340 protein-coding genes, 7 tRNA genes, 1 other RNA gene and 4 pseudogenes are annotated in these 348,469 nt (G+C 69.4%); 192 read left to right on the top strand and 160 right to left on the bottom strand.

Translation table 11 applies throughout. The features are described from left to right. The 3 genes from H7I87_RS18335 to H7I87_RS18325 all read left to right on the top strand — a co-directional run. The coding region (locus H7I87_RS18335) for an integrase core domain-containing protein (RefSeq protein ID WP_155729921.1) at positions 1-403 on the top strand (403 nt) is incomplete at its 5' end. Positions 404-566: 163 nt separating this feature from the next. Beyond that, a complete protein-coding gene (locus tag H7I87_RS18330; RefSeq protein WP_031344705.1) occupies positions 567-1,619 on the top strand; it encodes an IS110 family RNA-guided transposase in 1,053 nt (350 codons plus the stop codon). Positions 1,620-1,933: 314 nt separating this feature from the next. Then, positions 1,934-2,611 (top strand): Crp/Fnr family transcriptional regulator, encoded by a 678-nt coding sequence (locus H7I87_RS18325; RefSeq protein ID WP_023862071.1) that lies wholly within the window; start codon positions 1,934-1,936, stop codon positions 2,609-2,611. Here H7I87_RS18325 and H7I87_RS18320 read toward each other — a convergent pair. The 3 genes and pseudogenes from H7I87_RS18320 to H7I87_RS18310 form a co-directional block, all read right to left on the bottom strand. Beyond that, positions 2,608-3,017: pseudogene (locus tag H7I87_RS18320) on the bottom strand (VOC family protein). The gene H7I87_RS18325 and the pseudogene H7I87_RS18320 sit on opposite strands and share 4 nt — an antisense overlap. A gap of 20 nt (positions 3,018-3,037) precedes the next feature. Continuing rightward, positions 3,038-3,970, bottom strand: coding sequence for an alpha/beta fold hydrolase (locus H7I87_RS18315; RefSeq protein ID WP_023864314.1), 933 nt, complete (start codon positions 3,968-3,970; stop codon positions 3,038-3,040). Between the two features lie 91 nt (positions 3,971-4,061). Continuing rightward, on the bottom strand, positions 4,062-4,640 hold the full coding sequence (locus H7I87_RS18310; protein WP_504928421.1) for a LysR substrate-binding domain-containing protein: 579 nt from the start codon (positions 4,638-4,640) through the stop codon (positions 4,062-4,064). Between H7I87_RS18310 and H7I87_RS18305 the strand changes: the two genes are divergently transcribed. Continuing rightward, the gene (locus tag H7I87_RS18305; RefSeq protein WP_504928422.1) at positions 4,597-4,884 is read left to right on the top strand and encodes an SgcJ/EcaC family oxidoreductase; all 288 of its coding nucleotides are present in this window, start codon (positions 4,597-4,599) and stop codon (positions 4,882-4,884) included. The genes H7I87_RS18310 and H7I87_RS18305 overlap by 44 nt on opposite strands. Before the next feature lie 8 nt (positions 4,885-4,892). Next, positions 4,893-5,459, top strand: coding sequence for an arsinothricin resistance N-acetyltransferase ArsN1 family B (locus H7I87_RS18300; RefSeq protein ID WP_009974289.1), 567 nt, complete (start codon positions 4,893-4,895; stop codon positions 5,457-5,459). Between the two features lie 12 nt (positions 5,460-5,471). Here the strand turns inward: H7I87_RS18300 and H7I87_RS18295 are convergent, their stop codons facing one another. Next, positions 5,472-6,161 (bottom strand): Rv1363c family protein, encoded by a 690-nt coding sequence (locus tag H7I87_RS18295; RefSeq protein ID WP_011723335.1) that lies wholly within the window; start codon positions 6,159-6,161, stop codon positions 5,472-5,474. Further along, complete coding sequence (locus H7I87_RS18290) at positions 6,152-6,775, bottom strand: hypothetical protein (RefSeq protein ID WP_019731907.1); 624 nt, start codon at positions 6,773-6,775, stop codon at positions 6,152-6,154. Before H7I87_RS18290 ends, H7I87_RS18295 begins: the two co-directional genes overlap by 10 nt. 312 nt (positions 6,776-7,087) lie before the next feature. Between H7I87_RS18290 and H7I87_RS18285 the strand changes: the two genes are divergently transcribed. The 13 genes from H7I87_RS18285 to H7I87_RS18225 all read left to right on the top strand — a co-directional run bounded on the left by H7I87_RS18285 (position 7,088) and on the right by H7I87_RS18225 (position 19,683). After that, complete coding sequence (locus H7I87_RS18285) at positions 7,088-7,957, top strand: MlaE family ABC transporter permease (protein WP_019731908.1); 870 nt, start codon at positions 7,088-7,090, stop codon at positions 7,955-7,957. A 1-nt stretch (position 7,958) separates the two neighbouring features. Then, complete coding sequence (locus tag H7I87_RS18280; protein ID WP_009974294.1) at positions 7,959-8,816, top strand: ABC transporter permease; 858 nt, start codon at positions 7,959-7,961, stop codon at positions 8,814-8,816. Beyond that, a complete protein-coding gene (locus H7I87_RS18275; protein ID WP_023862065.1) occupies positions 8,817-10,364 on the top strand; it encodes an MlaD family protein in 1,548 nt (515 codons plus the stop codon). After that, positions 10,361-11,440: an MCE family protein gene (locus tag H7I87_RS18270; protein WP_019733187.1), complete on the top strand. Its 1,080-nt coding sequence runs from the start codon at positions 10,361-10,363 to the stop codon at positions 11,438-11,440. Before H7I87_RS18275 ends, H7I87_RS18270 begins: the two co-directional genes overlap by 4 nt. Next, on the top strand, positions 11,433-12,479 hold the full coding sequence (locus H7I87_RS18265; RefSeq protein ID WP_023862064.1) for an MCE family protein: 1,047 nt from the start codon (positions 11,433-11,435) through the stop codon (positions 12,477-12,479). The genes H7I87_RS18270 and H7I87_RS18265 overlap by 8 nt, the downstream gene beginning before the upstream one ends. Next, a complete protein-coding gene (locus H7I87_RS18260) occupies positions 12,476-13,591 on the top strand; it encodes an MCE family protein (RefSeq protein ID WP_003876028.1) in 1,116 nt (371 codons plus the stop codon). Before H7I87_RS18265 ends, H7I87_RS18260 begins: the two co-directional genes overlap by 4 nt. A gap of 2 nt (positions 13,592-13,593) precedes the next feature. After that, entirely contained in the window at positions 13,594-14,826 is a 1,233-nt protein-coding gene (locus tag H7I87_RS18255) for an MlaD family protein (protein WP_011723340.1), read from the top strand. After that, on the top strand, positions 14,823-16,073 hold the full coding sequence (locus tag H7I87_RS18250; RefSeq protein ID WP_011723341.1) for an MlaD family protein: 1,251 nt from the start codon (positions 14,823-14,825) through the stop codon (positions 16,071-16,073). Before H7I87_RS18255 ends, H7I87_RS18250 begins: the two co-directional genes overlap by 4 nt. Positions 16,074-16,104: 31 nt before the next feature. Next, the gene (locus H7I87_RS18245) at positions 16,105-16,701 is read left to right on the top strand and encodes an Rv1363c family protein (RefSeq protein ID WP_011723342.1); all 597 of its coding nucleotides are present in this window, start codon (positions 16,105-16,107) and stop codon (positions 16,699-16,701) included. A gap of 13 nt (positions 16,702-16,714) precedes the next feature. Further along, positions 16,715-17,500, top strand: a complete 786-nt coding sequence (locus H7I87_RS18240) for a mannan-binding family protein (RefSeq protein WP_011723343.1) — start codon at positions 16,715-16,717, stop codon at positions 17,498-17,500. Between the two features lie 162 nt (positions 17,501-17,662). Beyond that, complete coding sequence (locus tag H7I87_RS18235) at positions 17,663-18,895, top strand: TetR/AcrR family transcriptional regulator (protein WP_011723344.1); 1,233 nt, start codon at positions 17,663-17,665, stop codon at positions 18,893-18,895. Positions 18,896-19,102: 207 nt separating this feature from the next. Further along, positions 19,103-19,327 carry a hypothetical protein gene (locus H7I87_RS18230; RefSeq protein WP_003876034.1) on the top strand — a complete coding sequence of 75 codons (225 nt, stop codon included), beginning with the start codon at positions 19,103-19,105 and terminating at the stop codon, positions 19,325-19,327. Positions 19,328-19,338: 11 nt separating this feature from the next. Continuing rightward, complete coding sequence (locus H7I87_RS18225; protein ID WP_011723345.1) at positions 19,339-19,683, top strand: hypothetical protein; 345 nt, start codon at positions 19,339-19,341, stop codon at positions 19,681-19,683. Between the two features lie 55 nt (positions 19,684-19,738). Here H7I87_RS18225 and H7I87_RS18220 read toward each other — a convergent pair whose 3' ends face one another. The 3 genes from H7I87_RS18220 to H7I87_RS18210 all read right to left on the bottom strand — a co-directional run bounded on the left by H7I87_RS18220 (position 19,739) and on the right by H7I87_RS18210 (position 21,199). Further along, complete coding sequence (locus tag H7I87_RS18220) at positions 19,739-19,906, bottom strand: hypothetical protein (protein WP_011723346.1); 168 nt, start codon at positions 19,904-19,906, stop codon at positions 19,739-19,741. A 112-nt stretch (positions 19,907-20,018) separates the two neighbouring features. After that, positions 20,019-20,807 carry a hypothetical protein gene (locus H7I87_RS18215; RefSeq protein WP_011723347.1) on the bottom strand — a complete coding sequence of 263 codons (789 nt, stop codon included), beginning with the start codon at positions 20,805-20,807 and terminating at the stop codon, positions 20,019-20,021. Next, the gene (locus H7I87_RS18210; RefSeq protein ID WP_003876889.1) at positions 20,804-21,199 is read right to left on the bottom strand and encodes a hypothetical protein; all 396 of its coding nucleotides are present in this window, start codon (positions 21,197-21,199) and stop codon (positions 20,804-20,806) included. Before H7I87_RS18210 ends, H7I87_RS18215 begins: the two co-directional genes overlap by 4 nt. 98 nt (positions 21,200-21,297) lie before the next feature. On the opposite strand from H7I87_RS18210, the gene H7I87_RS18205 reads away from it, so the two are divergent. The 3 genes from H7I87_RS18205 to H7I87_RS18195 are packed head-to-tail and all read left to right on the top strand — an operon-like array spanning position 21,298 to position 23,852. After that, positions 21,298-21,858, top strand: a complete 561-nt coding sequence (locus H7I87_RS18205) for a hypothetical protein (protein ID WP_011723348.1) — start codon at positions 21,298-21,300, stop codon at positions 21,856-21,858. Between the two features lie 12 nt (positions 21,859-21,870). Next, positions 21,871-22,176: a PE family protein gene (locus H7I87_RS18200; protein WP_003876040.1), complete on the top strand. Its 306-nt coding sequence runs from the start codon at positions 21,871-21,873 to the stop codon at positions 22,174-22,176. A 2-nt stretch (positions 22,177-22,178) separates the two neighbouring features. Then, on the top strand, positions 22,179-23,852 hold the full coding sequence (locus H7I87_RS18195; protein WP_011723349.1) for a PPE family protein: 1,674 nt from the start codon (positions 22,179-22,181) through the stop codon (positions 23,850-23,852). Positions 23,853-23,873: 21 nt separating this feature from the next. Here H7I87_RS18195 and H7I87_RS18190 read toward each other — a convergent pair whose 3' ends face one another. Continuing rightward, positions 23,874-24,563 (bottom strand): class I SAM-dependent methyltransferase, encoded by a 690-nt coding sequence (locus H7I87_RS18190; protein WP_031348204.1) that lies wholly within the window; start codon positions 24,561-24,563, stop codon positions 23,874-23,876. A gap of 147 nt (positions 24,564-24,710) precedes the next feature. On the opposite strand from H7I87_RS18190, the gene H7I87_RS18185 reads away from it, so the two are divergent. Then, positions 24,711-25,133, top strand: a complete 423-nt coding sequence (locus tag H7I87_RS18185) for a nitroreductase family deazaflavin-dependent oxidoreductase (RefSeq protein ID WP_003876043.1) — start codon at positions 24,711-24,713, stop codon at positions 25,131-25,133. 223 nt (positions 25,134-25,356) lie between these two features. After that, on the top strand, positions 25,357-26,898 hold the full coding sequence (locus H7I87_RS18180) for a SulP family inorganic anion transporter (protein WP_044543362.1): 1,542 nt from the start codon (positions 25,357-25,359) through the stop codon (positions 26,896-26,898). Positions 26,899-26,931: 33 nt separating this feature from the next. On the opposite strand, the gene H7I87_RS18175 is transcribed toward H7I87_RS18180, so the two are convergent. Continuing rightward, the gene (locus H7I87_RS18175; RefSeq protein ID WP_023862060.1) at positions 26,932-27,789 is read right to left on the bottom strand and encodes an LLM class F420-dependent oxidoreductase; all 858 of its coding nucleotides are present in this window, start codon (positions 27,787-27,789) and stop codon (positions 26,932-26,934) included. 64 nt (positions 27,790-27,853) lie between these two features. Here H7I87_RS18175 and H7I87_RS18170 point away from each other — a divergent pair, with 64 nt between their 5' ends. Beyond that, positions 27,854-28,837, top strand: a complete 984-nt coding sequence (locus H7I87_RS18170) for a 2-hydroxyacid dehydrogenase (protein WP_031348202.1) — start codon at positions 27,854-27,856, stop codon at positions 28,835-28,837. Positions 28,838-28,934: 97 nt separating this feature from the next. Then, positions 28,935-29,360, top strand: a complete 426-nt coding sequence (locus H7I87_RS18165) for an ATP-binding protein (RefSeq protein WP_003876895.1) — start codon at positions 28,935-28,937, stop codon at positions 29,358-29,360. Positions 29,361-29,496: 136 nt separating this feature from the next. Here the strand turns inward: H7I87_RS18165 and H7I87_RS18160 are convergent, their stop codons facing one another. The 4 genes from H7I87_RS18160 to H7I87_RS18145 form a co-directional block, all read right to left on the bottom strand. After that, a complete protein-coding gene (locus H7I87_RS18160) occupies positions 29,497-30,852 on the bottom strand; it encodes a WS/DGAT/MGAT family O-acyltransferase (protein ID WP_011723354.1) in 1,356 nt (451 codons plus the stop codon). Positions 30,853-30,972: 120 nt separating this feature from the next. Continuing rightward, positions 30,973-31,608, bottom strand: a complete 636-nt coding sequence (gene phoU, locus H7I87_RS18155) for a phosphate signaling complex protein PhoU (RefSeq protein ID WP_023862057.1) — start codon at positions 31,606-31,608, stop codon at positions 30,973-30,975. Positions 31,609-31,665: 57 nt separating this feature from the next. After that, positions 31,666-32,997, bottom strand: coding sequence for an MFS transporter (locus H7I87_RS18150; protein WP_003876342.1), 1,332 nt, complete (start codon positions 32,995-32,997; stop codon positions 31,666-31,668). Between the two features lie 297 nt (positions 32,998-33,294). Next, the gene (locus H7I87_RS18145) at positions 33,295-33,870 is read right to left on the bottom strand and encodes a hemerythrin domain-containing protein (protein WP_024636689.1); all 576 of its coding nucleotides are present in this window, start codon (positions 33,868-33,870) and stop codon (positions 33,295-33,297) included. Positions 33,871-34,083: 213 nt separating this feature from the next. Here H7I87_RS18145 and H7I87_RS18140 point away from each other — a divergent pair, with 213 nt between their 5' ends. Together H7I87_RS18140 and H7I87_RS18135 are read left to right on the top strand one after the other, a co-directional pair. Next, complete coding sequence (locus tag H7I87_RS18140) at positions 34,084-34,968, top strand: cyclopropane mycolic acid synthase family methyltransferase (RefSeq protein WP_033726452.1); 885 nt, start codon at positions 34,084-34,086, stop codon at positions 34,966-34,968. Between the two features lie 202 nt (positions 34,969-35,170). After that, the gene (locus H7I87_RS18135) at positions 35,171-35,524 is read left to right on the top strand and encodes a VOC family protein (RefSeq protein ID WP_003876345.1); all 354 of its coding nucleotides are present in this window, start codon (positions 35,171-35,173) and stop codon (positions 35,522-35,524) included. Between the two features lie 32 nt (positions 35,525-35,556). On the opposite strand, the gene H7I87_RS18130 is transcribed toward H7I87_RS18135, so the two are convergent. From H7I87_RS18130 to H7I87_RS18120, 3 genes are read right to left on the bottom strand one after another with little or no spacing between them, the layout of a single operon-like run. Beyond that, complete coding sequence (locus H7I87_RS18130; RefSeq protein WP_003876897.1) at positions 35,557-35,823, bottom strand: YdeI/OmpD-associated family protein; 267 nt, start codon at positions 35,821-35,823, stop codon at positions 35,557-35,559. Further along, on the bottom strand, positions 35,820-36,713 hold the full coding sequence (locus H7I87_RS18125; RefSeq protein ID WP_033726453.1) for an SCO6745 family protein: 894 nt from the start codon (positions 36,711-36,713) through the stop codon (positions 35,820-35,822). The genes H7I87_RS18130 and H7I87_RS18125 overlap by 4 nt, the downstream gene beginning before the upstream one ends. A gap of 8 nt (positions 36,714-36,721) precedes the next feature. After that, complete coding sequence (locus H7I87_RS18120; RefSeq protein WP_011723359.1) at positions 36,722-37,336, bottom strand: PadR family transcriptional regulator; 615 nt, start codon at positions 37,334-37,336, stop codon at positions 36,722-36,724. A 121-nt stretch (positions 37,337-37,457) separates the two neighbouring features. On the opposite strand from H7I87_RS18120, the gene H7I87_RS18115 reads away from it, so the two are divergent. Beyond that, positions 37,458-37,880 carry a nuclear transport factor 2 family protein gene (locus tag H7I87_RS18115; RefSeq protein ID WP_003876900.1) on the top strand — a complete coding sequence of 141 codons (423 nt, stop codon included), beginning with the start codon at positions 37,458-37,460 and terminating at the stop codon, positions 37,878-37,880. An 11-nt stretch (positions 37,881-37,891) separates the two neighbouring features. Next, the gene (locus tag H7I87_RS18110; RefSeq protein ID WP_009974337.1) at positions 37,892-38,929 is read left to right on the top strand and encodes an LLM class F420-dependent oxidoreductase; all 1,038 of its coding nucleotides are present in this window, start codon (positions 37,892-37,894) and stop codon (positions 38,927-38,929) included. A gap of 33 nt (positions 38,930-38,962) precedes the next feature. Here the strand turns inward: H7I87_RS18110 and H7I87_RS18105 are convergent, their stop codons facing one another. After that, positions 38,963-40,180, bottom strand: a complete 1,218-nt coding sequence (locus H7I87_RS18105) for an MFS transporter (RefSeq protein WP_011723362.1) — start codon at positions 40,178-40,180, stop codon at positions 38,963-38,965. A gap of 166 nt (positions 40,181-40,346) precedes the next feature. On the opposite strand from H7I87_RS18105, the gene H7I87_RS18100 reads away from it, so the two are divergent. The 4 genes from H7I87_RS18100 to H7I87_RS18085 all read left to right on the top strand — a co-directional run bounded on the left by H7I87_RS18100 (position 40,347) and on the right by H7I87_RS18085 (position 43,227). Further along, on the top strand, positions 40,347-40,628 hold the full coding sequence (locus H7I87_RS18100) for a hypothetical protein (protein ID WP_003876352.1): 282 nt from the start codon (positions 40,347-40,349) through the stop codon (positions 40,626-40,628). Positions 40,629-40,730: 102 nt separating this feature from the next. After that, positions 40,731-41,501: an ABC transporter ATP-binding protein gene (locus tag H7I87_RS18095; RefSeq protein ID WP_009974339.1), complete on the top strand. Its 771-nt coding sequence runs from the start codon at positions 40,731-40,733 to the stop codon at positions 41,499-41,501. Continuing rightward, positions 41,498-42,463, top strand: coding sequence for an aliphatic sulfonate ABC transporter substrate-binding protein (locus H7I87_RS18090; protein ID WP_033726454.1), 966 nt, complete (start codon positions 41,498-41,500; stop codon positions 42,461-42,463). Before H7I87_RS18095 ends, H7I87_RS18090 begins: the two co-directional genes overlap by 4 nt. A 62-nt stretch (positions 42,464-42,525) precedes the next feature. Then, positions 42,526-43,227 (top strand): ABC transporter permease, encoded by a 702-nt coding sequence (locus H7I87_RS18085; protein WP_033726455.1) that lies wholly within the window; start codon positions 42,526-42,528, stop codon positions 43,225-43,227. On the opposite strand, the gene H7I87_RS18080 is transcribed toward H7I87_RS18085, so the two are convergent. Genes H7I87_RS18080 through H7I87_RS18065 form a run of 4 tightly spaced genes read right to left on the bottom strand, consistent with a single transcriptional unit; the run spans position 43,224 to position 47,306 of the window. Continuing rightward, complete coding sequence (locus H7I87_RS18080) at positions 43,224-44,177, bottom strand: NAD(P)/FAD-dependent oxidoreductase (RefSeq protein ID WP_033726456.1); 954 nt, start codon at positions 44,175-44,177, stop codon at positions 43,224-43,226. The two genes, H7I87_RS18085 and H7I87_RS18080, sit on opposite strands and share 4 nt — an antisense overlap. Continuing rightward, positions 44,177-45,394 (bottom strand): GNAT family N-acetyltransferase, encoded by a 1,218-nt coding sequence (locus H7I87_RS18075; protein ID WP_033726458.1) that lies wholly within the window; start codon positions 45,392-45,394, stop codon positions 44,177-44,179. The genes H7I87_RS18080 and H7I87_RS18075 overlap by 1 nt, the downstream gene beginning before the upstream one ends. Positions 45,395-45,450: 56 nt before the next feature. After that, complete coding sequence (locus tag H7I87_RS18070) at positions 45,451-46,662, bottom strand: acyl-CoA dehydrogenase family protein (RefSeq protein ID WP_003876359.1); 1,212 nt, start codon at positions 46,660-46,662, stop codon at positions 45,451-45,453. After that, positions 46,659-47,306 carry a TetR/AcrR family transcriptional regulator gene (locus H7I87_RS18065; RefSeq protein WP_009974345.1) on the bottom strand — a complete coding sequence of 216 codons (648 nt, stop codon included), beginning with the start codon at positions 47,304-47,306 and terminating at the stop codon, positions 46,659-46,661. Before H7I87_RS18065 ends, H7I87_RS18070 begins: the two co-directional genes overlap by 4 nt. Positions 47,307-47,452: 146 nt before the next feature. Here H7I87_RS18065 and H7I87_RS18060 point away from each other — a divergent pair, with 146 nt between their 5' ends. The 14 genes from H7I87_RS18060 (at position 47,453) to eccA2 (ending at position 61,924) form a co-directional block, all read left to right on the top strand. After that, on the top strand, positions 47,453-48,781 hold the full coding sequence (locus H7I87_RS18060) for a sensor histidine kinase (RefSeq protein WP_033726459.1): 1,329 nt from the start codon (positions 47,453-47,455) through the stop codon (positions 48,779-48,781). 107 nt (positions 48,782-48,888) lie between these two features. Then, positions 48,889-49,671: an enoyl-CoA hydratase/isomerase family protein gene (locus tag H7I87_RS18055; RefSeq protein ID WP_003876362.1), complete on the top strand. Its 783-nt coding sequence runs from the start codon at positions 48,889-48,891 to the stop codon at positions 49,669-49,671. Then, entirely contained in the window at positions 49,671-50,249 is a 579-nt protein-coding gene (locus H7I87_RS18050) for a TetR/AcrR family transcriptional regulator (protein WP_023862055.1), read from the top strand. The genes H7I87_RS18055 and H7I87_RS18050 overlap by 1 nt, the downstream gene beginning before the upstream one ends. Positions 50,250-50,265: 16 nt before the next feature. Further along, positions 50,266-50,664 (top strand): VOC family protein, encoded by a 399-nt coding sequence (locus H7I87_RS18045; protein ID WP_009974739.1) that lies wholly within the window; start codon positions 50,266-50,268, stop codon positions 50,662-50,664. A 273-nt stretch (positions 50,665-50,937) separates the two neighbouring features. After that, entirely contained in the window at positions 50,938-51,249 is a 312-nt protein-coding gene (locus H7I87_RS18040) for a PE domain-containing protein (RefSeq protein ID WP_003876365.1), read from the top strand. 24 nt (positions 51,250-51,273) lie between these two features. After that, on the top strand, positions 51,274-52,464 hold the full coding sequence (locus tag H7I87_RS18035; protein ID WP_003876908.1) for a PPE family protein: 1,191 nt from the start codon (positions 51,274-51,276) through the stop codon (positions 52,462-52,464). A gap of 100 nt (positions 52,465-52,564) precedes the next feature. Beyond that, a complete protein-coding gene (locus H7I87_RS18030; protein ID WP_011723369.1) occupies positions 52,565-52,879 on the top strand; it encodes a WXG100 family type VII secretion target in 315 nt (104 codons plus the stop codon). A 46-nt stretch (positions 52,880-52,925) separates the two neighbouring features. Further along, entirely contained in the window at positions 52,926-53,213 is a 288-nt protein-coding gene (locus H7I87_RS18025) for a WXG100 family type VII secretion target (protein ID WP_003876587.1), read from the top strand. Positions 53,214-53,317: 104 nt separating this feature from the next. Continuing rightward, on the top strand, positions 53,318-54,148 hold the full coding sequence (locus tag H7I87_RS18020) for an ESX secretion-associated protein EspG (protein WP_003876588.1): 831 nt from the start codon (positions 53,318-53,320) through the stop codon (positions 54,146-54,148). Positions 54,149-54,275: 127 nt separating this feature from the next. Then, the gene (locus tag H7I87_RS18015) at positions 54,276-55,301 is read left to right on the top strand and encodes a MinD/ParA family ATP-binding protein (RefSeq protein WP_003876911.1); all 1,026 of its coding nucleotides are present in this window, start codon (positions 54,276-54,278) and stop codon (positions 55,299-55,301) included. Further along, complete coding sequence (gene eccD, locus H7I87_RS18010; RefSeq protein WP_019733469.1) at positions 55,298-56,827, top strand: type VII secretion integral membrane protein EccD; 1,530 nt, start codon at positions 55,298-55,300, stop codon at positions 56,825-56,827. Before H7I87_RS18015 ends, eccD begins: the two co-directional genes overlap by 4 nt. After that, the gene (gene mycP2 / locus H7I87_RS18005) at positions 56,812-58,473 is read left to right on the top strand and encodes a type VII secretion system ESX-2 serine protease mycosin MycP2 (RefSeq protein ID WP_033725025.1); all 1,662 of its coding nucleotides are present in this window, start codon (positions 56,812-56,814) and stop codon (positions 58,471-58,473) included. Before eccD ends, mycP2 begins: the two co-directional genes overlap by 16 nt. Continuing rightward, on the top strand, positions 58,470-60,056 hold the full coding sequence (gene eccE, locus H7I87_RS18000; protein WP_003876914.1) for a type VII secretion protein EccE: 1,587 nt from the start codon (positions 58,470-58,472) through the stop codon (positions 60,054-60,056). The genes mycP2 and eccE overlap by 4 nt, the downstream gene beginning before the upstream one ends. A 29-nt stretch (positions 60,057-60,085) precedes the next feature. Further along, on the top strand, positions 60,086-61,924 hold the full coding sequence (eccA2, locus tag H7I87_RS17995; protein ID WP_044089838.1) for a type VII secretion system ESX-2 AAA family ATPase EccA2: 1,839 nt from the start codon (positions 60,086-60,088) through the stop codon (positions 61,922-61,924). A gap of 13 nt (positions 61,925-61,937) precedes the next feature. On the opposite strand, the gene H7I87_RS17990 is transcribed toward eccA2, so the two are convergent. Together H7I87_RS17990 and H7I87_RS17985 are read right to left on the bottom strand one after the other, a co-directional pair. Further along, positions 61,938-62,378, bottom strand: coding sequence for a nitroreductase family deazaflavin-dependent oxidoreductase (locus H7I87_RS17990; protein ID WP_011723374.1), 441 nt, complete (start codon positions 62,376-62,378; stop codon positions 61,938-61,940). A 1-nt stretch (position 62,379) separates the two neighbouring features. Next, on the bottom strand, positions 62,380-63,240 hold the full coding sequence (locus H7I87_RS17985; RefSeq protein ID WP_019733406.1) for an NmrA family NAD(P)-binding protein: 861 nt from the start codon (positions 63,238-63,240) through the stop codon (positions 62,380-62,382). Positions 63,241-63,352: 112 nt separating this feature from the next. Here H7I87_RS17985 and sigI point away from each other — a divergent pair, with 112 nt between their 5' ends. Beyond that, positions 63,353-64,210 carry an RNA polymerase sigma factor SigI gene (gene sigI, locus H7I87_RS17980; protein WP_019733407.1) on the top strand — a complete coding sequence of 286 codons (858 nt, stop codon included), beginning with the start codon at positions 63,353-63,355 and terminating at the stop codon, positions 64,208-64,210. On the opposite strand, the gene H7I87_RS17975 is transcribed toward sigI, so the two are convergent. Then, positions 64,207-65,358, bottom strand: a complete 1,152-nt coding sequence (locus tag H7I87_RS17975) for a MinD/ParA family ATP-binding protein (RefSeq protein WP_011723377.1) — start codon at positions 65,356-65,358, stop codon at positions 64,207-64,209. The genes sigI and H7I87_RS17975 overlap by 4 nt on opposite strands. 619 nt (positions 65,359-65,977) lie before the next feature. Between H7I87_RS17975 and gltB the strand changes: the two genes are divergently transcribed. Both gltB and H7I87_RS17965 read left to right on the top strand, forming a co-directional pair. Then, positions 65,978-70,561 carry a glutamate synthase large subunit gene (gene gltB, locus H7I87_RS17970; RefSeq protein WP_009974399.1) on the top strand — a complete coding sequence of 1,528 codons (4,584 nt, stop codon included), beginning with the start codon at positions 65,978-65,980 and terminating at the stop codon, positions 70,559-70,561. Next, positions 70,554-72,029: a glutamate synthase subunit beta gene (locus H7I87_RS17965; RefSeq protein ID WP_003872116.1), complete on the top strand. Its 1,476-nt coding sequence runs from the start codon at positions 70,554-70,556 to the stop codon at positions 72,027-72,029. Before gltB ends, H7I87_RS17965 begins: the two co-directional genes overlap by 8 nt. 361 nt (positions 72,030-72,390) lie before the next feature. Here H7I87_RS17965 and H7I87_RS17960 read toward each other — a convergent pair whose 3' ends face one another. Beyond that, a complete protein-coding gene (locus tag H7I87_RS17960; RefSeq protein ID WP_011723380.1) occupies positions 72,391-73,242 on the bottom strand; it encodes an LLM class F420-dependent oxidoreductase in 852 nt (283 codons plus the stop codon). 51 nt (positions 73,243-73,293) lie between these two features. Here H7I87_RS17960 and H7I87_RS17955 point away from each other — a divergent pair, with 51 nt between their 5' ends. Together H7I87_RS17955 and H7I87_RS17950 are read left to right on the top strand one after the other, a co-directional pair. Further along, the gene (locus H7I87_RS17955; RefSeq protein WP_011723381.1) at positions 73,294-73,734 is read left to right on the top strand and encodes a hypothetical protein; all 441 of its coding nucleotides are present in this window, start codon (positions 73,294-73,296) and stop codon (positions 73,732-73,734) included. A gap of 78 nt (positions 73,735-73,812) precedes the next feature. Then, on the top strand, positions 73,813-74,817 hold the full coding sequence (locus H7I87_RS17950; RefSeq protein WP_011723382.1) for a PHP domain-containing protein: 1,005 nt from the start codon (positions 73,813-73,815) through the stop codon (positions 74,815-74,817). Positions 74,818-74,823: 6 nt separating this feature from the next. On the opposite strand, the gene dinB is transcribed toward H7I87_RS17950, so the two are convergent. Together dinB and H7I87_RS17940 are read right to left on the bottom strand one after the other, a co-directional pair. Further along, positions 74,824-76,026 carry a DNA polymerase IV gene (dinB, locus tag H7I87_RS17945; protein ID WP_011723383.1) on the bottom strand — a complete coding sequence of 401 codons (1,203 nt, stop codon included), beginning with the start codon at positions 76,024-76,026 and terminating at the stop codon, positions 74,824-74,826. 29 nt (positions 76,027-76,055) lie between these two features. Beyond that, positions 76,056-76,697 (bottom strand): TetR/AcrR family transcriptional regulator, encoded by a 642-nt coding sequence (locus H7I87_RS17940; protein ID WP_011723384.1) that lies wholly within the window; start codon positions 76,695-76,697, stop codon positions 76,056-76,058. 77 nt (positions 76,698-76,774) lie between these two features. On the opposite strand from H7I87_RS17940, the gene H7I87_RS17935 reads away from it, so the two are divergent. Further along, on the top strand, positions 76,775-78,244 hold the full coding sequence (locus tag H7I87_RS17935) for a flavin-containing monooxygenase (RefSeq protein WP_009974409.1): 1,470 nt from the start codon (positions 76,775-76,777) through the stop codon (positions 78,242-78,244). On the opposite strand, the gene rraA is transcribed toward H7I87_RS17935, so the two are convergent. The 9 genes from rraA to H7I87_RS17890 all read right to left on the bottom strand — a co-directional run bounded on the left by rraA (position 78,241) and on the right by H7I87_RS17890 (position 83,638). Next, positions 78,241-78,726, bottom strand: a complete 486-nt coding sequence (rraA, locus tag H7I87_RS17930; RefSeq protein WP_011723386.1) for a ribonuclease E activity regulator RraA — start codon at positions 78,724-78,726, stop codon at positions 78,241-78,243. The genes H7I87_RS17935 and rraA overlap by 4 nt on opposite strands. Before the next feature lie 8 nt (positions 78,727-78,734). Continuing rightward, a complete protein-coding gene (locus tag H7I87_RS17925; protein WP_003872288.1) occupies positions 78,735-79,145 on the bottom strand; it encodes an Rv3852 family protein in 411 nt (136 codons plus the stop codon). A 96-nt stretch (positions 79,146-79,241) separates the two neighbouring features. Next, entirely contained in the window at positions 79,242-79,748 is a 507-nt protein-coding gene (locus tag H7I87_RS17920) for a copper resistance CopC family protein (protein WP_011723387.1), read from the bottom strand. After that, the gene (locus H7I87_RS17915; protein WP_011723388.1) at positions 79,745-80,377 is read right to left on the bottom strand and encodes a YcnI family copper-binding membrane protein; all 633 of its coding nucleotides are present in this window, start codon (positions 80,375-80,377) and stop codon (positions 79,745-79,747) included. The genes H7I87_RS17920 and H7I87_RS17915 overlap by 4 nt, the downstream gene beginning before the upstream one ends. Before the next feature lie 5 nt (positions 80,378-80,382). Beyond that, positions 80,383-81,039 carry a DUF6474 family protein gene (locus tag H7I87_RS17910; protein WP_011723389.1) on the bottom strand — a complete coding sequence of 219 codons (657 nt, stop codon included), beginning with the start codon at positions 81,037-81,039 and terminating at the stop codon, positions 80,383-80,385. 146 nt (positions 81,040-81,185) lie between these two features. After that, complete coding sequence (locus tag H7I87_RS17905; protein WP_003872292.1) at positions 81,186-81,584, bottom strand: helix-turn-helix transcriptional regulator; 399 nt, start codon at positions 81,582-81,584, stop codon at positions 81,186-81,188. A gap of 423 nt (positions 81,585-82,007) precedes the next feature. Then, the gene (locus H7I87_RS17900; RefSeq protein ID WP_003872293.1) at positions 82,008-82,541 is read right to left on the bottom strand and encodes a hypothetical protein; all 534 of its coding nucleotides are present in this window, start codon (positions 82,539-82,541) and stop codon (positions 82,008-82,010) included. 157 nt (positions 82,542-82,698) lie between these two features. Then, on the bottom strand, positions 82,699-83,322 hold the full coding sequence (locus tag H7I87_RS17895) for a superoxide dismutase (RefSeq protein WP_003872294.1): 624 nt from the start codon (positions 83,320-83,322) through the stop codon (positions 82,699-82,701). A 160-nt stretch (positions 83,323-83,482) separates the two neighbouring features. Next, the gene (locus H7I87_RS17890; protein WP_003872295.1) at positions 83,483-83,638 is read right to left on the bottom strand and encodes a hypothetical protein; all 156 of its coding nucleotides are present in this window, start codon (positions 83,636-83,638) and stop codon (positions 83,483-83,485) included. Positions 83,639-84,062: 424 nt separating this feature from the next. Between H7I87_RS17890 and H7I87_RS17885 the strand changes: the two genes are divergently transcribed. Both H7I87_RS17885 and H7I87_RS17880 read left to right on the top strand, forming a co-directional pair. Beyond that, a complete protein-coding gene (locus tag H7I87_RS17885) occupies positions 84,063-85,070 on the top strand; it encodes a DUF4328 domain-containing protein (RefSeq protein ID WP_180896998.1) in 1,008 nt (335 codons plus the stop codon). A gap of 4 nt (positions 85,071-85,074) precedes the next feature. Next, positions 85,075-85,893 (top strand): glycerophosphodiester phosphodiesterase, encoded by an 819-nt coding sequence (locus H7I87_RS17880; protein WP_009974423.1) that lies wholly within the window; start codon positions 85,075-85,077, stop codon positions 85,891-85,893. On the opposite strand, the gene H7I87_RS17875 is transcribed toward H7I87_RS17880, so the two are convergent. Further along, a complete protein-coding gene (locus H7I87_RS17875) occupies positions 85,890-86,843 on the bottom strand; it encodes an LCP family protein (RefSeq protein WP_063966947.1) in 954 nt (317 codons plus the stop codon). The genes H7I87_RS17880 and H7I87_RS17875 overlap by 4 nt on opposite strands. Positions 86,844-87,130: 287 nt before the next feature. Continuing rightward, positions 87,131-87,925, bottom strand: a complete 795-nt coding sequence (locus H7I87_RS17870) for a DUF2470 domain-containing protein (protein WP_033719217.1) — start codon at positions 87,923-87,925, stop codon at positions 87,131-87,133. 90 nt (positions 87,926-88,015) lie between these two features. On the opposite strand from H7I87_RS17870, the gene pheA reads away from it, so the two are divergent. Next, complete coding sequence (gene pheA / locus H7I87_RS17865; RefSeq protein ID WP_003872300.1) at positions 88,016-88,963, top strand: prephenate dehydratase; 948 nt, start codon at positions 88,016-88,018, stop codon at positions 88,961-88,963. Beyond that, a complete protein-coding gene (locus H7I87_RS17860; RefSeq protein WP_003872301.1) occupies positions 88,960-89,655 on the top strand; it encodes a histidine phosphatase family protein in 696 nt (231 codons plus the stop codon). Before pheA ends, H7I87_RS17860 begins: the two co-directional genes overlap by 4 nt. Before the next feature lie 9 nt (positions 89,656-89,664). On the opposite strand, the gene H7I87_RS17855 is transcribed toward H7I87_RS17860, so the two are convergent. Genes H7I87_RS17855 through H7I87_RS17845 form a run of 3 tightly spaced genes read right to left on the bottom strand, consistent with a single transcriptional unit; the run spans position 89,665 to position 91,628 of the window. Next, positions 89,665-89,856, bottom strand: a complete 192-nt coding sequence (locus tag H7I87_RS17855; RefSeq protein ID WP_003872302.1) for a hypothetical protein — start codon at positions 89,854-89,856, stop codon at positions 89,665-89,667. Between the two features lie 54 nt (positions 89,857-89,910). After that, entirely contained in the window at positions 89,911-90,261 is a 351-nt protein-coding gene (locus H7I87_RS17850) for a metallopeptidase family protein (protein ID WP_033719216.1), read from the bottom strand. Positions 90,262-90,266: 5 nt separating this feature from the next. Next, positions 90,267-91,628, bottom strand: coding sequence for a septum formation family protein (locus H7I87_RS17845; protein WP_033719215.1), 1,362 nt, complete (start codon positions 91,626-91,628; stop codon positions 90,267-90,269). Between the two features lie 109 nt (positions 91,629-91,737). Here H7I87_RS17845 and serS point away from each other — a divergent pair, with 109 nt between their 5' ends. Beyond that, positions 91,738-93,015, top strand: coding sequence for a serine--tRNA ligase (serS, locus tag H7I87_RS17840; RefSeq protein ID WP_033719214.1), 1,278 nt, complete (start codon positions 91,738-91,740; stop codon positions 93,013-93,015). Here serS and H7I87_RS17835 read toward each other — a convergent pair. After that, positions 92,972-93,761: pseudogene (locus H7I87_RS17835) on the bottom strand (AraC family transcriptional regulator); the annotation flags it as partial. The gene serS and the pseudogene H7I87_RS17835 overlap by 44 nt on opposite strands. A 78-nt stretch (positions 93,762-93,839) precedes the next feature. Between H7I87_RS17835 and H7I87_RS17830 the strand changes: the two are divergent. Then, a complete protein-coding gene (locus H7I87_RS17830) occupies positions 93,840-94,412 on the top strand; it encodes a class I SAM-dependent methyltransferase (protein WP_033719331.1) in 573 nt (190 codons plus the stop codon). On the opposite strand, the gene H7I87_RS17825 is transcribed toward H7I87_RS17830, so the two are convergent. Beyond that, a complete protein-coding gene (locus H7I87_RS17825) occupies positions 94,409-94,894 on the bottom strand; it encodes a DUF2834 domain-containing protein (RefSeq protein WP_003872309.1) in 486 nt (161 codons plus the stop codon). The genes H7I87_RS17830 and H7I87_RS17825 overlap by 4 nt on opposite strands. Positions 94,895-94,963: 69 nt before the next feature. On the opposite strand from H7I87_RS17825, the gene H7I87_RS17820 reads away from it, so the two are divergent. Together H7I87_RS17820 and H7I87_RS17815 are read left to right on the top strand one after the other, a co-directional pair. Further along, on the top strand, positions 94,964-95,602 hold the full coding sequence (locus H7I87_RS17820; RefSeq protein WP_033719212.1) for a TetR/AcrR family transcriptional regulator: 639 nt from the start codon (positions 94,964-94,966) through the stop codon (positions 95,600-95,602). 48 nt (positions 95,603-95,650) lie between these two features. Then, complete coding sequence (locus H7I87_RS17815; protein ID WP_033719211.1) at positions 95,651-97,225, top strand: phytoene desaturase family protein; 1,575 nt, start codon at positions 95,651-95,653, stop codon at positions 97,223-97,225. 1 nt (position 97,226) lies between these two features. Here H7I87_RS17815 and H7I87_RS17810 read toward each other — a convergent pair whose 3' ends face one another. Both H7I87_RS17810 and H7I87_RS17805 read right to left on the bottom strand, forming a co-directional pair. Further along, complete coding sequence (locus tag H7I87_RS17810) at positions 97,227-97,562, bottom strand: hypothetical protein (protein ID WP_033719210.1); 336 nt, start codon at positions 97,560-97,562, stop codon at positions 97,227-97,229. Then, entirely contained in the window at positions 97,559-99,097 is a 1,539-nt protein-coding gene (locus H7I87_RS17805; protein ID WP_019733413.1) for an MBL fold metallo-hydrolase, read from the bottom strand. Before H7I87_RS17805 ends, H7I87_RS17810 begins: the two co-directional genes overlap by 4 nt. Positions 99,098-99,327: 230 nt before the next feature. Here H7I87_RS17805 and H7I87_RS17800 point away from each other — a divergent pair, with 230 nt between their 5' ends. From H7I87_RS17800 to H7I87_RS17785, 4 genes are read left to right on the top strand one after another with little or no spacing between them, the layout of a single operon-like run. Continuing rightward, positions 99,328-100,095, top strand: coding sequence for a lysophospholipid acyltransferase family protein (locus H7I87_RS17800; protein WP_003872315.1), 768 nt, complete (start codon positions 99,328-99,330; stop codon positions 100,093-100,095). 6 nt (positions 100,096-100,101) lie between these two features. Then, a complete protein-coding gene (locus tag H7I87_RS17795; RefSeq protein WP_033726471.1) occupies positions 100,102-100,881 on the top strand; it encodes a lysophospholipid acyltransferase family protein in 780 nt (259 codons plus the stop codon). Between the two features lie 13 nt (positions 100,882-100,894). Beyond that, positions 100,895-101,680, top strand: a complete 786-nt coding sequence (locus H7I87_RS17790) for a lysophospholipid acyltransferase family protein (RefSeq protein WP_009974442.1) — start codon at positions 100,895-100,897, stop codon at positions 101,678-101,680. A 28-nt stretch (positions 101,681-101,708) separates the two neighbouring features. Beyond that, positions 101,709-102,524: a Cof-type HAD-IIB family hydrolase gene (locus H7I87_RS17785; protein WP_033725445.1), complete on the top strand. Its 816-nt coding sequence runs from the start codon at positions 101,709-101,711 to the stop codon at positions 102,522-102,524. Positions 102,525-102,626: 102 nt separating this feature from the next. Here the strand turns inward: H7I87_RS17785 and H7I87_RS17780 are convergent, their stop codons facing one another. Together H7I87_RS17780 and H7I87_RS17775 are read right to left on the bottom strand one after the other, a co-directional pair. Continuing rightward, the gene (locus tag H7I87_RS17780; RefSeq protein WP_033726472.1) at positions 102,627-104,264 is read right to left on the bottom strand and encodes an LGFP repeat-containing protein; all 1,638 of its coding nucleotides are present in this window, start codon (positions 104,262-104,264) and stop codon (positions 102,627-102,629) included. Positions 104,265-104,398: 134 nt separating this feature from the next. Further along, the gene (locus H7I87_RS17775; protein WP_011723403.1) at positions 104,399-105,445 is read right to left on the bottom strand and encodes an Erp protein; all 1,047 of its coding nucleotides are present in this window, start codon (positions 105,443-105,445) and stop codon (positions 104,399-104,401) included. Positions 105,446-105,699: 254 nt separating this feature from the next. Between H7I87_RS17775 and glf the strand changes: the two genes are divergently transcribed. The 11 genes from glf (at position 105,700) to H7I87_RS17720 (ending at position 125,034) form a co-directional block, all read left to right on the top strand. After that, positions 105,700-106,908, top strand: coding sequence for a UDP-galactopyranose mutase (gene glf / locus H7I87_RS17770; protein ID WP_003876945.1), 1,209 nt, complete (start codon positions 105,700-105,702; stop codon positions 106,906-106,908). 50 nt (positions 106,909-106,958) lie between these two features. Then, positions 106,959-108,845: a glycosyltransferase gene (locus H7I87_RS17765; RefSeq protein ID WP_009974449.1), complete on the top strand. Its 1,887-nt coding sequence runs from the start codon at positions 106,959-106,961 to the stop codon at positions 108,843-108,845. Beyond that, positions 108,838-109,377 (top strand): phosphatase PAP2 family protein, encoded by a 540-nt coding sequence (locus tag H7I87_RS17760; protein WP_003872570.1) that lies wholly within the window; start codon positions 108,838-108,840, stop codon positions 109,375-109,377. The genes H7I87_RS17765 and H7I87_RS17760 overlap by 8 nt, the downstream gene beginning before the upstream one ends. Next, entirely contained in the window at positions 109,374-110,291 is a 918-nt protein-coding gene (locus H7I87_RS17755; RefSeq protein ID WP_011723406.1) for a decaprenyl-phosphate phosphoribosyltransferase, read from the top strand. Before H7I87_RS17760 ends, H7I87_RS17755 begins: the two co-directional genes overlap by 4 nt. Further along, the gene (gene aftB / locus H7I87_RS17750) at positions 110,278-112,260 is read left to right on the top strand and encodes a terminal beta-(1->2)-arabinofuranosyltransferase (protein ID WP_011723407.1); all 1,983 of its coding nucleotides are present in this window, start codon (positions 110,278-110,280) and stop codon (positions 112,258-112,260) included. The genes H7I87_RS17755 and aftB overlap by 14 nt, the downstream gene beginning before the upstream one ends. A 350-nt stretch (positions 112,261-112,610) precedes the next feature. Beyond that, complete coding sequence (ag85A, locus tag H7I87_RS17745; RefSeq protein ID WP_011723409.1) at positions 112,611-113,654, top strand: diacylglycerol acyltransferase/mycolyltransferase Ag85A; 1,044 nt, start codon at positions 112,611-112,613, stop codon at positions 113,652-113,654. Positions 113,655-113,815: 161 nt separating this feature from the next. Then, positions 113,816-114,718, top strand: coding sequence for an esterase family protein (locus tag H7I87_RS17740; protein WP_031344666.1), 903 nt, complete (start codon positions 113,816-113,818; stop codon positions 114,716-114,718). A 164-nt stretch (positions 114,719-114,882) separates the two neighbouring features. Continuing rightward, on the top strand, positions 114,883-115,893 hold the full coding sequence (culp6, locus tag H7I87_RS17735; RefSeq protein ID WP_003872575.1) for a carboxylesterase Culp6: 1,011 nt from the start codon (positions 114,883-114,885) through the stop codon (positions 115,891-115,893). Between the two features lie 281 nt (positions 115,894-116,174). Beyond that, positions 116,175-118,073, top strand: a complete 1,899-nt coding sequence (fadD32, locus tag H7I87_RS17730; protein WP_009974458.1) for a long-chain-fatty-acid--AMP ligase FadD32 — start codon at positions 116,175-116,177, stop codon at positions 118,071-118,073. 11 nt (positions 118,074-118,084) lie between these two features. After that, positions 118,085-123,460 carry a polyketide synthase Pks13 gene (gene pks13, locus H7I87_RS17725; RefSeq protein ID WP_033726475.1) on the top strand — a complete coding sequence of 1,792 codons (5,376 nt, stop codon included), beginning with the start codon at positions 118,085-118,087 and terminating at the stop codon, positions 123,458-123,460. An 8-nt stretch (positions 123,461-123,468) separates the two neighbouring features. Then, positions 123,469-125,034 (top strand): acyl-CoA carboxylase subunit beta, encoded by a 1,566-nt coding sequence (locus H7I87_RS17720; protein ID WP_031344660.1) that lies wholly within the window; start codon positions 123,469-123,471, stop codon positions 125,032-125,034. On the opposite strand, the gene H7I87_RS17715 is transcribed toward H7I87_RS17720, so the two are convergent. The 6 genes from H7I87_RS17715 to H7I87_RS17690 all read right to left on the bottom strand — a co-directional run bounded on the left by H7I87_RS17715 (position 125,031) and on the right by H7I87_RS17690 (position 135,714). Continuing rightward, positions 125,031-125,924, bottom strand: coding sequence for a class I SAM-dependent methyltransferase (locus H7I87_RS17715; RefSeq protein WP_033726476.1), 894 nt, complete (start codon positions 125,922-125,924; stop codon positions 125,031-125,033). The genes H7I87_RS17720 and H7I87_RS17715 overlap by 4 nt on opposite strands. Beyond that, positions 125,925-126,746, bottom strand: a complete 822-nt coding sequence (locus H7I87_RS17710) for a helix-turn-helix domain-containing protein (RefSeq protein WP_033720159.1) — start codon at positions 126,744-126,746, stop codon at positions 125,925-125,927. A gap of 7 nt (positions 126,747-126,753) precedes the next feature. Then, the gene (locus H7I87_RS17705) at positions 126,754-128,523 is read right to left on the bottom strand and encodes an acyl-CoA dehydrogenase family protein (protein WP_033726477.1); all 1,770 of its coding nucleotides are present in this window, start codon (positions 128,521-128,523) and stop codon (positions 126,754-126,756) included. A gap of 10 nt (positions 128,524-128,533) precedes the next feature. Further along, positions 128,534-129,049 (bottom strand): hypothetical protein, encoded by a 516-nt coding sequence (locus H7I87_RS17700; RefSeq protein WP_019732576.1) that lies wholly within the window; start codon positions 129,047-129,049, stop codon positions 128,534-128,536. Positions 129,050-129,193: 144 nt separating this feature from the next. Further along, the gene (embB, locus tag H7I87_RS17695) at positions 129,194-132,391 is read right to left on the bottom strand and encodes an arabinosyltransferase EmbB (protein ID WP_033726478.1); all 3,198 of its coding nucleotides are present in this window, start codon (positions 132,389-132,391) and stop codon (positions 129,194-129,196) included. Then, on the bottom strand, positions 132,388-135,714 hold the full coding sequence (locus tag H7I87_RS17690; RefSeq protein ID WP_023862040.1) for an arabinosyltransferase domain-containing protein: 3,327 nt from the start codon (positions 135,712-135,714) through the stop codon (positions 132,388-132,390). Before H7I87_RS17690 ends, embB begins: the two co-directional genes overlap by 4 nt. Positions 135,715-135,891: 177 nt before the next feature. On the opposite strand from H7I87_RS17690, the gene H7I87_RS17685 reads away from it, so the two are divergent. Continuing rightward, on the top strand, positions 135,892-137,046 hold the full coding sequence (locus H7I87_RS17685; protein ID WP_033720162.1) for a BTAD domain-containing putative transcriptional regulator: 1,155 nt from the start codon (positions 135,892-135,894) through the stop codon (positions 137,044-137,046). Positions 137,047-137,049: 3 nt separating this feature from the next. Here H7I87_RS17685 and H7I87_RS17680 read toward each other — a convergent pair whose 3' ends face one another. Further along, positions 137,050-137,673: a maleylpyruvate isomerase family mycothiol-dependent enzyme gene (locus H7I87_RS17680; protein WP_033726479.1), complete on the bottom strand. Its 624-nt coding sequence runs from the start codon at positions 137,671-137,673 to the stop codon at positions 137,050-137,052. Positions 137,674-137,855: 182 nt separating this feature from the next. On the opposite strand from H7I87_RS17680, the gene H7I87_RS17675 reads away from it, so the two are divergent. Then, positions 137,856-138,068, top strand: a complete 213-nt coding sequence (locus tag H7I87_RS17675) for a hypothetical protein (protein ID WP_003872589.1) — start codon at positions 137,856-137,858, stop codon at positions 138,066-138,068. 58 nt (positions 138,069-138,126) lie between these two features. On the opposite strand, the gene H7I87_RS17670 is transcribed toward H7I87_RS17675, so the two are convergent. From H7I87_RS17670 to H7I87_RS17615, 12 genes are all read right to left on the bottom strand, one after another. Then, positions 138,127-141,402 carry an arabinosyltransferase domain-containing protein gene (locus tag H7I87_RS17670; RefSeq protein WP_033719203.1) on the bottom strand — a complete coding sequence of 1,092 codons (3,276 nt, stop codon included), beginning with the start codon at positions 141,400-141,402 and terminating at the stop codon, positions 138,127-138,129. A 6-nt stretch (positions 141,403-141,408) separates the two neighbouring features. Next, entirely contained in the window at positions 141,409-143,469 is a 2,061-nt protein-coding gene (locus H7I87_RS17665; RefSeq protein WP_033726480.1) for a galactan 5-O-arabinofuranosyltransferase, read from the bottom strand. Positions 143,470-143,471: 2 nt separating this feature from the next. Next, positions 143,472-144,236, bottom strand: coding sequence for a decaprenylphospho-beta-D-erythro-pentofuranosid-2-ulose 2-reductase (dprE2, locus tag H7I87_RS17660; RefSeq protein ID WP_003876962.1), 765 nt, complete (start codon positions 144,234-144,236; stop codon positions 143,472-143,474). Beyond that, a complete protein-coding gene (dprE1, locus tag H7I87_RS17655; RefSeq protein ID WP_023882206.1) occupies positions 144,237-145,637 on the bottom strand; it encodes a decaprenylphosphoryl-beta-D-ribose oxidase in 1,401 nt (466 codons plus the stop codon). A 32-nt stretch (positions 145,638-145,669) separates the two neighbouring features. Next, complete coding sequence (locus tag H7I87_RS17650) at positions 145,670-146,035, bottom strand: GtrA family protein (protein WP_024636663.1); 366 nt, start codon at positions 146,033-146,035, stop codon at positions 145,670-145,672. A 49-nt stretch (positions 146,036-146,084) separates the two neighbouring features. After that, the gene (locus tag H7I87_RS17645; RefSeq protein WP_019731984.1) at positions 146,085-146,561 is read right to left on the bottom strand and encodes a GreA/GreB family elongation factor; all 477 of its coding nucleotides are present in this window, start codon (positions 146,559-146,561) and stop codon (positions 146,085-146,087) included. A 444-nt stretch (positions 146,562-147,005) separates the two neighbouring features. Then, positions 147,006-147,893 (bottom strand): TauD/TfdA dioxygenase family protein, encoded by an 888-nt coding sequence (locus tag H7I87_RS17640; protein ID WP_023866766.1) that lies wholly within the window; start codon positions 147,891-147,893, stop codon positions 147,006-147,008. Positions 147,894-147,917: 24 nt separating this feature from the next. After that, positions 147,918-148,748: a galactan export ABC transporter permease subunit Wzm/RfbD gene (wzm, locus tag H7I87_RS17635; RefSeq protein WP_003872597.1), complete on the bottom strand. Its 831-nt coding sequence runs from the start codon at positions 148,746-148,748 to the stop codon at positions 147,918-147,920. Next, positions 148,745-149,659 carry a galactofuranosyltransferase GlfT1 gene (glfT1, locus tag H7I87_RS17630; protein WP_023882205.1) on the bottom strand — a complete coding sequence of 305 codons (915 nt, stop codon included), beginning with the start codon at positions 149,657-149,659 and terminating at the stop codon, positions 148,745-148,747. The genes wzm and glfT1 overlap by 4 nt, the downstream gene beginning before the upstream one ends. Beyond that, entirely contained in the window at positions 149,656-150,462 is an 807-nt protein-coding gene (gene wzt / locus H7I87_RS17625) for a galactan export ABC transporter ATP-binding subunit Wzt/RfbE (protein WP_023866764.1), read from the bottom strand. Before wzt ends, glfT1 begins: the two co-directional genes overlap by 4 nt. A gap of 15 nt (positions 150,463-150,477) precedes the next feature. After that, positions 150,478-150,930 (bottom strand): bacterial proteasome activator family protein, encoded by a 453-nt coding sequence (locus H7I87_RS17620; protein ID WP_224110940.1) that lies wholly within the window; start codon positions 150,928-150,930, stop codon positions 150,478-150,480. 78 nt (positions 150,931-151,008) lie between these two features. Further along, positions 151,009-152,982, bottom strand: coding sequence for a DUF6541 family protein (locus H7I87_RS17615; protein ID WP_033726481.1), 1,974 nt, complete (start codon positions 152,980-152,982; stop codon positions 151,009-151,011). A gap of 118 nt (positions 152,983-153,100) precedes the next feature. Here H7I87_RS17615 and H7I87_RS17610 point away from each other — a divergent pair, with 118 nt between their 5' ends. Further along, on the top strand, positions 153,101-154,297 hold the full coding sequence (locus H7I87_RS17610; protein WP_003872602.1) for a cysteine desulfurase-like protein: 1,197 nt from the start codon (positions 153,101-153,103) through the stop codon (positions 154,295-154,297). Positions 154,298-154,301: 4 nt separating this feature from the next. Here H7I87_RS17610 and H7I87_RS17605 read toward each other — a convergent pair whose 3' ends face one another. Further along, the gene (locus H7I87_RS17605; protein WP_033726496.1) at positions 154,302-155,273 is read right to left on the bottom strand and encodes an NAD(P)H-quinone oxidoreductase; all 972 of its coding nucleotides are present in this window, start codon (positions 155,271-155,273) and stop codon (positions 154,302-154,304) included. Between the two features lie 37 nt (positions 155,274-155,310). Between H7I87_RS17605 and H7I87_RS17600 the strand changes: the two genes are divergently transcribed. After that, positions 155,311-155,397, top strand: a tRNA-Ser gene (locus H7I87_RS17600). Between the two features lie 8 nt (positions 155,398-155,405). Here the strand turns inward: H7I87_RS17600 and H7I87_RS17595 are convergent. From H7I87_RS17595 to H7I87_RS17580, 4 genes are read right to left on the bottom strand one after another with little or no spacing between them, the layout of a single operon-like run. Next, the gene (locus H7I87_RS17595) at positions 155,406-156,524 is read right to left on the bottom strand and encodes an Rv2629 family ribosome hibernation factor (protein WP_023862030.1); all 1,119 of its coding nucleotides are present in this window, start codon (positions 156,522-156,524) and stop codon (positions 155,406-155,408) included. A gap of 40 nt (positions 156,525-156,564) precedes the next feature. Further along, on the bottom strand, positions 156,565-156,756 hold the full coding sequence (locus tag H7I87_RS17590; RefSeq protein WP_003872605.1) for a hypothetical protein: 192 nt from the start codon (positions 156,754-156,756) through the stop codon (positions 156,565-156,567). 28 nt (positions 156,757-156,784) lie between these two features. Further along, on the bottom strand, positions 156,785-158,029 hold the full coding sequence (gene lipE / locus H7I87_RS17585) for a lipase LipE (protein WP_019734584.1): 1,245 nt from the start codon (positions 158,027-158,029) through the stop codon (positions 156,785-156,787). A 19-nt stretch (positions 158,030-158,048) separates the two neighbouring features. Further along, the gene (locus H7I87_RS17580) at positions 158,049-158,873 is read right to left on the bottom strand and encodes a crotonase/enoyl-CoA hydratase family protein (protein ID WP_023862029.1); all 825 of its coding nucleotides are present in this window, start codon (positions 158,871-158,873) and stop codon (positions 158,049-158,051) included. 14 nt (positions 158,874-158,887) lie between these two features. On the opposite strand from H7I87_RS17580, the gene H7I87_RS17575 reads away from it, so the two are divergent. Next, positions 158,888-159,484 carry a TIGR03086 family metal-binding protein gene (locus tag H7I87_RS17575; protein WP_023862028.1) on the top strand — a complete coding sequence of 199 codons (597 nt, stop codon included), beginning with the start codon at positions 158,888-158,890 and terminating at the stop codon, positions 159,482-159,484. Between the two features lie 80 nt (positions 159,485-159,564). Here the strand turns inward: H7I87_RS17575 and H7I87_RS17570 are convergent, their stop codons facing one another. Continuing rightward, entirely contained in the window at positions 159,565-160,026 is a 462-nt protein-coding gene (locus H7I87_RS17570; RefSeq protein WP_003872609.1) for a DUF4334 domain-containing protein, read from the bottom strand. A gap of 10 nt (positions 160,027-160,036) precedes the next feature. After that, positions 160,037-161,104: a histidinol-phosphate transaminase gene (gene hisC / locus H7I87_RS17565; protein WP_009974504.1), complete on the bottom strand. Its 1,068-nt coding sequence runs from the start codon at positions 161,102-161,104 to the stop codon at positions 160,037-160,039. A gap of 83 nt (positions 161,105-161,187) precedes the next feature. Here hisC and H7I87_RS17560 point away from each other — a divergent pair. Together H7I87_RS17560 and H7I87_RS17555 are read left to right on the top strand one after the other, a co-directional pair. Next, positions 161,188-161,276 (top strand) — tRNA-Ser (locus tag H7I87_RS17560). A gap of 35 nt (positions 161,277-161,311) precedes the next feature. Further along, positions 161,312-161,384 (top strand) — tRNA-Arg (locus H7I87_RS17555). 24 nt (positions 161,385-161,408) lie between these two features. On the opposite strand, the gene H7I87_RS17550 is transcribed toward H7I87_RS17555, so the two are convergent. Beyond that, entirely contained in the window at positions 161,409-161,927 is a 519-nt protein-coding gene (locus H7I87_RS17550) for a hypothetical protein (protein ID WP_009974505.1), read from the bottom strand. A gap of 19 nt (positions 161,928-161,946) precedes the next feature. Beyond that, positions 161,947-163,011 (bottom strand): phosphotransferase family protein, encoded by a 1,065-nt coding sequence (locus H7I87_RS17545; RefSeq protein ID WP_009974507.1) that lies wholly within the window; start codon positions 163,009-163,011, stop codon positions 161,947-161,949. Between the two features lie 90 nt (positions 163,012-163,101). On the opposite strand from H7I87_RS17545, the gene H7I87_RS17540 reads away from it, so the two are divergent. The 5 genes from H7I87_RS17540 (at position 163,102) to H7I87_RS17520 (ending at position 167,024) form a co-directional block, all read left to right on the top strand. Continuing rightward, positions 163,102-164,046 carry a class I SAM-dependent methyltransferase gene (locus H7I87_RS17540; RefSeq protein WP_011723470.1) on the top strand — a complete coding sequence of 315 codons (945 nt, stop codon included), beginning with the start codon at positions 163,102-163,104 and terminating at the stop codon, positions 164,044-164,046. Positions 164,047-164,201: 155 nt separating this feature from the next. After that, complete coding sequence (locus H7I87_RS17535) at positions 164,202-164,441, top strand: hypothetical protein (protein ID WP_003876975.1); 240 nt, start codon at positions 164,202-164,204, stop codon at positions 164,439-164,441. A 21-nt stretch (positions 164,442-164,462) separates the two neighbouring features. Continuing rightward, on the top strand, positions 164,463-164,618 hold the full coding sequence (locus H7I87_RS17530; protein WP_003873402.1) for a DUF6131 family protein: 156 nt from the start codon (positions 164,463-164,465) through the stop codon (positions 164,616-164,618). A gap of 110 nt (positions 164,619-164,728) precedes the next feature. Beyond that, positions 164,729-165,433 (top strand): two-component system response regulator TcrX, encoded by a 705-nt coding sequence (gene tcrX / locus H7I87_RS17525; RefSeq protein ID WP_003876976.1) that lies wholly within the window; start codon positions 164,729-164,731, stop codon positions 165,431-165,433. Between the two features lie 100 nt (positions 165,434-165,533). After that, complete coding sequence (locus H7I87_RS17520; RefSeq protein WP_033720176.1) at positions 165,534-167,024, top strand: sensor histidine kinase; 1,491 nt, start codon at positions 165,534-165,536, stop codon at positions 167,022-167,024. A gap of 1 nt (position 167,025) precedes the next feature. Here the strand turns inward: H7I87_RS17520 and H7I87_RS17515 are convergent, their stop codons facing one another. After that, positions 167,026-167,511: a lipoprotein LpqH gene (locus H7I87_RS17515; RefSeq protein ID WP_003873405.1), complete on the bottom strand. Its 486-nt coding sequence runs from the start codon at positions 167,509-167,511 to the stop codon at positions 167,026-167,028. 141 nt (positions 167,512-167,652) lie between these two features. On the opposite strand from H7I87_RS17515, the gene H7I87_RS17510 reads away from it, so the two are divergent. Then, positions 167,653-169,527, top strand: coding sequence for an alkyl/aryl-sulfatase (locus H7I87_RS17510; protein WP_033726497.1), 1,875 nt, complete (start codon positions 167,653-167,655; stop codon positions 169,525-169,527). 9 nt (positions 169,528-169,536) lie between these two features. Here the strand turns inward: H7I87_RS17510 and H7I87_RS17505 are convergent, their stop codons facing one another. The 6 genes from H7I87_RS17505 to H7I87_RS17480 are packed head-to-tail and all read right to left on the bottom strand — an operon-like array spanning position 169,537 to position 174,977. Then, positions 169,537-170,505 carry an NADPH:quinone oxidoreductase family protein gene (locus H7I87_RS17505; protein ID WP_011723473.1) on the bottom strand — a complete coding sequence of 323 codons (969 nt, stop codon included), beginning with the start codon at positions 170,503-170,505 and terminating at the stop codon, positions 169,537-169,539. Continuing rightward, positions 170,505-171,128, bottom strand: coding sequence for a TetR/AcrR family transcriptional regulator (locus H7I87_RS17500; RefSeq protein ID WP_010948797.1), 624 nt, complete (start codon positions 171,126-171,128; stop codon positions 170,505-170,507). The genes H7I87_RS17505 and H7I87_RS17500 overlap by 1 nt, the downstream gene beginning before the upstream one ends. Next, a complete protein-coding gene (locus tag H7I87_RS17495; protein WP_009974518.1) occupies positions 171,109-172,392 on the bottom strand; it encodes an acyl-CoA dehydrogenase family protein in 1,284 nt (427 codons plus the stop codon). Before H7I87_RS17495 ends, H7I87_RS17500 begins: the two co-directional genes overlap by 20 nt. Positions 172,393-172,413: 21 nt before the next feature. Continuing rightward, complete coding sequence (locus H7I87_RS17490) at positions 172,414-173,178, bottom strand: SDR family NAD(P)-dependent oxidoreductase (RefSeq protein WP_009974520.1); 765 nt, start codon at positions 173,176-173,178, stop codon at positions 172,414-172,416. 1 nt (position 173,179) lies between these two features. Beyond that, positions 173,180-174,238 carry a phosphotransferase family protein gene (locus H7I87_RS17485; RefSeq protein ID WP_009974521.1) on the bottom strand — a complete coding sequence of 353 codons (1,059 nt, stop codon included), beginning with the start codon at positions 174,236-174,238 and terminating at the stop codon, positions 173,180-173,182. A gap of 55 nt (positions 174,239-174,293) precedes the next feature. Continuing rightward, a complete protein-coding gene (locus H7I87_RS17480) occupies positions 174,294-174,977 on the bottom strand; it encodes a methyltransferase domain-containing protein (RefSeq protein WP_011723477.1) in 684 nt (227 codons plus the stop codon). 76 nt (positions 174,978-175,053) lie between these two features. Here H7I87_RS17480 and H7I87_RS17475 point away from each other — a divergent pair, with 76 nt between their 5' ends. After that, positions 175,054-175,662, top strand: coding sequence for a histidine phosphatase family protein (locus tag H7I87_RS17475; protein ID WP_011723478.1), 609 nt, complete (start codon positions 175,054-175,056; stop codon positions 175,660-175,662). 34 nt (positions 175,663-175,696) lie between these two features. Continuing rightward, the gene (locus H7I87_RS17470; RefSeq protein WP_011723479.1) at positions 175,697-176,749 is read left to right on the top strand and encodes a phosphotransferase family protein; all 1,053 of its coding nucleotides are present in this window, start codon (positions 175,697-175,699) and stop codon (positions 176,747-176,749) included. Here H7I87_RS17470 and H7I87_RS17465 read toward each other — a convergent pair. Then, a complete protein-coding gene (locus H7I87_RS17465) occupies positions 176,746-177,096 on the bottom strand; it encodes a LapA family protein (RefSeq protein WP_003873747.1) in 351 nt (116 codons plus the stop codon). The genes H7I87_RS17470 and H7I87_RS17465 overlap by 4 nt on opposite strands. Positions 177,097-177,194: 98 nt before the next feature. Here H7I87_RS17465 and H7I87_RS17460 point away from each other — a divergent pair, with 98 nt between their 5' ends. The 5 genes from H7I87_RS17460 to H7I87_RS17440 are packed head-to-tail and all read left to right on the top strand — an operon-like array spanning position 177,195 to position 181,237. Further along, positions 177,195-178,142, top strand: a complete 948-nt coding sequence (locus H7I87_RS17460) for an ABC transporter substrate-binding protein (RefSeq protein ID WP_024636661.1) — start codon at positions 177,195-177,197, stop codon at positions 178,140-178,142. A gap of 1 nt (position 178,143) precedes the next feature. Next, positions 178,144-179,238, top strand: coding sequence for an ABC transporter ATP-binding protein (locus H7I87_RS17455; RefSeq protein WP_009974532.1), 1,095 nt, complete (start codon positions 178,144-178,146; stop codon positions 179,236-179,238). Further along, positions 179,238-179,924 carry an ABC transporter permease gene (locus H7I87_RS17450; RefSeq protein WP_011723481.1) on the top strand — a complete coding sequence of 229 codons (687 nt, stop codon included), beginning with the start codon at positions 179,238-179,240 and terminating at the stop codon, positions 179,922-179,924. The genes H7I87_RS17455 and H7I87_RS17450 overlap by 1 nt, the downstream gene beginning before the upstream one ends. Further along, positions 179,921-180,637 carry an ABC transporter permease gene (locus H7I87_RS17445; protein ID WP_003874135.1) on the top strand — a complete coding sequence of 239 codons (717 nt, stop codon included), beginning with the start codon at positions 179,921-179,923 and terminating at the stop codon, positions 180,635-180,637. Before H7I87_RS17450 ends, H7I87_RS17445 begins: the two co-directional genes overlap by 4 nt. Further along, the gene (locus H7I87_RS17440) at positions 180,638-181,237 is read left to right on the top strand and encodes a putative glycolipid-binding domain-containing protein (protein ID WP_003876987.1); all 600 of its coding nucleotides are present in this window, start codon (positions 180,638-180,640) and stop codon (positions 181,235-181,237) included. On the opposite strand, the gene H7I87_RS17435 is transcribed toward H7I87_RS17440, so the two are convergent. Next, entirely contained in the window at positions 181,200-182,144 is a 945-nt protein-coding gene (locus H7I87_RS17435; RefSeq protein WP_011723483.1) for a prephenate dehydrogenase, read from the bottom strand. The genes H7I87_RS17440 and H7I87_RS17435 overlap by 38 nt on opposite strands. 142 nt (positions 182,145-182,286) lie before the next feature. On the opposite strand from H7I87_RS17435, the gene H7I87_RS17430 reads away from it, so the two are divergent. From H7I87_RS17430 to H7I87_RS17405, 6 genes are all read left to right on the top strand, one after another. Continuing rightward, positions 182,287-182,808, top strand: coding sequence for a tRNA adenosine deaminase-associated protein (locus H7I87_RS17430; protein ID WP_003874138.1), 522 nt, complete (start codon positions 182,287-182,289; stop codon positions 182,806-182,808). Beyond that, the gene (locus H7I87_RS17425) at positions 182,805-183,263 is read left to right on the top strand and encodes a nucleoside deaminase (RefSeq protein ID WP_003874139.1); all 459 of its coding nucleotides are present in this window, start codon (positions 182,805-182,807) and stop codon (positions 183,261-183,263) included. The genes H7I87_RS17430 and H7I87_RS17425 overlap by 4 nt, the downstream gene beginning before the upstream one ends. 29 nt (positions 183,264-183,292) lie before the next feature. Next, positions 183,293-183,382, top strand: a tRNA-Ser gene (locus H7I87_RS17420). Between the two features lie 165 nt (positions 183,383-183,547). Further along, positions 183,548-184,552 carry a glycoside hydrolase family 6 protein gene (locus H7I87_RS17415; RefSeq protein ID WP_023868924.1) on the top strand — a complete coding sequence of 335 codons (1,005 nt, stop codon included), beginning with the start codon at positions 183,548-183,550 and terminating at the stop codon, positions 184,550-184,552. Between the two features lie 92 nt (positions 184,553-184,644). Continuing rightward, on the top strand, positions 184,645-185,118 hold the full coding sequence (locus H7I87_RS17410; RefSeq protein WP_023868925.1) for a CAP domain-containing protein: 474 nt from the start codon (positions 184,645-184,647) through the stop codon (positions 185,116-185,118). 259 nt (positions 185,119-185,377) lie between these two features. Next, positions 185,378-186,604 carry a hypothetical protein gene (locus tag H7I87_RS17405; protein ID WP_023868926.1) on the top strand — a complete coding sequence of 409 codons (1,227 nt, stop codon included), beginning with the start codon at positions 185,378-185,380 and terminating at the stop codon, positions 186,602-186,604. A gap of 27 nt (positions 186,605-186,631) precedes the next feature. On the opposite strand, the gene H7I87_RS29005 is transcribed toward H7I87_RS17405, so the two are convergent. The 5 genes from H7I87_RS29005 to H7I87_RS17390 all read right to left on the bottom strand — a co-directional run bounded on the left by H7I87_RS29005 (position 186,632) and on the right by H7I87_RS17390 (position 191,782). Further along, the gene (locus tag H7I87_RS29005; protein WP_306454145.1) at positions 186,632-187,051 is read right to left on the bottom strand and encodes a hypothetical protein; all 420 of its coding nucleotides are present in this window, start codon (positions 187,049-187,051) and stop codon (positions 186,632-186,634) included. Positions 187,052-187,891: 840 nt separating this feature from the next. Beyond that, a complete protein-coding gene (locus H7I87_RS28995; RefSeq protein WP_075362363.1) occupies positions 187,892-188,377 on the bottom strand; it encodes a hypothetical protein in 486 nt (161 codons plus the stop codon). A 70-nt stretch (positions 188,378-188,447) separates the two neighbouring features. After that, the gene (locus H7I87_RS17400; protein ID WP_023861978.1) at positions 188,448-190,085 is read right to left on the bottom strand and encodes a putative alpha/beta hydrolase; all 1,638 of its coding nucleotides are present in this window, start codon (positions 190,083-190,085) and stop codon (positions 188,448-188,450) included. Between the two features lie 186 nt (positions 190,086-190,271). Beyond that, positions 190,272-190,460: a hypothetical protein gene (locus tag H7I87_RS17395; protein ID WP_009974545.1), complete on the bottom strand. Its 189-nt coding sequence runs from the start codon at positions 190,458-190,460 to the stop codon at positions 190,272-190,274. 188 nt (positions 190,461-190,648) lie between these two features. Next, positions 190,649-191,782: a glycoside hydrolase 5 family protein gene (locus tag H7I87_RS17390; RefSeq protein ID WP_003874145.1), complete on the bottom strand. Its 1,134-nt coding sequence runs from the start codon at positions 191,780-191,782 to the stop codon at positions 190,649-190,651. 327 nt (positions 191,783-192,109) lie between these two features. Between H7I87_RS17390 and H7I87_RS17385 the strand changes: the two genes are divergently transcribed. The 5 genes from H7I87_RS17385 to H7I87_RS17365 are packed head-to-tail and all read left to right on the top strand — an operon-like array spanning position 192,110 to position 196,486. Continuing rightward, the gene (locus H7I87_RS17385) at positions 192,110-192,496 is read left to right on the top strand and encodes a DUF2237 family protein (protein ID WP_023861977.1); all 387 of its coding nucleotides are present in this window, start codon (positions 192,110-192,112) and stop codon (positions 192,494-192,496) included. Between the two features lie 7 nt (positions 192,497-192,503). Further along, a complete protein-coding gene (locus H7I87_RS17380) occupies positions 192,504-193,769 on the top strand; it encodes a sulfotransferase family protein (protein WP_023861976.1) in 1,266 nt (421 codons plus the stop codon). An 11-nt stretch (positions 193,770-193,780) separates the two neighbouring features. Continuing rightward, positions 193,781-195,019: an MBL fold metallo-hydrolase gene (locus H7I87_RS17375; RefSeq protein WP_023861975.1), complete on the top strand. Its 1,239-nt coding sequence runs from the start codon at positions 193,781-193,783 to the stop codon at positions 195,017-195,019. Beyond that, positions 195,016-195,498: a VOC family protein gene (locus H7I87_RS17370; RefSeq protein WP_011723491.1), complete on the top strand. Its 483-nt coding sequence runs from the start codon at positions 195,016-195,018 to the stop codon at positions 195,496-195,498. The genes H7I87_RS17375 and H7I87_RS17370 overlap by 4 nt, the downstream gene beginning before the upstream one ends. A gap of 13 nt (positions 195,499-195,511) precedes the next feature. Then, on the top strand, positions 195,512-196,486 hold the full coding sequence (locus tag H7I87_RS17365; RefSeq protein ID WP_011723492.1) for an LLM class flavin-dependent oxidoreductase: 975 nt from the start codon (positions 195,512-195,514) through the stop codon (positions 196,484-196,486). A gap of 11 nt (positions 196,487-196,497) precedes the next feature. On the opposite strand, the gene H7I87_RS17360 is transcribed toward H7I87_RS17365, so the two are convergent. Beyond that, positions 196,498-197,154 (bottom strand): GntR family transcriptional regulator, encoded by a 657-nt coding sequence (locus H7I87_RS17360; RefSeq protein WP_003874151.1) that lies wholly within the window; start codon positions 197,152-197,154, stop codon positions 196,498-196,500. Positions 197,155-197,215: 61 nt separating this feature from the next. Here H7I87_RS17360 and H7I87_RS17355 point away from each other — a divergent pair, with 61 nt between their 5' ends. Genes H7I87_RS17355 through H7I87_RS17345 form a run of 3 tightly spaced genes read left to right on the top strand, consistent with a single transcriptional unit; the run spans position 197,216 to position 200,692 of the window. Beyond that, positions 197,216-198,571, top strand: a complete 1,356-nt coding sequence (locus H7I87_RS17355) for an LLM class flavin-dependent oxidoreductase (protein ID WP_023861974.1) — start codon at positions 197,216-197,218, stop codon at positions 198,569-198,571. Beyond that, complete coding sequence (locus tag H7I87_RS17350; RefSeq protein ID WP_023861973.1) at positions 198,564-199,748, top strand: CaiB/BaiF CoA transferase family protein; 1,185 nt, start codon at positions 198,564-198,566, stop codon at positions 199,746-199,748. Before H7I87_RS17355 ends, H7I87_RS17350 begins: the two co-directional genes overlap by 8 nt. A 17-nt stretch (positions 199,749-199,765) precedes the next feature. Next, positions 199,766-200,692: an HpcH/HpaI aldolase/citrate lyase family protein gene (locus tag H7I87_RS17345; protein WP_023861972.1), complete on the top strand. Its 927-nt coding sequence runs from the start codon at positions 199,766-199,768 to the stop codon at positions 200,690-200,692. Here the strand turns inward: H7I87_RS17345 and H7I87_RS17340 are convergent. From H7I87_RS17340 to prpD, 4 genes are read right to left on the bottom strand one after another with little or no spacing between them, the layout of a single operon-like run. Then, a complete protein-coding gene (locus H7I87_RS17340) occupies positions 200,689-204,072 on the bottom strand; it encodes a pyruvate carboxylase (RefSeq protein WP_023861971.1) in 3,384 nt (1,127 codons plus the stop codon). The two genes, H7I87_RS17345 and H7I87_RS17340, sit on opposite strands and share 4 nt — an antisense overlap. A 5-nt stretch (positions 204,073-204,077) precedes the next feature. Continuing rightward, positions 204,078-205,205, bottom strand: a complete 1,128-nt coding sequence (locus H7I87_RS17335; RefSeq protein WP_011723497.1) for a bifunctional 2-methylcitrate synthase/citrate synthase — start codon at positions 205,203-205,205, stop codon at positions 204,078-204,080. 11 nt (positions 205,206-205,216) lie between these two features. After that, positions 205,217-206,119, bottom strand: a complete 903-nt coding sequence (gene prpB, locus H7I87_RS17330; protein ID WP_011723498.1) for a methylisocitrate lyase — start codon at positions 206,117-206,119, stop codon at positions 205,217-205,219. Then, complete coding sequence (gene prpD, locus H7I87_RS17325; protein ID WP_011723499.1) at positions 206,119-207,624, bottom strand: 2-methylcitrate dehydratase PrpD; 1,506 nt, start codon at positions 207,622-207,624, stop codon at positions 206,119-206,121. Before prpD ends, prpB begins: the two co-directional genes overlap by 1 nt. 110 nt (positions 207,625-207,734) lie before the next feature. On the opposite strand from prpD, the gene H7I87_RS17320 reads away from it, so the two are divergent. After that, a complete protein-coding gene (locus tag H7I87_RS17320; RefSeq protein WP_085989536.1) occupies positions 207,735-209,168 on the top strand; it encodes a short-chain fatty acyl-CoA regulator family protein in 1,434 nt (477 codons plus the stop codon). On the opposite strand, the gene H7I87_RS17315 is transcribed toward H7I87_RS17320, so the two are convergent. Further along, a complete protein-coding gene (locus tag H7I87_RS17315) occupies positions 209,158-210,042 on the bottom strand; it encodes a ribokinase (RefSeq protein ID WP_033722264.1) in 885 nt (294 codons plus the stop codon). The genes H7I87_RS17320 and H7I87_RS17315 overlap by 11 nt on opposite strands. A 103-nt stretch (positions 210,043-210,145) precedes the next feature. On the opposite strand from H7I87_RS17315, the gene H7I87_RS17310 reads away from it, so the two are divergent. After that, positions 210,146-211,135 (top strand): D-2-hydroxyacid dehydrogenase family protein, encoded by a 990-nt coding sequence (locus H7I87_RS17310; RefSeq protein ID WP_011723502.1) that lies wholly within the window; start codon positions 210,146-210,148, stop codon positions 211,133-211,135. A 6-nt stretch (positions 211,136-211,141) separates the two neighbouring features. Here H7I87_RS17310 and H7I87_RS17305 read toward each other — a convergent pair whose 3' ends face one another. From H7I87_RS17305 to H7I87_RS17290, 4 genes are read right to left on the bottom strand one after another with little or no spacing between them, the layout of a single operon-like run. Then, the gene (locus tag H7I87_RS17305; protein WP_003874408.1) at positions 211,142-211,738 is read right to left on the bottom strand and encodes a TetR/AcrR family transcriptional regulator; all 597 of its coding nucleotides are present in this window, start codon (positions 211,736-211,738) and stop codon (positions 211,142-211,144) included. Further along, on the bottom strand, positions 211,735-212,508 hold the full coding sequence (locus tag H7I87_RS17300; protein ID WP_009974571.1) for an SDR family NAD(P)-dependent oxidoreductase: 774 nt from the start codon (positions 212,506-212,508) through the stop codon (positions 211,735-211,737). The genes H7I87_RS17305 and H7I87_RS17300 overlap by 4 nt, the downstream gene beginning before the upstream one ends. After that, positions 212,505-212,714 (bottom strand): VOC family protein, encoded by a 210-nt coding sequence (locus H7I87_RS17295; RefSeq protein WP_011723503.1) that lies wholly within the window; start codon positions 212,712-212,714, stop codon positions 212,505-212,507. Before H7I87_RS17295 ends, H7I87_RS17300 begins: the two co-directional genes overlap by 4 nt. Next, the gene (locus tag H7I87_RS17290) at positions 212,711-213,790 is read right to left on the bottom strand and encodes an NAD(P)H-dependent amine dehydrogenase family protein (RefSeq protein ID WP_033719195.1); all 1,080 of its coding nucleotides are present in this window, start codon (positions 213,788-213,790) and stop codon (positions 212,711-212,713) included. Before H7I87_RS17290 ends, H7I87_RS17295 begins: the two co-directional genes overlap by 4 nt. 117 nt (positions 213,791-213,907) lie before the next feature. On the opposite strand from H7I87_RS17290, the gene H7I87_RS17285 reads away from it, so the two are divergent. The 5 genes from H7I87_RS17285 to H7I87_RS17265 are packed head-to-tail and all read left to right on the top strand — an operon-like array spanning position 213,908 to position 218,830. Next, the gene (locus H7I87_RS17285) at positions 213,908-214,765 is read left to right on the top strand and encodes an SDR family oxidoreductase (RefSeq protein WP_019733022.1); all 858 of its coding nucleotides are present in this window, start codon (positions 213,908-213,910) and stop codon (positions 214,763-214,765) included. Between the two features lie 38 nt (positions 214,766-214,803). Further along, the gene (locus H7I87_RS17280) at positions 214,804-216,159 is read left to right on the top strand and encodes a WS/DGAT/MGAT family O-acyltransferase (protein ID WP_009974576.1); all 1,356 of its coding nucleotides are present in this window, start codon (positions 214,804-214,806) and stop codon (positions 216,157-216,159) included. A gap of 6 nt (positions 216,160-216,165) precedes the next feature. Beyond that, complete coding sequence (locus H7I87_RS17275; protein ID WP_033719194.1) at positions 216,166-216,651, top strand: NUDIX hydrolase; 486 nt, start codon at positions 216,166-216,168, stop codon at positions 216,649-216,651. 1 nt (position 216,652) lies between these two features. Further along, entirely contained in the window at positions 216,653-217,558 is a 906-nt protein-coding gene (locus H7I87_RS17270; protein ID WP_003874416.1) for a haloalkane dehalogenase, read from the top strand. A gap of 36 nt (positions 217,559-217,594) precedes the next feature. Next, positions 217,595-218,830: a cytochrome P450 gene (locus H7I87_RS17265; RefSeq protein WP_033719193.1), complete on the top strand. Its 1,236-nt coding sequence runs from the start codon at positions 217,595-217,597 to the stop codon at positions 218,828-218,830. A 152-nt stretch (positions 218,831-218,982) separates the two neighbouring features. Here H7I87_RS17265 and H7I87_RS17260 read toward each other — a convergent pair whose 3' ends face one another. Then, positions 218,983-219,351 (bottom strand): hypothetical protein, encoded by a 369-nt coding sequence (locus H7I87_RS17260; RefSeq protein WP_033719192.1) that lies wholly within the window; start codon positions 219,349-219,351, stop codon positions 218,983-218,985. An 86-nt stretch (positions 219,352-219,437) separates the two neighbouring features. Here H7I87_RS17260 and H7I87_RS17255 point away from each other — a divergent pair, with 86 nt between their 5' ends. Beyond that, on the top strand, positions 219,438-219,785 hold the full coding sequence (locus H7I87_RS17255; protein ID WP_009974582.1) for a hypothetical protein: 348 nt from the start codon (positions 219,438-219,440) through the stop codon (positions 219,783-219,785). Here H7I87_RS17255 and H7I87_RS17250 read toward each other — a convergent pair. Next, positions 219,752-220,861 carry an ATP-dependent DNA ligase gene (locus H7I87_RS17250; RefSeq protein ID WP_023861963.1) on the bottom strand — a complete coding sequence of 370 codons (1,110 nt, stop codon included), beginning with the start codon at positions 220,859-220,861 and terminating at the stop codon, positions 219,752-219,754. The genes H7I87_RS17255 and H7I87_RS17250 overlap by 34 nt on opposite strands. 26 nt (positions 220,862-220,887) lie before the next feature. Here H7I87_RS17250 and ligD point away from each other — a divergent pair, with 26 nt between their 5' ends. The 11 genes from ligD to H7I87_RS17195 all read left to right on the top strand — a co-directional run bounded on the left by ligD (position 220,888) and on the right by H7I87_RS17195 (position 229,388). Further along, the gene (gene ligD / locus H7I87_RS17245; protein WP_019732020.1) at positions 220,888-221,925 is read left to right on the top strand and encodes a non-homologous end-joining DNA ligase; all 1,038 of its coding nucleotides are present in this window, start codon (positions 220,888-220,890) and stop codon (positions 221,923-221,925) included. Between the two features lie 49 nt (positions 221,926-221,974). Continuing rightward, on the top strand, positions 221,975-222,877 hold the full coding sequence (locus tag H7I87_RS17240) for a tyrosine-type recombinase/integrase (protein ID WP_019732021.1): 903 nt from the start codon (positions 221,975-221,977) through the stop codon (positions 222,875-222,877). 1,475 nt (positions 222,878-224,352) lie between these two features. Next, positions 224,353-225,735, top strand: a complete 1,383-nt coding sequence (locus tag H7I87_RS17235; RefSeq protein ID WP_085989642.1) for an AAA family ATPase — start codon at positions 224,353-224,355, stop codon at positions 225,733-225,735. After that, the gene (locus tag H7I87_RS17230) at positions 225,732-226,007 is read left to right on the top strand and encodes a hypothetical protein (protein ID WP_019732023.1); all 276 of its coding nucleotides are present in this window, start codon (positions 225,732-225,734) and stop codon (positions 226,005-226,007) included. Before H7I87_RS17235 ends, H7I87_RS17230 begins: the two co-directional genes overlap by 4 nt. After that, positions 226,004-226,594 carry a hypothetical protein gene (locus H7I87_RS17225; RefSeq protein WP_224125681.1) on the top strand — a complete coding sequence of 197 codons (591 nt, stop codon included), beginning with the start codon at positions 226,004-226,006 and terminating at the stop codon, positions 226,592-226,594. Before H7I87_RS17230 ends, H7I87_RS17225 begins: the two co-directional genes overlap by 4 nt. A 400-nt stretch (positions 226,595-226,994) precedes the next feature. Then, positions 226,995-227,189, top strand: a complete 195-nt coding sequence (locus H7I87_RS17220) for a hypothetical protein (protein WP_019732025.1) — start codon at positions 226,995-226,997, stop codon at positions 227,187-227,189. After that, positions 227,176-227,622: a helix-turn-helix domain-containing protein gene (locus H7I87_RS17215; protein WP_019732026.1), complete on the top strand. Its 447-nt coding sequence runs from the start codon at positions 227,176-227,178 to the stop codon at positions 227,620-227,622. Before H7I87_RS17220 ends, H7I87_RS17215 begins: the two co-directional genes overlap by 14 nt. Position 227,623: 1 nt before the next feature. Continuing rightward, positions 227,624-228,352, top strand: coding sequence for a hypothetical protein (locus H7I87_RS17210; protein WP_019732027.1), 729 nt, complete (start codon positions 227,624-227,626; stop codon positions 228,350-228,352). Between the two features lie 14 nt (positions 228,353-228,366). Beyond that, a complete protein-coding gene (locus tag H7I87_RS17205; RefSeq protein ID WP_019732028.1) occupies positions 228,367-228,795 on the top strand; it encodes a hypothetical protein in 429 nt (142 codons plus the stop codon). Positions 228,796-228,926: 131 nt separating this feature from the next. After that, on the top strand, positions 228,927-229,199 hold the full coding sequence (locus H7I87_RS17200) for a hypothetical protein (protein ID WP_083071359.1): 273 nt from the start codon (positions 228,927-228,929) through the stop codon (positions 229,197-229,199). 6 nt (positions 229,200-229,205) lie between these two features. Next, the gene (locus H7I87_RS17195) at positions 229,206-229,388 is read left to right on the top strand and encodes a hypothetical protein (protein WP_019732029.1); all 183 of its coding nucleotides are present in this window, start codon (positions 229,206-229,208) and stop codon (positions 229,386-229,388) included. A 139-nt stretch (positions 229,389-229,527) separates the two neighbouring features. On the opposite strand, the gene H7I87_RS17190 is transcribed toward H7I87_RS17195, so the two are convergent. From H7I87_RS17190 to H7I87_RS17180, 3 genes are all read right to left on the bottom strand, one after another. After that, positions 229,528-229,869: a CopG family ribbon-helix-helix protein gene (locus H7I87_RS17190; RefSeq protein WP_019732030.1), complete on the bottom strand. Its 342-nt coding sequence runs from the start codon at positions 229,867-229,869 to the stop codon at positions 229,528-229,530. A 647-nt stretch (positions 229,870-230,516) separates the two neighbouring features. Next, positions 230,517-231,026, bottom strand: coding sequence for a hypothetical protein (locus H7I87_RS17185; RefSeq protein ID WP_019732033.1), 510 nt, complete (start codon positions 231,024-231,026; stop codon positions 230,517-230,519). Further along, complete coding sequence (locus H7I87_RS17180) at positions 231,023-231,271, bottom strand: hypothetical protein (protein ID WP_019732034.1); 249 nt, start codon at positions 231,269-231,271, stop codon at positions 231,023-231,025. Before H7I87_RS17180 ends, H7I87_RS17185 begins: the two co-directional genes overlap by 4 nt. Before the next feature lie 165 nt (positions 231,272-231,436). Between H7I87_RS17180 and H7I87_RS17175 the strand changes: the two genes are divergently transcribed. Both H7I87_RS17175 and H7I87_RS29210 read left to right on the top strand, forming a co-directional pair. Next, entirely contained in the window at positions 231,437-236,302 is a 4,866-nt protein-coding gene (locus H7I87_RS17175) for a phage tail tape measure protein (protein WP_023861955.1), read from the top strand. Between the two features lie 133 nt (positions 236,303-236,435). After that, complete coding sequence (locus H7I87_RS29210; RefSeq protein WP_155252472.1) at positions 236,436-236,621, top strand: hypothetical protein; 186 nt, start codon at positions 236,436-236,438, stop codon at positions 236,619-236,621. 23 nt (positions 236,622-236,644) lie between these two features. Here H7I87_RS29210 and H7I87_RS17165 read toward each other — a convergent pair whose 3' ends face one another. The 5 genes from H7I87_RS17165 to H7I87_RS17145 form a co-directional block, all read right to left on the bottom strand. Beyond that, positions 236,645-237,391, bottom strand: coding sequence for a hypothetical protein (locus H7I87_RS17165; RefSeq protein WP_023861954.1), 747 nt, complete (start codon positions 237,389-237,391; stop codon positions 236,645-236,647). Positions 237,392-237,487: 96 nt separating this feature from the next. After that, a complete protein-coding gene (locus H7I87_RS17160; protein ID WP_023861953.1) occupies positions 237,488-238,594 on the bottom strand; it encodes a tyrosine-type recombinase/integrase in 1,107 nt (368 codons plus the stop codon). Next, entirely contained in the window at positions 238,591-238,947 is a 357-nt protein-coding gene (locus tag H7I87_RS17155) for a hypothetical protein (protein WP_023870865.1), read from the bottom strand. The genes H7I87_RS17160 and H7I87_RS17155 overlap by 4 nt, the downstream gene beginning before the upstream one ends. Continuing rightward, on the bottom strand, positions 238,944-239,837 hold the full coding sequence (locus H7I87_RS17150; RefSeq protein WP_019733736.1) for a tyrosine-type recombinase/integrase: 894 nt from the start codon (positions 239,835-239,837) through the stop codon (positions 238,944-238,946). Before H7I87_RS17150 ends, H7I87_RS17155 begins: the two co-directional genes overlap by 4 nt. Further along, positions 239,834-240,181: a hypothetical protein gene (locus H7I87_RS17145; protein WP_134796621.1), complete on the bottom strand. Its 348-nt coding sequence runs from the start codon at positions 240,179-240,181 to the stop codon at positions 239,834-239,836. The genes H7I87_RS17150 and H7I87_RS17145 overlap by 4 nt, the downstream gene beginning before the upstream one ends. A 180-nt stretch (positions 240,182-240,361) precedes the next feature. Here H7I87_RS17145 and H7I87_RS17140 point away from each other — a divergent pair, with 180 nt between their 5' ends. Then, positions 240,362-240,562 (top strand): hypothetical protein, encoded by a 201-nt coding sequence (locus H7I87_RS17140; RefSeq protein ID WP_139800084.1) that lies wholly within the window; start codon positions 240,362-240,364, stop codon positions 240,560-240,562. A gap of 204 nt (positions 240,563-240,766) precedes the next feature. After that, the gene (locus H7I87_RS17135; protein WP_083071360.1) at positions 240,767-242,779 is read left to right on the top strand and encodes a glycoside hydrolase family 172 protein; all 2,013 of its coding nucleotides are present in this window, start codon (positions 240,767-240,769) and stop codon (positions 242,777-242,779) included. Here the strand turns inward: H7I87_RS17135 and H7I87_RS17130 are convergent. Then, positions 242,720-243,775, bottom strand: coding sequence for a rhomboid-like protein (locus H7I87_RS17130; RefSeq protein WP_033719187.1), 1,056 nt, complete (start codon positions 243,773-243,775; stop codon positions 242,720-242,722). The genes H7I87_RS17135 and H7I87_RS17130 overlap by 60 nt on opposite strands. A 6-nt stretch (positions 243,776-243,781) precedes the next feature. Between H7I87_RS17130 and H7I87_RS17125 the strand changes: the two genes are divergently transcribed. Then, positions 243,782-244,984 (top strand): cytochrome P450, encoded by a 1,203-nt coding sequence (locus H7I87_RS17125; protein ID WP_009974588.1) that lies wholly within the window; start codon positions 243,782-243,784, stop codon positions 244,982-244,984. Between the two features lie 4 nt (positions 244,985-244,988). On the opposite strand, the gene H7I87_RS17120 is transcribed toward H7I87_RS17125, so the two are convergent. The 3 genes from H7I87_RS17120 to H7I87_RS17110 are packed head-to-tail and all read right to left on the bottom strand — an operon-like array spanning position 244,989 to position 247,262. After that, positions 244,989-245,564, bottom strand: coding sequence for a TetR/AcrR family transcriptional regulator (locus H7I87_RS17120; RefSeq protein WP_019733828.1), 576 nt, complete (start codon positions 245,562-245,564; stop codon positions 244,989-244,991). After that, complete coding sequence (locus tag H7I87_RS17115) at positions 245,561-246,544, bottom strand: NAD-dependent epimerase/dehydratase family protein (RefSeq protein ID WP_003873385.1); 984 nt, start codon at positions 246,542-246,544, stop codon at positions 245,561-245,563. Before H7I87_RS17115 ends, H7I87_RS17120 begins: the two co-directional genes overlap by 4 nt. A gap of 22 nt (positions 246,545-246,566) precedes the next feature. Continuing rightward, a complete protein-coding gene (locus H7I87_RS17110) occupies positions 246,567-247,262 on the bottom strand; it encodes a cutinase family protein (RefSeq protein ID WP_011723513.1) in 696 nt (231 codons plus the stop codon). 60 nt (positions 247,263-247,322) lie between these two features. On the opposite strand from H7I87_RS17110, the gene H7I87_RS17105 reads away from it, so the two are divergent. Beyond that, positions 247,323-247,475: a hypothetical protein gene (locus H7I87_RS17105; protein ID WP_009974592.1), complete on the top strand. Its 153-nt coding sequence runs from the start codon at positions 247,323-247,325 to the stop codon at positions 247,473-247,475. Between the two features lie 15 nt (positions 247,476-247,490). Here H7I87_RS17105 and H7I87_RS17100 read toward each other — a convergent pair whose 3' ends face one another. From H7I87_RS17100 to H7I87_RS17090, 3 genes are read right to left on the bottom strand one after another with little or no spacing between them, the layout of a single operon-like run. Continuing rightward, positions 247,491-248,558 (bottom strand): NAD(P)H-dependent amine dehydrogenase family protein, encoded by a 1,068-nt coding sequence (locus H7I87_RS17100; protein WP_023869922.1) that lies wholly within the window; start codon positions 248,556-248,558, stop codon positions 247,491-247,493. Between the two features lie 38 nt (positions 248,559-248,596). Continuing rightward, positions 248,597-249,733: a hypothetical protein gene (locus H7I87_RS17095; protein WP_083071361.1), complete on the bottom strand. Its 1,137-nt coding sequence runs from the start codon at positions 249,731-249,733 to the stop codon at positions 248,597-248,599. Further along, positions 249,730-251,058 carry a hypothetical protein gene (locus tag H7I87_RS17090; RefSeq protein WP_083071362.1) on the bottom strand — a complete coding sequence of 443 codons (1,329 nt, stop codon included), beginning with the start codon at positions 251,056-251,058 and terminating at the stop codon, positions 249,730-249,732. The genes H7I87_RS17095 and H7I87_RS17090 overlap by 4 nt, the downstream gene beginning before the upstream one ends. Positions 251,059-251,102: 44 nt before the next feature. Here H7I87_RS17090 and H7I87_RS17085 point away from each other — a divergent pair, with 44 nt between their 5' ends. Then, entirely contained in the window at positions 251,103-251,441 is a 339-nt protein-coding gene (locus H7I87_RS17085; protein ID WP_019733980.1) for a hypothetical protein, read from the top strand. Between the two features lie 2 nt (positions 251,442-251,443). Here the strand turns inward: H7I87_RS17085 and H7I87_RS17080 are convergent, their stop codons facing one another. The 3 genes from H7I87_RS17080 to H7I87_RS17070 all read right to left on the bottom strand — a co-directional run bounded on the left by H7I87_RS17080 (position 251,444) and on the right by H7I87_RS17070 (position 255,067). Further along, entirely contained in the window at positions 251,444-252,832 is a 1,389-nt protein-coding gene (locus H7I87_RS17080) for a CHAT domain-containing protein (protein ID WP_081256534.1), read from the bottom strand. Beyond that, a complete protein-coding gene (locus H7I87_RS17075) occupies positions 252,823-254,511 on the bottom strand; it encodes an ATP-binding protein (RefSeq protein WP_033719185.1) in 1,689 nt (562 codons plus the stop codon). The genes H7I87_RS17080 and H7I87_RS17075 overlap by 10 nt, the downstream gene beginning before the upstream one ends. A 97-nt stretch (positions 254,512-254,608) precedes the next feature. Next, positions 254,609-255,067: a lipoprotein LpqH gene (locus H7I87_RS17070; protein ID WP_003877012.1), complete on the bottom strand. Its 459-nt coding sequence runs from the start codon at positions 255,065-255,067 to the stop codon at positions 254,609-254,611. 176 nt (positions 255,068-255,243) lie between these two features. On the opposite strand from H7I87_RS17070, the gene H7I87_RS17065 reads away from it, so the two are divergent. Then, positions 255,244-255,621 carry a hypothetical protein gene (locus H7I87_RS17065; protein WP_003873375.1) on the top strand — a complete coding sequence of 126 codons (378 nt, stop codon included), beginning with the start codon at positions 255,244-255,246 and terminating at the stop codon, positions 255,619-255,621. Here H7I87_RS17065 and lucA read toward each other — a convergent pair. Both lucA and H7I87_RS17055 read right to left on the bottom strand, forming a co-directional pair. Further along, positions 255,618-256,442, bottom strand: a complete 825-nt coding sequence (gene lucA / locus H7I87_RS17060) for a lipid uptake coordinator LucA (RefSeq protein WP_033719184.1) — start codon at positions 256,440-256,442, stop codon at positions 255,618-255,620. The genes H7I87_RS17065 and lucA overlap by 4 nt on opposite strands. Before the next feature lie 64 nt (positions 256,443-256,506). After that, positions 256,507-256,595: transfer RNA gene (locus H7I87_RS17055), tRNA-Ser, on the bottom strand. 65 nt (positions 256,596-256,660) lie between these two features. Here H7I87_RS17055 and ffs point away from each other — a divergent pair. From ffs to H7I87_RS17035, 3 genes are all read left to right on the top strand, one after another. Further along, positions 256,661-256,755: signal recognition particle sRNA small type (ffs, locus tag H7I87_RS17050), an RNA gene on the top strand. Positions 256,756-256,909: 154 nt separating this feature from the next. Beyond that, positions 256,910-258,193 carry an aspartate aminotransferase type Ic gene (locus tag H7I87_RS17040; RefSeq protein ID WP_024636886.1) on the top strand — a complete coding sequence of 428 codons (1,284 nt, stop codon included), beginning with the start codon at positions 256,910-256,912 and terminating at the stop codon, positions 258,191-258,193. Between the two features lie 205 nt (positions 258,194-258,398). Beyond that, the gene (locus H7I87_RS17035; RefSeq protein ID WP_033711738.1) at positions 258,399-260,237 is read left to right on the top strand and encodes a DNA polymerase III subunits gamma/tau; all 1,839 of its coding nucleotides are present in this window, start codon (positions 258,399-258,401) and stop codon (positions 260,235-260,237) included. A 9-nt stretch (positions 260,238-260,246) separates the two neighbouring features. Here H7I87_RS17035 and H7I87_RS17030 read toward each other — a convergent pair whose 3' ends face one another. Both H7I87_RS17030 and H7I87_RS17025 read right to left on the bottom strand, forming a co-directional pair. Continuing rightward, positions 260,247-261,557, bottom strand: coding sequence for a class I SAM-dependent methyltransferase (locus H7I87_RS17030; RefSeq protein ID WP_003873371.1), 1,311 nt, complete (start codon positions 261,555-261,557; stop codon positions 260,247-260,249). Next, complete coding sequence (locus H7I87_RS17025; protein ID WP_179143966.1) at positions 261,554-262,945, bottom strand: FAD-binding oxidoreductase; 1,392 nt, start codon at positions 262,943-262,945, stop codon at positions 261,554-261,556. The genes H7I87_RS17030 and H7I87_RS17025 overlap by 4 nt, the downstream gene beginning before the upstream one ends. Positions 262,946-263,026: 81 nt before the next feature. Between H7I87_RS17025 and H7I87_RS17020 the strand changes: the two genes are divergently transcribed. Next, a complete protein-coding gene (locus H7I87_RS17020; protein ID WP_009974602.1) occupies positions 263,027-263,464 on the top strand; it encodes an SRPBCC family protein in 438 nt (145 codons plus the stop codon). On the opposite strand, the gene H7I87_RS17015 is transcribed toward H7I87_RS17020, so the two are convergent. Continuing rightward, the gene (locus H7I87_RS17015; RefSeq protein WP_010948820.1) at positions 263,461-264,234 is read right to left on the bottom strand and encodes an Rv3717 family N-acetylmuramoyl-L-alanine amidase; all 774 of its coding nucleotides are present in this window, start codon (positions 264,232-264,234) and stop codon (positions 263,461-263,463) included. The genes H7I87_RS17020 and H7I87_RS17015 overlap by 4 nt on opposite strands. 98 nt (positions 264,235-264,332) lie before the next feature. Here H7I87_RS17015 and H7I87_RS17010 point away from each other — a divergent pair, with 98 nt between their 5' ends. Together H7I87_RS17010 and recR are read left to right on the top strand one after the other, a co-directional pair. After that, the gene (locus tag H7I87_RS17010; RefSeq protein WP_010948819.1) at positions 264,333-264,683 is read left to right on the top strand and encodes a YbaB/EbfC family nucleoid-associated protein; all 351 of its coding nucleotides are present in this window, start codon (positions 264,333-264,335) and stop codon (positions 264,681-264,683) included. Between the two features lie 25 nt (positions 264,684-264,708). Further along, on the top strand, positions 264,709-265,320 hold the full coding sequence (gene recR, locus H7I87_RS17005) for a recombination mediator RecR (protein ID WP_003873365.1): 612 nt from the start codon (positions 264,709-264,711) through the stop codon (positions 265,318-265,320). A gap of 14 nt (positions 265,321-265,334) precedes the next feature. On the opposite strand, the gene H7I87_RS17000 is transcribed toward recR, so the two are convergent. Together H7I87_RS17000 and H7I87_RS16995 are read right to left on the bottom strand one after the other, a co-directional pair. Then, entirely contained in the window at positions 265,335-266,042 is a 708-nt protein-coding gene (locus H7I87_RS17000) for a type 1 glutamine amidotransferase (RefSeq protein ID WP_009974605.1), read from the bottom strand. Beyond that, on the bottom strand, positions 266,035-267,285 hold the full coding sequence (locus H7I87_RS16995; protein ID WP_024636889.1) for a Mur ligase family protein: 1,251 nt from the start codon (positions 267,283-267,285) through the stop codon (positions 266,035-266,037). The genes H7I87_RS17000 and H7I87_RS16995 overlap by 8 nt, the downstream gene beginning before the upstream one ends. A 248-nt stretch (positions 267,286-267,533) precedes the next feature. Here H7I87_RS16995 and H7I87_RS16990 point away from each other — a divergent pair, with 248 nt between their 5' ends. Continuing rightward, positions 267,534-268,523 (top strand): DEDDh family exonuclease, encoded by a 990-nt coding sequence (locus H7I87_RS16990; protein ID WP_003877008.1) that lies wholly within the window; start codon positions 267,534-267,536, stop codon positions 268,521-268,523. Here H7I87_RS16990 and leuA read toward each other — a convergent pair whose 3' ends face one another. Then, the gene (leuA, locus tag H7I87_RS16985) at positions 268,524-270,368 is read right to left on the bottom strand and encodes a 2-isopropylmalate synthase (protein ID WP_276016163.1); all 1,845 of its coding nucleotides are present in this window, start codon (positions 270,366-270,368) and stop codon (positions 268,524-268,526) included. It abuts the gene before it with no gap. Positions 270,369-270,615: 247 nt separating this feature from the next. Here leuA and H7I87_RS16980 point away from each other — a divergent pair, with 247 nt between their 5' ends. The 11 genes from H7I87_RS16980 (at position 270,616) to egtE (ending at position 281,693) form a co-directional block, all read left to right on the top strand. Next, the gene (locus H7I87_RS16980) at positions 270,616-271,881 is read left to right on the top strand and encodes an aspartate kinase (protein ID WP_003877007.1); all 1,266 of its coding nucleotides are present in this window, start codon (positions 270,616-270,618) and stop codon (positions 271,879-271,881) included. Beyond that, positions 271,882-272,916: an aspartate-semialdehyde dehydrogenase gene (locus H7I87_RS16975; protein WP_003877006.1), complete on the top strand. Its 1,035-nt coding sequence runs from the start codon at positions 271,882-271,884 to the stop codon at positions 272,914-272,916. It abuts the gene before it with no gap. 7 nt (positions 272,917-272,923) lie between these two features. Further along, on the top strand, positions 272,924-274,072 hold the full coding sequence (locus H7I87_RS16970) for a DUF4185 domain-containing protein (RefSeq protein WP_003873357.1): 1,149 nt from the start codon (positions 272,924-272,926) through the stop codon (positions 274,070-274,072). 176 nt (positions 274,073-274,248) lie between these two features. Continuing rightward, positions 274,249-274,683, top strand: coding sequence for a hypothetical protein (locus tag H7I87_RS16965; RefSeq protein ID WP_009974611.1), 435 nt, complete (start codon positions 274,249-274,251; stop codon positions 274,681-274,683). A 142-nt stretch (positions 274,684-274,825) separates the two neighbouring features. Continuing rightward, positions 274,826-275,344: a hypothetical protein gene (locus H7I87_RS16960; RefSeq protein WP_031348163.1), complete on the top strand. Its 519-nt coding sequence runs from the start codon at positions 274,826-274,828 to the stop codon at positions 275,342-275,344. A 67-nt stretch (positions 275,345-275,411) separates the two neighbouring features. After that, the gene (locus H7I87_RS16955) at positions 275,412-276,074 is read left to right on the top strand and encodes a sensor domain-containing protein (RefSeq protein WP_011723531.1); all 663 of its coding nucleotides are present in this window, start codon (positions 275,412-275,414) and stop codon (positions 276,072-276,074) included. Between the two features lie 205 nt (positions 276,075-276,279). After that, positions 276,280-277,590 carry an ergothioneine biosynthesis glutamate--cysteine ligase EgtA gene (gene egtA, locus H7I87_RS16950; RefSeq protein WP_023862009.1) on the top strand — a complete coding sequence of 437 codons (1,311 nt, stop codon included), beginning with the start codon at positions 276,280-276,282 and terminating at the stop codon, positions 277,588-277,590. Next, entirely contained in the window at positions 277,587-278,888 is a 1,302-nt protein-coding gene (gene egtB, locus H7I87_RS16945; RefSeq protein WP_023862008.1) for an ergothioneine biosynthesis protein EgtB, read from the top strand. Before egtA ends, egtB begins: the two co-directional genes overlap by 4 nt. Then, entirely contained in the window at positions 278,888-279,586 is a 699-nt protein-coding gene (gene egtC / locus H7I87_RS16940; RefSeq protein ID WP_011723534.1) for an ergothioneine biosynthesis protein EgtC, read from the top strand. Before egtB ends, egtC begins: the two co-directional genes overlap by 1 nt. After that, positions 279,586-280,551: an L-histidine N(alpha)-methyltransferase gene (gene egtD / locus H7I87_RS16935; RefSeq protein WP_031348162.1), complete on the top strand. Its 966-nt coding sequence runs from the start codon at positions 279,586-279,588 to the stop codon at positions 280,549-280,551. Before egtC ends, egtD begins: the two co-directional genes overlap by 1 nt. Further along, positions 280,548-281,693, top strand: coding sequence for an ergothioneine biosynthesis PLP-dependent enzyme EgtE (egtE, locus tag H7I87_RS16930; protein ID WP_023862006.1), 1,146 nt, complete (start codon positions 280,548-280,550; stop codon positions 281,691-281,693). Before egtD ends, egtE begins: the two co-directional genes overlap by 4 nt. Before the next feature lie 3 nt (positions 281,694-281,696). Here the strand turns inward: egtE and H7I87_RS16925 are convergent, their stop codons facing one another. Both H7I87_RS16925 and H7I87_RS16920 read right to left on the bottom strand, forming a co-directional pair. Then, positions 281,697-282,377: a class I SAM-dependent methyltransferase gene (locus H7I87_RS16925; RefSeq protein WP_019683595.1), complete on the bottom strand. Its 681-nt coding sequence runs from the start codon at positions 282,375-282,377 to the stop codon at positions 281,697-281,699. 10 nt (positions 282,378-282,387) lie between these two features. Continuing rightward, positions 282,388-283,860 (bottom strand): glutamate-cysteine ligase family protein, encoded by a 1,473-nt coding sequence (locus H7I87_RS16920; protein WP_023862005.1) that lies wholly within the window; start codon positions 283,858-283,860, stop codon positions 282,388-282,390. A 166-nt stretch (positions 283,861-284,026) separates the two neighbouring features. Here H7I87_RS16920 and glpK point away from each other — a divergent pair, with 166 nt between their 5' ends. After that, a complete protein-coding gene (gene glpK, locus H7I87_RS16915) occupies positions 284,027-285,493 on the top strand; it encodes a glycerol kinase GlpK (protein WP_230584065.1) in 1,467 nt (488 codons plus the stop codon). A 32-nt stretch (positions 285,494-285,525) separates the two neighbouring features. Here glpK and H7I87_RS16910 read toward each other — a convergent pair whose 3' ends face one another. Further along, positions 285,526-286,242, bottom strand: a complete 717-nt coding sequence (locus H7I87_RS16910; RefSeq protein ID WP_003873345.1) for a PadR family transcriptional regulator — start codon at positions 286,240-286,242, stop codon at positions 285,526-285,528. A gap of 205 nt (positions 286,243-286,447) precedes the next feature. On the opposite strand from H7I87_RS16910, the gene H7I87_RS16905 reads away from it, so the two are divergent. Then, positions 286,448-286,837 carry a hypothetical protein gene (locus H7I87_RS16905; RefSeq protein WP_033726514.1) on the top strand — a complete coding sequence of 130 codons (390 nt, stop codon included), beginning with the start codon at positions 286,448-286,450 and terminating at the stop codon, positions 286,835-286,837. On the opposite strand, the gene H7I87_RS16900 is transcribed toward H7I87_RS16905, so the two are convergent. Then, positions 286,834-287,646 carry an RDD family protein gene (locus H7I87_RS16900; RefSeq protein WP_306460693.1) on the bottom strand — a complete coding sequence of 271 codons (813 nt, stop codon included), beginning with the start codon at positions 287,644-287,646 and terminating at the stop codon, positions 286,834-286,836. The two genes, H7I87_RS16905 and H7I87_RS16900, sit on opposite strands and share 4 nt — an antisense overlap. A gap of 140 nt (positions 287,647-287,786) precedes the next feature. On the opposite strand from H7I87_RS16900, the gene H7I87_RS16895 reads away from it, so the two are divergent. Beyond that, the gene (locus H7I87_RS16895) at positions 287,787-288,779 is read left to right on the top strand and encodes a stage II sporulation protein M (RefSeq protein WP_003873342.1); all 993 of its coding nucleotides are present in this window, start codon (positions 287,787-287,789) and stop codon (positions 288,777-288,779) included. A 12-nt stretch (positions 288,780-288,791) separates the two neighbouring features. On the opposite strand, the gene H7I87_RS16890 is transcribed toward H7I87_RS16895, so the two are convergent. From H7I87_RS16890 to H7I87_RS16870, 5 genes are read right to left on the bottom strand one after another with little or no spacing between them, the layout of a single operon-like run. After that, a complete protein-coding gene (locus H7I87_RS16890) occupies positions 288,792-290,114 on the bottom strand; it encodes a DUF58 domain-containing protein (protein WP_011723542.1) in 1,323 nt (440 codons plus the stop codon). Then, entirely contained in the window at positions 290,111-291,094 is a 984-nt protein-coding gene (locus tag H7I87_RS16885; protein WP_011723543.1) for an AAA family ATPase, read from the bottom strand. Before H7I87_RS16885 ends, H7I87_RS16890 begins: the two co-directional genes overlap by 4 nt. Continuing rightward, entirely contained in the window at positions 291,091-292,224 is a 1,134-nt protein-coding gene (locus H7I87_RS16880) for a DUF4350 domain-containing protein (RefSeq protein ID WP_023862002.1), read from the bottom strand. The genes H7I87_RS16885 and H7I87_RS16880 overlap by 4 nt, the downstream gene beginning before the upstream one ends. Then, positions 292,224-292,877 (bottom strand): DUF4129 domain-containing protein, encoded by a 654-nt coding sequence (locus tag H7I87_RS16875; protein WP_023862001.1) that lies wholly within the window; start codon positions 292,875-292,877, stop codon positions 292,224-292,226. Before H7I87_RS16875 ends, H7I87_RS16880 begins: the two co-directional genes overlap by 1 nt. Positions 292,878-292,901: 24 nt before the next feature. Continuing rightward, positions 292,902-294,161 carry a DUF7847 domain-containing protein gene (locus H7I87_RS16870; RefSeq protein ID WP_023862000.1) on the bottom strand — a complete coding sequence of 420 codons (1,260 nt, stop codon included), beginning with the start codon at positions 294,159-294,161 and terminating at the stop codon, positions 292,902-292,904. On the opposite strand from H7I87_RS16870, the gene H7I87_RS16865 reads away from it, so the two are divergent. Continuing rightward, the gene (locus H7I87_RS16865) at positions 294,160-294,624 is read left to right on the top strand and encodes a GatB/YqeY domain-containing protein (protein WP_003873336.1); all 465 of its coding nucleotides are present in this window, start codon (positions 294,160-294,162) and stop codon (positions 294,622-294,624) included. The two genes, H7I87_RS16870 and H7I87_RS16865, sit on opposite strands and share 2 nt — an antisense overlap. Before the next feature lie 9 nt (positions 294,625-294,633). Here H7I87_RS16865 and H7I87_RS16860 read toward each other — a convergent pair whose 3' ends face one another. The 3 genes from H7I87_RS16860 to H7I87_RS16850 all read right to left on the bottom strand — a co-directional run bounded on the left by H7I87_RS16860 (position 294,634) and on the right by H7I87_RS16850 (position 297,748). Next, complete coding sequence (locus H7I87_RS16860) at positions 294,634-296,346, bottom strand: selenocysteine-specific translation elongation factor (RefSeq protein ID WP_062909425.1); 1,713 nt, start codon at positions 296,344-296,346, stop codon at positions 294,634-294,636. Beyond that, positions 296,334-297,635, bottom strand: a complete 1,302-nt coding sequence (selA, locus tag H7I87_RS16855; protein ID WP_033726517.1) for an L-seryl-tRNA(Sec) selenium transferase — start codon at positions 297,633-297,635, stop codon at positions 296,334-296,336. The genes H7I87_RS16860 and selA overlap by 13 nt, the downstream gene beginning before the upstream one ends. An 18-nt stretch (positions 297,636-297,653) precedes the next feature. Further along, positions 297,654-297,748 (bottom strand) — tRNA-Sec (locus H7I87_RS16850). A 27-nt stretch (positions 297,749-297,775) separates the two neighbouring features. Here H7I87_RS16850 and selD point away from each other — a divergent pair. From selD to H7I87_RS16810, 8 genes are all read left to right on the top strand, one after another. Then, complete coding sequence (selD, locus tag H7I87_RS16845; RefSeq protein WP_009974668.1) at positions 297,776-298,768, top strand: selenide, water dikinase SelD; 993 nt, start codon at positions 297,776-297,778, stop codon at positions 298,766-298,768. 68 nt (positions 298,769-298,836) lie between these two features. Continuing rightward, on the top strand, positions 298,837-302,151 hold the full coding sequence (gene fdh, locus H7I87_RS16840; RefSeq protein ID WP_196758347.1) for a formate dehydrogenase: 3,315 nt from the start codon (positions 298,837-298,839) through the stop codon (positions 302,149-302,151). Next, positions 302,133-303,125, top strand: a complete 993-nt coding sequence (locus H7I87_RS16835; protein ID WP_023861996.1) for a 4Fe-4S dicluster domain-containing protein — start codon at positions 302,133-302,135, stop codon at positions 303,123-303,125. The genes fdh and H7I87_RS16835 overlap by 19 nt, the downstream gene beginning before the upstream one ends. After that, entirely contained in the window at positions 303,122-304,207 is a 1,086-nt protein-coding gene (nrfD, locus tag H7I87_RS16830) for an NrfD/PsrC family molybdoenzyme membrane anchor subunit (RefSeq protein ID WP_031348154.1), read from the top strand. Before H7I87_RS16835 ends, nrfD begins: the two co-directional genes overlap by 4 nt. Positions 304,208-304,255: 48 nt before the next feature. Next, complete coding sequence (locus H7I87_RS16825; protein ID WP_003877040.1) at positions 304,256-305,242, top strand: LLM class F420-dependent oxidoreductase; 987 nt, start codon at positions 304,256-304,258, stop codon at positions 305,240-305,242. A gap of 25 nt (positions 305,243-305,267) precedes the next feature. Next, positions 305,268-305,822 carry a type 1 glutamine amidotransferase domain-containing protein gene (locus H7I87_RS16820; RefSeq protein ID WP_019733206.1) on the top strand — a complete coding sequence of 185 codons (555 nt, stop codon included), beginning with the start codon at positions 305,268-305,270 and terminating at the stop codon, positions 305,820-305,822. A 110-nt stretch (positions 305,823-305,932) separates the two neighbouring features. Next, the gene (locus H7I87_RS16815) at positions 305,933-306,622 is read left to right on the top strand and encodes a HemK2/MTQ2 family protein methyltransferase (RefSeq protein ID WP_033719159.1); all 690 of its coding nucleotides are present in this window, start codon (positions 305,933-305,935) and stop codon (positions 306,620-306,622) included. Next, positions 306,619-306,864: a CDGSH iron-sulfur domain-containing protein gene (locus tag H7I87_RS16810; RefSeq protein ID WP_076220910.1), complete on the top strand. Its 246-nt coding sequence runs from the start codon at positions 306,619-306,621 to the stop codon at positions 306,862-306,864. The genes H7I87_RS16815 and H7I87_RS16810 overlap by 4 nt, the downstream gene beginning before the upstream one ends. On the opposite strand, the gene H7I87_RS16805 is transcribed toward H7I87_RS16810, so the two are convergent. From H7I87_RS16805 to H7I87_RS16780, 6 genes are read right to left on the bottom strand one after another with little or no spacing between them, the layout of a single operon-like run. Further along, on the bottom strand, positions 306,800-307,831 hold the full coding sequence (locus H7I87_RS16805; RefSeq protein ID WP_019733209.1) for an iron-containing redox enzyme family protein: 1,032 nt from the start codon (positions 307,829-307,831) through the stop codon (positions 306,800-306,802). The two genes, H7I87_RS16810 and H7I87_RS16805, sit on opposite strands and share 65 nt — an antisense overlap. Before the next feature lie 42 nt (positions 307,832-307,873). Beyond that, a complete protein-coding gene (locus tag H7I87_RS16800) occupies positions 307,874-310,084 on the bottom strand; it encodes a SpoIIE family protein phosphatase (protein WP_023861994.1) in 2,211 nt (736 codons plus the stop codon). After that, positions 310,081-310,653: a SpoIIE family protein phosphatase gene (locus tag H7I87_RS16795; protein ID WP_009974681.1), complete on the bottom strand. Its 573-nt coding sequence runs from the start codon at positions 310,651-310,653 to the stop codon at positions 310,081-310,083. Before H7I87_RS16795 ends, H7I87_RS16800 begins: the two co-directional genes overlap by 4 nt. Before the next feature lie 46 nt (positions 310,654-310,699). Beyond that, positions 310,700-311,110: an anti-sigma regulatory factor gene (locus tag H7I87_RS16790; protein ID WP_003877046.1), complete on the bottom strand. Its 411-nt coding sequence runs from the start codon at positions 311,108-311,110 to the stop codon at positions 310,700-310,702. Then, positions 311,100-311,489 (bottom strand): STAS domain-containing protein, encoded by a 390-nt coding sequence (locus tag H7I87_RS16785; protein WP_003873320.1) that lies wholly within the window; start codon positions 311,487-311,489, stop codon positions 311,100-311,102. Before H7I87_RS16785 ends, H7I87_RS16790 begins: the two co-directional genes overlap by 11 nt. Before the next feature lie 22 nt (positions 311,490-311,511). Further along, positions 311,512-312,414 carry an STAS domain-containing protein gene (locus H7I87_RS16780; protein WP_003873319.1) on the bottom strand — a complete coding sequence of 301 codons (903 nt, stop codon included), beginning with the start codon at positions 312,412-312,414 and terminating at the stop codon, positions 311,512-311,514. Between the two features lie 197 nt (positions 312,415-312,611). On the opposite strand from H7I87_RS16780, the gene H7I87_RS16775 reads away from it, so the two are divergent. Then, positions 312,612-312,953 (top strand): STAS domain-containing protein, encoded by a 342-nt coding sequence (locus tag H7I87_RS16775; protein WP_003877048.1) that lies wholly within the window; start codon positions 312,612-312,614, stop codon positions 312,951-312,953. 33 nt (positions 312,954-312,986) lie between these two features. Further along, positions 312,987-313,508 (top strand): DUF6328 family protein, encoded by a 522-nt coding sequence (locus tag H7I87_RS16770; protein WP_003877049.1) that lies wholly within the window; start codon positions 312,987-312,989, stop codon positions 313,506-313,508. 10 nt (positions 313,509-313,518) lie between these two features. Here H7I87_RS16770 and H7I87_RS16765 read toward each other — a convergent pair whose 3' ends face one another. Further along, positions 313,519-314,229, bottom strand: a complete 711-nt coding sequence (locus H7I87_RS16765; protein ID WP_023861993.1) for an HAD family hydrolase — start codon at positions 314,227-314,229, stop codon at positions 313,519-313,521. 144 nt (positions 314,230-314,373) lie between these two features. Here H7I87_RS16765 and H7I87_RS16760 point away from each other — a divergent pair, with 144 nt between their 5' ends. From H7I87_RS16760 to H7I87_RS16750, 3 genes are all read left to right on the top strand, one after another. Beyond that, positions 314,374-314,691 (top strand): hypothetical protein, encoded by a 318-nt coding sequence (locus H7I87_RS16760; protein WP_023861992.1) that lies wholly within the window; start codon positions 314,374-314,376, stop codon positions 314,689-314,691. A gap of 122 nt (positions 314,692-314,813) precedes the next feature. Next, positions 314,814-315,116: a DUF4193 domain-containing protein gene (locus H7I87_RS16755; protein WP_003873314.1), complete on the top strand. Its 303-nt coding sequence runs from the start codon at positions 314,814-314,816 to the stop codon at positions 315,114-315,116. 102 nt (positions 315,117-315,218) lie between these two features. Then, a complete protein-coding gene (locus H7I87_RS16750; protein ID WP_023861991.1) occupies positions 315,219-315,812 on the top strand; it encodes a restriction endonuclease in 594 nt (197 codons plus the stop codon). Positions 315,813-315,861: 49 nt separating this feature from the next. On the opposite strand, the gene H7I87_RS16745 is transcribed toward H7I87_RS16750, so the two are convergent. Continuing rightward, positions 315,862-316,551, bottom strand: coding sequence for a GAF and ANTAR domain-containing protein (locus H7I87_RS16745; protein WP_009974685.1), 690 nt, complete (start codon positions 316,549-316,551; stop codon positions 315,862-315,864). 235 nt (positions 316,552-316,786) lie between these two features. Between H7I87_RS16745 and H7I87_RS16740 the strand changes: the two genes are divergently transcribed. Further along, positions 316,787-317,365 (top strand): TIGR03086 family metal-binding protein, encoded by a 579-nt coding sequence (locus H7I87_RS16740; RefSeq protein WP_224111801.1) that lies wholly within the window; start codon positions 316,787-316,789, stop codon positions 317,363-317,365. Between the two features lie 17 nt (positions 317,366-317,382). Here H7I87_RS16740 and H7I87_RS16735 read toward each other — a convergent pair. The 4 genes from H7I87_RS16735 to ponA2 all read right to left on the bottom strand — a co-directional run bounded on the left by H7I87_RS16735 (position 317,383) and on the right by ponA2 (position 322,118). Beyond that, positions 317,383-317,456 (bottom strand) — tRNA-Pro (locus H7I87_RS16735). Between the two features lie 61 nt (positions 317,457-317,517). Beyond that, positions 317,518-318,621 (bottom strand): L-cysteine desulfhydrase Cds1, encoded by a 1,104-nt coding sequence (cds1, locus tag H7I87_RS16730; protein ID WP_023861989.1) that lies wholly within the window; start codon positions 318,619-318,621, stop codon positions 317,518-317,520. Further along, a complete protein-coding gene (locus tag H7I87_RS16725; RefSeq protein WP_011723561.1) occupies positions 318,618-319,631 on the bottom strand; it encodes a metallophosphoesterase in 1,014 nt (337 codons plus the stop codon). The genes cds1 and H7I87_RS16725 overlap by 4 nt, the downstream gene beginning before the upstream one ends. 57 nt (positions 319,632-319,688) lie before the next feature. Beyond that, positions 319,689-322,118: a transglycosylase/D,D-transpeptidase PonA2 gene (gene ponA2 / locus H7I87_RS16720; RefSeq protein WP_010948847.1), complete on the bottom strand. Its 2,430-nt coding sequence runs from the start codon at positions 322,116-322,118 to the stop codon at positions 319,689-319,691. 363 nt (positions 322,119-322,481) lie between these two features. Between ponA2 and H7I87_RS16715 the strand changes: the two genes are divergently transcribed. Then, positions 322,482-322,832, top strand: a complete 351-nt coding sequence (locus H7I87_RS16715) for a WhiB family transcriptional regulator (protein ID WP_009974690.1) — start codon at positions 322,482-322,484, stop codon at positions 322,830-322,832. Positions 322,833-322,894: 62 nt separating this feature from the next. On the opposite strand, the gene bagB is transcribed toward H7I87_RS16715, so the two are convergent. Further along, positions 322,895-324,037 (bottom strand): ATPase BagB, encoded by a 1,143-nt coding sequence (bagB, locus tag H7I87_RS16710; protein WP_009974691.1) that lies wholly within the window; start codon positions 324,035-324,037, stop codon positions 322,895-322,897. Then, positions 324,034-325,056 carry an ATPase BagA gene (gene bagA / locus H7I87_RS16705; protein ID WP_003873303.1) on the bottom strand — a complete coding sequence of 341 codons (1,023 nt, stop codon included), beginning with the start codon at positions 325,054-325,056 and terminating at the stop codon, positions 324,034-324,036. Before bagA ends, bagB begins: the two co-directional genes overlap by 4 nt. A 67-nt stretch (positions 325,057-325,123) precedes the next feature. Here bagA and sp36 point away from each other — a divergent pair, with 67 nt between their 5' ends. Genes sp36 through H7I87_RS16690 form a run of 3 tightly spaced genes read left to right on the top strand, consistent with a single transcriptional unit; the run spans position 325,124 to position 326,562 of the window. Then, complete coding sequence (gene sp36, locus H7I87_RS16700) at positions 325,124-325,285, top strand: Sp36 family protein (protein WP_003873302.1); 162 nt, start codon at positions 325,124-325,126, stop codon at positions 325,283-325,285. Continuing rightward, complete coding sequence (locus H7I87_RS16695; RefSeq protein ID WP_003873301.1) at positions 325,286-325,762, top strand: RidA family protein; 477 nt, start codon at positions 325,286-325,288, stop codon at positions 325,760-325,762. Next, entirely contained in the window at positions 325,759-326,562 is an 804-nt protein-coding gene (locus H7I87_RS16690) for an MBL fold metallo-hydrolase (RefSeq protein WP_019732951.1), read from the top strand. The genes H7I87_RS16695 and H7I87_RS16690 overlap by 4 nt, the downstream gene beginning before the upstream one ends. A gap of 297 nt (positions 326,563-326,859) precedes the next feature. Here H7I87_RS16690 and crp read toward each other — a convergent pair whose 3' ends face one another. Both crp and H7I87_RS16680 read right to left on the bottom strand, forming a co-directional pair. After that, positions 326,860-327,534, bottom strand: a complete 675-nt coding sequence (gene crp / locus H7I87_RS16685) for a cAMP-activated global transcriptional regulator CRP (RefSeq protein ID WP_003877056.1) — start codon at positions 327,532-327,534, stop codon at positions 326,860-326,862. Positions 327,535-327,638: 104 nt separating this feature from the next. Beyond that, on the bottom strand, positions 327,639-328,034 hold the full coding sequence (locus H7I87_RS16680; protein WP_003873298.1) for a hypothetical protein: 396 nt from the start codon (positions 328,032-328,034) through the stop codon (positions 327,639-327,641). Positions 328,035-328,207: 173 nt separating this feature from the next. Here H7I87_RS16680 and nth point away from each other — a divergent pair, with 173 nt between their 5' ends. The 4 genes from nth to marP are packed head-to-tail and all read left to right on the top strand — an operon-like array spanning position 328,208 to position 331,634. Then, on the top strand, positions 328,208-328,888 hold the full coding sequence (gene nth / locus H7I87_RS16675) for an endonuclease III (protein ID WP_031344599.1): 681 nt from the start codon (positions 328,208-328,210) through the stop codon (positions 328,886-328,888). 24 nt (positions 328,889-328,912) lie between these two features. Continuing rightward, positions 328,913-329,581, top strand: a complete 669-nt coding sequence (locus tag H7I87_RS16670) for a redoxin domain-containing protein (RefSeq protein WP_023861987.1) — start codon at positions 328,913-328,915, stop codon at positions 329,579-329,581. A 29-nt stretch (positions 329,582-329,610) separates the two neighbouring features. Beyond that, positions 329,611-330,429 (top strand): NUDIX hydrolase, encoded by an 819-nt coding sequence (locus H7I87_RS16665; RefSeq protein WP_009974698.1) that lies wholly within the window; start codon positions 329,611-329,613, stop codon positions 330,427-330,429. 11 nt (positions 330,430-330,440) lie between these two features. Continuing rightward, the gene (gene marP, locus H7I87_RS16660) at positions 330,441-331,634 is read left to right on the top strand and encodes an acid resistance serine protease MarP (RefSeq protein WP_003877060.1); all 1,194 of its coding nucleotides are present in this window, start codon (positions 330,441-330,443) and stop codon (positions 331,632-331,634) included. On the opposite strand, the gene H7I87_RS16655 is transcribed toward marP, so the two are convergent. Both H7I87_RS16655 and H7I87_RS16650 read right to left on the bottom strand, forming a co-directional pair. Then, positions 331,627-332,592, bottom strand: a complete 966-nt coding sequence (locus H7I87_RS16655) for an alpha/beta fold hydrolase (protein ID WP_011723569.1) — start codon at positions 332,590-332,592, stop codon at positions 331,627-331,629. The two genes, marP and H7I87_RS16655, sit on opposite strands and share 8 nt — an antisense overlap. Beyond that, positions 332,593-333,132 carry a phage holin family protein gene (locus H7I87_RS16650; RefSeq protein ID WP_009974700.1) on the bottom strand — a complete coding sequence of 180 codons (540 nt, stop codon included), beginning with the start codon at positions 333,130-333,132 and terminating at the stop codon, positions 332,593-332,595. It lies immediately after the preceding gene. A 193-nt stretch (positions 333,133-333,325) separates the two neighbouring features. On the opposite strand from H7I87_RS16650, the gene H7I87_RS16645 reads away from it, so the two are divergent. Continuing rightward, positions 333,326-334,024 (top strand): S1 family peptidase, encoded by a 699-nt coding sequence (locus H7I87_RS16645; RefSeq protein ID WP_003873291.1) that lies wholly within the window; start codon positions 333,326-333,328, stop codon positions 334,022-334,024. 91 nt (positions 334,025-334,115) lie between these two features. Here H7I87_RS16645 and acs read toward each other — a convergent pair whose 3' ends face one another. Then, on the bottom strand, positions 334,116-336,068 hold the full coding sequence (gene acs / locus H7I87_RS16640) for an acetate--CoA ligase (RefSeq protein ID WP_063966970.1): 1,953 nt from the start codon (positions 336,066-336,068) through the stop codon (positions 334,116-334,118). Between the two features lie 114 nt (positions 336,069-336,182). Here acs and H7I87_RS16635 point away from each other — a divergent pair, with 114 nt between their 5' ends. The 6 genes from H7I87_RS16635 (at position 336,183) to H7I87_RS16610 (ending at position 342,623) form a co-directional block, all read left to right on the top strand. Continuing rightward, positions 336,183-336,725, top strand: a complete 543-nt coding sequence (locus H7I87_RS16635; RefSeq protein ID WP_023861984.1) for a DUF4232 domain-containing protein — start codon at positions 336,183-336,185, stop codon at positions 336,723-336,725. Between the two features lie 94 nt (positions 336,726-336,819). Then, the gene (locus H7I87_RS16630) at positions 336,820-338,436 is read left to right on the top strand and encodes a peptide ABC transporter substrate-binding protein (protein WP_009974703.1); all 1,617 of its coding nucleotides are present in this window, start codon (positions 336,820-336,822) and stop codon (positions 338,434-338,436) included. A 1-nt stretch (position 338,437) separates the two neighbouring features. Beyond that, positions 338,438-339,364 carry an ABC transporter permease gene (locus tag H7I87_RS16625; RefSeq protein ID WP_009974704.1) on the top strand — a complete coding sequence of 309 codons (927 nt, stop codon included), beginning with the start codon at positions 338,438-338,440 and terminating at the stop codon, positions 339,362-339,364. Further along, positions 339,357-340,232: an ABC transporter permease gene (locus H7I87_RS16620; protein ID WP_009974705.1), complete on the top strand. Its 876-nt coding sequence runs from the start codon at positions 339,357-339,359 to the stop codon at positions 340,230-340,232. Before H7I87_RS16625 ends, H7I87_RS16620 begins: the two co-directional genes overlap by 8 nt. Beyond that, complete coding sequence (locus H7I87_RS16615; protein WP_031348150.1) at positions 340,229-341,875, top strand: dipeptide ABC transporter ATP-binding protein; 1,647 nt, start codon at positions 340,229-340,231, stop codon at positions 341,873-341,875. The genes H7I87_RS16620 and H7I87_RS16615 overlap by 4 nt, the downstream gene beginning before the upstream one ends. Next, positions 341,865-342,623, top strand: a complete 759-nt coding sequence (locus H7I87_RS16610; protein WP_003877070.1) for a Fic family protein — start codon at positions 341,865-341,867, stop codon at positions 342,621-342,623. The genes H7I87_RS16615 and H7I87_RS16610 overlap by 11 nt, the downstream gene beginning before the upstream one ends. 465 nt (positions 342,624-343,088) lie before the next feature. On the opposite strand, the gene H7I87_RS16605 is transcribed toward H7I87_RS16610, so the two are convergent. Continuing rightward, the gene (locus H7I87_RS16605; RefSeq protein WP_003877071.1) at positions 343,089-343,946 is read right to left on the bottom strand and encodes an HAD-IB family hydrolase; all 858 of its coding nucleotides are present in this window, start codon (positions 343,944-343,946) and stop codon (positions 343,089-343,091) included. A 512-nt stretch (positions 343,947-344,458) separates the two neighbouring features. On the opposite strand from H7I87_RS16605, the gene ssd reads away from it, so the two are divergent. The 4 genes and pseudogenes from ssd to H7I87_RS16585 all read left to right on the top strand — a co-directional run. Next, complete coding sequence (gene ssd, locus H7I87_RS16600) at positions 344,459-345,511, top strand: septum site-determining protein Ssd (RefSeq protein ID WP_011723573.1); 1,053 nt, start codon at positions 344,459-344,461, stop codon at positions 345,509-345,511. Continuing rightward, positions 345,508-346,596, top strand: coding sequence for a TadA family conjugal transfer-associated ATPase (locus tag H7I87_RS16595; protein WP_011723574.1), 1,089 nt, complete (start codon positions 345,508-345,510; stop codon positions 346,594-346,596). Before ssd ends, H7I87_RS16595 begins: the two co-directional genes overlap by 4 nt. A gap of 530 nt (positions 346,597-347,126) precedes the next feature. After that, positions 347,127-347,429 (top strand): annotated as a pseudogene (locus tag H7I87_RS16590) (transposase); the annotation flags it as partial. A 23-nt stretch (positions 347,430-347,452) separates the two neighbouring features. After that, positions 347,453-348,469: pseudogene (locus tag H7I87_RS16585) on the top strand (IS256-like element IS1245 family transposase); the annotation flags it as partial.

Genomic DNA, 348,469 nt, shown 5'->3' with positions numbered 1-348,469 from the left:
CTGGGCCATCGATGAGCACCTGCGTACTGACCTGGTTGAGTCGGCGCTGTCGATGGCAGTCGCGCTGCGTGGCGAGCTGGCCGAGCAAGTCATCTTCCATGCCGACCGTGGCTGCCAGTACACCTCGGCACAGCTGGCGCGGTTCGCTCACCGGCACAATATGGCCCGCTCGGTCGGGCGCACCGGGGTGTGTTGGGACAATGCTGCAGCCGAATCATTTTGGGCCACACTAAAAGTCGAGTTCTACGACCGCCACCTATGGCCCAGTCGAGCTACGGCCAAGATCGCCGTCGGAGACTGGATCGAACGGGTCTACAACCGACGCCGCCGTCACTCGGCCCTCGGTATGATCAGCCCCGTCGACTACGAGAATAGATTCACTCAGACGGCACAAGCCGCCTAACCCTGTGTCCACCAAACGGGGTCAAGCCCANGGTCTACAACCGACGCCGCCGTCACTCGGCCCTCGGTATGATCAGCCCCGTCGACTACGAGAATAGATTCACTCAGACGGCACAAGCCGCCTAACCCTGTGTCCACCAAACGGGGTCAAGCCCACAACCACCATGGTTGTTGTTGGAGCCGATGTACACAAGCGCACGCATACCTTCGTTGCGGTCGATGAGGTGGGGCGCAAGCTCGGTGAGAAGGTCGTCGCGGCGACCACCGCGGGGCATGCCGAGGCGGTGATGTGGGCCCGGGAACGCTTTGGAACCGAGGTGGTGTGGGCGATCGAGGATTGCCGGCATTTGTCGGCCCGGTTGGAGCGTGACTTGATGGGCTTTGGCCAGGCGGTGGTGCGGGTGGCGCCGAAGTTGATGGCCCAAACTCGGGCGAGTGCACGCACGAGGGGTAAGTCTGACCCGATCGATGCGTTGGCGGTGGCGCGGGGATTTTTGCGGGAGCCTGATCTGCCGGTCGCTTCTCATGACGAGGTTTCGCGGGAATTGAAGTTGTTGGTGGATCGTCGCGAAGTCCTTGTGGCGCAACGCACTGCGACGATCAACCGGCTGTTGTGGCGGGTGCATGAACTCGATCCCGACCACGCACCTAAGGCTGGTTCGCTGGATCTGGCCAAGCATCGCCGCATCCTGGGTGAGTGGCTGGTCACGGTGCCCGGCCTGGTCGCCGAGCTCGCCCGTGACGAGCTGGCCGACATCACCCGGCTCACCGAGACCATCAACGCGTTGGCCAAACGGATTGGCGAGCGTGTCCGCGTTGTGGCCACGGTGCTGCTGTCTCTTCCTGGCTGCGCGGAGTTGACCGCGGCCAAACTCGTCGGGGAGGCCGCCGGAGTGACCCGTTTCAAAAGCGAGGCCGCTTTCGCCCGCCATGCCGGGGTGGCGCCGATTCCGGTGTGGTCGGGAAACACCGCTGGACGAGTCCGGATGACGCGCTCGGGCAACCGCCAACTCAACGCCGCTTTGCACCGCATCGCGGTTACCCAGATCCGTCTTGACGGCCTCGGGCAGACCTACTACCGGCACCGCATCGCCGTCAGTGGTTCCAAGACTGAAGCCCTGCGCTGCCTCAAACGCCGCCTGGCCCGTGTCGTCTTCAACCACCTACACACCGACCACCAAAACCGAATCCAGCCTTGCCAACCGGCAGCGGCTTGACATAGGAGAAACCCATGGCAGTGGAGCACGGTCGTGCACGGTGCCCGCGATGCATGGCATGGGCGCAGTACCGGTTTCTGTAACGCGAAGACAGTAAGCTCGAATATCAGGTTAGTTGCGATGAATGCGGCAACCATTACTCCGAGGTGACCGCCACGACGCCGGCCGCGTAGTCCTGTCCGCGCCGCCGTCGCACCTGCCGCATTACGGATGTTGCTACTCGTGTAAAGTCGAGGACTGCGAGCCAAGACGCCCCCTTCGGGGCAGCGCCTAGTGCGCGCAAACGCCGTGCGAAACGCGTTGAAAGGGGCGGCGTGGACGACATTGTGGCCCAGGCCACCATCTTCCAGGGAATCGACCCGGAGGCGGTCGCCGCGTTGTCGCGGCACCTGCAACACGTGTCCTTCTCGCGCCGGCGCACCGTCTTCGTCGAAGGCGAGCCGGGCGACGACCTCTACGTCATCGTGTCGGGCGCGGTGAAGATTCGCCATCAGACGGCGAACGGCCGCGAAACCGTCTTCGCGGTGTTAGGCCCTGGCGACGTGTTCGGTGAGCTCGCGCTCTTCGACCCGGGTCCCCGAACCTCGACGGTGATCACCCTGACCGAGGTCGAAGCCCTCCGGATGGACCGCAATGCCCTGCGGACGTGGATCATCGAACGGCCCGAAATCGCCGAGCAACTGCTGCGGGTGCTCGCGCGCCGGCTTCGGCACACGAACAACACCTTGTGCGACTTGATCTTCACCGACGTTCCTGCCCGGGTTGCGAAGCAAATCCTGGACCTGGCAATGCGATTCGGCACCGACAGCGGCGGCCCGGTGGGCGTCGAGCATCACCTCACCCAGAAGGAGCTCGCCCAACTGGTCGGCTCCTCGCGCGAAACGGTCAACAAGGCGCTTGCGGACTTCGCCCAGCGGGGGTGGATCCGCCAGCAGGGCAAGGCCCTGATCATCGACCAGCCCGCAAAACTGGCTCGGCGCGCTCGAGCCTAAACTGCCGGCGCCGGCAACGGCACCGGTCTCGGCATGAGCACGATCGTCCACCCGTCCGGGTCCAAGAAAGCGTCCGCTCCGTTGCGCCGCCACCACGGGTTGTCGAGCACGACTTCCTCGGCTCCGGCCTCTCGGCAGCGGGCGGCCACGGATTGCTGTTGGGCCGCCGACTCGAAGTAGGACACCAGCAGGTTTTCCTGGGTGGGCGCGGTGCCGTCGATCCCGTCGCGGTGGGCCACGAATTCGAGGTGGTATTGATCGCCGGGCAGGCCGAACATGACCACCGACCATTCGTCGTCGCCCGCAGAGTTTCGACGATCCGGTCGAGATGGGCGGTGGGTCGGGCGAACCGCACTTGCACCGCGGGAAGCTGCGCCGGCCAGGCGCCGGTGCTCGGCTCAACCATGTGGACTCCCTTCCCGCCCCTCAGGTGATCGACCAGAATTCCAGCAGCGTGCGCAGGGTCGCGACCAACGGCAGTGGTTGGTCCAGCATAGGGTGGTGCCCCGCTTGGGCCAACTCCACGAAGGGTCCTCGCAACTGGAGCAGGGAGCGGATCCGTTCTGCCATGGCAGGCGGCACCAAGCCCGCCTCACAGCGCAAATAGCCTACGCGGCAACGCATTGCGGTCAGCATGCTCTCCAGCGACTCTTCGTCGGCGGGCGTCGGCTGCAGGAACTCACCGCCGAAAATGGCCGGATCGAACTTCCACACCCATCCCGCGCTGGTCTTTCGAATCGACTCGGCCGCGATGTGCTCCCGAACGTAAGGCAGGATGAGCTCTTGCGAGGGAACGGCCGTGAAGCGGGCCAGGATCTCGTCCCGAGTCCGGTATTCGGTGTGCTTGCGCCGGCGCAGCCGCCCCGCCTCGGGCGCCCGCTCCCACAGCGGTGAGTCGATCACCAGCATGCTGTTGATCTTCGAGCTGTAATGCATTGCGGCCGTGGACACCACCCAGCCGCCCATGCTGTGGCCGACGATGGTCGGTCGCCCCGCGGGTCCGGAGGCGGCCGCTGCCGCCATCACTTCGCCGGCCCAGATGCGCAGGTCGTAGCTGTCGCGTGGGTCGCTGTCGCCGTGCCCGGACAGATCCGGCGCAATCACCCGGTGGGTGCGCGAAAAGAAGGGCGCGATGTGGTCCCACCACCCGGAGTGCGCTCCGCCGCCGTGCACGAGCACCACCGGAGGTTGATCTGCGGCTCCCCATACCCGCATCCGGATGCGGCAACCGTCGACTTCGACGTCACAGCGTTCGGGCTTTTGATCGAGCGCGGCGGTGAACCACGATGGCGTAGCCGGCATCTGGCGCGAACGGGAAAACAGTTCTTGACCCTCCCTGTTCGCCATGCAGGACAGCACGCCCCACGTACCACTTTAGCTGCAGCGGAACGTTTTCGGAAGAACGGCCCATCCTGCGGGCGCCCAGGGTTTTTGGGAGCGAAGGGCGGATTCAGGTTGCGGTGGCCAGCAAGTCGCGCACCGCGGTGTCGACGGTGCTCAGCAGCGCCGGATCGATGCCGGTGCGCCCGCGGACCAGGATGGACGCGTTGTTGGCCGGCGGCAGCCCCTCGGCCGGGCCGAGGCCGTCCGGGAACTTCCCGATCATGGGCAGCAGCGCCACCCCCAGCCCGGAGCGCACCGCTGCGTAGAGGCCGGACAGATCCCCGCACTCGGCGGCGATCTCGTAGTCGATACGGTGGCTGTCCAAGATCGCGAAGGCGGGCTCACGCAGCGTGCAAGGCTCGGAGAAGATCACCAGCGGCAGCGGGTCTTTCGGCGCGATGGTCAGCGTGCGCGCCGAAACCCATTGCAGGCGAACCAGTCCCGACGCGTTGGCCCGGTCCAGGCCGGCGCCGTCGAGCATGATCGCCACGTCGACCAATCCGCGGTCGATGGAGTCGGCCAGCGACACGTTGCGGTCGAGCCGGAAACGCACCCGGAGGTCGGGAAGGCGATCACGCAGTGCGCCCGACAGGCCGGCCAGCATGACGTCGGCGCCGTGCTCGGTGGCGCCGACGGTCAGGACCACCCAGGTCAGGTTTCTCACTCCCGACGCAGCGCTGATCCATGCCCATGCCGCGGTGGTGAAGACGCCGCGACAGCGCAATCGACGCAATGCACGGGTGAATACCAGTGTCGCCGTGCGGACCGACAATGGATGGCTGCTGGCGGCTTCGCAGAACACCACTCACCGGCGCGTCGCCGAAATGCTCTTGGCCAAGTTGTTTTTCCTGGGATCCGGCACCGATGGATTACCGTTGCTAAGGCAATGACACTACGAATGGCGACGTCGGACGACGCAGCGGCCGTCGCCGCGGTCTACCTGCCTTATGTGCGCGACACGGCCATTTCCTTCGAGACGCAGCAGCCGAGTGTGGAAGAAATGCGGTCGAGGCTGACCACCACCCTCGCGACATTGCCCTGGCTTGTCATCACGGACGGCCCACGCGTCAAGGGATATGCCTACGCCAGCCCGCACCGGGCACGTGAGGCGTATCGCTGGTCCGTGGACGTATCGCTGTACCTGGACGCATCGATACACCGCCAAGGACAAGGACGCCGGCTGTATACCGCGTTGCTGAATCTGCTTGGCGCACAGGGCTACATCAACGCCTATGCGGCCATCACCCTCCCCAACGCCGCCAGCGTCGGCTTGCATGAGGCGTTGGCCTTCAGACGCGTTGGCGTCTTCCCTCGGGTCGGATTCAAACAGCAACGGTGGTGGGACGTCGGTTGGTGGCATCGCCGATTGGCCGACCCGCCGGCAGTACCGGAGGAGCCGCGGCCGTGGACGCGACTACCCGCGCCGACGATCAATTCCGCGCTGGCGGTTCACCCCGCGCAATGACCGGGTCGGGCGTCACGGCAGCTCCACCTTGCTGGCCAGCCACCGGCCGTCCACCTTCTCCATGGTCATTTTGACCCGGCTGCGATCCAGTTGAGGCGCCGGCGCGGCGCCGTTGCTCACCGACTGATCGACGAACAACACAACCTCCACCTTGTCCTCGGTGGCGGAGCGCACCGCGGCGTCGACCACATTCCCGTGCGCCGCCGCCTTGTTGTCGATCAGCGTCTGGCGCAGCTGGGCACTTGATTTGGTGTACATGTCTTTGAACTCACCGGTGGACCCGTCGAGAACCTCGGCGAAGTTCTTGTCGATCGCGTTGGTGTCCACGCTTGTCAGCGCGAGGATGTATTTCTTCGCCGCATCGAGGGCTTGCGCCGCGGCCACGTCCTTCTGATGCTGCTCGAACAGCAGCCAGCCCTCGTATCCGGCGGTGGCGAGCACCGCCGCCAGGATGCCGGCGGCGATCGCACGAACGAGCTTGATGCGCCGTCTTTTTCGCGGCCGCGGCGGTTCACCCTCACCCTCGGCGGCTTTGTCGGTCTGTTCGCTCTGGTTAGGCGAGGCCTCGGCCACGTCGGGTTCGTCGGCCGGCGCGACCTCGTCGTCGGCGATGCCTTCCGCCGCGACGCGGAAGCGGCGCACCAACCAGGTTCCCCGGTTGCCGACGGTCTGCAGTGGTTTGCGGTCGTTCATCAGTTGCATGCGCCGGAGTCACGAAGCGCGTTCGCCCAGCCGGTGGCCGAGACGATGTTCGCGTGGGTAACGCCCGACGGATCCTTTCTCTTGATGCTGTCGCTGATCCGCGACAGCTGAAAAGCCAAGTGGGTCATGGATTCACCGCCGTATACCGGCGAATACGGCCCGAAGTTGTCGGGTTGGTTGGTGATGATCAACGGTTTGACCCGCGGGGTCAGAAAGGCCGTCGACCGGTCGATGTTGCCGACGACGGCGTCCGCATTCCGCTGCACCGCAGCGGCCGCATAGTCGTCGTGCTGGTCACCGAGATAGGTATTGAAGTCGTTGATCTGGCCCATCAGCGGGTCGAATTGGCTCTTGAACCACTGGCAGGAGTCCGACATGCCGGAGATCATCTCGGGCGTCACCCGAGAGGTGAAGGTGTTGTAGGGCCAGATGTCGAAGTTCGGCGACCAATCGCTCGGCGACGGCGTGAACAGCGGCAGCGGCGGGGGAGGCTGCCCCGGATCGGCGTGGGCGTGACCCGACAGCACGACAGCGGCGGCGAGCGCGGCGCCCGCCAGGCCGCTGCCTGCCCGTCGCAACCTCGTCAGAAACATCCCGCCTTCCCCCAGGAACACGATATCGTCCGGCCACCGAATATCGAAGCATCTACATTTGCGACAAATCATCATTAACATCGGCCGCGTGGAAGGCGATCTTCCCCCGAAGCGATCGCCACGTCAAGGCACCGCACCAGGTCTGTAACGGAGATGACCGTGGGTCATCACCAATTCAGCGCACGCGTCTCCGCAGCGCAGCCGCTGAGACCGACAACGAAGATCTTCCGCCGAAGCTGAGTAGCCGTTAACATATCCGCCCGTGGGGGCACAGCGAACGCTCAGTGACGAACACCGGCAGCCGCGAGTGGCTGCCCCGGGGCGCATCCGGCGATGACCGCCCAGGACGAGCGCGCGCTCGACGAGGACCGAGCACCCGACAGCGTGGCCACCATCCAGGAGTGGTCGGCCGGATATGTCGTGCGCCACCCGCTTGCCTCACTCAATACCCTTGGCGAGCAATACATTCTCGTGGTACGCACCGTCGAGTACTGCGTGGTCGATCTGTTCACCGGGCGCTTCCAATGGGCGGAATTCGTGCGCCAGGGCGCATTCATGGCGGCCACGGCGGTGTTGCCCACCGTGCTGGTGGCGCTGCCGATCGGCGTGACGCTGTCCATCCAGTTCGCCCTGCTGGCCAACCAGGTCGGTGCGACGTCGCTCGCCGGCGCAGCCAGTGGGCTCGCCGTGATCCGCCAGGCCGCCTCGCTGGTGGCCGCGGTGCTGATGGCGTCGGCCGTCGGCTCCGCCATCACCGCCGACCTAGGCTCGCGGACCATGCGTGAAGAGACCGACGCGATGGAGGTGATGGGCGTCTCGGTGATCCGCCGACTGGTGGTGCCGCGCTTCGCCGCGGCGATCATGGTCGGTGTCGCCCTGACCGGAATCACCTGCTTCGTCGGCTTTTTGGCCAGCTATCTGTTCAACGTGTATTTCCAGCGCGGCGCGCCGGGCAGTTTCGTGGCGACCTTCTCGTCCTTCGCCACCACCGAGGACATGATCGTCGCGCTGCTCAAGGCCGTGATCTACGGCGCGATCGTCGCGGTGATCGCCTGCCAGAAAGGCCTTTTCACCAAGGGCGGACCAGCGGGCGTGGCCAACTCGGTGAACGCGGCCGTGGTGGAGTCGATCCTGGTGCTGATGATCGTCAACGTCGGCATCAGCGAGTTGTACAACACGCTGTTCCCCAGGACCGGGTTGTGACATGACGGCCTCGACCTACATCCCCGGCCTGGCGCGACCGTTCGTCGGTGCCTATCGGGTCGCCGCCGCGCCCACCATGCGGCTGGGACACATGCTGGTCTTCTTCGTCCGGGCGGTGCTCGCGGTGCCCACCGTGCTGCGGCAATACCGGACCGAATTCCTGCGGTTGCTGTCCAACATCGCGTGGGGCAACGGCTCGATCGTGGTCGGCGGCGGTACCGCGGGCGTCGCGGTGGTGCTCGGCTTCACCGCCGGCGCGCTGGTGGCCGTCGAGGGATACAACTTCCTGAACTTGCTCGGGTTGGGCCCCGCGACCGGCATCATCTCGTCACTGGTCAACACCCGCGAACTGGCGCCGATCATGGCCTCGCTGGCCTTCGCGATGCAGGCCGGCTGCCGGTTCACCGCGCAACTCGGCGCCATGCGCATCGCCGAAGAGATCGACGCGCTGGAATCATTGGCCATCCGCCCCATCCCCTTCCTGGTCACGACGCGGCTGATGGCATCGGTGATCGCCGTCATTCCGCTCTACATCGCCTGCCTGGCGGTCACCTACCTGACCTGCCAGGTGGTGGCCAACATCATCAGCGGCGGATCCATCGGCCCGTACCTGCACTACTTCACGATGATGCTGAGCGCCAAGGACATCGCCTACTCGGTGCTCAAATGCGTGGTATTCGTCTGGCTCTCCTCCACCGTGCAGTGCTACTACGGGTTCTACGCCGCCGGCGGCCCCGAGGGTGTGGGAGTAGCCGCCGGGCATGCGATGCGGGCCAGCATCACCGTCGTGATCATGGTCAACATGTTGCTCACCATGGCGTTGTGGAGCATCGACGCGGGCGCGAGATTCGGTGGCTGAATGGCGAATTCGTTAGACTTCGACGGCCGCGGCCCCACCGACCACCAGCTGCTGGCCCTGGGGGCGACGGTGCTGCTGATCGCCGGGCTGATCACCGGCGGCCTGCTGCTGAAGTCCACCGGGCGGCTCAACGACTACATCCGCGTGGTCGCCGAGCTGACCAACGTGGGTGACGGGCTGCCGGCCCGGTCCGACGTCAAGTATCACGGGCTGCTCGTCGGCGCGGTCGACAACGTCATTCCCGCGGCCTACGGCAAGCCCAACTACGTGCACATCAACCTGAAACCCGAATACGCCCAGGATATTCCGAGCGCGGTGACGGCGCGGGTGGTTCCCAGCAACGTGTTCGCGGTGTCGTCGGTGCAACTCGTCGACGGCGCGCCGGGCCCCAGCATCCGCAACGGTGCGCGCATCCCCGAAGACCTGCAGCTGTCGACGGTGATCTTCCAGACCACCATCAGCAAGCTGCGTGACATCCTGGCCGCCACCGGGCGGGGCCGCGAAGACCACAGCGTCGGCATCCTGGCCGCCGTCGCCGCGGCCACGAACAACCGGCGCGGCCCGCTGCTCACCGCCGGTGCACAGTTGACCCGGGTGCTCGACGAGCTCAACGCCATCGTCGCCACCGACCCCGGGCCGTCCACGGTCTCGGCGCTGCTGGACGCTACCCGCGGGTTGCAGTCCACCGCGCCGGACCTGGTCGACGTCCTGCACGACGCGGTCAGACCGATGCAGACCCTGGTCGAGAAGCGCGAGCAGTTCCGGTCGCTGGTCACCGGCTCCTACCACACCTTCAGCGTCAACCGGCAGGCCTTCGACAACCACACCGACCAGCTGATCGAGATGACGCAGAATCTCACCCCGGTCCTCGGCGTCTTCGCGATGAACAGCGACAAATTCGTGCCCATCTTCACCAGGCTGAATCGTCTGTCCGACAAGTTCTTTCAAGAGGTATGGGATCCCGAGCTCGACACCGGGAACATGCGCGTCAATCTGGCGTTGACACCCACCTACACCTACACCCGGGCCGACTGCCCGCGATATGGCCAGCTGCAGGGGCCCAGTTGTTTCACCGCGCCGACGATCGCGGTGCGGCCGGACCTGCCCGAGGTGCTGCTACCGCAGAACTACCACCCACCCACGGATCTGGCGCCGCCGCCGGGCACCCAGATCGGACCCGACGGCAACCTGGTGGCGACCGGCCCTCCGCTGTACAACCCGAATCCCAGCCTGGCCGACCCCAACCCGCCCTTGCCGTGGTGGCCGTGGCAGATCGGTCCCGCGCCCCGGGTGCCGGGCACCGCCGACCCCGACGACGCGCCGCCGCCGGCGCCCCCGCCGAGCCCGGCCCCGCCGGGTCCGGTCGCACCAGCGGCGTACGGCGGCAACGTCGGTCCCGTTGGTAGCCAACGCGAACGCGACCAGCTGGGTCTGATCACCGGCCAGGGCCGGCCGGCGTCCGTGGCGACGCAGCTGCTCCTGGGGCCGGTGGCGCGCGGCAGCGCGGTCTCCCTGCAGCTACGGCCGGCGACGGGTGGACCGACATGAGGGTGCGCGGACCGCTGATCGGCCTATCGCTGTTCATGGCGATTGCCATCGCCGTGACCTGGATGGTGTATGCCACCCTGCGGCGCGATGTGGCCGGCCCCACCACGCCGTACGCGGCGATGTTCACCGACGTGTACGGGCTACGGGTGGGCGACGACGTCCGGATGGCCGGCGTGCGTGTCGGCCGGGTCGAAAAGGTGGAACTGGCCGGGAAATTGGCGAAGGTGTCGTTCATCGTCGAAAACGACCAGCGTTTGTACGGCAATACCGTAGCCTCGGTGACCTACCAGAACATCATCGGGCAGCGGTATCTGGGGCTGTCGCTCGGCGAAAGCGGAAGCAGGACAACGCTGTCCGCGGGCAGTGTGATACCGGTGCAGCAGACCGATCCCTCCTTCGACGTCGGCAAGCTGCTCAACGGCTTCGAGCCGCTGTTCACCTTGCTCAACCCCAAAGACGCCGACGACCTGACCAAGGGTGTCCTGCAATCCTTACAAGGCGACCAGGCCTCCATTCCGTTGCTGGTGGAACAGACGTCGACGATCACCAAGACCTTGTCGGCGCGCGACCAGTCGCTGGGCGATCTGATCAGCAGCCTGACCAGAGTCACCGACACCGTCGCCCGGCAGAACGACGACCTCGACCAGGCCCTGAACCAAACACGGGACGCGGTGGCCAATTTCGACGACCGCCGCGCGGCACTGCAGGACGACGTGGGCTCGATCGCCCGGGTGACCCGGCGGCTGTCGGCGATCGCCGACGACGTCGACCCGTCGCTGAACGAACTGATAACCCGGGAGCCGGGATTCAGCAAGCACCTGGTCGGGATCGAGCCCCAGCTGGCGTTCACCGGAGACAACCTGCCGTTGCTGCTCAAGGGATTTGCCCGCGCCGTCAGTGAGGGCTCCTACGGCAACGCCTACGCGTGCGACCTGAACGCCACCGGATTCTTCCCAGGACTCAACGACATCACCACCTTCATCGTCAACGCGGCCACGCCCGGCAACGCGTATCCGATCACCACGAAAAACCTGGGGTGGCACACCCCGCGATGCAGGAACATGGCCAATGGCTGACACACGCAAACTGCGGTGGCTGCGACGGCGCCCGCTGGAGTCCTACAACCGGACATGGCTCGGGCTGGCCGGGCTGGTGGTGGTCGCCGTCCTGGTCGCGGTGTCGCTGGGAATCAAGTTGCTCGGCGTCGGATACAGCCACTACACCGCCGAATTCCTGCAAGCCGCAACGCTGCGGCCCGGCAACCCCATCACCGTCGCCGGCATCGAGGTCGGGCACGTCACCAGCATGAAACTCGCCGGCGATCACGTCGAGGCCGGTCTGAGCGTGCGCGACAACGTGCCGCTGGGCAAGGACACCCGAGCGGTGATCAAGGTCATGACCATCCTCGGGTCGCGTTATCTGGAGTTGGTGCCCGACGGCCCGGGTTCCCTACCAGCCAACACGATCCCGCTCGCCCACACCGAGGTGCCCTACGACCTGCAGTCGCTGCTGGAGGACGCCACCACCACCTTCGAGCAGGTCGACTCCGACCAGTTCGCGCAGTCACTGGCCGTGCTGGGCAAACAACTCGGCGGGGTGCCGCCGCTGGTACCTCAGGCCGTCGCAAACCTGCAGACGTTGTCGACGATCACCGCGGACCGGCGCGGCCAGCTGGGTGCGCTGCTGAAAAGCACTCAGCGCGTGGTCAATACGCTTCGCAATCAGCAGAGCAACATCGGGCATCTGATGGATCAGGGTCAGGATCTGCTCGGCCACCTGGTGGCGCGACAGGCCACCTTCCACGCCATGTTCGCGGCGCTGACCGAACTCGTGGACCAACTCGACAAGATCGTCGTCAACAACCGGCCGATGCTCGACGAGTTGTTCGCGAACCTGCACCAGCTGACCAACATGGTCGGCCAGCACGACGACCTGGTGCGCAACATCCTGCAGGTCGCCCCGGTGACGCTGCGGGGCCTGACCAACGCCACCGGCTACGGCCCGGTCGTCGAGTTCAACCTGCCCAATGGGCTGGCCATCGACTCCTGGATGTGCGCAATCAGCGGCCGGGCCAAGGAATTCAACATGATCCAGTACTTCAAGGACTGCAAATGACGTCCCGGCGACGCAAACTCATCGCCCTGGCTGCCGCCGCCGCGGCGCTGGCCGCCGTCGCCATCGGGGTGGTTGGCCACTACGTCAAGGCCCGCCTCGACACCATGACAGTGACGGCCCAATTCGACAGCGCCGCAGGCCTGTACGAGGGCAATGTCGTGGCGGTGCTCGGCATGCCGGTGGGCAAGGTCAGCAAGGTCACGTCCAAGGGCAGTTATGTGGAGGCCGAGCTGACGGTGGACAAGAAGGTGAAGATTCCTGCGGCGGTCCGCGCCGTCACCATCAGCACCTCGATCCTCACCGACCGCCAGGTGGAACTGACGCCGCCGTATCGCGGCGGGCCGGTGCTGAAGAACCACGACACCATCGGGCTCACCCGGACCAAGACGCCGGTCGCCTTCGACCGGGTGCTCGACATGCTCGACAAGGTGTCCAAATCGCTCAAGGGCGACGGCAAAGGCGGCGGGCCGATCGCCGACGTGAGCGACGCGGCGGTGGCCATCACCGACGGGAACGGCAAGAAGATCCTGGCCGCCCTCGATGAGCTTTCCAAGGCGCTGCGCCTCAGCTCCGAGCGGGGCGTCACCACCCGCGAGCAGCTGACCACCATCATCACCGACCTCAGCTCGATCACCGAGGCCGCCGCGCGCAACGACGCCAAGGTGCGCGAATTCGGTTCCACCACACGCCAGCTCAGCCAGATCCTGGCCGACGAGAAGTTCGGCACCGGCGCCACCGGTCGCACCATCAACCGCATCCTGGAAGAGGTCACCACGCTGATGGAGAACAACCGGGACAACCTCAAACAGGCCGTCCGCAACGGCGACACCGCCGCCAAGACACTCGTCGACGATCAGCGCGGCGTGGCCGAGCTGCTCGACGTGCTGCCGCTGACCCTGGAAAACCTCTACAACACCGTCGACCAGAACAACGGCGCGATCCGGGTGCACGGCCTGCTCGACAAGGCGCTCACCGACAGCCAGTCCGCCAAGGAGCTGTGCAATCTGATGCATCTGCGCCAATTAGGTTGCAGCACCGGCACGTTGCAGGACTACGGCCCCGACTTCGGGCTGACCTACATACTCGACGGTCTTTCGGCGATGGGGCAGTAGCGATGAAGGCAGGCAAGCGCAAGGCATTGGCGGTGGCGTGCAGCGCGGTCATGGCCAGCTCGGGTTGCGCCACCAACGGACTGGCCAGCCTGCCGCTGCCGGCACCGGGGATCGGCTCGGGCGGATACCTGCTCAACGCCGTCTTCTCCAACGCGCTGAACCTGCCCGCCCACGCGAAGGTCAAACTCGCCGGCGCCGATGTGGGGCAGCTCGAATCGATGGTCGCGCGCAACTACACCGCGGTGACCACTCTGCGCATCATGGACGGTGTCCGGGTCCCCGTCGGCAGCACCGCGGAACTGCGTTCGGCCACCCCGCTCGGGGACGTGTTCGTCGCGATCAAGCCACCCGTCCCGGCCGATCCCAGCGCCCCGCTGCTCAAGGCCGGCGACACCATCGGGCTGCCGGCCACCCGCGCCGCCGCCACCGTGGAAAGCGTGCTCAGCTCGGCGGCCCTGCTCGTCAACGGCGGCGCGGTCCGCAACTTCACCAACATCGTCAACGGAGCCGGCAAGGCAACCGGCGACCAGGGCCGCGCCTTCGGCGACCTGATCAACCGGACCAATTCGCTGCTGACCAAGCTCAATGCCCGCTCCGACCAAATCGACGCCGCAGTCACCGAAACGGCGGCGCTGGCCGACCGATTGGACGCCAAGAACCAGGCGATCACCGACGTGCTGCGGGCCGTCGGCCCCGCCACCGACGTGCTGTCCGGCAACGCCGACGACATCGCCGACGTGGTCGACGAACTCGGGGCCACCACCCGCCAGCTCTCCAAATTCCCGTCGATCGCCGGCACCGACAAGACCGGCCGCAGCGTCATTAAGGACGCCAACGCCATCGCCGCCGCCTGGAACGACGTAGTGTTGAGCCCCGACACCAGCCTGGCCGGCCTGAACCGGCTGATCCCGCCGTTCGTGAAAGCCACGCCCAGCCAAGCCATCTCGGTCCGCGGCAGCTTCGACCGGCTGGTACTCGGGTCCCGCCCCGGCACCGGCGCCGAGACCGGGGGATTCAAGGGTGATCCGGCCTTCCACGGGCCGATGCGCCGCGACTGGAACTACCTGATCGGCTCGATCAAGTACGTGTTGTGGCGGCTACAGGAACGGGTGGTGGGCCGCGGGCCGCAAACCCCGATGGGCCAGAGCCCGTGGACGCCGTCCGGTCCGCCGCTGCCGCCGGCCCCCGCCGGGCAGGCGCCCCCGGATCCCATGGTCCCGGAGCCACCGCGGTGATCGACACCCTCGGCCGTCTCGTCGTCGGCGTAGTGAAAGCCGGCCACCGCCAACGGACCTGGCTGTCCGGGCTCGCCCTGCTGGTCACGCTCGTGGTCGGCGGGGCCTACCTGGCGCTCGGCGCCCTGCGGGTCAACCCGCTGGAGTCGACCTACCAGGTCACCATCCGGCTGCCCGAATCCGGCGGACTGCTGGCCAACCAGGACGTGTCCGTCCGCGGCATCCGGGTCGGGCGGATCACATCGCTGCGACCGATCCCCAGCGGTGTCGAGGTCGTCGCCAACATCAACGCGCACACCAAGATTCCCGCATCCAGCCCGGTGCGGGTGTCCGGGTTGTCCCCCGCGGGCGAGCAGTACATCGACTTCGAGCCCACCTCCAACACCGGCCCGTTCCTGTCGAACGGCAGCGTGATCGGCCCGCAACACACCACCACGCCCATTCCGCTCTCGCAGGTGCTGGCCGACGCCGACGGGCTGATTGCCCAGACCGACCCGAAGAAACTCGAAATCGTCAAGCGGGAGCTGAGTTTGAGCAACCAAGGCCCGCAAAAACTCACCGACATCATCGACGGATCCACCTTCCTGCTCTCCACCATGGACCCGGTGCTGCCGCAGACGGTCAGCATGCTCAAGACCAGCCGCGTCGTGCTGATGACCCTCTCCGACAAGAACGCCGGCCTCTCGGTCGCCGCCCGCAACGTCGGCGACCTGATGGCCGGTGTGAACAAGATGGACCGCGGCTACCGCCGACTCGTCGACCAGACCCCGCATGCGTTGTCCACGGTGGACAACCTGTTCGACGACAATTCCGACACCATGGTCGGGCTGCTGGCCAACCTGGTCACCACCGCGCGGGTCGTCTACCTGCGGGTCCCGGCGCTCAACGCGGTCTTCCCCAACTACCGCGGGTCCACGCTCGAGGCGTTGATGACCACCATGCACGAACATGGGCTGTGGGCCACCGCCGACATCTACCCTCGCTACACCTGCGACTACGGCACCCCCCGGCGCCCGTCGTCATCGGCGGACTACCCTGAACCGTTCCTGTACACCTACTGCCGAGACGACGACCCACAGGTGCTGGTCCGCGGGGCCAAGAATGCGCCTCGCCCGGGCGGCGACGACACCGCGGGGCCGCCCCCCGGCGCGGATCTCGGTCAAACCACCGACCCAACACCCAAGGGCCGCTTCACCATTCCGACGCCCTACGGCGGGCCGGTGCTGCCCATCGAGCCGCCGCACTGAACCCACCTCAAGACCGCAAGGAGACACCAGCGTGACCGTCACCGCCGACCAGGAACGCGCCACCGCCGACGATGTCGAGCAGCCGCCCGACGATGACCGAAAAGCCACGGCGGACCGCACCGAATCTCAGCCGAAAACCGCGGCGCGGCAATGGAAACGGTACGGTCGCGCCGCGCTCGTCGTCGCCGTCTACGCGGGCGCGTTCGGCCTGGCCGGGGGGCTGGGCTGGAAACTGTGGGACCAGCGTGCGGTGGCCCAGGCCGGGCAGGCGGCGCAGCGCACCGCGGTCGACTATGCCCAGGTGCTGACGAGCATCGACGCCAACCAGGTGGACCAGAACTTCGCGGCCGTGCTCGGCGGAGCCACCGGCGAGTTCAAAGACACCTACACCAAAGCCAGTGTGCAGCTTCGGCAATTGCTCATCGACAACAAGGCCACGGCGCACGGCACGGTGGTGGACTCGGCGATCCAATCCCAGAGCAGGAACAGGGTGGTGGTGTTGCTGATGGTGGACCAGACGGTCAGCAATACGGTGCGACCCGACGGCCGCGTCGACCGCAGCCGGATGAAGATCACCATGGAAAATGTCGGCGGCCGCTGGCTGGCCAGCAAAGTCGAACTGCCGTAAGGCGTTTCGGGCGATGCGCATCTTCCAGTTCTCGGTCGGCGCGGCGGCGGTGACGATGGCGGCGCTCACCGCACCCGTGGCGTCGGCGTCGGCGCAGTCGTTCTGCGGCGATCTCGGCGGCGATTGGGACGGGCAGTACTGCCACACCTCGGTGCTGTCGGAACGAAAAGCCGTCCGCGACATCAAGATGGCGATGCCCGGCGATCTGATCGACAACCCGACCAGCGGCCCGCCGATTCGCCAATATCTGCGCACCCTGATGACCAACTGGCGTAGCAAGGGCGCCTCGATGGTCCAGGACAGCTGGGGCGAGGAGAACTTTCAGGTCTTCGGACACGGCCCGGCCCAAAGCGTGGTATTCCACGAGGACTACCACGCCGACGGTCCGGCCTTCAACAACGCCTACCGCACCTTCACCTTCGACATGGCTAACGGCAGGCAGCTACAGCTGGCCGACATCACCAAACCCGGTGTGGACCCGTTGGCCGCCATCCCGCCGTTGGCCGAACCGTTCATCCAGGAGGCCCTCGACCGCGCCGCATGGCAGCACTCGCCGGGAACGTATCCGTTCACCGTCGATCGTTGGACACCGGACAAGGTGTTCTCGGGCGGCTACAAGGCGTGGGCGCTGACGCCCGACGAGCTGATCCTGTACCTGCCGGATTACCCGGTCGGCCACGACTCCCCGATCCAGTACGGGCAATCCGAGCAGTGGTCGATGGACGGAGGCACCGCCCAGCCGCACATCCCACTCGGCGTGCTTGCCCCGGTGCTGCGGCCGGAATTCGGCGGGGCGTAACGGGGTCGGCCGGCCAGTGACCTCGGATATCACGCTGCGCCCAACCGGGTGCGCTCGGTTCACCGGCTGCGCCCGGCCGGCCGTCCACCAATCGCCCGGTCAGCGGCTGCTGCGGCTACGGTGATCTGTATGCCATCGGCCAGCCGAGCGTCCGCGGATCCGGTGAAGCGGCGCCCGAAGGACCGCAAGGTCCAGATCGCCCGGGCCGCCACCGACGCGTTCAGCGAGCTCGGTTACCACGCGGTCAGCATGGAGAACATCGCGGCGCGGGTTGGCATCTCGGCCGCCGCCCTGTACCGGCATTCCCAGGGCAAATACGACTTGTTCCGTGAGGTCTTCCTGGCGCTGGGCCAGCAACTGGTGGACGCCACGGCGTTCGCCGACGACCTGCCCGCCGACGCCGATCCGGGGGAAACCCTGAGCGCCCTCACCACCGCGCTGATCGACACCACCATCGTCAACCGCACCGCCGGCGGGCTCTATCGCTGGGAGGGTCGCTATCTGCGCGGCGACGACCAGCGCAAGTTGGCCGAGCAGATCAAGGTGATCAACCGGCGGCTGCAGCGTCCGCTGATCAAGCTCCGGCCGAAACTCACGTCGCGGCAACGCTGGATCCTGTCGGCGGCCACCCTGAGCGTCATCGGCAGCATCACCGACCACCGGTCCCGGCTCGGCAACGCCGAGATCCGCGCGACGCTGAGCGACATCGCCGCCGCCGTGCTGAAGGCCGAGCTGCCGACACAGCGGGGCCGCGGCTCCGAACCGGCGCGGGCGCCGACGCTGACCAGCGCCGCCGGCAGCTACGAACTGCTGCTGCACGAATCGATGCGGCTGTTCAACGAGCGCGGCTACCGGGAAACCGGGATGGAAGACATTGCCGCGGCGGTCGGCATCCCGGTTGCCAGCATCTACCAATACTTTCCGGGGAAGGCCGCGATCCTGGCGGTCTACTACCGGCGCGCCGCCGACCAGCTCTCCGCCGACCTGTCCAGCATCCTGGCCACCAGCAGCGACCCGGAGCAGGCGCTGGCGCGCCTCATCGAGGCCTACGTCACGCGGTCCTTCGCCAACCCCGAGCTGGCGTGCGTGTACTACACCGAGCGGCACAACCTGCCGGAGACAGACGCGGTGCTGCTCTACAACATTCAGCGCTCCACCGTCGAATCCTGGGCCCGGCTCGCCGTGGCGGCCAGACCGGAACTGACCCTGGGCCGCGCCCGCTACGCCGTGCACGCCGCGTTCGCCCTGGCGGTGGACATCGGCCGGCTGGTTTACCCCAACACCGGCGCGCCCGCCAGCACCACGGTTCGGCGGCTGATGGAGGTCACCGTGCTGGGACGACCCGCGGCCGCATCGCGCGACGGACTTCGCGGCGCCGGCCGGCAACGCCGCTGATAGGTTGGCGAACCACGCTCCACTTTTCGGCCGGCTCAGGCGCGCGGCGGCAACGCCTGTTCCCGGACCGCCCATGCGGCCCCGCATCTTCGGTTGCACCGGGCCGATGGCACGGGTGACAAGTATCCCCGGGGTACTACCGGACTGTGCGAACGGCGATTAACATAATTGCCGTCCAGTCCGCAGCGCCCGCGGGAAGGCAGGCCCATGCTCAGCACGATTCGCAAAGTCCTGGACTATCAGTTGACCATCGCCGAACTGCTGGGCCTGGGCATCCTGCTGGGGACGCCGTACCTGATCGTCGGCGTCATCTGGTCGAGCACCCACACGGCGCATCTGCACGACATGCACGGGGTCGATCTAGTGGTGTCGTTCCTGGGTTCGATCGTGTCCTGGCCGGTGCTGCTGTTCGCCAACGTGTGCATGACCTAGGGGGTGGCGTGATGCACCGCGGTCCGCTGATCGTCTTCGCGGCCGTGGTGTGCCTGGCCGGCGGCCTGCTGGCGCTGCGGTTCCCGGTCTTCATCGATGCCTACGATCAGTTCGGCCTGCAGGTCAAGTGCGGCAGCGGCTTCACGACGGAGCTGACCCAGGCGTCAAGCGCGGTCGGCCCGGCGGGCACCAACTACGTTGATCAATGCGGTAGCGCGCTGATGGTGCGACGGCTGTGGGCCATTCCGACCGCGGTTCTGGGCGGGATGGCGCTGACCTGGCAGGCGGCCGCGGCGCTTGCCCATGACCACCGGCGGCCGGCGCCGTCACAATCCGCGGCGCAATCCCCATCCTGAGTCCGACGCCTTGTTAGACGGATCAAACACGTTGCGAATGACTGGCTTTCGCGGACTATCGTGTGCTCTCGTCGGGAAGGTCGTGCCGAGATTGGTGCAATCCCGGGCCGTCCGGATCTTCGTCCTGGTGATCGAGTTGTTCCTGCAGCTTGCGCTGTTCCTCGGTTGCCTTCTGAGCGTCCTCGGGCCTAGCGGGCGGGTCGGAGCTGACTTGCTGATCCACCGAGATCTCCTCTGAACGTCTGCACTGCCTCCAATCAGGATCTCCCGAATGACGGGCCCCGAAACCCGGCGAATGCCGTCGAAGCCGAGCGCCCTGCTCACGGTGCGTGGAGTCAGTATTGCTTGACCACCGCGCGCGGTGCCGTTCGCCATGTCCTACCGCCGTTGTCCTGTTGGCGCGGCGGCTCGAGGAGCAAGACGGCGAGCCCGTCGAGCAACACCGGGCGTACCCAGTCGCCCAGTTCGATCACCTCGCCGGAACGGGGCTGACGGTACATGGCGTCGCGGGCGAGATCGATGGGCGCCGTGGCGAAAACCGTCTCCACGGTGGCCCGGTCGGGCAGCTCGCGGATGCCGGGCAACGTGATGAACAGCCCGTCGTTGCCGGACAAATGCAGTCCGACCGCCGCGAGCGCGCCGGTCATGCCCTCCCGGGTGCCTCCGTGACCGGACAGATGCACACCCACCGCCGCGGCGAGTTCGCGGCCTTCGTTGGGATGCAACACTTCTCGCTTAGCGCGGCGTCCGAATTCGATCAGGCGCGGCGCGGCGCCGGCGAGTTCGCCCGGAACGACGACGGCCAGCCCGGGGTCCGCATCGGGAGGGCATACCCGTTCGAGGAATCGCCCGGCGAGTTCGATGATCCCGGTTCGCGCTGCGTGTGGATCGCCGTCGGGGCTCCGCCAGGCCAGGCAGGCGCTCGAGTTATGGGACGTATACGGGATCCGGTCGTCGACCAGCAGCTGATGACGCGTGGCGCCCGCCGGGGAGCCGAGGCCCGCCGCCTGCAACTCGTGCAGCAGGGCCCGGGCCCGCCGGCCCGTGCCGGGCGTATAGGGATTATCGGTGTCGTCGATGCCGATCAGCAGGTCCACATCGGCCAGCGCGGCCCGGCCGGTCATGGATTGATCACCAGGTCGGTCACATCGCGAACCCACTGATCACGGCCGAGTTTTGCGCCGGTGAGCTTGAGTGTGTCGCGTTTGGTGAAGCCGAGAATGGTCCGATCATCGAGCTCGGCCGCCGTCAGGGACTGGGCCGGGTCGCGGCCTTCCACCCGCACCCGGACGACGCCGGTCGCGCCCGCGGCATTGAGGATCGAACGCACGCTGGGTCCCTTCTGGATTTGTGCGCCGTGTGATTGCGGCGTCTCGACCTCCACCTGAGGGAGCTGCTGAAGCTGCGAGATGGTGAATCGTTGCAGCACGTGCTGGTTCTCCTGCACGACCAGTTGCAGCCCGCCCGACCCGCCGCATGCGACGAGCCCGGCGCTCACGACCAGAACCGCAACCACCCGAGCCACCCGTCTATTTCTGCGCATTTACGGATCCCATCCTGTGAATACGCCGTAAATACGGATAAGTGTAGGTCCTGGCCGCTTATGATCCCCGCATGACCGTGATGCAGCGACCGGCGGGCGGGCTCACTGGCGTCCGGGAGGTGGCGTTCCCCCTGCTCGCGGTCGGCATCATCGTCGCCTGCACCGACGTCCGGATTCCGCTGGCTCTGCCGGGACACCGCGGGTTGGTCTGGCTGACCATGCTGGCGGCGGTTGCGCTGGTGACGGCACGGCGCGAGACGGTGCTCGCGGTCGGTGCGGCGTCATCGATCGCGGCGTTGCCGGTGCACGGGTTGACCGATCCGTTGTGGAGCAGTCGCTATGTGGCCGCCGCCGTGTTGCTGTATGCCGTGGCTTCCCTTCCCGCGGTGCGGACGCGCCGGTGGATACTCGCGGTCGCAGCCGCGCCCGTTCACCTTGTGGCGCTTGCCAGTTCGGTCTTGACGTGGCAGTCCGGAGCCAACCTGTCAGCCTGGGCATCGCACGGGATGCTCGAGCGGGGGGGCTGGCATCTGGTTTTCGGGTTCGTCGCCGGCCTGCTCGCCTGGGTGGTGGCGCTTGGTCTGGGTCGCCCGCCGTCGGTGCAGGTCGGCGCATATGGAAGGCGATACTAAGGAGCGGCCGCTATGACGCTGCGAGTTATTCCCGAGGGCCTGGCCGCGACGAGTGCGGCGGTCGACGCGATCACCGCTCAACTGGCGGCCGTGCATGCGGCCGCGGCCCCGGTGGTCTCGGTGGTGGTTCCACCGGCAGCCGACCCCGTATCGCTGGCCGCCGCCGCGGTGTTCAGTGAACGTGGCAGCCAGCATTCGGCCGCGGCGACCAAGGGTGTTGAAGTGTTGGGGCGGGCCGGGTTGGGGGTGAGTCTGGCCGGCGTCAACTATGTCGCCGGCGATGCGGCGTCCGCGTCGACCTACCTGAGCGCGGGCTGACGATGACCGCGCCGGTGTGGATGGCCCTTCCGCCAGAGGTGCACTCGACGCTGCTGAGCAGCGGCCCGGGGCCCGGCCCGCTGCTCGCGGCCGCAGCAACCTGGACGGGGTTGAGCACCCAATATGATTCGGCGGCAACCGAATTGACGGCCGTGCTGACCGGCTCCATGCCGGTCTGGGACGGCCCGACCGCCGACAGGTACGTGGCCGCGCACATGCCATATCTGGCATGGCTCCAGCTTGCCGGCGCGTTGAGCGCCGAAGCGGCCGCCCAACATCAGGGGGTGGCCACCGCGTACACCGCCGCGCTGGCCGCGATGCCGACGCTGCCGGAGCTGGCCGCCAACCATGCGACCCACGCGGCCTTGGTGGCGACGAATTTCTTTGGGGTCAACACGATTCCGATCGCGGTCAACGAGGCCGACTACGCGCGGATGTGGACTCAGGCGGCCACCACCATGACCACCTATCAGGCGACGACCGAAGCCGTGCAAATGACCAGCGTCGCCGGGTCGGGCACCGGAGGGAAGGCCGGCAGCGGCAGCGGGTCCGGAACGGGAGCGGGCACGGGGACCGGAACGGGCACCGGCACTGGGACCGGGACCGGAACCGGCACCGGTACGGGAGCCGGAAGTGGCACCGGCGGTGGGACCGGCGCCGGTGGCGGCGGCGGTACGGGTTCCTTTCAGCTGCCCACCCCAGAAGAGATCTGGGAGATGCTGTTCGGGCCCGACGGTGAGCAGATCCCCGGTCAGGGCCAGCCGAACTGGAGCCCGTCGGAGTACCTGCAGAATCTCGGGAATTTCTTCAACGGCAACGCTCAGGCCGTGGCCTGGCTCCAGCAGAACCTTTCGGGCCTGCTCAACCCGTCCCAGTTCCCGGCGCTGATCAACTATTTCATCGCGTGGCAGACCTACCGGATCATCAACTGGACCATCCGAACACTGCGGTTCATCCTCCAAGAATTGCCGCTGCTGCTGCAGGTCGGCTTGAGCCTGTCCATCACCAGCCTGGGAGGGCTGGCCGGACTGGCGGGCCTGGCAGGGTTGGCCGGATTGGCCGCTCCGGCGAGCGCCCCGGCGCCCGCTGCCATGCCGCAGCCCGCCGGGATGGGCGCGCAACCGCCGGTGGTGTCGGCCGCTCCGGCGATGGCTCCGATGGCCCCGACCAGCCCGGTAGCACCGGCGACATCGGCGGTGTCCACCCCTGCGCCCGTAGCCTCCGCGATTGCCCCGCCGGCGACCCCGCCCGTACCCCCGGCCCCGGTGACCGGAGCCGAGGGTTTCGGCTACATGGTGGGCAGCTTCGGGCTCGGCATGGACTCGAAGGCGCAAACCCGGGCCAGAAGCGCGCTAGCCGCCGGGCGGCCGGCGGCCTCGAGCGCCGGCGCTGCGGCGGTCGAGCAGGAGCAGGGACGCACCCGCCGGCGTCCACGATCGGTCATCGACCCCGGATACCGCTACGAATTCATCGAGGGCGACGACGAAGTAGTAGCGGTCGCATCGGCAGCACAGGACCGGTACCGGCCGTCGGACTCCGGCGGGTCGATACAGGGCTTCGCCGGCACGCTGCCCAAGTCGGGCGTGCGCGCTTCGGGCCTGAACACGTTGGCCGGCAACGAATCCGGCGACGGCGCCCGGATACCGATGCTGCCGGAGAGCTGGGACGGCCCGTAAGCCGCGCGCTCCGTGGTGCGGTCAGCCGAGGTGCGCCGACAGCAACCAGGCGCCCACGGACTTACGTCCGTTGTCCTCGTCGCGAATGTCGGCGCCGGCGAATGCCTCGAAGGCGGCCAGGAAGTTCTCCGGCACGTTGGCGTGAATGCGCGCCGGCCGGATTTCGTCGATCACCCAGTACTTGCCGACCACCTCGCGCAGCTCGTCCTCGGTGACCGCGTTGACCGGGCCCTCGGCCGGCATCGCGTTGCGGTCGAAGACCAGGACGAAGTACGACGCCCCCGGCGCGGCGGCCTGCACGATCGATCGCTGATAGCCCTCGCGCAGCTCGACGGGCATCGAATGGAACAGGGTGCTGTCCACGATGGTGCCGAAACGACCGTCGTAGCCGGTGAAGTCGCTGATGTCGGCGACCTCGAAGCTGGCGCTGGTCAGGCCGCGACGGGCGGCCTTCTCACGCGCCAGCTTGATCGCGGTGGGCGATTGGTCCAGGCCCACCGTGGTGAACCCGCGCTCCGCCAGGTACAGCGAGACCGCGGCCTCGCCACACCCGGCGTCCAGCACGTCGCCGTGGAACTTGCCGGCCTCGATGAGGGCCGCGATCTCGGGCTGCGGTTCGCCGATGCTCCACGGCGGCCGGGCGCCCTCGCCCATCTCGGGTGACTCGCCCCGGTAGGCCGCTTCGAACATCTCGTGCGTTGGTTGAGACATGCCCACTTTATATCAACCAGCCTGATATATGTCAACGCGCCTGATATATGGTGCAAGGCTGTTGCGCCCGAGCCGTGACCGAAACGGCAACCAGTTAGCTGATTTAAGCGATTGGCTTTCACTGCACGCGCCCGTGACAATGCTGGTATGGCCGACGACATCGAACTGAGCCCCACCGACTGGGTGCGCGAACAGACCGAACGGATTCTGCGGCAGGGCACGACCGACGGGGTCGAGGTCTTCGACCGGCCCGTCGTGCTGGTGACCATGACCGGGGCGAAGTCGGGCAAGAGGCGCTACGTGCCGTTGATGCGGGTGGAACACGACGGCCGGTACGCCGTCGTCGCGTCCAAGGGCGGCGCGCCGGAACATCCCGCGTGGTACTTCAATCTCAAGGCCCACCCGGAGGTGACGCTGCAGGACGGCGACAAGGTTGTCACTCTGCGGGCGCGGGAGCTGGCCGGAGCCGAACGCGAGCAGTGGTGGCGACGCGCGGTCCAGGCCTATCCTCCCTACGCCGAGTACCAGACGAAGACGGCCAGGCAGATCCCGGTCTTTGTTTTGGAGTAATCCAAAAACATTTGGATTCGGTATGCGCCCGGCCGGTCCGGTTGACCCGTTGTCGGGCGTCCGCCTACCTTCGTACCCAGCGGCCGAGGTCTGGCCAGCTGGACAACGACGTTCCTGGTATCTGTAATCGCCTGCGCTGTACGGATATTCGAACCTTCGGCGTGTCGTTACCGGGTGGATATCCAAAAGCCCACCGCCATTGACGAATTCAGGGGAGGGCCCCATGCAACGAGCCGGATCACCAGAGCGGCAAGGTGTGTCGACGTCGCGAAGCGAACGGCTCCGCGAGGTGCTCCGCTACGATCTGCCCGCCTCGTTGGTGGTTTTCCTGGTGGCACTTCCGCTGTCGCTGGGGATCGCGATCGCTTCGGACGCCCCGGTTCTCGCCGGCCTGATCGCCGCGATCGTCGGGGGCATCGTCGGCGGATGGCTCGGGGGATCGCCGCTACAGGTCAGCGGGCCCGCCGCCGGGCTCACCGTCGTGGTGGCCGACGTGGTGGCCGAATTCGGCTGGGGTGTAACCTGTTTCATCACCGTCGTCGCGGGAGTCCTGCAGGTCTTGTTGGGGTTCAGCAGGATCGCCCGCGCCGCCCTGGCCATCTCGCCCGTCGTGGTGCACGCCATGCTGGCCGGTATCGGCATCACGATCGCCCTGCAGCAGGTGCACGTGCTGTTGGGCGGGTCATCCAAGAGTTCGGCCTGGAGCAATGTCACCGGCCTGCCCGCGCAGATTCTCGGTGCGCACCGCCCGGGACTGGTGTTGGGCCTGCTGGTGATCGCGATCCTGGTGGCCTGGCGCTGGGTCCCGGCCCGGCTGGCCATCGTCCCCGGCCCGCTGGTCGCCATCGTGGTGGTCACGATCATCTCAATGGTGCTGCCGTTCAAGGTATCCCGGATCGAGCTGGACGGCTCGGTGCTGGACGCGGTGCGGTTGCCGTCCCTGCCGCACGGGAATTGGGGGGCCGTCGCGATCGCCGTGATCACCGTCACCCTGATCACCAGCGTGCAGAGCCTGCTCACCGCGGTGTCGATCGACCGCATGCACACCGGCCCCCGAACCGATTTCAACCGCGAGCTGATCGGCCAGGGCGCCGCGAACATCGCGTCGGGCGCGCTGGGTGGGCTGCCCATCGCCGGGGTCATCGTGCGCAGCTCGGCGAACGTCAACGCCGGTGCGAAAACCCGCGCTTCGACCATCATGCACGGCTTCTGGGTGCTGGTGTTCGCGGTGCCTTTTGCCGGGCTGGTCGAAAAGATCCCCACCGCCGCGCTTGCCGGCCTGCTGATCGTCATCGGGATCGAGTTGCTGAAGCCGGCGCACATCGAAACCGCTTTGCGCAACGGCGATCTCGCCATCTATCTGGTCACGGTCACCAGCGTCATCTTCCTCAACCTGCTGCACGGCGTGCTGATCGGTCTGCTGCTCGCCGTGGTGGTGACCGGGTGGCGGGTGGTGCGGGCCAGGATCGAGGCCGAACCGGTGGGCGACGGATGGCACGTCGTCATCGAGGGGGCATGCACCTTCCTGGCGTTGCCACGGCTGACCGGCGTGCTGGCCTCCATCCCCGAGCGCACCTCGGTGACCGTGCACCTGCTCACCAACTATCTCGATCACGCCGCGCATCAGGCGATCGGCGACTGGCAACGACGGCACTGCGCCACCGGTGGAACGGTCGAGGTCCGCGACACGACCGAGCCGGCGGCGCGGCGCCGCAACTCGCACCTGAGCCTGGTCGAACAGGTCTCTTCGCCCGGGGGCGCGTGACGCCGGCGCCCGGGGGCGCGTGACCTGCGCGCGCTACCTCAGGTCGGCGGCCACCCGCTCCAGCGCGGCGAGGTGCTCGTCGACGCCGGCGAACCCGGCCTTCATGGTGTTCACCGAAAGATGCGTGGCCCCAGCGGCTCTCCACGCGGCGATGTCGCCGGCCAGCTTGTCGCGGTCGTCGGTCCAGCTGACCCGGCCTTCCATCCCGAGGCTCGTGGGGTCGCGGCCGGCCGCCTCGGCCGCGCGGGTCACCTGCTCGAGCGCGTGGTCCAGGCCGGGTCCCGGTTCGGTCATCGGGAACCAGCCGTCGCCGAGGCGGCCGGCGCGTTCGAAGGCGCGATCGGAGGCGGCGCCGAACCACACCGGGATCGGCCGCTGGACCGGCAGCGGGGCCAGTCCCGCCGCGGTCACGGTGTGGTATTTGCCGTCGAAGGTGACCGAGTGTTCGGTCCACAGCCTGCGCATCAGCTCGACCTGCTCCTCGGAGCGCTTGCCGCGATTGGTGAACGTCTCACCGAGCGCTTCGTATTCGACGGCGTTCCAACCCAATCCGATGCCGAGCCGGAAGCGGCCACCAGTGAGCAGGTCGACCTCGGCGGCCTGCTTGGCCACCAGCACCGACTGGCGCTGCGGCAGGATGATGACGCCGGTGACCAGTTCCAGCGAGGTGATCGCCGCCAGGTAGCCGAACAACACGAACGGCTCGTGAAAGGTCGAGTCGATGTCGTAGGGACCCCGCCACCCCCGGTGCACCCGCGGGTCGGCGCCGACGACGTGGTCGTAGGCCAGGATGTGGGTGAACCCGAGCTCCTCGACCCGCTGCGCGTAGCTGCGCAGCACCGCGGGGTCCGATCCGATCTCGGTCTGGGGGAAGACGACTCCGATGCGCATTCGCGGTTCAACCGCGTCCCGACGCGATTCCTTCCCGCGTTGCCGCGTCGGCGATGATGGAGGCGTGGCGGTGACAAAGCTCAGCGGCGTGTTCCGGGTCGGCGAATTGGAGCCGGCGTTCGGAGAAGAGCTGGCCGCGCGCTACGACGTCCCGAGACTGCCCGACGGTGCCGCGCGCGACCGGTTCCTGGCCGAGCATGCCGCCGAGGTGCGGGCGCTGCTGACCTGGGGACGGCCCGGAGTGGACGCCGCCCTGATCGCGGCGTTGCCCAACCTGGAGGTCATCGTCAACAACGGCGCCGGTGTGGACCTGATCGACACCGCGGCCGCCGACCGCCGTGGAATCGGCGTCAGCAACACCCCGGACGTGCTCTCCGATACCGTCGCCGACACCGCGCTGGGCCTGATCCTGATGACGCTGCGCCGGTTGGGCGCCGCCGATCGGTATGTGCGGGCCGGGCGGTGGGCGCGCGAGGGGCCGTTCCCGTACGGCCGGGACGTCAGCGGGCTCCAGGTCGGCATCCTGGGCCTGGGTCGCATCGGCTCGGCGATTGCGACCAGGCTGCGCGGATTCGACTGCGCCATCGCCTATCACAACCGCCGGCGCATCGACGGCTCCCCGTATCGCTATGCCGCCTCCGCCGTCGAGCTCGCCGAATTGGTCGACGTGCTGGTGGTCGCCACCACCGGCGACCACCAGGCCCACAAACTCGTCGACCGCGCCGTGCTGCGCGCCCTGGGCCCCGAGGGTTACCTGATCAACATCGCCCGGGGCAGCGTCGTCGACCAGGAGGCGCTGGTGGAGATGCTGGCCGGCGGTGAACTGGCCGGCGCGGGGCTGGACGTGTTCGCCGACGAGCCGCACGTGCCCGCCGAGTTGGTCGGCCTGGACAACGTGGTGCTGCTGCCGCACGTCGGCAGCGCCACCGCCCGGACCCGGCGGGCGATGGCTTCGTTGGCGCTGCGCAATCTCGACAGCTACCTGGCCACGGGTCAACTGGTGACGCCGGTGCTGCGGCCGCGCCGCCGGATTCCGGACCGCAACTGATCCGTGGTCGAAGCGATACCCGGAAAAGGTTATCGCCGCCCCCGCAACGGGGTATGCGGCACTCATGAGCCCACTACCGTCGCAGACTGCCACGCCGGTGCGGTTGACGCTGGCCGGCAGCGCCCGCCCCGACACCGTGACGGCGTGGCGCCGCGCCCTGCACCGGTGGCTGCAGCACGAGGTGCGGGCGCCCGACGACGTGCGTGACGACGTGGTGCTGGGAGTCAACGAGGCGCTGGCCAATTGCGTCGAGCACGCCTACCGCTCGCACCGCGGAACCGGCGCGATGAAGCTGCAGGCCAGCTACGACCCGGGCGCCGAGTCGATCCGGGTGTGCGTGAGCGACCGCGGCCGGTGGCAGAGCCCGTCGTGCCGGCTGTCGAGCGACCCACGCGCGTCCCGCGGCATCATGCTGATGCACAACCTGGCCGAGCACTGCACCATCCACGCCCGCCCGGACGGTACCAGCGTCTACCTGGATTACGCTCTCGACCCGAATCCCGTTGGTGCTCAACGGGTTTGAAGTCGATTAGCTGCCAACGGGTGCCGACGGGGTGAACTTCACCGGCAACGGGTCGTCGCAGGCCAGCGCCATGTCGGGCAGACAGTGCTGCACCGGAAACCGGCCGGGCCGCAACGGGTAAGCGGCGCAGCGCTTCTCAGACGCCGGCGGCCAGCTCCAATTCCTTCAAGGACGCCTCCAGATGGCCGAGCATCCGCTGCAGATGCGGCACGCTGCGCCGGCAGCCGACGAGGCCGAAGTCGAGGTTGTCGGCGTTGTTGGTCACGGTGATGTTGACCGCCTGACCGTCCAGCGGGATGGACAGCGGGTAGTTGCCGTCCAGCCGGGCGCCGCGCCAGTACAACCGCTCCGAGCGGCCGGTCGACACGTTCGAGATGACGATGTTGAACGGCGGCGACGCCGTCGACAGGTAGCCGGGGATCAGCCCGAAGAACAGCCCGCCGATGTTGAAGGCGGACAGCGCCAACTGCTGCACCGGCGGCAGCTGCCAGAACACCTCCTTGGTGTCGCGGATCGACGCGCTGATGATCTCCAGCCGCTTGGCGGGGTCGTCCAGGTCGGTGGCGAGGTTGCACAGGAAGGTGCCGACCAGGTTGCCGCCGCGGTCGTCGTCGGGCTTGCGCAGGTTGACCGGAACCATCGCGGTGAGCGGGGCGTCCGGCAGGGCGTTCTGGTCGAGCAAGTAGGCGCGCAGCGCGCCCGACGACATCGCGAGGATGACGTCGTTGACCGTGGCGCCGGTGGCCGCCTTGACCGCGTTGATGCGCTCCAGCGGCCAGGACTGCGCGGCCACCCGCCGGGCGCCGCCGATGCGGACGTTGAACATCGAGCGCGGCGCTTGAAACGGCAGGGTGAGTTGCTGTTCGAGCAACGCGGCCCGGGCGAGCTTCAGCGTGGACGGCGCCAGGGCGAGCGCCGACCCGGCGGTGCGGCCGGCCCGCTCGAGCAGCGACGGGCGTCGGCGTGGTCCGCGCTGGCGCGGCGCCAGGCTCCAGGGCACCCGGACCTCGTCGTCGTCGGGATCGGGGGTGAAGGCCCGCTGCACCAGCCGCAGCGCGGACACCCCGTCCATCAGGGAGTGGTGGTACTTGGTGTAGACGGCGTACCGGCCGTCCTGGAGCCCTTCGACCAGATGCGCCTCCCACAGCGGGCGGTGCCGGTCGAGCAGGCTGCCGTGCAGCCGGGACGCCAGCTCCAGCAGGTCGCGCACCCGTCCGGGTTCGGGCAGCGCCGAGCGGCGCAGGTGGTAGTCGAGCTCGACCTCCTTGTCGATCGACCAGGCCAGGTTGGTGACGCCGCCGAAGAACGCCGGGTGCTTGCGGAAGGTGGGCTGCACGTCGGTGCACTCGAGCATCGCCTGATAGCTCTCGCGCACGAAATGCGGGCCGGCGTCCGGCGGCGGCTCGAAGAGCTGCAGCGAGCCCACGTGCATCGGATGCTCGCGTGACTCGCCGATGAGGAACAACGCATCCGTCGGTGAAATCGGTTCCATGGTTGTCGCACCCGCCTGTCGCCTCTGTCGCCTGTGGCGCCGTGATCGCCGCCCGCGGTCTGGACGGCCTACCTCCTAATAGCCCGAGCGCGCGTCGGCCACACCCGGATGTGCCGGTGTCTAACCCCCGGTGGCCTGGAAGATGACGCGCCGCGCGATCTCGACGGCGTGGTCGGCGAAGCGTTCGTAGAAGCGGCCCAGCAGCGTGGCGTCCACCGCGGCGGCGACGCCCGGCGTCCACGCCGGGTCCATCAGCACCGACAGCAGCCGGCGATGCAACTCGTCCATCGTGTCGTCGTCGCGGCGGATCTGCGCCGCCCGGCGCGGGTCCTGGGACAGCAGCACCTCGCGCGCACCGGCGGCCAGCGCCTCGGCCGCCTCACCCATGGCCGCGATGATCGGCCGCACCTCCGCCGGCACGGCGCTGTCGGGGTGGCGCCGGCGGGCGATCTCGGCGACGTGCACCGCCAGCTCGACCATCCGCTGGGCGTCGGCGGCGATCCGCAGCGCGCTGACCACCGCGCGCAGATCCGTGGCCACCGGCGCCTGCAACGCCAACAACGCGAACGCGGTCTCCTCGGCCTGCAGGCCCAGGGCGGCGATGCTGTGCTGGCGGGTGATGACACCCTCGGCCGTCAGCAGGTCGGCGTCCAGCAGCGCGTGGGTGGCCTGCGCGATCGCGTCGGCGGCCATTGCGCACATCTCGGCGAGCCGCGCGTTGAGCAGACACAGCCGCCGGTGGAAACCGGACCTCATCCGTGACGGATAACCCGTCACCGCCAAATAAACGTGTGCGCGATAAACGTTCCCGGGCTAGCGGACGTCGTCGGCCAGCGCGCGGGCCTCCCGTTCGGTTTCCACCGCGGGCCCCGAGCCCGGCAACGGTTTGCCGGCGACCTCGGGGGTGAACAGCAGCGTGACGGCCCCCACCGCGCCACCGAAGATCAGCATGTAGGCCGGCACCATCACGTTGCCGGTGGCCGACACCAGCGCCTGGGCGATCAGCGGGGTGACGCCGCCGACCAGCGATATCGAGATGTTGTAGGAGATGGCCAGCGCCCCGTAGCGCACGTTGGTGGGAAACAGCGCCGGCAGCATGGCCGGCCCGGTGCTGTCGAAGCACAGTTCCATCAGCCCGATCAGCAGCACGCCGATGAAGATCACCGGATACACGCCGCCGAATCGGATCAGCAGGAACGCCGGCACCGAGGCGCCGATCAGCAGCGCGCACCCGGTCCACATGATGGGTTTGACACCGATGCGGTCGGACAGGCTGGCGACGGCCACCACCGTGGCCATCAGGATGGCCAGCGTGGTCACGATCATCACCAGCCCGGCCGTGTGTCCGACCCGCACGAACAGCCGGAGATAGGTGGGCAGATAGCCGGTGAGCATGAAGTCGGCGACCTGGGAGGTCAGCACCAGCGCCGCGCAGATCAGCATCGGCCGCCACTGCTGCGCCACCGTGCGCCGGATCTGTTGGCGGCCTTGGCCGCCCGGCGTGTGCGGGCTGTCGTTGGCGCTCTGGTAGGCCGAGGACTCTTCCAGCCGCAGCCGCAGGTACAGCGCGACCAGACCGAACGGCAGCCCCAGCAGCAGCGGAATTCGCCAGCCGTAGCTCAACATGTCCTGGTCGGGCAGCCAGGTCTGCAGCCCGGTGACCAGCATGCCGGCCAGCACGAACCCCACCAGATTCCCCATCGGCAGGAAGCCGACCATCATGCCGCGCTTGTGGTCGGGGGCCTGCTCCACCAGGTAGGTCATCGCGCCGACGTACTCGCCGCCGGTGGACAGACCCTGGAATATCCGGGCGATGACGAGCAGGATCGGCGCCCAGATGCCGATGCTGCTGTAGGTGGGCAGCAGGCCGGTGGTGGTGGTGCTGACCGTCATCATCAGGATGGTGACGACCAGCACCCGGTGGCGGCCGATGCGGTCGCCCAGCGGGCCGAAGATGAACCCACCGAGCGGACGGACGACGAACGCCGCGGCCAGCGTGCTGAAGGTCGCGATCAGGTGCAGGCCGCTGACGCTCTTACCCGGATAGAACACCTCGGCGAGCGTGGTCGCGATGTACCCGTAGACACCGAAGTCGTACCACTCCATGAAGTTTCCGATCGCGGTGCCCATGATGGTTTGACGCATCGCTGGATCGGCGACCCTGATTTCTTTACGTGCCCATTTCCTCCGGCGGCGGCGAATACCCATTGACTGATGGCTTACCCGAAACTTTCCGGGCACGAACCAGCGGGGGTGGGCTAACAGCGGTGACCGCGCTGCGACCCGGCCCGGTCGCAGCCGCTCGGCCACCTCGGGCGACACGCGCCGCGGGGGCGTCAAAGGCCAGCTAGGGCGGGGTACTGCGGTTCGGCGGCGACGGTGTCGCGCGCGGTGTGCGGCGGCGTCCGGTTATTCGCGTCACGTTCGGCTCGATCGGGCCGGTCATTGGCCCTTGAGGCTGCCGATGCGCAGCGAGAAGTCGGCCGGTTTGGGCGGCTGGGCGTTGTGGACCTGCTCGACGTAACCGGCCGGGTCGCGATCGATGATCGGCAAGCCCTCGGTGGTGGGATGCTCGGCCATGAACTCGGCGTACTGGCGCCCGAGCGCTTCGCGCAGGCCGATCGGTGCGGTGCGCCGGAAATCCGACAGCCCTTCGCGTTCCTCCTCGGCCATGTGGTCGTCGTTGGCCTCGCGGGTGCGTCCCACCGCGGCCCACCACTGCTCGGTGCCCGGCTGGGCCGCGTTCGCCGCACACACCCCGTCGCGGATGTCGTTGTGATCGCCGATCGCGTCGAGGGTCTCGCCCTCGGCGTCCGCACTGCCGCGCTTGAGCAGCTGGGGATAGAAGATCTTCTCCTCGATGTAGGCGTGCACGTCGAGCTTGTCGGCGAGCGGCCGCCACACCCGCTGCAGCGCGTCCCGGTCGTCGGCGGCCTGGGCCTGCAGGTAGTCGAGCCGGGCGAACTGCTCGCGGAACCAGTCGTGGTCGGCGAGGATCAGCATGGTGATGTCGGCCATCCGCGTCCTGCCTTCCGCCGGTCGATCTGGGCTGGCCTACCCGGCTTCCCGGCCCGGCTAACACCGCGCCCCGAGGATCAACCCAATTGACGCCCAGGTAAGCGATCTGCCGGCCGGGGGCCGCCGACGCGGCGGATACACTGAGGCAGCCGCGAGGCGACCGGCCACGGTCGCGCCCGTCAAACCCGATCAGAATAAGTCAGAGGTTGTGCCTTGTCCGAGAACACCGGCGATGCCGTCAACTTGCAACCGCATTTCGACGACGTCCAAGCGCACTACGACCTGTCCGACGAGTTCTTCGCGCTGTTCCTGGACCCGACCCGGACCTACAGCTGCGCGTATTTCGAGCGGGACGACATGACGCTGGAAGAGGCGCAGATCGCCAAGGTCGACCTGTCGCTGGGCAAGCTGGGATTGCAGCCGGGCATGACCTTGCTCGACATCGGCTGCGGCTGGGGCACCACGATCGTGCGCGCGCCGGAGCGCTACGACGTCAACGTCGTCGGCCTCACGCTGAGCCGCAACCAGCAGGCGCACGTGCAGCGCCGGCTGGACAACCATCCGTCCCCGCGCAGCAAGCGGGTGCTGCTGCAGGGCTGGGAGCAGTTCGACGAGAAGGTCGACCGCATCGTGTCGATCGGTGCCTTCGAGCATTTCGGCCGCGACCGCTACGACGACTTCTTCAAGATGGCCTACGCGGCGCTCCCGGACGACGGAGTGATGATGCTGCACACCATCATCAAGCCCAGCGACGAGGAGTTCGCCGAGCGCGGCCTGCCCATCACCATGACCAAGCTGCGCTTCATGAAATTCATCATGGACGAGATCTTCCCGGGTGGGGACCTGCCCCAGGCCAAGGGCGTCATCGAGCACGCGCAGCGGGCCGGCTTCGGTGTGCAGCGGGTGCAGGCGCTGCGCCCGCACTACGCCCGCACCCTGGACACCTGGGCCGCCGCGCTGCGGGCGCGCCGCGACGAGGCCATTGCGATCCAGTCCGAAGAGGTCTACGACCGCTACATGAAGTACCTGACGGGTTGCGCGGACCTGTTCCGTGAGGGCTACACCGACGTCGCGCAATTCACCCTGACCAAGGGCTGACGTCGGGCCTGCGCCCGGCGCGGTTTACCGGCGCATTCCGGTAGGTAACTCCACGGCAATACCCCAATCCCCGCTTTGCGCAGCGTATTTCACGGTCAACGATCGGGTGGTCGCGGTCGCGGCCCGACCGCGATTGGCCGAATCTTCCTGCGCGACGGGTGTTTCCATTACCCTGATAGCCGATCCGGCCACGGGAGGCGCCATGAGCGAGCACGAAGCGAAGATGATCATCTTGTCGACCGACGACCTGGACGAGTCGATCCGGTTCTACAGCGAGACCCTGGGTATGCCGCTGAAGTTCCGCGACGGGGCGCACTTCGCCGCGCTCGACGCGGGCCCGGTCACCCTGGCGCTGGCGACCGCGGTGGACCACCCGATCCCCGGCCAGGTGGTGGTGGGCATCAAGACCGCCGACGTCGACGGCGCGGCCAGGGCCGTCGAGGCCAGCGGCGGTGGCATCGTCAAGGGCCCCTACGACGATGCTCACGAACGACGCGCCGTGGTCTATGACAACAAAGGCAACGGCCTGGTCTTCTACAAACCGTTGGGCCGGTAGCGGCGCTCGCGCGCGAGAGTGCCGACGCGCGACTACTTTCCGGTGCGCTCGCGGTGTTTGCACCCCGGCCAGCAGCAGGGCCGCCGCTTGCCTTCCTCCAACTCCTCGACGGTGCGGCGGATGCGGCGCTCCCGGGTCGCCTGCTGCTTGGCGTCCTCGACCCAGCAGATGAACTCGTTTCGGGCCAGCGGCGTGATGTCGTTCCACGCGGCGAGCGCGGTGGCGTTGCCGATCAATGATTCGCGCAGGTCGGCGGGTAGCTTGTGCACCACCCCGCCGGGCAGTGGCCGGCCGCTCATCGGGCCACCAAATGCGCGCTGTCGTCGTGTAATTCGTCGCGGCGCAACGTCATCGGGGTGACGGCGGGGATGTCGCCGCCGGCGATCACCGCGCGGGTGATCGGGGTGAGCGCCTCGAACAGCGTCTCCACCTCGTCGTCGGTCAGCGCGTCGAGCGCCGACAGGGCCAGCGCGTCGGTGGTCGCTTCGATGTGGTCCTTGCACTGTCGGCCGGCGGCGGTCAGCGCGCCGTCGCCGTCGAGCAGGCCGCGCTCGGCGAGGCGCTGTTCGTGCCGGCGCCAGGATGCCTCGTCGTAATCGCGGGTGCGGGCGATGTAGTCGCGCGACACGTTGCCCGCCGCGGCGTGCAGGACGTTGGACTCGCGACCGGAGATGCCGGCGGCGGCCAGCACCGCCACGTGCGCGTCACCGCGCTGCTCGCGCAACAGCGTCGTCGCGTGCCACAGCGCGGCCAGCGGATCCTCCGGCCAGGGCAGCGCCAGATTGGCGGCGAACAGCGGGCGCCCGTCCAGCGGTGCTCCCCGGGCCGCCTTGGCCGCGAGTTCGGCTGCCACGGCGACGTTTTCATCCGGGCGCAGGCCGTAGCGGCGCAGCGCGGCGACCGCGGACTCCTGCCGCGCCCGAAGCGCGGCCTGCGGGCCCGCGATCTCCCAGGCCGCCGGCAGCGCCTTGGCCACCCGTTCGGGGGCGAAGTTGTAGAAGATCGCGGCCACCACCTCGCGCGGCACCGCACCCAGCGGCGCCGAGCGGGCCGCGAAATAGCCCATCCAGAATCCGCGGTAGCCCAGGGCGTCCAGCGCGGCCCGCGCCTCCGGCGCGAAGTACGTCACCGCGTGCACCGGCTCGTAGCGATCGAAGAAGCGTCGGGCCAGCAGCGGTTGTCGTCGCATGCTGGCAGTTAACCATTGGTTGCCGGACCCACCAAGCGCGAATCCCCGGCGTCGGAGTCGGCGTCGGTGGTCGGGAGCCGTCGTGCGATGACGGCCAGCGCGTGCTCGGCCCAGCGAATGTTGTCTTCCTCGAAGGAGATTCCGCGGATCAGCGTGAGGTACGGGCCGATCCGTTCGGCGCGGGCCAGGTAGTCCTCTTCGCTGCGGCCGTCCAGCAGGCGGGCCCGCAGTCGTTGGTAGCGCGCCAATTTCGCGGTGGCCCAGTCCCGTCGCTCGCGGATGGCGTCGCGGACCGCCCGCATGTCGCCGGCGTCGGCGGCCTGGACCTTGATCAGCAGTTCGTCGCGGATCACCGACGGCCGCGGCGCCGTCGCGGTGAACCGCCGGATCGCCGCGCGCCCGGCCGCGGTCAGCGAGAACATGCGCTTGTTGGGCCGGCGCTGCTGGTGCACCACCCGCGCCCGGATCAACCCCTGCCCGGCCAGCCGGTCGAGCTCCCGATACAGCTGCTGAGGGGTGGCCGGCCAGAAGTTCGCGACCGAGGCGTCGAAGTCCTTGGCCAGGTCGTATCCCGACGATTCGCCCTCCAGGAGGGCGGCCAACACCGCGTCACGCAGCGACACCGGACGATCATACAACCACATGAATAATCAATAAAGTGACTAAGCGCACGCTGGACATATGCGGCCGATCGGCCTAGCGTCAACCCCACCTACTCAACAAGTTGACTATGCGAGGTCGCCGATGCATCCGTTCCGCCGGGCCGTCGAAGAGCGCGACGAGCAGGCCATCCAGGCGCTGCTGGCCGACACTGTGGTGTTCACCAGCCCGGTGGCGTTCAAGCCCTACGTCGGCAAGCCGATCACCGCGGCCATCCTGCGCGGGGTCATGCGGATCTTCGAGGACTTCCGGTACCTCCGCGAGATCGGCGACCCGGGCGGCCGCGACCACGCCCTGGTGTTCGAGACCGGCATCGCCGGGGCACCCGGGATCAGGATCACCGGCTGCGACTTCCTGCACTGCGACGACGACGGTCTGATCGACGACTTCATGGTGATGGTGCGGCCGCTGTCGGGTGCGACGGCGTTGTCCGAGGCGATGGGCGCCCAGTTCGCGCGCATCCAGCAGGAGGCGGTCGAATTGGCCAATCGATTCGGCACCGCGTAGAAGTAGTGACCATGCGGATCGGATTGAGCATCAACTATGCGGGCGGTTTCAAGGACGTGGCCGCCGAGGTGGCCGACCTGGAAAACGCCGGGCTGGACATCGTTTTCGTGCCCGAGGCGTACTCGTTCGACGCGGTGAGCGCGCTGGGCTACCTGGCGGCGAGCACCCAGCGAGTCGAGCTCGCGTCGGGCATCCTGCAGCTCTACACCCGGACGCCCACCCTGACCGCGATGACCGCGGCCGGCCTGGACTACGTCTCCGACGGACGGTTCACCCTCGGCCTGGGAGCGTCGGGTCCGCAGGTGATCGAGGGCTTCCACGGCGTGCCCTACGACGCCCCGATCGGGCGTACCCGCGAAGTGATCGAGATCTGCCGCCAGGTGTGGCGGCGCGAGCCGGTGCAGCACCGGGGCAAGCACTACACGATCCCGCTGCCCGCCGACCGGGGAACGGGGCTGGGTAAACCGCTCAAGCTCATCAATTCGCCTGTCCGCGAACGGATTCCGATTCTAGTGGCCGCGCTGGGGCCCAAGAACGTCGAGATGGCGGCCGAGATCGCCGAGGGCTGGCAGCCGATCTTCTATCTGCCCGAGAAGGCGCGCGACGTGTGGGGCGAGTCGCTGGCCGCCGGCCGGGCCAAGCGCGCCGCCGAGTTGGGTGAGCTGGAGATCTACGCCGGCCCGGTGTTGGCCATCGGCGAAAACACCGAGCCGCTAAGGGAATTCGTCAAGCCGCACCTGGCCCTCTACATCGGTGGGATGGGCGCCAAGGGCAAGAACTTCTACCATGCGCTGGCCACCAAGTACGGATACGGCCCGCAAGCCGACCGGATCCAGGAGCTCTACCTGGCCGGCGACAAGGACGGGGCCGCCAAGGTGGTGCCGGATGATCTGGTGCGCGACGTGAACCTGATCGGCAGCCGGGAGTTCGTCAAGGAGCGGGTGGCGGCGTTCCGGGAGGCCGGGGTGACCACCTTGAACGTGGCGCCGATGGCGTCCACCCCCGCCGAGCGGGTCAAGCTGATCGAGGCCCTGCGCCAACTGGTGTGACGCGTACCGGGCAGGCGCGTCGGCTCGACGAAATCAGTTCTGCCGGTGGTCATCTCGTCGCAGCCGGGCCGCTCTGCCGACCGCCGCCGTTACGGCCAGCACCGCCATGCCGGACAGGATCGCCGTCGCGACCCCGGGGCGAACGCTGGCCAGTATCAGCGGCAGCCCGAAGCCGATGTAGGTGACCACGTAGAACAGCCCGGTCAGGCCGCCGCGCAGGCGTTGCGGCGCGGCGGCCTCCAGATCGATCAGCCCTTCGCGCAGACACAATCCGGACGCGCACCCCAGGACCACGAACAGCGGTACGCCCAGCGCCGGGGTCAGGGTGGACGGCGCCGCGGCGGCCACCGCGTAACCGAGGGCGGCCAGCACCGCGCCGGCGGTGCCCGCCTGAGGCCCCCAGCGCAGCGCCCGGGCCAGCACCTGGACCGCGCCACTGACCCCGTTGACGATCAGGGTGGCGGTGCCGGCGGCCACCGGAGCGGCCAACGCGGTGTGCAGCCGGCCGGGAATGGTGACGAAACCCAATGTGGCCGAGGCGAACACCCACGGCGCCAGTGGCATCGCCCAACTCAACGCCCGCGAAATACCCTGCGGCGCAGCATCCGCCGTCTCCTCGCCGTCAGGATCCGCCGGCGCCGTCACCGGGGACGGCTGCGGCGCGGCGACGACGGCGAACGCCGCCAGCGCGAGGATCGCGGCGGCGAGCGCGAACGACGCCCGGACGCCCGAGGGTCCGGCCCAGGCGAGCACGCCCCCGGCGAACGGCCCCACGGCGAAACCGGCGGTGAGCACCGCTCCGGCGGTCGCGGCGCCGGCGGGACCTCTCAGATCGGACGCCCAGGCGGTGCCTGCACTGATGGCCAGGCCCACACCGAGCCCGACGATCAGGCGTCCCGCGAACAACGCGGGGCTGTGCTGGGACAGCAGCATCGCCACCGTCCCCACCAGCGCGGCCGCCGAACCGGTCAGCGCCACCGGCCGGCGCCCGAGCGCGTCCGAGGTTCGGCCGCCGACCAGCAGCCCGGGCAGCAGGCCCAGCGCGTAGATCCCGAAGATCCCGTCGAGCGTGGTGGTGGCGAGGTGGTCGCGGTCGCTGATCGCCGGCATCAGCCCGACGAAGTGATTGGCGACCCAGCCCGTGGCCAGCAGCAGGCCCAGCACGCCGACGAACAGCGGTGCACCGGTGGGTGGCTGGGGGTCCGTTCGGCCGGGGCGGTTGCGGGCGGCGCGCACGTTCGACGACATCACTGACGGTAGTAACACACGGTCACCGGGCCGGTTATTCCCGCGCCGGCCGACCGTCCCGCCGGGGGCCGGCGTGCAAACATGGCTTCGGTCGGTGCGCACCGCACCGCGGGGTTTGAAATCAGGCAATTCGGTGTACAGATACCACTACTCGTCCCGAGGAAGGCAAATGATGAAGTACATTGCGGCAGCCGCGATCGCGCTCTCCGTCCTGCTGTCCAGCGCGTGTTCGGCCTCACAGGTCATCAACACCGGCGGCGACACCAAGTGCAAGGACTTCACCACACAGGACGAAAAGAAGCAGAACGACGAAGTCAGCAAGATGCTCAAGGACAAGAGCGGCACCGATCCGAGCAACGTCGAGATCTCTGCGACGCGGCTGTCGGCGATGACGTACTGCCAGACGGTCGGGAAGCCGGACACCAAGATCTCCGAGGCGCCGCACGGCTGACGGCCGGCCGGTCTTCGAATCACGATCACCGCAAATCTAGTGGGCGCTGCCGCGGGTTCCTAGGCTGCCCGGGTGGTCTCGACCAACCCGGCGCCGGCACGTGTGACGCTTCGCCACGTCGATCGGACGTTCGGAACGCACACCGTGCTGCGCGACGTCGACGTCGAGATCGAACCGGGTGCGGTGGTCGCGCTGCTCGGAGCGTCCGGTAGCGGCAAATCGACGCTGCTGCGGCTGGTTGCCGGGCTGGACCGGCCCAGCGGGGGCCGGATCGAAATCGACGGCAAGGCGGTTCGCGGGATCGACCCGCGCTGCGCCGTGGTGTTTCAGGAACCGCGGCTGCTGCCGTGGCGGTCGTTGGCGGCCAACGTCGCCTTCGGACTGCCGCGCGGCACCGAGCGGCCGGAAAGAACTGCGGCCGTGCAGCGTTGGCTCGACGTCGTCGGCCTGCGCGAATTCGCCGGCCACTACCCGCGTCAGGTCTCCGGCGGCATGGCCCAACGCGCCGGCCTGGCGCGTGCCCTGGCGCGGCAGCCCAGCGTCCTGTTGCTCGACGAACCGCTGGCCGCGCTGGACGCGCTGACCCGGTTGCGGATGCAAGACCTGCTCGACGCGGTGCAGCAACGGGCCGGTACCACAACGATTTTGGTGACGCACGACGTGGAGGAGGCCGTGCTGCTGGCCGATCGGGTGCTGATCCTGCGCGGCGAGGAGGGCGGCGCGGCGACCGTCGCGGCGACGCACGACGTGGCGATCCCCAAGCCGCGCGACCGCGGTGATCCGCGCATCGCCGCGCTGCGCGAACAGTTGTTGGAGGAAGTCGGTGTGCCGCGACGCGGATACGCCATCGAACAGGAGGCGAAAACGTCGTGAGGCCAAGGCATCTGACGGCATTGGCGGTGGTCGCCGCGGTCACCGCGGTGTCCGGCTGCGGTTCGAGCAGCGGCACCACGACGACCAAGGACCTGCACCTCGACTACGCGTACTACAACCCGCTGAGCCTGGTGATCCGCGACCAGCAGCTGCTGGAGAAGAAGGGCTACCACGTCACCTGGGTGCTCTCCCAGGGCAGCAACAAGGCCAACGAGGGACTGCGGTCCAAGGCCCTGGACTTCGGCTCCACCGGCGGTTCCCCCGCACTGCTGGCGCGGGCCAACGGCACCCCGATCAAGACGGTCGACGTCTACGCCCGGGGCGAGTGGACCGCGCTGGTGGTCGCCAAGAACTCGCCCATCAACGCAGTGGCCGATCTGAAGGGCAAGAAGGTCGCGGTCACCAAGGGCACCGACCCGTACTTCTTCCTGTTGCAATCGCTTGCCACAGCGGGGCTTTCGCCCGCCGATATCGAGATCGTCAACCTGCAGCACGCCGACGGCAAGACCGCGCTCGAACGCGGCGACGTCGACGCATGGTCCGGATTGGACCCGTTCATGGCCGAGACGATCCAGCAGCAGGGCTCCCGCATCATCTACCGCAACCCGGATTTCAACTCCGGCGGTGTGCTGAACGCTCGCGAGGATTTCATCACCGCCCACCCGGATTCCGTCCAGTTGGTGGTCGACACCTATGAGGAGGCCCGCAAGTGGGCGAAGACGCACCCGGCCGAGCTGGCGGCATTGCTGGCCTCGCAGGCGAAGGTGAGCCAGAGCGTGGCCCAGGAGGAGCTGGGTCGAACGGCTTTGAACATCGACCCGGTGCCGGGGGATTGGCTGCGCGCCGTGCTGACCCGGATCGAGCCGCTGGCGGTGGCCGACGGCGACATCAAATCCGACGACGCCGGACGCAACGCACTGAACACGCTGATCGAGCCGAAGTACGCTCGGCAAGCCCGCTGACGCCGCGCTCCCGGCGGCTGGGCGGGCTCTCGATCGGCCTGATCGTCCCGGCGCTGCTGCTGGTGGCGTGGCAGCTCGCCACCGCCGTCACCGGATTCTTTGCGCCCAGCCAACTTCCGCCTCCCGGAGACGTGGTGGCCGCGTTGAGTGACTTGGCGCGGCACGGCGAACTGTGGACGCACCTGAGGGCCAGCGGCTGGCGGGTGCTGGCCGGATATGCGTCCGGGGCGGCCGCCGGGCTGGCGCTGGGTTCCCTCGTCGGGCTGTCGGCCACCGCGCGCAGGCTGCTGGCGCCAACCGTGGCCGCATTTCGCACCGTGCCCTCGTTGGCCTGGGTTCCGTTGCTGCTCTTGTGGTTCGGTATCGACGAGACACCCAAGATCCTGATGGTGGCCGTCGGCGCGTTCTTTCCGGTCTACACGACGTCGGCCTCGGCGCTGTCCCACATCGACGCCCACCTGGTCGAGGTGGGGCGAGCCTACGGTCGGCACGGGGTGTCGCTGTTGACCGCGGTGCTGCTGCCCGCCGCGGCGCCGGAACTGGTGAACGGGTTGCGATTAGGCCTAGCCAATGCGTGGCTGTTCGTGGTGGCGGCCGAGCTGATCGCCTCCTCGAAGGGACTCGGTTTCCTGCTGATCGACAGTCAAAACAGCGGGCGCACCGACGTGATGCTGCTGGCGATCGTGCTGCTGGCCGGGCTGGGCAAACTCAGCGACGCCGCGCTGGGCGCCGTCGAGACCCGGATCGCCCGGCGGCGCGGCTAATCGAGCAGCAGCTCCGCGGGTATGTCGTCGGACAGCGCGGCCCGCGCCAGCAGTTCGCCGAGCAGCGGACCGAACTTCATCAGGTTGGCGCCGACGAACGCGAGCACCCGGCCCCGCCGCGCCACGGTCCAGCCGTCGCCACCCGAATCCAGCCACGGCGCACGGACACTGACGCAGTCCACCCGGTCCACCGCGACCAGCGACGGGAACAGGGCGCGCACCGTCGCGGGGTCGGCGACCTCCTGCCCGAACGCCCACCGCCCGGTGCCGCCGAGCGGCAACCCGTAGCCCTCGGGCGCCGACAGGCACGCCGCTCCGGTCGCATCCGCGCCCCGGTAGGTGAACCGGGTGTGCGGCACGAAGTCGACGCCGAGCGGGCCGAACAGCTTCGGCGTCGCCGCCCCCGCGCAGATCAGCACCCGATCGGCGCGCAGCACGGTGCCGTCGGCGAGCATCGTGCGGCCGTCGTCGGCCACCGACATCACCTCGCCGCGCCGGATGACGACGCGGCGTGCCAACGTGGTCAGCGCGCGGCGGATCCGCAGGCTGCCGCCCAGCGGATCGAAAATTCCGGTCTCCCAGGGCACGTCGGCGAACGGGATCCGCTCGGCGATGCCATCCCGATCCAGCCGGGAGAACGCGGCGCCCGCCCGCTCCATGGCCTGCGCGACCCCGTCCGCCGCGGCGCCGGCGGCGATGAAGCCCTCCGAACCCAGCAGCCGCCCCACCCCGAACTCGGCCTCCCACCGCTGCCAGCCCGCCCGGGCGTCAAAAGCCAACCGGCACAACGACTCTCGCTGGTGGGCGATCCGGAAGATCCGGGCCAGCCCGGCGGACTGCTCGCCGAACGGCTGCCCTTTTTCCAGCACAACCACGTCGTCGTGGCCGCGGCGCGAGAGCTCGTGGGCTGCCGCGAGGCCGCACACCCCCGCACCGATGACCACGATCATCAGAAGAAGAACCCGGCGTGCGGCGCCTCGGGCACCGCGAACAGCCGATCGGCGACCGCCAGCGCCCCCGGATCGCGGGCCCGGGCCAGCCCGGCCACGGCGAGGTCGCGCCACGTGGTGCCGCCGAGCAGCACGGCGGCCAGCCCCTCGACGTCGACATCGACGTCGGCCGGCCCGTCGGTCACCGCCACACCGCCATCCGCGATGCGCAGGTACACCGAATTGTCCTGCAGCAGCGGGTCGTTGACCGCGACGGTGAGCGTCTCGTCGCCGCAGTAGCCGCGGGCGGCCAGCGCCGCCCGCGCGTCGACCACGCGGAGCCACGTCTCGTCGTGTACCGCGGTGACCCGCGCCGCCCGCCGGTCGGCCAGCAGCCAGGGCAGCGGATCGTCCAATGGCAGCATCCAAAATTGCACGCGGTCAACCAGATCCAGGCCGAGCAGGAACCGCAGCAACCCGAGGTAGGCCTCGGCGGTGGGCGCGAAGAAGTCCTCGACCACGATGGTGCGCTCGTCGCTGACGAACCACCGCTCGGTGTCGATCGGGCGGTAACGGACGAAACCGGTTTCGGACCCCGGCGCGCCGTGCACCGCGACATACGTTGGGCCCGGGGCGGATTCGGTGCGCAACCGCACACCCTGCCACCACACCCGCGGACGGTCGATGGTGCCCGGGCGCGCCGGGCGATGCTCGGCGTAGATCCGGGGCAGCACCTCCCACGCCTGTGCGGTGTCCAGTAATCGCACCGGGCCGCCCGGCCCGACGTCGCGGCGCAGCGCCGCCCGCGCGGTGTGCACCGTCACCGATTGCGACGAGCTCGCGACGCCGTAGCCGTAACGACCGTAGATCGTCGCCTCCGAGGCCCGCAGCGTCGCCACCACCTCGTTGCGTGCCGCGAAGTCGCGCAGCTGATGGCGCACCAGGGCGGTGGCGATGCCCTGCCGGGTGAACGACGGCAGCACCCCGATGTGGGTCACGGCCGCGTGACCCACCAGCGCCCCGCCGGGCAGCGTCAACCGGCTGGTCACCGCGTCGGCGGTGCCGACGAGTTGCCCGCCGGCGTAGGCCCCGATGGTGCGGCCCGGCTCGAGCAGCGTGCCGATCTGGCCGGGTGCCAGCCCCGCCAGCGGCGCGAACCCGACCATGGCGGTGCGGAACACGTTGGCGGCGGCGATCAGGTCGTCTTCGTCCTCGAGAACCCGGATCTCGATAGCCATGCCGCCATCATGTCGCGCGCGGCCGGTGGCGCCGCCCGCGGGAGGTCGCTACCCGGTCACCGGATGGGCAGGCCGGTCAGTGCCCGGGAGATGACCAGCCGCTGGATCTCGCTGGTGCCCTCGAAGATGGTGAAGATCTTGGCGTCGCGGTGCATCCGCTCCACCGGGTAGTCGCGGGTGTAGCCGTTGCCGCCCAGGATCTGGATCGCCTCGTCGGTGACGTACACCGCGGTTTCGCTGGCCACCAGCTTGGCCATCGAGCCCTCCGCGGCGTCGAAGGCCTGGTTGTTGCGGGCCATCCAGCCGGCCCGCCACACCAGCATCCGGGCGGCGTCGATACGGCACTTCATGTCGGCCAGCTTGAACGCCACCGCCTGGAACTCGCCGATCTTGCGGCCGAATTGCTCGCGCTGGCAAGCGTATTCGAGCGCATACTCGTATGCGGCCCGTGCCACCCCGACGGCCATCGCGCCGACCGTGGGCCGGGTGCGCTCGAAGGTCTTCAGCGCGGCCTGCCCGCGGGCCGAGGCGCCGGACTTGACCCGGGCGATCCGCTCCTCGAACTTCTCCCGGCCGCCCAGGATGTGGTCTGCCGGCAGCCGGACGTCGTCGAGCACCACCTCGGCCGTGTGCGACGCGCGGATCCCGTGCTTTTTGAACTTCTGCCCCTGCGCCAGCCCCTTCACCCCGGCCGGGACGACGAAGGTGGCCTGCCCGCGGGCGCCCAGCTCCGGATAGACCGACGCCACCACGATGTGCACGTTGGCGATCCCGCCGTTGGTGGCCCAGGTCTTGGTGCCGTTGAGCACCCACTCGCCGGTGGCTTCGTCGTAGCGGGCGCGGGTGCGGATGGCGCCGACGTCGGAGCCCGCATCGGGTTCCGACGAACAGAACGCGCCCAGCTTGGGTTCGTCGGCGGTGCCGAACATCTCGGGCAACCAGCGGCCCAGCTGTTCGGGCGTGCCGTTGCCGGCCAGCGCCGCCGCGGCCAGCCCGGTGCCCATGATGGACAGCGCGATTCCGGCGTCCCCCCAGAACAGCTCTTCGAACACCGTCAACATGCCCAGGCCGGTGGGCTCGGCGGCCTGCTGGGCGAACAGGTCGGGCGAGTACAGCCCCACCTTGGCGGCCTCCTGGATCACCGGCCAGGGGGTCTCCTCACGCTCGTCCCATTCCGCGGCGGCGGGGCGGACGACGTCGGCCGCGAACTGGTGCACCCAGTCGCGCACCTCGATCACGTCATCGGACAGCTGCAGGGAAAACGTCACGTCTGTGCTCCTGAATCATTGTCGTTGTCGTTCAAAGGTTTTCGCCGGTTCGTGTACTGTGCGAGGACGCTGACCGTTTGGTTGACCCAGGCCTCGAAGTAGCGGTCCTCGTCGGTGTTGCCGGGCAGCCGGCCGGTGAGCGCTTGCAGGGTGGCGGCATAGGACAGCGACCCGATCGCCACGGCGGCGGCCGCTTCGGGATCGGGGATGCTGGTCCGCCCGGCACGATTGGATGCGGCCAATTCGTCGGCGAAGCGTTGGTAGGCGTTGTCGGTGATCACCTGCCAGGTCTTCTCGTCGAGATCGCCGAGCTCGTCGGGCTCGCGCAACATGACCTTGAGCAGATCCTCGCTTTGTTTGAGGTTGTTCCAGATCAGCTGCCCGGCGGTGCGCACCGCCTGCTCGACGCTGCCCGGCTGCCCCGCGTCGTACTGCTCTCGCGCGGTCACGATGCTCTCGATCCGGTGCGCGACCGCGGCCTCGAGCAGCTCGCGCTTGGAGCCGAAGTGTTTGTAGAGCGCCCCGGACCCCGGCGCCAGGCCCGACTCGCGCTGGATGTCGGCCACCGACGTCGCCGCGTATCCCTTCGCGGCGAACAGCCGCAGCGCCGCGGACAGCAGCCGGTCCCGTCCCGAGCTGAGCATGGTGAGAGAGTACTCACTCACCATGCACGGGGCAAAATGGTGCCCGCGCTCGGCGCGCGAGGGGGAGAAGGCGATGCGGTTAGCGTTAGATTCTTGCCGAACTGAAGGAGCCTGACATTCGCGTCTTACCGCGCATACAGCTGCCGATGCGGGTGCTGTCGCTGCGCACCATCGTCATCGTGGCCGCGATCTCGGTGATGACCCTGGTCGTCCTGCTGGGCACCTGGGTGTGGGTGGGCGTCACCAACGACCAGTACAACCAGCTGGACCGCCGGCTCGATTCGGTCAGCAGCCTGGGCGACATCAGCAGCCTGCTCACCAACCCGCAGCACAACAGCCCGGACCGCGCCACCCAGGACGGCAACCTGGTGCGCACCGCGCGCATCGGCGGCGTGACCGTGTCGGTGCCGAGCAACATCGTGTTGCCGCAACTTCCCGACGGTTACGCCAACACCACGATCAACGGGGTGCAGTACCGGGTCCGCACCTTCACTGCGGGCCCCGCCTCGATCGCGCTCGCCGCGCCGCTGGCCGAAGCCCAGCACCGGATCAACGAACTGCACCTGCGGGTGTTGTTGATCTGCGCCAGCGTGATCGGCGGCACGGTGGTGGTGGGCTGGGTGATCTCGTTGATCATGGTCAATCCGTTCCTGCTGCTGGCCCAGCAGGCGCGCGCGATCAACGCCCAGTCCAGCCCGGACGAGGTCCAGGTGCGCGGCGTGCGCGAGGCCGTCGAGATCGCCGAGGCGGTCGAGGGCATGCTGGCCCGCATCGGCAAGGAACAGCAGCGCACCAAGGCCGCGCTCGAGTCGGCCCGCGACTTCGCGGCCGTCGCCTGCCACGAGCTGCGCACGCCGCTGACCGCCATGCGCACCAACCTGGAGGTGCTGTCCACCCTGGACCTGCCGCACGAGCAGCGCCAGGAGGTGATCGGCGACGTCATCCGCACCCAGAGCCGCATCGAGGCCACGCTGACCGCGCTGGAGCGGCTGGCCCAGGGCGAGCTGACCACCGTCGACGATTTCGTCCCGTTCGACATCACCGAGCTGCTGGACCGCGCCGCCCACGACGCGCTGCGCGTCTACCCCGACGTGGAGGTGTCGCTGGTGCCCTCGCCGACGGTGCTGATGATCGGGCTGCCCACCGGGCTGCGGCTGGTGATCGACAACGCCATCGCCAACGCCGTCAAGCACGGCAACGCCGGCAAGATCCAGCTCACCGTCAGCAGCTCCGGCGAGGGCGTGGAGATCGCCATCGACGACGACGGCAGCGGGATTCCGGAGTCCGAGCGCGCCACCGTGTTCGAACGTTTCGCCCGCGGGTCGACGGCGTCGCGCTCGGGTTCCGGGCTGGGCCTGGCGCTGGTGGCCCAGCAAGCCGAATTACACGGCGGCACAGCAGAATTGCAGAACAGCCCGCTGGGCGGTACCCGGCTGCTGTTGCGGCTCGCCGGAGACGGGCGCGGACCGGCGTAGCGGGCCGATCAAGACAGGGCACTCGACGTCAAGCCACGCGCCCTTGTGTTAGTAGAGCGCTCTATATAATCTGATGCCCGGGGGCAGCGGATCCGAAAGGCACATCGATGAACGCCAGCGCCGAACACATCCGGTATGAGAAGCGGGGCCGGATCGCCACCATCACCCTGGACCGGCCAGCCTCGCGCAACGCGATCGATCCGGCGATGGACCGGCGGCTGCGCGACATCTGGGCCGAATTCCGCGACGACGACGGCGTCGACGTCGCGATCCTGACCGGGGCGGGTGAGGCGTTTTGCGCCGGCGCCGACCGCAACACCTGGTTTCACCAATGGCTCGATGCCGACGCGGCGGTGGTGCGTCGCAACGCCAAAGGCGTTGGCTTCGGCGGCATCACCCGCGGACTGCACCGCATCACCAAGCCGGTGATCGGGGCGGTCAACGGTTGGGCGCTGGGCGCCGGCCTGGAGCTGGCGCTGGCCTGTGACATCCGGATCGCCTCCGAGCGGGCGATGTTCGGTGTGCCGTTGGTGGGCCTGGGTTTTCATCACGGCGACGGCGGCATCTCACGGCTGGTCGATACCTGCGGGCTGGCCGTCGCGCTGGATCTGGAATTGAGCGGCGAACCCATCGACGCCCAGCGCGCGCTGCAGGTCAACCTGGTCACCCGGGTGGTGGCCCACGACGACTTGATGACGGCGGCCCACGCCCTGGCCGAGCGCATTGCCGGTTATCACCAGGCCGCGGTGCGCTCGGCCAAGGACACGGTGCTCGACGTGGTCGGGCGACCGCTGGACGAGCAACTCGAGCGGGAGGCGATGAGCGCCTACTCCATCGATCGGCACAGCGCCCGCGAGATCATCGCCGCGGTCGGGATGCGGGGCCACTGATGGCCACGGCGACCCGCGAACGGTTCCTGACCGCGGCCACCGGACTCTTTCGGCGCCAAGGCTATTCGGGCACCGGCCTCAAACAGATCGTCGCCGAGAGCCGGGCCCCGCTGGGCTCGTTGTATCACTTCTTCCCCGGCGGCAAGCAAGACCTGGCCGTGCAGGCGATCGCCCACACCGCCGAGCGCTACCGGGAACTGCTCGACCGGGTGTTCGCCAAGTCCACCGACATCGGGCAGGCCACCGTCACGTGGTTCAACTGGGCCGCCCGCGCCCTGCAGGAAACCGACTACGCCGACGGCTGCCCGATCGGCACGGTGGCCTGCGAGGTCGCCAGCAGCAACGAGGCGCTGCGGCAAGCCACCCAGGCGGTGTTCGCGTCCTGGCAGTCCCGGGTGGCCGCCGAACTGATCGGCGCGGGCGTCCCGACCGCGCAGGCCCGCCGGCTGGCGACGTTCGCGGTGGCCAGCCTGGAGGGGGCGATCCTGCTCGCCCGGGCGCACCGCAGCACCCGGCCGCTGCGCGAGACGGGCCGCGTCGTCGCCGACACCCTGCGCGCGGCCACCGACCGCGGCTGACCGGGCGACTCGACTCATGCTCGGCCACCTCGGCATCAACGTGCCCGACCTGTCCGTCGCCAAGCGGTATTACGACGCGCTGATGCCGCTGGTCGGATTCGAGCCGTTCTTTGCCGCCGCCGACGAATTCTCCTATCGACCGGCCGGCAACAAGCCGGGCACCTACCTGTTCTTCTATCCCGCGGCCGAGCCGCACGAGTACTCGGCACAACGCACCGGCCTTCAGCACCTGGCATTCATGGTGCGAGGACGCTCGGCGGTGCACGAGGTGCACACCCATGTAATTCGAATTGGCGGCACCGTCATTTACCCGCCGCGCCATTTCCCGCAATATCCCGGCCACTATTACGCCACCTTCTGGTACGACCCCTTCGGCATCAAACTCGAGGCCGTCTGCCACCACGACCGGGATTAGCCGACGGCCCCGACCGCACGACTTCCGGGATTTTTGTGACAGCCGAGTCCGGAGTGGTCGTTGAGGTTTATCGCCGACTCCTTATGGGAACTCAGGAATTTCACGTTTGGGAGCCGTTTGGAAGGCGTGTGGAAGCCGGTTGAGAGCAGAGTTGAGCATCGAAATTCCGGGCCGGGTGCCCGGCAGGATCCGTACCGAATACAAGATCAGCGAAAGCGCACTACACTATGGCCCCAAGCACGTCGGTTGGCGTTGAGCATTCGGAGGGAAACCATGGTTGTGTCGGTGCAGTCAGAGATGGTTCTGGCGTCGGCTGGCGCCGAGTCGGCGATCAGCGCCGAGACCGAGGCGGCCGCCTCGGCGGCGTCGCCCGCACTGCTGGGCGTGATGCCGATGGGCGGTGACCCCGACTCGGCCATGTTCGCGGCGGCGCTGAACGCCTGCGGGGCCAGCTACCTGGGGGTCGTCTCGGAGCACGCCGCCCAGCGCGGCCTGTTCGCCGGCGCGCAGGGGATGGCGTCCGGGGTGTACACCACCACCGAGGCGATGCGCTCGCTGGCCATGGGAATCAGCAGCGTCCTCTAAACCTGGTCAAAGGGGGAAGTACGCATGGCCGATCCCGGATGGGCTGCGCGTACGCCCGAGGACAACGACATGCTGCTCAAGGCAGGCGTCGGGGTGGGCACTCACGTGGCCAACCAGACCGCCTGGACGACCTTGGCCGCCACCCACCATGCCTCGGGCGTCGCATCGGCGATCAACACCGCCGCGACCTCGGCGAGCTGGCTGGGCGCCGGGTCGGCGGCCTCGGCGGCCAACGTCACCATGCTCAACGCGTCGCTGCACGGCCTGGCCGGCTGGGTCGACGTCAAGCCGGCGGTGGTGGCCACCGCCATCTCGGCTTACCAGATGGCCTACGGCTCGATGCGCCCGGCGCCCGAATGCATCGCCAACCGGACCGAGACCGCGACCGACTACGGCATCAACCCGCTGGTCCTCGGCGCGCTGACGCCGCGGATCGCGTCGCTGGAACTCGAGTACTACGGCTCCATGTGGCCCAACAACTCGGCCGTCGGCGCCAGCTACGGGGCGGTGCTGACGGCGCTGGCCGAAAGCCTGGCGATCGCGCCGCCGATCGCGTCCATGGGCGCCTCACCGGCCGCGCCGGCCGAGGCGGTCTCGGCGATCGGCGAGTCCGCGGCCAACGTCGCCGCCGGCGACGGCATGCGCGCCGCCTACCAGGGCGTGCAGACCGGCACCCAGGGCGCGGGGCAGGCCGCGTCGAGCGGCCAGGACCTGGGCGGCCAGATGAGCAGCCTGATGCAACCGGTGCAGGAGCTGATGGGAGCGGTGCCGCAGGCGATGCAGGCCCCCATGCAGATGATGCAGGCCCCGATGCAGATGATGCAGCCGCTGCAATCGATGATGGGTATGTTCGCCAACCCCGGCGCCATGGGCATGGGTGGGGCGGCGCCGGGAGTCTCGGCCGTCTCCGCCACCACCGGGCTCTCCGCCGCGGAAGCCGGTGCCGGTGGCGCCGGATCCCTGGGCAGCGCGGGCGTGCCCGCAACCAGTTTCACCCGTCCGGTCAGCGCCTTCGAGCCCGCCACCAGTGGCCGGCCGGTGGGGCTGCGGCCGGCCGGGGCGTTAGGCGCCGAGGCTCTGCGACCGCAGACCACGACGATGAGTGGAGCCCCGATGGGCGGTATGCCCGTCGGGCACGGGGCGGGAGGCCAACGCGGATCCCGTGACAAGGCCGAAGAGCCCGCGACCGTGCGGGTCGTCGACGACCGAGTGTGAGCAGACCCCCTGGTGAAGGGTGAATCGACAGGTACACACAGCCGCCATACACTTCGCTTCATGCCCTTACGGGGGGCGGCCAACCCAGAAGGAGAATTCCGTGACAATCAAGGTGACCCCGCAAATGCTTCGCGATACTTCCAACGCGATTCAGGCGAATATGGAACATGCCATCGGCATCGGTCAGGGTTACGTCGCAAATCAGGAAAATGTGATGAACCCGGCCACCTGGTCCGGTGACGCGGTGGCCGCGTCGCACGCGACGGCCATCGAGGTGCAAAACGATTTGAACAAGGTGCTCACCGGTGGCACCCGGCTGGCCGAGGGCCTCACCAAGGCGGCCGCCCTGATGGAAGGCCACGAGGCGGATTCCTCGCACGCATTCAGCGCCCTATTCGGCGGCCACGGCTCCTGACCCACCAAATCCATTCCCATAACAGGCTTTTGAAAGGAAATTGATCATGTCCGACCCGATCACTTACAACCCGGGCGCGGTGGCCGACTTCGCCACCGACGTCGCCTCCCGCGCCGGCCAGTTGCAGTCCATCTTCGACGACACCTCCAACCGCACGCACGCCCTGCAGGAATTCTTCGCCGGGCACGGCGCGTCGGGCTTTTTCGAGGCGCAGGCCCAGATGCTGTCCGGGCTGCAGGGGCTCATCGACACGATCCGTCAGCACGGGCAGACCACCTCGCACGTGCTGGACAGCGCGATCAGCACGGACCAGCACATCGCCGGCCTGTTCTGAGCCGGCACGACCGGAACGAGGGTGGGGCAGATGCGCCGAGCGTGTGCCCCACCTTTCGTCTTTCTTCCCCGGTTGGGGATCCCGCGCGGTGAGGGCAGGGCGACATGCTGACCACGACGGTCGACGGCCTCTGGGTGTTGCAAGCGGTCACCGGGATCGAACAAACCTGCCCTGAGCTGGGGCTGCGGCCGCTGCTGCCGCGGCTGGACACCCCCGAGCGGGCGCTGCGGCACCCGGCGGCCGCCGAGCTGGTGGCCGCCGGCGCGCTCGACGAGGCCGGCAACGTCGACCCGATGATTCGCGAGTGGCTCACCGTGTTGTTGCGCCGGGACCTGGGCCTGCTGGTGATGATCGCCGTCCCGGGCCGCGAGCCGAGCCGGGCGTCGATCTGCCGCTTCGCCACCTGGTGGGTGGTGTTGGAACGCCACGATCAGCTGGTGCGCCTCTACCCCGCCGGGACGGCCAGCAGCGAGGCCGCCGCCAGCGAGATCGTGGTCGGCCAGATCGAGCGGTTGTGCGGCGTGGCCGAGGCGGCGCCGCTGCGGCCCATCACCCTGGACACCGAGCAGCTGCTGGCCTCGGTGCACGACACCGCCAGCCTGCGGGCGTTCCTGCTCGAGCAGCGCCTCGACGCCGACCAGCTGCAGACGGTGCTCACCGCCGCCGACTCGGCCCGCTCGGCGCACGCCAACATCGTCGCGCTGCAGGCCGGCGTCGGGCCCGACGAGCTGGCCCGCGTCGCCGTCGGCGATTCGTCGGTGTCCATCGTGGACACCCCCGGCGGCCGGGTCTGTATCGAAAGCGTGGTATCCGGGCAGCGCCGCTACCAGATCCTGTCGCCCGGCTCGCGCAGCGACATCGGCGGAGCGGTGCAACGGCTGATCCGACGGCTGCCCGCCGGCGACGAGTGGTACTCGTATCGGCGGGTGGTGTGACGGTGCGGCCCCGTTATCGCGTCAAACTAACTTGGTCAACCAAAGTCCTGGAATAGCAACGCCTGTCGTACTTGAAAGGTTTGTGATCGGGTAAACGCGGTATCGCAAAGCGTGTTAGCATCGCGTCGTGACGAGCCCTTGGAATGACCCGAATATGTCGGACGAAGGAGCGCTCAGACGGGGGGATCCGTCAGGGGGCAGCAACTTCCCGGATTCGGTATCGGACACGATGCGTATTACCGATCTGGCCGCGCCGCGAAAAATTCCACCGGGGTCCGGCTGGCGGAAATTCATTTACACCATCTCATTTCACAAAATAAATCCCGGTGAATCTCCCCGCGAACGGCACTACCGCGACCTGCAAAATCGCATCCGGCGCCATATTCGACGGCAATACGTCATCACCGTCGTCTCCGGCAAGGGCGGCGTGGGGGTCACCACGCTGGTCGCCTGCATCGGCGGTGTGTTCCGGGAATGCCGCCCGCAGAACGTGATTGCCATCGACGCGGTCCCGGGTTTCGGCACGCTGGCCGACCGCATCGACGAGTCCCCGCCGGGCGACTACACCGCCATCATCAACGACACCGACGTGCAGGGCTACGCCGATATTCGAGAACACTTGGGGCAGAACGCAGTTGGGCTGGACGTGCTGGCCGGAAACCGGACCTCGGACCAGCCGCGGCCGTTGGTGCCCGCGATGTTCTCCGGGGTGCTGTCGCGGCTGCGGCGTACTCACACCGTGATGATCGTCGACACCTCGCCCGACCTCGAACACGAAGTGATGAAGCCGGTCCTGGAGAACACCGACACCCTGGTATTCGTCTCCGGCATCACCGCGGACCGCTCGCGTCCGGTGCTGCGGGCGGTGGATTACCTGCGCTCGCAGGGCTACCACGAGCTGGTCTCGCGCAGCACCGTGATCGTCAACCACACCGACCAGATCACCGACAAGGATGCGCTGGCGTACCTGACCGAGCGGTTCACCAAGGTCGGCGCGACGGTCGAGGCGCTGCCGTTCGACCCGCACCTGGCCAAGGGCGGCATCATCGACACCGTCCACGAGCTGAAGAAAAAGACGCGGCTGCGGCTTTTCGAGATCACCGCCGGGCTGGCCGACAAATACATTCCTGATGCCGAGCGGGCGGTGCCGTGACATCGCCGCATAAGGTCGCCTTTCCGGCGCGTTGTGCGGTCAACATTTCTTACGAGAAGCACCTGTGTTCCCAAGTCTTTCCGGCCGGAATTCCGGTGGAGGGATTCTTCGAGGGAATGGTCGAGCTCTTCGACGCCGACCTGAAGCGCAAAGGTTTCGACGGCATTGCTTTGCCGGCCGGCAGCTACGAACTGCACAAGATCAATGGGGTTCGGCTCGATATCAATAAGAGCCTGGACGAGCTTGGCGTCCAGGACGGCGACACCCTGGTGCTGGTGCCGCGGGTGGACGGCGAGTCGTTCGAACCGCAGTACGAGTCGCTGTCCAGCGGGTTGGCCGCCATGGGCAAGTGGCTGGGCCGCGAGGGCGGTGACCGGATGTTCGCTCCGGTGACGCCGCTGACCGCCGCGCACACCGCGGTCGCGGTGATCGCGATGGCGGTGGCGGTGGTGGTGGGGCTGTGCCTGCGGGCGCGGACCTTCACCGACGGCCCGATCCCCGCGGCGGTGGCCGGCGGCATCGGTGCGCTGCTGCTGATCGCGACGCTGGTGGTGCGCAGCGGGTGGCGCGAGCGCCGCGACCTGTTCAGCGGGTTCGCCTGGCTGGCGGTGGTGGCGCTGGCCGTGGCCGGCGCCTGCGCTCCGCCCGGCGTGCTGGGCGCCGCGCACGCGCTTATCGGGGTCGTGGTGGTGATCCTGGGGGCCATCGCGATCGGGGTGACGGCACGTAACCGGTGGCAGACCGCGGTGGTCACCGCGGTGGTGACGGTGTGCGGGGTGCTGGCCGCGGTGGCCGCGGTCCGGATGTTCCGTCCCGCCTCGGTGCAGGTGCTGGCGATCTGTGTGCTGGTGGGATTGCTTGTGCTGGTTCGGATGACGCCGCTGATCGCGCTGTGGGTGGCCCGGGTCCGGCCGCCGCACTTCGGCTCGATCACCGGCCGCGACCTGTTCGCAAGGCGCGAGGGCATGCCGGTCGACACCGTGGCCCCGGTCAGCGAGGACGAATCCGAGGAGCAGGACAACGAATTGACCGACATCACCGCGCGCGGCGCCGCGATCGCCGCCTCGGCGCGGTTGGTCAACGCGGTCCAGGTGGGGCTGTGCGTCGGGGTGTCGATCGTGCTGCCCGCCGCGGTGTGGGGCGTTTTGACGCCCGGACGGCCGTGGGCGTGGCTGGCGCTGGTGGTCGCCGGGCTGGTGGTGGGCATCTTCATCACCCAGGGCCGCGGCTTCGCCGCCAAGTACCAGGCCGTCGCCCTGGTGTGCGGGGCGTCGGCCGCGGTGTGCGCGGGAGTGGTCAAATACGCGCTCGCCGCGCCGCACGATGCGATGACCGGGCTGCTGTGGCCGGTGGTGGCGGTGACCACCTTCGCCGCATTCGGTTTGGCCGCAGCGCTTTTGGTGCCGGCGATGCGGTTCCGGCCGTTCATCCGGTTGACCGTGGAATGGGTGGAAGTGCTCGCGTTCATCGTCCTGCTGCCGGCGGCGGCGGCCCTGGGAGGGCTCTTCACGTGGATTCGCCACTGAGACGGGCGGCGGCGCTGGCCGCCGCCCTGACCCTGGTCGCACTATCAGCCAATGTTCCTGCCGCACAAGCGATTACACCCCCCTCGGTGGATCCGGGCATGGTGCCACCGGACGGGCCGCCGCGGCCCGATCAGCCGATGCGGCGCGCCAACAGCTGTTCGGCGCCGATCACCGTGCGAAACCCGGACGTGGCGCAGTTGGCGCCCGGGTTCAACCTGCTCAACATCGCCAAGGCCTGGCAGTACAGCACCGGCAACGGGGTGCCGGTCGCGGTGATCGACACCGGGGTGTCGCCGAACCCGCGGCTGCCCGTGGTGCCCGGCGGCGACTACATCATGGGCGAGGACGGCCTGTCGGACTGCGACGCCCACGGCACCATCGTCAGTTCCATCATCGGCGCTGCGCCGCAAGGGATCCTGCCGATGCCACGGCCGATGCCGGCCACCCCGGCGTTCCCGCCGCCGGCCGGGCCGCCGCCGGCCGTGGGCGCGCCACCCCCGCCGGTCGAGGTGCCGCCGCCGGTGGCGCCCCCGCCCCCGCCGCCGCCGGTGACCATCACCCAGGTTCTTCCGCCGCCTCCACCTCCGCCGCCCCCGCCGCCGGAGGGCGGCGGCGCCACCGCCGCATCCAACGGGCCGCCTGATCCGCAGACCGAGGACGAACCCGCGGTGCCGCCGCTTCCGCCCGGCGCGCCCGACGGGGTGGTGGGCGTGGCCCCGCACGCGACGATCATCTCGATACGGCAATCCTCGCGGGCCTTCGAACCGGTCAACCCGCCGCCGGGCGACCCCAACTCCGACGAGAAGGTCAAGGCCGGCACGCTGAATTCGGTGGCGCGCGCGGTGGTGCACGCGGCGAACATGGGCGCCAAGGTGATCAACATCTCGGTCACCGCGTGCCTGCCCGCGGCGGCTCCCGCCGATCAGCGCGCGCTGGGTGCGGCGCTGTGGTATGCGGCCACCGTCAAGGACGCGGTGGTCGTGGCGGCCGCCGGCAACGACGGCGAAGCCGGCTGCAACAACAACCCGATGTTCGACCCGCTGGACCCGTCCGACCCGCGGGACTGGCATCAGGTCAAGGTGGTCTCGGCGCCGTCCTGGTTCTCCGACTACGTGCTGTCGGTGGGCGCCGTCGACGCCAGCGGCGCCGCGCTGGACAAGAGCATGTCCGGCCCGTGGGTGGGGGTGGCCGCGCCCGGCACCCACATCATGGGGCTCTCGCCGCAGGGCGGCGGGCCGGTCAACGCCTACCCGCCGTCGCGGCCGGGCGAGAAGAACATGCCGTTCTGGGGAACGAGTTTCTCGGCGGCCTACGTCAGCGGTGTCGCGGCGTTGGTGCGCGCGAAGTTCCCCGAGCTGTCCGCGCATCAGGTGATCAACCGGATCGTGCAGTCCGCGCACAATCCGCCGGCCGGGGTCGACAACAAGGTCGGCTACGGGCTGGTGGATCCGGTCGCCGCGCTGACCTTCAACATCCCCCCGGGTGACCGGATGGCGCCGGGCTCCCAAAGCCGGATCATCACTCCGGCCCCGCCGCCCCCGCCGCCCGATCACCGGGCCCGCAACATCGCCATCGGATTCCTGGGGACCGTCGCGGCCGGGGTGCTGGTGCTCGCGATCGCGGCGCGATTGCGGAGGGCCCGATGAGACCCAACCTCACCGGGTTCAGCCGCGGCAGCAACCGCCGGGTGGTCGGGGTGTGGGTGGTGTTCGTGCTCGCGCTGGCGAGCTGGCTGCTGGGCGGCTACATCGCCGCCGCGGTGGCCGTGCTGGTGGGCGTCGCGCTGGTGTTCGTGCGCTGGTGGGGTCAGCCGGCCTGGTCGTGGGCGGTGTTGTGGCGGCGCGGCCGGCGTCCCATCGACTGGTCGGCCCCGATCACGGTGGCCAACAACCGATCCGGCGGCGGCGTGCGGGTGCAGGACGGCGTCGCGGTGGTCGCGGTCCAACTGCTGGGCCGGGCGCACCGGGCCACCCTGGTGACCGGCTCGGTGACCGTCGAGACCGAAAACGTGCTCGACGTCGTCGAATTGGCGCCGATGCTGCACCAGGCGCTGGGTTTGCAGCTCGATTCGATCAGCGTCGTCACCGTCGGGTCCCGGCACGGCAACGTGGGCGATTACCCGCGGGTGTACGACTCGGAGATCGGCACCCCGCCGTACGCCGGCCGGCGCGAGACCTGGCTGATCATGCGGTTGGCGGTGATCGACAACGCGCAGGCCCTGCGCTGGCGCACAACCGTTGGCGCGGCGGCGATTTCGGTTGCCCAGCGGATCGCCGGGCTGCTGCGCTGCCAGGGGCTGCGGGCGAAGGTGGCCAACGCCACCGACCTGGCCGAGCTGGACCGACGGCTCGGCTGGGATGCGGTGTCCGGCACCGTGCAGCGCTGGAAGGCCATCCGCGGGGAAGCCGGCTGGATGACCACCTACGCCTATCCGCCGCAGGCGATCACCTCACGCAACCTGTCCCAGGCGTGGACGCTGCGCGCCGACGAGGTGATCCAGAACGTGACCGTCTATCCCGACGGGCACTGCAGCGCGACGATCACGGTGCGCACCCCGACCCCCGCCCCCACGCCGCCCAGCGTGATCCTGCGCCGGCTCAACGGCGAGCAGGCCGCCGCGGCGGCCGCCAACATGTGCGGCCCCCGACCACACCTGCGCGGGCTGCGGCGCAGCCGGCTGCCCGCCGAGCTGATCACCGAGATCGGCCCGTCGGGCGTGCTGATCGGCAAGCTGCCCAACGGCGATCGGCTGCTGATGCCGGTCACCGACGCCGGCGAGCTGTCGCGCGTCTTCGTCGCCGCCGACGATCCGATCGCCAAGCGCATCGTGATCCGTACGGCCGGCGCCGGCGAACGGGTCTGCGTGCACACCCGCGACATGTCGCGCTGGGTCAGCGTGCGGATGCCGGAGATCAGCGTCGTCAACAGCTCCCGCCCGGCCCCGCGGACCACCGTCAGCGTGGTGGAGTACGCCCCGCGCCGCGGCGAGGGCGTCGAGGCCGCGATCTCGCCCACCCCGCGGCCGGCGACCGTGATCACCGTCGCCCCCGCCGGCACCACCCTGTCCGAGGCGCAGCGGCACGGCTTCGAGGTGATCATCGAACAAGTCAGCCCCGCGGTGGTGAACGTCAGTGCGGCGGGGAAGAATTGGCTTGTCGAGATGGACATGTTCCGCGCCGAGCACCGCTACGTCAGCCTGGAGCCGGTCAGCATGTCCGTCGGCATGTAGCGACGCCGGTGCTCTGATGGGGGAATGTGATGGGTGATTTGCAAACTGCCCGAAGGCATTTCGACCGCGCCATGGCGATCATGAGCCGCCAGGGGCGGGCGGCCGCGTTGCCGGAGTTCGTCGCCGCCACCGACGCCGACCCGTCGATGGCCGACGCGTGGCTGGGGCGCATCGCGTGCGGCGACAGCGACCTGGCGTCGCTGCGCAAGCTCTACGCCACCAGCGAATGGCTGCACCGCGAGACCACCCGGATCGGGCAGACCCTGGCCGCCGAGATCCAGCTGGGCCCCTACATCGGCATCACCGTCACCGACGCCTCGCAGGTCGGGCTGGCGCTGTCGTCCGCGCTGACCATCGCCGGGGAGTACGCCGAGGCCGACAAGCTGCTGGCCAACCGCGACCTGCTGGACTCGTGGACCAACTACCAGTGGCACCAGCTGGCCCGCACCTTCTTGATGTACCGGACGCAGCGCTGGCCGGATGTGTTGTTGACGGCCGCGGAGGAGTTGCCGCCGCAGGCCATCATCATGTCGGCGGTGACGGCCTCGATCTGCGCGCTGGCCGCGCACGCCGCCGCCCACCTGGGCCAGGGGCGGGTGGCGCTGGACTGGCTGGACCGGGTCGACGTCATCGGGCAGACCCAGGCGTCGTCGCGCTTCGACGCCGATGTGCTGACCGCGTCCATCGGCCCGGCCGACATCCCGCTGCTGGTTGCCGATCTGGCCTACGTGCGCGGGATGGTGCACCGCCAGCTGGGCGAGGAGGACAAGGCCCAGATCTGGCTGTCCAAGGCCACCATCAACGGCGTCCTCACCGAGGCCGCCAAGGAGGCGCTGGCCGACCCGAACTTGCACCTGGTCATCACCGACGAACAAACCATCGACAGCCGCACCGACCGGTGGGACGCCTCGTCGGCCAAGAGCCGCGACGAGCTCGATGACGACGCCGCCGCCGAACGGCGCGCCGAGCTGCTGGCCGAGGGCCGCCGGCTGCTGGCCAAACAGGTGGGGCTGGCCGCGGTCAAACAGGCGGTCGCCGCGCTGGAGGACCAACTCGAAGTGCGGATGATGCGCCTCGAGCACGGCCTGCCGGTGGAGGGCCAGACCAACCACATGCTGCTGGTCGGCCCGCCGGGCACGGGTAAGACGACCACCGCCGAGGCGCTGGGCAAGATCTACGCCGGCATGGGAATCGTGCGCCACCCCGAGATCCGCGAGGTGCGCCGATCGGACTTCTGCGGGCACTTCATCGGCGAGTCGGGCCCCAAGACCAACGAGCTGATCGAAAAGTCGTTAGGCCGAATCATTTTCATGGACGAGTTCTACTCGCTGATCGAGCGCCATCAGGACGGCACGCCCGACATGATCGGCATGGAGGCGGTCAACCAGCTGCTGGTCGCCCTGGAGGCGCACCGCTTCGACTTCTGTTTCATCGGCGCCGGTTACGAAGACCAGGTGGACCAATTCCTCACCGTCAACCCGGGTTTGGCTGGCCGGTTCAACCGCAAGCTGCGGTTCGAGTCCTACTCGCCGGCCGAGATCGTCGAGATCGCGCACCGCTACGCCACCCCGCGCGCCAGCCTGCTCGACGAGGCCGCGCGCGAGACGCTGCTGGACGCGGCGACCACCATCCGCAACTACACCACTCCCGGCGGCCGGCACGGCATCGACGCGATGCAGAACGGCCGGTTCGCCCGCAACGTCGTCGAACGCGCCGAGGGCTTCCGCGACACCCGGGTGGTCGCGCAGAAGCGTGCCGGCCAACCGGTCACGGTGGACGACCTCAAGATCATCACCGCAGCCGACATCGAGGCGGCGGTGCGCAGCGTGTGTTCGGACAACCGCGACATGGCCGCCATCGTCTGGTGAGCGGCGCCCGCCGTCACGCCGGGTCGAAGCGGAAGACGGCGAGTTGCCCTGCCAGCGCCTCGAATTCGTCGGCCGTGCCGTCGCGCACCAGCCCCGACCGTTTCGCGAACCCCACCCCGACCGGGACCTTGGCGGGGAACTCGCGCAGCACCGGCCGGGCTTCGTCGGCGGACAGTTCGACGATGCGGACGCGCCGGGACCGCCGGCCCCGGCGCAGCGTGCCGGTGCCCGCGGCCCGGGCGTTGGCCGCCCAGTCGGCGCCGGGATAGCCGGCCACCACGTACAGGCCGCCCCGGAACTCGAACGGCGTCATCGGCGTGCTGCGCGGCTGACCCGACTTGCGCCCGGGCACGGTGAGCACCATGGCCGGCCCGGTCGGGATGCCCAGCCGCTGCACGGCCATCATCACCTTGTTCATCGGTTTGAGGTAACGCGGGGGACGTAGTGCGGTCATGTCAGACTCCTTCCTTGCGTTCATTGCGGCGGTCGAACAGGTCGCGGTGCGTGGCGACCCAGTGGGCGAACGGAACTGCCGGGCGCCCAAGGATTTTCTCGACGTCGTGGGTGACCAGGGCGGGTTTGTCCAGGGTTTCGGCGAGCATCGCGAGGTAGGCGTCGGCGAAACCGGCGCCCAGGCCCAACCCGACGAACCGCCGCCGCACCGCTGCGGCGGGGATCTCCTGGTACCGCAGCGACCGGCCCAGCACGGTCCCGATCACCTCGACCAACTGGGCGTTGCTCAACGCCTGCGGCCCGGTCAGCGGGATCCGTTGTCCGACAAGGTCATCGGTGAGCAGGGCGTGCGCTGCGACGTCGGCGATGTCGGTCTCGACGATCGGCGCCGAGGACGCCGCCGCATACGGCCCGGCGACCACGTCGCCTTCGCGCAGCTGCGCCGACCACATGCCGGCGAAGTTCGTCGCGAACACGGTGGGCCGCAGGCTCACCCACGCCAGACCGGAGCCGACGGCGAGCTGTTCTACCTCCCTGTTGCGGTCGCCGCGAAATCGGGACGGCTGGCGGGAGAAGTCGTCGTCGGCGTTGATCGCCGACAGCGCAACCAGCTTCGTGACCCCGCCGCGCGCGCACCGGGCCACGACGTCCTCGAGCTGCCCGCCCAGCGCCCGGGAATTCAGGAAGACCGCGGAGGCGCCCGGTAGCGCGTCGGCGGCGGTATCGAAGAGCTCGACCTGTGCCGGGAATCCGGCCGGTCCGGATCGGCGGGTGACCGCCCGGACCGGTGCGCCGGCGGCGAGCAGCGCGGTGACCAGCGGGCGCCCCACGTTGCCGGTGGACCCGGTGACGACGATTGTCATGTGCGTGTTCCTTCCAGGTGTTTCGTCCACTGCTGCAAGGACGGGGCCGAAGGTGGGAAAGTTACACCGGGAGAACGGGTAACTTTTTGCGGCAGCAGATCGTCGAAGAGTCATGAACCGGTCGCAGTCAGCCGACGACCAGGTCGCCGAGGCCTGGCGTCGTCACCGTCCCTACCTGGTCAACCTCGCCTACCAGATGCTGGGCGACATCGGCGACGCGGAAGACGTTGCGCAGGAGGCATTCCTGCGGCTGTCCGCCGCGGGCGACATCGACGACGTGCGGGGCTGGCTGACCGTGGTGGCCAGCCGGCTCTGCCTGGACCAGCTGCGCTCGGCCCGCGCGCGGCACGAACGTCCGGGCGATGTCGGCGAGCAGCCGGCCCCGCCGCGGTTCGACCCGGCCGACCGGATCACCCTCGACGACGAGGTCCGCACCGCGCTGCTGGAGGTGCTGCGCAGGCTCAGCCCGGGGGAGCGGGTCAGCTTCGTGCTGCACGACGTGTTCGGGGTGCCCTTCGAGGCCATCGCGCACACCGTGGGCCGCCCGGTTGGCACCTGCCGCCAGCTGGCCCGGCGCGCCCGGGCGAAATTCGTTGCCGCGCAACCGAAGCTGAACACCGTGGGCGCGGCCGAGCATCAGCGGGTCACCGAGAAGTTCATCACCGCATGCGCCAATGGGGACCTGGCCGGGTTGGCCGCCGTGCTGGATCCGACGGTCTGGGGTGTGGGCACAGTCCTCGCCGACCCGGCCCCGCCGCCGCAGGTCAACCACGGCCCGGATGCGGTGGCCACCAACCTGCTTCGCTACCTGTGGCCGGACGTCACCCTGGTCGGCGGGCCGGCCGGGGCGCCGGTGCTGCTGGCGTTCAGCCGACGCCGGTTGTTCGCCGTCATCGTGCTCAGCATCCGCGACGCGCGGGTGGTCAAGATCGAGGCGATCGCCGACCCGGCGGCCCGCAGCGCCGGCTAGTGTTGCGGCGGGTGCCGGTCGGCGGAACGGTCGGGGCGGCGGGCGAAGTAGCCGGCGATCGTCGCCGTCACCTCGAGGAACTTGCGCCGGGTGGCCGGGGCCATCTCACCGTTCACGTCGATCACGCCGCCGGGGCGCAGATGGGGATCGAACGGCACCTCGATCACCGGGCGGCCGTGGTCGATGAACTCGCGGGCGAGCAGCGCCCGGGTGCGCTTGTCGGCGTGGCCGTCCGAATCGTTGAGCACCACGAGGCTGTGGGCCAGCAGCGTCGTCAGGCCGTGATCGGCCAGCCACTCCAGGGTTCTCGCGGCGGCCGACGCGCCGTCGGCCCACGGGGAGGACACCACGATCAGCGCGTCGAGGTCGCGCAGCACCTCCTGGGTGAGCGGCGCGTCCATGGTCGAGCCGCAGTCGATCACCGAGATGGTGAAGTGCCGGTCCAGCCGCCGCGTGGCCTCCCGGTAGATCGCCGGATCGAGCACCCGGCGCGGACCCGACGCCGGCTCGCCGCCGAGCACGTGCAGGCCCGCGGCGTTGCGGCCCAGCCGGGCCACCACGTCGTCGAACGACCGCAGGTTCTGGTCGGCGGTGAGCTCCCAGAACGAGCCCGTCGACGCCGGATCGATGCGGCTGCCCAGCCGCCCGAACGCGGTGTCGGCGTCGATCGCCACGACGTGGTCCTGCCGGCGCAGCTCGGCGAACAGCGAGCCGACGCTGGCGGCCACCGACGTCTTTCCCACCCCGCCCTTGCCGAGCACGCCGACCTTGTAGTTGCCGTACAGGCGGGCCTGGATGGCCTGCTCGAATTGCGCCTCGCGGCGTTGGGCGGGGGATGGGCCCAGGTCGATCAGGCCGAACGTGGCGAGCCGCAGGGCGCGTCGCCAACCGCGGTCGGGCAGTTGCGGCGCGCCGGAAGGCTGCGGCCGCGGGGTGGGGGGCGCCGCGGGAGCCGGGGCCGCGGCGGGCGGGTGCGGGCGAAACGTGGGCGGTGCCGGCGGCCGGGTCGGGGGCGTTGGGGCCGGCGTCGGGGGCCGCGGCGGCGCGGGGCGCGAGGCGACCGGGGGCGGCGGCGGCGCGGGCGCGGGCCGGGCGCTCGGCCGCTCGGGCTGCAGACGGTCCCGCAGGAATTCGTCGCGCTCGTTCATGGGCTCCTCGGATGCCAGGCCGTCGATCGTCGCGGCGGTGGCCCGGCCGCGGCGGGCTCGTCACGTGATGAGCGCCACGGTCCACCGTGCGACGCCGGATGTGACCGATACCCGTCCAGTATCGCCTCACTGGCCCGCGCGCCCTACCTGGTCGGCACCTGCAAACCCCGCCGGGACACCGCCCGGGCAGATACCCGCGTGCCAAAGCCGCCGCCGGCGCCCACACGCCGCTCACCAGCAAACTCGCGTCGGCGAGGGCCGCCCGCCGCGCCTCACCCGGGATCGGCGCTGTTGCGCCGAGAATTCCCGGCCCCGGTTGGCGGCCCGGCCGCCGCGGCGGCGGGTGGCGGCAGCGAAATTTTTCGGCGTCGCCCACCGGCGGTTAGACTTGTCGAAGTTGGCATGTCAGGCGGGTATTGTCATATCGTTTTACGACTTGTCGAGACCGGTTCCAGGCCACCGTTCAAAGCTGCACGGACGTCCCCAACAGGATCATCTCCGCCTGGCGCACAGCCCATCGAGACAAGGCCGACGGGGTTCTACCGCAACCTCCGGTGTGACCTCGTCGGGGCCGCTGCCAACGGCCGCGCAGAACGTTCAGGTGAAGGGTCAGGTGCATATGACGCCCAAGCGCGCCGGGTTGTACAACCCCGCGTTCGAGCACGACGCGTGCGGGGTAGCCATGGTCGTCGACATGCACGGCCGACGCAGCCGCGACATCGTCGACAAGGCGATCACCGCGTTGCTCAACCTCGAACACCGGGGTGCCCAGGGCGCCGAGCCGCGCAGCGGTGACGGCGCCGGCATCCTGATCCAGGTTCCCGACGCCTTCCTGCGCGAGGTGGTGGACTTCGAGCTGCCGCCCGAGGGCAGCTACGCCACCGGCATCGCGTTTTTGCCGCAGTCGTCCAAGGACGCCGCGACCGCTTGTGCCGCAGTGGAAAAGATCGCCGAGGCCGAGGGCCTGACGGTGTTGGGCTGGCGCAACGTCCCCACCGACGACTCGTCGCTGGGCGCGCTGTCGCGCGACGCCATGCCCACCTTCCGGCAGGTGTTCATGGCCGGCGCCTCGGGGATGACGCTGGAGCGCCGCGCCTACCTGGTGCGCAAGCGCGCCGAGCACGAGCTCGGCACCAAGGGCCCGGGTCAGGACGGTCCCGGACGCGAAACCGTTTACTTCCCAAGCCTTTCCGGTCAGACCTTCGTGTACAAGGGCATGCTGACCACCCCGCAGCTCAAGGCGTTCTACCTCGACCTGCAAGACGACCGGTTGACCAGCGCGCTGGGCATCGTGCACTCCCGCTTCTCCACCAACACTTTTCCGTCGTGGCCGCTGGCGCACCCGTTCCGGCGCATCGCGCACAACGGTGAGATCAACACCGTCACCGGCAACGAGAACTGGATGCGGGCGCGCGAGGCGCTGATCAAGACCGACGTGTTCGGCACCGAGGCCGACGTCGAGAAGCTGTTCCCGATCTGCACCCCGGGCGCCTCGGACACCGCGCGTTTCGACGAGGTGCTCGAGCTGCTCCACCTCGGTGGGCGCAGCCTGGCCCACGCGGTGTTGATGATGATCCCCGAGGCCTGGGAACGGCACGAGTCGATGGACCCCGCCCGGCGGGCGTTCTACCAGTACCACGCCTCGTTGATGGAGCCCTGGGACGGCCCGGCGTCGATGACCTTCACCGACGGAACCGTCATCGGCGCGGTGCTCGACCGAAACGGCTTGCGCCCCTCGCGGATCTGGGTCACCGAGGACGGCTTGGTGGTGATGGCGTCGGAGGCCGGTGTGCTGGATCTGGACCCGGCCACGGTGGTGCGCCGGATGCGGTTGCAGCCCGGCCGGATGTTCCTGGTGGACACCGCCCAGGGCCGGATCGTCTCCGACGAGGAGATCAAGGCGGAGCTGGCCGCCGAGCACCCCTACCAGGAGTGGCTGGACCGCAACCTGGTCCCGCTCGACGACCTGCCGCAGGGCGACTACAAGCGGATGCCGCACGACCGACTGGTCAAGCGGCAGCAGACCTTTGGCTACACCTACGAGGAACTGAACCTGTTGGTGGCGCCGATGGTGCGTACCGGCGCCGAGCCGATCGGGTCGATGGGCACCGACACCCCGGTCGCGGTGCTCTCGCAGCGGCCGCGGATGCTCTACGACTACTTCCAGCAACTCTTCGCGCAGGTGACCAACCCGCCGCTGGACGCCATCCGCGAGGAGGTGGTGACCAGCCTGCAGGGCACCACCGGCGGCGAGCGCGACCTGCTCACCCCGACCGAGCTGTCGTGTCACCAGATCGTGTTGTCCCAGCCGATCCTGCGTAACCGTGAGCTGGCGAAGCTGGTCAACCTGAACCCCGACGACGAGGTCAACGGGCGCCCACATGGCATGCGTTCCAAGGTGATTCGCTGCCTGTACCCGGTGGCCGAGGGCGGCGCCGGGCTGGCCGCGGCCCTGGAGGACGTGCGCGCGCAGGCCTCGGCGGCGATCGCCGACGGCGCGCGGGTGATCATCCTGTCCGACCGCGAATCCGACGAGAAGATGGCGCCCATCCCGTCGCTGCTGGCGGTGGCCGGGGTGCACCACCACCTGGTGCGCGACCGCACCCGCACGCACGTCGGCCTGGTGGTGGAAAGCGGTGACGCCCGCGAGGTGCACCACATGGCCGCCCTGGTCGGCTTCGGCGCCGCGGCGATCAACCCCTACATGGTGTTCGAGTCGATCGAGGACATGCTCGACCGCGGCGTCATCGAGGGCATCGACCGCAACACCGCGCTGAACAACTACGTCAAGGCCGCCGGCAAGGGTGTGCTGAAAGTGATGTCCAAGATGGGCATTTCGACGCTGGCCTCCTACACCGGCGCGCAGTTGTTCCAGGCGGTCGGCATTTCCGAGGACGTGCTCGACGAGTACTTCACCGGGCTGAGCTGCCCCATCGGCGGCATCACCCTGGACGACATCGCCGCCGACGTCGCCGCCCGGCACGCGCTGGCCTACCTGGACCGCCCCAACGAACGCGCGCACCGCGAGCTCGAGGTGGGCGGGGAATACCAGTGGCGCCGCGAGGGCGAGTACCACCTGTTCAACCCGGAGACGGTGTTCAAGCTGCAGCACGCCACCCGCACCGGCCAGTACAAGATCTTCAAGGACTACACCCGGCTGGTCGACGACCAGAGCGAGCGGATGGCGTCGCTGCGCGGCCTGCTCAAGTTCCGCGCCGGGGTGCGGCCGCCGGTTCCGCTGGAAGAGGTCGAGCCGGCGAGCGAGATCGTCAAGCGCTTCTCGACCGGGGCGATGAGCTACGGCTCGATCTCCGCCGAGGCGCACGAGACGCTGGCCATCGCCATGAACCGGCTGGGCGGACGATCCAACAGCGGCGAGGGCGGCGAGGACGTCAAGCGCTTCGACCGCGACCCCGACGGCAGCTGGCGGCGCAGCGCCATCAAGCAGGTCGCCTCGGGCCGGTTCGGTGTCACCTCGCACTACCTGACGAACTGCACCGACATTCAGATCAAAATGGCCCAGGGCGCGAAACCCGGTGAGGGCGGCCAACTTCCGGGGCACAAGGTGTACCCGTGGGTGGCCGAGGTGCGGCACTCCACCCCCGGTGTCGGCCTGATCTCGCCGCCGCCGCACCACGACATCTACTCCATCGAGGACCTGGCCCAGCTGATCCACGACCTGAAGAACGCCAACCCGGCCGCCCGGGTGCACGTCAAGCTGGTCTCGGAGAACGGCGTCGGCACAGTGGCCGCGGGCGTGTCCAAGGCGCACGCCGACGTGGTGCTGATCTCCGGTCACGACGGCGGCACCGGCGCCACCCCGCTCACCTCGATGAAGCATGCCGGCGCGCCCTGGGAGCTGGGGCTGGCCGAGACGCAGCAGACGTTGCTGCTGAACGGATTACGCGACCGGATCGTCGTCCAGGTCGACGGCCAGCTCAAGACCGGACGCGACGTAATGATCGCGGCGCTGCTGGGCGCCGAGGAATTCGGCTTCGCCACCGCGCCGCTGGTGGTGTCCGGCTGCATCATGATGCGGGTCTGCCACCTGGACACCTGTCCCGTCGGCGTGGCCACCCAGAACCCGGTGCTGCGGGAACGGTTCACCGGCAAGCCCGAGTTCGTGGAGAACTTCTTCATGTTCATCGCCGAAGAAGTCCGGGAATACATGGCGCAGTTGGGATTCCGCACCCTCAACGAGGCCGTCGGCCAGGTGAAGTCGCTGGACACCACGCTGGCGCGGGCGCATTGGAAGGCGCACCGGCTGGACCTGGGCCCGGTGCTGCACGAGCCGGAATCGGCGTTCATGAACCAGGACCTGTACTGCAGCTCACGCCAGGACCACGGCCTGGACAAGGCGCTCGACCAGCAGTTGATCGTGATGAGCCGCGAGGCGCTGGACTCCGGCAAGCCGGTGCGGTTCTCCACCACGATCAGCAACGTCAACCGCACGGTGGGCACCATGCTCGGCCACGAGGTGACCAAAGCCTATGGCGGCCAAGGGTTGCCGGACGGCACCATCGACATCACCTTCGACGGGTCGGCGGGCAACAGCTTCGGCGCGTTCGTGCCGCGCGGCATCACCCTGCGGGTCTACGGCGACGCCAACGACTACGTGGGCAAGGGCCTGTCCGGTGGCCGGATCGTGGTCCGGCCGTCGGACAACGCGCCGGCCGACTACGTCGCCGAGGACAACATCATCGGCGGCAACGTGATCCTGTTCGGCGCCACCAGCGGGGAGGCGTACCTGCGCGGTGTCGTCGGCGAGCGGTTCGCGGTCCGCAACTCCGGGGCGCACGCCGTCGTCGAGGGCGTCGGCGACCACGGCTGCGAATACATGACGGGCGGCAAGGTCGTCGTGCTCGGCCGCACCGGCCGCAACTTCGCGGCCGGAATGTCCGGCGGTGTGGCCTACATCTACGACCCGCCCGGCGAATTCCCGCAACATCTCAACGCGGAGATGGTCGAGCTCGAGAGCTTGGACGACGATGACATCGAGTGGCTGCACGGCATGATTCAGGCACACGTCGACGCCACGGATTCCGCTGTGGGCCAGCGGATTCTGGGCGACTGGGCGCAACAGCAGCGGCACTTCGTCAAGGTGATGCCGCGCGACTACAAGCGGGTGCTGCAGGCCATCGCCGAAGCCGAACGTGACGGCGGCGATGTCGACAAGGCGATCATGGCGGCCGCGCATGGCTGATCCGAGCGGCTTCCTGAAATACACGCATCGGGAACTGCCGAAGCGCCGGCCTGTCCCGCTGCGGTTGCGCGACTGGCGAGAGGTCTACGAGGAATTCGACCACGGGACCCTGCGCGAGCAGGCCACTCGATGCATGGACTGCGGTATTCCGTTCTGCCACAACGGTTGTCCGCTGGGCAACCTGATCCCGGAGTGGAATGACCTGGTGCGCACCGGGCGGTGGCGCGACGCCATCGAGCGGCTGCACGCCACCAACAACTTCCCGGACTTCACCGGGCGGCTGTGCCCGGCTCCGTGCGAGCCGGCCTGCGTGCTCGGCATCAACCAGGACCCGGTGACGATCAAGCAGATCGAGCTGGAGATCATCGACAACGCCTTCGACGAGGGCTGGGTGCAGCCGCTGCCGCCGGACAAGCTGACCGGCAAGAAGGTCGCCGTGGTCGGCTCCGGCCCGGCGGGTCTGGCCGCCGCCCAGCAGCTGACCCGGGCCGGGCACAGCGTCACCGTCTTCGAGCGGTCCGACAAGATCGGCGGGCTGCTGCGCTACGGCATCCCGGAATTCAAGATGGAAAAGCGGGTCCTGGACCGCCGGCTGGACCAGATGCGCGCCGAGGGAACCGAATTCCGCGCCGGCGTCAACGTCGGTGTCGACATCACCGCGGACCAGCTGCGCGCCGATTTCGACGCCGTCGTGCTGGCCGGCGGCGCCACCGCCTGGCGGGATCTGCCCATTCCCGGCCGGGAGCTGGACGGCATCCACCAGGCGATGGAGTTCTTGCCGTGGGGCAACCGGCAAGCCTCGGGCGACCTGGACGAGGCCGACATGGACGCCGACGGGCAGCCGCCGATCACCGCCAAGGGCAAGAAGGTCATCATCATCGGCGGCGGCGACACCGGCGCCGACTGCCTGGGCACCGTGCACCGGCAGGGCGCCACCGAGGTGCACCAGTTCGAGATCATGCCGCGTCCGCCGGACACCCGCGCCCCGTCCACCCCGTGGCCGACCTACCCGCTGATGTACCGGGTGTCCTCGGCGCACGAGGAGGGCGGCGAACGGGTGTTCTCGGTCAACACCGAGGAGTTCGTCGGCGAGAACGGTCGCGTCACGGCGCTCAAGGCGCACGAGGTGACCATGGAGGACGGCAAGTTCGTCAAGGTCGAGGGCTCGGAGTTCGAACTCGAGGCCGACCTGGTGCTGCTGGCGATGGGATTCGTCGGCCCCGAGAAGGAGGGCCTGCTCACCGACCTCGGGGTGAAGTTCACCGAGCGCGGCAACGTCGCGCGCGGCGCCGATTTCGACACTTCGATTCCGGGCGTGTTCGTGGCCGGGGACATGGGTCGCGGCCAGTCGTTGATCGTCTGGGCGATAGCTGAGGGCCGGGCGGCCGCGGCGGCGGCGGATCGGTTCCTGATGGGCGCCACCGCGCTGCCGGCGCCGGTCAAACCCACCGCGGTACCACTGCAGTAGTAACACCAGTCACACCAGAAACACGACCGGTTTCACTCGGCGCGTCTCCCACAGTTTGCCAGGACGTTGGTGTCTAATAACCCGTTGTGAGCCCGCTCACAGGGGGGTCACACCGGTTTCCCGGTTGAAGGACCGACCGCAGGAGTGTTCGTTGTGCATATCAATCCAGTACCTCGGTCGCGGATGGGGCGAATCGCCTGGTCATGGCTGCGTCATCCGGTGAAGAGCCGCGAGTTCCCCGCCAAGCACGAGCGTCTGGTCACCGCGCAGGACCTTCTGCTGTTCGGTGTGTGATCGCCGGGCCGACGTGGCGTCCGACCCCCGGTGTGTTTGCTCGCGGCGGGCCCGGCGAGCGGGTGCCTCAAGACCGCAATAACCCCGAGTCGCGGATCGCCTCGGCGAGCGGCTCCAGCACCGCGGGGTCGTGCGGCGGCGGCAGGTAGACGATGCCGAGATCCAATCCCTCGGCGGCCAGCGCGGCCGCGTCGTCGATGACCTTGCCGTAGTCCAGGTCCGGCTCCAGCCGCAGGTGCGCCGAGAGCAGGATCTCCTTGGGGTCACGGCCGATGTCCGCGCAATGCGAGGCCAGCACGTCGCGCTTGTGGGCGAAGACGTCCGGCGGGCCGCCGACGAAGTTCCAGTGCTGGGCGTAGCGGGCGGTGATCCGCAGGGTGCGCTTCTCCCCGCTGCCGCCGATGCAGATCGGCGGGTGCGGCCGCTGCGGTCCCTTCGGCTCGTTGCGGGCCCCCTTGAGCTGGTAGAACTTGCCGTCGAAGTCGGTGGTCTCCTGGCTGAGCAGGCTGGTCAGCACCGCGCACGCCTCCTCGAAGCGGTCGAAGCGTTCCCGGATGCTGCCCAGTTCGATGCCGTAGGCGCCGGACTCCTCCTCGTTCCAGCCGGCGCCGATGCCGAGCTCGAGCCGGCCGCCGGAGATGATGTCGACCGCGGCGGCCATGTTGGCCAGCACCGCGGGGTGGCGGTAGTGGATCCCGGTGACCAGAGTGCCCAGCCGCAGCCGCTTGGTGGCCTGCGCCAGCGCGGTCAGCGTCGTCCAGCCCTCCAGGCAGGGGCCGCTGCTGTCGGAGAAGATCGGGTAGAAGTGGTCGAACGTCCAGCCGGATTCGTAGACGTCGATGTCGTCGGCCGCTTGCCAGACGGCCAGCATCTGGGCCCAGGTGGTGTTCTGCGGGGAGGTCTTGAAGGCGAATCGCATGACGCCGACGTTAGTCGGTCTTTATGAAGGACAACTAAACTCGACGTTCTGATGACGTTCGGTTGTGGCTCCCTGGGACTCGACACCAAGATCACCCTGCTGGCCGCGGGGCTGATCTTTTTGCTCGCGCTGATCCTGGGCGTGTGGAAGTACCGCGAGATGATGACCTCGGAGAACCACCTTGCGCATCCTTACGTCGACATCGCGCACCGGGCGGCCCTGCTGTACTCGTTCGCCACGCTGCTGATCGCGGTGTTCGTGCAACTGAGCGCCTGGCCGGTGTGGGTGAACCTGGCCGCGGCCGGGGTGCTGGTCTTCTTCTTCCTGGCGGCCATCCTGGCCTACATCGGCCACGGCGCGCGGCGCGACACCGTCAACCAGTTCGAGCGCCCCACCGCCGGACTGCGGTGGTCGATGGCCGCGCTGATCGTCGGGGAGATCGGCGGGTTCGGCGTGCTGTTCGCCGGGTTCGTCGCCGGACAGCTGTGGTGATCCGCGCGGGGGTTCGGCGGTGATCTGCGGCGCCCGGCCTCTCCGCGCTGGCGGTCACCGCGCGGGCACACTGGAGTCATGGACCCGGTAGTTGCGCTGCGGCAGATCGCGTACTACAAGGACCGCAGCCGCCACGACCCCAGGCGGGTGATGGCCTACCGCAACGCGGCCGATGTCATCGAGGGCCTCGACGAGGCGACGCGGGAGCGCCACGGGCAGGCCAACAGCTGGCAGTCGCTGCCCGGCATCGGACCCAAGACCGCCAAGGTGATCGCGCAGGCCTGGTCCGGTCGCGAACCCGACATGCTGGTCGAATTGCGTTCTGCCGCAGAGGATCTCGGTGGCGGCGATATCCGTTCGGCGCTGCGCGGCGATCTGCATGTGCACTCGAACTGGTCGGACGGTTCGGCGCCGATCGAGGAGATGATGGCCGCCGCGGCGGCGCTCGGTCACGAATACTGCGCGCTGACCGACCATTCGCCGCGGCTGACCATCGCCAACGGCCTGTCGCCGGAGCGGCTGCGCAAGCAGCTCGACGTGATCGACCGGCTGCAGGACACCGTCGCGCCGATGCGCATCCTGACCGGGATCGAGGTGGACATCCTCGAGGACGGCGGGCTGGACCAGGAACCCGAACTGCTGGAGCGGCTCGACGTCGTGGTGGCCAGCGTGCACTCCAAGCTGTCGATGGATTCCGCCGCGATGACCCGCCGGATGCTGCGCGCCGTGCAAAATCCGCACGCCGACGTGCTCGGCCACTGCACCGGCCGGTTGGTGTCCGGCAACCGCGGCATCCGGCCGGAGTCCAAGTTCGACGCCGAGGCGGTGTTCACCGCCTGCCGCGAGCACGGCACCGCGGTGGAGATCAACTCCCGGCCGGAACGCCGCGACCCGCCGACCCGGCTGCTGAACCTGGCGCTGGAGATGGGCTGCGTGTTCAGCATCGACACCGATGCGCACGCGCCGGGCCAGCTGGAATTCCTCGGCTACGGCGCCCAGCGCGCCCTGGACGCCGGGGTGCCCGTCGACCGGATCGTCAACACCTGGCCGGCCGAACGGCTGCTGGAGTGGACGGCCGGCTAGGTCCGATCAGTCCGGCAGGTGCGGCATCTCGAGTCCCGGGTCGCGGCCCAGCAACACCGCCGGCGTCAGCGCCGCCTTGCCGTAGCGGCGCCGGACCCGGTCGATCGCGGCGTCGATGGCATCTGGCGGCCGACCCTCGAACGGCAGCATCAACTGCTGGGCGCCGTCGCGGTCGATGCCCGACACGGCGAAGCCGACCAGCGTCAGCCCGCGCCGCGCGATCATCGGCGCCGCGCCCGCCACCAGCCGCCGGGCGGCGGCCAGGATCGGCGCGGTGGACGACGTGGCCCACGGCAAGGTGTGCGAGCGGGTCGCCCGGGTGAAGTCGTCGAAGCGCAGCCGCAGCACCACGGTGCGACCGGTGCGCCCGGCGGCGCGCATGCGGCCGGTGATGCGGTCGATCAGGTTGACCACCACGGCGTCGATCTCGCTGTCGGACATGGTGTTTCCGGCCCGGCCCAGCGCCCGCTGGGCGCCGACCGACCGGCGCCGCACACCGGTGCTCACCCGCCTGCGGTCGATGTTGCGGGACAGCGCGTACAGCTGCCGGCCCATTGCGGCGCCCACCATCGAGCCCAGCGTCGACTCGCTGAGCTCGGCCACGTCGGCCACGGTGGCGATGCCGTGCGCGCGCAGCTTCTCGGCCGTCACCGCCCCCACGCCCCACAGCCGGCGCACCGGCAGCGGGCGCAGGAAGGCCAGCTCCTGATCGGGCGGCACCAGCAACAGCCCGTCCGGCTTGGCCTGCTGGCTGGCCACCTTGGCCAGGAACTTGGTCCGGGCGATCCCGACGGTGATCGGCAGCCCGACCCGGTCGCGCACGTCGGCGCGCAGCCGCTGCGCGATGGCCACCGGCGTGCCGGACACCCGGCGCAGCCCGCCCACATCGAGGAACGCCTCGTCGACCGACAGCGCCTCCACCAGCGGGGTGCACTCGCGGAACACCCGGAAAACGGCGTCGCTGGCGCGGGTGTAGGCGTGCATCCGCGGCGGCACCACCACGGCGTGCGGGCAGAGCCGGCGGGCCTGCGCCCCGCCCATCGCGGTCCGCACGCCGTAAGCCTTGGCCTCGTAGCTGGCCGCCAGCACCACGCCGCCGCCGACGATCACCGGCCGGCCGCGCAGTGTCGGGTCGTCGCGCTGTTCCACCGACGCGTAGAAGGAGTCCAGGTCGGCGTGCAGGATGGACGCATCACACCGCACGAACATATGTTCGCATGCGGTGCCGACAGGCGGCGCTAGCCGGATTCGCCGTAGATGCTGCTGACCCAGATGTGGGTGAGGGTGTCGACCACCCGGTCCTCGGCGACGGCCGGGGTCTCGGCGGACAGGGCGGCCATCATGGTGCGCTCGTTCATCTGGTTCAACGACGTGGCCAGGTCGGCGGCGGGAATGGTGTCCGGCGCCGCGCCGCGCTCGCGTTCGGCGGTGATCATGGCCGCGGTCTGGTCGATCCACTTCTGCATGAATCCCGACCACACCGAGCGCAGCTCGGAGCTGGTGGCCAGCGCCTCGGTGGCCGCGCGGGCCAGCGCGCGATGCGAGCTGAACGCGGTGAAGAACGCCTTGATGCCGTTGCGCCACACCCGCCGCGGGTCTGTCGGCAGCCGCTGCACGGCACCGTCGAACTCGGCGTCGGCCCGGGCGATCACCGGCTCGAGCAGCGAGAGCACCACCGCCTCTTTGGACTTGAAATAGAAGTAGAACGTGGGCCGGGACAGCCCGGCGCCCTTGGCCAGGTCGTCGACCGAGATGCCGGCGAACGGCCGAGTCTCCAGCAGTCGCAAGGCGGTGGCGAGGATGGCCTGCTCGCGCTCGTCGCCGGTGGGGCGGATGGCGCGACGGCCCCGCAGGGCGCGCGTCTGGCCGGCGGTAGTCACGGCCGCTACTTTACACGCCGTCGATAAATTCGACAGGGTGTTGACCACTTCGACAGGGTGTTGATAGCGTGGTTTTCATGACTGAACACCTTGACGTCCTCATCGTGGGCGCCGGAATCTCCGGCGTGAGTGCCGCCTGGCACCTGCAGAACCGCTGCCCCACCAAGAGCTACGCCATCCTGGAACGCCGCGCCGACCTGGGCGGCACCTGGGACCTGTTCAAGTACCCGGGCATCCGGTCCGACTCCGACATGTTCACGCTCGGCTTCCGGTTCAAGCCGTGGCGGTCGGCGAAGTCGATCGCCGACGGCGCGTCGATCAAGGCCTACATCAAGGAGGCCGCGGTCGAGAACCGGATCGAGCCGCACATCCGCTACCGGCACCGGGTGGTGGCCGCCGACTGGTCCGATGCCGACAACCGCTGGACGGTGACCGTGGAACACGACGGCCAGCGCAGCGAGATCACCTGCTCGTTCCTGTTCGCCTGCACCGGCTACTACAACTACGACGAGGGCTACTCGCCCACCTTCCCCGGGGCCGAGGATTTCGGCGGCACCATCGTCCACCCGCAGCACTGGCCCGAGGACCTCGACTATGCGGGCAAGCGCATCGTGGTCATCGGCTCCGGCGCCACCGCGATCACCCTGATCCCGGCCCTGGTGAACTCCGGCGCCGGGCATGTGACGATGCTGCAGCGCTCGCCGACCTACATCGGCTCGCTGCCCGGGGTCGACCCGTTCGCCGAGCGGGCCAACCGGCTGCTGCCCGACCGGCTGGCGCACATGGCCAACCGCTGGAAAGCCATCGCGTTCAGCACCTTCCAGTACCAGCTGTCCCGCAAGGCCCCGGCCTACATGCGCAAGACGCTGATGACGATGGCCAAGCGCCGCCTGCCCGAGGGCTACGACGTGGAAAAGCACTTCGGGCCGCGCTACAACGTGTGGGACGAGCGGCTGTGCCTGGCCCCCGACGGCGACTTCTTCCGCACCATCCGGCACGGCAAGGCCGACGTCGTCACCGACACCATCGACCGGTTCACCACGACCGGCATCAGGCTGAACTCCGGCGAGGAACTGCCGGCCGACATCATCGTCACCGCAACGGGATTGAACATGCAGCTGCTCGGTGGGGTGACGCCGACCCGCAACGGCGACCCGGTCGACCTGACGTCGCTGATGACCTACAAGGGGCTGATGTTCTCCGGGATGCCGAACTTCGCCATCACGTTCGGCTACACCAACGCATCGTGGACGCTGAAGGCCGACCTGGTCTCCGAATTCGTCTGCCGGCTGCTGAACTACATGGACGCCAAGGGGTTTGACTTCGTGGAGCCGCAACACCCGGGCGAGGACGTCGACGCGCTGCCGTTCATGGACTTCACTCCGGGCTACTTCCGCCGGTCGATGCACCTGCTGCCCAAGTCTGGGTCGCGGGCCCCGTGGCGGCTCAAGCAGAACTACTTCTTCGACATGCGGACCATCCGGCGCGGCAGGGTCGACGACGAGGGCCTGAAGTTCGCGAAAAAGCGTGCGCCGGTAGCGGTTTAGTCTCCTGCAGCGACGACGACGATCCCGTCGTCGTCGCTGTAGGCGATGTCGCCGGGCGTGAACGTCACACCGCCGAGGGTGATGTCGACGTCGCGCTCGCCGGCGCCGGTCTTGGTGCTCTTGCGCGGATTGGTGCCCAGCGCCTTGACGCCGATGTCCATGCCGCGCAGGGCGGCGCTGTCGCGCACCGCACCGTTGACGATCAGCCCGGCCCAGCCGTTGGCGCGGGCCAGCTCGGCGATGACGTCGCCGACCAGCGCGGTGTGCAGCGAGCCGCCGCCGTCGACCACCAGGACTCCGCCGCCACCCGGCTCGGAGAGCACCGATTTGAGCAGCGCGTTGTCCTGGAAGCAGCGCACCGTGCTGATCGGCCCGGCGAATTCGGTGCGCCCGCCGAGCTGACGGAATTGCAGGTCGCAGCTGCGCACGTCGGGCCCGATGTCGTCGACCAGGTCGGCGGTGGGCCGAAAGGAAACGGTCACGTCGGCGCTCAGCGGCGGCGCAGCTGGCGGATGAGCAGGATAGCCAGCAGGCTGACGGCGACGGCGACGATCAGCGGCACCGGCGACTGACCCGCCGCCGGACCGACCACCGCGGGAGCCACCGGGTTATCCGCGGCTTCGACGGTCGACTTCGCTTGTGCGGCAGCATCTTTGGCGGCGGCGGTCAGGTCCCCGTTGGTGTCGGCCCGCTGCCCGCCGCCGGTGGGGGTGTTCTTGGCCGGCGCCTTCTTCGCGGGGGCCTTCTTGGCGGGTGCCTTCTTGGCGGGCGCCTTCTTCGCAGGTGCCTTCTTGGCCGGCGCTTTCGCGGTCTTCTTGGCCGCCTTGGCGGGCGGTTTCTTCTCCGGCGGGTCGCCGGCGCCGTCGGCTGCGCTGTTGGTGGGGTCCTGCGGGTCTGCCATGCGGCCGCTCCTCGACCTTCCTCTGTCGTCGTTCCCTGGCTCACCGGGGTCTTCGACCCATCATGCCAGGACGCCTCCCGCCGCCCGGGCCGCCGGTCACCGCCCGCGCCGGGCCGCCCACCAGGCGCCCCCGGCGATCAGCGCCGCCGCGGCCGCCACGAACGGCCAGACCGGCACCGCGCCGCCACCCCCGCCGGCGTGCCCGGCCGCGGCGGGCCCCGGTGTGCCGGTGCCGGGCACGGTCAGCCGGAACGACCAGGATCCCGCCACCACGTGGCCGTCCGCGGAGGTCACCCGGTAGTTCGCCGTGTACGTCCCGGCCGGCCCCAGCGGTCGCACCGCCACGCTGACCACCGCGCCCTGCACGGTGGGCTCTCCGGTGGACCACACGTTGCCGTCCGGCCCGACCACCGTCATCGCGGCGAAGGTGGTTTGCAGCTGCTCGTTGAAGGTCGCGCTGACCCGGTGCGGCCCGGTCGTCAGCGCCGCGTCGGCGGCGGGGTCGGTCGCCACGCGGGCGGCGTGCGCCCACGCCGCGGGCGCGGTCAGCCCGGCGATCAGGACCAGGGCGCCGACGCACGCGCCAACCGCCCAGCGCCTCATGCCCGCCGGCGGACCAGGGCGATCGCGATGCCGAGCGCGGCCAGCACCAGCGCGGCGCCGCCCAGCCACCGCGCGGCGTTGTCGGCCGCGGCGGGCCCGCCGGGGTGCTGGTGGCCGGCCGCCGGCCCGGCGGCCAGGGCGAGCGTCGGGGCCGGGTGCTCGGGCTCGCCGCCGTCGGGCAGCGGCGGCTGATCCCACTTGACCACGGTGCCGTCGGCGTAGGTCTGGGTGGCCGGAAAGCTGACGGTGTCGGCGTCGGGCAGCTTCACCGACAGCCGGAACAGGGCGAACTGGTCGGGCCCGATGCCGCCGCCCGCGGCGGCGGTCCAGGTGACCGAGCGGACGGTGCCGGATGCCGCGTCCCGGTCCAGCCGGGCCGTCCAGCCCGGCATGGTCTCGGTGTGCGCCGCGGCCACGTTGGGCAGCGCGACGGTCAGCGCGGTGGTGGCGGCCCCGGTGTTGGATTCGTTGGGCACCTGGAAGGTGACGACGGCCATGGCGCCGCGCACCGGGTTGTCGCTGCCGGCGTGCACGTGCGCCGACGCGATCGGGGACCAGGCCACCGATCCGAGGCACAGGGCGGCGACGGCGACCAGCAGGCGCGGGGCCCGGCGCTTGCGCGGCGGCATGCGGGTCAGCTCAACCCGAGGCGGGCCATCAGGTCCGCCTCGATGCCGTCGAGCTGCGAGGAGATGGCGGCGTGTGCCGCCCGGCGTCGGGCGGCGGGCATGTTCTCCGCGGCGGTCACCGCGGCCGCCAGGTCGGTGAGCCGCTCGGAGATGGCGGCGACGAACTGCTTCGTCTCGCCGTCCTTGGGTTTGCGTTCCTGCACCATCCGCAACGACTTCTCCGCCCCGGCGATGCGGGCCGACAGCTGGGCGCCGTGGCCGGAGAACTGGCCGATCTTGGCCAACGGGATGCCCAGCCGATCGGCGCGGCGCTGGTCGATCAGCGCGCGCGCCGAGACGGCGGCGCGGTAGACGAGCGGGGTGAGGATCGGGGCGAGCAGCCGGGACACCGTGAGGATCCGCCGGATTCGGGTGGGCGACAAGATCTTGCCCTCCCGCGCGGCCTTGAGTTCGGCCTCGGCGACTTTAAGGGCGTTGCGGTCGCTGTCGCGCTGCGCCCTGATCTGCGCCTTGAGCGCCTTGTCCTGGGCGCGCAGCGCGGATTTGGCGCGGCGGGCCTCGTTCTTGGCGGCCAGCTTGGCCTCCAGCTTGGCGCGGGCCTTGATCGCGCGGGCTTCGGCGCGACGCGTCGCGCGGCTCTTTCGCTTGCGGAACAGGCCCATTCCCTCACCGCTCCCCGGTAATTTCGCTGGCAATCGTTCTCTGACGCTCTCGCGTTGCGCGATCCGTGAGCCAACCCTAATGGGAATGGGCGGGCGGCAGCCCGCCAGGGCAGGCCGGGACGGGCGCTGCCGGGCCGGGGTGGGCGTCAGGCGTCCAAGTGCTCCGCGCGACGCAGCTCGTTGACCCGATCCATGACCTCGCGCTGGGCCTCGGGCGAGAGCTCGGCGGTGCGCATCGCGATGCGGCGCACGTTGTCATCGCGCGACATGGCCAGCCAGGACAGTTCCGCATCGAGCTTTTCGTAGTACTCGTCGTCGGTGAAGTAGGCCGGCTTGATGCGGAAGAAGTTGGCCAGCGCGGCCATGGTGGCCGACGACGGGTTGGTGCGGTTGCCCGAACGCAGCTGGGACAGGTAGGGAGCCGACATCGTGATGCCCTCCGCCTTGAGCGCCGCGATCACTTCCGCGGAGGTGTGCGGACCCCGTCCGGGCGGATACACCGTGTCGAACAGGCGGTTCAGGCGAGCAGCGAATGTCGTGCTCATGGATATGACCTCCACAGGGCTGTAGAAGTTAACTGTTACCTAGGTGTATTTGCTGATCATGGTAGCGAGGCTTGGTAACGGTAACCAGGTGCAAACCCATGGCGATTCCCGAGCCGCATAGCTGACGCCCACCAACTCCCCACTCAACGAGCGTCTAACTGATTCGCTGGGGTGTCCACTAAATCGCTGAAACTCACAGGTTATCCGCAGAATTGGACACCCGTCCCGAAGTGGCGGGCATCCGGCCCGTTGACGGTCGTGCTGATTACCGCGCCGGTGCTGGGCAATTGCGCCGCAACGAGCCGCGGAGCGGGGACGAACCCGGGGACCCTTTGCTGCCGAACGTAACCACGGGGCCGGTCAGCCCCGTCGCGCGGCGCCGCACGGGCCGTCGGGCATCGAAAAGGGGGAACGGCGCAGTCGCTAGGCGGCGAGCAGCATCGCCAGGATCGCGGTGTCCGGGTGGCTGATCGGGTCGACGCCCACCCGGCTCACCATCGAGGTGATGGTGCCGTCGGCCTCGGCTTCCACCCAGGCGGCCCGGTGTTCGAGCCCGAGGTAGGGCAGGCCGGGCAGCAACACGCATCCCGACGCCGCGCCCGTGCATTCGGGCAGCGACGGCATGGTTTCCGACGGCGGATGCAGCATCAGCAGGGCGGGGGGTTGGTGGTCGGCGAAATGGCCTGGCGGGATTGCTGATTCACCGAAAACGGTGCCTTCGGCCAGCACCAGGCCGACCGTGCCGGGCTCGGGTTCGTCGGGCAGTTCCTCGCGGGCGCCGAACACCGTTGTGGTGGAGAGCAATCCGGGCAACGACGCGACCCGGACCGCGACCATGAGCAGCTGCGCCCACTCCTTGGTGGAATCCGGCCAGCGTCCGGAGATCACGAACCCTTTCAGGGCACCACGAGAATGGAAGGGGGACACCCCGATAGGCCGATCCGACCCTGTTTCCATTTCGACCTCCGCGCGACGCCTCCGCTATGGAAATGACCACACTGGCAGCTCGAATAATCAAGCATGCCTGCGGTTTCGGCGGCTGGCAACACGACACGGCCGCGAAACGACGAGGGCGCCGCGCAGCGCGCGACGCCCCCGCCGATCGAGAGGAAAGTCAGCCGAAGATCAGGCCTTGGGCCTTGGAAGTGGCGGCGGCGTACCGCTTCTGCACGTCCGCCCAGTTGACCACGTTCCAGAACGCCTTGACGTAATCCGCCTTGACGTTCTTGTACTGCAGGTAGAACGCGTGCTCCCACATGTCGACCTGCAGCAGCGGGATGATGCCCAGCGGGACGTTGGCCTGCTGGTCGTAGAGCTGGAACGTCAGCAACCGGCTGCCCAAGGTGTCATAGCCCAGCACCGCCCAGCCGGAGCCCTGCAGGCCGTTGGCGGCGGCGCTGAATTGCGCCCGGAACTTGTCGAAGGACCCGAACGCGTCGTCGATCGCGGCGGCCAGCTCACCGGTGGGCTTGTCACCGCCGTCCGGCGACAGGTTCTTCCACCAGATCGAGTGGTTGACGTGGCCGCCCAGGTGGAAGGCGAGGTTCTTTTCGTTCAGGAAGATCGCAGCGTGGTCCTCGTTGGCGCGGGCCTCTTCGAGCTTGGCAAGAGCGTCGTTCACGCCTTTGACGTAGGTGGCGTGGTGCTTGGTGTGGTGGATCTCGTTGATCTGCCCCGAGATGTGCGGTTCCAACGCTGCATAGTCCCAGTCCAGGTCGGGCAGGGTGTATTCAGCCACGGCATTCCTTTCTTCGATTGTCGTCTTGACGCTCAGTCGCGCGGGCCACCTCGCGGCGGCCGGGCGTTATCAACCCTGCTCCATGACCGCGCGCACCGCAAGAACGACCCCGCTGAGCCGGAAGGCGGATACCCGCTCAGCGGTGTTTCAAGACAGAACTTCAAGACAAGACGATGAGGGCCAATACCGCCAGCAGCGCCAGTGCGATCAATCCGGCGCGCAGTGCCGCGACGCTGTAGCTGTGGTTCCACGCGGGCGAGCCGCCATACGACTTCGACGGGGCCGGTGATCCCGGACCGAACGAATGCGTGGCCATCAAACGCCTTTCACCCCCGGTCACCTCGCCAAGTGAGGTGAGTCACAAACACCTTTCGAGAACGCGATCATAGCGCTTTGTCACGAGGTTGCGAAATAAGCCGCTGACCTGCGGGTTGCCCGATAACGGCAGGTGCGCGGGCGGGCCGGGCCGAAGGTGCGGCGCCGGACCGGAGGTGGCGTCGACGGTCGTTAGCCGGCCAATCCATTTCGCTCGGTGGCAGGCTTGCGGCAACGCGACGGCGTGCATAAGAAACCGGGTGTTATCCACAGTGACACCGCGGTTAGCCGCCAGAGGCAGTAGCGATGCTTATCCATACCCCCTGGGGCGGTGTGGATAAACCTGTGGAAACTGTGGATAGTGTGCGGCGGTCGGCGGCGTTGCCCGGCCGGGCGGCGATCGTCGGCGGCGCTAGTCTGGTCCGGTGATCCAGGTGTGCTCTCAATGCGGCACCCGCTGGAATGTGCGCGACCGGCAGCGCGAGTGGTGCCCGCGCTGTCGGGGTGCTCTGATGGCGCCCCTGCCCGACGCCCCGCCGGCCGGTCCCGCGCGGGCTCCGGGGTGGCAGCGCACGCCGCCGCGGCTGCCGCCCGGCTACCGGTGGATAGCGGTGCGTCCCGGCGCGGCGCCGCCGCCGCGGCGCGGCCGTCGTCCCCTCGGGCCCACCCCCCGCTACGCGGTGATTCCGCGCTGGGGGCTGGCCGACCGCGTCGAGCCGCCGCCCGCCGTCGCCGCCGCGTCCGCGCACCCGGGACCGCCGGCGCAGCTGGTCCGCAGCACGTCCTTCGTCGGCGTGCTGGTGCTCGGCATCGCCGCCCTGGTCTACGTCGTGCGCTACCTGCTGCTGGTGATCAACCGCGACACTTTGCTGTACTCGTGGGTGGCGATCGGCGCCGACTGGCTCGGCGTGCTGGCCAGTGTGGGCGCGGTGGGGGCGGTGATCGCCTCCGGCGTGGCGCTGATCCGCTGGATGATCGCGCGGCGCGCCGCGGTGTTCGCCCACCACGGCCTGCCCGACCCGCGCTCGGCGCGGGCGTTGTGGGCCGGCTGCGTGGTGCCGCTGGCCAACCTGCTGTGGGCGCCGGTGTTCGTGATCGAGCTGGCCCTGCTGGACGAGCACTACCACCGGCTCAAGGGGCCCATTCTGCAGTGGTGGATCACCTGGGTGTGCAGCTACGCGGTGTCCGTCTCGGCCATCGCGACCAGCTTCGTCACCGACGCCCAGGGCATCGCCAACAACACCATCCTGATGGTGTTCGGGTATCTGTTCGCCGCCGCCACCCTGGCCGCGGCCACCCGCATTTTCGAGGGATTCCAGCGCAAACCCGTGGCGCGGCCCGCGCACCGCTGGGTGATGGTTCCCGACGACGGTCCGCCCCCGCCGGCGCCGGGCGCCCCGGTTGAGTTCAAGGGCCAGGAACCGGCAGCATAGGGGTATGACGTGGGCCGACGAGGTGCTCGCCGGGCATCCCTTTGTCGTTGCCCACCGCGGCGCGTCGGCCGCCCGGCCCGAACACACCCTGGCCGCCTACGACCTCGCCCTCAAGGAGGGCGCCGACGGCGTGGAATGCGACGTGCGGCTGACCCGCGACGGCCACCTGGTGTGCGTGCACGACCGCCGGCTGGACCGGACCTCGACGGGGGCCGGGTTGGTCAGCACGATGACGCTGGCGCAGCTGCGTGAGCTCGAGTACGGGGCCTGGCACGACAGTTGGCGCGAGGACGGCGCGCACGGCGACACCAGTTTGCTGACGCTGGACGCGCTGGTGTCGCTGGTGCTGGATTGGCGCCGGCCGGTGAAGCTGTTCATCGAGACCAAGCACCCGGTCCGGTACGGCTCGCTGGTGGAGACCAAGCTGCTGGCGCTGCTGCACCGGTTCGGCATCGCCGCGCCCGCCTCCGCCGACCGGTCCCGCGCGGTGGTGATGTCGTTTTCGGCGTCGGCGGTGTGGCGGATCCGGCGGGCCGCGCCGCTGCTGCCCACCGTGCTGCTCGGCAAGACCGCCCGCTATCTGATCAGCGGGGCGCCGACGGCGGTCGGGGCGACCGCGGTGGGGCCGTCGCTGCCGACGCTGAGGGAGTATCCGCAGCTCGCCGACCGCGCCATCGCGCAGGGCCGGGCGGTCTACTGCTGGAACGTCGACGACTACCAGGACATCGACTTCTGCCGCGACGTCGGCGTGGCCTGGCTGGCCACACACCACCCGGGCCGCACCAAGGCGTGGCTGCAGGGCCACCGCGACGGCAACGGCTAGCTCGACGGCTGCTGTTCGTCCGTGCTGCCGGCCGGCAGCTGCCCGTCGGAGGACAACGCGTCGAACAGCCGGGCCGCCCGCGCGTGGTCCCACACCACCACCGAGCCGGCGTCGCCGCTGCTGAACTCGCCGATCGGGACCGTCACCGTGGCGGGGGAGCCGTGCAGCGCCCAGCCGAGCCGGGCCAGGTCCCAGGCGTGGTCGGCGCGGTCCACGGTCAGCGCGTCGGCGACCGCGCGCGGCGCCGCGTACCAGCGCCACGGGTTGAGCCAGACCGCGGGGCTGGCCGCACGGTGCAGCAGCGCCGCGACGAACTGCCGTTGATTGACCATCCGGTCCAGATCGGCGCGCGGGGTGTCGCGGCTGCGCACGTAGCCCAGCGCGTTGCGGCCGTCCAGCGTCTGGCAGCCGGCCGGCAGGTCGAGGCCGGCCAGCGGGTCGTGCATCGGCGCCTGCGGGCACACCCTCACCCCGCCCAGCGCATCCACCAGGGCGGCGAACCCGCCGAACCCGATCTCGGCGTAGTGCGCGACGCGCAGCCCGGTGGCCTGCTCCACCGTGCGGACCAGCAGAGTCGCCCCGCCCATGGCGAACGCGGCGTTGATCTTGTCCTTGCCGTGCTCGGGGATCGGCACGTAGGAGTCGCGCGGTATCGACACCATCGTCGGCGCCACGCCAGACCCCACCCCGGGAAGGTGGACCAGCAGGATGGTGTCGGTGCGGCCGTCGCCGATGTCACCGCCGGTGGCCAGCTGCTGTTGCTGCTCGGCGCTCAGACCCTGGCGGCTGTCCGAGCCGACGATCAGCCAGTTGCTGCCGCGGCCCGGCTCGGGACGGCCCGGGTAGTCGGCGAGCACCGGCTCGCGGTGCAGCTTGGTGTCGAACCAGGCCACCCCGGCGCCCAGGCCGACGCCGGCCAGCAGCAGCACCACCAGCAGGGCCGAGGCCACCGCCCGGACCCAGCGGCGCTTGCGCCGGGGGCGTGCCGGGCGTATGGCTGATGCGGGTGGCGCGGGCCGTGCGGGTGGGGCGGGCGGGGGCCGGTGCAGCGGCTGGGTGGGCGCGTGCGGCGAGGGCGCCGGACCGCCGGGCCGGGGGATCACCGGCGACGGCTCGGGGCCGGGTTGACGCGGCGGGCCCTGACGGCCCGGCCGCCGGCCCCGCGGGGGGAAGTCGCCGTTCACCCGGCCAACCTACGTGGCCGGGGCCGCCCCGCGCGGGGACGACGCCGTCCGGGTCAGCCGCGGGCCCGCAACCCGTTGATGAACGGGCAGCCCATCAGTACCCGGATGGCCTGGCTCAGCCCGGTCATGTCGTCCACCGGTTTGTGGAAGGGCAGTCGCACGTCGTGGTCGCGGTCGTTGCCCTCGACCCGGAACCGCACCCCGTAACGGTCCAGCCCGAGCGGTCGCACCTGTCCGCGCCGCAACGGCGCGGGCAGCCGGGACACCAGCCGGGACACCACGTCGCCGTGGGCGGTGTCCAGATGCCACAGCAGGTCGGACTCGAGCGCGCAGAACGGGTCGGGCCGGGCCGCGAGCAGATCCGCCACGTCGACCGGCTCGGCGCCGGTCGCGTCGGTGACCACCACGGACGCGATCTCCAGCCGCCGCAACACATACCGCGGCTCCGTCCCGTCCGCGCGGCGCGGGGTGTCGACGCCCAGCAGGGCGGGGTGGGGGCATTCGGCGGCGATGACGTCGAGCGTTTCGAGGATCTGCGCCGGGTCGACCTCGTGCAGCCGCCCGCGCACCCAGACCAGCGACCGGACCGGCTCGCGCAGCGGCAGCGGCGCATAGTCGGTCAGCTCGAGCAGCGCCGGCGCCCCCGCGACGGGCCGCAGCCGGTGTTCCCGCTCGACCGGCAGCGCCAGGGCGAAGGAGCCGGCAAACGGGCCGGCGCCGATGAGGTGATGGACGGGAGTGGGAACCGGGTCGTCGTGTTCGATCGCCAGCAGCGCGCCGCCGGCGCGGACGCACGCGCTGCGGATCCGTTCGGCAGTGGTCGGGGCGGGGCAGGTCTGCGGTAACACGATTCTCCTTTGCTTAGGTAAGCCTAAGTTAACTTACCGCGTGTGGCGTGGCAAGAGTCTTCCCGCCGGCCCGCCGCTAGGGTTGGGTCCGTGGCCCGCATCGCTTACCTCGGTCCGGAAGGGACCTTCACCGAGGCGGCGCTGCGGCAGATCACCGCCGCCGGTCTGGTCCCCGGACAGGGGGCGGACGGTGTGCGGCCCACGCCGGTCGACGGCACGCCCGCGGCGCTGGACGCGGTGCGCGACGGCGCCGCCGACTACGCGTGCGTGCCGATCGAGAACTCCATCGACGGCTCGGTGACGCCCACCCTGGACAGCCTCGCGATCGGCTCGCCGCTGCAGGTGTTCGCGGAGACGACGCTGGACGTGGCGTTCAGCATCGTGGTCAAGCCGGGACTGTCCGCCGCCGACGTGCGGACCCTGGCGGCCATCGGGGTGGCCGCCGCCCAGGTGCGCCAGTGGGTGGCCGCCAACCTGGCCGGCGCGCAGCTGCGCCCGGCCTATTCCAACGCCGACGCGGCCCAGCAGGTGGCCGAGGGGCGCGCCGACGCCGCGGTGACCTCCCCGCTGGCCGCCGCCCGCTGGGGGTTGGACACCCTGGCCGACGGCGTCGTCGACGAACCCAACGCCCGCACCCGCTTCGTCCTGGTCGGGCCGCCCGCGCCGCCGCCGGCCCGCACCGGCGCCGACCGGACCTCGGTGGTGCTGCGCATCGACAACGCGCCGGGCGCCCTGCTGGCCGCGCTCGCCGAGTTCGGCATCCGCGGCATCGACTTGACCCGCATCGAATCCCGGCCCACCAGAACGGGTTTGGGCATCTACCGGTTCTTCGCCGATTGCGTGGGCCACATCGACGACGAACCCGTCGCCGAGGCGCTCAAGGCGCTGCACCGCCGCTGTGCCGACGTGCGCTACCTGGGTTCGTGGCCCACCGGCACCCCCGCGGGGGCGCTGCCGCCGTCGACGGAGGAAGCGGTGCGCTGGCTGGCGGCGGTGCGGGACGGCAAACCCGAACCCCCCGGGGAGTCGCGGCGGTGAGCGGCCGGTTGATCCTGGTGCGGCACGGCCAGTCGTACGGAAACGTCGAGCGCCGCCTCGACACCCGGCCGCCCGGCGCCGAGCTCACGCCGCTGGGCCGCGACCAGGCCCGCGAGTTCGCCCGCCGGTCGGGCCGGCCGGCCATGCTCGCGCACTCGGTGGCCACCCGGGCCTCGCAGACCGCGGCGGTGATCGGCGGGCAGCTGGCGCTGCCGCCCGTCGAGCTGGGCGGCATCCACGAGGTGCAGGTCGGGCGGCTGGAAAACCGCAACGACGACGAGGCGGTCGCGGAGTTCAACGCCATCTACGAGCGGTGGCACCGCGGCGAGCTCGAGGTGCCGCTGCCCGGCGGCGAAACCGGCAGCGAGGTGCTGGACCGCTACCTGCCGGTGCTCACCGAGCTGCGGCTGCGCTACCTGGACGACCACGATTTCCACGGCGACATCGTGGTCGTCAGCCACGGCGCGGCGATCCGGCTGGCGGCCGCCGTGCTGGCCGGCGTCGAGGCCGACTTCGCGCTGGACCACCACCTCGACAACGCCCAGTCGGTGGCGCTGACTCCGATCACCGACGGGCGGTGGAGCTGCGTGCGCTGGGGCACGCTGACGCCGCCGTTCTACCCCGAGGCCGCCGAGATCCCCGCCACCCCGGTGGCCGACGCGGTGCGCTCCACCACCGACCCGATGGGCTGAGCCCGCCGATCACACAGCGAGCGCGATGACTTCGGTGCAGGCGCAGCCGACTGCGTCGCAGTCGATGACGAAGGCGTGCGGCATCAATTCGGGCGTGAAGCAGTCCGGCTCGGTGCATTCGGACCGGTGCAACGCATGGCGAATGATGGTGCCGTGACAGTGATCCAAGCCTGCCCGGCAGTCGCGGCAGTCTGTGCTCATAGGTGAGTTCATAGCACCGCGGGCCGACAAATCCGGGATGCCGCGCCCGGGGTGTCAGGCCCAACCCAACTGATGCAGCCGCTCGTCGTCGATGCCGAAGTGGTGGGCGATCTCGTGGATCACCGTGACCGCGACCTCCTCGATCACCTGCTGCTCGGATTCGCACACGTCCAGCAGCGCCGTCCGGTAGATGGTGATGGCGTCCGGCAGCGCGCCGGAGTAGTCGGAGTCGCGTTCGGTCAGCGCCACGCCCTCGTACAGCCCGAGCAGGTCGGGCTCCTCGGGGTGGCGGTCGTCGACCAGGACGACGACGTTGTCCATGGCCGCGGCCAGCTCGGGCGGGATCAGGTCGAGGGCGTCGGAGACCAGTTCGTCGAACCGCTGCGGATCCATCCGCACGGGCACGGCGGCTAGCCTGCCGGCGGGGGCCCGCCCGGCGGGGCCTCCGGCGCGGGCGGGGGAGGCGGAGGGGGCGCCGCGGGCGGCGGAGCCGGCGCGGGCGGGGCCTCGGGTGCCGGGTTGGCCGGGGGCGGGGCGCCGTTGTCGACCGGCGGCGGCGGGGCCTGCGGGGGCTGGGTCACCACCGGCTGCTGGCCGGGCAGGTGCTGGTTGTTCGGCGGCATCTCCGGGGCGGCGGCGGAGCCGGACTGGGTCGACGGCGACTGCGCCGGAGCCTGCAACGGGATGGGCGGCATCGACAGCCGCTCCTCGGGAATATCGGGCGGCGGCACCGGGGGCTGGCCGTTGATCAGCAGCTGCCCCTTGGCGCTGTTCAGCAGCGTGGCCCAGCCGCCGTTGCCCAGCGTCGCGCCGATGCTGCAGGCCACCTCGCGGCTGCCGGCCGTCCAGCTGGCCAGCGGCACGGTGGGGTAGATCAGCGTCAGCGTGGTGGTGCGCAGCTTGACCGGCGCCAGGTACGCGTCGGTCATCTTGGTGCAAGAGTCCTTGATGAAGGCGTCCTGGTCCGGCTCGGCGGGCAGCGCGCCGGGGAACTTCTCGGCCAGGTTGACCGTGCCGGTCACCTCCATCGCGTGCGGGGCCGCGCAGTCCACCGGCACATCGGTGGGCTGGTTGGTCGCCGAGTCGATGCCCAGGCAGGTGCCGGCCGGCCAGATCTTGGACTGGTCGACGTCGGCGACCTTGCCCTTGAACACCTGCTGCTGGTTGTTTGCGCCGGGCAGTTGCAGGCCGCACAGCATGCGGCGGTCCCCACCCTGGCGCCAGGCCCGGTCGCCGGGCCACAGCAGGCTGACGGTGAACTTGCTGTTCGGGTCGAACTTGGGGCCCAGGTAGTTGCGGACGGCGGCCTCGCACTGTTCCTGGGTGATCTGCTGGATGCGGGCCGGGGTCGGCGGCGCGGCGTTGGGCCCGTACTCCGAGCCGGGGAAGGTGCGCATGTCGATGGATTCGGCGACCTCGAACTTGTGGTCGTCGCCGCAGTTGACGATCTTCGCCGACTCCGGGGTGGTGTCGGGCCACATCAGGCATTCCCCGCTGGCGGCCCGGTTGAAGGCGGCGTCGCTCTTGGCGCCGGTGCTGCGCACCGGGCTGGCGTCCAGCAGCCGGCCGGACCCGGTTCCGCCGACCGGGATCGCGGTGACCAGCCCGGCGATCAGCAGGCCGCCGAGCGCGGTCAGCAGCAGCGCGCGCCGGGTCGCGCGGGCCTGCAGGCTGCGCGGCCACAGGAAGGCCGAGGCGGCGGCCGTCTCGACCGCGGGGGCTTCCCCGGCTTCCGGAAGGTCCTTCTCGGGCGCTTGCGACATCGGCTCCATTCTGACAGCAGCGCCGCAGCGCCGTTACAAAAGTTACTGATGTGAGTCCTGAGGCTCCCGCGGGGTGCTGCGCCGGTCGGCCGGACCGGGTGAAAGTAGGCTTCGGGCCGTGATCGACCTGAAGCTGCTCCGGGAAGACCCCGACGCCGTGCGCCGCTCCCAACAAAGCCGCGGCGAAGACCCGTCGCTGGTGGACGCCCTGCTGGCCGCCGACGCCGCCCGCCGGGCCGCCATCTCGACCGCCGACACGCTGCGCGCCGAACAGAAGTCGGCCAGCAAGAGCGTCGGCGCCGCCTCGCCCGAGCAGCGCCCGACCCTGCTGGCCCGCGCCAAGGAGCTGGCCGAGCAGGTCAAGGCCGCCGAAACCGCCCAGGCCGAGGCCGAGGCGGCGTTCACCGCCGCGCACCTGGCAATCTCGAACGTCGTCATCGACGGCGTCCCCGCCGGCGGCGAGGACGACTTCGCCGTGCTGGACGTCGTCGGGGAGCCAACGGCGCTGGAAAACCCCCGCGACCACCTGGAACTGGGCGAGTCGCTGGGCCTGATCGACATGGCCCGCGGGGCCAAGGTGTCCGGTTCGCGGTTCTACTTCCTGACCGGCAAGGGCGCGCTGCTGCAGCTCGGCCTGCTGCAGCTGGCGCTGCGCCTGGCCGTCGAGAACGGCTTCGTGCCGATGATCCCGCCGGTGCTGGTGCGCCCGGAGGTGATGGCCGGCACCGGATTCCTGGGCGCGCACGCCGAGGAGGTCTACCGGATCGAGGCCGACGACCTCTATCTGGTGGGCACCTCCGAGGTGCCGCTGGCCGGCTACCACGCCGACGAGATCCTGGACCTGTCCGCCGGCCCGCTGCGCTACGCGGGCTGGTCGTCGTGCTTTCGCCGCGAGGCCGGCAGCTACGGCAAGGACACCCGCGGCGTCATCCGGGTGCACCAGTTCGACAAGGTCGAGGGCTTCGTCTACTGCACGCCCGCCGACGCCGAGGCCGAACACCAGCGGCTGCTGGGCTGGCAGCGCGAGATGCTGGCCCGCATCGAGGTGCCCTACCGGGTGATCGACGTGGCCGCGGGCGATCTCGGCTCGTCGGCGGCGCGCAAGTTCGACTGCGAGGCGTGGGTGCCCACCCAGCAGACCTACCGCGAGCTGACGTCGACGTCGAACTGCACCACCTTCCAGGCGCGCCGGCTGTCCACCCGCTACCGCGACGGCGGGGACGCCAAGGGCAAGCCGCAGATCGCGGCCACCCTGAACGGCACGCTGGGCACCACCCGCTGGCTGGTGGCGATCCTGGAAAACCACCAACGGCCCGACGGCAGCGTGCGGGTTCCCGAGGCGCTGGTGCCGTTCGTCGGCACCGAGCTGCTCGAGCCCGTCGGCCCGCGCGGCTAGGACGGGCAGGGGGCGAGCCGGCCCGGGGTGTGCCCGAACGCGCGCCGGTAGGTGTCGATGAACGTACTCGGTGTGGCCCAACCGCATTCGGCCGCCACCGAGGTGACGTCGCGCCGCTCGGCCAGCAGCACCAGGGCGTGTTGCAGGCGGACCTGGGTGCGCCACTGCGGGAACGTCATGGCCAGCTCGTCGCGGAACAGCCGGCTCAGGGTGCGCTGGCCGACCCCGATGCGCTCGCCGATCTGGCGCAGCGTCAACGGCTCGCGCAGGTTGTCGGCGATCAGCGCGCAGGCGGCGCGCAGCCGGCCGTCCACGGCGGTGGGAATCCACAGCGGTTCGGCGACGCTGGTCGCCTGCAACTGGTCGTGCAGCACCGCCAGCATCCGGTGGTGCGCGCCGGCGTCGGTGTCCCGCGCCCGCGAACACGCGATGATCAGCTCGCGCATCAGCGGAGTCACCGCCAGCACCGCGGGGGCGGCCGGGCCGCGGCGGTAGCGGGCGGGGTCCAGCGCGACGCCGTGAAAGTTGGTGTGGCCGTGGAACTTGTGCTCGTGCCAGCAGCCCGCCGGGATCCAGATGGCGCGGTTGGCCGGGGTGATCCAGGTGCCCGCCGGCGTGGTCACCGACACCGCGCCCGTGGACGGATACACGATCTGGTGCAGCGGATGCCGGTGCCGTGCGATCCGCGCCCCCGGCGGCAGCGTCTGCGCCGAGGTCGCCAGCCCGTGCTGGCCGATTTCCGACATATCGAGGCAGGATATCGGAAGCCCGCAGCATTGCGTCCGCCTAACGTCGAGATCGACCGACAGAAAGGCGTGATCGCGATGGCGATGAATCTCTTGCACCGGCACCGGTGCAGCTCGGCCGGCTGGGCGAAGGAGGTGGCCGACGAGCTGCTGCCCTGGGCGCTGGACGGTGTCGAATTGGGTTCCCGCACTTTGGAAATCGGCCCCGGCTACGGTGCGACGCTGAGCGCCCTGCTGGATCGCACCGCTTCGCTGACCGCGGTCGAACTCGACCCGGTGATGGCCGATCGGCTGCAGCGCCGCTACGGCGACCGGGCCCGCGTCATCCAGGCCAGCGGCACCGAAACAGGTTTGCCCGCAAACCATTTCACCTCGGTGGTGTGCTTCACCATGCTGCACCACGTGCCCAGCCCGCAGTTGCAGGACCAGCTGTTCGCCGAGGCGTTGCGGGTGCTGCAACCCGGTGGGACGTTCGCCGGCAGCGACGGCGTGCCGTCGTGGGCGTTTCGCCTGCTGCACGTCGCCGATACCTACAACCCGATCGCGCCGAAGGACCTGCCGGGCCGGCTGGCGTCCGCGGGCTTCGCCGACATCCACGCCGACGCCCGGGGTGGCCGGCAGCGCTGGCGGGCCGTCAAACCGATCGACTAGGCGGGCACCGTCTCGCGGGCCTGCTCGTGCCGGCGCTGGCGTTCCATCGTCGCGAAGTAGAAGGCGAACGCGAACGCGAAGCTGGTGAACAGGCTGGACACGAAGTACAGCCAGGGCCGGCGCAACCCGCGGCGGTAGCCGTCCACGATGGTGAACAGCGGCAGCAGCACCACGTTCGCGATCGTGTAGTCCTGGCTGGCCGAGCTGGCGGCCGGGTTGGTGAACATCAGCCGGATGTATTCGGCCCAGCTGCCGTGCTCGCCCCACAGCGGGTTGGTCGATCCGTGCGAATACTGCTGCACGAAGGTGATGTTGAAGTACCAGCCGAGCGCGACCGAGGCGATGCCGACGAGGTAGTACACGACCTCCATCGGCGAGAACAGCGGACCGCCGGCCGGGCGGGCGAACACCTTCGCGTTCGAGGCGACGATCCAGGCGATGACGGAGAACCCGAGAACTGCGTGCACGAGAAGCGAGACCATGCGCGCAGTCTGACCCCGGCCGTGAAGTTTTGTCAATATTGTCAAAAGGTTTCTTGGTACCTTACTGCCATGGTCAGGCCGGCGCAGACGGCGCGCAGCGAGCGCACCCGGGAGGCGTTGCGCCAGGCCGCGCTGGTGCGATTTTTGGCCCAGGGCGTGGAGGACACCTCGGCCGAACAGATCGCCGCCGACGCCGGGGTGTCGCTGCGCACGTTCTACCGCCACTTCCGCTCCAAGCACGATCTGCTGTTCGCCGATTACACCGGGCTGCACTGGTTTCGGGCCGCGCTGGACGCCCGCCCGGCCGACGAGCCCATCATCGACTCGGTGCAGGCCGCCATCTTCTCCTTCCCCTACGACGTGGATGCGGTGACCAAGATCGCCGCGCTGCGCCACGAGGAGCTCGACCCGGGCCGCATCGTCCGCCACATCCGCGACGTGCAGGCCGACTTCGCCGAAGCCATTGCGGCGCAACTACAACGGCGCGGCGGCGGCGCCGGCGCGCCGACGGCCGACCAGCGGGTGCGCGCCGCGGTGACCGCGCGCTGCATTGCGGCCGCGGTGTTCGGCGCGATGGAGGTGTGGATGGTCGGCGACGAACGATCGCTCGGCGAACTCGCGCGGCTGTGCCACGCGGCGCTGGAGTCGCTGCGCGCGGGGATCACCGACTCCTGGACCACCGCCGCCGCGCCCCAAGTTTCGTCATAATTGACAAAACTTGGGGCGTCGTGCGAGCCTCCTTGCGGAGGTCGGGACATGAATGACTACGACGCGATCGTCATCGGCGCGGGCCACAACGGGCTGACCGCCGCGGTGCTGCTGCAGAAGGCCGGGCTGCGCACCCTGTGCCTGGACGCCAAGCTCTACGCCGGCGGGATGGCCTCCACCGTGGAGCTTTTCGACGGCTACCGGTTCGAGATCGCCGGGTCGGTGCAGTTCCCGACCTCGCAGGCGGTGGTCGACGAGCTGGGCCTGGACACCATCCCGACGATCGATTTGGACGTCATGTCGGTGGCGGTGCGCGGTGTCGGGGACGATCCGCTGGTCCAATACAGCGACCCAGTCAAGCTGTTCACCCACCTCAACGAGGTGCACGGGGCCGACGCCGTCAACGGGATGGCCGGCCTGATGGCGTGGGCCCAGGCCCCGACCCGCGCGCTGGGCCGGTTCGAGGCCGGCACGCCGCCCAAGAGTCTCGACGAGATGTATGCCTGCGCCACAAACGAATTCGAGCGCTCGGCGATCGACGACATGCTGTTCGGGTCGGTCACCGACATCCTGGACCGCTACCTGCCCGACCGCGAGAAGCACGGCGCCCTGCGCGGCTCGATGACCGTGCTGGCCGTCAACACGCTCTATCGCGGCCCGGCCACCCCGGGCAGCGCCGCGGCGCTGGCGTTCGGCCTCGGCGTGCCGGACGGCGACACCATGCAGATGAAGAAGCTGCGCGGCGGCATCGGCGCGCTTACCTCGCACCTGTGCGACGTGCTGGAGCGCCACGGCGGCGAACTTCGGTTGCGCACCAAGGTGACCGAGATCCTGGTCGAGCACGCCGGGTCCGGGGGACGGGTGACCGGGGTGCGCACCGAGTCGGGCGAGACGCTGAGCGCCCCGATCGTCGTCTCCGGCATCGCGCCGGACGTCACGCTCAACGAGCTGCTCGATCCGGCCGCGCTGCCCGCCGACCTGCGGGCGCGCTATGCGCGCATCGACCACCGCGGCAGCTACCTGCAGATGCATTTCGCGCTGCAGGAGGCGCCGGTGTTCGCCGCGCCGTACCAGGTGCTCAACGAGCCGGCCATGCAGGCCTCGATCGGCCTGTTCTGCACGCCCGAGGAGGTGCAGCAGCAGTGGGAGCAGGCCCGGCGCGGCGTCGTTCCGGCCGACCCGACCGTCGTGCTGCAGATCCCCTCGCAGAACGATCCGGGCCTGGCGCCGGAGGGCAAGCATGCCGCCTCGGCGTTCGCGTTGTGGTTCCCGATCGAGGGCGAGGTGGACTACGGCCAGGCGAAAATCGAGATGGGGCAACGGGTGATCGACAAGATCACCCGGCTGGCACCGAATTTCGAGGACAGCATCATCCGGCACACCACCTTCACGCCCCGGCACATGGGCGTCATGTTCGGCGCCCCCGGCGGCGACTACTGCCATGGCCTGCTGAACGCGAACCAGGTCGGGCCCAACCGGCCCGGTCCGCGGGGCTTCCTCGGCCAGCCGATCCCGATCGACGGCCTGTATCTGGGCAGCGCGGGCTGCCACGGCGGTCCGGGCATCACCTTCATCCCCGGCTACAACGCGGCCCGGCAGGCGCTGGCCGACCGCAGCGGCTGAGTCAGCAGCCGCGCCGGGCGAGCAATTCGTCCAGCAGGGCGGTGAACTCGTCGGGCCGCGCCGGCGTGAAGGCCGGGGCGGGCCGGGTGCCCGGCACGTCCAGCGTGATCAACGTCGACTTGAACGGCCGGCCGATGTCCAGCGGAAGCCAGCGGCGCAGATCTGAGCTGCCCCAGACCCGGAACCGGTGCATGAAGATGCCCAGCGGCTCGGCTTTGTACCCGCGGATCGCGTCCAGCGCGATCACCTTGGACGTGCCCGACGGAAAGTGGTAGCGGCGCAACGTGATCGCCGCCCGGTCCAGCTGGACCAGGCCGTCGTCGTAGGTCTCGTTCACGCCCGCGAACTCCGCAGCTGGTGCCCCTTCGCGGTCAGGCAGCGCCCGTCGTCCAGCCGCCACTGCCACCCGTGCAGGTTGCAGGTCAACGTGTTGCCCTCTACCACACCGAATTTCGAAAGATCGGCCTTCAGGTGGGGGCAGCGGCGCTGAATCTCCCAGCCGTCCAACGTGATCGACGCCGAGTTGTCGTGGGTTTCGGCGAACCAGCCGTCGGCGTAGGCGATTCGTTCGTCGGTCAGGCATTTGAAGAAGGTGTACAGGTATTCGTTGTAGCCGCCGACGCGCCAGGCCTTGAACCGGGTGGACAGGAAGATGGTGTTGACCCAGTCCGGCTCCCGATCGCGCAGCACGGTGCGCACCAGCTCCGGTGCTATGGCAAAGCCGTAGCGGACCTTCTCGTCCGGAATCGGTTCTCGTACCGTGCGTTTCGGGAAATCCAGGATCACGCGCTCGGGCCCGAGCACCAGCTCCACCGGGTAGCCGATGCCGTCGCAGATCTCGTCGCTTTGCGACATGATCGGTTCGAACAGGGCGCGCAGCGGCTCAAGCAGCGGCTCCCCGGTGGCCGGCGCCCAGCCGGCCCGCTCGGCGGCGATCACCGGCGCCATCCGCTCGGCGTAGGCGGCGATGTAGTCGGCCTTGCCGGTGGTGAAGATGGCCTCCACCTCGGCGGTGGGCAGCGGATGATGCAGCGAGTTCAGGGTGGATCCGCTGAAGTCGGCGGTCGAGCCGGGGATCATCAGCAGGCCGCCGCCTTGCCCGTGGGCGCGCATCTGCTCCAAAAACACCATCTGGTCGGGGAAGATGTTGGCCGGGTCGCCGTGGTCGTCGTTGAGGTGGCGCAACTCCGGATCCAAGAAGCAGGGCGGCCCGGCCGAGGGCACCACCCACGTCGCCCCCACCTGGGCGAGGTACTGGCGGGCGCGGTCCATCTGGCGCTGCCGCTTCTGGATGCCGAACGACTCCTTGGCGCGGGCCGGCATGTCGTAGACCATCGGATACCAGATGGCCCCGGAGTACTGCAGCAGGTGCACGTCGATGTGCCCGAATTCCGACGCCAGCACGTCGAGTTCCACCGGCCGGGCATCGTTCATGTTGAAAAGCGTTGTGCTGCCATCGGATACGACCAGCGCTGAATCGCCGATCGGGCCGTCGGCGGGGGCGCGCAGGGCGATGATCATCACGTCGAGGCCGCCGACTCGGTGCTTGACCGAGTCGGCCGTCTCGAAGAACCGGTGAAACCCGAGCTCCTGCAACGCGTTTCGCAGATCCGGCACCGGAAACTCCGGCAGCAGCACCACCGCGTCCTTATTGACGTGCTCGGCCAGGTTCTTGGCGTCGAAGTGGTCCTTGTGCAGGTGCGACACGTAGAGGTAGTCGCAATCGCCCAGCTGGTCCCAGTCCAGGGTGCTGTTGTCCGGGAACGGGAACCAGGACGCGAAGTAGGCGGGATTGACCCAGGGGTCGCACAGGATGCTGCCCGCCTGGGTCCGGATCAGAAATCCGGCGTGGCCTACGCTGGTGACCTGCACAAATACCTTCCGGGGGACGTCGGGCCTGCCGAGGGGTGTACGGCGTCTGCGCCCCCGAGCCTAGCGCGCGGCGACGTCCCGGTCCTCGTCGTCGGCCTGCCACAACCGCCGGTAGCAGCCGTCGGGCTCGACGCCGCCCAGCTGATCGACCCGCACGGACGGCAAGTCAGCGGTCGGCTCTTTCCGGCGTTTAAGGCGGCTCACGGTCGGGCGCACTAGGCTGGACGGCTGTGGAACCGGTGTACGGGACTGTCATACAGCTTGCCCGCCTGATCTGGCGCGTCCAGGGCCTGAAGATCACGATCACGGGCGTGGAGAACCTGCCGAAGAGCGGCGGTGCCGTCATCGCCATCAACCACACCGGCTACCTGGACTTCACCTTCGCGGGTCTGCCCGCCTACAAGCAGGGCCTTGGCCGCAAGGTGCGGTTCATGGCCAAGCAGGAGGTCTTCGACCACAAGATCACCGGACCCATCATGCGCAGCCTGCGCCACATCTCGGTGAACCGCCAGGACGGGGCCGCCTCCTACGAGGCGGCGGTGCGCAACCTCAAAGACGGCGAGCTGGTCGGCGTTTACCCCGAGGCCACCATCAGCCGCAGCTTCGAGATCAAGGAGTTCAAGTCCGGTGCGGCCCGGATGGCCGTCGAGGCCGGGGTGCCGATCGTCCCGCACATCGTCTGGGGCGCCCAGCGCATCTGGACCAAGGACCACCCCAAGAAGCTGTGGCGGCCCAAGGTGCCGATCATCGTGCTGGTCGGCGAGCCCATCCAGCCGACCCTGGGCGTCGAGGAGCTCAAGGGGCTGCTGCACTCGCGGATGCAGCACCTGCTGGAACGCGCGCAGGAGATGTACGGCCCCCACCCGGCCGGGGAGTTCTGGGTGCCGCACCGGCTGGGCGGCGGCGCCCCGTCGCTGGCCGAAGCGGCCCGGTTGGACGCCGAGGAGGCGGCCGCGCGGGCGGCGCGCCGGGGACAGTCCGCAGGGGCGCCGGAGTAGTGATCGATGGTGGAGCCGACCTTCCGCGCCCTCGAGCTCCTGGCTGCGCTGGCGGTGAAGGCCACCGGCACCGAGATCACCTACCACGGTGAGGAGAACATCCCCGAGCGCGGCGGCGCCGTGGTGGCGATCAACCACACCAGCTACGTCGACTTCCTGCCCGCCGGGCTGGCCGTGCATCGCCGGGGGCGACGCCTGCGGTTCATGATCAAGGCCGAGATGCAGCAGGTGAAGGTGGTCAACTTCCTGATCAAGCACACCCGCACCATCCCGGTGGACCGCGGCGCCGGCGCCGGCGCCTACGCGGTGGCCGTGCAGCGGCTGCGCGAGGGCGAGTTGGTGGGCGTCTACCCGGAGGCCACCATCAGCCGCAGCTTCGAGCTCAAGGAGTTCAAGACCGGCGCGGCCCGGATGGCCATCGACGCCGACGTGCCGATCATCCCGCTGATCGTCTGGGGCGCGCACCGGATCTGGACCAAGGACCATCCACGTACACTGGGCCGGGCCAAGATACCGATCACCGTGCAGGTAGGCGCGCCGTTGCGGGCGCGCGAGGACATCGCGCAGACCGACGCCGCGCTGCGCGACGCGATGACCACGCTGCTGCACCAGGCGCAGCAGCATTACCCGATGCAGCCCGGGGCGTACTGGGTGCCGCGCCGGCTGGGCGGCACGGCGCCGACGCCGGCGGAGGCGGCCCGGATGGAGGCAGACGAGGCGGCGGCCCGAGCGGCCGCAGCAGCGGCGAAGAAGGCCGCGAACCGGGCCGGGCGTCCGGGCCGGTAGCGAAGGAGAAGAGATGGCCGAGGGGTTCTACCGGCTGGGGGAGTGGGTTGTTCCGCCGCTGGTCGCGATGCAGGGAACCAAGTTCACCTACCAGGGTTTGGAGAACATTCCCGCCCACGGCGGCGCCCTGCTCGCCCAGAACCACACCAGCTACCTGGACTGGCTGCCGACGCTGATGGCGGTGCGGGAGCGGCACCGCCGCGCCTACTTCATGATCAAGGCCGAGATGGCCGACGTGAAGGCGGTCAATTACGTCATCAAGCACGCCCGGCTGATCCCGGTGGACCGCAGGTCGGGACACGACGCGTTCGACGTGGCCGTGCAGCGCATGCGCGAGGGTGAGCTGATCGGCATGCATCCCGAGGCCACCATCAGCCGCAGCTTCGAACTGCGCGAGTTCAAGACCGGCGCGGCGCGCATGGCGCTGGCCGCGCAGGTGCCCATCGTCCCGATCATCGTGTGGGGCGCCCACCGGATCTGGCCGAAGGACCACCCGAAGAAGGTGTTCCGCAACAAGGTGCCGATCACCGTGGCGGCCGGGCGGCCGCTGCCGCCGCGGGGCACCCCCGAGCAGCTCAACGCGGCGCTGCGGGAGGCGATGAACGCCCTGCTGTACCGGGTGCAGGAGGAGTACCCGCACCCCAAGGACGAGTTCTGGGTGCCGCGGCGGCTGGGCGGCGGCGCGCCCACCCAGGAGGACTCCCGGGCGCTGCGGCTCTCCGAGCTGCAGGAGCGGATGCGCAAGTACGGCACCGACGGCGTCACCCGGCCGGGACAGCGCCAGAGCGGACTGCATTGAGCGCCGGCCGGCGAGGCGGGCGGTTTCGATGACGCTGCCGCGGCTCATCGCCTGCGACGTCGACGGCACCCTGTTCGACGACGACGAGCGGATCACCCCTCGCACCCGGGCCGCGGTCCGCGCCGCGGTGGCCGGCGGCGCGCGGTTCGTGGTGGCCACAGGCCGCCCGCCGCGGTGGATCCGCCCGGTGGTCGACGCGCTGGGCTTCGCGCCGATCGCGGTGTGCGCCAACGGCGCGGTGATCTACGACCCGGCGAACGACCGGGTGCTGTCCGCCCGCACGCTGGACGTCGACACCCTGGCCGAGCTGGCCGAGCTGGCCACGCGGGTCATCCCGGGGGCGGGGCTGGCCGTCGAGCGGATCGGGGAACGCGCCCACGACACGGCGACGCCGCAGTTCATCAGCTCGCCGGGTTACGAGCACGCCTGGCTGAATCCGGACAACACCGAGGTGTCGATCGAGGACCTGCTCAGCGCCCCGGCGATCAAGCTGCTGATTCGCCGGGCCGGGGCACGCAGCTCCGACATGGCCGCCGAGCTGGCCAAGCACGTCGGCCTCGAGGGTGACATCACCTACTCGACGGACAACGGCCTGGTCGAGATCGTGCCGCTGGGGATCAGCAAGGCCACCGGCATCGAAGAGATCGCCCGGCCGCTGGAGATCGCCCGCGAGGAGGTGGTGGCGTTCGGCGACATGCCCAACGATCTGCCGATGCTGCGCTGGGCGGGCCACGGCGTGGCGATGGGCAATGCCCATCCCGAGGTGCAGGCCGCCGCCGACGAGATCACCGCCGCCAACAACGACGACGGCGTGGGCCGGGTGCTGGAACGCTGGTGGCTTTAGCGCCGCGACGATGCGCGCCGCGTGGCGGCGCGAGGAGGAGCGGGGCAGTCGGCTTTAGCGGGGCGGTCGGCTTTAGCGCCGGGCAGCGGCCTTAGCGCCTCGCTACGTCGCCGCCGGGTGGGTCGGCAGCGAGAAGTGTTCGGCCGGAACCGTTGGGCCGCTTGGCAATTGGGTGGCCAGCGGGGTGGTGATCCCGTCCAGCACCTCGGTCACGTTACCGGTCAGCCGCTCGTAGTTCAGCGTGCCGTGCTGGAAGTTCTGGGTAATCTGCAGCGGCTCTTGGATTTCCGCGCTGGTGGGCAGGCCGAGCGGGCCGCGCTCGTAGCTCTGTGAGCCCCAGGCGTCGTAGATCGCGCCGGTGACCGGCTGGGCGCCGGTCTGCGGCGACCAGTACATCGCGCCCCGGACGAAGGTGACGAAGCGGGCGTCGTCCGCCGCGCTGTCCTCCGGCGCGGTCGGCGCCCCCAGCACGCTGTTCATCCCGCCGATCTCCTGCCAGTGCGCGTAGATCGCCCCACCCTGCAGCGCCTTGATCAGCTCTTCCGGCGGATCGTTGACATGCGCTGCGATATCCCGTATCTCGTCCATCAGCGCGTAGGCCGCGTTGCCCGGGCAGTCGGTGTTGCCCACGTCGCGGTGGGTGAAGATGGTCGGCAGCGTGGCGACGGTGCCGGCCGCGTAGGTGGTGTAGTGGCTGCCGGCGGACTCCAGTTGCACGGTGCCCTTGGGGTCGACGCCGTCCATGCCCAGGCGCCAGCCGAGCAGCCGGCCCACGGCGCGCAACTGCACCGGCGTCGGCGGCACGTCGTCGAAGTTGCCGATCATCGCCACGCCCCAAGTGTTGCGGTTGAACCCGCCGGTGTGGAACGCCTCGACCGCCTTGGTGAGGCCCCCGGCGCTGCCCTCGAACACCTGGCCGTACTTGTCGACCAGCGCGTTGTAGGCGATGTCGCACCAGCCCAGCGTCTTGCTGTGGTAGGTGTAGATGGCCTTGACGATGCCGGCCGATTCCAGCGGCGAGTAGTCGTTGCTGCCCGCGGTGTGGTGCACGACTGCGGCGCGAATCCCGTTGTCGTACTGCGGACTTCCGCAGCGCAGCGATTCGTCGGCGCCCCACTCGGCCCGGCTGATGATCGGTGGCGCCTGCCCGGGCATCACCACCCCGGACGGCGGCGTCCAATGCGTTTCGGACGGCGCTTGCGGCGGCGAGATGAGCACGGCCGAGATGTTCTGCCCGAACGGTTGCTCCCGCGAGGCCGGCCTGTAGCCCAGGTCGTCGGCCGGGCGCGGGGGCGCCGGGGGCGGCTGGGTCACCGGCGCGTCGAGCGGGCGGGTGACCGCGATCTGCACGGTGGTGGTGGTGCCGACGAAGACCGGGTCCGTCCCGCGCGGCCCCTCGGTTGCCTCGCCGGCGTGGCCGGGGTCGGGCGCGGCGGTTTCGTACTCGGTCTGATACCAGGGCCCCCAGGAACCGTCGCGACGCCGGGCGCGCACCCTCGTCGACGTGCCGGCCAGGTCACCGGTCAGGGCGACCAGGGAAAACGGCGTCTGCTGGCTGATCTCGCGAACCGTGACGCCGGCCCCCAGCCCGATCAGCGGCTGCTCGGTGAGCTGGGTGCCGCGGGCCGGTGGCGCGCCGGCGGCGCCGCGGTCCCGGGTGGCGTCGCCCACCCACGAGACGAGGACGACCGTCGCCGCGATGGCGGTGAGCAGCGTCGTTGGCGCGCGACTGCGGGACACCAGCCGATGTTACGTGTGATTCTGATGTTATCTATGAGACGACACGACGTTGAGCGACGCCGAAATCCGCGGCAAAAATCGACGGCACCGCAGAACCCTCTGCGGTGCCGTCTGGTGGATGGTTTGGAAAGGGTCTAGACCGGGGGCAGTGCCGGCGCGGCGCCGGCGGCCGCCGGCAACGCACCCGCGGCGCCCGCTGCGGCCGGCAGCGCACCGGCCGCGCCCGGCAGCGCACCCGCCGCACCCGGCAGGGCGCCGGCCGCACCGGGCAGGGCGCCGGCCGCACCGGGCAAAGCACCCGCGGCCGCGCCGCCGTGCATGCCCTGCGTGATCGCCGGCATCACCAGGCCCTTGAGCAGGTCGATCGCCTGACCCGCGCCGAGCTGGTTGGCGGCTTGCATCACGTCGTTGACCAGGCCGCCGCTGCCACCCGAGCTCGAGCCGCCGCCCAGACCGGTGCCACCGCCGCCGATCGGCGAGGCGTTACCGAAGGTCGACGGGTCGCCCAGGATCGGGTACGTGCCACCGGCGCCCGGGTCCAGGCCGGCCCCGGAGTCGATCGGCACCTCACTCGGCGCCACGGTCGGGCTGCCCAGCCCCGGCGCCGTCCCGGCCGGGCTGGTCAGCCCGGGGTTGGACAGCGCGGGGTTGAGCCCGGCGCCGGGGGTGGCGACCCCGCCGCCCGGCGTGGTCGGCAGCGCGCCGGGCGCGGTGAGCCCGGGCGTCGTCGGCGCCGCACCCGGGCTGGTCAGACCGGGGCTGGTCAAACCAGGACTGGTCAGGCCGGGACTGGTCAGGCCGGGACTGGTCGCACCGGGGCTCGTCAGACCGGGATTGGTCAGGCCCGGCGTTCCCAGGCCGGGCGTGCCCAGGCCGGGGCTACCCAGGCCGGGGCTACCCAGGCCGGGGCTGGCCAGACCGGGAGTGCTGGTGGCGCCGCCGCTCAGGGCGGGCACCGGGGGCAGGTTGATCCCAAACTGCGACAGGCCCTGCGACAGCGCACCCATCAGCTCGCCCGGCAGATCGCTCATTACCGCGGCCTGCTTGAACTCGTGGTGCTCGGGCGCCTTGTTGCCGGCCGTCGATTCGTAGACAAGGAAGTATGCGCAAGGACTCGCCACTGCCAGGGCGGCGACCGCGCTCATGGCTGTCGAAAGCTTGCGTCGGCGTCGGTTCGGCACGGAAGTCTCCTCTATCTGACTATGTGTTGTGTCGGCGCGCCCCGCCGATGCTGTCTGGCAGGAATCACACACAGTCGATGGTACGAGTGGGAATCCTGTTACTAGAGTGGTGATATTGAATCGTGAGGCAATTGCGACCAGGACTGTGATCGCCGGGCCGGCACGCTCCGCCGGCCGCCCCGAATCAGCCGGGCCCTGGTTGCTGGCCTCGCCAAATGGGTTCGGGCCACGCCGTCGGATACCCTAAGCAACCGATGACCGCTCGTTTCGATCTTTTCGTCGTCGGCTCTGGATTCTTCGGACTGACCATTGCCGAGCGCGTCGCTACCCAGCTCGGGAAGCGCGTGCTCGTGGTGGAACGCCGCCCGCACATCGGCGGCAACGCCTACTCGGAACCCGAGCCGCACACCGGCATCGAGGTGCACAAGTACGGCGCCCACCTGTTCCACACCTCTAATAAAAGGGTCTGGGACTACGTGCGGCAGTTCACCGACTTCACCGACTACCGGCACCGGGTCTTTGCCATGCACAACGGCCAGGCCTACCAGTTCCCGATGGGCCTGGGCCTGGTGTCGCAGTTCTTCGGCAAGTACTTCAGCCCCGAGGAAGCCCGCAAGCTCATCGCAGAGCAGGCCGCCGAGATCGACACCGCCGACGCGCAGAACCTCGAGGAGAAGGCGATCTCGCTGATCGGCCGGCCGCTCTACGAGGCCTTCGTCAAGGGCTACACCGCCAAGCAGTGGCAGACCGACCCCAAGGAACTGCCGGCGTCCAACATCACCCGGCTGCCGGTGCGCTACACCTTCGACAACCGCTACTTCTCCGACACCTACGAGGGGCTTCCGGTCGACGGCTACACGGCCTGGCTGCAGAACATGGCCGCCCACGAGAACATCGAGGTCCGGCTGAACACCGACTGGTTCGACGTGCGCGACGGGCTGCGCGCGGGCAGCCCCGAGGCGCCGGTGGTCTACACCGGCCCGCTGGATCGTTACTTCGACTACGCCGAGGGCCGATTGGGTTGGCGCACACTGGATTTCGAGGTCGAGGTGCTGCCCATCGGGGACTTCCAGGGCACCCCGGTGATGAACTACAACGACCTCGACGTGCCCTACACCCGCATCCACGAGTTCCGGCACTTCCACACCGAACGCGACTACCCGACCGACAAGACGGTGATCATGCGGGAGTACTCGCGGTTCGCCGAGGACGACGACGAGCCCTACTATCCGATCAACACCGAGGCCGACCGCGCCCTGCTGGCCGCCTACCGGGCCCGGGCCAAGGCCGAGACCGCGTCGGCGAAGGTCCTGTTCGGCGGCCGGCTGGGCACCTACCAGTACCTGGACATGCACATGGCCATCGCCAGCGCGCTGAACATGTATGACAACGTCCTCGCGCCGCACCTGCGCGACGGCGCATCCCTGACAGAAGCCCAGAGCAAACAGGAGAGCGGCGCCTGATGCGCGCCACGACGATGCAGAGCGGAGCGATGAGAAGGAGTGGCGCCTGAATGAGTGCCGTGAGCCTGCTGTCCCGGATCATCCTGCCGCGTCCCGGCGAGCCCCTCGACGTGCGCAAGCTGTATCTGGAGGAGTCGACGACCAACGCCCGGCGCGCGCACGCCACCAGCCGCACGTCGCTGGAGATCGGCAAAGAGTCCGAGGTGTCGTTCGCCACCTACTTCAACGCGTTCCCGGCCAGCTACTGGCGGCGCTGGTCGATCTGCGAATCGGTGGTGCTCAAGGTCGAGCTGACCGGAACCGGTCGCGTCGACGTCTACCGCACCAAGGCCACCGGGGTGCGGATCTCGGTGCAGGGCCGCCAGTTCGTCGGCACCGACGACCAGCCGGCCGTCGTCGAGATCGAGGTGCCGTTGAAGCCGTTCGAGGACGGCGGCTGGATCTGGTTCGACATCACCACCGACACCGAGGTCAACCTGATCAGCGGCGGCTGGTATGCCACCGAACCGGCACCGGGGACGGCCAACATCGCCGTCGGCATCCCCACCTTCAACCGGCCCGCCGACTGCGTCAACGCGCTGGCCGACCTCACCGCAGATCCGTTGGTGGACAAGGTGATCGGTGCGGTGATCGTGCCCGACCAGGGCACCCGCAAGGTGCGCGACCACCCGGACTTCCCGGCGGCGGCCGCGGGTCTGGGCAACCGGCTGTCCATTCACGACCAGCCCAACCTCGGCGGCTCCGGCGGATACAGCCGGGTGATGTACGAGGCGCTGAAAAACACTGACTGCCAACAGATTCTGTTCATGGATGACGACATCCGCATCGAGCCCGACTCGATCCTGCGGGTGTTGGCGTTGCACCGGTTCGCCAAGACGCCGATGCTGATCGGCGGCCAGATGCTCAATCTGCAGGAGCCCTCGCACCTGCACATCATGGGCGAGGTCGTCGACCAGTCGAACTTCATGTGGACCGCGGCGCCGCACGCCGAGTACGACCACGACTTCGCGCAATTCCCGTTGAACGACAAGAACCCTCGCAGCGCGCTGCTGCACCGGCGCATCGACGTCGACTTCAACGGGTGGTGGACGTGCATGATCCCGCGGCAGGTCGCCGAGGAGCTGGGCCAGCCGCTGCCGCTGTTCATCAAGTGGGACGACGCCGAATACGGCCTGCGCGCCGGCGAGCACGGCTACCCCACCGTCACCCTTCCCGGCGCGGCCATCTGGCACATGGCCTGGAGCGACAAGGACGACGCCATCGACTGGCAGGCCTACTTCCATCTGCGCAACCGGCTGGTGGTCGCCGCGCTGCACTGGGACGGCGACATCACTGGGCTGGTCCGCAGCCACCTGAAGGCCACCCTGAAACACCTTGCCTGCCTTGAATATTCGACGGTGGCCATCCAGAACCGGGCCATCGACGACTTCCTGGCCGGGCCCGAGCACATCTTCTCCATCCTGGAATCCGCGCTGCCCGAGGTGCACCGGCTGCGCAAGGAGTACCCGGACGCGGTGGTGCTGCCGGCGGCCAGCGAGCTGCCGCCGCCGCGCTACCAGAGCAAGGCGATGAAGCCGCCGGTGAACCCGCTGTCGATCGGCTACCGGCTGGCCCGCGGGATCGCCCACAACGCGACCAAGGCCGACCCCGAGGCGCACCGGCGCCCGCAGTACAACGTGCCCACCCAGGATGCGCGGTGGTTCCGGCTGTGCACCGTCGACGGCGTCACGGTGACGACGGCCGACGGCTGCGGCGTGGTGTACCGGCAGCGGGACCGGCGAAAGATGTTCTCGCTGTTGTTCGCATCGCTGCGCCGTCAGCGCAAGTTGCTGACCCGGTTCGACGAGATGCGCAGGGTGTATCGCGGTGCGCTGCCCGTGTTGTCCAGCAAGCAGAAGTGGGAGACGGCGTTGCTGCCAGCTGCCGAACATGCCTGAGTCCCCTGCTGCGCAGGCCCCGCGCGGTGAGGTGGCCGCGCTCGTCGCCGTCCAGGCGGCACTGAGCAAGCGCCCCGGGGTGCTGACCGTGGCGCGCGCGCTGTCCCACTTCGGCGAGCACAGCATCGGCTGGGTGGCGGCGGCCGCGCTCGGCGCGCTGTGCTCACCGCGGCGCCGCGCCGATTGGCTCGCGGCCGGGGCCGGGGCGTTCGTCGCGCACGCCGCCGCCGTCGTCGTCAAGCGCATCGTGCGGCGCGAACGGCCGCATCATCCCGCCGTCGTGGTCAACGTCGGCACCCCCAGCCGGCTCAGTTTCCCGTCCGCGCATGCCACCTCCACCACCGCCGCAGCGATCCTGCTGGGCCGGATCACCGGCCTGCCGCTGCCCGCGGTCCTGGTGCCGCCGATGGCGTTGTCCCGGATGGTGTTGGGGGTGCACTATCCCAGCGACGTGGCCTGCGGCATCGCCCTGGGGGCCGGCGTCGCCGCCGTCGCGCGCCGCGCACCGCAGCTGGCAAGAGGTGACCAATGACCGAGGAAACGCAGGAAGCGGTGGCCGGACCGCCGGCCAACGTGGTCTCCGGGGTGATCAAGGCGATCCGCCCCCGGCAATGGGTGAAGAACGTGCTGGTGCTGCTGGCGCCGGTGGCGGCGCTGGGCGGCCCGGTCCAGTACGACTACACCGACGTGCTGGGCCAGGTGTCGGTGGCGTTCGTGGTGTTCTCCCTGGCCGCCTCGTCGATCTACCTGGTCAACGACGCGCGCGACGTCGAGGCCGACCGCGAGCACCCCACCAAGCGGTTCCGGCCGATCGCGGCCGGCGTAGTGCCCGAATGGCTGGCCTACACCCTGGCCGTGCTGCTGGCGGCGGCGTCGCTGGGCATCGGCTGGTGGCTGACCCCGAACCTGGCGGCGGTGATGGCCGTCTACATCGCCATCCAGCTGGCCTACTGCTTCGGCCTCAAACACCAAGCGGTGATGGACATCTGCATCGTGTCGTCGGGGTTCCTGCTGCGCGCCATCGCCGGCGGCGCGGCCACCAACATCCGGCTGACCCAATGGTTCCTGCTGATGATGGCGTTCGGGTCGCTGTTCATGGCGGCCGGCAAGCGCTACGCCGAGCTGCAACTGGCCGAGCGGACCGGGGCGAAGATCCGCAAGGCGCTGGAGAGCTACACCAGCACCTACCTGCGGTTCGTCTGGACGTTGTCGGCCACCGCGCTGGTGGTCTGCTACGGGCTGTGGGCCTTCGACCGCGAGCACGGCGAGGCGCGCTGGTTCGTGGTGTCCATGGTCCCGTTCACCATCGCGATCCTGCGCTACGCGGTCGACGTGGACGGCGGGCTGGCCGGGGAGCCCGAGGACATCGTGCTGCGTGACCGGGTGTTCCAGCTCCTGGCGCTGGCGTGGATGGTGACGGTCGGAGCCGCCGTTGCCTTCGGTTAGCCCCGAACTGCAGGCGCTCAAGGCGCGCATCATGGGCAGCCGGCCGGTGATGAGGCGGCCCGGCTGGCCGGTGTTCCCGTACACGACGATGGTGCGCTCGAGCCTGTGGATCGGCGTGGCGGTGGTTGCCGTGCTGTTCGCCTGGGGCGGCTGGCAGCGGCGCTGGATCGCCGACGACGGGCTGATCGTGCTGCGCACCGTGCGCAACCTGCTGGCCGGCAACGGGCCGGTGTTCAACCAGGGCGAGCGGGTGGAGGCCAACACCTCGACGGCGTGGACGTATCTGATGTACGCCGGCAGCTGGGTGGGCGGCCCGCTGCGGATGGAGTACGTGGCGCTGGCGCTGGCGCTGACGCTTTCGGTGCTCGGGGTGGCGCTGCTGATGCTGGGCGCGGCGCGGCTGTACGCGCCCAGCCTGCGCGGCCGCCGGGCGATCATGCTGCCCGCCGGGGCGCTGGTCTACATCGCACTGCCGCCGTCGCGGGACTTCGCCACCTCCGGCCTGGAAAGCGGTTTGGCCCTGGCCTACCTGGGGTTGCTGTGGTGGATGATGGTGTGCTGGGCGCAGCCGGTGCGCAACCGGTCGGACCGCCGGGAGTTCGCCGGTGCGCTGGCGTTCGTCGCCGGGTTCAGCGTCCTGGTGCGTCCGGAGCTGGCGCTGATGGGCGGGCTGGCGCTGATCATGATGCTGGTCGCGGCCCGCACCTGGCGGCGCCGGGCGCTGATCGTCGCCGCCGGGGGTGCGCTGCCGGTGGCCTACGAGATCTTCCGGATGGGCTACTACGGCCTGCTGGTGCCGGGCACCGCCCTGGCCAAGGACGCCGCCGGGGACAAGTGGTCGCAGGGCATGACCTACCTGTCCAACTTCGACGCGCCGTACCTGGTGTGGGTTCCCGCGGCGCTGCTGGTGCTGCTCGGGGTGCTGCTGGCGGCCGCCCGGCGGCGGCCGTCGTTCCTGCGGCCCCCGCTGGCGCCCAACTACGGCCGGGTCGCCCGGGCGGTGCACAGCCCGCCGGCGGTGGTGGCCTGGGTGCTGGTCAGCGGTCTGCTGCAGGCCCTGTACTGGATTCGCCAGGGCGGGGACTTCATGCACGCCCGGGTGCTGCTGGCGCCGCTGTTCTGCCTGCTGGCCCCGGTGGCCGTCGTCCCGGTGATGGTGCCCGACGGCCAGGACTACTCCCGCGAGACCGGCAACTGGGTGGCCGGCGCGGCCTGCGCGCTGTGGCTGGGGATCGCCGGATGGGCGCTGTGGGCGGCCAACTCGCCCGGCATGGGCGACGACGCCACGCACGTCACCTACTCCGGGATCGTCGACGAACGCCGCTTCTACGCCCAGGCCACCGGCCACGCGCACCCGCTGACCGCCGCCGACTACCTGGGTTATCCGCGGATGGCCGCCATCCTGACCGCGCTGAACAACACCCCCGAGGGTGCGCTGCTGCTGCCGTCGGGCAACTACACCCAGTGGGACCTGGTGCCGATGGCCCAGCCGCCGCCCGGCACCACCCCCGACAAGTTTCCGCAAAAGCCGCAGCACACCGTGTTTTTCACCAACCTGGGCATGGTGGGGATGAACGTCGGGCTCGACGTCCGGGTGATCGACCAGATTGGTCTGGCGAATCCGCTGGCGCAGCACACCGAACGCCTCAAGCACGGCCGGATCGGGCACGACAAGAACCTGTTCCCGGACTGGGTGATCGCCGACGGGCCCTGGGTGAAGGTGTATCCCGGGATCCCGGGCTACCTGGACGCGCAGTGGGTCGCCGAGGCCGTCTCGGCGCTGCAATGCCCGGACACCCGGGCGGTGCTGGCCTCGGTGCGGGCCCCGATGACCCCGCACCGGTTCCTGTCCAACGTGCTGCACTCCTTCCAGTTCACCGGCTACCGGATCGACCGGGTGCCGCGCTACGAGCTCGCCCGCTGCGGGCTGCCGGTGCCAGAGGAAGCGCCACCGCCGCCGCGCGAGTGAGCGCCGCGCAGAAGAATTTTCGGCCGATCCGTCACCGGCCGGGCCGCGGCGTCCGCGACAAATTGGCAGCAACATCACATCTGACCCCCGACCAGCTCGCCACGGCGGTCAAGCACATGCGCCGACGTCGACTTTTGTACACGTGTTGGATGTGAAAACCGCTGGGTTCCAGGGCCGCTCGGCCGCTGGCGGGCTCGCCTCGATGCGACCGAACGGCCACCGGTGTGGTTGACTACACGAGCACTCCTGCGCTTCATGCCATCGGTAGGCGCAGGCGGTTCGAACCAATCAAGAAAGCGGCCGAGCGGACGAACGCGCCGGAACGCCGCAAGAAGGATGAGGAAGCAAGGATGACGCTTGTCGACAGATTGCGCGGCGCCGTGGCGGGGATGCCGCGCCGGCTCGTGGTGGGGGCCGCTGGTGCGGCGCTGCTCTCGGGCCTGATTGGCGCCGTCGGGGGCTCGGCGACCGCCGGGGCCTTCTCGCGCCCCGGTCTGCCGGTGGAGTACCTGCAGGTTCCCTCCGCCGCCATGGGACGGGACATCAAGGTCCAGTTCCAAAGCGGTGGGGCCAACTCGCCCGCGTTGTACCTGCTCGACGGGATGCGCGCGCAAGACGACTTCAACGGCTGGGACATCAACACCCCGGCGTTCGAGTGGTACAACCAGTCGGGCATCTCGGTCGCCATGCCGGTCGGCGGCCAGTCCAGCTTCTACTCCGACTGGTACAAGCCCGCCTGCGGCAAGGCCGGCTGCACCACCTACAAGTGGGAGACCTTCCTGACCAGCGAGCTGCCGCAGTACCTGTCGGCGCAGAAGCAGGTCAAGCCGACCGGCAGCGGTGTCGTCGGCCTGTCGATGGCCGGCTCCTCGGCGCTGATCCTGGCCGCCTACCACCCCGACCAGTTCGTCTACGCCGGCTCGCTGTCGGCGCTGCTGGACCCGTCGCAGGGCATGGGCCCGTCGCTGATCGGGCTGGCCATGGGTGACGCCGGTGGCTACAAGGCCGCCGACATGTGGGGTCCGAAGGAGGACCCGGCCTGGGCCCGCAACGACCCGTCGCTGCAGGTCGGCAAGCTGGTCGCGAACAACACCCGGATCTGGGTGTACTGCGGCAACGGCAAGCCGTCCGACCTCGGTGGCGACAACCTGCCCGCCAAGTTCCTGGAGGGCTTCGTGCGGACGTCCAACCTGAAGTTCCAGGACGCCTACAACGGCGCCGGCGGCCACAACGCGGTGTGGAACTTCGACGCCAACGGCACCCACGACTGGCCCTACTGGGGCGCGCAGCTGCAGGCGATGAAGCCTGACCTGCAGTCGGTGCTGGGCGCCACCCCGGGCGCCGGTCCGGCCACGGCCGCGGCCACCAACGCCGGGAACGGCCAGGGCACCTAACCAATACCGAGCATGACGCCGGCGGCGGGAACCCTTCGGGGCTCCCGCCGCCGGTCGTTTCGCGGCGGTGTGACGAGTTTCACTACCCGGCGCGCGGGGGAACTACGGCCCTGGCTAATGTGCTCTCAGCGACTAGACGATGGAGGGTGGACATGACGGTCGTGCGGGGTGTGTCGGCGCTTCTTCGGGTGTTCTGCATCGCCGTGCTGGCGGCGGGGCTGGGCGTGGCGTTGCAGCCCGCCGCGGTCACCGGCGCGGCCCGGGCCGCGGGCTACGAGAGCCTGATGGTGCCGTCGGCGGCGATGGGCCGCGACATCCCGGTGGCCTTCCTGGCCGGCGGCCCGCATGCGGTCTACCTGCTGGACGCCTTCAACGCGGCGCCCGACGTGAGCAACTGGGTGACCGCAGGCAACGCGATGAACACCCTCGGCGGCAAGGGCATCTCGGTGGTGGCCCCGGCCGGCGGCGCGTGGAGCATGTACACCAACTGGGAGCAGGACGGCAGCAAGCAGTGGGACACCTTCCTGTCCAGCGAGCTGCCCGACTGGCTGGCCGCCAACAAGGGGCTGGCCCCGGGCGGGCATGCCGCCGTCGGCGCCTCGCAGGGCGGCTACGGCGCGATGGCGCTGGCCGCCTTCCACCCCGACCGCTTCGGCTTCGCCGGCTCGCTGTCCGGGTTTCTCTACCCGTCCAGCACCAACTACAACGGCGCCATCCTGGCCGGCCTACAGCAGTACGGCGGCGTGGACGGCAACGGCATGTGGGGGGCGCCGCAGCTGGGCCGGTGGAAGTGGCACGACCCGTACGTGCACGCCTCGCTGCTGGCCCAGAACAACACCCGGGTGTGGGTGTGGAGCCCGACCAACATGGGCGGCGACGACGCCGCGATGATCGGCCAGGCGGGCGCGGCGATGGGCAGCTCGCGGGAGTTCTACCAGCAGTACCGCAGCAACGGCGGGCACAACGGGCACTTCGACTTCCCCGGCGGCGGCGACAACGGCTGGGGCTCGTGGGCCGGCCAGTTGGGCGCGATGTCGGGCGACATCGTCGGCGCCATTCGCTAGACGGCGATCGCCAGCGCGGCGCAGCCGGGCGCCGCGGGTCGCCGCCACATGGCTAGCCGCTCGCGGCCGGGCTGACCACCTAGGGCGAGCCGGTACCGTGTAGAGCGTGCAGCAGAGCGCGGGCGTCGCGCCGCTGCGTCCACGCGCTCTGCCAGTAGGAGAACATGCCTACCAACGCCCGGCGCAAGCGCCGTCGCACCCTGGCCTGGATCGCCGCCCTGTCGGTGGCCGGCGTCGTGTTGTTGGTCATCGTGGCCGCGGTCGTGGTGCTGCGCGGCCGCGAGGCGCCGCCCAGCGCGGTGCCGCCCGGCGTGCTGCCGCCCACCTCGACGACCGGCCATCCGCACAAGCCGCGGCCCGCGTCGCAGGACGCCTCCTGCCCGGACGTGCTGCTGGTCAACGTGCCCGGCACCTGGGAATCGGCCCCGCAGGACGACCCGGGGAACCCGCTGCAGTTCCCGAACGCGTTGCTGCACAAGGTGACCGCGAGCCTCACCGAGCAGTTCCCGCCGTCGCGGTTGCAGGCCTACACCACTCCCTACACCGCGCAGTTCCACAACCCGTTGAGCGGTGACACGCAGATGACCTACAACGCCAGCCGGGCCGAGGGCACCCGGGCCACCGTCGCGGCGATGACCGACATGAACAACAAGTGCCCGCTGACCAGCTACGTGCTGATGGGCTTCTCGCAGGGCGCGGTGATCGCCGGCGACATCGCCAGCGACATCGGCAACGGCCGCGGGCCGGTGGACGACGACCTGGTGCTGGGTGTGACGTTGATCGCCGACGGCCGCCGCCAGCAGGGGGTGGGCAACGACATCGGGCCCAACCCGCCCGGGCAGGGCGCCGAGGTGACCCTGCACGAGGTGCCCATCCTGTCGGGCCTGGGCCTGACCATGACCGGCGCGCGGCCCGGCGGGTTCGGCGACCTCAACGCCAAGACCAACGAGATCTGCGCGCCGGGCGACCTGATCTGCGCCGCGCCCGAGGAGGCCTTCAGCGTCGCCAACCTGCCCGCCACGCTGAACACCCTGGCCGGCGGTGCCGGCCAACCGGTCCACGCGCTGTACGCCACCACCCAGTGCTGGAGCCTGGACGGGGTGCCGGCCACCGACTGGACGTTGAACTGGGCTCACGGATTGATCGCGAATGCGCCACAACCCAAACACGGATGATCGGGGCGGCCGGACACAGCCGTCAGGTGGCCGTTGCCGGTGGCCATCGGCGGTACCTTGTGATTTGGTCTGCCGTGGGCGGCCCCGTAACATTAAGAGGAATTTAAGAGCTGCCAGACTTTGTCGCGGGCCCGGTCGGGGTCGATGCCGGCTGGGGCTGCGGGGGCTGCCCGTGCGTGAACCGTGCGTGGACATTGCGTAGACATGTAGCCGTCGGCGCGCGCCGACCGGACAACAACGTCGGCCTGGCCGACCGAACACAGGTGTGACAGGAGAGCGGAATGGCGTACCACAACCCGTTCATCGTGAATGGAAAGATCAAGTTCCCCGAGAACACGAACTTGGTCAAGCACGTTGAGAAATGGGCGAGGGTTCGTGGCGACAAGCTCGCCTACCGATTCCTGGACTTTTCCACCGAGCGCGACGGCGTCGCCTGCGACATCTCCTGGTCGGAGTTCAGCGCCCGCAACCGCGCGGTGGGCGCCCGGCTGCAGCAGGTGACCGAGCCCGGCGACCGCATCGCGGTGCTGTGCCCGCAGAACCTGGACTACCTGATCGCGCTGTTCGGCGCCCTGTACGCCGGCCGGATCGCGGTGCCGCTGTTCGACCCCAGCGAGCCCGGTCACGTCGGCCGGCTGCACGCCGTGCTCGACGACTGCACCCCGTCGACCATCCTGACCACCACCGAGGCGGCCGAGGGCGTCCGCAAGTTCATCCGCGCCCGCTCGGCGAAGGAGCGCCCGCGCGTCATCGCCGTCGACGCGGTTCCCAACGAGGTCAATTCCACCTGGGTGCCGCCGGAGGCCGACGAGAACACCATCGCCTACCTGCAGTACACCTCCGGCTCCACCCGCACCCCGACCGGCGTGGAGATCACCCACCTGAACCTGCCCACCAACGTGCTGCAGGTGCTCAACGGGCTGGAGGGCAAGGAGGGCGACCGCGGCCTGTCCTGGCTGCCGTTCTTCCACGACATGGGGTTGATCACCGCGATGCTGTCGCCGGTGCTCGGCCACAACTTCACCTTCATGACCCCCGCCGCGTTCGTGCGCCGTCCCGGCCGGTGGATCCGGGAGATGGCCCGCAAGCCCGACGACGCCCCCGACTGCGAGGTGTTCACCGTCGCGCCCAACTTCGCGTTCGAGCACGCCGCCGTGCGCGGGGTGCCCAAGGAGGGCGAGCCGCCGCTGGACCTGAGCAATGTCAAGGGAATCCTGAACGGCAGCGAGCCGGTGTCCCCGTCCTCGATGCGCAAGTTCTACGAGGCCTTCAAGCCGTACGGCCTGCGCGAGACCGCGATCAAGCCGTCCTACGGCCTAGCCGAGGCGACGCTGTTCGTCTCCACCACCCCGATGGACCAGGCGCCCACCGTCATCCACGTCGACCGCGCCGAGCTGAACAAGCAGCGCTTCGTCGAGGTGCCCGCCGACGCCCCCAACGCGGTGGCCCAGGTGTCCGCCGGCGTCATCGGCGTCGACGAGTGGGCGGTCATCGTCGACCCGGAGACCGCCAGCGAGCTGCCGGATGGGCACATCGGCGAGATCTGGTTGCACGGCAACAACATGGGCATCGGCTACTGGGGCAAGGAAGAGGAGACCAACGAGGTCTTCCGCAACATCCTCAAGTCGCGGATCAGCCAGTCGCACGCCGAGGGCGCCCCGGACGACGCGATGTGGGTCAAGACAGGCGACTACGGCACCTATTACAAGGGCCACCTCTACATCGCCGGCCGGATCAAGGACCTGGTCATCATCGACGGCCGCAACCACTACCCGCAGGACCTGGAGTACTCGGCGCAGGAGGCCAGCAAGGCGCTGCGCACCGGGTACGTGGCCGCCTTCTCGGTGCCGGCCAACCAGCTGCCCAAAGAGGTGTTCGACAACCCGCACACCGGGCTGAAGTACGACCCGGACGACACCTCCGAGCAGTTGGTGATCGTCGCCGAGCGCGCGCCCGGCACCCACAAGCTGGACTACCAGCCGATCGCTGACGACATCCGGGCCGCCATCGCGGTGCGCCACGGCGTCACGGTCCGCGATCTGCTGTTGGTGCAGGCGGGGACGATTCCGCGGACCTCCAGCGGCAAGATCGGGCACCGCGCCTGCCGCGCCGCCTACCTCGACGGCAGCCTGCGAAGCGGTGTCGGCTCCCCGACGGCCTTCGCCAACTCAACCGACTGAGCATCAGGACCATGGCTGACATAGACGAACCTCAGGAGAACACGCCCGCCAAGAAGAGCGATATGCGCGCCGGCGACGATGCAGAGCGAAGCGATGCTGAGGAGCGGCGCCCGACAACCGTGCCCGAGATGCGCGAGTGGCTGCGCAACTGGGTGGGCCGGGCCGTCGGGAAGTCACCCGACGAGATCGACGAGTCGGTGCCGATGGTCGAGCTGGGTCTGTCGTCGCGGGACGCGGTGGCGATGGCCGCCGACATCGAGGACATGACTGGCGTCACCCTGTCGGTGGCGGTGGCCTTCCAGCATCCGACCATCGAGTCGCTGGCCACCCGCATCATCGAGGGCGAGCCGGAGGCCGTCGACGCCGGCGACGACATGGACTGGTCGCGCAGCGGGCCGGCCGAGCGGGTCGACATCGCGATCGTGGGGCTGTCCACCCGGCTGCCCGGCGACATGAACAGCCCCGACGAGACCTGGCAAGCGCTGATGGAGGGCCGCGACGCCATCACCGACCTGCCCGAGGGCCGCTGGTCGGAATTCCTCGAGGAGCCGCGCATCGCGGCGCGGGTGGCAGGCGCCCGCACCCGCGGCGGCTACCTGAAGGACATCAAGGGCTTCGACTCGGAGTTCTTCGCGGTCGCCAAGACCGAGGCCGACAACATCGACCCGCAGCAGCGGATGGCGCTGGAGCTCACCTGGGAGGCGCTCGAGCACGCCCGCATCCCGGCGTCCAGCCTGCGCGGCGAGGCGGTCGGCGTGTACGTCGGCTTCTCCAACAACGACTACCAGTTCCTGGCCGTGTCCGACCCCACGGTCGCCCACCCCTACGCGATCACCGGCACCGCCACCTCGATCATCGCCAACCGGGTGTCCTACTTCTACGACTTCCGCGGCCCTTCGGTGGCGGTGGACACCGCCTGCTCCAGCTCGCTGGTGGCGACGCATCAGGCCGTGCAGGCGCTGCGCAACGGCGAGTGCGACGTGGCGATCGCCGGTGGGGTCAACGCGCTGCTCACCCCGCTGGTGACGCTCGGTTTCGACGAGATCGGCCAGGTGCTGGCACCCGACGGCCGGATCAAGTCGTTCTCCGCCGACGCCGACGGCTACACCCGCTCCGAGGGTGGGGGCATGTTCGTGCTCAAGCGGGTCGACGACGCCCGCCGGGACGGCGACCAGATCCTGGCCGTGATCGCCGGCAGCGCGGTCAACCACGACGGCCGGTCCAACGGCCTGATCGCCCCCAACCAGGACGCCCAGGCCGAGGTGCTGCGCCGGGCCTACAAGGATGCCGGCATCGATCCGCGCACCGTCGACTACATCGAGGCGCACGGCACCGGCACGGTGCTGGGTGACCCGATCGAGGCCGAGGCGCTGGGCCGGGTGGTCGGCCGCGGCCGGCCCGCCGACCGTCCGGCGCTGCTCGGAGCGGTGAAAACCAATGTGGGACACCTGGAGTCGGCGGCCGGCGCGGCCAGCCTGGCCAAGGTGGTGCTGGCGTTGCAGCACGACAAGCTGCCGCCGTCGATCAACTTCGCCGGGCCCAGCCCCTACATCGACTTCGACGGCATGCGCCTGAAAGTCATTGACAGCCCGACGGATTGGCCGCGCTACGGCGGCTACGCGCTGGCCGGGGTGTCCAGTTTCGGGTTCGGTGGCGCCAACGCGCACCTGGTGGTGCGCGAGGTGCTGCCCCGCGACGTCATCGAGCGCGAGCCGGAACCAACGCCCGCCCCGCAGGCCGCCGCCGAGCCCACCGAATCGCCTGAGCCGCAGGCCCACGCGCTGCGGTTCGACGACTTCGGCAACGTCATCCCCGACCCCGAAGCACCCGAGGAGGAAGAGCACGAGCTTCCCGGGTTGACCGAGGAGGCGCTGCGCCTCAAGGCGATCGCGCTGGAAGAGCTTGCGGCGCAACAGGAGTCCGAGCCCACCAAGCCGCTGATCCCGCTGGCCGTGTCGGCGTTTCTGACGTCACGCAAAAAGGCGGCCGCCGCCGAGCTGGCGGACTGGATGGAAAGCCCGGAGGGGCAAGCGTCGTCGCTGGAATCGATCGGCCGCGCCCTGTCCCGGCGCAACCACGGCCGCTCCCGCGCGGTGGTGCTGGCCCACGACCACGAGGAGGCCATCAAGGGTCTGCGGGCGGTCGCCGAGGGCAAGCAGCGGCCGAACGTGTTCAGCACCGACGGCCCGGTCACCAACGGCCCGGTGTGGGCGATGGCCGGTTTCGGTGCGCAGCACCGCAAGATGGGCAAGAACCTGTACCTGCGCAACGAGGTCTTCGCCGAGTGGATCGAGAAGGTCGACGCGCTGATCCAGGACGAGCGCGGTTACTCGGTGCTCGAACTGATCCTCGACGACTCGCACGAGTACGGCATCGAGACCTCCAACGTCGTCATCTTCGCGATCCAGATCGCGCTGGGTGAGCTGCTCCGCCACCACGGCGCCAAACCCGCTGCGGTGGTTGGCCAATCGCTCGGCGAGCCGGCGTCGGCGTATTTCTCCGGCGGGCTCTCGCTGGCCGACGCCACCCGGGTGATCTGCTCACGCTCGCACCTGATGGGCGAGGGCGAGGCGATGCTGTTCGGCGAGTACATCCGCTTCATGGCCCTTGTCGAGTACTCCGCCGACGAACTCAAGACGGTGTTCGCCGACTTCCCCGGCCTGGAGGTGTGCGTCTACGCCGCGCCCAGCCAGACCGTCATCGGCGGGCCGCCGGAGCAGATCGACGCGATCGTCGCCCGCGCCGAGGCCGAGGGACGTTTCGCGCGCAAGCTACAGACCAAGGGCGCGGGCCACACGTCGCAGATGGACCCGCTGCTCGGCGAGTTCTCCGCGGAATTGCAGGGCATCAAGCCGATGAGCCCGACCGTCGGGATCTTCTCGACGGTGCACGAGGGCACCTACATCAAGCCCGGCAGCGAGCCGGTCCACGACGTCGCCTACTGGGTCAAGGGGATGCGGCATTCCGTCTACTTCACCCACGGTATCCGCAACGCCGTCGACAGCGGCCACACCACGTTCCTGGAGCTCGCCCCCAACCCGGTGGCGCTGATGCAGATCGGCCTGACCACCGCCGCCGCGGGATTGCATGACGCCCAACTGATTCCGACGCTCGCCAAAAAACAGGACGACGTCGAGTCGATGATCTCGGCCATGGCCCAGCTCTACGTCTACGGCCACGACCTGGACATTCGCACGTTGTTCACCCGGGCGAAGGGTCCGCAGGATTACGCGAACATCCCGCCGACCCGGTTCAAGCGCAAAGAGCACTGGCTCGACGTGCACTTCTCCGGCGACGGTTCGGTGATCATGCCGGGCACCCACGTTGCGCTGCCGGACGGCCGGCACGTGTGGGAATACGCGCCGCGCAACGGCGAGACGGACCTGGCGGCGTTGGTGAGATCGGCTGCCACACAAGTGCTTCCGGACGCGCAGCTGGTGGCCTCCGAGCAGCGGGCGGTGCCCGGCCCGGGAGCCCGGCTGGTGACGACCATGACCCGTCATCCGGGTGGGGCGTCGGTCCAGGTGCATGCCCGCATCGACGAGTCCTTCACCCTGGTCTACGACGCGCTGGTGTCGCGGGCCGGCCAGAACGTGGCGGCGCTGCCGACCGCGGTCGGCGCCGGCGCGGCCATCGCCGCCGCCCCGACCGTCGCGGCGCCCGAGCAGCCGGCGCAGACCCCCGTCGAGGAGGACACCAACGCCGAGACGCTGTCGGACAGCCTGACCGCCCGCTACCTGCCCGCCGGTACGGGCAAGTGGTCACCGGATTCGGGCGAGACCGTCGCCGAGCGGCTGGGCCTGATCGTCTCGGCGGCAATGGGTTACGAGCCCGAGGACCTGCCGTGGGAGGTGCCGCTGATCGAGCTGGGCCTGGACTCGCTGATGGCGGTGCGGATCAAGAACCGGGTCGAATACGACTTCGACCTGCCGCCGATCCAGCTGACCGCGGTGCGTGATGCCAACCTCTACAACATCGAGCAGCTGATCACGTACGCGATCGAGCACCGCGACGAGGTCGAGGCGCTGCACGAGCATCAGAAGACGCTGACGCCCGAGGAGATCGCCAAGGAACAGGCCCAGCTGCTCAGCGGGGCGACGCCGGCCTCGGTGGCCGCGCCCGCCCCCGACCCGCAGGCCGAGCCCGAGACCCAGCCGGCCCCGCCGCCGCCGTCGGACACCCCGATTCCGCCGCCGCCGACGGACCCGTCGGGTCCCTCCGCCAACGGCGGGCAGCCCAAGCCGAGCCTGGCCGAGGCGCTCAGCTCCGAAGCGGTGACCAAGGCGCTGAACTCCGACGTGCCCCCGCGCGACGCCGCCGAGCGGGTCACCTTCGCCACCTGGGCGATCGTCACCGGCAAGTCGGCGGGCGGCATCTTCAACCCGCTGCCCAAGCTGGACGCCGACACCGCCGCCAAGATGGCGCAGCGGCTGTCGGAGCGGGCCGACGGGCCGATCACCGTCGAGGACGTGCAGGCCGCCGAGACCATCGAGGCGCTCGCCGAGCGGGTGCGCACCTACCTGGAGGCCGGCCAGATCGACGGGTTCGTGCGCACCCTGCGGGCCCGGCCGGAGGGCAGCACCAAGATCCCGGTGTTCGTGTTCCACCCGGCCGGCGGTTCCACCGTGGTGTACGAGCCGCTGCTCAAGCGGTTGCCGCCGGACACCCCGATGTACGGCTTCGAGCGCGTGGAGGGGTCCGTGCAGGAGCGGGCCGCCCAGTACGTGCCCAAGCTGCTGGAGCTCAACGGGGACAACCCGTTCGTCCTCGTGGGCTGGTCGCTCGGCGGCGCGCTGGCCTACGCCTGCGCGATCGGGCTGAAGCGGGCCGGCGCCGACGTCCGTTTCGTCGGGCTGATCGACACCGTCCGCGCCGGCGAGGAGATCCCGCAGACCAAGGAGGAGACCCGCAAGCGCTGGGACCGCTACGCGCGGTTCGCCGAGCGCACCTTCAACGTCGAGATCCCGGCGATCCCCTACGAGCAGCTCGAGGAGCTCGACGACGAAGGGCAGGTCAAGTTCGTGCTGGACATCGTCCAGCAGAGCGGGGTGCAGATCCCGGGCGGCATCGTCGAGCACCAGCGGACGTCCTACCTGGACAACCGGGCGCTCGAGACCGTCCAGATCGAGCCGTACGACGGGCACGTGACGCTGTACATGGCCGACCGCTACCACGACGACGTCATCGAGTTCGAGCCGCGCTACGCCATCCGCCAGCCCGACGGCGGCTGGGGCGAGTACGTGGCCGACCTGGAAGTGGTTCCGATCGGCGGCGAGCACATCCAGGTCATCGACGAACCGATCATCGGCAAGGTCGGCGCCCACCTCACCGACGTGCTGAATAAGGTGGAGGCGCAAACCAGTCAGACAAGTGAGGTAGGCAAGTAGTGACGGAGATGGCGCCGGCCCCCATCCAGCACACCACCGCCGAGAAGCTGGCCGAGCTGTACCGCCGGCTGGAGTTGGCCAAGGAGCCCGGAGGCGAGAAGGCCGCCGCCAAGCGGGACAAGAAGGGCATCCCCAGCGCCCGGGCCCGCATCCACGCGCTGGTCGATCCGGGCACCTTCCTGGAGACAGGGGCGCTGGCCAAGACACCCAACGACCCCAACGCCCTCTACGGCGACGGCTGCGTCACCGGCCACGCCATGATCGACGGCCGGCCGGTCGGGGTATTCTCCCACGACCAGACGGTGTTCCAGGGCACGGTCGGCGAGATGTTCGGCCGCAAGGTGGCCCGGCTGATGGAGTGGTGCGCCATGGTCGGCTGCCCGATCATCGGCATCCAGGACTCCGGCGGCGCCCGCATCCAGGACGCGGTCACCTCGCTGGCCTGGTACGCCGAGCTGGGCCGCCGGCACGAGGCATTGAGCGGGCTGGTGCCGCAGATCTCGCTGATCTTCGGCAAATGCGCTGGGGGAGCGGTGTATTCGCCGATCCAGGACGACCTGCTGGTCTCGGTGCGCGATCAGGGCTACTTCTTCGTCACCGGCCCGGACGTGATCCGGGAGGTCACCGGCGAGGAGGTCACCCTCGACGAGCTCGGCGGCTCCGACGCGCAGGCCCGCTACGGCAACATCCACCACGTGGTCAACACCGAGGCCGAGGCGTTCCAGTACGTACGGGAGTACCTGTCCTTCCTGCCGTCCAACTGCTTCGACCAGCCGCCGATCGTCAACCCCGGGCTGGAGCCCGAGATCACGCCGACCGACCTCGAGCTCGACTCGATCGTCCCGGACTCGGACAACATGTCCTACGACATGCACGAGATCCTGCTGCGGATCTTCGACGACGGCGACTTCCTCGAGGTGGCCGCCCAGCACGGCCCGGCCATCATCACCGGCTACGCCCGCGTCGACGGCCACCCCGTGGGCGTGATCGCCAACCAGCCCATGCACCTGTCCGGGTCGATCGACAACGAGGCCTCGGACAAGGCCGCGCGGTTCATCCGGTTCTGCGACGCGTTCAACATCCCGCTGGTCTTCGTGGTGGACACGCCCGGCTTTCTGCCCGGGGCCGAGGAGGAGAAGCGGGGCATCATCAAGCGCGGCGGCCGGTTCCTCTACTCGGTGGTGGAGGCCGACGTGCCGAAGGTGACGATCACCGTCCGCAAGTCCTACGGCGGCGCCTACGCCGTGATGGGCTCGCGGCAGCTGACCGCCGACTTCAACTTCGCCTGGCCGACCGCGCGCATCGCGGTGATCGGCGCCGAGGGGGCGGCGCAGCTGCTGATGAAGCGGTTCCCCGACCCGACCACGCCCGAGGCGCAGCAGATCAAGAAGGACTTCATCGAGGGCTACAACCTCAACATGGCGATCCCGTGGACGGCGGCCGAACGCGGCTTCATCGACGCGGTCATCGACCCGCACGAGACGCGGCTGCTGCTGCGCAAGTCGCTGAAGTTGTTGCGGGACAAGCAGTTGTGGTTCCGCGTCGCCCGCAAGCACGGGCTGATCCCGGTCTAGTCGCCCACGGCCTGCTTGGTCGCCTGCACGAAATAACCGCGCGGCGCCCCCGCGACGTCCATCGGGACCGCGGGCGCATACCAGCGCTGGTACCGGTTGCCCGGTTCCGCGACATCGGTCACCGTCGCCGACCAGCCGAGGCGCTCGCACAACCCGCCCGGGTCGTCGGTGCCGAAGCGCCACGGGGCGCCGCTGCGGGCCATCGACTCCAGCACCGGCGCCATGAACTCCGACCCCAGCAGCGCCTTGCCGACGACGTCGTAGAGCAGGACCGAGCCGCGCGCCGAGAGCGCGTCGACGCGGTCGAACAACGCGGTGACCGCGGCCTCGTCGAGGTACTGCAGCAGCCCCTCGATCAGCCACACCGCCGGCGCGGACGGATCGAGTCCGGCGCGGCGCAGGGCGGCCGGCCAGTCCTGGGCCAGATCGACCCCCACCGCAACACGTCGACACGCGGGCCGTTCGCCGGCCAGCACGCCGTCCTTGGCCGCCAGCACCTGCGGCTGGTCCAGTTCGTAGACGACCGTGCCGTCGGGCCACGCCAGCCGGTAGGCGCGGGCATCCATGCCGGCGGCCAGGATGACGACCTGGCTGATTCGCTGCGCCGCCCCCAGCAGGGCGTCATCCCAGAACCGGGTGCGCACGACGATCTGTGCGGTGGCGCTCTCGCCGGTCGCGGCCAGCGCCCCGGCGAGCAGCTCGCGCCCTCGATCGCCGGCCAGCCGTGCCGCGAACGGATCGGCGAAAAGCCGGTCGTCGCGGGTGGTTTCGTGGGCGCGGATGGCGGCCACCAGCAGCGCGGTGTCGGCGACCGCGGCGAGGTTTGCGTCCATCACCCCATCATCGGCGCCGGGCGCCGGCCGCGGCTTGGATATTTTGGCCGCGTGCACTCACCGGGCGAGTTCGACGTGACCGGGCATCGACGAGCGCCGCCGCGCGTACTGGGTGGGGGTGACACCGGTGAAGGCGCGGAACTCGCGCACGAAGTGGGCCTGATCGAAATAGCCGAGATCGGCCGCGATCATCGCGCCCCGCGCCGGGGTGTCGAGCGCGCGCAGCGCGGCCTGCAGCCGGCGCACCCGAAGATAGGCCTTCGGTGACAGGCCGACCTCGCAGCGGAACAGCGCGGCGAACCGCTTACGCGAAAGACCGCTCAGCTCTTGGGCTTTCGAGACGCGCATGGACGGGTCGAGATCCGCGCCGCGCAACACCGGCGCCAGGCGCGCAGGCGGCCACACGGCGTCGCGGCGCATCCGGCGGACCAGAAACGCCTGCAGCAGCGCCACGCGGCGCGGTGGCGAGCCGGCGTCGATGAGTTGCTCGTGCAGCAGCGCCGCGTCCCGACCCCAGAGGTCTTCGAGGCCAACCAGCGCATCCTCCAGATCGCTCAGTGGGCAACCCAGGAATGCCAGCGCCCCGGCGGGCCGGAAGTGGATGGTCATCACGGTGTGGGCGGGGGCGACCCGCACGACGTAGGCCGTCGCGCCGGCCCCGGCGGCGAAGGTGGGCGGGACCGTCAGCGGCGTGCGGGCATCCGAGGCGTAGAAGCCGAGGTCCGTACGGCCGCCGACGTCGATGATCGCGGTGACCGCGCCGCGCGGCAGCGCCCGGCTGGTGTGTACCCCCAAGGCCTCGTCGCCGCGCCAGTAACCGAAATACTCGATGTGCTCGGCGAGCGGCGGGCTCGGCCGGTACAACCGCGGAGCAGTCATCGGGTGCCTAGGGACGGAACGCGCCGTCAACCAGTTCGTCGAAGCGCTGCAACGCCTCGTCGGAGTCGGCGTCGATGCCGCGCAGCGCGCCCCGGTCGGCGAGATAGCGCTGCGCGTAGAGCCGCGCGACCAGCGCCTTGCGGTCACCGCCGCGGGTGGCCCGCTCCCAGGCGGCCTGCTCGACCAGCAACGCGCCGCCGTAGACGTCGCCCATGAATTGGGCCAGCGCGAACAGCCGCGCCTCGGCCAGCGGCTTGTCGAGCTTGCCCCAGGCGGTGATCGCCGCGTCCAGGTCCTCGATCCGGCCGGCCACCAGGCGGGTGGCTTCGTCGTCGTCGGCCACCGACACCGCATCGCGCAGCCGGGCCAGCAGCGTCTCGTGCGCCCGGGTCTGCTCGATGCCGCGCCGCACATCCAGGCACAGGATGTTGTCCGGGCCCTCCCAGATGGTGTTGACCTGGGCGTCCCGCAAAAGCCTTGCCACCGGCCAGTTTTCGATGTAGCCGTTGCCGCCGTGGATCTCGATCGCATCCGAGGCCGCGGTGATGCCCAGCCGGCACACCCGGAGCTTGGTGACCGGCACCGCGATGCGCTGGCGCATGCCGCGCGGCTGGCGATGGTTGGTGGCGCCGGTGCCGTCGAACACCATCGCCTGCGCCGCCTCGACGTCGACGATCAGCTCGGCGAGCTTGCGCCGCATCAGCGGCTTGTCGATCAGCACGCCGCCGAACGCCCGGCGCTGCCGCGCGTAACACAGCGACTCGACCAGGGCGCGGCGCGCGTTGCCGAGCCCGAACAACGCGATGCCCAGCCGCGCGGCGTTGGTCAGCTCCATCATCCGGCCCAGCCCCTTGCCGTCCGACGCGGCGCCGTCGGTGGGCTCGCCGGACAGCAGGAACGCCTCGGCGTCGACGAACTCGACCTCGCCGGAGGCCACCGAGCGGGTGCCGAGCTTGTCCTTCAGCCGGCGCACCCGCACCCCGTTGCGGGAACCGTCGCGGCGGGTGCGCAGCACCAGGAAGTTGGCCACACCACGCGAATTGTCCTGCGCCCCTTCGGGTTTGGCCAGTACGACGAACGCCTCCCCGGCGCAGTTGGAGGCGAACCACTTGAAGCCGTTGAGCAGCCAGCTGTCGCCGTGGCGCGTCGCGGTGGTCTCCAGCGCGCCCAGGTCGGAGCCGCCGGTGCGCTCGGTGAGCAGTTGCGCGGTCTCACCGGCCCACTCCCCGGAGGCGAACTTGGCCAGCACGTGCTCGCGCACATCGGCGGGCGCGTAGGCGGCCACCAGCGACTGCACCATGCCGCCGCCGGTGCCCAACGCACACCCCATCCCGATATCGGCTTGGTTGAGCAGGTAATTGGACGCGAACAGCGGCAGCGACGAGCTCATCTTCGCCGCCCGCGCTTCGGTGCGCAGCGCCCGCTGGGCCTCCAGCACGGCCCGCTTGGACTGGACGAAGGACGGCGGCATCACCACCCGGCTGATGTCGTGGCCCCACCGGTCGTAGCGCTCCAGCCGGGGCGGGTTGCGGTCGGTCTCCTCGGCCCAGCGCGCCACCGGGCCGCCCATCAGCTCACCGATGCGCGACAGATGCCGCTCGGCCAGCGCCAGCTCGTCGGGCTGCAGGTAGTAGGACATGGTGAACTGCAGCGTCGGATCGGTGTCATACCAGTTGAGACCCACGGCCCCGCAGTAGTTCTCGGTCGCGTAGCGCTGGGATTTCTCCGCGGTGGAAAAGGGCAGCCGATCCACCGCCTCGACGGCGTAGTCGCTCATCGTTGAGACGTTACGCGCCCACCGGCACCACGAACTCCGACGTGTAGAACTCGGCCGGATTCTGCGAGTTCGGATTCGGCCGCTCGATGATCAACCACACCCCGGTGGTGCCGGGCCGGACGGTGTCGGAAACGGTCGCCGTGCCGCGGCCCGCGCCGTCGAGGTCCATACCGGTGAAAGCGGTTCCCGGGTCGCCGGGCCCGCAGCCGGCCGACGACGGCCGCGGTTCTTCGATGAGGCCGACGTCGAAATGCATTCCGGGCTCGGGCGCGTCCACCAAATGCACCTCGGCCACGGCCGTGGACCCATTGACGCGGACGACGGCCGAGCCGGTGCCCAGCATCGGGCTGGGCACCTTGGGCGCGATGCTCACCTTGCTGAAATCGCAACGGCGCAGGTAGTTGTCGAAAACGACGGTGGTGCCGCCCCCCTCGGCGGCCGCGGTGGCCGGGGATGACACCGCGGCCGGGAGGATCAGCGCCGTGACGGCGGCCGCGTGCGTTCCCAGGCGAATCAGCGTGTGCATCGGGCCATCCTTTTCCGGGTGTGAACTGGATCACGGCGGAATTAGTATTGACCCGGAAATGGATTGCCGAAACCCATTATCGGTAATTACTCGATCGTTAATTCGGCGCGTTATTCGACCGGTGAATAATTACGGCTAAACCATTTATGGTTTTATTCGTATCGGGCCCGGCGACCACCAACCGGTGCGGGTCGCGGTGCCCAGATCGAGTTGCGCGGGATGCGCGTCGGCGATGGTTTCGAACCGGCGCAGCGATCCCCAGTCCCGGCCCCAGTCGTGCGACAGGTACGTCGACATCACGTGCGCCCGCAGCAGCAGGTCGGTGATCCCCAGCAGGCCCCCGTTGGTGCCGTCCTCCCAGGTGTCGGTGTCCATCTTCTTGGCGGTGTAATCCGGGGTGATGCGGAACTTGGGGATCTCGGTGACCCCGTTGACGTGCAGCATCGGCTGCTGGCACGGGAAGGCCAGCCCCACCGCCCAGTCCATCAGCACCGGCTGGGTCGAGCCGACGTACTCCTGCAGCGAGCGCATCTCGGGCACCCGCGGCGGGGTCACCGCGATCCAGTCCTCCGGCGTCAGCGACAGGTCCTCGGCCACCACCCGCACGGCCACGGTGTCCGCGGGCATGTCGGAGCGGGCGAAGCGCAGGTTGCGCCAGGCCTTGGGCTGCTCGCCGTACAGGTCGTAGGGCACCAGCCGGCCGGCGGGCACGATGTCACCGCCGGGCCCGGGCCGGCCGTACTCGAGCACCACGGTCTGCCCGTCGGTGTGGTGGTGCAGCACGCTGTTGCCGGCGATCTTGCCGGCGGCGGTCACCACCACCAGCGGGTGACCGTCATCGGGTGCGGGCAGCCGGTACCACGCCGAGGTCAGCCGGCTCTGCTGTTGCGCCCCGGTGGTGTAGCTGCCGGCCAGCGGCACCCGGGCGGCGTCCAGGCCGTACGGCAGCGGCACGGTCGAGCCGTTGATGCCCGGCGCGCTCAGCTTGGTCGGCGCGTCCCAGTCGTAGTCGGTGCCGGGCTGGTTGGGGGTGATCCGAATCGCTTCGGCGACAGTGTGTTCGGGTACCCCGTTCGGGGAGAAGCCCACCGGGTGCTGGCCGCCCAGCGGGCCCAGCGGCCCGTAATCGCCGCCGAGCGGCGTCATGTAGCCGACGTTGCTGTCCGGTTCGACGAGCACGTCGTCGGCCAGTCCGCAGCCGCCGCTGAACTCGCGCAGGTTGTCCCAGGCGTTCGAGTAGGTGGGGTACTGGCGGACGATGCCGGCCACCATCGACGCGATGAACACCAGCGCCATGAAGCCGGCCGCGAGGGGCACCGGCGCCGCCGTCAGCGCCCGGGCCAGCCGGCCCTCGCCGTGCTCCCGGGAGGCGAAGTGCAACCAGGTCGCGTACAGCGCGGCCGCGACGAACATCGCGAAAAAGACTGTGCTGACCGTGATTCCGCCGATCTTCGGCATGGTGCTGTTGAACGGCGCCCCGTAGCTGGACACATACCACCAGCCGTTGGTGGTGGCGAAGCACAGCGCCATCATGAACAGCAGCGCGGCCAAGAACGCCATCCGGTTGCGCGACCAGCGCAGCACCGCCGGCGACACCAGCACGGTGGTCAGCGCGGCCATCGCCGCGCCCACCGCGGCGAACAGGCCGAAGTGGTGCACCCACTTGGTGGGGGTGAACATCAAAAAGAACATGGTGCCGAAGATGACACCCATCAGCCGCCACGCCGGCCCGCGGGCCACCCCGGGAATTCGCTTGCGCCGCAACATGATGAACACCGCGGTGAACAGGCACAGCGCGGTGATCAGGAAGCCGAACCGCCGGGACAGCGAGCCGTCGACGGTGGGCAGGATCAGGTAGTAGTAGCGCAGGTTCTCGGTGTACCAGGCCTGGCTGGGTCCGATCGCGGTGCGAATCCTGGTGGCTTCCAACACCGTTGCCAGCGTCTGGTCGGCGAACACCACCGTCAGGATCACCGTGCCGGCGGCCAGCATGGGCGCCACCAGCGGCCAGGTGCCCACCACCCGGTGCCGGCGGACCAGGATGCGCAGGATCGGACGACCACCGGCGACCAACGCGGCCACCGCGATCAGGCCGGTGGGCTGCACGCCCAGCGTGAAGGCGGCCGTGATGACGGCCAGCGCGGCCGGGGTGAGCCGGCTGTAGCGCATCGAACGCTCGATCAGCACATAGGTGACCAGCGATCCCAGCGCGATGATCGGCTCGGGGCGCAGCCCGTTGTCGAACGGCATCCACGCCGTCAGCAACACCATGCCCGCCGCCCAGTTGGCCGGTCTGCTGGCGGCCACCGCCGGTCCCAGCCGGGGCAGCACCTCGCGGGACAGCAACAGCCAGCACACGATTCCGGCGAACAGGTCCGGCAACCGCATCCACAGGCTGGCGTCGCTGACATGCGTCATCAGCGCCAGCAGGTTGTAGTACCAGCCGAACGGGTCCTCGGGGCTGCCGAACCAGCGGAAGTAGTTCGACATGTAGCCGGCGCGGTCGGCCACCCGGGCCATGCCCAGGATGTAGCCGTCGTCCGACGAGTTCGCCCCGATCACGTGCCAGAGCACGAACCCGAAGATCACCGCGACGTCGGCCAGGGTGAACGTGCGCCAGTTCGCCGGAATGAGCCGGCGCATCCGGTGCCCGTCCAGTTGATCGAGCCGCCACAGCGCGACCAGCGCGACGATGGTGGCCAGGATCGCCGTCACCATCGCCGCCAGTTTCAAAGTGGTTGGCGTGGTGGAGAATCGGGTGTCGATGGTTGCCGACAGCTTCAGGCCGGCCGGGGCGGGCCCGGTCAGGTCGGTGAACACGCCGACGATCTGGGGCCGCAGGTTGGGGTCGGGGAATCCGCCGCCGAGTGGTTTGCCCGCCGGGTCGGTGAGCCCGACGAAGGTGGCGAAGGTGCCGGCGCGGGTCGAGGTGATCTCGATGCGGGAACACCCGGCTCCGGCCACCTGATCCCGGGATGCGCTGGCGATCACCACGTTGCGGTCGGTGACGTCGACGCGCTTGCCGTGGGCGACGACGAACAACGCGTTGAGCGCGGCGTCCTTGCCCTTCTTGGGCCCGGTGGCCAGGATCACCCCGCCCTCGGGCGGCAGGTCGCGCACCGACGAGCAGGGGACCGTCGCGGTCAGGTCCACCGGGGTGAGCGAAATCAGCGGTGCGGTAACGCTGTTCAACTGACCGCCCTGCGGCCAGTTCAGCGTCGCGGTGGTCTGCACGACGGGCAGCAGCGGGGTGGCGACCGACAGCACGAACCCGATCAGCCCGGCGATGGTCGCCACCCAGCGCGTCACCCGCACGTCGCCGCCGACGGTCGAAACGCTCATGGGAGTGCCCGAATCGGTCCCTGCCGGCTCCAGCCGTGCACTGTCATCACACCCTGTTCGATAGCGGCGTCCGGCGCCTGATCGGCCGGCACCAACCGGAAGTACTGCTCCACCGATCCCCAGTCGCGATACCAGTCGCCGCGCAGATAGGTCGGGATGGTCGAGGTGCGCAGCAGCGCCTGCAGGAACAGGAACGGCCCGCCGGCTTCGCTGGACTGCCACAGGTTCGACGACGCCGCGGTCTGCTTGCGGTCCGGCAGGATGCGGTAGGCCGGAAGTTCAGCCACGCCAAGGTGTTCGGAGAAGGGCCGCTGGCACGGGAAGTTCGCCGCGGTCGCGATGTCCATCATCACCGGCGTCTGCGAGCCGATCAGCTGCTGCAGGGTTTCGGTCACCGGCACCCGCGGCGGGGTGAACGCGAACCACTGCTCGGAACTCAGGTTCGGGTCGTAGGCGACGATGCGCGCCACGTTGGCCTCCGGCGGCGCCCAGGCCAGCGGGAAGCGCAGATTGCGCCACGCCGGCTGCGGGCCGATGTCGATCGGCTGCACCTCGGCCAGCGGCACCGTGCTGCCGTCCGGGCGGGCGACGCCCCACTGCAGTTTCAGCGACTGGCCGTAGGTGAACGTGCCGTCCTCCTTGTAGGACCAGATCGCGCCGGCCGCCGACACCACCACCAGCGGGCGGTCCGGCGTGCGGGGCGGCAGCTGGTACCAGGCCGAGGTGGCCGTGGCGGCCAGCGAGTTCTCGCCGTAGCTGCCCATCACCGGGGTGCGGGCCGGGTCGAGGCCGAACGGCAGCGCCGCGTGCGAGCCGTTGACGCCCACCGGCCCCTTGCCGCCGGCGGTGCCCGCCGAGTCGCTGTAGGCGACGTTGGGTTTGTTGGGGGAGGCGTCGGAGTTGACCAGCCCGGGCTTGGTCACCACGGGGTCGGACTGCAGGTCGTCGCCCACGCCGTCGGGTTTGAAGCCGACCGGGTTGACCCCGCCGAGCGGCCCGTCCGGCCCGAACGTCTGGCCCGGCAGCGGCTGCAGCATGCCGGCGTTGGCGTCCGGCTCGGCCAGCACGTCGTCGGCCATCGCGCAGCTGGTCGGCGACAGCCCCGACGCGATGGCGGCCAGGTTGGCCTTGCCGGTGGTGTACAGCGGGTAGCGGAACACCGCGCCCTTGGTCAGCGAGGCGACCTCGCCGACCACCATGATGGTCGCGACCACCAGCAGCGGGGTGGACGCCAGCACGCGGTTGCGCCGGCTGTCCTTGACCTCGGTGTGGCCCGCGTAGTCCATCCGGAAGTGCTGCCAGGCCGCCAGCAGCCCGGTGATGATGGACAGCGTCAGGAACATCGACGTCACCGGGTGGCTGGCGATGACCGGCTGGATGTCGTACCACGGCACCCCGTAGTTGCCGACGTAGAACCAGCCGTTGATCCCGGAGGTGGCCCAGGCCAGCACGAACAGCAACGCCGTCACGTACAGCGTGAGATTGCGGCGGTTGTGCAGGCCGATCCGCGAGCAGGCGAACGCGGTCAGCGCGCCCAGCGCCCCGGCCAGCCCGGCGAAGGCGCCGAACTGGACCGCCCACTTGGTCGGCGTGAACGTCAACAGCAGCAGGCCGACGGCGGTGGTGCCGATCAGCCGCCAGGCCGGGCCGCTGGCCACCCCGGGGACATGGCCGCGGCGCAGCAGGATGACCAGCATGCCGAACAGGCACAGCAGCATCACCAGCACGGCGAAGCGCCGCGCCATCGACCCGTCGGGGTTGGATTCGACCGTCAGGAAGTAGTAGCGCAACCAATCCTGGTACCAGGCGATCGTCGGGCCGACCTTGTATTTGATCCGGGCCGACTCCAGCACCGTGGCCACGGTCTGGCTGCGGAACACCACCACCAGGATCAGCGACAGCGCCGCCGCCAGCACCGCCAGCGGCGCCAGCAGACCGTCGCTGGCCCGGCGCCGCCGGATGGCCTGGGCGACGGCCCGGGCGCCGGTGAGCAGCGCGGCGACCGCGATCAGGCCCTGCGGCGCCAGGGTGGCGGTCAGCAACGCCACCACGACGGCCACCGCCGCCGGCGCCAGCCGCTGCAGCGCGATGGCCCGTTCCACCAGCATCCAGGTGACCAGCACGCCCAGCGCGATCAGCGGTTCGGGCCGCAGCCCGTTGTTGAACGGCAGCCAGGCCGCGACGAACACCGCGCCCGCGGTGAAGACCGCCACCCGGTTGGCCGCCAGCCCGCCCCGGCCCGGGCCCAGCCGGCGCAGCACCCAGTGGCTGATGATCAGCCAGCAGCCGATCCCGGCCAGCGTCGCGGGCAGCCGCATCCACACGCCGGCCGTGCTCACCGAGGCCAGCCGGGACAGCAGGCCCAGATACCAGTCGAAGGGCGCGTCGGTGGTGCCGAAGTAGCGGTAGTAGTCGACGAGGTAGCCGGCCTTCGGCGCAACCCGGGCGATGGTCAGGTTGTAGCCGTCGTCCGACGAGGTCGCCCCGACGACGTGCCACAGCAGCAGGGTGGCGAGCACCGCGGCGTCGGCGATCCAGGTCGCGAGCCCGACCCGGCGCCAGTTGGCCAAATGGGTGCCGGGGCGGTACCGGGACAGCCACGCGATCGGGGAGCGCCAGTTGATCAGGGTGCCGCCGCCGCGGCTGCGCCGATCCAGCACCGCCAGCGCGACGATGGCGGTCAGCACCGCCAGCGTGCCCAGCACCATCACGATCTGTTTGAGGACCGTCGGCGCGGTGATGAACCGGGTGTCGATGTCGACGCGGGCCGAAAGCCCCGGCCCGGCGGGCACCTTGAGGTCGGTGAAGATCCCGCCGACCTGGGGCTTCTTCTCGGCGGGCAGGGTTCCCGCGGCGCCGGGGATGCCGACGAACTCGGCACCGGCCGCGCCGGCGTCGGCCCAGGCGTGCAGCACGCTGCAGGCCCCGGCGGCGACGGCCGGGCGCTGCGCCACCGCCGCGACGGTGTCCCGGAAGGCGACGACGACCACGTCCTTGTTGGCCCGCACGAACAGCCCGTTCTTGCCGGCGTCCATGCCGCCGGGCGGCAGCGTGGAGACCACCAGGCCGCCGTCGGCGGGCAGCGTGGCGACGGCCGGGCAGGGGATGGAGATGTCCAGCGCGCGGGGCGCCCCCGACACCAGGGGCGCGGTGATCTGGCTGACGTGTCCGTCGACCGTGCCCTGCGGCCACAGCACGGTGGCCGTGGTCTGGCGCACCGGGAGCAGCGGGACGGCCAGGCACAGCAGCAGGCCGGCGATGCCCGCGACGGCGGCCACCGACCGGGGGATCCGCTGCGATCGCTGTTTACCGTCGTGGGGCACGAGGCTCGATCGTAAGCGACGCGGCTTTGTCCGCCCGGGATGCGGGGCTGCGCGGGGGCGATCTCCGCCGCGCGCCGGTGCGAACCCGGGGGTGATTCACAGCGAACATCCGCCCGCCAATTCAGCCTTCGCCGCGTGCGGGCGGTCAAAATGGACTGCTGAGGAGGCTGACAGGGCGTGGCGAACGCAGGTCTGGGGTTCGGTGTCCTGGGTCCGTTGTCGGTGACCGCCGGCGGCGCCCAGCTGCCGTTGGGTGCGCCCAAACAGCGGGCGGTGCTGGCCATGCTGCTGATCCACCGCAACCGGCCGGTGTCCGTCGACGCGTTGATCGACGGGGTGTGGGGCGCGGCGCCGGTGCCGGCGGCGCGGACCAGCATCCAGTCCTATGTGTCCACCCTGCGCCGGCTGCTGCGCAGCGCGTTGCCCAACCCGAACGGGGTGCTGGCCAGTGTCCCGCCCGGCTACCAGCTCAACGTCGCCGACGCGGACTGCGACCTGGGACGCTTCCGCGGGCACAAGACCGCGGGGGTGCAGGCCGCCAGCCGGGGACGCTTCGAGGAGGCCAGCGGCCACCTGGCGGCGGCGCTGCGCGAATGGCGCGGACCGGTGCTCGACGATCTCCACAACTTCGCGTTCGTCGACGCGTTCGCCAACCTGCTGCTCGAGGAGCGCGTCGCGGCGCACACCGCCCGCGCCGAGGCCGAGATCGCCTGCGGGCGCGCCGATGGCGTGATCGGGGAGCTCGAGGCGCTGGTCGCCCAGCATCCCTACCGCGAACCGCTGTGGGCGCAACTGATCACCGCCTACTACGTCACCGAACGCCAATCCGATGCGCTCGGCGCCTACCGGCGGCTCAAGACCGCGCTGGCCGAGGGGCTGGGCATCGACCCGGGGCCCACGGTCAAGGCGCTGCAGCAGCGCATCCTGCGCCAGGAGCCGCTCGGGCCCGGCCAGCCCGGGAAGGCCGCCAGGCGGGCGATGCTGAGCACCCACAAGCAGAGCACGGTGCGGTCCGAGTCGGCGGCGGCGGTGGTCGACAATCCCGTCGTCGCCCGGTTGCGGGACAAGGCCGGGCGCCACTATCAGCTCAACGGGGTGACCACCCGGATCGGCCGGCTCGACGACAACGAGATCGTGCTGGACGACACCGAGGTCAGCCGCCACCACGCCGTCATCATCGACACCGGAACGGATTTCCTGATCACCGACATTAAATCGACCAACGGCGTCCAGGTGCGCGGCCGGCGGGTGCAGCGCAGCGCCACCCTGGCCGACGGCGACCACATCCGCATCGGCAACTCCGAGTTCGTCTTCGAAATCCGGCCCGCCTGAACGCTATTGGCCGAGCCGGGCGGCCAGCGTGGCGCGCCCAGGCCCGTCCAGATCGGCCAGCGCGGCCGGGCGCCCCGAGATCGCCATCAGCAGCGCCTCGCCGGGCCCGCTCACCTGCGGCCCGTCGCCGTGCGTCCAGTCGATGTCGGTGGCGCGCAGTCGCAGGCCCCGGATCCGTCGCCCCGCACCGAGCCTGGGATTGCCGGGCACCAGCGACAGCACCCGCTGCAACCGGTCCGGCGGCACCACCCGCGGCCGGCCCAGCGCGCGGCGGATGTCCTGGTGATGAATCGTCCCGTCGACCAGTGCGATCATTCCGCCGAAACCCGCTGTCAATCCCCGCGGTTCGAGGTGCTCGCGCAGGAACTCCAGCAGCTGTTGCGGCGTCAGGTCCGCGAACTCGTCGACGCCCACCTGGTTGGCCCGCACCACCCAGCCCTTGGCGAAGCGTTTCAGCAACCCGAAAGCCCCCAGCTCTTCATAGCTGATCACATGGGCGACAACGTCTTTCACGCTCCACCGGCTGCACAGGCTGGGCGCCTCCCAATCCCGCGGCCCCAGGGTGGCCAGGAATTCGGCGAGGTCGGCCCGCTCGGCGCGGGCCATCGCCATCAGCTCGGAGGTCATCGCGGTCGGCCGGTGCTCACAAACGCCAAACCTAGGCCGACGGCCGCCTGGCCTCAAGGGCGCTACCGGGGACGCAAGGATTTCCCAAGAATCTCTCGACCGTCCGGCAAGCCGGCCGTCGCAACCTGGTGTTGCCGGTCGGCGCGACCGGCCCTAGAGAAATACGGCAGATAGGAATCACCATGAAGGAGAAGGTCTCCAAGCTCCGCATCGCCGCGGGTGTCGGGTTGGGCGCCATCGGCTTGTCCATCGCCGGTTCGCTGATGCCGGCCGTCGCCTCGGCGAGCCCGTACGTCCCGCACAGCGGACCGCTGCACCCGGTGCGTCACTACGCCGCCAACTTCTTGAACCCGGGCTGGGCGCTCACCCACCCGCTGCGGGCCTCGGTTCCGTGATCTGAAATCGCTGACGCTGCCCCGTTTTTGGCTGTCGCCGGAGGCGGGGCAGCGTTCGTCAGTGCCGCAGCGGCGCGGGGTTCCACAGCCCGCTGCGCGTCGCCGTGCCCAGCAGCAGCTGGGCGGGCCGGGCGTCGGGATAGTACGGGGTCAGCCGTTGCAGCGAGCCCCAGTCGCGGGACCAGTCGTCCTTCAAGTAGGTGGCCATGGTGGTGGCCTTGGCCAGCAGCTCGGTGACGCCCAGCGGGCCGCCGCCGTTGTTGTCCATCACCGGCGAGTTGGCCTCGGCGCCGAATCGGTCCGGCAGGATGCGCCATTTCGGCGTCTCGTCCACGCCGTTCTGATGGCCGAACGGCCGCTGGCAGGGGAAGGCCAGCCCGACCAGCCAGTCCAGGAACACCGGGTCCTTCGACCCCACCACGTCCTGCAGGGTGCGCAGCTGGGGAATACGCGGCGGCGTCAGCGCAATCCAATGCTGCGGGGCCAGGTCTTCGTCGTCGGCGACCAACCGGACCTGGGTGGCGGCGGCCGGGATCGCCGACAGCGGCAACCGCAGGTTGCGCCAGGCCGGTGACGCGCCGACGTCGGCGAATTGGAACGAGCCGCCCGGGTGCCCGCTGGCCGCCTGCTCGTCGGTGGCCCACTGCACCTGGACCTCGCGCGGGTCGAAGCGCCCGGCCGCGCTGACCACCAGCAGCGGCCGCGCCTTGTCGCGGGCGGGCAGCCGGTACCAGCCGGACCGCAGGTGGGCGGGCACCTGGATGCCTGAGCGCCAGCTGCCCAGCACCGGGGTGCGCGCAGGGTCGAGGTTGAACGGTAGCTGGGCCGACGACCCGTTGATCCCCGGCGCCGGGGTGGTGCCGCCCTCGGTGCCGGCCTGGTTGCTGCCGGTTTTCTCCTCGTCGTTGACGAAGCTGCGGTCACCCGGGCGTTCCATCACCGGGTCGGCGCGCACGTCGGCGGGAATCCCGTTGGCGGTGAAGGCTTCCGACAACCCCGCGCCCAGCGCGTCGGCTGCCGACGGGCCGGCCGGGCCGCCGACCGGCGACAGCAGGCCGGCGCTGGGGTCCTGTTCCACCAGCACGTCCTCGGCCAGGCCGCACGTCTTCCCGGTCAACGCCTGCAAATTGGAGCGGCCGACCGACCACGCCGGATACTGGTCCGTCATCGCCAAGGTCAGCGACGCCACCTCGAACACCACCAGCGCCCAGGTCGCAATTGCCAAGGGGGACTGGATGATTCCGGCCAGCCGCGCCCCCCAGCGGGTTTTCGGCGGGCCGTCGTCGGGCGCCACGAAATGGAACCAGGCCGCCAGCAGCAGCACCAGCACGGTCAGTCCGAGCAGCGCGGTGGCGAACGCGTAATGCCACGCCGGGAACGCATTCGACCACGGCACCCCGAAATTCGAGACGTACCACCAGCCGTTGACGCTGGCGAACGACAGCGCCACCAAAAACAGCACCACGGCGGCGTAGACGGTGCGGTTGCGCCGGGACCGCATCGCCGCCGCGGTCACCGCGACCGCGGCCAGCGCACCCAGCGGCCCGGCCAGCCCGGCGAACACCCCGAAGTGGTGCGTCCATTTGGTGGGGGTGAACATCATCGCGACGAACGAGATGATGGTGATCCCGACGATGCGCCGGCTCGGCCCGGTGGCGGTGCCGGGAATTCGGCCCTTGCGCAACGACATTGCGACGGTCACCGCGAGCGCGAGCACCAGCGCCAGTACGGCGAAGCGGCGGGCGACCGACCCGTCCGGGCTGGCCATGAACAGCCGCTCGTAGCGGATGTGTTCGTCGAACCAGCTCAGGCTGGGCCCGACGGCGCGCTTGAGCATGCTGGCCTGAACCTCGCCGGCCAGCGTCTGGTCGCGGAAGATCAGGATGGCGGTGACGGTGGCCGCGGCCAGCAGGGGCGCGATCAGCGGGAGCGCGCCGAATCGCGTGATCCGGCGGTGCAGGATCGTGCGCAGCGGCCCGATCGCGACCAGCAGCGCGCCGATCGAGGCGATGCCCGTCGGCCCGGAGAACAGGGTCAGCGCGCCGATGATGCAGGCGACCGCGACCGGCAGCAGCCGGCTGGTGGCCACCGCGCGTTCCACCGAGCACCAGGTCAGCAGGATGCCCAGGGCGATGATCGGCTCGGGCCGCAGGCCGTTGTCCAGTGGCAGCCACACCGCCAGGAACATGCCCGCCGCCGTCCAGGCCGCCGCCCGGTTCTGCTTGACGGCGTGACCCAGCCGCGGCATCACCTCGCGGCTGATCACCCACCAGCAGGTCAACGCCATCGCCAGGGTGGGCAGCCGCATCCAGATGCTGGTGGTGCTGACGTGCGCCCACAGCGCCAGCAGGTCGTAGTACCAGCCGAACGGCGCCTCGGGCGTGCCGAACCAGCGGTAGTAGTTGGCCATGTAGCCGGCGTGCTCGGACACCCGGGCCATGGTCAGGATGTAGCCGTCGTCGGAGGTGTTGGCGCCGACGAAATGCCACCACGTCAGCACGGCGATGACCAGCGCGTCCAGCCCGCCGATCGACCACCAGCGGGCAGGCAGGAAGCGGCGGTGCCGGGTGCCGTCGGCGGTGTCCAGGATGTGCAGCGCGACCAGCGCCGCGCCGGTCAGCACCAGGCCGAGGATCATCGCGGCCATCTTCAGCGGGGTGGGGCTGCTGCTGTAGCGGGTGTCGATGGTCGCCGAGAAGCTCAGGCCCGGCGGCGCCGGTCCGCTCAGGTCGGTGAAGACGCCGACGATCTGCGGCCGGAAGTCATAGCCGCTCTTCTCGCCGCGCAGCGGCGCGCCGGGATGCTCGGTGTTGGGGCCCTGGGTGAGCCCGACGAACTCGGCGGTGACCTTGTCGGCGTGCGCGGTGAAGGTCAACCGCTGGCAGGCCGGGCCCAGCACCTGGCTCAGCGGGGCCGTCACCACCGGGACGTTGCGCACCACCAGCACCAGGTCGTCGTTGGCCCGCACGATCAGCAGCCCGCGGTCGACCGCCTTGGGCGCCTGCTTGGGCACCGTCGACAACAACACCGTCTTGCCGGGGTTGCCCCGGCCGGCCAGCCCGGCGGCGGCCTGGCACGGGACGGTGATGTTCAAATCGGTGGCCACGTAACCGATCAGCGGCGCCTCCACGCTGCCGAAGCTGCCGTTTTGGGGCCAGTTCAGCTGGGCGGTGGTCTGGTCGACCGGCAACAGCGGGGTGGCCACCGCCAGCAGCACCCCGAGCAGCCCCGCGACAGAGGCAACCCACCGAGCGATCCGGTGATTTGCCTCCGTGTCGTGCACGGAGCTAGATGCTAGTTCTTCGGCGATGCGGGACCCGGTGTCGGTGCTCATCAGTCGTTACGCCGCCGGCTTGCGGACGGCCAGCACGAAGGGGCCGACGCGGTGGACCGCGAACCGCGGGCTGTCGAACAGCGCGGCGCGCAGCTCGACGGTGTAGCGCCGCACGTTGGGCTGGTTGGGGTAGACGTCCTCGGCCAGCCGCAGGGTGTAGGTGTTGTTCGCGCCGTGGCGCATCAAAAACACCGTCGGCGGCGGCCATGGGCAGGTGTCCAGGGCGTGCAGCAACTCGTCGGCGGTCTTGAGCTTGGACCACTTGTCGATCTGCGCGGCCCGCAGGTCGAACTGCGCGAGCGGGTTGGCGTAGTGCGAGGTCAGCCCCTGGAATCCCCAGTAGGGGTAGAAGGACAGGAAGCTGTAGTCGGCGGTCATCACCACGGTCTGGTCGCGGGGCCGGCCGGTCTCGCGGGTGATGACGTCGTCGATGCTGGCGTAGAACTTCTCCGCGCTGGGCGGCCGCCGGTCGCCGCGCTGCCCGTGGCCGTCGGTGTCGGTGTAGGCGATGGTCAGGTCCGGCCGCAGCACGTCGGGGATGTCCTGGCTGAACGCGATGGCCGCGGCCAGCCCGATCGCGCCGGCCACCGGGATGACGGCGCGGCTTCGGCGCCGCAGTGCGAGCGCGGCCTCCACGAGCCCGAACGCCCCGGCCGCCACCAACAGCACGCTCAGCGTCGGCTGCAGCCGGAAGGACAGCAGCGTGGTGCGGGCCAGCGTGGTGAGCATGGACAGCAGCGACCACAGGTAGACGGCCAGCACGCCGATGGCCAGGGCGCCCGCGCGCACCGACGCGCGGGCGCGCAGCACCAGCCACAGCGTGCCCGCCATGCAGACGACGCCGAGCAGCGTGAACTGCAGCATCGGGAAGGTCAGCTCGGCGCCGTCGGCTGGCAGGTAGTGCTGGGCGCTGCCGGTGTTGCTGACCGGATTGCGGGCCGCGCGAGCCAGGAACGGCAGCCAGGTGGTGCACCCGATCGCGACCGCGATGCCGACGATGACGGCCAGCCGGCGCAGCGGCTCGAGCGCCGCGCGGACCCCGTGCCGCCGCCAGCGCAGGCCCGCCAGCCACAGCGCCATCAGCCCCACCGCGAACGCGGTGAACCCGAACAGCAGCGTGTACCAGGTGGCCGTGAAGCCCAGGAACAGCCCGGCTCCGACGACCGCGGCCCAGCCGCTCCGCGGCGTCTCGCTCGCCGCGACCGACGCCTCGCCCGCCGCGAGCGTGAAGTTAGTTTCACGCTCGGCGTCGACCGTGAAGTTAGTTTCACGCTCGGCGCTCCCGGGCGCCTGGCCAGCCGCACGCTCGGCGCTCCCGGGCGCCCCGCCAGCCGCACGCTCGGCGGTCTCGGGCATCCCGCCAGCCCGGCACTCACCCGCGCGCAGGCCCGACCAGGTGAGCACCAGCATCGGCGGCAGCAGCACGGTGATCATCGCCGAGTACGGCTCGGGTGAACCGTAGGCCAGCGTCACCGCCGCCGTCGCGGTGGTGACGATCAGCGCGTACTCGAACCGGACCATGCGCCACCACAGCACCAGCGCCACCGCGACGGCGACGGTGATCGAGGTGATGGCCCACGGCTTGAACACCTCCCACGCCGGTGTCCCGGACAGCGCGGCCGCGCGCCCGCCGATCCAGAACCAGCCCGGCGGGTAGAACGGCGGCAGCCCGAGATAGGTCATGTCGCGCAAGGCGGGACTGTCGGCCAGCCGCGTCAGGTATTCGGTGCGGAACTGCTGGTCGACGGAGATGCCGAACAAATACAGCTTGGTGGCGCCCAGCGGCATGCCGAGCGTCACCACGGTGAACGCGGACACGAACACCAGCCCACCCAGTTGAGCGAGCCGCCGGACGCGGCCGGTGAACGAGTGCCACACCCAGCCGACGGCGACCAGACCGGCCAGGCAGCCGACCTGCCCGACGGTGGTCAGCGCGTGCAGTTGATTCGACGACGGGAAGGCCGGCCACTGCACCCCGGCGATGGCGGTCAGCGACACCACCGCGACGACGACGGCGACCAGCACGGCCACGGCCATCTGGCCGAGGGTGGCCAGCGCGCTACGCATGATCAGATCGGCAGTTTGCGGAAGATGGGGCGCGGGATGTGTCGCAACACCATCATCACGTAACGGAATGCTGCTGGCGCCCAAACCAATTCCTTACCTTTTGCGGCCGCGGTCACCGCTAGGTTGGCGACGTACTCCTTGTCCACGGTCAGCGGCGCTTCCTTGACATGCGCGCTCATCCGGGTCCGCACCTGGCCGGGTCGGATCACCAGCACGCGAACGCCGTACTCGCGCAACGCCTCTCCCAGGCCAAGGTAGAAGCCATCCAAGCCGGCCTTGGTGGACCCGTAGACGAAGTTGGACCGCCGCACCCGCTCGCCGGCGGCCGAGCTCATCGCGATGATCTGGCCGAAGCCCTGGCCGCGCATCTTCTCGGCGAGCAAGACGCCCACCGAAACCGCTGCGGTGTAGTTGATTTCGGCAGCCTGCACCGCCTTACGCTGGTCCTGCCACAGCTCTTCGGCGTCGCCGAGGATGCCGAAGGCGACGATGGCCACGTCGACGTCACCGCCCGCGAACGCCTGCTCGATCATCTTGGGGTGGGTGTCGGTGTCGGTGGCTTCGAAGTCGATCACCTCCACCGATCGCGCTCCGGCGGCCTTCATCTGCTCCACCGCGGCGTCCCGCCCGGGGTCACCGGGCATGGCGGCCAAGATGATTCGCGCGTGCGCGTTCTGCAGGTAACGCTCGCAGATGGCCAGCCCGATCTCGGAGGTGCCACCGAGCAGCAGGATGGTCTGCGGATTTCCCACGGCGTCCAGCACCATCTAGAGCAGCTCCAAACGTCGGGCCATGTCGGAGGCGAACACCCCCGTCGGATCCACCTTGCGGCGCACCGCGATCCACTCGTCGATGCGCGGGTACATGGCGTGGAAGGTTTCGGCGTTGGTGCGCGAGTCCTTGGCGGTGTACACCCGCCCGCCGAATTGCAGGACCCGCCTGTCGAGCTCGTTGAGGAATTCGTTGACCCCGGGCTTGTTGGGGAAGTCCATCGCGACGTTCCAGCCGGCCATCGGGAAGCTCAGCGGCGCGCGGTTGCCCGGGCCGAAAAGCTTGAACACGTTGAGCGCCGAGTAGTGGCCGCGGGTCTGGATCCAGCGGATGATGGCCTTGAACTCGTCCATCGCGTCCGGCGGGACCAGGAACTGGTGTTGCGCGAAACCCCTTGGGCCATAAGCATTGTTCCAGCCGCTGACCAGGTCGAGCATGTGATAGAACTGCGACAGGTTCATGATCTTGCCGGTGTAGGTGCCGCCCAGCCGGTAGTACACCTCACCGATTGCCATGAACGACAGCTTGTTCATCGCGCTGACCGGGAACAGGTCGGGCACCGTCAACAGCTGCGGCGCATCGAATTTCAGCGGGTTCTTGGCCAGCTTCTTGGGCAGCTGGTCCAGCCGGGCCAGGCTGCCGCGGCTCACCGCGGCCCGGCCGAGCTTGGGCGGCGGGCTGATCAGGTCGAACCAGGCGCTGGAGTAGGTGTAGTCGGCTTCGCTGCCGTCCAGGTGCACGGCGACGGTTTCGTCGAGGTCCTTGGTGGCCACCCCGTCGGCGATGAAGTACGCCGTCTCGGTCGGGGTCATGGCGATGGTGGCGCGCAGCACGATCCCGGTCAGGCCGTTGCCGCCGACGGTGGCCCAGAACAGCTCGGCGTCGGAAGGGTCCGGGCCGTCGGGGGTGATGGTGCGCACGGTGCCGTCGGCCATCAGCAGCTCCATGGAGCGCACGTGGTTGCCGAAGCTGCCGGCGCTGTGGTGGTTCTTGCCGTGGATGTCGCAGGCGATCGCGCCGCCGACGGTGACCTGGCGGGTGCCGGGCAGCACCGGGACCCACAGCCCGAACGGCAGCGCCGCCTTCATCAGCTGGTCCAGGCTGACGCCGGCGTCGACGTCGACCAGCCGGGTGTCGGCGCTGATCGAGTGGATGCGGTTGAGCCCGGTCATGTCGATCACCAGGCCGCCGCCGTTTTGGGCGTTGTCGCCGTAGGAGCGGCCCAGCCCGCGCGCGATCACGCCGCGACCCTTGGAATGACCCGAATCGGCGACCCGGGCGACGGCCTTGGCGATCACCTCGGGGTCGCGGGTTCTGAGCACCTGGGCCACCGACGGGGCGGTGCGCCCGAAGCCCGTCAGCCGGGCGGGCGTGATGAGGGGATCGGTGCTCGACATCGTGAAAGAGGGTACCGCTTGCACAAGAAGGCTCAGCGGATGCGGAAGATGACGGCCCGCTGCACGACGAAGTTGATCACCGTCGCGGTGCCCTGCGCGATCACGAAGGCGACGGGGATCGCCCAGCCCCGGTAGTGCAGAAACGCCAGGCACAGATGGTTGAGCCCGACCTGCACGGCGAAGGTGACGGCGTAGAGCGCCATCACCGCGACGAACCGGGCGGTGCTGGGAGCCGCCTGGAAGGTCCACCGCCGGTTGATCAGGTAGGCGGTGATGGTGCCGACGATGAAGCTGATCGCCTTGGCCACGTCGACCTGCACACCCACGACCTTGTAGAGCGTCGCGTACAGGCCGAAGTCGACGATGCCGGCCAGGCCGCCGGTGACGACGAAACGCATGACCTGGGTGGTCAGTTTCAGGTTCGGGCTGGCAACCATCGAGGGGAGTCTAGGGCAGCTTGACCGCGATCAGCTCGACCTGCTTCTCGCCCTGCGGCGTCGGATAGGTCACCGTGTCGCCGGGTTGGCGTCCGGCAAGGGCCTGAGCCAGCGGGCTACGTGCGGTCAACGTCTCGCCCTCGCGGCCGACCGGTGTCTCTTCGACGATGGAGATCACGTGCATGGTGACCACTTCGCCGTCGGCGAACCGCAAGGTCACCTCGGTGCCGCCGGGCAGCGTCGCCGAGGCGTCGGCGTCCGGCGGCCCGGCCCGCAGCCGCCGGTCCAGCTCGTTGATCCGGTCGGACAGCACCACCAGCTCGTCGGCCCGCTGGATCGCCTCGGCCGCATCGCCGTGATCGCCCACCATCCCGCGGTCATTCTTGACCTCGACCTCGAGGCGGTCGCGACGCTGCCGCAGCCGGTCCAGCTCGGCTTCCAGGTTTTTGCGCGCCGCGTCCGCCGGCGATTGGCGTTTGTTGGTCACGTCGGTGGACCTTTCGTCCCGCTTGCTCAGGTGGCGTTTCAGTGTGACACCACGGCGTGGCGGCCCGCCACTGTCAAAGTCCTCGAAACTACAAGGGCGGCGGATCGTTGTTGTTGGGCAACGACCGCCGCGCCTCGGCGCTGATGCGCGACTCATTGAGCCGCGCACCCGGGCGGCGTGCTCCTGGGCCCGGGTTCGTTGCCGGACAGGCATCATCACGCCGCGGTTCCGCTGCGATGCGGGCAGCGAGGTGGGCAACGTCGGCGTTCCGGGCAGGCGGCCAACGCTGGAAAGTAAAGTCCGCCAGGGGGTTTGGTGGTGTAGCCGTGCCCGGTCGGCGAGGTCCGACGCACTGTGCCGTCGGTGGCGGCAGAGCAGCTTGAGGTTCGACGGATGCGTCGGGACGGGCGGAAACGGCAGGTTCACGGCCGCAGCCCAACTGTCTCACCGGGCTACGGCATGCCACGGCGGATACATGGCCTCCAGCCCGTCGGCGGCGGTCGCCGCGATGGTGCTGCGCACCATGTAGCGCGGCTGGTGCGCCGGCCACGGCCGGCCGCGATGCATGGTTGCCCGGTTGTCCCACATCACCACGTCGCCCGCCCGCCACGAGTGCAGGTAGCTCGCACCGGGAGCGGTCGCGGCCTCGGTCAGCGCCGCCAGCAACTCCCGCGCCGCGGCCGGCTCCATGCCCTCGATCCCGTACGCGTGCGACGCGAGGTAGAGCGCCTTGCGGCCGTTGACCGGGTTGCGCCACACCAGGCGCCAGCATTGCGGCGGCAAGGCCGCCCGCTCCTCCGGGCGGGCCAGGTCGGGCGCGATCTTGCCGCGCGAATAGGCGTATTCGTGCCAGGCGAACGAATTCTCCACCCGTTCCCGCAACCCGGGATCGAGCCGTTCGAACGCGATCCGGGTGGAGACGTACTCGGTCTCGCCGCCGCGCCCCGGAACGATGCGTGACGACAGCACCGACGCCAGCGCCGGCACCCGCTTGAACGAACTATCGGTGTGCCACAGCTGATTCGCCTTGTTTTCCAGGGCGAGCCGGTGATCGGCGGGCACCACGTTGCCGTCGTCGTCGAGGGTCTTGAGGACCACGAGGTGGCTGCCGTGGCCCACCGCACCCACCTTGGTCACCTCCAGCGGGCCGAACCTGCGCGAAAAGGCAAGCTGCGCTTCATCACTGACGTGCTGGTCCCGGAAGACCAGCACCGAATGCTCCTCGAACGCCGCGCGCACCTGCGCGTAGACGTCCGGCGAAGCCGCGACATCCGCGATCGTCACCCCGCGCAGTTCCGCGGCAAAACCCGGTCCCGACGCCACGATCTCCATCGGCGACCTCCGTCCCGTTGCCGATTACACCCAGTAGGGCACCCGCGCCCGGTACTGGCGCATGGCGAAGGCCGCCAGCAGCCACCCCACCGCCGTCAACACCAACACCACCGCCCAGTGCCGCAGCTCCTGATGCGACCCCAGCAGCGGCGCGCGCACGATGTCGAGGTAGTGCAACAACGGGTTGAGCTCGACGATGCTCGACCAGCGTCCGGCGCCCTGCTGCCGCAGGGTGTCGTCGTTCCAGATGATCGGCGTCATGAAGAACAGCAACTGCACGACCGAGAAGAGCAGCGGGCCGATGTCGCGGTAGCGGGTGGCCAGGATGCCGAAACACAGTGACACCCATATGCAATTGAGCACGATCAGCGCCAGCGCCGGTATCACCGACAGGTCCGCCCACGACCACGGCTTGGGATAGATCATCGCGATGACGACGTAAATCACGATGTTGTGCGCGAACAAGATCATCTGCCGCCACACCAACCGATAGACGTGCACGCTCAGCGGCGTCGGCAACTGCTTGATCAGCCCCTCGTTGGCGACGAAGACGTCGGCGCCCTCCAGGATCGCGGCGTTGATCAGGTTCCAGATGATCAGCCCCAGCGTCACGTACGGCAGGTGCACGGACAGCTCCAGGTGGAACAGCTTGGAATACAACCCGCCCATCGCCACCGCCGTGGTTCCCGTCGCGATGGTGATCCAGAACGGCCCCAGCACCGAACGGCGGTAGCGCTGCTTGATGTCCTGCCAGCCCAGGTGCAGCCACAGCTCGTGCCGGCGGAAGCCGTCGACCAGGTCGCTGCGGGCTCGGCGCAGGGTGCGCGACTGGGCCGCCGCGTCAAGGAAAGTCATCGAGATCCTCCAGGCTTGCCGAACAGCTCGCGACGTCCCAAGCGCCGCAACCGGATCCATTCGGCCAGCCCCCTCGGGTCGCGACGCGTCACCAGGAAGAACCAGCCGAACCGGACCCACTCCTGCACCAGCAGCTTGCGCAGCCCCGGCTGCGAGAGCAGGTAGCCGCGGTTGCGGTAGGTGAAGAACCGCTTGGTCGCGTCGTCGGGATACTGGGTGTGCATCCGGCCACCGAGGATCGGCCGGAACTCGTCGGATCCGCACGGATGCAGGTAGACCGCGTCCAGGCAGGTGCCGAACGGCAGCCCCGAGCGCACCAGCCGCCGGTGCATCTCCACCTCGTCGCCGCGGATGAACAGCCGCAAATCCGGGACGCCGATCGACTCCAGCGCCGACGCCCGGAACAGCGCGCCGTTGAACAACGACGCAATCCCAGCCAGCAGGTCCTGCCCGGCCTCGGTGCGCAATTCGCTTGCCCGCCTGCGCCATACCAGGCCGCGGCGCAACGGAAACGCCAACCGTTCCGGGTCGTCGAGGTTGCACACCATCGGCGACACCTCGGCCAGGCCGTGTTTGTCGGCGCAGGCCAGCAGCGTGGCCAGCACCCGCGCGTCCTGCGGCCGGCCGTCGTCGTCTGCCAGCCATACCCAGTCGGCGCCCTGGGCCAGCGCATGCAGCATGCCGAGCGCGAAACCGCCTGCGCCGCCGAGGTTTCGGCGAGACTGCAGATAGGTGGTCGGAATAGGTTGCGCCGCAACCAGTTCACGGACCCGGCCGTCGTCGCACGCATCGTTGTCGACGACGATGAGGTGGTCCGGCAGCCGGGTCTGGCTGCTCAGCGCGTCGAGGGACTTGGCCAGCTCGTCGGGGCGCCGGTGGGTGACGACGACGGCGAAGACGGTGTCGCTCATGGCTGTTCGGCGGTCTCGGCCAGCACCTCGCGCACATGCCGGGCGGCGTCCTCGCCCTCGTACGCGCGCACCACGTCCTCGATGCCGCCGGACATGCGGATCTGGCCGTGGTCGATCCACATCGCCGTCTTGCACAGCCGGGCCAGGAATTCGTTGGAGTGGCTGGCGAACACCAGGATTCCGGACCGTTCGACGAGGCCCTGCAGCCGCGACTGGGCCTTCTTCATGAAGTCGGCGTCCACCGCGCCCAATCCCTCGTCGAGCAGCAGGATCTCGGGGTCGATGCTGGTGACCACGCCCATCGCCAGCCGAACCCGCATGCCGGTGGAGTAGGTGCGCAGCGGCATCGACAGGTAGTCGCCCAGCTCGGTGAACTCGGCGATCTCGTCGACCTTGGCCAGCATCTGTTTGCGGGTCTGCCCCAAGAACAGGCCGCGAATGATGATGTTCTCGTAGCCGGAGATCTCCGGGTCCATCCCGACGCCCAGATCGAAGATCGGTGCCACCCGCCCGGTGACCTGGGCCCAGCCCCGGGTGGGTTCGTAGATTCCCGAAAGTAGGCGCAGCAGAGTCGATTTCCCGGCCCCGTTGTGGCCGACCAGGCCCACGCGGTCACCCAGCTCGAGGGACATGGTGATATCGCGCAGCGCTTCCACCACCACCACGTTGGAATTGTTACGCCCGATCGTGCCGCCCGCCTTGCCCAGGAAGGCCTTCTTCAGCGACCGCGACTTGGCGTCGAAGATGGGAAACTCCACCCACGCGTTGCGCGTCTCGATATGAGGACCAGAACCCGGCGCCATCGGTGTCGCGTCTGCTTACAGGTACTGGCCGTGCCCGGGCGCGCTGCCCGGCTTGCCGATGCCCGAGGGCAGCGCGCCCTGACGCATCTTCTCCAGCTGCGCGCGGGCGGCCATCTGCTGGGCGAACAGCGCGGTCTGGATGCCGTGGAACAGTCCCTCCAGCCAGCCGACCAACTGCGCTTGGGCGATGCGCAATTCGGCGTCCGACGGCGCCGCGTCCTCGTTGAAGGGCAGGGTGAGGCGGTCGAGCTCCTCGCGCAGCTCGGGCGCCAGGCCCTCTTCCAACTCCCGGATGCTGGTCGCATGGATCTCGCGCAGCCGGTTGCGGCTGGCGTCGTCCAGCGGTGCGGCCCGCACCTCCTCGAGCAGCTGCTTGATCATGGTCCCGATCCGCATCACCTTGGCGGGCTGCTCGACCAGGTCGGTCAGCGAGCGCTCGTCGGCGTCGTCGTCGTCGACCCCCATCATCCGCGGGTCGACACCACCGATGACTTCGACGCCGTCATCATCGTTGCGGGTACTCAATCCTTCACCATCCTTTGTGGACTATGGGTGTGGCGTCGTGCCTTCTGCGCGCCATTCGTAGATCCGGGCACCGCCATTGTCGTAGATCAGCGCCCACGACTTCGACTTATCCAGTGACACTAGTCCTTCGGGTACGGCGAACCCCCGGACAGTCGGCGTGCTGGTGAGTATGTACCTGATATTGAGCGCTTTAATCGCCGCGACCACGCGCGGATCGGAATCGCCGCGGCGCGCGTACGCCCAGAAGATGAATCGGTTGGGACCCGGGCCCATCTGCTGCGGGTAGTCGTAGTGGGTCCAAAGCGGGTGCAGGTTGGCGACCGCGTACATCCACGCCGTGCCGTCGGTGTTGCCGTTGCCGATCAGGGTCTCGTGCGCGCCGGGCAGCTTGGCCAGATAGGCCATGGCCATCAGGTCGCGTTGGTCGATCATCACCGAGTCGTACTTGTCCCCGAACAACACCAGGTGCCGGTACAGGTAGTGGCGGGCGGACAGCATGGTGGTGGCCACCAGCAGGACCGCGGTGGCCGACACCCAGACCGGGGCGGGCAGCGGCCGCCACCGGCCGCCGACCCGTTTGGCGCCGGCCACGCAGGCCGTCACGACCAGAAACAACGCGATGCCGGCCATCGGTTCGAGCAGCAGGGTGATGGCGGCCGAGATGCGGCGCGGATCCTTGTAGAAGAACTCGCCGAAGGCGCCGGCCAGCGCGCCGATCGGGCCGCCCAGCGGGTTCCCGGCGTCGACGTTCACCACCACCAGGAGCAGCCACACGGCCAGCGGCCACCAGATCTTCTTGACCAGCAGCACGATTGCGCCGATGGCCGCCAGCGCGATCAGCCCGTACTGGACCGGGAAGTCGTTGAGGTGACGTGAGTGCTGGAACACGGCGTCGAACAGTCCGCGCTTCTTGCTCAGGTAGGTCAGGAAGGAATGCCCGGCGATGATGTCTTCCTGCTGCTGCACGCTGATGAACTGCGGCAGCAGGATCAACCCGGAGATCGCCGTCACGCAGACCAGGGCCGCGACATCGGCCAGCCGGCCGCGCACCGGATGCCAGAGCGCGTCCAGCAGCCACCAGGCGATCAGGAACAGCAGCACGATGACGCCGCCGGTGATGTGCACCGACATCACGCCCACCAGCGCCAGCACGGCCGCCGGGATGCGGTCCCGGTGCCGCAGGGTGGAGGTGATCAGCACGAACGTCGGGATCGCGACGCCGTAGGCGGCCAGGTTGGGCATCGCCGCGACGCCGAACTCGACGTAGGGCACCGCGGTGAAGGACGCGGACAGCGCGCCGGCCGTCGCGGCGGCGCCCGCGGTGCGCCATTCGCCCCAGCTGGGACGCAGCAGCCGCCAGGTGAGCAGCGCCGCGCTGGTCGGGAACAGCCACACCGACGCCGCGACCGAGCTCAGCGTGTAGCCGGTGGTGGGCGCCGCGCCGGTGAGTTGGCAGAACACCGCGATCAGGGCGTGGAACACCGACGGGTAGTACAGCATCTGGTGCGTCTCCACGTTGCGCAGCTCGCCCATGTGGGTGGACGACGCCTGGCCGGTGTCCAGGATGAACCGCACCTCGTTGGCGTGCCAGACCGCGTCCCAGGTGCTCGGGATGGTCTGCCAGTGGGCGGCCAGGCCGCGGTAGGCCGCCCACATGATCAGGAACGCGCCCAGCAGCACACCGGCCGCCACGGCGGCGGCCGGCCAGCGGCTCACCGCGCGGGCTTCGGCGTCGCGGTCGCGAAAGCGGGCCAGCAGCAGCTGCAAACCGGTCATCAGCAGGCACACGACCACCAGCGCGGCCAGCGCGGTCCAGCCGTTCCACGGTATTCCGATGGCGCCGAACGGAATAATGGCCAGCGCGACCATGCCGTAGGTCAGCGCCGGGCCCACCGCGACAGCGATCGGCCACGTCAACTGACTGATACGTGCGATGATCGCTCCGGGCGCTATCAGCAAAAACAATGCAATGAGCGTTCCGAACCAGAGCCCCACTCGACTAGTATGGCTGGCCGGGTGCCCTGGCTCGGGAGGCCACCGACTGGCCGGAACGTGTGTGGCACCCGCTACCGTCACAGTTTCGCGGAAAAGCGGAAGCTTTAAGGTGGCCTGCATGGCATACGACGTCGCCCGGGTGCGCGGACTGCATCCGTCGCTGGGTGACGGGTGGGTGCACTTCGACGCGCCGGCCGGGATGCTGATCCCCGACTCCGTCGCGACCACCGTGTCGACGGCTTTCCGCAGATCCGGACCCACCACCGTGGGGGCGCACCCGTCGGCGCAGCGGAGCGCCGCCATCTTGGAGGCGGCCCGGGCGGCGGTGGCCGACCTGTTCAACGCCGAACCCGCGGGCGTGGTGCTCGGCGCCGACCGGGCGATCCTGTTGTCGGCGCTGGCCGAGGCCTCGTCGTCGCGGGCCGGGCTGGGCTACGAGGTGATCGTCAGCCGCCTCGACGACGAAGCCAACATCGCGCCCTGGCTGCGGGCGGCGCACCGGTACGGCGCCAAGGTCAAGTGGGCCGAGATCGACATCGAGACCGGTGAGCTGCCGACCTGGCAGTGGGAGGGGCTGATCGGCAAGTCCACCCGGCTGGTGGCCGTCGCGTCGGCGTCGGCCACGCTGGGCACCGTCACCGACCTGCGGGCGATGACCAAGCTGGTGCACGACGTCGGCGGGCTGGTGGTGGTCGACCATTCCGCCGCGGCGCCCTACCGGCTGCTCGACGTGAAGGAGACCGACGCCGACGTGGTGGCGGTGAACGCCGCCGCGTGGGGCGGCCCGCCGATCGGGGCGATGGTGTTCCGCGATCCGGCGCTGCTGAATTCGTTCAGTTCCATCTCGGCCGACCCCAAAGCGACCGGCGCGGCCCGGCTGGAGATCGGTGCACACCAGTTCGGCCTGCTCGCCGGGGTGGTGGCCAGCATCGAGTACCTGGCCTCGCTGGACGAATCCGCGCGCGGCACCCGGCGCGAACGTCTGGCGGTGTCCATGCAGTCGGCCACCTCGTATCTGAATCGGATCTATGACTACCTGATGGTGTCGCTGCGCTCGCTGCCGCTGGTGATGGTGATCGGGCGCCCGGAGGTGCGCATCCCGGTGGTCAGCTTCGCCTTGCACGGCGTGCCCGCCGAACGCGTCGTACAACGGTTGGCGGACAACGGAATTCTGGCCGTCACCAACGAGAGTTCCCGCGCGCTGGACGTGCTGGGCGTCAACGACGTCGGCGGCGCGGTCACGGTGGGGCTGGCGCACTACTCGACGACGGCCGAGGTCGACCAGTTGGTGCGCGCGCTGGCGTCGCTGGGCTGAACCGTCAGACGGTCAGCACGATCTTCCCGGTGACCTCCGAGGCGACCAGCCGTCGGTGCGCGTCGCCAGCCTGCTGGATGGGCAGCCGGGCGCCGATGATCGGGCGCACCCGGCCGTCGGCGATCATCGGCCACACCGAGGCGGTGACTGCCTGCACGATCTCGGTTTTGCTGTTCGGCCCGCTCACCGGGCGCCCGCGCAGCGTGGTGCCGATCACCCGGGCGCGTTTGGCGAGCAGCTTGCCGATGTTGAGTTCGGCCTTGACGCCGCCCTGCATGCCGATGATGACCAGCTGCCCGTCGGTGGCCAGGGCGTTGATGTTGCGGTCCAGATAGGCCGCGCCCATGATGTCGAGAATCACGTCGGCGCCGCGGGTTTCGTCCGCAAGCCGCGCGACGAAGTCTTCGTCGCGGTAGTTGATGGTGATGCCGGCGCCGAGCTCGCGGCAGAAGTCGAGCTTCTCGGCCGACCCGGCGGTGACGGCCACCCGGGCGCCCAGCGCCCGCGCGACCTGGATGGCGTGGCTGCCGATGCCGCTGGCCCCGCCGTGCACCAGCAGCAGTTGGCCGTTGCGCAGGCCCGCGATCAGCACCAGGTTGGACCACACCGTGCAGGCGACCTCGGGCAGCCCGGCCGCATCCACCAGGTCCACCCCGGCGGGGATCGGCAGCAGCTGGCCGGCCGGCACCGCCACGTACTCGGCGTACCCGCCGCCGGCCAGCAGCGCGCAAACCTCTTGCCCCACAGACCATTCCGTGACACCGTCGCCGACCTCGGCGATGACGCCGGACACCTCCATGCCGATGGTTTCGCTGGCGCCCGGTGGCGGCGGGTACTTGCCGGCGGCCTGCAGCACGTCGGCGCGGTTCACGCCGGCGGCGGCCACCTTGACGACGACCTCGCCGGGCCCGGCGGAGACGTCGGCTACTTCTTGCCAGGAAAGCTGATCGGCGGATTCGGCGACGATGGCGCGCATGGTGGCCACGCTACCGAGCCCCGTTACCCTTAGCAGCGGTGGCGTGGCAGAGCGGCCTAATGCACTCGCCTTGAAAGCGAGAGACGGCTAACACCGTCCGGGGGTTCAAATCCCTCCGCCACCGCCGCGCGCTCACTCGACGCTTTGGTGCAGCGTCGGTGCGTAGCGCAGCACCGCGCCCACCCCGTCGGCCGGGGCGATCCGTTCGTCGGTGCGCACCAGGTTGGCGCCCACCTTGATCGCCGAGAACGGCAGCGCCTCGTCGGCGCGCAGCGTCCTGGCCGGGGCGGCGCCCTGCTCGGACAGCACGTTCTCGTTGGGGGCGACGGTGCTCAGGCCCTCGTCGGCGACCACGGTGGCGTCGCCGATGTCACCGATGATCAGCGTTTCCACCGCGCCCTGGCGCAGCGCCGAGCAGACCGCGTCGAGCCCCTGGGCCGCCAGCCCCGATTGCCGCCCGATCTCGGCGGTAAACCGCTGTGCGGCATCGTCGATGGTGCGCAGCTGACGTTTGACGAACTCGGCCTCGATGGCCCGCTCGATCTCGGTGAAGTCGTGGCCGCTGTGCCGCGCCCCGACCTCGAGTGTCACGGCGCGGTCGTGCAGCCGTTCCGGCAGCGCGGCCAGCAGGTCCGAGCGCGAGCGCACCTCGCCGACCACGAAGATCACGTCGATCGCCTTGTCGTCGGCCAGTTCGGCGACGCGGTCGGCGACGGCGCGGACGTTCTTGCGGGCGGCCTCCTCGGTGCGCAACTGCGGGTCGCCGTATCCGGCGGTCTCGGCGCCGGCCGCCTTGTGCACCGGGTAGCCGGTGCCGTCGACTGTCTCGCTGCGCAGCGTGCCGCCGATGTGGGTGGTGATGTCGGCGCCGCTGTGGTCCACCACCACCAGCACATAGTCGGGGTGGTCAAAGCTCTGCTCCAAAACCGGTACCAGATAAGGCAATTCGGACACCCGCACGAGGGTGGTGGCCGCCGGGCGGGCAAGGTGCTCGTTGATCAGCACGCCGTCGGCGCCCGCGATCACCGCCCGCCCGCTGCGCCCGATCGGCGGGCGCAGGTTCATCACCGCGTCCTCGATGCCGGCGACGATCGGCGCGCCGACCCCGTGGCGTTCCAGGTCTTCTCTGATCGCGCGCCACTTGAGCTCGAGTTGAGCCTCGGCGTCGTGGGTGTCGTGCGAGTCGTCGAAATACACCGAAACGAACGGCCCCGGTGCGTCCAGCAGTTTGCGGAAGCGTTGCGAGTCCATGCTTTAGTGGTTGCCCGGCTTGCCGGGGCACAAACCCGCCCTAGTAGCTCCGGTCTCCCTCGCTGTCGTCGAAGAAGTGCCACTGCCCGTCGTGCTCGACTTCCATGCGCCAACCCAGCTCGTTGCCTTCAACCTTCTGGTCGGCGAACCAGGCGTGTGCTTTGTCGGCGCTTTCGATGTCTTTGGTCGCGACGACGTCGCCCTTCGGGTTGAGAACTCGATAGGTAGCCATGGCGGCAGTGTTCCCACTGCCGCGGGCGTCAATCGCGGGGGATGGCGGCGGTGATCGTGTCCATCAGCGCTGTGTACCGGCGCGCTTCCGGGTCGCGTCCGGGTTTGCCGCTGCTGATGACGCCGGCCGCCAGGCCGCGCGCGGGATCGGCCCAGATCGCGATGTTGGTCAGCCCCAGGCTGCCGAACGCGTGCGGCGCGTTGCGCCCGAACGGCCCCCACCGGTTGGTGCCCAGGATGAACCCGGTGCCCCACCGCGCCGGCTGCAGCCCGACCGCGAAATCCGGTCGCAGCCTTCGGCATTCGGCTACGGCGTGGTACATGGTCTCCGGGCTGATCACCCGCACCCCGTCGAGTTCGCCTCCGCGGCGCCAGATCTCGGCGAACCGCGACATCTCGTGTGCGGTCGACACGGTGTTGGACGACGGAATAATGGTCGTCAAGAACATCGGCGAGTTGGTGTAGGGGATCATCTCGTGCACGGTTCCGCCGATCGCCTTGCGGAAGATCTGCGCCACCACGGGGGGCAGGGTGCGCCCGGTGGCGTGACTCGGCGCGACCAACGGCACGTCCTGCTTGGCGACACCGAAGTTGGTCCAGCGGAAGCCCAGCGGGTCGAGGATCTCGGTGGCCAGGATCTCGCGAATCTCCTTGCCGGTGGCCGCATACACGATCTCGCGCACCAGCGGGCCCCAGGTGAGCGCGTGGTACATGTGGAACAGCCCGGGCCGGTAGAGGGGCCGCAGCTCGCCCAGCTTCTGCTGCGCGTACTCGTGGTCGTCGGCGCGGGTGACGTCGGGGCGCGGTCCGGTGGGGAAGGGCAGCCCGGCGCTGTGCGTCATCACGTGCCGGATGGTGATCCGGTGTTTGCCGTGACTGGTGAACGTGGGGATGTAGTCGCAGACCCGGTCGTCGAGGGAGAAGACGCCGCGCTCGACGAGCATGTGCACCACGGTGGCCGCGATCCCCTTGGCCGCCGAGTAGACGCAAAACGGTGTGTCCGGTGTGACCGGGATCTTCTCGGCGTCGGGCGGGTCGGTGGGCGCGTTGCCCCAGCCGTGCCCGATGGCGCGGTTGAGCACGACACGTCCGTGCCGGCGGATGCACAACTGGATGGCGGGATGGAAGCCGCCCTGATACCAGTGCCGGGCGGCCGCCCAGATCCGGTCGACGGCGGCGGCGTCGATCTCGGAGTGGTCCTCGGCGCCGATCGTCGTCACCGCGTCCAGGTCGGCGGGCAGGCGGATCTTGCCGTCGGGAGTCGGGGTCGTCACCTCAGCGAGGGTACGTGTCTTACTCGCCGGTGAACTGCGCCGGCCGCTTCTCGAACGTCGCCGCGATGCCCTCGGTGAGGTCCTTGGACGGCAGGAAGGCCGCGTTCCAGGCGGCCACGTAGCGCAGGCTCTCGGCGACGGCCGAAACGCGCTGCTGGTCGAGGACATCCTTGATGCCGTGCACGGTCAGCGGGGGGTTGGCGGCGATCTCCGCGGCCGTGGCATGCGCGGCGGCCAGACACGCGTCGGCGTCGGCGTACACGTCGTTGACCAGCCCGATCTTCTCGGCGCGGGCGGCGTCGATGTCCTTGCCGGTCAGCGCCAGCTCGCGCAGGTGGCCGTCGTTGAGGATGTACGGCAGCCGGGCCAGGCTGCCGACGTCGGCGACGATGGCCAGCTTGACCTCGCGCACCGAGAACTTGGCGTCGGCGCTGGCGTAGCGGATGTCGACCGCCGAGATGAGGTCGACGCCGCCGCCGATGCACCAGCCGTGCACCGACGCGATGGTAGGGGTGCGGCAGTCGGCGACGGCGGTGATCGCGCCCTGCATCCGCTTGACCTCGCGGTGGAAGACGGCGCGCGGCCCGGCCAGCGCGTCGCCCGACAGCAGCGGGGTGAACGATCCGCCCATCGCCGGCACGTCCAGGCCGTAGCTGAAGTTCTTGCCGGAACCGGTCAGCACGATGGCCCGCACCTCGGGGTCGGCGTCCAGCGTTTCGAACAGCTCGGGCAGCTCCGACCAGAAGGCCGGCCCCATCGCATTACCCTTGCCCGGGCCGATCAGCGTCACCTGGGCAACGTGGCCCTTCTTCTCCACGGTGACCGATTCGTATGCTTGCGCCATATCGAGACCGTAGCGTGGCGAACATGGCTCCTGATTTGCGACCCGGACCGGATTCCCCGCCGACCGACGAGCTGGATGGCGCCGAGGCGGCGCTGCGGGTGATGCAGCAGGTGCTGCACCCCATCGCCGCCGACGACATGTCCCGCCCGACCCCGTGCGCGCAGTTCGACGTGACGCGGTTGACGGACCATCTGCTCAAGTCGCTCGAGGCGCTGGGCGGCATGGCCGGCGCCGATTTCCCGGACCATGCGGACAGCGCGGACTCGGTGGAACGCCGGGTGATCGCGGTGGCCCGCCCCGCCCTGGACGCCTGGCGGCAGCGGGGTCTGGACGGCACCGTGTCGTTCGGCGGCGGTGAGATGGCGGCCAGAAATGCCTGCGCCATTCTGGCGCTCGAATTGCTGGTCCACGCTTGGGATTACGCGCGGGCGGTGGGCCGCGACGTCCGGGCCCCCGAGCCGTTGGCCGAATACGTGCTGGGGCTGGCGCACCGGGTCATCCGTCCCGAGGTGCGCGGTCAGGCCGGGTTCGACGACCCGGTCGAGGTGCCCGCCGACGCCGATGCGTTGACCAAGCTGGTCGCATTCACCGGCCGCAACCCGGCCCGCTAAGCGCGAGGCCTTCACCGAACGTGCATTCAGTGCGAAATCCGGCGCGTTTTTTCGCGGCCAGTGCACGCTCGGCGAAGGCCCTAGACCCGCTCTAGGTAGAAGTAGTAGTACTTGCCGTTGTCGCGCACGCCCTTGCCGTTCATGATGCCCATCACGGCGTTGTCGTCGATCTTCTTGAAGTGATCGTGCACCGGCTGCCCGTCGTAGACCATGGTCGCGGTGACCTCGCCGCGGAACTCCTCCAGCCACAGGCTGGCCTCCCCCTTGCCCAGCTCGACGTTGGAGAACTTGTTCCCGTCGGCGTCCAGGCAGACCAGCGGCTGCACATCGCGCGCGGATTTGAAGGTCTTGCCGAACCATCCGGCCTTTTCCAGCTGGCCGTTCATCTTGTGGCCGGTGCGGAATTCGCCGCCCTTCCACTCGCCCAGCATTTCCTCGATGGTCGCGGGCGCGAGTTCCGCCCAGAAGTCGTCGAGCTCACTGTCCGGGATGTCGCCGCTGCGCTCTTTGAACTCGGTGAACTTCTTGCGGGCGAGGTCCACGGGTGACTCCTCAGCGTTCGGTGCGGGCGATCCAATCGCAGGCGAATTGCAACAGGGCGTCGTTTTCGGCCGGCGCCCCAATGGTGACACGGACGCCCTCGGACGCGAACGGACGCACCACCAAGCGCGCGTTCGCGGCCTCCTGCACGAAATCCTCGGTGCGCGACCCGAGCGGCAGCCAGAGGAAGTTCGCCTGCGAGGGCGGTAGCTCGAATCCGGCGTCGCGCAGGGTGGTGCTGACCCGGGTGCGCTCGGCGACCAGCGCGTCGGTGCGGGCCATCAGCTCGCCGGAGGCCTCCAGTGACGCGATGGCGGCGGCCTGCGCGACGTTGGTGACGGCGAACGGCATCACCACCTTGTCCAGCGCGGTGATCAGTTCGGGATGACCGATCGCGTAGCCGACCCGCAGCCCCGCCAGCCCGTATGCCTTCGAAAAGGTCCGCAGCACAACGACATTCGAGCGGCTCAGGGCCAGCTCCAGGCTGTTGGGCAGCAGGCCGTCGCGGATGTATTCGACGTAGGCCTCGTCGATGGCGATCAGGATGTCCGCCGGCACCGCGTCCACGAAGCGGACCAGAGCGTCCGGGTCGACGACGGTGGAGGTCGGGTTGTTCGGGTTGCACACGAAGATCAACCGGGTGCGGTCGGTGATCGCGGCGAGCATAGCGTCCAGGTCGTAGGTGTGCTCGCGCAACGGAACCTTGACGGCGATCGCGCCGGCCACCTGGACGATGGGCAGGTAGCACTCGAAGCTGCGCCAGCCCATCATCACCTCGTCACCGGCTGCGGAGGTGATCTGAACCAGCTGCTGGCACAACGTGACCGAGCCGCTGCCGACCGCGATCTGCTCGGGGGCGACATCGGAACCCAGGTGCATCGCCAGCGCCGCCTTGAGGTCCACGCACGCGTTGTCCGGGTAGCGGTTGACGATGGCTACCGCGCGCTCGATCGCCGCATGCACGCTGGGCAGCGGGCCGTACACGGTCTCGTTGCTGGCCAGTTTGATGGACCCCGGCACGTTCTTGCCGGGCACATACACTGGCAGTCCGGCCAGTTCGGGGCGCAGGCGGGCGGTCACTTCGACAGTTTATGTCCCCACTGTGTACAGTATGGCCGGTTCCGCGAGACCGGAAAGGGGTCGGTACCCTCGGAAAGTCCAAGGGAGGCGTGCCAGAGCGGCCGAATGGGGCTCACTGCTAATGAGTTGTCCCCCTTCAAGGGGACCGGAGGTTCAAATCCTCTCGCCTCCGCTGGGTCCCCCTAGCGGAACCACAACTGAAGACAGGCGCCCGTAGCTCAACGGATAGAGCATCTGACTACGGATCAGAAGGTTAGGGGTTCGAATCCCTTCGGGCGCGCTTTTTCAGTCAGCTTTCTTCGCGTCAACGCCCACCGAACGGCCCGCCGAATGGGCCGCCGTACGGTCCCCGCCGCGGCGGTTCGGTCACGGTTTGGGTGACCGTGCTCGTCTCGGTGCTCGGCGACACCGTGACCGTGCTGGGCGGCTCGGTCGTGGTGGGGGTGTCGGTGCTCGACGGCGGGACGGTCTCGGTCACCGTCTGGGTCGGCGCCGGGGCGCCACCGCCGCCGTGGTGCCGGGGTTCGTGGGTCGTGGTGGTCACCGGCGTGGTGGTGGACGGCGTCGTCGTCGTGGTGGTCGCCGCCGGGCCGTGCGCCGGGGAACTCGTCGCCAGCTTGACCGCGGCGAAGACGACCGCGCCGAGCAGCAGCACCCCGAGCGCGCCGAAGGCGACCAGCGCCGCCGGGCGGCGATACCAGGGCGTCGGCGGCTCCGGCGGCGGGCGGTCCTCATACCCGCCGTACTCGCCGTACCCGCCGCCGTATCGGGCGGCCTGGGTGGGCTCGGAGTAGTAGTCCGGTTCCTCGGGATAGGGCGGCACGAAAGAAGATGTTAGACGCTCAGCCCTGCTCGTCGATGAGTCGCAGCGCCCGCTCGAACAAATGCACCGTGGCAGCGTGCAATTGGTCGCCGACCTCCTTCTCGGCCTGGCCCGCGCAGGCCCGGGCCAGCGTCCCCTCGATCACGATGCCCAGCTTGAAGCAGGCCAGCACGGTGTACCAGGCGATGTGCGACAAGTCGCGGCTGGTGTTGGCGGCATAGCGCCGGAACAGCTCGTCGGTGCTGGCCAATCCCTCCTGGCCGCCCAGGGCGTGGCTGAACACGGCCGAACCGTCCGGCTGGCGCCAGGTGGCCAGCAGCCAGCCCAGGTCCAGCAGCGGATCGCCGATCGTGCACATCTCCCAGTCGACGATGGCGACCACCTCGGGCCCGGTGCGGGAGAACATCACGTTGGCCGCGTGGTAGTCGCCGTGCATGATGCCCGGTGTCCAGTGCGCCGGCCGGTGCTGCTCCAGCCACGCCGAAACCTGGTCGATGCCGGGGATCTGCGGCCCGGGATAGCCGTCGTATTGGCTGTAGGACTCCAATTCCGAAAGCCAGCGCGGCACCTGCCGTTCCAGGAAGCCCTCCGGCTTGCCGAAGTCGGCGAGGCCGACGGCCACGTGGTCGACGGCGCCCAGCTTGGCCAGCGCGTCGGCCATCGACAGGCCCATCTGGTGGCGCACCTGCGGATTGCCGGCGTGCAGCGGTGGCAGCCCCTCGCCGGCGTTGAATCCGTCCACCGGTTCCATCAGATAGAACACCGCGTCGCCCAGCACGCCGGGGTCGTCGCACACGGCGATCAGGTGCGGGTGGGGCACATCCGAACCAGCCAGGGCGGCAAGGACTTTCGTCTCCCGCAAAATCACGTTGTTGCTGCGCGGGCGCAGGTGCCGCGGCCCGCGGCGCAACACGTAGGACCGGCCGGCCCGGCTGAACCGCAGCATGACGTTCTGGGTGCCACCGGTCAGGGTGGCGACGTCATGCAGCGGGCCCTCGCCGAGTCCCTGCGCCGACATCCAGTCGGCGACCGCCGGTAGATCCACCGCGTCCACGGTCATGCCCTCGGGTGAGGTGGGCGTCATCGCACTCCCTTGCAACCTGTCGACCGTCCGGGAAGAAGCCGTCGACCGTCTGGGAAGAAGACTAGGACAGCGGCTGGAACAATGGCCGGTATGCCGCGGACCGACAACGATTCCTGGGACATCACCCAAAGCGTGGGCGCCACCGCACTGGGTGTGGCCGCCGCCCGCGCGGCGGAGACCGAAAGCGAAAACCCGCTCATCAGCGACCCGTTCGCGCGCATTTTCGTCGATGCCGCCGGCAAGGGGATGTGGAGCATCTATGCCGACCCGGCGCTGCTGACCAAGGCGGACGACCTCGAGCCGGACCTGCGCGGCCGGCTGCAGCTGATGATCGACTTCATGGCCACCCGGACCGCGTTCTTCGACGAGTTCTTCCTCGCCGCGGCCGACGCCGGAGTGCGGCAGGTGGTGATCCTGGCCGCCGGCCTGGACGCGCGCAGCTGGCGGCTGCCGTGGCCGGACGGCACCGTCGTCTACGAGCTCGACCAGCCCAAGGTGCTGGATTTCAAGTCGACCACGTTGCGCGAGCACGGCGCCCAGCCCAAGGCGGAACTGGTCAACGTGCCCATCGATCTGCGTCAGGACTGGCCAAAAGCGTTGCAGGAGGCTGGATTTGACGCCTCGCGGCCGGCGGTGTGGTCTGCCGAAGGGCTGGTTCGTTACCTGCCGGCGCAGGCCCAGGACCTGCTGTTCGAGCGGATCGATGCGCTGAGCGTGCCGGGCAGTCGGCTGGCGTCCAACGTGCCCGACTCGGGATTCACCGATCCCGACCGGCTGGCCCGCCAGCGCGAGGACATGCGGCGGATGCGCGCCGCGGCGGCCAAACTGGTCGACGCCGAGATCACCGACTTCGACGACCTGTGGTATCCCGAGGAGCGCACGCCGGTCGACAGCTGGCTGCGCGAGCGCGGGTGGGACGTCTCGACGGCGACGTTCGCGGAGTTGATGGCCCGCTACGGCCGCAGCATTCCGCAGGGGGCGCAGGATTCGATGCCGCCCACCCTCTACGTGTCCGCGCAGCGGCGGGCGGGCTGAGTCGAACGCCGACATCGTAAGCGACGCCGTTAATTTCACGGACCCGGCGCGGGCCGCCCGAATTCAGCGACCATCCGGGCATTGCCAAATGCATGTTTAAACATGGGTCCAACGGGTAATTTCAGCTGTCACGAGAAATCTTCTTCTCGACCACCTTGGAGGTCACGATGCGTGGCAGCGGGATCATCGGAACGGTCGCGTTGGTGTGGTTGCTGATCGGGGTTTTCGCGGCGTGGCAGCGTGATTACTTCAAAAACGACCAAACGACATGCGCGTCGGCGGGCACGGTTGCGGTGACCGTGATCGCCGGACCGTTGAATTACTTCGGCGTCAACCCGAAAGTTACGGATTGCCATCTGCCGCAACCAAGTTCGATGCAATCGATCAACATCTAACCGCGACCCGAAGGAATCGAAATGGTCATCTTAGGAATTGTGCTGCTGGTGCTCGGGTATTTCTTCCACGTGCCCGTGCTGTCCACGCTGGGCATCGTGCTGCTGGTGATCGGCGCGGTGCTGTGGATCCTGGGCTCGATCGGTCGCCCGGTCGCCGGCCGGCGCTACTGGTACTGACCGGCCGGCCGGTTCACAGGCCATGCAAAGGTAGGGCATAGCCGCAGCTCAGCCCGCAGCGGATACTGGGACATGTGAGCCAGCCGCGAGCCTCAGCCGAGCGGGTCGTCATGTGCCGCGCCGACGGCAACCCGATCAATGTCCTCGTCGTCGACGACGAAGCCGTGCTGGCCGAAATGGTGTCGATGGCGCTGCGCTACGAGGGCTGGAACATCGCCACCGCCAGCGACGGCGCCTCGGCCATCGCCGCCGCCCGCAACCAGCGACCCGACGTGGTGGTCCTCGACGTGATGCTGCCCGACATGAGCGGGCTGGACGTGCTGCACAAGCTGCGGGAGGAGAACCCCCAGCTGCCGGTGCTGTTGCTGACCGCCAAGGACGCGGTGGAGGACCGGATCGCGGGCCTGACCGCCGGCGGCGACGACTACGTCACCAAACCGTTCAGCATCGAAGAGGTGGTGCTTCGGTTGCGGGCCCTGCTGCGGCGCACCGGCGTGACGACCGTGGACAGCGGCGCGCAGCTGGTGGTCGGCGACCTGGTGCTCGACGAGGACAGCCACGAGGTCACCCGCGCCGGTGAGCCGATCTCGTTGACGTCCACCGAGTTCGAGCTGTTGCGGTTCATGATGCGCAACTCCAAGCGGGTGCTGAGCAAGGCTCAGATCCTGGACCGGGTGTGGAGCTACGACTTCGGCGGCCGATCCAACATCGTCGAGCTCTACATTTCCTATCTGCGCAAGAAGATCGACAACGGTCGGGAGCCGATGATCCACACCCTGCGCGGCGCGGGTTATGTCCTCAAGCCCGCCCGCTAGGAGCGATCGCAAGCGCGGCGAAGCCGGGCGCGGCGGGTCGCGACCATTGGCTAGGAGCGATCGCAAGCGCGGCGAAGCCGGGCGCGGCGGGTCGCGACCATTGGCTGACACGCGCCGGGTCTGGTCGCTGCGGCTGCGGCTGCTGGTCGGACAGATCGTCGTGCTGGCGCTGGTGTGTCTGGGCATCACCGCGGTCACCGAACTGGCGCTGAACCATCACCTGGTCAAGCAGCTCGACGGCCAACTCGCCGGAACCTCGTTCCGTTCGGCGCTGATGTACCCCGAGCCCAACCATCCGCGTCACGAGCACTCGCCGTATCCGAGGCCGGGCCCCGGCCCGCGGTTCCTGGACGCCCCGGGGCAGCCGGCGGGCATGGTCGCCGCGGTGGTCAGCCACGGCAAGACCGTCGACGCCGGCTACCTGACCAGCAGCGGCACCCGGGACGCGCTGACGTCGACCGCCCAGACCCAACTCGAACAGATCGCCGGCAGCCGCGCACCGGTCACCGTGAACCTGGACGGTCTGGGCCGCTACCGCGTCGTCGCCGCCCCAAGCCGCAACGGCAGCGACATCATCGTCACCGGCCTGTCGATGGCCAACATCGACGCCACCCTGATCCGGATGCTGGTCATCTTCGGGATCGTCACCGTGATCGCGCTGGCGGCCGCCACCATCGCCGGGGTGGTGATCATCAGGCGGGCACTGGCGCCGTTGCGCCGGGTGGCACAAACCGCGCGCGAGGTGGCCGACCTGCCGCTGGCCCGCGGCGAGGTCGAATTGCCGGTGAGGGTACGGGAATCGGACGCCAACCCGTCCACCGAGGTGGGCCAGCTCGGCGCCGCGCTCAACCGGATGCTCGACCACATCGCCGACGCGCTGTCGGCGCGCCAGGCCAGCGAGACCCGGGTACGCCAGTTCGTCGCCGACGCCAGTCACGAACTGCGCACCCCGCTGGCCGCGATCCGGGGCTACACCGAGCTGACCCAGCGCATGGGCGACGACCGCGAGGCGGTGGCGCAGGCGATGAGCCGGGTGGCCTCGGAGACCGAGCGGATGACCCGGCTGGTCGAGGACCTGCTGCTGCTGGCGCGGCTGGATTCCGGCCGCCCGCTGGAGCGCGAACCGGTCGACCTGTCCCGGCTGGCGGTGGACGCGGTCAACGACGCCCACGTCGCCGGCCCGGACCATCAGTGGGAACTGGACCTGCCCGAGGAACCGGTGGTGGTCACCGGGGACGCGGCGCGGCTGCACCAGGTGCTGACCAACCTGCTCGCCAACGCGCGGGTGCACACCGGCGCGGGCACCGTGGTGACCACCCGGCTGAGCACCGAGCCGGCGCACACCGTGCTGCAGGTCATCGACAACGGGCCGGGCATTCCGGCGGAGCTGCAGTCGGAGGTGTTCGAACGGTTCGCCCGCGGCGACTCCTCGCGGTCGCGCAAGGGTGGCAGCACCGGGCTGGGCCTGGCCATCGTCTCGGCGGTGGTCAAGGCGCACAACGGGACGATCTCGGTGAACAGCTCGCCGGGCCACACCGAGTTCACGGTGCGGTTGCCACCCAACGGATGGCAACCGCACGCGTCGGCGTAGGTCAGCTGTTGCAGGTCACATCGATTTCGAACGGCTTGTTGACCGGCTGCAGCGGGTTGGCCATGTCGACCCCGGTCGCGGTGCCGGTGATCTTGTAGCTGTTGCCGTTCTTCTCGGCCGACGCGTTGCCCTGGCCGGTGCCCGAGGTGTATCCGAGCGTCACGCCGTTGACATTGCCCAGCCCAACGGATTTCACCTGGGGCGGGTTGCCGTCGCTGAGCACGGCGGCGATGCCGGTCGCCGCGCCACCGATCGCGATGTTGACGGTGCCACCGGCATTCGTGCACACGACCGAACCGCTGACGTTCTGGTCCTTGCCGTCGATGATGACCTTGGTCCCGGCCGCCCCGCCGCTGCTCGCCGACGCACTGGTGCTCGAGCTGCTCGCGGAACTGCTGGGAGCCGACTTGTTGCCACTCGAACAGCCGGAAACACCCGCGGCAAGAATTGCCGCGCCCGCGACCGCGATCGTCAGTTGACGCTTCACCTGTTCTCCTTTGCCCGAAAGTTGCGGTCCTCGGCATTGAGGGCCGTCTGCGCAGTATGCGGGTTTGCCGGGTCGCGCAAAAGAGGTTCGGCGAAATTGTTTCGATTCGGTTAAGGCCGCGTTGGTGGCAAGGTTGTTGTGATGGACCACAAACCTCCCAGCCCGGTAATCGAGGCGGCCCATCACGCATGCGTGCTGCCGTTTTCCGACGACGCGGATTTCCGCGACGCCGATCGTGGATTCATCGCCGCGTTGTCGCCGTGCGTGGTGCGGGGCGCCGACGGCCGCGTGGTGTTCGACAACGACGCCTACGCCTTCCTGGACGGGCCCGCGCCCACGTCGGTGCATCCCAGCCTGTGGCGGCAGTCCACGCTGGCCGCCAAACACGGCCTCTACGAAGTGGTTCCGGGCATCTATCAGGTTCGCGGCCTTGACATCTCCAACGTCACGTTCGTGGAAACCGACACCGGCACCATCGTCATCGATCCGCTGGTGTCCACCGAGGTGGCCGCGGCGGCGCTGACGCTGTACCGCACGCATCGCGGCGGCGACCGGCCCGTGGTCGCGGTGATCTACACCCACAGCCACGTCGACCATTTCGGCGGCGTCCTGGGCGTCGCCACCCAAGCCGACGTCGATGCCGGCCGGGTGGCGGTGCTGGCGCCGGAGGGTTTCGTCGAACATGCGGTGCAGGAGAACGTCTACGCCGGCCCGGCGATGCTGCGCCGCGCCACCTACATGTACGGGACGCTGCTGCCGCGCGGGCTCTTTGACCATGTGGGCTGTGGGCTCGGGCAGGCCGCCTCCATGGGCGAAGTGGCCCTCATCGTGCCGACCGTCGACATCCGCGAGACGGGGGAGACACACACGATCGACGGCGTCGAGATCGAGTTCCAGATGGCGCCCGGCACCGAGGCGCCCGCCGAAATGCATTTCTACTTCCCGCAATTCCGCGCCCTGTGCATGGCCGAGAACGCCACCCACAACCTGCACAACCTGCTGACCCTGCGCGGCGCGCTGGTGCGCGACCCGCGCGCCTGGTCCGGCTACCTCACCGAGGCCATCGACACCTTCGCCGACCGCGCCGACGTCGTATTCGCCTCCCATCACTGGCCGACGTGGGGGCGGGACGGCATCGTCGAATTCCTGTCGCTGCAGCGCGACCTGTACGCGTATCTGCACGACCAGACACTGCGCCTGCTCAACCAGGGTCACACCGGTGTCGAGATCGCCGAAATGTTCCGGCTGCCACCGGCTCTCGAGCGGGCCTGGCACGCGCGGGGGTACTACGGGTCGGTCAGCCACAACGTCAAGGCGATCTACCAGCGCTACATGGGCTGGTTCGACGGCAACCCGGCCCGGCTGTGGCCCCATCCACCCGAGGCGCTGGGGCCCCGCTATGTCGCTGCGATGGGCGGCATCGACCGGGTCGTCGACCTCGCCCAGCAGGCATTCGACTCCGGTGATTACCGTTGGGCGGCAACCCTTTTGGACCACGCGATGTTCACCGACGGTGAGCACGTCGGCGCCCGCGAGCTCTACGCCGACACGCTCGAGCAGCTGGCCTACGGCGCGGAGAACGCGACCTGGCGCAACTTCTTCCTCAGCGGGGCAACGGAGCTGCGCGACGGCAATTTCGGCACCGCCGGGCAGGTCACCTCGCCCACCATGCTTGCCCAGCTGACCCCGGAGCAGATCTTCGACGGCCTGGCCATCCGGGTCAACGGGCCACGCAGCTGGGGCCTCGACATCACCGTCGACGTCACCCTTGCCGACACGGCGGTCAACCATCGGCTCGCCCTGCGCAACGGCGTGCTGGTGCAACGCAAGGTGCCGGCGGATCCCACGACCGCGACCGTTACGGTGCGGCTGGCCAACAAGATTCGGCTACTGGCGTTGGCGGCGGGGGACTTCGCCTCGCCGGGTCTGGAGCTCACCGGCGATCGGGGTGCGCTGCAGTCGTTGGTGGGAGCGCTCGACGCGCCGGACCCCGATTTCAACATCGTCACGCCGTAGCGCCGCCGCTCACGCGACGTCGATCACCACCTTGCCCAGCACCTTGCGGTCGGCGACGTGCCGCAACGCCGCGGCGGTCCGCGCGAGCGGAAACCGCGCCCCGATGTACGGCCGGACGGTGCCGGCGGCGAACATCTGCGACAACTCCGTCAGGTCGCGCACGGCGTCGTCGGGCCGGTCGGTCATGAAGGTGCGGATCTCCATGCCGCGCACGCAGATGTCCTTGAGCAGAACGAGATTGAGCGGAATGGCCGGGATGGTGCCGGACGCGTAGCCCAGGGTGACGAAGGTGCCGCCGCGGGCCAGGCCGCGCAGGGCCGGCTCCGAGTAGGGCCCGCCGACCGGGTCCAGGACCACGCGGGCGCGGTCGCCGGTGAGATCCCGGATCCGCGTCTTGAGGTCCTCGCGGTCGTAATCCACCGTCGCCTCCGCCCCGCGGCGCCGGCACAGCTCGAGCTTCTCCGGGCTGGACGCGGCGGCCAGCACCCGGGCCTGCATCGCGACCGCCAGATCCACGGCGGCCAGCCCGACCCCGCCCGCGGCGCCGAGCACCACCACCCAATCTCCCGCCGTCACACCGGCGGTCGAGCGCAGCGCGTGATAGGCGGTGCGGTAGGTGACGCCGAAGGCCGCGGCGGAGGCGAAGTCGGCGTCGTCGGGGATGGGCTCGGCCTGATCGGCGTCCAGCAGCGCCTGCTCGGCGAACGCCCCGAACGTGGTTCCGGCCACCCGCTGCCCCGGAAGGAACCGGGCGCCTTCGCCGGCGGCGATGACCTCGCCGGCGATCTCGTTGCCGGGAATGAACGGCGGCGGAATCTTCACCTGATATTTGCCGGCGATGAACAGTACGTCGGGGAAGTTGACCGCGGCCGCGCGGACCCGAACCAGCAGCTGGCCGGGGCCGGGCACCGGGTCGGGCACCTCGTCGAGCACCAGGTCCTCCGGTGTGCCGTAGGAACGGCAGACGACCGCCCGCATCAGCGCACCCCCAGTCCACGCAAACAGAACCGCACCACGTGGGCGATGTCGTCCGGCGCGGGCTGCTGTGCCGAGCCCACGTAGCGGCGCAGGGTCGCCGCCGTGCAGCTGAATACCGCCTCGACGTCGCGGTCGACATCGCTACTGCCCAGCGCCGCAACGGGTTCGACGAGCAGTTCGCGAAGGGGCCGCATCATCTCCTGGTCGGCCGCGCGCCAACTGGTGCCCGCCGACATCTGACCGGCCGCCGCCCGGGTCATGCTGATCAGGTGCGGGTCGGCGACCTGCGCCAGCGTGCCCTCGATCCAGCGGGCGATCTTGCCCCGCGGCGTGGCCTCCTTGGCCATCTGGTGCTCGAGATAAGACACCACGATGGCCACCCCGCGCTCCATCACGGCCAGGATCAGCTCGTCCTTGCCGGCGAAATACCGGTAGAACGCCTTGTTCGACGAACCGGCCTCGGCGACGATGTCGCTGACCCGCGGCGGCTCGGGTGCGACGCGTTCCATGACGCGCACCGCGGCGGCCAGGATGCGCTCCACCTCCTCGGTGGCCTCCCGCTGGCGGTCGTCGAGCGCGCGTTCGACCGCCGCGGTCACCCGGTCAGAAATCAACGAGCTCACCGTATTTGGCGCGGGCTGCCGCGCGCCGCACGTCGAGCATCTCGCTGGGCCAGTCGCCGTCGTCGGCCTCATACCCCTTGAGCAGCATCCGGGCCAGGTTCACCTTGTGCGCCTCGGTGGGCCCGTCGGCCAGGCCCAGGGCGATCCCGCCGAGCAGCACGTTGACCAGCGGCAGTTGGTCGGTGAGCCCCAGCGCGCCGTGCACCTGAATGGCCCGCAGCGCAATCGATTTCAGCACCTGCGACGCCAGGATCTTGCAGGCGGCGATCTCGGCGCGGGCGGCGCGCTCGTCGCCGTTGTCGATCAGCCACGCCGCGTGCAGCACGGTCAGCCGGAAAGGGATCAGCTCGGTGTAGGAGTCCGCGACGAACTCCTGCACCATTTGCTTGTCGGCCAGCAGACTGCCTTGGGTGAAACGGCTTTTCGCCCGCCGCGACATCATCTCGACCGCGCGTTGCGCCATCCCGATGGAGCGCATCGCGTGATGCAGTCGCCCGCCGGCCAGCCGGGTCTGCAGGATCAAGAAGCCCTGCCCGGGCTCGCCGAGCAGGGCGTCGGCGGGCACCCGCACATCGTTGTAGTGCACCAGGGAATGCCCCGGTTCGTGCGAGTCGGCGCCCACCAGGTGGTGGTTGGCCTCCAGCACCAGGCCCTCGGTGCCGGCCGGGATCAAAAACGTCGAGGCGCCGGTGTGCACCGGCACGTCGGGATCGGTGATCGCGACGACGATGAAGAACGAGGCGACGGATGCGTTGGAGGAGAAGTACTTTCGCCCGGTGATCACCCACTCGTCACCGTCGCGGACGGCGCGGGTGGTGAACACCCGCGGGTCGGCCCCGCCCTGCGGTTCGGTCATCGAGAAGCAGGAAAAGATCTCCCCGGACAGCAGCCCCGCCAGGTAGCGGTCCTTTTGCGCCTGGGTGCCGAACCGGGCGATGATCTCGGCGTTGCCGGTGTCGGGCGCCTGGGTACCGAACACGATCGGCGCCCAGGGGCTGCGGCCCAGGATCTCGTTGATCAGCGTCAGCTTGACCGCGCCGAAACCCTGCCCGCCCAGTTCCGGACCCAGATGCGGTGCCCACAACCCGTTGTCGCGCACTTGCTGTTTGAGCGGGTCGACGATCCGGCGCCGCTCGTCGTTCAGCGGCAGGAATTCACAGCCGGGAAAGAGCACCTCGAGCGGTTCCACCTCGTCGCGGACGAACCCGCGGATCCACTCCAGCTTCTCCTCGAACTCCGGCTCGGTAGAAAAGTCCCAGGACATCTCAATCGCTCCTCATCGGGATCAGGGGATTCCACCGTCGGCCCGCAGGATCGAGCCGGTGGTGAAGCTGGACGCATCGGAGGCCAAAAACAGTGCGGCGCCGACGATTTCACGGGGATCCCCGGCGCGCTGCAGCGCGAGGTGGCGGAACGGATTCTCTTGCGCCGCTTCCAGATTCCAGGCCCTGCTCACGTCGGTCAGAAACGGCCCGGCCATCAGGGTGTTGACCCGCACCGCCGGTCCGAACGCCTTGGCCAGCGCTTCGGTCATGGCATTGAGCCCGGCCTTGGACGCGGCGTAGGGGACGATGTCCGGCGTCGGCCGCAGCGACCCGGCGGTGCTCACGTTGATGATGGAGCCGCGGCCGGCCGCCACCATGCGCTCACCGACCAACGCCGACAACCGGAACGGGCCCTTGAGGTTGAGGTTGACCACGGCGTCGAACAGCTTCTCGGTGACGTCGGTCAGCTTGTCGTACAACGGCGACATGCCCGCGTTGTTGATCAGCGTGTCGATTTTGCCGAACCGGTCGTAGCTGGCCTCGACCAGCCCGTCGAGTTGGTCCCAGCGCCCGACGTGCACCTGATACGCCATGGCGCGCCGGCCCGTCTCGTGCTCGATCTGTTGCGCGGTGGCGACGCAGTTGTCCAGGTTGCGGCTGGCGATCACCACGTCCGCGCCGCAGCGGGCCGCGCCGAAGGCCATCTCGCGTCCCAGTCCGCGGCTGCCGCCGGTGATCAGGACCACCCGATCCGTGAGGTCGAAAAGCTGTTCAGCATAACCCATTTCAGTTTCCCAGCTGCCGGGCCAGCTCGGCCGCCGTCGCGATCAGCTGCGGGATCATCGCCCCGAACGCCTCGGTGATCTTGGGGTCGACTCCTTCGTGTCGGGAGCCACCACGCACCCCCGCCGCGTACGTCTTCTCCAGCACGATGCCCAGCTTCCAGTTGGCCAGCACCAGGTAGTAGTCGATGTTCTCGGTGGACAGCCCGCTGACGGATTCGTAGTGCTCCAACAGCTCGCTGCGCGAAGGCATCCCGCGCATGTCGAGATAGAACCCGTCCTCCCGCGGGTTTTCACCGTCGTAGCCCAGCAGGCACCACGCCAAATCGAGCAGCGGATCCCCGACGGTCGTCATCTCCCAGTCCACGATGGCGGCCAGGCGCGCCGGCTCGCCGTGCGCGAACATCACATTGGCGAACTGGTAGTCGCCGTGCATGATGCCGGGCCGGTAGTGCGCCGGACGGTTGCGGCGCAACCAGTCGGAGGCCTCGTCCAGCCCGGGCAGCTCGCGGACCCGGTAGGCGTCGAGAAACGCCAGCCAGCGATCGACCTGCCGCTCGTGGAATCCGTCCGGGCGGCCGAAGCCCTCGAGTCCTTGCTTGCGCCAATCCACCCGGCCCAGCTTGGCGGCGCCCTCGACCAGTTGGAACGCCAGCCCGCGCCGCGCCCGCGGGTCGGTGTCGAACGGCGCGGGCCACCCGCCGTCCATCGGGCTCCACCCGTCGATCGCCGCCATGACGTAGAACGGCATCCCGAGCACGGTCCCGGTGTCGTCGGCGGCGATGAGCGCCGCGTGCGGGACGTCGGTCCCGGACAGTGCGCGCACCAAGCGGATCTCGCGCAGCAGCCCGTCGATGCGGGCGGCGTCCGCCCGGGCACCCGGCATGCGCAGCACCATCCGCGCCGGCCCGCGCTCGATCAGGTAGAGGGTGTTCTGGGAGCCGCCCTGCAACGGGGTCAGCCGGGTCTCTTCGCCGCTGCCCGGTGCGTCGTTCGCGTCCAGCCAGCGGGCCAGAACGCCCGCATCCAGCCCCGATTCGACCCCACCGCGTTGTCCGGCCATCGCTGCACACCCCAATCTCCTCACGGAGAATAGCATTCTCCCGCCGTCGGGGGGCTCAATCCCGCTTGTGCGCGCTCACCAGAAATCCGGGCGCCATGAAGTGGCCCTCGCCGTCGCGTTCCAGATGGGCCAGCGGGCTGTCCGGCGCCCCGGCCGAGTCGTCGTTGCCGTACACCCGCGCCGCGCGCAGGTCGTCGATGTGCCAGAGCACCGAAACCGCTTCGCGCAGCTCGGTTTCGGTGAAACCCTGCGGGCCCGGCCGGTCCGGGTGCGCCGGCGCCAACGCCCCGGCGGCGAAGGCCAGGATGTACAGCGCGGCCCCCGGAGCGGCCGCGCGGAAGATCGACCGCAGATAGTCCTGACGACGCTGCGGCGGCAGCGCGTGGAACAGCCCGCTGTCCACGATGGTGGCGAAGCGGCCCTCGGAGCCGGGCGGATAGTCGGCGAAGTCGGTCACGTCGGCGCGCGCGAACGTCGCGGTGGTCAGGCCCTGTGCGGCCGCCGCGGCGGTCGCCTCGGCGATCGCGGTGGCGCTGGCGTCCAGGCCGACGACGGTGTGGCCGAGCGCGGCCAGCCGCAGCGAGAGGGCGGCGTGGCCGCAGCCGGAGTCCAGCACGTCGCTGCGGAACTTGCCCTCGTCGATGAGCCGCTCCAGCTCCGGCTGGGGCCGCCCGATGCTCCACGGGGGTGGGGCCGCCTGGCGGTAGGCGGCGTCCCAATCCGTGTCCGGCTGCGTCATGGGTGCTCCTCGGAATCGGCGTCAGCGGACGCGATGAGAAACTGGCGCTGCCCACCATCGAACGACGGGAAGAAATATGCAAGTGCTTCTGGTCCGGCACGCGCTGCCGCTGCGCAGCGAACACGGCCAAGGCTCCGACCCGGACCTGTCCGCGGACGGGTTGGCCCAAATCGAGCGGCTGCCCAAGGCGCTTGAGCGCTTTCCCATTTCGCGGGTGGTGAGCAGTCCGCAGCGCCGCGCCGTGCAGACGGCGGCACCGGTGGCGGCCGACCGCGGGCTAAGCGTCGAGATCGACGACCGGTTCGCCGAATACGACCGCGACCTGCCGGTGTACATCCCCGTCGAACAGATCCGCGACGAAATGCCGGAGGAGTGGGCGCGTTTGGCGCAGGGGCACCTGCCCAGCGCGGTCGACGAGGACGCGTTCCGCGCCCGGGTGCGCGCCGCGGTCGACGACCTCGTCGCGGCGGCCGAACCCGAGGACACCGTCGCGGTCTTCAGCCACGGCGGGGTGATCAACGTGCTGCTGCACGAGATCCTCGGCACGGCCCGGCTGTTGTCCTTCCCCGTCGACTACGCGTCGGTGACCCGGCTGCTGTTCTCCCGGTCCGGCCAGGCGACCGTGGCCGCGGTCAACACCACCGAACACGTCTGGGACCTGCTGCCCCGAATCCAAAGGTGGTGAACGGGGCGCGGGCCGGCGATGGTAGACAAGTTCGGTGACCTCAGCTGACCAACTCGAAGGGCTCGACCTGGCGGCGCTGGATTCCTACCTGCGTTCGCTCGGCATCGGCCGCGACGGCGAGTTGCGCGCGGAGTTCATCTCCGGCGGCCGTTCCAACCTGACGTTCCGGGTGTACGACGACGCCACCAGCTGGTTGGTGCGGCGCCCGCCGCTGCACGGGTTGACGCCGTCGGCGCACGACATGGCCCGCGAATACCGGGTGGTGGCCGCGCTGCAGGACACACCGGTTCCGGTGGCCCGCACGATCGGGTTGTGCGAGGACGAGTCGGTGCTGGGCGCGCCGTTCCAGATCGTCGAATTCGTTGCCGGCCAGGTGGTGCGCCGCCGCGCCCAGCTCGAGTCGTTCAGCCACACCGTGATCGAAGGCTGCGTCGACTCGCTGATCCGGGTGCTGGTCGATCTGCACAGCGTCGATCCGGACGCCGTGGGCCTGGCCGATTTCGGCAAGCCCAGCGGTTATCTCGAGCGTCAGGTGCGCCGCTGGGGGTCGCAATGGGCGCTGGTGCGGCTGCCCGAGGACCGGCGCGACGCCGACGTGGAGCGCCTGCATTCCGGTCTGGGCCAGGCCATTCCGCAGCAGAGCCGCACCTCGATCGTGCACGGCGACTACCGGATCGACAACACGATCCTGGACGCCGACGACCCGACCAAGGTGCGCGCCGTCGTCGACTGGGAGCTGTCCACGCTGGGGGATCCGCTCTCGGATGCCGCCCTGATGTGTGTGTACCGCGATCCCGCGCTGGACCTGATCGTCAACGCGCAGGCCGCGTGGACGTCGCCGTTGTTGCCGACGGCCGACGAACTGGCCGACCGCTATTCGCTGGTGGCCGGGATACCGCTGGCGCATTGGGAGTTCTACATGGCGTTGGCGTATTTCAAACTCGCCATCATCGCCGCGGGCATCGACTTCCGTCGCCGGATGTCGGATCAGGCCCGCGGCCTGGGCGAGGCCGCCGAGCACACGCCCGAGGTGGTGGCGCCGCTGATCTCGCGCGGCCTGGCCGAATTGGCCAAGCTGCCCGGCTAGCGCCCGCCGGCCGCGTGCTGCTTTTTCGCCACGCGGCGCAGCTGCAGGATCCGCGCAGTGCCGACCGCCACCGTGATCAGCCCGCCGACCACCGCGGCCAGCAGGATCGCCACCCCCAGCGGCAGGCTCCAGTGCAGGCCCAGGAACCGGAAGGCCGTCGGCGCCGTGTTCTGGGTGATGAAGATCAGCAACAGAATCAGGATCACGAAGCCGGCGATCAGCGACGACCACAGTGCGCCGGCGCGGGTGAACCCGATCGCCGGTTCCTTGGCCGGTGCGGGGGTCTTGCCCGCAGGGGTCGGTTTCGGGGGCTGCTGGCCGGGCGAGTCAGGGGTGTGGCTGCTCATGCTGCCATCTTTGCCCCATCCAGCGCAGAATGAAACCGATTCCCGTAACAGGTCCGCGCGGGCCGGCGGGTGGGGGTCGGGAAGTTAAGGTCGGCGGTATGACGATGCGGCTGCGCGTGCCTGCCGTGGTCAGGCCGGTGGCGGTGTTGCTGACGACGATGTTCGTCGTTGCGGCGTGCAGCAATTCCGACCCGCTGGGAGCGCAGGTGCGCAGCCCCGACTCGATCGTGGTGGGCTCCGGGGACTTCCCGGAATCGCAGATTATTGCCGAGATCTACGCACAAGCCTTGCAGGCCAACGGTTTCGACGTCGGAAAGCGGATGGGGATCGGCAGCCGGGAGACGTATATCCCTGCGATAAAAGACCATTCCATCGATCTGGTGCCCGAATACATCGGCAACCTCTTGCTGTATTTCGAGCCCGCGTCGAGCGCGACCACCCTGGATGCGGTCGAGCAGGAGCTGCACCGGCGCCTGCCCGCCGACCTGTCGATCCTGACGCCGGCCCCGGCCACCGACACCGACACCGTCAGCGTGACCAGCCAAGCGGCGAACTCCTGGAACCTGAGGACGATCGGCGATCTGGCCCCGCACTCGGCCGACGTGCGATTCGGGGCGCCCTCGGCGTTCGCCACCCGGCCGGCCGGCCTGCCGGGGCTGCGGCAGAAATACGGGCTGGACATCAAACCGGGCAACTTCGTCGCGATCGACGACGGCGGCGGCGCGGTCACCGTGCGCGCGCTGCTGGAGGGACGGGTGAACGCCGCCAACATCTTCACCACATCGCCGGCCATACCGCAGCACCACCTGGTGGCACTCGACGACCCCGAGCACAATTTCATAGCCGGAAACGTTGTGCCGCTGGTCAATTCGCAGAAGCGCTCGGAGCGGCTCAAGCTGGTGCTGGACGCGGTATCGGCCAAGCTGACCACCCCCGGCGTGGCCGGGCTCAACGCCGCGGTGTCGGGGAACTCCGGCGTCGACCCCGACCAGGCTGCCCGAAACTGGTTGCGGGACAACGGATTAAACCACCCGATCGGACCTTGACGTGATCGTCTTCGACAACGTCAGCAAGGTGTTCGCGGACGGGACCGCCGCCGTGGACCGGCTCAGCCTGACCGTGCCCACCGGCAAGCTGACCGTCTTCGTCGGATCCTCCGGCAGCGGCAAGACCACCGCGCTGCGCATGATCAACCGGATGATCGAGCCGACGTCCGGCACCATCAGCATCGACGGTGTCGACGTGTCCACCCTCGACCCGGTCAAACTGCGCCTGGGCATCGGCTACGTCATCCAGCATGCCGGGCTGATGCCGCACCAGCGGGTGATCGACAACGTGGCAACGGTTCCCGTGCTGCGCGGCCAGCGCCGGCGGGCCGCCCGCACGGCGGCCTACCAAGTGCTCGAGCGCGTCGGGCTGGACGTCAAGCTGGCCCGGCGCTATCCCGCCCAGCTCTCCGGCGGGGAACAACAACGGGTCGGCGTGGCTCGCGCGCTGGCCGCCGACCCGCCGATCCTGCTGATGGACGAGCCGTTCTCCGCCGTCGATCCGGTGGTGCGTCACGACCTGCAAAACGAAATACTGCGGCTGCAAAGCGAATTGCACAAAACCATCGTGTTCGTCACGCACGACATCGACGAGGCGCTGCGGCTCGGCGAACGGGTCGCGGTGTTCAAGGGCGGCATGTTGCAGCAGTGTGACGAGCCCGCCCGGCTGCTGTCCCGCCCGGCAAACGACTTCGTGTCGAGGTTCATCGGCCTGGGCCGTGGCTACCGATGGCTGCAACTCATCGACGCCGCCGGACTGCCGGTGCACGACGTCCGCCGCCTGTTCGCCGAAAACCTGTCGGGTGCAGATGTTTTCGACGGTTGGGCCGTCGTGGTCGACGAGGCCGGGGCGCCGCTGGGCTGGATCGACGCCGAGGGCCTGCGCCGACACCGCGACGGCCTGGCGCTGTCCGACAGCATGACCGGCGTCGGATCGCTGTTTCGGCCGCGGGGCAACCTGAGCCAGGCGCTGGACGCCGCGCTGTCGTCGCCGTCGGGAATCGGTGTCGCCGTCGACGACGACGGCAGGGTGATCGGCGGTGTGCTGGCCGCCGACGTGCTGGCCGCGGTGGAATCGCAGCGAAAGAGCCGCTGATGCACTATCTGCTCACCCATCTCGACGACGCGGCCCGGCTCACCGTCGTGCATCTGCGGCTGTCGCTGGTGCCGGTGCTGATTGGGTTGGCGATCGCGCTGCCGCTGGGAATGCTGGTGCAGCGCAGGCGGTTTGCCCGGCGCCTGACGACGGCGGTCGCCAGCGTGGTGTTCACCATCCCGTCGCTGGCGCTGTTCGTGGTGTTGCCGATGATCATCGGAACCCGAATCCTCGACGAGGCCAACGTGATGGTCGCCCTGACCGCCTACACCGCCGCGCTGCTGGTGCGGGCGGTGCTCGAGGCGCTGGACGCGGTCCCCGCCCAGATATCCGACGCCGCCACCGCGGTCGGCTACCCGCGGCTCACCCGGATGATGAAAGTCGAACTGCCGCTTGCGGTTCCGGTCCTGATCGCCGGGCTTCGGGTGGTGGTGGTGACCAACATCGCCATGGTCTCGGTCGGCTCGGTGATCGGGATCGGCGGACTGGGCAGCTGGTTCACCCAGGGCTACCAGACCGGCAAGAGCGATCAGATCCTGGCCGGCATCATCGCGCTGTTCGCGCTGGCGGTCGCCGTCGACGGGCTCATCGTGCTGGGCGGCCGGCTGGTCACCCCGTGGGCGCACGCGGTGCGCGGCGGCGCCCGCCGCTCGGTCGTCGCGCCGGTGGTGGGGGGTGCCCGGTGAACTTCGTGCAGCGGGCCATCGCGTATCTGCTGAGCGCCGACAATTGGACCGGCCCGGTCGGGCTGGCGGCCCGCATCCTCGAGCATCTCGAGTACACCGGCATCGCGGTGGGCGCCTCGGCGCTGATCGCCGTGCCCGTCGGCCTGCTCATCGGGCACACCGGCCGCGGCACCCTGCTGGTGGTGGGCGCCGTCAACGGGCTGCGCGCGCTGCCCACCCTGGGCGTGCTGCTGTTCGGCACGCTGCTGTTCGGGCTGGGCCTGGGACCCTCGCTGGTGGCGCTGATGCTGCTGGGCGTGCCCGCGCTGCTGGCCGGAACCTATGCCGGCATCGCCAACGTCGAACCCACCGTGGTCGATGCCGCCCGGGCGATGGGCATGACCGAGTCGCAGGTGCTGCTGCGCGTCGAGGTGCCCAATGCGCTGCCGTTGATCCTGGGCGGGCTGCGCAGCGCGACGCTGCAGGTGGTCGCGACCGCCACGGTGGCCGCCTATGCCAGCCTCGGCGGGCTGGGCCGGTACCTGATCGACGGGATCAAGGAGCGCGAGTTCCACCTGGCCCTGGTCGGGGCGCTGACGGTGGCCGCGTTGGCGCTGGTGCTCGACGGTCTGCTGGCCGTGGCGGTGTGGGCGTCGGTGCCGGGTACCGGCCGGCTGCGGCGCACATACCGGCCACTTCCGCACCGGTTGGCGGGGACGTCTTACGGTAGATGAGTGAACGCAGCCCCTTCTGACCCGTCTCGCCGAGTGTGGCAGGCGATGCTCACCTGGCGCGCACAGGACGTCTCCCGGATGGAATCGGTACGACTCCAGGTGTCCGGCAACAGAATCAAGGCCAACGGCCGCATCGTCGCCGCCGCCACCGACGCCAATCCGGCGTTCGGCGCCTACTACGACCTGCAGACCGACGAAACCGGCGCCACCAAGCGGCTCGGCATGACCGTCACCCTGGCCGAGCGTGAGCGTGTCTTCTCCTTCGCCCGTGACGAGGAGAACATGTGGCTGGTCACCGACCCCCAGGGCGAGCACCGCGCGGCCTACAACGGCGCCCTCGACGTCGACGTCGAGTTCAGCCCGTTCTTCAACGCGCTGCCGATCCGGCGGCTCGGCCTGCAGGAGCGGGCGGCCTCGGTCACCCTGCCCGTGGTCTACGTCAACGTGCCGGAGATGTCCATCACCGCCGACACCGTGAGCTACAGCAGCACCGGCAGCCGCGACGAGATCAAGGTGCACTCGCCGATCTCCGACACCACGGTCAGCGTCGACGAGCAGGGATTCATCGTGGACTATCCAGGGTTGGCAGAGCGGATCTGATCACCCCGCCCGCCCGGCCGGCGGCGGCCAGTTCCTGACGCCAGTTCTCCGCGCCGATCACGACGTGGAAGATGTCGGTGCGCGGGAAGCTGTCGTAGCGGGTGCGAGCGGCGTGCCCGGCCTCGATGAGGTCGGCGACCGACTTGTGGTGGGCCAGCGAATCGCGGGCGCGGCGGAGCAACTCGATGACATGATCGGCCGTCGGGACCAGTTGGTCGGAGTTGCCCTCGCACATCGCCCGCACCAGGTCGGGGGCGGTGGCCGCCACCCGGGTGCCGTCCCGGAACGATCCCGCGGCCAACGCGAAGGCCAACGGAACGTCCCCGGCGACCACGGCCAGCGCCTCGGCGAGCAGGTGGGGCAGATGCGAGATGGCGGCCGCGGCGGCGTCGTGTTCATCGGATCGGGCCGGCACCACGACCGCGCCGCAGTCCAGCGCCAGCGTCATCACCATCGCCCACACCACCGGGTCGACATGGTCGTCGACGCTGACCACCCAGGGCGCCCCGGTGAACAGGCCCGCGTGGCCGGCGGTCCACCCCGAGTGCGCGGTGCCCGCCATCGGGTGGCCCCCGACGAAGCGGTCCCGCAGGCCGGCGGCGACGACCTCGTCGAGCACCGCCTTCTTGACGCTGGTGACGTCGGTCAACGGGCATTGCGGGGCCGTCTCCTTGACGTGGGCAAGCATGCTCGGCAGCGCCGGCATGGGCACCGCCAGCACGATCAACGCGTCGGAGTCGGCGGCCCGAGACAGGGTGGCGGTCAGGTCCGTGTCGGCGTCGAAGCCGTCGGCGGTGGCGGCCTGCGCCCCTTCGATCGAGCGGTTGTAGCCGAACACCTCGCGGCCGGCCGCGGTGGCGGCGCGCATGATCGAGCCGCCGACCAGTCCCAGCCCGAGCACGCACACCGGTGTCTTCGAACGAGGGTGGGAGCGAGGGTGTGCCACATTCCCAGGTTGGCACATCCGGCGCGCGGCGCCGCGTGCAGATGTCGGGGCGCTCGTGCTCCATCTGGTCAGGGGGCCTGGTCAGGGACTACCGTAAGCGGCCATGGGAGCACAACGGGCCTCTGCCCAGGGCCTGTCCGCGGACACGCCGGACGGTTTCGGTGTCGCGGTGGTGCGTGAAGAGGGGCAGTGGCGCTGCGCCCCGATGGCCCCCAAGTCGCTGACGAGCCTGTCGGCCGCCGAGACCGAACTGCGCGAACTGCGCAGCTCCGGCGCGGTGTTCGGGCTGCTCGACGTGGACGACGAATTCTTCGTCATCGTGCGGCCCGCGCCGTCGGGCACGCGGTTGCTGCTCTCGGACGCCACCGCCGCGCTGGACTACGACATCGCCGCCGAGGTGCTCGACAAGCTGGACGCCGACATCGACCCGGAGGACCTCGAGGATTCAGATCCCTTCGAGGAGGGCGACTTAGGCCTGCTCTCCGACATCGGCCTGCCCGAGGCGGTGTTGGGTGTCATCCTCGACGAGACCGATTTGTACGCCGACGAGCAGCTGGGCCGCATTGCCCGCGAGATGGGCTTCGCCGATCAGCTGTCGGCGGTGATCGACCGCCTCGGTCGGTGATTTCTGACGAAGACCTGATCCGTTCCGCGCTGGCGGTTGCCGCGACGGCGGGTCCCCGCGACGTGCCCATCGGCGCGGTGGTGGTCGGCGCCGACGGCACCGAACTGGCCCGGGCGGTCAACGCGCGCGAGGCGCTGGGGGATCCGACCGCGCACGCCGAAATCCTGGCGCTGCGGGCGGCGGCCGCCGCGCTCGGGGACGGGTGGCGGCTGGAAGGCGCCACGCTGGCCGTCACCGTCGAACCGTGCACCATGTGCGCGGGCGCGCTGGTGCTCGCGCGCATCGCCCGGTTGGTGTTCGGTGCCTGGGAGCCCAAGACCGGCGCGGTCGGATCGCTGTGGGATGTGGTGCGCGATCGGCGGCTCAACCACCGCCCGGAAGTGCGCGGCGGGGTGCTGGAGCGAGAGTGCGCCGCGCCGCTGGAGGGCTTCTTCGCCCGCCAGCGATTGGGGTGACCGGCATGACGTTCGGTAAGCTGCTCGACGGTGGCGTGTCCGAGCGGCCTAAGGAGCACGCCTCGAAAGCGTGTGACGGCTAACACCGTCCGAGGGTTCAAATCCCTCCGCCACCGCCAAACTTTTCCGCCGAGCTGCGCATTGCGACATCGTCGGGGTCAGCGGCCCGAAGTCGCGGTTTGAACAGGCCCGATCGGGGCGCCCTGCGGTGGGCGCGCATCGATGTAGGATCCCCGGCCTCCCCGGTTGGCGCGCGCTCACTGCGAGCCACTAATTTTCCTGACGTGACGTTCTCAGCTGCTGGCGCAGCCGCGCGGTGGATTGCCCCCTTGATCACGGTTGCCGCCGTCGCCGGCGCGGACCTTCTCGGCGGCCCGGTGCAGAGCCGTTCCGTCCCGGCGATCCGCCTGGCCGCCGACGGCAATCCGTTGGCCGGGGCGCCGTTCTACGTCAACCCGAACTCGGCGGCCATGCGCGCCGCGCAGAGCGCCGATCCGCCGAGTCCCGAGTTGACCACCATCGCCAACACGCCGCAGGCGTACTGGATCGTCCCGGGCGGCTCGGCGGCGACGGTCGGGAAGTACGTCGGCGACGCGAACGCTGCCGGCGCCATCCCGGTTTTGGCGATTTATGGAATCCCGCACCGCGATTGCGGCAGCTTCGCCGCGGGCGGCATGGCGTCGGCCGACGACTACCGCGGGTGGATCGACGGCATCGCATCCGGCGTGGGCTCCTCGAGGGTGGCGATCGTCGTCGAACCCGATGCGCTCGCGATGGCCGACTGCCTGTCGGGCGATCAGCGCCAGGAACGTTTCGACCTGGTTCGCTACGCCGTTGACACGCTGACCCGCGATCCGAACGCGGCCGTGTACGTCGACGCCGGGCACCTGCGTTGGCACAGTCCCGAGGACATGGCCGCCAGGCTGAATCAGGCCGGCGTCGCACACGCGCGAGGATTCAGCGTCAACACCGCGAACTTTTACACCACCGAGGACGAAATCGGTTACGGCGAAGCCATTTCCGGGCTCACCAATGGTGCGCACTACGTGATCGACACCTCCCGCAACGGGGCCGGACCGGCACCCGACTCCGACCTCAACTGGTGCAACCCCAGCGGTCGCGCCCTGGGCACCCCGCCCACCGCGGCCACCGCCGGTGCGCACGCCGACGCCTACTTGTGGATCAAGCGTCCCGGCGAGTCCGACGGATCATGCGGCAAGGGCGATCCGCCGGCGGGCAACTTCGTGAATCAGTACGCCATCGATCTGGTGCACAACGTCGGCCACTAGGACCGCTCGGCCGATCTCGACCCCTGATGGTCGCGAACGGGTAACATTTCGTTATCTAAAACAGATAAACGAGCATGCGGGCACGAGGCGCCATGACACGGAAAGCCGAGATCGTCGCTGTCTTCGCGATCTGTACTGCCTTCATGACCGCTTCCGGCGCATTCGGCGGCTTCGCCGCCCGCGCGGACGACCCGGGGGTGCTGTACAACGGCATCAACCAGCTTCGCCAGGCGTGCGGACCGATCGCCGAAGACCCACGTTTGACGGAAGCCGCGCAGCAGCACGCCGACGACATGCTGCGCAACGGGGTGAGCGGACACATCGGTTCCGACGGCTCGTCGCCGCAGGCGCGCATCGCTGCCGCGGGCTATCGCAGCAGGTATTCGGGTGAGATCGTCTTCTGGGCAACCGGTTCCGCCGCGACTCCCGGCGAAGCCCTCGACATGTGGATGCAGAGTCCCCCGCACCGGGCGATCATCCTGAATTGCGGATTCACTGCGGGTGGCTTCGCTACCGCCCGGGACGGCAACAAGATGACCGCCGTCGGTGATTTCGCGGCTTCGTAAACCCAAGCGGGGCAGGTGGTTTACCGCGCCACTCCCTTGCCGAGTCGGCGGTTGGATAATGTACTTGAAAGATCCACGTGGAGGGAAGCAGCTGGTGACTGCTCGGCGCGGTTTCGGTCGTGCACCGGCGGGACTCTGCGTTGCCGCAGCCCTTGTTCTCAGCGGTGGCGCGTGCACAACGCATAAGCAGCAGCCTGCGGCGCCTCCAGCAACCCTTAGGGCTGCGCCCGATCAACTCGGGCCGTGCGCGCCGGATCGGTTGGCGCGCTGCGTACCCGGGCTGGCTGACGTCGACGAGAACCTCTTCGGCGGCGTCGCTGCGTACCAGCCGGATCCAGGCTTCGCCTCGGTGCCGCCCTCGGCCACTCGGGAGGCTGCACCCGAGGAGTGCCAACACCTGCCAAGGTTTGGCGCCCAGGCCGGTCCCGAACTCGATGCGGAGTATCAGCCCGCGAGGGACACCAACGGGAGGCCTTTAAGCAACCGGTTCCCGGCCAATGGTGGCGATTACGTTCGACTTCGGTTCACGGTCGCCGACGACGGCGATGATATCGGGACTGCGATGGCGGCGTGGGCCCGTCGATGTCCGATGTGGGCCGTGGCCCAGTCGATGAATGACAGCGGGATCCAGGGCTGGCTCGTCGCCGAGTCCGGCGAGCACCTGAGCCGGTACCAATCGGGCGATGTCGCGTCGCAGTGGCCCTATGTCTCGAACACGGCAGCGGTAGTGCTACCCAACAAGGTGATCGTCCAGGCCTGGTATACAACCAACGACCCGTCCGCCGCATCGCGGAACCAGTTGCTGTCGCAGTTGATCGGGGCGTCTGGGCATCCACGGCCACGCTCTGCTCTGCCGCCCAAACTCGCCGACTGGAGCCAGGCGCAGATCTCGACGCTGCTTCCTGCAATCGCGATGGAGGTTGGCATCGACACCGCTTCCGGCGACAAACGGCCGTCTGCCGACGAGCCGGGCGGACAGTTCTGGGCGCTCTGCACGTCCAACGACCATGCGGCCGTCCCACGCTACGATCCCCTTGCGAGCTGGCAGGACTTTGACCAGTCGAAGTGGGATCAGAAGGGAAAGCCACCGCGCCCGACAGTCGTGATCAGCCGGGCGCACGTTGGTGATGACTTTTTGACCGATCTGCGACGTGAGATCGCGAGCTGCACCGCGCATTTGACCGAGAAATCGACCATGTGCGGGGACCGGGAGAATCGCCAACTCCTGCAAGAAGATTCGGCTGTGGCAGAGGGAGTGGACACAGTGCGGCTCACGCATCGGTGGATGAGGGATGTCGACGTGCGCGGCCATAGCGTGTGCGGCGAAGGTGTCGAGGCGATCAGAGTTGCTCAGGTAAGAGGACTGATCGTGATAAGCAGCGCAAGCAAAGGTGGATGGCTGTTCAAGGGGGAGACGCCGGCGCTGCCGCTGAGTACTCTCGATGAGCTTCTCGCCGAGACCGTGCGAAGGATCAAGGCAGCATAACGGCGATCCGGTTTGGCAAGGTGGCAATCACACGTGCGGAAGCCATCCGGAGCCGTGCGGCGACAACACGAAGCCCCGACCTTGCGGGTCCTTGCAAGCTGTGGTGCCCGAATCATCGACCCCGCAAACCACGCCGTCCACCGTGATGGAGTGGAAAGGCGGGAGTGTTTTCAGTGGCTGTCCATTGGTATCAAGGGGCGTGCCTGTTGGGTGTGGTGCCGAACCGGTACTGATGGAGTTCACCCGCAGTGCGCCGCTGGATGAGGGGGCAGCCGGCGGTAGACCTGGCAGGTTGTTCCCACTGCAGCCGGCGGATGGCGGGTTTCCGAATGCACAAGTCACGCCGTCCGGGGTGACGAAAGCGACCAATCGCAGGGGCGTTGGCCGTCCCGAGTTCGGATACGTGAGCGTGTAGTCGGCGACGCTGACGGGCGTGTAGCCGCTCAGATCGGGAAAACTCGGGGGGTCGGCGTCTGCCGTGCACGGGCTCAAAAGTGAGGCGCCGACTAGACCGGCGACTCCGGCGAGCGTTTTGGACACCATTTCTTTCCTATCGGTGCTGACGAACTAATTCCCTTGCTACGAACCGTGATTCGAGAACCTTCACTGCCGTACCGATCGACTCTCGCGCCGAGACCTCTGTCTCGAATCAAACGTGTTGCAGCCAAGCGGATCCGTGTGGCGACAACACGAAGCCCCGGTCCTGCGGGTCCTTGCAGGCCGTCGTGCGCGAGTTATCAACCCCGCAGACCACGCCATCCACCGTGATCGAATGGAATGGGGGAAGCGTGTTGAGTGAGTGCCCGTAGACCTGGCCGTTCGGGGCAATCGGATCACCAGATTGTGCTAAGCCAGAGCTGGTTCCAATTGCGTTCACTGTGCCGGTCCCAGTAGCTGGCGGTATAGCGGGAAAGTTATTGCCCGTGCACTGCGCCTCTCCCGAGAAAAAATCGCATGTGATGCCATCTGGGGTAAGGAAATACACGGTAGTGAGCGGTGCACGCCCGGTGTTGGGAAGGCCAATCGTGTAGTCCGTAACGTTTGCGGGGGTGTAGCCGCTCAGATCGGGAAAGCCGGCAGGGTCGGCATGTGCCGTACATGGGCTTGAAAGAGCAGCCCCCACAAGTCCGGCGCCGATCGCGGCAAGCGCCTTAGCCGCCACCGCGTTCTCCAATCGGCTCAACTGAACACATTGCTAATCACGTCTTTCGACCTGGTATTGGCGCCGAGTGCTTAGTGGCGGTGCAACACGGCTACCCCGTCCATAGCGGTTAGTCCACCCCAATATCACACGTGCGGGAGCCAACCGGAACCATGCGGCGACAACACGAAACCACGGCCCTGCGGATCCTTGCATGCCGTCGTCCCTGAGTTGTCGACGCCGCAGATGATGCCATCGACAGTGATGGAATGACCCGGTGGAAGCGTTTTGACGGGATGTCCATCGACTACGCGTGACGGTTCGCCCTCATTCGTCTGTTTCAGGCCAGTCGTGGTTCCGATCCAATTAACCCCTGTGATTCCGGCATCGGGATGTGAAGGCGCGGGGGGCACCGAAGGCAGGTTATTTCCACTGCACTGTGCTTGATCGGGCGTGAAGTTGCAGACCACCCCGTCAGGGGTAAGGAAGTACACCGTTGGAAGGGGTGGGCGGCCAGGGTTGGGGACATCAATCGTGTAATCGCGGACGTTCACTGGAGCGTCTGCAGACAGGTCGGGAAATTTGGGGAGGTCTGCGTGGGCCGTGCACGCAATTGAGAAAGCGGCGCTGATGAGTGTTATGACGCCGCTCGTTTCTTTGACCACGATATGCCTCCTATCGGCTTGGGCGGGCCGCCATGCGTCAGTGAAAGGGATTGAGTTGAAACTCTCGGGTGTTGTACGGAGTACCGATCGGCACGCCGTTACCATCCTTGGCTGTATTCCATTGACTGCCAAGTAATTTCAAATCGTCTAGAGTTGATCCTGGCAAGATATACCCACCGTACGGCTGCGGCATGAACTTGGGGGCGCCTGGATCGCCATTCTGTACCACAAGGGTGGTGGGCACGTCCGCGCCGAACATGTCAGTTGGGCTGGTTCCTACCCGCACTTCAACACTTCCCTTATGCGCATCTACGTTAAAGCCTGACAACACCGGCCTACCACCGATTTCGCGGAAGCTGAGCTCACCGTAGCGATCGTTAGTTACCTGTACGGCCTGGTCCCGGGGATTGCCCCAATCCTTGCCAGTCCATGGCTGCCACTTGTCGCGTTCGAAGACGTTCGCAGGGTCCGCACGGTACATGGTGATGCCCCGGCTGCGGTCGAAGGAGTCGGCAGCGATGTAGACCTTGCCGTCCGAGCCCTTATACCCGCTGACCTGGGTGGGGGCGTCCCCAGCGCCCCGAAATGAACCTGGAACCATTGTCCACCCCTTGCCCGGGTCACCATTCACTTCGACCAGCCACGAAGCCACTGGCCTTAGATCGTCCTTAGTGCCCGTCACCATCATGTAGGTTTTGTCTCCCAGCGTGATCGTCCCCGAGGGCAGCGTGTCAGTGACACCTTTCGCGTCGCTCGGGATGGGAAAAAGCTCGTGACCGCTGCCTTCTGGTCCCGTCAATGGCGCCCCAAAATGTGGGTGGCCCTCGGCATCGAAGGTCACCGGCACGGCCACCGACCGATAGTGTTCTCCATCGCCCATCTTATTTCCGGAGAACGAATCCCCGAAGATGGCGAGGTACTTCCCGGGCTGCCCGGGTATCTCGACGACCTCTCCCAAATCCGCGGCCCCGATCCCCGGGATGCCCGGCACCCCACCTGTACCGGCGACTGGTCCCAGATCCCTCACCTCACCCGGTTTCAGCGGACTCTCCATCCAGGTGTCGACCGTGGTTGGAGGGTCGTAGCCTTCGGTGTGCAAAGAGTCCATCGATTTGCGCAACGTTTCCGAATAGCCGTTGCGAATGGAATTCATCTGCTTGAGCGCGTCGCGGACGTCGTCGACGGCGTCGGCGTGCACGGCCTTCTTGAGTGACTCTAATTCGGAGCGTTCCGACGCAGATAGGTCAAGGGTCAAATCATGGTTGATCGCACCGGTGATGTTGTCCAGCCCGCGCAGCTCACGTTCCAACTCGGCGATCTCCTGGGCCCCGGCCTTTTGCGCCTCGGCCAGGGAGGCGGCGATGCCTTCCAGATCGGCCCCGATCTTGGGCAGCTGCAAGGACTGCGCGCCAAGGGATTTGGTCACGCGCTGCACCTCGTCCGAGTCGTTGATCGGGTGGTCGCCATTTTGGTGATTCCAGGCGGAGTCGAAGCGCTTGCGGGCGTCCTCGAATGCGTGGTCGGCTTCGGCGGTGCACCGGCCGGCGGTGTGAAAGGCCTGCGCCAACTGCGAGATTTGAAACGGGCTGCCGGCCTGCAGGCTCTGGTTGATCGCCCACGGATCACCCCCGGCCGACGCGATCAATTCCGCTTCGCTCAGGTTTGTCAGCTGCATGGCGCCGCCAATCGCCGCCAACCACCGACAAGCATCGCCGCCCCCTTCTGAGCAGGTATAACCCTACTACTCGGCGGGCCGGTGCAGGGCATCACCGTGGCGACCCAGGTCGCGACTCTGCTTCCGATTTAGCAACGGCTGCCAGGGCGATGCCCACGCCGCGGCACCGCTGCGCCGGACGTGCGGTCAGGCGCCGCGATCCAGCATGCGTTCGGGCGATATCACCTGGCCCACGCAGCCCTTCAGGCAAATAGCCCGCTGGGCGATGGGCCGAAGAGGCACACCGCCATGCGCGTAGTCCTGCTTCATCAGGACGGCGACCGGGCCACCGCATAGCTCGCAGGTTTCCTCTTCGTCCCAGTACTCAGACGACATGACGTGCTCCTAGATCGGGCTAACGCAGCAAACCCATGCTAGGACCGAGTATCGACGCGACCCGGCATTTAGGGGCCGAACCGTGCGCGGATATGCTCATCTGTACCGGTTGAAGTCCGAGGATTGAACGCGAAATATCGTGTACCACTTGAGAATTAGTCAGGCAACGCGGGCCGCCCTCCCACGGTTCAGGTCGGGCTTCCGGCCAGCTTCCGCACCGTCAGGGCTTCGATGTCCTGGAACGGCCGCCCCTCGGGCCGGATCAGGTCGTGGAACCACACCTTGGGCACCGAGGTGTACGGATGATCCCATGACTCCCAGGGGAAGTAGGTCTGCGTCTTGCCGGCGACCAGGCCCCAGTTGATGGCGCCGACGTTGTGCCGCTTGGCCACCGGCAGGATGCTCTCGACGGTACTGCCCCGCGGCCGGGCCATGTACTCGGTGCACAGGATCGGCCGGCCCAGCGGGGTGAGCTCGTTGATCCTCGACTCGAAGCCCGCGGGCTCGGCATACGAATGGAAGGTGATGACGTCGGCGTTGGCCAGCTGGATGTCGCTGATTGCGCTGCGGCCCTGCGGTTGTCCCCAATCCCCGCGCCACACCCCACTGGTGAGCGGCTGACTGGCATCGACCGCCCGCGCCCACCGAAACACCTGCGGCAGCAGGTTGGCGACGAGCTGCTCCTTGTCGCTCCGTTCGACGTTGCGGTACTGCCGCGCCGGGTTGTCCGGCTCGTTCCACAGGTCCCAGCCCAAAACCCGGTCGTCGTTGCGGAATTGGGTCATCACCGAGGTGACGTAGTCGCGCATGACGGGGATGTAGCGGGGGTCGCCGAGACGCTCGGCGCCCGGACTCTGCACCCACCCGGAGTTGTGCACGCCCGGCCGCGGCGGGCGCTGCCGGCCGGCCCGGGGCTGCGGGTCCCAACACGAGTCGAAGAAGACGAACAGCGGCTTGATGCGATGTCGTGCGGCGATATCGACGAATTGCCCAAGGCGGGTTTGGAACCCGCGCTGATCGGCGGCCCAGAGCTGATCATGAAGGAACACCCGCGCCGTGTTGTGACCGTAGAACTGCGCCCAGCCCAGCTCGGTGTCGATGCGCCGGGGATCGAAGGTGTCGGGCTGGAACATCTCCAGCTGGTTGATGGCGTTGGCCGGAATGTAGTTTGCTCCCACCAGCCAACCCTGCGCCTGATACCAGCGGTTGGCGCGCTCGGGCGACCACCGGCCAGCTTCCTCCGCCGAGGCCCGGGGCGCCCGGGCAACTGCGGCGCCCGCCGCCAGCAGCAGGGGAAGTTTCAGGGCCGTTCGTCGTTCCACGATGTGACGATAAGTTTTCGGGGCGATTTCCCCGGGATTTGCTCAGCGCGTCGCGACAGGTTGAAGATAACGATTGTTACCGGGCCGTCATCGTGACCAATCCGTGACCATCCGCCTCCGGCGCGCCCCCGCCCATCGCGAACGTCGGCAAGGTTACAATCGCCCGGTCGCGCCCTAACCCGTTGGTGGACAACGAGTCCGGTAACCCGATCGGTGTCTGCGGCGGCCTGCGGCCATCATCGTCGATGACGGCGCACGGGAAAATCTATCCCACCCAGTCGGCAGAATTACTTCAAACTTCACCCCCGCGAGCGCAATACTGAACGGGTGCCTGATCGAAACGTGCTAGGCGGTCCGCTGCAACCCTGTGGCACCGATCCGCTGACCGGTTTCTACCGCGACGGCTGTTGCTCGACGGGACCGCAGGACCTTGGGCGGCACACGATTTGCGCCGTGATGACCGCCGAATTCCTGGAGCACCAGCGTTCCATCGGCAACGACTTGCTGACGCCGGTCCCCGAGTACCGGTTCCCCGGTCTGCTGCCCGGCGACCGCTGGTGCGTGACCGCGCTGAATTGGCTGCGCGCGCATCACGACGGGTGCGCGGCCCCGGTGGTGTTGGTGTCGACGCACGAGAGCACCCTTGAGGTGGTGCCGCTGGAAGCGCTGCAGGAACACAAGATCGACGTCCCCGACGACCTGGCCAACCTCTAGGATCCCGGTGGGTTCCGCGGTTGACGACATCGACTTCGACGACCTGACCTCGCCCCGGCTCACCGACGTCCAACGTCAGATCCTGGAGTTCACCGAGGCCAAGCCCGTCGATCTCGACATCGACCGGATGCTCGCCGAGGCGATCGAACATGCCGGCCTGCCCGGCGCCGACCTCGACGACACGCACGGCTTCGTCGACCGTCTGCACGTCCACGTCGCGGCGATCGAAGCCGACCACGGGCTGCGCCAGCTCACCCGGGGGTCGCTGCGGCAACGTGTGGTGCGGCTGCTGCGCAACCGGTTGTCGCTGACCGAGCTGCTCCAGCGGTATCCCGAGATCGAGTCCATCCCGATCGAGCAGCCGTTCATCGTCGTCGGGATGCCGCGCTCGGGCACCACGCATCTGGTGAACCTGATCGCCTGCGACCCGCGCCGGCGCGCACTGCCCTATTGGGAGAGCCAGGAGCCTATCCCGGCCCGTGGTCAGGGCCCCGACGTCTTCGGTGTCGACCCCCGGTATGCCCGCGCCAAGGCGGAACACGAGGCGCTGATGGCCAGCGCGCCCGTGGTGGCCGCCATGCACGACCGGTTTCCCGAGGCGATCGAGGAGGAAGTGGAACTGCTCGACCTCGATCTGGCCTCCTACGTCCTGGAATGGCATGCGCGGGTGCCCGCCTGGCGCGATCACTACCTGAGCCTGGACCAAACCCGGCACTACGCCTACCTGAAGAAGGTGTTGCAGGCGTTGACCTTCCTGCGCGGGCCGCGGACCTGGGTGCTCAAAAGTCCGCAGCACTGCGAGCAGCTCGGCCCGCTGATGGCGACCTTCCCCGATGCGACGATCGCGTTCACGCACCGCGACCCCGTCGCGGTGATCCAGTCGGCGATCACCATGATGGCCTACTCGGATCGGTTGCGCCGCACCAGCATTGACCCGCAGTGGCTGCTGGACTACTGGAGCGACCGCGTGCACCGACTGCTGAGCGCCTGCGTGCGCGACCGCGACCTGGTGGCCCCGGAACGCAGCGTCGACATCAGCTTCCATCAGTTGAGCGGCAACGAGATCCCGGTGATCGAACGGCTGTATGAGCGCGGCGGGGTGGAATTGCCGCAGCGGGTGCGCGACCGCTTTCAGCGCTACTTGGACGGAAATCCGCGCGGTAAGCACGGCCGCATCCGCTACCAGTTGCAGCGCCATTTCGGCATCTCCGCCGACGAGCTGCGCGCCCGTTTCGGCTTCTACTTCGACAAGTTCGACGTGCGCCCCGAATGAAGGAGTCAGCGATGCCCGAACCTGTCTATCGGAGCAGGCCGGGCGCCGAGGCGATGCGCCCGGCGTCCGCGGCGCGGGCCGACCCCATCGCCCCGGGACTGTGGTGCTCGCCCGGGCTGTCCAACTCCTATTTGCTCACCACCGCGGAGGGCCGGGTGATCGTCAACACCGGCATGGGTTTCGAGGGCCCGGTGCATCGCGCCAACTTCGATGCCGTGGATTCCTCACCGGTGCGCTACATCGTCTTCACGCAGGGCCACGTGGACCACGTCGGCGGCCTGGACAGTGTTCGCGACCCGGACACCGTCGTTGTGGCGCAAGCGAACTGGACGATGTGGCGCGACGACAACGAGCGGCTGATCCCGTACCGGGCCAGCCGCAGCGCCTTTGCCTTCAAAGACACCCTGGCCGGCGGCATCAAGGCCATCCAGCGGCGCCTGGGCACCACCCGGTTGCCCGGGCAGAGCGTGCCCGTCGTCGACCTCGACTTCGAGGACACGCTGACCCTGGAGCTCGGCGGCCGGCGGATGGAGCTGATCTCGGTGCCCGGCGGCGAAACCACCGACTCGCTGGTGGTCTGGTTACCTGACGAGCGAATATGCCTGTGCGGGAACACCTTCGGGCCGCTGTTCGGTCATATCCCGAACCTGGTCACCATGCGCGGCGACCGGTACCGGGACGCGTTGACGGCCATCGCCTCGGTGGAGCGGGTTCGCGGCCTGCGGGCCGAGTTGCTGGTGACGGGTCACTTCGAGCCCATCGCGGGTGCCGACCGCATCGACGAGGAGCTCACCCGGCTGCGCGACGCCCTCGGCTACCTCCACGATCAGACGGTGGCCGGGATGAACGCCGGCAAAGACGTCCGCACCCTGATGCGAGAAATCACGCTGCCTACGGAATACGAAGTGGGCCAGGGATACGGCAAGGTCTCCTGGGACGTGCGCGCCATCTGGGAGAACTACTCGGGCTGGTTTCACCACGAGTCCACCACCGAGCTCTACCCGGTCGGGTTCGACGCGGTGGCCCACGACGTGGTCGAACTGGCCGGCGCGGATGCGCTGCTCGATCGCGCCCGGGCGCACCTGGCCGCCGACCGCGCGCTGCACGCGATTCACCTCGCCCAGCTGCTGCCCGCCGAACACTCGGGGGCACGCGAGGTGCTGCGTCAGGCCCATGAAAAACTTCTGGCCAGCAGCACGAACTTCTGGGAAAGTGCCTGGCTGCGCCACCAGATAGCGAGGAACTCATGACGGTATTCGCGCTGCGGCCCGAGGACTTTTATCACACGGGCATCATCGTGCCCGACCTCGAGGCGGCGATGGCCCGGCTGAGCGCGCTCGCCGGGTACCGGTGGATCACCCCGGTCAGCTACACGCTGCCGTTTCGCACCGTGAGCGGAACCCGGGAAGTGACCTCGACTTTCGTCTACTCGCTGCAAGCTCCCCACGTCGAGCTCATCCAGGAGGTACCGGGCACCGCGTGGGCGGCCGCCCCCGGCAACGCGGTCCATCACCTCGGCTACTGGTGCGACGATCTGGCGCAGAGCGCACAGCTGTTGGAAGACAACGGGTTTGCGTTCGAAGCGACGGCCGACACCGCCGCCCCGGATCTGGCGTTGTTCGCGTACTACGTCGATGCGGCGGGCACCCGCATCGAGATCGTCGACCGCGCCCTGTTTCCCGACTTCCCCGCCTTCCTGCAGTCCGCCGCCGCGCCGGAAGCACAGTGAGGCGGTCCCCGGCATGCTGCTGACGGTGCTGCGCTTCAACTTCGCCTCCCCGCACGGTGATCCACGCACCCAGAGCCGGCTGATGAGCGCCGCGCTCGAGCTGGCGCAGTGGGGCGAATCGCACGGCATCACGTCGGTCAGCGTCGACGAACATCACGCGACCGGGCACGGCTGGAGCTGCAACCCGATCATGGCCGCGGCGATGTTCTTGGCGCGCACCTCGACGCTGATCGCCAGCGTGGATTGCGCCCTGGGCCCGCTGTGGAACCCGGTCCGGCTCGCCGAGGACATCGCGCTCGTCGACAACATGAGCCGGGGCCGGCTGCACACCACGGTGGGCTTGGGCTACCGGCCCGTCGAATACGACGCGCTGGGAGCCGATTTCGGCCGGCGCGGCGCGCTGATGGACAGTCTGCTGGAGCGGATGCTGGCCGTCTGGTCCGGCGGTGGCGCGCCGGCGGGAATCTGCACCGGCACCTGGACCCGGCCGCATCCACCGTTGTACGTGGGTGGGGGCGCGCGGGCCACGGCACGCCGCGCGGCCCGGTTCCGGCTGCCGCTCAGCCTCGCCGATCACCTCCCCGAGATCGCCGACTACTACCGCGAGCTGTGCGCCGAGATCGACCTGGCCCCAGTGGTTCTCATGCCGGGACCGCTCAACCGGGGCATGATCTACCTGCACGAGGATCCCGAGCGGGCGTGGGCCGAACTCGGCGACCACATCCTGTGGGAGGCGGTCACCTACGGCGGATGGTCAACCGACCAGCGTTCCCTCATGCACCTGCCGGGCGTGCAGACCCTCGACGAGGTTCGGGCATCGGGCCGCTACCGCTTTCTGACTCCCGACCAGCTGATCGCCGAGGTGCGCGACGCGCCCGATTTCGGCCCGATCGTCCTGCACCCCCTGGTCGGCGGCATGCCGGTCGAGGAAGCTTGGCAGTCGGTCCAGTTGCTCACCGACAAGGTGCTGCCCGCGCTGAAGGGCTGACGCGGCGGCGCTCAGCGCTCGCCGTCGCGGCGCTGTTCCAGCCATTCGGCCAGCGAGCGCCCGGCATCCAGGACGTGTCGTTCGGCGATGGCGCGGGCGCGCTCGACGTCCTTGTCGCCGAGCGCGTCGAGCAACTGCGCATGCTCGTCGAGCGAATGCTTCTCGTGCTCGGGGAACAAGGTCAGGAAATTGGTCGGCACCACGCGGGCGGCGTGCTTGATCTGGTTCGCCAGCCGCGGCGAGTGCGCGGCCCGGTGGATCATCTGATGGAAATGCCAATTGGCCTCGCCGATGCTGTCGTCACCGGACTTCGCGACCACCTCGGCGGCCAGCTCGCGCAGCGTCGCCAGTTCCTCGGGGCCGATCCGTTCGGCCGCCCAGGCCGCGGCCTGGCCGGTCAGCACGCCGAGAATGGTGAAGCTGTCCAGCACGTCCTCGGGGCTGATGCCGATCACCGTGACGCCGCTGCGCGGGGCGACCTGAACCAGGCCCTCGAACGACAGCTCCAGCAGCGCCTCGCGCACCGGGGTCCGGCTGGTGGCGAATTCGGCGGTGATGGCGTCGAGGTCGATCCGCGAACCGGCCGGCAGGGCGCCGGTCAGGATGCGGTCACGCAGTTCGCGGGCCGCGCGTTCCCGCACCGTCCCGGAGATGTCGATCGCCGCCACGTCCGAACAATACCAGACGCGACATTTGATATCTGAAATATCAGATGTTACGTTTCAAACCATGCGCACCGACAAGATGGCCCTCGTCGCCTTCATGCAGGCGGGCAGCACCTCCGTGTACGCGGGATCGTGGCGGCACCCGGCCACCGAGCACCGCTACCTGGACGCCGCCTACTACGCCAAGATCGGCCGACAGCTCGAAGAGGGCTGCTTCGACCTGATGTTCTTCGACGACCGCCTCGCCATGCCGGGCGTGTACGGCGGCTCGGTGGGCGAGGCCGTGCGCTACGGCGCCCGCCCGGTCAAGCTGGACCTCGGCGTGATCCTCGGCGTGCTGGCCCAGGCCACCTCCAGGATCGGGTTGGGCGCGACGTACTCGACCACCTATTACCCGCCGTTCCATGTGGCGCGCACGTTCGCGTCGCTGGATCACCTCTCCGGCGGCCGCGCCGCGTGGAACGTGGTCACCTCGGTCAACGACAGCGAGGCGCAGAACTTCGGCGTCGACGCCCATCTCGGCCACGACGAAAGATACGACCGGGCCGACGAATTCATGGACGTGGTGACCGGCCTGTGGGACACCTGGGAGGACGACGCCGTGCTGCACGACCGGGTGTCCGGCCGGTACGCCGACCCCGCGAAGGTGCACGAACTCGGCCACGTCGGTGAATTCTTCTCCGCGCGTGGACCGTTGACGGTGCCGCGCACCCCGCAGGGTCGGCCGGTGATCATCCAGGCCGGGTCGTCGGGACGTGGCCGCGAATTTGCTTCCCGCTGGGCGGAATTGATCTTCACCGGTGATCCGGGCATCGACGTCGCCCGCAGCCACTACGCCGACCAGAAGGACCGCATCGCCGACGCCGGCCGCGACCCCGCCGCGGTTCGAATCTGTCCGATGGCCTATGCCGTGGTGGGCGAGTCCGAGGCCCATGCCAAGGACCGCGAGGCGATGCTCCTCAACGATCTGGTGCATCCGATGGCATCGCTGACGCTGTTGTCGGAACTGATGAATTACGACTTCGCCCAACATGATCTCGACGATCCGGTGACCGACGACATCCTGGCCTCCGTCTCCGGCATCCGCGGGCTGGTGCAGAACCTACGCGCCCACATCGGCGGCGACGCCGTCACCGTGCGGGATCTCGCCAACCATCGCGCCACCCTGTTGCAGGGGCCCCGGTTCGTCGGCACCGGCCCGCAGGTCGCCGATCAGATGGCGGACTGGTTCCAAACCGGCGCCTGTGACGGATTCGTGCTGGCCGCAACGCATCTGCCCGGCGCATTCGAAGACGTGGTGCGCATGGTGGTCCCCGAGTTGCAACGCCGCGGCCTGTTCCGCACCGAATACCGGTCCGCGACCCTGCGCGGGCATCTCGGGCTGCCGCGTCCCGCCAACGCGCGGGTGGCCCATGCTTGACGGGCTGCGGGTGCTCGACCTGGCCACGCTGGCCGCCGCGCCGCTGGTGGCGACCTATCTGGGCGAGTTCGGCGCCGACGTGATCAAGGTCGAAGAACCACGCCATGGCGACCCGATCCGCGGGTGGGGCAATCAGCGCGACGGTGTCGGCCTGATGTGGAAGTCCATCTCCCGCAACAAGAAATCGATCACGCTGGACCTGCGCAGCGCGGACGGACAACAGCTGGTCCGCCGTCTGGTGGAGCACGCCGACGTCGCCATCTTCAACACCCGTCCCCAGACCCTGCGCAAATGGGGCCTGGACTACGAGAGCCTGCGCGAGGTCAATGAGCGGCTCGTGATGCTGCACATCACCGGCTACGGGTTGAGCGGGCCGAAGAGCGAGCGGCCGGGGTTCGGCACGCTGGGCGAGGCGATGAGCGGTTTCGCGCACATCACCGGCCAGGCCGGCGCGCCGCCCACCCTGCCGCCGTTCATGTTGGCCGACGGCGTCGCCTCGCTGAATGCCGCTTACGCGGTGATGATGGCGTTGTATCACCGCGATGTGCACGGCGGGCCGGGACAATTGATCGATGTCAACCTGATCGACCCGCTGGCCCGGCTGCTGGAACAGACGCTGCTGGGCTACGACCAGCTGGGCCTGGTGCCCGAGCGATCCGGCAACCGGTGGGACATCTCCGCGCCGCGCAACACCTACCAGACCGCCGACGGGCGATGGCTGGCCATGTCCGGCAGCTCACCGGCGCTGGCGCTGCGGGTGTTCCGGGCGATCGGCCGCGACGACCTGCTGGGTGACCCGGACTTCTCCGATCCGCAGCGGCGGCTGGCGCGCGCCCGCGAAGTCGACACACTCGTCGCCGATTGGGTTGCGGGCAAGACACTTTCGGAGGCGATGGCCGTGTTCGAAGCCCACGAGGTCGCCGCAGCGCCGGTCTATGACATCAGCGACCTGGTCGCCGACGAGCAGCTGGCGCACCGCGGGGTGTTCGTCTCCGTCGACGACCAGCAGCTCGGACCGATGACGGTGCAGGCGCCCGTGCCGCGCTTCTCGTCGGCGTCCGGCACGGTCGGGCATCTCGGACCCCGCCTCGGTGAGCACAACGCCGAGGTCTACGGGGAACTACTCGGCCTCACCCCCGACGAAATCGACCAGCTACGCGCCCGGGGCGTGGTGTGACAGAAGGAATTTGATCGATGACCCAGCTTCTCCGCCGCTCGGAGCTCGCGGTGCCCGCCAGCAACGACAACATGTTCGACAAGGCCGCCGGATGCGGTGCCGACCTGGTGTTCCTCGACCTCGAGGACGCGGTGCCGCCGGCTTTCAAGGAGGAGTCGCGCGGCAAGGCGATCAGCGCGCTCAACGACCTGGATTGGGGGCGCACCGCGCGGGCGGTACGGATCAACGGCCTCGACACCCCGTGGTGCCACGACGACCTCATCGAGGTGGTGACCGCGGCCGGCCGCAACCTTGACACCGTCATCATCCCCAAGGCGCGCCGGGCCCGCGACGTCTGGTGGGTCGACGTCCTGCTCAGCCAGCTGGAGGCAAAGCTCAACCTGGGCAACAAGATCCGGCTCGAGGTGTTGATCGAGGAGGTCGAGGGGCTGGCCAACGCCGAAGAGATCGCGGTGGCCAGTCCGCGGTTGGACGCGCTGATCTTCGGCGTCGGCGACTTCTCGCTGTCCCAGGGGGCCCGGGTGGACACCAACTTCGTGCCGCTGGGCGAATATCCCGGCGATTTCTGGCAATACGCCCGCAACAAGGTGATCGTCGCCGCGCGGATCGCGGGCATCGACGCGATCGACGCGCCCTATCCCGACTACCGCGACCTGGCGGGATATGAGCGCGACGCCCGGCGGGCCGCACTGATGGGATACACCGGCAAATGGGCGATCCACCCCGACCAGGTACCTGTCGCCAACCAGGTTTATGCGCCCACCGCCGACGAAATCGCCTGCGCCGAAGCCAATCTCGCCGCCTACCGGGAGGCCGAGAGCAACGGCCGCGGCGCCGTCGGGGTCAACGGCGTGCTGGTGGACGCCGCGCACGTGAAGATGGCGCAGCAGACGCTGGCGCGCGCCGCCCTGATCAACGGCACCGGCGGATCGAACGACCGCTAGTCGATCACCATCAGGAGGTCGCCGCCCTCGACTTGAGCGGTCCGCGACACGGCGATTCGCGCCACCTTGCCCGACTTCGGGCTGGTGACCGCGGCTTCCATCTTCATCGCCTCGATCGTCGCGATGGTCTGGCCGGCCTCGACCTGCCGGCCGACCTCGGTGGCGACCGTCACCACCCCGGCGAACGGGGCGGCGATGTGGTCCGGGTTGGCGCGGTCGGCCTTCTCGGCGGCGGGCACGTCGATGGCGATGCTGCGGTCGCGCACCACCACCGGCCGCAGCTGCCCGTTGAGAATGCACATCACGGTGCGCATGCCGCGTTCGTCGGGATCGGAGATGGCCTCCAGGCCGATCAGCAACTCCACGCCGCGCTCGAGTTCGACGCGGTGTTCGTCGCCCTGCCGCAATCCGTAGAAGAACTGGTTGGCGCTCAGCCCCGAGGTGTCACCATACTGCTCGCGGTGCTCCTCGAGCTCCTTGGTCGGTCCCGGGAACAGCAGCCGGTTCAGCGCCGCCTGCCGTCGCGCACCCGGGGCGGCCAACGCCGCTTCGTCCTCGGCCGTCAGCGGCTGCTCCGGCTTGGCCGGCCCCCGGCCCTGTAAGGCCTTGGTGCGCAACGGCTCCGGCCAGCCGGCCGGCGGGTCGCCGAGCTCGCCGCGCAGAAAGCCGATCACCGAATCCGGGATGTCGTAGCGGGAGGGGTCTTCGGCGAAGTCCTGCGCGCCCACACCCGCACCCACCAGGGCCAGCGCCAGGTCGCCCACCACCTTGCTGGACGGGGTGACCTTGACCAGGTGTCCCAAAATCGCGTCGGCGCCGGCGTAGGCGTTTTCGATGTCCTCGAACCGGTCGCCGAGTCCCAGCGCAATCGCCTGCTGACGCAGATTCGACAATTGGCCGCCCGGGATCTCGTGGTGATACACCCGCCCGGTCGGCGCCGGAAGCCCGGATTCGAAGGGAGCGTATACCTTTCGCAGCGCCTCCCAGTACGGCTCCAGATCGCACACCGCCGGCAGGGACAACCCGGTGTCATACTCCGTGTTGGCCGCGGCGGCCACGATCGACGACAGTGCCGGCTGGCTGGTGGTTCCGGCGAGCGGCGCGGCGGCGCCGTCGACCGCGTCGGCCCCGGCCTGCCAGGCCGCCACGTAGGTCGCCAGCTGTCCGCCCGGCGTGTCATGGGTGTGCACGTGCACCGGCAGGTCGAACCGCGACTTCAGCGCCGACACCAGCGTCGCGGCCGCCGGTGCGCGCAGCAGCCCGGCCATGTCCTTGATCGCCAGCACGTGCGCGCCCGCTTCGACGATCTGGTCGGCCAGCTTCAGGTAATAGTCCAGCGTGTACAGCTTTTCGGCCGGATCGGACAGGTCACCGGTGTAGGACATCGCCACTTCGGCTATGGCGCTTCCGGTTTCGCGGACGGCGTCGATGGCAGGGCGCATCGAGTCGACGTTGTTCAACGCGTCGAAGATGCGGAAGATGTCGATGCCGGTCTCGGTCGCCTCCGCGACGAAGGCCGTCGTGACCATTTCTGGATAGGGCGTGTACCCCACGGTGTTACGCCCGCGCAGCAGCATCTGAAGGCAGATGTTCGGCATCGCCTCGCGCAGCGCCGCCAGCCGCTCCCACGGGTCCTCCTTGAGAAACCGCAGCGCCACGTCGTAAGTCGCTCCGCCCCAACACTCCACCGACAACAGCTGCGGCATGGTCCGTGCAATGTAGGGCGCCACCTTGAGCAGCCCGCTGGTGCGGACCCGGGTCGCCAGCAGCGACTGGTGCGCGTCGCGGAACGTGGTGTCGGTGACGCCGACGCCGCGCGACTCGCGCAGCCAGGCCGCGAATCGCTCCGGCCCGAGTTCGGTCAACCGCTGCTTGGAGCCCGCCGGCGGGCTCGCCGCCAGGTCGATGTCGGGCAACTTGTCATGCGGGTACACCGCCGACGGGCGCTCGCCGTGCGGCTTGTTGACGGTCACGTCGGCCAGGTAGTTGAGGATCTTGGTGCCGCGGTCGGCCGAACTGCGTGCGGTGAGCAACTGCGGCCGCTGTTCGATGAACGAGGTGGTGATGCGCCCGGCCTGAAAATCCGGGTCGTCCAGAACCGCTTGCAGGAACGGGATATTCGTCGAGACGCCGCGGATGCGGAATTCAGCGACCGCGCGCCGCGCCCGCCGCACCGCCGTGGGGAAGTCGCGTCCCCGGCAGGTCAGCTTGATCAGCATCGAATCGAAGTGCGCGCTGATCTCCGCGCCCAGGGTGGTGCCGCCGTCCAGCCGGATGCCCGCGCCGCCCGGGGTGCGGTAGGCGGTGATGCGGCCGGTGTCCGGGCGGAAACCGTTGACGGGGTCCTCGGTGGTGATCCGGCACTGCAGGGCCGCGCCGCGCGGGATGACCGAATCCTGGCTCAAGCCAATCTCTTCCAGCGTCTGGCCGGAGGCGATGCGCAGCTGCGCGGACACCAGGTCGACGTCGGTGATCTCCTCGGTCACCGTGTGCTCCACCTGGATGCGCGGGTTCATCTCGATGAACACGTGGTTGCCGCGTTCGTCGAGCAGGAACTCCACAGTGCCCGCGCAGGTGTAGCCGATGCTGCGTGCGAACGCCACCGCGTCGGCGCAGATACGTTCGCGCAGCGCCGGATCCAGGTTGGGCGCCGGGGCGATCTCGATCACCTTCTGGTGCCGGCGCTGCACGCTGCAGTCCCGCTCGTAGAGGTGCATCACGTTGCCGTGCGTGTCGGCCAGGATCTGGACCTCGATGTGCCGCGGATTGATCACCGCCTGCTCGAGAAACACCGAGGCGTCCCCGAACGCGGACTCGGCCTCACGGCTGGCCGCCTCGATCGCCTCGGCCAGCGCCCCCGGATCGGTGACCCGGCGCATCCCCCGGCCGCCGCCGCCGGCGACCGCCTTGACGAACAGCGGGAACGTCATCGTCTCGGCGGCGCTCAGCAACTCCTGCACCGAGGTCGACGGCGGCGAGGAGGCCAGCACCGGAAGACCCGCGGCCCGCGCCGCCGCGATGGCCCGCGACTTGTCGCCGGTGAGCTCGAGCACCTCGGCGCTGGGGCCGACGAACGTGATGCCGGCCGCCGCGCACGCCGCCGCCAGATCGGGGTTCTCCGACAGGAAGCCGTAGCCGGGGTAGATCGCATCCGCGCCGCAGGCCAGCGCCGTGCCCACGATCTCGTCGACGGACAGGTAGGCGCGGACTGGGTGGCCCTCCTCACCGATCTGGTAGGACTCGTCGGCCTTCAACCGGTGCACCGAATTGCGGTCCTCGTAGGGATACACCGCCACGGTGGCCATTTCCAGCTCGTAGGCCGCGCGGAACGCGCGGATCGCGATCTCCCCGCGGTTGGCGACCAGGACTTTCGCTAACACGGTTCTTACGATAGAGCGCGTTGCGGCGGTCCGACATACTCGCTGAGCGGACGGATCAACGCGTTGGAGGCGGTCTGCTCGATGATGTGTGCCGTCCACCCGGTGATCCGGCTCATCACGAAAATCGGCGTGAACGCCCCGATGTCGAAGCCCATCAGGTAGTAGGCCGGCCCGGTGGGGAAGTCGAGGTTGGGTTTGATGCCGTTGGCCCGCGCCATTCCCCTTTCCAGGATCTGGTAGATGTCCAGCCACTTCTGGCCGTCACGCACCGCGGCGACGCGCTGCAGGGCTTGCTTCATGGTCGGCACCCGCGAGTCGCCGTTCTTGTAGACCCGATGCCCGAAACCCATCACCTTCTCCTTGCGAGAAAGCTTGCCCTGCAACCATTCCGCAGCACGGTCGGGGGTCCCGATTTCGAGCATGTCGTGCATGACGGCTTCGTTGGCCCCGCCGTGCAGCGAACCCTTGAGCGCGCCGATGGCGGCGGTGACCGCGCTGTAGATATCGGACTGGGTGGAGGTGACCACGCGCGCCGCGAAGGTCGAAGCGTTGAAACTGTGCTCGGCGTACAGGATCATGGACTGTTCGAACGCGTCGACGATCACCTGCTCGGGCACATCGCCGAAACACATGTGCAGAAAATTCTGCGCATAGCTCATGTGGCTGTGCGGGGCGATAGGTTCCAGACCGCGCCGGCGGCGCATGTCGGCCGCGACGATGGTGGGCAGCACCGCGAACATCCGCAGCGCCTTGGCGTGGTTGGCCGACGCGCTGTTGTCGTCCTCGTCGGGGTCCTCGGCGCCCATGGAGCTGATGAAGGTGCGCACCACGTCCATCGGGTGGCAGGTGTCGGGCAGCTTGTGCAACAGCGACAGCTGGGATCGGTTGAGCCGGCGGGCGGCTCGTTCCCGCTGGCTGAACAGCGCCAGCTGCTGGTCGTCGGGAAGCTCGCCGTACCACAGCAGATAGGCGACCTGTTCGAAGCTGCAGTGGGCCGCCAGGTCCTGCACGGCGTAGCCGCGGTAGGTCAGCGAGTTGGTCTCCGGGACCACCTTGGAGATGGCGGTGGTGTCGACGACGACACCGGCCAGGCCCTTGTGGATGCGGGGCTGGTTGTCTTCGAGGGTGCTCATGGCACGACTCCTTACCGGGGGAAGTTGTAGATGTCGGAATCGAAGTGGTTGTAGTCGGCGTAGCGCAGCAGCTGATAGAGCCGGCTGCGGTGCTGCATGCGGTCCAGCAGGCCGGATTGCGTTCCGGTATCAGCGATTTCGCGCAGCCCGGCCTCGACGGCGTGCATGGCCAGCCGCAGCGTGGTCACCGGGTAGATCACCACGTTGTAGCCGATGTCGGCGAGCCGGTCGGCGCCGAGCAACGGCGACTTGCCGAACTCGGTCATGTTGGCCAGCAGCGGCGTGTCGAGCGCGGCGCGGAATCGCTCGAATTCCGTGGGGCATTGCAGCGCCTCGGTGAAGATCAGGTCGGCGCCCGCGTCGGCGTAGGCCCGGGCCCGTTCGATCGCGGCGGGCAGGCCCTCGATCGCGGCGGCGTCGGTGCGGGCGCAGACGACGAAGTTCGGGTCCCTGCGGGCCGAGACGGCGGCGCGGAGCCGTCGCACCATCTCGTCGACCGGCACCACCGCCTTGCCGTCGAGATGTCCGCACCGTTTCGGGTTTACCTGGTCCTCCAGGTGGCAGCCGGCCAGCCCGGCGTACTCGAGCATCGTCACCGTGCGGGCGGCGTTCAGCGGTTCGCCGAACCCGGTGTCGGCGTCGATGAGGGTGGGCAGCTCGGTGACCGCGGCGATCTGGGCGCCGCGGCCGCTGACCTCGGTCAGGGTGGTCAGGCCGATGTCGGGCAGGCCGAGGTCGGCCGAGAGCGCGGCGCCGGACACATACACCCCGTCGAATCCGAGTTCGGCGACCAGCTTGGCCACCAGCGGTGAGAAGGCGCCCGGAAAGCGTTGCAGCCGGCCACTTTCCAGTGCGGCGCGCAATTGCGCCCGCTTCTGTTCCGGGGAACGGGCGGCGCCGATCATGTCACGCATCAGAAGATCCCGCCCGGAATCGCCGGGGCGGTGGCCAGCACCGCCGGATCGACCACGATGTTGAGTTCACCCGCCGCGCCCGGCGGCAATGCGGGCAGGCCCTCGGCGACCGACAGGAACCGCTGCTGCTCGGCGTCGGTGACGACACCCTCGGCCAGTTCGTGGAATTTGCCGACGTACTGCGTGCGTTCGAAAGGCCGGGCCCCCAACGGGTGAGCGTCGGCGACGGCGAGCTCGTCGACGATCACCTCACCGCTTTTGAGGGTGACCACGGCGCGGGCCCCGAACGCCTTGTCGTTCGGGTCCGTGGAGTGGTAGCGCCGGGTCCACTCGGGGTCCTCGACGGTCGAGATCTTGCGCCACAGCTCGACGGTGTCGGGCCGGTGTGCGCGTTCGGGCGCGTAAGACCTTTCGTGGTGCCAGCTTCCGTCCTGCAGTGCGACCGCGAAGATGTACATCACCGAGTGGTCCAGCGTTTCCCGCGAGGCGTCCGGGTCGAATTTCTGCGGATCGCCCGCCCCGGTGCCGATCACGTAGTGGGTGTGATGGCTGGTGTGCAGCACGATCGTGGCGATCTGATTCAGATCGCCGATGCGCTCCCGCATCCGGCGGGCCAGATCGATCAGCGCCTGGCTCTGGTATTCGGCCGAGTGCTCCTTGGTGTAGCTGTCCAGGATGGCGCGCTTGGGCTCACCGGGCTCGGGCAGCGGGACCCGATAGGTGTGCTCGGGACCCGACAGCAGCCAGGCGATCACACCGTCCTCGCCCTCCCAAATCGGTGCGGGCGCACCTTCTTTCCGCATGGCGCGGTCGACCGCCTCGATGGCGACCTTGCCGGCCCAGGCCGGCGCGTACGCCTTCCAGCTGGAGATCAAGCCCTTGCGCGACTGCCGGGTGGACGTCGTCAGGTGCAACGCCTGCCCGATCGCCTGATAGATGGTCTCGGGATCCAGCCGCAACATGGTGCCCAGGCCGGCGGCCACCGACGGGCCCAGATGCGCGACGTGGTCGATCTTGTGCTCGTGCAAGCAGATTCCCCGGGCCAGGTCGATCTGGATCTCGTAACCGGTGGCGATGCCGCGGATCAGGTCGGCGCCGCCGACCCCCACGTGCTGGGCGACGGCCACCAGGGCGGGAATGTTGTCGCCGGGATGCGAATACTCGGCGGCCAGAAACGTGTCGTGGAAATCCAATTCGCGCACCGCGACCCCGTTGGCCCAGGCCGCCCACTCCGGGGAGTAGTCGCCCCGGATCCCGAAAACCTTGGCGCCCTTGGCCGCCGCGGGATGCGCCTGGGCCTGAGCCCGTGCGACGGTCACCGGGCGCCGGAGCACCGAGGCGGCCGACACCGCCGCGTTGTCGATGACGCGGTTGATCACCATCGCCTCGGTCTCCGCCGGCACCGCGACCGGATCGGCCGCGACCTCGGCGATCTTCCACGCCAGGTGCTCGCTGCGGGGGAAATCCTCGGCGCTGCGCCGGGTTCGAACGTCGTGGATGCGCATAAACCGCACCCTACGCACCCGGCTGAATACGGTAAATGCCCTGTAAGAGCGTAATTTTGCGTCCTTGCCCGACTGTGTTTGCGAACTTTGTGAAAGGCGCTGGGCGTAGGGTGGTGCGGGTGGCAAAGACGTTCGCCGGGGCGCGGCTGCGGCGATTGCGCGAGGAGCAGGGGCTGACCCAGGTGGCGCTGGCGCGCGTCCTGGGGCTGTCAACCAGTTACGTCAACCAGCTGGAAAACGACCAGCGCCCGATCACCGTCCCGGTGCTGCTCACCCTCACCGAGCGTTTCGATCTGCCCACCCAGTACTTCGCGCCGGACTCCGACGCCCGCCTGATCGCCGACCTGCGGGAGGTGCTCGCCGAAACGCCCGCGACGCCCGGGCAGGTCGAGGAGCTGGTCGCGCGCATGCCGGCGATCGGCCAGACCCTGGTCAATCTGCACCGGCGGCTGCACGACACCACCGCCGATCTCGAAGCCCTGTACAGCCGCGCCAATCTGGACATCTCGGACACGCCGGGGCTACCGCATCAGCCGATGCCGTTCGAGGAGGTGCGGGACTTCTTCTACGACCGCAAGAACTACATCGGCGAACTGGACGTGGCCGCCGAGGAAATGTTCGACCACAACCGGTTGCGAATCGGCGGGCTCGACGGCCAGCTCGCCCAGCTGCTCGGCGAGCAGCTGGGTGTGGCGGTGGTGATCGACGACGGCCAGCTGCTGGCCCCGAACTCCAAGCGCCTGTTCGATCCCGAGTCGAAAACGGTGTACCTGGCCCGCTGGCTGCACCCCGGTCAGCGTGCCTTTCAATTGGCCACCCAGATCGCCCTGCTCACCCAGCCGGAATTGATCACCGCGATCATCGCCGGCGACGATCAGCTCAGCGACGATGCCCGCGGTGTGGCCCGCATCGGGCTGGCCAACTATTTTGCCGGCGCCCTGCTGTTGCCCTACCGCAGATTCCTCGACGCGGCCGAGCGCGTCCGTTACGACATCGACCAGCTGTCAAGGAGATTCGAGGTGGGCTTCGAAACCGTCTGCCATCGGCTGTCCACGCTGCAACGCCCGAACGCCCGCGGGGTGCCGTTCATCTTCGTGCGCACCGACAGCGCCGGCAACATCTCGAAACGCCAGTCCGCCACCGCTTTTCACTTCTCCCGGGTCGGCGGGAACTGCCCGTTGTGGGTGGTGCACCACGCGTTTTCCCGGCCCGGCCAGTTTTTGACCCAGGTCGCGCAGATGCCCGACGATCGGACCTATTTCTGGATCGCCCGCACCACCAGCGGCGGGCCGAGCCGTTACCTCGGCCCGCACAAGAGCTTCGCCATCGGGCTGGGTTGCGACGTGGACCACGCGGACAAACTGATTTACTCCGTCGGCATCGATCTGCGCGACACCGAGTCGATCGTGCCGATCGGCGCCGGGTGCAAGATCTGCGATCGGCCGGCCTGCCCGCAACGCGCCTTCCCCTACCTCGGCCGCCCGGTCTCCGTCGACCCGCACCGCAGCACCGACCTGCCCTACCCGCCCGCGATCACGCCCTGAGCCCGGTCAGGTCGGGCCGCCCGCCCAGGCGCTGGACCGTGGCCCCAGCGGCCGCGGCCGCCCGCCGACCCGCCTCCCGCGGTGCGGCGCCCTCCCGCAGGGCGGCCACCAGCCCGGCGACGAACGCGTCACCGGCGCCGGTGGGATCCACCACTTCCACGTCGGCGAACTCGAAAAGCTCGCTGCCGCCACGCCACGTCAGCAGGTCGCCCACGTCGGGAACCGCCAGCGCGACCAGCTCCGGGCCGCCGCTCAGCAGATGGTCGGCCAACTCGAAGGCCTGTTCCACCGTGGTGATTTCGGTGCCCGCGATGATCGACGCTTCGGTGGCATCGGCCCGCAGCACGTCCAGCGTCGCCAGCAGATCGGCCCGAACCTGCGGGGCGGGCACGCCGTCGGCCACCACCCGCAGTCCCCGCTGCCGCGCGCGTTGCGCGGCTTCCAAAGCGGTGGCGGCCGGCTGCTGCAGCTGAATGGAGACGGTGTCGGCGGTGTCGAACAGCGAGCTCGACCGGTCCAGGTCGGCGACCCGAACCAGCGAACTGTCCGGCACGTCCTCGAGCAGCATGCGTTCCGGCGGCGCGGCGACCACGTCGACCAGCAGCGCGGTGGTGCCGCGCCGCGCCACTTTGCTGACGTCGATGCCGTCGCGCTGCGCCTGCTGCAGGATCGACGTGCCGGCTTGGTCGTCGCCCACCACCCCGATCAGCGTCACCGGCACACCCAGTTGCGCCAGCCCGACGGCCTGGTTGGCGCCCTTGCCGCCGAGCAGCTCCTCGCGCCGCAGCACGGTGGCGGACTCGCCGGCCGTCGGCGGCCGGTCGGTGCGCAGCACCAGGTCGCGCCCGATCTGACCGATCACCACCACACCCATGACTACACAGTGCCCGCTTTCGGCGCGCCGAACACCTGCGGTCCCTTGACGGGACCGCCGCGGTGATGGTCCAGTGAGCCATGCATCGGATCGGTGACACGGCGTGCCCAGGCTAGCGATTCTCGACGACTACGCCAGGGTGGCGCTGCAGGTCGCCGACTGGTCGCGGGTGCAAAAGCGGTGCGACATCACCGTTTTCGACGAGCACCTTTCCGAGCAGCAGGCGGTGGACGCGCTGCGGCCGTTCGACGTGGTGTGCACCATGCGCGAGCGGATGGCCTTCCCGCGCAGCCTGATCGAGCGGCTGCCCCACCTGCGGCTGCTCACCATCGTCGGCCGGCAGCTGCCCAACCTGGACATGGCCGCGGCCACCGAGCACGGGATCGCGGTGGCCCGGTCCGAGTTCGCCCACCCCCGGTTCGCCGCCCTGCGCGACGCGACGCCGGAACTGGCCTGGGGGCTGATGATCGCGACGGTGCGTCACCTGGCCGACGAGCACCGGCAGATGCGGGCCGGGGGCTGGCAGCGCACGGCGGGAATGACGTTGTCCGGCAAGACGCTCGGGCTGCTGGGTCTGGGCCGAGTGGGCAGCCGGATGGCCGGATTCGCCGCCGCGTTCGGCATGGAAGTCATTGCGTGGAGCCAGAATCTGACCGACGACGCCGCCGCCGCGGTGGGGGCCCGGCGGGTGTCGAAGGCCGCCCTGTTCGAGTCCGCCGACGTGGTCTCCGTCCACCTGGTGCTCTCCGAGCGCACCCGGGGCCTGGTCGGCGAACCCGAGCTGGCGCTGATGAAACCGTCGGCGTATCTGATCAACACCGCCCGGGGCCCGATCGTCGACGAGCCCGCCCTGATCGCCGCGCTGACCGCCGGGCGCATCGCCGGTGCCGGGCTGGACGTGTACGACGTCGAGCCGCTGCCCGGTGATCACCCGTTGCGGTCCCTGCCGAACGTGACCCTGTCACCCCACCTGGGATACGTCACCCGTGAGATGCTCGGCGCGTTCTACGCCGACACCGTCGAATCGGTGCTGGCCTGGCTGGACGGCACCCCGATCCGGATCGCCAATCCCGAGGTGCTGCAACGAGATTGAGCGCGCTCATTTCCGCCTCCAGTGCGGACTTTTGACGGCCTTGAGCGCTTCGGCGACGTAGCGGTCCAGCGGCCACCGCCGCCCGGACTGGAGCACCCACTGCTGAAAGCCGAAATCCGCGGCGGCGAAGGCCAGTTGGACCAGCAGGCCAGGGCGGATGTCGGTGTGGGGGTCGACCCGCATCCGGTCGGCGATGAGCTTGGTGGCGCGTTCCTTGTCGGCGGGCCGGTGCACGGTCACCTTGTCCAGCAGGCCGGGGGCCACCAGCAGGGCCTGACGCCACTCCTCGGTGTCGGCCGGCTCGAACGAGCGGGTGCGGGTGATGATGGCGTTGATCAGCGCGACGTCGGGTGATTCGCCGGCCGGGCGGCCCTCGAGGAGATGGACGATCGCGGCGCCGCCGTAGCGCACCGGCGCGAGCAGAAGTTCCTCCTTCGCCGGCACGTGCCGGAAGAAGGTGCGCGGGGAAACGCCTGCGGCCGTGGCGATTTCCTCGGTTGTCACCGCGTCGTACCCGCGCTCGACGAACAACCGGAACGCCGCGCGCCGGATGTCGGCCCGGATCTGTGCGCGCTGCCGGTCACGCAGCGATTCCGGTGTCATCGGAAGCAGCCGATCCCGCCGTCGACGTGGATGGTCTGCCCGGTGATGAAGGTGGCGTCGGTGCTGAGCAGGAAGGCCACCAGCGCACCCACGTCGGTGCGCACGTCGCCGATCCGCTTCATCGGCACCCGTCCGACCGCCTTCGCATAGTCGTTGGGCGCGAACTGCTTCCACAGCTTCACGCCGTCGGACTCGGCGAACGGGCAGACGACGTTGACGCGGATGTTGTCTCGTCCCCACTCCAGCGCCGCCACCTTGGACAGGCCCCGGATGCCTTCCTTGGCGGCGGCATACCCGCCCCATCTGGGCTCACCGCCGGTGCCCGTCCCCGAGCCGAGGTTGACGATCGCCCCGCCGCCCTCCTTCACCAGCAGCGGGTGCACCGCCTGCATGAGCAGGAAGGTGGCGCGGGGGCCGACCTCATAGCCCAGCGCGAGGTCGTCGGTGGTGATGTCGACGAATGCCTTGGGCTCGTTGGTGGCGATGGCGTTGTTGACCAGCCCGTGCACCGAGCCGAACGCGTCGACGGCGGCCGCCGCGATGCGCGGGGCGCTGTCGGGGTCGCGCAGATCGGTGACGAGCCGTTCCACCCGCCCCAGTGCGCGGAGTTCGGCGGCCGTCGCCTCCAGGGTTTCTTGTTGGATGTCGACCAACAGCACCGCCGCGCCGCGTTCCAGCAGCGCGGCGGCGATGCCCTTGCCGACGCCCTGCGCGGCGCCGGTGACGATCGCGACCTGCCCGCGCATCGAATCCGGGTGGCTGTAGCTCATGTGACCGGCCCCAGCCGCAGTCGCACGCCGCGATGCATCTCGTAGGTGCTGCGCGCGCCGCCCGGTAGTTCGATGAACTCGACCGGTGTTCCGTCCGGATCCTTGACGAAAAACATGCGCACACCGCCGATCTCGAACGGCTCCTGGTCGGGTTGGTAGCCGGCCGAGACGAAGCGCCGATGGGCGTCGTCGAGGACGGGGCTCATGACGTGGCGAGGCCGGGGGCCGGCCGGCCCGCAAACAGCGGCAGATCCAGATAGGTCTTGATGCCCGGCGCGGCTGCGCAGACGTCGGGAATGGCGTTGACGCAGTGGTTGGCGGTGACCACCACGCCGGGGTTCTTCACCAGGCCCTCCGCGATCGTCTCCGGCTGCAGGCCCTTGAACGTCAGGCTCACGTCGGGGTCGCCGGTGATCTCCACCTCGAAGCGCTCGCCGCGCCCACCGAAATCCCAGGCGGGGTCCAGGTTTTGCTCACCCATCAACCAGTTGACCGCCGCGGTGATCACCGGCTCGCCGTCCACCAGCGCCTGCCAGCGGAACCGGCGCGCCGCCACCGTGCCGGCGGTGATCGGGAAGGGGTCGTAGTCGATGTCGGCGGTCGCCACGGCGACGTCCTGGATGGTCCTGATGTTGGGGTCGATGCGAAACCCCATGTGGTCGGCGATCATTCGCACCGACTGTTTGAATCCGCCGTCGAGCAGCCCTGCCATCGGCCCCCCGGTGGCCTCCTCGGGGGTGCCGCCGAAGCCCATGATGTGGCGCACCACGTCGGGTGCGTTGTAGGTGCGGATGTCGGAGAACTCCTCGGCACGAACGTGCGTGACCGCCGATGACAGCGAGGACACCATGAGCGGGAATCGCTCCGTGATACCGCCGGGGTGGATCCCCGAACCATGCAGTGTCACACCGCTTTCCAGCGCGGCGTCGGCGACGGCCCGGTGCCGCGGGTTGCCCGGATCGGGATAGACCCAGCCGACCGGTGTGACGACATTCTTGCCGGACCGCAGGATCGCGATGACCTCGTCGTCGTTGGGTATCAGCGGGCTGTACACGACGCAATCGGCGTCCAGCGCCAGCACCTCGTCGACGCTGGTGCTGGCGGTGACACCGAGCTCCTGGGTGCCGATGATCCGCCCGACGTCGACACCGTTCTTCTCCGCGCTGTGCACCCAGCATCCCGCCAGTTCCAGCCGCGGATGATTCAGGACGCACTGGATCGCCGCCTTACCCACACCGCCGGTGGCCCACTGGATGACGCGAAGCTTGGACGGGCTACTCATCGTTGACCTCCCGGACGGTTTTTCACATCGACCTTTACACACTGATAAACAAGATGGCAGGCTATGACTCGCTGACAGTGACTGTCAATCATCGCCGGTTACGGGAAGGGTGCTGCGATGGGCGTCCTCGAGGGCAAGGTCGCGATCGTCACCGGGACCAGCCGGGGCGTGGGGGTGGGCATCGCTCACGAACTGCTGCGGGCCGGCGCCACCGTCGTCGGCTGCGCGCGCTCGCCGCTGGACACCATCCCCGGCATCGAACCGGACTGGACCGAGCGGGCCTTTCAACGGGTCTGCGATCAGGGCGACTACCGCGGCATCGACGCGTTCGTCACCGACGTCGTGGCCATCCACGGTCGCCTCGACATCCTGGTGAACAACGCCGGCGGCACCGTTCCCGCGCCGCACGCCGAGAGCATTCCCGAACTGGTGCAACGCATTCAGGGTTCGCCCGCCGCCGACGACGACTATGCGCGCACCGCCCTGTTCCACGCGTTCGCGGTGCAGATGAACCTGATCGGCCCGCTGTGGTTCGCGATCCGCGCCTACCGGCAGATGCAAACCCAGGACGGGGTGGGCTGCATCATCAACATCTCCAGCGGCGCGGGACACCCGGCCGGAGCGCCGACGCTGGTGTCCTACGGCGCGGCCAAAAGCGGCCTGAATCACCTGACCCGATCGCTGGCGCAGGAGTGGGGGCCGAAGGTGCGGGTCAACTGCGTGGCGTTGGGGCCGACGATGACCGAGAACTTCCGGTCGTTCGTGCTGCCCAAGGACGATCCCACCGGGGAGAAGTATTTCGCCGCCGTGCCGTTGCGCCGCGCCGGCGAACCCGCCGAGGTGGGCCGCATCTGCGTGTTCCTGGCCGGCGGGCAGGCCGACTTCGTCAACGGCACCACCATCGAGTGCGACGGCGGCATGCTGCCCGGCGTGCTCTACGACGCCGGCCTGAAGACCATCACCGACCTGTTGTAAACAGCGACTTCCCCGCCCGCATGGCGTCTAATGGGTGGATGGAACTGATCATGCCCACCGACGCGGTCTTCCTGCTGGGAGAGTCTCGCGAACATCCGATGCACGTCGGGGGGTTGCAGTTGTACCAGCCGCCGGAGGGCGCCGGTCGAAACTTCGTCCGGGACTTCTACAAACAACTGGTGGCACAACCGGATTTCCAGCCCACGTTCCGCAAACACCCGGCGAAGTTCGTCGGCGGGATCGCCAACCTGGGCTGGTCCTACGACGCGGACGTCGACGTCGACTACCACGTCCGGCGCTCGGCGCTGCCGTCGCCGCGCCGGGTGCGCGAATTGCTCGAGCTGACCTCGCGGTGGCACAGCAGCCTGCTGGACCGGCATCGCCCGCTGTGGGAGACGCACATCGTCGAAGGCCTCAAGGACGGCCGGTTCGCCATCTACACCAAGGTGCACCACGCCCTGATCGACGGCGTGTCCGCGCAGAAGCTGATGCAGCGCGCCCTGTCGAGCGACCCCGACGACCCCGAGATCCGCGCGCCCTGGACGCTGCCCAAGCGCAGCCGCAAGGCCGGCCCCAGCTCCCGGTTGAGTTCCCTGGTGCACGCCGCGGGATCCGTTGCCGCCCTTGCCCCTTCGACGGTGTCGCTGGCCCGCGCGGCGCTGGTCGAGCAGCAGCTGACGTTACCGTTCGGGGCGCCGCGCACCATGCTGAACGTCAAGATCGGGGGCGCCCGGCGCTGCGCCGCGCAGTCGTGGCCGCTGGAGCGGATCAAAAACGTCAAGAACGCCGCGGGCGTCACCGTCAACGACGTGGTGCTGGCGATGTGTTCGGGCGCGCTGCGTTACTACCTGCTCGAGCAGAACGCGCTGCCCGACACGCCGCTGATCGCGATGGTCCCCGTCAGCCTGCGCACCGAGGAGGAAGCCGACGCGGGCGGCAACCTGGTGGGGGCGATTCTGTGCAACCTCGCGACCGACAGCGACGACCCGGCGCAGCGTCTGCTCACCATCAGCGAGTCGATGCGCAGCAACAAGAAGGTGTTCTCGCAGCTGCCCCGCTTCCAGGCGCTGGCGCTGTCCGCGGCCAACCTGTCGTCGCTGGCGCTGGCCGCGGTGCCGGGCTGGGTGTCGGCGACCTCGCCGCCGTTCAACATCGTCATCTCGAATGTGCCAGGGCCCACCGCGCCGCTGTATTACGGGGGCGCCCGGCTGGACGGGAACTACCCGCTGTCCATCGTGCTGGATGGCCAGGCGCTCAACATCACGCTGGCCAGCAACGCGGGCAACCTGGACTTCGGCCTGGTCGGTTGCCGCCGCAGCGTCCCGCACCTGCAGCGCCTGCTCATGCACCTGGAGTCCTCGCTCAAGGACCTGGAACGCGCTGTCGGAGAATAGGATTCGATGCCCAAACTCAGCGCCGGTGTGCTGCTGTACCGAACCGGTGACGGCGTCGTCGAGGTGCTGATCGCGCATCCGGGCGGCCCGTTCTGGGCGCGCAAGGACGACGGCGCGTGGTCCATCCCGAAGGGGGAGTACGACGAGGGGGAAGAGCCGTGGCCGGCCGCGCGGCGCGAGTTCGCCGAGGAGCTGGGCCTGGCCGTGCCGGCGGGAGAGCGGATCGATCTCGGCACGCTGAAGCAGTCCGGCGGCAAGCTGGTGACCGTCTTCGCCGTGCACGGCGACCTCGACGTCACCGAGGCACGCAGCAACACATTCGCGCTGGAATGGCCCAAGGGCTCGGGCACGCTGCGCGAGTTCCCCGAGGTCGACCGGGTCGGCTGGTTCCCGGTGGCCGCCGCACGCACCAAACTCTTGAAGAGCCAGCACGGATTTCTCGACCGGTTGATGGCGCAGCCGCCCGTGGCCGGATTATCCGAAGGGACCTGATATGCACACGCTGCGAACACCCGACGACAGGTTCCACACCGTCCCCGATTTCCCTTATCCGCCAAGGTATTGCGAGGTTTCCGACGACGACGGCGGCGCGCTGCGGGTGGCCTGGGTCGAAGACGGCCCGGCGGGCGCCGACCCGGTCCTGATGCTGCACGGCGAGCCGTCGTGGTCCTACCTGTACCGCAAGATGATTCCGGTGCTCGCCGGCGCCGGTCATCGCGTCGTCTGCCCCGACCTGGTCGGGTTCGGCCGTTCGGACAAGCCGACCCGCCGCGAGGACCACAGCTATGCGCGGCACGTCGAATGGATGCGCGCGCTGGCCTTCGACGTGCTGGACCTGCACAACGTGACCCTGGTGGGTCAGGACTGGGGCGGGCTGATCGGATTGCGGCTCGCCGCAGAGCATCCCGAGCGGTTCGCCCGGCTGGTCGTCGCCAACACCGGGCTGCCGAACGGCGACCAACCGATGGCCGACGTCTGGTGGCGGTTCCGGGAGGCCATCACCTCGGCGCCGCAGCTGAACATCGGCGCGTTCGTGCAGGGCGGTTGCCGCCGGCGGCTCAGCGACGCCGAACGCGCCGGCTACGACGCCCCGTTTCCCTCCGACGAGTACTGCGCCGGCCCGCGCGCCATGCCCACCCTGGTGCCCACCTCCCCGGAGGATCCCGCCGCGGCGGCCAACAAGGCGGCGTGGGCCAAGCTCGCGGTGAGCCCGACGCCCATGCTGGTCGCGTTCAGCGATAGTGACCCCATCACCGGGCCGATGGCGGCCATCTTCCAGCGTGAGATGCGCGGCGCGCAGGGCATCGATCATCCCTTGATCCGCGGCGCCGGACATTTCCTGCAGGAGGACGCCGGCGCCGAGCTGGCCGGCCACATCGTGGAGTTCCTGCGCCGCTGATCCGGCCGCGCCCGCAGCGGCGGGCACAATGTCAGGATGACGACCGCGCCGACCGAGTCCGCCGAATCGCAAGGGCTGCTGCTGCAGCTGTTGGACCCCGCCAACCGGGCGGACCCGTACCGGCTTTACGCCCAATTCCGTGAGCGCGGAGCGTTGCAGCTGCCCGAGGCCAACCTGGCCGTCTTCCTGAGTTACCGGGACTGCGACGAGGTGCTGCGGCACCCGTCGTCGAGCAGCGACAACGTCAACTCGACCGTCGCCAAGCGGCAGGCCGCGGCGGGCGCGGCGCCGGTCAGGCAGGGCCCGCCGGGTTTCTTGTTTCTCGATCCGCCCGATCACACCCGGCTGCGCAGGCTGGTCAGCAAGGCGTTCGCGCCCCGGGTGGTCGCCGCGCTGGAACCCGATATCCGTTCGCTGGTCGACGGATTGCTCGATCGTGCCGCCGACAAGGGCGAGTTGGAAATCGTCGAGGACTTCGCCTATCCGCTGCCGGTGGCGGTGATCTGCCGGCTGCTCGGCGTGCCGCTCGACGACGAGCCGCAGTTCAGCCGGGCGTCGGCGCTGCTGGCCCAGGCGCTGGATCCGTTCTCGACGATCACCGGGGTGCCGGCCGAGGTCGCCAGCGAGCGGCAACAGGCCGGGACCTGGCTGCGCGACTACTTCCACCAGCTGATCGAGGCGCGCCGGTCACGGCCCGGCGACGACCTGCTGTCGGGGCTGATCGCCGTCGAGGAGTCCGGGGATCAGCTGACCGAGGAGGAGATCGTCTCCACCTGCAACCTGCTGCTGATCGCCGGGCACGAGACGACGGTGAACCTGATCGGCAACGCCGTCCTGGCGATGTTGCGAGACTCCGGTCAGTGGGCCGCGCTGGGCGCCGACCCGGGCCGGGCCCCGGCGATCGTGGAGGAGACGCTGCGCTACGACCCGCCCGTGCAGCTGGCCGGGCGAATCGCTTTGGACGACATGGTGATTGGCGGTGTGGAGGTGCCGGCGGGCGATGTCATGATGCTGCTGCTCGCCGCGGCCAACCGTGACCCCGCCGAGTTCGATCGACCCGACACCTTCGATCCCGATCGTAAGAGCTTGCGGCACTTGGGGTTCGGTCGCGGAGTGCACTACTGCCTGGGCGCGCCGCTGGCCCGGCTGGAAGCCGGTGTGGCGTTGTCGGCGGTGACGGCCCGCTTCCCGCGGGCACGGTTGGACGGCGAACCGCAGTACAAGACCAACGTGACGCTGCGCGGGCTGTCACGGCTGGTGGTCGCGGTCTAGTTTCGTCGCGGTCTCGCGTCGAGCGTCGCGGTCTCGCTGCCTCGCGGTCTCGCGTCGAGCGTGGGGGATATGCACGATTCGGGCCGCGGTTTCGTCCATATCCCCCACGTTCGGCGAACGGAATCGCCCTCTGCCGGCGATGCCTCGGGGCGCTAGCTTCGTTCCCAGGGCGGGCTCTCGCCCATCTTCTGGTAGTACTTGGCCAGGTGGCTCTTGATCCGATCGATGTCGGACTTGGGCACGTCGATGCCGCCGCGGGCGCCGTCCATGATCGCGCCGGCCGCCATCACCCCGCGGGGCACGGCCTTGAGCTCGCCGGCGATCACGTCGGCGATCAACAGCTTGTACGCCGTGAAATTGTCCTTCTTGTCGGCGTCGTACCAGACGTGGGCGTCGCGGTACTTCTCGTTCGGCTCGTCTTGTGCGCCCGCCCATTTGCGGACGCGCTTCTCGGCGGCGTCGCCGTCCCACTCGCGGTCGCGATCGGCCAACGGCAAGTCCTGGAAGGCTGTCACAGACATGCGGTTCGCGTGCCCGCTGCGGCGAGGGGCTAAACACCCGTTTCGAGTTGGGATCGGTAGCCGCGGCGTAGCGTTGTGCTGGCGTCATGAACACCACCCACCACCGGAAGCCGGTCGTTGCCGGGGCGCTGCTCGCCGGCGGCATCGCGGCGGCAGGCCTGGGGATCGCCTCGGCCGCCGCGCAACCCAGCGCGCCGCATCTCATCGGCCCATTGCCGACCGACAATTTCACGGTCCCGCACGACTGGTGCCCGGGACAGCCGTTGCCGATGCCCGATGTCCGCTGGGACATGAACGTCTGCCACCACTGGTACTGGGTTCCCGTCGGCGGCATGGGCAACGTCGGCCAATTCGTCTGGGAGGGGGACGCTCCCCGGCAGCCGCTCGGCGGGCCGCCGTGCTACGGAGCCCCAATCTGCTTGCCGGGCTTGTGATCTGCGCGGCTCGCGCCGAGGCCCGGCACGATGTCGCCCAGGCGAAACGTCACCGGCTGCTCGAGCTGTTCGTAGGTGCAGGAGCGTGGGTCGCGGTCCGGCCGCCATCGATTGAACTGCGCGGTATGACGGAATCGCCGGCCCTCCATGTGGTCGTAGCGGACCTCGACCACCCGCTCGGGCCGCAGCGGGACGAACGAGAGGTCCTTGCCGGCGTTCCAGCGCGAGAACTCGTTCTTGCGGGGCGTGCGCTCGCCGGCCTGGTGCGCGGCCCAGCTCCACGGGTGGTCCTCGAAATCGGTGACCAGCGGCTGTAATTCGGTGAACAGCCGCCGCCGCTCGGCCATCGGGAAGGCGCCGATCACGCCGACCGACGCGAGCTGGCCGTCATCCTGATACAGCCCCAGCAACAACGAGCCGATCGCGTCCGCCCCGGACTTGTGCACCCGATAACCGGCCACCACACAGTCGGCCGTCCGCTCGTGTTTGATCTTGAACATCACCCGCTTGTCCGGCTGATAGGTGATGTCCAACGGCTTGGCGACCACACCGTCGAGCCCGGCGCCCTCGAATTCGTCGAACCACCGCAGCGCGGTGTCCAGATCGGTGGTCGCCGGCGTGACATGGATCGAGGGCCCCGGACCGCCCACCGCCTCCAGTAGCGCCGCGCGCCGCTCGCGGAACGGCCGGCCGGTGTAATCCTCGTCGCCCAGCGCCAGCAGGTCGAAGGCGATGAACGACGCCGGCGTGGCCTCGGCCAGCATCCGCACCCGCGACTCGGCCGGATGGATGCGTTGTTGCAGCGCCTCGAAGTCCAGGCCGTGGTCGGTGGCGATGACGATCTCCCCGTCGATCACGCAACGCTGCGGCAGCTCCGCCCGCACCGCCGCCACCAACTCAGGGAAGTAGCGCGTCATCGGCCGCTCGTTGCGGCTGCCCAACTCGACCTCGTCGCCGTCGCGGAAACAGATCGACCGGAAGCCGTCCCACTTGGGCTCATACGACGCGGCCGGGGGAATCGCGCCGACCGACTTCGCCAGCATCGGCGACACCGGCGGCATGACAGGAAGGTCCATAGCCCGATTGTGCTGGAATCGGAGGTATGGCTGCTGCAGAAGAGGTCGACGTCGACGGCATCGCGGTCCGTCTGACCAATCCGGACAAGGTGTATTTCCCCAAGCTGGGGTCGAACGGCACCAAGCGGCACCTGATCGACTACTACCGCGCCGTCGCGGGCGGCCCGATGCTCGACGCGCTGCGCGACCGGCCCACCCACCTGCAGCGTTTCCCGGACGGCATCGACGGCGAGGAGATCTACCAGAAGCGGATTCCGCAGCACCATCCCGACTACCTGCAGACCTGCCGGGTGACGTTTCCGTCGGGACGGACCGCCGACGCGCTCAAGGTCACCCACCCGGCGGCCATCGTGTGGGCGGCACAGATGGGCACCGTCACCCTGCACCCGTGGCAGGTGCGCTGCCCGGACACCGACCATCCCGACGAGCTCCGCATCGATCTGGACCCGCAGCCCGGTGTCGCCTTCGCCCAGGCGCGCAGCGTCGCGGTCGACGTGCTGCGGCCGCTGCTCGACGAGCTGGGGCTGGTGGGATACCCGAAGACGTCCGGCGGCCGGGGCATCCACGTCTTCCTGCGCATCGCCACGGACTGGGATTTCGTCGAGGTGCGCCGGGCGGGCATCGCGCTGGCCCGGGAGGTGGAGCGGCGCGCGCCCGACGCCGTCACCACCTCCTGGTGGAAGGAAGAACGCGGCGCGCGGATCTTCATCGACTTCAACCAGAACGCCCGCGACCGCACCATGGCATCGGCCTATTCGGTGCGGCGCACCCCGATCGCGACGGTGTCGATGCCACTGACCTGGGACCAGCTGGCCGGCGCCGACCCCGATGACTACACCATGGCCACGGTGCCCGATCTGGTCAGCGCCCGCGAAAACCCTTGGGCCGCAATCGATGACGTGGCCCAGTCGATCGGTCCGCTGCTGCGGATGGCCGAGGCCGACGAGGAGCGCGGGCTCGGCGACATGCCCTACCCGCCGAACTACCCGAAAATGCCCGGCGAACCCAAACGCGTTCAGCCTTCCCGAAATACCGATCTGAACAGGAGAAACAAGTCGAAGTAGTGTTGTACGCCGCCTAGCATAACGCATGCTCGCCCGATAACCTCAATACATGACCGAATATCTCGAATCGCTGCGAGGCAGCTTCAACCGCTCGCTGCGCGTCGAGGGCAAAGCAGACCGGACTCTCGTCCTTTACGGCCAAAGCATCACCTACTTCAGCGACTGGCTTCGAACGCGTGGACAGCCAGCCGACCTGTCCAGTCTGGACCGAGACACCGTTCTGCAGTGGCTCGATCACCTACGCCGCCGGGGCCTTACGACGGGCACCATCCGCACCCGCTGGCGCGGACTCCGACGATTCGTGAACTGGCTTCTGGCAGAAGACATTATCCGCACTGATCCCCTCGCTGGCATCGTCATCGACAAACCGGAACCCGCGCCCGTACCCGTCCTCGCCGACGAGGAACTGGCAGCGCTCATCGGTGCGTGCAAGGGAAAGAAGTTCGTCGATCGCCGCGACGAAGCGGTGATCCGGTTGCTCATCGACTGCGGGCTGCGGGTGTCAGAGTTGACTGGTATAGACCTCGAGCACCTCGACCTGGACGCAGAATCGGTGGTGGTCACTGGCAAGGGGTCACGGGTACGCCCTGCCTACTTCGGCGCCCGTACCGGCCAAGCCCTGGACCGCTACCTGCGCGAGCGCCGCAACCACCGACACGCATCGAATTCGGCGCTGTTCCTGGGCGAGAGAGGGCGTTTCACCCCGGACGGTGTCCGAGAACGCCTCAAGGTCCGCGCCGATATGGCAGGCCTCGACTCTACGAAGATCCACCCGCACCGGTTCCGGCACACCAACGCCCATGATTTCTTGCTCGCTGGCGGGCAGGAACGGGATCTGAAACGGCTCATGGGCTGGCGATCCGACACGATGCTTGAACGATATGGCGCGTCTGCGGCCGACCACCGGGCACGGGAAGCGGCACGACGGCTGAAGCGCGGCGATCGAGTATGACGCATTCAAAGATGACGCTCGACGAGCTGCGGGCGGCCCGACCGGTTTGGCTAGACCCGGGTGATCCAATCTCGATTCCCGATGCTGTTGAGCGGTTCGTTCAACTAGCGTGGCGCTGCGGTTACGGCGAAACACCTGCCGTAACCGCCATTTCTGAGCTAAGCGAAGTTGATCTTTCGTTATGCGTTGTGGTCGGAGGGACTTGGCTTAAATCGGCAGACCCTGACGGTGCGCATGCCTTCGCTGACGCAGCTGCGCGCGAGCACCTCCATCGGGTGCGCCGGTTTCGCGACGCGGCGGCTGCTGCGCTCACCTGGTTGGAAAAGCTGCCACGCGGATCGCGGTATTACCTTGTCGCCCGGTTGCAATGCCCGAAAGGCAAACAGCTCGCCAATCTGTACTGTCTACCGAAAGATAGTCCGCCAGTGCATGATTCCGGTGGACTGAGACTGCTCATCGCTCCGACACGCCGGGGGCAGGTCACCAGCCTCGGCGTTGACGGCACCGTAGGAACCCGATGGGCCCGAGCTGCCCACGCCTGGTGGTACATATCGGACGACGACCTGTGGGATCTGCGCTGCAGATGCTGCCCAAGGCCGGACGGCGGCGTGCGAGCCCGCGACTTCCTGTCCAACGACACGCGGCACGGCTACAACGCTGTGCTACTCTAATTTCACCGTTGTAATTTGGTCGGTGGGGCCGCCCGCACCCTGGGAGATCGACACCCGGACTTCGATTGAGGAGTCCGTGCGTGCCGTTGACGCCGACTGAGCGAACCATTCGTTCGCAGATTGCCGCCCATGAATCCTGGGCGCGTACACCCGATAGGTCCGCGCGAACTGCCAACGCGCGCAAGGCAATGCTCGACAAGTTCGAGCACCAAGTCGACCCTGACGGAACGCTGCCAGCAGCAGAACGCGCGCGACGAGCTGAGCACGCCCGAAAGGCTCACTTTAAACGTCTGGCGCTCAAGAGCGCTCGAGCTCGTCGCCGTCGCGCAGGCGGTGATGCCGCATGACGCAGAGCCGGAACGGTCCACCAAAAGAAGTCGAGGGCCGAGCCCCGCACCACCGGGACCGACCCTCAACCAGCAAGTTCGGCGGCCACGCAACCACCTACACCCACGAAGATCCTACCGCAGATCGGGCCGAAACCGTCGGCAGACAGCTCGCCTGGGTGCCTTGCACCAGAAGCTGTCAGCAGGACACCGCGTCGCAACTCAGCCGGCGACGGGAGGCCGCGCGGCGGTCTGTTCCGCTGCATTGCAATTGCCGCGACCCGTGGGTATGTCGGTGCGCTGAAGCTCCGCCGTCGGATGCGACGGTCGACGCCGGCCGCGCTGCAGCCGAGCACCTTCTGTATGCCGGCTGTGTCCCTCTACTGGAAACGAAGGTGCTGCAAGCACTCTGGCGGCGAGGCGGTGACGATCGGGCGTTCGCCGAACGACTGCACCAACTGACCGGCGGTCTCGTCGCATGACGACGGGTCCCGTATCGCGACATGAACGAGATGACGAGCTGGTGGCCCGGGGAAAGGCATTGGGGGAGAGCGGGAAATACCGGCCAACCTCGCAGTCATTGGGCCAGGGCGATGGTCAGCCCGCGACGGAACTCGCGCTGGTCGAGCACCCGGACGATGCGGATGCGCCGTCGGTGGAGACGAATACAGATCCCGACAACGCGATCGACGGCGCGAGGTTCATCCTGGATCAGCCGGAAGGGATCCCCACCATTTGGGGCCGCGGTACCCAGGTGCTTTGGCCGAAAGGCGAGGCGCTGATGATCGCCGGCGGCCAGGGCCTCGGGAAAACAACACTCGCAGGACAGGTCACGGCCGGGCTACTCGGGGTGGGCGAGCGCAGCGTCCTCGGACTGCCAGTAACCGACATGGGTTGCAAAGTGCTGTATTTGGCGATGGACCGACCCCGGCAGATCGCACGCTCACTACGGCGCCAGTTCGGCCCGGAGGACCGCGACATCCTTAGTGAACGGTTGGTGGTCTGGGAAGGACCACCGCCACGTGACCTGGCGGCGAACCCGACCCTGCTGGCGAAAATGGCGAAGTACTACCAAGCGGGCGTGGTGGTCGTCGACTCGCTCAAAGACGCCGCCGTGCGGTTGGCCGAGGACTCCGTTGGCGCACAATGGAACCGGGCACGCCAACATCTCCTTTCGCAGGGCTGCCAGCTCTTGGAGCTGCACCACTCCACCAAGCGCGGACCGGCCGGCGCACCGATCACCGGCGTCGCAGACGTCTACGGCTCAACCTGGTTGACGTCGGGCTGCGGCTCAATCATCCTGCTCGTCGGCGAACCTGGCGACCCCATTGTGTCGTTCCGCCATGTCAAGCAGCCAGCCGAAGAGGTCGGGCCCTACCAGCTGCTACACGACCAATCAGCCGGACACCTCAGCATCGATTTCCAAGTCGACCTCGTCGAGCTGGTCAAGCTGAGCGGCGCCGATGGCCTCACCGCCAAGGAAGCCGCGACAGCGATCACAGGTAAAGACAAGCCATCTGGCGCCGAGGTGGAAAAGGCGCGACGCCGGCTCAACCAGAAGGTCAGCGAGGGGATGCTTGTGCGCCTCGGTGGTGATCGTGGAAGGGGGTCTACCGCAGCATGGTTCGTCGCCGATCAGGAAATCACGCGAAAATCACGCGATTCGGAAAACCGCTGGTCAGAAAATCACGCCGATTTCGGACCAAACGGAAATCACGCGGAAATCACGCAAATCACGCTCGACGGTGAAACCGCTGGTCAAAAAATCACGCACGTAAATCACGGGGGTCACGCGCCAGGTAATCACGAAAACCACCGTCCCTTTAGGGACGGGGTTTCGGGTACCGGGGAGGGCCGATGACCGACTACGAAGGCGACATCGTCGACACCGCCCGCAGCGTCAACCTGGACGACGTCGGATTGCCCGGCTACCGCGCTGCCACGACGGTCAGCACCGACGGCACCGTGCATCTGATCCTGGCCCGACGTGACCGACTGGGCGACGACAACACCAGATACGACCCGGGCTGTTCTGTCGCCGAGCACGAAGCCCTCGGGGCGTTGCCGCTCGAGTACATCCGACGCTTGACCGTCGCCCGGCGCCGGCACCGCAACGACGGAGCAGGCAAGTGACCGCCGCGCTCGCCGGGCTACTCGACGCCATCGGCGCAGCGCCGTCCTTGCCCGGCGCGCGCTGCCGCGGCCGATCCAGCGAGTTCGACGAAACCGACTGCCCCGAAACCATCGAATACGCGCTGAACCTCTGCCGAAGCTGCCCAGCGCTGACCGCATGCACGGCATGGGTCGCATCCCTGCCACCCAGGAAACAGCCGCCCGGCGTTCGTCGCCGCACAGCTCAACACCCAGACACCACGACGACCACGAAAGGCGACCACCGCATGACCACCAAGCGCCGACGGATCCGCCAGCACCGCCCACACCAAACACCCTCGCCGCCAACCGATGAACAGGCACTCGCCGCGCTCCAAGCCGCGGCACTCGGCCTGCTCCTAGCCGGCCTGGCCAACGACGGCCGCCTAGCCACCGAAGTCGAACGCATGATCGCCGCCGGCGCGAAAGTCACCGCAGGCGTGCTCGGCTTCATGACCGCGGCCGCCGCAAACGGCTACGAGTACGAGCACGGCAGCCGAGAAGCCGCGATCGACGCCGTGTCCGCCGACCTGGCCGCCGTGCTGCTTACCGCCGGTGAAAAGTCATGAGCACGCACTACACGGGCTGCGCCAGCGACCCGACAACCGACAGTGCCACACGCGTCGAGACCGACAAGCAGCAGCGGCCGGCCGCCGTACGCCAACACCCGCACTGCAGACGACGCATCGGACCCACGCGACGCGGCTCGCAAGAAAGCACCGGCGCACACCAGACACGGCCTACCCGTAGCGAACCACGTCGATGCTCTGAGCTGCGCAAACAATCGCACAGCACCCCTCCCGCCCGAAAAATCAGGGGGAGGGGGGCCCTCCGCGACCGCCTCGACGTCACTTTTTTCTCTCCCCCGGGTGTGAAACGCACGAGATCGGACTGCTTCGGCAGCCGCGTTTCAACCCGAAGCCGACGCCGCAACCAAGGGTGTCCGTCAGATGGACACCCCTTGAAACGATGAACCTCCTCGGACGCAAGATGCTCAAGGCGCATGTGCGGCCGTTTGTCGGGAATGACCGGCTGATCCGGCTCAGGATCGGCGCCGACGTCTTCGTGATGGACCGCGACGAGGCGATCGATTTGGCTCGCCAACTCGTGGCCGCGGTCGACAAGGCGAACTCGGCTGGCGAGGTGGTCGATGGGCTGCGATGATCAGCGGGAGCTGTATCCGGCGATTTTCGCCGCGGTGCGGGTGGGGCTGATTTCGATTGAGGCGCCGCTGCTTCGGTTGGTCATTCATTGGCTTGGTGACTATGCGCGGCTCAAGCAGCAGCCCGGGCAGGCTGGCGTTCCGGAGGGCTTGCCGGCGGCCTTGACCGCGTTGGCTGAGGCGTACGCGGCGGTGAGCGACTCACGTCAGCGTCAGGAGTTCTGCGCCGACGCTGCGGGGGTCGTACGGTCTGGCTATGACTTGGAGCTGGGTACGACTGAAGCCGCTGCCGAGCTTGGGATTTCAGCGGGCGGGGTGCGATGGCACTGTGCCCACGGAAATCTCGAACACCGCAAGGTTGGGCGGCAGCTGATGATCAGCACGGCGTCCATCAAGCGTTTGAAGTCGCGGCTCGACGAGCAGAGAGGAGCCTAGCGTGGCTGACAAGATCGTGCGCGTGCCGCGGGCTGAAATCGTGCGGCTGCTGGGGCTGTCGCCCGACGTCGACGACGTCACGCTGCAGCGCGAAATGGATAGCGCGCTGGCACGAATCAGAACCGACAAGGCGGCCGCGGCGGTATCTGCGGCCGAGCAGCGGGCCCGCGCAGAAGATCGCCGCATCGTCATCGCCGCCTACAACGAAGGCAAGATCACCCAGAGTCGGATCGACTTCTGGTGCAGCGCAATGCAACGTGACCGCGCCGGCAACAGGGCGGTGTTGGCGTCCTTGGCTCCGGGTCTGCCGCCAGCTGAAAAGCTGCCTGTCGACCCCGATGTCGAACACGTCCACGGGAAAGTCTTGACACGGCTGGGCATTGCACCTCGGCCGGCTACTGCGCGGCCGCAGGCAGTAACAGCCTCGTCCCAACCGCCATCGCCGAACAGCACCATGCGCGACAGCCTTGGTTTGCCGATCCCCGGGGTGCCGGCGCCGGTGCGCCTCGTCCACGGCAAGGATCCGGCCACGTGGACTCGACAAGAGCGTGACGACGCGGTGTTGTACGCGCTCGGCGGCCGGTTCGCCGCGGCAGCGGCCGCACGCGGCATCCCTCGGCCGCCGGGCAGCGCCGGCTACTACCAGCCCAGCCCGAACGACGTGTCGTACTACGACGAGGCCGCACAAGAATGGCGCCCCAATCCCAACTACCAGCCGCGGGGCGACTGACCATGCCGTACCGCATGAAACCCCACGTCGAACTGCTGATCGTCAAGGACCAAAACGGCGTCCTCTGGCATCACTACCAGAACCCCTCCGCCGCCACGGGCGCGCGCAACCTCGGCCCTATCATCGCCTGGATCGGACCGGAGTACCTTGACCGGTGGCTGCGGCTCGGCCTGGTGGAGGAAATCTCCGACGAATCGGCAGCGGCGCAGAACCGGTCCACGTCCGCGCAGTTCGGCGGAGCACCCGAACCCAATAGCGAGTTCGTCGGCGAGTGCATCGCCGCGCTGGACCGCTTCGACGTGCCGTCCGATGCCGGCGCACCGACCTGCCGGAAAGCCTTGCGCGACAGGGGGCTGTCCTTCGGTAACGACTGCATAGCGGTGGCTGTTCGACACCGGAAAACCCGCGCCGCGTCACTGGCCGAGACGCGGGCGGCGCCATGAACTTGCCCGCGTGTGCATTTCGTGATTCCACACGCGTGGGTGGGCGGCGACCGGCCGCCTGCGACGGGGCGGAAGGGGCCGCCCTGGCGCGGCGGCCGGCGCCGAAAGAACCAGAGAAGGGAAGCTAATCCATGGACCTGAGTACGTTGATCACCGTGACGATCGGCACCACACCTACCCAGATCTGGCCGGCAGGCAATGGGTATGAGCATCGCTTCTTGATCGTCCAGAATTCCGGTGACACAGCGGTATTCGTCGGCGACGACTCGGTATCCGCGAATGGCCAGACGCCCGCACTGCCGCTGCATCCGGGCGCGAATCTGACCGTCCCGCGCCGCGGCGGCCTCTGCGGTGTTGTTGAATCCGGCACAGGCACCGTCACATGCCTTCCGATCGAAGCGTGAGCCGCCGTGGATAACGAAGCTGCGCAGGATCAGCGGTTCGCTGCGATGGCCACACACCACGCCCTGGACGGCCTGAGCGACGGGCCCGGCCAGCACCGCCAAGACCCGATGCGGTCGCTACTCAACCAATGCCGCCGGGCCCGGGACGGCGTTGACGACGGCCCGAGCTACATGACGATGCCGTTCTAAGCACCGCCTGCAGCTGCGTAAGATCGTGGGACCCGTGGGACCGGTGACCGTGGGCATGGTGACCGGTGACCATGGGACCGGTCGCAGTGGTGGCGGCCGCGGCTGCTTCGTCGCCTGACGTAAGGCTATCTTCTCGGCGTTACGCCGATCGGTGTTCCTCACGCTCGATGAACTGATCAATCGCCTCGCGCAGCAACTTCGAGGGCCGCACACCGCGGCGATCCGCGATCGCCTGCAACCGCGCACGCACCTGGGCCGGTACCCGCGTCTGCACGATCGGTGAATGCTCACCACCACCCGACAATGACTTGCGGCCCGGAATCAAGTTCGCGTTCGAGCGTTCACGGCTCGTGCGTTCGGCTTCCTCGGCGATCTGCTCGGCCAGCTCCTCAGTGAGCCGACGCCCGTCGCCGATGTGAATAACCTCCTTGTCGAGGTCGATGTCGTCATCGTCGATGATCGGTTCAGGCTTGCGTCCCATGACTTTTCCCTTTCACTCGTTGCGGAATCGGCGCGGCATCACGTGCATGACGAGCCCACAGATCAACGTTCTCGTCGGCGCCGATCACCCCGATTTCCGTCGCCGACCGCCTACTCCACGGCCCATGCAACAGCGAACGCGGAGACGGATCACGTGACCACGAACGCCCAGCGCTCACCGGCAAACGCGCCAAACACAACGGTGCCGACCTCGGCCACCGAGTCATGGCGTGGCCTTAACACCTGCATGGTCCCAATGCGACCGGTCCCACGGTCACCGGTGACCATGCCCACGGTCACCGGTCCCACGGTCCCACTCCCACCACGCGCCAGCGGCCGCCGCCAGGACCCACCCCCCCGAAAAAATACGGTGGGGGGGTACCCTCAAGCGACCGCCTGCCAGTCGCTTTTTTGTGTGTACGGCGCGAGAAATTCACTGTGACCAGCGAAAAGGTGACGCGGAAAACGACTACGCGTCGGAGAAGCATCCCTCGAACTGCTGGGCAGCGGTTGACTCAGGAGTTGAGCCGGTCCAGCGACCCGTTCTCGATTCGGTTGCTGATCGAGCGGGCGGCGCACACCGCGGACTGGTTGGAACAGTGCACGGAGCTGCTCAACGGCAAGCCTGAGCGGTTACGAACGGCCTTGTCAGTTTCCCAGTGCGTAGTCCCTGTGGTGGCTGTCCGCGGTGTGGCTGCGCGGCCGGCCGGGTTTGCGCGTCCAGTTGTCGGCGAACTTGCGCACTGCGGCGGCGTCCCAGACCGCGCCGCCGCGCAGCTCTGCAAGCGGCGCCGGGAACGCGGCAAGGTGACGTAGCTGGTGCACACGCTGCCGGCGTACCCCGAGCTCGTCGGCGATCTCCGCAGCGCTCATCAACTCTGGCAGCGTCGGTTCCTCAGCGCGGCGCGCAAATTCAGCCTCAGTCAACGTCTCAATCTCGATCGGGCGCCGGCCAACGTGATCCACCACCGCGTCGTATGCCACACACGTAGCTTTCATCGCGTCAGGGGCCGACAGATGCAGGTGGACCGTCACTTCGCCATCGCGTGGCCGCGCCACCGACGCGTCGAAACCCTGCAGCTCTTCTTCCCACCCGATCATCATTTCGGGCGTGACCTCATCGTCGGGAACCCCGATCGTCACCGTCCAGTCCGTCATGACTCTGTCTCCTTGCGTTTGGCGCGCTGTTCCTTCTTGCTTGGTGGCGGGATCTGCAGCCCGGCTGCTTTCAGGTCGGTCTCCAAGTCCTTCATCCGCCGGTATGGGTTACTTGGGGTCGCTGGGTAGTAGGCACGGTGATCACCGTTGGGGTCGTAAAAGTGGGTGTATCCCTTGGTGTCGTCGCTGACGGTCCAGCCTTGGGACTGGGCCCACTTGGCGATTTTCTTGATGTCACTGTTCATGATCCTCGTTTCCCTTGCGACCTGTCAAGGGTAACCAGAAACACGAACCATCGTCAAGAGTTTGGGCCACTCACGCTGACGTGAGTAGCTCAGCATCTACGCCGCTTGGTCTCTACCGTTTGAGGCGAGGCGATTGGGCCTTGGATCTCGAAGGGGCGGTGAGCTGTGTCGGTCTATTTGGACGTGGGTCTCCGGGCCGATGAGCGCGCCGCCGTCGCGGCGTCTCGCCGCCTGATCGACCTGTTCGCCCACACCGGTAGCCAGATCAACCGGGATCTGAGTTCACAGCTGGGTAAAGCGCTCGCCACGATTGATGGAAGTGCTGCTCGGCGTGAGCTTTTGGCGTTGCAGCAGGAGTTCCGCCGCACCGCGGATGTGGAGGCTGACGCTGCGGCCCGCATGATCCGGGATCAGCGCCGGCTAGCTGAGGCGACCGCGAAGTACGGCGAGGACAGCAGCCGGGCGGCGACGGCGAATGCGATGCTGGCCCGCTCGCAGCGTGAACATGTCGACGCGATGGTCGCCGCGGAGGCCGCGCACGTCCGCTTGACGAAAGCCAGTGGGGACACCGCGAATTCGGTCAGCCGGATGCAGCAACTCGGCGCGAATCCGATCTTCAACGCGGCCGGAATCGGCTCCGTCGCCGCGATGGGCATCGGGCTGACCGAATTCGCCAGGAAAGCGGGCGACTTTCAACAGTCGATCATCAAACTTGGTGCGGCAGCCGATGTTCCGGTTGGCCAACTGAAGGCTGTCTCGGACGGGTTGCTCAAGCTCACCGGTCAGGTGCCGTACTCGGCCCAGGAGCTCGCCGACGCGTTCTACGACGTGGCCAAGGCCGGGTACAAAGGCGCTGACGGCCTGAAGGTGATCGAGGTCGGCGCACAGCTCGCCAGCGTTGAAGGCGCCGACCTCAAGGAAGTCATCAACGGTCTGACCACCACGGTGAACGACTTTCACATTCCAGCCGAGAAACTGGCCGAGACAGCCTCGAAGATCAATGTTGCTGTGGGAGATGCCAAGACGAATTTGCAGGCATTCTCCGGGTCGCTGCACAACATCGAACCTGTTGCGTCCATTGCCAACAACCAGATGGAGCAGGTTTACGCCGCGATGGCGCGGTTCAGCCAGTCCGGGTTTTCAATGGACCAGGGAACCCAGAATCTTGCACAGGTCTACCGCAACTTCCTTGGCCCCAATCAGCAAATGCGTGACGCTGTAGGGAAACTCGGGCTCAGCATGAATGATCTGCAAGCCAAAATCGCCGACCCGAACGTCGGGGTGATCGGCGTCTTGCAGATCCTCAGCGACACGATCCGCAGCAAGACCGCCCCCGATGGCCAGGTCGCGATCGACACCTTCTACAAGAACGCTGATGCTAGCAACGCGCTGCGTGAGGCATACGGGGCCCTGACCGGCAGATCCAAGGAGATGGCCGACGCCATCAACAGCGGTGTCGTGCCGAACATGCGCCAACTTCATCAACAGATGGAGCTGGATCCGAAACTGGCGCAATGGGACACCGCGCGCCACAAGGTTGACGGGCTGAGCTCAAACCTGAGGAAGCTGCAAGGTGACCTCGAGCCGGTGCAGCAGCTGTGGAAAGAAGTCACGGGCACCGCTGAGGGATTCAACATGGCCGCAACCCTCGTCGGCTCCCCGGAGGCCCTGCAGGCGACCATCGATGAATGGAAGAAACTTCAAGGTGTCGTCGCCGGCGCCAACGATCCGGTCAAGGGATTTACCGACACCAACAAGGGCCTGAACGCGCAGCTGAAAGAGGCCAAGGACAAGTTCGGTGCGGCGGCGATTGAGATCGGCACCGCGTTCGTCCCGGCGATCACCGAAGCAGCTCATGGCGCCAAGTGGATCGGCGACGAACTCGCTAAGCACCCGGGCATCGCTGAAGCTGCCGCCGTCGCCGTCGGCGGCGTTGGTGCGGCGTGGCTGGCGATCAAGGGCTACAACGTTGTGTCGACGGTCCTCTCACCGATAGCGTCTGGGCTTGGGACGCTGACCACTAGACTCGGCGAAACCCGTGCTGCAGCGTTGCTTTTCAACGAGAGTCTGGCCGCTGCGGGCCCGGCGGCGCAGGCCGGCGCCGCAGGGGTCGAGGTCGCCGCCGCCGGGGAGATCGCGGCGGAGAACCGCGTGCGTGACGCCGCGTTGGAGGCGGATGCGGCCCTCGACGCCGGCGGAGGCGGACTTCCCGGAGGCAACGGCGGTGGCCGGGTTGCCCGAAGCATCAAGGCCGGTGCCCGCGCGTTGCCGTTCGTCGGCACCGCGATGGCGGTTCAGGATGTGGCCACCTCGGTGAACCCGAACAACGATCCCACCAACAGGTCCGACCAGGGCTGGGGGCACCTGCTGCTGGGCCAGTCGTGGGACTGGATCACGGGGCACACTGAGGGCGGCCCGCTGCACGCGCCCGGCCCGAAAGGCCGCGACTCTGCACTGTTCTGGGGTGCTGACGGCGAGCACGTCCTGACCCATCCCGAAGTGCAGCGCATGGGCGGGCACTCGGCGGTCTACCAGTTCCGTTCGGATCTGATGAACGGCCGGATTGTGTTGGGGCGCCAGTTCGGTGGGCCGTTGGGGCGTGATGATGGTGGCGCGGTCAGCCGGTTGTATCAGGAGGCTGAGGCGCTGAACGGCGGCCCGTACGTGTGGGGTTCGACGGACTGCTCCGGTGCGGTGTCGATGCTGGTGAACGCCGCGTTGGGCACCTCGGGGCGGATGTCGACGGCGACGGCGGCGCAGTGGTTGTCCGAACGTGGTTTTCAGCCGGGGTACGGTCCTCCGGGATCTTTGCAGATCGGCTGGTACAACGGCGGTCCGGGTGGCGGGCATATGGCGGCCACGTTGCCCGACGGGACCCATTTCGAGTCCGGCGGCCAGCACGGCGGCATCATGCTCGGAGGGCAGGCCGCTGGCGCGGAGAGCAGTCAGTTCACCCATCACATGTATCTGCCGTTGCAAGGCTTTTACCCGGACGGCCCGGCGGCCGCTGGTGGCGCGGGGATGCCCGGCATGGGCTTCGGCATGGGCACCGGCATGGGTGGCGGGGGCGGTATTCCGCCGGGTGCGCGCGCCGGCACCGGGCCGGGTGGGCAGCCGGGCTACTACACGGCCAACCCGCAGCGCGTCGCGGCCGCCGAGGAACGGCTGCGGCACCTCGACGCCGAGATCGACAACGCCGAGAAACGCAAAGCCGAGCTCAAGGCCACCGCCAAGCAGTCCGAGCGGGACCGCCTCGACGAAGAAATCCGGCACTTGAAGCAGGAACGCGCCCAGGCGCAGCAGCGGCTCACCGAAGCCGAGCAGGGCACGTTCCACGCGATGCACGGCCGGCGCGGAGCTGGTGGCGGCAGCCCGTTTCTGCCGGTGCCGCTGGCCGACCAGTTCGGCCTCTCGAAGGGGCTGCCGGGGCTGGCGGAGTGGACCGTCGGGTTCCTCGAAGACCTCGTGCTGGGCCCGATGGAAACCGCGGCCTGGGCCGCGCTCGGCGGCCGACCGCCCGGCGGCGGCCTCGGCGGCGGGTTCGGGCCGGCTGGTCTGGGATTCCCCAACCCAGCGCCGTTCGGGGCGCCCGGCGCTTCCGGCGCGGTCGGCGCCGGCGGCGACGCGGCCGCGGGCCTGGGCGGCCCGGCGCGCGGCAATGAAATGGCCGCTGCCCGTGGCGGTTCCGCGGCCGCGCTCAGCACGCCTGGTTCATGGAATGAGCCGTACTGGACGAAGAAGCCAACGAGCCCGACCGGTGCGCCCGCATCGCCAAGCGGTCCACGTTCGGCTGGCCCGGGTATCCACACTCAAAACGATTACCGACTCTTCCAGGCGGGTGTCCTCGACGCCGATGGCAACGTGATTTCAGGACCGGTCGGCCCCGGCTTGTCCGCTCTTTTGAATCCCTCGGGGTTCAGCTCGGGCGCAGGCACATCGCCGATGCTGGCCCCCGGTGATCCAGGGTTGCTCGGAGGCGGCTCCGACCGTGGCCCTCAGGGGCTGCAAGGCCAACCGCCAGCGATCGTTCAGGGCCCTGCTTCGCATGCGCCGAGCAATACGTTGCTGCCACCGCTGTATCGCGCCACCGGCGGCCCGTCGGGCACCGACACCATCCCCGCCTGGCTGTCCCCCGGCGAGCAGGTCGAACAGAAGTCCGCGGTCGACAAGTACGGCTCCCGGTTCATGACCGCGTTGAACCAGGGACTCGTCGACCCGGCGATCGTGCAGTACTTCGACGAAGGCAGCAACGGCCCCGTCGAACCGCCCGGACAACAGCAACAGCCATCGCCGCCCCAGCAGCCGCCGCAGATGCTGAAGGCCCCCGGCGGACCGGGTGGGCCGCAGCAGCCCAAACCGCCCGGCGGCCCGCAGCCCGGCCAGCCCGCCGGCCCGAAACCCGGCGACGTCGCCCAAACCCCCGGCTCGCAGCAAGGCCTGTCCGACACCGCCACCCCAGGCGCAGACATCCACCAGCTCGGCTCCGACCTACCCGCCCAGCCCGGGATCGGCTTCTCCGGCGGCATCATCGGCGGCCTCGAAGGCGCCGCTTCGCAGGCCGCCGCGATGGGCGCCGACATGGGCACCTTCGGCGGCGCCGGCGGCGCGGTCTCCTCGGCGATGAACATCGGCTTCCAAGAACTCAACCGCGCCGCCGCCTACGGCGCCCAAGCCGCCGGCATCGGCGTCGAAGGCATCTTGGAGGCACTCATCCCGAACTCCGACGCCACCGGCGCCGACTGGTCGAAAACCATCCCCGGCCGCCTGCTGATGGGGGTGACCGGGGTGCGGCCAGCCGGCCAGCAAAACACCGCCGGCCAAACCCAGCAGCCGTTCGCCTCCAACGCACCCGGCGACCAATACGCGCAGCCGGGCGGCAACACCACCCCGGGCGCGCCGATCCAAATCCTGGGCCCCGTACACATCCAGGCCAACGACGCCCACCAGATGCACGAAAGCCTCAACCAGCAGACCAACATGGCCGCCGCCACCGTCGGCGTCCAGCGCAGCGCATCGCAGGCCTACTGGTGAGCACCTGGCCGCAAGGCACCATCACCCCCCTACGGTGCCCACGTGCTGGAACTAGATCAGTTTCATACCAGTCGATTGAGCCGGGCCGGGCGTCGGTGTCAGGGTAAGGGTTGCGGTCTTCGCTTTCACCGCGGTGACCAGCTTCACGGCCAAGGCAGAAGGCGCAATCGGTGTGCTCCTCGTCGTACTCGTCGTCGTCGAAATCCTCGTCCTCGTCGTCATCGATGAAAATGAGGTTGTGTCCGGCGAAGGTCTTGGGGAGCTCCCGCCGCGGATTGGGTTGATCGGTGGTCATAGTTGGTCCTTGTCAGGTCGTTGATTGCGGCAGTCGCGGCGCGCTGGCTACCAGATGACGACTTCGGCGTTGTTGCCGCCGTAGCACCGCGTCGAGATCATCGTGGATCCGTCCTCGAAATAGGCGGGATACCGGCCGGCGCAAGTCATTTCGTACGCGTCGCCCGTGACGGGCGAGAACGCGGTGAAGGTGTCGGCCATGCCCGAAGCGTAGAAGGTGCGTCGGACATTCTCGGCGAACGCGCAACTGGTGTGGCCACCGACGACACCCTCGTGCCCGTCCGGGCAGATGCTGAAGACGGTCGCGCCGCCCGGCGGCGCAACCGCGGGAGCTGGCTTGACCACCGTGGGTGCCGGTGGGGGCGCCGCTTGCACAGTTACCGTCGCCGGCGGCGGGGGTGTGACGGTGACCGTCGCCGGGGGTGCGGCGGCAGGCGCCTGCACCGCGGTGACCGTTGGCAGCGCCGCGGCCGGCTCGATCGTCACGGGCCGCGCGGTGTTAGGGGCAGCGGTCGGCTTGGTCTGCTCGTGCAGCTGCATGCCGAGCCACGTCAGCAGTCCGATCACAACAGCGGCTGCCGCGCAGGCGAGCACGATGATGCTGGCGCGCTCGGCAGCGCGTCCCCACGAGTAATCACCAGGGTCGCTGTCCTCGCGGGACCAGGCCAGCTCGGCGGCGGCCGCGGTGACTTGTGCTGCCAGCTCGGTCTCATCGGCGGGCGGGCCGACCTCGGTCTCATCGCCGCCGGCAGCGCAGGGCTGTTGTTCGTCATCGTGGTTGTCGTTGGTGGGCATGTTCCGGGGGCTCCTGTGTGGTTCGTCTTGAATGTTCGCACCGGGGGGTGACAGCTGTCCGCGAAATGTCACGGACAGCTGTCCGTGGACATCGGCTTATTGCGGTAGGGAACTCAGGCGGTAGACCCGGCCGCGGCCAGTCGTGGCCGCGACCAACACGCCGTCTGCGGACAGCGCGTCGATCGCCGCGTCGATGTGGGGCCGTACGTCGGAGCGCAGGGCCTGGCTCAGCTTTGTGCGCGACATCTGCGCGCCGGGCTCGAGCCGACCAAGCACTCGCGTAATGGAGCGGTTGCAGCGCTCGAGCGCCGACGCGGCCTCGGCGTGCACCGGTTCGGAGGCCTCAGAGAGGGGAAGCGTCAATCGGTCGATCGCTTCGGCGCGTTTGCCGTCGACTACCTGGACATAGACCGCCGTGGTGTTGAGGTTGGCGTGGCGCATGAGCCCCTGGACGGTGCGTAGATCAGCGCCGTCGGCGACGAGTTTCGTTCCGTACCAGTGGCGTAACCGGTGCGCGGTGCCGCCGGGGATGCCCGCCCGCTCCATTGCCATCTGGATGATTTCTGAGACTGATCGCCGCGCGATCGGTTGACCGGGGCGCTTCGAGTTGCCCATGAACCACCAGCCGCGCCGCGGCATCACCCGAGCAACCTCGACCAATAATGGATGTAGCGGCAACGTCTCGGTGCGATTGCCCTTCCCGGTGACCCGCAGTGTTCGCGCCTCGATGTCGACGTCCTCACCGCGGACCTGGGCTATCTCATGGACCCGCAGGCCGGCGAGCGCCGCCAACATGATCATGACCCGTGTCTTGGGTCGCATGTTGGTCGCCAACAATTCCCGCAGCTGGGCATCAGAGATCGGTCGCGGAGTTGATTTCGGCATCTTCGGTCGCGGTAACCGTGCAGTGATATCGACACCACCATTGACCCCATACCAGCGGTAAAACGATGCGATCGACCCAAAGTAGGACGCCTTGCTCCACGCATTCAGCGTTGGCCGCGCGAGGAATTGAGAAACGTCCAGAGGTGTCATCGTCGCAACGGTCTTGCCGGTGAAGCGTTCCATGTGCTCGATGCGCAGCCGTCCGTCGCGGATCGTGCGTTCGGAGCGGCCCGCGCCGCGCATGTGGATTTCCCAGGCATCCAAGGGCGGCATCTCGTTGAAGCCGCCGTCTTGAACCAGCTTCAGCACCGCGGTCATATCGCCGTGATCCTGACGGCATCGTCGAGGCTGTCGAATTCGTGCCCGCAATGAGCGCAGCGGGGATTGCCTTCCTGCGCTCGCATTTCCCGCACCCAGGCGCTTTTATGCTGACCACACATGTTGACTTGTTCGCATCCATGCAGATCGACACGCCAGCGCGCATCGCGCCGACACGTGTCTGCCGATAGCGTGCGCATCTCGCAGCGGAGCCGCGCACCGATCGTGGCCACGATCGCGCCGAAAGCGGCATCGATCGGTTCAACTGTCCCGTCCGGGGCGACCTGCTCGGGCGGCAACTGGTCGATCAAATCCCGACCTGACGCCGCGTTGCGGTCGCATGCGGCGCTCACGATCGGCTCTCGTCCCACGCGGTGGCCGCCGCCGCGCGGATCTCATCATCAGCCACCTCGGTATACCGCTGCGTTGACGCCACCGAGGCGTGACCCAAAAGCGTTTGCACCGCAAGCAGATTCCGGCTGCCGCGATACGCACGGGTGGCGAACCGATGCCGCAGACTGTGCATCGAATACCCTCCCGGCAGCGCACGAGCCACCACCGCGCCGACCCGCGCCGCACTCAGATGGGAGCCCTCGCCGTCGGGGAACAGCCACCCGCTGCTACCCCAGTCGTAGGCCGCCAGCGCCGGGGTGTGCCCGGCCGCGCCGCGGCGGATCAACCGCGCAAGATCCTCGCTGATCGGCACAATGCGGCGCCGGCCGCCCTTGCCCTGCACCAACAGCTGGGGGCCGCCGCTGCCCATGAACACATCACGGGTAGACACCTGCGCAACCTCAGCGCGCCGCAGCCCAGCCTCAGCCGCTAACCGCATCATCAACGCTGTCCGCGTGTCGGCCATCGCCAGCGCGTACACCCACACATCATCCGGGACCGGGCGCGGAACCATCTTCGCTTGCGGCAACTTGGGCAGCACATCACCGAGGTACACCTGCACCCGACCCGACTTGTGCGCCCATGAGAAAAAACCCCGCACCGCACTGCGGTTGCTACGGCGATGCTCAGCACTCCAATGCGTCTGCTTGCCGAACCACTCAATGAGCCGCTCCGCCGTCACTTCATCCGGCGCACACCCAAGGCATCGCGCCATGTGCTGCAGCTGATCCCGCCGCAACCTGAGCGTGGCCTGGCGCTGCCCCTCAGCGGCGATCGCGTGCAAATAGTCATCGATCGCCCACGCCCACGCTTCCGGCACCGGCTTACGCGCCGGCCCTTTCCGGCTCATCGCGCACCGCCAGCGGACAGCGCCTCGACCTCATTCGCGGCAGCCACGAGCGCCGCGGCCAGCTGCCGCACCGCCTCCGGCTCCAACGGTGCACCGATCGACGACACGGTCTCGACAGTCACCCAACGCCTGCAGATGCGATTGCTGCGCTGCAGACCGCCGACCCGGAGCGTGAAACCCGCTGCCTCGCGAGTATTCCCGGCAAACACCCGCGTCGACAGGCCACCACCGAGCCGCGACCAGTCATGCACTTCGGTCGCGTCCGGCGGTGCAGCGACGCCGCAGAATGCGCGGCCAGGGTCATCAGGTGGGGCGGTGGTCGCGTTGGCGTGGGCAGTGGACATTGTGTTGCGCTCCTCTCAGAAGATCGGGCGAGAATTCGCCCGATAACACTGCGCACAACACGACTTCCAGATCTGCGTTTCTACTGCTCAGCACAGCGTTTAACCGGGCGGCACCCCGAAAATGCCCGGCGAACCCAAACGCATTCAGCCCAGCCGGGATACGGAGCACAAGAAGAAGAATTGACCCCGCGCCGCGACGCTCAACCGATGCTGGTGAAGGGCGTGCAATCGATGGTGACCGGCGTGGTGCAGGCCGAGGTTGTGATGGCGGTGGCGGCAAGAACAATGCCGAGAACGAGTTTGTACTTCAAACGAGACATCACCACTCCGTTCGTCGAGAAGGAATGCTTCGCCCGAGAAGGCTTATCATACGTGAGTTGAATACGGAATACCTAGGGATTCGGGTAAATAGCAACGGTTTACGTCACCTGATTGATCTCGCAATGCCTTCCGGAACGACACAATGGGCGATAGCATGGAGCGCACGCGAATGGACCTACATTTCTGACAATGCAGGGCGATGCAAAACGTGTTCGGGGGAACCGAAATACGGCTTCGCCGTTGGCCGCTCGGTTGTTTCCCGCGATGTTCGCGTTACTGATGCTGGCGATCGCCGGGACCGGCTCCGCCGCCGCGCAGCCGTCGTCTTCGACGGCACGGCCATTCGGCGACCGGCTGGTGGGCTGGGACACCTACCGCCGGCTGGACCTGTTGCCGTATTTGAGTGCGGATACGCAGAGCCTGCAGCTGTCGAGCTTTGACCGCAGTGGCGGTGATTTCGACATCTCCACCGGCAACAAGAACGGCACCGGCGGCTGCCTGGCGCCCGGCGGTGCCGGCTGCGTCATCGCCGAGGATCACGGTGCGGGAGAGGTTGATTCGATCTGGCTGACCCGTGACGGCGGCAATCTCCGGACGATCGGGAACATCCGCGTCGAGCTGGATGGGCAGACCGTGCTGGACACGCCGGTGCAATCGTTGGTCGACGGACAGCTGGGCGCCCCGTTCGTGTGGCCGTTGGTGGCCAACGCCGGTGAGTCGCCGGGAGGCGACTACATCAAGGTGCAGATGCCTTACCGGCGGTCGATGCGAATCAGTGTCGAATCCCATTTGGAGTACTACCATGTCGATTATCGACAGTTTCCGACCGCCGAGGGAGTGAGCACGTTCTCACCCGCCGACCCCGCGGTCGATGTGCTGGACAGGTTTCGCGCCGCCGGCACCGTAGACCCCAAACCGGCCGCACCCGGCGAGGTGCACAGCAACCGGGTGATCGAGTTGCCCGGCGGTGCCGAGCAGACGATCGCCGAATCGACTGGCCCGGCCAGCATCTCGGCACTGCGGCTGTACCTGCCTGCCCCGGCCGATCAACCGCTGACCGGGTTGCGGCTGCGGATCGAGTTCGACGGCCGCACCACGGTCGACTCCCCGCTGGGCGAGTTCTTCGGCGCGGGGCTCGGCCCCACCCCGGTGCGATCGCTGATGTTCGCCGCCTTCCCGCAACCCGACGGATCGATGGCGCTGTGGTGTTGGTGGCCAATGCCTTTCGCGCGCTCGGCGCGGGTGAGCCTGGCCAACACCGGCGCCGGCCCGGTCTCCGCGATAGCCGCGGAGGTGACGACGACTCCCGACGCCCGGTGGGCGGGCGCGCTGGCGAGCGGCCGGGCCGGCTACTTCACCGCGCGCTCCCACGCCGGCCCGACGATCCTCGGGCAGGACTGGCTGTTCGCCGACGAACAGGGCCGCGGCAAGTTCGTCGGCGTCAGCCAGACCATCCGTGGCCAACGGACCCGAACGGCGTTCAGCGACAACGCCCCCTACTTCCTGGAAGGGGCCGAGCGGGTCTACACCGACGGCGCCGCCTCCCCGCAGTGGTACGGCACCGGAACCGAGGACCTCTACGAGGGCGGCTGGTACTTCAAGGACGGCACGCATTTCAGCGATCCGCTCAACGGCCAACCCGACCAACGCACGGCCACCGCCGGGTGCGCCGACTACTGCGTCGCCGTGTACCGGATCATGCCGGCCGAGGCGATCGGCTATCACTCGGCGCTCCGATTCGGCATCGAGCACGGCAAACGCAACATGGTCGAACCGGATTACAGCTCAACCGCATTCCTCTACACCCAGCCGGACGCCGAGCTGACCGGCACCGACGACGTCAACCCGACCGATCCGCTCAGCCGGGCCCTGCACGGCTACACCGACACCGACGCGATCGACCAGCTGCTGGTCAGCGAGTACGAGGGCACCGAAGACACCCGCCCGGTCGCCGGCACCGTGCGCAGCGCCCAGGGGGCGATCACCTTTCATGTGCAGGTCGATCCGGACAACCACGGCGTCCTGCTGCGCCGCAGCGGCGACCAGGTCAACGGGTTCCAATCGGCCGACGTCGCGATCGACGGCGCCCCCGTCGGCAACTGGTTTCAGCCGCGCGCCAACCCTTTTCACCGCTGGCTGGACGACACCTATCCGGTCCCGGGATCGGTCACCGCGGGCAAGGCGGAACTGACGGTCACGCTGACGCCCACCGCCGGCTCACCGCCCTGGACGGCCAGCCGCTACCAGGTCGACGCGCTCGTCGGGCCGTCCGGCTAGCGGGCGGCGCGCCAGCACACCGATGAACGCGCCCGCCAGCCCGCCGATCGGCGCCATCGACGCCGCCCCGGCCAGCAGCAGATAGCCGAACGTGGCACCGACGCACAGCAACGCCAGGTGGACGGGCGTCCAGCTGGCCGTGGACCGCAGCCGGAACGACAGGCCGATGCCGAGCAGCAGCGCCACCACGTGGCCGACGGCGGTGAAGTCCGCACCCACCGTCGCCACCACCGCCGTGCCCAACCACCAACCGGCCCACACGCCGCGCCAGCGCACCGGCAGCGCCGCGGTGATGGCGCCGAGCACGCACATCGCGCCGTAGCTGATCCCCACGTCGCTGGCGCGGGCCACCGAGGCCGGGAGCATGCCGGACTCGATGGCGGCGACCAGCCCGACCGCCACGATCATCGTGGCGCCGATGTGGCCGACCGCGAAGGTGACCAGCAGCCCCTTGCCGCGCCACAGCAGCTCGCCCAGCGCCAACAAGCAGACCAGGCCGGGCAGCCAGAAGAACAGCTGACCGCCGTCGTCGACGAACGCGCTGCCGATCAAGGTGCCCAGCTGGCCCCGCCCGAGGTTGTGCACGTTGGTGCTCATCCGGCTGACGGCGACCTGGCGGGCGTGCGGTCCCAGCGCCGCCAGGACCAGATAGACCACCAGCAGCGCGGCCGCGTACGCGGCGGTGACGCGCACCGAACCCGGGCCGGGTAGCGTGGACCGGCGCGGCAGCGCACCCCGCGGCGCGGCGCCGCCGGTGAACTCGACGACCGTCATGCCTGTTACGGTGCCGGTCCGGGCCGGCCGGTGCCTCGTTCTTAACGAAGCCTTCACACCGATGCCGCAAATCTTCACAGATCGACGCCCGCCCGCGGCGTCTTGACGGACTCGACGCGATGCTGCTAGACATGGCCTGCGGCACAAATTTGGGCGATCGCCCAACATCCGATCGGTGGAGGTTGGCATGGGCCGGCTGGACGGCAAGGTCAATAAGGACATGCATCGATGACCGTCGCGAACGACACGGCCGTGTACTACGACCCCTACGACATCGGCATCATCACCGACCCCTACCCGACGTACGCGCGGCTGCGCGAAGAGGCACCGATCTACTACAACGAGCGGTACGACTTCTGGGCGCTGTCACGGCATTCCGATGTGGAACGGGCGCTGGCGAACTGGCAGGTGTTCTCCAACCGCCGCAGCGACATCCTGGAGCTGATCCAGTCGAAGTTCGACATGCCCGGCGGCGTCATGATGTTCCAGGACCCGCCCGAGCACACCGTGCTGCGCGGCCTGATGTCGCGGGTGTTCACCCCGCGCCGGATGGCCGCGCTGGAAGACCAGATCCGGCAATACTGCATTCGGTGCCTGGATCCGCTGGTCGGCTCCTCGAGCTTCGACATCATCGCCGAGCTGGCGTCGATGATGCCGATGCGGGTGATCGGGATGTTGTTGGGAATCCCTGAGTCCGAACAGGTTTCGGTGCGCGACGCCAACGACGCCAACCTGCGCACCAAGCCGGGTGCGCCGCTGCGGGTCGCCGACGCCGACTCCATCGCCGACGGCCGGATCTATGCCGACTACGTCGAATGGCGATCCAAGAATCCCTCCGACGACCTGATGACGACACTGCTCAACGTCGAGTTCGACGACGAGGACGGGGTGCGGCGCAAGCTGACCCGCAAGGAGGTGCTGCACTACACCCAGGTGGTCGCCGGCGCGGGCAACGAGACCACCGGGCGGCTGATCGGCTGGCTGGCAAAGGTTCTCGCCGAACACCCCGACCAGCGCCGCGAGGTGTACCGGGATCGGTCCCTGCTGACCCGCACCGTCGACGAGACGCTGCGCTTCGAACCCACCGGGCCGCACGTCGCCCGCTGGATGGCGGCCGATTTCGAGTGCTACGGCACCACCGTGCCGGCCGGCAGCGCCATGCTGCTGCTGTTCGGCGCCGCCAACCGTGACCCGCGCCGCTACACCGACCCGGACACCTTCAACATCCACCGGGACAACATCTCGCACATCACCTTCGGCAAGGGCGTGCACTACTGCCTGGGGGCCAACCTGGCCCGGCTGGAGGGGCGGGTGGCGCTGGACGAGCTGCTGAACCGGTGGCCCGAATGGGACATCGATTACGACACAGCGCAATTGGCGTCGACGTCGACGGTGCGGGGCTGGGAGCGGCTGCGGATCGTGGTGCCCTGAACCGTCAGGGCAACTCGAACCGGTCGATGAACCGGTTGACCAGTGCGACGGCCTCGTCGTGTCCGGCGGTGGCGCCGAGGGCATCTTCGAGGATCAGCATGCGCCCGATCGCGGCCAGGATGACCGCGATGCCGGCCGGCGGAAATTCGCCGGCGTCCATGTCGTGTTCGCGGACAATGGAATTCAGCGCGGTGATCTGGGTATCGCGCCAGCGCCCGAACCAGGCCGCCAACTCGGCGCGAATCGCCTTGCGGTGGTTGGCGAGTCCCATGAACTCCAGCAGCAGCCGGGTGTCCTTCGGCTCGATCAGGGTGTCCCAGAGGGCGTGCAGCGGGCGGTCGGAGGTCAACGCCCGGGTCTGGCGTTCCTGGTAGGCGGCCGCGCCGCGCCGGAAGACGTCCAGATACAGCTCGTCCATGGTGGGGAAGTAGTAGTGCACCAGCGCCGGTTTCACCCCGGCCTCGCCGGCCACCCGGCGCGAGGTCGCCGCGGCGTACCCGTCCTCGACCATCACCTTGATGGTCGCGTCGATGAGCAGGTCACGGGTGGTGGAGTCGCCCGGGTGGGGCCGTCGGGTCATGAGGTGGCGGAAAGGGCCGCGAAGGTGTCGGCCAGGGTCTGCCGGGGATCCCGATAGGTGATGCCGAGTTCCCGTTCGCTCGGCGAGTCGTCCGATGCCGGCATCTGGGTGTAGTACTGCATGCCCGCCCAGGTGAACGGGGTCTCGAACGGCAGGAAACGGCCGGCCCGATCCAGCACCGCGCCCGCGACGCGCAGCGCGGTGTCCGGAATCGGGACGGCGACCATCGGCGTGCCGGCCACCTCGCCGAGCAGGGCGGCGAGGTCGCTCGCGGGAACCCGGTGCCCGCCGGCGGTGTAGCGGCGCGGCCCGCGGCCGGGCTCCAGCAGCGCCGCATGCAGCGCCGCCAGATCGCGGACGTCGACGATCAGCCACGCCGCGCTGCGGCCCGGGATCGCGTGCATCTGCAGGGCGGCCCGCACGCCCTCACCCGCCTCGCCGAACTGGTCGCCGACCGGCGGGCCGAGCACCATGCCCGGGTAGGTGATGTTCACCGGCGCGCCCGCATCCTGCAACCCTCGGGCATAGATCTCCACCTGCGCCTTGGACGTGCCGTAGCCGTCGGCCCCACCGACCACCGGCAACTCCGCCGTCAGCGTCTCCAGGTCCGGATGGAACAGCGCGGTGAAGCTCGACACGTGGACGATGGGATCCAGGCCCAGCTCGACGGACTGGCCCAGCACGTTCTGGGCGCCCTGCATGTTGGTGGCGAGCATCTCGGCCGTCTGGCGCGGGTCGGTGGCGACCAGGGCGGCGCTGTGCACCACGGCGTCGCAGCCCTGCAACGCCTCGCGCACCGCGACGCGATCGGTGATGTCGGCGACGGCGAAGTCCGACACGTCGACGCCCAGTTTGGCGACCGAGGTGTGCAGCTTGCCCGGGTTTCGCACCAGGAACCGGATCGAATGCCCGGCATCGGAGATGGCCTTGGCGGTCCACCCGCCGACGAATCCGGTACCGCCCGTGATGAGAACCCGCATGGCCCGCATTCTCCCAGGGCCGCTACAGGTGGCTAAAGACGTATTGGGCGGCCTGGTTCGTCATGCCGTTCACCGGATACGACGTGTGCGCGGCCAGGTCGTTGCCGCCGCCGGTGCCGCAGATCGGGTCGCCGACGGCGCACAGCTGCAGCGTCTTGGGCTGATACAGCGGGCCGATGGCCAACGGCGGCGCGTGATACTTCTGCAGGAACTGGCCCGACGGCGTGCCGAACAGCGTGACCGCGGCGACGTGCTTGGCGACCTCGGGCGGCATCGGCGGGGGCACCGCGGAGGCGGGCACGCCCGGGGGCACGACCGCCGACGTGGTGTAGCCGGCCACCGCGGCGCCCTGCGAGTAGCCGCCCAGCACCTCCCGGGTGTTGGGGCAACTGGCCACCATCGACTCGAGATGCGAACTGGCGTCGCGGATTCCGTCGATCACGGTGGCCGGGAAATCGGGATTCGAAAAGTCAGTGCTGGCAGGGTATTTCACCGCGTACACGGCCAGCGATCGCGAGCCGATCTGCGAGCGCAACGCGTCCACGAAGGGCTGACCGATGCCGCCGATGCCGGGTGGCTCCCCGGAGCCGCGGGCGAACACCACTTCCACGTCCGGGCACGGATCGGCGCCGGCCGCCGGCGCGCCCGGCATCGGCGCGACGCAGAGTGCCGCCGCGGCCGTCAGGACCGTCAACGCCGCCCGCACCTGGAAGCTCATGGCCTGCTTTCTACCCGGCAAACGCGGATTCGCAAACCCGGCCCTGCCATCATGGATCCCGTGAGCACCGCGATCGTGGTGGCAGTGGTGGCGGGGCTGATGCTGCTGGGCATCGGCATCGTCGTCAATCAGCTGTTGCGGCTGCGGCGCTATCTCAACGAGTCGCCGCCCGATCGGTCCGGTGATCCCGAGCCGCCGGAGCGCGCCGACTGATTGCTACCGGGGGCGCTATGGCTGGCCGGCGACGTGCGCGTTGCCGCGGGGCAGTGTCAGCGGAAGGTCGGCGTAGCTGGCGATGCCGGGCGCCGCGGCGACCACGGCCGGGATCGCGTTGATGGCCGGCATCGCCGTCATGATGTGACCGAGGTCCATGAACTCCTCGATCGTGGTGGCCTCGAAGTACGGCGGCGGCAGGAAGCCCACCTTGGTGGTCACGGTGGGCTGCCCGTCGATCTGGATGACCCAGCCGTCCTGCTCGATCTTCCAGTCCGGGTCCAGCGTCTGTCCCTTGCGCCACCGCACGTTCAAGTCGATCAGCACCTGGTCGCCGACGATGCCCTGCCAGCTGATGTAGGTGCCCGCGACGTGCCCCGCGGGAATGGTCCAGGACGCCATCACCAGGTCCTCGGTGGTCTGGGCGAACTCGGCCACGCAGCGCACGTCGTCGAGCTCCACGCCGAGTGCGTCGCCCACCAGCCGGACGGCCTCGCCGAAGATGGCCGTGCCCTTGGCCGCCATCGCCGGCAGGTCCGGGTGGTCGATGGGCTGGCCGAAGCCGACCGGCTTCTCGGTCTCCGGCGAGTCGTAGAAGGTGGTGTCGGCGGCCTCGTTGACGGTGACCTTGTCGATCCGGTTGCACACCATCGCCGACACGATGGCCAGCAGCTCGGCGAAACCCGGGCTGACGCCGGAGCCGAAGATGGTGGCGCCGCCCTGCTGGCAGGCATGCAGGATCCGGTCCCGGCCGTCGCCGAGGTTTCCGCCGGTGATGAACGACGCCGTGGTCACCACGTTGACGCCGGCGGACAGGATGCGGACCAGTTCGTCGACGTCGATCCACATCGGGTTGTAGACCACGCAGTCCGGCTTGAGGGCCAGCAGCTCGTCGACGTCGTTGGTGGCCGCGACCCCCAGCGGCGGGATGCCGACCAGCTCACCGGCGTCGCGGCCGACCTTCTCCGCCGACCAGGCATAGCAGCCCACCAGTTCCAGCGTGGGGTTGGTGACGATCGACTTCAGCGAGCTCTTGCCGACGTTGCCGGTGTTCCACTGAACCACTCGATAGGTGTTTGGCACTCGCTCAGCATAGGGAATCGGCGGGGTTCTTAGTAGGCCTAATAGGCAGATTCGGCGGCCAATCTTTCGGCCAGGAAGGCGTCCCGGGGCGGCGACTCCAGCCGTGCCCGCGCCCACCGGCGCACCCGCTCGCGGGTGTGCGGCGACTCGGTCGACACCGCGGCGCCGACGTGCACCTCGGTCGCCGACCAGTCGTGGCCCCAGGCCGCCGACTCGGTCAGTGCCCCGCGGGCGCCGGTCAGCGGGAAGGTCGCGCGGCCGGCGGCGTCCAGGGGGCCCGCACCCTCGACGGCGGCCGAGCGCAGCCGCACCGCGATCCCGGTGGCCGGGTCCGGTCCGATGACGTCGGCCTGCACGACGGCGACGACGGCCGAACCGTCGACCCGGATGCTCCAGCCGACGGTGTCCTCGGCCGCATCGAAGACACCGGGCGGCACCCCCGACCAGGCGACGGATGCGACGCCGCGGGCGATGGCCGCCGCGCGGGGCCCGGCTCCGGCGCCGGCGGCCAGCGCGTAGTCGTCGCGCCGATCGCTCGGCGGCGCCACGACCAGACTCGAATCATCAAGCGCGGCAAGCAGTTCCGGCCATCGCCCGGCGTCCACGCCGATGCCGTCGGCCAGGCCGGCGCTCGCGCGCACCAGGTCCGCCACCCGCGGATCGGGGCTGACGAGATGGCCCAGCAGCGCGGTGGCGTGCGGCGCCAGCAGCCCGGCCACGTCGGAGTCCAGGGTGTCGTCGGGGAAGAAGTGCTGCGCACCCGCGGTCAGCAGCGCGAGCTCGGCGTCCAGTAGGGCACGGTCCAGGCCCGCGATGCCGTCCTGCCTGCTGGCCGGCCACCAGCGGCGCAACCAGTGACCGGTGGCCAGCCTGCGCAGCGGGGCCAGCGCGCTCGGCGCGACGTCGACGCCGGCAAGTTCGATGCCGCCCGCTGGGACGGCCGCGTCCCGCACCGCCGACACCAGCGCCACATGCCCGGCTTCGCCGAGCACCCGCCACAACCAGTCCGCCCGCGACACGTCGGTGAAGGTGAGCCGGGGCGGCGCGTCGTCCGGATCGTCCAGGGTCCACGACAGCACCGCGCCGCTGACCTCCAGCAGGGCCACCAGCGGCGGCTCCTCGGTGACGTCTGCCCGGCCGGTGGTCCAAAGCCCGGAATCGGCTACCAATCTCATCCGGCCACCTGCAATTCCAGCATCGCCTTGATCCGCTGCCGGTGGTCGAGGCTCACCGAGCGGGCCACCCCGTCGAGCAGCGCACGCACGTCGTCGACGTCGTCGCAGGGCTCCTGCCACACGTCGCGCCCGTGCAGCCGCGCCCACAGCCGATTCAGGTAGGGCTGCGCGAATGCGGCGAGGTCGTCGACCACCTGCTGCTGGCGGGGATGGATCGGGCCGTTGGCGGCAAGGTAGCGTCGGGCGTGCAAGACGTAGGCTTCCTTGCGCAGCCGCGCCTGGATCTGCGCCGCCAGGTCGTCGCGGCAGCAGGCGGACGGGTCCAGCGGGGCCAGCTGCACGGCGACCTCGATGCCGGCCACCAGCGTGGCCTGCTTGTCCTCGGCCAGCAATCCCCAGGGCGCGCAGGCCCGGTCGACCTCCTCCTCGCACAGCAACGGGATGTCGGGCAGCGCGTCGCGGTCCAGGGCGCGCCGCAGGGTGGCGCGCACCCGGTCCAGCACGCTGCGATCCAGCGGGCGCTCCCCCTCGGAGGCCGCCGCGACCTCCGGGATACGTTGCGGCTCAACGGAAGTCAACCCAACCTCGACGATGGACCAGGGCAGCGAGGCGCAATCGATGTGGGCCAGCGCCCCGAGATTGTAGGGAGTGGCGTCGGTGATCATCGCCGACCAGACGCGTTGGCGGGCCGCCGCGCCGCGATGGCCTCCGGCCATCCCCAGCACGGTGGCGAGCTCGGCGAGAAACGGGCCGGTGTCGACGGGCCCGGCCCGCACGTCGCGCCAGCTGCGCTGCAGCTGATCGGCCAGCGCGGCAACGACATCGGGGTTGCCGGCGTATCGGTGCAGAACCTCGATCGCGGTGCGGTCGCGATCCCGGTGGATGTCGGCGAGCACGGCGGCCGCCGTCTCGTTATCGTGCGGCGCCGGCGCGCCCTTGGTCACCGCCAGTTCGAAGCAGACCGGGAAGTAGAGTTCCTGCGCGTTGCCGGTGCGGATCCGCTGTCGGCGTCGTTCCAGCTTGAGCGCCTCGAACCATGCTGCGGCAGCGCGTAATTCGGGTCCGCTGCCGACGATCAGCTCGTGCATGGCCGCGGCCGTCTCGGGCGTGACGACCGGGGCCGAATACGCCGGGTTGGACCGCAGCCGCAACACCAACGGGTCGATGATGCGTTTGATGGTGCGGCTCAACGGGCCGCCGTCGTCGGCGCTGAGCACCTCCACGCCGGGCCCGATCGCCCGCCACGCCGCCTCGATCACCGACCGGCGGGGGTGCCCCGCCGCCGCTCCCGCCGGCACGGTCGGCGGCTGCGGTTCGGCGCTCATCAGCACAGAATAGGGCCGGCGCAACGGTTGCGGCAGCCGCGAAGTTGGGTTTGGTAGCCGATCGGCCGCGTCACCCTGAGCGGATGAACACACTGCTGCGGCTGGCCGACTGGCTCAAATCCCGCCGCCGCCGGGACGTCGGCAACCGCACCGTCGGAGTCGGCACCGTGCGCAAGGTCAAGCGTCAGGTCTTCATCGAGGTGGTGGCCGTGTCGGGGGAGACGTTCATCGGCAAGCTGGCGCGCTGTGATGCCGACCTGGACCTGTCCGTGCTGCGGCCCGGGCTCGTTGTGCTGGTCGCCTTCGATCCCGCTGCCCGCGAGGAACTTTCGCTGCCCGACGACGTGCTGGCCGTGCATGCGGCATGGGTGGCGGCGCTGTAGCACTAGCGCGCACCATCGACGGTGAAGGTGGCCAGTGCGGCCCAATACAGCGGGCTGGCAACACGATCCCCGTCGCGCCAGCGTCGCATCTGGGCGCGCTGCCACCGGTTCAGCGCGCACCCGGCGTCTGCGGGAGCGTCGTGCGCGGTGTCGACGGCGGACACCAGATCGGCCATCGGGTCGACGGATTCGGGGGATCCGCGGGCCGGCATCGCGAATTGCCGGTAGGCGGCGGTCGTCGGCAGCGACCACAGCGTCGCGGTCACCAGCTGCGCCCCGTTCAGGATCATCGCCGCCACCAGACCGGTCGCCTCGTCGAACTGATAGTCGCCGCCCGACCCGCAGGCCAGCAGCGCCACCCGCGGCGGCATCGGCAACCGCAGCGCCATCAAATCCGAGGCGGTCAGCGGCCGGTGATCGCCGATGGCGTTGGCGTCGCCGGGCACCGCCGCCGGGTCGGCCAGATGCAGGGCCGCCCGATCGGCGCGGCCGCCGTGCCGGTGATCGTCGTCCGCCGAACTGGCGTGCCCGACATAGAGCAGCCGGCACGGGGATCGGGCCAGCAGCCCGGCCAGCCAGCGGCGGTCGGCGTCGCGCCGGCGGAACAGGTCGACCACCGCGTCGACCCGCGGCAGCACGGGTCGCCGCCGCACCAGCTCGGCGAAGTGCCGGCCGACCGGCGTGTCCGGCGACGGCCTGCCCAGCACGGACCCGAGCGCGGAGTCCGGCCGCTGCCCGGGCACCCGCGGGTCGAGCACCAGCAGCGGCGGCCCGTCGCGCCGGGCGTCCCATTCGGTGGCCGTCCGCGGCGCGTGCACAATGTTGGGGGGTACCGCCATCAGCACCTCGACCAGTTCCATCAGCCGATGCCCGTCGGTCAGTGCGGCCAAATCCCCTAGACGCCAAGGGATTTGGGCCGCGGCGCGCCCGGCGGCGGTGATCGCGTCCTGGCGGGCGCGCACCAGCTCCTCCTTGCTGGGCCCCGATTTCGGGATCGCCAGCAGCCCCCAGGGCACCCGGGCCAGCCGCGCGCTGGGCGAGACGAACAGCACCGCCCGCGGCGACGACACACATTCGGTCAACAGCTGCCAGCCCGCGCTGCCGATCAGCAGCACGCCCAGGATGTAGGCGAGCGTGAGTTCGGTGTCCGGTGCGGCGAAGGCCCCGGTGCTCAGCGCGCGGCCGATGGCGGCACGCCGATTCTCGGCGTCGTGCGGCTCGGGCAACGCTGCGGCGAGCTCTTGCAGGGCGGCCAGCAGCAGCGGTTCCTCCACCACCCAGGCGACGGTCCGCTCGGGCTGCCCGACGATCTGCAGGCTGGCGTAGGTGGCGATGCCGAGGTCGGCGTAGCGCAGTACCAGTGTCAGCCGGCCGGATTCGGTCACGGCCACGTCGACCAGGCCGGCTCGTCGGCGGTGACGGCGCGCCCGTAGCGTTGCACGGCCAGCGTGCGGTAGTGGTCCAGGATCGGCGCCTCGCCCGGGTGCATCCGCAACGGCGGCAACGGCCCCAGCCGGGTCAGCGACACACCGCCGGCCACCGGCGGCCCGGCGGCGGCCAGCGCGGCGGGCTCGGCGCCGGTGTCCAGCGAAACCGATGCGACGGCCGTGGACGCCCATTCGCCGGTCTGCGGGCGCTGCAGGGCCTCGAAAGTCCCGCGCGCGCTGTGGTATTCCACCAGCTCACTGATGAGCGCGGTGTTCTCCCACTCCCAGGCCACCGCGAAGGCGCCGGCCAGGATGGGCGCCGCGATGGTGGTGGCCCAGCGTGCTCGCGCGTCGGCGTCAGCGATCGAATACCGCACCGAGTCGACCGCCAGCGCGGCGGGCACTTTCAACTCCGCCGCCTGCTGCAGCTTGCTCATGCCGCGCCGGTATTCCGGTGTGCCGACCTCGCCGCGCAGGATGCCGAGGCCCTCGGCCTGGCGCGCCTCGGTCTCCTGCAGCGACTCCTCGGGGTCGCCGGAGCTGTCGAAACCCAGGTCCGCCAGGGCGTCGGCGCGCCACACCGTTCCGAGATGACTGTCCAGTTGCGCGTACTGCAGCCAGCTGCTGCGCGGTGAGGAGTCCAGCAGTTCCCGGGCCTGGGCGATCAGCTCGACGGCGTCGGCGAAGCGACTCCAGAAGATCGCTATCCAGCTGCGCTGCAACAGAATACGGTGAAGGTGCAGCGGCTTTCCCAACTCGCGCCAGTGCCGCTCGGCGTGTTCCCAGCATTCGTCGGCGGCTTCCAGGGCGCCCGACCCAAGCCGGGTGAGTCCCAGGTACAGCCAGCAGCGTGCGACGTCGTGCGCGCGGGCATGCCGGGCGATGACGGGATAGGCCTGCGACACCAGCTGTTCGGTGCCGGCATGGTCGTTGGCCGCCCAGCGCGCCGTGGCCCGCTCCAATTGTGCTCTGGCCCTGGCTAATTCCCAGCCGTGGGCGTCGGCCCGCGCCTCGGCGCGGCGTAACCACGGCTCGGCTTCGGCCAACCGCCCCGTTTCGACGCAGAACCTGCCGTATCCGGTGGCCGCGGTGACCCACAGGTGATCGGCGTTCTCGTCGTCGCCGCCGCTGTCGCCGATGTGCTCAAGTATTTTGTCCCACAACGGAACCGATTGCACGTGGAGGTCGTCGTCGCACAGCGCGGTGGCGCACAGCACCCGCGCGCGAGCGCACAGCTGCGCGTGTTCGGCGGCGAGCTCGGGGAATTCGCCGCCGGTGTCGCTCAACAGGTCCAGGGCCGCCGCGGCGCCTTCGTGGTCGCCGCGTGCGGCGGCCAAGCCCGTTTGCAGGAACCTGGCCCGCCGCGAGTAGCGGCAGATCATGCGCGCGTTCTCGGCGTCGGCGGGCATGCTCGCATAGGCGGCCAGGCAGTCTTGGATGCGCCGGATCGATTCCTCGACGCCGTCGTCGGCGCCGCGCGCCAGGTAGATCTCGCCAAGCTGGGCAAGCACTTCCAGCATGAGATCGTCTCGGTCGTCCCGTTCGATGCGCGGTATCAGGGACAGCAGCAGATGGCGGGCGCCGGCCTCGTCGGCCGCTAACGCCATGCGGCGGGCCCGCTGCAGCCCGTCCGGGATCGACACGGCTGCATCATAAGACCGCGGCGGTGCTCTGGTCGGCCGAACCGCGAGCGGCGGACGCGTGAGTGAGGCACGTCCGCCGCTCGCGGGCCGCAACCAATCAGCCGCAGGACACCTTGATGCTGAAGTCCTTGGTGATCATCCCGGCCATCGGGTTCTTCATGTCGGCGCCCTGCGCCTGGCCGGTGATGGTGTAGGTCTTGCCGTCGACCGCGACGTCGGCCGACCCCACCTTGGCGCCCATGTTGTTGCTGACCGCCAGCGCGTTGCCGTCGACGACCAGCGCCAGCGACTCGACCTTCGGGGTGGCCTCGTCGGTCAGCACCACGGCCAGCGCCTGCTGGGCGCCGCCGGTGGAGCCGCTGCCGATGTCGATCTTGCCGCCGGTGCGCACGCAGGTGACCGAGGCGGGGTTGACGCCCGGCAGGTCGGCGCCGCCCACCTTGACCTGTGCGTTGGTGCCGGTGGAGGCGCTGGGCGCGGTGCTCGATGCCGGAGCGGCCGAGTGGCCGCCGCTCGAGCAGCCGACCAGCGTCACCGCGGCCGCAGCGCAGCCCAAGGTCCCCGTCGCAGCTGCGAGTAGACGTTTCACGTGTGGTTCCTTCCTTCGTGCGCCGCCCCGATGGCGTCGTCCTGGCGTCAGTACAGACCGCCCGGATCGCTACCGATCCCAAATTTCGGGGCGCCCAGGCGGTAGGCTGCCTCGGTGTCGGCGCGGGTGACGGGAGGCACGCGATGCTCAGCGTGAAATGGCTGGAAGCCCCTGAGGCCCATGACTTTCCGGCGGCAGCCGATTACCTGAGCATGCTCGCGGACGCGCAGACCGTGAAGAAGGTGATCAAGAAGCTCAAGCGCGCCACGGTGATGCAGCGCAAGGCGAAGGACATTCTGCGGGCGGCGCGGCTGGACCTGCTGCCGGTGGACAACCCGCACGTCGCCGCGGACCTCACCAAGATCGAGAAGGGCCTACCGCTGTCGCCGATCCTGTTGGTGCGCGGCGACTTCCTGGCCGGTGTCCCGTTGCAGATCGCCGACGGCTATCACCGGGTGTGCGCGAGTTATCACACCGACGAGAACACGCCGATTCCGGTGCTGCTGGCGGTGGCGCGCTAGTCCTCGTCGGCGTCGTCGCCGGACTGCTCGGCGGTTTGGTCGACCGCGACGCCGGCCCGGGTGCGCCGGCGCCGCATCCGGTGCGTGCCCTTGCCCGTCGGGCGGCGGTTGCGCAGCTTGGCCCGCGATTCGTCGCTGTCCTCGGCCACGGGCGTCTCGGCTTCGGGCTCGGTTGCGGCGGGTTTCTCGGCCTCGGCGGTGTCTTCGGCTGCTTCGGTTGCTTCGGCTGCTTCGGTTTCGGCCGTGACGGTCTGCGCCGCTTCGGTCTCGTCGGCCTCTTCCGCTTCGGCCTCTTCCGCTTCAGCCGTTTCGGCCGTCTCCACCTCTTCGCCGGCCTTCTTGCGACGCAGCCGGCGCTTCTTGGGCTTCTTGGCCTTGATCGGTTTGGGCGGCGGCGGTGGCAGTTCCGCGACGAACGAGAGGTAGAACGCGAAAATGCCGAGCAGCGCGATCGCGGCGGCCGCGCCGTAAATCCCGAACAACCACCGGCCGGCGGCATCCAGGCTCAGCCAGATCTCGCTGACCGCCGTCCCGATGATCAACAACCCGGCCAGCACGTGCGCCACGATCGAGGCGACCCGCAGCGACAACGCCAGCTGCGGCGTGCCCAGCTCGGGCTTGCGGGTGCGCAACAGGGTGAACACCACCGGCAGCGCCGCCAGCGCGACCAGCACACCCGCCACGATCCGCAGCGCCGTCCCCAGCGAATGCGTCGTGTCACCCATCAGTTCGGGCCAGCGGGGCAACACGAAGAAGAAGTAGAGGACGCCGGCAGCGATCGAAAATGACGCGTGCCACGGGATGGCGACCTTGCGCCCCATAAGCCTCCTCATGCAAGACCGGCTGGAGCCGGCCCACGTTGTGCGCGTCCGCTGGGCGGACCAATGGCGGAGGATGCGGGATTTGAACCCGCGAGGGCTATTAACCCAACCCGCGTTCCAGGCGAGCGCCATAGGCCACTAGGCGAATCCTCCGTGGCCATGGTAACCGAGCGCCTGACCGCCGCCGCCAGTTGCTCCGGGTCGGGTATTAGACTCTGGGTGGACCCCGCGCGGCGTCTATCCTGTGAACTCCCCCAGGGCCGGAAGGCAGCAAGGGTCAACGGGCTCTGTCGGGTGCGCGGGGTCCCCTACCTTCGATGAGTGGCGACCCGCTTCGCCCGGCTCCGCCGCGCTTGCGATCGCCACTGGATTCGATGAGTGGCGACCCGCTACGCCCGGCTCCGCCGCGCTTGCGATCGCCACGGATTCCACCCGGTCGGACGGCGAAAGGGCCCGCAATAGCCATGGTGTCGCTGGAGTCCCTCACCCCTGCCGAACTCGCCGAAGTGCACGCCCGCCACCAGCAGGGCTACGCGGACCTGCAGGCCAAGAAGCTGTCGCTGGACCTGACCCGCGGCAAACCGGCGCCCGCGCAGCTCGACCTGTCCAACGCCCTGCTGTCCCTGCCCGGCGACGACTACCGCGACAGCGAGGGCACCGACACCCGCAACTACGGCGGGCTGCACGGCCTGCCGGAACTGCGGGCGATCTTCGGCGAGCTGCTCGGCATCCCGGTGCAGAACCTGATCGCGGGCAACAACTCCAGCCTGGAGCTGATGCACGACCTGGTCGCCTTCTCCATGCTCTACGGCGGCGTCGACTCGCAGCGGCCCTGGAAGGACGAACCGAGCGTCAAGTTCCTGTGCCCGGTCCCCGGCTACGACCGGCACTTCGCCATCACCGAGACGATGGGCATCGAGATGATCCCCGTCCCGATGCTGTCCGACGGGCCCGACGTCGGCCTGATCGAGGAACTGGTCGCCGCCGACCCCGCCATCAAGGGCATGTGGACGGTGCCGGTGTTCGGCAACCCCACCGGGGTCACCTACTCCTGGGACACGGTGCTGCGGCTGGTCCAGATGCGCACCGCGGCGCCCGACTTCCGGCTGTTCTGGGACAACGCGTACGCGGTGCACACGCTCACGCACGACTTCATCCGGCAGGTCGACGTGCTGGGGCTGGCAGCCGCGGCCGGCAACCCGAACCGGCCCTACGTGTTCGCGTCCACCTCCAAGATCACCTTCGCCGGCGCCGGGGTGAGCTTCTTCGGCGGATCGCTGGGCAACATCGCCTGGTACCTGCAATACGCGGGCAAGAAGTCGATCGGGCCGGACAAGGTCAACCAGCTGCGGCACCTGCGCTTCTTCCGCGACGCCGACGGGGTGCGGCTGCACATGCTGCGCCACCAGCAGATCCTGGCGCCGAAATTCGCGCTGGCGCTCGAGATCCTCGACCAGCGGCTCAGCGACTCCAAGATCGCCTCGTGGACCGAGCCCAAGGGCGGCTACTTCATCAGCCTCGACGTGCTGCCCGGCACGGCCAAGCGGACCGTCGCGCTGGCCAAGGACGCCGGCATCGCGGTCACCGAGGCGGGTGCGTCGTTCCCGTATCGGAAAGACCCCAACGACACGAACATCCGGATCGCGCCTACCTTCCCGTCGCTGCCCGATCTGCGCGACGCGGTCGACGGCCTGGCCACCTGCGCGCTGCTGGCGGCCTCGGAGTCGTTGCTGGCTCGCGATCGGGTGTGAGCTGACGGCTTCGACTGTTGCATGACGGCGACGACACGCCGGGCGGGCCCGCCGTAGATTCACACTGGAAGCCGCTGCCGCACACTCGATGCCCGCAGACCCTGGCGGGCCCGCATCGTCGTCGGACGCTGCCCGATTGTCCGACTCCTCAGCAGACCCTGGCGGGCCCGCATCGTCGTCGGCCGGCCCCGGTAGCCTGCTGACCGTGGCCCTCTACCGCAAGTACCGTCCGGCAACCTTCGCCGAAGTGGTGGGGCAGGAGCACGTCACCGAACCCCTGTCGATCGCGCTGGAAGCCGGCCGGATCAACCACGCCTACCTGTTCTCGGGTCCGCGCGGCTGCGGGAAGACCTCCTCGGCGCGCATCCTGGCCCGCTCGCTGAACTGCGTGCAGGGGCCGACGGCCACGCCGTGCGGGGTGTGCGACTCGTGCCTGGCGCTGGCGCCCAACGCGCCCGGCAGCATCGACGTGGTCGAGCTGGACGCGGCCAGCCACGGCGGCGTGGACGACACCCGCGAGCTGCGCGACCGGGCGTTCTACGCGCCGGCGCAGTCGCGCTACCGGGTGTTCATCGTCGACGAGGCGCACATGGTGACCACCGCGGGGTTCAACGCACTGCTCAAGATCGTCGAGGAGCCGCCCGAGCACCTCATCTTCATCTTCGCCACCACCGAACCGGAGAAGGTGCTGCCGACGATCCGGTCGCGCACCCATCACTACCCGTTCCGGCTGCTGCCGCCCAAGACCATGCGGGCGCTGATCGGGCGGATCTGCGAACAAGAGGGCGTCGTCGTCGACGACGCGGTGTACCCGCTGGTGATCCGCGCCGGCGGCGGCTCGCCACGCGACACGCTCTCGGTGCTGGACCAGCTGGTCGCGGGTGCCGAGGGCGGGCACGTCACCTACCAGCGGGCGCTGGGTCTGCTCGGGGCCACCGACCTGGCGCTGATCGATGACGCCGTGGACGCCCTGGCGGCCGGCGACGCCGCGGCGCTGTTCGGCGCGGTGGAGTCGGTGATCGACGCCGGGCATGATCCGCGGCGCTTCGCCACCGACCTGCTCGAGCGGTTCCGCGACCTGATCCTGCTGCAGGCCGTCCCCGATGCGGCCAGCCGCGGCGTGGTGGACGCTCCCGAGGACGTGCTGGAGCGGATGCGTGACCAGGCCACCCGGATCGGCCCGGCGACCCTGACCCGTTACGCCGAGGTGGTGCAGGCGGGGCTCGGCGAGATGCGGGGTGCGACGGCGCCGCGGCTGCTGCTCGAGGTGGTGTGCGCCCGGCTGCTGTTGCCCTCGGCCAGCGACACCGAATCGGCGCTGCTGCAACGGGTCGAGCGGATCGAGACCCGGCTGGACATGTCCATTCCCGCGGGGTCGACGCCGGCCGAGCCGGTCGAGCAGCCGGTGCGGTTCACCCGGCCGTCCGCGGCGCCCAAGCCGGCGTCCAAGCCCGAGCCGGCGGCGGCCAAGCCCGAGCACGAGCCGGAACCCCAGCCCGAGGCCAGGCCGGAGCCGAGGCCCAAACCCACGCCGGAGCCCAAGCCGGCGCCGGAGCCGGCGCGGGCCTCCGAAACCCCGTCCGCGCCAGGGGAACTCAATGCCGCCGCGGTGCGAAGCATGTGGTCGACGGTGCGCGACAAGGTCCGTCAGCGCAGCCGCACCACCGAGGTGATGCTGGCCGGCGCCACCGTTCGGGCGATCGAGGACAACACGCTGGTGCTCACGCATGAATCGGCACCCCTGGCCAAGCGGCTCTGCGAACAGCGCAACGCCGACGTCATCGCCGAGGCGCTCAAGGATGCGCTGGGCGTCAACTGGCGGGTGCGCTGTGAGGCCGGCTCACCGGCGCCGGCCACGGCCGGCCCGCCGCACCCCAAGCCGGAACAGCCCGTCCCCGAACCGGATTCGGCCCGGCGTGACGAGGAAGAGCACATGCTGGCCGAGGCGGTGCGCGACGAGCCGGCGGCGCGCCGCGACCCGGAAGAGGCCGCGCTGGAGCTGCTGCAGAACGAGTTGGGCGCCCGCCGCATCGACGGGGGCTGAGCATCGGAGTTAGGGCGACCACCACGGCCGCAGCGGCAGGTCGTCGTCGCCGCGCGCGTCGACGTTGGCCGCCAGCACATGATGCAGCTGAAGGTTGTTCTGCTCGAAGGCAACTCGCGAGGCCGCCATGTACAGACCCCACACCTTCGCGGTCGGCAACCCGACCTCGTCGACGGCGGCGTCCCAGTGCTCGACCAGATTGCGGCACCAGTCGCGCAGCGTCATCGCGTAGTGGTGCCGGAAGTTCTCGCCGTGCAGCACCTCGAAGCCGACGTCCTGGATCGCGCAGGTGATGCGGCCCGACCCGGTCAGCTCGCCGTCCGGGAACACGTAGCGATCGGTGAACCCGCCGGCGAACGACGTCGAGGTGTTGTCGTGCCGGGTGATGCAGTGGTTGAGCAGCAGACCGCCGGTGCGCAGCTTGCTCTTCAGGAACCCGAAGTAGGCGGGGTAGTTCTTGACGCCGATGTGCTCGGTCAACCCGATCGAGGACACCGCGTCGAAACCGGTTTCCGCGACGTCGCGGTAGTCGGAGTGGCGCACCTGCGCCAGGTCGCCGAGCCCCTCGTCGTCGATGCGGCGCTGCGCCCACTTCGCCTGCTCGGCCGACAGGGTGGCGCCGATCGCCCGCACCCCGCGGCGCGCCGCGTAGCGCACCATGCCGCCCCAGCCGCAGCCGACGTCGAGCAGCCGGTCGCCCGGGGCCAACCGCAACTTGTCGAAGATCAGCCGGTACTTGTTCTCCTGCGCCTCTTCCAGCGTCGCGTCGGGGTGCGGGTACACCGCGCAGGTGTAGGTCATCGACGGGCCCAGCACCAATTCGTAGAACCGGTTGGAGACGTCGTAGTGGTGGTGGATGGCCTCGGCGTCGCGGGCCTTGGTGTGCATCAGCCCGTCGGCGATCCGGCGCCACCGGGGGCGCGTCTCCTGCGGCGGCGGGGCCACCGGCAACAACCGCTCGAACCCGATCGAGCGGACGACGTTGGCCAGCACCCGGGCCGGCGGCCGCTTGAACTGCACCCGATCGGTGAGCGTCTTGAGCAGCCGGTACGGATCACCCGGATGCACGCCGTAGGCCTGCAGGTCGCCGGCCACGTAGGCGCGGGCCAGGCCGAGCTCGCCCGGCGCCGTCGCCAGATACGTGGCCCCGCGCGGACTGCGCAGATCCAGGCCCAGCTCGGCGTCTTCGCTGCCGGCGGTGCTGCCGTCGTACGCGGTGAACTTCAGCGGGTGGCGGCCGGTCGCGGCGAAGACCTCCAGAATCTCGGCCATGCTGAGCTTGCCGGTCCGCGACCGGTGCGGTTGTTTGGTGGTCGTCATCGCCGTTGTACCGCCTTCGCGTAGAGGTCGAGTAAACGAGAATCGGGGTCGTAGGTCTTCTTGACGGTGTTGTACGCCTCGCCGCCGTAGAGCTCGTCGAACTCCTCGCGGGTGTAGAAGGAGTCGGAGTACAGCGACTTGTGCCCGTCCAGCTCGCTCACCTTGGCTTCGATCAGCCGGTTGGTGGCGCCCTCGGTCGCACCGGCGGGCACCGACGACCAGAAGCCGACGTTGACATAGGTGTGATCCGGGCGCATCGGGTACAGCGGCCAGCCGTCGTGGTCGCGTAACCGCAAGGGGCACAACCAGATCGGGGTGATCGGCACCGTTTCGAGGAACCACTCCAGGAATTCGAGGGTCCGTTCCACCGGCAGTTCGACGTCCTGCACCACCCGCTCGCGGGGTGGACGGCCGTTGCGGGCCTCGATGCGGTCCGAGATGCGCAAGCGCCGGTCCAGCGAGACCAGCTTGGAGTAGACGCTGCTGCGCCGATAGCGGCGCGGCCACCAGCGCCGCACCCGCGGGTTCTGCACGCCGAACGCACGCGAGCACCAGAACCAGTCGGTGTCCCAGCGCCAGAAGTAGTCGTGCATGGTCAGCCGGTCGTCCTTGGTGGGCTCGTCGCCCGGGGAGTCGTGCCGGATCGACTGGTAGTAGATGTGTTGCCCGGTGTAGTCGCTGACCGGGCCGGGGGTGGTGGTCCGCCGGCCCACGCACAGGTAGCTCTCGTCGGCGCTGAACACCACGCCGTCGAGATAGTCCACCGGCGTGCCGGCGTGGCCGCCGGTGTCGATGATGCGTTCGGCCGCCGCGATCAGGTCAGCCAGCGCGTGAAACCTGATGTGGCGCAAGGTCACAAACGGCGCGACCGGCTCCAGCTCGATCCGCAGCCGGGTCGAATACCCAAGCGTGCCATAGGAATTCGGGAAGGCGCGGAACAGGTCGGCGTGCTGGGTGCGCGACGCGGTGAGCAATTCGCCGGCGCCGGTGAGGATGTCCATCTCCAGCACCGACTCGTGCGGCAGACCGTTGCGGAACGACGCCGATTCGATGCCCAGGCCGCTGACCGCGCCGCCGAGGGTGATCGTCTTGAGCTGGGGCACCACCAGCGGCGACAGCCCGTACGGCAGGGTCGCGGCCACCAGGTCCTCGTAGGTGCACATGCCCGCCACGTCGGCGGTGCGGGTCTCCGGATCCACCCCCAGCACCCCGGTCAGCCCGGAGGTGTCCAGTCCGGGCGCGTCGCGTTTGGTGCGGGCGCGGAACAGGTTTGACGACGGCTTGGCCAGCCGGACGGCCGACGTTGCCGGGATGGACCGATAACTTTCCAGCAACCGGTCGACGCCGGCCTGGTGGGCCGAGAGTGCGGATCCAAGGACTGGCACCAGATATACCCTAGTCTTCGACAACAGCCCGTGCACCCGTCGTGAGCGGCGGTATCGGGGAAACCATCAGCAGGAGGGGCCGCCGTGGGACAGGTGAGCGCAGACAGCACCATCTTGATCAACGCCGACCCGGCGGCAACCCTTGCCGCCGTCGCGGACTACCAGACCGTCCGCCCGAAAATCCTCTCCCCGCAATACAGCGACTACCAGGTGCTGCAGGGCGGGCAGGGGGCCGGCACGGTCGCCAAGTGGAAGCTGCAAGCCACCAAGTCGCGGGTCCGCGACGTGCAGGTCGACGTCGACGTGGCCGGGCACACCGTGATCGAGAAGGACGCCAATTCGTCCATGGTGACCAACTGGACGGTGGCACCGGCCGGGCCCGGCTCCAGCGTCACCGTCAAGACCACCTGGACCGGCGCCGGCGGCGTCAAGGGCTTCTTCGAGAAAACCTTTGCGCCGTTGGGGCTGAAGAAGATTCAGGGCGAGGTGCTGGCCAACCTGAAGAGGGAGCTGGAGAGCTAGCGGGCCTGGCCCTGGGAGCCCAGGAAGCCCGCGACGCCGCGGACCATCGCGTCGGCGTACTTCTGCCGGCCCTCGGCCGACTCCATCAGCGCCGAATCCGCGGGGTTCTTCATGTTGCCACACTCGACCAGGATCGACGGGTACTGCGCCAGGTTCAGGCCGGTCAGGTCCGAGCGCCCGTACAGCCCGTTCTGGCCGATGTAGTTGGCCGGCGGGATGCCCGAGGCCTGCATCTGGTCGCGCATGATCCGGGCGTATTGCACCGACGGCCCGGCCTGCACCTGGTTGAGCGGCGGGGCCGAATAGTTGACGTGGAAGCCGCGGCCCGACGGCGGTCCGCCATCGGCGTGGATGGACAGAATCGCGTTGGGGTGCAACGCGTTGGCCATGTTGGCGCGCTCATCGACGCAGGGGCCCAGCCCGGTGTCGTTGGCCCGGGCCAGGGCCGTGCGCACCCCCAGCGCGGTCAGCTCGGCGCGCACCCGAAGCGCGGTGTCCCAGGTGAAGGTGTGCTCCTGGTAGCCGGTGTTGGTCGCCGTCCCACTGGCCTGACAGTCCTTGGTGCCGCCGCGCCCGGTGGGCACCTGGCGGTTGATGGACGCGTCGTTGGAGCCGTTGTGGCCCGGGTCGATGAACACCACCATGCCGGCGATGTTGGACGGCACCCCCCACGCGGCCGGGGCCGCGGTCGGAATGATCGCCGTCGACGCAGCAACCAGCGCACCGACCGCCACTTTGATCCCGACACGTCTGCTCAGTCGTAGGTCCACGGCGCCAAGGTAACGTCGCGCGGTCTACGCTGGGTGTTCCGAATCGCCGGAGACTCACGAGCGAAACCAAGTCGAGACCAAGACGCGAGGGGACTGTCATGCAACCCGGACCCGGAGGCGATATGTCCGCGCTGCTGGCCCAGGCGCAGCAGATGCAGCAAAAGCTCATGGAGGCCCAGCAGCAACTGGCCAACGCCGAGGTGCACGGTCAGGCCGGCGGGGGTCTGGTCAAGGTCGTCGTCAAGGGCAGCGGCGAGGTGGTCGCGGTCAAGATCGATCCCTCCGTCGTCGACCCGTCGGACGTCGAGACCCTGCAGGACCTGGTCGTCGGCGCCATGGCCGACGCGTCCAAGCAGGTCACCCGGATGGCCCAGGAGCGGCTCGGGTCCCTGGCCGGCGGGTTCGGCGCGCCGCCCGGGCAGCCTCCGGCGCCGGCGCCGGGCGTTTAGCGTCCGGGTAGATTCCAGGGCCGACATGTTTGAGGGACCCGTCCAGGACCTGATCGACGAGCTGGGCAAGCTGCCGGGTATCGGGCCCAAAAGCGCCCAGCGCATCGCCTTTCATCTGCTGTCGGTCGAACCGCCCGACATCGACCGGCTGACCGCGGTGCTGGCCAGGGTCCGCGACGGGGTGCGGTTCTGCGCGGTGTGCGGCAACGTCTCCGACGACGAGCGCTGCCGGATTTGCTCCGACCCCCGCCGCGACGCGTCGGTGGTGTGCGTGGTCGAGGAGCCCAAAGACGTGCAGGCCGTCGAGCGCACCCGCGAATTCCGCGGCCGCTACCACGTTTTGGGCGGTGCGCTCGATCCGCTGTCCGGGGTGGGCCCCGATCAGCTGCGGATCCGCGAGCTGCTCAGCCGGATCGGGGAGCGGGTCGACGACGTCGACATCACCGAGGTGATCATCGCCACCGACCCGAACACCGAGGGCGAGGCGACGGCCACCTACCTGGTGCGGATGCTGCGCGACATTCCCGGCCTGACCGTGACCCGCATCGCCTCCGGGCTGCCGATGGGCGGCGATCTGGAGTTCGCCGACGAGTTGACGCTGGGCCGCGCGCTGGCCGGCCGCCGCGCCATGGTCTGAGGGTTTTCGGCCGCTCAGCGGGCGGCCAGCCGCTCCCGGCGCAGCAACTCCACCTCGGGCATCTGCAGCTCGGGCAGCCCGCCGACCACCTTGCCCAGCAGCAGGTCGGCCAGCTGCGGGTTGCGGGCCAGGCACGGCCCGTGCATGTAGGTGGCGACCACCGACCCCTGCACCACCCCGTCGAAACCGTCTCCGGCGCGGTTGCCCGCACCCTTGACCACCGCGCCCAGGGGAGCGGCGGCGGGGCCCAAAACCGTTCCGCCCCTGTGGTTTTCGAAACCGGTCAACGGCTCGGTCAAGCCGGCCAGCAGCGGCTTGGTGACCAGCTCGCCGATGTGGCGGGCGTCCTGCGGGGAGGTCGTCGCGTCCAGCATGCCCACGCCGTCGACCCGCTCCCCGGCCGACGTCTCATACCAGTGCCCGAGCACCTGGACGGCCGCGCAGATCGCCAGCACCGGCGCGCCGCGTTCGGCGGCGCGCTGCAGGCCCGGGTAGCGCAGCAGATGCCGGGTGGCCAGCCGCTGCGCGTAGTCCTCGGCCCCGCCCAGCGTGTAGAGGTCCAACGACTCGGGCACCGGGTCGGCCAGCGTGAGCTCGACGATCTCCGCGTCGATGCCGCGCAGCCGCAGTCGCTGCCGCAGCACCAGCGCGTTGCCTCCGTCGCCGTAGGTGCCCATCACGTCGGGCAGCACCAGCCCGATCCGCACGACCGAATCAGCCATGGCGCGCCAACGCTCGTTGCAGCGCCAGGAACGCGGTGTAGTTGGCGACGACCTCCACCCGCCCGGGCGGGCAGGACTCGATGGCGGCGACGGTGTCGTGCACCAGGGTGTGCTCGACACCCGCGTACCCGAGCCGCACCGCCAGGTCGGTGCCGCGCTCCCCGGCGGCCACCACCGGGGTGGTCTGGAACGCGTCGTTGAAGTGCTCGAAGCGCACGTCCCACAGCCAGGACAGGTCCTCGCCGTCGGGTACCCGGCCGTTGACCGAGATGACCACCCCGTCGGCGTGCGGGTCCACCATCGACAGCGCTTCCTGCCAGCCCGCCGGATTCTTGGCCAGCAGCATGCGGACGTCGTGCCCGCCGACCCGCACCGTGCGATACCGGCCGGCGACCTCATCGACCGTCGACACGGCCGTCACCGCCGCCGCCGGATCGGCGCCCAACGCGACCGCGGCCGCCACGGCCTGGGCGGCGTTGCCCCGGTTCACCGCGCCCGGTAGCGCCAACCGCATCGGCAGCGCCACACCGCCGGGGCCGTACAGGTTGCCGCCGTCCTGTGGGTCGAACCACCAGTGCGGGCTGGGCCGCTTGAAGTCGGCGCCGGTGGAATACCAATGCCCCTGCTCGCGGACGATCACCTCGCCGCTGCGCGGGCAGCTCACCGAATCGTTCGCCCAGGAGCCGCCGGCGGCCACCCACACCACGTGGGGGCTGTCGTAGGCCGCCGAGGTCATCAGCACGTCGTCGCAGTTGGCCACGACGACCGCGTCCGGGTGCCGGGCCAGGCCGGCGCGCAGGGTCCGCTCGATGACGTTGATCTCGCCGACCCGGTCCAGCTGGTCGCGGGACAGGTTGAGCAGCACGACGACGCCCGGGCGGACGGCGTCGGACACGTGCGGCACGTGCATCTCGTCGACCTCCAGGGCGGCCAGCCGGGCGCCGCGGTTGGCGGCCAGCGCCGCGACCAGGCCGGCGTCCATGTTGGCGCCCTCGGCGTTGGTGGCCACCGATCCCATGGTGGCCAGCGCGGCGGCGGTCATCCGGGTGGTCGTCGACTTGCCGTTGGTGCCGGTGACGACGACGGTGCGCCGGCCGGTGGCCAGTTGCCGCAGCACGGAGCGGTCCAGCGTCATCGCGACCAGCCCGCCGATCATGGCGCCGGCGCCGCGGCCGGTCACCCGGGACGCCCAGCGCGCGCTCGCCCCCGCGGCCAGGGCCAGGCGGGCACGGGTGGTCAGCACCCGGAGAGTTTAAGGGCGATCGCAAGCGCGGCGCTTGTCGCCGGGCGCAGCGGGTCGCCCTCATCGGGTTCCGTGCGATCGCAAGCGCGGCGTTGTCGCCGGGCGCAGCGGGTCGCCCTCATCGAGTTCGGCGCGATCGCAAGCGCGGCGCTTGTCGCCGGGCGCAGCGGGTCGCCCGGATCGATTCGAACGCCGACACGGCGCCGTGTGACACCGGTGATGTCGGTCGCCCGTGCCATCCTCAGTGCATGAGCGCGGTGTGCTGGGGTCGTCCGGCCAGCGAGCCGGACGCGGGATGGGCCGTCATCGACGTCGAGACCTCGGGCTTTCGCCCGGGTCAGGCTCGCATCATCAGCCTTGCGGTGCTCGGGCTGGACGCCGGCGGCAAGGTCGAGCAGTCGGTGGTGAGCCTGCTCAACCCGGGCGTGGATCCGGGCCCCACCCATGTGCACGGCCTGACCGCCGCCATGCTGGAAGACCAGCCGCAGTTCGCCGACATCGCGGGCGATGTGGTCGAGGTGCTGCGCGGCCGCACCCTGGTCGCCCACAACGTGGCCTTCGACTACGCCTTCCTCGCCGCCGAGGCCGAACTCGCCGGCATCGAACTTCCCGTCGACACCGTGATGTGCACGGTCGAGCTGGCCCGGCGGCTGGACCTGGGCATCGACAACCTGCGGCTGGAGACGCTGGCGGCGCACTGGGGCGTGACCCAGCAGCGGCCGCACGACGCCTTCGACGACGCCATGGTGCTGACCGGCGTGCTGGCCTCGGCGCTGCAGCGGGCCCGGGAACGCGACATCTGGCTGCCGGTGCATCCGGTGACCCGGCGCCGCTGGCCCAACGGCCGGGTCACCCACGACGAGCTGCGCCCGCTGAAGGTGCTGGCCTCTCGGATGCCCTGCCCCTATCTCAACCCGGGCCCCTACGTGGGCGGCCGGCCACTCGTCCAGGGCATGCGCGTCGCACTGGCCGCCGAGGTCGAGCGCACGCACGAGGAACTCGTCGAGCGGATCCTGCACGCCGGGCTGGCCTACAGCGACACCGTGGACCGGGAGACCTCGCTGGTGGTGTGCAACGACCCCGCCGCCGAGCACGGCAAAGGCTATCTGGCCCGGCAATTGGGGGTGCCGGTGATCTCCGACGCGCAGTTTTTGGACTGCGTTCGCGCCGTCATCGGCGGCACCAGCATGGACGAGTTCACCGACGCCACGCCCGATCCGCAGCTGGCGCTGTTCTGATCAGGCGCGGGCGGCGCGGTTGACCGCCGACACCACCGCGCGCAACGAGGCGGTGGTGATGGACGGGGCGATGCCGACACCCCACACCGTCCGTCCGTTGACCGACGCCTCCACATACGCGGCGGCCTGCGCGTCGTCGCCCGAACTCATGGCGTGCTCGGAGTAGTCCAGCACCGCCACGTCGAACCCGACCCCGGCGAGCGCGTGCACGAACGCGGCTAGCGGGCCGTTGCCGGTCCCGTTGATCTCGGTCTGCTCCCCGTTGATCTTGACCGTCGCGGAGATGCTGGTGACGCCGCTGTCCTCGTCGGAGGCGTCGACGCGCTGCTTGACCCGCTCCAGCGGCCACACCGGGGCCAGGTACTCCTCGAAGAACGCGTCCCACATCTCCTTGGGGCTGACCTCGCCGCCCTCGCCCTCGCTGATCTTCTGGATCACCTGGGAGAACTCGATCTGCAGCCGGCGCGGCAGGGCCAGGCCGTGATCGGCCTTCATGATGTAGGCCACCCCGCCCTTGCCGGACTGCGAGTTCACCCGGATCACCGCCTCGTAGGTGCGCCCGACGTCCTTGGGGTCGATCGGCAGATACGGCACCTGCCAGAGCATGTCCTCGACGTCGGTGTCGGCGGCGTCGGCGTCGATCTTCATCTGGTCCAGGCCCTTGTTGATGGCGTCCTGGTGGCTGCCGGAGAACGCGGTGTAGACCAGGTCGCCGCCGTAGGGGTGCCGCTCGTGCACCGGCAGCTGATTGCAGTACTCCACCGTGCGGCGGATCTCGTCGATGTTGGAGAAGTCGATCTGTGGGTCCACGCCGCGGGAGAACAGGTTCAGACCCAGCGTCACCAGGCACACGTTGCCGGTGCGTTCGCCGTTGCCGAACAGGCAGCCCTCGATCCGGTCGGCGCCGGCCGCATAGCCCAATTCCGCTGCGGCGACGGCGGTTCCGCGGTCGTTGTGCGGGTGCAGGCTCAGGATGACGGAGTCGCGGCGGGCCAGATTGCGGCTCATCCACTCGATGGAGTCGGCGTACACGTTGGGGGTGGCCATCTCCACCGTGGCGGGCAGGTTGAAGATGATCGGGTTTTCCGGTGTGGGCCTTATGATTTCGCCGACCGCGTCGCACACATGCTTGGCGTACTCCAGTTCGGTTCCGGTGTAGGACTCCGGCGAGTACTCGAACCGCCACCGCGTCTCGGGGTACTTGGCGGCCTCCTCGACGCACTTGCGGGCGCCGGCCACGGCGATCTCCTGCACCGCGGCCCGGTCGGCGCGAAATACCACGCGCCGCTGCAGGATTGACGTCGAGTTGTAGAAGTGCACGATGGCCTGCGGCGCGCCCTGGCACGCGGCGAAGGTGCGCTCGATCAGTTCCGGCCGGCACTGGGTCAGCACCTGAATGGTGACGTCGTCGGGAATGGCGCCCTCGGTGATGATCTCGCGGACGAAGTCGAAGTCGGTCTGGCTGGCCGACGGGAAGCCGACCTCGATCTCCTTGTAGCCCATGCGGACCAGCAGGTCGAACATGCGGCGCTTGCGGGCCGGGCTCATCGGGTCGATCAGCGCCTGGTTGCCGTCGCGCAGGTCCACCGCGCACCACAGCGGGGCACGGTCGATGACCTTGTCGGGCCAGGTGCGGTCGGGCAGCCGGATGGGCTCGACCTCCTCGGCGAACGGCCGGTACCGGTTGACCGGCATCGAGGAGCCGCGCTGGGGGTTCCAGGCCGGCTGTCCGGGGCCGGGCGGGCCGGCGGGTTTGACGATGCTGCGGGACGAGCTGAAGGCGTCGGGATGGGAAGTCACGGTGATTGCTCCGGGGATATCAGAAGGAACCTCAGACCGGCGCATCGCGAACACCCGCGACGGGAAGCCGGTCTGGAATCAGACCCCGTCGCGGCGTCCGAGGAGGAGCACCCGCTGCACGTCGGCAACTTTACCGCGATTGGCGCCGTGGCGAAAATGCCGCCGGGACCGCGGCGCCCGCGCAGGCCGGGCCACCCGGTATCGCGACGTAAATCACCATGCGGGGGCACGTATTCTGTTGTGGACTTATTCCCGAAATACCAGTGCGCAGGCCCGGAGAGGCAGGAAAAAGGTGGCGCTCGTCGTGCAGAAGTACGGCGGATCCTCGGTGGCCAACGCCGATCGGATCCGGCGCGTGGCCGAGCGCATCGTCGCCACCAAGAAGCAGGGCAACGACGTGGTGGTCGTCGTCTCCGCGATGGGTGACACCACCGACGACCTGATGGACCTGGCCCAGCAGGTGTGTCCGGCCCCGCCGCCGCGCGAACTGGACATGCTGCTGACCGCCGGCGAGCGGATCTCCAACGCGCTGGTGGCGATGGCGATCGAGTCGCTGGGCGCCCAGGCGCGTTCGTTCACCGGCTCGCAGGCCGGGGTGATCACCACCGGCACGCACGGCAACGCCAAGATCATCGACGTCACGCCGGGACGGCTGCAGGCCGCGCTGGACGAGGGCCGGATCGTGCTGGTGGCCGGGTTCCAGGGCGTCAGCCAGGACACCCGCGACGTCACCACGCTGGGCCGCGGCGGCTCGGACACCACGGCCGTCGCCCTGGCCGCGGCGCTGGGCGCCGACGTCTGCGAGATCTACACCGACGTCGACGGCATCTTCTCCGCGGACCCCAGGATCGTGCACAACGCCCGCAAGCTGGACACGGTGACCTTCGAGGAGATGCTCGAGATGGCGGCTTGCGGCGCCAAGGTCTTGATGCTGCGCTGCGTGGAATATGCCCGCCGCTACAACATTCCGGTGCATGTCCGATCCTCGTACTCGGACAAGGAAGGCACCGTCGTCGTCGGATCGATCAAGGACAAGCCCATGGAAGACCCCATCCTGACCGGAGTCGCGCACGACCGCAGCGAGGCCAAGGTGACCGTCGTCGGCATCCCCGACATTCCCGGCTACGCGGCGCGGGTGTTCCGGGCCGTCGCCGACGCCGACGTCAACATCGACATGGTGCTGCAGAACGTCTCCAAGGTCGAGGACGGCAAGACCGACATCACCTTCACCTGCTCGCGCGAGGCCGGGCCCACCGCGGTGGCCAAGCTGGACGCGCTGAAGGACGAGATCGGGTTCACCCAGTTGCTCTACGACGACCACATCGGCAAGGTGTCGCTGATCGGGGCCGGCATGCGCAGCCACCCGGGCGTCACCGCCACCTTCTGTGAGGCGCTGGCGCAGGTGGGCGTCAACATCGAGCTGATCTCCACCTCCGAGATCCGGATCTCGGTGCTGTGCCGCGACACGGAACTGGACAAGGCCGTGGTGGCGTTGCACGAGGCGTTCGGGCTCGGCGGCGCGGAGACCGCCACGGTGTATGCGGGGACGGGCAGATAGATGGTTGCTATTGGAGTTGTTGGCGCCACCGGCCAGGTCGGCCAGGTGATGCGCCGGTTGCTCGACGAGCGCGACTTCCCGGCGACCTCGGTGCGGTTCTTCGCGTCGTCGCGCTCGCAGGGCCGCAAGCTGGAATTCCGGGGCGCCGAGATCGAGGTCGAGGACGCCGCGACGGCCGACCCGACCGGTCTGGACATCGCGCTGTTCTCCGCCGGCAAGACGATGTCGCTGGTGCAGGCGCCGCGGTTCGCCGCGGCCGGGGTGACGGTGATCGACAACTCGTCGGCGTGGCGCAAGGACCCCGACGTGCCGCTGGTGGTGTCCGAGGTGAACTTCGAGAGGGACGCGCACCGTCGCCCCAAGGGCATCATCGCCAACCCGAACTGCACCACCATGGCCGCCATGCCGGTGCTCAAGGTGCTGCACGACGAGGCCGGGCTGCAACGCCTGGTGGTGTCCAGCTACCAGGCGGTGTCCGGCAGCGGGATCGCCGGGGTCGAGGAGCTGGCCACCCAGGCGCGCGCGGTCATCGACGGCGCCGAGCAGCTGGTGCACGACGGGCGCGCGGTGTCGTTCCCGGCGCCCCAGACCTACGTCGCGCCGATCGCCTTCAACGTGGTGCCGCTGGCCGGGTCGCTGGTCGACGACGGCTCCGGCGAGACCGACGAGGACCAGAAGCTGCGGCACGAGAGCCGCAAGATCCTGGGCATCCCCGACCTGGCGGTCAGCGGGACCTGCGTGCGGGTGCCGGTGTTCACCGGGCACTCGCTGTCGATCAACGCCGAATTCGCCCGGCCGCTGTCCCCGGAGCGGGCCCGTGAGCTGCTCGACGGCGCGCCCGGGGTCAAGGTGGTCGACGTGCCGACCCCGCTGGCGGCTGCCGGGGTCGACGAATCCCTGGTCGGCCGGATCCGGCGCGACCCGGGGGTGCCCGACGGGCGCGGCCTGGCCCTGTTCATCTCCGGTGACAACCTGCGCAAGGGCGCGGCGCTGAACACCATCCAGATCGCCGAGCTGCTGGCCGCTCAGTTGTGAGGCGCGGGTGAGCGCCGCGCACACTCGACTGGTCGCGCGGTGTTCGCTTGCATTGACTTTGCTTGCGCCGCAATGGTTTACCGCGGCGCGCGCCGACCCGCCGGCGCCCGAACCGGAACCCATCGTGGGCCCGCTGGCGCCGGGCCAGGTGCTGCGCATCGGCCCCACCGCCGGAACCGGCACTCCCACAGGCGATTACGGGATCGGCGCCACCGACCTGTGTGAGTTCGTGGAATTTCCCACCGAACTGCTGCAGGTGTGCGGCGACAGCTTCGCGGGCCAGGGCGTCGGATTCGGCGGCTGGTATGCGCCGGTGGCCCTGCGCGTCGACACCGCGTCCGTCGACGACCCGGCCGGGGTGCGCTACACCGGCGTCACCGGGATCAGCAATCCGCTGCTGGCCGACCCCGCCCCGCCTGGCGCCTCGCAGCTGCCCGCCGGGGTGGTGCAGATCAACCGGCGCAACTACCTGATGGTGACGACCACGAAAAACCTTGAGCCGCAAAGCTCCCGGCTGGTGACCGCCGAACCGGTGCGGGCGGGCTGGCAGACGATCCCGGGGTCCACGCGGCCCGCCTCGTATCAGGGCGGCTCGCAGACCCAGATCAGCGGCTATTACGACCCGATACCCACCGAGGAATCGCCGAGCGGCTGGGTGTACATCGTGGCCGACAGTTTCACCCGCCGGGATCCGGTCGTGCTGTATCGGGTGACCCCGCAGGCCTTCACCGACCGGTCCCGGTGGCAGGGCTGGGCGGCCGGACCGCAAGGCGGGTGGGGCAAGCCGCCGACCCCGCTGTGGCCGGACGCGGTGGGCGAGATGTGCATCCGGCAGATCGACGGCAAGGCCGTGCTGAGTTATTTCAATGCCACCACGGGCAACATGGAGGTCCGCGTCGCCGACGACCCGAGGATGCTGGGTGACGCGCCGGTCACCACGGTGGTGCAGCACGACGAGTGGCCCGAGCCGGCGGAAAGCCTGCCGCCGCCCTACGACAACCGGCTCGCGCAGCCCTACGGCGGCTACATCTCGCCCGGCTCCACGCTCGACGAGCTGCGGATCTTCGTGAGCCAGTGGGACACCCGCGCGCGCGTGGCCGCTCCCTACCGGGTCATCCAGTTCGCGGTGAACCCGTTCAAGCCGGGGCAACCTTGAAATTCGCACCCTAGTTTTCAAGGTTGAAGCCCTAACCTCGAAATCTCGGGGGTCGGCGATATGCCTTGTTGAGCAGGGGCTTTGGTTCACAGCTGCTACATAACCGGCGCATAGCCGCAGCTATTGTTAACGCCTTCATCATTTGTCTCATGAGTGAAACATCTGAAACCCCCACTGTGCGGACCTCCACCGCCACTGCACCGGCGCCCGCTGCCGCGGCGCCATACCGGGCCCCGCGGGTCTTCCAAGTCGCCGCGTGGGTCGCCATCGTCGCCGGCATCGTGTTCATCGTCGCGGTGATCTTCTTCACCGGCTTCATCCTCGGCCACCGCGGCGGCCATCACGGCCACCACCACCACAAGCACCACGCGATGATGCATCACCGCGGCCCCGGCGGCCCGGGTGGTCCCGGCAGCTTCGGCGGCCCGGGCGGACCCGGCGGCCAGGGCGGCCAGACCGGTCCGGGCACGTCCACCGCGCCGGCCACGCCGTCGCCGGTGCGCCCCAGCGGCCTGGCCCCGAACCAGCTGCCGGCGTCGGTCTTCCACTCCGCGGCGACGTCGCACGGCGCGCTGGGGCAGGCCCCGAGCGTCATCGTCCTGACCAACTGAAACCCGATACCCAACCCGTGGCCCGGCGCTCCGTGCGAGCGCCGGGCCACCCGTTCGTCGGGGTAACCGCCGCGTCTCGATTCGCAACAATTTGCCGCGGGGCCCTGTTGGGTGCCTGGCGCGCGCGGCAATATGGCATGGCATGAGCGAGACACCCGAACCGCAAGCTGAGCCGACCACTCCCGAGCCGACCCCAGCCGCCGCCGTCCCACCGCCCCCGCCGCCACCCGAGCGGGTGAAGCCGCCGCGGCTCTACATGGCGGCGGCCTGGGTGGTGATCGTCGCGGGCATCGTGTTCATCATCTCGTCGGTGTTCTTCGTCGGCGCCTTCATCTGGAAGCACAGCTATTACCACTGCCACCATCACCACGGCGTCTTTCATCCGGGCGGCCCCGGACCGGGCAACGGGCCCTGGCAGTACGGCGGTCCGGGACCGGGCAACGGGCCCTGGCCCGGCGGTCCCGGCGGTTCCGGGGCGTGGTACGGCGGCCCGGGTGGACCCGACAATGGGCCCTGGTCCGGCGGGCCGGGATTGATCGTCCCGATGCCCCCCGGCGGCCCGGGTGGCCCCGGCGGCCCGGTCTCCGGCCCGGGCGTCAGCGGCCCCGGGCAGCCGTCGCCGGTCAGCCCCGCTCCCAGCACGCCCGCGCCGCGCCCTTAAGCCGCTCCCTCAAGACGTGCCCTTGAGCCGGGTCCTCAAGGCCGGGGGCGCCTGGCATGATCGCTGCATGACCATGCGGATCACGCGGGTTTGCCGGGCGGTGTTGTTCGTCGGCGTCGCGGCCGCGGGCGCGGTCGCGCTTCCGGTCGCGGCCGCCCACCCGTCGGAGCCCGGCGTGGTGAACTACGCCGTGCTGGGCAAGGGGTCGGTCGGCAACATCGTCGGCGGGCCCATGGGGTGGGAGTCGGTGTTCACCCAGCCCGGGCAGGGCGACTGGGTGGACCTGCCGGAGTGCAACAACTGGGCCGACATCGGCTTGCCCGAGGTGTTCAACGACCCCGACCTGGCGTCGTTCAACGGGGCCGTCACCCAGACCTCGGCGACCGACCAGACGCATCTGGTCAAACAGGCGGTCGGGGTGTTCGCCACCAACGACGCCGCGGACCGCGCCTTTCATCGGGTGGTGGATCGAACGGTGGGCTGTTCGGGTCAGACCACCGCGATCCACCTGGACAACGGCAGCACCCAGGTGTGGTCGTTCGACGGCGGCCCGGCCGGTCCCGCCGACGAGAACTGGACCAAGCAGGAAGCCGGCACCGATCGCCGGTGCTTCAATCAGACCAGGCTGCGTGAAAACGTGGTGCTGCAGGCGAAAGTGTGCCAGTCCGGCAATGCCGGGCCCGCGGTGAACGTGCTGGCCGGGGCCATGCAAAACGCGCTGGGTCAATAGTCGACGGATCGGGTACCCGTCGTTTCCGTGCGCCCTCGACGCCGCGCCGCGAAGGCGAGCCGAAGGCGCGCGAGGGGAATATGTCGGGGGCGTCTGATAGATGAAGCACTAGACGAAGTGGTGCCGGTTATCGTTCGATTAGCTGCGCAGGGAAGCGGTCCGCAGGTGCATGTTCAGGCTTGGTCGGGCCCGAAGGGATCGTGATATGACGTTCGCCCCGAGCACTGCGGCGGCTTCGCGGCCGGCCGGTGGCGACCCGGCGGCCGAGCTGAGGATCGCCGAGCTGACCGACTCCGCGGCCGTCGCGCACTACATCGCCCGGGGCTGTCTGGCGGACGCTCCGCTGGGCCGGGTGGGTCTGGAAGTCGAAGCCCACTGCCACGACCCGCAGGACCCGTGCCGCCGGCCGGGCTGGGACGAGATCGCCGCGGTGCTCGACGCGCTGCCCGCGCTGCCCGGCGGCAGCCGGGTCACGGTGGAGCCGGGCGGGGCCGTCGAGCTGTCCGGCCCGCCGGCCGACGGCGTGCTGGCGGCCATCGACGCCATGCGCCGCGACCAGGCCGTGCTGCGGCCCGCGTTCGCCGAGGCCGGGCTGGGTCTGGTGTTTTTGGGCGCCGACCCGCTGCGGCCGCCCCAGCGGATCAACCCCGGCGCGCGCTACCGCGCCATGGAACGGTTCTTCGCCACCAGCCGCTCCGGCGAGGCGGGTGCGGCGATGATGACATCCACGGCGTCGATTCAGGTCAACGTGGACGCCGGGCCGCGGGAAGGCTGGGCGGCGCGGGTTCGGCTGGCACATGCCTTGGGCCCCACCATGATTGCGATGGCCGCCAACTCGCCGATGCTGGACGGCGATTTCACCGGCTGGGTGTCCAGCCGGCAGCGGGTGTGGGGGCGGATGGACTCGGCGCGCTGCGGCCCCATCCTGGGCGCCAGCGGCGACGACCCGGGCACCGACTGGGCGCGCTACGCGCTCAAGGCCCCGGTGATGTTGGTGCACACCCCGGACGCCGAGGCGGTCACGCGCTGGGTGCCGTTCGCCGACTGGGTGGACGGGCGGGTGCTGCTGGGCGGCCGCCGGCCCACTGTCGCCGACCTGGAGTACCACCTGACCACGCTGTTCCCGCCGGTGCGCCCGCGGCAGTGGCTGGAGATCCGCTACCTGGACAGCGTGCCGGACACCCTGTGGCCCGCCGTGGTGTTCACCCTGGTCGCGCTGCTCGACGACCCGGTCGCCGCCGGCCTGGCGGCCCGGGCCGTGGAACCGGTGGCCACCGCCTGGGACGTCGCGGCCCGGGTGGGGCTGCGGGACCGACGGCTGTACGCGGCGGCCAACGCCTGCCTGGCGATCGCCGCCGAGCGGGCGCCGGCCGAACTCGCCGAGCCGATGCGGCGGCTGGTCCGCCTCGTCGAACAGGGCCGGTGTCCCGGCGACGACTTCGCCGACCAGGTCATCGAGCACGGCATCGCGGCGTCGGTTTCCCGGGCCGCGCGCGGCCCGCAAGGGGGGCCGTGACGTCACCGGAGGCGATCGCCGACCAGCTGGCGCGGACGCGGGCGCGGACGCTGCGGCTGGTCGACTTCGACGACGACGAGCTGCGCCGGCAGTACGACCCGTTGATGAGCCCGCTGGTATGGGATCTCGCGCACATCGGCCAGCAGGAGGAGCTGTGGCTGTTGCGGGGCGGCGACCCCGCCCGGCCCGGGATGTTGCCGCCGGCCGTCGAGGGCCTCTATGACGCGTTCGTGCACTCCCGCGCCAGCCGGGTCGACCTGCCGCTGCTGTCGCCGGAGCAGGCCCGCGCCTACTGCCGCACGGTGCGCGCGGCGGTGCTCGACACCCTGGATGCGTTGCCCGACGACCCCGACGCCGCCTTCGTGTACGCGATGGTGGTCAGCCACGAGAACCAGCACGACGAAACCATGCTGCAGGCGCTGAACCTGCGCAGCGGCGCGCCGCTGCTGCGCGACACGTCGGTGCTGCCGGCCGGCCGTCCCGAACTGGCCGGCACCTCGGTGCTGGTGCCCGGCGGCGAGTTCGTCCTCGGGGTGGACGCCGCCGACGAACCCGAGTCACTGGACAACGAACGCCCGGCGCACGTGCTCGACCTGCCCGCGTTCCGGATCGGCACGGTTCCGGTGACCAACGGCGAATGGCAGCAGTTCATCGCCGACGGTGGCTACGACGAGCCGCGCTGGTGGTCGCGGCGCGGCTGGCAGCACCGCCAGGCCGCCGGGCTGACCGCGCCCCAGTTCTGGCACCCCGACGCGCGCACCCGCACCCGGTTCGGCCATGTCGAAGACATCCCCGCCGACGAACCGGTGCAGCACGTCAGCTTTTTCGAGGCCGAAGCGTACGCGGCCTGGGCCGGTGCCCGGCTGCCCACCGAAATGGAGTGGGAGAAGGCCTGCGCGTGGGATCCGTCCACCGGCACCCGGCGCCGCTACCCGTGGGGAGCGACGCCGCCGTCGCCGGCCGTGGCGAACCTGGGCGGCGCCGCGCTGCGCCCCGCCCCCGTCGGCGCCTACCCGGCCGGCGCCTCGGCGTGCGGGGCCGAACAGATGCTCGGCGACGTGTGGGAGTGGACGACGTCCCCGCTGCGGCCCTGGCCGGGCTTCGCGCCGATGCTCTACGAACGCTATTCGCAGCCGTTCTTTGATGGCGACTACCGGGTGCTGCGCGGCGGCTCGTGGGCGGTGGAGCCGGGCATCCTGCGGCCCAGCTTCCGCAACTGGGATCACCCGTACCGGCGCCAGATCTTCGCCGGTGTCCGGCTGGCCTGGGACGTGCCCGGCGCGCGGGACCACCGCTGATGTGCCGGCATCTGGGATGGCTGGGGGCCGACGCCACGGTCTCCTCGCTGATGCTCGAGCCGCCGTTCGGGCTGCGGGTGCAGTCCTACGCGCCGCGCCGGCAGAAACACGGCCTGCTCAACGCCGACGGTTGGGGCGCAGGGTTTTTCGACGGGGAGGTGCCGCGCCGCTGGCGCAGCCCGGCGCCGCTGTGGGGTGACGTGTCCTTCGAGTCCGTCGCGCCGGCGCTGCACAGCCACTGCGTGGTGGCCGCGGTGCGCTCGGCGACGGCGGGCATGCCGATCGAGATCAGCGCCACCGCACCGTTCACCGACGGCCGGTGGCTGCTGTCGCACAACGGGGTGGTCGACCGGTCCGTGCTGCCGGTGACCTCGCGGGCCGAATCCGTTTGCGACAGCGCGATATTGGCAGCGGTCATCTTCGAGCGGGGCCTGGACGCACTCGGCGAGGTGATCGCCGAGATCGGCGCGGCCGATCCGGCGGCCCGGCTTAACATACTGGCCGCCAACGGTTCTCGACTGCTGGCCACGGCCTGGGGGGACACCCTGTCCATCCTGCGCCGCGCCGACGGCGTGGTGGTGGCCAGTGAACCCTACGACGACGACTCCGACTGGGAGGACGTGCCGGACCGCCACCTGGTCGATGTCACGGCCGACGGTGTCACGCTGACACCGCTGGATCATCCGAAGGGATTTTGATGACGCTGTCGCTGTCCAACCACCTCGCCGCCGACTCGGCCCACCACGCGTTGCGCCGCGACGTGCTCGACGGGCTGCGGCGTACACCGAAGTCGTTGCCGCCCAAGTGGTTCTACGATTCGGTGGGAAGTGACCTGTTCGACCAGATCACCCGGCTGCCGGAATACTATCCGACCCGCGCCGAGGCCGAGATCCTGCGCGCGCAGGCGCCCGGCATCGCCTCGGCCAGCGAGGCCGACACCCTGGTCGAATTGGGCAGCGGCACCTCGGAGAAGACCCGGGTGCTGCTCGACGCGCTGCGCGAGCGGGGCGCGCTGCGCAGGTACGTCCCGTTCGACGTCGACGCCGGCATCCTGTCGGCATCCGCCGCCGCCATCCAGCGCGAATACGCCGGCATCGAAATCCAGGCCGTCTGCGGCGATTTCGAGGAGCACCTGACCGAGATCCCCGAAGGCGGGCGACGGCTGTTCGTGTTTCTGGGCTCGACGATCGGCAACCTGACGCCCGGGCCGCGCGCGCAGTTCCTGGCCGCGCTGTCGGCCCAGATGCGGCCCGGCGACAGCCTGTTGCTGGGCACCGACCTGGTCAAGGACACCGAGCGGCTGGTGCGCGCCTACGACGACGCCGCCGGGGTGACGGCGGCGTTCAACCGCAACGTGCTCGCGGTGATAAACCGGGAACTGGACGCGGATTTCGACGTCCACGCCTTCGAACACGTGGCCCGCTGGAACGTGGACGAGGAACGCATCGAGATGTGGCTGCACGCGACCGTGCGCCAGCGGGTGCGGGTCGGAGCACTCGGGCTGACGGTGGACTTCCGGGCGGGTGAGGAGATGCTCACCGAGGTGTCGTGCAAGTTCCGCCCGGAGCGGGTGAGCGCCGAGCTGGCCGCCGCCGGATTGCGTCGCACCCGTTGGTGGACCGACGGCGCGGACGACTTCGGGTTGTCGTTGGCCGTCAAGTGAGCGGCGGCACCCCGCTGGCCGACACGTGGCGGTCGGCCCGGCCGCCGGCGGCGGGTCTGCACCTCGACAGCGCGGCCTGTTCCCGGCAGAGCTTCGCGGTGATCGAGGCCACCGCCCAGCACGCCCGCAACGAGGCCGAGCTCGGCGGCTACGTGGCCGCCGAGGCGGCCGCACCGGTGCTCGACGCCGGGCGGTTCGCATTCACCGCGCTGACCGGCATGACCGACGCCGAGGCGGTGTTCACCACCGGCTCGCTGCACGCCCTGGACCTGCTGCTGGGAAGCTGGCCGGCCGAGCGCCGCACCCTGGCCTGCCTGCCCGGCGAGTACGGCCCCAACCTGGCCGTGATGGCCGCCCACGGATTCGACCGTTGGCTGCTGCCGACCCTAGCCGACGGCCGGGTGGCGCTGGACGACGCGGCGCTGGCCCTGCAGACCGACCCGCCGGACCTGGTCCACCTGACCACGATTGGCAGCCACAGCGGTGTGGTGCAACCGGTTTCGATGATCGCCCGGCTCTGCCGGGAGCTGGGGCTGCCGCTGGTCGTCGACGCCGCGCAGGCGCTGGGTCAGGTGGACTGCACGGCCGGCGCCGACGTGACCTACTCGTCGTCGCGGAAGTGGATCGCCGGGCCGCGCGGAGTCGGGATGCTCGCGGTGCGCCGGGAGCTGATGGAAAACCTGCACCCGAGGCTGGCGGCGCCGGACTGGGCGCCGGGCTCCACGGTGGCTCAGCAACTCGAGTTCGGTGAGGCCAATGTCGCTGCGCGAGTGGGGTTTTCGCTGGCGCTGGGCGAATACCTGGGGTACGGGCCGGCCGCCGTCTGCGCGCGCCTGGCCGAGCTGGGCGGCCTGAGCCGCGGTGTGCTGACCGACGTGACCGGCTGGGCGGTCGTCGAAGAGGCCGAAGAGCCCAGTGCCATCACCACTTTGGCGCCCACCGACGGCGCAGACCCGCGGGCGGTGCGGGACTGGTTGCTCGCCGAGCGGCGGATCCTGACCACCTTCGTCGGCGTGCAGCGGGCGCCGTTGCGGCTCACCGCGCCGGTGTTGCGGATCTCGCCGCACCTGGACACCACCGCCGAGGACCTGGAGACCTTCGCCGAAGCGCTCATCGCCGCGACGGCGGCGACCTCGGCCTGAGGGCTACTGGGCCTTGTGCGCGGTCAGCAGGTACGCGGGCATCTTCATCCGGCCCCGCTCGTCGCGCTCATGCGCCGGGAATTCGAAAGGCGCATCGGCGATTTGGGGCACGTTCGAGACGATGAAGGACGGGCGGATCTCGTCGATCGCCCAGTATTTGCCCACCGCGGCGCGCAGCTCGTCCTCGTCGACCTCGTTGGGCTTGGGTTGCATCTCGGCGGGGAAGGCGCCCTTGGCGAACACCAGGATGAACAAGCTGGCGCCGGCTGCCGCCGCCCGGTGGATCGAGCGCAGGTAGCCGTCGCGGCCCTCGACCGGCAGCGAGTGAAACAGCGTGCTGTCGACCACCGTGGCGAACCGTCCGTCATAGCCGGTGAACGACGTGATGTCGGCCTGCACGAAGCTGGCCGTGGTCAGCCCGCGCTCGGCCGCCGCGCGGGTGGCCGCCGCGACGGCGGTGGGGGTCAGGTCGATGCCGACCACCGTGTAGCCGCGGGCGGCCAGCGCCAGGGACAGCTCGGCGAATCCGCAGCCGGCGTCCAGCACGTCGCTGCGGAACTTGCCCTGCTCGATCAGGGCGGCCAGTTCCGGTTGCGGCTCACCGATGTTCCACGGCGGCGGGCCCTCGAAGTGGGCCTGTTCGCGATAGGCGCTGTCCCAGTCCATCACTTGATCAGACGACATGGTTCCCAAGCTACTCCCAGGTGTGCACCGGCTCGTTGGCGTGCATGTGCTCGCAGTACCGGCGCAGCATCTCGGCCAGCGCCGCCCGCCTGCTCAGGCCGCCGTCCTGCAGCGCCCGCACGGTGGCGACCTGCCAGCTGGCGCCGTTGCGCCCGGCGCGGGCGCGGCCGTCGATCACGCCCAGGAACCGGTCGCGCACCTCGGCATCCACCCCCCAGCGGCGCAGTCCCTCGTCGGCGATCGGCAGCAGCGTGTCCAGCACCAGCTCGCGCGCGCTCACCTCACCGATCCCGGGCCAGCGCAGCCGGGCGTCGATGCCGTGCCGCGCCGCGGTGAGGAAATTGGCTTCTGCCACAGCGAAATCCATGCGCTCCCACAGCGGGTCGTCGGCCTCGGACAGGCTGCGCAGCATACCGTAGAAGAAGGCCGAGTTCGCCAGCATGTCGATGACGGTCGGCCCGGCCGGCAACACCCGGTTCTCCAGCCGCAGATGCGGGCGCCCGTCGGCGACGTCGTACACCGGGCGGTTCCACCGGTAGACGGTGCCGTTGTGCAGCCGCAACTCGGAAAGCTGCGGCGTGCGGCCGGCGGCCAGCTCGGCGACCGGGTCTTCGTCGGACACCTCGGGCAGCAGCGATCCGAAGTAGCGGATGTTCTCCGCGAACAGGTCGAGGACCGAATCGATCCAGCGCTCGCCGAACCACACTCTCGGCCGTACGCCTTGGGTTTTCAGCTCCTCCGGCCTGGTGTCGGTGGACTGGGCGAACAGCTCGATGCGGGTCTCGGCCCACAGCTGGTGCCCGAAGAAGAACGGCGAGTTGGCGCCCAGCGCCAACTGCGGGCCGGCGACGATCTGCGCCGCGTTCCAGTTGGCCGCGAACGTCTCGGCGGCCACCTGCAGATGCAGTTGCGTACTGGTGCAAGCGGATTCGGGCGCGATGGTCGCGGTGTGCCAGCTCAACGGCTCGGGACCGGAGATGTCGATCGGGATGTCCTCGCCGCGGGCGGTGAAGATCGAGTCGTTGAGCGCGGCATAGCGCGTCGATTCGCTCATCCAGTCGTGGTCCAGGTGTTCGGGCATCAGGGTGGGCAGGATGCCGATCATGACGATGTGCGCACCGCCGGCCGCGCCGGCCTTGGTCTCGGCCTCGTTCAGGCTGGCCCGCACCTCGGCCTCGAGATCCAGGCCGGTGTGCCCGGGCAGCGCGTGCGGCGGAACGTTGAACTCGATGTTGTAGGCGCCCAATTCGACCTGATATGCCGGATCGCCGATGGCGTCCAGCACGTGCCGGTTGGACATGGCCGGCTGGTAGTCGGCGTCGACCAGGTTGCACTCGATCTCCATGCCGGTCAGCGGCTGCTCGGACTCGAAGCACGACCGGGCGAGCATCGCCTCGAAGACGTCCAGACACAGCGCCACCTTGCGCCGGAATTCCCGCCGGTGTGCGCTGTCGTACGTGGCGCGCTTGACCTCTTCGCCCACACCGCAGATGCAACAGGGTTACCGCCGGTAACGCAAGCTTGGTCGGCGGCGAGCGGGTAGACCATGATGGACTTCTGCCGCCGACGTGTCACCGAACAGGAGAGCTGTGGCCGAATTCGCCGAATTCATCGCCGCCATCGACCAGGGCACCACCAGCACGCGCTGCATGATCTTCGATCACCAGGGTGCCGAGGTGGCCCGCCATCAGCTCGAGCACGAGCAGATCCTGCCCCGGGCGGGCTGGGTCGAGCACGACCCGATCGAGATCTGGGAGCGCACCTCCTCGGTGTTGACGTCGGTGCTCAACCGGGCCAACCTGTCCGCGGAAAACCTTGCCGCGCTGGGCATCACGAATCAGCGCGAGACCACCCTGGTGTGGAACCGCAAGACTGGTCGGCCCTATTACAACGCGATCGTCTGGCAGGACACCCGGACCGACCGGATCGCGTCGGCGCTCGACCGCGACGGGCGCGGGCAGGTGATCCGCCGCAAGGCGGGCCTGCCCCCGGCGACCTACTTCTCCGGGGCGAAGCTGCAATGGATCCTGGACAACGTCGACGGGGTGCGCGAGGCGGCCGAGCGCGGCGACGCGTTGTTCGGCACCGCCGACAGCTGGGTGTTGTGGCAGCTCACCGGGGGGCCGCGGGGCGGGGTGCACGCCACCGACGTGACCAACGCCAGCCGGACCATGCTGATGGACTTGGAGACGCTGGACTGGGACGACGAGCTGCTGTCGTTCTTCACCATCCCGCGCGCCATGCTGCCCGAGATCGGGCCGTCGTCGTCGCCGCGGCCGTTCGGGGTGACCTCGGACACCGGGCCGGCCGGCGGCCGGATACCGATCACCGCCGTGCTGGGGGATCAGCACGCGGCGATGGTGGGCCAGGTCTGCCTGGCCGAGGGCGAAGCCAAAAACACCTACGGCACCGGGAATTTCCTGCTGCTCAACACCGGTGAGAGCATCGTGCGGTCCGAGCACGGATTGCTCACCACCGTGTGCTACCAGTTCGGCGACGCCAAACCCGTTTACGCACTTGAAGGTTCGATCGCGGTCACCGGCGCCGCCGTGCAGTGGCTGCGCGACCAGTTGGGCATCATCAGCGGCGCCGCGCAGAGCGAATCGCTGGCGCGGCAGGTCGACGACAACGGCGGCGTCTATTTCGTCCCCGCCTTTTCCGGGCTGTTCGCGCCCTACTGGCGTTCGGATGCGCGCGGCGCGATCGTCGGGCTGTCACGGTTCAACACCAATGCCCACCTGGCGCGGGCGACGCTGGAGGCGATCTGCTATCAGAGCCGTGACGTGGTGGACGCGATGGCAGCGGATTCCGATGTGCGCCTTGAGGTTTTGAAGGTCGACGGCGGCATCACCGGAAACGACCTGTGCATGCAGATCCAGGCCGATGTGTTGGGCGTGGACGTGGTGCGGCCGGTGGTGGCCGAGACCACCGCGCTGGGCGCGGCGTACGCGGCGGGCCTGGCGGTGGGGTTCTGGGCCGACCCGGGCGAGCTGCGGGCCAACTGGCGCGAAGACAAGCGCTGGACGCCGGCCTGGAGCGACGAGCAGCGCGCCGCGGGTTACGCGGGCTGGCGCAAGGCGGTGCAGCGGACCCTGGATTGGGCCGACGTCACGTGACGTGACCCGATCCAGGGCCCGCTCAAGGCAACTCAGTCCTCGCCGAGAATGCCGTAGATCTCGCGCCGCGCATTGTTGAGGATGTCGACGATGCGCTGCTGTTGCTCGGGGCTCGCGGTGTGGGCGGACTGCCCGACCGCGCCGAACAACTGACCGATGGCCGCCCGCAGGTTCATGTGACCGGGGTCGGCGCCCTCGGCGATCTCGTCCCACGGCGGGGTCTCGATTTTCTCCGCGGCCGCGCGCCCGTCGTCGGTCAGCTCGAAAAGCTTTTTGCTGCCGTCGGTTTCGGTCGCGGTGATCAGGCCCTCGTCGGCGAGCAGCTGCAGCGTCGGGTACACCGAGCCGGGGCTGGGCTTCCACAGCCCGTTGCTGCGTTCGGCGATCAGCTGGATCATCTCGTAGCCGTGCATCGGGCGCTCGGCCAGCAGTGCCAACACGGCGGCGCGCACGTCACCGCGCTTGCCGCGACCCGGGCCGCCACGGCGCCATGCGCCGCGCGGGCCGCCCGGACCGAAGCCGAAGCCCGGTCCGAACCCGGGGCCGAAGCCAGGCCCGAATCCGGGACCGAAGCCCAGCGGTCCGTCGTGGCCGCCGGCGTGCTCGCGCAGATGTTCGCGGAAATCCCGCCGCGCCTGGCGGCGCGCCTCGTGCAGGGCGCGGCGGTCAACCCGGCCGGGCCCGAAGCCGAAGCCGAAGCCGGGGCGGGCGCCGAAGGGTCCGTCGGGGGGAGTGAAGGGGTTGCTCATGGTTTTCGTCCTTACGTTCGTGGGTTTGCGCACCGGACGTGCGCTTCGAAACATCACGATATATCGCAAACTAACGCGATGCAACGGGATATGTTGATCGGATTTGGCTGCAGCCCCCTGACCTGCATAAACGGTCCACACCCCGGGATCTCCTCGGCCGCCCGACGCGGTTTGCACCCGGCCGACGGCGGGTAGGAACTGACAGATGGACGCAAACGACAAGCTCACGGTCGACGGCGGAGCTGCGGGTGCGGTCGCGTCCGGGCGGCCCGGCCGCCCCGGGGGCCGCAACGTGTGGCCGTGGGTCAACTGGGGACTGGCGCTGGCGACGGTGCCCGCCGCCGCGATCGTGATGCTGTTCGCGCTCGGTGCGGTGATGAGCACCGACGGGTGCAGCGAGCGCAGTTGCCCCAACCTGGGCCACGGCGGGATCGATTTCGGCGTCGCGTTCTACGGCGCACCGGCGGTGGCCGTCGTCGTCATCATCGTCTCGTTCTTGACCGCCAAACGCCGCGGCGGCATCGCGGTCCCGCTGTGCGGGTGGGCGTTGCTGATCGCCGACGTCGCCCTGATGGCCGCCAGCGTGTCCAGCTAGCGCGGCGGCGTGAAGCCTGCCGAAAACCCTTCCGGCGGACCGGGATTCGCTGGCCCCGGGGCCGGCCACTGCGGTGCGGGCCCGGAGCCGGGCCAGGCCGGCGGATAGCCGGGTGCGGGCCAGGGTGCGGGCGGGCGCAGCCGGGCCAGCTCGCGGCGGTGCCGTTCGGCGAGCACGGCGGCCAGCACCAATTCCGGTGGGGCGCCGGGCGGCGGCGGCGGAGCGATGCGGGCCACCACGTCGCCGGCGATCCGGTAGGCCATCTGCAGGCGCAGCCCGGGATCGAGTTGTGCTGCCCTGGAAAGGAATTGGCGGGCGACCTCGGCCTGGCCGCTGGACAGTCCGGACAGCTGCAGCGACGACGCCCACCAGGCCAGCGACGGCGGCATCGCCGGCGGGGGCCCCAGCCGGGGTCCGCGTTCGTTGACCACCACGGTGCCGGCGAAGATGTCGCCGATCCGTTTCGCCTTGGGCGACAGGATGCTGCAGATGACGGCCGGGCTGCCGAACAGCATCCAGATCTCCACCAGCGAGGCCAGCGCCCGAAACAGCGCTTGGCGGAAGCGTTCCGGGCCGCCGTCGTCGGACACCACGCGCAGCCCCAGCGCGATCTTGCCCACCGAGCGTCCCCGCGTTGCGGTTTCGAGGATCAGCGGGTAGCCGACGATCACCAGCACCGTGAAGATCAGCAGGATGGCGTTGCTCAGCGCGGTGTCGAATTGGGTCAGGGTGGCGGCCCACAGCATCAGCCCCAGCAGGTAGCCGACGACGATCACGGCGATGTCGATCAGCGCGCTGAGCGCCCGCACCGGCAGCTGGGCGATCTGCACGTCGAGCACCACGGCGTCCCCGGTCACCACCTCCGACATAACTGGAACGGTACAGGCTGGGCGGTGAGCCGGGGCCGGGCGGACTTTGCCCGGACCGCGCGGCGATTAGGCTGCCCAGGGTGGACGTCGATGCCTTCGTGCTGGCCCATCGCCCGACCTGGGACCGCCTGGACCGCTTGGTCGGGCGGCGCCGGTCGCTGTCCGGCGCCGAGATCGATGAGCTGGTCGAGCTTTACCAGCGGGTGTCCACCCACCTGTCGATGCTGCGCTCGGCGTCCTCGGATTCGATGCTGGTCGGCCGGTTGTCCAGTCTGGTGGCGCGGGCCCGCTCGGCGGTGACCGCCGCCCACGCCCCGCTGAGCAGCACCTTCGTCCGGTTCTGGACGGTGTCGTTCCCCGTCGTCGCCTACCGGTCCTGGCGGTGGTGGGTGGCCACCGGGGCGGCGTTCTTCGCGGTGGTGGTGATCGTCGCGCTGTGGGTGGCCGGCAACCCCGAGGTGCAGTCGGCGCTCGGAACCCCAAGCGACATCGACCAATTGGTCAATCACGACGTCGAGTCGTACTACAGCGAACATCCCGCCGCCGCGTTCGCGCTGCAGATCTGGGTCAACAATTCCTGGGTTTCGGCCCAGTGCATCGCGCTGTCGGTGGTGCTGGGATTGCCGATTCCTTTGGTGCTGTTCGAGAACGCCGCCAACCTGGGGGTGATCGCCGGGCTGATGTTCCCGGCCGGCAAGGGCGGGCTGCTGCTGGGTCTGCTTGCCCCGCACGGGTTGCTGGAGCTCACGGCGGTATTCCTTGCCGGGGCAACGGGAATGCGGCTGGGCTGGTCGGTGATCTCGCCGGGCGACCGTCCCCGCGGGCAGGTGCTCGCCGAACAGGGCCGCGCCGTCGTGTCGGTGGCGGTGGGCCTGGTGGCGGTGCTGCTGGTGTCCGGGTTGATCGAAGCGCTGGTGACGCCGTCGCCGCTGCCGACGTTCGTGCGGGTCGGCATCGGCGTCGTCGCCGAGGCGGCGTTCCTGTGCTACATCGGCTACTTCGGCCGCCGCGGCGTCAAAGCCGGGGAAAGCGGTGACATCGAGGAAGCGCCCGACGTCGTCCCGACCGGCTGACCGGGGCGGGCGCTACAGCCGGCCGGTCGCCTTCATCGCCAGGTAGTGATCGGCGAGCGCGGGCGCCAGTTCGGCCGGTGCGGCGTCAACCACCTCCACCCCGCCGTGGCGCAGCCGGGCGGCGATCGCGGCGCGCTCGTTGCGGGACCGCTCGGCGGCGGCCGCGTCGTACACCGCCGCCGCATCCGAGCGACCGGCGGCCATCTGGTCCACCCGTGGGTCGGCGACCGCGGCCACCAGCAGGTGATGTTTCGCCGACAGCTGCGGCAGTACCGGCAGCAGGCCCTCGTCCAGGGCCGCCGCGTTGAGGTCGGTCAGCAACACCACCAGCGACCGCCGGCGGGCCCGCAGTGCGATCGCGGAAACCATTGCCCGCCAGTCTGTTTCGACCAGGGTAGGCTGCAGTGGGGCCATCGCGTCGACCAGCTGGGCGAGCAGCTCGGTGCGCGAGGCGCCGAAGACGCCGGCCCGGCCGACCCGGTCGTGCGCCAGGAAGTCGACGTGGTCGCCGGCTCGCGACGCCAGCGCGGCCAGCAGCAGCGCGGCGTCCATCGACCAATCCAGCCGCGGCCAGCCGGCGGGATCGGCGGCGGTCGGGTCGACACCGACCCGGCCCGCCGCGGTGCGCCCGGTGTCGAGCACGATCACCACCCGCCGGTCGCGCTCGGGTCGCCAGGTGCGCACCACCACGTCGGCGCGCCGCGCGGTGGCGCGCCAGTCGATGGAGCGCACGTCGTCGCCGACGACATACTCTCGCAGCGAATCGAATTCGGTGCCCTGCCCGCGCACCAGGGTGGGCAGCAGCCCGTCGATCTCGCGCAGCCGGGCCAGCCGCGACGGCAGGTGCTTGCGGGACAGGAACGGCGGCAGCACCCGCAACTGGCCGGGCACCGATTGCGACCCCTGCCGTCCGGCCAGGCCCAGCGGCCCGATGGAGCGGGCGGTGACCACCGTGGCCCGCTGGTCGCCCCGGCGCACCGGTTCCAGCCGGGTCGCGATGTGCTGGTGTTGACCGGCGGGGATGTCCACCCGGTGCAGGCGCGGCCGGGCCCGCGCGCTGGGCGGCCAGGCGTCGCGGATCTGGCCGCGGAACCGGCGCGGGCCGTCGTTGTGGATCAACAGCGCCGCGTCGGCGTGCTGGCCGAGCCGGGCCGAGCGGTCGGGGGAGCGGATGCAGCGCAGCCGCGCGGGGCTGGCCGCCAGCGCGGCGTCGACGGCCACCGCGACCGCCAGGGCCGCCAGCAGTGCCGTGAAAACCATTGCGGGCCAAGGGGACAGGGCGATCGGCAGGACGCAGATCAGCGCGACCAGCCCGGTGCGTCCGGTCAGGATCACCGGGGCACCGGGACCGACGCCAGAATCCCGTCGAGCACACCGTCACAGGTGGCGCCCTCGAGTTCGGCCTCCGGGCGCAGCATCACCCGGTGCCGCAGCGTCGGGCGGGCCATGGCCTTGACGTCGTCGGGCGTGACGTAATTGCGGCCCGACAGCCACGACCAGGACCGGGCGGTGGCCAGCAGCGCGGTCGCCCCGCGCGGTGACACCCCCAGCTGCAGCGCCGGCGAGGAGCGGGTGGCGCCGACGATGTCGACGATGTAGCCCAGCACCTCGTCGGCGACCCGGACCTGCTGCACCGCGTCGCGGCCGGCCGCCAGGTCCGCGGGCCCGGCCACCGGCTGGACGACGGACAGGTCGCGCGGATCGAAGCCGTGCGCGTGCCGGTGCAGGATGGCGATCTCGGCCTCCCGCGGCGGCAGCGTCACATTCAGCTTGAGCAGAAAGCGGTCCAGCTGGGCCTCGGGCAGCTGGTAGGTGCCTTCGTATTCCACCGGGTTCTGGGTCGCGGCGACGATGAACGGTTCGGGCAGCGGCTGGGCCTCGCCCTCGACGCTGACCTGACGCTCTTCCATCGCCTCCAGCAGCGCGGCCTGCGTCTTGGGCGGGGTGCGGTTGATCTCGTCGGCCAGCAGCAGGTTGGTGAACACCGGCCCGGGCCGGAACACGAACGCGGCGGTGCGCGCGTCGTACACCAACGAGCCCGTCACGTCGCCGGGCATCAGGTCCGGGGTGAACTGCACCCGCTTGAACTCCAGCTGCAGCGCCGCGGCCAGCGCCCGCACCAGCAGCGTCTTCGCCACTCCCGGAACGCCTTCCAGCAGCACGTGGCCGCGGCACAGCAGCGCGATGACCAGGCCGCTGACCACGCCCTCCTGTCCGACGACCGCCTTGGCGAGCTCGGCGCGCAACGCCAGCAGCGCCTCTCGTGCCGATTCAGCGGTGGGGCTGGCGGTGACCGGTTGCGTCGGTTGCGTCACGGGTGTGCGACCTGCCTTTCGATGTCGTCGAGCGCACGGGCAAGTTGTAACAGGTCGTGGTCGGTCGTCGGCGGCGGGCCGAACAGGTGGTAGGAGACCCAGCCCGGATCGGAGCCGGTGCGCTGGGCGGCGGTGGACACCACCGCCTCCGGGGTGGCGCCGCCGGCCAGGCCGAGCTTGGGGGTCAGCCGCTGCAGCGCGGCGGTGCGCAAGGCCGCGGCGGCGCGATCGCGCGCCCGCCGGGACCGATACAGCCGGCCGCGGCCCTCGACGGTCTCCGAGGCGCGCACCACCACCGGCAACTCCTCGGCCACCAGCGGTCCGGGCCGGCGGCCCCGCCACACCGCGACCAGCAGCACCACCACCGCCAGCTGGCCGACGACCCAGTACACGTTGGCCGGGATCAAATCCAAAACCGTTGCCTTCGACGAGGATTCGCCCTCGACGAAGTGAGGCGCGTACCAGATCAGCCGGGGCCGGCCCCCGGCCAGGTTCATGGCCAGCGCCGCGTTGCCGGCCTGCAGCAGGCTGCCGTTGGTCATGAAGTCAGTGCTGCCCACCGCCGTGATGGCGCGTCCGCCGTCGCGGAACCGGATCAGCGCGCCGTCGTAGCAGCGGGTCATCGCCCGGCCGTCTTCGGATTCAAAGGTGGTGGCACGCCCGAACCGCACCGACCCGGCCCGAACCGCTTCGCGCAGAGTGCAATTCGGGTCGCTGTCGAAGCCGTTGGTCCCCGAGATCCGCACGCCGGGCAGCAGCGCCTTGCGGGCCTCGGTGGTCGGTTCCACCAGCAGCAGATCGGACCGGATCCGGGCCAGCCGGTCCAGCACCGAGTCAGCCAGGTACTGGCTCTGGGCCACCAGGATCAGGGCGTCCGGGCGCGCCGCGGATTCGACGTCGGCGATATGGTCGGCGACCACGACGTCGACTCCGCCGTCGCGCAGCAGCGCCACCAGCGCGTGGGCGCCGTCGGGATCGGTTGACGCCGCGTCCATCCGGGTGCCGGGCCGCGGCGCGCTCAGGTAGGCGTCCACCCCGGCGATGACGGCCAGCACCAGCAGCGTGACCAGCACCCAGCGCCAGGAGCGCCGGCGCCGCGGCGCGGTGTCGGTGGCGGTGGTCGTCGCCATCAGCGCACCTGGGCCCAGGACTCGGCGACGACGGGTTGGCCGGGCAGCGGTGTGACACCCTGCCAGCGGGAGCGCAGGCGCTCGTCCAGGTCGGCGATCAGCTGGTAGGCGGCCTGGGTTCCGGGCTGCTCACCGTAGGTGACGTCGTTGAAAGCCGTTGCGGCTTGCGCTAATTCGCCGGCCAGATGCGGCAAGGCGGCGCCGGCGTCGCGGGCCAGCTCGTTGGCGGTCCGGCCCGGGGCGGCGGTGAGCACGCCGGTCTCCTCGAGCTGGCGGGCCACGGCGCGCAGCCGGTGCCGGATCGCGGCGGCCCAATCACGTTCGGCGGCGCAGCTTTCGGCCGTCGCGCGGTGCTGGGCGGCGGTCAGCGGGGCGGCTTCGAACAACAGGTGGTCACCGCCGCGGCGGGTGCGCATGGTGCGGCGCAGGATGTGCACGGCGACCACCGCCGCGATCGCGAGCAGGAGGAAAAGCACGGTGGCGGTGAGCCATCCACCCGGAACGGTGGAGATCTTCTGCAGCATCCGGTAGATCGCGTCGTTGAGCCAGGCGACGAGCTGGCTGGGCGTGGAGCCCTTGGAGTAGATCGGCTTGTGCAGTTCGTCCGCGGCGGCGCGGTGCGCGGCATCGCGGTCGATGTCGATGGAAGGCATCCTGCGCTAGTCCTCGCTCCGCCGTTACCGGGGCCGCGTCAGCCAGAGGTTGTCGGTGGACGCGGCCGCATAGCTTCCCTGGGCGGCGCCGCTCTGCAGCACCAGGTCGAACGCCTCGGCGCGCATCCGGCGGTCGGTGTAGAGCAGCACGATCACCCCGGCGTTGAACGGTGCGGTGATGATCTCGCCGATCGCCGCCCCGACCGACAGGATCGCCGTGCTGATCAGGAAGGCCGTGCCGGACGAGCTGATCTGGAAGACCTGGCCGACGATGCTGAACGGCACCGCGACGGCGTTGGCGACCACCGCCGTCACCAGGAAGGCGAGCGCCCGGATGCCCAGCACCCGCCAGAAGCCGCGCCGCACCAGCCGGAACGAGCGGGTGATCGCGTCGAGGACGGGCAGCCGCTCCAGCACGATGAGCACCGGGGCGAACAGCACCACGGTGTAGAGGTACACGAGCACCGCGATGACGGTGAGCACCAGCGGAATGCCCAGCACCACGGCGGCCGCGGCGTTGCCGATCGCGGCCAGGATCGCGATGACCACCACCACCAGTCCGGCGATGGCGGCCACCACGACGGCCTCCAGCAGCGCCAGGCCGAGCAGGGCGGGCAGCCGCCCCCGGATCTTGGTCCAGGTTTCCCCGACGGTGATCGACGATCCGAACACCGCCCGCCCGACGATGACGGTCAGCATGCCGGACAGCAGCATGCCGCCCAGCCAGCCGACCAGGACGCCGGCGCCCACCGACACCGACCAGGCGCCCAGCACGCCCGCGGTCAACTCGTCGGATCGGTCGCCGGTGAATCTGCCGTAGGCCGCCAGCGGGCCCAGCACGGCGGCCTTGGTGATGATCTGCATGGCGATGACGACGATCGCGGTCAGTCCCAGCGTCGCCTTCGGATTGGCCCGGATGTAGCCGACGGCCCCGTTGAAGATGTCGCCGAGGGTCAACGGCCGCAGCGGGATGATGCCGGGTTTGAGCACCCCGTAGCCCGGCGGCGGGCCGAACGCCGGTGCGGGGGGATACCCGGGCGGCGGGTACGTCGGGGGCGGCCCGTAGTGGGCGCCGTACTGGCCGGGGAAGTGGGCGCCGTATTGGGTGCCGTATTGGGATTGTGAGCCGTATGCCGGTGGCGGACCAACCGGATAACCGGGCGGCGGCGCGCTCACCGAGCCCCGCGGCTCGTGCACCGGTGGTTCGTCATGGGCTCCATCCTGTCGGCGGCCGGACCATTTCACAACGTTGACCCGGGCTCCGGCGCGTAGCGTCGCACACATGGCGGAACTCAAATCCCGGCTGCGGGCCGACCTGACCGCGGCGATGAAAGCCCAGGACAAGCTGCGCACGGCCACCCTGCGCATGCTGCTGGCGGCGATCCAGACCGAGGAAGTCTCCGGTAAGCAGGCCAAAGACCTCACCGACGACGAGGTGATCAAGGTGCTGGCCAAGGAATCCCGCAAACGCGCCGAATCGGCCGAGATCTACACCCAGAACGGGCGCGGGGACCTGGCCGCCAACGAGCACGCCGAGGCGCGGATCATCGACGAATATCTGCCCACCCCGCTCACCGAGGCGGAGGTGGCCGACGTCGTCGACACCGCGATCGCCCAGGTCGCCGAGGAGATCGGCGAGCGGCCGTCCATGAAGCAGATGGGCATGGTGATGAAGGCCGCCACCGCGATCGCGGCCGGCAAGGCCGACGGCGCCCGGTTGTCGGCCGCCGTCAAGGAGCGGCTCTAGTCCGCGGCCTCAATCCGCGATCAGCACCCGGGTGCCGTCGCTGGCGCGGCGCGTCACCCGCCGGGCGTCGAGCTGCTCCAGCAGCGGCACCGCGACCCGTCGGGTGGTGCCCAGCGCGCGGCGCGCCTCGCTGACGGTGAACGGCTGTGGCAGCCCGGCCAGCACGCCGGCGGCGCGGGCCAGCGCGTCGGGCCCCAGCACCACCCCGTCGGCGATCCGGGTCAGCCGTCCGGCCCGCACCGCCGCGGCCAGCTCGCGCGGGCCCAGGCCCAGCCCGGCGAGTTCGTCGGCCTCCGGGGCGCGAAAGGGCTCGGCGGCCAGCCACGCCTCGACCTCGCGCACCGCCTTGTCGACGCGGGCCGGCAGCCCCGCGCCGGGGGCGCGGACCAGCCCATCGGCCACCTCGAAACCGGTGCCCTGCAACAACTTCGGCACCAGCTCGGCGGCGGGCAGGCCGACCTGCCGGCGCAGCGTCTCCAGCGGCATGCCGGCCGCGATGTCGTGCTCACCCGCCCAGCGCCGCACCTGTGCGGCGGCCTCGTCGCGCCGCTCCGCCCACCACTGCGGGTCCACCACCCAGTCGCCCACCCGCTGCCCGCGCGCCGGCACACCCATGGCGCGCAGGTCGTCGGCCCGGACGATGTGCGGCGCGGGCGCCGAGCCGGTGGCCAGCTCGGCGGCGCGCAACCGGGCGGCGCCGCGCCGGCGCAACTCCGGCGGGCGCACGTCGAGCACCTCGACCCCGGCGGCGATCCGGTGCTGCCCGGGGTCGCGCAGCAGCCCGACGTCGGCCACCCGCAGCGGCAGCGGCCGGGCCAGCCGCAGCCGCGCCGCCGCCGGGCCCAGCCGGCGCACCCGCACCGGCACCGCCGCCGACCCGACGTGCAGCACGAGTTGGCTGTGCAGCGTGTCCTCGGCCGTGCCCGGGCCGCGCAGGGCGACGTCGATCTCCGCGGTGTCGCGCCACGCGCCCGGGGTGCGAACGGTGTCGCCGCGGCCGATGTCGCGCCGGTCGACACCGCGCAGGTTCAGCGCTACCCGGGCCACCGCGCCGACCCGAATCTCGTTGCGGCCCAAGGACTGTAGCCCGCGCACCGTGACGCGTCGCCCGGCGTGTTCGAGTTCGTCGCCCACCCGCACGGTGCCGGCCGCCAGCGTGCCGGTGACCACGGTGCCCGCGCCGCGCACGGTGAAGCTGCGGTCCACCCACAGCCGGACGTCGGCGTGCGGATCGGGTGGCGGCAGCCGGTCGGTCAGCGCGACCAGTTCGGCGCGCACCCGCTCGAGGTCGGTGCCGATCGCGACGGGAACCCCGGCCAGCGAGGTGGCGGCGAACCGTTCCGTCGCCTGCGCGACGGCCGGGCCCGGATCGGCGAGATCGGCCTTGCTGATCACCAGCAGCCCGTGCCGCACCCGCAGCGCGTCCAGCGCCGCCAGGTGCTCCTCGGACTGCGGCATCCAGCCCTCGGTGGCCGCCACGACGAACACCACGGCAGGCACCGGCCCTACGCCGGCCAGCATGTTGGCCACGAAACGCTCGTGGCCCGGGACGTCGACGAAGGCGAGCCGACGGCCGGCGAGCTCGGTCCACACGAAGCCCAAATCGATGGTCAGGCCGCGGCGCTGCTCTTCGGCCAGCCGGTCCGGCCACATGCCGGTAAGCCGGTGCAGCAGAGTCGATTTGCCGTGATCGACGTGCCCGGCGGTGGCTAGGACGAACACGCCCGTACCGCCGCGGCCAGCAGCTCGTCGTCCTCGGGGGAGACCGTGCGCAGGTCGAGCAGGCACCGGCCGCCCTCCAACCGGCCGACGACGGGCGGCCGGCCGGCGCGCAGCGCGGCGGCGTAGCGCTCGGGCAGACTCACTGCGGCGCTGGGCAATTCGACGCTGGGCGCGCCGCCGCCGCCGACCGCCGCGACGCAATCCAGCGCCAGCGCGTCGGCGTCCGCAGGCAGCGCGGCGGCCAGGGACTGCGCCCGGGCCCGCAGCCGCCCGACGTCGGCGTCCAACGCGGCGGCCACCGGCGGCGGCGGGCCCGTCAGGGTCGCCTCCAGCGCCGCCAGGGTCAGTTTGTCCACCCGCAGCGCGCGGGCCGCGGGATGGCGGCGCAGCCGCTCGACGAGATCGCCGCGGCCGAACAGCAGCCCCGCCTGCGGGCCGCCGAGCAGCTTGTCCCCGCTCGCGGTGACCAGGTCGGCGCCGTCGGCCAGCGTCGAGGTGGCGTCCGGCTCGTCGGGCAGCACCGGATGCGGCGCCAGCAGGCCCGAGCCGATGTCGACCACCAGCGGGATGTCCCGGGTGCGCAACTCGGTGGCCAATGCCGCCACGCCGACCGCCGAGGTGAACCCGGTGACGTGGAAATTGGACGGGTGCACCTTGAGCACGAAGCCGGTCTGCGGCCCCAGCGCCTCGGTGTAGTCGCGCAGGCCGGTGCGGTTGGTGGTGCCGACCTCGCGCAGCCGTGCACCGGTGGACTCCAGCAGCTCCGGGATGCGGAAGCCGTCGCCGATCTCGACGAGTTCGCCTCGGCTGAGCACGATTTCGCGGCCCGGCGCCAGGGTCAGGGCGACCAGCAGCAGCGCGGCCGCGTTGTTGTTGACGACGTGCACGCCGCCGGCCGCGGGTACCGCCCGGGCGAGCGCGGCCAGCGCGCCCCGGCCGCGGCGGGCCCGGCGCCCGGTGGCCAGGTCGAACTCCACGTCGGTGGCCCCGCCCGCGGCGACGACCGCGTCCAGCGCCGCCCGCGACAGCGGCGCCCGGCCCAGATTGGTGTGCACCACCACGCCCGTGGCGTTGATCACCGGCCGCAGGCTCGACGCGGTGGCGGGCAGCGCGGCGAGCGCGTGCTCGGCGACCTGCTCGGGGGAGATCTCCCCGGCCCGGGCCCGCTGCTGGGCCTGCGTGATCACCGACTTCACCAGCGCGCGGCCCAGCACCCGCTGCGCGGCGGCCAGCCGCGGGTCGGCCAGCAGCGTGTCGGTGCCCGGCACCCGCCGGCGGGGATCACTCATGGCAGGCCCGACGGAGTATGGCGGAGGCGGACGGGAATCGAACCCGCCAGCGGCAGCGTCTGCCGTTCCACGGTTTTGAAGACCGCGCCGGTCACCAGACCGGACACGCCTCCCTGGACCATGGGGTCAATTATGGACGGGTGACCTACCGACTGACGCAATACGCTCACGGCGGCGGCTGCGCCTGCAAGATCCCGCCCGGTGAGCTCGAGGACGTGGTGCGCGGGCTGGGCGCGGCCAGTCCGCGCGACCCGCTGGGGGAGCTGCTGGTGGGCCTCGACAGCGGCGACGACGCGGCGGTGGTGCGCATCCAGCAGGGCACCGCGCTGATCGCGACGACGGACTTCTTCACCCCGGTGGTGGACGACGCCTACGACTGGGGCCGGATCGCGGCCACCAACGCGCTGTCCGACGTGTACGCGATGGGTGGGCGCCCGGTGGTCGCGGTGAACCTGCTGGGCTGGCCGCGCGAGGTGCTGCCGTTCGAGTTGGCCGCCGAGACGCTGCGCGGCGGGCTGGACGTGTGCGGCCTGGCCGGCTGCCATTTGGCCGGCGGGCACAGCGTCGATGACCCGGAACCCAAGTACGGGCTGGCGGTGACCGGGATCGCGGACCCGAATCGATTGCTGCGCAACGACTCCGGCAAGCCGGGCCTGCCGCTGTCGCTGACCAAGCCGCTCGGCATCGGCGTGCTCAACAACCGGCACAAGGCGACCGGGGAGCGGTTCGAGGAGGCCATCGCCGTGATGACCACGCTCAACGCCGAGGCGGCCGGCGCGGCGCTGGCCGCCGGCGTCGAATGCGCCACCGACGTCACCGGTTTCGGGTTGCTCGGCCACCTGCACAAGCTGGCCCGGGCCAGCGGGGTGACGGCGGTGCTCGACGCGGCGGCGGTGCCGTACCTGGACGGCGCCCGCGAGGCGCTGGCGGCCGGCTACCTGTCCGGGGGCACCCGGCGCAACCTCGACTGGGTGGCCCCGCACGTCGACCTGTCGGGTGTCGGCGAGGACGAGGCGCTGTTGCTGGCCGACGCGCAGACATCCGGCGGGCTGCTGATCGCCGGCGAGATCCCGGGGGCGCCCGTCATCGGTGAGCTGGTGCCGCGCGGCGAGCACACCATCGTGGTGCGCTGAGCGGGCCGATGATGGCGACCCGCTGCGCCCGGCTTCGCCGCGCTTGCGATCGCCATTAGGGTGAGGGGATGGCCCCGAAAAAAGCCCTGAGCAAGGTGTTTCTGGAATGGCCCGTGCTGCGCCAGGTGCGCTCGACGGACAAACTCGGCCGCGGCTCGGCGGTGACGTCCAAACACACCCGCTCGTTGGTGCCGCGCACCGCCACGGCCGACCGGGTGGTGCAGAGCGTGTGCCCGTACTGCGCCGTCGGCTGCGGCCAGCGGGTGTACGTCAAGGATGAGCGGGTCGTGGCGATCGAGGGCGACCCCGATTCGCCGATCTCGCGAGGACGCTTGTGCCCCAAGGGATCTGCGAGCGAGCAGTTGGTGAACTCGCCGGGGCGGCAGCTGCAGGTGCTCTACCGCGCGCCGCGCGCCACCGAATGGCAGCCGCTGCAGCTGGACACCGCGATCGACATGATCGCCGACCGCTTCGTGGAATCGCGCCGCAACAGCTGGCAGGACATCGACAAGAAGGGCAACCTGCTGCGCCGCACCATGGGCATCGCCGCGCTGGGCGGCGCGACCCTGGACAACGAAGAGAACTACCTCATCAAGAAGCTCTTCACCGCCGCGGGCGCCATTCAGATCGAGAACCAAGCCCGTATTTGACACAGCGCCACGGTTCCCGGTCTGGGAGCCTCCTTCGGGCGCGGCGGCGCCACCCAATCACTGCAAGACATGGCCAATGCCGACTGCATCGTCATCCAGGGCTCCAACATGGCCGAGTGTCACCCGGTCGGCTTCCAATGGGTGGAAGAGGCCCGGGCCCGCGGCGCGCGGGTGATCCACGTCGACCCGCGATTCACCCGCACCTCGGCGGTCTCCGACCGGCACATCCCGATCCGGGCCGGTTCGGACGTGGTGCTGCTCGGCGCGCTGATCAACCACGTGCTCACCAACGACCTGTGGTTCTCCGAGTACGTCGTCGCGTACACCAACGCCGCCACCATCATCAACGAAAACTTCCGCGACACCGAGGATCTCGGCGGCCTGTTCTCCGGGTTCGATCCCGAGACCGGGCAGTACGACACGTCGAGTTGGGCCTACGAAGAGGAGGACGACGGCCGGTCCGGAGGCGAAATCGAGTCCCCCGGCGGCGGTCACACCCACGGCGCCACCGCCACCCACAGCGCCGCCGGTGACGAGCACGGCAGCGGCGGCCCGCCGCTGGCGCACGCCAGGGTGCGCCGCGACGAGACCCTGCAGCACCCGCGGACCGTCTTCCAGATCCTCAAGCGGCACTACGCCCGCTACACGCCGGAGATGGTCAAAGACGTGTGCGGGATCAGCCGGGAGGACTTCGACTACCTGGCCCGCTCCATCGTGGAGAACTCCGGGCGCGAGCGCACCACCTGCTTCGCCTACGCCGTCGGCTGGACGCAGCACACCCTGGGCGCCCAATTCATCCGCACCGCAACGATTTTGCAGCTGCTGATGGGAAACGTCGGGCGCCCGGGCAGCGGCATCATGGCGCTGCGCGGCCACGCCACCATCCAGGGCTCCACCGACATCCCCACGCTGTTCAACCTGCTGCCCGGCTATCTGCCGATGCCCAAGGCGGGCGTGCACGACACCCTGGCCGACTACCTGGACGCGGTGGGATCCAAGAAACAGAAGGGCTTCTGGGCCAACGCCGACGCCTACACCGTCAGCCTGCTCAAGGCGTGGTGGGGCGAGGCGGCCACCGCGGACAACGACTGGGCCTACGACTACCTGCCCCGACTGACCGGCCCGCACGGCACCTACCAGACCGTGATGGGCATGCTGGCCGACGAGGTCGAGGGCTACTTCCTGCTCGGCCAGAACCCCGCGGTCGGTTCGGCGCACGGCCGGATGCAACGGCTGGGCATGTCGCATCTCAAGTGGCTGGTGGTGCGCGACTTCAACCTGATCGAATCGGCCACCTGGTGGAAGGACGGGCCCGAAATCGCCTCCGGGGAACTGAAAACCGAGGAGATCGAGACCGAGGTGTTCTTCCTGCCCGCCGCCACGCACGTGGAGAAGGCCGGATCCTTCACGCAGACACAACGATTGGTGCAGTGGCGGCACCAGGCCGTCGAGCCGCCGGGACAGTGCCAGAGCGAACTGCAGTTCTTCTACGAACTCGGCAAGCGGATCCGGCAACGGCTGGCCGGCTCGACCGACGAGCGGGACCGGCCGCTGCTGGATCTGACCTGGGACTACCCCACCGACGAGCACGGCGACCCGGACGGGGAGACGGTGCTGGCCGAGATCAACGGATACCGGGTCGGCGAGCCCGCGGACCCGTTGGCGTCCTACACCGAGCTGCGCGCCGACGGGTCGACCGCCGCCGGCTGCTGGATCTACACCGGGGTGTACGCCAACGCCGTCAACCAGGCCGCGCGCCGGGTGCCCAACGGCGGTGCATCGCCCAGCCAATCGCAGTGGGGCTGGGCGTGGCCCGCCGACCGGCGGGTGCTCTACAACCGCGCGTCGGCCGACCCGGACGGCAAACCGTGGAGCGAACGCAAGCGCTACATCTGGTGGGATCCCGACCAGCGACGCTGGGTCGGCTACGACGTGCCGGACTTCGTGGTCGACCGGGCCCCGGGCGCCCGGCCCGACCCCGAGCTGGGCGGCCCCGACGCGCTGGCCGGCGACGACCCGTTCATCATGCAGGCCGACGGCAAGGGCTGGCTGTTCGCGCCCAAGGGTGTGGTCGACGGGCCGCTGCCCACGCACTACGAGCCGCAGGAATCGCCGGTGGCCAACGCGCTGTATCCCCAGCAGCGCAACCCGGCGCGAATCACCTTCGCGCGCAAGGACAATCTCAGCGCACCCAGCGCCGGCGAGCCCGGCTCCGACGTCTACCCGTACGTGTTCACCACCTACCGGCTCACCGAGCATCACACCGCCGGCGGCATGAGCCGGTGGCTGCCCTACCTCTCGGAGCTGCAACCGGAGATGTTCTGCGAGGTCTCACCCGAGCTGGCCGCCGAACGCGGCCTGCAGCCGTACGGGTGGGCCACCATCATCTCGCCGCGCGCCGCCATCGAGGCGCGGGTGCTGGTCACCAAACGTGTTGCGCCGCTGGTCATCAACGGCCACACCGTGCACCAGATCGGGCTGCCCTACCACTGGGGTGTGGGCGGCGACGCGGTGGTCAGCGGGGACGCGGCCAACGACCTGCTCGGTGTCACACTGGATCCCAACGTGCAGATCCAGGAATCCAAGGCCGGGTCGTGCGACATCCGCCCGGGCCGCCGCCCGCGCGGCGAGGAGCTGCTCCGGCTGATCGCCGACTACCAGTCGCGCTCGGGCGTCACCACCGAGACCGGCAACGTGCGGGTGGACGATGCCGTGTGGGAAAGGGGGAGCTGATGGGCCAGCTGACCGGACCGACCGACCCGGCCGCCGACGCCGGCTGGGCGGTCCGCAAGCCGCGCAAGGGGTTTTTCACCGACACCTCGATCTGCATCGGGTGCAAGGCCTGCGAGGTCGCCTGCAAGGAATGGAACCGCAACCCGCAGGACGGCGACCTCGAGCTGCTGGGCTCGTCCTACGACAACACCGGCGCGCTGGGCGCCAGCACCTGGCGGCACGTGGCCTTCGTCGAACAGGGTCGCGAACGCATCGAGCAGGCACGCGAATCCGGCCGGGCGCTCATCGATTTGGGCATGCCGACCCTCCCCGGCGCGGCCTCCGGGCCGACCGAGCCGGCGGTGCCGCACACCCCGGAGTTCCGCTGGCTGATGTCCTCGGACGTCTGCAAGCACTGCACGCACGCCGGCTGCCTGGACGTCTGCCCGACCGGCGCGCTGTTTCGCACCGAATTCGGCACGGTGGTGGTGCAGCACGACGTCTGCAACGGATGCGGCACCTGCGTGGCGGGCTGCCCGTTCGGGGTCGTCGAGCGGCGCAACGACGGGACCTACGCGACACCGGCGCAACGGCCGGACCGCCCCAGCGAGGAGATCGTCACCGGCGTCGCGCAGAAGTGCACGCTGTGTTACGACCGGCTGCTCGAGGACGAGATCCCGGCCTGCGCCAAGACCTGCCCCACCACCTCGATCAAGTTCGGCGACCACGACGACCTGGTGGCCATGGCGCGCCGGCGGGTGGCCGCCCTGCACGCCCAGGGGCTCACCGAGGCCCGGCTGTACGGGGCCAACGAGCACGACGGCGTCGGCGGCACCGGCTCCATCTTCTTGCTGCTCGACGAACCCGAGGTCTACGGTCTGCCGCCCGACCCGCGGGTGTGCACCGCCGACCTGATGACCATGTTCAAGCGGGCCGGGCTGGCCGCGGCCGGCATGGTCGGGGCGGCCGTGCTGGCGTTTTGGAGGAGCCGGTGAGCACCTCGGAATTCGACAGTTTCCGGCCGCCTGAACCGGCGGGCGGCAAGCGCCGCAAAGGCAAGCGCGGCGGCCGGCGCGGGGCGGGCGACGGCTCCCGCGAGATGCCGATGGTGCCCGAGGCCGAGTTCAGCTCGTACTACGGGCGCCCGGTGGTCAAGCCGGCGCCGTGGGGCCAGGAGGTGGGGGCGTATCTGTTCCTGGGCGGCGTCGCCGGCGGCTCCGGGCTGCTGGCGGCCGGCGCCCAGCTGACCGGCCGGGACACGCTGCGCCGCAACACCCGGCTGACCGCCCTGGCCGCGGTGCTGCTCAGCCTGGTCGCGCTGGTGAAGGACCTGGGCCGGCCCGAGCGGTTCCTGAACATGTTGCGCACCGTCAAGCTGACCTCGCCGATGAACCTGGGCTCGTGGATTCTCAGCGCGTTCAGCGCCGGGATCTCGGTGGCCGCCGCCGCCGAGGTGGACCGGATGACGGGGCAGCGGCTCCCGCTGGGCCCGCTGCGCCCGGTGCTGCGCGCCGCCGAGGGGCCGGCCGGCCTTCAGGCGGCGGTGCTGGCGCCGCCGCTGGCCGTCTACACCGCCGTGCTGCTGGCCGACACCGCCACCCCGACCTGGAACGCGGCCCACGAGGACCTGCCGTTCGTGTTCGTCAGCTCGGCGAGCCTGGCCGCGTCGGGACTGGCGATGGTGACCACGCCCGTGCACCAGGCCGGCCCGGCCCGCACGCTGGCGGTGCTCGGTGCGCTGGGCGACCTGGCGGCCAGCAAGGTCATGGAGCGCCGGATGGACCCGGTCGCCGCCGAACCCCTGCACACCGGCGGGCCCGGCCGGATGCTGCGGGCCAGCGAACGCCTGGTGATCGCCGGCGGGCTGGGCACGCTGCTGGCCGGGCGGCACCGGGCGGTCGCGGTGGTCAGCGGCCTGGCGTTGGCGACGGCCTCGGCGCTGACGCGGTTCGGGGTGTTCGAGGCCGGGCTGGAGTCCGCCCGCCACCCCCGCTACACCATCGAGCCGCAGCAGCGCCGGCTGGCCGCCCGCCGCGCGGCCGGGATCACGTCGGACTCCATCACCACCGCGGGCTGAGCACGCCCGCGTCGTTTGCCCTCGGTGCAGCCGGGTATCCCGGTGCGCATGACGAATTTTGGCTACACTTTGATGACCGAGCAGAGTGGACCCAAAGAGCTTGTCCGGTACGCGATTTCGGCCGAAGAGCGCGGTTTCGACTTCCACGTGTGCAGTGACCACTTCTCACCGTGGCTCACCTCGCAGGGACACGCGCCCAACGCCTGGGCGGTGCTGGGCGCGGTGGCGCAGGCCACCGAGCGGGTCGACCTGTACACCTACGTGACGTGCCCGACGATGCGCTATCACCCGGCCATCGTCGCCCAGCAGGCGGCCACCGTGCAGATCCTGTCCGACGGCCGGTTCACCCTGGGCCTGGGCAGCGGCGAAAACCTCAACGAGCATGTCGTCGGCAAGGGCTGGCCGACCATCACCCGCCGGCAGGACATGCTGCGCGAGGCCATCAAGATCATCCGGGAGCTGTTCGGCGGGCAGCTGGTGGACTTCACCGGCGACTATTTCCGGGTCGACTCCGCGCGGCTGTGGGACGTGCCCGACGTGCCGGTCGGCATCGGGGTGGCCATCGGCGGCACCCGGGCGGTCGACAAGTTCGCCAAGCTGGCCGACCACCTGATCGCCACCGAACCCAACGCCGACCTGGTCGACGCCTGGCACGGCGCCCGTCAGGCCGCCAACCTCGCCGGCGGCGGACGGGTGGTCGGGCAGATCCCGGTGTCGTGGGATCCCGACCCCGACACCGCCGTCAAACGCGCGCACGACCAGTTCCGCTGGTTCGCCGGCGGCTGGAAGGTGAACGCGGACCTGCCCACCCCGGCCGGGTTTGCCGGCGCCACCCAGTTCGTGCGCCCCGAGGACGTCGCCGACGCCATTCCCTGCGGTCCCGACCTGGACGCGATCGTCGAGGGGGTCCGGCCGTACTGGGAGGCCGGGTTCACCGACATCGCGCTGGTCCAGATCGGCGGGGACACCCAGGAGAGATTCCTCAAGGAAGCCGCCGAACCGCTGCTGGCGGCGCTGCGCGATGCGGCGAAGTAGCGGCGAACGAGAAAGGGGAACCGAGATGTCAAATGAGTTGCAAGGCAAGAAGATAGCGATCCTGGCGGCCGACGGGGTGGAAAAGGTGGAGCTGGAGCAGCCGGCGGCGGCGCTGCGCGAGGCCGGCGCCGGCGTCGAGGTGGTCTCGCTGCAGGACGGCGAGATCCAGGCGCGCAACCACGACCTGGAGCCGGCCGGCACCTTCACCGTCGACCGCAAGGTGGCCGACGCGTCGGTCGACGACTTCGACGGCCTGGTGCTGCCGGGCGGCACCGTCAACCCCGACAAGCTGCGCCTGGACGACACCGCGGTCTCCTTCGTGCGGGACTTCGTCGGATCCGGCAAGCCGGTGGCCGCCATCTGCCACGGACCCTGGACGCTGGTGGAAGCCGGTGTGGCAGCGGGCCGGACGCTGACCTCCTATCCCAGCATCCGCACCGATCTGCGCAACGCGGGCGCCCACGTGGTGGACGAGGAGGTGGTGGTGGACGGCAACCTGATCACCAGCCGCTCGCCGAAGGACCTGCCGGCGTTCTGCTCGACCATCCTGGCGCAATTCGCGGGCGCCACCACCGGTTAGCCGTCAACACTTTTCGGCTGGTCCGTTTGAATGCGGTGGTTTGCGGGCATTATCCACGCCAAGCCGTGAGATCAGCGGCGCTCCTTGTAAGGGTTCTCGAAAGGCCAACAGTGACAACCACCTACCCCGAGCCCGCTGTGTTGCCCGTCCACAATGTCTATCAGCCGCAAGAGGATTCCCGGTTGCTGGTGGACGTGATGCACGGCACCGGTCTGATCCCGGGACGGCGCGTGCTGGACCTGTGCACCGGCAGCGGCTTCGTCGCGATCGCCGCGGCGGAGATGGGCTGCGCCAGCGTCACGGCGTTCGACAAATGCCCGCACGCCGTGCGGTGCGCCCGGGAGAACGCCGCGGTGGCCGGGGTGGACGTCGACGTCCGGGAGGGGTCGTGGCTCGCCGCGGTGGATTGCGCGCCGTTCGACGTCGTGGTGTCCAATCCGCCCTACGTGCCCACCCCGCCCGGCGCCGTGCTGGACGAGCTCGGCCCGGTGACCGGGCCGTCGTGGGCGTGGAACGCCGGCCGGGACGGCCGGCTGGTCCTGGATCCGTTGTGCGAGTCGGCGCCGAAGCTGTTGCGCGACGGCGGATCGCTGCTGCTGGTGCACTCGGCGCTGGCCGGTGTGCAGCAGTCGCTGGATTCCCTGAAGTGGGCCGGAATGGATGCGAAAGTCATTGCCTCCAAATGGATCCCGTTCGGTCCGGTGATGTTGTCTCGGGCGCACTGGCTGGAGGACGTCGGCCTGATCCCGCGCGGGCGCCGCGAAGAGGAGCTGATCGTGATCCGGGCGGAAAAGCGATGAGCCCCACCAGGGTTCAGGTGGTGCCCAACGGACCGGTGCTGGTCTCGGGACCGGTGCGCATCGAGACGCCCGGCGGCGAGGTGGTCGAGTCGGACCGTTTCATGGTGGCGATCTGCACCTGCCGGCGCAGCCGCCGATATCCGTTGTGCGACACCAGCCATCGCCGATGCCGCCAGCTCAAGGACTCGGCCGGTCCAGCGGCCGCCGCAACGACGACCGACCCTGCTGCCACGACGCCATGATCGTGTCCGCCAGGCGGTCCTCGACCGCCGCGTGCGCGCGGATCCCGAAGACGACGTCGCGCTGCAGCTCCGGTTCGCGCGCCACCAGATCGCCGACCACATCGAGGCGCACCACCTGCTCGTGCACCGCATCCGCTTCCACGTGCTCGCTGTAGAACGTGATGCAGGCCGGCGGCGCCTGCATGCGTTGCAGGGCGCGCACCATGCGCGCCGATCCCGGCGGGGAGGTGATCTCGGTGGCGGCGAAGTGCCCGATCGCGGCGCCGCGCCGCGCGCGGTGCAACCCGAACAGCGACATGAGGTTGACCACCGCCAGCGACTCGGCGGGCACCGCGTCGATGTAACCCCAGTAGGTGGTGTCCAGGCCGGCGGCCGCCAGCAGATCGGCGAACAGCTGCTGGTGCAGGCGCGGGCCCTGGCCGGCGCCGTACTCGTCGAACTCGACCGCCACGAACGCCGCCTTGGCGGTGCCCGTCAGCCGGGGGATGGCCCAGGCGTGCGGATCGCCCTCCTTGAGGTGATACAGCGAGCGGTGCACGAAGTACTCGCACATCTGCTGCCAGCTGCCGCGGTCGTGCAGGTGATACGACGGGCCGGTGCCCTCGACGGGCTCGGCCGCGATCGCGTCCATCTCGTCGGCCGCCGTCCGGTCGGGGTCGATGGGTCCGACGTCGCGACGCACACCGGCCAAAAACACCCGTTCCAGCTCGGCGCGCAGCGCCAGCAGCGCCGGATTCCACTCCCATGCGGGGTCGACGCCGGTGAAGCCGCGGTAGTGCAGCTCGTAGCACATGGCCAGGGCCAGCTGCAGATCCAGCCCGTACGGGTCGGAGTCACGCACCGACGCGCCGATGCGCGCCAGGTGGTCGACGGACGGGGGCCCGGTCAGCGCGCAGCGGACGGCCGTCGACAGCGGCCCGTGCGCGGACGGCAGGACGGGTTGCGTCGGGATCGATGTGCGGGTCACGCCGGTGACTACCCGTTTCGGAAGCCGGTTAATCGAATCCGGTCATTCGGCGGGCCGCCGGAACGTGATGTCGGCGACGGTGCCGGTGGCGCTGGTCCGCAGTTCCATGGCCTGGCTGAGCGCCTTCATCAGCGGCAACCCCCGCCCGCTGTTGACCGGATTGGCCGCCGGCGTCTTCCACGAACCGTAATCGGTGATGCGGGTGTGCACTTCGCCCTCGCCCAGGCGGGCGTCGAGCACCATGGTGCCGGCGACGAAACCCCGGTAGGCGTGCTCGACGCAGTTGGTGCAGGCCTCGTTGACCACCAGCACGATGTCGGCGGCCAACTCGCCGGTGATGCCGGCGGCGCCCAGCCAGTCCGCCAGTCGGTGCCGGATGCGGACCAATTGGTCTGCGGTGGCGGCGGTTTCGATGCGCAACGGTGACTGCTGATGCCGGTAGATCACCATCGCCACGTCGTCGTCGTAGCCAGCGGCCGGGGCCAGCTCGCGCAGCACCTCGTCGGCGACGGTGTCCAGGGGCAGCGTCATCGTCTGCGCCAAAACCTCTGCCGCACAGCCGATTCCGTCGTCGATCGGCTCGTGCTTGCGTTCCACCAGCCCGTCGGTGAACAGCATCAGGGTCGACCCGGGTGGCAGCAACCGGGTGGCCTGGGGGCGGGGGTCCTCGCGGCGCACGGCCAGCGGCACCGAGGCGGCGTCGGTCAACAGGGTCGTCGTCCCGGGCTCCGGTCCGGCCAGCACGGCCGGCATGTGCCCGGCGTTGCTGTACTGCAGCACGCCCGTCTCGGTGTCCAGGATCGCGAGAAACACGGTGGTGCAGTAGGCATTCGGGATCAGCGACGCCGCCGAGTCGAGCTGATCGAGCAGCACCGCGGGCTCGGCGCCGTTGATCAGCAGCGCCCGCGCGGAACTGCGCAGCTGTCCCATGATCGCCGCCGCCGGCAGGCCGCGGCCGACGCAGTCGCCGACGACGATGCCGATCCGGTGGTCGCCGATCGGCAGCACGTCATACCAGTCGCCGCCGATCTCGAGCGGCGGCACCGCGGGCTCGTAGCGCACCGCGAATCCGGGTGGGGGCTGCACCGGAGGCAGCATGGCGCGCTGCAACGTCAGCGACGTCTCGCGCGCGTTCTCGAACTGGCGGACGTGCTGCAGTGCCAGGCTGAGGTGCCCGATCAGCACGGTGACCAGCAGCCGGTCCTCCCCGCTGACCCAGCGCGGGGTGCGCAACTCCAGCCACAATGCCAGGTCCCCGGCCCCGGAGAGCACCGCGACCAATCCCCGTGATTTGCCCGGATTATCCGGGTGATCAACGGTTTTCGCTGTCAACGGCAGCTGATGGCGCGCCTCGGCGAAGGTGTCGCGCAGCCACGGATCCAGCTCGCGCCACGACGACGCCGCCGGCCGGCCGGCCACCTGGACCGCCGGGTCGCCGTCGCCGCTGGGCCAGGACACCGCGACCACCCGCTGCACGTCGATGGCCGTGCTGCACTCGTCGAGGGTGATGGACAGCAGCTCGTCGACGCTCTTGGCCACCGCCACCGCGGTGGCCAGCCGCAGCACCGCGCTCTCCCGGGCGGCGAAGGCGCGCTCGGCCGTGACGTCGCGGATGGTGCCGACGTAGGCGTCGCGGTCGCTGCCGGAATCCTTGACCGCGTTGATGCTCACCTTCACCCAGGCCAGATGCCCGTCGGCATGGCGAATCGGTGTCTCGTACTCGGCGCTGCCGGTACGCAGCACGACGCCGATCTGTTCGCTCGCGGTCTTGGGGTCGACCAGCCACGGGTGCGGCCACCGGTAGGGCAGGCCCTCGGCGGGGAACCCGAGGATCTCGATGAAGGCGTTGTTCACCTCGATCACCGAACCCTCGTGGTCGGCGACGAAGAACCCTTCCTGCAACGAATTCACCAGTGCGTTGCGGAATTTGTCGCGGTCGGCCAGCCCCTCGGCGCGGGCCCGCTGCTCGGCATAGCGCCGGTTGCCGTCGATGAATCCCCGGGTCGCGACGTCCAGCGGGACCAGCAGCTGCAGCAGGAACTCCAGCGCGATCGGCGCGTCGATGCGCACGTCCTGCGAGATCTCGAAGACCAGCCGGACGTGCTGCTCGATGATCTCGAGCAGGCTGATCTGCTCCTGCAGGGCGCGGCGGCCCAGCTCGTGCCCGACCGCCAGGCTGGCCTCGTCGCGGCTCGCCAGATAGGCACGCAGCGCACGGGCGTACTGATCGTGAAAGTCGTTGTCATCACTCATGTCGAGGCTCCCCGGTGCCGGGCGGCCAGCACCATGGCGTCGTCGGTCTCCTTGGCGTCCTTGCCCAGCAGGCCTTCGGCGATGGCGAGGGCGGGGGCGGCGAAGTCGATGTGGTCAAGGTAGTCGTCGATGATCCCGTCGGTGCGCATCACCAGCAGGTCGCCGGGCCGTATCGAAACAACTTGCGCTGGGCGGATTTCCGGTATCCGGTAGCCGACGATGCCCCCGGCCAGGCGTGCGCTGGACCGGACTTCGGTGCCGGTGGGCGCCTTGGCCACCAGATGCGCGGTGACGTTGCCGACCCCGGCCCAGGTCAGCGTGTTGGCCGCAAAGTCGATCCGCGCCAACGTCATTGCCACGCCCCGGGTGCCTTCCAACGCGCGATGGCAGAGCTGGATCAAGACTTCGATGGGTTCGGCGCCCGCGGCGGTCACCGTGTCGACGGCGCGCAGCGCGGCTTCCGCCGCGGGCGGCCCGTGACCGAGACCGTCCACCAGTGCGAACAGCGCCGCCTCGCCGTCGATGTCGACGGCGATACCGCGGTCGCCTGAGGTGTATTCGCTGGGCAAAGGCCTTCCGGCCCTTGCCCATTCGATGGGTCCGAACCGGCCGCTGTCACGCACGAGGGGGGACCCATTTCCACATTTCGATGACCGTTCCCTGGCCCAGGGTGGACTCGACCACCAGCCGGTCCATCAGGCGGCGGGCGCCCGGCAGGCCCATGCCCAGCCCGCGGCCCGTCGAGTAGCCGTCCTCCATCGCGCGTTCGATGTCGGCGATGCCGGGACCCTCGTCCTCGGCGCGCACCACCAGCGCCTTGCGGCCTTCCCGGTCGGCGACGGCGACCCGGACGGCGCCGCGGCCGGCGTAACTGGTGATGTTGCGGGCGATTTCGGAGATCGCCGTGGCGATCATCGTGACGTCGGTCAGGGAGAATCCTAAGTCAAGTGCGAGCTGGTGTCCGGCTTTGCGGGCTTCGACGATGTCGTCCGGGTTGTCGATGGCGACGACGATATCAGCCGCCACCGTCGCGCCCGATCGTCGGTTTCCGTTGCGCCAGTTGGCGATTCAGTAGCGCGATGCCCTCTTCCAGGTCCAGCGCGGTGTTCATGTCGTCGAAGGCCAGGCCCAGCTGGACCATCGCGAAGGCGACCTCGGGCTGCAGCCCGACGATCACCGTGTCCGCGCCGCGCAGCCGGGTCATGTGCGCGATGGTGCGCAGCGACCGGGCCGCGAACGAATCCATCACGTCGATGGCGGTGACGTCGACGATGATGCCCTGCGCGCGGAACCGGCTGACCCGCTCCATCAGGTCATAGCGCAGCCGTTCGGCGTCGGAGTCGGACAGCGCCGCCTGCACCGAGGCGATGAGGATCGCACCCTGTTTCAGGATCGGTACGGGCATGGGGCGCTCGGGTTCCTAACCGTCACCCGGTTTGCTCGCCGGTACGAGTCACCTCGTAGCCCAGGAGCCGCTCGGCCTCCTCGATGCCGCCCTGCAGGTCACCGACGGCGTTCATCTTGGACAGATCCAGACCGATCGTCACCAGCGTCAGCGCGATCTCCGAGGACAGGCCGGTGATGATCACGCTGGCGCCCATCAGCCCCGATGCGTCCACCGTCTGCACCAGGTGGTTGGCCACCGTGGAGTCGATCGTCGGCACACCGGTGATGTCGATGACCACCACCTTGGCCCGGTTGGCGCGGATGGCCCGCAACAGCTGTTCGGTGACCTGGCGGGCGCGCTGCGAATCCAGCACGCCGATGATCGGCAGAATCAGCAGCTGCTCGCGCACCTGCAGCACCGGCGTGGACAGCTCGCGGATCGCCTCCTGCTGCTGGCGGATGATGCGCTCGCGTTCCTGCACGAAGGACACGGCCACGGTGTTGGCGATCCGGTTGGCCGCCGGCTCGTAGGCGTCGAGCACCCGGTTCAGCATCTCGAACTCGGTCTGGTACTTCTCGAACAGCGAGCGGGCCAGCACGTCGCGCAGCAGCAGCACGATCCCGACCACCTCGTCGGTCTCCACGCCCCGCGGGATGATGCGTTCGGACAGGTCGCGCGCGTAGGCCTGCAGCGCCTCGACGCTACCGGTCTCGAGCACCTCGACGTAGTTGTCGTAGACGGCCGTCGCCTCGGAGAAGAGCTCCTCGGGCGTCATCGCGGTGAGCAACTCGGCCTCGGTGATGCGGCGGGCCCACTCCTCGCGCAGGATGGTCCGATTCTGCCGCAGGTGTTGAACCAGCTGCGGGAGCAGCCCCTCGCTGGAGATACCGACGGTCTGCGCTGCGGTGCCGGTACTGTTGAAATCCGACGGCGAATCTGACATATGGCCTCCCAAGGCCTTCCGAGCCGAGTCGCGCCCCGCGGTGCGCAGTTGCCTTTTGCGAGACTAGCCTGGCTTGTCGCGGGGCACGTGTAGAGGGCATATTCTTCTCGCAGTTCGCCAATCCAGGCTAGGGTTGAACCACGCCACGGTCCCGGGACAAAGGATTGCCATTGTCAGCTCCTGATTCGATTACCACGTTGGTTGAGGACCACGACGGGGTTTCCGTGGTCAGCGTCAGCGGAGAAATCGATTTGGTCACGGCTCCGGCCCTGGAACAGGCCATCGGCGCGGTCGTCGCGGACAGCCCCCCGGCGCTGGTCATCGACCTGTCCGCGGTGGAGTTCCTGGGCTCGGTCGGGCTGAAGATCCTGGCCGCCACCTACGAGAAGCTGGGCAAGGAAACCGGGTTCGGCGTGGTCGCCCGCGGCCCGGCCACCCGCAGGCCGATCCACTTGACCGGCCTGGACAAGACCTTCCCGCTGTATCCGACGCTCGACGACGCGTTGACGGCGGTGCGGGACGGCAAACTCAACGGCTGACCCCCCGGCGTCGGTTGGCTGCTATGGATTCGGTTGGCTGACAACGTGTCTGGCGGAGACGTCGACGATCCGCAGGAAGACCAGCGGTGGGACCGCCGCGAACGCGGCGAGACCGAAGTGCAACGGCTGGACCGCAATTGGAACAGCCTGCTGCAGGAGCTGCGGGTGGTCCAGACCGGGGTGCAGCTGCTGACCGGCTTTTTGCTGACGCTGCCGTTCCAGCAGCGTTTCGACGTGCTGGGCCCGCCGATGCGGGTCGCCTACCTGGCCACCGTGGTGTTCTCGGTGTGCGCGACCGTGTTGCTGATCGCGCCGGTGGCCATGCACCGGATCCTGTTCCGCCGCCACCGGCTGCAGGTGCTGGTCTCGGCGGCGCACCGATGCGCCTACGCCGGGCTGGGCGCGCTCGGCCTGGCGCTGATCGGCGTGACCACCATCATCTTCGCCGCGGTGGCCGGGCGGAACGTGGGCCTGGTCGCCGGGGCGTGTGCGCTGCCGCTGTTCGTGCTGTTCTGGTTCGTGCTGCCGCTGCTGCTGCGCACCCGCGGCATGTGACGGCGGGGGCTCAGCCGCCGCGCGCCAGCGCGGCGATCCGGGTGGACTCCAGGTGATCGAGCAGGTCCTGCGGGTCGGCGAAGACCGGGTCGGCGCCGGCCGCCCGCAGCTCGTCGCGGGCGATGCCGCCGCTGCACAGCCCGATGCACGCCAGCCCGGCGCCCCGCGCGGCGTGCGCGTCCCAGACGGCGTCGCCGACGAACACGGCTTCCTCGGCGCGCACCCCGGCGCGGTCCAGGGCGACCCGCACGATGCCCGGCTCGGGTTTGGCGGTGTCGACATCGCGGGACGACGTGGTCGCGGCGATGACGTCGTCGCAGTCGAGCACCTTGCGCAGGATCTCCAGTTCGTCCTCGGGCGCCGAGCTGGCCAGCACCACCTGCAGTCCCAGGTCGGCGACCCGGCGCAGCAGGGCCCGCGCCCCCGGTAGCGGCTTGAGCAGCGGCGTCAGCTCCCGGTAATAGCGGCGGTGCTTGTCGCGCAGCCGCTCCCCGACGTCGTCGGGCGCGTCGCCGGACAGCGTCCGCACCAGCGTGCTGCCGTCCATGCCGATGCAGCGGTGGATTTGCCAGGACGCGACGGCGATGTCCTCGTCGTCGAACGCGCGCTGCCAGGTGTGCACGTGCAGGTAGTTGGAGTCCACCAGGCTTCCGTCCACGTCGAACAGGACGGCGGGCGCACCCGCCCCGGCGCTCAGCGCAGGCTCCGCGGTGTCATGCACCCGGCATACCCGGCACGGGCGCGGCTGACACGCCGGCGTTTAGCTCCCCGGACGGCGGGTACGCACTGCGGAGATCCGCCCTGATGCCCCGAGTACCGCTGTGCCACGCGAATATCGCTGGCACACAATGATTCTCGACGAGGAATGACGTTGGACCACCGCAACAGCGACCCAGTCGATCACGCGCGCACCTTCCGCCAGCACGCCGGCGAAACCTTCACCTACGGCGCCAATGTGCCCGGATTGGCCGGTTCGGCGGTGGCGGTCGTCGCAATAACAGTCGGCGTGTTCGCCGTGGCGGCCGGACACCTGACCGGCGGCGCCATCGCCCTGATCGTGGCCGCGGTGGTGGGCGCGGTGAGCGCGGGCTGGCTGCTGCGCACCCACCGCAAGGTGCGCGACGCCGAACTGCGCTGGCACGCCGCGCATTCCGACCGGCCGCCACCGCCGCCCAGCAGCTGAGCGGCGCCGGGTGAAATTTCTGCGCTGAATCGGTGTAAGGCGTGCGCGGACGGGGTACTGCCTGCGCCACGGGTGAGGACAGCGAAAGTGCGTCAACCCGTTCCGAGCAGGAAGGAACTCCGATGGCGACCACCACTGACTACGACGCACGCCGCGTATCCGACAACGACACCCCGGACAAGTCCTCGCTGCGCGAGCTGGCACCCGCCCTGCACGGGGCCGGCACCACCGTCGTCGACGACGACCCCGACGACGTCCACTTCTTCGAACTCCCCGGCGCCGATTTGTCCGGCGAAGAGCTGTCGGTGACCGTGATCCCGCAACGCGCCGACGAGTTCACCTGCTCGAGTTGCTTTTTGGTGCAGCACCGCAGCCGGTTGCGGCGCTCCGCCGCAGGGCTGCCGGTCTGCGCCGATTGCGCGTAACGCGCGGCGGCCCGCCGTCCCCGCCCCGGGCGGCTGCGCCGATTTGTCACACGGTTGCGCTACGTTTTCGGGCAAAGCCGGCCGCGTAGACGTTGAGGGGTCATGGACAAGGCACTCGGGGCGCTGCTCCTGTTGGGGCTGGGCGTGCCTTGGTATTTCACCCAACACACCACCGGCAGCCTGCCCGCGGGTTGTGCGGCCGGGCTGGCCGGCCTGGCCGCGGCGGTCGGCGCGCTGTGGTGGCTTTCCCTGCAGCGGGACCGGTTGCGGGCCGACGCCCACCGCCGCCGTGACGTCAAACACGCCCGCGCGGGGTTGCGTGCCATCGACCGGATGTCCGGCAGGGAGTTCGAGGACTTCGTCGCGGCCCAGCTGCGCGTCGCCGGCTACGTCGTCACGCCGACGGCGGGCACGGGCGACTACGGGGTGGACCTCATCGCCAAGAAGGACGGCGTCCGCATGGCGGTCCAATGCAAAAGGCTGGCGAAGGCCGTCGGGGTGGCCGCCGTGCAACAGGTCGTCGCCGGGGCACGCCAGCACGGCTGCGACCGCACGGTGGTGGTGACCAATCAGACGTTCACCAAGGCGGCCCGCCGGTTGGCGATCACCCACCGCTGCCGGCTGGTGGGGCGGACCCAGCTGCGCAGCTGGACGCGGGTCGCACCCATCCGGTTCCGGGGTCCGCGGGTGTCGTGAACGCCGTTGCGCCCCAAAGACTTACGCACTTTCCGGCACCCGGGCCGCCTCATCGTTGGGTGGTGTCGTCGATGACGCGGCGGGCGATGTCGCGCAGCGGGGTGTTCATGCTCTGCGAGAGTTTGATCAGCGTGTTGAACGCGGTTTCGTCGTCGAGCTCGTAGCGTTCCATCAGGATGCCCTTGGCCTGTCCGATCATGTCGCGGGTGCTCAGCGCCTCCTTGAACTGCTGGGTTCGCACCACGTTGCTCCACGCCAGCGAGCCCAGCGTGGCGAACAGGGCGGCCATCCGGCGGGAGTCGTCCGAGAAGGCGTGCGGGCGTTCGGCGTAGAAGTTCAGCGCCCCCATGCTCAGCTCACCGGCGTACATAGGCAGCGACAGGATGCTGCGGATCGGGGTGCGCGCCAGGGCGTCGGCCTGGTACTTGGGCCAGCGTGAGTCGGTCCGCAGGTCGTCGACCACCACGACCTTGCGGGTCCAGGCGGCATGCAGGCAGGGCCCTTCCAGATACCGTTGCTGGAACTCGTCGAGCAGCCGGGCGCAATCGTCGGTGACCGAGGGCGTGCTGACCTCGTTCTGCCGGCTCGTCACCGTGATCCCGGCCTCCTGGGCGCCCGGCACCCACCGGGCCGACGCGGCGGTCAGGTCGTCGAGCACCTGCGGAAAATCCGCGGTGTCCGCCGAGTAGATGGCGCGCAGAACGTCGTTCAGCAGGGTGAGATCGTCAAAATTGGTCACTGAGTGTCGCCCTCATGAGTTCGAGACCGGTGGCAGGCAATACCCGTGCCGTTTTGAGCAGCCTGCGGTCCCGCGAGGCAATCACGTGCAGTGTTTGACGGCGACGAATGTCAATGCTGTTTGCTCAGCATTACGGTGAGATCCACTATATCGCCAGGGTTTCGGGAGTTTGCGGGGGATACCCGCAGCGCGATTCGCGGCGATGCTGTCGGTGCCGGCGCCTACGCTGCGCCTCATGACCGAACGCATTGATCTGATGGCCGACAAGGCAATCGGTGTGCTCATCGACTCCGTGCGGCAGGTTCCGCCGGCGAGTTGGGAGCGCCCGTCCAACCTCGCGGGGTGGAGCGTGCGTGATCTGGTGGGGCATGCGACCGGGAGCGCGGCCAAGATCGTCGCGCTCGTGGCGGGCGAACAGATCTGGCAGGGCCCATCCCGGCCGTCGGAGTGGCTGCGTGACGATCCGGTGCGATATCTGCGTGAGCTGGCGGACCGACTGCGCGCCGCCCTGCCGACGGCCGACCTCGACGCGCCGCGGACGTCCCCGCAGGGTGAGGTCCCGCTGCGCCGGGCGCTGATCTTTCCGGTGTGCGACCTGGCCCTGCACAGCTGGGACATCCACCGCTGCCTCGGCCGACAAGTCGAGCTGCCGCCTGACCTGCTCGCGCTGTGCCAGGGCCTCGTCGAGTCGCTGCCGGAGGAGATGCTGCGCCGGCCGGGGGCTTTCGGGCCGGCCCAACCCGCGCCGGAGAATTCCTCGGCGACCGCCCAGCTGATGGCCTTCCTCGGACGGTCGGTCGAACCGCCCAGCTGACCCTTGAATCACACGAGTCGGGGTGGCGGGATTTGAACCCACGGCCTCTTCGTCCCGAACGAAGCGCGCTACCAAGCTGCGCCACACCCCGCTTGAAGCTCCGACAGCCTATCGCACCGGGCTGGCGGCTGGCCAAACCGCGGTGTGCCGGGTCACTGCCACGCGCAACTGCGCTCGAATTCGGCCAGCGCCGCGGCCGGTCCGGTCGGATCCAGCCCCTGCGCCGCCACCCACTCGTCGTCGAAGTAGGTGTCGGCGTACCGGTCGCCGCTGTCGGCAAGCAGCGTGACCACCGAACCGCCGCGGCCCTGCGACACCAGCTCGGCCAGCAGGCCGAACGCCCCCCACACGTTGGTGCCCGTCGAGGGCCCCACCCGCCGGCCCAGCACGGCGCTGACGTGGCGGGCGGCGGCGACGGAGGCCGCGTCCGGCACGGCGACCATGCGGTCGACCACGCCGGGCAGAAACGACGGCTCGACCCGCGGCCGGCCGATGCCCTCGATCCGCGACGACCGGGACGCCACCACGTCGTCCCGGCCTTCGGCGTAGGCCGCGAAGAACGCCGAGTGCTCCGGGTCGACGACGCACAGCCGGGTGGCGTGCCGCCGGTAGCGGATGTAGCGGCCGATGGTCGCGCTCGTCCCGCCGGTGCCCGCGCCGACCACGATCCAGGCCGGCACGGGGTGTTTCTCGTCGCGCATCTGCTCGAAGATCGACTCGGCGATGTTGTTGTTGCCGCGCCAGTCGGTGGCCCGCTCGGCGTTGGTGAACTGGTCCAGGTAGTGCCCGCCGGTCTGCCGGGCCACCCGCTCGGCCTCGGCGTACACCTGGCTGGAATCCGCGACGAAATGGCAACGGCCGCCTTGTGATTCGATCAGCGCCACCTTGGCCGCGCTGGTCGACTCCGGCATCACGGCGACGAACGGCAGCCCCAGCAGGGCCGCGAAGTAGGCCTCGGACACCGCCGTCGACCCCGACGACGCCTCGACCACCGTGGTGCCCTCGCCGATCCAGCCGTTGCACAGCGCGTACAGGAACAGCGAGCGCGCCAGCCGGTGCTTGAGGCTGCCGGTGACGTGCGTCGTCTCGTCCTTGAGGTACAGCGCGACGTCGGCGTCGCCGGCCCAGGCCGACGGCAGCGGGTAGCGCAGCAGATGGGTGTCGGCGCTGCGCCGCGCATCGGCCTGGATCAGCCGGATCGCGTTGTCCGTCCAATCGCGTGGCAGGTTGCGGACCGCGATCCGGGTCCGCGTCACCGCACCGAAGCTGTTGGCTGCGAACGGCTCAGGTCGCTGACCGCGTCGCGGTCGCCCATCGGGGTGGCGATCAGCGTCAGCAGGGTGGCCTCCGGCCGGCAGCAGAACCGCACCGGCGCGTACGGCGAGGTGCCCATGCCCGCGGAGACGTGCAGCTGCATGTGCGCGCCCCAGCGGGACGGCCCCTTCGCGCGCGAGCGGTCCAGCCCGCAGTTGGTCACCAGCGCCCCGTAGAACGGCAGGCACACCTGGCCGCCGTGGGTGTGCCCGGCCATCACCAGTTGGTAGCCGTCGGCGGCGAACCGGTCCAGCACCCGCGGCTCCGGCGAATGCGTCAGCCCCAGCCGCAGGTTGGCCGCCGGGCTGGCCGGCCCCGCGATGGTGTCGTAGCGGTCCCGGTCGATGTGCGGGTCGTCCACGCCCGCGGCCGCGACGTGCAGGCCCGCCACCTCGAACTCGCGCCGGGTGTGGGTGAGGTCGAGCCAGCCGCGCTCGGTGAACGCGGCCCGCAGGTCCTGCCAGGGCAGCGGCTCGCCGCGGACCCGGTGCGACGGGTTGGTCACGTAGTTCAGCGGGTTCTTCAGGTGCGGGCCGAAGTAGTCGTTGCTGCCGAACACGAAGACGCCCGGCCGCGACAGCAGATCCCCCAGCGCCTGGATGACGGCCGGCACGGCCTTCGGGTGGGCCAGGTTGTCGCCGGTGTTGACCACCAGATCCGGTTCCCAGCCGGCCAACTCGCGCAGCCACGCCTGCTTGCGGCGCTGGCCGGGCGTCATGTGCAGGTCGCTGATATGCAGCACCCGCAGCGGTGTGGAGCCCGGACTCAACACGGGCATGGTGATCTCGCGCAGCACGAACGCGTTGCGCTCGATGATCGCGGCGTACCCCAGGCCGGCGACCGTCGAACCGAGCGCCGCCGCGCCGGTACGCAACAGGATGGGCAGGGCTCGGCGCCGGCCGCGAGGCGGCCCGGAGCGGCGCCGGGCAATCGAGACGTGAGCATCAGCCATGAATCGCAGCCTACTGCCGGTCGCCGACTGGCCGCGTAACCCGCGCGTCACGGCCCGTTACGGCGGCGGTTGCCCGGGCGCCGGCGGCGGCGGCGCCAGCAGCGGAATGGTGATCGGCGGCAGCCCCGGAATCTCGACCACCTGCGAACCGACCGGCGGGGGCGCGCCCTCCGGCGGTGGCGGCGGGGCCGGCGGGATGCCGTTGCTGACCTGGATGGTGATGATCGACCCGGGAATCGTCGCGCCGCTCGGTGTCGTGCCGACCACCTCGCCCTGCTTGGCGCTGCTGTTGACGAAGTTGTTCTGGTCGGCGACCTGGAAACCCGCCTCCTTGATGCGCTGCCGCGCCGCGTCGATGTCCAGGCCCGCCACGCTGGGCACCCGCGACCCCGGCGCGCCGTCCACGTAGCGGGGATCGGTGGGCGGCAACTGCACCGGACCGAAATTGGTGGCGATCGGCTTCATCGCGGTGAACCAGGTGCGGGCCGGCTCGTTACCGCCGTACAGGTCGCCCTCGCCGCAGTGGCGCAGCGGGGCCGAACACAGATCCGTCGGATTCGGCGAGTCGTCGTAGATGTAGTTGGCCGCCGCGTAGTGGTTGGTGAAGCCGACGAAGCCCGACGACCGGTGGGCTTCGGTGGTGCCCGTCTTGCCGGACATGGGCAGGTCCCAACCCGCCGCGCCGGCCGAACCGGCCGCCGTGCCGCCGCCCACCGCGTCCTTGCTCATCGCGTTGGCCATGGTGTTGGCCAGGCCCTCGGGCACCACCTGATCGCAGGTCTCGGTGGTCACCGCCACCTCGTTGCCCTTGCGGTCGATCAGCTTGTCGATCGGATTGGGCGGGCACCAGGTGCCGCCGGAGGCCAGCGTGGCCGCGACGTTGGACAGCTCCAGCGCGTTCACCTCGATCGGGCCCAGCGTGAACGAGCCGATGTTCTGGCGTTTGACGAAGTCGGCCAGGCTCTCGTTGCTGTCCGGGTTGTAGTCGCGGGCGGTGCCGGGGTCGGCGTAGGAGCGCAACCCCAGCTTGATCGCCATGTCCACCGTGCGCGTCACCCCGACCTGCTGGATCAGTTTGGCGAACGCGGTGTTGGGCGAGGTGGCCAGCGCCTCGGTGACGTTCATCGAGCCCTTGTAGTTGCCGGCGTTGACCACGCACCAGGTGTCCTTCGGGCAGCCCTTGGCGCCGCCGCTTCCCATGCCCTTGGCCTGGAACCGGCCCGGCACCTCCAGCGTGGCGTTGATGCCCATGCCCATGTCCAGCGCCGCGGCCGTGGTGAAGATCTTGAACACCGATCCCGCGCCGTCGCCGACCAGCGAGAACGGCTGCGGGCGCATGGTCTGCCCGGCGTCGACGTCCAGGCCGTAGGTGCGGTTGCTGGCCATCGCCATCACCTTGTGCGACGTCTTGCCGGGCTGGATCACGCTCATCACGCTCGAGATGCCGGGCAGCGTCGGGCTGGCGAACTTGTCGATAGCCGCCTTGACCGGGATCTGCACGTCGGGGTCCAGCGTCGTCTTGATCAGATAGCCGCCCCGGGCGACCTGCTCCTTGCTGATCCCGGCGCGCGAGAGGTACTCCTGCACGTAGTCGCAGAAGTACGCCCGGTCACCGGCCGCGATGCAGCCGCGGGGCAGCTCGTTGGGCTGCGGCAGGATGCCCAGCGGCGCGGCCTTGGCGGCGCGCAGCGCGTCGGCCTCCTGCGGGATGTTCTCGATCATGGTGTCCAGCACCAGGTTTCGGCGGGCCAGCGCGCCTTCGGGGTTGGTGTAGGGGTTGAGCGCGCTGGTCGACTGCACCATGCCTGCCAGCAGCGCCGCCTGCTGCCAGTTCAGGTCGGAGGCGTTGATGCCGAAGTAGGTCTGGGCGGCGTCCTGCACGCCGAACGAGTTGTTGCCGAACGACACCAGGTTCAGGTACCGGGTCAGGATCTCGGGCTTGGTGAAGGTCTTGTCCAGGGTCAGCGCCATCCGGATCTCGCGCAGCTTGCGGGCCGGGGTGGTCTCCACCGCCGCCCGCTTCTCGGCGTCGGTCTTTGCGGTCACCAGCAGCTGGTAGTTCTTGATGTACTGCTGCTCGATGGTGGACCCGCCGCGGGTGTCGACGTCGCCGCGGGCGTAGCCGGCCAACCCGGTCAGGGTGCCTTTCCAGTCCACCCCGTTGTGGTCGGCGAACCGCTTGTCCTCGATGGACACGATCGCCAGCTTCATCGTGTTGGCGATCTTGTCGCTGGGCACCTCGAAGCGGCGCTGCGAATACAGCCAGGCGATGGTGTTGCCCTTGGCGTCGACCATCGTCGACACCGCCGGCACCTCGCCCTCGAGCAGCTGCGCCGAGCCGTTGGCGACCACTTCCGAGGCGCGGTTGGACACCAGTCCTATTCCGCCGGCGACGGGAAACAGCAGCGCGGTGGCCACCACACTGGCCAACAAACAGAACCCCGCGAGCTTCAAAACCGTGAGCGCGGCCGGGGGGCGGTCTGACATGGCTACTACAGTAGCGGCCCGCAGTCACGCCGCCACGCTGCAAGTTCACCGATTAATCGGGCCGATCGGGGGGCCGGCGGCGCGGGCGCTGAGCAGCACGAAAATTTGCAGTTGCGTCAGCGATCCGGATCGAACATGGTGTGCGAGATCACTTCTTCGCCTATCCTTCGGAGCGAGACGGGACGCCCGTCCCAAAAAAAGCGTTATCGGACTGTTGCGCAATTGGCAGCTGACCACCTAACTTAGACACACGGTGAGATTCAGGTAACACCGAAGCACACAGTGTGGCGTAGATCGCAAGGGTTGGATCTGCACCCCAGGAGGGCGGTCGCGACGGGCGACCGGTAGGGAAGGGAACAGTTCGTGTCACCAACACGGCCGGCGGCGCGTAGGACAAACATTGCAGCCGCTCAAGGGGTACTTCGCAGTGTCGATGCCGAGGAGCGCATCGCCTGGGTCTCGAAGGCACTGTGCCGGACCACCGATCCGGATGAACTGTTTGTGCGCGGTGCCGCCCAACGCAAGGCCGCAGTGATCTGCCGGCACTGCCCCGTCATGCAGGAATGCGGGGCGGACGCGCTGGACAACCGGGTCGAGTTCGGGGTCTGGGGCGGCATGACCGAGCGGCAGCGCCGCGCGCTGCTCAAGCAGCACCCCGAGGTGGTGTCCTGGGCGGACTTCTTCGACAAGAGGAGAAACCGCAGCGCCGGGTGACCGGCGCCGCCGACCGCCCGCTGTTCGTGATTACGGTACTGTTACGCCCGATCCCGGGCCGTTCAGCGGGCGGTTGCCCGGTTCGACGTGATCTGGTCGGCCAGCGCGCGCAGCGCTTCCAAGTCCGAAACATCAAACGGCAGTGAGGGAACGCCGATCACCGGCACGTGCGGGTTGGCGCCGGTGAAGCGGGACAGCAATCGGATTTCCCGCTTGGCGGTCTGCGCCCGATCGGCGTGAATCCTCAGCACGGCCGCGGCCAGCGAGGTGGTTTCGGGGTCGCCGTCGTGCTCGAGCATCTCGGTGCCGTCGATCGCCCGCTCCGCGGGCAGCGAGCACAGCGGCGGATGGGTGCGGTTGAGCACCAGCCCGGCCAGCGGCATCCCTTCCTGGGACAGCCGGTCGACGAAGAAGGACGCCTCGCGCAGCGCGTCGGGCTCGGCCGCCGACACCACCACGAACTGGGTGCCCCGCCGTTTCAGCAGCGCGTAGGTGCGGTCGGCCTTTTCCCGGAAGCCACCGAAGGTGGCGTCCAGCGACTGCACGAACGCCGCGGCGTCGGCGAGCATCTGTGAGCCCAGGATCGTCGACATCGCCTTCATCGCCAAACCCATTGCGCCGGTGACCAATCGGCCGATTCCGCGGCCCGGCGCCAGCAGCAGCCGCCACAGCCGGCTGTCCATGAAGCTGCCCAGCCGTTTCGGGGCGTCCAGGAAGTCCAGCGCGTTGCGCGACGGCGGCGTGTCCACCACCACCAGATCCCAGCGATCCTCGGCCAGCAGCTGCCCCAGCTTCTCCATCGCCATGTACTCCTGCGTGCCGGCGAGTGAGCTGGCGACGGTCTGATAGAACTGGTTGTCCAGAATCGCTTGTGCGCGACCGGGTCCGGAGTACTGGACCACCATCTCGTCGAAGGTGCGCCGCATGTCGAGCATCATCGCGTGCAGCTCGCCGGGAACCTCGGCGGCCAGCGGCACTCGTTGCGGCGTGTTGCCGAGGTCGTTCACGCCCAACGCCTGGGCCAGCCGCTTGGCCGGGTCGATCGTCAAAACGCAGACATTGCGCCCGTATTCGGCGGCGCGCAGCGCGATGGCGGCCGCGGTGGTGGTCTTACCCACCCCACCCGCGCCGCAGCACACCACCACCCGGTTGGTGGTGTCGGCCAGGATAGCCGCCATATCAAGCTGTTTGGGTGTGGTACTCATCGAACTCCTTGCTGGGCAAGCGATTCCGATAGCTCGTAGAGGCTGCCCAGGTCGACGCCGTCGGAGATCGCCGGGAGTTCCAGTCGGGCCACGTGCAACGCGTCGAGCTGCTGTGCGATCTCGGCGCGGGTGGCGATCACCGTCGCATGCTCGATGGTCTCCGTCAGCAGGCCGGCGAAGTCTTTGTCGTCCAACGTGATTCCGGCTTTTTGCAGCCCAGCCCGCACCGCGTCGGCGTCGATGTCGCCCTCGGCGGCCTTCGCAAGATCGGCGGGCTGCAGGTAGGCGGGAATGTTGCGGTTGACGATCACGCTGCCGATGGGCAGCTGCATCTCGGCGAGTTCCTCAATGGCTTCCAACGTCTCCTGCACGGGCAGCGCCTCCAGCAGGGTGACCAGGTGGATAGCCGTCTGCTCGGAGTGCAACAGCCTGACCACGCCGTCGGCCTGCGAGTGCACCGGACCGCCCTTGGCCAGATCGGACACCGCCTTGGTGACGTCGAGGAAGCGGGCGATCCGCCCGGTCGGCGGGGCGTCGACGACGATCGCGTCGTACACCGGCAGCCGGTTCTTGTCGACGCGGATCACCGTCTCTTTGATCTTGCCGGTGAGCAGCACGTCGCGCAGGCCGGGCGCGATCGTGGTGGCGAACTCGATGGCGCCGATGCGGCGCATGGCCCGGCCCGCGATGCCCAGGTTGTAGAACATGTCGAGGTATTCCAGGAACGCGGCCTCGATGTCGATGGCCAGCGCGTTGACCTGGCCGCCCCGCTCGGCGGTCGCGATCTTCACCTCTTGGTAGGGCAGCGGCGGAACATCAAAGAGCTGCGCAATGCCTTGGCGGCCTTCGACTTCCACGAGCAGCACCTTGCGGCCCCCGGCTGCCAGCGTCAGCGCCAGCGCGGCCGCGATGGTCGATTTGCCGGTACCGCCCTTGCCCGTCACGAAATGCAAGCGGGCCTTGGTCAAGCGCGCCGGCCAGCCGACGGCAGCTCCGCCGCTCGATGTGGTTGCCACCATCGCATGCTAGCCCGACCGGGCATTGGCCTGGCCGGAGCGGTTCACCTGCCACCGATAAGCTCGCGGGATGAGCCAACCGACCGCATGGGAATACGCCACCGTCCCACTGCTGACGCACGCCACCAAGCAGATCCTCGACCAGTGGGGTGCCGACGGCTGGGAGCTGGTGTCCGTGCTGCCCGGCCCCACCGGCGAGCAGCACGTCGCCTACCTCAAGCGCCCCAAGTAGATGAGCGCTGCACCGTCCTGGAAGGCCCGGCTCGCCGAGCTCGGTCTGACGCTGCCGGAAGTGGTTGCGCCGCTGGCCTCCTACGTCCCCGCGGTGCGCACCGGCAACCTGGTCTACACCGCCGGCCAGCTGCCGATGCAGGACGGCAAGCTGGCCGCCACCGGCAAGGTGGGCGCCCACATCAGCCCGGACGAGGGCCGCGCGCTGGCGCGGATCTGCGCGCTCAACGCGCTGGCCGCGGTCGACGCGCTGGTGGGCATCGACGCGGTGACCCGGGTGGTCAAAGTCGTCGGGTTCGTCGCCTCCGCACCCGGGTTCAACGGCCAGCCCAGCGTCGTCAACGGCGCCTCTGACCTGCTCGCCGAGGTGTTCGGCGAACACGGCGCGCATGCGCGCTCGGCGGTCGGGGTCGGTGAGCTGCCGCTGGATGCGCCGGTGGAAGTGGAGCTGATCGTGGAGGTCGGCGCGCGGCCGTGACCGAGGTTGCCGAGTCGCCGACCCATCCCGCATACGGCAGGTTGCGGGCGGTCACCGACACGGCCTCGGTGCTGCTGGCCGACAATCCCGGTTTGCTGACGCTGGAGGGCACCAACACCTGGGTGTTGCGCGGGCCGGGCAGCGACGAGCTGGTGATCGTGGACCCCGGGCCGGACGACGACGAGCACATCGCGCGGATCGCCGCGCTGGGCCGCATCGCGCTGGTGCTGATCAGCCACCGGCACGGCGACCACACCGACGGCATCGACAAGCTGGTCGAGCGCACCGGCGCCACCGTGCGCTCGGCGGGCAGCGGCTTTCTGCGCGGCCTGGGCGGTGAGCTCACCGACGGCGAGGTGATCGACGCGGCCGGGCTGAGGATCAAGGTGATGGCCACGCCCGGGCACACCGCCGATTCGCTGTGCTTCCTGCTCGACGACGCCGTGCTGACCGCCGACACCGTGCTGGGCCGCGGCACCACCGTCCTCGACAAGGAGGACGGCAGCCTGACGGACTACCTGGAATCGCTGCGGCGGCTGCGCGGCCTGGGCCGGCGGGCGGTGCTGCCCGGCCACGGCCCGGACCTGACCGACCTGGAAAGCGTCGCGCAGGGCTACCTGGAACACCGGCGGGAGCGGCTGGACCAGGTGCGATCGGCGGTGCGGGAGCTGGGCGAGGACGTCAGCGCCCGCCGGATCGTCGAACACGTCTACGTCGATGTCGATGAGAAGCTGTGGGACGCCGCCGAGTGGTCGGTGCAGGTGCAGTTGAATCACCTGCGCTCGGAGCCATCGGCGTAACCGCCTTGGCGTGAGTCACTCCGGCCCCATGGGTCCCGGCTCCAGAGGGACGGAGTGCGTCAGAGTTCCGCTAGCGCCGCCGCTAGCGGATTTCGAAGTCACCTGATGGGTGACGGGGCGGTGCAGCTGAGGCTGATGTGGCGAAGCTAAACGGTCCGGGCGCTTAGCGCGCCCGGGCTTCGCCCGCGCTTACCTCGCTCGGTGTGGGAGGCTCGCTCGGTTGCGCCCGGGCTTCGCCCGCGCTTACCTCGCTCGGTGTGGGAGGCTCGCTCGGTTGCGCCCGGGCTTCGCCCGCGCTTACCTCGCTCGCCGCGCCAGCCGCTCGGAGTCCGAGATCAGCACGCTCTTGCCCTCCAGCCGGATCCAGCCGCGGTGGGCGAAATCGGCCAGCGCCTTGTTCACCGTCTCCCGCGACGCCCCGACCAGCTGCGCGATCTCTTCCTGGGTCAGGTCGTGGGTGACCCGCATGGCGCCGCCCTCCTGGGTGCCGAAGCGCTGCGCGAGCTGCAGCAGCTGCTTGGCCACCCGGCCGGGCACGTCGGTGAAGATGAGGTCGGCCAGGTTGTTGTTGGTGCGGCGCAACCGGCGGGCCAGCACCCGCAACAGCTGTTCGGCGATCTCGGGGCGGTCGGCGATCCACGCGCGCAGCGCGTCGCGGTCCATCGACACCGCGCGCACCTCGGTGATGGTGGTGGCGCTGGACGTCCGCGGGCCCGGGTCGAAGATCGACAGCTCACCGAACATGTCCGAGGGGCCCATGATCGTCAGCAGGTTTTCCCGCCCGTCGGGCGAGCGGCGACCGATCTTCACCTTGCCCGAGACGATGATGTACAGCCGATCCCCCGGTTCCCCTTCGGCGAAGACGGTGTGTCCGCGGGGGAAGTCGACGGGTTGGAGCTGCTTGGTCAGTGCGGTGACTGCGCTGGGCTCAACCCCTTGGAAGATTCCTGCCCTTGCCAGGATCTCGTCCACGTTGCCTCTTCAACTTTCGCAAGAAATTTATGTGATACGGGCAGGCTAACCCCTTGCTCGCGTGACGAGTCTAGAGGAACGCCATTGTGTCTAACGTGCCAACGCTACACACGATTGGCGTGTCGAGGTGCCCTAAACTGCGGATTGACGTGCGAATGGCCGCCGATCCTGGTCGGCAGCGTCATCTCGTCGGGGTCGACGAAGCCGGCGGCGAAGGACGGCGCGGCGTGCCGCGGACCGCCGCTGCGCCCGCCCGGCGCCGGACCGGCGGATTGCTGGGCCTCGCGCCGGTGCAGGTATTCCAGGGCCTCGGGCATGCCCTCGGCGGCCAGCGTGTGCATGTCCACGCCGCCGGTGCGCTCGAGGAATTCGTCTACATCGGCCACCGCGGCCGGATCCCGGACGAGCTCCTTTTCCAGCCGCCCCAGTCCCAGCGCCGCCAGCATCAGCAGCACCGGTACACCGGCCACCAGCAACCACGACACACGAAGAGTAAACATGGCCTTGCATGAACACGAGGTCTCGGCCGGATCACGAAATAAGTACTCTGTCGTAGGTGACAACGGCTAAGTCGTCGGGGCGTGCGAAGTCGACCCCGGCCCCGCTCGGCGACGCCGCCGCCCGGCGCTGGTCGACCGAATCCCGAGTTGCCTTGGTGCGACGGGCGCGGCGGATGAATCGCATTCTGGCACAAGCGTTTCCGGAAGCGCACTGCGAGCTGGACTTCACCACGCCGCTGGAGCTGACGGTCGCCACCATCCTGTCGGCGCAGAGCACCGACAAACGGGTGAACCTGACGACGCCGGCCTTGTTCAAGCGCTACACCTGCGCGCTGGATTACGCCCAGGCCGACCGCGACGAGCTGGAGAACCTGATCCGCCCGACGGGCTTCTTCCGCAACAAGGCCTCCGCGCTGATCCGTCTCGGCCAGGCCCTGGTGGAACGGTTCGACGGCGAGGTGCCCGCCACCATGGCCGAGCTGGTCACCCTGCCCGGTGTGGGCCGCAAGACCGCGAACGTCATCCTGGGCAACGCCTTCGGTGTCCCCGGTATCACCGTCGACACCCATTTCGCCCGGCTGGTGCACCGCTGGCGCTGGACCGCCGAGAAGGATCCGGTCAAAATCGAGCACGCCGTAGGCGAGCTGATCGAACGCAGCGAGTGGACCATGCTCAGCCACCGGGTCATCTTCCACGGCCGCCGGGTGTGTCACTCGCGCAAACCGGCCTGCGGGGTGTGCCTGCTCGCCAAGGACTGCCCCTCGTTCGGGCTGGGTCCCACCGAACCGCCGCTGGCCGCGCAGTTGGTGCGCGGGCCGGAAACCGAGCATCTGCTCGCCCTGGCCGGGCTGTAACCGCGCCGACAGCACGGGGACCGCATGCCCATCCCGAGGCCGACGCTGACCCGGAAGGTTCGCTGGCACATCGCGATTCTCGCGGTGGTGGTGGCGCTGATCGTCGCGCTGCTGGCCCAGCTGCGTGACGACGCCGCGACGCCCGGCCCGCCGGCCACCGGCCGGGCGGTGGCCGACCGCGAACACCGCGACGCCGACACCCCGGCCTCGCTGGCCGGTCCCCGACAGCGCGCCGACCTGCCGCCGTGTCCGGCCGCGGGAACCGGTCCCGGCCCGGCGGCGCTGCGCGGCGTGACGGCCGAGTGCGCCGCCGACGGTTCGGTGGTCGACGCCGGCCGCGCGGTGGCCGGGCGCCGGGTGGTGCTCAACTTCTGGGCCTATTGGTGCGCGCCGTGTGCGGCCGAACTGCCCGCGATGGCCGAGTATCAACGACGGGCCGGGGCGGAGGTGACGGTGCTGACGGTGCATCAGGACGAGAACGAGACCGCGGCCCTGCTGCGACTGGCCGAGCTCGGCGTTCGGCTGCCGACCCTGCAGGACGGTCGGCGCCGGGTCGCGGCCGCGCTGCGGGTGGTAAATGTGATGCCCGCGACGGTGGTGCTGCGGCCGGACGGTAGCGTTGCCCAGACGCTGCCGCGTGCTTTCAGCACGGCCGACGAGATCGCGGCCGCGATCGGGAACGACAGGGGATAAGCGGAAAAATTGAACCGACTGGAGGGGCCGTGAGTGCTGGGGGTTCGCCCCTGCGGAATGGGGACCCCGCCCCGGCGCGTGGGACCGTTCCGCTGACGCCTGACGCCTGCCCGTCCTGGCTGCGTCCGCTGGTCGACAACGTCGACGACGTCCCCGACGCGGCCCGGCGCCGGTTGCCGGCCGACGTGCTGGCGATGATCACCACCAAGGCCGCGTCGGCGCTGACGAGCGTGCGCGGCGCCGCGCGGGAAGCCGCGGTGCTGGTGCTGTTCTCCGGCCCGGAATCCGGGCCGCCCGGCGGAGGCCCGCCCACCGACGCCGACCTGCTGGTCACCGTGCGCGCGTCCACGCTGCGCCACCACGCCGGGCAGGCGGCGTTTCCCGGCGGCGCCGCCGATCCCACCGACGACGGCCCGGTGGCCACCGCCCTGCGTGAGGCCCGCGAGGAGACCGGGATCGACGTCAGCCGGCTGCATCCGCTGGCCACGATGGAGAAGATGTTCATCGCACCCTCGCAGTTCCACGTCGTGCCCGTGCTGGCGTATTCGCCCGACCCCGGGCCGGTGGCCGTGGTCAACGAGGCCGAGACCGCGCTGGTGGCGCGAGTTCCGTTGCGCGCCTTCATCAATCCCGCCAACCGGCTGATGGTGTACCGCGGCGACTTGGGCCGCCGGTGGGCCGGGCCGGCGTTTCTGCTCAACGAGATGCTGGTGTGGGGCTTCACCGGCCAGGTGATCTCCGCGCTGCTCGACGTCGCGGGCTGGGCCCAGCCCTGGGACACCTCCGATCAGCGGGAGTTGGACGCGGCGATGGCGCTGGTCGGCGAGCGGGGTGACGCACTCGAATGAACCTGAATTCGATGACCCCGTCGCAGTGGCTGGACGTCGCGGTGCTGGCGGTGGCCTTCATCGCGGCGATCTCGGGCTGGCGGTCCGGCGCGTTGGGGTCGCTGCTGTCGTTCGTGGGCGTGCTGCTCGGCGCGATCGCCGGGGTGCTGCTGGCGCCCCACCTCGTCAGCCACATCGCCGCGCCGCGCGCGAAACTGTTTGCGGCACTGTTCTTGATCCTGGCGCTGGTGGTCATCGGCGAGGTCGCCGGCGTGGTGTTGGGGCGCGCGGTGCGAGGCGCGATCCGCAGCCGGTCCATCCGCACCGTCGACTCGGTGATCGGGGTCGGCGTGCAGCTGGTGGTCGTGTTGACCGCGGCGTGGCTGCTGGCGACGCCGCTGACCCAGTCCAAGGATCAGCCCGAGCTGGCCGCCGCGGTGCGCGGTTCCCGAGTGTTGGCCAAGGTCAACGAGGTTGCCCCGCCGTGGCTCAAGACGGTGCCCAAGCGGCTCTCGGCGCTGCTGAACACCTCCGGGCTGCCCGCGGTGCTCGAGCCGTTCAGCCGCACCCCGGTGATCCCGGTCGCCTCACCCGATCCCGAGTTGGCCAGCAACCCGGTGGTGCAGGCCACCGCGCCCAGCGTCGTCAAGGTGCGCAGCTTGGCGCCCAGTTGCCAAAAGGTATTGGAGGGCAGCGGATTCGTGATCGCGCCCGACCGGGTGATGACCAACGCGCACGTGGTGGCCGGTTCCAACAGCGTGCAGATCTACGCCAGCGGCAACCCGCTGGACGCCACCGTGGTGTCCTACGACCCGTCCGTCGACATCGCGATCCTCGCCGTCCCCAACCTGCCGCCGCCGCCCTTGCCGTTCGCCCAGACCGAGGCGAAAACCGGGGCCAGCGTGGTGGTGCTGGGTTATCCCGGCGGCGGCAACTTCACCGCGACGCCGGCCCGGATCCGCGAGCTGATCAAGTTGAGCGGACCCGACATCTACCGCGACCCGGCGCCGGTCACCCGTGACGTGTACACCATCAGAGCCAGTGTGGAGCAAGGCAATTCGGGTGGACCGCTGATCGACCTGAACGGCCAGGTGCTCGGCGTGGTGTTCGGCGCGGCCGTCGACGACCCCGACACCGGCTTCGTGTTGACCGCCGACGAGGTCGCCGGTCAGCTCGCCAAGATCGGCGAGACCAAGACGGTGGGCACCGGGTCCTGCGTCAGTTGACGGCCGGGCCGTGCACGTCCTCGAGGAAGCTCGTCAGGTGCCGGTTGATCTCCTCCGGCGCCTCTTCGTGGCTGAAATGCCCTGCGCCCGCGACGGTTACGTAGCGGCCCTGCGGCGCGTAACGCCGGGTCCGGTCGACCGGGTCGGCCAGCACGTAGGGGTCTTCCTCGCCGCGCAGGTGCAGCAGCGGCACGCCGAGCTGCCGGCGCATCGACCGGAGGAACCGCCGTCCCTCGTCGCGCAGCTGGCTGCGCACCGCCCAGCGCTGGTACTCCAGGGCGCAGTGCGCCGCCGCCGGGATCTGAATGGCCGTGCGCAGATGGCCGATGGTCTCGGAAAAGTCTTCGGACGCAAGCCATTTCGCGCAGCTGCGGCTGCGGACCAGGCGCTCGATCTCCGCCCCGCCGTCGCGGGTCAACAGCCGCTCGGGCCACAGCGGCACCTGGTATCGCAGCAGTGTCGGCAGCAGCGCCCCGGCCTGGTCGCGGCGCGCCAACGTGGACTGCCGCAACGCCGCCGGGTGCGGTGAGCTGATCAGCGCGACGGCCGACACCAGCCGCGCGTGCAGCAGCGCGGTGGCCCAGCAGGCCAGGCCGCCGTCGGCGTGGCCGACCAGCGTCGCCGAGGAGTGCCCGAGCGCGCGGATCAGCCCGGCCGCGTCGCCGGACAGGGTCCAGCCGTCATAGCCGCGGGGCGGCTTGTCGCTGCCGCCGTAGCCGCGCAGGTCGACCGCGACCACCCGGGCGCCGGTCAGCCCGCGCAGCTGATGACGCCAGGACCACCAGAACGATCCGAAGCCGTGCAGCAGCATCACCAACGGCCGCGCCGTGGCAGGCAGGCCGCGGGCGTCGCCGACGGGCAGGGCCTCGACGACGTGAAAGCGGATGCCGTTGGCGTGCACATCCAGATGGCGCCACGGCCCGTCGATGCGGGTTACCGACGGATCCGGCGGCGCCATCTACCAACCCGACGGGTCCGCGGCGGCGCCGTCGCCGGGCTTGGCGTGCTTGCCGTGGCTTTCGGTGAGCGCCCGGGCGCCGGCGGCCTTGTCGTGCCCGGGCGTGAGCGCGGTGCGGGTCTCCTTGACCGACTCGATGGTCTGGCGCGGCCCCCGGATCCGGCGCACCTTGAGGAAGCCCAGCAAAGCTAGCACCGCCCCGACCACGACCTGGACCCCGAACACGATCAGGAACGCCACCCAGCGCCACAGCCAGGTGTCGAGCAGCTCGGCGACGAAGAAGAAGAAAAAGAAGGTGGAGTAGAACAGCACCACCAGCGCGGCGATGAAGAAGACGCTGCCGGTGAGCCCCTTCTTGACGTCCCGGGTGATTTCGGCGCGAGCCAGTTCGACCTCGGCGCGCACCAGGGTGGAAACCTGGGTGGTCGCGTCCTTGATCAGGTCACCGATCGTCGGCTCGGCAGGCTTGGCATGCGGGTCGGTCAACGGGATCGTGGTCAGGGTGCTGGGCACCCCGTTCTTGCCCTCGACTTTGCTCACAGACGGTCCTCTTTCGTCGTTGCCCGGCTCGCTGTCGTCGCGGTTTATGTTGCCACGTGGCGGCCGGACAGAAGAAGCCAGACGATTCCGGCCGATCTCGTGGCACCGGGCTCGGTGCCACGAACAAGACGTCCGGGCCGATTACACTCGGCCAAGCCGGTCGCGGGATCCGGCCGACCGATAGGAGTGGGTTGTGCGGAGGGCACACCGATGCTGCCTGGTGGCGATGGTTGCCCTGCTCGTGGCGGTGACGGGTTCGCACCCCCGCGCCGCCGCGGCGGACGTCAGGATCCCGCTGGGCGGTGGGGCCGGCATCGTGGTCAACGGCGACACCATGTGCACGCTGACCACCATCGGCGGCGACGCCGCCGGCGACCTGATCGGCTTCACCTCGGCGCACTGCGGCGGCCCGGGCGCGCAGGTGGCCGCCGAGGGCGCGGAGAACGCGGGCATCCTGGGCACCATGGTCGCCGGTAACGACAACCTCGACTACGCGGTGATCAAGTTCGATCCGGCCAAGGTGACCCCGGTGGCCAACTTCAACGGGTTTTTGATCAGCGGCATCGGTCCCGACCCGGCCTTCGGCGAGATCGCCTGCAAACAGGGCCGCACCACCGGCAATTCGTGCGGCGTCACCTGGGGCATGGGTCAGACCCCGGGCACCATCGTGATGCAGGTGTGCGGCCAGCCGGGTGACTCGGGCGCGCCGGTCACCGTCAACAATCAGCTGGTCGGGATGATCCACGGGGCGTTCAGCGACAACCTGCCGACGTGCGTCATCAAGTACATCCCGCTGCACACCCCGGCGGTGGTGATGTCGTTCAACGCGATCCTGGCCGACATCAACGCCAAGCACCGGCCGGGCGCCGGGTTCGCCCCGCTGCCGGGCTGAGGAATTGGCCGAACGTCACGCCAGAGTGACGCCGGCCGTCGAGCGTCACGCCAGAGTGACGCCCGGCGAGGGGCTGGGGCGCGCGCGCCGGCTACTTCGCCGCCCGGATCGCGTCGAACACCCCGGGGTCGAGCAGCGTTGAGGTGTCGCCCAATTCGCGGTTCTCGGCGATGTCGCGCAGCAGCCGGCGCATGATCTTGCCGCTGCGGGTCTTCGGCAGCTCGGGCACCACGTGCACCTCCCGCGGCTTGGCGATCGGGGAGATCTCCCGGGCCACCTCGGCGCGCAGCTCGTCGACGATCCCGTCGTCCACCTGGTAATCGGCGCACAGCACGACGAACGCGCAGATGGCCTGGCCGGTCGTGGCGTCGGTGGCGCCGACCACCGCCGCCTCGGCGACGCCGTGGTGTCCGACCAGCGCCGACTCCACCTCGGCGGTGGACAGCCGATGCCCCGACACGTTCATCACGTCGTCGATGCGGCCGACCACCCAGATGGCGCCGTCGCGGTCGTAATAGGCGCTGTCCCCGGCGAAATACCAGCCCTGCTCGGCGAACCGCGACCAGTAGGTCTCGACGTAGCGGTCGGGGTCGCCCCAGATGCCGCGCAGCATCGACGGCCACGGTTGGTCCAGCACCAGGTAGCCGGTGACGTGCTCGCCGTGGTGGATGCCCGGCACCAGCTGGTCGCCGTGGTCGTCGACGATCCTGGCCGAGATGCCCGGCAGCGGCCGCATCGCCGAACCCGGTTTGGCCGCAGCGACTCCGGGCAGCGGGGAGATCATCGTGGCGCCGGTCTCGGTCTGCCACCAGGTGTCGACGATGGGCAGCCGGTCGGCGCCGATCACGCTGCGATACCAGCGCCACGCCTCGGGATTGATCGGCTCGCCGACCGAACCCAGCAGCCGCAGGCTGGACAGGTCGTGCGCGTCGGGGATTTCCCGGCCCCACTTCATGAACGTGCGGATCAGCGTGGGCGCGGTGTAATAGATTGTCACGCCGTACTTTTCGATGATCTCGAAATGGCGGTGCTGGGTCGGTGTGTCCGGGGTTCCCTCGTAGAGCACCTCGGTGACCCCGTTGGCCAGCGGGCCGTAGACGCCGTAGGTGTGTCCGGTGACCCAGCCGATGTCGGCGGTGCACCAGAACACGTCGGTGTCGGCCTTGATGTCGAAGACGTAGTAGTGCGTGTAGGCGGCCTGGGTCAAATAGCCGCCGCTGGTGTGCACGATGCCCTTGGGCTTGCCGGTGGTGCCCGAGGTGTACAGCAGAAACAGCGGCTGCTCGGCGGGGAACGGCTCGGGGGTGTGTTCGGGCGCGGCGGCGTCGACGACGTCGTGCCACCACAGGTCGCGGCCGTCGGTCCAGGACACGTCAATTCCGGTGCGCCGCACCACCACAACGTGCTCGACCGGGCTGTCGGGGTCGGCGACCGCCTCGTCGGCGGCGTCCTTGAGCGGCGCGGGCTTGCCGCGGCGGAACTGCCCGTCGCTGGTGATCAGCAGCTTGGCCGCCGCGTCGGCGATGCGGGCCTGCAGCGCCTTGGCGGTGAAGCCGGCGAACACGACGCTGTGCATGACGCCCAGCCGCGCGCAGGCCAGCATCGCGATCACCGCCTCGGGGATCAGCGGCAGATAGATGGCGACGCGGTCGCCGGCGACCAGACCGAGATCGGTCAGCGCGTTGGCGGCCTTGCACACCTGCGTGTACAGCTCGGAATAGGTCAGACTGCGCTGATCGCCGGGAGATTCGCCCTCCCAGTGGATGGCGACCCGGTCGCCGTGGCCGGCCTGCACGTGGCGGTCCACGCAGTTGTAGGCGACGTTGAGCGTTCCGTCCGCGAACCACTCGGCGAACGGCGCCCGGGACCAGTCCAGCACCTCGGTGAACGGTGTGGCCCAGGACAACCGGTTGGCCTGCTCGGCCCAGAACGCCAACCGGTCCCGCTCGGCCTCGCGGTACAACTGCTCACCCGCATTGGCCTGCTCGACGAACTGCGGCGGCGGCGGATACGACGCGGGGCTTGCGGGGTTGCTGGCGGTCACGGGCTTCACTCCTGGGTCGAGGCGTCAACCGTCAGAGAGCCTAGCCTCACAAGGTGAAAAGCAAAGCCTTCGAATCGACGTCGAAGGGCGCCGGCGTGCCGGATAATCACCGCTGTGCCGGGTCACTCGCGGGGCCTTCGCCGATCAATCGCCAGCTTTGCCGCGCTGGCAACGAGTTACGCCGCCGCCACCGCGGCGGGGTGGCCCGCCGCGGCCCTGCCGGCCGACACCACGGACACGCCGACGCCGTGCTGGTCGGATCAGATCGCGGTGACGGCCGCACCGGCGCAGGGCGCGGTCGGCCACCGCGCGGTGACGCTGGTGTTCACCCTCGCCGGCGGCGCCGAACCGTGCACGCTGACCGGATACGCCGCGGTGGACTCGGGTGCCGGCGGCGCGCTCGTCCACGCGCAGCCCACCCCGCGCGGATACCTGGGCGGGCTGCCGGCGGGCGTCGATGCGCCGCCCACCGTCATCCTGTCGATCTCCACGCAGGGCCAGGCGATCGTCGAGGGCGTCGCCGTCGACGCCGACGGGCAGCCGTGCCCCACCTACACCGATCTGCTCGTCAACCCGCCCGACACCACCGCGGTGGTGACGGTTCCGGCCACCATCGAGGCCTGCGAGCTGCAGGTGCATCCGATCACCGCGGTCTGAACGACGTCCCCTCGCCTCTGGTCGGGCAGTAGACCCGCGCGGGCACTTCACCGCCGCGCCGCTTCACGCCCTAGGATCGGGTGTCATGCGTGGGATGCGGACCCCGGTGGCCGTGCTGGCCACGGCCGCCGCCGCGCTGCTCGTGGTCGCCTCGCTGGCCGGTTGCGGCGGCGGGGTGCTGAGCCCGGACCTGGTGGTGGTCAACGGCGGCGAACCACCGAACCCCCTCGTTCCCACCGGCACCAACGACAGCCAGGGCGGCCGCATCCTGGATCGACTCTTCGCCGGGCTGATGTCCTACGACGCCGCCGGCAACCCCGCACCCGAGGTGGCCCAGTCGATCGAGAGCGGCGACAACGTCAACTATCGCATCGTCTTGAAACCCGGCTGGAGGTTCACCGACGGCTCGCCGGTGACGGCCCATTCCTTCGTCGACGCCTGGAACTACGGGGCGCTGAGCACCAATGCCCAACTGCAGCAAAGCTTTTTCAGCCCGATCGACGGGTACGACGCGCTGGCCGCCGGGCAGCCGCAGCAGACCACCATGACCGGGCTGCGGGTGGTCAACGACCTGGAGTTCACCGTCCGGCTCAAGGCCCCGACCGTGGACTTCAAACTGCGGCTTGGCCACAGCGCGTTTTATCCCCTGCCGCAGGCCGCCTTTCGCGACATGGCCGCATTCGGGCGGCACCCGATCGGCAACGGCCCGTACCAGCTCGCCGGCGGCCCCGACGGCCCGGCGTGGGAGCACAACGTGCGAATCGACCTGCGGCCCAACCCCGATTACCACGGCAACCGCAAGCCCCGCAACAAGGGGCTGAGGTTCGAGTTCTACGCCAACCTGGACACCGCCTACGCCGATCTGCTCTCCGGAAACCTCGATGTGCTCGACACCATCCCGCCCAGCGCCCTGCCGGTCTACCGGCGCGACCTGGGGGAAAGGGTCACCGCCGGGCCGGCCGCGATCAACCAGAGCCTCGACACCCCGCTGCGGCTGCCGCACTTCGGCGGCGAGGAGGGCCGGCTGCGCCGCCTGGCGCTGTCGGCGGCCATCAACCGGGCGCAGATCTGTCGGCAGATCTTTGCCGACACCCGCAGTCCGGCACGCGATTTCACCGCCCGGTCGCTGCCCGGCTTCGACCCGAACATCGCCGGAAGCGACGCATTGGACTTCGACCCCGAGCGGGCCCGCCGGCTCTGGGCGCAGGCCGACGCGATCTCGGCGTGGAGCGGCAGCTACCCGATCGCCTACAACGCCGATGCGGGACACCAGGATTGGGTGGACGCCGTCGCCAACGGCATCAAGAACGTGCTGGGCATCGATGCGCTCGGCGCGCCGCAGCCCACCTTCGCGGGTTTTCGAACCCAGATCACCAACCGCAGCATCGGCTCCGCGTTCCGCTCCGGCTGGCAGGGCGACTACCCGTCCATGATCGAATTTTTGGCCCCGCTGTTCGCCACCGGCGCCGGGTCCAACGACGTCGGCTATTCCAGCCCGCGGTTCGACGCCGCGCTGGCAACCGCGGAGGCCGCGCCCGACCTGCCGCAGGCAGCAGCGCTGGCCAACGACGCGCAGCGAATTCTCTTCCACGACATGCCCGTTGTTCCGCTGTGGAACTACATCAGTGTGGTCGGATGGTCGGGGGAGGTCAGCCACGTGACGGTCACCTGGAACGGGCTGCCCGACTACGAGAACATCGTCAAGGCTTGACATGGGTTGGTACATCGCACGCCGGATCGCCGTCATGGTGCCCGTATTTCTGGGCGCCACCCTGCTGATCTACGCCATGGTTTTCCTGCTGCCCGGCGACCCGGTGGCCGCGATCGCCGGGGACCGCCCGTTGACGCCCGCGGTGGCCGCGGCGCTGCGGGCCCGCTACCACCTCGACGATCCGTTCCTGGTCCAGTACCTGCGCTACCTCGGCGGGGTGCTGCGCGGCGACCTGGGCCGGGCCTATTCCGGGCTGCCCGTCAGTGATGTTCTGGCACATGCCTTTCCGGTCACCCTGCGGCTGTCGTTGATCGCGCTGGCCGTCGAGGCGGTGCTGGGCATCGGGTTCGGGGTCATCGCGGGGCTGCGCCAGGGCGGCCTGTTCGATTCCGCGGTGCTGATCACCGGCCTGGTCATCATCGCGGTCCCCATCTTCGTGCTGGGGTTCTTGGCGCAGTTCGTGTTCGGGGTGCGGTTGGGCATCGCGCCGGTGACGGTGGGCAACGCCGCGACCTTCACGCGGTTGCTGTTGCCCGGAATCGTGCTGGGCTCGGTGTCTTTCGCCTACGTGGTGCGGTTGACCCGGTCGACGGTGGCGGTCAATGCGCATGCCGATTACGTGCGCACCGCCACCGCCAAGGGATTGTCACGGCCCCGGGTGGTGACGGTGCACATCCTGCGCAATTCGCTGATCCCGGTGGTGACGTTCCTGGGGGCGGATCTGGGCGCGCTGATGGGCGGGGCCATCGTCACCGAAGGCATCTTCAACATCCACGGCGTGGGTGGGGTGCTCTACCAGGCCGTCACCCGGCAGGAGGCCCCCACCGTGGTGTCCATCGTGACGGTGCTGGTGCTGATCTACCTGGTCACCAACCTGGTGGTGGACCTGTTGTACGCCGTGCTGGACCCCCGGATCCGTTATGGCTGAACGGATCAGGGCGCGGGGCGGATTCTGGCGCGAGACGTGGCGCCGGCTGCGGCGACGTCCGAAGTTCATCGGCGCGGGATTGCTGATCCTGGTGATCCTTGCCGTGGCGCTGTTCCCCGCGCTGTTCACCGCCGCCGATCCCACCTACGCCGATCCCGCCCAGAGCCTGTTGCCGCCGTCGCGCACGCACTGGTTCGGCACCGATCTGCAGGGCCACGACGTGTACGCCCGCACCGTGTACGGGGCGCGCGCCTCGGTCACCGTCGGGTTGGGCGCCGCGGCGATCGTCTTCGTGGTCGGCGGCGCACTGGGCGCGCTGGCCGGCTTCTACGGCGGCTGGATCGACGCGGTGGTCTCCCGGGTCACCGACGTGTTCTTCGGGCTGCCGCTGCTGCTGGCCGCGATCGTGCTGATGCAGGTGCTGCACCACCGCACGGTGTGGACGGTGATCGCGATCCTGGCATTGTTCGGCTGGCCCCAGGTGGCCCGGATCGCGCGTGGGGCGGTCCTGGCGGTGCGCGCCAGCGACTACGTGCTTGCGGCTAAAGCGTTGGGCATGAGCAGGTTTCAGATCCTGATCCGGCACGCGCTGCCGAACGCGCTGGGGCCGGTGATCGCGGTGGCCACCATCGCGCTGGGTCTTTTCATCGTCACCGAGGCAACGTTGTCCTACCTCGGCGTGGGGCTGCCGCCGTCGGTGGTGTCGTGGGGCGGCGACATCAACCTCGCCCAGACACGGCTGCGGGCCGGTTCGCCGATCCTGTTCTATCCGGCCGGCGCGCTGGCGGCGACCGTGCTGGCCTTCATGATGATGGGCGACGCGCTGCGCGACGCCCTCGACCCGGCGTCGCGGGCGTGGCGGGCATGACCACCCCGCTGCTGTCGGTCGAGGGCCTGCATGTCGGGTTCGGCGAGCACGCCGCGGTGCGCGGCCTGGATTTGCGGGTACTGCCCGGCCAGACCGTCGCGGTGGTGGGCGAGTCCGGGTCCGGGAAATCCAGCACCGCCGCCGCGATCCTGGGACTGTTGCCGCCCGGCGGTCGAATCACGGCCGGGCGCATCATGTTCGATGGTGTGGACATCTCGGCCGCCGACCGCCGCGCACTGCGCTCGATGCGCGGCCGGCAAATCGGCTACATTCCGCAGGACCCGATGACCAACCTGAACCCGGTTTGGAAGGTCGGCTTCCAGATCCGGGAAGCGTTGCGGGCCAACACCTCCGACCGCGACACCCGGCGTCGCGCGGTGCAGCTGCTGGAAGCGGCGGGAATGCCGGACCCGGCGAAACAAGCGGCCCGCTACCCGCACCAGCTGTCCGGCGGCATGTGCCAACGCGCGCTGATCGCCATCGGGCTGGCCGGGCGGCCGCGGCTGCTGATCGCCGACGAGCCGACCTCCGCGCTGGACGTCACGGTGCAGCGCCAGGTGCTCGACCACCTGCAGCGGCTCACCGCCGACCTCGGCACGGCCGTGCTGCTGATCACCCACGACCTGGCGCTGGCGGCAGAGCGCGCCGAGTCGGTGGTCGTCGTGCACGACGGTGTCGCGGTGGAATCCGGTGCGGCGCAGTCGATACTGCAGGATCCGCGGCACGAGTACACCCGCCGGCTGGTGGCCGCCGCACCGGCGCTGACGGTCAGCGGCGGCGCGCGGACCGGCCCGCGGCAGCCGGACCGCACGCAACCGGAGCCCGCCGACATCCTCGTCGCCTCCGACTTGACCAAGCTGTACCGGGAGCCGCGCGCAACATTGTGGCGGCGCACCGAATTTCGTGCCGTCGACGCGGTGTCGTTCCGGCTGCACCGGGCCCGCACGCTGGCGATTGCCGGAGAGTCGGGGTCGGGGAAGTCCACCCTGGCGTTGATGGTGCTCGGGCTGTTGCCGCCCACCTCGGGCACCGTGGTTTTCGACGGCACCCGCATCGACGACACGTTGTCGGGCGACCAACACCTGGCCTTCCGCCGCCGGGTGCAGCCGGTGTTCCAAAACCCTTACAGCAGTTTGGATCCCATGTACTCGGTGTTTCGCGCCATCGAGGAACCGTTGCGGATCCACCGCGTCGGTGACCGCAGGCAGCGCGCCAAGGCGGTGCACGACCTCGTCGACCAGGTGGCGCTGCCGTCGTCGGTGCTGAACCGGCTGCCCCGCGAATTGTCGGGCGGGCAGCGGCAACGGGTGGCGATCGCCCGCGCGCTGGCGTTGCGGCCGCAGGTGCTGGTCTGCGACGAGGCGGTGTCCGCGCTCGACGTGCTGGTGCAGGCGCAGATCCTGGAGCTGTTGGCCAGGCTGCAGGCCGAGCTGGGGCTGGCGTATCTGTTCATCAGTCATGACCTGGCGGTGATCCGCCAGATCGCCGACGACGTCCTGGTGATGCGCGCCGGGCGGGTGGTGGAGCAGGCGCCCACCGAAAAGCTGTTCACCGCCCCGGCCCAGGACTACACCCGGCAGCTGCTGGATGCCATCCCGCGACCGCGGCGCGGCGGAGATAGGTTGTCAAGCTGTGACGGCTGATCCACTGGCGCCCCTGATGGAGCTGCCCGGCGTCGCCGAGGCCAGCGACCGCGCCCGCGACGCGCTGGGCCGCGCGCACCGGCACCGGGCCAACCTGCGCGGCTGGCCGGTGACCGCCGCCGAGGCGGCCCTGCGGGCGGCCCGCGCGTCGTCGGTGCTGGACGGTGGGCCGGTTCGGCTGGAGGATCTCGCCGAGGCCGGGCAGATCAGCGATCCGGTGTTCGCCGGGGCGCTTCGGGTGGCCCAGGCGCTCGAGGGCGGGGAAGGTCCGGTGGTCGGCATCTGGCGGCGGGCGCCGCTGCAGGCGCTGGCCCGGCTGCACATGCTGGCCGCGGCCGACCAGGTCGATGACGAACGGCTGGGTCGCCCGCGGGCCGATGCCGGCGTGGGGCCACGGTTGGAGTTGTTGGCGGACTTGGTGAATGGCCGCACCCGGGTGCCGGCGCCGGTGCTCGCCGCCGTCGCGCACGGCGAGCTGCTGACGCTGCGGCCGTTCGGCAGCTGCGACGGCGTGGTGGCCCGCGCGGTGTCGAGGTTGGTCACCATCGCCAGCGGGTTGGACCCGCACGGGTTGGGGGTGCCCGAGGTCAGTTGGATGCGTCAACCCGCGGCGTACCGGGATGCCGCGCGCGGCTTCGCCGACGGCACGCCGGAGGGGGTCGGTGCCTGGCTGGTGCTGTGCTGCCGGGCGATGCGAGCCGGCGCGCAAGAGGCGTTGTCGATCGCCGACTCGATGTCGAATCGATAGCTGCCGGGGTAGCTGACGGGCCGTTGGATCGGCGCCGGAATGCGGCCCGAAAAATGTAGAGCGGGCGACGTTCCGAATATTCGGTCCGCCGCCCGCTAGCACGGGACTCGGTTACCAAGCGTGCATCTCGGGGCTGCGTGGGTTGGCCTCGGCGATCTCACGACGCTTCCGGTTGCAGCCCCACCCAAAGGGCCGTCGACACCTTCCGCAATTCGCAATTACGCAGGCCCGCAACACTTCTGCCATTTTCGCGGCTATGACTCCGCGTGGGTGCCGAGCACCGTGCTGGGCGCCCGGATCGGGAGATCGAACCTTCTCTTCCGGATCGACCTTGGCCTCACCGGGCTTCCGTGGTTCCTTTGTACTACTAGACCCTGCGCACAGCAAGGCCCAAATGTCCCCAATGCCGCGAAACGAAATGACCCGTGCGGCCAGTGCGTTTGCTGTGCGGGCGCGGCCGGTCGGCTAGAACGAGTAGCGGCGCAGCAGCGAGTAGGTGACCGCGCCGGCGGCCAGCGCGCTGATGCCCACCGCGGCGGTGGTGGCGATGGCGGCGCCGGACGGCGCGGGGATACGGTCCCGCAACGACACCGGCCGGGAGAACGACATCACCGGCCAGCCGCGTTCCAGCGCTTCGCGGCGCAGCCCGCGGTCGGGATTGACCACGCTGGGGTGGCCGACCGCCTCGAGCATCGGCAGGTCGGTGATCGAGTCGGAGTAGGCGTAGCAGTGCTCCAGCGGGTACCCCTCGCGGGCGGCCAGCTCGCGGATCGCCTGGACCTTGCCCTCGCCGTAGCAGTAGAAGGCGATCTCGCCGGTGTACCGCCCGTCCTCGACGACCATGCGGGTGGCCATCGCGTGGGTGGCGCCCAGCGCCCGCGCGATCGGCGCGACGATCTCCTCCCCGGAGGCCGATACCACCACGACGTCGCGCCCGCACAGCTTGTGCGCGGCGATCAGGTCGGCGGCCTCGGCGAACACCAGCGGGGTGACGATGTCGTGCAGCGTCTCGTTGACGATCGACTTGACCTGTTCGACGTCCCAGCCGGTGCACATGTTGGTCATGTGCGCCCGCATCCGATCCATCTGGTCATGATCGGCACCGGAGAGCAGATAGATGAACTGCGCGTAGCTGGACTTGAGCACCGCGCGCCGGTTGAGCAGGCCCTGAGCGAAAAACGGTTTGCTGAACGCCAGCGTGCTGGACTTGGCGATGATCGTCTTGTCCAGGTCGAAGAAGGCCGCCGTGCGGGCGTGCGGGACGCCACTCGGCGCTGACTGCTCGGGGGCTGACTGCTCCGCGGCCGGGTCGAAGACGGTCACCGCCCCAGCATAGGTCGACGGTCCCGCCCGGCCGCGATCCCGCACCGGAAATGGCCGCTCAGGGCCGTACCGGGGGCCGATGAGGCAGTGTTTTCGCGGCTCAACGTGTTTTTTCGGAAAATGATCTATTGCGTTACTGCCGACTGTCATGTGTATAGTAAGCATTACTCGGCCTGAGCCGAGGGTGTATCAGCCCGACCCCCCGGGGCTGATGCACGACGACCCTCGCCTCCTCCCCCCCTGGCGGGGGTCGTCCCTTTTCTCGGGTCTTTCCGGGCTGTTTCCCCCGGGTTTGGCGCGCTCCGACCGGTCCTGGGCGCGTTGCGGAGAATCGGCCCGCCGTCGCTGGCGGTGCGCGCCCGCGCCGGGTTTGTGCACAGTGGCGTCTCTATCCCCAAATCCGCATCTGGCACTGGTGTGCCAACGTCACGGCCCCGCACAGTGGACGGATGACTGGCGGCTCCGGGGCGCAGTGCCCCGATTACCCGGCGGGTTCGGCGGGTGTGTTGGCGATGCTGGCCGAGCCCGAGCTGCGCGCCGAGCTGGATCGGGTGGCGGCCGCCGCCGGGGTGCGGGTGGTGCACGCCGGCGACGCGGCCGCGGTGAGTCGTAAGACCTGGGCGGCGGCCGCGGCCGTCGTGCTGGACGCTGCGGCGGCGGCGCGCTGCGGGCGCTGGGCGCTGCCCCGCCGCGATCACGTCACGGTGCTGACGGCGGCCGAACCCGCGACGACGACGTGGGCGGCGGCCGTGCGCATCGGCGCCGCGCGGGTGCTGCGGCTGCCCGAACACGAAGCCGACCTGGTCGGTGAGCTCGCCGAGGCGGCCGAATCGTCGCGCGACGACGGGCAACGCGGGCACGCGGTCGCCGTCATCGGAGGCTGCGGCGGCGCCGGGGCCTCCCTGCTCGCGGTCGCCCTGGCCCAGGCCGCCGGCGACGCGCTGCTGGTGGACCTCGACCCGTGGGGCGGCGGGATCGAGCTGTTGCTCGGCGGCGAGAACACCCCGGGGCTGCGCTGGCCGGACCTGGCGCTGCAGGGCGGCCGGCTCAATTGGGCGGCGGTGCGCGATGCGTTGCCGCGGCACCGCGGCGTCAGCGTGCTGTCGGGAACCCGGCGCGGTCACGAGGTGGACGCCGGGCCGGTGCACGCCGTCGTCGACGCCGGCCGCCGCGGGGCGGTCAGCGTGATCTGCGACCTGCCCCGCCGATTCACCGACGCCGCGCAGGCCGCCTTGGGCGCCGCCGATTTGGTGGTGGTGGTGAGCCGCTGCGACGTGCGCGCGTGCGCGGCGACCGGGGCGCTGGCCCCGGTCCTGGCCGCGGTCAACCCCAACGTGGGCCTGGTGGTGCGCGGGCCATCTCCGGGCGGACTGCGGGCCGCCGAGATCGCCGGCATCACCGGGCTGCCGCTGCTGGCGGCCATCAAGGCGCAGCCGCAACTCGGCGCGCAGGTGGAGCGCGTCGGCCTGCGGTTGGGGCGGCGGTCCGCGCTCGCGGTGGCGGCCCGCCAGGTGCTGGGCGTGCTGCCGCCGGCCGGTGCGCGGCGAAAGGGCAAGGCGGCGTGAGCAGTTCGCTGATCGACCGGGTCCGCGAGCGGCTGGCCGGCGAAACCGTGCCGCTGGGCGCCCCGCTGCCCGCGTCGGTGGTGGCCGCCGCGATCCGGGCCGAGTCCGGCGGGATGCTCGGTGACACCGAGGTGCTGGCCAACCTGCGCACCCTGCAGACCGAGCTCACCGGCGCCGGCATCCTGGAACCGCTGCTGTGCGCGGACGGCACCACCGACGTGCTGGTCACCGCGCCGGACGCGGTCTGGGTGGATGACGGTAACGGCTTGCGGCGCAGCGAGATTCGCTTTCCCGACGAGGCCGCGGTGCGCCGGTTGGCGCAGCGGCTGGCGCTGGCGGCCGGCCGGCGTCTGGACGACGCGCAACCGTGGGTGGACGGCGAGCTGACCGGCATCGGCGCCGGCGGGTTCGCGGTGCGGTTGCACGCGGTGCTGCCGCCGGTGGCGGCCGCCGGCACCTGCCTGTCGCTGCGGGTGCTGCGGCCGGCCAGTCAGGACCTGGCGGCGCTGAGCGCCGCGGGCGCGATCGAGCCGGCCGCCGCGGCGCTGGTCGCCGACATCATCGCCGCGCGGTTGGCGTTTTTGGTGAGCGGGGGAACCGGCGCCGGCAAGACAACGCTGCTGGCCGCCATACTGGGCGCGGTACCGCCGGACGAACGGATCGTCTGCGTCGAGGACGCCGCCGAATTGGCGCCGCCGCACCCGCATCTGGTGAAGCTGGTCGCACGGTGCGCCAACGTCGAAGGCGTCGGCGAGGTCCCGGTGCGCCAGCTGGTCCGCCAGGCGTTACGGATGCGGCCCGACCGCATCGTGGTCGGCGAGGTCCGCGGCGCCGAGGTGGTGGACCTGCTGGCCGCGCTGAACACCGGGCACGACGGCGGCGCGGGCACCGTGCACGCCAACAACCCCGGCGAGGTGCCGGCCCGGCTGGAGGCCCTCGGTGCGCTCGGCGGGCTCGACCGTGCCGCGCTGCACAGCCAACTCGCCGCCGCCGTGTTATCTGTAGGGCGATCCGGGGTGTGGCTGACTGTGTCTGATGGTGAGATTCGACCTTGCGCATGTCGTCGGGAACAGCCTTATCTGTAGAGCTGTACCTGACGGTCGCGCAGGCCGGGGCAGACTTATCTGTAGGGCGATCCGGGGTGTGGCTGACTGTGTCTGATGGTGAGATTCGACCTTGCGCATGTCGTCGGGAACAGCCTTATCTGTAGAGCTGTACCTGACGGTCGCGCAGGCCGGGGCAGAACTCGACGTGACGGAAGAGGCTTACAAGGCCGGCTGGGACTACCCGCCGCGGATGGGCGCACTCGGTGTGATCAGCCCTCGCACGTGCCCCCGCTGTCCGGTCAACCGCATCTTGTGGTGGGCGATCGCGGGGAGCGTCCCGGGGAGTGGTGTAAGTGATGGCGGCGTGTCGGTCCCTGACGTAAGAGGGCCATCGCGTGAGTCTCTGTGGTGAAACGACCAAGAATCACTACCGAGAGGAACATCGCGATCGGGAGCGTCCCGGGGAGTGGTGTAAGTGATGGCGGCGTGTCGGTCCCTGACGTAAGAGGGCCATCGCGTGAGTCTCTGTGGTGAAACGACCAAGAATCACTACCGAGAGGAACATCGCGATGGCCCTGGACCAGTCTGCCTTGCTGGAGGTGCTCGACGCACTGCGCACCGCCGATGCCGGTGAGCGGATCACTCAAGCCGCCGAAACGATCTACCAAGCCTTGATCGACGCGGAGTTGACCGCGTTCATCGGGGCTTCTCCCCATGAGCGCACCGAGACCCGCTCCAATCAGCGCAACGGCTCGCGTCCGCGCACGCTGTCCACGGTCGCAGGGGACCTGGAACTGCGGATTCCCAAGCTGCGCACCGGGTCATTTTTCCCGGCGTTGTTGGAGCGGCGTCGCCGGGTCGATCAGTGCTTGTTCGCGGTGGTGATGGCACGCTGTCCACGGTCGCAGGGGACCTGGAACTGCGGATTCCCAAGCTGCGCACCGGGTCATTTTTCCCGGCGTTGTTGGAGCGGCGTCGCCGGGTCGATCAGTGCTTGTTCGCGGTGGTGATGGAGGCCTACCTGCACGGCACCTCCACCCGCAAGGTCGACGATCTGGTCAAGGCACTGGGTACCGATACCGGGATCTCCAAAAGCGAGGTCAGCCGGATCTGCAAAGACCTCGACACCGAGGTCGCGGCCTTCCGGGACCGGCCGTTGGGTGATCAGCGCTTTCCGTATGTCTTCCTCGACGCCACCTACTGCAAGGCCCGGGTGAATCATCGGGTGGTGTCGCAGGCGGTGGTCATCGCCACCGGGGTGGCCGCTGACGGGCGCCGCGAGGTACTGGGCTTTGAGGTCGGAGACTCCGAGGACGGGGCGTTCTGGACCGCGTTTTTGCGGTCGTTGAAATCCCGCGGTCTGGCCGGAGTCCAACTGGTCATCTCCGATGCCCATGCCGGACTGCGCAGTGCCATTGACGCCGTGCTGATCGGGGCCGCCTGGCAGCGGTGTCGAGTGCACTTCCTGCGCAACGTGCTCGCCCAAGTGCCCAAGGGCTCCGCAGAGATGGTCGCCGCCGCGATCCGCACCGTCTTCGCCCAGCCAGACGCCGAGCACGTGCGCGAACAACTCGACACCATCGCCGGCATGCTCGGCCGCCAGTTCCCCAAGGTCGAAACCATGTTGCGCGAGGCCGCCGCCGACATCACCGCCTTCGCCGACTTCCCGGTGGCCCACTGGAAAAAGATCTGGTCAACCAACCCACTGGAGCGATTGAACAAGGAAATCAAACGCCGCACCGACGTCGTCGGCGTGTTCCCCAACCCCGCCGCGCTGTTACGGCTGGCCGGCTCGGTACTCGTTGAGGCCCACGACGAATGGCAGGTCGCCGACAAGCGCTACCTCTCCGAGACCAGCCTCGCTCTGCTCGACGTCAGTGACCAAAGTGCCGAAACCATTGCCCCCACAGCC

Origin of the sequence: Mycobacterium timonense (genome assembly GCF_025821985.1) — a bacterium.
GTDB lineage: Bacteria > Actinomycetota > Actinomycetes > Mycobacteriales > Mycobacteriaceae > Mycobacterium > Mycobacterium avium.
Note: the sequence above shows the minus strand (reverse complement) of the source record. Positions and strands in the feature narration are given on the sequence as shown.

What these genes read in the sequence shown, in the direction of transcription:
- H7I87_RS18330 (WP_031344705.1), top strand. Translation starts at nt 567, where the DNA reads ATGGTTGTTGTTGGAGCCGATGTACACAAGCGCACGCATACCTTCGTT.
- H7I87_RS18305 (WP_504928422.1), top strand. Translation starts at nt 4,597, where the DNA reads ATGACGTCGGCGCCGTGCTCGGTGGCGCCGACGGTCAGGACCACCCAG.
- H7I87_RS18300 (WP_009974289.1), top strand. Translation starts at nt 4,893, where the DNA reads ATGGCGACGTCGGACGACGCAGCGGCCGTCGCCGCGGTCTACCTGCCT.
- H7I87_RS18295 (WP_011723335.1), bottom strand. Translation starts at nt 6,161, where the DNA reads ATGCAACTGATGAACGACCGCAAACCACTGCAGACCGTCGGCAACCGG.
- H7I87_RS18285 (WP_019731908.1), top strand. Translation starts at nt 7,088, where the DNA reads ATGACCGCCCAGGACGAGCGCGCGCTCGACGAGGACCGAGCACCCGAC.
- H7I87_RS18280 (WP_009974294.1), top strand. Translation starts at nt 7,959, where the DNA reads ATGACGGCCTCGACCTACATCCCCGGCCTGGCGCGACCGTTCGTCGGT.
- H7I87_RS18275 (WP_023862065.1), top strand. Translation starts at nt 8,817, where the DNA reads ATGGCGAATTCGTTAGACTTCGACGGCCGCGGCCCCACCGACCACCAG.
- H7I87_RS18270 (WP_019733187.1), top strand. Translation starts at nt 10,361, where the DNA reads ATGAGGGTGCGCGGACCGCTGATCGGCCTATCGCTGTTCATGGCGATT.
- H7I87_RS18265 (WP_023862064.1), top strand. Translation starts at nt 11,433, where the DNA reads ATGGCTGACACACGCAAACTGCGGTGGCTGCGACGGCGCCCGCTGGAG.
- H7I87_RS18260 (WP_003876028.1), top strand. Translation starts at nt 12,476, where the DNA reads ATGACGTCCCGGCGACGCAAACTCATCGCCCTGGCTGCCGCCGCCGCG.
- H7I87_RS18255 (WP_011723340.1), top strand. Translation starts at nt 13,594, where the DNA reads ATGAAGGCAGGCAAGCGCAAGGCATTGGCGGTGGCGTGCAGCGCGGTC.
- H7I87_RS18240 (WP_011723343.1), top strand. Translation starts at nt 16,715, where the DNA reads ATGCGCATCTTCCAGTTCTCGGTCGGCGCGGCGGCGGTGACGATGGCG.
- H7I87_RS18230 (WP_003876034.1), top strand. Translation starts at nt 19,103, where the DNA reads ATGCTCAGCACGATTCGCAAAGTCCTGGACTATCAGTTGACCATCGCC.
- H7I87_RS18225 (WP_011723345.1), top strand. Translation starts at nt 19,339, where the DNA reads ATGCACCGCGGTCCGCTGATCGTCTTCGCGGCCGTGGTGTGCCTGGCC.
- H7I87_RS18215 (WP_011723347.1), bottom strand. Translation starts at nt 20,807, where the DNA reads ATGACCGGCCGGGCCGCGCTGGCCGATGTGGACCTGCTGATCGGCATC.
- H7I87_RS18205 (WP_011723348.1), top strand. Translation starts at nt 21,298, where the DNA reads ATGACCGTGATGCAGCGACCGGCGGGCGGGCTCACTGGCGTCCGGGAG.
- H7I87_RS18200 (WP_003876040.1), top strand. Translation starts at nt 21,871, where the DNA reads ATGACGCTGCGAGTTATTCCCGAGGGCCTGGCCGCGACGAGTGCGGCG.
- H7I87_RS18195 (WP_011723349.1), top strand. Translation starts at nt 22,179, where the DNA reads ATGACCGCGCCGGTGTGGATGGCCCTTCCGCCAGAGGTGCACTCGACG.
- H7I87_RS18190 (WP_031348204.1), bottom strand. Translation starts at nt 24,563, where the DNA reads ATGTCTCAACCAACGCACGAGATGTTCGAAGCGGCCTACCGGGGCGAG.
- H7I87_RS18185 (WP_003876043.1), top strand. Translation starts at nt 24,711, where the DNA reads ATGGCCGACGACATCGAACTGAGCCCCACCGACTGGGTGCGCGAACAG.
- H7I87_RS18180 (WP_044543362.1), top strand. Translation starts at nt 25,357, where the DNA reads ATGCAACGAGCCGGATCACCAGAGCGGCAAGGTGTGTCGACGTCGCGA.
- H7I87_RS18175 (WP_023862060.1), bottom strand. Translation starts at nt 27,789, where the DNA reads ATGCGCATCGGAGTCGTCTTCCCCCAGACCGAGATCGGATCGGACCCC.
- H7I87_RS18160 (WP_011723354.1), bottom strand. Translation starts at nt 30,852, where the DNA reads ATGGAACCGATTTCACCGACGGATGCGTTGTTCCTCATCGGCGAGTCA.
- phoU (WP_023862057.1), bottom strand. Translation starts at nt 31,608, where the DNA reads ATGAGGTCCGGTTTCCACCGGCGGCTGTGTCTGCTCAACGCGCGGCTC.
- H7I87_RS18150 (WP_003876342.1), bottom strand. Translation starts at nt 32,997, where the DNA reads ATGCGTCAAACCATCATGGGCACCGCGATCGGAAACTTCATGGAGTGG.
- H7I87_RS18145 (WP_024636689.1), bottom strand. Translation starts at nt 33,870, where the DNA reads ATGGCCGACATCACCATGCTGATCCTCGCCGACCACGACTGGTTCCGC.
- H7I87_RS18135 (WP_003876345.1), top strand. Translation starts at nt 35,171, where the DNA reads ATGAGCGAGCACGAAGCGAAGATGATCATCTTGTCGACCGACGACCTG.
- H7I87_RS18130 (WP_003876897.1), bottom strand. Translation starts at nt 35,823, where the DNA reads ATGAGCGGCCGGCCACTGCCCGGCGGGGTGGTGCACAAGCTACCCGCC.
- H7I87_RS18125 (WP_033726453.1), bottom strand. Translation starts at nt 36,713, where the DNA reads ATGCGACGACAACCGCTGCTGGCCCGACGCTTCTTCGATCGCTACGAG.
- H7I87_RS18115 (WP_003876900.1), top strand. Translation starts at nt 37,458, where the DNA reads ATGCATCCGTTCCGCCGGGCCGTCGAAGAGCGCGACGAGCAGGCCATC.
- H7I87_RS18110 (WP_009974337.1), top strand. Translation starts at nt 37,892, where the DNA reads ATGCGGATCGGATTGAGCATCAACTATGCGGGCGGTTTCAAGGACGTG.
- H7I87_RS18100 (WP_003876352.1), top strand. Translation starts at nt 40,347, where the DNA reads ATGATGAAGTACATTGCGGCAGCCGCGATCGCGCTCTCCGTCCTGCTG.
- H7I87_RS18080 (WP_033726456.1), bottom strand. Translation starts at nt 44,177, where the DNA reads ATGATCGTGGTCATCGGTGCGGGGGTGTGCGGCCTCGCGGCAGCCCAC.
- H7I87_RS18075 (WP_033726458.1), bottom strand. Translation starts at nt 45,394, where the DNA reads ATGGCTATCGAGATCCGGGTTCTCGAGGACGAAGACGACCTGATCGCC.
- H7I87_RS18065 (WP_009974345.1), bottom strand. Translation starts at nt 47,306, where the DNA reads ATGCTCAGCTCGGGACGGGACCGGCTGCTGTCCGCGGCGCTGCGGCTG.
- H7I87_RS18060 (WP_033726459.1), top strand. Translation starts at nt 47,453, where the DNA reads ATGCGGGTGCTGTCGCTGCGCACCATCGTCATCGTGGCCGCGATCTCG.
- H7I87_RS18055 (WP_003876362.1), top strand. Translation starts at nt 48,889, where the DNA reads ATGAACGCCAGCGCCGAACACATCCGGTATGAGAAGCGGGGCCGGATC.
- H7I87_RS18050 (WP_023862055.1), top strand. Translation starts at nt 49,671, where the DNA reads ATGGCCACGGCGACCCGCGAACGGTTCCTGACCGCGGCCACCGGACTC.
- H7I87_RS18045 (WP_009974739.1), top strand. Translation starts at nt 50,266, where the DNA reads ATGCTCGGCCACCTCGGCATCAACGTGCCCGACCTGTCCGTCGCCAAG.
- H7I87_RS18040 (WP_003876365.1), top strand. Translation starts at nt 50,938, where the DNA reads ATGGTTGTGTCGGTGCAGTCAGAGATGGTTCTGGCGTCGGCTGGCGCC.
- H7I87_RS18035 (WP_003876908.1), top strand. Translation starts at nt 51,274, where the DNA reads ATGGCCGATCCCGGATGGGCTGCGCGTACGCCCGAGGACAACGACATG.
- H7I87_RS18025 (WP_003876587.1), top strand. Translation starts at nt 52,926, where the DNA reads ATGTCCGACCCGATCACTTACAACCCGGGCGCGGTGGCCGACTTCGCC.
- H7I87_RS18020 (WP_003876588.1), top strand. Translation starts at nt 53,318, where the DNA reads ATGCTGACCACGACGGTCGACGGCCTCTGGGTGTTGCAAGCGGTCACC.
- eccE (WP_003876914.1), top strand. Translation starts at nt 58,470, where the DNA reads ATGAGACCCAACCTCACCGGGTTCAGCCGCGGCAGCAACCGCCGGGTG.
- eccA2 (WP_044089838.1), top strand. Translation starts at nt 60,086, where the DNA reads ATGGGTGATTTGCAAACTGCCCGAAGGCATTTCGACCGCGCCATGGCG.
- H7I87_RS17990 (WP_011723374.1), bottom strand. Translation starts at nt 62,378, where the DNA reads ATGACCGCACTACGTCCCCCGCGTTACCTCAAACCGATGAACAAGGTG.
- H7I87_RS17985 (WP_019733406.1), bottom strand. Translation starts at nt 63,240, where the DNA reads ATGACAATCGTCGTCACCGGGTCCACCGGCAACGTGGGGCGCCCGCTG.
- sigI (WP_019733407.1), top strand. Translation starts at nt 63,353, where the DNA reads ATGAACCGGTCGCAGTCAGCCGACGACCAGGTCGCCGAGGCCTGGCGT.
- H7I87_RS17975 (WP_011723377.1), bottom strand. Translation starts at nt 65,358, where the DNA reads ATGAACGAGCGCGACGAATTCCTGCGGGACCGTCTGCAGCCCGAGCGG.
- gltB (WP_009974399.1), top strand. Translation starts at nt 65,978, where the DNA reads ATGACGCCCAAGCGCGCCGGGTTGTACAACCCCGCGTTCGAGCACGAC.
- H7I87_RS17965 (WP_003872116.1), top strand. Translation starts at nt 70,554, where the DNA reads ATGGCTGATCCGAGCGGCTTCCTGAAATACACGCATCGGGAACTGCCG.
- H7I87_RS17960 (WP_011723380.1), bottom strand. Translation starts at nt 73,242, where the DNA reads ATGCGATTCGCCTTCAAGACCTCCCCGCAGAACACCACCTGGGCCCAG.
- H7I87_RS17955 (WP_011723381.1), top strand. Translation starts at nt 73,294, where the DNA reads ATGACGTTCGGTTGTGGCTCCCTGGGACTCGACACCAAGATCACCCTG.
- H7I87_RS17950 (WP_011723382.1), top strand. Translation starts at nt 73,813, where the DNA reads ATGGACCCGGTAGTTGCGCTGCGGCAGATCGCGTACTACAAGGACCGC.
- dinB (WP_011723383.1), bottom strand. Translation starts at nt 76,026, where the DNA reads ATGTTCGTGCGGTGTGATGCGTCCATCCTGCACGCCGACCTGGACTCC.
- H7I87_RS17935 (WP_009974409.1), top strand. Translation starts at nt 76,775, where the DNA reads ATGACTGAACACCTTGACGTCCTCATCGTGGGCGCCGGAATCTCCGGC.
- H7I87_RS17925 (WP_003872288.1), bottom strand. Translation starts at nt 79,145, where the DNA reads ATGGCAGACCCGCAGGACCCCACCAACAGCGCAGCCGACGGCGCCGGC.
- H7I87_RS17920 (WP_011723387.1), bottom strand. Translation starts at nt 79,748, where the DNA reads ATGAGGCGCTGGGCGGTTGGCGCGTGCGTCGGCGCCCTGGTCCTGATC.
- H7I87_RS17915 (WP_011723388.1), bottom strand. Translation starts at nt 80,377, where the DNA reads ATGCCGCCGCGCAAGCGCCGGGCCCCGCGCCTGCTGGTCGCCGTCGCC.
- H7I87_RS17910 (WP_011723389.1), bottom strand. Translation starts at nt 81,039, where the DNA reads ATGGGCCTGTTCCGCAAGCGAAAGAGCCGCGCGACGCGTCGCGCCGAA.
- H7I87_RS17905 (WP_003872292.1), bottom strand. Translation starts at nt 81,584, where the DNA reads ATGAGCACGACATTCGCTGCTCGCCTGAACCGCCTGTTCGACACGGTG.
- H7I87_RS17900 (WP_003872293.1), bottom strand. Translation starts at nt 82,541, where the DNA reads ATGGAAACAGGGTCGGATCGGCCTATCGGGGTGTCCCCCTTCCATTCT.
- H7I87_RS17890 (WP_003872295.1), bottom strand. Translation starts at nt 83,638, where the DNA reads ATGGCCACGCATTCGTTCGGTCCGGGATCACCGGCCCCGTCGAAGTCG.
- H7I87_RS17880 (WP_009974423.1), top strand. Translation starts at nt 85,075, where the DNA reads ATGACGTGGGCCGACGAGGTGCTCGCCGGGCATCCCTTTGTCGTTGCC.
- H7I87_RS17855 (WP_003872302.1), bottom strand. Translation starts at nt 89,856, where the DNA reads ATGAGCACAGACTGCCGCGACTGCCGGGCAGGCTTGGATCACTGTCAC.
- H7I87_RS17845 (WP_033719215.1), bottom strand. Translation starts at nt 91,628, where the DNA reads ATGGAGCCGATGTCGCAAGCGCCCGAGAAGGACCTTCCGGAAGCCGGG.
- H7I87_RS17830 (WP_033719331.1), top strand. Translation starts at nt 93,840, where the DNA reads ATGGCGATGAATCTCTTGCACCGGCACCGGTGCAGCTCGGCCGGCTGG.
- H7I87_RS17825 (WP_003872309.1), bottom strand. Translation starts at nt 94,894, where the DNA reads ATGGTCTCGCTTCTCGTGCACGCAGTTCTCGGGTTCTCCGTCATCGCC.
- H7I87_RS17820 (WP_033719212.1), top strand. Translation starts at nt 94,964, where the DNA reads ATGGTCAGGCCGGCGCAGACGGCGCGCAGCGAGCGCACCCGGGAGGCG.
- H7I87_RS17815 (WP_033719211.1), top strand. Translation starts at nt 95,651, where the DNA reads ATGAATGACTACGACGCGATCGTCATCGGCGCGGGCCACAACGGGCTG.
- H7I87_RS17795 (WP_033726471.1), top strand. Translation starts at nt 100,102, where the DNA reads ATGGTGGAGCCGACCTTCCGCGCCCTCGAGCTCCTGGCTGCGCTGGCG.
- H7I87_RS17790 (WP_009974442.1), top strand. Translation starts at nt 100,895, where the DNA reads ATGGCCGAGGGGTTCTACCGGCTGGGGGAGTGGGTTGTTCCGCCGCTG.
- H7I87_RS17785 (WP_033725445.1), top strand. Translation starts at nt 101,709, where the DNA reads ATGACGCTGCCGCGGCTCATCGCCTGCGACGTCGACGGCACCCTGTTC.
- glf (WP_003876945.1), top strand. Translation starts at nt 105,700, where the DNA reads ATGACCGCTCGTTTCGATCTTTTCGTCGTCGGCTCTGGATTCTTCGGA.
- H7I87_RS17765 (WP_009974449.1), top strand. Translation starts at nt 106,959, where the DNA reads ATGAGTGCCGTGAGCCTGCTGTCCCGGATCATCCTGCCGCGTCCCGGC.
- H7I87_RS17760 (WP_003872570.1), top strand. Translation starts at nt 108,838, where the DNA reads ATGCCTGAGTCCCCTGCTGCGCAGGCCCCGCGCGGTGAGGTGGCCGCG.
- H7I87_RS17755 (WP_011723406.1), top strand. Translation starts at nt 109,374, where the DNA reads ATGACCGAGGAAACGCAGGAAGCGGTGGCCGGACCGCCGGCCAACGTG.
- ag85A (WP_011723409.1), top strand. Translation starts at nt 112,611, where the DNA reads ATGACGCTTGTCGACAGATTGCGCGGCGCCGTGGCGGGGATGCCGCGC.
- culp6 (WP_003872575.1), top strand. Translation starts at nt 114,883, where the DNA reads ATGCCTACCAACGCCCGGCGCAAGCGCCGTCGCACCCTGGCCTGGATC.
- fadD32 (WP_009974458.1), top strand. Translation starts at nt 116,175, where the DNA reads ATGGCGTACCACAACCCGTTCATCGTGAATGGAAAGATCAAGTTCCCC.
- pks13 (WP_033726475.1), top strand. Translation starts at nt 118,085, where the DNA reads ATGGCTGACATAGACGAACCTCAGGAGAACACGCCCGCCAAGAAGAGC.
- H7I87_RS17720 (WP_031344660.1), top strand. Translation starts at nt 123,469, where the DNA reads ATGGCGCCGGCCCCCATCCAGCACACCACCGCCGAGAAGCTGGCCGAG.
- H7I87_RS17710 (WP_033720159.1), bottom strand. Translation starts at nt 126,746, where the DNA reads ATGACTGCTCCGCGGTTGTACCGGCCGAGCCCGCCGCTCGCCGAGCAC.
- H7I87_RS17705 (WP_033726477.1), bottom strand. Translation starts at nt 128,523, where the DNA reads ATGAGCGACTACGCCGTCGAGGCGGTGGATCGGCTGCCCTTTTCCACC.
- H7I87_RS17700 (WP_019732576.1), bottom strand. Translation starts at nt 129,049, where the DNA reads ATGCACACGCTGATTCGCCTGGGAACGCACGCGGCCGCCGTCACGGCG.
- embB (WP_033726478.1), bottom strand. Translation starts at nt 132,391, where the DNA reads ATGAGCGTTTCGACCGTCGGCGGCGACGTGCGGGTGACGCGCTGGGTG.
- H7I87_RS17680 (WP_033726479.1), bottom strand. Translation starts at nt 137,673, where the DNA reads ATGACCTCCGAGCTGATGGCGATGGCCCGCGCCGAGCGGGCCGACCTC.
- H7I87_RS17675 (WP_003872589.1), top strand. Translation starts at nt 137,856, where the DNA reads ATGAAGGAGAAGGTCTCCAAGCTCCGCATCGCCGCGGGTGTCGGGTTG.
- H7I87_RS17670 (WP_033719203.1), bottom strand. Translation starts at nt 141,402, where the DNA reads ATGAGCACCGACACCGGGTCCCGCATCGCCGAAGAACTAGCATCTAGC.
- H7I87_RS17665 (WP_033726480.1), bottom strand. Translation starts at nt 143,469, where the DNA reads ATGCGTAGCGCGCTGGCCACCCTCGGCCAGATGGCCGTGGCCGTGCTG.
- dprE2 (WP_003876962.1), bottom strand. Translation starts at nt 144,236, where the DNA reads ATGGTGCTGGACGCCGTGGGAAATCCGCAGACCATCCTGCTGCTCGGT.
- dprE1 (WP_023882206.1), bottom strand. Translation starts at nt 145,637, where the DNA reads ATGTCGAGCACCGATCCCCTCATCACGCCCGCCCGGCTGACGGGCTTC.
- H7I87_RS17650 (WP_024636663.1), bottom strand. Translation starts at nt 146,035, where the DNA reads ATGCGTTTCGTCGTCACCGGCGGCCTGGCCGGCATCGTCGACTTCGGC.
- H7I87_RS17640 (WP_023866766.1), bottom strand. Translation starts at nt 147,893, where the DNA reads ATGGAGATCGTGGCGTCGGGACCGGGTTTTGCCGCGGAACTGCGCGGG.
- wzm (WP_003872597.1), bottom strand. Translation starts at nt 148,748, where the DNA reads ATGACTTTCCTTGACGCGGCGGCCCAGTCGCGCACCCTGCGCCGAGCC.
- glfT1 (WP_023882205.1), bottom strand. Translation starts at nt 149,659, where the DNA reads ATGAGCGACACCGTCTTCGCCGTCGTCGTCACCCACCGGCGCCCCGAC.
- wzt (WP_023866764.1), bottom strand. Translation starts at nt 150,462, where the DNA reads ATGGCGCCGGGTTCTGGTCCTCATATCGAGACGCGCAACGCGTGGGTG.
- H7I87_RS17620 (WP_224110940.1), bottom strand. Translation starts at nt 150,930, where the DNA reads ATGATGGGGGTCGACGACGACGACGCCGACGAGCGCTCGCTGACCGAC.
- H7I87_RS17610 (WP_003872602.1), top strand. Translation starts at nt 153,101, where the DNA reads ATGGCATACGACGTCGCCCGGGTGCGCGGACTGCATCCGTCGCTGGGT.
- H7I87_RS17605 (WP_033726496.1), bottom strand. Translation starts at nt 155,273, where the DNA reads ATGCGCGCCATCGTCGCCGAATCCGCCGATCAGCTTTCCTGGCAAGAA.
- H7I87_RS17595 (WP_023862030.1), bottom strand. Translation starts at nt 156,524, where the DNA reads ATGGACTCGCAACGCTTCCGCAAACTGCTGGACGCACCGGGGCCGTTC.
- H7I87_RS17590 (WP_003872605.1), bottom strand. Translation starts at nt 156,756, where the DNA reads ATGGCTACCTATCGAGTTCTCAACCCGAAGGGCGACGTCGTCGCGACC.
- H7I87_RS17580 (WP_023862029.1), bottom strand. Translation starts at nt 158,873, where the DNA reads ATGGCGCAAGCATACGAATCGGTCACCGTGGAGAAGAAGGGCCACGTT.
- H7I87_RS17545 (WP_009974507.1), bottom strand. Translation starts at nt 163,011, where the DNA reads ATGACGCCCACCTCACCCGAGGGCATGACCGTGGACGCGGTGGATCTA.
- H7I87_RS17540 (WP_011723470.1), top strand. Translation starts at nt 163,102, where the DNA reads ATGCCGCGGACCGACAACGATTCCTGGGACATCACCCAAAGCGTGGGC.
- H7I87_RS17530 (WP_003873402.1), top strand. Translation starts at nt 164,463, where the DNA reads ATGGTCATCTTAGGAATTGTGCTGCTGGTGCTCGGGTATTTCTTCCAC.
- tcrX (WP_003876976.1), top strand. Translation starts at nt 164,729, where the DNA reads ATGTGCCGCGCCGACGGCAACCCGATCAATGTCCTCGTCGTCGACGAC.
- H7I87_RS17510 (WP_033726497.1), top strand. Translation starts at nt 167,653, where the DNA reads ATGGACCACAAACCTCCCAGCCCGGTAATCGAGGCGGCCCATCACGCA.
- H7I87_RS17505 (WP_011723473.1), bottom strand. Translation starts at nt 170,505, where the DNA reads ATGCGGGCGGTCGTCTGCCGTTCCTACGGCACACCGGAGGACCTGGTG.
- H7I87_RS17495 (WP_009974518.1), bottom strand. Translation starts at nt 172,392, where the DNA reads ATGTCCTGGGACTTTTCTACCGAGCCGGAGTTCGAGGAGAAGCTGGAG.
- H7I87_RS17490 (WP_009974520.1), bottom strand. Translation starts at nt 173,178, where the DNA reads ATGGGTTATGCTGAACAGCTTTTCGACCTCACGGATCGGGTGGTCCTG.
- H7I87_RS17485 (WP_009974521.1), bottom strand. Translation starts at nt 174,238, where the DNA reads ATGGCCGGACAACGCGGTGGGGTCGAATCGGGGCTGGATGCGGGCGTT.
- H7I87_RS17480 (WP_011723477.1), bottom strand. Translation starts at nt 174,977, where the DNA reads ATGACGCAGCCGGACACGGATTGGGACGCCGCCTACCGCCAGGCGGCC.
- H7I87_RS17475 (WP_011723478.1), top strand. Translation starts at nt 175,054, where the DNA reads ATGCAAGTGCTTCTGGTCCGGCACGCGCTGCCGCTGCGCAGCGAACAC.
- H7I87_RS17465 (WP_003873747.1), bottom strand. Translation starts at nt 177,096, where the DNA reads ATGAGCAGCCACACCCCTGACTCGCCCGGCCAGCAGCCCCCGAAACCG.
- H7I87_RS17460 (WP_024636661.1), top strand. Translation starts at nt 177,195, where the DNA reads ATGACGATGCGGCTGCGCGTGCCTGCCGTGGTCAGGCCGGTGGCGGTG.
- H7I87_RS17450 (WP_011723481.1), top strand. Translation starts at nt 179,238, where the DNA reads ATGCACTATCTGCTCACCCATCTCGACGACGCGGCCCGGCTCACCGTC.
- H7I87_RS17430 (WP_003874138.1), top strand. Translation starts at nt 182,287, where the DNA reads ATGGGAGCACAACGGGCCTCTGCCCAGGGCCTGTCCGCGGACACGCCG.
- H7I87_RS17410 (WP_023868925.1), top strand. Translation starts at nt 184,645, where the DNA reads ATGACACGGAAAGCCGAGATCGTCGCTGTCTTCGCGATCTGTACTGCC.
- H7I87_RS17400 (WP_023861978.1), bottom strand. Translation starts at nt 190,085, where the DNA reads ATGCAGCTGACAAACCTGAGCGAAGCGGAATTGATCGCGTCGGCCGGG.
- H7I87_RS17395 (WP_009974545.1), bottom strand. Translation starts at nt 190,460, where the DNA reads ATGTCGTCTGAGTACTGGGACGAAGAGGAAACCTGCGAGCTATGCGGT.
- H7I87_RS17375 (WP_023861975.1), top strand. Translation starts at nt 193,781, where the DNA reads ATGCCCGAACCTGTCTATCGGAGCAGGCCGGGCGCCGAGGCGATGCGC.
- H7I87_RS17370 (WP_011723491.1), top strand. Translation starts at nt 195,016, where the DNA reads ATGACGGTATTCGCGCTGCGGCCCGAGGACTTTTATCACACGGGCATC.
- H7I87_RS17365 (WP_011723492.1), top strand. Translation starts at nt 195,512, where the DNA reads ATGCTGCTGACGGTGCTGCGCTTCAACTTCGCCTCCCCGCACGGTGAT.
- H7I87_RS17355 (WP_023861974.1), top strand. Translation starts at nt 197,216, where the DNA reads ATGCGCACCGACAAGATGGCCCTCGTCGCCTTCATGCAGGCGGGCAGC.
- H7I87_RS17350 (WP_023861973.1), top strand. Translation starts at nt 198,564, where the DNA reads ATGCTTGACGGGCTGCGGGTGCTCGACCTGGCCACGCTGGCCGCCGCG.
- H7I87_RS17345 (WP_023861972.1), top strand. Translation starts at nt 199,766, where the DNA reads ATGACCCAGCTTCTCCGCCGCTCGGAGCTCGCGGTGCCCGCCAGCAAC.
- H7I87_RS17335 (WP_011723497.1), bottom strand. Translation starts at nt 205,205, where the DNA reads ATGAGCACCCTCGAAGACAACCAGCCCCGCATCCACAAGGGCCTGGCC.
- prpB (WP_011723498.1), bottom strand. Translation starts at nt 206,119, where the DNA reads ATGCGTGACATGATCGGCGCCGCCCGTTCCCCGGAACAGAAGCGGGCG.
- prpD (WP_011723499.1), bottom strand. Translation starts at nt 207,624, where the DNA reads ATGCGCATCCACGACGTTCGAACCCGGCGCAGCGCCGAGGATTTCCCC.
- H7I87_RS17315 (WP_033722264.1), bottom strand. Translation starts at nt 210,042, where the DNA reads ATGGGTGTGGTGGTGATCGGTCAGATCGGGCGCGACCTGGTGCTGCGC.
- H7I87_RS17305 (WP_003874408.1), bottom strand. Translation starts at nt 211,738, where the DNA reads ATGACACCGGAATCGCTGCGTGACCGGCAGCGCGCACAGATCCGGGCC.
- H7I87_RS17300 (WP_009974571.1), bottom strand. Translation starts at nt 212,508, where the DNA reads ATGAGCTACAGCCACCCGGATTCGATGCGCGGGCAGGTCGCGATCGTC.
- H7I87_RS17295 (WP_011723503.1), bottom strand. Translation starts at nt 212,714, where the DNA reads ATGAGCCCCGTCCTCGACGACGCCCATCGGCGCTTCGTCTCGGCCGGC.
- H7I87_RS17290 (WP_033719195.1), bottom strand. Translation starts at nt 213,790, where the DNA reads ATGAGTAGCCCGTCCAAGCTTCGCGTCATCCAGTGGGCCACCGGCGGT.
- H7I87_RS17285 (WP_019733022.1), top strand. Translation starts at nt 213,908, where the DNA reads ATGGGCGTCCTCGAGGGCAAGGTCGCGATCGTCACCGGGACCAGCCGG.
- H7I87_RS17280 (WP_009974576.1), top strand. Translation starts at nt 214,804, where the DNA reads ATGGAACTGATCATGCCCACCGACGCGGTCTTCCTGCTGGGAGAGTCT.
- H7I87_RS17275 (WP_033719194.1), top strand. Translation starts at nt 216,166, where the DNA reads ATGCCCAAACTCAGCGCCGGTGTGCTGCTGTACCGAACCGGTGACGGC.
- H7I87_RS17270 (WP_003874416.1), top strand. Translation starts at nt 216,653, where the DNA reads ATGCACACGCTGCGAACACCCGACGACAGGTTCCACACCGTCCCCGAT.
- H7I87_RS17265 (WP_033719193.1), top strand. Translation starts at nt 217,595, where the DNA reads ATGACGACCGCGCCGACCGAGTCCGCCGAATCGCAAGGGCTGCTGCTG.
- H7I87_RS17260 (WP_033719192.1), bottom strand. Translation starts at nt 219,351, where the DNA reads ATGTCTGTGACAGCCTTCCAGGACTTGCCGTTGGCCGATCGCGACCGC.
- H7I87_RS17255 (WP_009974582.1), top strand. Translation starts at nt 219,438, where the DNA reads ATGAACACCACCCACCACCGGAAGCCGGTCGTTGCCGGGGCGCTGCTC.
- H7I87_RS17250 (WP_023861963.1), bottom strand. Translation starts at nt 220,861, where the DNA reads ATGGACCTTCCTGTCATGCCGCCGGTGTCGCCGATGCTGGCGAAGTCG.
- ligD (WP_019732020.1), top strand. Translation starts at nt 220,888, where the DNA reads ATGGCTGCTGCAGAAGAGGTCGACGTCGACGGCATCGCGGTCCGTCTG.
- H7I87_RS17240 (WP_019732021.1), top strand. Translation starts at nt 221,975, where the DNA reads ATGACCGAATATCTCGAATCGCTGCGAGGCAGCTTCAACCGCTCGCTG.
- H7I87_RS17235 (WP_085989642.1), top strand. Translation starts at nt 224,353, where the DNA reads ATGACGACGGGTCCCGTATCGCGACATGAACGAGATGACGAGCTGGTG.
- H7I87_RS17230 (WP_019732023.1), top strand. Translation starts at nt 225,732, where the DNA reads ATGACCGACTACGAAGGCGACATCGTCGACACCGCCCGCAGCGTCAAC.
- H7I87_RS17220 (WP_019732025.1), top strand. Translation starts at nt 226,995, where the DNA reads ATGAACCTCCTCGGACGCAAGATGCTCAAGGCGCATGTGCGGCCGTTT.
- H7I87_RS17215 (WP_019732026.1), top strand. Translation starts at nt 227,176, where the DNA reads ATGGGCTGCGATGATCAGCGGGAGCTGTATCCGGCGATTTTCGCCGCG.
- H7I87_RS17205 (WP_019732028.1), top strand. Translation starts at nt 228,367, where the DNA reads ATGAAACCCCACGTCGAACTGCTGATCGTCAAGGACCAAAACGGCGTC.
- H7I87_RS17200 (WP_083071359.1), top strand. Translation starts at nt 228,927, where the DNA reads ATGGACCTGAGTACGTTGATCACCGTGACGATCGGCACCACACCTACC.
- H7I87_RS17190 (WP_019732030.1), bottom strand. Translation starts at nt 229,869, where the DNA reads ATGGGACGCAAGCCTGAACCGATCATCGACGATGACGACATCGACCTC.
- H7I87_RS17185 (WP_019732033.1), bottom strand. Translation starts at nt 231,026, where the DNA reads ATGACGGACTGGACGGTGACGATCGGGGTTCCCGACGATGAGGTCACG.
- H7I87_RS17180 (WP_019732034.1), bottom strand. Translation starts at nt 231,271, where the DNA reads ATGAACAGTGACATCAAGAAAATCGCCAAGTGGGCCCAGTCCCAAGGC.
- H7I87_RS17165 (WP_023861954.1), bottom strand. Translation starts at nt 237,391, where the DNA reads ATGCCCACCAACGACAACCACGATGACGAACAACAGCCCTGCGCTGCC.
- H7I87_RS17160 (WP_023861953.1), bottom strand. Translation starts at nt 238,594, where the DNA reads ATGACCGCGGTGCTGAAGCTGGTTCAAGACGGCGGCTTCAACGAGATG.
- H7I87_RS17150 (WP_019733736.1), bottom strand. Translation starts at nt 239,837, where the DNA reads ATGAGCCGGAAAGGGCCGGCGCGTAAGCCGGTGCCGGAAGCGTGGGCG.
- H7I87_RS17145 (WP_134796621.1), bottom strand. Translation starts at nt 240,181, where the DNA reads ATGTCCACTGCCCACGCCAACGCGACCACCGCCCCACCTGATGACCCT.
- H7I87_RS17135 (WP_083071360.1), top strand. Translation starts at nt 240,767, where the DNA reads ATGTTCGCGTTACTGATGCTGGCGATCGCCGGGACCGGCTCCGCCGCC.
- H7I87_RS17130 (WP_033719187.1), bottom strand. Translation starts at nt 243,775, where the DNA reads ATGTCCTTATTGACCTTGCCGTCCAGCCGGCCCATGCCAACCTCCACC.
- H7I87_RS17125 (WP_009974588.1), top strand. Translation starts at nt 243,782, where the DNA reads ATGACCGTCGCGAACGACACGGCCGTGTACTACGACCCCTACGACATC.
- H7I87_RS17120 (WP_019733828.1), bottom strand. Translation starts at nt 245,564, where the DNA reads ATGACCCGACGGCCCCACCCGGGCGACTCCACCACCCGTGACCTGCTC.
- H7I87_RS17115 (WP_003873385.1), bottom strand. Translation starts at nt 246,544, where the DNA reads ATGCGGGTTCTCATCACGGGCGGTACCGGATTCGTCGGCGGGTGGACC.
- H7I87_RS17110 (WP_011723513.1), bottom strand. Translation starts at nt 247,262, where the DNA reads ATGAGCTTCCAGGTGCGGGCGGCGTTGACGGTCCTGACGGCCGCGGCG.
- H7I87_RS17095 (WP_083071361.1), bottom strand. Translation starts at nt 249,733, where the DNA reads ATGAGATTGGTAGCCGATTCCGGGCTTTGGACCACCGGCCGGGCAGAC.
- H7I87_RS17090 (WP_083071362.1), bottom strand. Translation starts at nt 251,058, where the DNA reads ATGAGCGCCGAACCGCAGCCGCCGACCGTGCCGGCGGGAGCGGCGGCG.
- H7I87_RS17065 (WP_003873375.1), top strand. Translation starts at nt 255,244, where the DNA reads ATGCTCAGCGTGAAATGGCTGGAAGCCCCTGAGGCCCATGACTTTCCG.
- lucA (WP_033719184.1), bottom strand. Translation starts at nt 256,442, where the DNA reads ATGGGGCGCAAGGTCGCCATCCCGTGGCACGCGTCATTTTCGATCGCT.
- H7I87_RS17030 (WP_003873371.1), bottom strand. Translation starts at nt 261,557, where the DNA reads ATGACGACCACCAAACAACCGCACCGGTCGCGGACCGGCAAGCTCAGC.
- H7I87_RS17010 (WP_010948819.1), top strand. Translation starts at nt 264,333, where the DNA reads ATGCAACCCGGACCCGGAGGCGATATGTCCGCGCTGCTGGCCCAGGCG.
- recR (WP_003873365.1), top strand. Translation starts at nt 264,709, where the DNA reads ATGTTTGAGGGACCCGTCCAGGACCTGATCGACGAGCTGGGCAAGCTG.
- H7I87_RS17000 (WP_009974605.1), bottom strand. Translation starts at nt 266,042, where the DNA reads ATGGCTGATTCGGTCGTGCGGATCGGGCTGGTGCTGCCCGACGTGATG.
- H7I87_RS16990 (WP_003877008.1), top strand. Translation starts at nt 267,534, where the DNA reads ATGAGCGCGGTGTGCTGGGGTCGTCCGGCCAGCGAGCCGGACGCGGGA.
- leuA (WP_276016163.1), bottom strand. Translation starts at nt 270,368, where the DNA reads ATGCGCCGGTCTGAGGTTCCTTCTGATATCCCCGGAGCAATCACCGTG.
- H7I87_RS16975 (WP_003877006.1), top strand. Translation starts at nt 271,882, where the DNA reads ATGGTTGCTATTGGAGTTGTTGGCGCCACCGGCCAGGTCGGCCAGGTG.
- H7I87_RS16960 (WP_031348163.1), top strand. Translation starts at nt 274,826, where the DNA reads ATGAGCGAGACACCCGAACCGCAAGCTGAGCCGACCACTCCCGAGCCG.
- H7I87_RS16955 (WP_011723531.1), top strand. Translation starts at nt 275,412, where the DNA reads ATGACCATGCGGATCACGCGGGTTTGCCGGGCGGTGTTGTTCGTCGGC.
- egtA (WP_023862009.1), top strand. Translation starts at nt 276,280, where the DNA reads ATGACGTTCGCCCCGAGCACTGCGGCGGCTTCGCGGCCGGCCGGTGGC.
- egtC (WP_011723534.1), top strand. Translation starts at nt 278,888, where the DNA reads ATGTGCCGGCATCTGGGATGGCTGGGGGCCGACGCCACGGTCTCCTCG.
- egtD (WP_031348162.1), top strand. Translation starts at nt 279,586, where the DNA reads ATGACGCTGTCGCTGTCCAACCACCTCGCCGCCGACTCGGCCCACCAC.
- H7I87_RS16925 (WP_019683595.1), bottom strand. Translation starts at nt 282,377, where the DNA reads ATGTCGTCTGATCAAGTGATGGACTGGGACAGCGCCTATCGCGAACAG.
- glpK (WP_230584065.1), top strand. Translation starts at nt 284,027, where the DNA reads ATGATCTTCGATCACCAGGGTGCCGAGGTGGCCCGCCATCAGCTCGAG.
- H7I87_RS16910 (WP_003873345.1), bottom strand. Translation starts at nt 286,242, where the DNA reads ATGAGCAACCCCTTCACTCCCCCCGACGGACCCTTCGGCGCCCGCCCC.
- H7I87_RS16905 (WP_033726514.1), top strand. Translation starts at nt 286,448, where the DNA reads ATGGACGCAAACGACAAGCTCACGGTCGACGGCGGAGCTGCGGGTGCG.
- H7I87_RS16880 (WP_023862002.1), bottom strand. Translation starts at nt 292,224, where the DNA reads ATGGCGACGACCACCGCCACCGACACCGCGCCGCGGCGCCGGCGCTCC.
- H7I87_RS16875 (WP_023862001.1), bottom strand. Translation starts at nt 292,877, where the DNA reads ATGCCTTCCATCGACATCGACCGCGATGCCGCGCACCGCGCCGCCGCG.
- H7I87_RS16865 (WP_003873336.1), top strand. Translation starts at nt 294,160, where the DNA reads ATGGCGGAACTCAAATCCCGGCTGCGGGCCGACCTGACCGCGGCGATG.
- H7I87_RS16870 (WP_023862000.1), bottom strand. Translation starts at nt 294,161, where the DNA reads ATGTGTGCGACGCTACGCGCCGGAGCCCGGGTCAACGTTGTGAAATGG.
- selA (WP_033726517.1), bottom strand. Translation starts at nt 297,635, where the DNA reads ATGAGTGATCCCCGCCGGCGGGTGCCGGGCACCGACACGCTGCTGGCC.
- H7I87_RS16825 (WP_003877040.1), top strand. Translation starts at nt 304,256, where the DNA reads ATGACGAATTTTGGCTACACTTTGATGACCGAGCAGAGTGGACCCAAA.
- H7I87_RS16820 (WP_019733206.1), top strand. Translation starts at nt 305,268, where the DNA reads ATGTCAAATGAGTTGCAAGGCAAGAAGATAGCGATCCTGGCGGCCGAC.
- H7I87_RS16810 (WP_076220910.1), top strand. Translation starts at nt 306,619, where the DNA reads ATGAGCCCCACCAGGGTTCAGGTGGTGCCCAACGGACCGGTGCTGGTC.
- H7I87_RS16800 (WP_023861994.1), bottom strand. Translation starts at nt 310,084, where the DNA reads ATGAGTGATGACAACGACTTTCACGATCAGTACGCCCGTGCGCTGCGT.
- H7I87_RS16785 (WP_003873320.1), bottom strand. Translation starts at nt 311,489, where the DNA reads ATGCCCGTACCGATCCTGAAACAGGGTGCGATCCTCATCGCCTCGGTG.
- H7I87_RS16780 (WP_003873319.1), bottom strand. Translation starts at nt 312,414, where the DNA reads ATGTCAGATTCGCCGTCGGATTTCAACAGTACCGGCACCGCAGCGCAG.
- H7I87_RS16760 (WP_023861992.1), top strand. Translation starts at nt 314,374, where the DNA reads ATGACGTTGGACCACCGCAACAGCGACCCAGTCGATCACGCGCGCACC.
- H7I87_RS16755 (WP_003873314.1), top strand. Translation starts at nt 314,814, where the DNA reads ATGGCGACCACCACTGACTACGACGCACGCCGCGTATCCGACAACGAC.
- H7I87_RS16750 (WP_023861991.1), top strand. Translation starts at nt 315,219, where the DNA reads ATGGACAAGGCACTCGGGGCGCTGCTCCTGTTGGGGCTGGGCGTGCCT.
- H7I87_RS16740 (WP_224111801.1), top strand. Translation starts at nt 316,787, where the DNA reads ATGACCGAACGCATTGATCTGATGGCCGACAAGGCAATCGGTGTGCTC.
- H7I87_RS16725 (WP_011723561.1), bottom strand. Translation starts at nt 319,631, where the DNA reads ATGGCTGATGCTCACGTCTCGATTGCCCGGCGCCGCTCCGGGCCGCCT.
- ponA2 (WP_010948847.1), bottom strand. Translation starts at nt 322,118, where the DNA reads ATGTCAGACCGCCCCCCGGCCGCGCTCACGGTTTTGAAGCTCGCGGGG.
- bagB (WP_009974691.1), bottom strand. Translation starts at nt 324,037, where the DNA reads ATGAGTACCACACCCAAACAGCTTGATATGGCGGCTATCCTGGCCGAC.
- bagA (WP_003873303.1), bottom strand. Translation starts at nt 325,056, where the DNA reads ATGGTGGCAACCACATCGAGCGGCGGAGCTGCCGTCGGCTGGCCGGCG.
- sp36 (WP_003873302.1), top strand. Translation starts at nt 325,124, where the DNA reads ATGAGCCAACCGACCGCATGGGAATACGCCACCGTCCCACTGCTGACG.
- H7I87_RS16695 (WP_003873301.1), top strand. Translation starts at nt 325,286, where the DNA reads ATGAGCGCTGCACCGTCCTGGAAGGCCCGGCTCGCCGAGCTCGGTCTG.
- H7I87_RS16680 (WP_003873298.1), bottom strand. Translation starts at nt 328,034, where the DNA reads ATGTTTACTCTTCGTGTGTCGTGGTTGCTGGTGGCCGGTGTACCGGTG.
- nth (WP_031344599.1), top strand. Translation starts at nt 328,208, where the DNA reads ATGAATCGCATTCTGGCACAAGCGTTTCCGGAAGCGCACTGCGAGCTG.
- H7I87_RS16670 (WP_023861987.1), top strand. Translation starts at nt 328,913, where the DNA reads ATGCCCATCCCGAGGCCGACGCTGACCCGGAAGGTTCGCTGGCACATC.
- marP (WP_003877060.1), top strand. Translation starts at nt 330,441, where the DNA reads ATGACCCCGTCGCAGTGGCTGGACGTCGCGGTGCTGGCGGTGGCCTTC.
- H7I87_RS16655 (WP_011723569.1), bottom strand. Translation starts at nt 332,592, where the DNA reads ATGGCGCCGCCGGATCCGTCGGTAACCCGCATCGACGGGCCGTGGCGC.
- H7I87_RS16630 (WP_009974703.1), top strand. Translation starts at nt 336,820, where the DNA reads ATGCGGACCCCGGTGGCCGTGCTGGCCACGGCCGCCGCCGCGCTGCTC.
- H7I87_RS16625 (WP_009974704.1), top strand. Translation starts at nt 338,438, where the DNA reads ATGGGTTGGTACATCGCACGCCGGATCGCCGTCATGGTGCCCGTATTT.
- H7I87_RS16620 (WP_009974705.1), top strand. Translation starts at nt 339,357, where the DNA reads ATGGCTGAACGGATCAGGGCGCGGGGCGGATTCTGGCGCGAGACGTGG.
- H7I87_RS16615 (WP_031348150.1), top strand. Translation starts at nt 340,229, where the DNA reads ATGACCACCCCGCTGCTGTCGGTCGAGGGCCTGCATGTCGGGTTCGGC.
- ssd (WP_011723573.1), top strand. Translation starts at nt 344,459, where the DNA reads ATGCTGGCCGAGCCCGAGCTGCGCGCCGAGCTGGATCGGGTGGCGGCC.